Consider the following 356,541-nt stretch of genomic DNA (forward strand, 5'->3'; position numbering starts at 1 on the left):
TAACAACAGTTTTTTTAGGTTCGTTGTTAAATCCGATAATTTCAACTTCTTCATTTAATTTAACTTGTCCACGTTCAACTTTACCAGTTGCAACAGTTCCACGACCAGTAATTGTGAAAACGTCTTCAACTGCCATTAAAAATGGTTTGTCCATTTCACGTACAGGTGAGTCGATTCAAGTATCAACTGCATCCATTAATTCATGAATTTTAGCTTCTCATTCAGGTTTTCCTTCAAGAGCTAATTTTGCTGAACCACGAACGATAGGTGTGTTGTCTCCATCAAAGTCATATGATGAAAGTAAATCACGAATTTCAACCTCAACAAGGTCAATCATTTCTTCTTCACCTTCAAGCATATCAACTTTGTTTAAAAATACAACCATTTTTGGCACTCCAACTTGTTTAGAGAGCAAAATGTGTTCACGAGTTTGAGGCATAGGACCATCTGTTGCAGCAACAACTAAAATTGCTCCATCCATTTGGGCTGCCCCGGTAATCATATTTTTAATGTAGTCAGCGTGACCTGGACAGTCAACGTGAGCATAGTGTCTTTTATCAGTGCTGTACTCAATGTGAGCAGTGTTGATAGTAATTCCTCTAGCTTTTTCCTCAGGAGCAGCATCGATTGAAGCATAATCTTTAGCTTCAGCTAATCCTTTTTTAGAAAGCACAGTTGAAATAGCCGCGGTTAATGTTGTTTTACCGTGGTCAACGTGTCCAATGGTACCAATATTAATATGTTCTTTACTACGATCAAAATCTTGTTTTGCCATAATCAATCCTTTCTTGTAAATAATAATATTTAATGATTGTCTTTAAGTACTTAAAACCACCAAAGAATAGCCTTTCAACTATTTCCTATCCACATTAAGTCTTAAATGCTAAATTTTAGCAAAAAATCACTAAAAATAAAATAATTAATAATGATTTTTTTGCATAAAAATTAATTTTTTTAATTTTTAATTAAAAAATTATTTAAAAATGTTTTTGTAAATTTGTTCATAACTAGTAACTGGAATAAATTTAATAGTTTTATGAACTTCTTTTGGAATGTCTGGAAGATGTTTTTCATTAGATTTGGGAATAAAAACAGTTTTAATACCATTTTTAAAAGCACCTAATGATTTTTCTTTTAGACCACCAATTTGTAAAACTTTTCCATGCAAGGTAATCTCACCTGTCATTGCAATATCATAAGGTACTGCTTTTTTAAGTAAAGCAGAAATAATTGCAGTTGTAAAGGTTACACCAGCTGAAGGACCATCTTTTGGCACTGCTCCTTCTGGTACGTGAATGTGAAATTGATTTGCACTAAAGTCAAAATCAATTCCAAATTTTTTAGAATTTGCTTGTACATATGACAAAGCAATTCGAGCTGATTCTTGCATTACATCTTTAAGTTGACCAGTTAATTTAATATCACCTTGTCCAGGACTTGTAATTACCTCTATTTGTAAAGCAGAACCTCCATAAGCTGAATAACTAAGACCATTTACAATACCAACTTGTGGTTTTTTCTCAAGTTCATCTGGATCGAATTTGGTAATTCCTAATAGTTTTTCAATATTGTCCTGCTTAATTTCATATTTTGATTCTGTAATTTCACCATTTAATAAAAGTACAATAATTTTGCGAGCAATTTTATCAAAAACACGTTTTAATTCCCGAACTCCAGGTTCATAAGTATAACGTTTTACAATATAGTCAATAGTTTTGCTATTGATTTGAAAATATTTAGAATCCAAACTATTTTCAGCTAAAACTTGAGGGATTAAGTAATTTTTGGCAATATCAATTTTTTCTAAATATGTATAAGAAGATAACTCAATAATCTCAACCCTATCTAACAATGGTTCAGGAATGGTGTCTCAAGAATTAGCAGTTGCCACAAACATAACTTTTGATAAATCATATTCAATTTCTAAATAGTTATCTTGAAAAAAACGATTTTGTTCAGGATCTAAAATTTCAAGCATAGCTGCAGCTGGATCACCACGGTGACTTGCAGGTGACAACTTATCGATTTCATCTAGTAAAATCAGTGGGTTTGAAACACCAATTTTTTTCAAGGCACGCACAATTTTTCCAGGCATTGCTCCCACATATGTGCGACGATGACCACGCAATTCCGCTTCATCTGCAACACCTCCAAGTGAAATTTTGACAAATTCCTTACCTAAAGCATCGGCAATTGAACGAGCAATAGAAGTTTTTCCAGTTCCTGGAGGACCAACTAAAGTTAAAATAGGCATTGAAGACATTTTTTTAAGTTTGCTACGTTTTTGATTGACAAACAAAGCATTGTCAACATTGGTATCACCAATAGTTTCAACTTTAAAAGCGCTAGAAGTTTGATTTGATTGACGATGAATTAAAGTTGCTAAATATTCAACAATTCTTTTTTTAATTTCAACAAGTCCAAAGTGGTCATTATCTAATTGTTTTTTGACAATTTCTAAATCAAGACGGTCTGTTGAAACTTTTCGTCATGGCAATTGCATTGCCAAATCAATATAATTTTTAGAAATTCCAGCTTCTGGTGAAGTTGACATCATACCTTTTAGCTTTTGAATTTCACGTCTTATAATATCTTGCATTTCAGCTGGATATTGTTTTTGACCCAATTCTGAATTTAGTTTTTCTTCAACTAATTCATCATAGCGTTGGTCTTCACCCAAACGCTTACGAATAGCCTTGATTTTTTCTCTTAAAATAAATTCAGTTTGTTGACGATCTAAATTTGATTTTAAAATTGCATTAATTTCTTCTTCAAGATCATTATTTTGGTCTAAAGCACGAATAGCTTTGACAATATATTTAATTTTAGAAACATAATTATTGAAAGAAAAAATATCATATTTTTGCAAGAAACTAAAAGAGTCCGAACTAGCTAATAAATTGATAATTTCTTTAATTAATTCAGGAGTTGCGACTGAATAAGAAATATTTCGAAAACTTTCAAATATATTTGTTAATAAAACAGAATTTGAAAAATTACCTTTATTTTTAATTGTATTAACAACTGATTCTAAAACATTAATTGTAATTTCTTTTTGACTAGCAATTTCTCGAGCAGTTTTTACACTTCCTAAAAGCATTAAATTAACTGATTTATCTTCTAAATCAATAATTTTTACTTTATTTAAAACAACAAAACTAATATCTATGGAGCTTCATTCACCACTTGAATCTGTTTTTACATCAAATCCACTAATTTCAATTAGTGAACCGTATTCATAAATGTCTTCAAGTGAATTTATATTATCATTTTTTTCATCTTTGTGATAAACAAAAACAGCTTGAGCTTTAAGCAATCCTGTTTCACCTGATAGTTGCTCTAAATTTTTAAAATGCTGAATTGTTGATCTTTTGTTAAAAGTAGCATGAAAAGTTTCATGTGTACCATTAAAATATATATTTTTTCTAGTTGGTATAAATTTATATCTAAGATAACTTTCTTTTTCTTTTGTCATAATAATAAACTCCTTGAATTGTTGTTATTTTAAAAACTAAATTAAAAATTATAACATTTTAAACAAAATAAAAAATTCTAAACTAACAATTTTTTATTGAGTTATAAACTAATTAAACAAATTTGCAAATTAAAAACCACGACGTTTTTTAAAGGTTTTTATTACAAAATAAAGTGGCATTGCCAAAATTGAAGTGATTAAAAAATTGACCAAATTGAATGGGAAGTATAAAGTAAAAATAAAACCTCAGTAACTTAGATTGCTAACTTTTATTGAATGTGAAATATTAGTTCAAACTGGTTCTAAATTTGCATAAGTTATCGCACTAGTCAGACCATAAAGATTGAAAAAAACTGGGGTTATAAAATACCCATTTAAAAGAGTCATAATTAATGATGTTGCTAAAATAGATATTAGTAAAGATAATATTAACATAATATGTCTTTTTTTAGTGTTTCTTTTTTTGACTAGAATATCATTAGATGAACTTATCTCATCACTATTTGTTATCACAATTTCTTTTTTTGTCAAATTTAATAAATAATCTGAAGCTAAAAAAGATAAAATAAAAATTAGAGACGCTAATAAAAAGACAAAATGGGCAAAATAACCTATATTTATGGGTAAGTTAGGAACAATAAAAGGACCAAGTACAAACCTAATTGTCAAAGCTACAAATCCTAACCAAACACCTGCTAACATAAAAATAGGTAAAATAAATAAAGTTGATAAATCAACTTTTAGCCCTATAGCTGGAAAAATTGGTCAAGGAATCAATGTATGTGATATATATAAAAATAAAAGTGAGATTGATAATAAAATTCCAGTAACACTAATTTTAAAGGTAATGTTGCGGTGATAATAAATTCCACTCATTTTATTCCTTTGATTTTATTTTAAATTTAATTATATTAGTAAAGTCGGTCTCCTGCATCACCAAGGCCTGGGATAATATAACCTTTTTCATTGAGTTTTTCATCAAGGGCAATGGTAAAAATATCGACATCGCTATGGTGTTGTTCAAGATATTTTACACCTTCAGGCGCTGCAATAACACTTGCTACAACAATATTTTTGTGACCCAATTCCTTTAATCTATCTATTGCAACTTTTAGGGAATGACCGGTGGCAAGCATTGGATCAAGCACAACAGTGAATTCATCATTGCTAACTGGTAACTTGTCTAAATAAGTAGTGATGCTTAAATCACTTTGGCGTTCAAGTCCTAAATGTGATATTCGGACATCTGGTTCAACTTCCGTAAAAGCAGAAACCAAGCCAAGACCAGCTCGTAAAATTGGCACTAATAAAATTGGTTTTGTAAAGTTTTGGCCTTTAAATTCATAGCCAATTTTGCTTGTAGCAATTATATCACAACTTTGATATTTTTCAAAAACTTTAATTGCTAAAAACAAACCAATTTCATACATTAGTTGACGAAATTCAACTTGTGAACCCATTTGACGTAATTTGGTTAATTTAATTTGAGCTAAAGGGTGATTGATAATCGATAACATTAATAATCTCCTTGTGGTTTTCCTAGTCCAAAAATTGCCAGTGATGAAGAGGTGCCAAAACGAGTTGCACCTTTTTCAAAAAATAATTTTAAATCATCTAAGGTTTTGATGCCACCAGCTGCTTTTATTGCAATTTTATCACCAATTGCATCTTTTATGATTCCAATATCATCCAAAGTTGCTCCACGATAAGAAAAACCTGTTGATGTTTTAACAAAATTAGCGCCGCTTGTCGCAACTATTTGTGCTGCTTTGCTAATTTGTTGTTGAGTTAGCAAAGCAGTTTCAATAATTACTTTTAAAATCTTGTTACCAATGGCTTTTTTGACTTGTTTAATTTCATTAAGCACATATTCAAAATTGTCTTCTTTGAATTTGCCAACATTAATAACCATATCAATTTCGTCAGCTCCATGACGAATTGCAAGTTCAGCTTCATGAACTTTAATTTGAGTGATGTTGGCACCCAAAGGAAAACCTACAACAGCAACAATGCCAACGGGTGCATCACCAATTAGCTCTTTAGCATATTTAACCCAACCTGAGTTAACGCAAATATGTCCAAAACCATATTCTTTAGCTTGAGATACTAAATTAGCAATATCTTTTGAAGTAGCTTCAGGTTTGAGTAAAGTATGATCAATTATTTTTTTAAAATCCATTAACTATAACTCCCTCAAAACATTTTAGCTTTGTGTGGTTTGTCAACAATTGCATATGCTTCATCAATTAGAGATTGAAGTTGCTCAATGGCAATTTTTTTAGATGAGTATAGCACAAAAAGCACCTGATCTTCCACAACATAGTCACCATTTTCACAAATTAATTGAACACCTGCATCTTGATCAATTGCATCTTCTTTGAAAGTACGTCCACTTCCTAAGTGGTGTGCAATCTTGCCAAAAGCAAGTGCTGATTCTCATTTTACATAACCACTTTGTTGTGCTCGAACTTCATATTTGTGAGCTGGAGTTCAAAATTTAAATGAAGTAATTTCTTTAGGATTTCCGCCTTGTGCAGTAATCATTTGATTAAACTTTTCTAAGGCAGTCCCTGAATCAATGGTCTGTTGAATCAATCTTTTTGCTTCACTTTCTTTGTGAGAACCTCAATTAATTAACAAGCGCTCAACCATTGAAAATGCAAATTTAGAAAGAGAATCTTTTTGATTTCCAGCTAAAATCGCCTGGGCTTCAATAACTTCATTTTTATTTCCAATCATTTTGCCAAGCGGTAATGACATATTGGTAATTTCCACAAAAGTTTTCTTGCCAAAATGATTCCCAATATCAACAAGTTTTTGAGCTAATAATTTAGCATCTGAAAGCTTTTTCATAAAAGCACCATCACCAAATTTAACATCAATCAAGATTAAATCAGCTCCAGTGGCAATTTTTTTAGACATAATGGAGGATGCGATTAATCCAATTGAATTTACAGTTCCTGTAACATCACGAAGTGCATATAATTTTTTATCAGCTGGTACTAAATGTTTACTTTGTGAAATAATTGCAAGTCCAATTTTATCCACTTGAGCCAAAAATTTGTCAACAGTAATTGATGTATTGAAGTTTGTAATTGATTCAAGTTTGTCAATTGTTCCACCTGTAAACCCAAGGCCACGACCGGCCATTTTAGGAAATTTGTAGCCAAGAGCGGCTAAAATAGGTCCAATGATAAGTGATAATTTGTCACCAACTCCACCTGTTGAGTGTTTATCAATTTTAAATCCTGAAATTGAAGTTAAATCAAGCTTAATTCCAGATTCAACCATAGCCTGAGTTAAGGCAAAAATTTCTTGGTCAGACATTCCATTGATACAAATTGCTACCAATAGGGCTGAAGCTTGATAATCTTTAATACTTCCATTTTGAAAACCTTTAACAAAAAACTCTATTTCTTGGCTAGTTAATTTTTGGTTTTGAGATTTTTTTTCAATAATTTCAACAATATTCATTATGAAAGTTCTAGTCCTAACTTAATCATTTTAATAAAGCTTTGCTCACGGTCCTGAGAAGATAGAGATTCACCTGTTACTAAGCTATCTGAAATAGTCAAAATAGTTGCTGCTTGTTTGTTTAAAAAGTTAGCAACTGTAAATAGTGCATAACTTTCCATTTCAACAGCTGATGCTTTGGTAATTTCGATGGTTTGTTCAAGTGGTCGAATTGCATAAAAGACATCTGTGGAGTGAACAGTTTCAAGTGTTAATTTCACTCCCTCTTTTATGGCCTTTCCTAAAATGTCAACAATAAGATCACCATTAGCTTGAGCTTTATGTGTCTTTTTACCAGCTAAAAGTTCACTAAATGAACAATTTTCAGAGTATACATCTCTTGCGAGAATTACATCATGAACATTAAGTTGTTTTGTATAACTTCCTGCAGAACCAAGACGAACTATTTTCTCAACGCCATAAAATTTAAATAATTCATAAGCATAAATTCCAATAGAACCACTTCCCATTCCAGAGGATGCTACACTAACTTTTTTACCTTTGTAGAAACCTGTATAAATTAAATTATTTCTAACAGATGAGACTAAAGTAGCATTTGTTAAAAAGTTTTCGGCAATAAATTTAGCACGCAAAGGGTCACCTGGCATCAAAACCAAGCTAGCTATAGAACCTTCAGCAGCATTAACGTGTGGAGTCATGTCATTACCTTCTTTCATTTTAAATAATTTAATATTTTACTAGTTTTTATTGATATTACAAATGAATTTTTACTAATTTAGTTACTAATTGCTAATTTTTAAGAAAATATATAGACTTTTTCCATTTTATGTCTATTTATTATAGTTAAACTTAAGTGATTTTGAATTCAAATTGTGTTTATTAATTAGAATTATCATTATATTTTTAAAAATTTTATTTTGTTTGTCACTTAATTTGGGTCATTATAATTTTTATGATTTAACAAAATAAAAGCATTATTGTAAAATGTAATTGACTATTTTTAAAAACTAAGTTATTTAAGCAAATTTAATAGTTTTGCAAACTAACTAATGCAAAAAGATTTTAAAAAGGTATAAATACAAAGAAAATGAGGTTTGAATGGAAAAATCTAACACTAATTTAAGCAAACAAGAAATAGAAAAGCAAGAAGATTTAATTACTCAATTCAAATCTAAATTAACTACTTTGACAAATTTGAAAAAAACTGATGAATTCAAGCAAATAAGTAATGAATTAGATGAGATCAAACACTGATTACCTTTAGTGCTTGAACAAATTTTTAACTTAGATTTTTGATTTAAACAAGTTTCATCATTGAATAACAACACAACTATAGATAGTATAAAATCCACATTTTTTCATCAAGACCTTGATTTTCAATTTCAAAATAGTATTGAAAAATGAGAAGCATTTATTGATAATCTTATTGATGTTATAAATAAAATAGAATCTATTAATTCAAGTGCCAAATCAATTAAAGATTTAACATCTGTTTTTGAACAAAAATTAACAGATTTGGGTCATCCAACCAAAAATGTTAAAAATTGTCCTTACAAACACAACTAATTATTTATAAATTATTTTAATTTTAAACAACAACAAAAGCAAATAGTAGTAGTATATTTTTTTCTAATCACTAAAAAATATTGTCATCTTACTCAAAAGTAAATATAATTTCCTATTATTATGAAATCAAAAGGCAAATCACTACTGATTACATTGCTACCACTTGCTATTCTTTTTTCTTGTGGTCCCACAATCTATTATCCAGATGATCCTAGTAAAAATATTGTCATCAAAGAACCTAGCACTAATAAGGTAGATTTTCAAAAACCAAAAGAAAACACAGAAGAAAAGCAAATTAGCAAAAATGAAACTACTAAAGTTGATAATAATGAGCAAAAGCAAAAAATAACTAGTAAAATTTCGACTCCAGTAGACACAAAAATTGAAGAAAAAAAAGAAAAAAGCCAAACAAATAAAACTAATTTAGTCAATAAAAATCAAGCAAAAGAAGAAGTTTTGCCAAATAATTTAACAAAACAGATTCAATCACCAACAAATAATAATTCTAATCAAATAGAATATGACAATACTCCTATAAATATTAATGCAATTAATATAAAAGATAGAAATTTTGAATCTAAATTTGATAGTCTTTCAGATATAAAAAATTATAAAGCACCAAAACTAAGCTGGTCTAACAATTATTTTCAATATAACATTAATTATAGCAATGGTGCTATTAAAGAGGAAAATGATAAAGCTTTTTTAGGACAAAAAAATGAAAATCTTTTTATTTATTTTTTAGATAAATTGAATCTAAATTCAGTTAGTGGACGTGAAGTAGACAAAGATAATTTTACATACTATAATCGTTCAAAAGTTTTAAATACTTACTTGCTTAAATATTTTGGTTTTCGTTCTATTGATCCTGGTGATCGTAAATATGAACCAATTTTTCAAAGAAACATTCGCTTTTCAGCAGGAACAGCAGTTCTTTTAAATGCCAAAAATGGTAAAGCTGCTTTTTTAACTAATAACCATGTTGTTAATACGAAAAATCAAAAATTTTGAAATTTAATGAACGATTCACGAGCTTCAAAAATGGGTGGTAGACTAGCTACATTGAATCAGTTTATGCGTTATTATAAAGATGGTCAGTTTCATTCTTTGAGCAATTCTCCACTAATTGAAATTTGGTCACAAAAATTTGCTCTTGAACATTCACAAAATATAGTTTGACGAAATGGATCAAATCCTAATCTGAAAACACCACCACCTAAGTCTCAAATCAATAATTGAGCAAAAAAATATTATGATAAATATTTTTCACAAGCTCAAGGTTTTGATAGCAAAGGGAAAGATTTAGCCATTTTTTATTTCAATTATAAAGATTTTATTCAAGATGTTAAGGATCTAGCAAAATATTGACAAGAGCATAAAAATGAAATGTTTTTAGACGGTTCTGGAATCAATAGTCTTTGGCATACTAAATTTCAGCAAGTTATTGATGAGCTACCTGATTATGAATCATTTTGAACTAAAATGGAGTCATTGGGAGATTTGAAAATCTCTGACCACACCTGACAAGATCAAGATGTGGACTATTCAACAAAAATTGGCACTTTTTATCCAGGGAATGCTTCAGCAAAAAATATGTTTAAAGGTGTTTATTTTGCTTCAGATCCTAGCAATCCATTGGAAGTTGCACCTTATTGGTTTTCCACCAATGGTCCAGGAGCTTCTGGATCTGGTGTTTATAATGCCGATGGTTCACTAGCATTTTTAAATAGAATTATTTTAGGAAATGATTCACTAAAACATCTAACTTATGATAATTTTAACTTAAGTGCTTTCCTTTCATCTGGAGTGGCCTTAAAAACTAAAAATATTGATTTAACAAATGAAATTAAAAAATTTTATGTTAAATAAAACAGGTATTTAGTTTTTCAATATTAATTAAAATTTAAAATATAAAAAAACACCAATTTTATTGGTGTTTTAATTATTATTTTAGCAAATTTGAATTAAACTCATTCAATAATTGCCATTTTAGAGCTATCACCTTGACGTGCAGGTATTTTAACAATTCTAGTATAACCACCATTACGATCTTTGAAACGAGGAGCTAGAGTTTCAAAGATATATGGCATAATGTGTTGTTCTTTTTTACCTTCTTTAACAATCTCTGGACGCACAAAAGCAAGAACATAACGACGGGCTGCTAGAGTATCTTTTTTAGCTTTAGTAATTAATTTTTCTGCATGTTTACGCAATTCTTTAGCACGTTGCAAAGTAGTTGTAAGGTGCCCGTGCAAAATAAGTGAAGAAACTTGAGAACGTAATACATGTTTTCTTCAAGTTGCATCACGACGATAAATTTGGTGTGGATTTGCCATAATTATTCTCCTAATTTAAGTTCAATATTGTGTTCACGAAGTTTTTCAATAATTTCTTGAACTGATTTTTTTCCTAAGTTTTTGATATTTTCAAGCTCTTCACGAGTCAATTCTTGAATATCAGACACTTTGTAATAGTGAGCACGGTGAAGTGCGTTTAGTGAACGAACTGATAAATCAAGAGATGAAAGATCGAGAGAATTCTTTTTAGGTGCTGTTTCTTTAAATTTAATTTCTTCAAAGAAATCTTCAGCTTTAATATCAAGATTTTCGGTGTTACTTACAATTTGCAAGTGTGCAATCAAGATTTTAGCCGCTTCTGCAATAGCATCTTTGGCAAAAACAGTTCCATCTGTTTTAAGTGAAAGAACTAATTTTTCCTCAACAATTGGATTAGATGAGTTAATTTCACTAGCTTCATAGTTGACACTAATAACTGGTGAAAAATCACTATCAACTGCTAAAATGCTTCCAGTTTGTAAAGAACTATGTAATTGACCTTCTAATTCTGCAACTTTTTTCTTGTTGGTTTCAAAATCAACAAATCCTTTACCAGCACAAATAAATAGTTCAAATTGCAAAGCGCCTTGTTTAGAAACATCTGCAATATGTTGGTCAATATTTACAATCTCAAGTCCACCAGTGCTAGTAATATCCTTAGCACGCAATTGACCCACTTTTGATCCTGTAAAACTTACAACTTGAATAGGATTTGCTTCAAATAATGATTCATTGAAACGAAAACGAATTTTTTTAAGGTTGTTTAAGATGGTTACCACATCTTCAACAACATTGTCTAGCACACTAAATTCGTGATCAATACCTGCAATTTTGATGGCAAAAACCGAAGCTGATGTAATTGATGATAAAGCAGTGCGACGAAGTGCATTTCCTAAAGTATGACCAAGTCCACGTTCTAAAGGTTTTAGTTCAAATATGGTATTGAAATCACTAATTTGTTTGTTAGTGTTTTCATTATAATAAACTTTAGCGTATTTTTTCACTTTTATCTCCTAACGTTTTTCAAGACGTTTGAAGTATTTACGAGGTGGGCGAGTTCCGTTGTGAGGAATTGGAGTAACGTCTTTAACTTGTAAAATGTTGATTCCTGCAGTTTGAATTTGTTTACGAGCTGCTTCTTTACCTTGCCCACTTCCACGAAGTTCAACAAATACTTCTTTAATTCCATGCTCTTTAGCTTTTTCGCAAGCTGCATTGGTAGCTAAAGTAGCTGCATAAGCGGTTTTTTTCTTAGTACCTTTAAATCCGATTGAACCAGATGAAGCTCATGAAATAACATTTCCAAGTTTGTCAGTAATGCTGACAATGGTGTTTTGGTGACTGGAGTGAATATGAGCAATACCAGTGGTTATGTTTTTACTTTTTACTTTTTTAACTTTTTCTTTTTTAGCCATGATTCCTCCTTAATTATTTTTTATTAGCCTTTTTACCCATTATGGTTTTACGTGGTCCTTTACGGGTACGAGCATTTTTTTGAGTTACTTGCCCACGCACAGGAAGTCCACGACGGTGACGAATTCCACGATAACATTTAATTTCAATTAAACGTTTGATATCAGTTTGTACTTCACGACGTAAATCACCTTCAGTTTTGTATTCTTTGGCAACATCACGAATAATTTGTAAGATATCTTCTGGTATATCTTTAACTTTAGTTTCTTGAGTTAATAGTGGGTATTTATCACCTAATTTTTCAGTTTGTAAACTAGCAACTTTACCAATAATTTCAGCTGAAAGGGAACGACCAATTCCGAAAATGCTAGTAAGGGCGATAACAACACGCTTGTTGTTAGGGATTTCAATATTTAATATTCTAGCCATAGTTATCCTTGTCTTTGTTTATGTTTTGCTAAGATGCAAATCACACGGTTTGCACCTTTTCTTTTAATAACTTTACAGTCTTTACAAATGCGTTTAATACTTGCTCTAACTTTCATATTTTTTCCTTATTTAATACGATAAACAATTCTACCTTTGCTAAGGTCATAAGGTGACATTTCCACCTTAACTTGATCACCAACAATAATTTTAATGCGATGCAACTTCATTTTACCAGCAACATGGCAATTAATTTTTACACCATTTTCTAGTTTAACTTCGTATTCTTGAGCATTAAAAACTTGGATAACTTCACCTGCAAAGACAATTTTATTTTCTTTTGTTGACATTTATTTTTTGATTTCTCCTGTTAGGACGATGCCTCTACCATTTTTAATTAAAACCATTTGTTCAAAATGGGCAGTGTTTTTGCCATTAGCGGCGACAACACTTCATTGATCTGGCAAAATTTTAACTTTCTTTGAACCTTGTAAAATCATTGGTTCAATGCACAAAACCATATTATCTTGTAATTTTGGTCCACGTTTACCGGTACTAAAATTAAAGATATTAGGATCTTCATGCAAAGCGGTTCCTATACCATGTCCACAAAAATTATCAGTGGTATAAAGACCCGCATCGCTAATTACTTTACCAATTGCAATGCTAATATCATTAAGATATGCACCTGGTTGAATTGCAGCAAGACCTGCAACAAAAGCTTTTTCAGCAACATCAATAATTTTATAATCATCTTCAGTTGCAAAACCAACAGCTTTAGTAAAGGCACTATCAGAGTAATAACCCTGATAAACTACTCCAAGATCAATTGAAACAACATCACCATCTTTAATTACATAATCATCTGGAATGCCATGAATTAATGTTGCATTCACAGATGCACAAATTGTGGCTGGAAAACCATGATAATTTAAAAATGCTGGTTTTGCACCACGAGCTTCAATCTCACCAAAAGCGATGGTATCTAATTCTTTAAGTGAGACTCCTGGTCTTACAAGGTCATAAATAATTTGTTTTACCTCTGCCAGAATTGCACCACTTTTTATTAGCAAAGAAACTTCGAAATCTTTTTTAATTAATGGCATTTTGCTAAAATTTGCTTTGCTAAAATTTTAGGATCTTCATTGCCATCAACTCTAAAAAGCAATCCTTTTTGTTCATAATAATCGATTAGTAAACTAGTTTCTTTGGCAAACACATCAAGTCTATGTGCAATAACATCAGGTTGGTCATCCTTGCGTTGAATAACTTCACTATTATCATTATAACAAAATTTTCCATCTTTTGGTGGTAAATTTTTTAAATGATAAATTTGTTTACATTCTGGACAAAAACGACGAAGCGAAAGGCGATTAAAAATAACTTCATTGCTAATTTCTAAATACACAACTCCATCAATTTTAATTTCACTATTTAGTAAAAACTCTGCTTGATTAAGTGTTCGTGGATAACCATCTAAAATAAAACCCTTATTACCTAAGGTTGCCAATTTGTCAGCAACCAAAGCATTTACGATCTCATCACTTACATAACCACCACTAGAGATAGTAGCATTAATTTTTTGAGCAAAGTCAGCATCTGAAGCAATTTTTTGACGAAAAATATCACCTGTGGAAATATGTTCAATGTCAGCTAAGTCAACTAACGCTTTAGCTAAAGTGCCTTTACCACTTCCTGGTGCTCCTAAAAAAATGAATTTTTTTTGGTCAAAATTATTTACCATAATAAATCACGATCGTGAATAATTCCTTTTTCCATATTTTTATTGATTTTTTTTCTTTTTACAATGATTTTTTCAGCATCGTGACGTGCTTTAATTTGTGATAAGGTTTCAAGTGCTGTGGTAGCTAAAATGATTACTGAAGTTCCACTAAAAGTAATTGCTTGTGGCATACCAAAAATGATTTCAAGTGGTTGGAGCACTCCAATACTTGTTAAATAAATTGCACTGAAAACTGATAAACGTAACACCACACCAATTAAATAATCTTCAGTTTGCTCACCTGGACGGATCCCAGGAATAAAGGTTGAATTTTTAGCAAAATCTTCTGAAATTTTATCAACTCTTGATTGTTGTAATGACATTACCACGCTAAAAATGATATTAAAAAAGATAAAAATAGTCAACCCTAGTGGATCTTGAATTCGTAAATTATGTCGAATTCAATTACTAGTTGCGGAAGTGTTTGGGTCTAAAAAACCTGTAAATAACGACGGCAATGAAACAACGATTAATGAAAAAATAATTGGCATAATCCCTGCTGGATTAAGTTTAATTGGCAAGGTTGAAATTTCTTTGATGTTTTTGGTCATTCCAGACCCTGTTTGTTGAATTGGGATTTTACGCTCTGCTAAATAAATATAGGTAACAAGCACCATTAAAAGCACAAAACCAAAAACATAGGCTAAAAATCCTAAAATTTCACTAATTTTAGCCACAGAATCATGAGAAACGATGTAATCAAAAGCATAATGGAAACGTCGAGGTAAACCAATTGCAATTCCTGAAAAAATAATTAGTGAAGTTCCATTACCAACACCTTTATCTGTGATTTGCTCACTTAAAAATAAAGTAAACATTGAACCTGCAACTAAAATAAGTGGTAAACCAATATATAAATAACCAAAAGAATTATCTTCAATAGTTACAAAACGAAGTTGAGTATTGGTGATAACAGTTCGCACTAAAATTAAAGCTTGCACTAATGCAATAACTAATGTTAGTGCTCTAGTAATAATGTTGATTTTTCGACGACCATGAGGTCCTGACTGTGACAAGCGATGAATTGGTGGCACTAATTTAGTTTGTGCAATCATCATAATAAGCGATGCTGTAATAAAGGGACCAATTCCTAAAGCCACAATAGAAAAATTGAGTAATCCACCCCCACCAACTGTGTTAATAATCCCCAAAAATGAGTTATTGTCTAGTTGAAAATTAAGAAGTTTTAAACGAGGGATTGTTATTGTACCACAAATTACAAAAATTGTAAGCAAGAAAAATGTATAAAATATTTTACGTAACAAAACCTTGTCTTTGTAGACAAGGGTTATGTGGTGTTTTGCTTTGATATAGCCATTAGAGGCTTTATCAAAAAGTCGAGTGAATAATTTAAACACTAGCGAACCTCGACTTTTCCTCCTAGGGATTCAATAATTTTAGCAGCTTGCTCACTAATTGCATTAACAGTAATAGTTAAATTCTTTTTAGTCAATTTACCAGTTGCTAAAAGTTTAGCTGGTAAATTTTTACGACGTAAAATTTTGTTGATGTATAGTGATTCTAAACTAACTACATCACTGTCATTATATTTAGCTTCAAGATCTGCAAGTGAAAAGGTTTCATATTTTATAGTATTAACATTGTTGAACCCAACTTTAGGTACACGACGGTATCATGGGTTCTGTCCACCTTCAAAACCTAATCTAACTTTTGAACGTTTTTTTTGACCAGATTGACCACGACCTGCTTGTTTTCCTTTACCAGCGGCATGTCCACGACCTTTACGATGTTTTTCTGGACGAGATCCTGGAGTATATTGCAAATTTTCTAATTTAATTGCCATAATAATTCCTTTTTTTTGTTTTTGTTTAGTTAATTAAATAGTTAAGATTTGACTATTGTATCACAAAATAGTTTTTGTAATTACAATTGCTTAAATCTTATTTTACAAAAACACTTTTACCACTTTGCAAACTACGTACATCAATGTCACGCATATCTGCAATTTGTTGTGCAGTACGTAATTTAGCAAGTGCTTTTAAGGTTGCACGTACAACATTAATTTTGGTACGTGAACCATAAGTTTTGCTATAAATATCAGTATATCCAGCCAACTCAACAACAGCACGAACTGTTCCTGAAGCTACAATCCCTTTTCCACGTGGCGCTGGTTTTAAAAGGATTTTTGAAGCATTAAATTTGTCATTAATTTCATGAGGAATGGTTGACTTATTAATAATTGGCACAGAAATCAAACGATTTTGAGCATCTTTAACTGCTTTTTTAACAGCATCTTGAACTTCATTAGCTTTTCCGTGACCAAAACCAACTTTTCCTTTTTTGTTACCAACAACTGCATAAGCTGAAAAAGAAAATCTTCTTCCACCTTTAACAACAGTTGTTACCCGAGCAATGCTAACTACACGATCTTCAAATTCAGTTTTAATTTGGCGATCTTTGTTTTGTGGTGCGCGACGACGCACTGGTTTACGAACTTGTTTTTCTTCAGCTTTATTAGCTTCTGCTTTTGGAGCAACAACTTGTTCAGTTGGTTGCATTTTTTGCAATTCTTTTTCCATTAGAATTTAACTCCTTGTTTTCTTAACTCTTCAGCAAAAGCTTTAACACGTCCGTGGTAAAGGTATCCACTACGATCAAAAATAAAATCTTGATCAATGAGTTTTAATTCAGTAATTTTAGAACTTAACTTAGGTGCCAAGTCACGAGCTGCTGCAATATTTCCACCATAAACTTTACTATCTTCAGATAATGTTGATACTGATGTAATTACTTGATTAGTTTCAGGATTAACTACAAAAGCATAAAAGTTCTGTAGTGATTTGTAAACTCCAATACGGTATTTTTTTTGAGCTGAAAGTGATTGAGTGATATTTTTGCGAACTCTTTTTTGTTTGATTTTGCGAGCTTGATTTCGAGAGATTGCCATAATTATTTACTTGCTTTTTTCCCTTCTTTAAGTTTAAGAACTTCATCAGCATAGCTCACACCTTTTCCAGAGTAAGCATTTGGTTTACGAACAGCACGAAGCTGAGCAGCAAATTCACCAACTTTTTGTTTATCAATTCCACTAACAATAATGGTAGTTGCATTTGGAAGTTCAACTTTGATTTCAGTTGGAACATCAACTAACACTGGGTGTGAATAACCAACAAGTAATTCTAATTGTTGGTCTTTGAGTGCCACACGATATCCAACCCCTTTAATTCTCAATTCTTTTTTAAAACCAACTGAAACCCCAGTAAGCATTCCTTGAAGAAGTGAGTTAGTAGTCCCATGCAATTGTTTAACTTGTTTTAATTCTGAAGAACGAGTGGTATAAATTTTACCATCACGAGCTTCAATGTTAATTTGTGGTGCAAAAGTGCGACTTAATTTACCAAGCTGTCCTGAAATAGTCACTTCATTGTTGTTAAAGATAATTTCAACACCAGCTGGAATAGTTAAAATACGATTTCCGACACGTGACATATTCTATCAAATGAAGGCGATGATTTCACCACCAACATTTTCCTTTCTCGCTTGTTTATCAGTTAATAGTCCTTTTGAAGTTGAAACAATAGCTGTTCCAAACCCTGAAAGAACTGATGGTAATTTGTGAGCTGGAGCATAAACACGTAATGAAGGTTTACTAATACGTTTTAGCCCTGAAATTACACTAGCATTACCTTTGTATTTTAAATCAATAGTGATTTCTTTTTTAATTTCACCAGAAACACTAAAGCCACTAATGTAGCCTTCTTGTTTGAAAATATTTAAAATTGCTACTTTTTTATTTGAATGCCCTAAAGTAACTTGTTCGTGTTTGCGAATAGTTGCATTACGAATACGGGTGAGCATATCTGCAATTGGATCAGTTATAAATGCCATTATCAACTCGCTTTCTTAATACCTGGAATTCGTCCTTCGTGTGCTAGTGTACGGAAACAAATCCGGCAAATTTTGAATTTACGCATCACTGCCCGTGGACGACCACAAAGTTGACAGCGATTATAGGCGCGAACAGCAAATTTTGGATGTTTTTCCGCTCTTACTTTTAATGATTTTTTTGCCATATTAATCCTTTAATTAACTTTTTTTCGCAAAAGGGAAGCCCATTTTTGAAAGTAATGCCTTTGCTTGTTGATTGTTAGGTGCACTAGTCACAATAATAATATCTAGTCCACGTAATTTACGAATTTTATCAAAACTAATTTCTGGAAAAACAATGATTTCTTTAATTCCTAGCGCAAAGTTACCACGTCCATCAAATGATTTTGAACTAATTCCACGAAAATCACGAATACGTGGAATAGCAATGTTGATTAATTTGTATAAAAATTCTCACATTGCATCACGACGTAAAGTAACTTTTCCACCAACTGGCATACCTTTACGTAATTTTCAAGAAGCTAGTGATTTTTTAGCTGTATTTTGATAAGCTTTTTGTCCTGAAATAAGTGATAATTCATTTAATACTTCTTCAATAGCTTTTGAGTTAGTTACTTCATTTCCCGCTGTCATGTTAAGCACAACTTTTTCAATACGAGGAATTTGCATTACAGAAGATAATTGAAATTCTTCTTTTAAACTAGGAGCTACTTTTTCAAGATAAAACTGTTGTAATTGATTCATTAGACCACCTTCTTAGTTTTTTTGGCAAAACGAACTTTTTTACCATTTTCAACTTTGTAACCAATTTTGCTATATTCAGCTGGTTTGTCTTTGCTTGCTTTTTTGGTAAGTAGTGCCACATTTGAAACGTGGATAGGTGCTTCTTTAACTACAATTTCACCTTTAGTATTTTGTTGATTTGGTTTTTTGTGTTTGGTAATTTTATTAACATCTTTGACAATAACTTGGTTTTTGCTAGGAAAAACTTCTAGCACAGCACCAACTTTACCTTTGTCATCACCTGCAATAATTACTACTTCGTCATTTTTTCTAATTTTCATAACTTTAATAACTATGCTCCTATAAAACCTCAGGCGCTAATGAAGCGATTTTGAGATAACCTTTATCACGAATTTCACGAGCAATTGGACCAAAAACACGAGTTCCACGAGGAGAACCATCTTCTTTGATTAACACAACTGCATTATCATCAAATTTAATATGAGATCCATTAGCACGACGTAGTCCATAAACACTACGAACAACTACACCTTTTACTACTTGACCTTCTTTGACAATACCATTTGGCAGTGCTTTTTTGACTGAACAAACAACAATGTCACCAATATTAGAATTTTTTTTAACAGAGCCACCTAAATTACGGATAACCCCAACGATTTTAGCCCCTGAATTATCAGCGACAACTAAACGTGATTGTTCTTGAACCATTAGTGCTCTCCTTGTTTTTTAATAATTTCTACCAAACGAAATGTTTTAGTTTTACTAATTGGCCGAGTTTCAGCAATTTTAACTTTATCACCCATTTGAGCTTTTGCTGCTTCATCATGCACAGCAAATTTTTTAATTTTTTTAAAACGTTTTCCATATAAACGGTGTTTAACATGGGTCTCAACAGCAACTGTAATTGTTTTTTCACATGCTGTTGAAACTACTACACCAACTAAAGTTTTACGAGAATTACGCACTAAAGTTGGATTTGCAACACTAGTTGAAGTCATTAGTCGGCCTCCTTAATAATTTCTTGCTGACGAATTGCAGTTAAAATTCTTGCAATATCTTTTTTAATTTCAGCAATTTTGTGACTTTGATCAAGACGTTGAGTTTTATTTTTAAAACGCAAGGTGAAAAGTTCTGAACGATATTCAACTAGCATTTGTTGTAATTCACTAACACTTTTATTTGCAAGTTCTTTAAATTCCATCTTGTCTCTCCTCAACATTATTGGTTAAAATTCTTCATTTAAGTGGTAATTTATGACCACCTAAACGTAGTGCATCACGAGCAATTTCAGGTTTTACGCCTTTAACTTCAAACATCATAGTGTTTTCTTTAACAACAGCAACTCATCTATCCACTGAACCTTTTCCTGATCCCATACGCACTCCAATTGGTTTTGAAGTTAGTGAAAGGTGAGGGAAAATACGAATAATAACTTGACCTTCACGACCCATACGACGAGTAATGGCAATACGAGCTGCCTCAATTTGTGCTGCACTTACTCAATTAGAAGTTACAGCTTGTAATCCAAATTCACCAAAGGCTACAGTGTTACCACGAAAAGCTGCACGTTTGTCGTGTTTAATACGAAAGGTTTTACGGTGTTTTGTTTTTTTGGGTTGTAACATTTTTAGTTCCTTTCCACTTTAGGTTTTGATTTGGATTCAACTTGATTGTATTGATCACCTAGTGAAACTCAAACTTTAATACCTAAAGCACCATAAGTAGTACGCGCAGTTGCTGTGGCATATTCAACATTTTGACGCAAGGTATGAAGTTTCATTTCACCTTCAGCATAACCTTCAGCACGAGCCATATCAACTCCATTAAGACGACCACTTACTCTAGTTTTAATACCTTTAGCTCCTGCTTTCATGGCGCTACGAATTGCAAATTTTTGTGCAATTCTAAATGATCCACGAGCTTCTAATTTAACGGCAATGTCTTCAGCTAATAATTTAGCATTAAGATCTGGGTTTTTGATTTCCACAGCATCTATGTTAATTTGAGCTTTTTTGTTACGAATTGCTTTTTTCAAATCATCAATAATTTTTTTAAGGTTTGCTCCACCTTGACCTAAAAATGATCCTAGTTTAGCAGTGTGAACAGCAACAGTGATTATTCCCTTACTATCACGACGAATTTGTGTGTTAGCAATTCTATATTCACGAGTTAATTTTTCAAAAAAACGGTGAATTTTAACATCTTCAATTAGTTTATCAGCAAAGTTGGCTTTTTCAGCATATCAAATTGCATTGTGTTGACGAGTGATCCCGTAACGAAAACCATTTGGATTAACTTTTTGTCCCATTATAGATCTCCTTGCTCAACATTAGAACGATCAACTACAAAAACAGAAAGGTGAGAAGTACGCTTGAAAATTGAAGCTGCTACCCCTTTTGATTTTGGTTGATAACGTTTTAAAGTTGTTCCTTCATTAACAATAGCTTGTTCTACATATAAATTTGTTCCTGAAAGGCCAAAGTTATTTACTGCATTTGCAACAGCTGAGTTCACTAATTTAATAAAAAAGTAAGCTGCTTTTTTATTAGTATTGTGCAAAATCGCTAAAGCATCTGTTGTTGAACGATTTTTAATAAGCGCTGCCACTAGGCGAGCTTTTTGAGCAGAAATACGTTGAGTTTTCACGTGAGCTGCTGCTCTAATAATTTTACTTTTATTTTCCATAGTGACTTACCTTATTTTTTCTTACCTTTGTCTTTATCTTTACCATGACCAGTATAGGTACGAGTTGGTGAAAACTCACCTAATTTGTGTCCTACCATATCATCGGTAACATAAACATCGTGGAAAATTTTACCATTGTGAACTTGAAAGGTAAATCCGACAAAATCAGGAAAAATAGTTGAACGACGTGATCATGTTTTAATTGGTTTTTTACTTTTTGATTCAATTGCTTTAGCAACTTTGTTTAGCAAATGCTCATCAGCAAAAGGTCCTTTTTTAAGTGAACGTGCCATTATTTACTATCCTTTCTACGACGAATAATCAATTTAGTAGATGCTTTTTTATTACGACGGGTTTTAACACCAAGCGCTTTTTTACCTCAAGGGGTAAGAGGTGATTTACGACCAATTGGTTGTTTCCCTTCACCACCACCATGTGGGTGATCATTTGGGTTCATAACTGATCCACGAACAGTTGGACGAATTCCTAAATGACGTGAACGACCAGCTTTTCCAATATTAACAAGTGAGTGTTCTTCATTTCCAACCACCCCTATAGTTGCCCGGCAACGAGCTAGAATCCGACGGTATTCTCCTGATTTTAATTTAAGAATAACATATTTACCATCTTCATCACGACCTTGAATTTGCGCACTAGCTCCAGCTGAACGCATTAGCTGTCCACCTGCCCCAGGATGCAATTCAATGTTGTGTACAAAAGTACCTTCTGGAATATTTGCAAGTGGTAATGTGTTTCCAACTAAAATGTCAACATTGTCACCTGAGATAACTTGTTGACCAACTTGCAATCCTTTAGGTGCTAAAATATATCTTTTTTCACCATCTTTGTAACTTACAAGAGCAATGTTAGCTGATCTATTTGGATCATATTCAATAGTTTTAACAATTGCTACAATATTATCTTTATTACGTTTGAAGTCAATTAAACGATATTTACGTTTTTGACGTCCACCTTGATGGCGGGTAGTGATTTTACCTTGGTTATTACGACCTGAATGTTTCTTAAGAATAACAACTAAAGATTTTTCTGGTCTATCAGTAGTTAAATTTTCACGGTAATTCAACGCTGACATATGACGTCTACCGTTAGTAACTGGTTTGTAATGTTTTAACGCCATAACTACTCTTTTCCTTTAACTTCTTTTTGATCAGATTCAGCACTTTTGCTGGTTGTTTTTTTAGCTTTGTTTGCAAGTTTTTCTGCAACTTTAGCTTGAACTTCATCATAACGTGCTTGTTTTTCTGCTTTTTGTTCTTCGCTTAGTTGATCTTTTGGTAAGTCTTGTGGGTCTTGTTCTACAATTGGACTTTCATCATCATTAATTTTGATTGAGTATCCATCTTTTAAAGTAACATATGCTTTTTTGTAACCTGGTACAAAACCTGCAAAACGTCCTAATTTTTTAGCTTTTCTATCAACTACGCTAATATTAACTTTTTCAACTTTAACATCAAAAATATATTCAATAGCTTTTTTAACTTCTGAACGATTGGTTCGTTTGTCTACTGCAAATGTGTAAACACGTGAAGGCATTTGCTCATAAGTTTTTTCAGTCAAAATTGGTGCTTTAATAATTTCTGTAAAATTCATTATTTAACCCTTTCGACCATTTTAACAATATCATTTTCAGCAATAATTAGAGCATCTGCTCAAATTAACTGCTCAACTAACAATGAAGTTGGTTTGGTAACTACAACATTTTGTAAGTTACGTGCTGATAAAAATAAATTCTCATCAGTTGAAGCAATTAAAACATGTTTTAATTTACTTGCTTTATAGGTGTCTAATTTTTGCACTAACTCTTTAGTTGAAATTTGGTTCATTGCAAAGTCAGCCACTAAAACTTGTTTTTGATTTGCAAGTTGTGATAAGGCACTAACAAATGCTAATTTACGAACTTTTTTATTAACTTTAGTATTGTAGTTACGAGCAGTTGTAGGCCCAAAAGCACGCCCACCACCAACAAAAATAGGTGAACGACGCGAACCTGCACGAGCCTTACCAGTTCCTTTTTGTTTTCAAGGTTTTTTACCAGTTCCACTAACTTCAGCACGTGATTTAACTTTGTGAGTTGCATAACGACGTGAACCACGTTCATACAAGATAGTATCAAAAACTGCTTGTGAATGTGCTTCAGTTAAACCAAATAGAATTTTTGGTAACTCAAAGTTATTTTCAAATGTAACTTTTGGAGCACTTAAGTTTTGTTCAATTTTAACTTCTTGATTAGTTTCCATAGTTTTTGTTTCTAATTTCTTAGCCATTTTGCACCTCTGAATAATTTACTAAATTAATAGGTGTTTTAGCAGTGGAATTTTTACTTGCCTGTTTAACAATTACATATGATTTTTTAGGTCCTGGAATTGAACCTTTAACTAGTAAAACATTGTTTGCAAGATCAATTTTAATAACTTCAAGATTTTGGACAGTTACTCTTTCATGACCTAAATGTCCTGGCATTGTCATTCCTTTAACAACTTTGTTTCCAGAAATATCACCAATTGAACCAGTTTGACGAATAGGTTTTGAACCACCTCCACCACCGTGAGAACGAGGACCAATTGCTTGGTTGTATCTTTTGATGGTTCCGGCAAATCCTTTTCCTTTTGAAGTACCAACTACATCAACAAATTCACCTTCACTAAAAATACTTAAATCAATTTTGTCACCTAATTTGTAACCTTCAAAGTCACGAAATTCTCTAACAAATCTTTTAGCAGTAGTTTGTGCTTTGTCAAAATGACCTTTTTCAGGTTTGTTGATCCGAGATGTTTTTTTATCAAAAACACCTAATTGAATAGCTTGATATGAATTTTTTTCTTTTGTTAATTCTGCAGTAACGACATTTGGTTGTGCTTCAATGACAGTGACTGGAATAACTTGGCCGTCTTGACTAAATACTTGAGTCATTCCGACTTTTCTACCTAAAATACCTTTCATTATGCAACCTCTAATTTATCAATTTCAACACCAGCTGGTAGTTGAGTTCTTTTAATTTTGTCAATAACTGCTTGTTCATTACTTGAATCAACATCTAAAACAATCAAGCGTTTGTAAGTTCTACTTTCAAATTGTTCACGAGATTTTTTATTAATGTGAACTGAACGTAAAATTGTAAAGATTTCCCTTTTTGTAGGTAAAGGGATTGGCCCTCTAACGTCAACATTTAACTCACGAGCTAACAAAACAATTTTTTGTGCTGTTTGATCTATTTGACGATGGTCGAAGGCTTTTAATTTTATTTTAATTGCATTTTTGCTCATTATTAATAATTAAAAGTTGTTCCTTGTTCATACTTGAACCGGCTCCCCATAAAAACCGATACACAATAACAACTTACTCTTGTGTATCGCAACCTTATGTCTCATTGCCGTATAAAAGCATTATTATTGTACCACTTTTTTTAAAAAAACAAAATAAAAATATTTTAATTTTAAAATTTAGAATTAAATTTACAAAACTATTTAAGCTTTTTAAAGTTATTTTTTAAATGCTAACAAACTAAATAAGTAAAAAATATTTGTTATTTTAAAATAAAAAACCACTATTTATATTTAGTGGTTTTTATTAAAAGTTTTATTTTTTTATTCCTTACCATCTTCAGGTGTGATAAAACTATTTTTAATATTTTCAACATCAAAGGCATATTGGAATGAACCATCATTACCTGCCCGAATTCTATCAATAAGTCAGAAAGTATCAACTTCCATAAGTGGGATAACTGGCACAAACTCACGAATAATTTCTTCAAAAATAGCAACAAACTTAAAGACATTATCTTGAGTTCATCCAGCTTCTTTTTCTTCAATTGTAAAGTTACCACTGAAAAAGTTATTGATTCGTTTATTATAGTCATCACTTGTTTCAACAAATTCTGGTTCCATAATAAATTTACCATTTAAATCAGTGGCAAATTTAGTTCCTTCTTTATTGAGTGCCACCTTGTGCATTTTTGGTTTACCATTTTCATCAAGTTTGACTTTACGCTGAATTAATTCTTCGAATTTTTTTCTAAAAAAATCACTAATTCTAAGCCTGTTCATTACGGCATCTTGTTGTTCTTTAGTTAAACTTGATCATCAACTATTATATGTTAATGAACCTGATGGATTATATACAAAACCAATTAGTTTGCTATCAAGAGGACTAATTTCATCCGTGTTAAAAAATGCTCTAATGTAACTCTGAGGTTCACCACCACCGATGTTGAAAAAGTCAAAGTTTTTCATAGTAAGATCAAAATCACCAGTAATTAAACGTTGGTAATAAATTCCATCTGGCAATCGAATTGGATCGATTTCAATAAAACCATTAGTTTGACGAGAAAGCACATCTTGAAGTCCAATAGCTGCATTTTCTTCGTTGTTTTCTTTATAAATAAAGGTTAATTTAACATGTTTGATTTCTGGGTGATTTTTTTTGAACCTATTTAAATAAAAGTTAGCAACATCTAAATTATATGAATTGTCAACTCGTGGCACAGACTCAAATCAAACAGCTTTGGAAAGGTGTGATGGATAGCTTTCAGATGAAATTGGAAATTTCTTAAAATTTCCATTAGCATCTTTATCTTCCGAGTAGTAATATTTACCACTAAAGAAAGTTTCTAATGGATAACCTTTATTTGTTGAAATATTATCAGGACTAGTTCAAGTTGTTTGTGGGAAAGATGAATCTAGACCATATAGTCTTAACATATCAACTCGGTTAATGCTATAAAATAAAGCTCTTCTTAAATCAGGATCTTGAAGTGGTGATTTTCCTCGTTTGACATTGTCGAGGTTAATTTGAATTCCAATAGTTCCATAACCTTGCTGTTTGGTCATATATTGACGAGTTTTGGCATCAGACCAAAACTTACGTTGAAAACTCGAAGGAATTCGAGTTTTTGCAATATAACCATCACTAAATAATGAAGATAGAAGTTCTGGTTGATCGGCAAAAAAGACTTTAATTTTACTTGGCACTGTCTTATCAGATGAGTAATAACTTTGGCGTTTACTCAAAATCATATAACCTTGTTGGCCCAAGCTTAAATCTGAAATGTCAAAAGGCCCATTTCAAATAAATTTGCTTAGATCTGTTCCAAAATTACGAATTCCACCAACTGTGTATTCAACAAATTTTCTATTAATTGGCAACAAAATTTTTGGATACAATACTTGCTGGAACATATTTGAAAACTGTTTTATTCCATAGTCTTCAAACTCAATTCGTAAGTCATAACCTGATTTTGGCAAGAAGTCATATTTTGCTCGCAATTGTGGACCAACAAAAACCTGCCTTGGATCTAAAAATGGGTTATGAGTTAATTTTTCTTCAACTGGTTTGCCATCAACAAGTTTGAAAAACGAAGTGCTTTTGTAATTAAAATTAGGATTATAAACAGCATATTTTTGAATTAATTTCACAATTTCAGCATTGGTATATTCCATGAAAATTCTACCTGTGTACATCCCAAAACCTTGAATTAATTTTTTGAACCTGTCAACATATTCTTGATCACCTGGATTTTGTGATTGAAAGACCTTTTTTGATAAATCTTGAACAATTTCGCCATCTTTATTTTTAACAAATTTGCGTTGACCAAATGGATTGGCATATAAATTACCAAACTTTTTAACATAGTCTTGTTGCAATGAAACAAGTGATTGAGCATTTTTGATATTAACTGATAAAACTTCAATTAATTTTGGTGAAGCTACATTAGCATTTAAAACATATAAAACATAATCAATGTAGTCTTGAGCAGTTACTTCATCACCATTTGACCATTTAGAAGCTCCTTTATTAAGTGGAATTGTTACAGTAACTTCACCACCAGAGTTATTTTCTATAGTTGAAAAGTGGCCATCAGTTCCAGGATTTATTGTTCCAACAGTAAGTCCTCAATCTGTTAAATTGTAAGAAGCGTTGTCACTTTTAATGGTATCAATATGGTCAAGAATTTCAGATGCAGTAGTGTAATTTCCACTACTACTATATGTAGTAATTGATGAAGTGGGTAAATTTAATTTTGCTCCATAACTAGAACCAGCAGAAGGACCAGGTTTGAAAAATGATTCAACAAGTGATTTGATAATTGGTTCTGAAGATTTGTTAGTCACATAGTTAAGGTCATTGATTGGAGGAATTGCGATTCCAAAATCAAATTCTTGACGATTTCGTTCAGTAACTGTTTCACAACTCGCCAAAAGAATTACTGGAGTTAAAGAACTAATAAAAAATAAAGACTTTTTAAACAACTTTTTCATATTTTAGCTAAATTGTGTCCGAACGACAAAATATGTTTGCTCTCCTTTTTTAGTTAAAAATGTTGGTGCTGTGTTATAGTTTTTACCATTTTCAGCCACAAATTCATAGTGCCCTAAATCAAGTAAACCAGGAATTTCTTTGTTATTTGCATCACTAAAGTAAACTCTAAATTCTCGCGAACCACTTTCATTTGGTCTTAATAAAGCATTTTTAAAATCACCAATTATACTTCATGAAGTAATTCAACTAGTATAACCTTCATCAGCTAAAGTTCATTTTGTAGATGGATCTGCCTGACGCTTGAGATAAAATAAATTATCATTGTTTTTAGTACTTACTGAAATATTGAATTTTTGTCCAGATTGGTCTTCGAAAGTTAAATACTTAATTTTACTTGCTTCATCTTTTTTAACAAACCCTCATAAAACAACTTGATCACGTTGAGAATCACGTCAAATTCCACTAACTGTTGTTTCTCCAATACCTTCTGATTTTAATAAGTAATATCAATAGGCTGCTGGGCGATTGGTAACTGTTTGACCTTGCAAGTCAGTGATTGAAAGTGTGTCATCATGTACAGGATTACGATTTTCATCATAGAGTTGTCAATCAAGAACTTTTCTTTGGAAACGATCCTTGAAAAATCCATTATTAGTTGAATTGTTTTGACCAATATACCCTGTTCTTCAAATTCCGTCACGAATAAATGGTGAAATAGTACTATCATAATAGTTATGTCAATTTTGCAATTCGCCTTGGAATTTAGTCATTGCTAATTGTAGGGCAATGTTGATAGGACCTGCCATCTCATCAATTTTGCTTCCAAAATTTTTAGCTATTTTTTCTTTTTGTTCTAAAACTTTGTTTTCAGCTAAAACTTTGTCAATATATTTATCTCCAGCAAAATTACCAGTTATAGCGCTAATTTCTTTTTGACCTTCAACTTGGAGATCACTAATTGCTTTATAAACTTGTTCTTTTTGACTTTTTTCGAAAATTTCTTTAAGTGAGTCATATAAGTTGTTAAGTTTTTGAGCGCTTAAACCAGCAACTAAAGATGTTAAATAAAAATTAGTAAATGGAGTTATTGTAGTTTGATTGCGTCCTTGACCAATATCGAAAACTGGCATATATGAACGGAATCAACGTTTAGTTAAACTGCCATCAACAAAATATTCATTTCCTGTGTTATTTTCAGAAATATTAGAAAATGCACTTGGAAGATTATCAAGATTTTGTTGACTTGGCACATAGTGAATTTGCACAAAATCACGAGTTAATGATTCTGGGAAATTATAAACATAGTTTGAGAAATAATCATCAGGTCTAGCCTCTGATCTATTTTGATTTTTAGTACGTAAATTTGTTAGTTCGATATCACTTTGAGTATAAAGGATTGGTTGGTTTGTCCCTGGCGCAAAGTAATTTTTAGATCCAACAATATATTGCAACATATAGAGACTAATATCATTATATTTGATGCTATTTTCATTTAGAAAATCTTTAATTCAGCTAAATACTTGAGATTTATTTGAATTATTTAAATCATCACCAACAAAAGATTCACTTGCAAATGAAACAGAGTTAACATCACTAATTGCTCTATATCTAAATGCAGTTGTTTTGTAGCCGCTTTTTACTTGTTCAAGATCATGGAATGGGCCAAATTTTGTAGTTAAACTACTTGAGTCATCCGATGGATTCCCTTTATAAGTGGTAAATCCTCTAAATCCAACTGATGACAAGAATAATGGATCGATATTTTTATTGTTAATATCAGGATTTTTAAATAGTAAGTTTAAAGTTGATTGCTCAAATGCATTCATCAAAGTGTTAGCAAAACCTTGCACTTTGGTTTGAATTTCAGATTTATCAAGATTAAAGATACTTGCTAATTTATCAATTAGTGTTGTTGAATTTTGAATTGATTCACTTGGTTTGCTTGTTGTTGTTTTATTTTCTTGACTAAGTTTGTCAAAAGCATAACTAAATAAATCAAATTTAGTCATTGTATAGTCTAAATTTCAATTACGAACATAGTCATCATCTACTTTTTCAATTGTCATCATAAACGGATCAATTGAAATAAAGTCTAGAAAACTACTCATTTTGCTAAATGAAGTGGTTCCAGCTTGGTTAACAAAATAGTTGTGATTGTAATCAAACCCAAATAATTCTGAATCTCAAGCATCTAGATAAATTTTAGACTTATCTAATTCTGATGAATTGGATCTTTTGTGGAAAGTAAAATCTCGTGCAATTCCAAAAAGTCCACCTAAAGTATCTAATTTGTCTAGTTTTAATAAAGTTGCAAGTGGTGCTTTATGAACTGGTTTATCATATGAATTTGGATCAGTTTCTGAATTATCTGAAATTGTAGCTGTTCCTTGTGAACGAATAATTCTACCTTGTTCATCCAATTTATTGATGTTAACAAAAATATCATATTTTGGATTTTGATAATAAGTTTTACCATTTACATCAATAATTTTGGCATATGGAATTGAACCAAATTCAATAGAATTACGAAATCTAAATAATTCATTATGATACTCATCACTAGTTTTGCCAGCATCACCAGCTGCTAAAATATCTTTTTTTAATTGTTGTAATAAATTAGGCGCTTTTTGTGTTTGTCCATTCACTTTAAAAGTTAAAAGTGTATCTAATTTATTAGCAACTTCTTGATATAATTTTTGTTTAAATAAATTAATTAGTTTATTTGAAATAGTTACAATTTTTATTATTTCTTTATTAGCTGTAATCTCTTGACCATTTTTAGTAGACCTTGTTTGAGTTGGTGTGTGTTTATCTTGGTCTAATAATACCTTAGATAATTCTAATAAATTAATTTCTTTGTCAAAAGCACTTACATATTTAGATAATTTTTCAAAAATAGCATCACTAATTTTTTGATAAAAAGAATTTTTTATATCACCAATATTTTTCAATTCATCATAAAGATTATTACTTTGAACTGAAGTTGTATTAACAATTTGTTGTTGATTTTGAATTTGTTTCAATTGAGTGTTTAATTGATTAATAACATCATCATGTTTTTTCTTAAAAAATTCAATAATTTTATTTTTATCTTTTAATTTTGTATTTTTTTGAATAATACTTTCTATTTTTTGGCGTTCTTGTTCATTTAATTGTAATTGTTGGAACAATTCTTTTATATTTTCTTCTTTTGTGTTTTTTGGATCTGTTTTTTCATTTTTATTAGATAAGATCTTTTCAATGTCAAGATCTTGCACTAAATGATCTGCTAATTCAAATGTAACATTGTTTTTGTTATTTGTTGAAACACTATTTAAAAATGCATATTTTTCAACAGGATTTGTAAGAAGTGAAGTTAAAATGTTAGATCATTCTTGACTGTTTACTCTAAATTTTTCAACATTACTTGTGTTGGTGTTTGAAGTACCATTTCAACCATTGTCAGAAAATTTAACAACTAATTGCCTTAAAAATGATTCTTGAACTGCAGATATGGCTTGAGTTAATTCTGCTAAACTATTTGATTGTTTAAAAGTCTTAACATCAATAACTGGTTTACCATTTGGATAAAAAACTTTCACATCTAAATTACTAAACGTGACTCCATCTGAATTTACAGTATAAGTTGCTATAATGGGTTTATTGTTTTCATCAAATTGAATTTGATTTCCTTTTCCATCTGTGATAGAGTGGGTATAAAGATCCTTGATATCAGAACCACTAATAAATGGGCTAAGTGAAGTCTTAGTTTGGTTTTGAATGTTAGTTTGTGAAGCATTAGGAACTGAACCTGGCACAATTGAGTTGAGTAATTTTTGACTTTGACGGAAATATTCAGCTTTGTCTTCGGTTGATGGGTTGATTGTTCCAGATTCTGTGTCAAATGAGTTTAGTAAGAAAAGGTCATAAAGTTTTAAGTTACGCAATTGTGCTGCTTTTTTTAGTCCATTAAAACTTTGCAAAAAACGACGGGTTGGATCAGCTAATAAAACACCAATGTCTTGGTTTTGTGTTGATCCATAAATTTCTTTTTCAGTTTCAAAACTATTTTCCCCACCTTTTTTATAACTAAAGTTTGGAAAAACCCCTGTTAGTGAACTATTCAAATCAGGATCACTTCGACGAATTTTAAGACCTGATGAACGAGCATCTAAGTAAAGTTGCAAGGTTCTAAGATTGTAAAAAGATTGCACTTGTGGTTGAGTAATTGTTGACAGTGCATTAAGAATAACATTAGTTGATGGATCAGAGTTGTCTTGAGCATAAGTTAGAGTTTGGTGGTGACCATACTCGTGAGTTCCAACATATTTTAGATAATTAATTCCAGTAGTTTTGAAAAATGGAGATGATGCTTTTAATAAAGAAATATAGGAAATTCTACTAGTTGGTGAAAATCCAATATATTGTCCTTTTTGACTTGAATAAGAAAGCATCCCGGTTTTTGGATCAACTGTTTTAGTTAAATATGTTCCTTGAAGTTGTTCTCCAGTTAATGGTTTGTTGGTTAAAACAGTGTCAATAAGCCCATCATATACATCAGCATATAGTTGGTAGTATGTTTCACTTTTACCATTTACAAGTTGGTCAACTTCTTGAATTATTCTTGGAGTTGAACGATCAAATCAATTAATTGCTTGTTTAAAATAACTAAATTCACGTAGTTGTTTCTTATAATCTGGTTTTTTAGGATCGAGGTCAAAAGTAATTGATTTACTTTGAACTGAAGTTGTTTCATCACCTTTTTGTAAGTTGACTTTTAAAATAGTTGGACTAACTTTTTCCAAATTTTTAACAGTTCAAACACTTCACAAACTAGAGTCAAAATTACTTAAGTACTCATTTTGTGCATAAGTGGTTGGACTAGGATTTCACTCATTGTCAATAGCGAAAAAACTTACTTCATCAGGACTTTGTTGATAAAGTCCGATTTGTTTTTCATCACCTTGATGAATGTTATACAAGTCATAAAAACCATCTTTAACAATTTCATCTACTTTAGATTTAATAGCAGCTGCCATTTCAGCAATTTCTAAAGTCATTGTTGAATCTTTAAAATTATGAATTAAATAAAGACCCATTGTATCATTTGTTGTTTGATCACCACTTTTTTCAAAACTAATTTTTAAAATACCTTGTGGAAAATTATCATTCCCTGTATTAGTTGTGTATTTATCAATACCTCTTTGAATTTCAACATTAGCAATAGTTTTTGGTTGAAGTTCTAAATCATCAAATTGAAATTGATAACCACTAGGTAATTGTAAACTTAGCTTATTAGCAACTAAAAGAGCTGCAGCTTCAAATTTTTCTTTTACTTGATCTAATGTTTGACCTGGATAGTCAAAAACTATGAAATTATATCTACTAAATTTATCAAATTCTTTAGCTATTTTTTTTGCACTTGATGTTTTTGTATCTGTTGGGCTAGACATTCCAACTGTTTGCGCTAACAATTGGAGGAGATTATATTTATAAACTTTTTGACCTTTAAGCAAGCTAATCCCAGCCAATCCAGCAACATTATCTCGTTTATCCCAGTTTGCTAGCACTTGTTTTTGAGGAATAGTTGCCAAATATTCATCAAGGGCAGATTTGGAAATTGGATTACTAAAAATTTTATAAGTTAAATTATCAAGAGCATTTCCTTTTCCTGCTAATTTTGAAAAAATAGGAAATGAACCAAAAAATGAATCAGGATAAAAATCGATTTTTGTTTCTTCTTTACGTAGCCCTGAGTGTTGACCTAAAAGTAAGTTATTTCCTTTACGTGTCACACCTTTTTTAAGAGCAAAGTGTTGGAGACTAATTGCATCTGGTCCTCAAGAAACATTATTAACAAATCACAAGGCATATTCTAAAAACTCTTGTGGTTCTAGTGCATCTCAATACTCATTAACAAAGTTCATCAAACCAACGCGAACATTAAAAATGGGAGTTTGACGATTGTAGTGTTCGCCAAATCATTTTTCAAACTCATCTGTTGAAAAACGTCGTTGCTTAGATTCGATATTATCCTCAAGTACAATAGGTTCTTTAACTGATTTATCAGTTAAAGCCTTAACATCAAAATGAGCAACTTTTTCACCTTTGGTGTTGACAAATTCAGCTTCTGAAATTTGATCTTTTTTGGCAATAAAGTCAGAAACTTTATCTTTAATTTGGATTGGATAAACACCAAGTTCATTGTGAATAGAATAGAGTTTGATTCCAGCAATCAAAATCCCAGTGCTAGCCGCTACAGTAGCACTAGCAATTAAAAAACGACTTAACGGTTTGCTAAGTTTCATTAGTATTCTCCTTTCTGTCATTTAGCAACTTCTTCTTCTGTTGCTAAAATAAAATGATTATTACCTAGATTAATTCAATGTGGTTGGTTCTCAGTTGTATAGTTGTGAACTTGTGGATTATATATATAACCAACTAGTGATTCGCGATTTGATTCAATGGTTGGAATTGCTTCAATCAAACTTTTAGTATATGGGTGCAAAAAATTATTAATAATTTCCTGAGTTGGTCCAATTTCAAGCAAGCGTCCTCTATGAACCACAGCAATTCGATCTGAAATGTATTCAACCATTCTCAAATCGTGAGAAATAAATAAAATTGTAAGATTATATTTTTCTTTTAAATCTTTAAAGATGTTAATAATTTGAGCTTGAATGGAAACATCAAGTGCTGAAATTGGCTCATCAGCAATTAAAATTTTAGGTCTTACAAGTAAGGCTCGACAAATTCCAATTCTTTGTTGTTGTCCACCACTAAATTCAAGTGGAAAACGATCAAGCACTGATTCATCAAGACCAACAGAAGCTAGTAGTTCAACTACTAGTTGACGTTTTAATTTTGATGTAGATTTGTCTTGATTTTCAATAAATTCTTTATGCTTTTGTTCAAGCAAATCTTGAATTTCCAAATCAAGAGCATTTTGCTCTTGTAGGAAATTTGCAAGTTCTGAAAACAAAAACTTTGAACCTTCTTCAATGCTAGTTGCTATTTTTTGAGAAAATGATTGCTTCAAATAACTTGCTTGTTGCTGATCCAAACTAAAATTTTGCTTCAAAATTCGACTTATTTGATAAAAAGTAGATTCTAAAAAGTTTTGAAAAAAGATATTTTTAATAGCACCTTTATTTTTAATCTCTAAATTATCAATGCCTTCTGTCACTACAGTATAAATATTTTTATAAGGGTTTAGCGAAGAAAGTGGATCTTGGAAGATCATTTGTACTGTTTTAACAAGGGAAGTTAAAATTTGGCCACGAATATCTGATTTATTTTGTGGCAAAATTAAATCACCAATTTTAATTTGACCAAAGTGATGGGAAACTAGTCCAGCTAGTGCACTTCCTGTAGTTGATTTTCCAGAACCTGATTCACCAACAAATGAAAGCACTTCTCCATCATAGATATTAAACGACAAGTCATGAATCACTTTATTTTTTTGGCGACCACTTCCGTAAATAATATCAATATTTTTAAAGCTAACTAGTGGATTATCACCACTATTTAACATTTCTTCGGTCCCATTTGTAATGCGACGATATTCATATTTGTTAAAAATTTTTGGAAAAAATTTGCCAAGATATTGAGCAAAATATCTATCAAAAAAACTACCAAAAATACTAGTTTTGCGTTGGTAAAAATATTTAGACATTATTTTCTCCTTTAGCTGCTTTTCATTTTGCTCATTTTTGAGCAATAATAGCAGGTGGATTTACTTTAGGTGCTCTTGGATCACATAGTACTGATTTGACTCTATGGGTTTGACTAATTTGATAAAAAGGAGGTTCTTCATAAAAATCTTGTTCTAAAGCATAGTCATTACGAACAGCAAAAGCATCACCGACAATATTGTTTAAACTAGATGGCACAACTCCACGAATTGATTGTAAACGCTCTCCCTTGTTGACATCAGGCATTGATGAAATTAGTCCTCAAGTATAAGGGTGTTGTGGAAATTGTAAAATTTCTTCACGAGTCCCTTCTTCAATAACTTGACCTGCATACATAATGGTGATGTAATCTGCAAGGGAAGCCACCACACCTAAATCGTGAGTTATGAAAATGATTGTCATTTTCAAGCGAGCTTGCAAGTCTCGAATGATGTCAAGCACCAAAGCTTGCACTGTAGTATCGAGCGCAGTTGTTGGCTCATCCATAACAATAATTTTAGGCTCGAGTGATAAAATTGCCGAAATTACAACCCTTTGAATCATTCCACCTGAGAGTTCGTGTGGATATAATTTCATAACTTTTTCAGGTTCAGTAATTTTAGTCATTTGCAAGTAATGAATAGCCTTTTCATATGCTTCTTTTTTATCCTTAACAATTTTATTTAAAAGCATACCTTCCATAATTTGTGGACCAATTTTTTTAGTAGGATTTAGTGTGGACATTGGATTTTGGAATACAGCTGAAACCACTTTGCCACGATAGTTGGAAAGTTCCCAATCTCTAAAGGTAAAGTGTTGCACTTCATTGCCAAAAAGTTTAATAGATCCACTTTGAATAACAGCATTATCACCTGGTAAACCATATAAAGTTGATGTGATAACAGATTTTCCTGAGCCAGATTCACCAATGATAGCATGAATTTTACCTTCATAAAATTCAATAGATGTATCACGAATAACATTGCTTTGAATATTTGGATTGGCTGGATTCAAAAAACTTAAATGTAAATTTTCAATTTGAGCCACCACTGTGTGCTCTTTTCCATTAATCATTTTTTTTGGAGCATTTTTGGCAAAGTTAGCAAAATCAAAATTTCTTCGATTTTGGCTAATTTGAAAATAAGCCTTAACACGAGCAACAATATCTTCTCATTTAAAAGATTTTTTGGTGCTATAGCGTTTTTTAATGTGAGCTTCACGAGCTAAAAATTCTTCTTTGAGTAAGTGGAATTTTTCTTCAAATTTTCCACTTTCTAAACTATTTTTTAGTTCTTTGTATTCTTTAGCAAAATGTTCAACATTTTTAGCTAAAGCTTTATTTAACATAGTATTATCTTTGTGATTCATTAGCGTTGCCTTCTTAATGCATCTTGCAATGCATTACCAATCATTTGAATTGAGGATGTTAGTAAAATTAGTAAAAATGCTGGAATTAAAACATAACGTGGGAATAAAGTTACAATTGGAATTCCTGAGTTAATTGCATTCCCTAATGTTGGCACATTTGGTAAAGATAAACCAATAAAGGCAAGTGCTGTCTCACCTAAAATAGTTCCTGGAATAACAAAGACAGTGTTGGTAATTAAAAGAGGGATAATAACTGGTACAAAGTTGTATAAAACTTTGTATGATGGGGTTCCAAGCACCCTAGAAGCTGTTACTCATGTAAAGTTTCGAGCCCTTTTGATTTGAGCTCGAACTTGGTTGGCAAGTCCAATTCAACCAGTAAGACTAAATGAAAGCACTAAAACTCAAAAACTCGGTCTTAAAACTAATGTCATTAAAATTAAAACTAAAATTGTTGGCACATTTGAAACAACTTTGATAATAAAAGTAAAAATTTTATCAAAAACATCAAAGTGACCCATTAGCACACCAAAAAATGTACCCATAAGCACATCTAAAAGTGCAACTACAAAACTAAGTAACAATGAGAAACGCAAGCCATGTCATAAAAATGCTCAGACATCACGACCTTGACTATCTGTTCCTAAAATAAAGTTGTGATCAAAATAGTTTCTATTTTTAAGCGTTGGCCTTAGTTCTGTAGGTGAATTAGTTGTAAAAGGAATGATAATTGCAAATAAAATTAAAAATACAATAATCACAACACCAAAAACACCTGAAAAAGAACGAGAAAAACGGTTGATAAATTCTTTAAAACTTCCAATTTTTGGTGCAAAAAAGTTTTTATCCAAATTTTGTGCTTGCGCACTCATCAATTTTCACATTTGATAAGCAACTGGCTGCAAAAACATATTTGGAGCAATATCTTTTTTAATATACTCATTAATTGATGTAACTGACATTATTTTGCTCTCCTACGAATTCTTGGATCTAACAACTCATAACTAATATCACGCAAAGTGTATGAAATAATAGTTAAAAGTGAATAAATGATTACTAAAAATAAAATGATATTATTATCTTTTGATTGAATTGCATCAATCATAATTCCACCAGAACCTGAAATTAAAAAGATTTTTTCAACAAAAATTGAACCAATAAATGAACCTAAAACCACAGCTGGAAAAAATGTTGCAATTGGAAATAGTGAACTTTTTAGTGCGTGTGTTCAAACAAAACGGTTTCTAGTTAAATTTTTCAAATATGCAAATTTAGCATGAATTGAATTTAGTTCATTATTAAGTTCAAAACGAATATAACGAACATAACTAATAACTGAACCAATTGATAGCGCTAAAGCTGGCAAGACAAATGTTGAGAAGTCCTGAATGTTAAAAATATAAGGTATTCCTGAACGTTGTCCAATAATAAGAAGTACTAAAGCAAACACTAAAGATGGAATAGAAGAAAAAACTGCAATTCACACTGTTGCTAAATTGTCCAAAAATTTTCCCGGATTTTTACCAACAGCAATTCCTAAAGGTACTCCAATAGCTATTGTTAAAAAAACTGAAAAAATACCAATTGAAAATGAAGTTAAAAATCTTTGTCAAATAAAGTCATTAATTTCAACTCGTGGTCTCAAACTATATGAAACTCCAAAATCTAAGTTAATAAAGTGTCATAAATAGTTAAAATATCTTTGAGCTAGTGGTAAATCCAAACCATATGTGTGTTTTTCTGCTGCTTTTTGAGCTTCTGTCAAGCCATCTAAAAAGTGTGGTTCACCCGGAATGGATTCAATCAACAAAAACACCAAAGTCAAAACAATTCACGCCACTACTATGAATTCAACAAAAATTTTTAAAATTTTTGTTGAAAATCTAAACAAAAACGAATCAAAATCTATATATTTTAATCATGAATATTTTTGAACTTTAGGTTTTCTAACATAAAAAATCTGGTTTTCATCAATATCTGCTTCATTTTTGTCAATTTTAGCAGCATCTACATAATTTCGCTCAGTTATTTCTGGGCTTTTAAAAATTTTCTTTCACATTTTTTCTCCTTTATTTAAATTTAAGTAAAAAGGCAGAATTTTCATCCTGCCTTTTTACTGAAACTATTTGTAAAAATATTTAGCTACTCAGGGCTAGATGGTCAGATAATTGTTTTTTTAATAGTTCAAAACATTTTATCTAGTGTATTAATTGTGTTAATAATGGAATTTTTAGCAACAACAAAAACATCAAATAAATTTTGATTGTTTTTAACATTAAGATTATCAAAATGATGTACTTGCATAAAATTCCTTTCAAATTTAATGATTTGAATTATACCAAAAATAAGAAAAAACAAAATATTTTTTTACTTTTTTTTTTTTTTTTACAAAAAGTTAAAATCTTGGCAATAGCTTTTAAAATTAATGCATTTATATATATCAAATATTCTTGATTGATAAATTAGTTAAAATAATATTAACTTTTCTATAAATAAAAAGATAAATTTAAATTTTAAATTATAATTAAACAATTATGGAAAACCATGAAAGTTATTTAGTAGAAAAGTTAGAAGTACTAGCAAAATGAAAAAAAACACGCAAATATGCGTTATTTATTGCAATATTTGTTATTGCTATTAGTTTATATTTAGTTATTAATTCAATTTCAACTAACAAAGTTGAGTTTGTTTTAGTAGATGCTTATTATTTTATTAGTTTTTCCAATTATTTTGGAAATCTTAGTTCTATTTTTTATTTTACTTATCAGTCAAATTTACTATTTGGGTTTGTTTTACTTTCATATGTGCTTACAAGAAGTAAAAAGAAATTTCAATTACTTTTTGCAACTACTTCAATGATAACTGTGGTTTTAATTGTATTTTGAACAGTAATTGCTTGGCACATTAATTTTTCTAGTTTTGAAAACCTTTTATCTACAGCAACTGTCCATTTTTTAAATCCAATTTTGGCTATAGTTAGCTTATTTTGATTTAGAAAAGATTATCAAATTAGCACCAAAGGAATGTTGTTAGCATCAATATATTCTTTTGCTTACTTAATATTTTGTGCTTTATTATATGTATTTACAGTTAAACAATGACTAAGCAAAACATATGCTCACAATGGTGATGTTATTTATTTTTATACTGGTGTAACTATCTATCCTTTTTTAAATTTTTTACATCCTTTTTTCTACTCTGGTGGCTCAATGTTTGTTTTATTTTTATTAAATTTAATTATGATAGTATTGTCATTTTTGATGCCTTATGGAATTGGAAGAATGTTTATTAAATTATTTAGTATTCAATCTAGCACTTGAAAAATGAGCCATTTTATTACTAAAAATTGCAAGGTTTTTTGAAAATTTTGTAGGCATTGATTGTTGTTTTTCAAAAAAGCTATTTTGGAAAAAATAGGGAAAAATAATGGCTAAAATTGTTTTAGGTTTATCAGGTGGAGTTGATTCATCTGTTTCAGCTCACTTATTAAAACAGCAAGGTCATCAAGTCATAGCTGTTTTTATGCGTAATTGAGACTCAACTCTTAACAATGATATTAAAGGCAATGATAGTTATCAAAATAATGTATGTCCGCAAGAGTTAGATTGACTTGATGCTCAAAAAGTAGCTGCTCAATTAGAAATTCCCATTTTTCGTGTAGACTTTGTTGAACAATATTGAAACGAAGTATTTGCTGACTTGATTAGCAAGTATAAAAATGGAAAAACTCCAAATCCTGATATTTTGTGTAACAAAAATATTAAATTCAAACATTTTTTAAATTATGCAATCAAAGAACATCAAGCTGATTTTATAGCTATGGGTCACTATGCTCGAGTTGAAAATGGCAAGTTATTTGCAGGGAAAGATACAAATAAAGACCAAAGTTATTTTTTAGCTCAACTTACAAATGAACAACTTGCAAAAGTAATTTTTCCGCTTGGCAACTTAACTAAAGTTGAAATTCGCCAAATTGCAAGTCAAATTGGACTTGCAACTGCTACTAAAAAAGATTCAACTGGAATTTGTTTTGTTGGAGAGCGAAGATTTACAGATTTTTTGCAAAACTACATTCCAACAATGCCAGGCGATATCGTAGATATCACTACAGGAAAAATCATTGGTGAGCATCCTGGTGCAATGTATTTTACAATTGGGCAACGCAAAGGTTTGGGACTCAATGGAATGGACCAACCTTATTTTGTAGTTGGCCACAAATTAGATCAAAAAATTTTATATGTTGCTCCACAAAACCAAAGACAATGACTTTTGTCAAATAAACTACTTGCAAGTAGTTTGAATTTACTTAATAAAAATTTTAATCCAAATAATTTAATGGCTAAATTTAGATATCGTCAAACACCAGTTAATGTTAAAATTGAACTTATTGATGAAAATACTTTTTGAGTTTTTTATGATGACTTTGAAGCTGTCACTCCAGGTCAAGAAGTTGTTATTTACGATGGTGAGCAAGTTGTTGTTTCAGGACAAATTGAAGAAATTTTCCACAATAATAAAAAATTAGACTATTTGTAGTTTTTTTATTTTTTAAATTTACAAATAATCTTTTAATTTTTCCAATAATTATAAAAATAGAGAAATTGCTTTGAAAAAAAAAAAAAAGTAAAATATTGATTATTGGCAATAATTTAAATTAATTGCCAACAATTAAAAAAAGAAAGGAGGTAATTATTATGGATAAATATTTTGGTCCAAATGATCAACGCGCAAATGTTAAAAATCCTAATAATAGTGATTACAAAAATAATAATGATAACCGCGCAAACCAAAAAAACCCTAATAATCCTAGATACAAAGGTTAATTAGTTAGTTTTTGGATAATTTCAATTATTATAAATTATTTAAAATTAATAGAAAGGAAAATAAATATGAAAAATTATCAATTTAGTTTTAATCTTGGGCCAAATGATCAGCGCTCAAATGTTAAGAATTCTAATAATAGTTCTTATAAGGATGATAGAGACAATCATTCAAACCAACTTAACCCTAACCATTCTGAATACCGTGGTTAAAAAAAGAAAATAAAATAAAAATAATAAAATAAAACCCCTTTAGATTTCTCTAAAGGGGTTTTTATAATTTATACAAAATTAATCTATATATATTGGAATCTGCATAATGCTAATTGGATAGTAAATATTGTAAACTGCTTGTGAAATTTGATCAACTATTCTTTGACTCATCACTTCTTTATTAAGTGTTAAGAAAAATGAAAATCTATCACGAAACACTTCTTCTTTTCTAGTAACAAAACCAATATAAAGAAAATTTCCTGTTGATAAAATTTTAAGATCCTTAACATCAACACCATTACTATCCATTTTTCGTTGAACCATATTTTCCATTGCAAGTGGTGTCAACATTTGAAAGGTTTTTAATTCATTATATGCTCGCATATTAAACTCTTTATTAAAATTGGAATTTTCTAATTTTATTTTTTTCATTCCAGCATAATTACTAAAATCAAATAATGAGGACTCAGACATAAAAAAATCAAATGGATCTCTAATTTGACTAGTATCTATTTTAATAACAGTTGTATAGGCATAAGAAGTGCTAACTATTTTATCTTGCACAACCACTTCTTTTATTCATGTTGCACATTCAAAAGATGCATTATGTTTTGAATGTAAAACAAGTTTTTTTGAACCATGACTTTTAAAAAAATCATAGCCTCGTCGTATTAGTAAATTATGTAATGATAATTCTGATTGACTTAAATATGGAAAAGAATCTTCGTCTATGTCTTCTATGTCTTCTATGTCTTCATACATATCTTTATATATATCTTTATACATGAGTTTATATATATCTTTGTCTATATCTTCATTAATATATTGGATATTTGCATTTAATAATGAAAAAGCTAATTTGTATAATTGATGAATATTAAGCGCTCGCTGAATTGAATATTTTATATCTCTTCTTTTTCAAAGCCAAAACATACCAGATACTACAGCTGATATTAATAAAATTATATCAATAATAGATAAAGCTAAAGCAGCTGTTGAAAAAGTTGTTATTACAAATACTGAAATTATTAAAAAAAGTATAAAAAAAGCAGTGAAACTAAGTGCTAATATTTTTCTAAATCTTAGTGTTTTAAAATCATTTTTTTTCCAAATTTCATCCAATATAGCATCAACTACAGGTTTGAGTTTTTCATTAATATTTTCTAAAAATGTTTCTTTTGTTGTATAATCACGAACTTTTTGTATCATATTTTTCCTAAATGTCTTAATTTTATAATTTTTAAATGAAAAAAACCCAAATTTTTTGGGTTTTTTTCATTTATTAGCAAATTCTATTTATCGTTAATAGATGAATAGTATTTAACTACATTAGTAACTATATTGCTATTTTGAGAATCAGTTGATAAACTACTTGAATCTAACTCAACATTTTTTTCAAACTCTGAAAGCACACATCTTTTTTCAAATTTTTTAATCAATCAATAGTTAATTAATGGAAAACTAAAGAAAACTATCAATTGGAAAACAAAGATTAAGAAACTACCTAGATTAGTCAACATTAAACCGTTATCTTCAAAGATACCAGCTGATGAGTTCCCAAATGTTTTTACTACAACTGCTTCTACTTGAGAATAAACAAAAGCTACAATAGCAATTAAAATTAATAAACTAGCTAGAACACCTGAAGTTCAAAATAAAACTTTATTAATTGGTTTGCCTGTTAGTTGGCTATGTAATTTTGTTGGATTTTTATATTTTTTAACCATGTATAAAACCATGATAGCCATATATAATCCATAAAAAATTAAGGATGGAAAGTTGGACATTGCATCAGCAATAACATCACTACCATATCCATACTCAAGTTGCCCTATTGCAGAATTTGCTTTTGGAAGTGGAATTGCAATAGATGGTATAAGAGTTATAAGTCCTCACATTACAAGACCAAAAATTAAATAAAATAGCACAGCTTTATCTTTTCCAAATTTTTGTTTAATTTTTTTAGAACCAAAAATTAAATCTAGATTAACAAGATCTTTCATTTGATTAATAAAAAACGCATTAACTGAGTTATTAACTCCATATGTGGAAATTAATAAAAATGCAAAAACAAAAATTGTAATAGGTTTGGCTGCTGATTTAGGAAAGGCATCCCTAATTAGTCCATCAATTGAACCTTTTGAGTGTAAAGCAGATGAAAGAGCAATTAATGTATAAATTGAAACAATTAAAATCATTGCAACAATAATAATAAGTGGAACTCTTTTTTCAGCTTTGTCTACTTTATTGTGCAATGAACCCACTGATAAAAATGAGTCATATGCAAATAAAACTGCTGGTAAAGCTAAAATTAATTTAGAAAAATCAAATGGATGTGGCTCTTTGCCTTTAATAAATTGGCCAGTTGCATCTTTTACTCCATTGATATAGTCATTTCCAAAAGCACTTTGTCCACCATCATTGTATGTGGTTGCAGCAAAAATACCTGCAAATAAAGCTATAACTAATGGAACAAATTTTAAAATTGTAGATGTTAGAGCTACATATCCTGAAGCTTTAACAGACAATCAGTTTAATATTGTGAAAAACTGTAAAAATCCTATGGCTATTAAAATATGAACTCAAAATGGTAATTTAATTTCATAACCACTAGCTTGATTAATAAAAAAAACCGTAACTTCTGAAGCAATAATAGACAGCAAAAGTGTCAAAATTACTAAGTAATAAAATGAATAATTAAAAACTGTGGCATAACCAGCTTTTTTACCACCTGCACGATATGCTCAATTAGCAAGTCCGTTTAATTTAGATGGTTTTAAAAAGCTAATTTCAGAATAGTTGATGGCAGCCATCAAGGAGATAATTCCTCCAACTATTCATGCAAACAATCAAGCATACCCATTACCATCAGTTGCTCTAGAGATGCTACCATTTTTAAAGAAAATACCAACACCAACAACTGAACCAACAAGCATTGCCATTGCAGCAAAAAAACCTAATTTTCTTGTTTTGGCTATTGTCATAATATAACCTCCTTTTTAATAATAATTAATAAATTTAAAACAATATAACTATTATAAAGAAAAAAAATGAAAAAATATTGTTTTTTAATGATTATTTATTCAATTTTGCAAAAAATAACTATGTTTTATTAGTTTTTTTTAAAGAGTTTATAATTATATTATTATGAAAAAGAAACTTATCCTTGCACTTTTAGTTCCACTTAGTACAGTTTTGGTTGCTTGTTCATCACCAACTTATTTGAGTAAAAATGAACCAAAACTTAACATTGATAATCAAAAAGATTTTGACAAAGGTGACAAAAATGATTCATCTTTAGATAATGATTTAATCAATAAAACAAAGCAAGATGATGAGAAAACAAATAAGTCAGAAACAAGCAATTTAAACAATGATGGTCAAAAATCTGCAATAGATTCAAACAATGAAGATGAAGTAAAAGGGCCTTTTCATTATTTAGAAGAGCCGGATAAAAATTTAAATAATCCATATAATTTGAACCCAGAACCTGAAAATAATCAAGTAAATTCAAACAAATCTGATTTGAAAAATAATTTAGAAAATCTCAACGATGATAGCAATGATAGCATGCTAATTCGACTTTTCAAAAAACTAAAAAAAGGCGATGAAGGCAATGACTCTCAAATTGTGCGATCTAATCTAAATCCAGATTCAAATTTCAATAAATACAAGCAAAATAAGTTAGAAAACACTTTGAATGAAAGTGAAAAATTTAACAAACTAGATCCTGAAAAAGATTTTGACAAAATCAATGAACGTTCACTAAATGATTTTAAACCAGATTTATTATCTAATGCAAAACCAACTACTCAAAATGTGCATTTTAGTTCTTGATATAGAAAATTCACTTTAGATAACTCAAGTGGAGTTATTAAATCTGAAAATGATTCTATGTTTTTAGGGGCTCAAAATAATAATCTCAATATTTATTTATTAGACAAAATTAATAAAAACCTTGGAAATAATGGTGTTTCTGCAATCAAAAATTCTTACTTAAACCCAGATAGTTGAAGAAGCATTTTAGATTTAAAGTATGTTGGCTTTAAATCCGAACCTTATGAAGATAAACAATATGAAAATATTTATCAAAGAAATGTTCGTTTTCCAACAGGTACAGGTATTTTATTAGATAGTAGTGATAGAGAGGCTCTTTTTTTAACTAATTATCATGTTTTAAATCTAGGTGCTCATTTTTGAAATAGTATGAATACCATTACCACAAGTTCTGATGGTAAACTTTACTATATAAATAAATCACTTGGCACTTTTTTAAAATGATATGATAATGGTAAAATTAACACTTTAAATAATATTACTTTAATAAAACTTTGGCAACAAAAATATGCTTATGATAAAAGGAAAAGTAACCCATCAATTAAAAATGTAAGCACAGCAGAAATTACTAAATATTTACAAAATCTTTATGATAAATATTTTGAAGTCGCTGACTTTAATACACATGGGCAAGATGTAGCTGCTTTTTATTTTAAATATAGTAGTTTCATATCAGATGTAAAACAATTATTAAAATTTTATGATGAAACAAAAACTCGTTGAAATTTTCCTTCGCAATACCAAAGAGTTGAGTGAGAAAAAAGTATGACAAAGTTAAATGAACAATTTAAAGCTTTTGAGAGTTTTTGAGAAAAAATATCAAAATTTAAGCCCTTAAAATTTTCAGATCGACAATGAAGACCTGATGATATAGACTATACAGCCAAAATTGGTTTATTTTATCCAGGTGATGCTAATGCCAAAAACTTTTTTAAGGGTGTTCAATTTAAATATGATAACAAAAATGTGCCAAGACCACTTTTTCTAGCAACTAACGGACCTGGGGCTTCAGGCTCAGGAGTTTATAACTTAGATGGCTCACTAGCATTTATTAACTCAGATATTATCTTAGACAATGACAAAGATGTCACCAACCAACTTTATTATGATCAAAATAATATGTCATCTTACTTGTCACGTGGAGTGGCATTTGTAACATCTCAATATAATTTAATACCTTATATTCAAGCCTTGTATCTAAGAGATGCTGATGGAAAACTCAAAAGGCAAACAATAGAAGATTCAAAACCTAAAATATATGACGATGGCAAAATGCATAGTGAATATATAGATTTTGAGTAGAGGTGATTTATCCTACAATAAAATAAAATTGTTAATAAGTATTGGCGATTTTAAAATTATTTTATGTCAAATAAAATAAAATATTTCAAAGTTAATGGTCTTTATTTGACTTTTTTTAACTTTAAATGTTTTTCTATTTTTTTAACATTAACTTGACTTTGTCAAGTTTTTTTTGAAGTGGTTTTGCACCTTAATTTGAAGAAAGCGGACACAAATTGCTTTTTTTTTTTTTTATAAAGTACAATAACCAAAATACATATGTAGTGCATTTCCTATGAATAAATGGTATTTTAAAAATCAAAAAGGAGATTAATGACTAAAAAAAGCAAATTAATTATAGCTGGTTCTACAGTTCTTGCTGGTACAATAATCACTGGTATTGCTGTGCCTTTGTCACAAAAAGCTAATCAACCAACTCCAGAACAAAAACAAGAACAAGAAAAAATTCCTGCATTAACTGAAGAAAACAAGGGACAAGTAGATTCACAAAAAGATAGCACTGAAGACAAACAACAAAATAGTGCAGAAGCTGGAAGCGGTGAAAAAACTGAAGAAAATAGTGCGCAAGAAGAGACAAAACCACAAGTAGATTCACAAAAAGATAGCACTGAAGACAAACAGCAAAATGGTGCAGAAGCTGGAAGCGGTGAAAAAACTGAAGAAAATAGTGCGCAAGAAGAGACAAAACCACAAGTAGATTTACAAAATAATAGCACTGAAGACAAACAGCAAAATGGTGAAAAAGCTGGAAGTGGTGGAAAAACTGAAGAAAATAATAAAGTAACAGAGCCAATGAAATCACAAGTAGATTCACAAAATAATGGTAATGGAAATCAACAAAATAATGGGGAAATTGGTAAAAAAGTTGAAAATTCTAACGCTGTTGAATCCAGTGAACAAAAGGGAACTGAATTGAAATCAAAATTAACTCCTGTTATCCTTTACTTTTTTAACGGAGATTTTTTCTTGAGATTACTAACATCTAAAGCAACATTTGAGAAAATAAAAAATGATAGGCTTGCATTTACATTAGATAAAGGAGGCCTTAAAATTGATGAATTAGCATCTGAATTCCCACAAAGTGGCCATACTTCTTATTATCGAAATTATTATGATGAACCTAATGGTAATGTCTCATTTGAAATTATTTCAAACCGAAGTTATGGTAGTGATCCAAAAGAAAAAGGAAAATACAAGGTTACAAAGGTTTGATTATCAAATGATAGTTCTAAAACAAATTTATTAGATAAAGAAAGTAACACAGAAGATGTTAAATAAAATAACATAACATTTAATTTTTTGTAACAAATCTTAGAAAATATTAAATCCATTTGAACTCAAATGGATTTTTTATTATCCTTAATAAAAAAGTGAATAGGAAAAGATAGTATAAGCCCTATAGTCTTTTTTAGCATTTTTTATATATATTTTTTATCGCCTTTTGAAATGCTTTACACCTTAGTTTGAAAAAAGTGGCACAAATTGCTTTTTTTTTTTTTTTATTAAAGTACAATATCCAAAATGCACATATAGTCATATGAATAAATAGTATTTTAAAAATCAAAAGGAGATTAATGACTAAAAAAAAGCAAATTAATTATAGCTGGTTCTACAGTTCTTGCTGGTTCAGTAATCACTGGTATTGCTGTGCCTTTGTCACAAAAAGCTAACCAACCAACCCCAGAACAAAAACAAGAACAACAAGTAGATTCACAAAAACCAAACGAACCAACTCCAGAACAAAAACAAGAACAACAAGTAGATTCACAAAAACCAAACGAACCAACTCCAGAACAAAAACAAGAACAACAAGTAGATTCACAAAAACCAAACGAACCAACTCCAAAAGAAAAACAAGAACAAGAAAAAACTCCTCCATTAACTGAAGAAAACAAGGGACAAGTAGATCCACAAAAAGATAGTGATACTCAAAAACAACAAGATGGTGCAGAATCTGGAAGTGGTGAAAAAACTGAAGAAAATAATAAAACTGAAGAAAATAATAAAGCAGCAGAGACAATGAAATCACAAGAAGATTCGCAATCTAGTGATACTAAAAAACAGCAAGATGAAGTAGGATCTACAAGTGGTGAAAAAGTTGGAAAGACTGAAACCATTGAAACTGGTGAACAAAAGGGAAAAGAATTAAAATCAAAATTAACTCCTGTGCAACTTCTATTTAAGAATGATAAATATTTTTACTTGAGATTAAGAACATCTAAAGAGGAATATGAGAAAATAAAAAAAGATAGACTTAAATTTACATTAGATAGAGGAGATCGCGAATATGATGAACAAGCATCTGAAGGCCAACAAAGTGGCATTACTTCTTATTATTTGAATTATTTAGATGAGGGTAATGGCAAGGTATCATTTGAAATTACTTCAGAACAAAGATATGGTGGCAGTAACGAAAAAGGAACATACAAAGTTACAAAAGTTTGATTATCAAATGATCCTTCTGAAACAAATTTATTAGAGAAAAATAGCGAAACAGTACAAGTTCAATAAAAAACATATTATTTTTTTATAACAAATCCTAGAAAATACTAAATCCATTTGAGTTCAAATGGATTTTTTATTATCCTTAATAGGAAAAGATAGCATAAGCTCTATAGTCTTTTTTAGCATTTTTTTCTTTATATATATTATTCCTTGATTCATTTATAAAGTATAAAAAGTTTATAGATCGTTGATTAAAACTAATATCAATGTATTCAATTATGATAGTTTAAATCATTGCTTTTAGCTAAAACTTTTTTAATTTCCTTATTTTATACATAGTTTATTTATTTAATAACCTTATAAATCTGTTATTGAATTATTAATTAAATATTTAAATAATAAATAAATATAGTTTTATAATACTTCAAAATCTATATCTATATATAGATATAGATTTTGAGTAGATGTAATTTATCCTACAATAAAATATTTCAAAGTTAGCCATCTTTAATTAACTTTTTTTAACTTTAAATGTTTTCTACTTTTTTTTAACATTAACTTGACTTTGTCAAGTTTTTTTTTTTTTTTTTAAAATGCCTTGCGGCTTATTTTGAAAAAAGTGGCACAAATTGCTTTTTTTTTTTTTATATAAAGTACAATAACCAAATGCACATATAGTGTGTTTCATATAAATAAATAGTATTTTAAAAGTTAAAAAGGAGATTAATGACTAAAAAAAGTATATTAATTATAGCTGGTTCTACAGTTCTTGCTGGTTCAGTAATCACTGGTATTGCTGTGCCTTTGTCACAAAAAGCTAACCAATCAACTCCAGAACAAAAACAAGAACAACAACAAGATGATAGTAAAAAAACTGGAGAAAACAGTGAGCAAGTAGAGACAAATAAACAACAAGATGATTCACAAAAAGATAACCAATCAACTCCAGAACAAAAACAAGAACAAGAAAAAATTCCTGCATTAACTGAAGAAAAACAACAAAATGGTGCAGAAGCTGGAAGTGGTGAAAAAACTGAAGAAAACAGTGCACAAGCAGAATCAACAAAACCACAAGTAGATTCGCAAAAAGATAGTGATACTCAAAAACAACAAGATGAAGTAGAAGCTGGAAGTGGTGAAAAAGCTGAAGAAAACAGTACGCAAGTAGAATCAACAAAACCACAAGTAGATTCACAAAAAGATAGCACCAAAGAAGAACAACAAAATGGTGTAGAATCTGCAAGTGGTGAAGATAATAAAGCAGCGCAGCCAATGGAATCACAAGTAGATTCACAAAATAATGGTACTGAAAAACAACAAAATAATGGGGAAGTTGGTGAAAAAGTTGAAAATTCTAGCGATGTTGAATCTAGTGAACAAAAGGGAACTGAATTGCAATCACAATTGACTCCTGTTAACCTTCTCTTTAGAGATGGATATTTTTTCTTGAGATTACGAACATCTAAAACAACATTTGATAAAATAAAAAAAGATAGACTTGAATTTACATTAGATAAAGGAAATCGCGAATATGATGAACTAGCATCTGAAATTACTCAAAGTAATCATACTGCTTATTATTTAAATTATTTAGATCAAGGTAATGATAATGTTTCATTTGAAATTACTTCAGAACAAAGATATGGTAGTGATCCAAATGAAAAAGGAACATATAAAGTTACAAAAGTTTGATTATCAAAAGATAGTTCTAAAAAAAATTTATTAAAGACAAACAGTAACACAGCAAAAGTTGAATAAAGTAACATAACATTTAATTTTTTATAACAAATCCTAGAAAATATTAAATCCATTTGAACTCAAATGGATTTTTTATTATCCTTAATAAAAAAAGTGAATAGGAAAAGAAAGTATAAGCTCTATAGTCTTTTTTAGCATTTTTTTATGTATATTTTTTATCCCTTGATTCATTTATAAAGTATAAAAGGTTTATAGATTGTTGATCAAAACTAATATCAATGTATTCGATTATGATAGTTTGAATCTATTACTTTCAGCTAAAACTTTCTTAATTTCCTTATTTTAATTATCGAAATACATAGTTTATTTATTTAATAATCTCATAAATGTTATTGAATTATTAATTAAATATTTAAATAATAAACAAATATAGTTTTATAAACTTATGCTTCAAAATATATAGATTTTGAGTAGATGTAATTTTTTTAACATTAACTTGACTTTGTCAAGTTTTTTTGAAATGCTTTTGCACCTTAGTTTGAAAAAAGTGGCACAAATTGCTTTTTTTTTTTTTATAAAGTACAATAACCAAAATGTTGCATATAGTCATATGAATAAATAGTATTTTAAAAATTAAAAAGGAGATTAATGACTAAAAAAAGCAAATTAATTATAGCTGGTTCTACAGTTCTTGCTGGTTCAGTAATCACTGCTATTGCTGTGCCTTTGTCACAAAAAGCTAACCAACCAACTCCAGAACAAGAACAAGAACAAGAACAAGAACAACAAGTAGATTCACAAAAACCAAACGAACCAACTCCAGAACAAGAACAAGAACAAGAAAAAACTCCTCCATTAACTGAAGAAAACAAGGGACAAGTAGATTCACAAAAAGATAACACTGAAGAAAAGCAACAAAATGATGCGGAAGCTGGAAGTGGTGAAAAAACTGAAGAAGATAACAAAGCAGCAGAGTCGACAAAACCGCAAGTAGATTCGCAAAAAGACAATACTGAAGAAAAACAACAAGATGGTGCAGAATCTGGAAGTGGTGGAAAAGTTGAAGAAAATAGTGCGCAAGTAGAGACAAAACCACAAGTAGATCCACAAAAAGATAGCACTAAAGAAGAACAACGAAATGGTGAAAAAGCTGGAAGTGATGAAAAAACTGAAGAAAATAATAGAGTAACAGAGTCAATGGAATCACAAGTAGATTCACAAAATAATGGTAATAAAAATCAACAAAATAATGGGGAAGTTGGTGAAAAAGTTGAAGATTCTAACACTATTAAATCTAGTGAACAAAAGATAAAAGAATTGCAATCAAAATTAACTCCTGTTAAGTTTTACTTTAAAGATAAATATTTTTACTTGAAATTACAAACATCTAAAGAAACATTTGAGAAAATAAAACAAGCTAGGCTCAAATTTGTATTAGAAAAAGGACTTCGCGAATATGTTGAACAAGCATCTGAATTTGGATATGGTAATCAAAATGTTTATTATTTAAATTTAAAAAATGAAAGTGATGGTAATGTTTCATTCGAAATTTCTTCAGACCAAAGATATGGTGATAAAGAAGAAGAAAAAGGAACATACAAAGTTACAAAAGTTTGATTATCAAAAGATCCTTCTGAAACAAATTTATTAGATAAAAATAGTGACACAGTAGAGGTTCCATCAAAGTAACATAACATTTAATTTTTTGTAACAAATCTTAGAAAATACTAAATCCATTTGAACTCAAATGGATTTTTTATTATCCTTAATAAAAAAAGTGAATAGGAAAAAATAGTATAAGCTCTATAGTCTTTTTTAGCATTTTTTTATATATATTTTTTATCCTTTTTTTGAAATGCTTTACACCTTAGTTTAAAAAAGTGGCACAAATTGCTTTTTTTTTTTTTTTTTATTAAAGTACAATATCCAAAATGCTACATACAGTCATATGAATAAATAGTATTTTAAAAATCAAAAAGGAGATTAATGACTAAAAAAAGCAAATTAATTATAGCCGGCTCTACAGTTCTTGCCGGTTCAATAATCATTGCTATTGCTGTGCCTTTGTCACAAAAAGCTAACCAACCAACTCCAGAACAAAAACAAGAACAACAACAAGATGATGATAGTAAAAAAACTGGAGAAAACAGTGGGCAAGTAGAGACAAATAAACAGCAAGATGATTTACAAAAAGCTAACCAACCAACTCCAGAACAAAAACAAGAACAAGAAAAAACTCCTCCATTAACTGAAGAAAACAAGGGACAAGTAGATTCGCAAAAAGATAGCACTAAAGAAAAACAAAAAGATGGTGCAGAATCTGCAAGTGGTGAAGATAATAAAGCAGCACAACCAATGAAATCACAAGTAGATTCAAAAAATAATGGTACTGAAAACCAACAAAATGGTCCAGAAGTTAGTGGGAAAGTTGAAAAGCATGACACCATTGAATCTATTAAACAAAAGGGAACTGAATTGCAATCACAATTGACTCCTGTTAACCTTTACTTTAGAGATAAATATTTTTTCTTGAGATTACAAACATCTAAAACAACATATGATAAAATAAAAAATGATAGACTCAAATTTGTATTAGAAAAAGGACTTCGCGAATATATTGAACAAGCAGCTGAAGTTGAACAAAACCATCAGACTTCTTATTATTTAAATTATTTAGATGAACATAATGGTAATGTTTCATTTGAAATTACTTCAGACCAAAGTTATGGTGGCAATGACGAAAAAGGAACATACAAAGTTACAAAAGTTTGATTATCAAAAGATCCTTCTGAAACAAATTTATTAAAAAAAGATAGTAAAACAGTAAAAGTTCAATAAAAACATATTATTTTTTTTATAACAAATCTTAGAAAATATTAAATTCATTTGAACTCAAATGGATTTTTTATTATCCTTAACAAAAAAAGTGAATAGGAAAAGAAAGTATAAGCTCTATAGTCTTTTTTAGCATTTTTTTATATATTTTTTTATCCCTTGATTTATTTATAAAGTATAAAAAGTTTATAGATCGTTGATTAAAACTAATATCAATATATTCAATTATGATAGTTTAAATCCATTGCTTTTAGCTAAACTTTCTTAATTATTCCTTTATTTTAATTATTAAAATACATAGTTTATTTATTTAATAATCTTATAAATGTGTTATTGAATTATTAATTAAATATTTAAATAATAAACAAATATAGTTTTATAAACTTATGCTTCAAAATATATATAGATTTTGAGTAGATGTAACTGTATCCTATAATAAAATAAAATTGTTAATAATTATTAGCAAGTTTAAAATAATTTTATGTCAAATAAAATATTTCAAAGTTAGCGATCTTTAATTGACTTTTTTTAACTTTAAATGTTTTTCTATTTTTTTAACATTAACTTGACTTTGTCAAGTTTTTTTGAAATGTTTTTGCACCTTAGTTTGAAGAAAGTGACACAAATTGTTTTTTTTTTTTTTTTAAAGTACAATAATCAAAATACACATATATATAGTGTGTTTCATATGAATAAATAGTCTTTTAAAAAAAGGAGATTAATGATTAAAAAAACTAAATTAATTATAATTGGTTCTACAGTTCTTGCTGGTTCAACAATCACCGGTATTGCTGTGCCTTTATCACAAAAAGCTAACCAACCAACTCCAGAACAAAAACAAGAACAAGAAAAAATTCCTGCATTAACTAAAGAAAAACAACAAAATCCTGTAGAATCTGGAAGTGGTGAAAAAACTAAAGAAAACAGTGGGCAAGTAGAAGTGCCAAAAGATAGTGCTGAAGAAAAACAAAAAGATGGTGCAGAGTCTGGAAGTGGTGGAAAAATTGAAGAAAACAATAAAGCAGCAGAGTCAATGGAATCACAAGCTAATTCACAAAAAGATAGTAATACTCAAAAACAACAAGATAAAGTAGAATCTCCAAGTGGTGGAAAAGTTGAAGAGACTAAAAGCATTGAAATTAGTGTCGAAAAACAGCGAGATGAATATAATGCAAAAAAAGTTGCATATTATGAAACATATCGAGAATCTCTTAAACAATTAGGGCAAGATAATGTTGAACTAAAAACCATAGATGATAAGATTTCATCTACTTCAACTATTGAAGATTTAGAAAAAGCTACCAATGATATTACAAAATTAATTAAGAAAAAAGAAACTGAATTAAATTCGAAATTCACTAATGTTGCTGATATAGTGGAAAAAAACTTTCCTTCTAAAAAAACTGAATTAATAGAAATTAAGTCTGAACTAGGTCAAGATCCTAGTGTGGCTAAATTAACTACTGCTAACAAAAAACTTAAAGATTTTTGAGACAAATTAAGAATAGAAGAAGGTAAAAAAGAGGAAAATAAAATAACTGTTGAAAAATTAGAACTAAAGACAGAAAAGAACAAACACGCTGATTTTAACTTTATATTTAAAGGTTCTAATATGAATTCTCGTTTTAATAACAATCAAAGTGCTAGAGTTCTTATCAAAAGCAAGAAAAATGGTGGAATTGTTTACTTTGATTTAAATATTGTTTACTATAAAAAACACAATATATATGCATATGATGATAAAATAGATTTTTCAACTGATCTTAATGGTCCCAATAAAGCTAACTTTAACAAAGATTTTTGAATCGACGAAATTATTATTGAATCAAATAAAGAAATTATTGATGTACCATTAGATGGTAAAGCTCTTGTGTTCAATGCCTCAAAAGCTATTCAAAAAGATCAAACCATTAAATTACAAACAATAGAGGAAATTAATCAACAAATAAATAGCCAATAAAAACAAATATTTTAAAAATCCAGAATTATTCTGGATTTTTAAATTTTATTAAATAATTAACAACTAATAAAATTGTTAGTTTGTGATATAAAGATTTTTATAGATTATTTAAAAAACCATAAAATCTTCACTAAATATTATAGTTTTGATATATACAACTAAATTCACTTTAAATCTATAAGAAAATTTATAGTTAATCTTTAGTATTTAGCATAATGAATATGAATAATTTCACCTGTTAGATCAAGTAATAATAACTAGCATACTAATTACTATTAAATATAATTACAGTATGTAATTTAAATTTTTAATTAATAATCTAGTCATACATTTTTTAAATTATATGAATAAACATATATAAAAACTACTAATAAAAAATCACATAATTAAAAAAAACATATTTACTGATTATCGAAATAATTTTGGAAATTATTAAATTTGAGTATAACACAATTTATTTACTTTCTAAATTTATTTGTGTCTTTAATAACTACGTTATTCTTCTTTATTTTTGGTTGGTAAATTCAAACCAAAATTGTACAAATTACAATTACAATAAAGTAAGCAACAAAGGAATATAAAGCTCAAATTGTTGCAAGGTAGGTAAATAATAATACAAATAAAGAACTGAATATAATTCTAAAACTTAAAGAAATACCATTTTGTTTGTGAAATGTATTATTATCAAATAATTCATAGGTTAAACTATAATACTGACTTAAAAATAAAGAAAATAGAAACTGTTGGACAGAACTAAAGGTTAAAAATAAGATTAGGTTTGTCATTTGATCTTTTATAAACGATAAACCTAAAAGTCAAATTAGTCCAGATAGTGAAATTATAGTTAAAACTCAAGACACCTTAATTTGCTTGATTTTTTTAATCTAAATTGAATTATTGAAGAAATTAAGGCACTAGCTGAAAATATAATGTTGATATAAAAAGCTCAAGTATCAATTGAAAACTCTGGCATTAACTTAAAGTACTGCGGCAAACCACTTGCACGAGGATAAATAAAAATACCAATTATCATCGATGCACTAAGCACATAAATTCATTTTTTATATGCTTTGTTTTCTGTAACAACTATACTAGTTGGTTTTATAGCATTTGTAACAAATACAGATTTTTCTTTGTGTGTTTTTAGTGATAAGTATAGAAAACCAGACAGTAAATAGGTGAAACAATTAAAAATAATTAAATAATAAAAATCTAAATTTTTATAAATAAAAAAAGATAAAATTGGCGAAACCATAAAACCAATTGATGTAGCAAATGATGAGCCAATATTCATTTTTCACATTTGCTGATCATCTTTTGCAATATAGTAGACTATATTTTTAATATAAATAAATCTAAAGGAGTGTACAAATCCTAAAAGAGAGGATATAGCAATTAATAAAATAGAAAAAATATAACTATTGCGTATGCCAAAAAACATACCAATTAACAAGATTAGCAATAAAAAACTAAGAATGTCACAAATAAGCAAAATTAGGCGGCTAGTGAACCTTTTTAAAAGTGTTACAATTTTAGAACTAAAAAAATAAACAATAATTGTTGGTAATTGTATCAACAAGTATAATATAGAAACTAGTCAAAAATCTCCAGTAATGTGATAAACATACAAAGATGAAGCAAACTTAAATGCTTCAGATCCTATTAAAGAAGTTGCTAAAGAACTTGTATATTTATAAAGGTTGTTACGAAAGTGCATCATTTAAAATCGCAATGGCAAAAAGCATATAAAAAATATTTTTGTTGAAGATTTTGGATGAATATGAGTGGACATCATTTGCTGGAATTGCTAGTGTAAGTGAATTTTCGAATTGAAATTCAGTTTGATCGGTTGAACCAGCTCCAAAATAATATTTAAAAGGAATAGCATAATCATTGAATATTTTTGTAATTCTAGCAATCATTTTTGTGTTAATTCCTGCATAAAAATCTGCTACTCGAATTAAAAGGTTTTTATTATCCCAATTTGGATGTTTTGATACTTCCAAATTGTAAATGTATTTATTTTGTTTTATCATTTGTTTAACTTGTGATGTTTTAGATGATTGTAATTGAACTTCTTCTCTAGTTGTTATTAAATAGTTAATATTAGATAATTTTGTTTTATCTAAAAAATTAAGCCCAAGCACATTAATGCGGTTATCATGATTTCTTGTGGTAAAATAGAAATCATCAAATTCAGCTTTTTGACTTGAGACCATTTGAAAAATTTGATTATTGCTATTTTGCTCATCTATTTTTACTCTATTTCTGGCAACCTTTGTTTGAAATTCTTTTGAATATTTTTCATCATTTATTTGATTTGCATTTATTTGTTTAATAAATTTACCTTCAAGATCATATAAATCATATTTAGCTGAAATTCAATTATGTGTACCAAGATTATAAACATTATTGCCTATAACCACGCCACCAGTTTCATCGCAATGACTGACAAATATAGTTTTATTTTCATTATTTTTTTTAAAATAAAATAAATTCAATGAATCGCTATTATGATCAAGTTCAAAAATGCTACTTAGAAACTTTGATTCGGCTCCTGATAATGAAGGGATTTGATAATTATTTAATAAAAAATCAGTAATTGCTTCTTTGTGATTTAGAATTTTTTCACCAATTTTTACAATTTGTTGTATTTTTTCATCAGCTGAAAAGGCATCATAAAATTTAACAATAATGTCAATGACTTCTTGGTCATCTGTTATTTTCATGTAATCTTCTTTGTTACCATAGTCAAAAATTAACATTTGTTTATAGTTATATTTATAGAAAATAAAAAAACTATTTCACAAACAAGACCTTAAAAAACCAATTGATTCATCATCATATAAAGAATCTAAATCAACTATATTTTTTCATTTTGATAATTGCTCAAGTGTGCGACGAATCTTTTTGTCTCTATCATGAGGGAAATAATCACTCATGATATAAGGAAGAGCAAGAAGTTTTTGGATAAATAATCATTTCTTTTTCAGTAATAAAATACCTTCTCATTGTGAGTTGGTTGCAAACTTTTTATCTAAATATTCGAGCAAAATAATTTCGATAGTTATGTTCTCAAAATTAAAAATGAATAAATTACCATCATTTTTTATAATTTCTATCTTGGCATTTAATTCTAAAAAATTTAGAAAAGCAAGCTTTTTTTCAAAGCTATTTTCAAATAAAATTACATCTAAATCTCCAGGAGCGTTATCGTTTGTTTGATGATCAAGTCAAAACAAGACACTGCCTTTAAGAATTATTTGCAAATTTGAATTTGTTTCCTTGTTAAATTTTAATATTAATTCACTAAGTTTTTTAAAAATTTGTATAGTCATTATGGTAAAAGTTCCTTATTAGTCAACCTTAAAATAATTAAATTTTGCATTATTCTGGTTTATAATTTTCAAAAAATTATTTTTATAATTAGTAAATTAATTTTTTTTATTCATAATAAGGCATATTATACTTTTTTTTTTTTTTTGCAAATGACAAGCAAAAAATTTAAAAAATCTATATACAAGTTTATATTGTATATAGATTTTTTAGTAATTTTTAACTTTTTTAAAATTGAAATAGTCAATTAATAAAAAGGGATGATGTGAATGTGGGTATGAAAAATTTGTTGATTAGCAACTGATTCGTTATTCACTAATAATTTAAAGCCTTTAGCACCTAATAATTTAACTTGTTCAAGTGCTAGTTCTCTTGCTTTAATCATTGCATAAGCTAAGGTTTGATCATCAATTTCAAACAAATTACGAGAATAAATTTTAGGAATTACTAAAAAATGACCTTTTTGATGTGGAAATTTATCTAAAATAGCAATAACTTTGTCATCTTCATACAAAATAGTTGCTGGTAATTCACGATTAATAATTTTTAAAAATAAGTCTTTGTTTTCCATATTAACTTAATTTAACAGTGCTATCTTTAACATCAATTGTATAACCTTGACTTTCAAAAAAGTTTTTAGCACTATTATAAATCCCATTTTGATCAGCTAAATAAAATAAATAAGCAAGTTTTTCTTTAGAAGCATCACTAGCTCATGGAGTGTTTGCTAAAGAGAAATAAAACTTATTAGATGTAGTATCTTTTTGGTAAATTGGTGTAATTTTATTAACAAAACGAATATTAATTTGGTCTAAATTATCATTGACACTTGGAAGTCCATTTGTAAGATTCATTAGTTGTGTACCTGTGGTTGGAAACTCAGGACTTTGATTAATTTGCTTTTCATCTCAATTAAAATCAATTGAGTAATATAAATTAGTTGTTCCTAAATTAATTTTAACAACCGCTGTAGCGCTGCGAGTGTTGCTCCCGCTACTTGGATAAACTTTAACAACACTATAATTTTCGTGATTAATACTTACATCACTAGTTGTTATTTGTGTATTAGTTTTTTTCTTGTCAAATGTAGCACTAAAAGTTAATGGATAAACTTTTGTGGAGTTAATTGTATTATATGCTGCAATTTGTGCACTTGACCAAATTTTGTTAGTTTTAGGGTCAACAAAACCTGAACGAACTTCACCTTGAGATTTTAAAAAGTTTAGGCTATAGTCTAAATCTCCAAGTGGAGTCGAGTTTCCTTGATTATACAAAATTCCACTATATCCAAAAAGTTTAGTTGTATCAACTTGCTTGTCATTTGTTCCAATATTTTCATAAGCTTGTTCTTTTTTAGTTAAAAGAGCATTATTTGTAGCATCTCCTTTACGTAAAAAAGTGTTAAATGAAGTAACATCACGAACACGAAGTTGGCTTAAAGTTGTAATGTCAATAGGATCTTTTGATTCAAATTTTCAAACTTGTGCTGGTTGTTTGGTAAGCATTAGTTCTAATAAGAAAAAATCACTATTTTTTGGATTAATACTTTCATAAGTTTCTTTAAGACCTGAACCAGACATTGCATCTTTGTAACTAGAAGATGAAGTTATATCTTGCTCATTTAAATTAAGCAAATATCCTTTCACTAATAGCATTTTATTAACTATTTCACGAATTCCGGTTGAAAAATTATTGTATAAAGTTATAAAACCAGCGGTATTAAATTTTTTGTTTCAACCGGCTTGTGTTCTTAAATTGGCCAAATCTGCGTTTGCTAGTGCATTATTTTCACTTAATTTACTTAGCAATTCCAAACTGAATGTAGGATTTTTAGCAATTTCTGAATCTTGATAAAAATTAAAAGCAGCTAATGATGCTTTGAAAAAAGCTGAATTAGTATCTTGAAAACTTTGTTGTAATGTTAAAGACCCATTTGGATAAAACTTATGACTCAAAATGTTTTCAATATATGCATTTTGAACAAATTTAGTAGTTTCCTGTGATGCTAATTTTTTGTCTTGTTCAGCTTTAACACCTGCATCAACAATGGTGCCACATGATACAAAGGCTGTGGCTAATGGCAATCCAACAAATGGTAAAATAATTTTTTTCAATTTAGACATTATTTTCTCCCTGTTCCAATTCCAAATGTAGTTTCAAGATCTTTTAGAATTTGATCTCTAAGCTCAACGCCTGGTGTTGAACTTAGCTCTCATTGTTCTTTGGCCATATCATATTTGTAATCAGAATTTAGATTATTATTTGTTACTTGTAAAATATAATCTTGAATTTTTTGATTGATTTTTAAAACTTGCTTAATTAAATATGAATTTAAATAATTTTTTGCAGTTTGTTTGACTGATTGTATAAAGTTTGGATTTTTTTTAATGTTAGATGCTGAATTATCTGTCAAAATTTTAACATAATCTGGATCTTGCATTACAAGTGCTTGAATAAAGTCATTATCAGTCATAGTGCTAAAAATACTATTTAAATCTAAAGTACTATCAATGTTGGAATCGATTAAATTATTTGCTTTTAGTTGTAATTGTTTTTTAATAATTGCATAAAAATCATTGTAATTAGTTATTGTTTTAAAAGCAACAGCATTTAAACCATTTGAATTTAATACTAATTTTAAATTATCATTTATTTTATAGCTAGTTTTAACCCGACCATCAGTTTGTGATACTCCAAATGTGTCACGGAATGCTTTTCCAACTTCTTTCAAATCATTATCACTTAGGCCTTCAATAAATTGTTTTAATTCAAAGTTAATTTGTTTTATCTCATCTAATGATTTACCAGCTAATGATGATGGGTTAGGTAAAAGACTTTCATGATCTTTGAAAATAGATTTTTTTAAGTTGTCAAACAATGTTTTAGACAAAATGTCACTAGATTCTTTTGGCTGAAAACTGTTTAGAAATGATAAAAAGTAACTTGCATCATTTTTGTTAAATAACTCTTCACGACTTTCTAAACCAACACGACCTAATGATTTAGCATTTTTTTTGTTGTTTGAATAATCTAAAGTACTTAATAAAATTCTATCATTTAAATTTTGATTAACATCATCAGACAATCCACCTTGAAATTTTTGAATTAATTCTAAATTATTTTCAACATTTGAAGCATTATCTGATTGATTTTCACTCAATGGACGGTAACTTAATAAAAATTCTAAAGTTTTTTTATCAACAGTTCAAGAGGCATTTGCATCTTTAGAATCAGGTTTGGCATTTAAAGTGAGTTGTGAAATATCATAAAAATAAAAATTATTTTTTAGAGGGGCATTTGCATCGCTATAAATTTCATCAATGATTGTTTTTGGATTCATATATTTTTTGATGAATGATTTAGTTAAAAATGCTGCTACTTTTTGATTTTTATCTTGATCTTTTGCCACAGCACCATTATTTGGACTAACAATTGATGGTGCAATAGCATTTTCGCCAAAAACTAAAATATCTTTAAATAGTTTTTGTCCTTTAGCAAAAACTACTTTATTATTTTTATCAACAATATCAGCTCCTACAATGCGATTTTCAATGTCATCACGAGTAAAACTTGTATCAAAATTGAGCTTAAATCTTGCAAAAGCAATATCTGTTGCTTTAGAAATTGTTAAATTATCCACAGCTTGATCAAAAGTTGTTGCATTTCCAAAACGAGGATCAGTATTTAAATGTTTATTAAATTCAGATTCTCAATTGTTAAAACCATATGTTTTTTGGTATCTAGCTCTTTCATCTTCTAAAACTTTTTTTTGGGAATCTCTAATTTCATCATAAGATTGAAGTTCAAATTTTCGAGAATTATTTTGTGTTTTATCAGTGTTAGAACTATCCCAAGCTTTTTGAAAAAGTTTAGAAGCTTCATATTCTTGATCATACAAATATTTGATTAAAGTTTTTTTAGCTTCTTGAAAATCTTCTTTTTCTTTACTTGGATTTGATTCAAAAATCTTCAAAAGTTGCCCAACTGTAATATCATTTGAACCATTTTTACTTTTGAGCACAACAGCTACATCACTCAACTTGCGAAGTTTTGCATCTTGACCTTGTTGAGAAGCAACTGAAATAGGAACACCAATACCAACACCAATTATAGCCACTAAAGAACCAACACCTAGAGTGGAAAAAATAATTTTTTTCTTCTTAGATATTTTTTTTGATTCATCATCATTATTTAGGTTTGGTTGGTTTTTTGAATTTAGTTTTGCAACTTTTTTAAAAAAGTGTAAACTTTTCATAATTTTGCCTTTCCTTGAACTTTTTACAAACTATTAATTATACAATAAGTTGCTAAAAAACACAGTTTAAAGTGGATAAAAATGCATTTTAAAATTTTAAAATTTAAATTTTAGTAAAGCTAATAAAAAAAAGTTTAGTATAATTTTAAAAATTGCAAGGAACCACTCAAAAAATATAATGAAATACAAGATAACCTTTATTGATTTGGATGGAACTCTTTTGGATCTTGGTTATGGTGTTAAATCCGTTGTATCAAATGCAAACATTAGAGCAGTTAGAAAATTATCAAACTCTAGCATTATTGTGATTTCCACTGGTCGCAAAATGAGCAAAAAAATTCAATCTATTGGTAAAAAAATAAAAGCTAAATACTATATTTGTCAAAATGGTGGTACTATTTTCGATAGCAATTTCAAATTGATCAAACATAACACTATTTCAAAAACTATTGTTGAGCAAATCACAGAAATAGCTTTTGAAAATAAAGCAACTATTGCCTTTGATGATAAAACAATTTATGGCAAGGGAAGTTGAAAACACATTTTTTCTTTATTTAGTGAATTCAGACCTAAATCTAGCAAAAAAATCCAAATCTTAGATGTTGAAAAAATTTTAGTTATATGCCATAGCAGAAAAAAAATTCTACATATTAAAAAAATATTAAAAACACATTTTCTAAATAATCTTAATATTTCTTGAATAGGCAAGGGTTTTGCTTTAGAAATAACAGACAAAAATGCATCTAAAGGTCTTGCGGCTCAATTTATTGCCGAAAAAGAACAAGTTAGTTTAAAACAAACAGTTCACATTGGTGATTCTATGAATGATGCAACTTGCAAAGGTATTGTTGGAAATCTTATTGCAATGAAATCAGGTTCAAAAAGATTAAAAAATATCGCTGATACTATAGGTTTTGGTAAACATCGCGGAGTTGCAAAAACAATTGAGCAGTTTATTTTAAAAAAACCTTCTATAGCTATCATTGGAAAATATGCAAGTGGCAAAACAACCTTTTTAAAAGAAGTGGAAAAGTATGGCTATTCAGTTTTATACACTGATGAATTTTTCAAAAATTCTTACCTGGTCGGTCAACTAGGATACAACGTTATAAAGCAAATAGATCCTAATTTAGTAACAAAAGAGGGTGTGAACAAAGACAAATTAAGAGTCTTTATAACACAATCAGAATTAAATCGTAATTTAATAGAATCAAAAGTTTACGAAATTTTAGAAAATTATTTAAGTCAAAATCATTTCGACTTTGTTGAAATTCCTAATATTGATAGTCCAAATGCTAATTTTAGAAAATTTTTTAGCAAAGTAATATTGATTTCCACTAGTGAAGAGCAAAGAGTTATTAACATTGGCAAAAAAAATGTGGAAAACTTAGCTGCCAAACTAAATAACTCATTAAATAAAAAGGAAATTGCAAATTTTGATGTTGAAATAAAGAATGAAGAATGGAAAAAAGATGGATTTTTTCTCACTTTTTTCCAAAACATTTTTAATTAAATATAAAATAAAGTATCACTATGGATAAATATCACGTTGTCAATGAGCAGTCTATAAGCTGAAGTGATTTGCAAACTGTTTTGTATTTTTATTTCCCTATAATTAAAAAAGATGGTTTTGTTCTTTATCACTACCTTTATACCTTAGGTGATATGCCTATGAATTTCGAAATTTTAGAAAGGGTGTTTCAAATTAATTTTGTTGTTTTTGAAAGTTTAAAAAAAATTTTTGAAGCTTTGGGGCTCATTTCTACTTTTTACAACAAAAAAACAAAAGAATTTTTTATTAAATTGCTAAAACCTATTGGTGTTCAAGCATTACAAGAGAATCAATATATTACACAACTTTTAACAAAACATATTTCAAAACCTTTGGTTGATGAACTATTTGATAAATTTAATCAAAAAACATCAATACTAAAAGGGTTAGAGGATGTTTCGCACAATTATGGAAAAGTTTTTGGCTACAATTTAGAAAAATTGGATGAAAAAACAAGTGAAATTAAAAATTTTAATTTGGTTGATATGAGCGTTAGAGATGCTAAAAAAATGTTGGACAATGTGCAGTTTTTTCAATTTTTATCTAGACGAGATCCGATGCCTAGTTTGAAAAATCACTTTCGAAAATATTTAAAATTAGGTTACACCCATGTAAGTATTAACCATTTTATTGAATTTTGTTACAAAATTAATGGTGGTGAAGTCAACCAAAGATACTTTAGTAAAGTAGTTAATGATTTTTACAAAAATGGTGTTACTAGTGAAAATGATGTTAAAGTTGAATTAGAAGAAAAATATCGTTACAAAAAAGTTACCCAACCTATTTTTGAACCAGATTTTAGTTTTAACAGTGATGCTAAGCTACAAAAATTTAATAAAGCAAAACCAAATAATAGTGATGATTACAGCAAAAATGATTCTGAAACAAATTTTTACGATGACCTCCAAAATGGTAAAGGATGATTTTAATGGGTTCTAATAATTTATCTTCAATTTTGAATCTTGATTTAAGTAAATCAACTAATGAAATTAATGAACAAGAAATTTGAGATAATCCAGAAACACAAGAAATTGTAAAAAAACTAAACATTAGTTTTGAAGAATTTAAAGAACATATTTCCTTATTTTTAGTTCAACTACAAAATAAAGATAAAAATTTGAATTTTACTATTGAGCGTAATAACAAAAATAAATTAATTAGAAAAGTTTATTTTATCAACAAACCAGAAGTTGATTTTCGAGGATTTTTAATCTATAAAGAAGAAGGTTTTGCTGAATATGAAGATATTTTTGAGAAAATCAAAAATATTGATAAATCACCTGATTTATCTAAAATTTTCACTTTTTACAAAAATAATTTATCCAAAATTTTAAAACAAAATAAGTGAATTTTTTGATATGGTGGTACTAGCAATTGAAGAAGTACTTTATTAAAATTTTTAGCAATAATGTTTGCTAAAAAAGAAAAAACTGTTGTGTATTTCGATATGAAAGATTTTTATTGATGAATGTATAGCAAGCCAAAAAGTGAATATTATAACATTATTAGAAAAATAAAAACAGCTGATGTTTTTATTTTAGATGGTGTTAGCTTTGAAAGTTTGAATTTATGAACTACAGAGTTAATTAATCAAATATTAAATTCTAGAAGTTTTCACAATGACAAAATCACCTTCATATCTTCCAATCAAGATATAACTCAATTACAAAACACCATAAGCACAAATAAGAACAAGCTAAACTATTTTTTAGAATGTAAAAAATTCATTGATTTAATTAAAAATCAATCTAGAATGGAATCTTTTGGAGATATTGAAAATAAAGATAATTTAAGTAGTGAAAACTATTAAAATTAAGAAAAAACCATTTATAAAGCTAAATAATTATTTATTTTTTAGTTTTCTTACTATAATAATATAGTTATTTTTTGCTATTTTAAGGAATATAATGCTAGAAATTAGAAATTTATCTAAAGTTTTTGCTGACAAAAAACTATTTGAAAATGGAAATTTGAAATTTGTCGAAGGTAATACATATGGAATTATTGGTGCCAATGGTGCAGGTAAATCCACATTTTTGAAAATTCTTTCAGGACAAATTGAACCAACTTCAGGTGAAATTATCATTTCAAATGAACAAAGAATTTCAACTTTATCACAAGATCACTTTGAATTTGATGACTACAATGTTACTGATGTAGTTATTATGGGTAATCAAAAAATTTTTTCGATTCAACAAGAAAAAGATGCAATTTATAACAACCCTGATGCTACTGAAGAAGATTATCATCGAGCAAGTGAATTAGAAGAACAATTTGGGGCTTTAGGTGGTTGAAATGCTGAAAATGATGCCCAAATTTTATTATCAGGTCTTGGTGTACCAAAACAATATTGAAACCAACAAATGAAAAACCTAAAATCTGCTCACAAAGTTAAAGTGCTTTTAGCAAAAGCACTGTTTGGTGAACCGGATATTTTAATTATGGATGAACCAACAAACCACCTTGATATTAAAGCTATTAAATGACTTGAAGAATTATTAATTAACTATAAAAATATAGCTATTATCGTTAGCCACGATAGCGATTTCTTGGATCAAATTTGTACCCACATTGTTGACATTGACTTTAATGAAATTAAATTATTTACAGGAAATTATAGTTTTTGAAAACAATCTTCTGAGCTTCTAAAAGAAATGGTTAAAAATAGCAATGCCAAAAAAGAAGAGCAAATTGCCAAATTACAAGCATTTATTGCCAAATTCTCAGCCAATGCAGCCAAGTCAAGTCAAGCCACTTCGCGTAAAAAATCTTTAGAAAAAATTCAACTTGAAGAAATCAAACCTTCCTCACGTAAATACCCATTTATTCGTTTCAATGTTCATCCTAGACCTGGAAAACAAATTCTAAATGTCGAAAATTTATCTTATAAAAATCCACAAACTGGCGAAGTTTTATTTGATAATATTTCTTTTAATCTATTGCCAGGTGAAAAACTTGCTATTTTTGGTGAAGATGACCTTGTGAAAACTAAATTATTAGATATTTTGGCCGGCAAAGACCAAGCAACTAGTGGAACAATTACTTGAGGAAGCACAATTTCATTTGACTATTTTCCCTCAAATAATGATAGCTTTTTTGAGCAAGATGAAAATCTTTTAACTTGACTTAGCAAGTGACCGCTAAATAATTCTGTTCAAGAAAATCAAGACAATTCAGATCATAGAATGCGTAGTTTTTTAGGTCGAATGCTCTTTAGTGGTGAACAAGTTTTCAAAAATGTAAAGGTTACATCTGGAGGTGAAAAAGTTCGACTCATGTTTGCCAAAATGATGTTAGGTGAGTCTAACTTTTTAATTTTTGACCAACCTCTTAACCACCTAGATTCTGAATCTATTGACTCATTTATTGAAGGGGCAAAGGCATTTGACTCAGGAATGATTTTTACAACATATAATCGAACTTTGATAAAAGAAGTTGCTACAACTATTTTAGAAATTCGTGATGATTCTTCATTTTTCTTCCGCGGAAATTTAGAAGATTATCAGAAAAAAATGGGAATTTAAGACTTTTTTTATGATTTTCGACACTATTGCCGCAATTGCCTCTGGCTATATCAACCAAGCTATTTCGATTATTCGAATTAGTGGCGAAAATGCCATTAAAATTATGGAACAAATTTTTGATGGCAAAGTTGGCAACAATCGGCAAATTACTTATGGTTGAATTCATAATAAAGGAGAAAAAATTGATGAAGTTTTGGTGCTTTGATTTCCTGGCAATCAAAACTTTGTTGGTGAGCCAACTGTTGAAATCAATGCTCACGGCGGTGTGCTTAACACTAACATAATTTTAGAACTCATTCTTTCAACAGGACTGGCTAGACTTGCAAATCCAGGCGAATTTTCTTTGCGTTCTTTTTTAAATGGAAAAATGAATTTAGTAAAAGCCCAAGCAATTAATGATTTAATTCATGCTCAAAGCAAGTCGCAACATAGTCTTGCTTTAAAGCAATTTCAAGGACAAACTAGCAAGTATATCAAAAACTTAATAACCGACTTAGAATTTATTATTGGTACTATCGAAGTCAATATTGACTACCCAGAATATGATGAAACTAGCAAACTAACTTCACAAACCGTTTTAGATGGTATTGTAAAATTAGAAGAAAAATTTATTACTTTAATTAAAAAAGCTGAAAATAGTCGATTAATTTACAATGGAATTAAAATGGCCTTAGTGGGTAATGTAAATAGTGGTAAATCTTCTTTACTTAATGCTTTAATCAACGAAAACAAAGCTATCGTTAGCGATCAAGCGGGAACGACTCGTGATATTGTTGAAGGTTCTTTTGTTTTGGAAAACTTGTTATTTAAAATTAGCGACACTGCTGGAGTACGGCAAACTAATGAAAGTATTGAACAAATTGGAATTCAAAAAAGTTTTGAACAAATCCAAAAAAGTGATTTAATAATTCACGTTATTGATTCACAGGTTGGATTTGGTCCAAGTGATCAAGAAATTATTGATAGTTTAACAAACCAAGTCTATATTCAAGTTTACAACAAAAAAGATTTACTTGTAAACTGTGAAGATGATAAAATCTATATTAGTGCTAAAAACCATGATATAGATGCATTGCTAAAGCAAATTAAAAACTCATTTGAGTTTTTAGAAAATAGTGATGTTGGTTATAACACTTATCAATTTAGCCAAATAAATAAAGCTCAAAGTGCACTTTTGGAGGCTAAAGTTAGTTTAGAAGACTATGGACCAGATGTGGCCATTGTTGACTTGAGAACATGTTGAACAGAGTTGAGTTCTATATTTGGTCGAGCTGATGATGAAAAATTACTAGATTCTATTTTTTCCAATTTTTGTCTAGGTAAATAAAATTATTTGCAAGTATTTTAAAAACATATTTTCTTACTAAAAGTCTATAATTTCATAGACTTTATTATCAAATACAATAAAGGTTTTGTTGATTATGAAACAAATCAAAAGAATGAAATTAATTATTAGTTTATCTGTTTTTGCCTCAATTGCAATACCAATAGCAATTGGTGTTCCTGTTGGTATAAAAGTACAAACAGATAAAATCATCAACAATTCTATTGTTGAAATTAAAAAAGCAATTGATAGTTCTAATTTTGATTTATTATATACTCAATTCATTAAAAATCTTTATCCTAAACAAATAATTCACAGATATGTTCCTAAACTTGATCCTAAAAACTATTCTTTAAATACTCCTGAAAAAGTTGCTAATTTAGACAAAAAATATTTTCAAAACTACAACAAAAAGGTTGAGCGGGAAGAACAAAAACAAAAAAATATTGTTAATAATGCCCTTTATACAACTAAATGATTTTTAAAAGAGTTGCTGTCACAACCTTTTGCATTAAAAACTCGCTTAGCCATTTTGTCTTTTTTAAACAAAGTTAATAATGGACAAAATGCTCTTGCCATTATTGAAAAAACTATTGATAACCCTGACTTTAGTGTTATTGTTCAAGATTTTTTAAATGCATGAATCAATAGCGAAAATGTGGTTGTTTTGAAATCAAAAGAAAACACTAACACTTATTCATTGCTAGATTTAAGTGTTAAATTTTTGAAAGATGTATTTCAAATTAATTTTACAAATCAAGAATTAAAAACTTTTTTAATTGCTATAAAATATCTATTATTTAAAACACCACAAGTTGAAAATAAACAAAACCAAGTTAATAATCAAAATTTTCTTGCAATTTTATTTAAACAATTAAATCAGACTCAAGAAAATTTTGAAACCAGTGAAGTTAGTTCTCCATTTTATACATTATTTTCTAATATTTTTAAAGTTGCTTTAAATAATGATGTTATCAAATTTATTATTTTAAATTCAAGCAATGTATTCAATCTACTTGATGAAAATCAACAAATTAGCTTTAAATCTAGTTTAGCTAAAATTTTTCAATCAAATGCTGTTTCAAAACAATTTTATTTGTCTTTAGAACCACAAATAAAAGAAATTCTTCCCGATGAATTCAAAGCCCACTCTGATGATGTGACCACTGTAGTAATAGAAATCTTGTCTAATGTAAAAACATATGATTTTTTATTTGACCAGTTACTCACTGAAATTGACAATAATAAATATGTTGCTCTTAATACAAAGGGGATTTTAAAAAGATTATTCAAAGAAAATTCACAAATATTCTTTAATTTTATTGCTAATTTATCATCAGAACCTGAATTTGCGTCTGGCACCCTTGCTTCTATAGCTTTTGCAAAATTAAAACCTGAATTAGAAAAATTAGTTAAGACACAATAAAAAATATTTTAAAAAAAATAAAAAAACTACTTTAAAAGTAGTTTTTTTAAATATTTATTTATTGTTTATTTTTTAAATACATCTATTCTTTGATTTTCATCAAATCCATTCGGGAATAAGTAAGTTTTAATTCCTTTGTAATTTGTGTGAGTGCTTTGAGACAATTTTTGCATTGCATCAAAGTAGGATTTTTTTTGTTGTCCTGCTCCATTGGTAGTTCCATCACCATAAATTAAATCATATTTGGGCAGGTTGTAGCTTCCATAATAATTGTTGTAATTATGTCCGTATGATCTAACGTTTAAACTAATATTAGTTGCTGCTCTATCATCTGAAGCAAAAACCAATGAGTAAAGTTTATCTTTATAATACACACCACTACCTGACATCCCAGTTCCACCAGACATATTGCTCAAGTTGGTCCCAAGACCTCAGAAAATATAAGGAGTTTCTTCAAATTTATGAGTTGTAGAATTATATTTTCTTATTTTAATTGTTCCATTAGAAATATATGGAGTGGTAATAAACAAATCATTTACTCCAGGTAAATTTACAAAAGAACGAAATGAACGAGATCAGGAGAGATCACCACCATCTTTAAATTTTTCTAAAACACTTTTATCTTGACTTCTAGTTTTGTAATAAAGATCTGTTGGTTTGTTAACTGTTGGTGAAAGACTATAAGAAATTAATGTATCAAATTCATCTTCTTTTCCTGTATAGTCTCTTTTAAGTTGATCAAGTGTGCCACTCTTTTGTTCAAATTTACTAGATGGGTATCCTAAACTATAAAGTTGATTTTTACCAAAATTATCATATTGAGTTTTGTCTAATAAATTTAAATCTGAAGTTATAGTGTTAGCAATGTTTGTTTTATCATTTTTGTGATCATCTTTATTTTTGTGTTCTTCATACCACTTGCCAGTAATAGTTTTAGCTTGAGCTTCATTGTCAAAAGTGATTTCAACAACTGCAAAATCCATAAATTCTTGTTTATCTTTCCACAAGCTTTGGTTTGTGAAATCACCAATTTTAGTTTTAAATGGATCTGTTCCAATAACAATTGTACGTGCATTAAGATTATCTTGGATTGGTTGATTGTTGTTGCCTAATATGATCGCATTGTTACTATTGTAATTTTGATTATTGTTAGGTGTTCCTGATTTATCTCGAACTTTTATGTCTAATGTGTCATAAAAGAAATCTTTATTTTGTGCAAATGGAATAACAGTTTTTTCATCCACATTTGGTTTGAGTTTGAAAAAAGCTAGTCTATCAGTGTTATACTGGCGATTATAGGTATTAAAAACACTTTCATCACGGCCATAGACTCCATCACCTTTATCATGATCAACTTGCAAAGAATTTGCAACGTGAGCATTTGTGATGAAATACCATGTTAGTGGATAACTTCCATCATTAGTTAACTTATAATCGATGATATTAAATGTACCTTTAAAATTATCATGGCGATGAATTACTTGATCAGGTTCAACATAAGCATCTACTCTTTTTGTATTACCTTTTTGATACTCTTCTCGACTTGCTCGTTCTTCACCTGTGTCTTTGTCTACAATTTTGTCTCAAACATGGCCGTTTGAAATCGCAATAGAAACAGCTGAATTAATTAATTTTTTGTATTTATCATTTGGAATAACACGAGGCAATCCATATTCACCTGGAGAACCAAAGATTCTTCCATCAGATAAGACTTGTAAAGCAGGTGTTGTAGGTACTCTTACACTTGTTGGAATATGAATTTTACCATTGCCATCGGGAGTTGAAAAACCTCTAAACCACGCATTTGCTGGTAGTGGTTGATTTTCGGCTTTTGCTTTTTGGTTTAATTCATCTGGAAACTGCTTAGTGTTATTTGGGTCTCAACTTGTGAGTCCATCTGGATTGCCTTGAGACGAAATCACTGTGCCAACACCACCGCCAAAAGTGGCATTAAAATAATCTAAATCTTCTTTTGGATTATCATATTTGTATTGATCTTCAACAACTCGTTTGCCATCTTCGCTAAATTTAGCTCTATTTTGACCTTTTGGCTTAATAGCATCTAATTGTTTAACATATTCATTAATTCTATCTTGTGAAATTTCAACAGGTTTATGTGCTTGTTGATGGTTATCTTTTTTTTCTTCTTTAGGTTCAAAAAATTGATCAAAAGAATTAAGAATCAAATTAATTGTTTGATTATTAGAATAATTTGATTGTTCAAGGCTGGATTTCAAAGCTGCTAAGGCATTTTTTAAATTAATAGAACTATCAATCGATGAAACAGCATCTGAAAAATTTTTAAATCCTTCTGGGCTTAAATTTTGAAGCAAAGCTGACTTTGCATTGTCAAGTTTTTCTTTGGTTTGCTCCATTTTTTTTGCTTTTAGTTCATTTGCTTTTGAATCTGATTTATTTTTTTGAAAATCAGATTGTTGATTATTTTGCTCACTAGGATTTATATCTTTTTGATTATTAGCAACGCCACATGACACTAAATAAGCAAATGGAAAAGCAACTGTCGATAAGACTAGTAGTGATTTTAATTTGTTTTTCATTAGTTTTCTCATTTTGCACCTCGAAAAGTTTAAAAATTCAATTTATTTATATATTATTAAATATATCCACCATCATTAGATGAACCAGAACCAGTTGATGGAGATAGCGCATCTGCACTAATTTTTGTAATTTTATCAGTACCTGGAGTGTTAATATTTATTTTATTATTGAACAATCCAATATTTTGAGAACCAACATTAACCAATGTGATGTTCATTCCACTTGTATTGCTATTTGCTATATGAATAAATTCAATTAAATTTTGAACACCTTGTGAATTTAATTGTCCAGTAACCTCGACTGTTGGACTTGGAGTGATTTGATCACCTTCTTTAATTTCAATTTTAGGTTGCTCAAATTGACTTTTAGCAACAAACCAATTTCAACCAGCATCATTTAAATCTTGAGCATTAAAGGTCAATTTACCTTGATGAGAACCAATAATTAACTTTGTGAATCTCAAATTTCTGTGTTGATAATCTTCTTGTGCATATTTATCACCAGGTCAATTTTTAATTTTATCATTAAATAATTCATTAACTTTGTTCAAATCTAAACCTGTGAAAGTATTTTGTTTAGTTGCTGAAAAGTCCAAAATAGTTGGATATCCACCTTTTCCACCTAGATTTCCTTGGAAAATTCTTTCGGTTAGCTTGTCATCATAAGCGATTTTGAGTCCTTTAGCAATGGATGTGCGATCATCTTTACTTGTCCATCTAAGTGTATTAAAGACAATTGAACTCCCAGCTTTACCAGCATTTCTATCTAGTTCACCTTGATTAAAGTAATCAAAACTAATATATTTGACATTTTCAATATCATTTGGATTAATAGCTCAATCAGCATTTAGTGAATTCTTTTCTGTATAAATTGCTAGCTCATCTAGCTTTTTGCCACGAAGTCCATCTAATGAGTCGACAGCATAATAATTATTTAAGAAAACATAAGCTGCTTTAATAGAATTTGGCATATGACTTAAAATATTTGACGCATTTTGAGTTGAGTGAATCTCACCAATATTTTTAATACGCACAGCAGTTAATTTTGAATCAGAAGCTGCAACTTTCTTTAAAACTTCTTGGAACTTAGCAAATGAATTTTTATCATTTGCATCAAGTTCAATTAGGTGTTGTTCACCTTTAGTTTTTCCATCTACTGGCTCATATTTATCATTTGGCACATACTTATAAACTTTAATATATTGCCCATCAACACCTTGGCTTTTGTAGTTGCCTGTTGATGAAATATCGGTTTTGGTTCAACCTGGAAAATTTCCACTTGAAATTTCTTCAGGATTTAATGGAACTCAACCTGGTGTGTTGAAAAATCTTTTCCGATTTCGAATCCGATAGGTTCCATTTTTACCTGTGACAGGATTGTCATCTGGATTGCGATATTTCATAACAAGATTATCTTCTGGACTAAAAGTCATACCTCTTGAAATGGCAGTTAATTCATCAGGTGTAAAACTAGTTTTTTCAGGTTGTTTAGCATATAAATCTAACTCACGTTGATATCTTTGAAGATCATTATTGTATGAAACACCAATCAATTCAAAACGTTTGTGATCATGAGCTTCTTCTCAAAGTGAACGATTACCTTTAGCATAAAAATTATAAGGGGTATCAAAATTTTCTCTTCTTGAACGCTCATTTTCTAAATATTGTTGTTTTAGGTTTAAATAATCTTGCAAGGTTCTCTTAATTCTAGCTTTAAGACCTAGCTCATAGTTTAAAAGTGCTTCTTTTTCAACATCACTGTAGTTAGATGGAACAGAAAAACTAGCATTTAATCTATTTTGTAGTTCCTTCAAAAGCTTGTCATCATTTGGTAAAATTTGATCAACTGACAAAGGTGTTACAGCAGGTGCTGGTGCTTGGTTTTTTGAATCCTCTGAACGACTTGGAGTAGGATTTTTAACAGGTTTAGCTTCAACTTTAGGAGTTGAAATTGAAATTTGAGTATCTGGTGCTTTACTACTTTGTTTTGGTTTTGGTGGAATAATATTGCTTTGATCAGTTTTTGGTGCTTCCACTTTTTTAATTGTTTCAACTTTTTCTGGAGGTTTTGGTACAAATTTTACATTCGTCACAGGTGATGTAAAATTTTTGTCATTTACAGGATTTTTCTCAATAGTTGAAGGAGAAGAAGTCGAATAAATAATATTTTGATTAGCAAAATAACTAAAATTTGATAAGTTGGTAGTAAGACCAAAACCAGTTACTCCAACAAAAACTATAGTTGAAAGTCCAATAACAACTTTCGCCCTTTTAGTAAAATATAGTCTATTCATTTTTTATCTCCTATATATATATATATATCAAAATTTGTCTTTAATATTTTATAACTAAATAAAACATTAAAGACAAAAAAATCCAATTTTTTTTAAAATTTGGATTTTTTTAAAAATAAATATTCCTTAAATATTATTGACCATTATTTTTGAACACATCTTTTCTATTGGATTCAGCAAAGCCATTTGGGAATAAGAAAGTCTTAACATCATTATTTTTTTTAGTATACATATGTTGCATTGCATCAAAGTATGATTTTTTTTGCTCTCCTGCTCCATCTTTAGTTCCATCACCATAAATTAAATCATATTTTGGTAAGTTATACCTACCATAATATCCTTTGTAATCTTTTCCGTAAGAACGCAGATTAAGTACTCCAGCAACAGAAGCATTTGGTCCACTCATATAAATGAGACCATACATTTTTTGATTATTGTCCTTGTCTTTTAAATAAACCGCAGAACCTGACATCCCACCATGACCGGACATATTATCTAATGTAGTTCCAAGACCTGAGAACACATATAAGTCATCTGTTTTAAATGTACGAGTTGCATTATCATATTTTTCAAGAATTTGCCCACCGCCATCTAAGTAAGGGGCTGCAATAAAAATATCCATAATTCCTGGAGTTGACATAAAACTTCTAAAAGATCTTGATCAGTTGAGATCTCCGCCACCTTTTTTTAATGGTTCTAATTCTTCTAAATATTTTTTACTTGCTCGAGCTCTAGGGAACAATTTAGAAGGTTTATTGATTAAAGGTGAAATAGATCCATCTAAAAGATTTTCAATTGGGGGTTTATCAAAACTTCGTCCATTATTAACTGGGATTTTGTAATTTAATTGAGGAATCATTTTTTCAAATGCTGAAGTTGGGAACCCAAAAGCATAAAATGGATTTTCCTTAAGTTCAGAATATTGAGTTTTGTCTAATAAATTTACATTAGAAGTTAAAATAAAATTTGAATTTGGAGTTTTATGTTTATTATATCAATTTTCTGTAACTAATTTTGCTTCTGCTTCATCTTTAAATGTGATTTCAATAATTCCAACATCCATCAAGAAATTCACACCTTTTCAAAAATCTTGATGAGTTAATTCACTTAATTTTTGCTTCATTATTTGAGAACCAATCATCACTAGTTTGACATTTTTAGGATCTATTTTAATTTGTTTGTAATATTTTTCTCATTCACCTGTTCCAACTAAAGGTATTTCTTGATTAAGTTTAACTTGTTCTTTGACAAGTTTGGAAATATTAATATCTGTTGTGTTATATGCTTTGTTATATGTGTTATAGTTTGATGTATCTCTTCCAAAAACACCATCACCCTTATCATTTTCAAGTCTTAGTTGAGCTAAAACGTGGGTATTTGTAATAAAATATCAGGTTAAAGGATACGAACCATCATTAGGTAATTTGTAGTCAATAATGTTCATGGTTCCACGTTTTGCTTCTGTGTTTCCACGTTCTTCACCTGGTTTTCGATAATCTTCAGCATAGTGTTCTGTACCATCTGCATTTTTAACTAATTTAGTTCCAATAACACCATCTCCTATAGAAACGGATACAGCATTATCAATGAGTTCCATATAATCATTATTTACAATGTCTCGTGGAAGTCCAAAATGCAAAGGTCCGGATTTATCTTTATCAATCTGACCTTTTTTAGGTCCGGATTTATAAAAACTAATAGGTGGAATAGGAAAACTTCTTTTAGTTGTAGGAATATGAATTAAATTTCTATTGTTTGGATCTGGTGTTACAAATGTTCTATAATAAGCATTTTGTGGGAGTGGTTGATCAACTTCTCTTGCTAATCTTTCAAGATCTTGAGAATATTTTGGAGCATTGGGTCCATCTCATGGACCAAAAACTTTAGATGGTTTTCATTCATAAGTAGCAGATTGAGAACCCCCTAAATTGAAATACGTTAAAACATAATTCAATTCGTTTTTAGGAAAATCATATTTATATTGATCATCAACAAGCCTCTTTCCACTTGCATCAAACTCAGGAACAGTTTGTCCTTTGGGTTTTGCATCTGCTAGTTCTTTTTCGAATTTCTTAATTCTTTCATCACTCACAGGTGGTTCTGGAGTAAATTCTATAGGTTTGTGTTCCTTCTCTTGTGGTTTAAAAATTTCATCTAGTGAATTGATCACCATTTTTGTTTGTTCATCTTCTATCCCATAAGTTTGAATTTGTTTTCTAATTAAATCAATTGTTCTTTGAAGCTCTTTTTCTCTTTTTGCTTTAGTCTCATCATTTAAAGGCAAGCTATTTAGTTTTTTAAAAAGAGATTTTGAAACTTCATCTAGTGAATTCGAATCTTGAATTTGTTCTTTTAAGGTTGAAATATCTACTGATGAAGAATTTGAATTATCAGGATTTGAATTATCACCCGGCTTTGGTGATTTAATATTTAAACCTTGTTTGTCTAACTCTTGCGGATTCACTCCACAAGAAATTAAAATAGGCAAAGTAATAATTGGCGACAAAGCTAAAAAAACTTTCATTTTAAAAGATAATTTTGAATTAATTTTTTTAAATTTCATAAATCTCTCTTTATTTTATAGTTATTAAGGAATTAAGATAATGCAAATTGGGTTTGAAGGAAACCTTTTAATCTAGTGAAACAATGTATAATTTATGTTTCCAAATTGGTAAGTTTGATAATAATTTAATATTTTTAGGTAATGTTAGCCTATGACTTAGTTTAAGAATTTACAATTATATTAGTAATAGTACTTGATGAAGGAACTACAATTTGCTTGCTCATTCCGCTAGGTCAATTATCTACTGTTACATTTTGAATTTTATTTCCTGAACTACTACTATTTGCTATTTCAAGAAATCTCTTCAATTGATTAGCGCCCTCAGTGGTTAAATTTCCAGTTACTCGAATAGTAGAATCATATGTCAACTCATATGTATCTCGGTTTTTCACTGCTATTATAGGTGGATTTTGTGGTCCTCCAGGTTGAATTCATCTTGTAAATCCTGCATTATTCAAATCATCTGCCTTAAAATTAATCACACCATCTTCATTTACTCCAACAATTAATTTTGTAAAACTTAAAGTGTGATGTTCATAATCTTCTTTGGCATATTTATCTGTTGTTCAGTTTTTAACAGACTGGTTAAATAGTTGTTGAATATGTTCCATATCCAATCCATTAAAAGTATTTTGATTAGTTAAAGAAAAGTCTAAAGCTGTTGGGTGACCTCCCTTTCCACCAAAACTTCCTTGGAAAGGCCTTTGTTCCATTTTTGAACCAAAGGCAATTTCAAGCCCTTTTTTAATAGTGTTTGTATCATCACCAGCGTATCATCTTAAAGTATTAAATACAATAGAACCAGCAATTTTACCTTGATACTGTCCAAATTGTGCTTGATTATTGTAGTCAAAAGAAATAAATTTTACATTTTGAAGATCATTAGGAGATACAGATCAATCAGCGTCAAGTGAATTTTTATTTGTGTAGATAGCAAGTTCATCAAGATGTTTATCTCTAAGTCCTTTGAGAGAATCTGTTCCTTCATAATTATCTACAAAAAGATATACTGCTTTAATTGAATCTGGGATAGACTTTAGAATATCTTCTGCATTTTGAGTACTATGATTTTCACCAACATTTTTAAGTCTAACTCCCTTGAGTTCTTGGTCATGTTGATTGACATCGGCTAAAATTGCTTGAAATTTTTGGAATGCTTGATTATCATTTGCATCCAATTCAATAATATCACCTGGTTTACGAGTTTGATCCTCATTTTGTGCATTTGGAGTGTAGCGATAAATTTTGATGGAATTTTCATGACCTTGAAGATAAGATGAATATTGACTAGTTACATCCTTTTTATCTCAACCTGAAAAATTCCCATGCAAAATATCATAGGGGGTTTGTGAGTATCAACTTTGAGTGTTAAATACTCTTTTTCTGTTATTGATTCTTAACCTTCCATTTTTTCCAGTTTCTGGGTTGTCATCTGGGTTATCATATCTTCAAACTCCAAGGTCTGTTTCACTTGGAATCAAACCTCTTGAAAGTGATTTGATTTCATCTTGAGTAAATGAAGTTTTTTTAGGTTGAGATTTTAATCAATTCAAATAACTAGTTTCTTTATCTAAATCATATTTTGCAAGTGAAACTTGACCAGCTAGTTCTGCTTTTCATTCATACTCTGATAACTTATTTCTATTCCACATTGGTGAATAATCATTTCACTTATTGTCACGAACATAAACTTTATTATCATACGCTTGTTGCGCATTTGCAATTCTTTGTTCAACCTTTTTAATTTCAGCTTCAAAACCTTTTTGGTAATTTGCTAATGCACGTTTTTCTAGTTCTGTAGTAACTTCAACTTGAATATCATTGTTTGAAGTTTTTGGTTTTTCAATTGGTGTGACATCATTTTTATTTGAAACAATTGGACTTGGTATTGGAATTTCAACAGGTTTTGATTCTAATTTGGGTTTTTCAGGAGTTAAAATTTGAGCTTTTGGTGGTTGGACAACTTTTTTAGGTTCTTTAGGTTTTTGTGGAACAACATTAATTTGATCCACTTTTGGTGTTTCCACTTTCTTAGAGGGGGGGGTTATTTTTTCAGGAGGTTTTGGTACAAATTTTACATTCGCAACTGGAGATGTAAAATTTTTGTCATTTACGGAATTTTTTTCAATAGTTGAAGGAGCCGAGGTTGAATAAACAATATTTTGGGTAGTGAAATAATTAAAGTTTGTCAAATTATTAGTTAAACCAAAACTAGTTAGCCCTACAAAAGCAATTGCAGAAAAACCAATAATGATTTTTGTTCTTTTAGTAAGATGTAATCTATTCATTTGACACCTCTCCTATATATATCTTTTGTGTTGTTGTATTTTTAAACACATAATTTTAAACTAAATTATACTACTAGAGACAAAAAAGTCCAATTTTTAAAACTGGACTTTTGCTTTTTGGAAAAAATTTCTATTTAAATATATTAATGATTTAGTTCACTTTTGTTTTCAAATACATTTACTCTATAAGATTCACCAAATCCATTTGGGAATAAGAAGGTTCTAATTTGTTGCCCTTTATTAGTATACATATGTTGCATTGCATCAAAATAAGATTTTTTTTGATTTCCTGCTCCATTGGCAGTTCTGTCACCATAAATTAAATCATATTTTGGCAAATTGTATTTGCCATAGTAACCTTTGTAATTTTTACCATAAGACCTTAAATTAATCACACCTGTAGAACTCGATAATGCATCACTACTGTAAATGAGTCCATAAAGTTTGCCATTTAAATAAACTCCAGAACCTGACATCCCACCACCTGCTACCATATTATCAAGAACTGTTCCTAAACCTGAAAATGCATACCAATCATCCTTGTTAAATTTATGAGTTTTATTGTTATATTTTTCAATAGTTAAAGCACCTTCTTCTATATAAGGAGATGCTATAAATCAATCTGTTATTCCAGGAGTTGACATAAAACTTCTAAAAGATCTTGATCAATTGAGATCTCCACCATTTTTTCTTAATTGTTCTAACTGTTGCGATTTATTTTTGATTTCATTTCTTTGAGGAAATAATCTAGATGGTTTGTTAATTCATACCGATACTGAACCACCTAATTGATTCTGAATTTCAGTTTTATCAACATTTCCATAATCAATTTCTTTAATGTATTTTTCAGGAGTGGAAATAGGAAATCCTAAAGTATAAAAAGGATCTTTTGGTAAATTAGCATATTGTTTTTTGTCTAATAAGTTAGCATCTGAAGTAATTATGTAATCATTATTTTTATTTAAATTTTTATGTTTTTCATATCAATTTTGAGTAATTGATTTGGCATCTTCTTCTGAATTAAATGTGATTTCAACAATGGCAAAGTCCATAACCATACCTACACTTTTTCAAAATTCTTGATCTGTATAGTCACTAACTTTTTCACCCATTACATTAGTCCCTATCATAACTAATTTAATTTTTGCAGGATCGATTTTAATATTTTTATAATAATCTTGTCAATCAGGTTCTTGGTTACTTAAAGGGATGACTTTATTTAATTGCACTTTTTCTTTGATGAGTTTTAAAATCGATACTTCCCTAGTGTTATATGCTGTGTTGTGAGTATCATAATTTGTTGTATCCCTTCCATATACACCATCGCCTTCATCATTTTGAAGTCTTAGATGTCTAGCCACATGAGCATTTGTTGTAAAATATCAAGTTAGTGGATAATCTTGACCATCTTTGACTTGGTAATCTAATATATTAAAAGACCCTCTTAGTCTAGCAATATCTGGTAGTGTTTCTCCTGGTTCTCGATAATCCTCTTCAGTGTGCACTCCTTGTTCATCATGCACTTGTTTTGTTCCCACTTGTCCATTTCCTATCAAAACAGATACAACGTTATCTATTAAGTCCTTGTATCTATTATTAACAATAACTCTAGGAAGACCATAATGATTAGGGCCTGATTTATTTTCATCTATTTCACCTTTGTGAATTCCTTTTGTATAAAATGAAATAGGCGCTATATCTGGAATTCTTTGAAAAGTAGGAATGAATAATTTATCTTTATTTTTAGGATCTGGAGTTGTCATTGCTCTGTAATAAGCATTTTCTGGTAAGGGTTGGTCTACTTCTCTTGCTAATTTTTCTAATTCTAATGAGTACTTTGGATGATTTAATCCATTTCAAGGAGTAAATTGTTTTTCTTTTTTCAAGTTATGATTAGTAATCGCTAATTTTTCACTACCATATTTGCTAGTGAAAAAATCATGTAATTTTTGAGGAAAATCATATTTGTATTGGTCTTCGACAATGCGTTTCCCATTTTTAAATTCAGGAATGGTTTGATCATTTTGATCATTTTGATCTGTATTGTCAGCACTTTTTGCATTCTTAATAAATTTATCAATCGAATTGTGACAAATATTATTTTCTTTTGTTAATTTTGAAGATTCAGATTTTGTTTTGGATTCAACCTTTAAAATATTATCTAATGAATGAATTGATAATTTTATTTGATTTTCAGAAATATCATTTTTTTCAATAGATTCTCTAATATGATTAACATTTTGAGTTAACAGTTTTAATTTTTGCTTTTTAGTTTGGTCATCAATATTTAGTTCATTTATTTTTTTAGTTAATTGCTCAAATGAGTTTGTTAGCAAAGTCAAATTTGCACTTTCTGGTTTTGAAGCGGGTGTATCAACAGGAGTTTTGGTAGATTTTTCTTTTGAATCATCAAGATTATTAGAATTTTTATTTGCAAGATTATTTTGAGAATCATCTATTTTTTTAGAATTTAATTTTGGAGAAACAAATTCATTTGTAGATTGACAAGCGGTTAAAGAGGCAAAAGTGGTAATAGATAAAAATAGAAATAATATTGTTTTTGTTTTCTTATTTAAAGAAAAAAATGATTTTAACCGTAATAAAGTGACCATTAATTTTGTTTTCATTTTGTGCTTCAACATTTTCCTTTTAATTAGCATAAAAAATACTTATTTAACTACTCATAAATTAAAATTGGAGTAATCTTTTGTTCGCCCATTCTAGTTGATAATTCTAAGATAACAGCATTAAATTGGCAACGGTTACTAGATGTTACAAATCTAGTGCTGTGATTGTAACGAGACATTCTATAAACATCTAAAAAATTTACTCCAATAGCATCATTGGCTGGACCTGTCATTCCCACATCTGTAATAAATAAAGTTCCATAAGACAAACGACGAGCATCACTTGTTTGCACATGAGTGTGAGTTCCAAGTACAGCATTGACTTTACCATTTAAATAAATTCCTAAAACATTTTTTTCACTTGTAGTTTCAGCATGAAAGTCAACGATGTGAAAATCACTTTTATCATTTGCTATGACTGGATCAATGGCATCAAAAAAGTTTTGTGCTTCTTTTTCTTGTCATGGTTTGTCTAATTTATTAAAAGTGATACCAAGTAGTGATGTTACTCTAAAAATTTTGTTGTTTCTTTCTATAGTCACACTCCCCTTACCTTCATAATGGTCTGGGATATTGAGTGGTCTTACAATGTCACCATTATTAATAATTAGATTTATATCTGGGTTGAATCAAACATGATTTCCTACTGTAAAAACATCAATTCCGATTTTTTTTAGGTAACAATAATCTGCTTGATTAAGACCTTTTCGTCCAGTAATATTTTCGGCTTGAGCAATGACTAAATCAAAATTGTGTTCTTTTTTCAGTTCGTTAAATGTTTTTTCAAACATTTTAATACCTGGTTGACCAAAAATATCACCAATAAATAAGACTTTTGCTGTTTTCATAATTATCCTTGTTTAGTTTTTGAAAAACCTTTCATCAAGTTTATATCATTTGCCAATTGTATCTAATGACTTAGTATTGACCTGATAATATTCAGATAAAATTTCTTTTATCCTTTCATTAATGTAAAACTTGTCAGTTTGTTGATTTTCAATACACTTTGTCCAAAATAAATGTGGTATTTTTTCTCAAATTCCACCAATTTCTTCATGTAGATTCTCTTGATTTTCATCAAAATCACAAGCTCAAAGAAATTGTTTGCACACATAGTTTTCAAAATCTTTTATTTTTGATATTTCTACAATTAGTTTTATAAATTTTACTAGTGTTTCTGGACATACTTTATTAGTTTTTTCTACAAATCTCTCACTGTAAATATGTAAAAAGTAAGCTTTGGATTTTACATTGACTAAAAAATTATTAAAACCATAATTTACAATTGAAAGAATTTCTTTTAGCCTAATAAAAAAATTAAAAAAGTTAGAATCTGTAAATTTTATGGAAAAAGCTATCACACTATATGATTTTTTTGAAAATTTATAATTAAGATGACTAAAAAGTGAATTAACAAACATAGGTTTATTCTCTTCAACTGGAATTAATGAATCTACTAAAGTTTTATTATTTTTTATTTTTGAACTAGTGCTTTTTTTAGGTTTTACTTTTGTAGTCTCCTTTAATTTCTTTAATTCTAATTCTACATCAATTAGCATACCTTTTTTTACATATTCATTATATTCTGAAACTTTACCACAAAATAGTTTCCTTTTGGAAATTTTTTCATTATCATCTTTGTTAAAATAAACTTTGTATTCATTCCCATTAAATAAAAAATTTAATTTCTCACCTTTAGCTTGATTTGCAATTTTAGATGTTGGTTGCAAATTGTCCTTGTGGTTTTGAGAGAAGTTTGAAATTAAATTAGTTTTTTTAAATTCATTACACTTACTTTTTGGAATAATATGGTCTCTGTCCCACTCACCCTTTACATATTCTTCTTTTTTAATTTCCACACCAGCAAAATCAAAATATCGACCATCTTTAGATTTTTTAGGAAAATATATATCTCAAATTTCATAAGCTTTTTTAATTGTTGCGGGTTTTGGCCCTCTCTTTGTTGTTTTTTTGGTTTTAGTTTGTGGTTGATTTGTGTTTGAATTAGAAGTTTTTGAATTGCTTTTTAAAATTACTACTTTAGTTTTTTTATCTTTTGTTTTCTCTTCAGATTTTAAATCTTGTTTATTTTTATTCATTTTTTAAAAATCACCCTCCTTTAATAAAAAAAGATGCAAAAATTATTTAGCATCTTGTGGTCTATTTTAGATATGGTGCCAACAACAGGAATCGAACCTGCGACCCCATCCTTACCATGGATGTGCTCTACCGACTGAGCTATGATGGCTTAATATTTAATTAACGGGTTAATTATAATATATTAATGTGAAAAAATAAGAATTTTTGAGCATTATTTTACTATTTTTACTTATTTTGCATCTTTTTCAAACATATTTTTTAAAAAAAATTTTTAATCTAAGAATGTTTATAAATAAAAATTAATCATAAATTTTTTCTCAAATTTTGTCTTTTCAAATACCTTTTTCTTCATTTTTAGCAGCTTCTTGAACTTTAGAAAATAATTCAAAAAGTTTTTTGTATTGAGGATAATAATATTTACTTTTAGAATTTTTGATATCAAAAAATCGCATTTGAGCTAAGCCATAACTTAATTGTTCAAAACTAGCATTTTTGCCATCTATTTCAACAATAGCAACCTTGCGATCATAAGCATCTGTGGCTGCAATTGTAATTTTAACTAATTTATTTAAAACTAAATCACTTAAAATTTTTTGTGCCTTCAAGCCATACAACTTACTTAAACGAGCATCTAATTTCTTCTTTTTATGTTTGATATGTTGTTTGGGTTTCAACTCTGGAGTATCAATTCCAAAAAGCCTGATCCGATTACCTATATAATCAGTGAAAGTGTCACCATCATAAACACTTTTTACAATAGTATAATAACTTTTACCAACTGATAATTTGGTTTCTTTTTTGACAAGTGGAAAATCTAATTTTTTCTCATTTATACTTATTTTGTAAGGAGAAATTGTGTTTGAATTTGATATTGAGCAACTAACAAAAAAGAAAAGAGAAGATAAAAGGATTAATAATTTTTTAAAAATGAGTCAATTTTCCTTTTTTGGTCTCGTTCTTTAATGGTTTGCCTTTTATCATATTTGGTTTTCCCTTTTCCAATTCCTAAAACAATTTTAATCTTACCATTTTGTCAACCAATAATTTGTGGAATAATGCTAATTCTTTCCTTTTCTTTGAGACTAAATAACTTACGCAATTCTGCTTTGGTAAGTAGTAATTTACGAGATCTAGTCAAATCTCCTGGAACATTCATATATTGTCCTACATGAATATTGCTCACAAATAATTCGCCATCTTTAAAATAGCAAAAACTTGATTTTAAATTCACATTTCCAGCTCGAATTGACTTGACTTCTCAACCCAAAAGTGAGACACCAGCTGTGAGTTGTCAGTCAATTTGATAGTCATAGTTAGCAACTTTATTTTTAGCAATCTGTTTCATTTTTTAATTGTTATAATTATATTACATTTTTTAGAGGTTTTTGCATATGAAAAAAGAAAATAATAGGAAAATTGATACAAAAATTATTAATTTTTTAATGGCAATTGACAAAACAAATGGTCCTTCTAAGCAACAAGTTATTAATTCCAAGTCCGACTTTGGAATTAATCAATTGCCAACTATTAAGCCAAAATCACTTGCAAAAAGAATTTTGGAATTACTTTTAGAACCACTTACAATAGTGCTTTTATTTGTTATTATAATTTCTTTAATTTTAACTATTGTTTTTCATCATGAAAACAAATTGTCAGAACAAATTGTTGCTTATTTAGAACCTATATTAATCGCATTTATCATTGCAATTAATATTTTTTTTAGTTTAATACAAGAAAATAAAACTAAACAAGCTTTAGATGCTATTAAAAATCTAAACTCACCCGTAGCAACTGTGATAAGAGATGGAAAAAAGATGGAAATTGATAGCACTTTGGTACAAATTGGAGATTTACTTGTTTTAAGTGCTGGTGACATTGTTGCGGCAGATGCCTTTGTAATTTCACAAATTAACTTCCAAGTCCAAGAAGCAATGCTCACAGGTGAATCAAATGCAATTTTTAAAGAAAATTTCAATGATTTTGACCAAATTGATAGTCAAATTTATGCAGGTTCGTCTGTGATTTCAGGACAAGCTATTGCTTTAGTTTATGCAATTGGGGAAAACACTAAAATGGGGGAAATTGCAAAACTAGTCTTAAACACAAAAGAATCTCAAACTCCTATGCAAAAGAAGATGATTTTGTTTTCAAAAATCATTTCTATAGTTGCTATTTTAATTAGTATTATCTTCTTTTTTATTTACATTTACGCAGTTGCTCAAGGTGATTACCAACAATCTAAAAACGCTATTGTAGTCTCACTAGTTCTAGCTATTGGTTTTGTTCCAGAATCGCTTGTCCCTTTAATTAGTATTAATTTAATTATTGGTATTAAAAAAATGGCCAAACAAAAAGCCATTATCAAAGATTTATCAACTATTGAGGCTCTTGGAAATATTTCTGTTGTTTGCAGTGACAAAACTGGAACATTAACTGAAAACAAAATGTCTATAGTTGATATTCACATAATAAATGACAATGAAGTTGAAAGGTTTTGAAAAGAAACTGTTTTAAATTGTAGCGCCTATTCGTTTTTTGAAAATGGCATTGAAGAATTTCGTGGCGATCCTGAAGAAGTGCTTATTTTGCAACAAGCAAAAAAATATGGCATCGAACAAAAAAACTTATTATCAACAACCCAAATAATTGGCAAAATTCCTTTTAGTTCAAAAATAAAATTTAGTGGGGTTGCTATTGATGAAAATGGACAAAAATTATTGTATCTCAAAGGTGCTCCAGAAGTTTTGCTGCCACTTGCAAAATCGAAAAATAACCAAATAGAAGAAAAATTAGCATTTTTTCACACTAAAGGTTATCGTGTTTTTGCAACAGCTATTGCAAAAATTCAAGACAACACAAATCTTGAGCAACAAGTCAAAAATCTTGAAATAACTGGATTAATAGCTCTTTTTGACCCACCAAGAGTTGAAATTAAAGATGTTGTTACCAAATTGAGTAAATCTGGAATTTCAACTATTATGATTACCGGTGATAGTTTGCCAACTGCAAATTCTGTTGCTAGTCAGACTGCTATATTAAATGATTTACAACAATTGGCAGTTAATCGCCAAATGTGAATGAATGATCATAAATGAAAAAAACAACTAGAAAATTATAGAGTTTATGCTCGAATGCAACCTGAGGATAAATTAGAAATTATTGAAGCATTACAAGAAAAAAAATATCAAGTTGCAATGCTTGGTGATGGTATCAATGATGCACCAGCACTTAAAAAAGCAAATGTCGGCATTGCTATGGGTCAAACTGGAACTCAGGTTAGCAAACAGGTTGCAAATGTTGTTTTAGAAGATGACAATTTTGCAACTTTATATAATGCAATCAAAAATGGACGAATTACTATTTTGAACATTAAACAACTAATTAGCTTTTTATTTATAGCTAATTTAGTTATGTTGCTAACTATGTTTATAGGAACCTTGTTGTTTAAAACCAATATTTTTGGTTCACTACAAATTCTTTGAATCAATGTTGTTTCAGAGACATTTGGTGGCATAGCAATTAGTTTGACAAGTTTAGAATCACAAGTGATGAACAAAAAATTTTTAAAACAAAATAATTATTTACTTACAAAAGAACTAATAATTAAAATAATTATTTGAGTAATTTGCATTACTACTTTAACACTTTTAACTTACTATTTTAGCTCAAAAGACCACTTGCAAGCATCTGGAATTAGTTTTTTTGTTGCATCAACAAGTTTAGCAAGTTGTTCTTACTTACTTGCAAGTAATAAATCAATTTTCACATTTAAATTTGCACAACAAAAATACTTGCACATTGGATTTTTAATTAGTTTTTTAACTGTTGTTTTTGTAACTTTTATTCCTTATTTAAACACTATTTTCCATATGGATGTTTACCAAGGTGATAGTTTAAAATTATTATTTTTATTAATTGCTTTAGCACCATTTACAATTGACCAATTAGTTAAATTAATTTATAGAAAAATACACTAATTATCTATATTTTTCTATCAAAAAAATAAAAAATAGTGTTTTTTAACACTATTTTTTATTAAATTACTTCATTAATAGTTAATGTTGCTTTGCCTTTAAATTGAATTTTTTGCTTCAAATTACCTGTAACTAAAATAGCATCATAAGTTTTAAAAGGCTTGCCATCAATTGTGCCTGACCCATCAATTATAACAATTTCATATCAAAAAACATTGCTTTTCGGCATCAAATCTCAAACGTTTTCAAAAGAGATTTTAGATAAGTTGAAATATTGATTTTGAACTAATTGTTCTTGATTTTGCACAACTTTTGGCTGTAAGTTAAATTTAATCGTATCTCTGGACTCTTGAGTGTGTACTTCTCGCAAGTTACCTTTGCTGTCCTTGCGCTCATAGTCATAAATTCTAAAAGTTATATCACTACTTTGTTGCAATTCATAGACAAGAGCACTTGATGGAATTGCATGAATTAAACCTGCTGGAATATAGCAAAAGTCTTCTTTTTGTAACCAAATTTTGTTTAATTGGCCAACAATTTTGTTAGTTAAATCAAAATTAGTTACATATTTTTCTTGCAATCCAATTAAAAATGGGTGTACAGGATTATTTAAAACTAATCAACATTCATCTTTGCCTTTTGAATTATATTTTTTAGCATAATTATCATCTGGGTGAACTTGAATGCTTAGATGTTCTTTAGCATCAATGATTTTGTGTAAGTTTGGAAAAATTTCAGACTCATAATTGCCAAAAAACTCTTTATTTTCTTGATAAAATTGACTTAAAATTACTCCATCCACTAATGATTCTTTGCCTGCAACTGCACTAATTAATCAAGCTTCCCCTGCATTAAAATTCAAACTAAAATAATTTGCTAAATTAGTTCCTGCTCAAATTTTTGGCTCAAAATATGGGCGACAAAAATAAAACTTAGACTTCATTATTTTAATTTTTTGTTAAACAAATGATTTGCTAATAGTGTTTCAAAAACAAAAAGCAAAATACTAATGATTATCAAAAACACTCCATAAATGTATTCAGAAGTATTTAGTGACTTTAATTGATTTTCTTGTTGAGCGCTTAAATCTATGATTTTATGAAGTTCAACAAAAATATTGTAGTTATCTCTACCCAAAATTAAAAACACAAGAGCTAAAATAAAAGTGATGATGGCAATTGCTAAAATTGACCAAAAAGCAATAATTTGTTTGTTCTTAGGCATTTTTTCCACCTTTAAAAGTAATTGATTTTTTAATTGCTAATCCAATTTTATCTAAAATTGCAAAATTACGGTTACGTGTAAATCCATAAATGAGCATTGTAGTTAGTGAACCTGCAATTATAGCAATAAAGAAGAACAAAATACCAAGAGCAACACCATGAACATGTGAACCAACAGCTCCTAAAATTGCTACAATTGGTCCACCATGTGCTGCTGCATTTGTTACTGACAACAATCCTGCAATCCCACCAGCGACTGCTGAACCAACTACATTGGCTAAAATAACTCTTTTTGGATCTGCAACTGCAAAAGGAATTGCACCTTCAGAAATACCTATAAATCCCATGATGAGCGCAGAAACTCCAAGAGATTTTTCTTCTTTGTTAAATTTTTTATAAAACACTAAAGTTGTAAGCCCCATTCCAAGTGGCGCAACTGGAATGGCTGCTCCAACCATTCCCATAGGTTCGAAAACACCAGAAGTTACAAGCGCTGATGAAGTTAAAAAGGCAACTTTGTTAATTGGTCCTCCCATATCAAATCCTGCCATTCCGCCTAGTAAAATTCCCAAAACAAAGGCAACTCCTAAACTAACTGATTTAATTTCACCTTTAGCACTAAAGATAGATTTGAGACCATCAATAAATTTGTCCATCACTCAACCAACTGGTGCACCAATGACAAAAATAACAATTAAGCTATAAAATAAAGTCACTCCAATTGGAATTACAAACATTGGCACAATTGCACTTAGTGATTTTTGGATTTTTAGTGCAGTTATATATTTAACTGTATGACCAACTAAAAATCCAAATAAGATAGCACCAATAAAGCCCATCGGTGTCACAACTGTGATGCCACCGATGCTATAAAATAGTCCGGCATTATTTGCAATTGTGGCCGTTACAAAACCTGGCATTAATGCAGCTCGTCCTGCAATGGAATAAGCAATGTAGGCCCCTAGTGCTCCAATCATAATTTGGAAGGAAATTACACCAATTTGGAGCATCCAATCTAGGAAATCTCCTTTTGGAGCTGCAGAATTATTTCCATAAATTGCTTTTCCAATTCCAAGTGATAAAGCAATCATAATTCCGCCAAAAATTACATATGGAATCATATATGAAATTCCTGTAATTATGTGGCGAATAAAGCCTGTTTTTTGCCCTTGCACATTAGTAGGTATTTGATTTGTACTACCTTCTTTGATGAGCACTGATGCATTTTTAGCTTTTTCTACAACAGAGTCACTTTTGTGAATAGCTTCTTTTGTTGATGTTTTTAAAACTTTTTTGCCAACAAAAATTGAATCATCAATTTCAACATCAGCAGCTATAATCACAAATTGTGCTTGAGTAATTTGACTTTGGCTAATTACATTTTTAGCTCCAACTGAACCGCGGGTTTCAATGTGTGGCTTATAACCTGCTCTTATAAGTGCCTGTTCTAGTCTTTCTGCTGCCAAATAAGTATGGGCAATACCAACTGGACAAGAAGTAATTCCAATTGCAAGTGGTTTTTCTTGTTGCTCTTCAATATTTTCAGATTCTTTTTGACTAGTTATTGCTTCAAAAATAGCATTTTTATCATTAGATTTCAAAATTGAACTTATTTTTGAATCTAAAACTAAGGTTGCTATTTTTGAAAGAGTTTCAACTTGAGTTGTATCTTTTTCTACTTTTGGAAGCAAAATTACAAAAAGATATTTAGCAAGTGTGCCATCAAAATTTTGTCAATCAATACCTGTTTGCAAACTAATAAAAAATAAAGTTGGCTTGCTAACAACATTGCTTTGACAATGTGGAATTGCAAATTCTTGTTCAATTCCAGTTGTAATTTGTTCTTCACGAGATCACAAATCTACCACTAATTGCTTACCATCATTTACAATGCCTTTTTCAACAGCAACTTGAGCTACAAAATCAAAAACTTGTTGTTTAGAATCAAGTTTTTGATTTAAAAATATATTTTCAATTGTAAATATTTTCATAACAATAATTTTCCTTTCTATATTTTCCTTTATTTTCCAACTTAAATTGCTTTTTTGCTTTAAAAATAAAAAAATTTTTGTTTATTTTAAATTAAACAAAAATTTTTTTAATTTAGATATTATTTTTTAAAAGAATACTATAAATTTCAAGTTATTTTTTAATCTTAACTTTGTTTCATTGAGCTAATAAATCAAGATTTTGTTGGTATTTTTCTCGAAATTCTAAAGGTAAATTTTGCGCGATGGTAAAAAAGATTAAATCAGCTATAAAAAATTGATTAACTTTGGAAGAAATGGAGACAAATCTGTTTTGTTGTTCGCGAGTTTGATAATATAAAACTAAATGATTTGGAGACACTAATGTTTTATTTGCTGTGACAATAATTAAATTTTTGCCTTTGTCTTCAAATTCATTTAATAAAAACACAATTTCTTTTGTTGTGCAACTTTTTGAAAATAAAATAATGCAGGCATCACTTTTTTGACCTGAAATTAACAAAAAATTGTGAAAATCCGAAAAACAAAAGGCATTAAAACCAAGTTTTTGCAAGTTAATTCCAAGCTCACGAGCTGCCAACTGAGAAGAGCCTGCTCCATATAAATAAATTTTTTTACTGTTAAAAACTATCTTTGCTGCACTATAGACTTGATCAATATCAATTAAATTAACTGTTTGCGAAAGTGATTCTTGATAATATAAATTAAGTGAGTTAAGAACTTGTTGTTTGTTATCACAAAATTTTGAATCACTTTCGCAATTATTATTAATTTTTTGTGAACTTAAATAATTATGATAAACATAAAACTGAAAACTTTTTAGTGAAGGAAAACCAAGTTTTTTAGACAAAACTGAAATAACAGCCATTGAAGTCTTACAAATAGATGCTAATTGTTTAATTGAAGAATTGTAAAAAACAATAGGATTTTCGATTATTAAATTAACAATACTTTTTTCATTTTTTGTAAGTTGTTCAAGTTGCTTAGGACTAAAAAAAGCAGTTTTCATTTTTATTAAAATTTAAATTACTAATTTTTTGTATAACTTTTTAGAAGGGCCTCAAAAACAGCACTTGGTTGTACTTCTTTTGTAGGAGTTGTTGCTGTTACTGCTGGTTGAGAAGGTGCTTGAGTTTGTTGTTGTGGGGCAACAGATGGTTTAGTAGAATCAGTAGATTCAGATTGTTTTGCATTATAAAAAGTTAAGGCATGCAATGTTGTTTTGGAAGCATTTGGAGTTGATTGTGTTGTTGGAGAAGTGTTAGAACTTGGAGATGATGGAGAAGTGGTTTGAGAAGGTACTGGTGATGCAGATGTTATTGGAGCAAATGTTGTTGTTGTAGGTGTTGATGATTTTTCTGGTCCTAAAACAATGTTTGAATCTTGTTTTCCTAAATTTCCTAAAAGTGTTGTTGCTTGACTACCACTACTACTTTTATCAAGTTCAAAAGTATTTTGTTTTTTTGTATTTTCGCCATCAAAACTTGCTGCATTGACTTGAATTTTACCATCATTTCTATCTATAGTTAAAACAAATGTGGTTGCCTTTGAAGTTGAATTTTCATTTCCTTCAATTGGAAATGCTGCTAAAATTTCAACTTTTTTATCAGTTCCACCAGTGGAACTAGTAGTGGTTAAATCACTAATATTATCCTTATTACCAAATCCAATAACTCAAGCAGAACCACTTTGAACTTGAGTAATCTTTTTGCTTTTTAGATTTTCAAATCCTTGAATTTTAGAAATATCAGATACTTTTTCTACAAATAATGCAAAACTATTATTAGTTCCATTTGATTGAACATTAGTTCCTTGCAATGCTTGTGTATTTTTTGGCTTCTCTTGCAAAATAATTCTTGGTTTATTTTCTTCTAATGAATTATCTTCTGAGAATACAATTCCAAAAGAAGATGGTTGTTGATTTTGAGTTTGAACAACTTGTTGTTGTGCTTGCAATGTTTGAGCGGCGTTTCCTCCACCACTTGCACTAGTACTTGTGCCTGGAAGTGCATTTGATTGTGGTGCAGGTTTTGGAGTATTATTTTTTAAAGTTAATTCTTCAGAATCTAAAATAATACCACTAAGTCCATTAACTTGATTAACTTCTAGTTTTGAATTATCCTTAGCTTCAAATACGAAATTATTATTTAAAAGTGATGGTAATACTTTTTTACTTTCTTTATTTTTTTCATCAACAGTTTTTAAAGCTGCTCCATCAAAATATAAATCTGAACCTAAATTTTTAATTGTGGTTAGTGCTGGCAGGGATGGTGCAAAACCAGCAATGATGATGTTTTGAGTTGCAACTCTTTCATTATTATCATTATAAATAGAAATTCCAATAATAAGTTGTTGAGATGCATTATCAAAACTTAAATTGTAATTAACTTTGTCATTTTTAAGTCCAGGTTGATTGATAATATTGTTAAGACTTGAAAAGATTTTTGCAAGTGCTTTAGAAGCTTTGGTCTCAAGTGCAAGTCCAGTGCTTGGATCAATTACTGTTTGTTTAACAGTTTTTTTTCAATTTGGAAAATCAATTACATTATCAAAAGTTTGTTCAACTGAATGTACTATAGCTTGTTGAACTGTTACACTATCATAATTTGATGAATTTGTTAAACTAACAACCCCATATCCCTTAGGTGCGCTTAAATTCTTTAAAAATGCATAATAAGCAACATTGATGTTTTCAAGTTTTGCAATAATATCAAGTGCATTTACATAACCATATTCAGGACGAACTACAAAATAGTTGTTGTTTTCAACAACTGCATTAAGAAAATCTTGAGCATAGTTGTTAAAAATACGAAAATTAAAAAGGAAGTAATGGCTTTGTCCAGCATTTTCATCATCTTGGTCAAGATTATCTGTTAAATCAGAAAGTGCTTGTACAGGTGTTGCTGTTACTTTAGAAGATTGTAGTTCAGAGTTTTCGGCTTTAGTTTGAGCATTTGAACTTGAGGCATTAAAATCGACAGTAGCACGAACTTGGATTTCTCCAAGAGCATCTAATTGAAAATTAGTTTGTTCAATTTGAGCTCTAAAAGTTGGATGCAAATGTTTAAAATAACGTTTTAAAACACTAAAATCAAAAAAATCTGTAACATCTTGACCTTCTTTGAAAAAGGTTGAAAGATTTTTTTGACTCAAAGCAATTTCTCTTTGTTTGTCTGCAATTAACTTAACAGGATTGCGATCTGGATTTGTAACATCCGATGTTAATTTAGTAAATTCTTGCAATGCTAATTTGTAAGAATTTAAATTAGTTATTTGTAATTTGAACTGACTAACTTTATTATTTCCATCTAAAATTTCTACAGAAACTATAAGAGATCCGCTGTTGTCATCAATTTTGTCAAAAGCAATTTGATTTTCAGAGTTCTTAGCAAAATCAAGTCTCAATTCTGAAGGAACTACAATATTGCTTCCATTTGCATCAATAAGTTTTAAACTTCCAAAATTAGAAACTGTTTGACCAAAATCTTGATTGTGACTAGTGTAAAAACTTTGAATTTTACTTGCTAGTGTTGATGGTAAAATATTATCAGTTAAGTCAAAATTTTTATAAACTAATTTTGATTGAGTTTCATCAACACTAAAAACTGGTACACGAGTTGTTTGCGCTTCACCAAATCCTGAAACATTTACAACACTTGAATAAATTTGGTTGGTTGCATTATCAACTGCAGTAAATAAAACATTTTCAAGTTGTTGTGCTGTGGCAATGGTGTTATTTGCTGCCAAGTCACTAGTAATAAAATAAGCATTAACTTTAATATTTGGGTATTTTTGTTTAAAATCACTTAAATCAAAAATACTAATCAAATTAATAGGATTTTTTTTATCCAAAACTAAATTAAAAATTTGACTTGGTGAATATTGCTTGTATTTTGCTTCAAGCGGCAAACTTTCCATTTGTTTTACAAAATTTTCGTTTGTAAGAGGTGTTGAAGCACCTGCTAATTGCTCTGTTTTACCAAATTCTACAAAACTTTTATAATTTTTATTTTCAAAATAATTGTAGGTAGCCCATCCGCCAGCTATTGCAGCTGCAGGCACTAAAAGTCCTGTTCCTAAAATTAATATTGCTTTAACATGTGATACTTTTTTAACTAAAATATGTTTCATATTATTGGCCATCCTTAGCTTCTGAAACTGTAAATACTATAATACTTGAACCAATTGGTTTGGGCTCTTTAGGTTGGGTTTGAGTTGCAGTTTGTGCTTGCCCATTTTGTTGAGAATGAGTAGCTTGTGGTTGTGTAGCAAGTGTGGGGTTAGCAGTGGAACCGCCTGCTTGATTGTTAGACGAACCGGCTGCATTACTTCCTCCAGCATTACCACTTGGACTTCCAGCTGTTGTTGGAGGGGTTTGTGCCCTTGATTGTGCTGGAGTATCTGGATCATTTGCAACATCTTTTACAATTTTTTCTTCATCTTCTTTAGGAATTTCTGTTAAAAAGAATTTAAGTGTTGTCTCACCAACAAAATTTGTTGAAACACCATTTGGTTCATATAATAATGCTAAACCTCTCAATAGTGGTTGAATTTCCATAAATTTTTGGTATCCAAAAAATTGTTGAAATGCTTTAGCAGTTTCTAAAACATTCATTTTTTGTCCATTAAATTTATTCTTAAATTCATCTAAAGTTTTATTTTTCAAAACCAATTGATGTAATTGAGCTGGCAAGTTACTTGTAACTTGTTTTGCCAAACTAATGTTTTCTACTTCTTTGTTTGAAGCACTGGAGACCATTAAATCTAATTTTTGTTCACTAGTTTTAAAAACTATTTTACTTGGATTTCCAACTTCATAAAACTCATAATGATAACTTAGTTCCAAAGGTTTATCATCTTTTGGAAGTTGAGAAGATGAATCTTGAGTTGTATGAGTATTAGATGTAGTTTGACTTACATCTGCAACTTGTGTTGCAATAGCTTGTTTTGAATTTTCTTTTGTATTGTCAAACTTGATGTTGTATCTTAATGATCTTGCAAAATTATCATAATCCTTAATATTATCATCAGCATTATAAGTTGAAATAAATAATTTAGCAAAAGATGAAGCAGTTAATTGGGATTGTTCTTTTTCAACTGCTTTTATTAATTTATCAAGCAAATCAATAGCAAATGTCTTTTGAACTAGTTTTAAAGATTTGATAACTTGTGAGTTAGTTGTTTCAGATTCAGTTTCTGCTGTTTCAGTAGTAGATGATGATACTTGTGTAGCTTGTGTGCCAGCATTTTGTGCTTGTAAATTACTATTACCTACTTGGCTTGATGAACTAGTTTGCCCATTTTGCACACCATTTTCACTACTTGTAGCATTCGCGTTACCCTTGGTAGTTTCTTGTTTTTGTTCATTATCTTTGTTTAAAACATTAAATAAATGAGTTAGATAGGCAAGATTTTGTTGCTCACTTAATTGTAAAATTTTATTTGCAAACTGACCAAATGATAAATTACTATCAAAAAATACTTGAGCGTATTCGTTATCCTTGATGTGAACTGGCAATAAAGTTTGGCTATTAAAATCATTAATTTTTGCTAATTGGTATTTAGAAATTCAAGCATTTAAAAATGGTTGTTCCACAAAAGTATAATCAAATTGACTTGGATCTTTTAACAAATCCAGCAATTTATTGTAACTTTGATCTTGAACTAGTTTTTCAATTTTTTCATATGAAATAAGTTGGTGTGATTTTAGTGGTTTTTTCTCAGTTGTATCACTTGTTGTTTTTGTTGTTGTGTTATCAACAACATTTGAAATTTGAGCAATATAAGGAACAACTGGCACTCCACCTTTAATTTGATAAGAACCTGGTTGACCAGGAACTTGCTCATATTGACGAAGTAAAATAGTTACATTTTTACTTAAATTTAAAGATGCTGATTTATATAAAATTTTTCAAGGCACACTAATATAAGTGGAAGTGGCATCTCCACCTACAACAATATTTGCAACATCTATTTCATAACTAAAACGTTTGTGAACTTCATCAGATGCTTGATCTAATTCATTAAAATTAATTGGTAAATCTGTTTGTAAAAAAGAATTTAAAATAGATTTAGCTTCATCTGATGTATTTAATAATTGACCTTGCTTGAATTTAAGTTCACGATAAACTTTAATAAGACTTTTTTTGGAAATATCTTCTTTTGCTCTTGATTGTGCTGGTTTGTTTGTTTGTGAATCATCTTCTATAGTTTCATCAGCAGTGGTTTTTAGTCCTAATGATTGAATTTGTGAATTGGAAAAGTAATAATTTTTAGCAACTGGAGATTCAATGTTGACCTGTCCAAGAAAATCACTAGTGCTAATAAAAGGTGATAATTTGGTTTGATTATTTGCAATTTCAAAACGAACTGTAGTGGTTAAATCTGAGTTAAAATTTTTTGGAAATAACTTTTTGGCCTCATCATTAAAACCTAATTTAAGATAACCTTCAAAAGTATCGGTGGCAGTTGTTGAAGGAATAAGTCATTTTATTTCATCATTATTTTTAAAGGCTGGTTCTAATGAAATTGAATAAGGTTTAATAATTTTGTGATCAAAATTAACAAAAAAATTAGAATTATTTAATAAATTGTTAATTAGCTGCTCAATATTAAAATAGTTATTAATTTTTGCAATAGCTTCTTTAGATGTTTTGGCTTGATTTACATCAGCAACAAAATCACTAGCTAATGTTATTTTGGCCAATTTGTGACCATCTGAAGAACTATTATATGGTTTAAGAGCATCATTAAACAAAATTTTGGTCGCACTGCTAAAGTTGCTTAAAAAGAAGGTTGATTCTACATTTATTAGAACACTTGTATTTATTTTTTTAGAATAAAAAGTTTTACCATTAATTTGAGTGGTAATATAAAATTCAATATCAAAGGCTTGACTTTTATCATTTGGTGTAACTTTAGAAAAAGTTACATAATAAGAACTTGGCAAATTAAAATTAATAAATTGTCCATCTACAAATTTTTGTAAAACAAAAAAATCGCTTGCTTTTTTTGTGTCATTGCTTTGATTTCATTCGCTTTTTAATTGACTAAAATTACTAAAAGGACTTATTTTGTTTGAACGAAAAGATACTGCATCAACTTGTTTGGCAATTTTTTCTAATTCTGATGTAATTTTAGAATAATCAGTTACACGAGTTTGGGCAAGTGCATAAGAAATACCAACAGAACCACCAATTGCAAGTACAGAAGCAGTCACTCAAGCTAAACCTATTAAAAACTTGAGATTTTTTTGTTTGTGGACACCTTTATTAATTGCGCTTTTTTCTGCCATATTAAAATCCTTTTGTTAATTAAAATTGTTAAAAAAATTAAGTAAACTATTTCATAGTAATTTTACTATAAAAATCTAGCTTTTTTTAATTTTAAATATTAAAAAATAGCATTTTTAACAAAAACGTTATTTTTGAATGATATTTTATTTAACACATTTGATAATAGAAATAATTTTGATAAGTTCTAACATTAATTTTGTATTATGAAAATAATAAATAAAGTTATTTAGAATAACTTAAATGTATATACAACTTAACTATAAACACTGAAAGAATAACACAATTTTGTTTAGAAGGTCTGATTTAATATGTTATCAACTAAAATTTAATCAGATGGAATAGGTTTGCCTATTCGAATTAAAATTAAGCTAGAACCTATCAAAATTATCACTATTACTTTTAAATTCACCTCCTAAAAAAATTATAGCACTTTATTTTGTTTTAAACAAAAATCTAACTACTAAATCGAGATTTAAAAAAACTTAAATGTTGATGTTTTTTAATACTAAATTTTTAATATGAAATTAAAAAAGAACCAAATTGGTTCTTTTTTTTTTTTTTGTTTTTTATTAATTAGATTCTGGGTTATTAATTTTGAAAGGTGTTTTCAAAATTGCAGGATTAATTTGAAGTGAGTTGGTTCCATTTCCATTATCTGGATCAAATTGGTTGCTATTTGAAATTAATTGGTTATGAACTGAAGTTAAAAAGAAATAATAATCACTTCTTCATGGGAAGTTTGCAACAAAAATTTGCTCACCAGTATTTGTATCTGTTCTCGAAAATGTTGCTTCATATGTTTGATCTTTATTTTGATTATTTTTAATGTATTCAGGAGCTTGTGGTTTAGTTTTTGCTTTAAAAATTAGTTTGTAGTTAAATACATTAGAACTATTTACCACGCCTGGAGCAAATTTAACTGCAAAATATTGCTTAATATTTTTGAGTTGTGAATCAATTGCACTTTCTTCAGGATTTGGTGGTAATAATTTTAAATCAATAACATCAGCATTGGTTTTAAAGTTTAAAACTGCATTTGATTCAAAACGAATTGGATTACCTTGACTATCATAAAAACCAATTATTTGATAATTGGTATTGCGTTCAAGGTTGGTTAAATGAATATGAAGTAAACCATCATTTTTTTGGTTATCAAAAAATGTTTGCTTAAATTTATCACTACTTAATTCATTACTTTTGGCAATTCTAACTTCAACTGATTTATTTTTCAAGGCATTGTCAGTTATTGTTGCATCAAAGGAATATTGACTTGATGTATCTGTTACAGGCACAATTTTAAAATTTGTGATTTGAGGGGCTTGGGAAGTTGTAAAACTGTGGTTGCTGAAAAAAAGTTCTTTTTTTTCAGTTGGAAGTTGTTGAAAAATTCTTGCAGCATACTCAGTATTAGGTTTTAAATTATCAATTGTTATAATAACTTGGCGTTCTTTGTGACCAATTAGTTGGTCAGTGATAGGCATTGGTTTATATTCGCCATCTTTTGTTCTTAATTGAACTTCAAATTTACCAAAATCTTCTTTACCTCCCACTTCAACCTTTGAAACATTGCTAAGAATTAATTGTGCAGATGTTGATGTCACATTTTGAAGGCTAACTTTACTAATTGTTTCTTGTTGACCACAAGCAACAAGATAAATTGGTGTAGCACTCACTGACAAAGTAGCAAAAATAGTTTTAATTTTTTTTATATTCATAGTTATAATTCCTTGCAAAATTTCTTTAAATTTTACCACAAATTAGCATTTATAATATATAGTTGCTTTTATTCTTACAATTTTTGGTTTATTTTCAAATTCAAAAAAGAAAAATTGAGTATTTTTTAGATACTCAATTTTTTTTAATTTAAAACTAATAGTGTTTTAAAACAATTAGTTGGACTCAACGATCCCTTTAATTGTGTCTAAAATTCCATCACTAGTTTTGGTTGTTGGTTTTTCAAAATTAGTTCTTTCAATAAGTGAGTCACCAATTGTTTTGCTAATTTTACCAGCTTTTGGATCACTACTGTCATAGAGGAATTTGGTTTGCCCATCATTTGTATGTTTTAGTGCTTCTAGCATTGATTTCATTGATAAAATAACTGAATTTAAATTAGCTAATTTAGCATAAAGATTTCATTGTATGTCTTTAGCTGCATCACCTTGTTTTTCAAATGTTTTTCCAGTGGTTTTTTCTGCCTCTTGGATTTGAGCCAAAATTCCATCACGTTCTTTGGTTAACTCATCTAATTTAGTTTGAGTTATGTAATCTTTGGTTGGGACAAAGTAAGCTCCAACTTCAGCAATGTAGTCAAGGTTACTCATAGTTTTACCTGTTATATCATTGGTTCCTGTGTAGAGTCACTCTAAGAATTTAACTGCGCCTTTGTTGATTTTTTCATCATCTGTTTTAATAGGAATAATTGATGAACCACCTGATCAATAAGCTGAATAAGGAGCATCTGGTGTTGCTTTTAAAGCTTGTCCAATTGTATAAACATCTTGATAGGTTGCAAAGTTTGCAATTTGATCTGGGAAAAGTGAACGAGATGTAGCTGTGTCAATTGATTGTTTAATACCTACACCTGGAACATATCCAAAAGCAGTATGATATAGTAAAATGTCGTGACTTCCTCACTCACCAAATCCACCTGGTTTTTTGTAGTTTTTGTACTGAATTGCTTGAATAATTTTGTCTTTTCCATTTACTTGAGTTTTGATTGTGTTAATTTTACTTGTAAATTTATCATAAACTGATTTAAATTTATCTTGTAAACTAGCATCTGTATCAATTGGGAATTCAAAAGATGGAGTACCTGTTTTATCTGTGATGTCTCATAAACCTTTACCAGTGTTTGAAATAACATCTTTAACAAGTGATTGGTGTGCATAGTCAATGTCAAAAATTGAAATATTTGCAGTTTCATCATTTAAAATGCTTGTTTTGGATGAATCAATTTGAATTCCAGCAACAAAATTGTTAGCAAATTCCAAAGCACTTTCAATTGTTGTGAAGGTGCTTTGGTTAATGTGCATATTTTTGAAAACAGTATTACTTTTTGGTTGGATTGCTTTAAATAAGCTATTTGCTGGAACTGAATTCCCTTTATTTTTTGATTCCATAGCTTTTTTATAGAGTTCCATATTTTCATCAACAGTTCCACCACCTTGTTTGATTAAATCAAAAATAATGGCCATGTTGTCTAAGTTAAAACTTGTAGCATCAACATCATTTACATTGAAAGGAATATTGAATAATTTATTGTTGCTTAGGTTTAATTTATTATAATTATTAACCACTTCTTGATTAAATAAACTTGGATTTAATTTAGATGATAATGATGATAAGTCTAATAATCTATTGTTTCGATTAGCAACTATTGCAGATGTAACATCACCTAAAACAAGAGCTGGAAAATCTTTGCTTTTTGTAGAAAAAGCTGTTTCTAAGTTATCAGCAGTATCTTGTTGAGTTTTAGTTTTTGTTTCATCTTGTAATTGTAATCTAACTGGAACAAAATCTGGGTCATTTTTAAATTTTTCATTGTAATATGGGATTAACCCATTTTTGTGTTGCCCGAGACTATCTAGAGCAAAAATTAGTGGTCAATATTTACCTTGTGAAGTAGCAAACTTAACCTCTTTGGTTTGAACTACAGGGGTGGTTTCTGCTGGATTTGATGATTTGCCACTTTCATCTGAGTGAGAACCATTCTTATCCTCTTTAGTTTGATCTACAGGGGTGGTTTTTGCTGGATTTGATGATTTGGCACTTTCTTCTGATTGAGAACTATTAACATTAGCACAAGATGCTAAAATAGCTATTGGGGCCAAAACAGGCAACCCAAATAAAATTTTTTTAAATTTCATTAAAAAATCGCTTTCTATAAAAATATTTTATATTATTAAATAAATTAAAAAAGTTTCATTTTTTTTCATTATATTTTTAAAAAAAATGTAAAAAACTTAAATTTTACTATAATTAAAGTATTTAATTATTAAAATGAGAATATTTTTATGCAAAACGAAAAGTTAATAGAAGTAAAAAATTTAAATTTTTCTTATGATAAAAAATATCAATTAAAAATTTCAAATTTAACTTTGCCACCTAAAAAAATTATTACATTGCTTGGACCATCTGGATCAGGTAAAACAACTTTTTTAAATTTAATAGCTGGGTTTTTAAACTCAAATAACCAAATTGTCAATTACAAGAGTTTTGAAAACATTGGTTATATAATGCAAAAAAACAATTTGTATGAGCAAGTTAGTGTTATTAAAAATTTGTGAATTAGCACAAAAAATTCTACAAAATGAACAAATTCCACTTATAAAAAAATTATTTCTGAGTCTAATAAATTAACTGACAATAATAAACAAAAATTATTAAATAATTTAGATCAGCAATCTTTTTTTTAAACAAATCAAAAAAATTTTATTTTAAAATTTACAAATATAAATTTTGATTTACATTGCTATTGCGACCTAAATTATTTTTGAATTTTTTAAAACAAAGAAAGCAAATTTTTGAATTACAAGTTGACAATTTGCTCAAAATTTTGCAAATTGAAAATATCAAATTCAAAAAAGCTAGTCAAATCAGTGGGGGACAACAACAACGTGTTGCTTTTGCCAAAGCAATTATTAAAGGAAATGATCTAGTTTTAATGGATGAACCTTTTGCTTCTTTAGATGCGAAAATCAAAGAATCAACTATAAAATGATTGGAAAATATCAAAAATCAATTTGACTTGTCAATTATTTTTGTTACTCATGACCAAGTTGATGCTCTTAAAATTAGTGATCTTGTTGTCTTATTAAAAGATGGAGAAGTTGCCCAGTTTGGCACACCACAAGAACTTTTTGAAAATCCAAAAAACCTTTTTGTTGCAAAATTCATAGGTAATCCTGAAATTATTTTTCTTGGAAAACATAATGAAATTGAATCTTATATTAGAGGTAAATATATTAAAGTTTCAAAAGGGACAACAAATGAAGTGATTAGTTCAAAAAATATAGGAGATGGCTTTTTAACTAAGATTTTTTACAAAAAACATCAAGTTCAAATTGAACTAATTACAACTGAAAACTTTGAAAATCAGTTTGTTGAACTTGAATATGATGAAAGCAAAGTTTTATTTTTTGACAAACAAGGACAGAGAGTTTATGAACTTTAGTGAAAAATTAGTCAAACTAAAAGTTAAAAAGCAAAATTTAGTTAGTATTTTCCTAATGAGTCCAATATTGATGTTTATTTTTGTTTTTTCAATTTATCCTATTGTTGATGCATTTGTTCAATCTTTTAAAATCCAAGATCCACTTGGACCACAAACAACAGTTGGCATTGATAATTATAAAAAGCTTTTAGTGGATGCGAATTTTAATAATGCAATTCAAAATAGCACAATTTTATTTTTTGTTAGTTCACCAATTGCCTTATTTGGCGGATTTTTAATCGCTTTGCTTTTAGACAAATTGTCTACAAAAATCAGTCAAAAATTTTTTGTAACTGCTTTGTACTCACAATTTTTCATTTCAGCTTTTGCTATTGGCCTCTCATTTACCTTTTTATTTGGAGAAAAAAATATGCTTTCCAAAATTTTAGGCATTGATTTTTCTTTTGGAACAGGCAAAAAAGCAATTGACTTAATTTGACTTTATATAATTTATCAACTTTGACGAGCAATTCCATTTAATACTGTCTTGTTTTTCTTTGCTATTTCTAATATTAACAACAGATATCGCAAAAATTTTGTTATTGACAAATTAAGTTTATGAGATAAAGTTGTTAATCTTTATCTCAAGGAAATTGGTGTGCAATTTATTGTTATTGCATACACCAATTTCATTTTTGCAACAATGCTTTATCCTCCCGTCATCACAGGTGCAACTAATTTAAATTTGCACAAAGGACACACCATTGCTTCATATATTATAGATTCATCAAAAGATAATTTATACAAAAGAAATGCTGCTTCCTTTATTTCATTGCTATTTTTAATAGCTATTTTTAGTTCATTTATTATTTTTAATCCAAAAATATGAATTAAAATTTATCAGTTTTTTAAAAAAATCACAAAGGTGAAACGTGTTTAAAAATAAGTGAAATTATTCTGGGATTTTAGGACAAATATTTTTGTGAGCCTTGCTTTCTTGTGTTTTAGTTTTGTTTTTATTCCCTTTATATTATTTAATAGTTAGTGCTTCATTGCCAATTGCAAAACAAGACAACCCTGATGCTAGTTTAAAAATTAGTGGTTATTTTTTTCAAAATTTCAAGCAATCAATAGATAAAAATTTCTGAAATGGGCTTGGCAATTCTTTAGGAACTATTATTTTAGTCAACTTTTTCCGTTTAACTTTGTATACTCTTGGAATTTTTGGAATTTGATGAGCTAGCAAAAAAGCTAAAATTATTTTTTTAAGCATTTTTGCAATTGTCTCAATGATTCCTGAAGTTACAACCTATATTGGGCTGGCAAAATTATTAAATGCAAATAACATTGTTGATAAATCTCCTATATTTTCATTAGTAATAAATCAAATTTTTTCTTTTTTTAGTTTTTATTTTTTATACAAAAGTATTGAAACTGTTTCACAAGATAAATTGCAACTTGCCAAAATTGATAATTTATCAACTTTTTCTCAATTTAAATTAATTTTCTTTCCACAACTTAAAATGGGTTACTATTTAATTATTATTTTTTCATCTATACAGGCTTGAAATGACTATTTATGGCCACATTTCATTTTTGCTTTTAGAGACCAAGCAACTATTTCAATTTGATTTAGTTATACAGGACAAAATCCTCAAGGGACTTTTCAAAATATTCAAGCTGCAGGTTCACTATTTGCTGTTTTAGTCCCTTTGACTATTTATTTAATATTTTCACCATTTATCAATAAGGTTAATAGTAAAAGTTTTAGTTAGTTTGTTTTATTGAGTAAAAAATAAAAAATTGAGTAATTTTAATACTCAATTTTTTTATTTTGAAAAGTATTAATTTATTTTAATCCGAATCAACAATACCCTTTATAGAACTTAAAATTTGTTCACTAGTTTTGATTGTTGGTTTTTCAAAATCAGTTCTTTCAATAAGAGAATCGCCAATTGTAGTTGCAATTTTACTAGCTTTTAAATCACTACTGTCAAAAAGTAATTTTATTTTTTTATCACTTGTTTGCTTTAGTGCGTCCAACATTGATTGCATAGACAAAATAGTTGCATTTAAATTACCTAATGTAGTATAAAGTTGTCAGTTGATATTTTTGGCATCATCACCTTGAAGTTTGAAAGTTGGACCAGTAGTTTTTTCCTCTTCCTTAATTTGAGTTAAAAGAGCATCTCGTTCTTTGATTAATTCATTTAATTTAATTTCACTAACATACTCTTTTGTCGGCACAAAGTAAGCCCCAACTTTTGCAATATAGTCAAGGTTGCTCATTTTTTTCCCAGTGATTGTGTTATCACCAGTGAAAAGTCACTCTAAAAATTTAATAGTTCCTTTATTAATTATTTTATCATCACTTTTGATAGGAATAAGCGATGAACCTCCTGACCAATATGCTAAATAGGTAGAATTTGGAATTGATTTAAGTGCTTGTCCAATTGCATAAACATCTTGATATGTTGCAAATTTAGTAACTTGTTTAGGGAATAAAAATCGGGATTTTTCTCCATCCATAGATATTCCAGGCATATATCCAAAAGCAGTGCGATATAGCAAAATATCATGACTCCCTCACTCACCAAATCCACCTTTTTTCTTATAATTTTTAAATTGAATGGCTTGAATAATTTTCTCTTTTCCATTCACTTGGATTTTAACTTGCTTAATTTCTTTTGTAAATTTATCATAAGCTAATTTAAACTCATTTTGTAGTTGAGAATCTAAATTAATAGGAAATTCAAAAGAAGTTTTTCCATTTTTTGTTTTAATATCTCACAAGGCTTTGCCAGTGTTTGAAATTATATCTTTAATAAATGATTGATCTGCATAATCAATGTCAAAAATTGAAATATTATCAGTTTCATTATCTAAGTTTTCAATTTTTGACGAATCAATTTCAATTCCATCAACAAATTTGTTAGCAAATCCTAAAGCGCTTTCAATAGTTGTAAAAGTCTCTTTATTTATTGTTAAACCTGCAAAAATGTGATTTGTTTTTGCTTTAATAGCTCTAAATAAACTATTTTTGGGCACGGAATTTCCTTTATCCTTGGAATCTATAGCTTTTTGATAAATATCCATAGATTCATCAACACTCCCACCGCCTTGCTTAATTAAATCAAAAATAATTGCTATGTTATCAAGATTAAAACCTATAGCATCAACATCTTTAATATCAAATGGAATATTAAATAATTTGTTGTTGCCAAGATTTAATTTGTTGTAATTTTCAACAATTGATTTTTTAAATAAGTTGGGGTTTAATTTAGTTGTTGACAAATCTAACAATCTATTATGTTGATTTGCTGCAATTGCGGATGTTACATCACCTAAAATTATTGATGGAAAGCTTTTGCTATTTGTTGAAAATGCTTTTGTTAGATTATTGGCAGTTTCAAGTTGAGTTTCTGCTTTAGTCTCTTCATTAAGTTGCAATCTGACTGGAACAAAATCTTCATCATTTTTAAAAGTTTGATTATAATAAGGAATCAATCCTGTTTTATGCTCACCTTTGGCATCAAGTGCATAAATAAGTGGTCAAAATTTGCCTTGTGAAGTAGCAAATTTTACTTCTTTATTTAATATTGTAGGTGTTTCGTTTTTTTGCTCAATTTTAGGATCTTGAGCACTAACAGTGCCACAAGCAACTAAAATTGTTGTAGTTGCCAAAATTGGCAAAATAGATAAAATTTTTTTTAATTTCATTTATTAAATTGCTTTCTGTAATTTAATTTATTTTATTTATTAATTTTTTAAGCATTTTTATAAAAATGCAAGTTAAATTTTATTAGAATCAACAAATATATATTTGAAAAATAAAAAAATTTCACAAAATTATTAATATTTCTAAAAAAAATAATTAATTTTGTAATGTATCTCATTTATATTCTAAAGTTAATGATAAAATTTCAAATTAATGTCTAAAATTATTGTTAATAACTGCAAAATAATTTATGAAATTAAAAAATCTATTTTTGTAGCTTATAGTTTTAAAATTTTTCATAAAGGTGAAGTAAAAAATTTGGTTCAGCAAGTCAAAAATCAACACAATGATGCTAGTCACATTTGTTATGGATGAAGATTAGATAGCAATAATTTTGGTTTTTATGATGCTGGCGAGCCTAAAGGAAGCGCTGGTCAACCTATTTTTAAAATCTTGGAACACCAAAATATTGTTCAAATTTGTGTTGTAGTGGTTCGTTATTTCGGAGGTGTCAAACTCGGGGTTGGACCACTAAGCAAATCATATTTGCAAAGCACTAAACAAGTGCTTGAAGAAAGTAAATTAATTGATTTTACTCAAAAATTTTATTACAAATTTAGTTTTAGTTTTTCAGAACAAAAGCAGTTTTGAACATGACTAAAACAAATAAAACTAATTGAAACAACAAGAAAAACAAAAGATGATTTTATTGAAATATATTTTGAAAGTGAAACCAATATCGATCCACCTCATTTTGGCAAGTTAGAAAAATTAAAATAAAAAAACACCAAATACTTGGTGTTTTTTAGTTAGTTTAAAATACTTTAGATTTTTGACATATCAACATCTGCGCGTTGAGTAGCAGTAGCTTGAAATAATGGGTAAGTTGATAAACCTAAAGTGCTAGAAATAACTGTGGTAGGTCAAGTAAAAATACCTGAGTTGAAGTTAGTTACTTTAGAGTTGTAAACACGACGAGCTGCAGCAATTTCACGTTCTAAGTAAATAGATTGTTCCATTCCTTCTTTATATAACTCACTAGCCTTTAATTCTGGATAATTTTCAAAAGTTAAAGCCATTCTTGAAAAAACATTGTTTGTTAATTCATTCAATTCACTACTATTTGCAATTTGACCACCTGAGTTTCTCATTGAACGAAGGCGGGCAATATCTGAAAATAATGATTTTTCATGTTCTTTGTAAGAACTAATTAGGTTTGAAACTTTGATAAGTGTATCTGCTCTTTTAGCTAATTGTGTTTCAATAGTACTTGCTGCTTGATTTATTTCGGTTTGTTCTCTAATCAAACTATTTCTTCTAACAAAGAAATAAATTGGAGCTGCAAAAAGTAAAATTGTTCCAAAAACTCAAAAAATAATTTTTGCAGCAGTGCTTGCAGCTGGTTTTCTTGTAGTGTTGTCTACATTTGGTGAAAAACCTTCTGGAGAACTAACTTTTGTTGGGTCAAATAAATTTGCCATTTTTTCCTTTGTAATTTTGAATTGTTTTTAATTTTATAAAATAATAAATTATAAAATGTTTTTGATTTTTTACAATATATTTCTATAAATATTTACACAAAATTAAGTGAGAACTAATAATTTTAAAAATAAAGCTAATTTTGCTATTTTGTTTTTCTAAAAGGACTATAATTATACTTGTAAAAATATTTTACAAAATCTTAATACTTAATCATATTAACTAAATGTTTAAAACAAAAAATTTATTACATTTTTTAAACAAAATTTGATTTTTTTGCTACAATATGTAATGGTTCTGATTTCAAAGGACAAAATGGGGGGTTTGCAGAGCGGCCAAATGCGGGTGGCTGTAACCCACTTTCTTCGGATTCGGGGGTTCGAATCCCTCACCCCCCACCATTTTGCCCCATAGCCAAGCGGTAAGGCAACGGTTTTTGGTACCGTCATGCGTTAGTTCGAATCTAACTGGGGCAGCCATTTGTTTGTTAAAGGACTCCATTTACCTAGCGTATGCTAGGTTTTTTATTAAAATTAAGAAAATAGGTTTCAAAAGAACGTTTTTATCTAAAATATTTTAAAATATGAAAAAATTAGAAAAAATTACACCATGGCAAGAAGATTTTGCCAAATGATACATTGATGTTATAACTCAAGCAGATCTTATGAGCTATGCACCTATAAAAGGTACTATATACTATAGACATCATGGATTTTCAATTTGAGATAAAATTCGCCAAATTGTTACTTATAATCTTTCTTTTAAAAATGTTAAAAATGTTTATTTACCTTCATTAATTCCACAGTCTTTTATTTTAAGAGAAAAAGAACATGTTGAAGGTTTTGCTCCTGAACTACTTACAATAACTCATGCAGGTGAGAAAGAATTGGCTGAAAAAATTTACATTAGACCAACTAGTGAGGTTCTTTTTGCTGATTTTTTTAAAAAGGAAATTGACCTTAATAATAAACTACCTTTAATTTATGCTCAATGAACATCTGTGGTGCGTTGAGAAAAGACCACAAATCCTTTTTTAAGAAATACTGAGTTTTTATGACAAGAAGGTCACACTGCTTTTGCAAATGCTTATGAAGCAAAGCAAAATGCAATTGAAATGATTGATTTTTATCATCATTTCTTAAAAGAGTACCTTGCAATTCCAACTATTTTAGGTGAAAAAACTCCTCGTGAACGTTTTGCAGGAGCTGAACAAACATACACAGTTGAAGCTATGATGTTGAATGGAAGAGCATTGCAATCTGGGACTTCACATTATCTAGGCCAAAATTTTTCTAAAAGTTTTGACATTACCTTTAAAAACATTGAAAATCAACTAGAAAATGTTTATCAGAGTTCTTGAGGTATTTCAACAAGATTATTAGGAGCCATTGTTATGTCTCATAGTGATGATCGTGGCCTTGTCTTACCACCTAAAATTGCACCAAACCAAATAGATATATTAGTTTTTTATGGAAATAAAAATCCTGAATTAAAAGAAGTGGCAAAAAATTTAGCACAAATTTTAAAAAATAATAAAATCACTGTCAATATAAATGATGACGATAACCAACAAGTTGGTTTTAAAATTGCAGATTCTGAAGTTCATGGAACTCCAATTAGAATTGAAATAGGTCCACGTGATTATGCAAACAATCTCATTACTATTGTTAGACGTGATACATTAGAAAAACAACAATTTAAACTAGAAGAATCAAAATGAGAAGAAGAATTTGTAAATCATATCAATGATTTACTAACAAAAATTCAAGACAATTTATTGTCACAGGCCCAATTAAGATTAAAAAATAATTTTGTTTACACAAATAATTTTGAAGAATTTACACAACACACCAAAATTAATAAGTTTGTTGTTGTTCCATTTGAAGAAGATTCAACTGTAGAACAACAAATACAAGAAGTAACCGGCGCTACTGCTCGTTGTATTATTAATGTTGATTCATTTAATTATTTAAATATACCTGATCAAGATAATTCATTATTTAGCAAAAAACCTACTAAAAGATTTGTACTTTTTGCAAAAGCATACTAAAATTTATTTAATAAAAAATTTACACAAAGGAGAACTAATGGCAAGTTTTAACTTATCCAAAGCTGAAGAAATCAAAAATAAAATTACAGAATCAAAAGCAGCTATTGTAGTCTTTTCACAAAAAGGGTGCGGAGCATGTGTGATGTTTGAACCTACTATTGAAGAAGCAGAAAAAAAATTTCCTGCTCTTACAATTATTAAATATAATATTCGTGAGGACCTTGAATTTGCTAATGAATCTCGTATTCAAGCGACACCTACAACCTTTTTCTATCGTGATGGAAAATTCCTAGCACAAGAAGTTGGTTATTTTAGAATTGAACGTTTAGAGCAAATTTTAAAAACTCATAAACTAATTGATTAATAATATAAAAATAAATAAAAAATAAAAAACTCACCTTAAAGGTGAGTTTTTTATAATTGTTTTTTTAAACTTTTAAGTTATGATAAACATCTTGAATATCATCATCTTCTAAAAAAGTATCAATTTGGTTTAAAAGTTTTTCAGTTAATTCTTCTGACAGTTCAACTTCTTCGCTAGCAAAATAACTAATTTCTACTGTTTTAAATTCAGGATTAAATTTTTGCTCAATAGCATTTTTCAAATCTGGAAAAGTTCTAGGCTCACAATAAATTTCAAATGTTTCATCATTTGCAAGAAAATCATTAGCTCCATTTTCAAGTGCAAACATCATAACTTCATCCTCATTTAAATTGGTTTTATCAATTTCAATTAAACCTTTTTGTTCAAAAATATAAGGAATTGCGTTTTGTTTTCCAATTTGTCCATTAGCTCTTCTAAATAAAGCTTGTAAAGATGAAATTGCACGATTAACATTGTCTGTTAAAATTGTAACAATCAATGTAACACCATGAGCTAAATTTCCAGAATAAATTAATTCCTTAAAATTTGCCCCATCACTTGCGCCACCTGTTGCTTTTGCAATAGCTTTTTCAATATTTGCTTTAGGCATTGATTTGGCTTTAGCTTTTGCAACAATCATTCTAAGCGCTGAGTTTGAATTTAAATCTGGCCCACCTTTAGCTGCTGCTACCATAATTTCCTTGGAAAATTTATTAAATATCTTTGCTCTAATTGCATCTTGAGCACCTTTACGATGCTTGATATTTGCTCATTTTGAATGTCCTGCCATTTTAAACCTCTAATTTTAATTTTGGTTTTGGTAATTTATTTCTCTTATGTTCACTAATTTTGTGAAGATATTCAATTCTTTCTTTTTTGGCTTTGCTCAATTTAGATGAGTTTGCTAAAAATAAATCAAATTCCTTATAAGTAAATCCCATTTCATTTTCATCACTTTGATTTTCTCAAAGTCCAGCTGAAGGTGCTTTTTGTAAAATTTCTTCATTGACACCTAAAAACTCAGCTAACTGATACACTTGAGATTTAGTTAAATTCACAATTGGCAACAAGTCTACACCACCGTCACCATACTTAGTGAAATAACCAATGTACATCTCAACAAAATTGTCTGTTCCTAAAACTAAATAATCATGTTCTTGAGCTAAAGCATATAATGTTGTCATTCTTAATCTAGGTTGGATATTTGCAATAGCTAAATGATCACTAACATTGAGTGCTTTTGAAAGTTTTTCAAAAGTTTCTTTTAAACTTACAGTAGTAACTTTAATATCAAACTTTTTAACTAGCTTATTGATATGCTCAACATCAGTGGTCATATCTCTAATTGGCATAATAACACCTAAACTATTGTTAGGAAAAGCTTTCTTAGCTAAAACACCAACAAGAGCTGAGTCAATTCCACCTGATAAACCAACAATAACTCCTTTTTTGTTAGCTTTTTTAACTTGATTTTTAATTCACTTTACTAAATAGTCTGCATATTTTTGAAAATTATTCATAGTATAATTTGGAAACCTAAAAATTTTAAATAAAATAGCCAATTCTAAGTTTGGCTATTTTCTTATGGTACTTTTGTATATGGCGCGCCCGGAAGGAGTCGAACCCTCAACCTCTTGGGCCGTAACCAAACACTCTGTCCAATTGAGCTACGGGCGCATTTTTTGGAGGCACCAACCGGACTCGAACCGGTAATCAGGGTGTTGCAGACCCATGCCTTGCCATTTGGCTATGGTGCCAAACCAAAAAGATATTATAACATATTTTTTATAAAATTAGTTTTTTTGAAAATATTAAATTATTTTTTTACAGTAAAAATTTTATTCATAACTTGTAAATGAAAATAAAATAGTAATATTTATGGTAAAATTCTAATTTAATTATGCAAAAAATTACAGTTTTAATACCTTGTTACAACTCAGGAAAATTTCTATTAAGACTGCTTACATCTTTAGACAAACAAACCAATAAAGATTTTCACATTATTTTTTTAGATGATTTTTCTAAAGATGCAACTTTATCAATGTTGAAAAATTGAACTGCAAAAAATGAAAGCAATTTTTTATCAATTAAAATAATAGAAAATAAGCAAAACAAAGGTATAGCATACAATCGCAATCTCTTAATTGACTCTTGCGAAACTTCACACTTTATTTTCTTCGATTCAGATGATAAATTATCTCCAAAATGTATTGAGATTTTTTCTCAATATTTAGATAAAGGTCAAGATATGGTTTTTTCTAAATTTAATTTATTTTTTAGAAATATTCCTTTGATAAATATTTTTTTTAAATATAGAAAAATAAAGAAAAATTTAACTCCCGAACAAATCATCAAATCTGGTTTTAATTTTGTTTGAAATATTTTGATTAATAAAGAATTTTATAAAAAAATTGGAGCAAAATTTTTAGAAAATTACAATTGCGAAGACATGCTTCTTCCTTTGTTAGTGCTCAAAGCAGGAAAAATTTCTTTTACAAATCAAATTACACATTCATATTTTTTAAATTCCGGTTCTATAAGCAATACAAAATCTGTTTTTAATTTAGAATCGCTAAATGCTAATGCTCATTATTTTTATGAATTAGTTATTAAACACAATTTACTTTCAAAGGTTTTAATTCATAATTTAGATATATTTTTATTAAAATCTCTATTTTTTATGGTTAGGCCTATTAAAAATAATGAAAAATCCAGAGAAATTTATTTGCAAAGTTGAAAAGAAATAGAAAAAATAAACAAATTACTTGAAGAGTGAAAAGTTTATGAACGTTTTATGAATTTAAAAACAAATGATTTTCATTTTGTATCTTCATACAAATTAAGTGCAAAGGTTTTTAAATTTTACACAAAAAATTTATCAAAATTCGTTTAATTAGTGCGATTAATAGTTAATGCTTTTTAAGTTACGAAGGGTTTGAATTTAAGATATGAAAATTCGAAAATGCATTATACCAGCAGCAGGTTGAGGAGCTCGATTTTTGCCTCTTACCAAGATTGTTCACAAGGAATTAGTACCTGTATTAAATAAACCAGCAATCGATTATTTGATTCAAGAAGCTTTTGATGCTGGTATTGAAGAAATCTATTTAATTGTTTCACCACGAAAAAATGAAATTATGGATTATTTTCGCAAATATGATTTACTAGAAGAACAACTTGAAAATAATAAAAAATATGAACTTTTAGATTTGGTTAAACTAACCAATCGTGAAAGTAAAATAAAAGTTATTTATCAAAATGAACAACTTGGTTTGGGCCATGCTATTAGCATTGCCAAGTCTAAAATTGGCAATGAGCCATTTGCAGTTATTTTAGGTGATGATTTGATTGATGGCACTTCACCAGCTATTGGACAACTTATTAACATTTACAACCAAACCCAATCTAATGTAATTGGTGTAGCAAATATAGATATCGAGCAATCAAACAAATATGGGATTGTTGCTGCCAAAAATGTAAATGATTTAAACCAATCTATTTTTGAGATTGACTATGCTATTGAAAAACCTGATCCAAAAGAAGCACCTTCAAATAAAGCAATTATAGGTCGTTATGTTTTCAATCCATCTATCTTTAATTTATTAAAGCATCAAAAAGCGGGTGTTGGTGGTGAAATTCATTTAGTTGATGTTTTTCCGAAATTAATGGAAACGGAAAAAATTTATGCCGCCCAATTAAAAGGTAATCGATATGATTTAGGCTCTGTTTTAGGCTTTTTGAAGGCTAATATTGATTTTGGTCTAAAAGATGCTCAATATAAAAATGAGTTAATAAAATTTATAAAAGAAAAAAACTATGATGAAAATTAATCATAGTTTTTTCTTTTTTTTATGTTTTTAAATTCAAAAAATTATTTAGCAATATCAAATTGTGGTGGCAATTGAGATTCAAATGTGTAAGTTTGACCATTTAAGTGCTCAAATGTTATTCGAAAAGCATGCAATCTTTGACCAAAATCATCAACTTTTTTACCATAAACTCCATCTCCATAAATTGGAAAACCAATATGTGATAAGTGGACTCTAATTTGATGAGTGCGACCTGTTTCTAAACTGCACTCAATTAAGCTAAAATTTTGTTTTTCATAAACAAAATTTTTAATTAATTTAACATTTGTGATTGCATTTTTAGAGTTAAAGTTTGATACTACTTTTTTAAGAGGATTTTTCTTATCACGAGCTAAAGGCATATCAATACGCATTTTTTTGTGCAAAATAGTTCCGACAGTAATTGCTTGATATTCGCGAATAATCTTGTGTTCTTGCAACTGTTTTGCTAAAAAAGTGTGCATTTCATTAGTTTTAGCAATCAAAATTAAACCACTTGTGTCTTTATCGAGTCGGTGCACAATGCCTGGTCTTAGACTGCCATTAACATCAGATAGTTTATTTTGAAAATGAAAAACTAATGCATTAGCTAATGTTTCATTTCAATTTCCAACTCCAGGATGTGTCACCAGTCCTGATGGTTTATCCACCACTAAAAGATCATTGTCTTCGTAAACTATGTTAAGTGGAAAATTATATGGAGAAAGTTCACTTGGAGTTTCTTGCAGTTCAAAACTAAATTCAATAGTTTGGTTTGATTTTATCAATGTTTTTGTTTTATTAACCAGCAAACCATCAACAAAAACTTTATCACTTTCAATTAACTGCTTTGAAAGTGATCTTGAAATTTGCGCAATGCTAGAAATTAAAACATCAAGGCGTTGTTCTGAACCTTGATGTTTAAATGTAAATGTTTTATTGTTTACTTGCATTAATTTGCCAAAGTTGCTTGTGATAGTATAAAACTAATTCATCTAACAATGGGGTTAATAAAACCAATTGTGGATTTTGTACTTCATATAAACTCTTAATAAAATCAAGAATTTTTGAAATTTGCTCACTCAAACTACTTCATACTTCTTTTTCTGAGTAAAATTTTGAAGTTTCTAAAGTAATTAATGAGTTTTTGCGAATTTCATCAAAATCAGTGTTGGCAAACTTACCAAACATTAAGTTTTTTTCAGCAACTTCATCAACAAAATCAATTGTTTGACTTGCTAATTTATCTGTATATTTATGAACTACTAGAAAATTTGAACCTTGAACATTTCAATGAAAATTTTTAATATTATTGTACAAAACAAAAAGAGAAGCTTGAAGTTTCTCTATTTTATTAGTTAAAGTTTGCATAATCTAAATTATTTTTTGTTTTTAATAGCTTTAGCAGCCATTTTATTGAACCGTTCAATACGACCAGTAGTTCTTGCAAGTGAGTGATCACCTGTAAATTGTGGGTGACAACCTGAACAAATATCAATTGTAAATTTGTCAATAGTTGTTTTAAATTCATACTGATTATTGCAAGTTGTACAACTTACTTTTAGTGTATGAGAATTTGGATGAATATTTTTTTGCATAAAATTCCTTTAATTTTAGTTAAATTAGTTTAAATTATACACTTTTTTTAAAATTGTTTTGCCAAACTAATTAATTCAGCCTTATTTTCATCAACAAGCTCTGCAGAAGACTTTTGATTATTTGGACTTACTTTGGTCCCTGCCAAAACAAATGGTTTGTTTTCAATTGTTGCTCCTAACCATTTAAAAGTTTGCAAAATAAAATTAGTGTGGTCTCCAAAAGGATACCAACCAAGAGGTGCTCCTTGTGAAGTGATTATTTGAATATTTTTAATGTTTGTAAGTAGACCTGTAATTTTTGCTAATTGTTTATCTAACTTAAAAGTTTTGTCAGCAACGATTATTGCATCAAAAAAGTTTTTTGTAGTTGCTGAATAATGAAAGTTTGTCATTGAAGTTGAAAAAACAATTTTGTCAGCTTTTTTAAGTTTTTCAATTCAAAATTCAGATTCAGATTCTTCTCAAAATTTATTATTTACAATATTTCCTTTGTTAAGAGAAACGTTTGCTAATTTATATTTATTTAAATCAAAAACCTCAATGTTATCATTTGGATTTAATTCAGCATATGATTTTACAAAAAAATCAGTAATTGCTGATGAATATGAGCCTTGCAATTCATTAACTGATGACTTGATTACTAAAATGTTCATAATTTATCCTTTATTTTTTAAAAATTATTTGCCAATTTCTCAATTTGTGAATCAAATTTTTTCAACAATTCTTCTTTAGAATGAAACTCATAACCACGATAAACAACAAGATTTTCATTGATGTTTTGCGCACCTATAAATTTAAAAGTTCCAGCAATAGAATCTTCAATATTAAATGGTAATAGTTGTTCCTCAGAACTGTGATATGTTGTAATAATTTGAACATTTTTGATGTTATCAACTAGTCCAACAGAACCACCTTGCTTACTATATTTATAAGAAAAAGTTTTATCTGCTAAACACACTGCATCAAAAAAGTTTTTTATCTCAGCTGTGTATCCTCAATTTATTATAGGAGTTGAAATAATTATTTTGTCAACACTTTTTAATAAATTAATCAGCCTATCTGATTCAGTATCAACTCAAAATGTTGCTTTATTATTAGTGTTTAATGAAATATTACTTATTTTTTCACTAGTTAAATCTAAATTTATTACTTCTAAACTTGAATCTTTGGCCAACAAAAATTCAATAAATCTCTCAGCTAAAATAGTTGGTTTGGAATGATTATTTAGCTCAGATTTGATATATAAAATTTTCATTTTTTTCTTATCTCCTTGTTTTTTTATATAATTATAACTTAAATTCATTTTTGGAAAGGGTAATTATGTTTAAAATTTTAAAACATATATTTAGCTCGTTTTTGAAAAAAAGAACTATTTTTCTAGGTCTAACGACTCTAATTTTTTTCACAGTTGGAGTCTTTACACTACTATCTACAACAACAAGTGCATATAACAAAAAATTAAATGATTATAAAAGAGTATCTGGTCTTCAAGATGCTACGATTAATACTGACTTTAATTTTTTTGGAAACGCAGCTAACAACGGTTATACAAAACTTCCTAATCAAATTTATGAAATTAAAAACCAAAACAATAATAAAAAACAATTAGTTATTAGTACTAATTTTGTTTCTTTATCAACTATTGATAAGTCAAAAGCAGCTGAATATGCAAATAAATATATTTTGACTTCAGACTTATTAAATCAATACTATTTAAATAATTTAAATAGCAACTCTTTAGATACACTATCTATTAATGTTAAAGAAAAAGCAGTTGCTCCTATTTATCAAAAAACTGGAGACCAATATCAAAAAACTAGTAAAACATATTCAATTGGTCACTCAGAAAATATTACTTTAGATAAAAGCGATTACAAACTTAGTGATGTTATTTTGTATCACAAAGAATCTGATAAATATGTTATTGATTTTGTAAAAGATTTCGTTATTAATGTTTTAACAAAACAAGCAACATTTAATTCTGAATTGGCTTCCAAATGAATACAATCAAAAATTGGTGTTAAAGTTGATTCTGATGAAGTTCTCAAATTGCTAGGATTAACTCAAACACAAAATAATGAAACTAAAAAAATAGAAATTACTAATTCTGGCACATCTGGACAGACAACATCTGACAACTCACTAAAAATTGCTACAATCACATTAAATGACAGCCAACAAACAATAAGTTTTAGTAAGACAACTTTCAACTTAACTAAAGAGCAAACATTAAGCTCTAGTGATTTTTTTACTTTTAAACCTAATCAATCACTAAATCTTGATTCATCTTGAATTAAAAATATAGATTCAAAAATTGAATATATAAATCATAGATACGAACTGAACCAAATCAATGATCCAAACAACTTTAGTGGTTTTATTAAACAATACTTAACTCTTTTAAAAGAAAATAATCCCAAAGAGTTTGATAAAATTGCAAATATTAATTATTGAGAAAAAAGAACTACAACTACTACAAATAATGTAAGTCAGTTTAATTCTTCCAAAGTTTCAATTGAAGATTTAAATACTCCAATTTATTTATTAGATAAAAATTCAATATCTGCAGAACCAACAACAATTGCAAAAATACAAAAATTAAGTTCTGATGATATTTTAAACTTAACAAAAGAACAACTCGATGAACTTTCAAATGCTAATATTAAAGATGCAACTTTTTTAAAAATTAGTGAAGATGTGCATCGTTATGCAAATGCATATTTCTATCAACAATTACAACAATACACTCAAACTATTAATGGAAAAGAGCAACCTGCTATTAAAGCAATAGGAACTCGTGAATTTTTAACTTTAGATTTATCACAAAAAGATAAAAAAGAAGGACAAAAAAATCAAATTATTCAATTCATAAATGCAGGAATTAGTCCTCAATATTTTGATCAAATTAAAAGTTTAAAGGATAATTCACAAGGAGAAAGTCAAACAATTGACTTGCCTCAACAAGTTGGAAGACTTTATGATGAAACTTTAAAATATGGCAATAAAGCAAATAGCCCACTTTTCCCAGTTGTAAGTAAAGATAATGACACAAGCATCACAAAAATCCCACCTATTTATGCGGCACAAATTATAAATAACATATTTTCTGGAAATGCAGTTGATCCAAATTACTTAAATGTAGATGTCTCATTTATAACATACCGTGATTCAAACACAGATCCAACAGTCCAAATTGTAAAAACTCAACAAAAAGCTGTACTTTTACAACAAAATGGAACTAATAACATCACACTGGACAAGGCTATTGTTTTAGTAAGTCCAACTCAGTTTGGAGTAATTGAAAAGCAAGGTAATGAATGAATACTAACTAAAATTTTAGGTGATGTGTTTAATCCAGATTCATCTCAATCTAAAGCCTCTGGAAATAGTGGGGTTGTAGAACTTGCTAAATACTTACAAGAAAATAACTATGAAATTAGTGGAAGAATAGGCAAAGATGGTTGGCTAAGATCCAACAATGACTTCTCAAATACCAAAACTGTTCCATTTATTTTTTATGCTCCTGCTACTGACGTTTTAAATGAAATTCAACAGAAAAAAACTATTAATTTACTATTCAAACAACTTGCAAATTCTATTAATAATTCATCAATTGTAGCTCAAGGTTTTTTCTTAAAACCTGATGTAGATGCAATCGCTAAAGCTTTTGCAAATTCAGCTCGTGATTTAAATGTTGTTTCTTTCTTTACAGGGTCAAACACTAATTACAATGTTTTATACAAATGAGTCTTTAAGTCACTACAACACTTAATTAATGACAACCGACCAACTATTATTAGAGATGTTTTGATTAATTTTGTTGATAAAATGATTGAAAAAACACAACAACAAAGTAGTGTTCCAACTCAACAAAGTCTTTATTTAGTTAAACAATTGCAATCACTTAGCTCATTTTTAAAAATTTTTAATGTAAATGTTTTTGATTTATTGTTCAAATCAGCAACACCTGAACAATTATCTAAAGCGATTAAAAATCCAATTGCATTTTTACAAGGAATTAAACAAATTATTTATAGCATTGACTTTTCAATGTTTGTTTCCAAAGTTAATCAATGACTAGAAACAGACAAGATTAGTGAAAATAAAGTAAAAATTTTAACAAGTGCTGATATTTTACAATCATTGCTAAGTTCAATTGATAGTCAAAACTTTAAATCAGGTTTAATTAATATAGTTGATAATATAAATTTTGAAGCTATTATTTCAGCTAAAGTTGCAAGTGAAGGCAAAGGGTTTGTTGGATTTTTAGTTCAACCAATTCTTAATAAAATTGCAGAGCAAAAGAAACGTGACTTTCTAACATTTTTAGAAAAATTAAACAACAAACAATACCAACACTTCAGCAATATTAATGAAGGTTTGAAAAATTTAATAATTAATTTTGACTTAGATGCATTTGCCAAAAACTTTAAAATGGCAACTGTAACTATAGTGGAAAATTCAACCAAAGTTGTAACTGAAAATGGTCAAAAAAGTCAGCAACCTATTGAGTTTGAAAAAAATCAAATTTCAACTAATGGTATTTTAGTTGCTCTTCTTACAACTTTGTTCAAAGATGAACAATCTAAACAAAACACTATACAACAAGTGATTAAAATTTTAAATATCTCTGACAAAGTTGAACAAGCTGGAAGTGAAGACTTTGGAATAAGCATTTTCAAACCAGCAAAAGATGACAATAAAATTGATATTTTTGATTTACAAAATTTAAGTTCATTTCTTTCTAGTGGGACTAGTCTGGATCAAATAATTGAGTCATTAACTGCAAAAGTCACTATAAATAAAACTCTTTTAGCAAAAGATTTAACTCCTGAAGAAAATAAATTTGTTATTGATTTTTTAAATTTCAACTTACCAGGAAATAACAAGGATTTAGCAGCTAAATTAACAGCTTTTAATAAAATTTATAATTTATTTAAAATTAAAAATTTCAAAAAAAATGGAACAGGCAAAAATGCTTTATTACAAAACTTAGTTAGATCACCAGGCGCACCAGCTTTTAGTGGTTTAGCTTCCATTGGAGATTACTACTTCCAATTAACAAATTCAACTTCAGCAAAAAATAGTTCTACTACAAACACAACTGGTAGATCCATTTATGTAATTGCTTCTAGTGAATTAATAAAAAAACTCAAGTCAAATTATATTCAAAATCCAAATAATATTGTTGCTGATGCAATAAAAACTTTTGACTTTTGAATTCGTTTTTCAATTGAAAATAATTTAAGCACTCAAGATTTACGTTCAGCTTTTGAACTCCTTTACAATGAAGCAACTAGTTCTACAAGTGAGTTATCTAAACAACTAAACTCTACTGACTTGTTTGGTCAAACAAATTTAAAAGAAACTGATAGTATTATCCAAGGTTTCCCAAAACCTTCACGTTCAATTTTATTACCTTATCAAACAGCTAATCAATTATTTGGAGACACAGGGATATTAACTAACTTTTTAAATAACAATGCTATTTTCCAAAAACAATTTAAAACCCCTACTGGAACTTCCACTTTAGCTAAATGACTGACTCAAAATCAAGTTGCTCTAGTTGAAAATTTAGGATTGCTAGCCTTTTATAAACAACATTATCCTTTTGATATCAACTTTGCAATTGCTGCACAACAAGTTGTTGAGCAATATTTACTAAACACAAATGCTCCACTAACAGAACTAGACAAAACTATTTTGGCTAATCTTGTTGCAAAGTTTGCAACAACAAATCCACTGGTTCAAGGTTTAAATCTTAGTTTAAAAGGCTTATCTACAATTTTTGCTGCTCAATTGCCTCAAGTTGCACTTTGATTTAGTGTTAATCCTGAAGCAAAGAGTACATCTGAAACAAATGCTGGAAATTTAGCATTTATCTTACTTCATAGATTGCCAAAAGCTGAAAATTTAAAATCTACTACACAACCTAATGGTTTTATTGATTTATTTGCTAGTCTAAAAAATAATTTAGCTCAACAAAAAATCTCTAAGCCCCAACAACCAAGTTTTAATATTGATTACTACTACTTAAATTGAATTGGAAAACAACTCAGTGACGAATCACAAGGTGAATTTTTTGGAATTAGTCTTGGAAATTTCTATTACCAAATTCTCAACAATACCTTAGTTACTAAATCATTTTATAACCTTGTTAATGTCAATGATAATCGAGCTTATGTTATTAAAATTAATGAAGCTTTCTTGAAGGCAAATCACAAGGAAGTCTACACTGGTAAAATAGGCCAAACAAGTGAAGAAATTGAACAACAAATTGCTTCACTTGATCCTAAATATATACTTGAAGCAGCTGGTTTAAAATACATTATTGTTGGAACTGATTTTACAGCTGATTACTTATATCCGGTCTTTGATGAGAAAAATCTTCAAGTTGATCCAACCAATCAAGTGCTTGGTTATGTCAACAAATGAGGTTTTGACAAAGCCCGTTACTCATTTAGAACTACACCAATTAAATCTTATTTACTAATTCAGTTACAGCCTGGCGCTTCATTTAGTCAATTCAAACAAGATGTAGACAAAATGATAACTCAAAACTTTGGAGAAAGCAAACTAGAAAGGGTTTATGGTGCTACTCAGGTTGACTTTTTAAATCCAGAGCGTTCACTTAGAATCTCAGTTGCTACTCAAATTATTAATGGATTCAAAACAGTCAATGTTTACTTAACACTTTTCTTATCTATCTTAGTTATTTTTGCTGTAGCATTTATTACAAAACGCTTCATAAGTCAAAATAATAAAATTTTGGGATTGCTAAGAGCTCAAGGTTATACACTTTTTGAAATCGCAACTTCATTTATTGCAATTTCATTCTTTATTTCATTTATTGGTGGAATTTTAGGATTTATTGCTGGATTTTTCTTAAAAATCCCTGTTATTAATTTAATTTCTGGATTTTGAGAATTTGATGTTAGTTTATTTAGTTTTGAACCTATAACCTTTGTTATATCAATTTTAGCTCCTTTTCTAATTCTAACCTTGTTAGTTTATGCTACTATTTTCTGAATATTGCGACAAAAACCTTCAATGTTGCTCTCTGGAATGAGCGAAGTTAATACTTCTAGTTTTGCTCAAAAAATTGGCAAAACCTTTATGAAAACAGGTGTAACTACTAAATTCTCTATTTCATTAGTAGTTAACTCAATTTGAAAATTAGTTTCATTAATTGTTTCAATTGTGTTAGTACAATTTATTTTAATTTTTAGTTTATCTTCACAAAATATTTTTAATAATGCTATTAATAAAACCTATGAAAATCGGCACTATAACTACAAAGTAAATTTATTTACTCCGACTCGTGAAGGTGGTCCAATTGTTCCATACGACCCTAAAAATGTGGCAAATTCACTTTATGTACCAAGTGGAGATGTTGGTGAGATTAATCAAAGTGCAAGTACTTATTTCGAGCCTGGACAAGCAACTGTAATGGGTTCAAAAAATCAAAATGGTAAACTCAAACCTAACCAACCAATTTTAGTAAGCTACTCATCACTCAATCTTAAATCCGGTAGTGCAAATGGAACAACAATTTTTGACATTGTTCTTGGACAACTACCTGAATCTCTTAAAAATAATATTTTTAGTATCTCCAACAAAGTTATAGAACAAATGGAACAAAGTCAAAATCTTAAAGTTGAAAAACGTAATGGAGTTGATTTTGTCTACAAAGGAACTCCTCCTGATTACCAACCTTATTTCAAATTTATCAAAGATCAAGATAGTAATCAAGGACGCTTTTGATACTTCCAGTACAATAAAAAAATTAATAATTATCAAGCAAGTGAAGTTTCAATTTTTGGTGGAAACCGAAATGCTTATCGTAAATTTTTGGTGGAATCCTATCTAAATCCATCAGTTAACAAAGATTTTTTAATTTCATTTGGTGGAATTGATTTTGATAAATCAAAAGATGAAGTCTATACTTATTTAGACACTAATTATAGTAGCTCTTATTCACAAGAATCTGGTCTTAAAATTTATGGTTATGATGTAAATAGTAAATTGGTTTCTATAACTGATGAAAATGGTAAAAATTTACTAAAAGTTATTGACAATAATTTTAGTCAAAATTCAAATGAACCATATCCAATAGCAGTCAACCAAGTTTTTGCTAAAAAACATGGTGTAGGAATTGGAAGTATAATTGATCTCCCAATTCTCAATTCTGTAAATCGCTTTACAGACTTTATTAATCATAAAAAATCCGAAAAAGTTAAATTCAAAATTGTGGGAATCTCAAACACTTTCATTAATTCTGAATTAATTACAACAAATACTGTTGCTAACAAAATTTTAGGTCTAGATGAATTTAGCGCTGCTCTAGCACCTTACAATGTCAAACCATTTAATGGTATTTTAATTAAGGGTGGAAATATTGATCAACTAACATCTTCATTTGGACTTTATGCTCCATCTGGTTATTGAGCAGGACAACCTGATATTGATGCAAATAAAATAACAGAAGATGATGCAGCTGGATTTTTTGCAAAAATATTTGCCTTTGAACCAAAAAACAGCAACAACACTGGATTGATGCAACAAAAAAACTATAATAAAAAACAAATTGTGGAAGTAATAAATTGAAACAAACTCAATGAACCACAAGAGTGAAAAATCAATGAATCTACTGACCTTTCATATCAAAATGTAACTAGTCCGAATTTTGTTAACCAAAATATTGGAATTATTAGACAAGCCCTTCAAAATTTCAATCAAATTTATGGTAAGTCATTGTATCAAATTGAAACTCAAGGGGTTGAAGCTAGAAATATTGAAGTTAACTTTATTTCAAATTTTGGTAGTCTATTTAGTTCAGGAATCAATCTAATTGTGATTATTTTCCTTGTTGTTGCTGTAATTATCTTACTAATAATCTCCTCTTCAATTATTAATGAAAATGAAAAAAATATTGCAATTCTAAGTATTATTGGATACTCAAATTGAACAAAAATTAAATTATTTTTTGGAATTTACCTTCCAATTGTCCTAATCGGTTCTCTACTTTCTATTCCAATTGTTTTAGGAGCTATGTCAATTTTTAACAACCTGATCTTAGCAAGCAACTCTATTTACCTAGCACTTTCTTTAACAGCGCCAATATTTATAGCAGCCCTTATAATTGTTGCAATTATATTTACTGTAACACTAGCAGCTTCTTGATATATTCTAAATCGTAAAAAAGCTGTTATGACACTAAAAGAACAAGACTAAAAAGTTAGGAGTCAATATGAATTTTAAATTTTGAAATATTTTTAATAAAAATCGAAAAGCTTTAAAAAAGCAAAATGTGCTTGAAACCATTAAAAATCAAGACCAACCACTAACAGCCAAACAACTCAAAGCTATCAAAAAAGCAAATGATTGACCTTTAATTAAACAAGGTGAAATTGACACTCAAAATTCCCCAAATTGTATTATTGATTTTAAAAATGTTTCTAAATACTACATTTTTGGAAGTGTTGTCACTAAAGTTTTTACTGACATTAACTTCCAAATTCAAGAAGGTGACTTTGCCATTCTTAGTGGAAAATCTGGTTCTGGTAAGTCAACAATTTTGAATTTAATGTCTGGTTTGGATAGAGCATCCGAAGGTGAAATAATTGTGGATGGCAACAATCTTTCATACTTAAAAAATTGAGAACTAACCAAATTTAGACGTGAAAATATTTCTTTTATTTTTCAGTCATACAACCTATTAAACAACATTAATAGTTATGATAATGTTGAAGTTGGTGCATATTTACAAAAAGATAAATCTAAAGTCTTAAATATTAACGAACTATTTAAAGACTTTGAACTTGAAGATGTGAAATTTAAATTTCCATCACAAATGTCAGGTGGACAGCAACAACGGATCTCCATTTTAAGAGCTCTTATTAAAAATGCAAAAATTATTTTTGCTGACGAACCCACCGGTGCTCTTGATGAGACAAATACAAATATTGTTTTAAAAATTTTAAAAGATATTAATAAAAAATACAAAACTACAATCATTATGGTTAGCCACGATGATGATATGAAGCCACTTGCTAATCTATTGATAAAAGTGGAAAATGGAACAGTCAAAACTATTCGACAAGAAGCCTTAACTTTTGAAGAATTTATGGCTAAAAAACAAAAAGAGATGCCAGTTGGGCAAAACTTAGAAACAGAATCTCAAGAATTAAAAGCTACTGAACTCCCTTTTGTTGAAGAACAAACACTTTAATTTGTGTTATAAAGTCTATTTGTCTCAATTTTATTCAATCAAATTTTTTTAATAAAATCTACTTTTTTGATAGACTTACCAAGTATTAATAATTTACTAATTTTTGTGTTAGTATAAGAAATTGCTGTATAAAAATGGCAATAATCATGCTTGTATAAATCACTTTTGCTATTTTTATTTAACCCAACAATTGCATATCTTTTATCATCATATCACATCAAACCACGAAAAAAGTTTAGATGTTGTGATAAATTCACATTTGAAAGCACTAGTGTTTTAAGTTTTACACCCTCTAAAAAAAGCAAATATTTTTCTCAAACAAATATTTTAGCTTCAATTTGATTAATAATCGAATTTGTAACTTTAGAATTACTTTTTTCCTTCATTTTTTTTATAAATTTACCACTTTGAATTCAAATATTAATTTTATTTGCAGACCAATCCTTAAAATAAGCTAGTTTTTTTAGCCCTAGTGCGTGAGGAAAATCTAAAAGATTAATTTGGATAGATAAATTTGGTTCACTGTCGCTATAAAAAACTTTAATATTACGAATTTCATTTGTAATTTTTTGATATCTAAAAAAATAGTTTTCTATTTTATATCTTCAATCTAAGTTTTCTAAATCTGTTTTCATAGTATATAAATTAATGAAAATTTATAAAATTTAATTAAAAACAAAAAAAATAAATAGACTTTTCGAATATTTTGTCTTATTTTTTACTCAAAAAAAATTTAATTAAGCTTTTTTTGAGTAAAATTTATAGAATCATAAAATACAATGCTAGGATATTTATGAAATTAATAAAAATTGAAATAGAAGGATTTAAATCCTTTGCAGACCCTGTTAGTATATCATTTGATGGTTCTGTTGTAGGAATTGTTGGTCCTAATGGATCTGGAAAATCAAATATCAACGATGCTATTCGTTGAGTTTTAGGTGAAAAATCAGCCAAACAATTGCGTGGTTCTAATATGGACGATGTTATTTTTGCTGGTTCTAAAACAGTAAAAGCACTTGATAAAGCTATGGTTCGTTTAACTTTTCAAGATTTAACTAGAGTTGAGGAATCTTCACAAATTTTTACAATTGCCCGTGTTTTAAAACGTGGTGAAGGAACTAATGAATACCTCTTTAATGGGCAACCTGTTCGTTACAAAGACATTAGAAATTTAGCTGTTGAATCTGGAATTTCTAAGTCTTCACTTGCCATAATTTCACAAGGTACTATTAGTGAAATTGCTGAAGCAACTCCTGAACAAAGAAAAGCTGTAATTGAAGAAGTTGCAGGAACTGCAAAATATAAACTAGACAAACAAGAGGCACTAACCAAATTAGACCAAACCCAGAATGCACTTGAAAAAATAGAGATTAAAATTAAAGAATTAGAACGGCAAACTAAAAATCTTGAAAAACAAGCAGAAAATGCCAAAATTTACCTTGAAAAATCTAAGGCACTTGAATCTGTTGAAGTTGCTTTAATTGTGGCTGACCTTAATGATTTTTTAAATAAATTCGATGTTTTAAAAAGTGAAATCCAAGAACTTGCAAGTAATGAAAAATTTAGCAATGATGAATTAGACAAACAACAACAAATCATTGTTAAAAATATTGAAATTAAAAATGAGTTAGAAAAACAGTTAAGTGAACTCCAACAAAAAATCAACTCATACAAAGACCAAATTAATCAAATCAACATTGAACAAGCTAAAGCTGAGAGTATGCGTGAAATGATTCTTTCAGGCCAAATTCAAGTTGATTATAAACAAAAACTAGAAGCTTTGCGTAGTGAATATGCGCAAACTCAAACCACCATTCAAAACACAGAAAAACAAATTGATAATTTACAAAATCAAAGATATTCTATTGAAAAACAACAAAATGAATTATCAAGTTCTAAACAAGAAGTTGATTCTAATTTACGTAAAATTATTAATTTAAAATCTCAAGCTGAAGCACAAATAAATCAAATTAAAGAAAAACTAGAAAGACAATCTTTTTTACCTAAAGGCACAAAAACTATTGTTGACAATAAGCATTTGTTTAGTGGTTATTGTGGAATTGTTTCAGAATTAATTCAAATTAAACCAGAATATGTTAGTGCGATTGAAAGTGCGATTGGGCCAGCCCTAAAACAAATAGTTACCAATAGTTCAGAAGATGCTGTTCAAGCTGTTAACTTTTTAAAGAAAAACGCAAGTGGAACAGCAACATTTATTCCTCTATCATCAATAAAAGGTAGAACAGTTAATGAAAGTCATATGTTGGCTATCCGTGGCCAAAAAGGTTTTATAGATGTGGCAATTAACTTAGTTTCTTTTGAAAATAAATATGAAATTTTAGCCGAATTTTTACTTGGTTCTATTTTAGTTGTTGACACAATTGAAACAGCTAATAAAATTGCTAAAATTATAGACTTTAAATATGTTGTTGTTACTCTAGATGGTGATCTTGTTCGTCCTAGTGGGACAATCACAGGTGGTCAAAAAGTTAAAACAGATTCTGTATTTAACTTGCAACAAGAACTTGATCAATTGGAAAGCAAATATGATTTTTGTACCAAGAAAGAAAGTGATTTATACAACATTTTATATCAAAAAGAAACTGAAATTAAGAATTTAAATAATCAAATAAATAATTTAAATATCGAAATTGCAAGACTAAAAGATAACTTGTCTAATTTAAATAATAAGTTGTTTAAAATTCAAGCTGACAATGCGCAATATAGTAAAGATCAAGAAGATTTTAACAACTCAGATTCAATAATTGAAAACAATTTCCTAACCAAACTAGAATTAGAAAACAAATTAAATGCTTTAGAATTAACACGCAAATCACAAGCCGATAGGCTCTCTAGTTTGGCTGAAGAAATTAATGAAATGGAAATTGAAAACAAAAAATTATCAGATAAACAAAGACAATTCAACAATAGTTTAAATGATAAAAAAACTCAATTAAACAAATTAGATATGTTAATAAACGACTTGCAAAACAAGTTGTCTCAAAAGTATGGCTTAACTTTTGAAAATGCTTCGCAAAACTATAGTCTCGAAATTGAAATTGGTGATGCTCGTCGTTTTGTGGACACTTTGAATGCTGAAATTAAAGCCTTAGGTAATGTTAACTTAAATGCTATTGAAGATTTCACAACCACAAAAGAGAGATTTGACAAGCTTTTAGCAAACCAGGAAGAGTTGGAAACTGCCAAATCTAAAATTCTTGAAGCTATTAGTGATTTAGACAAAATTATCATTAATAAAACCATGGAAGTCTTGGAAATGGTAAACTCAGAATTTAACCTTGTTTTCCAAAATATGTTTGGTGGTGGAAGCGCTAAAATTTACTTCACAGATAAAAATGATATTTTAAATTCTGGAGTTGAAATTAGTGCTCAACCGCCTGGTAAAACTATTAAAAATCTAAAATTATTTTCAGGTGGAGAAAAAGCAATTATTGCAATTTCATTGCTATTTTCAATCATTAAAGCTCGCCCAATTCCACTTTGCATTCTAGATGAAGTTGAAGCTGCTCTTGATGAATCAAACGTTATTCGTTATGTGGAATTTTTGAAGCAGTTAAAGGCAAATACTCAGTTTTTAATTATTACTCACCGTCATGGAACAATGTCTAGGGTTGATCAGTTACTTGGTGTAACAATGCAAAAACGTGGAGTAACATCTATTTTCTCTATTGAACTTTCAAAAGCTAAAGAATTGCTTAAAAATGAAATGCAATAAATTAGTTTAACACTTTAGCACAAATGAAAAATTTTGTGCTTTTTTATTTAAAAATTTAATTTAAACAATTATTGTGTTATGAATTATTACAAATTACTTATTTTTTTAAAACATTTAAAAGTAAAATTTTATTCAAAACATTGTTAAATTCAAAATTTAATACATTTTAGTGTTAATTTATAACTTTTTTTTATAATTAACAAGTAAGATAAATTAACACATTTGCTTGTAACGGCTAAAGGAAATTCTATGTTAGATAATTCAAATAAAAAAGATATTATTTTAAAAAATATTAATAATTGAAAAACTAAACTTTTAGATCTTAGTACTAAAAATAAAACTATTAATTTTAGTATGAAGGAAACTAAGGCTGTCCCTTCTCAATTAGAAATTCTTATTCCTAATTTCAATAATTTTATTAGTACAATTTTAGATTCAAACAAGCAAGATTTTGATATAGTTAACTATAAAAACAAACAAATTAATTCAAAAGACGTTAAAAATTTTTATTCATTCAGAGTAGAATTAATTAATGAAATTGAAAAACGTAACCAGATAATGCAAGGAAAAATTTATGGAGAATTTGGTGGCGAGTATGTTAATTTGGTTCTTGATAAAATTTACAAAAACTATAAAAAATTTCAAGAAGAATATTCAATAGATATTTTATTTTTAACATTTGGACTTCTTGAGTGATATGATTCACCTTATACTGATGAAAAAAAGTTTGCTCCACTTTTATTTATACCAGTAGACCTTAAAAAAGTGGGCAATAATTGAACCTTAGTTATTAAAAAAGAAAATATACTTGCACAAAATGATGCACTTGTAATGAAATTCAAAAAAGAATTTAGCATCAATATAAACATTGATTCTGATGTTCTTGAAGGCAAGGGGAATGTTCAATCAATTCTTGAACAGTTTAATAATTTAATTTTAGACAATATTGAAGATAAGCGCTGAAAAATACATAATAGAATTTTCTTATCTAACTTTGACTTTAGTAATATTCACACCTATAAAGATTTAAGCGAAAACACTAATAATGTTATTCACAGCCCTTTTTGCCAACATATTATGGGTGAAAGTAATTCTTTAGATACTGATATTAGAACAATTAATGAAAAAAACATCAATGAAAAAATTAGTATTGAAGATGATTTTAAAATTCTAGATGCTGATTCCTCTCAAGAAATTGCCATCAAACAAGCTGTTGCTGGTAAAAGTTTTATATTGCAAGGACCACCAGGAACAGGAAAATCACAAACAATTACAAACATTATTACTGAACTAATTTCTCATGGTAAAAAGGTTTTATTTTTAGCTGCAAAAAGAACAGCTTTAGATGTTGTTTACAACAACCTAAAAAAAGTAAATTTAGATAAATTTGCTATCCCTATTTATGATTTAGCTGTTAATAAAAAAGAAATTATCAATGAAATCATACAAATTTCAAACGAAACTAGTCATAATTTATTAAGTGAAACCAATTTAAAAAATTTTATAACTAACCACAATCAAGTTCAAGAGATTCTTGAAAAATATGGTTCTACTTTAACTAAACCATTTGGTCCTGAATCACTAAATTTATATAACTACATAGGTAAATTTGCCGAATTAGAGTCAGTTCCTGACTTAAATTTTGAAATTGAAGACAATCCTTTAAAAATGAGCAATTCAAAATTTGAAGATATACTAAATACAATTGATAGGTTTTTTCAATCATATCAAGCTATTAATTTTGATTGAAAAAAACACCAATGATTAGGTCTAAATGTTGTTGATATTAATGAAAAAGAAGAAATTTTTAACAATTTAGAGAACATTTTAGAAATAGCTTCTCAAACAAAACAACAAATTATTGATTTAGGTTTACAAAGAAACAGAGTGGTTATTGAAACCAATTTTATTACTTCTATTTTTGCTATTTATCAACTAGTAAATTTTTACAATAGTTTAAAATTTGAGCAAGATTTTGACTCAAACATTGATGTAAATGAAATTTTAACTCAAGTGAAAGAGTTAAATAATATAACTAAAACAAGACAACAATTAGTTTCAGAACTTCTACAAACATGAACTAATGTTGAGTTTCTAGAACAAAAAAATGCTAGAGATGTTTATGAGACAGTTATAAATAAATCAAATAGTTCTTTCAAGTTTTTGTCTGGAGCTTGAAAAGAAGTTAGTCGTCTTTTTAAAAGTAATTTAAAAGAAAATTTAGACCTTAAAAACATTAATTTAATACAACAATCTGAGAAATTTGTTAATTTAGAAGATCACAACAAAAGTATTGATAAATTAGTTAAACAACTTCCTTTTGAAGTGGATTTAAAAGATTTGGAAAGAGTAGAGCAAGGTTTTGAGCAAATTACAAATGCAATGGAAGAATTAGAAATTCACCACTCAATATTCAAATTATTAAGTATGTCTTATCATAATTCTAGAATTTTGAACTTTCTAGAAAAATTTGTTCCAAGAATTCAATTGTTAATGAGCAAATTTGACAAATCTTTGTTAAATTTTGAAAACATTAGTTTTGAATCATTTAGCAATAAAGTAAAAGGATTTATTCAATTTACATCTCAATTTGATGATTATGTAAGATTTAATTTTTATAAAAATTCATTGCAAAATCTTAATTGCAATAACTTTTTAGAAGCAATTTTAAAATCTAATTTTACTAGTGATTTTAGAAAAATTTATTTAAAACAATTTTATAAAAAACTTGTTGAACACACCATAAAAACTGAAATACCTTATTATGATTCAATTTTCTTGAATAATAACTTAAATTTATTTAGAACTCGTGATCAAGAAATTATTAAAAATAACATTGATAAAATTGCTTTTAATTTAGATAAAAATATCAAAGAATTTCTGGCATCAGCAAATTCAAACCCACAATATATGCAACTCAAAAAAGAAGCTGCAAAGCAAACTTCTAAAATTTCCTTTAGACAGCTTTTTGCCAACTCTTTGGATTTTATTTTAAATATAAAACCTTGCTTAATGCTTTCTCCACTTGTTGTTAGTTGATTATTTAAAAATTTAGATTTTAAATTTGATGTAATTATTTTTGATGAGGCATCACAAATTAGACCTGAAATTGCTATTACTTCACTTTATCGTGGTAAACAAGTTATCATTGCTGGTGACAAAGAACAAATGCCACCATCTAATTTTTTTGTTTCAAATTACGAAGATGATGAAAATGGTTTTGATGAAGATAATTTAAGTGCTGAAGATGATTTTTCAAATGGTTTTGACTCTGTTCTAAATTTAGGAGAAGCTATCTTAGATTCTATCGAACTTAAGTGGCACTATCGATCAGAATTTGAAGAATTAATTTATACTTCTAAAGAAAATATCTATAAAAGTCTCAAAACTTTCGCAAATGCAAGACAACCACAATCAAATGAAGGGTTGAGATTTGTTTATGCTCAACCCGATCTAGCAACCAAAATCAGTGATGAACAAAATATTATTAATAAGTCTTTTGAAATTCTTAAAAAACTTATAAATAAATATCACAATAAAGCTTCAATTGGTTTTGTTGTACTTAACTCAGAAGTGCAACAAAAAGTTGAACGTGAAATTGAAAAATTTAAATTAAATAATCCTAAATATAAATTTTTCTTTGAATCTCAAACTGATAGTCCATTTTTTGTTAAAAACATTGAAACCGTTCAAGGTGATGAACGTGACTTTATTATTTTCTTAATTGAAGGGAAAAGAAATAGTGACTCTAGAATTGGTTTATCATTTGGAGCAATCAATAGAAATTTTGGATACAAAAGATTAAATGTTGCTATCACTCGTGCTAAAAAAGGTATGTTTTTAGTTTCTAACTTTAGAAGTGATGAAGTTGATTGATTTAAAAGTGACAATCGTGGAATTAAATTGCTTGAGCAATTTTTTAAAAATGCAGAATTTGGAATTAAACCAGCTGAAAACACTACAACTGATAAAACAAATTCAATTTTTGCAAACCAAGTTTACTTAAAACTTAAAGAAAAAGGTTTCAATGTTCATAAACAAGTTGGTTCATCATCACAATATATTGATATAGCTGTTGTTGATAGCAAAAATTCTAATCATTATGTCTTGGGAATTGAATGTGATGGAACTGCCTACAAACAATCTAAAACTAGTCGTGACCGTGATAGACTTCGCCACCAAGTGTTCCAACGTAGAGGTTGAAATATTCATAGAATTTGATCTGTAGATTGATTTAAAAATAGTGAAGAACAGCTTCAAATAATTGTTGATAAACTTATTAATTTAGGAACTTACCCAGACAAATCCAATAATAATTCAGGCACAAAATCAAGTAATGATGATAACTATGCTTTGCGAGATTTTTCTTCAGCTAACTTATTTGAAGAATTTCCAGACATTGAAGAAACTGTAAGTCAATTTGCAAACAAAGATGATGCAAATTCATTTTATCAAGCAGATTCTGAACAAAAAAGTTTAATAATTAAACAAGTTTTAGACAAAAGTGGGCCAATTTTGTATAGCAAACTTGCAACAATTATTAAAAATTGAATTTTCGAGCCTAGAATAAATCCTTCACTCAAAGATAAAATTAACAATTGAATTTTGCCTGTTGCAAAAATTCAAGACAATTTTGTTATCCCACTAAATGCTGATTTTAATTTCCGCCAAAGCAAAACACTAGCAACTCAAAGAAATATTTTGGAAATTCATGATAATGAACTCAAAAATTGCATTTTAACAATTTTTGAGCACAACAATATTGCTATTAGTCTCAGTGAAATGACAAGAGAAATTTGTAACCGTACACAAAATAATTTTAGAGCAACTTTTAGTCAAAAAATTAAAGAAATTTTTGAACAATTAAAAGATGATGATAAAGTTATAGAAGTTAGTTTTGAAATATATAGAAAGCTCAACTAGCTAGTAAATTATAGTTTTTTTAATTAATTATGGACTGAATTCGTTTTAAACATTATTTAAAATTGTCAACAGGCCAACCTTATTTTATTTGAAACAAAATCACTCAATCAAACAAAGAGGAATTTGATGAAGATTTTGATGAAGAGGATTTTGGTGAAGATAGTAATTTATGAAATTTTGAAAGTTTCTCTGAATCTCAACCAGAAAAATATGTTGACATTCACACCAATGTTTTTAAGTATTTTACAAATTATTTTTTTGAGTTTGTTAAGCAAACATATCAACAAAATATTTGTGTCGTTAATTCCCCCAAAACAGAAAATGCTATCGAACAAACAAATCAATTCTTACTAGATAATTCTTGCGAAATTATTTTATGGCCTACTTTTAGTTTTAAAAATGCAGTTGCTAAACCTGACATTTTTATTAAAAAAAGCAAAGAAATTGGGCATTTAAAAATAAGTTCTTCAACTACAATTAAAGAATTTTTGCGTTCAAATTGAGACTTTTGAATTAGCACTTATAGTTTAAGAAACATTTTAAACACTAAGTTTCCCATTGAAAATATATCTATTTTTCTTTTAGACACTGTTGAAAAACCTAAAGCTAAACAAGTTGAATTTGTTAAACTTAAACATATTAGTTACAATAAAACTACAAAAAAACCTAGTCAAACAGAATTAAAAAGTGGTCAATATTCTCAATTTTTTCTTAAAAAAATAGCCAAACAAATGGGGCTAACCGCCTCGCAGTTTAATGATGACAACTATATGATGGCTAACACTATTTTTACTCATGTTTATAAAGGAAGTATAAAAAAAGGCAAGTCAAATAAAACTAAAGATGATATTTATATTCCTATGATTGATATTTTAGATGCTTTAGAAATGATTGAAGAAGCTAAAAATATTACAACTTTCGAACAACCATTACCAATAGATAATGGTGAATTTACAAAAAATAGTGATTTTAAAGAAATTGTAGCTCTCAAATTACCTGAAATAGATGGTTTTAGTGGAACCTTAATCAAAAGCAACACTATTATCGAAATAAAAGACAAACCTGAAATACTTCAAAATTGAATTAACACTTCTTTTTGATTTAATTTTTTTAAACAAAGCAACCAAATTATCATAAATGATGAAACTGCAATTTATGATTTTATGGCAAAATTTGCCAATAGCAAAAAAATTGTTTGGTTTGATTTTGAAGCATTTAGTCTTCCTTATCCTGCAATTGATTTTAGTCCACCTTATCAACAATTGATTTTTCAAGCTTCTGTAATTGTTACGGAAAATGGTAAAGAAATCAAACAAAATTTTGATGATCAAAATTTTGTAATTGACCCAAAAACCTATAAATGAGAAGATTGTTTTAAAATTATTGACAAAATTTATGCAAGCGATGCAGACTTATATGTTGTTTTTAACAAAGGATATGAGCATTCAAAATTGAATGAAATGCTAAAATTAATAGAAGATAATTTGAGTGTAGACTTTGATCGTCATATTGTTCTTGAAAAAATTCAACCTTATAGGCAAAAAGTCTATGAAATCATAGAAAAAACAGTAGATTTAAAAGATCCTTTTGCTCAGGGGTGAATAGTAATTTCTGATTTGAAAGGCTTTTTTTCAATTAAAAAAATTGAACATTTTATAACTAAATATAATTATCAATTAAATCATTTGATTACGCCTTATAAAATGCTGAAGGTGCAAAATGGACTAATGGCAATGCAAAAAGGTATTCAAAGATATTTGAATTTAATTGCTGACAAGGAATGAGTAAGTGTGAAGAAAAATCTTCAAGATTACTGTCAAAATGATGTTGTTGCTATGATTATGGTTTATGATTTTATACTATTTTTAATTGAAAATATTGATGTTGCCAACAACATTAAAGTGCAAGATTTTTCTCGAGTAAAACTTTAATTAATTGATTGTTTTAAAACAACTTTTACAAAAGCATCAAATAGCGGGTGTGGTGAAAGTGGTTTTGATTCAAATTCAGGATGATACTGAACACCAATGTAAAAATCTTTAGTTTTATCTTCACATGATTCTACTAAACCTGTATGTTTTTCAAAACCACTAAAATAAAAATTATCATCTGAAATAGTATTGATATATTTTTTAACAACTTCAAAACGATGTCTATGACGTTCAGAAGCAAATTTATTTTTATAAATTTGCGCAATTTTACTATTTTCTACAAATTGAATATCATAACTTCCTAAACGAAGAGTTCCACCCAATTGTAACTCATGACCATTTTCCTTGTTGTAATCTAAAACACTAGTTTGGTTGGGTTGCTCTTTTAGAAATTCTGCTGAGTTAGCATTTGAAATACCTTTGTATCTTGCATATGCAACAGTCATCGCTTGCATTCCCAAACAAATTCCAAAAGTTGGAATGTTATTTGCATGCAAAAACATTGCTGCAGCAACTTTGATTTCAAAACCGCGGTAACCAAAACCTGGCAAAATTAATGCTCCTGAATATTCTTTCAACTTATTCAAATCAAATGGATGTTCACCTGAAGTGTCTATAAAATCCAAGTTGATTTCACAATTATTGTATGCTCCAGCAAAATTTAAAGCTTCCAAAATTGATTTGTAAGCATCTTTAAATTCAATATACTTTCCAAGTGCTGCAATTTTGACAGAATGCTCTTTTTTAGCTAGCATTTTTTCATTAAAAGCATTTCATAGCCTTAAATCTGGTGCAACATTTTCTAAATTAAAATGTTCTAAAATAATTTCAAGAACTTTCGATTGTTTTAGCATTTCTGGCAAGGAATAAATATTTGGTAAATTAGGGATTGCAATTACATTTTTAGTTGACATTCAACTGGATTTAGCTACTTTTTGACAAACTTGTTCATCAACCTCTAAACTATCAAGACGAACAAAAACTAAATTTGGTTTAATTCCCAAAGTATTTAAATTTGCAATAGAAAACTGAGTGGGTTTTGTTTTAAAATCTTGTGAAGTTGACAAAAATGGCACGTATGTTGTATGAATAAAAAATGTGTTTTTATAATCAGATTCTGCCCCCATTTGTGATGCTGCAAAATAAAATGGATTTGATTCCATATCACCCACAGTACCGCCAATTTCAACTAATACAAAATCAGTTTTGTGTTTTTTTGCAACACCTTTAATGTAATTCATAATTTCATCTGTTACATTTGGAATTCATTGAACTGTTTTGCCTTTGTATTCACCACGACGTTCTTTTTCAATAACTGAAAGTAAAATTTTCCCTGTTGTATGATTGGAATCTTTAGAAAAATTTTGATTAGTAAAACGTTCATAATGACCTAAATCTAAATCAGTCTCACCACCATCTGAAGTAACGTAAACCTCGCCATGTTCATATGGAGATAAAACTCCTGGGTCAACATTTAAATATGGATCTAATTTTAAAATAAAGACTGAAAAGTTAGCAGCCTTTAATAAATTAGCCACAGATGCAACTGCAACACCTTTACCAACTCCTGATAAAACGCCACCTGTAATAAAAATGAATTTTGACATAATATTCCTTGTCTAAAAATTAAATTATATAAAAAGTTGCAACTATTTTGCAACTTCAATAATAAAAAATGACTTTTTACCTTTTTTAATCAATAAGCGATTTTCGTCATCCAAAAGATTAGAATTTAAATCATCTGCTTGTTGAATTTTGACACCATTAATTTCTAAAGCGCCATCATTCATAAATTCTCTAAGTTCTCTTCGAGAATTAAAAATTTTATTTTCTAACAAAATTTCTGCATTAAATTTTTGAACTTTAAAAAATGGTAAAACTTTAGCAAGTTCGTTTTTTTCATTCTGATTTATCATTTCATAACTAACTTTACCAAATAAAATACTACTAATTTTGTTTGCAAGTTCCAAGCCTTGTTTTCCATGAATATCAAAAACAATTTCTTCAGCTAATCTTTTTTGTAACAAGCGGGCTTTTTTATTCAAATTATGATCATTTATTAATGCTTGAATTTCATTCAAGCTAGAAAAAGATAGCATCATCATAATTTTTTCTGCTTGCTCATCACTTTGGTTGTATAAAAATTGATAAAGTTTGTAGGGACTAAACATTTGACCATCAAGCCACATAGGTTCTCCACCAAATGTTTTCCCAAACTTGCGACCCTGTTCATCTGTTAGCAAATTAGTTGTAAAAACAAACGAATTTGTTTCACCAATAGTCTTTTTAATTATATCAAGCCCAGTAACCATATTACCTCATTGATCTGAACCACCACCTTGACCAATAACATTATGATTTTCATGTAAAAATTTAAAATCTCAACCTTGAATTAGTTGATAACTAAATTCTGTAAAAGACAATCCACTCTGAATTCGAGTTGCAATGGAATCTTTAGCAAGCAAATATGCAATATTGATGTTTTTACCAATATCACGCAAAAAATCAATAATAGTCATTTGTTCATAAATTTGAAGATTATCAAAAACTTCTAAACCAAAACCTTGAAGTTGTTTGATTATTTTCACTTTATTGTCAAGAAGTGTTGGCAAGTCTAAAAGAACTCTCTCTTTTGATGCAAAAGAAGGATCACCTATCATTCCTGTTGCCCCACCTACAACCGCAATTGTTTCAATCCCTAATTTTTGCAAGCGCTTTAAAACACTTATAGCTATGTAATTTCCAAGGTGAAGGGACTGAGCTGTTGGATCAAAACCAATATAAATTTTTTGACCTTTTTGAATATTAGCAAATTTTTGCTCATCACTAATATCTTTTATAATGTTTCTTTGTTTTAGTTCATAAATAAAGTTTGAAATATTACTTTTTTGCAGATTTTTTGGAAAACTTGATAAATCAATGTGGCAATATCCTTGTGGATTTTTTTCCAAATATTTTTGATGATATTCTTCTGCAATAGTTAAATCTTTAACTAAGTCAAATTCTAAAAAATTTGTACGGTTTTCAGATGCCACAAATTTTTTATTAAATTCTAAAAAAACATTTAAATCTTCTTGATTTTGTGCATAAACTCCACAACGATATTGGATCCCTTTATCATTGCCTTGTTGATTCAAACTGTATGGATCAACTATTTTTAAAAATAAATTTCAAATTGTTTCATCACTAATTTGATTTGGATCATAATTAATTTCAACAGCTTCAACATGACCTGAGCTTTGGCAAACTTGTTTATAAGTAACACCTTCAAAACCACCATTTAAATAAACCACTTGAGTTGAGCTAACACCTTTGGCTTGGTCTAAAAAAGCTTGCGCACCTCAAAAACATCCTGCCGCTAAATAAATTCTTTTCATTTTTTTCCTTTTTGTTTATTTTTTGTTTAGTAACATTGCTATTTCTTTATCATAAATTGGAGCACCATCAACTCATGGTGTTTCTAAAATAATGGGAATATTATCAAACAAAGGTTCGTGTACTATTTTTTGCAAAGTTTCTAAACCAATTTTACCTTGGTCAATATTGGCATGTCTATCACGATGTGAACCTAACTCATTTTGTGAATCATTCAAATGAATTACTTTTAAATAGTTTATCATTCTTGTAGATTTTAAAAGTTCTATAAATTCATTGTAATTATGTAAGTTATAACCTGCATCTCAAACATGGCAAGTATCTAAGCAAATTGCCACCCTTGGTGAATTTATAGACTCAACAATGTAAACAACTTCTTCAAATGTTGTACCAATCTCAGTCCCTTTTCCCGCCATAGTTTCAATGCAAATAACAACATCTTTTGTTTGTGATATAACAAATTTAAGAGACTCGATGAGTTGCTCAATTGAAGCTTGACGACTAAAGGTTGTATAAGAACCTGGATGAAGAACAAGATATTTAGCTCCAATATAGTTCATTCGATTAATTTCTTCAATTAAAAACTTGTTGGCAAATTCAGCCTTTACTAAACTTGCATTATTAATAATGTATGGCGCATGAACTACAATATCTTCTGGAGTAATAATATTAGAATACATTTTTTGATAATCTTCTAAGCGATAATTACTCACACTAATTCTTTTTGATGTTTGTGGAGCACCTAAAAAAATCATCATTGTGTTAGCTTTATTTGCTACAGAATCCGCGCTAGCACCAACTAAATATAAGGGTTTTTTAAATGAAACATGAGAACCTAATTTAATCATAATTGCCTCTAATGTTAGCAAAAATTTCATTTGCTAAATAAATAATTGTTTGAATTTTTGGAAAATGTTGATTTAATATTTGTTTAATATCAAAGACAAAATGTTGTTCAACTAAATGACTAAGTTGTAAAACATTAATTTTTTGTGCTTCAATAGTTAATCAATCTGATCATTTTAAGTCGGAGGTTAAAACTAAATCAGCTTTGTTTTTTTTAGCAGTTAAAACTGCTTCAATCCCACCACTTCCTGGCAAAATTGCTAGTTTTTTTACAACAAAATTTTTAGTAACATTTGATTGTAGTTGTAAAAGTTTCAAATTTTGTTGCACAGCACTCACTACAAGGTTGAAGTTGGTTTTTACATCAACAATTAAATTATAATTATCAATTGCTTTTTTTTCATATACTTGCAAACCTAAATTTTTTAAAATAGCATTTGCTGTACTGTGATTTGTGGAGTCATAACTTGTATGCAAAGTATAGACAGCAATTCCCTCTTTGCGTAATTTAGAATAAATTACTTTTTTGTATGGTGCTTTTTTGTATTCATCAACTTTGGTCTCATAAAAGAAAAATGGATGATGAATAATAATCAAACCTACTTTACTTGTAATTGCTTGTTCTAGCACTTTTTGAGTTAAATCAAGTGCTACTAAAATTTTGTCAAGTGTTTTTTGAGCACTTGGAACTTCTAAACCTTCAGTATCTCAAGGAGCGGCAAATTCAGATGTAAATTTAAATTTTAGAAAATCAACAACATTTTTTATAGTAGGCTCAAAATTAATAGTCATTTTAAATTAAAAAAAGTCCTTGTGCATTCAACGACGATATAAAGGTTTTAGTTTTTTGAGAATTTTGGTTTCAATTTGACGAATTCTCTCTTTTGTTACTTTTCGCAACTCTGCCATTTCATCAAAAGAATGTGGTTTATATTGATTACCATTTTCATCTTCACTAATTCCAAAACGACGAAAAATAAAATCTTGCTCGTCCCGGTCTAAATTTTCTTTAATAATATTTACAAGCATTTTACCACGTTCCTCGCGTTCAGCATATTCAACTGGAGAAATTACACTTTCATCTTTAATGAAATCTGAAAAAGAGCTATCTTCTTCTTTACCAATGGTTTTATCAAGAGAAATAGGTTCAATATTAATACGACGAATATGTTGAACTTTTTCAGCTGTAAAATCACCACCTAGTCTTGCAGCAATTTCTTCAGCTGTAGGATTTAGACCTGTTTCTTGTTGTAATTCTCTATCTATTTTGTTGATTTTATTGATAGTTTCAACCATATGAACAGGAATTCGAACTAATCTTGCTTGATCAGCCACTGCTCTAGTGATTGCTTGACGAATTCATCAAGTTGCATATGTACTAAATTTAAATCCTTTGCTAGGATCAAATTTTGATACAGCTTTCATAATTCCTAAGTTTCCTTCAGAAATTAAGTCAATAAAACCTAGACCTCTATTTTTATAACGTTTTGCATTGTTGATAACAAGTCTCAAATTACGTTGTACCAATGTATCTCTAGCTTTTTTACCAATTCGACCTGGCATTTGCATTTTTTTGGTCAACTCTTGCTCTTCTTCAGGGGTTAGCAATTTTCCGTATTTCCCAATTCAACGCATATATCATTTTATAATGTCATTAGTGTCAGAAAGTTTATTTCGATAAGTATCATCACTATAAATTTTTGTTCGTCTATGACTCACGCTATCTTCGTCTAAATAGTCTAATTTGCTTGGTTCTTGAATTAAAAGACTTTCATCCATATTGTCATCATCAACATCTTCTTCATTAAAACTCTCAAAATCTTCATCTTCATTAAAATTTTGGAAGTCTTCATCTTCTTGAAATTTATCTTTTTTGGGTTTGGATTTACTATATTTGGATAACTCGTTTAATTCAACATCAGCAACATCTAACTCATCTGCTTGTTTATCTAAAATTTTACTTTTAATCAAAATAGAATACATATTGTCAATTTCATCTTCAGGAATTTGAAGATTTTTTTTGTCTAAAAATAAATAAACTTCATCATTTGTTAAAAAAATTTTTTGATTTTTCTTAATTTCTTTAGATTTTAATAATTTCTTTTTTTTCTTTTCAAGAACTTTAGAAAGTTCATTAATTAAAAAATCATAAGTTTTTGATTCTGAATTTATTGTTGATTTTTTTGTTGTCTTTATTTTTTTTGTTTTTGATTTTGTAGTTTTTGAAGCACTTGTTTTTGCTTTTTTACTTGAATCAGTTGAAGATTTTTCTTTTGCAACTTTTACTTTTTTTTCTTTGGCAACTTTAGTTTTAGTGTCTTCTTTTTTAGATTTTTTAGTTTCTACTTTTGACACTTTTGCTTTTATTTCAGTGTTTTTTGAATCCTTTTTTTTAGATTCTTTGGCAACTTTAGACAAACTATTTTTTGTTTTTGATTCTTTTTTGCTTAACTCAGAAGTTTTAACTTCTTTACTTGCTTTAGTTGTTTTTGATTTAACTTTTTTTGTTTCTTTTTCTTGCTTTAATATTAAATTTTTTTCTGTTTTTTTTGATGACATAAAACTCCTTAAATTTTAGTAATCTTTTTTATAAATTTGATTAATTAATTCATCTTGTTCATTCGGATCATTAGATTCCATAATTCTATTTATCTTATTAGTGATATCAAACTGAGCCCTATGTTGCTTAGCAAGTTCGATTCAATCTAAAAAATCATTGTATGAATTCCGATTTTCTAATTTGTAATTTTTTCGATATTCCTCTTCAATTAATTCTAATATTTTATTTTCTAGTGACTCCATTATTTCCTGTTTTTGACTATGATCTAACTCTTTTTTCACTATTTGCTCAAAAATTATTTTGTTTTCTAACTTTAAAAAATTATATTTTCTTTCTTTGATTTCTAGAATAAACTCAGGTTTTTCAATTAAAAACAATAAAATTTGAAGTTCCAATATAACTAAAAAATTCAAACGTTCTAGTGATTTATTTGGATTTTTTTTATGATTCGATGGTGGAATATCATTTATTTCATTTAAATCATCTGATGGTGGAATATTATAATAATTAGAAGGTTGATGTTGATAATTTTGAGTTTTTTTATTTATATTTTTATATTGAAATCTAGATTGTTTTAAGTTAAAACTAGATTCTGGAATATTGAGTTCATAACTAATTTTTTGAACGATTATTTTTTGAATTTTGTGTGGAGCAAATTTTAAAAAAACTTCCATTTTATTAACAAATTCAGAAAGTTCAGAAGCTGAATTTAATTTAATTTTATTTTTAAAATGCTCATAAACAAAGTCAAAAACACCAATTTTTGTACTTAATAATTTAGTCAAACTACCTTTGCCATTTTCTTGAAAATATTCATCAGGATCATAGCCTTTTGGGCAACTAACAATTTCTGGAAATATTTTATGTTCAATTAAAAGTTGAATAGATTTTAAAGTTGCTAAAACACCAGCATCATCCCCATCTAAAACTAAAATAATTTTAAAACCTTGAATTAATTCTAAATGATTTTTAGTTAGGGATGTTCCCATTAAGGCGACAACATTGAAAATATTATCACGATAAAATGCAATAGTATCCATGAATCCTTCGGTAATAATTAATTCATTTGTGTTAGGAATTTTGGATCTTGCCTTAAAAAAGTTGTATAAAATAGTAGATTTTGCAAATAAACTACTAGCTGCTGAATTTAAATATTTGGGTTCTTTGCCATCTAAACTCCGCCCAGAAAAGCCTACAATATCACCACGATCATTTCTTATTGCGAAGGTGATTCGATTACTAAAAAAATCAAATCCTGCCTTGTTCATTAAGGAATTATTAACAAGTACAAATTGATCATATTGGCGCAATAATAGTTTAGATAAACCATCTGGTTCAGCATAACCAATGTCAAAATCTTTTAAAATCTGTTGGCTTAAATTGCGTTTTTTTAAAAAATCTAAAACTATAGGGTTTTTAGGTTGAAATAAATTGGTAGCAAAAATCCTAGCTGCTGATTCAAAAACTTTAATTGCTTTTTGATCTTGTTCACTATAATTAAACTCATTTATAGATAAAAGAGACTGATCAACATTTAAATTATATTTTTTAACTAAATAAGTAACCGCTTGATTAAAACTTCATTTATTAATTTTAGTAAGAAATGCAATAACATCACCGCCTACCTTACAAGAAAAACATTGAAAAATTTTTTTATTAGGGGTGACTGAAAGTGATGGATTTGCATCTTCGTGAAAAGGGCAAAGAGCTCAAAAATTATTTCCTTTTTTGACTAAATTAATGTGGGCTGAGATTTCATCAACAATACTCACATCATTTTTTATTAATAAACGTAATTTATTATAATCCATTCAATCCTTTATTTCCTTGTAAATATGTAACTATTTCATCAATTGCAATTCTCTTTTGCTCCATTGTGTCTCGGTGACGAATAGTTACAGTGTTATCTTCTAAACTTTGGTAATCATAGGTGATGCAAAAAAATGTTCCCATTGCATCTTGGATTCTATACCTTTTTCCGATGTTACCACTTTGATCAAAAGTTGCACTAATCTTATTTTTTAGTAAGTTTTGATAAATCTCAAAACTTACATCATTAAATTTTTTAACTAAAGGTAAAATTGCAACTTTATAAGGACTTAAATCATACTGCAAACTCAAAAAATAGCGGTCATTCTTTTGGTCATAAGTAAAAGCATTCTCCAACACCGCGAGCATCAATCTATCAGCCCCGATAGATGGTTCAACAACAAAAGGATAAAATTTTTGATTTGTGACTGGGTCTAAATATGTTAGTGATTCACCACTATGCTCGCTATGAGTTTTTAAATCAAAGTCACTTCTGTTGCTAATTCCAATAAGTTCACCTCACCCAAATGCAAATTTAAATTCATAATCTGCAGTTGCTTGTGAATAGTGAGCAAGTTCTGTTGTATCATGATGTCTAAGTCTAACTTTTGAATCTTCCAAGCCTATGTTTTTTAAAAATAAGCTAATTTTTTCAATATATTTTTGATAAACTTGAGATGCTTGCTCTGGGTAACAAAAGACTTCCATTTCCATTTGTTCAAACTCGCGGGTTCGAAAAATGAAATTACCAGGTGTAATTTCGTTTCGAAATGATTTACCAATTTGAGCTACACCAAAAGGTAATTTAGGTCTTTGTGAACGTAAAATATTGCTAAAATTAATAAAAATTCCTTGAGCAGTTTCAGGTCTTAAGTAAATTGAAGCCTTTTGATCAGCAACAACTCCTTGAAAAGTTTCAAACATCAAATTAAATTGTCGCACTTTTGATCATTGTACTTTTGAATTATCATAGCTGGTAATTTCAGCTAATTTTTCTTCAATTTTTTCTTTATCTCAACTTTCAATATTTGTTATTCCAAAAACTTCCTCAAGTAGGTGGTCTACACGATAACGTTTTTTATTAACTATATTTTCAACCAAAAGATCATTGAAATTTTGTTGATGTCCAGATGCTTTTCACACTTGAGGATTTAATAAAATTTTAGTATCAACTAAAAACATATTTGGTTCTGTGGTCACAAAAAAATCAAGTCAAAAGTCCTTAATATTTTTTAGCAACAACGAACCTAAAGGTCCATAATCTCAAGTATTGGCTAATCCGCCATAAATTTGAGAACCTTGAAAAACAAAACCAAATTGTTTGAGATGGTTAATAAAAAATGAATAATCTTTTTCTGTTATCATAATATTAAAAGTTAATTAATTTTTGAAAAAATTTTCAAAAAGAGAACTTTTGCCCCCAAAATCTTTAATTTGTTTTGACATTTGCTCAAATTCATTAACTAAACGATTGTATTCAGAGCTACTTCTTCCTGACCCTTTTAAAATTCTTTCTTTTCTAGATTGCATTTTGAGCAACTTAGGTCTTTTTCTTTCTTCCATAGTCATTGAAGAAATTAAAACTTCATACAAATGAATTTTACTTTCAGCATCACTAATTTGTTGGTCATTAATTTTTCCTGCAACGCCTGGAATCATATTAATGATTTTAGAAAATTTACCAATTTTCTTAATTTGATATAGACTTTTTAGTAAATCATCTAAATCAAATTGGCCACTAAAAAGTCGATTCCCAAGTTTTTTTGCTTGAGCATGATCAATACTTTCTTCGGCTTGTTCTAACAAACTGGCAACGTCACCCATTCCTAAAATTCTATCTGCAATTCGTTGAGGATGGAAAACTTCTAAAGCACCAATTTTTTCACCACTACCTATAAAGTAAATAGGAATTGAAAGTAAATGAGTAATAGAAAGAGCAGCCCCTGCACGAGCATCTGAATCTAATTTAGTGATAATAGAACCGCTTAAATTAATTTCATCATTAAAAGTTTTAGCAACATTAATGATGTCTTGCCCTGATAGTGCATCTGCAACAAAAATTGTTTCATCTGGACGAATAATTTTTTTCAAATCAACTAATTCTTGCATCGATTGTTCATCAATACTTAATCGTCCAGCTGTGTCAAAAATGATTAAATCATGATTGTGATCAGTAGCTAATTTGAGTGCTTGTTGTGCTATTTCTTGAGGTGTTCCATCTGTGCTAAAAACTGCAATTGATGTTTGTTTCCCTAACTGTTTTAACTGCTCGATGGCTGCTGGGCGATACACATCACAAGCTACCAAGAGTGGGTTTTCAGCCTTTTTTTTGTTGCGTGCAAATAATCCTAATTTTGAAACTGTAGTTGTTTTACCAGAACCTTGTAAACCAACTAGAATAATTTTAGAAATTGGTTTTTTAAAACTAAATTCTTTGGTTTGTTGACCCAATACTGTTACTAAATTTTGGTGTAAAATTTTCAAAAAATGTTGTTTCGGATTTAGTTTTGATGTAAGACCTTCAGCTAAAACTTGTTTTTTAACTTCAGAAACAAATTCTTTTACAACACTCAAATTAACATCAGCCTCAAGCAAGTTTAATCTAATTTCTCTAATAATTCCATTTAAATCATCCTTAGTTATTAAAGTGGATTTTTGCATTTTAGCTAATGATTTTTGCAATCTGTTACTTAAAAAATTTAACATAAAAAATCAAAAAATTTTCCAAATGGAAAATTTTTCTCCTTATTGTTTAATGAAAAACAAATTGATTATTTAGAATTTTCAATTTGATTTTTAACTTCTTCGCTGAAATTTGAAACAACTTTTTCAATTCCTTCACCTACTTCAAAGCGAATAATTTTAATTAGTTTAGCATTATTATTTTGCAAATATTTAGCAACACTAATTTCACTCTCAACTACAAAAGGTTGGTATTCTAAAACAAATTTAGAAAGTTCTTTTGCCAACATCCCAGTTATAATGCTTTGCTGAATATTTTCAGGTTTTCCAACTAATGCTGGTGATTGAGAGAGATCAGATTTAATTTTGTTTAGTTTATCAACTGGAATTTCACTTTCAAAAGTAAATTCTGGATTCATTGCAACAGAATGCATACATACATTTCTAGCAACTTCTTTAGAACCACCTTCAATGACTGCAATTGCAGATGTTTGACCATTGAAGTGAACATATGAACCAGCATTTTGTCCATTTGAAATTAAAACAAATTCAACACGACGTAAACTAATTTTTTCACCTAATGTTGCAGATGCATCTGTAACTAAATCAGATATTGTTTTTCCACTTCCACTTTTTATTTCAAAAGCTTGATCTAGATTATTGAAGTTATTTTCTAATAATAATGTTGCAATTTCATCTTTTAAAGAAATGAAATTTTTATTTTTAGCCACAAAATCTGTTTCAGAATTTAACTCAAAAATAACAATTTTTTTGTCATTTTTAATGGCATAAACCAAACCTTCAGCAGCTATACGACCTGCTTTTTTAATAGCTTTTGCCTTACCATTTTCTTGTAATCATGCTATTGCTTTTTGAATATCATAGGCAGATGCTTCTAGTGCTTTTTTACAATCTACAAAAGGTGCATCTGTAATATTACGTAATTCTTTTATTTTATTTAAATCTGGTGCTGACATTTTAACTCCTTCTAATAAAATTTAAAATTAATTGCTTGTAGTGTCAACTTCAACAACTTTATTTTCTTGCTGATCTCCATTTGAATTAAAACGACGAACATATTTAGTTTGTTTTTGTTCACGTTCTGGATCTTCTGGAAGAATAACTTGAGATTCTGGCTGGAAAGCAAACAATTGTTTTCCACCTTTTGCTGCTGAAATAGCATCGGCTAAAATTGTAAATATTAATGTTAAAGTTTTAATTGAACCATCGTTTGCAGGAATTGGGAAGTCTACAAGACTTGGATCAGTGTTTGTATTAACAACTCCAATAATTTTAACTTCTTTTTTCTTAGCTTCTTGAACTGCAATAATATCCTTATTTGGATCAGCAACTAACATAATTAATGTTTCAAATTTGGTTTCTTTTAATTTGCGAATACCATTTAAGTTTTTTTGAAGTTTTTGAAGTTGTTTTTGTTTCAAAAGACCTTCTTTTTTGGTATAACCTTCAAAATTATTTTCAGCTAATTTTTCTAGTTGTTCCATTGTTTTGAGTCTTGATAAAATAGTTCTACTATTTGTTAGTGTTCCACCTAATCAACGATCTGAAACATAAATAGAGTTAGTACGAATAGCTTGTTCTAAAATAACTTTTTTCGCTTGTTTTTTAGTTCCTACAAACATAAATGTTGCACCTTTTTGTGCAAATTTGTAAATTAATTTGTAAGCAATTTCAAGCATTTTTTGGGTTTTCAATACATCAATGTGGTGTCTTCCACCTTTTTTTTCTTTAATGTATTGTTCCATTTTAGGATTTCAAAGTGAAGCTCTTCTTCCAAAGTATGCTCCAGCTTCCATTAATTTTTGTTTTGAAACAACTTCAACTTCTGAAGATGTTGTAGGTTTTTCAACTTGTTGATTTTCTGTTTGATTTACAGCAATATTTTTATTTTGAATGTCATTCATTTTGTTCCTTTAGTTTGTTTAGCTTCTTAAAATTTCCAACAGCTAGAACTTTTTTTTTTTTATTAAAAAAAGCACACCCAACTGAATCCATTTTAATGTAAAAATAATTAATTTTTAAGATTTAAAACTATAATAAATAATAATATTATAATAGAAAGTTACCAAAAATACATAAATTTATTTAAAATTTATAGCATATCAAAAATATGATCAGCAAAATCTATGATACCTGGATAAGTCAAAATTACTTCTATTCCATTTTGTTCTAAAAAATTCAAAGAAATTGATTTTTGATTTAAATCTAATTTAGCTATATCTAACAAAAAAAATCTTTCAAATTCCTTGAAAAAAATTATTAAAAAAGCACAACCATGATGATGGCGAATTTTTTTTAAATAATTTAGTTGATGTTCTTGAATTTGTTTTAAATTTAAAGTGTTTTCTTTTGTGCTCTTGGCTTCAAAAGCAACAAAAATACCCTTGTAAATTCCATAATAATCAACAGTTGATTTTTTTAAAACAAATGCATCTTTTACTGTTAAATCCTTTCCTATTTTTTTAAAACTAATATCTAACATTTTTTTATGCATAATAGCAACATTATTTTGATTATAAAAATCTAATGTATTATTTATTATGGTTTCTAAAATCATTCCTCGATGTTTATGGTTCATATATATAAATTAATAAGAAAAAATAGTGAAAACACAAAAAAAATAAATTTTTTTGACTATAAATTGGCTTTTTTTGTTATTTTTATAAAAAAAATTAAAAAATGACTAATAACTATAATAAAATTAGTAATTTATGATTGGAATAGACATAACAAAATTATCAAGATTTAAAAATAAAACTGATGCTTTTTTAAAAAAAGTCTTGCACCCAAATGAATTAGTTTTGTATAACCAACTAAATAATGATGAAAAAATAAAATTTTTAGCTACAAGATGGGTGATAAAAGAAGCAATTTTTAAAGCAAATAATCAAAAATCTAGTTTTTCTAAATTGAACATTGTCAAAAACAAATTAAAATATTGATTGATTGATAATAATGAAATAATAGATCATAGATTCCAAATTTCAACTTCTAATGATGGTGATTTTGTTGTTGCAGTTGTATATTTGATAGATAGGCGATAAAATATGATTATTAAATTAAAATTATTTTTATTTTCACCTGTATGATTGTGAAGAATTAAAAAAATCTTTTCATTATCTCGAAAATATCGCAAGGGAAAATTAGAGTTAAATGCACAATATAGATTTGATTTAATTTTAAAATATGCCAAAAAAATATTAAAAATTTTTATGGTGGATCTAAAAATTAGTGGCAAAGAAAATTTAGTAAAAAATTCTAGTTTAATTGTTGCCAACCATAAATCAATTGCTGACCCATTTGTATTGATGGTTGCTACTGCAACTGAAGAGCAGGGTCAAGATGCGGTTAATCCTATATTGACTTTTTTAGCCAAAGCTGAACTCAAAGAAAAACTAATTGTAAAAAGAGTTTTAGAATTGATTGATACCTTTTTTATTGAGCGTGACAAACCCAAATCAGCTTTTAAAACCTTAGTAGAATTTGGTAAATTTGTAAAAAATAATCGCACAAGTGGAGTTATTTTTCCAGAAGGAACTAGAGTTAATACTGAACAAATAGGTGAGTTCAAAGTTGGTGCATTTAAAGTTGCTAAGGAAAATTCACTTGCAATTGTTCCAACAACTATTAAAAACTCCAAAGATGTTTTTAATTTTTCTAGAAATAAAAGAACAACAATAGAAATCATATTCCATAAACCTATTAAACCAATTTATGTTAGTTCACAAACTATTGACTCACTTGCAAAACAAAGTTATTTGGTAATTTCAGAATCCTATAACGATCAAAAAGGAAAATAAAATGTTTTTAGATAAAGATATTGAATTTCATTTTCAAAATTTTAGTGGTCCACTAGACCTTTTATTGCAACTTGTTAAAAGCAAGAATGTTGATATTATGGATGTTGACCTTGTTGATTTAGCTAATCAATATGTTTCTATTATAGAAAAAGTTAAAAATAAAAATATTCAAATTGCAAGTGAATATTTAGTTATGGCAGCCACTTTAATTCATATTAAAGCTAAAATGCTATTGCAAGTTGACAAAGAAGAACCTGATCCTGAATTAGAAGAAGATAAACAACAACTTCTAGCAATGTTATCGGAATTTCAACAAATTAAAAATATTGCTTTGATGTTAAAAGAACAATTAGAGCATCGAAATAATTATTATGAAAAAACAGTTGATAGCTACGAGGAATATAAAAGGCCTTTGGTAAAAAACAAACTTGATGGTCGATCTTCATTGGTTAAATTAATAGAGATAATAAAACTAATGTTTGATCGAACTAGAGCCCAACAAAAAATTACAATTAAAACTGATGAAGTTTTTGTTAGTCCTGATGAACAAAACAAATATGTTTTAAGTTTACTGGAAAAATATAGTGAATTAAAATTTGATACTGTTTTTGCTTTACCCTCTTTGAAACACTTTTCAATAACACTAATTGCTGTTTTGGAAATGGCAAAAAAACAAATTTTGTACTTAGAACAGCAAAAACAGTTTGGAGACATTAAAATTTACAAAGGAAATCAAGATGAAATATAATAGAATAATTGAAGCAATTATGTATGTACAAGGAGAAAAGGGAGTCTCATCTGAGCAATTGCAAAATGCACTAAAGTTAGACAAAATCAATGAAGCTAGAAAAATTCTTAAAGATTTTATGACTCATTTTAACAAAGAACATCATGGAATTATTATTGTTGAATTTGATGATGTTTTTAAATTTGTAACAAGCAAAGATATGAAACCTTTTTTAATAGATTTTGTCTCAAATGAACGTAAATATAAACTAACAAATTCAGCAATTGAAGTTGCTGCAATTGTTGCCTACAAACAACCAGTAACTCGTTCTATGATTAATCAAATTCGTGGAGGAGTTATTTCTGACTACATAGTAGGATCACTACTTGCCAAAGGAATTATTGAAGAAGTTGGAGTAGCATCGACACCTGGAAATCCAACTTTATATGGTGTAACTTCTAAATTTTTTGATTATTTTAAATTAAGATCTATAAAAGACTTACCAAAATTCAAAGAATTTGAATTTCATAAAAGTGAAGAAGATGGTGAAAATCAAGATAATCAAGAACAAACTTTTGACTTATTTGGTTCACAACGTGAAATGGATGAGTAATGTCATCTGCATTAGAATTAAACTCTAATATATCTAGCAATGCTAATAAAAAAACTTTTTTAGCATTTAATTTTGATTATCTCCCAGGTTTTTACAAATCAAAAATTATTGCTAAAATCGGAGAAGGTAATCAGTTTATCAATGAAAATTTTATTTTTTCAAAAGCAGTTGCTTTAGCAAATTTGCTACAAAAAAAGCAATTAAACAAGGTTTTGATTTATCACAATGATAATGATTTTTCCTTGGCTTTTGCCGGAATTTTTTCTAGAATTTTTAAAGAATTTAAAATTCAAACAGTTTATTTTGGTGATTTTGAAAATAATAAAATTACAATTGCAAAAGAATTTTTTGTAAATAATGATTTTGATTTTTTTATTGGAATTCAAAGTATTTTCAATGAAAAAACTGCAAAAACTATTGAAATGTTTTTTAACCATAAGCAATTGGCTTTATTAACATTAGAAGATGAAAAATTTTTAAATAATTTTACAATTAACGAAGTTAATTATGATAATGAATCAAAGGAAATACCAAAAATTGATAATTATTTTATGGATTTGAATTATCAAACTAATAAATTTCCTTTAAATGATCTTAAAAATAAATATGAGTTTTTTGATAATAACAATAATAGATTAGAAGTGTTTTTAAAAGCTAATTTGAATAAATCTGAAAATATTCTACCTATAAAAACAAATATTTTAAGCAAATTTAGTTTAAATAAATTTAAATCAAACATTGCTATTTGGAGAAAAATATTTAGCAGTTTAAAAAACAAGCCTGACTTTGTTTTTTGATTAAAAGAAGATGAAGTTCAAGTTGCATATTTACAAAAATTTTTTTACAAAGTAATTTCAGAAGAAGATTTTCAACTTTTAGTTCTCGATTATATTTTGAAAAATCATTTAGCAAATGCATTTTTTTTAATTAGTAAAGACACACCTGATTTCATACTTGAAAAAATTAAAACTTCTTTTAACAACATTCAAATTTTTAACCCGGAAAATGGTGAATTAGAAAAACTATTTTTTAAAATAAAAGAAAATCAAAATGAAGTTTTTGTTTTAAATAACAACAAAATTTTTTGATCTCCCAAAGATCAATATTTATTTTTAGGTCAGGATTCTAGTTTCATTGCTTTGTGATACTTGCAAATTTTAGAATTTTATAAAGAAAATAATTTAAACATTATAGAAGTCATAGATTTTATAAAACAAAATCATAATTTTGTGTTTAAAAATAAAATGCAATTTTTTGCAGATAACAAAACATTTTCTAATTTTGTAGATCAACTAATTTTTGAACAATCAAATAAAATTAATATAATAAACTATGAAATTTCTGAACAAAATTTTAACAACAACATAATTTCTATTAAAATAGGTTTGCCAAAAAATGATTATTTAAAAATAACTTATTCAAAAATACATGAAAGCGTTGAAGTTTCTAGTTTTTTTCACTCTAGCAACTATAGCTATAAAGAAAGTGTGTTTTTAGAATATGAAATTCAAAACAAAATGAAAATTGCAAAAAAAGATAATTTGCAAATTGTTCAATCTAGCAATAAATATAAAAATATTTTAAAATTTGGTTTTTTTATTAGTGCAATTATATCTATAATATTCCTTTTACTTTACAAATTCTATAATGCCAGTTTTAGCAATGGTTCTCCAACGGAAATTTTTAATAAATTTTATGAATATTTTTTAAGTGACAATCTTGCGAAATCAGTTGTAATAATAAATTTTGCATTATTTTGAGTCTCGAATTTGATTATAGGTATGCAACTAAAAAGAATTTTAAGAACCCAAAATATAAAAGTTAAATTTAAACATATGTTTGTAGGTAGTATTATTGCATATTTTATGCAATTTTCAACTCCCTTTTCCTTTGGGGGAGAAATTTCTTACTACTGGTATTTTAATAAAAAAGGATATCCTCTCAAAAATGTTAGTGCAACATTAACATATAATGCATTAATACACCAATTATCTCAATTAATTATATCTTTGATTTTTATTCCTATTGGTTTTTATTATTTTAGTGAATTATTTGTTTTTAATTCAATTGAAAAAATTTTATTTTTTGTTTGATTAATTATAAATATTTTTTTAAATGTTGTTGTTTTAGCAATTATATTTATTATTTCTGTCTGAAAAAAACTGCAATATTGACTTATTAAAATATTTGTTAAAATATTAAATTTAAGATATTTACATCAAATCGAGGATTTGAAAAAAAATGAATTTAAATATCAATTTTTTATTGATAATTTTAAAATACATTTTTTAGAAATTTTTGCAAATAAAAAATTGTTATTTGAAGTGTTATTTTTCTATAAATTCCTACCTTTTGTTATTAATTTTTCATTTTTAACATTGCTAATTACAATGAAAAATGGTGGTTACAATATTGGAATGATAAGTGCAATTGATTATCTTAAATTTATTTCTGGAAACACAATTTTGGCAATGTCTAATAATTTAAGTCCATCACCAGGTGGTGTAGGTTTTGTTGATCTTACAACAAAAATTGTGTTTCAAAACTTTTTTAAAGCCAACGATTTATTAAATCTTAATATTTTTAATTTTGCAAATCGACTTTTTAATTGATTTATTCCTTATTTTGTTTCTTCAATAGCAATTATTACAGTTTGAATTGGTGAAAAAAGAAATGATAAATATCAAGAAATTAAAAAAGCTATTGAAATTAATCCACAATTAAAAACTCAATTTAGTAGGTCTCATTCAAGATTTTATTGAATTACATTACCATTATTGTTTGCTATAGGTGCAAGTTTATTATTACTAGTTTTCTTCCACTAATTTCATTTGTGCGGCTTTAGCGATCATTGCACCATTATCTGTGCAATATTGCATTTTTGGAACAACTGTATTTAATTGTTCATAAGATTTTATGAGTTGTCTAATTTCTAAATTAGCAGCAACTCCACCCATTAATGTTAATGTTTGAATTTCTGGATAAATTTCTAAAGCTAAATTAATTTTGTTTTTTAAATATTTAATTATTGTTTTTTGAAATGAAATAGCAATATTTTTTTGCATTTTACTATCAAGTTTATCTTTGTTTTTATGAATATAATTTATCACCTGAGTTTTCAAACCACTGAAGGAAAAATTTAACAAAAATTCTGGATTTTGTCCAGGAATAGTAAAGTTTATCAACTCGCTTGAATTGAGTGTAAATTCTTGATTTAATTTATCAATTTTAGGACCACCTGGAAAACCTAATCCTAATTTTCGAGCAATTTTGTCATAAATTTCGCCTAAAGCATCATCTTGTGTTGTGCCAACAATTTCTAAATTAAAAGGAGTTTTAGCTAAAATAAATTGACTATGACCGCCCGATAAAAGCAAACCTAAAACTGGAAATTTTAAATTTTGCTCAATAGCTGCTGATCAAAAATGACCATGAAGATGATTGATTGGGATTAGTGGTTTATTGTAAAACATTGCAAGTGCACTTGCAAACAAAAAACCCACTTGCAGTGAACCTAAAAGTCCTGGTTCTTTAGTGTAAGCAATTGCATCTACAATAGTAAAATCTATACCTTTAGATTTTAAATCTTCTAAAATAAAGGCAAAATTTTTAATATGTTCTCTAGAAGCTACTTCTGGGATTGTCCCACCAAATTGAGCGTGAATATCAATTTGACTATAAGATGTCATAACAACAATTGAATCATTGTCTAGCAAAGCAACAGATGCATCATCGTGCGAAGACTCAATTCCTAAAATTTTCATTTTAATTCCTTTATTTATAGTTTTGTGGTATAATATTGGATTGTGTGGGTCAGTACTCAAGAGGCTGAAGAGGGCGCACTGCTAACGCGCTAGGGGCTTAACCGCCCGCGCAGGTTCAAATCCTGTCTGGCCCGCCATTTTTTTATGCTCTTTTTTTATTAAAAATTGTATAAAAAAATGTAATAAAAAGGGAAAAAGTGTTTTACTTTTTCCCTTTTTTATATAAAAATTATTTATGCTTGTAATTCGTTGTGTTTATTAACAAATAAGTCAAGCTTTGATGATTTTCTTGCAGATTTATTACGATGGAAAACACCTTTTGAGGCAGCTTTGGCAATTTCTTTGTGAGCACGTGCAACTAATAAAGCTTGTGAATCATCTTTATTAATAACAGCAATTTTAGCTTTTTTAATTGCAGTTTTTACTCGTGATTTAATTGCATTATTTCTAGCTCTTGCATTTTCACTTTTTGTAATAGACTTAATTTTTGATTTTATATTTGCCATTAATTATTTCCTTGTGAAATTTTTAAAAAGTAATATAAATTGTAACATATTTTTAAAAATATTCGTAATTATTGAGCTTATTTTGCATATCTTTATAGTTTGGACAAAACTTTTTTACAATATTTCAAAAAAATGCATTATGAGCTCAATAATGATGGTGTGCTAACTCATGAATAATAACATAATCTATTATATTTTCAGAAAAAGGCACCAAATGACTAGAGTAATGTATTTTTTCTCTTTTGTAATTTGTGCCTCAAGCTGTTGATTTAGAACGTATTTCAATTTTATAAGTTGGCACTTCCATCTTGTTGGCTCAAAAAAGTGTTCTTTTTTCCATATATTTTTTAAAAGAAGTGATTACTGCTTTTTGAATTGAACTATATTTATTTTCATTATTTTTAAAAAACAAAACGAGTGAACCACTTACAATAAATCAAGAATTATTTGATTTAATAATTGAGTATAAATATTTTTTTCCTAAAAATCAAAAATAGTTTTCATCAATACTCAATCATTTTTGTTTTTTAAGAATATTAAAATTATTTTTAGCAAATGAAGAATTTTTGACAAAATCAATAATAGTTTCATCACTAAAAATTAAAGAACAAAAAACAAATAACTGTTCATTTTTTATTTTTAAAGTAATTTTTGGATTTGTGTAATTTTTATATACAACTGTAATTGGAATTAATTTATCATTAATATTTAAATTAATTATTTTACTATTGGTCAACATATTTGCTAATTTTAACTTCAATTACATTGCTATCTTTACTTAAAATGTCAAACTCTAATTGGTGTTTATCTTGTTTGATGATTATTTTTCTACCTTTAACTATTTTTTTGTTTCCAGCTTTTGTGATCAAAAACTCTTGTAAATCCTTAGAATTTGTGGGTAAATTAATATTTAAGGATTTGTTTATTGTTAAAATGCTAGTTGTTCCAAAAGCAATAATCTCATTTTCTGAAATTTCATAAATTTCTAAATTATCGCGATAATCATGTTCATCGTAAATTGGTCCAAAAATAGATTCTAAAATGTCTTCAAAAGTTAAAATACCAATAACTTTATTGCTTTTTTCATCAGCTGTAACAAAACCCATATGGGTTTTTTCTTTTTTAAGAATATCATAATTTTGTTTAATCAAACCATTAGCTGATAAAAAAGGCACTTTTATAATGTGGTCTTCAATTTGAAATTCTGATAAGTGCAAAATATCTTTTGCAAGCAAAATGCCAACAAATTGGTCTTTTTGTCAAACTGGTATTCTAGAAAACATATTTTTTATAAATACATCTACAATGTGATCAAAACTATCTTCATAATCAACGTAAACAACATCTTTAATTTTTGTATAATACTTATCTGTTCTCATTGAATCAAACTCTAGAGCTCGAATAGCTAAATCTGATTCATCTTTTTCTAAAACACCTTCGCGTTCGCCTTGAGAAATTATTTTTTTTAACTCATTTTCTGTATTAGTTATATGATTTTTTTTAATAAAATGAGTTATAAAAGCAGCCATAGGATAAAACAAATAATAAGCACCTGCAATTAAAAATCAAAATAATTTTAAAAATAAAATAGGGTTTTTTCGTCCAAAAATTTTTGGATAAATTTCTCCAAATATAATAATTGGTGGTGTTGTTGCAGCTAATGAAACAATAATTTGCAATGATTCATTAAGAGCTAAACCTGCAAAAAGTGTAGAAATAATAACTGAAATTAAAATATTAATAATGTTATTGGCCACCAAAATTACTGTGAGTGTGTGTTCATATTTGTCATAAAATTTAAATATTGTTTTTTTAACTCTTTTAGACAATGTGCTACTTTCAATTTTAGCTTTAGAGAAACTAGAGAGCACTGATTCAGATGCTGAAAACACACCTGAAAAAAAGAAAAGCAACAATAAAATAAAGCCTAATGAAATATAAAAACCCATAAATTAATCCTCAAAATCATTAGAATCAATAGAGTTTCGTTCTTGCTCTGCAAATAAACCTTTTTCAGGATAGAAAGCAAACTCAATAACTCCTGTTGGTCCATTTCTGTTTTTGGCAATTTTAAGCTGAGTTATTGATTGATTATCATTATAATTACCTTCTTTTTTCCCATAGTAATCATCACGGTATAAAAAACCAACCACATCAGCATCTTGTTCAATCGCACCAGATTCACGTAAATCTGATAAAACTGGCATTTTATCTTCCCGTTTTTCCACACTTCTTGATAATTGTGAAAGGGCTATAATTGGTGTATTAACTTCACGTGCAAGTTGTTTTAATTTTCTTGAAATTATAGACACTTCTACTTGGCGACTATCACCTCTAATTTTTTGACTAGAGTTAATTAATTGCAAATAATCAAAAATAATTAATTTATATTTTTTACTCTTATTTTTGTAATTTTTGACAACCTGTCAATAAATTTCATCAATATTTATAGAACCAGAATCATTAATTACTAAATCATAGCGACTAATTTGATCAACTGTTGCTTTAATTCGGTTGAAATTTTCATTAGTCAAATATTTAGGAGTTTTAAATAATGTTGCATTGATAGATGTTTCAAGTGACAAAATACGAGTAACTAAGTCTTTGTCTGACATTTCAAGTGAAAAAAATAAAACAGAATCTCCGCTTGCACAAATATTACGTGCCAAATTCAAAGCAAAAGCCGTTTTACCAACTGATGGCCTTGCTGCTAATATGAATAACTCACCTGGCTGGAATCCTGAAATCATATAATCAAGATTTGAATAACCACTTGATAAACCTAAGGGTGAATCTTTATTACGATTGTCTATCAAATATTGAAAAATATCTTTTGAAATTTCATTAATATTTGTGAATTTATCTATGTTATCGGGCTTCAATCAAATATCATTAATTCTAGATTGTAAAGATCCAATAATTTCTGAAATATCTAAATTTGGATTATTCAAATCTTTTATAGACTGATTTAATACATCTTTAGTTTGACGCATTGAAGTTTTTTCAGTTAATTTTTTAATATAGTAGTCAATACTATGTGGAGTTTTTGGAACATAATTTATAAGGTCAGCAAAAAAATGAGCTCCACCTAACTTGTCATATTCATTATCTTCTTTAAGTTTGTTGGTCACCAAATTAATATCATAATTCATAGACTTATCTCAAAAATAGTCTATAGTTTTAAAGACAGTTTGAAGTTTGCTATCAGTAAAATCAATGTCTCTAAGTAGTTTTGCAAAACGTTGATCATCACCATTTTTTAAAAGAAAAACGATGATACTTCTTTCAAGTTCTGGGGCACTAAACCGTTCATCTTTGTTGTTATTACTATTCATCTTTTGTAATATTTACCTTTAATTTTGCACTAATATTGTGTGCTATTTTCACAGTTACAATTGATGTCCCAAAACTATGCAAACTAATATGTTCAACAGCATGTTTTTCAACAATAATTCCTTGTTCTTCAAGGGCTTTGTGAATTTTTTTACTAGAAATTGCTCCATGAACACCATCGGTTGTACCTTTAAGTTTAAATCAAAGTACTGTTTTTTCAATTTGTTCTTTAATTTCTAAATTTTTTCTATCTCTAATATCATTTTCAATTTTCAAATTAGCCAACTTTTGTTTTAAGAAAATTTCATTTTCTTTTGTAAAAGGAATTGCTATTCCATTTTTAAACAAAAAATTACTTGCATATCCGCCTGGAAAATCTTTCACTGTGTATGCTTTTCCATCTTTTGAATCTTTAACTAAAATTACTTTCATTTTACTCCTTATTTACTCTTAAAATTGCTAGTTTAATGTTTTCAACAAACTCATCAAAAGTCTCTGTTGTTGAAAATGCAGCAGCTGATGTTGGATTCCCTCCACCACCAACTTGCTCACTTATAAATTGTACATTAATATTTTCCAAACTACGTGCAGACATTTTATAATTTTCTTTTTCTGGCACTTTTGCAACAACAAAAGCGGCTTCTCTACCTTTGATTGCTAAAATTTGCTCACAAGCAATTGAAATCAAATCTAAACTAACTTCTTTGTCAATAGCTGCTAAAAAATAACCCGCTTTAATAGGTTTGACAGTAGACAAGATTTCTTTGATAATACTTGATTCTTCTTCGCTGATTTTTAAAAACTCAGCTGTTTGTAAAGGTTTGGCTCCTCAACGAACTAAAGCAGAAATAGAATTAAATGTTGCAGATGTGGTTTGTTTTTTAAATTGTGCTGAGTCAACATAGACACCATTTAATAAAATTTGTGCAACTTCTCGTTCAATTTGAATTTGGGAATTTATATTCAATAAAATTAAATTTGTGATAATTTCACAAGTAGAAGATGCATTTGTATTAATATAAACATTAGCTGAATCAATTTGATTTTTATTATTTAATGTGATTCCGTGATGATCAAAAATGAATAAATTTTGAGTTTTTGACATATCAAGCAAAAATGAATTTTCAATTCGCGAAAAATCTGAAGTATCAACCAAAATTGACAAAGTGGAATCGCGTTTGCTTTTATCGTTTAATATCAAACTGGACTGCTCTTCAGAAATGAAAATTTTCTTTCAAAATGGTTCATTTATTTTCAAAAAACGTTTTGTAGTACTATCAAAAGTTTTATTTTGAATAAAAAAATTAATATTTTTTTTAAAAACTTTTTTGGCATATTGTTTCAAAAAATAACCTAGCCCATAAGCTGCTCCAAATGAATCTAAATCAGAATTGATATGCCCAAATAGAAGAATGTTTTCAGTATCTCTTAACTTATTTACTAATAATCTTCCTACATTTTTTAGTGATACTAATGAGGTATCACCAGTTCCATTTCCATATGAACCATATGAAAAAGGTTTTTTACCAAATTCGTAGATAGAAATTTGATTTCCACCTCGAATTTTAGAAAAAGATAGAGCCTCGTTCGCTAGTCTTTGAATTTCGTCTAGGTTTGAACTACCAAAACCAAAACCTATAGACAGTCAAAGGTTTTGATTATTTTTTAGCTTTAATTTTTCATTTCTAAAAACTGAAAAATGATTTTTTTGTCATTGCTCAAAAGTTTCATAATACATTGTAATCAAAAATTTGCCAGAGTCAAATTCCCGATACAAAAAATGATACTCTTTCGAAATTTCATCTAGAAATTGAGTAGTTAAAATTTTTAATTTTGAACTATTTTGATCATCTAATTGAAAATTCAATGAATTTAAATTATCGATTTCAATTTCACCAATTACTAGTGCCTTTTTTTCATTATTATTAACAACAGACTCTAAAAGGGTGATGTCTCTAATTGAAAATCAATTTTCACCTAAATTAAAATTGACTAAAAAGTGATTATTTTCTTTTTGAATTTTAAATTCACTAGGAAATGATTTAATTTCTTTGTATTGTGGAAATAAAGAAAAAATATCACGTCCTACAATATTTTCCCCAAAAACATTGTTTGCATATTCAGAAGATGATAAGACTTCATATGTTGAAGACAAAATCACAACACCCAAATTGTTGGAATTATTTATAGAATCATATTTTTCATAATAGAACACATTGTTACTTGTTATGTATTTGTAAATTTTGTAAACACTATAAGAAAAGCTAGCAATAAAAAAAACAAAAAACATTACACTTAGTGCAATAAATGGAGGCTGTTGCAAATCTGGTTGAAAAATTTTCACAAATAAAACAACTAAAATTAAAATAAAAAAAACAATAGGTGGCAAAAAATTAATTAAGATTTTTTTCATATTAACTATTATTCTGTTTTAACTTTACCTACAAAATTTATCATTTTTTTGGGAATATAAATTGGTTTAAATGACTCTAATTTATTTAAAAATGCTTTAATTTTTTGGTTATTTTGACATTCACTTATAATTTCTTCACTAGAAGTGTTGATACTAAATGGTAAAACTAGTCTTGTTTTCCCATTAATCGCAACAGGTAAATTGAATTCATGAGAATCTAAAAAAGATGTATCAAAACTAGGTCATTTTTGTTGTGATAGATCTTTTTGCCCTAATTTCTCCAATAGTTCTTCAGCTAAATGCGGAGCAAAAATTCCAAAAATAATTACAAAGTCAATTAAATATTTTTGACTTGGTAATTCTTTGGTTTTGTTTAAGAAATTAATATATGTCATCATTTTAGATATTGCAACATTAAACTTAAGTTCACTCACTAGTGTTGTAGTTTCGGCAATGAAACTATGATATTGTTTTTCAAATTCTTGAATATTTTTAATATTTACATTAAATTTGTATGTATTTAAAATGGTTCTATACACTCTTTTAACTCAAGAATACATTCCCTTAATACCATTTCAATCTCAAATTTTGACTTCAGTTAATGGACCAATAAACATTAAATATAGTCTTAATGAATCTGCTCCAAATTCTTCAACAACATCATCTGGATTGATAATATTACCTTTAGATTTGGACATTTTTTGTCCATCTGTACCTAAAAGCATTCCTTGATTTACCACTTTGAAAAATGGTTCACTAGTTGAAACTAATTGTGAATCAAAAAGAACTTTATGTCAAAAACGTGAATAAATTAGGTGACCAACAGCATGTTCTTGACCCCCAATGTATAAATCAACGGGTAATCATTTTTGAAATCTTTCCATTGCTTGTGGATCGGTAAAATCTAAATAAGTACCATCATCATTTTTTAAAATATAGGCTAAAAAATATCATGAGCTTCCAGCTCATTGTGGCATAGTATTAGTTTCGCGACGATATTTTTTACCTTCGTGTTCAAAAAATACTCACTCTTTGGCATTTGCTAGTGGCGACTCACCTGTTCCTGATGGTTGGATTTGGTCTAATTTAGGCAATTCAACCAATTTTTCTTCCAAATAAATTTTGTTGTTTTCATCAAAATAAACTGGAAAAGGTTCTCCTCAATATCTTTGACGAGAAAATACTCAATCTTTAATTTTGTAAGCCGTTGTTGTTTTTGCAAGTTTTTGTTTACTTAAAAAATTAAAAAGATTCAACCTTGCCTTTTTAATATCTTGATCATTAAATTGAGCTGAGTTAATTAACACACCATCTCTAATAACTTCAATTATAGGTAAATTAAATAACTCTCCAAATTTAGCATCACGGTCATCGTGGGCTGGCACACCCATAACAGCGCCACTTCCATAGTTCCCTAAAACATAATTAGTAATATAAGTTGGAATTGGTTGTCCACTTAAGGGATGAATTAAAAATAAGTTTGTAAAAATTCCTTTAATTTGTGTAGACATTTTGTTACTAATGTTACTATTTTGTTGAATAAATTTAGCAATTTCTGGATTTGTTTCCATTAATTTTTTGCTAATTGGATGATTCATAGATAAACCTATGAAACTAACTCCAAAAATAGTTTCAAGTCTTGTTGTAAATACTTCAACAAAATCTACTCCATTTTTTAAGAAAAATTTAACTACTCATCCTGTTGATTTTCCAATTCATTTTGTTTGTAATTGTTTTAATGAATCTGGAAACTCAAGACCTTCAAGACCTTCTAATAATTTATCAGCATATTCTGTAATTTTAAGAACTCATTGCTTCATTTGTTTTGCAACAACAGGAAAACCACCACGCTCACTTATTAAATTTCCCTTGTCATCTAAAACTAATTCTTCATTAGCTAATACAGTTCCTAATTTTTCACATCAATTAACTTCTGTGTCTCGCAATTCTGCTAAGCCTTTTTTATAAAGTAAACGAAAAATTCATTGGGTTTTTTCATAAAATAAAGGATCTGTTGTATCAATTTCCTTATCCCAATCATAAGAAAATCCAAGTGATTGAATTTGATTTTTAAAATTTGATATATTTTTCTTACTAAAATCTGCAGGATGGTTACCAGTGTTAAGAGCATACTGCTCAGCTGGTAATCCAAAGGCATCTCATCCCATTGGGTGCAAGACATCAAAACCTTGTAATCTTTTATATCTTGCTACAATATCAGTTGCTGTGTAACCTAATGGATGCCCAAGATGCAGTCCAGCAGCTGAAGGATATGGAAACATATCCAAAACATAAAATTTCTTATCGCTTCTACTTTCAGTTTTAAAAACTTTTTGCTCTTGCCAAAAGTTTTGTCATTTCTTTTCAATTAATTTATGATTAAACATAATTTTAATAATTATATTAAAAAAAACAATCAGTAATAGTTTTTTTAATGGACTTTCAGTTAAAAAACAATTAATTTTAAATATAAAAAATTACTAAAAGTCTATAAAATAAAGCATTTTAGTTATTTTTTTTAAAAATTACTTATGAGATTTTATTAAGTTTTTTAAGGTCTACAATTGCTGTTATTTTTCCATTTCAAATATCTACTTCAGATAAAATAACAGGAATTTTAGCTCCAACTTTAAATTTGTAATGACCATTTGAAAGTTCAAAACCTTCAGGAGCTAAAGTATAAGGATTTTCTTCAGCATCTGGTAGTTGGCGAGCAAAAATTAAAGCATCAAATTTTTGATCTATTTCAACAAAAATTCCATAATTTACTGCAGATGTAATTTGAGCTTCAAAACTTTGGCCAATTTGATGTTGCATATATTCAGCTTTTTTAATAGATACAACTTTTCTTTCAAGAGCAACAGCTCGCCTTTCAAAGTTTGTGGTTTGACTAGCCTGGTTGTTCATAATTTCTTCAAAACGTTCAAAATCTGCATGTTTTTCAAACAAAACATATCTAATAATTCTATGAACTAGCAAGTCTGGATATCTCCGAATTGGACTTGTAAAGTGGGTATAAAATTTTGAAGCAAGTCCAAAGTGACCATCATTATAAGTTGAATAAATAGCCTTTTGCAAGCAACGCAAAATGCTATATTTGATAAAATTGCTATCATCTATAGTTTTAATTTTTTCAACAGCTTTTGCAAACTCTATAGAATCAACATTATCCTTAATTTGATGTTTTGCGCCAATTTGTTGAGCAATACTATTAAAAACATCTATACCTGCTTGGTCGGGTTTATGGTGAATTCTATACAACAAAGGCACTTTTTTTTCAAAAAGAACTTGTGCAACATTTTCGTTTGCTCGCACCATAAAACTTTCAATCAAAGTCTCACCAATTCCTCTATGTTTGATTTGAATGGAATCTGTATAACCTTGTTCATTTAAAATAATTTTTTGTTCAGGAACTTCCAAATCCACATAACCTTGTTGTAATTTAAATTTATGCAAAATTGTGTGTAATTCCAAGGCAACATCAAGCATTTTTGCAACTGCATTTTTTTGTTTTTCACTATCTGAGCTAGAATTATCTCAAGTAACTATTTTATCTTCAAAATATTTATTAACTTGTTTATAAGTTAATCTAAATTTTGAATTAATGACAGAAGGATAAATTTTTATATCTAAATTATTACCTTTAGAATCAATTAATGCCTCCATAGTCAATGTATAGCGATCAACATTGGGATTTAACGAACAAATTCCATTTGAAAGTTCTTCTGGAAGCATAGGAATTACAGTATGTGGTAAATAAATTGAAGTTCCACGTTCTTGAGCATCAATATCTATTGCACTATTTTCTTTAACATAATGGCTAACATCTGCAATATGAACTTTCAAAACATAATTATCACCTTGATGAAAAACAGAAATTGCATCATCAAAATCTTTAGTGTCATCACCATCGATTGTAAAAACAATTTCATTACGCAAATCAACTCTGTCCGATTCAATTTCACCTATATTTTGTGGAATATTCTTGGCTTCTTGACAAGCAAGTTCGCTAAATTTTGTTGGCACATTTGATTCAAAAATAGGAATTTTTACATATACAAATTCCTCATTTGCATCACCTATTTCTTTTAAAAAACTAATTTTTAAAGTATTTCTAAAAAAATCAATGATTTGAACTTGAACAAATTTATCAACTTTTAAATTTTCACTAGATTGCCAAACAAAGTGGACTGGTTGTTGAAAATTAAAAGGTTCAAAAATAAAACTATTATTCTTAGAAACAACTTTACCGATTAATGTTTTAGTATTTCGTTGCAAAATTTTTGTAATTACACCATATTTTTGGCCTTCACGAATAGAATCTTCATAAACATTAACACGAACTTCATCTCCATCAAGTGAATTTGCACTAAAGCGAGCTGCAACAAAAACACTAGTGCTTTGCGGAGTTTTGTCTTTGTCTTCAACAAACCCATAATTAGCATTTCGGCAACGAAACAAACCTATTTTAGTTTCAATTAGTCGAGGTCAGTGGTAACGACCATCTTGTAGTTTAAAAATTGCAAAATCTTTAATTAACTTAACAATCTGTTGTGTAACATCATGGTGTAGGTGTTTTGAAATATTAAAAAAACGCACTATTTCAACATAACTTCGTGGTGTTTTTAAAAAAACACTTAATTTTTCAGGAGAAATTATCATACTTTTAAAGTAGCCTTATCACAAGAGCTAGAATTATAAAGATAAAACCCAAAATAAACATAGCTCATTTAGTAAATTTTTTAAAACCTCGTTCTTTGGAAACTTGAAACAAATCAAGATCACTAGAACCTATAAGTGCTCCAGAAAAAGAGTTGGAATGTGGAGACATTAAAAATGATATTAATATCATTAATATCGCTATTATAACAAGCAAAATAACAATAACAGTTGTAATCATAATTAAAATTAAATTATAAATTTTACCATAAATTAAGCAAACATTGAATGCAATTGGACAACTAGCAGAATAAATCTTTGCTATTTCCTATTTTTGAGCTTTTCTATTTCCTTAGGCAATAATTTTCGATACTGACCTTGTTTTAAATTGCCAATGTCTAAACAAGCAAAACCTACCCTATCAAGAGTGATAACCTTTTTGTGAACTAACTCAAAAAGTTTTTTAACATGATGATTTGTTCCTCTTCACAAAGTCACAACATATTTCCGGCTGCTAAGTTGTTTAACAATTTGTTTTGATTCTTTTTCATCAATAAAAACATTGCTAGAATTTAAAAATTCTAACTCCATTTTAGACAATGTAAAATCTACCTTTGCAACATAAACTCGCTCAATTTCATTTTTAGGATGTAATAAATAACTAGTTAAATCGCCATCATTTGTAATCAATAAAACCCCTGTTGTATTAAAATCTAAACGTCCAACAGGATACAAACGTTGATTTTGATTAAAAAAATCAATAACAGTTTTTCGACCAAAATTATCTTTGCAAGTGGATAAACATTCTCGAGGTTTGTTTAATAAATAATATAGTTTTTTCTCTTCTTTTTTTAAAGAAATTCCATCAATTTCAATTGTTGAATTTTCATCTACAAGTTGCCCAATATGAGCAATTTTGCCATCAACAAATACTCTTTCCTCTTGAATTAATTTTTCAGCAGCTCTCCGTGAACAAAATCCACTCTGTGCAATTAATTTATGAATTTTATTTTTTGTTTTCATCTAATATTTCTAACTCCAATGCCTCAATCGGTAATTGAACACAAGCTAACCTGTTCAAATGATTCTTGACATTCACAAAAGCGTTTAGGTCACTTAAATCCAAATCAACTTGTTGATTTTCTAACATATTTTTAAATTTGTTAATAATGGTTCTAGCTTCAAAAATATTTTTATTCAATAAAATATTTTCTAAAATTTGAGAACTGGCCAAAATTAAGGTGCAACCTGAGGCACAAAAATTAATTTTTATAATTTTTTGTTCAAAAACATGCAAATCTAGTTGTAATTTATCATCACAAAATCTATTGCGATGTAAATAATTAGATTTGCAAAATACTTTTTTCTCACTATGTTTTTTTGCAGATTCGCTTATAATAGTTCGTCGAGTATTAAAATCGCTATACAAAATTAAAAAAATCCTTTCTTTTTAAAAATTCAACAATCTTGTCAATATCTTGGTAATTATTATAAATTGCTAAAGAAATTCTAACAAAACTTTGTTCATTTAACACATTTGAAATTAAAGGTACACAAAAATTACCACTTCGAACATAAATATTTTCATGACCAAGTGCTGAAGAAATATCTTGAGCTGAAAATCCTTTTATATTAAATAAAATAATGTGATCTGATTTTTGTGAATAAATTTCAATATTCTCAATTTCTGACAATTTTAAAAAAGCATAGTTGCTTAAATTCTTTAATTTGTCTTGAATTTTAGCATAATCAAATTGATTAAAAAAATCTAGCGCAGCATCAAAACCTCACAAACCTGCTAAATTTGGTGTACCTGGTTCATAAACCTGCAAACCTTTAGCAAAATCCAATTCAAAATTAACAACTGATGTTGCACCCCCACCAAAAGTTGTTGGTTTTAACATACTTAAAAGTTGTTTTTGAATAGCCAACACACCAAGTCCTGTGGGTCCAAAAAACTTATTTGTGCTAAATGCAATTATATGAGCAAATTTTAAACTTACTTTTTCAACACTAATAGCCTGAGTTGCATCATTAACAACTATTGCATTAAATTGTTTTGCTTTTTCCCAAATTGTTTTAAGATCTAAATTAATTTGTAGTGAATTATTAATTTGCGAAAAAGCAATAATTTTTGTTTTATTATTAATTTCACTTACAAAATTTGTAGTATAGACTACTTTTGCTCCTTTTGTTCTGGCTCAATGCAATCAAGGAGTTAAATTAGATGAATGATTTAAATATGAAACTAAAATCTCATCTCCAGGTTTGATGAAATTTTGAAACATTTGCGCAAATAAATTTATTGAATCAGTAGTACCCGATGTGAAAATAACTTCATCAAATGAGGCTTCAATTAATTTGGCACATTTATGTCTAATATTTGCTATTTTAGTTTGATTTATAAAGCCTAAATCTGAATTAATTGAGTGATTATTTATTGCAAAATTTGTATAAAAATCTACAATTGCTGAAATAACAGATTGAGGTTTTTGCATCATCGCCGCTGAGTCTAAATAAGTTTTTGTGCTCAGAAGTGGAAATTGAGATCTTAAATTATTCATTTTTTTGAAAGTAAATAATATATTCTGTGTTTTTAGATTTTTTACCTGTTATAGGTGATTCTATTTTACCAATAAAATTAAAATTTTCTTTTGCAAAGTTTAAAAAACGATTTATCAAAAAATCATGATATTGCAAATCCACATAACCGCCTTTTTCAACATATTTCGAACTTGCTTCAAATTGTGGTTTAAATAAAACCACAAAATCAGATTTAGGTTTTAACAAAGATGCTGCAATTGGCACAACATAATTTAAACTAATGAAAGACACATCACAAACAATTGAATCAATTTGTTCTTTAAAAAAAGTTGGATTTACATTTTTGATGTTAGTTTTTTCCATCACTTTAACATTCTTTTGAATTCTCAAACTATAATCAAGTTGATTGGTTCCAGAATCTAAAGCATAAACAGTTTTTGCTCCATTTAGCAAACAAACTTGTGTAAAACCACCAGTGGAAGAACCTACATCTAAAACAACCTTGTCTTGAAAATTGAGATCAAATTCTTTAATTGCAGCTAGTAATTTATAGGCTCCTCGTGATACAAACTCTTTTTGTTGTTCTATTAAAATCTTATCAGTTTCTTTAATTTTGACAAGTGGTAAAAATACAACTTCATTATTCACACGAACTTTGCCAGAACGAATAATTAATTCAGCATTATCAAAACCTTGAGAAATTAATTTATCTTTTAAAGTCATCTTACTTTCACTTTTTTAACATTGCTAAGATTTTAATGTTAAACGCACTTTCTATGTCAATTAAAAAAAACGTAATTTTGTTAAAAGCTTTTCTTCGTTTTTGTTCATAAAAAGATAGGAAATTATTCCTTTTTATTTTTTTAATAACCCAACTACAAAATAAAAAAATTGAAATATTTTCTCAAAAATCATAACCTAAACTAGATGTTATAAAATTAGAAAAAATCTTTTTTCAATATTTTAAACTTTCAATATTTTTAACTAATTCTACCTCTAATTCAGCCATCTTTGAATATTCTATTTTTAAATTAAAAATTTTCGAAATTTCAAACAAAACATAAACAAATTTTTTCCCAAAAATTTGCTTATAAGTTCGAAAAAGTAAATTTTGATTTTTCAAATTTAAAATCAACTGGTTTTTATACACTTTTTTAATCATTTGATGTCTCAAGTAAATCATTGTAATTGATTTGTTGCTGAAAAAATCCTTGTTTTTTAAATTCTAAGTAAATTTTTTGTAAAATTGCATTTACAAATTTATGATCATTGTCTGTCTCTAAAGTAAATAACTTAGTAATTTCAATCATTTCATTTATTACAATTTGATGAGCTAAAAAAAATATTTCAGCACAACCAAATAATAGAATTGATCTCAAAAGAGGTAAAATACGTTCTCAATTTCACATTAAATTAAGTTGTTGTTCAATATTTTTTTTAAAAAAATTATAGTTTTTAGCTATAAAACCCAACATTTGGAGCATTTTTTCATCTAATTCAGGATATTGTAAAAATAATTGATTAGTGTCTATTCTTTCATCCATTACTTCAAATGAGTAAATCAATCCAATCACATCTGTTCGCTGAATGCGCGGAATTATAGGTCTTTTGTTTTTTTCTTTAGTCATAATAGATCCAATTAAATTAGTTCATCAAAAATATCTTCACCAATTTCAGATAATTCTACTCCAAAATTTCTAGCAATTATATTTCCAACAGTAGCCAAAGAATCAATTTTATCTTTTAAAATCTTTTTGGAATCTACAAATGATTTGGAAAAAATTGTAAGTGGCAATGCTTCTCTTGTATGATTTGTACCAGGATACATAGGATCATTGCCATGATCAGATGTAATAATTAACAAATCATCATTCTTTAAAGAATTGACTAATTTAGCTAGTTTAATGTCAAAATCATTCAAATTTTCTGCATAACCATCTGGATTACGACGATGACCATAACTTGAGTCAAATTCAACCAAGTTAACAAAAATTAATTCATTTGTTGTATCTTGCATAGCCCTATTGATTGCAATATCCATATTTTCATTGTCACTTGCAGGTCCGAAAACTTCATCAATACCTTGACCAACAAAAATATCATTAATTTTTCCAACAGCAACAATATGAACTCCTGCTTCTTGAAGTTTATTTAGCATTGTTTTAGGTGGTTTGTTAGCATAATCGTGGCGATTAAAAGTTCTTGTAAAATCACCATTGTAACCAATGTATGATCTTGCAATAACACGTGAAACATTTCACTCTGGCCTTGATGAACAAATCTGTCTAGCTGCTTTGGCATAACGATAAAGATTTTCAAGTCCCATTTTTTCTTCATGACCACAAATTTGCAAGGTAGAATCTGGCGAAGTGTAAACTATTATCTTGTTTTCATTAATTTCTTGATCTCCTAGCTCTTTCAAAATTACAGTGCCACTAATTGATTTGTTACCTATAATTTTACGACCATCAAAAGCTTCTTCAAGCTTTGCAATGAGTTCTGGTGGAAATCCATTGCCAAAATTTGGACTAGGTTTTTCTGTAAAGATACCCATCATTTCTCAATGCCCTGCTAATGTGTCTTTTGCATTAGATTTTGCAATAATTTTTGAAACATATGCTAAAGGTTCTTTATTTTTCTTTGTTTGCGGTTCTACTTGAGCAACATTTGAGATTCCCATTTTTCTTCAAAAAGGAATATTTAATAAGCCTGTTTTTGAAGCACTCAAAAGAGTGTTTGCACCCACATCATTAAATTCTTTTTGGCGGCCATCATCTCCAATACCCAATGAATCAGTTACTATTAAGAAAATTCGATTAAATTTTGAATTTTTCATACTTTTTGTTTGTTTTTCCTTTTTTAGTATTATTTTTGCCAATTCACTTAAATTTTACTAAATTTTAACAAATGAAAACATATAAGCAAAAAGATTTAAAAGATTGTGGATTAGCAGTTTTACAATCTGTCCATCACTTTTTTTATAAAAAATCCTTATCAATAAATCTTTTAAAAAATAAAGCATTTTATTCTCATGATGGGATTAATATTGCAAATTTAGAAAAATTAGGAAAAGATTTTGGGCTATTACTAGATTCATATGGCGGATCTTTTGATAGTTTAAAGACGGTGAACTTATCACAACCAATAATTATTTTAATTAATGCAGGTAAATTTAATCACTATGTTTTAATAACTAAAATAACTAAAAAATTTTTTTATTTAATGGATCCTTTAAAAGGGAAAACCAAAATCTCTCACACTGAAATGCAAAAATTATTTCAAAATGTAGTTATATTTTGCCAAAAAGACACAACATATAAGAAAAAATTTGAAAAAAAGAGTTGATTTAATTTATGATTTTTTCTTGAAACAAAAAGCAATTGATATTTGCTTTTTTTAGTATTTTTGATAGCGATTACAAATTTTATTTCTGCCTTATTTTTAAGAACAGTCATTGATAAAGTATTTCCAGAAAAAGATGTTTCACTTTTAATTAAAGTTTCATTGTTTTTTGCTTGAATTGTAATTTGGCGCATTATTCAGGAAACTTTTAAAAAATTTTATTTACATAAAATTCAATTGGCAATTGAAAAAGATATTTTTGATAGATTCTTTTTTGCATTAAAAAATGGTAAAAATTTTCATCTTTTGAAATTAGATAATCATGATTACATTAGACGAATAAATCTTATCCCTAGTTTTGCATCTTTTACTGCAAATTTTTATTATCATATTTTTAATGAAGTTACTTCATTTGCAATTTCATTTTTAATTCTTCTTTGAATTGATTGAAAAATGTTTGTTTTAATAGTTGGAATTAGTATTTTTTATGTAATTGTGACTATTTTTGCCCGCAAAAATTTAAATAAAAAACAGCAAGTTTTAATTGAAAAGCAATTAGATAGTATAACATCCACCCATGATTTAATTTTTTCAATTGTTGATCTAAAAAAAGAAGATACTTTCAAAAATCTAAAAAGACAATTTGATGATAAATATTTCAAATACAAAGAAAGCGAATATTCAATTTGAAAAAAACAAGCATTTTTGTCTGCTTTTAATAATTTTTTATTTAGCCTGGCACCAATTGCAATTGTTTTTGTTTCATCATTTTGAATTTTTGACAAACATCTAAAAATTGGAGACTTATTGTTGTTTTTGAGTTTTTTTAACTTTTTCATCAATCCTTTAACTTCTTTTGTTGATATAGTAACAAGTTTGCCAATTTTTTTAAAAGAGGTTGAGTTGCTAAATTATGTACTAAATATTGACAAAGAAAAAAGTGGAAATTATCATGAAAAAATTAATGATATTAAATTGCAAAATGTAAATGTTGCTTATAATGGTAAACCCAATTTACTTTACATAAAAAAATTTTTAATTACTTCTAATGTAAAAATTGTGGGCAAAAATGGTGTTGGTAAATCTACATTTTTAAAACTTTTAAACCAGGAACTAGAATATGGCGGTCAATTTATGATTAACAATTTGGATTTAAATTACTATGATTTAAATCAATTGAGAAATCGGATTTGTTATATAAAAAATGAACAATATTTTCCAAGCATAGATGTATTTTCATTCATCACCAACAATCAATCAGAAAAACAAAAAGAACTTTGACTCAATATTCAACGATTTGATTTGCAAGACTACTTTGTAAAATGACAAATTAATCCTGAAAATTCGTTTATTAATAATGGTTCAAATTTTTCTAGTGGGCAAAAACAAATTATTAATTTATTAAAACTATTGACCCAAGAATTTGACTTAATTTTGCTAGACGAAGCATTTGAAAATATAGATAGTGAAAATTTTGAAGTACTTAAAAAAATTATTTTAACTTACCAAAGTAAAGCAATAATAATTGAAGTATCTCACTCTAAAAAATTTATTTCAGACCAAGGAGAAACAATTGACATCGAAACTTTATCAAAAAAGCAATCTTAGTTTACTAATTAGTTTTTTGCTAGTACTCCTTCTTGCTGGATCGATTTATTTGTTTTTACAAATTAAAACAAATAAATCTATTAATATTCCAATTATCGTTGACAAAAAAGGAAAATTTACAACCTTAATTGATTCTAATGTGTATTACCAAATAAAAAAGGGTAATTATGCTAATTTTCTTTTTGATTCACAAACAATTCGACTTGAAATAGTTAAAATCACCAATCTTCAACAAAACGTTTTTGAAATAGAATTTAGTAAATCCCCATTCCTAAAACCACTAACTCAAGTTGCTGGTAAATTAATTTTAGGTGAGGAACAAAATTTTTTTAGCATTTTTTTAAATTAAATTATACAATTTTAGTTTAATGATAATTTCTAATTTAAACTATTTAAACAATACTAAAAATAAACTAAGATATTTAAAAGAATTTAAGCAAATTTTAGATTTAATTGCGCTTGGAGAAGGATTGAACTACAATTTCACTATTGATCTAACATTGATAGAAGCGGAAGAAATGCGTACAAATTGCTTAGAATTTAAAAATAAAGATTATATTGCAGATGTTTTGTCGTTCCCCTCAAAAATTCAACTTTTTGATTATGAAGAGGAAACATTTTTTATTGGTGAAATTTTGATGTGTCCATCACAAATTTATGAGCAAGCCAAAAATTTTGGGCACACTAACAAGCGGGAATTTTGCTATATGTTTGCCCATAGTGTTTTTCATCTTTTAGGTTACGATCACATAAAACCAAATGAAGAAATTAGAATGCACAACAAAATTGAAGAAATTATGCAAAAATTGCAAATAAGCAGGTAATTATGAAATATTTAGAAATGCTAACAAATTTACAAAAAAATGCCTATGCTCCTTACTCAAATTTTCCAGTTTCATCAATAATTATTGACAAGGAAAATAATATTTGAAAGGGCATCAATGTCGAAAATGCCGCTTATCCATCTGGGATTTGTGCTGAAAGGGTTGCAATTTTCTCTGCTGTAGCATCTGGCAAAAAACCTGGAGATTTTAAGGAAGTACACATTTTATCAAATAGTGATTTTTTTATTGTTCCCTGTGGTGGTTGTTTACAAGTTCTTTGTGAATTTTTAGATTCTAACACACCTATTTTTATGTATAAAAAAACAGGGGAAATGGATAAAAAAATCTTAAAAAATCTTTTGCCCTTTGGTTTTAGCAAGGATTTTTTTTAAATTATGAGTAGAAAAACTAGAACATGTTTCGTTTCAATTATTGGTTTACCAAATAGTGGAAAATCTTCTCTTGTGAACTCGATAGTTAATTATCCTATTTCAATTGTTAGTTCAAAAGCTCAAACTACACGTGATCAAATTAATGGAATTTATACAAATGATGACTTGCAAATTGTTTTTGTTGACACACCAGGATTTCATAAAAAAATCAATAAATTTAGTGATGTTTTGAACAAAAATGTTATGGATGCTCTTGAAGGAATTGACTTAATTTTATTTTTGCATCCAGTAAACAAATTTATCAACGAAACTACTAAAGATTTGTTTAAATCTATTGCAAATTTTAAAAATAAAATTGCAATTTTAACAAAATTAGACTTAGAAGTTGATGACCAAAAACTTAATATGCAAGCTCAAAATCTTAAAAAATTAGGCTTTGATCTTGTTATGGGTTATTCAACAGAATACAAAATGACTAAAAATGATTTAATAAGTAAAATTGAAGAATTTGCTTATGAAAGCAACTTTTTTTATGATGAAGATTTAACAACCAATCAATCAACAAGATTTTTTGTAAAAGAAATAATTCGAAAACATTTATTATTAAATCTTAAAGAAGAAATTCCACATCAATGTGCGGTTGTGATTGAAAATTTTAGTGAAGCAAATGAAAAATTTATTGAAATAGAAGCAACAATTTATGTTGCTCGCAAGTCGCATTTACCAATTGTTGTTGGTAATGGTGGAAAAATGCTTGAAAAAATCGGAACCGGAGCAAGAAAAGAAATAGAATCGTTGTTGGACAGTAAAATAGTGTTAAAAAACAAAGTAAAAATAAATAATAATTGATTTGCAAATGAGTCTAAAATTAAAAAATTAGGTTACTAAAATCTATTTTGTTTTTTTCTTAATAAATTAAAAAAATATGATAAAATCAATAATTGATATTGGGGGGTGTACTGGCTTTGACAGGTGTTTAAGGAATAATGGGCAGTGGTGTTGTAGACCTAAATACTATAAATTCTAAATGCAAACAAAAAAGAATCAGCTAATGAATTCAACGTTGACGTTAACTTATTAGCTAACTCAAACTCAAACCTAGCTTACGCTTTTTAATTAAATATATTTCGAGCTAGTCAAACAACCTAAACTTGTGTGGATTGTTTGTTATAAACAAGTTGATTGGTAAAATTTGCTATTTATTTATCAATTAAATAAAAATAGCACAATTAGCTTTAATTTTGTAGTTTTTAAAAAGCTAATTGTTATTTAAAAACTAATAAACTGTAGACTGTTATTTGCTGATGCATGTGGACCGGGGTTCGACTCCCCGCATCTCCACCATATAAAAAATACTAGGTAACTCCTAGTGTTTTTTTATTTTTGTCTTAAAAATTTGGCAAATAAAAAATTAGAGTGCTAAATTTCACTATTTTAGTCTTTGTTTTAGTAAAATAATTACAACTTTATTATAAAAACAAATAAAAAGGAGGCGATATGATTCCCAATAATCCACTACATTTTGAAAAAAAACCAACAGTAAGTGAATTATGAAAAAATGAAAAAAAGCAATATCGCTTATGAATATTTTTATACTTAGCGGTTTTAGTTCTTAGTTTAATACTAATAACTAGTGAAGTTGTACTTTTAAATTCAAAAAATGAAGCTAACCCATATTTATGAACAGGAATTATATCTATTAGTTTATTTGTAATTTCTATCATAAACTTTGCAATCTCTATTTTTCAATCCTATAAAAATAAATCTTTTATTTCAATAGGTCAATATGCCTTTTTGCCAACTATGTTTGCAAATTTATTTTCTATTGGAATTGGTTTTTACACTTTAAGCAACATTATTATACAAGGTAACACTGGATTAAAAATTAGTCAGGATTTATATTATTCAGTAACTATAATTACAGTTCTTTTACTTCTTGATTTACTATTGTTATTTCCTTTTTTACTAAGACAGGTTTCAAAAATTCGTAATGAGTTTCGTATTTCATACAATTCTGAACAAATTGAAAAACAAATGGAAGAAATCAAAAATAATCCTGAAAAATACAATGCATTTATGAATATGTTTGGACAATTTGGTTCTTTTGGTCAACAAACTAATTCAGCTCAAACAAACAAAAATTCTTATTCAACAAATGATTCAAAAGATGAAAGTAATTTTTCAACAAACAACAATTTTACAACTAAAAAAGAAGAACAAATTTATAATAAAGTCAATAATTTGTCCATAACTGAGCTTCACAAATTGGCCCAAAAATTAGAAATTTCAAGTTATAGTGAAATGGATAACAAAGAATTAGTAAACATTATTGTAAAAATTTTAAGTTCACAATAATTTTTGAACTTTTAATAAAAATATATTATAATTGTTTATTATTTTTATTATTTTTTTATTAATTCCTTGGTTTAATTTATTTAAAATAAACCCAAATGTCCATAAGGAGAAAGATGTCAAAATACGAAGTTATGTTTGTTTTAGATCCTAAAGCAGATATTAGTGTAGCAGAAAAAATTAGCACTGCTGTTTTTACTAAAGCAAAAATTGAAAAATTTGAAAAACTTGAAAGAACTAATTTAGCATACGAAATCAATAAGTCTAAAACTGCAAATTTTGTTCTTATGCTAGTTAATTCTGAACCAAATTTAATTAGTGAATTTTCACGTAGATTAAATATTGAAAAATCTGTGTGACGTTACTTAATTATTAATTTAGATAGTGAAAAAGGTCTAAATAAAATTTCAAAAGCACGCACACCAAGATCAGATAAATTTAAGTCATATCCAAAAACTGATAAAAATGAACAAGGTGAAAAACGTACCTATCGTCGTTTTGTAGTTAAAGCTGATGGTAAAACATCTGAAGCAAAAAGTTCAACTAGCTCAAAAATTACAAGAACAACCAAAGAGAAACAAGAATCTAAAAGTGTTGATGCAGAATAAGTATTTATGAATTTAAATAAAATAATTTTAGTTGGTCGTTTAACCTCTAATATACAAGTAACTTATACTAAAACTAACATTGCCTATAGTCGTTTCACTCTTGCAATTTCAAGAAAATATAATTCACAAAATGGCGAACCCATTACAGATTATATTCCAATTGTAGCTTGAAGACAAAGTGCTATTAACTTAGAAAAACTTGTTTGTAAGGGTAGCCCACTACTAGTTGAAGGTAGTTTGCAATCTAATAGATATCAAAACAATGAAGGTAATTTAGTAACTAGTTTTGATGTTCAACTAGATAATTTTGAAATATTAGAAACTAAAGAGCAATTCCAAAAACGCCAACAACAAATTAATGGAGAAAATTACAATTCTAGCAAACCTAGTTTTGCAAATCCCCAAAATATTCAAGAATCATCACATTCTACAACATCTATCGAACCTGAAGAAGAATCTGATTCAACAGATGATAATTTGCTTTCAGGTTGAAATTTAGATGATATTTAAACATAATAAAAGAGAAAAAAATGAACAGAAAATTAAAGAAAAAATTTAAAAAAAGACCTTGCCATTTTTGTGAATTAGGTTTGAATTACATTGATTACAAAAATATTGAATTAATTTCCAAATTTATTAATGGTTTTGGAAAAATCCAACCTACTAGAATTTCTGGTTCTTGTGCAAAACACCAAAGAAAATTAGCTCTTGCAATTAAAAGAGCAAGAATGATTGCTTTGATTCCTTTTGTTGCAGAAAGAATTCGTGGTGGAGAACGTCCTAAAGTTAGCGCTTAATTTAATGTTATGGCTTTAAAAGCTGGAATTATTGGTTTACCAAATGTTGGTAAATCATCTCTCTTTAGTGCTTTAACAAACTTAAATGTTGAAGTAGCTAATTATCCTTTTGCCACTATTGAACCAAATACTGCTGTTGTTGAAATTGCAGACAAAAGATTGCTAGAAATTGCAAAAATAGTAAATCCTGAAAAAATTGTTTATTCAACATTTAGTTTTGTTGACATTGCAGGTCTCATCAAAGGAGCTGCAAGTGGAGAGGGTTTAGGAAATAAATTTTTAGCAAATGTTCGCGATGTTGATTGTTTAGTTCATGTTGTTAGGTGTTTTGAAGACTCTAAAATTATTCATGTTAATCAACAAGTCAATCCACTTGATGATGTTGAAGTAATTAACTATGAACTAATTTTGTCAGATTTATCTGTTGTTGAAAATGTTTTAAAAAGAGTTGAAAAAAAAGCTCAAAATACCAATGACAAAAAATTAAAACTTGAAGCTGAACTAGCAAAAAAATTGCAAAACCACTTCCAAAAGGGTTTTGCTGCTAGATCTTTAGATTATAGCAATGAAGAAAAACAAATCTTGTCTTCATGACAATTACTTACTATCAAACCCGTTTTATATGTTGGAAATGTTGATCAAAATAGTTTGACCAATCTAAAGGCAAACCCACATTGACAACAATTACAAAAAATTGCTGAGCAAGAAGGAAACCAAGCAATTCCAATTAGCGTTGCTTTTGAACAACAAATTAGTGCTTTTGATGAAAGTGAAAAACAAATTTTCTTGGCTGAACTAGGTTTGCAAGATTCAAGTTTAGATCGACTTGTATATAGTACCTTTAAATTATTGAATCTAGGAACATTTTTTACAGCAGGTGTAAAAGAAGTTCGCTCATGAGTTTTTAAAATGGGCTCTTTTGCCCCACAGTGTAGTGCTGTGATTCATAGCGATTTTGAAAAAAAATTTATTCGTGTTGAAGTAATTGATTATCAAGATTTCATTAATTATGGTGGTGAAAAAGGTGCTAAAGACAATGGCAAACTCAAAGTTGAGGGAAAAACATATGTTATTAAAGATGGTGATATTTGCCACTTTAGAATAAATAATTAATTCTAAAAAAACCAATAGAAAATCTATTGGTTTTTTATTAAATTTTAATTCTTTTTTTAATAAATCATTGATGCAATTAATAATAATTTATTAAATTGCAAAAATTAATTCATAAAAGAAAAATTGTTTAGTATAATTTTTAAAAAAGGGGGGTTTAGTATAATGGCAGTACCACGGACTCCAAACCCGTTAGTGAAGGTTCGAATCCTTTAACCCCCGCCAGTTTCTTTTTTTCCAAAATATGGAAGTTTTCAAAAATTAATTGTAATAAGTTTTTTCATCTATATAGGGTATAGTTAATTCGATTTGTTAAAGGAAATATATAATACAAAAAGGGTTTTATTAAAAGTCCTTTTTGTATTTTTTTATATAATTTTTAGAATGAAACTAATTAATTCAATTTTTTATAATAGATACTATAGCTATTTTAATTTTTCAAATTTTGATGATTTTCAAATTATTACTTTTTTAAATGCTATAGGAAATTATTGAAATCCAAGCAAAGACAAATCCTTAAAAATCTTACTTGGATGCAACACTCAATTCCTCCAATCTAAAGTTGGATTAATTGCAAGTATTTTAAATTTATCAAAAATAGACGTTTTTCAAAACCAATTCACTCATGGTAGAAATTTTCAATTGGATTTATTTGCTTTAGAAGCGCTTGATAACACACAAAATTTTGATTATTTTTTTTACATACAGCAGTCAGATAATAAATTTAGACTATACATTTGAGATAACCATTTTGAAGGTTTGCTAAAATCGGATTGAGAGAACATTATTAAGCTAATAAATCCAGGTTCTACTCCAACACAACTCCAAAAAATTGAAGTAAATTTATTTAAATCATCAGCAATTAAAAATTTAAAAAAATATTTTTTGCTCAATAGTGAAGAAAATAGTAGAATTTTGAAAATAGGTTTTCTACAAGATCGAAAAAAATTATTTTCATGAAAAGGTATTGATTTAGAATTAAATTTTGATTTTAAAACCATTTTAAATTATGATTTTTTTGTCAAATTAACCAAAGTTTTTTGACTAAAAAAATTAAATACTTTAATTGATGCTAATTTTAATATTTTTTCAAAAACTAACAAAAATTTTGAAAAAATTAGTTGAACAGAAAGTTTGTTTTTAATAATTTATTACTACCTTTTTGTTATAAAAACAGAAAAAAGAATTTTAATAATTTCTGAAATTAATTTTGAATTTTTAGCTGATATGAATGAAAAAATTATTTATAACAACACAAATCCAAATTTTATTGATTTAAATAAATTTATATGCTTGTTTGTTAGTATTGATGGTAATATTTCATTTCTTCCACAAACTAATTTATACAGAAGTAATATAATTTATACACTTTTGATGCTAGAAATACTTAATTATTTTTCAAGTCAAAAAAAAGATTTATTAGATTTAAATAGAGTAATTTCTAAATGAAAACCAATTCCATTTGTTGAAGTAATTAAATTTAAAAATTCAAAAAGTATTGCTCAAATTAGAAATAAAATCCTAAGAATTCATGGAATCACAACTGAGCAAGATGAATTTAAAATACTAGAAAATGAAGATAAAGTTATTGAATTTAAATTTAAAACTGAAAATAATAAAATTTTTCTAGTGTATAATAATGTAAATGATGTGTTTTATATTTCTATTTTTATTTTAAATGGAGATATAAAATTAAACAAACTAGTTAAAAAAATAAAAAGGAAAATAAAATAATGACAACAAAATTTAAAGATAAAGAATATAGATTAACTTCAGAACTAATTTCAGTTGGTGAACAATTGAAATTTGAAGCAACAAATTTAGATTTTGAACCAATTACTTTTGATAATTTCGGAAAAACAACTGTAATTTCTATTTTTCCATCCATTAACACAAAAGTTTGTGACTTGCAAACCACAGAAGTTATAGAATTATCAAAAAATTACAAAAATATTCGTTTCATTTCTATCTCATTGGATTTACCATCTGCATTGGGAGAGTGAGCTGAAGATCATAAAGATGAAAATATGGAATTTGTTTCTGACTATCGTTTGCGAGATTTTGGGAAGAAAAGTGGATTTTTAATTAATGAAATTTTCTTACTAAATCGAGGATTTATTATTTTAGATGCAAATGGTAAGGTTTTAGAAGTTGATGCAAACAATGATGTTCACCAACAAATTAATTTTGAAAAACTAAAAACATTAGTTGAAGAGTATTCAAAAAAATAAATTAAATTTAAAAAAACATCCACTTAGGATGTTTTTTTGTTTATTTTTGACATTCAACGCTCATAAAGTAATTTTCACTGCTCTTGATTTTCACAAGCTAAATACTCTAAAATTTCTCCATCTAACTTACGATCAAATTCAGGCGAAATTCCAGACTGTGTATGTTTGTGATATCATTGCTTAATTTTAATAATATCATCTTCTACTTGGTTAGTATCCACATTGTATGAATAAGATTGAATTTTTCTTTGTCTAATAGGATAATTTGAAGGATTAATATAATCTTCTTCTTTTAAAAATGTTGCAACAATAGCAAATTTGTTAGCTTTTTTCAAATATGAATATAGTTGTGCTTGTTTTAAATATTTGAGAGGCAAATTTTCACCTTTAGGACCTCATTTATCCATATTTTTTTCGCCTGTTGTTTTTATTTCAATAATGGTGTTTGTTTCTGCAATATAACCATCTGGAATTCCACCAATAATTGGATCTTCTTTAAAATAATCATAATTATACTGAGCTGCAGGAAAAACTTCAATTTCAAAACCTGTTTTTATTTTAATTGCTTCAATTACTAAAGGTTCTATAGCTTGACCAGCATCTACATATTTAGTGTCCAAAATCGGCATATCTAATTTTGAAATTTTAATAAAGGCACGAAAAGGAGTTGAATAGTCATCCAAACCTAATACTTCGCCTATTGTTGAACCACCAATTTTCTTAAACCCTGTGCGAAAAGCAAATTCTTTATTAAGTAATTTTTGATGAAAATCAGGGTGAAGTTTAACTACCTTATTTTCTCAATCAATGCAGTAATCAACATTATTGTAAAATTTTCTTGTTTTGTACATAATTAAATCCAAGGCGCAAAAATAACCATCGCTGCTGCCAAACCTCCTATTAAAATATAAAAAATATTAACTTTTTTTAAATATAAAGTTGTGGAAACACAAACTCAAATAGGAACAAACAAAATTAATAATCAATAGCGAACTCCTGAAAAAAAACTAGTTTTTTCTACATTTTTACTAATTGCAATATAACCATTACTTGTATTAAATATGTGTTGAACCATAATAAGATTAATAAAAAGATAAACTATTAATGCTATTATAATACCTAAAATTGCTGGACGAAACAAATTGATTAATTGCATTCAAAATGTATTTGTTTTTCCTTGATGTTTTGCTTTATTTTTATTTCAAATTACAACCAATAAAATTGCTGGAAGAGTAAAGACTAGGTAAAATAAAATTGCAATAAGCCAACCTCATCAATGAAATTTTGAAATAATTAAACCTGTTGCAGCTGCAAATTTCAAAGATAAAACTCCTGGAGTAGAGTTGCCAACAATAAAAATAGTTTGAATATCTTGTTGACTAATTTCAACTCCAAAATTTGGCAATAAATTTCAAAATCAAGTAAAAAAAGGTATAAAAACTTGCCCACCACCAAAAACTAGCAAGCCTAGTAAAAAAATAATAATAACTGATATTGCAATTGCAACCGCTAACATTTATTACCTCTACGTTTTTTTATTCAATAATAAATGCTATAGATAATAATTAAAACTAATAAAGCTACAAGTGATAAATTATAGGGCGATGGAATAAAAAAACAATAGCAAAAGGTACCAATTAAAATAGCATAGAAAAGTGGGGTTGATAAGCTTTTGTGGTTACTTTTAAAATATTTAATGCTAAAACCAATCAAAACTCCAACAATTGTACTAATAATTCCAATGTTAGCAACTAATAAATATCTTTGTGGAACTAGCTGCACTAGGTAAAGTAAGACCAAAGCTAAAATTACATGTGGAATAAAAGCTAACAAACAAGCAAATATTCCCAACCACCTTCCTAATTGCTTGATAGATATATAAGCCAACATTTGAAGTGATGATGGACCTGGCAACAAATTAGCCATTACAACAACATCATCGAATTCATGTTTTTCTAATCATTTCTTTTTCTCAACTGCTTGTTGATAGGCAATTGGCATCATTGCATTTCCACCCCCAAATGATATTAGTGACAATTTCACAACAAACCATAAAACAATGAAAAAATGCTTGATTTTACTACTTTTTGTGTTTATTGAATTCATTTTAATTAATAATTTTACATTTAAACTTAAAAAAATTTTCTTTTTTTGTTATAATATTATTTAGCGTAGAGGTGTAGTTCAATGGTAGAACAACGGGCTTCAACCCCGTATGTTGTGGGTTCGACTCCTATCACCTCTGCCATTTTTTATTATCTTTTTTCAGTTTTGTTTACAAAATGATTTGCAAATATTGCAACAGCAGTTGCTATATTTAAAGATTCAAAATTAATTTTGATAAATAACTTTAAATCTAAATATTCTTGAATAGATTGACTAATACCATTACCTTCATTTCCAAAAACTAAAGCATATTTTTGTTCATTTTCAACTTCAAAATTATGCAAAAAACTAGCATTTTGGTCTACAATAGCACCAACAATTTTTTGTTCATATTTTTTTTCAATAAAAAATTCTTCTAAGTCATTAACTCGAAAAATATTGATAAAAAAAAGAGCACCTTTTGCAGCTGAAACTACTTTTGGATTATACAAATCTACTCCGGAATAAACTAGATCAAAACCAAAAGAATTGCACAGTCGAATAATTGTCCCTAAATTTCCTGGATCCTGAACATTATCTAACAAAACAAGTTGTTTACTTTTGAAAAAATAATCAATATTTTTTGCAAAAGACATTGATGCAATTCCAATAACTTTCGCTTTAGCGTTTAATGGTGAAATTTTGTTTAAAATTTGTTCAGAAACTATATTTATATCACTTTTGATTGCATTTATTTTAGTAACTTGATCCTCTAAGGTAAAAACTTTTAAAAGCAAACCAGCTTGACTAGCAAGTTCAACTTCTTTTCAACCTTGAACTAAAAACATTTTATGTAAATAACGATATTTCTTTTGTTGCAATTTTATTGCAAATTTAACATCTAAATTAGTCAATGAATTAATCTTTTTCAATGAAATCATAGCCTTTTTGAACTTCTAAGGTGGATAAACCTGCATAATTTAGTTGTCGTAAAACTTCATATAGGACAATTACAACTGTGTTAGCCAAATTTAGTGAACGGCATTCAGAATACATTGGAATGCGTAAACATTTACTTAGATTTGGTCTTAAAATTCATTTGGGAATTCCTGTGGACTCTGTTCCAAAAAGAAAAAAAATGTCTTCATTTATCTTGTAATTCTCCACAAAATCTACATCGCTATGTACTTTTTGACCATAGCGAGTGATATAAAAAATGTTTTTATTACCATATTTGTTCACAAAATGTTCATAACTTGAATGCACTTCAAATTCAATATCTGAAAGCAATTTTCCAGCTGCCGCTCTTTTCAAATATCTGGGTTCCAAATCAAAAGCAATAGGTTTGATAATGTGTAATTTAGCTCTTGTAGCAAAACAAGATCTAATAATATTCCCAGTATTTGGACTAATTTCTGGTTGATATAAAACAATATGAATCATTATGTTTTAATTAATCTCCATCTTAACAACATAACTACCTATTAGTTGGTTTTTTTGGAAATACAAATCGTATTGTAATTCCACCATTTTTTCTTTTTCGTAGAAAAAATGTTTCAAATGTGTTTGAATGTACATCTCTTGCTTGTCTCTAATATATAGGTTATCAACCTGTTTATCAAGCTGAAAAAACAAGGTAGAAGACCCAGAAAAAACAGTTACAGTTTCAGTTCCTGAAACTTCAATACGAATATTTTCATTGTTTTCAGGGTTTGCACACTCATAAACATCGGTAGGTATTTGATCAATAATTTCTTGACTAAATGTAAGTGGAGCTGTAAAACTAACAATATTTTGATTTTGATTATCAGATAAAATTTTTGAATAAAAATTTACAATCATTTTGCCAACCTTTGACTAATTACTTTTGAACCTAGCAACCAAATAGCAGTTGATAAATCTGGACCTTGCTGTGACCAAGTAGTTACAAGTCTAATTGGTAACAATAAATTTTTGCCTTTAAGTCCAAATTTTTCTCCAGCAACTTTGATTGTTTCCAAAATTTGATTTTTATCTCATTTTTGAAAATCTAAATTTTTTGCAACATAATCAATTAATAATTCATTACCAAATGTTACTAAAAGTTGTTCTATTTCATAGGGAATTTTCTGAATTGGATTAATAAAAAAATCTAAATTTTTATAAAAATCTTGAAAAGTGATAGCACTTTTTTGAAAAGTTTCAATGAAAATAGCACTTCAATTTTTATCTACATTGATTTTTAATTTCTCTTGTAATTCTTCAATACTCATTTGGCTAATATAATGTTTTGAAAATCATTTTAGCTTTTCAAAATCAAATTGTGAAGGAGCCTTAGAAAGTCTGGAACTATCAAAAATCTGAATTAATTTTTTATGTGAGAAAAACTCTTCTTCAGTTCCACTAGTTCAACCCAAAAGTGATAAAAAATTAAAAATAGCATCAGGATGAAACCCTTCATTTTTATAGTCTTCTATGAATTGAAATAGTGAACTATCACGTTTAGATAATTTTTTTCCAGACTGGTCAGTAATAATTGTTAAATGACCAAATTCAGGTTTTGGTCACTCTAACATTTCATAAAGTGCAAGTTGTTTTGGTGTATTTGAGATATGCTCTTCTCCACGAAAAATATGAGTGATTTTCATATCAAAATCATCAACAACAACTGCAAAATTATAGGTTGGAAAACCATCAGACTTAACTAAAACTCAATCACTAATACTATCTGAATTAAACTCAATTTTTCCTCTTACCAAGTCATTTCAACTATAAATATAATCTTTAGGCATTGCTAAACGAATTACATATTTTTTATTTAAATGTCTTTGTTTTTCTTCATTTTCATCAATTTTTAGTCAATTTCTATCATAACGAAAACTAAAAATACCTTTATCAAGTTGTTCTTTTTTTTGTTGTGCTAATTCCTCTTCATTATCATATGCATAATAAGCAAAACCTTTGTTAATTAAAGTTTTAACAATCTCTTGATAACGAGTAAGTTTTTCAGATTGACGATATGGGCCATAGGAACCTTTGCCAGGCATTTCATCTGGATTTATTCCTAACCAAGCTAAATTTTCTACTTGAGATTTCTCTCCATTTTCAACATTTCTAGCTTGGTCTGTATCTTCAATTCTTAAAATAAATTGGCCATTATTATTTTTTGCAAATAAATAATTAAAAAGTGCAGTTCGTGCACCACCGATGTGTAAAAATCCTGTTGGACTTGGTGCATAACGTGTTCTAATTTGCATATTTTTTCCTTTTTTAACAGTTAAATTCTAACATAAATAAATATCTTAATTTAATAGTTACTTTGAATTTGCTTTATAAAGTGCAAAGCGAATTTTGCCATTTATGTCTTTTAAAATCTCAAATTCAGGATGCTTGTTTTGAAAAAAATCCAAATGAGTATAATCAATTTCAAATAACATTGAGCCATTTTCATTTAAAAATTCATTACTTTTAGCAATAATTTTTTCCAAAAGTGAGTAAGAATTTGGTTTACTAAACAAAGCAATTTCTGGTTCAAAATTAATCACTGAATCATCTAGTTTTTGAAATTCTAAATAAGGTGGGTTTGCAATAATTAAATCATATTTTTCTGGTTTAAGGTTTTCAAATAAATTGGATTGAACAATCTCTAAATTTACCTTGTTTAATTTAGCATTAAATTTAGTTTGAATTATCGCACTAATATCAATATCAACAGATGTAACTTGAGCTTGTGTGTTTTTGGCAATAGCAATTCCAATAAAACCACTTCCACAACACATATCAAGCACTTTTGACTTTTTATCTATAAAATCATAGGCTAAAAGCAACAATTCTTCTGTCTCATAACGAGGAATAAAAACCTTTTGATCAAGTCAAATTTGCACATTTTGCATTTCTATATAGCCAATAATTTTTTGAATTGGATAACCAAGTTCTAACTTAATATTTTCAACTTCACTAATTTCAAGTGGTAAATTATAGCGTTGCTTTTCTTTTAGTAGTGCTTGTCTTCGAGTTAAAATGTCTATATTTTTATACATTTTTTTGCTCATAGCTGGCTGCAATTCGCTCAGCTCTATCTTCAGCTAATAAAGCATCAATTATGGGATCTAGTCCACCTTGCATCACACCACGCAATGATGTTGAAAAAGCAATTCGATGATCTGTAACCCTGTCTTGTGGGTAGTTGTAAGTACGAATTTTTTCAGCCCTTGCACCACTACCAGCTAATTTACGAAATGCTGACTCTGCCGCCATTTTCTTTTCAACCTCTAGGTTGTAAATTCTAGTCTTTAGAATTCGCATCGCAACATCTCGATTGGCAATTTGACTTCGCTCATCCTGAGAAGTAACTACAATTCCTGTAGGAATGTGAGTAATTCTAACTGCACTATCTGTGGTATTAACAGATTGACCCCCAGCACCTGATGAACGATAAGTATCCACTTTAATGTCATTTGAATTAATTTGAATATCAATTTTTTCATCAGCTTCTGGCATAACAGTGACAGTAGCTGTTGAAGTATGAATCCGGCCCATTGTTTCAGTTTCTGGAACTCTTTGGACTCTATGAGCTCCACTTTCAAATTTTAATTTTGAGTAGACACTTGCACCACTAACAACAAAAACTAGTTGAGTAAAACCACCACTATTAGCTGGTGAAGAATCTAAAACCTTAATTCCTCAACGCTTTGACTCCGCTCATTTTAAATACATTTTGTACAAGTCACCAACAAAAATATTGGCCTCATCACCACCTGCAGCTCCACGAATTTCCATAATAACATTTTTGTCATCATTTTCATCTTTTGGAAGCATCAAGACAACAAGTTCCTTTTCCAAAGCTTCTAAATTTTTGCTTGATTCGGCAATTTCTTCTTTGGCAAGTGCAACTATTTCTGCATCTTTTTCACTCAAAAGTTTTTTAGCTTCTTGCAATTTTTGTTCATTTTCTTGATAAGAAGCAAAAGCTTCAATAATGTCAGAAATTGCAGCGATTTCTTTATTGATTTCAGTGTATCTTTTGATATCTGAAAGAATTTCTGGTTCTAAAAGTAGTTTTGATAATTCATCACTTTTGGCTTTGATGCTCAAAAGTGAATTGTACATTTGTTTTTCCATAAGTTTGCTTTCTATATTAATTTGTTCAATTTAGTTACAATTGGTGAAAAACTAATTCAAGGATTTTTAGTATTAATTTGAGCTAATTTTTTAGGATCTTCAAGTTGGAAAACTTTTTTTTCATACTTGTCAAGTTCAGTTGTAATATTTTTGGTTTGTTCTAGTCATTTGGCTAAAATAGATCGATCATCATCAACTTTTAAACCAATTGGTGCAAATTCACCAATTCCGCTTACTAGTTTGGAACTAGATGCGCTTGTTTCAGGAAAAACTCCACCTCAAAAAATTCCCAAAACTTGATTATATTCATTAACAACAAGTGAACCACTCATTCCATGACCACCTTTTAACCCTGGCAAACTAATTGAACGAGCAGACTGATATTGTTTAGTTCCATAATTATCGAAATTACGGTCACGTTTATAGCTCAAATTACCTATAAATGCATTTCTAGTATCTGTAATTCAGCGGTGCCCGCCTAAAAACCCGCCTAAAGATGCCCGAATTGGAAGGGCTTCAAATCTTGGTTGACTAAATTGTCTTGGTTCAATTTTTTCACTAACATTAAAATCTTCAAACTTAATTTTGTTTGTAATTAAAAATTGTAATGGGTGTTTATTGTAATAATGCACAGCATCTGGTATATTTTGAATTTTTTGTTCATATTCTTTTGGTTCCAAGTCGTCAAAAATATCACCAAAAAAATCTAAAAAACCTCTTTCAATTCTTGAGCGAGATTGCAATTTAATCACTTGATCTTCTGGAAAAGTTACTTGAATAATTGCAATGTCTCGAAATTGAGATTTTTCAGGAGAGTCAAGACCAATTGGGTCAATTTTTAAATTTTTTCAAAATTCTTTAGATGTGTCGTTGACATATTTGAGACCATCTTCTGGAAAAAATTGACTAGTATCAAGTGGGTTTGGCACAACTCTATCAAACCGTCTAAACAAATTATCATCATCAAAACTAAAGGTTGAAAAATCTTTGGTATCACCATTTAGTAAATAACTAAAGGAAAAAATTTGATCTGGTCTGTTGAGTAAATCTGCAATAACATGCATATTAGTTGCTAAAAAATAAGTATTTGTTCCTTTTAATTTTCCCGGATGGCTAGGGTCTGGAACCATTTTTCTATCAAAAATTCAGGCTGTCCCTGATGTAGAACGAATTGAAAGTTCATTACTACCTTTTTGTTTTTCTACACTTTTAATTTGAATTGCAAGCGAACGTGAGCGCAAATCTTTTTCAATTTGTTCTGTTGTATAAACAGTGTTACCAAAATCTGCAACTATGTTTTTAGGTTGGGCAACATTATTAAATTTAACACTAATTTTATAATAATCACCCAGCCAGTTAGCAAAATAAAAACTAATTCCTTCTTTACTTACTTTAAAATCAGCTAGTGATGACAAACTATAATCACTTTTATCAGCACCACTAATTTGTCCAATATTATTAAACAAGTTTTCACTATTTTGAATTGAATTAAGGATTGCTTTTCCAAATAGTGGTCAAATTAGATTATCAGTGCTTGAATTAAGTGAAAGAGATAGGTTGTCAAGTTTGTTTTTTAGGTTTGCTTCATCTGGCAATTTGTATCATTTGTCTATAAAACTATAGTCAATTTGATTTGTAAATGATGGACTAGCAAAAATTTTATCATATGAATTAAAACCTGAAACTTTGATAATTTGTCCTGGAGTTAGTCCATTGGCTTGACCAATTTGCACTCCTTGTGAATTGGTTTTTAAACTATTTTGGCTAGTTTTTGGCGAAACCCAAACATAAAAACTACCATCTTGGTCATTTACCAATGAATCAACAATCCTTAAATTCATAGTATTTTTATTAAAACCTGTTAAATCAATAAATTTTGATAAATCATCATTGTCTCTAACAAAATTAGACCTTGTAAAAAAGGTTGGTAAAAAATTTGAAAAAGCAGATTTTAATGAAAAATTAGGCTTTGCAATTAGTGGGTTAAAGCTAGTTGATTGATTTGCCACACTAGGCTGCAATTTAACTGGAATTATTTTAGAAAAAGAGTTTGTATAATTATCATGGTAAATTGTCAATAAAGCATCAAAAGTGTGTTTTTCACTATTGTAAGAATTTTGTAGCAATGTTGCTTTTAAATAATAAAAGTGCTTTGCCTTTAGTCGAATATCATTTTTAGCAACATCTTCTTTATAAGGTTCTGGATTTTGAATTGATTTTAAAATATTAGTTGTTCCTTTTGAAGCAAACTTGCTTGCATCTAATTTTTCAAAGTTAGATGGAATATTGAAATATTCTCAAAAGTTTCCTGGATTTAATTGATTTAAATCTGTGAGATGTTTCTCATTTTTGAGTTGTAAGTCTGTAATTTGACTAAAAGCGGTTTGAATTCTTTGTTTAAACAAGTAGTGTCCACTAAAAGTCGATTTGAAACCAGAAACTACAAAAACTCTTTGTTGAATAGGTGGTTGGTCCTTATTTGAAGTATTCTTTTTGTAAGCTTTTACCTTAACTTTAATAGTTCCAAAATAATCATCGGCTGAATTTGGTACTAATTCCATTTTAAAATCAAAAGAGTTATTAAGACTTTCAGAGTTGATTCCTGGCACATATGATCAAACCATAGCTGAATACAAAATATTTTCTGGATCTTGATTTTGACTAATATTAAAACTAGATCTTATAGAATCAATTTGTTTTTCAGCATTACTTATAGATTGAACAAAACTAGTTGGACTAATGTCACTAGTTCCAAATTGCAAAGAAATAACCGCAGGATTTAGATGAGCACTAATAATTGAATTTAATGGCTGATCTGGATTTATTGGTGTGTTAAGTGGATTACTTACAGTTGGTTGATTAGTAATGGGTATGATTGTTTTGATTGCTTGAAAAGGGGTGCAAGCCATTATTGACAATGGTGCAAATGCTAATGGTAACAATTTGATAAATTTTTTCATAATTTCTCAACCTTTTTTTCAAATAAATTTCTAATTATATTATAATATTATAATTAAATAAAACAAAATGGCTCATTGGTGGAATGGTAGACACGGCAGACTCAAAACCTGCTGCTTAACGGCGTATCGGTTCAAGTCCGATATGAGCCACCATTTTTGGTTAAAATTTTCTTTTTAAGTATATAGAAAACTCTTATTTTATCTATATAATTTATCTAACACAATTATTAACATTATTTTTGTTATTTTAATTATTTACATATTCTAAATTTTATTAAATTTTACTTATATATTTGTATTTCTTTCATAATAAGTTAATTTTTTAAATATTCAAAAAACAGATTAATAAATTTAAACACATATATTAAAACCTTTCTTTTTTTTAGTTGTATATATATTCTATTTTTGTATTTTACTAGTTTTTTTATTTGTTGTAAATTTTTTTAATTATAAAATGGACTTTAAAAAATCACCTTTAAATAGGTGATTTTTTAAATTGTTATATCTTATAAATTAAACTGTAATAAGTGATATAACGTTATATTCTTTTAATGTTTCACGACCTTCAAGTGCTGCAAGTTCCATTAAAAAAATAATTTTGTCAACTATAGCTCCTTGTTGTTCAACTAATTTAGTAATGGCTTTAACAGTACCTCCAGTTGCAAGCACATCATCTATAATCACAACTTTTTGCCCTGGCTTAAGCATACCAACTTGAAGTTCTAAGATTGCAGAACCATATTCCAAAGTATATGAAAACTGGTGTACATCTCCTGGTAACTTACCTGCCTTTCTAACCATAACAAATGGTTTTGACAAAAAACTAGCTGTTGGTGTTCCAAATAGGAAACCACGAGCATCTGGACCAACAATAACATCGGCATCACTAGACAACTCAGCCATTTTTCTAATAGTATAATTTAATGCTTCTCCATTTGCTAAAAGTGGGGAAATATCTTTAAAATTAATTCCTGGTTTTGGAAAATCAGGAACATTACGGATAAAGTTTTTAAGTTCTAATTTCATTACTTTGTTATATTATACAATTAGAAATTAAAAATTTAAATATTATTTCAAAAATTTTAATTTTGTAATACTTTTTTCAAAAAAGTATTTTTTTATTTAATTTTTAATGCAAAAAACAAAATTACTCATTAGTGTTGGTTTTTAAACCTTCAATTTTGTCTTTCTTGTTTTTTTTAATTTATGTTTACCAATCAAAATTGGAATTACTGGCATAGCTACAAAGACAATGAGAACAACCACTTTGGTAACTCTGGTTTGCAATAAGAAATGATAATTATTTACATTTTTATCAACTCAAATTAATAAGAATAAGTCAATAATCGGAACTGCAAAAGCAAAAAATAAAATTAAAAAAGTTGCAATAATAGAAATTCAAGCTCACAAATGAAAATACTTGACTTTAGTAGTTTGAACTTTTTGACTTTTTCGATTTTTAATACCACCATAGATTGCAATTGTTATTAAAAAGAAAGTAATTAAGGCAGACCAATTTCCAGAAATATCTGCAAAAGCATATAAATTATTTAAGTTTTGACCATAATTGCCATCTGAGTTAGTAAAACCAAAAACACCTATCAAAAATAAAATAATAATGGCAAATGTTGAAACAATGCCAATCACTAATGTTGAAACTAAAGGACGACTTAAATTTGTTTTGTCCTTATATTGTACAAGTCACTTAATTTCCCCATTTTGAATTAATTCTTCAAGAGCTCGTGGACCCCACATTGTAAAACTATTAATAATACCCAAAATACTAATAGCTACAAATAAATTGGTTGTTCCAATAATTGTTTTAATTAAAGTATTGGACCAATGAAGTTTTTTTTGAGCTATATCCAGAAATTCAGTAATAGAACCATTACCAACTATAGAGGTTGCAATTGCTATTAAAAGATAAATGATTGTAGTAATTCCTATTCCTAATAAAATTGCATAAGGAGTTTTATGAGGTTGCTTCATTTCACTTTGAAGTCCTGCTGCTGTAAAAAACCCTTCATAAGTGAAAAAGATAGCAGCCATTGCTAAAAACATCCCAACTCCTGGAAGTGTTTTTTCAAGCGATGCCCCTTTATTAATAATAGATTTATAATCATCAAAAACTGGAGATTCTTTCAAAGTATTACCAACATTTGATGCAAAAAAAACAAAACCTAAAATCACAACAATAATAATTGGTAAGAATTTAAAGGCCAAAATAACCTGATTATGAATATTTGCCACTCTAGTATTTAAACCAACAACTAAAAAATAGTAAAAAATTGCAAGGGTTGCTATTAAAACAATAACTCAATCATAATTGGAAGCGAGTGTTGAATTATTTGAAAGAGTGAAAGCTGCCAAACTATCTTGAAACATCTGAACAAAGTAAACAGGCATCACAAAATAAGTAAAAGGCAAATATAAATAAATAATAAAATTTTTAGATAATTGATAAACAAAATTAGAATTAAAAATTTTATTTCAACTAATAAGTGATAAGTTAGACTTTTTAGAAGCTGAAGCTATTTCGATAAGAGCAAATGCCATTGCAACTATAACAAAACATGCAAAAAGTCAACTAAAAATTGCAAAAATCAAATTATTGCCAGCTCCATCTAAAACTGTTTTTGATTTAAAAAAAATTCCAGCACCTATGCTAGCACCCAATACAATTGAAAGTGCACCAAAAAAAGAAATTTTTTTCCCGTTTGTAGAATTATTTGTTTTAGATGATTTTATTTCCACAGTGGCCTTTCCATTTTGATTGTATAATCTTATAAATTATAACAATTTTAGCTAGCTATTGTTTGAGTTATTAAAGGATAGAAGTACTTTTTAATTAGATTAATTTTTTTAGAACCTAAAAGTTCAAAAATTGTTTGAATTTTATACTGTTTTGCAATTGATAAAACAAATTCATTATAATAACTTAAAATTTTATCATAAAAATATTGGTTATTTATTCCAATATTAGAATCATTAAAAAACACAAAATTAGAATTCAAACTCAAATGTAAATTAGGATCTAAAAATTTAGCAATCAATCTCACTAATTTTTCTGTTTCTTGCCTACTAGGAAGAAAAATTCTAGAATTTTGAATTAATAAGGATTCAGCTTTGGAAGGTTGATATCCTCTATTTATTTGTTTTTTTAAAATTTTTATTTGATCATCAATTTTGCTTTTTTCTGATTGTAACTTTTGCTTTGTTTGTTCAAATTCTATAATTGACAATAAAATTTTTTGAATTAAATCTTGTGATTTTATGACAAAATCAAAATTATAGTTAAGAAAATTGAAAGAAAATAATGATTTAAGATTTGGTTCTCATTGAATTTTTCTTTCTTTAAAATATTCTTCAATAAAATAACTATTACTTCGATGACTAAAAAATAAATCAGAATTATAATTTGATTCAAAAATCACAATTTGATCATTAAAAAATTTTTTTAATTCATTGTCTAGTTTTAATTTTGTATTAATTTCTGGTTTTTTTATTTCTAAATTTTTGCTATTTGTAAAATTAATTTGAAAATTATTTTTAAAAATATTTAAATCTTGATTATTAAATTGATTAATAAATTCCTTTTGTTTATTAGAATTAAAAATATTAAAAAATACTGTGAACATTTTTTCAAGTCCAACAAAATTATTTTCAAAATATCCAAATTTACTAGTTTTAATTTCGTTTCAATCTTGTAAATTTGCGAAATTATTCATAGGTTTTTTAGGATTTGGTTTTTGACCAGAAAGAATAGATGTAAAGTTATATGAAGATACTTTATTTGATGTGATATTTGTGTTTGTATTTGTAGTAGTTTTGGTAATTCAAGAGTCAAACTTTATGCAACTCACTAAAAAAGGAATAACCAAAAATAGACTTACAACCATTGCAAATCAAAAAGTATATTTTTTAAAATAATTCAATGTTATTGTTTTCATTTTGGCCCCTATAACTTTATTTATTTTTAAAGTTTAAGATTTTTAAGAATGTTTTGCCAAAATAAAACAAAAAATACACTTTTTGTTCTTTATTTCTCATTTTTAATATTCTTAAAAAAACATAAAAAAATCAGGCATAAACCTGATTTTTAGTTATTTATTTTTTCAACATTGTTTTGTATTGATTTTTAATATTGAGCAAAATGTTTTTGTAAGTATTTTTTATTGTAAAATCTTGAAATAATCATTACAATGTAACCGAAAATTATTGTTACTATGTAAGCAATTAATGGTAAAAATTCTTCAAAATTAGTTTTTTGTCCAATTAGGAATGGAAATTGAGAAAATATCAATGTAAAAATAATTGCAATTGCACCAATAATATAAATAACTCTTTCTCATAAAGGAATCTTGTCAATCTTTTTAATGTGCCATACATAAATTGTCACAATAGTCAATAAATATTGCACCAAATAAGCAATATTTCCAGCATCAAGCATTTTTTCAAAAACATTTCCAACACCAAAAGCTTGTGGAATAATTGTAAAAATTATTGATGAACCAATAGCCATTAACATTGCTAAAACAATAGCATTTTTGTATTCACCATGTTTATTTGTTTTAACAAGAGGTCTTGGTAAAAACCCATCATCTGCTAAAGGCATAATCATTCTAGCATATGGTGCTGGACTAGAAGTTGTACCAGTGATACGATTGAATAAAAGACCCACAGTAAAGACACTAAATCCTGCAAATCCTCATACATATTTATAAACTGCTTCAAGTCCAAATGAAGAAATTAAATCTTTTGGTAATCCTATAAAAATAATGTAAAACAAGAAGTAACTAGCAAGAATAATGAAAAAAATTAATAGCATTATCTTCTTAAATCTACTAGTTTTAGTATTTCCTGATAAAAGGGCTAATGATTCAAAACCACCATACGCATAAATAAATGACAAGATTGTTGAAGCAATGGATGTAACTGAAACAGCTCCATAACTTCTAAAAGTTGTTCCATAATCTCCAGATTTGCTAATCAAATAAATAATTAGACCCATACCTAGTCCAAGTGTAATTCACTTGAGAATAGCAGCCCCAAAAATGAATCATTTCGATAATTTAAAACCAAAAAAACCTGTTGAAATTAAACCAATATAAAGCAAAAGTGATAGTAAAATATAGACTCATTTTCTATCTGGGTCAATGCTAATTAGTAGTTGTGACAAAAATAATGGTGTAGTTGATGAAAATAAAATAATTTGACTGATTTGATTCCAGCCTTGGAAAAATACCATTTTTGGACCAAAAACTCTTTTGGCATAGGCGTATGAACCACCTACTTTATATTGAAACCTTTGTCCTGCACGGGCAAAAGAATAAATTACAGCTAAAGTGATTAAGGATGTAATTGCAAAAACAAGAATTCCTCAAACACCTAACTTGATTACTTTAGAAATGGTAGCTATAAAACCAAAGCCCACAACATAATTGAGGCCGAAAAAAATAAATTGCTTTTCTGATAGTTGGTTCTTGCCGCTACTTTGTTTACTCATTTATTAGTTACCTTCCTTTTTGTTAAGTTTTAGTCCATAATCAACTAGCTGAGAATCTTGAACTGCAGTTGGTGATTCAAATAGCAAGTCTTGACCTTTTGAATTAAGAGGAAATGGAATGACTTCTCGGATTGATGATGATTTTGTTAAAATCATCAATAATCTATCAAGACCAATTGCAAAACCTCCATGTGGCGGTGCGCCATATGAAAACGCTTTTAATAAAAAGCCAAATTGAGATTCGATTTGCTGATCATTTAAACCAATTACTTCAAAAATTTGTTTTTGAAGTTGTTGATCAACAATTCGAATCGAACCACTACCTAACTCATAACCATTGAGCACTAAATCATATGCTTGAGCACGCACTTTGTTTGGATCACTAGTTAAAAACTGACGAGTTTCGCTAGTTGGATGTGTAAATGGATGATGAGCAGCTGAAAAACCTCCTTCTGAGTTGGTCTCAAAAAGTGGTCAATCAACAATTCACACAAACCGATATTTAGAATCATCTGCTAAATTAAATAATTGACCTATTTTTACACGAAGAGCCCCTAAAGCCTTGCAAGTATTTTCATATTTGTCAGAAACCAAAAACAATGTTCCTGTTTCAAAGTTTTGTTTTGCAACAAAACTTTCAATTCTATCAATAAGTTCTGGTGAAGTTTTAAATGAATAATAATCAATTTCTTTATTATTGATATGTAAATACAATAAACGATTACCTTGGTTTTGTAAGATAGTTTCAGATAATGTTTTATAATCATTTTTATTAATTAGATGATTTTCTAAAAACACTACTTTAGTTGTATCACCCGAAAATAAAAATTCATCCTTGTTGGTAAGTTCACTAGCATCAATTAATAGATTTTTAAAACGCAAGTCAGGTTTATCAGTTCCATATTGATCGATAGCATTGTCAAAACTCATAGATTCAAAAGTTCCATCAAAACTAATGCCAAAACGATTGAAAACACTAACCATAATTTTTTCAATTTCACTTTGAATCATTGCAATAGTTGGAAAAGAAAACTCTAAATCTAATTGAACAAATTCATATTGACGGTCATTACGCAAGTCTTCATCACGAAATACTCGCGCAATTTGAAAATAGCGGTTAAAACCAGAAACCATTAATAATTGCTTGTAAAGTTGGGGAGATTGTGGTAAAGCAAAAAAATGACCTTGTTTACGAGTAGGTACTAAAAAACTACGAGCACCTTCAGGTGTTGATTTGGACAAAATAGGAGTTTCAACTTCGATAAAATTGTTTTCATAGAGATATTGTCGAAGTTGGTGCAAAAATTTATAACGAAAAACTATTTTGTTATGAACAACTTTACGTCGCAAGTCTAAATAACGGTATTCTAATCTTAAATCTTCATTGGCATTAGTTTCATCATGTATTTCAAATGGCAGCTCTGCTGCAAGTGAGATAACTTCAACTTTGGAAGCTAAAATTTCTAGATCACCATTTTTAATTTTTTCATTGACACTAGAACGCAATTTCACTATTCCAATGACACTAATCACTGATTCTTTAGTGATTTTAATAGACATAAGTTCGCCTTCTAAAACCACTTGACAAATACCTTCATAGTCTCTTAAGTCAATGAAAATTTTATCTTTAAACTTGCGGATATTTTGCACTCATCCTTGTAAAAAAACTTGTTTTTCGAGCAACTCTCGCGAAAGTGTTTTGCTATTTATCATAAATTAAAACTCCTGGTTTGAAATTATACATTATTTTCTTTTAATAATTTTGTTATTGCTGAACTAGAAAATTCAACAATTTGCTTTTTGCCTGTTGACAATGTTTTAATTGTAACAGTGTTGGCTGGCTGGTCTTTTTCATAAAATACTATTAGTTTAGCATTTGTTTTTTGGGCTTTTTTAAACCCCTTGGTAAATGATGTTGGTTTTTTGTTAAATTCGGCTGTGAAATTATCTTGTCTAATTTGGTTTGCTAAAAATGCAAAAGTTTTAATTTCATCAAAATTAAAACCTAAAAAATAAAAATCAATTGTGCGTTCATTTTGAGTATTTAAGCTCAAAATTTCCAATAGACGATCAACACCTATAGCAAAACCAACACCTTTAGCAGCTGGCATTTGAAAATCTGAAACTAAATTATAGTAACATCCACCACCTAAAATAGTGGTTCTTTGACCTAAAGCTGGTGAATCTGATACAAATTCAAAAACTAAATCATCATAGTAATCAAGACCACGAACTAAATTTGTATCCACTTCAAAATCGATTTTGTTATCTTTGAGCACTACTAAAATTGTTTCAAAATCTTGTTTTTCTGCTTCTGAATAAAAAGTATCAATTTTTGGAGCATTAATAACAAAATCTTTTTGAGATTCAATTTTGTCATCTAAAATTCGTAAAGGATTTTTTTCAAGTCTTTGTTGAGATATTTTTTCAAGTTTATCTTTATATTGTTGAAAATATTGCTTTAGTGCTTCGATGTACTTTTGCCGAGTTTGTTCAGTAGCTAAATAATTAAGTTTAATTTTGTAATCAATATTTAATTGATTTAATAAAGTTATACCTAACTGCAAAATTTCTAATTTTTGGTATGCAGCGGTTTGACTATCATCACTTAAATCTATAAATTCACAACCAGCTTGTCAAAATTGGCGAGATCTTCCTTTTTGTGGTTTTTCATAACGGAACATTTGTCCAAAATAAAAAAATTTTTTATTATCCAAAAAAAGTTTATTTTCAGCAATAGCTCGCATAACAGGAGCTGTACCTTCAGCTCTAAGTGCCATTGTCCGCTCTGAACGATCACTAAATTTATAAAGTTCTTTACTAACAAGGTCGGATTGTTTTCCTGATGTATAAAAAACTGTTAAGTATTCAAAAATTGGCGTGTCAATAAAATTAAAATTAAAATTACTAGCAAGCTTAAAAAATAAGTCTCTAGTTTTTAAAAAGAGTTCACCTTTTTGATTAAACAAATCATAGGTACCTTTTGGTCTTAAATTAGTTATTGTTTTCATTTTTTATTAATAATTATTTTTCAAAGTCGTTTATATTTGCAAAAGATTGTTCATAAACTTTTTGAACATTTCAAAATTTATTATCAATTCTTTTTTGTTTATGACGGTTACGAATAACCTCAAATTTAACAATTAATCATGGGGCAACAAAAGTTGAACTAGCTAAAATCACTATAAATCCTACAATCATAGCTAAAGAAAAACTCAAGTGAATTGATTGATAAGCTATTCCTAAAATAACAAAAATAGCTATTGCAATACCGAAAATTAAAAGTGATTTTTTAGCATTTTCTCTCACTGCTAATTGACTATGTTCTTTAATATCTTCTTTAGAATAAACTTGATGTTTTGGAATTCTACTTAAAATTTGTTTAATATTAGCAAAATAAGTAACCAAGTCATAACTAGAGTAAGCCGCAAGTGCTAAGAATGCAATCATAAATGGAGTGGAAATTTGAATTCTTACAATAACAGCTATTGCAAAAATCATTAGTAAATTAAAGGCAATTGTAATAATCAATGTTAAAGCAAAACTTCAGTTATAACGTAAAAATACAAAAATACCAATAAGTAGGAGACTAAGAGCAAGTGATGCAAAAACACTTTGAACAATATTGTTCGCTTGAACTGTAGTTATCGCAAATGAACTGACTTTAATATTGCTAAATTGAGATTGAATTTGTTTAATAATTTCTGAGGCTTGAGTATTTAAATTTTTAAAACTTTGAACTTCAATATTAAATGAGTTACCATCTGCAACAGTTGGCATAACTAAAATATTAGCATTTGATTGGTTGATGCCTTCATTATTATTCAAAAAGGCAAGAATTTCATCAACTTTTGATGAGTTAATTAAATCAAAAGTAGAATTTTTGCTTTCAATTAAAAAAGCAGTACCGCTTTGATAACCAATAGAAAAGTTTGCACCAAAAAAGTTGTGATTTGCTCCAGCAAAACTAATATAAAAAATTATAGCTAAAATTAAAATGGCAACAGGACTTCATTTTCCATATTTTAAAAACTTACTTACATCTAAACGATGAAAAATAGATTGATAACCACGACTAAATTTTTGTGAGGATTTGCTATGAATTCCTAATAAAAATGGTTTGTGTTGTAATCAATTATCTTTTAACAAAAATAAATTAACTCACCTAGTAAGTGTTGTTGAAATCACAAATGTGAATAAAGTGGCAAAAATTAAAATAATTGAAAATTCTTTAATTTCTTTAATGCCAAAAAAGAATGAAACAACTGCAAAAATAAAGACAACTATATGAGTGTCAATAATTGTAGATAGTGAAATTTTATTAGCATGACTATTTGATTTTAAAACACTTTGTCCCAAATACATTTTGCTTTTAAAAGATTCTAAACCAACAATTGTAGCTCCAACATTTAATAAAACAGCCACAAACATAGCCACTATTGCAAAAGGTGAAAATTCTGCACCTACTCCTACAATAAATAGTTGTAACACAAAAACAAAAAGTCCCATTGAAAATGTTGCAACAACACCTAAAAGTCGATAATAAATTATGAAAAATGTAGCAATACCTAACAATGAAATTGCTATAGCAATTCAAGCAATAATATATGCTAAATTAGATTTTTTTTCATTAATAAATGATGAACTAACTAAATCCAATTTAAAATCAGCATTAGAATAGTTGATGTTAAGAGCTAATTGAGTTGCTTGTTGTGAACTAAATTGACCACTAATGTCTAAATATTCTGAATTTTGAGAACCAAAAATAGGTATTTCGGAAATTAAATATTTTTTAGCATTAAATTGAAATTGTTTCAAAGCTGGTTGAAGTGTTTTATTATTGCCCAAATTTTTAGGGTTAGTTTCTTGATCAACATGAACAAATTTATAGATATTTTCACCAGATGCTTTTCATTCTTCTGGGAATTTAGTTTTAGCTAAATTAATAAGACCTTTTAAATTTGCTCAAATTAAAATTTTATTTTGGCCATATGGCTTTTTAGAAATATATTCAGTAGCTTTAGTTCACTCAAGTTGAGCATTATTATTTAAAAATTTTACTCGAACTTGATTAAGTTGAGGCCTTGATGGATTTGGAATAGCAACTGCAGATCCAGGTTTTAATTTTAATGCTCAATCTTGAGGATCAGCTTGACTAAAATCTAAACTTTGATCAGCATTAAACTTACCATCTAAAAATAATGGGTTGTTATTAGAATCAGTTACAGTAATTGTGGGTTTGTTAATAATTTCATCTGTTAATTGTTTTAAACTAGTTGGACTATAAACACCCTTGCGAACAATGCTAATTTGATCCTTGCCTTCAATGGTAACTCTAGTACCATCTAGACTGGTTCCACCTGTAAGTCTATTTAAAATTTGTTTGTCTGCAGCAATAACTTTTTGAGCACTTGGAAGGCTGCCATCATTATTTTTGACAGCAACTAAAACTTCAGCACCACCACTATATGAAACTGAACGATTTATTTTGGGACTAATATAATTAGTAGCAACAACTGATGCCCCAGCAATTAATCCTAGAGCACAAATTATCGCAATAAAAAAACGTTTCCAACTATTTAGTTGAAAAAGTTTTTTTATTGAAAATCTTTTTGCTTTCATTTGCCCCTCCATATTTTTTTTGCTAAAAAATTATTTTAAAAAGTATAATTATACCAAATTTTACTTTTTAAAAACCTAAAAAAGGAAATAAAATGCAAAATTCAATTGACAATTATTCCAAATTAGAAAAGCCTATTTTCAAAAATATTTTAAGGGTTGTAGGTGTGCTAGTTGTAGTGATTAGTCTAGCTTTTTTGATAACAGATGCTGTTACAAAATTACCTAGTGAGACCCAACATCCATTTTCTGGCAAGTACATCAATTTTAAATATTTTTTAAAAGGTTTTAGTGCTATTACTTATTTTACTGATCAGTCCAATTTAATTTTAGGTGTTGCAATTGCCCTTTTGGGCTTTTATGGCAATAAAAGATGGTCAAGAAATTTTTTCTTTTCAGCCCTTGTGTGAATCTCAATTACTTTTGTAATTTATTGAGTTTTAATTTCTTGAAACACAAATGCTTGATTTAAACCTTATAATGCAATTCAATCTCTTGTTTTGCATGCTATCAATCCATTTATTGCTTTTGCAATAATAATTTATTTTAAAAATGAATTTAGTGTTTCACAAAGTTTATTTTTTAAATTATCTCTTTATGTTTTTGGCTACTTTTTAGCCCTTTGAATCCTTTACATGGCAACACTAAATAGTTATTCTAGCCAAGATGGTAAAAGAACTATTTTTGATGGTGCCGTTGTTTACAACTTTATTAATTTCTTGTTCCCATTTTTCTATCGGGGACAAAATACAGCAATTGTTGTAATTTTAGATATTTTAATTTTTGCCATCGCCTTTGCCATCCCAGTTTCTATAAGCTTGTTTTGAGCCAAAGTGCTCAAACTCAAATTTGAAAAAAATCAATGGTTTAAGTGATTGCAAATTAAATAAAATTTTTAATTTGTAAAATATGATAGAAAACCCAACTTATAAAAAGTTGGGTTTTATTATAATATAGTTGAATCTAATATAATTTAGTAACTAAATAATATTTGTTAGGAAATTATTATGTATAAAAAAGTTAAACTTTATGACAAGCAAATCACCAAAATTATTAATGATGAGTCCAAACGTCAACAAGAGCAAATAGAATTAATTGCAAGTGAAAATTATGCTTCACAAGATATTTTAGATGCTACAGGTTCATCTTTGGCCAACAAGTATGGTGAAGGTTATCCAGGCAAACGCTATTATGGCGGATGCCAAAACATTGACAAAATTGAGCAAATTGCCATTGAAAGAGCTAAAAAACTATTTGGTGTTGAATATGCTAATGTTCAACCTTATTCTGGTTCGAGTGCAAATGCAGCTGTATTTGCAGCTTTACTCAAACCTGGAGACAAGATTTTAGGTCTTGATTTGGCAAGTGGTGGCCATTTAACTCATGGTTATAAAGTTAATTTTAGTGGAATGTTTTACACAGGTTTTAACTATGGATTAGGCGAAGATGAATTGCTAGATTATAACCAAATTGAAAAAATAGCCCTCGAGGTTAAACCAAGTTTAATTATTTGTGGTTACTCAGCTTATTCAGGCCACATTGACTACAAACGTTTTCGTCAAATAGCAGACAAAGTTGGAGCCTATCTGCTCGCAGATATAGCCCACACTGCTGGACTAATTGCTGCAAAAGTACTCAACTCACCTGTTGAGTTTGCTCATGTAATGACTGCAACAACTCAAAAAACATTGCGTTGTACTCGCGGAGGACTTATTTTAGCAAATGATCCTGAAATTATAGCTAAAATTAACAAAGTTGTTTTCCCTGGAATGCAAGGTGGTCCTTTATTTCATGCAATAGCTGGTAAAGCTGTTGGTTTTGGCGAAGCTTTACAACCTTGATTTGTCGATTATGCAAAACAAGTTGTAGCAAATGCAAAGGCATTTGCCAACTTTTTTATTAAAAAAGGTGCAAGAGTCATCTCTGGTGGAACAACTAACCACTTATTTATTGTTGATGTTTTTTCTTCTTATGGTTTAACTGGTAAAGAAGCTCAAATTTTACTTGAGTCTATCAATATTATCACTAATAAAAACACAATTCCAAAAGATACCAAAAGTCCAATGATAACTTCAGGAATCAGATTTGGCACTCCAGCGATGACTTCACGTGGTTTTCAAACTAATGAGTTTGAACAAATTGGTGAAATTATTCACCAAGTTTTAACTTTAAAAAAACTTAATAGAACTCAAAGGGTTAGTTTTAAGAAACAAGTTGCTCAGTTAGCAAAAGGCTTTCCAATTAAAAAATCTTATTGAAAATAAATTTATATATTTATTAAATATAAATCTTTATTTTTATTTATATATTTTAAGAAATAAAAAATTGCCTTTAAAAGGCAATTTTATTTTATTTTTAATAATTAAGATTTTAATTATTATTTGCTTTAAATTTATAGAAGTATTGATCTATAAATGCTTTAGCAATAGCACTTCTAGTTGTTGGACGGGATAGAGTAGTAAAGCCTTGAGCATCTTTTTGGGTTTGATCATCATTGAATACAGCAAATCCTTTAAGGTTAAATGAACCTTGATTTGCTAGTGCACTACGACCACCAATTGTGTGGAAGTCAATTCCACGTTTTAAGTATGCAAGACCTTTGTCAGCACCAACTGCTGAAACAGCAGAACCTGAACCACCAGCTCCACCAGTATTTCCAAATGTTAATGTTGATTTAATGTATTTATTCAATGGATCATTATTTTTAGAAGATCTTAGAATAAATTCAATGGTTTTGGAATTTTGAGCAGCTGTTCCTGTTGATCCTGAACCACCAGTTTGTGTTCCTTGACTTATATTGATTTCTAAAAGTAATGTTTCACCTTTAGTGATCAAGAAATCTTCCATATCTTTGTAACCATTGAATACATCTTGTGAAAAGGTAGTTTTTCCTAAATCAACCTGAGTACCTTGTTTTCCAATAACAATAGCTTTATCTCCAGAACTTGTTCCACCAGTTAGTGCTTTTTTTGTTGGATCAGTAAATAATCCAATAATTGTGGCAGCAGGAGTTGTTGTTGCAGTAGCTGCTACTCCTCCAGTCCCAGTACTTGAAGTTGCTGCTGCATTTGCTGCAGCTCCAGCAGTAGCTGGTTCTGCTCCATATTCAAGGCCAATAATGTAACTATCTTTAACAGATTCTAACTCTGTTTTAACTGAATCATCAAGTTTAGGTGCTTTTTGAATGAAAACATTAATAGTTTGTGGCGCTTTATCTTTTTCATCTGAAGAGACTGCGGATTTTAATAGATAAAGTTTATCAATACCTTTTGGCAATTGATCTACACTAAATGCCATAAATAATGAACCATTAGTTAATTTGGTTGCATCATCACTTAATTTAAGACCTTTAGATTTGTTATCAAAACTTACACTTGCTTTGCCTAAAGTAACACCATCAACACTATCATGTTTTGGAACTCCTGAATCAGCTTTTCATTCACGGGTTTTATCACGCAAGTCGCTTAAAGTTAAAGTAGCTGGTTTCCCTTCAACAGCTTCTGAAGTTCCTACTGAAGCTCCAGTTGCATCAAAAAATACAGTTGGTGATAATTGTTTAATTGCTGATCATGCTGTACTGGTTGGTTTAATACCTTGAATTGTAATTACATAATTAGCAGATGCTTGTGCATTTTGAACATTAAAACTAATGTGATAGTTTCCATCAAAACTGCTTGTAATTGACATATTTGGTAATCCGGATTGTGCAAATTTATCAATTAAACTTTTTACAAGATCACCTGGAGTTTTAATTTTACCTTGTTTTTGTGAATCTTGAAGTGAACCAGCATTATTTAAGTAAGTGAAGAATCCAGCACCAGCATTGTTAATTCCGGTATTTCCTGCTGAAACAACTGGTTTTGCAGCTGGAGCTTTAGCTGCTGGGTTTGATGCATTTGAAGCAGCTGGAGTTTGAGTTGATCCAGTTGTAGATGGAGTTGCACTTTTTGCTTTAACAGTTGCTTCAAAAGCTTTAGCTAATGGAACAAATGCTGAATCTAAATCATTTGCAAATGTGTAAGCATATTTGCTTTCAACTAAATTAATAGTTGTTGATAAACCTTTAAATAATGAAGCTAATTGACCACGTAATGCTTCAACATCTCCATTAATTTCGATGTTAGCACTTTGTAATACAGAGTTTGCTTTATCAGGATTTACTTTAACTCCACTTGGTAATTTAATTGGTTTTGCAAATGTAGTTGCATAATCAAAATTAAATAAGATTTTACCATTTGCAACATCACTTTGTGATGGTTGAGTTAAAGTTCCATTTGCATTTTTAGCAAAGTCCACACTAAAGTTACTATATTTTTGTGGTGCATTATTATTGGTATTTAATAAACCACTAAGATCTGCAGTTTGTTCATATCAAAAATCAAATTTTTGAAGATCTGCAAGTGTTTTTCCTTCAAATAATTTAACTACAGCATCTGATACACGACCTTCTGCTTTGGTTGGAATAACAACTTTAGATGTACCTTCAGCTGATTTGGCTTTTTCTGTACCTGTTGATGTTTCTGTTGCTGCTGAAGATTCTGAAGATGAAGCTGCTTGTCCACTTTGAGTTTGAGGGGTTGTAGAAGATTGGCTAGTTTGTGATTCTGAAGTTGTTGGTTGTTGAGTTTGTGATTTTGGAGCAGCTTGATCACTTGAACCACTTTGAGTTTGATTCTCTGCTGGAGTTGCTTCTTGTTTAGTGGCAGGAACAGTTGGAGTTGTAGTTTGTGCTGGGGCTGCAGGAGCAACTGGTGTTGCTGGTGTTACATAATCAGTTAGAGCTTTTGGAATTGCATCTGCATAAATAATAGATGCTAAACTCAATCCAGTATCATTTAAAAGCTGAGCAAGTTCTGGTTTGATACGATAAGACTTACTAAAGTTTGTTTGAATTTCATTAGCAAAATTAGACTCAACTTGAGATAAATTAGTTACACTTAACTCAACAGGAATAACTGTTTTATCTGGTCTAATAATTTGCATCTCTAATGACAATGTTTTATTAACATCATCTAAATTAGTAAATGATAATTTATCGTTTACTAATTTAGGTTCTAAAATGTAACCTTGTGGTAATAGAGTTGCATTACCTTGACGGTTAATTAAATTTAATGATGCTGTTTTAGGTAGCGTTGCTGCAAAAGCACGCGCTGCTGCATTAGAATAATCCTTTTTAGTTTCTACTTTAGCAACAGGCGCTGCTTCTTTGGCAGCTGGTTGAGCTGCTTCAGTTCCTGAAGCCTGAGGAGCAGGTGCTGTTTGAGATTCACTTGATTGTGAAGCTTGAGCTGCTAAATTAGCTTCTGGAGTTGGTGTTTCAATTGGTGTTTGTGTTGTTGGTGAACCTGTTGCAGGTGCTGCTGGAGCAACTGGTGCTTTAAATTCTTGGTAAGCTTGATCAAAAGCTTGTTGTAATGCTAAAGCAGTTAAAGTTGCAGGTTTGTCACCAAAAGCAATGTTTGAGTGAACTTCAAGTCCTGATCTATGTTGGTCAATAAAGAAATCACCTGTGTCTTGACCATCGCTAGTTCCAAATCCTGAAATGTTACCTGTAGATTCGTAATAAATATGATTAGTTGTATCAATACCAGTTAAAATAACATTTTTAATGGTGTTGTTTTCAACTGTAGTAAGTGAACCAGAATTTTCAGTAGGAGTTACTGTTCTAAGTTCAAATTTCATATTTGGATCTAATTCTGTAAATGGAGTAAAATCAACAGCATTAACTAGTTCAAATACATATGACTTATCATTGTGTAAGTCAAGTGCAGTTTGTGCACTTAATTTATTTTTGTATAAACTATTTAAACTAAGTTGTTGTGCTAATTCTTGAAATTTAGCTTTTGGTAGTGCAAAAGTAGATGATAACTCCTTAGCTTTTGTTATATCACGATTTAAAAGAGAATATTTCTTTTGAAAATCTCTTGTTTCACTTTTTTGCGCAACAAGAGGAGAAGCAACTATAGCAATAAAGGCAGCAGTAGAAACACCAACAATAAGACCGACTTTTCAATTTAATAATTTTTTTAACATATTATATTTCCTTAAATTTGTCTATAAATAAATTATTTTTGTTCGTAGACTCTAATAATGAGTGGTTTGTCAGAAAGTTTTTTTCCTGATTGTACATAAAGTCTAATTGTTTTGTAGTTTTCTTTAAATTTGTTTTTATTATCTTTATTAGAAGATGTTGTGTTAAATGTTTGTACTAACTTTGCTTCATCTTCATTCTTAACTTTTATTTCTATTTGTTTATTCTCTAAATTAGCTTCTTTAGCTACATCTGAACTTATAGTATATTTGTGGTCATCTGTAACTGATGCATGTGGATTTATACTTTTAATTAATTCTGCATCTAATTCGTCTTCTGAACTTGTTTCTGTCGATGAAGAAAGACTTGAATAATCTGGCACAAACCCATTTAATACTCAAAATCTAACATCTTTACCAAAAAGATTTTTGTAATAATTTTCAATTCATGGAGCATTTAATTCAGTTAGTAAATCTTCGACAGACATTCTAGGAATTTTTCTATTAGCATATCTTAAAACAAGTTTTGCACCTAAATTTTCATAATCTTCTGTTGGTAAATAGAATGTTTTGTAGTAATCTGGAATAGAATCTATTTTCTTTTCTAATATAGAACTACCATTTGATGCTGTCTTAACATCATTGTGCAATGAAATTTCATTTAATGATTGGAAAGAAGTTTTGAATAACTCATGCTTAATAGCACTTGGATTTTTAGGATCAACAAAACCTACTGAATATCTATATTTAATTTCTAATTTACTAATATCATCTTTATTTTGATCAAAATCAACAAGTTTTTTTATATCATCAGGCTTTGCTACTTGAAACTCTAGTTTATAACCTAAATTACCATTAATTTTACTTAAAGGTAATGAGCCTTGATTTGTTAATTCATAAAGCTTTGTATAAAATGCAATTAAAACATCAGCAACTGATTGGAATTTAACTGTACTAGAATCGGCAAAATATGGTGATGATTTTTTAACAAGTTTTAAAACATCACTATCACTAGTTAGCTGGTTTTCTTGAATTTGTTGTGAAATTGTAGGATCTACATAAGCTGCAGATAAACTTGAAATATCTAATAAATCATCATCCCCACTTTGGTTTTCAAAAGTTTGTGATGGTAATCCATTTTTATCCAAAGATAGGTTTTGTGAACTAGTAGTAGAATCTCCATCAACCTCAAATTGATAGTTATTTCCAAATGATAGTGTATCAAATCCTAAATCACCTTGTTTAATTAAACTAATTTTACTTAATTGTTCAAAAATAGGTTTGTTAATGTCTAATTGACTATCTGCTGGAATATTTCCAGTTGATTTTAAAATGTCAAATAGATATTGTGCAACTTTAGTAAATCCTTGTTTTTCTAATGCAAAATAGAATCTAACAACATCAGAGTCATTTCTAAAGATTTTTGAATCAATATTTAAAACATTGTTTTTAATATTTTCTTTACTTGTTGCTTCTTTAAAAGTGTATGGAATTGCATCAATACTTGGAACATCAAAGTCTTTTGTAATAGCATCTAATTTTCTAGCTGAATTTAGAACTAATCCATAGTAATTAGGATTAGATAATAATTGATATATTTTTTCATCATTGTTAGTAATATATGCATTTCTTAATTCAGATAATAGTAATTTATCTTTTACTTGTCCATCTACAGAATTATAATCAACATTATTCTCAAATAAAAAGTCTTTAAAAGATTCTGGAGCTTTAAATTCTATATATTTAAATGTATCATCTACTTTTGTTGTAGTGCTTTGAGTTTTAGTAGTTGTAGTATCAGTACTTTCTACTTCAAAAGGTTTAAAATTATCTAATTCAAATAATGAAGTAGAACCTTGTAATGGAGTTTGACCTTTTTCTTTAACTTCAGGATTTGTTGGTTTACCAGTAACTATATAAGTTAATCTTCCTTTAATAACTGGCTTTTGTTCTTTGTCATCATATGCTAATGTTAATGAATCTGCATCTACTTCTACATTGTAATTAAAGAGTAAATCTTTTTCTTGCTCACTAAGAGATTTAAGACCTTCATTTTGACCTTGATATGATGGTTTTAAACCATTTTTTAACATTGAGTTAATGTATGAAGTTACAAATTTATTACGTTCTTCTTTAGTTGCAAAGAAGGTGCCATTAATGTGACTTAAAAAGTCAAAAACATTAATTTGACTTGAATCAACTTTAGATTCATCGGTAGTATCACTTGTTGTAGAAGTGCTTGGATTTGCTGCTCCATTTGTTGTAGTAACATCAGCAGTGGTTGTTACAGATGAAGCGCTTCCTGATTGTTGTTGACCAGGTGTTTGTGAAGATGTTGTTTGTCCATTAGTTGTAGCTGTACTTTGAACATTTGATAATTGTTGAGTAACTGCTTGATCTATAGTAGGTTTTGTTGTGTAATAATCATCTTTAGTTGGAGTTTTTACTGTTCAATCACTTGTAAAGTTAGGTTTTAAGAATAAATCTTTAAATTTATCATTTGATAAATCAAAGTTAATAATATCAATGTGAGCAGCATTTAATTCTGGCAAGTGTTGGTGACTTGCTTTATATTCATCTGAAAATTCTGTTTTTAAGTATAAACGGAATAAACTTTTTCCAGCATCATTTACTTTAGTAACATATTCACCCTCACCTGGTTTTTGTGATAAGTTAGGGTTTTTAACTAAACTAAATTTATAATCACCATTTTTTAAGATTTGACCAAATACATCTTGAAAGTTAAAGTATTTACTCAATAAATGAATTGCTTGATCTGATGAATTGGCAGTGTTAATATCATTGATGAAACTTGACTCACTAACTAGCGCAAGTGGTCTAATCACAGTGTTAGCATCTTTTTCAACACTTGCTTTAAATTGTTGAATTGTATAAGGATTGAGTGGACTAATAGCTATTCCAGATCCATCAGTTGCATCAAATGCTTGTGATGTAGTGATAGCTTTTTTAAATTCAGCTAATTTTGAGTGAGCTTCTGTTGCTAATAAAAATTGTGGTACAACACCAAAGTTAAGATTTGATTTATGAATTTCAGATTTAACAATTTGACCAAACTCATTTGGTTGTGTTGCTTCAACGTGGTAGAAAATAGTGAAGTTTTTATCTGTATCATTAGCTTGTAAATCATCAGCAACAATTTTAAAGTTACCAAATGACTTATCATCAATTTTTTCAAGTTGATCACCTTTTTGCTCAAAAAAATCAAAGTTGGAAACTACAAATTTGCTGTTTGGTTTGTTGTTTGAATCAAAATAAAATGATTTTAAGCGACTATATGAAACATTGTTATTGATTTTACCATCACCATCTCCAGTTTGAAATGACACATTGACAATCTTATTTAATGCATCTTGTACATTTTTGATAGAATCACCTTTGTATGTCAATTTAGAAACTATTGCTAATGGAGTTGCAACAATAGCAACAGATGCTACAGCTCCAAGACCAATAATTAAGAACTTTTTATTTACCATAAAAAATAAAATACTCCAAATAAAAATAAAAACTTTAATAAGTATATATCACAAAAATTGAAAAATAATGCTTTTAATCAGCATATTTTTTGTGAATAATTATAAATATACCACAATTTATGCTAAATAACCAAAATATCTCTATGTTTTCAAAGGTTATTAGAAAATTTAAAACTTTAAAAATATTACTTAAAAAATCACTGTTTTAAAACTCTAATTTATAGCTTTTGACTTCCAGTGGATGACAAAATGCAAATTTATTTGTTTAAAAAGCCATTCTTACCCTTTCAAACCCATTTTTTATAAATATTTTGATTAAAATTTAAAATTTGCAACTAAAAATTATATGAAAAATTATTAATTTTTTTATAGTAAAATTAACAACATTAATATTTATATTTAAAAGAGGATTAATATGAAATTATTAGATGAATACAAAAAACTAATTGATGAAATTTCATCAAAAGAATTTAATCAGGATCAAAAAGATTTGGCCAAAGAAATTTTGGAAAAATTTGATGATAAAAAACTTGAATACATTTATCAATTTGTAGCTCAAAGAGTAAAAAATGGTTATCGATTTGATATAGCACCTGAAGTTGATTCAAAAACTATTACAATTTTGGAAAAAAATGAGAATTTGAGTTTCCAATTTGATGAAAATATTTCAAATTCTAATAATTTAATTATTGGTGAAAACTATGATGCTCTCAAAAATCTTCTACTCATAGAGAGAGAGAGAGAGAGAGAGAGAGAGAGAGAGATCGGATTTAGAATCTAAATACGACATTATTTATATTGATCCTCCTTACAACACTGAAGCAACACATAATGATGGTAACTCTGTTGCCAATGACAAAGAAAATATTGAGTCCAAAAAATTTATTTATCGTGATAAATTTTCACGCAATGGTTGACTCAATTTAATGAATGAACGACTCAAACTTGCAAAAAAACTTTTAAAAGATGATGGAATGATCTTTGTTTCCATTGATGATTCACAACAAGCTTATTTAAAAATTTTGATGGATGAGATTTTTGGTGAAGAGAATTTTGTTGCAAATATAGTTTGACAAAAGAAAAACCTTGGAAGTGGACAAGATAGTAAACATTTAAAAGTTATTACTGAATATATCTTACTCTATGCAAATAATATTAATAAATTAGATTTAAGTGAAATTAGCAAAGATGTGGAAAAGTCTTTGGATTATAAATATGAAGATGAATATGTTAGCACCAGGGGAAAATATAAAACAAATCAATTAGATAGAGCTTCACTAACATGATCCAAAGGAATGGACTATAAATTTGAATATCAAGGTAAAACTTATTATCCCGGTGGTAGTGAACAAAATTGAAAAATGCGACACCAAGGTAAACATGCCGAAAAAGATTGACGATGAAGATGGAGTTACGACAAATTAATAAAAGGAATTGAAGATGGTTTTGTTATTTTTGAAAATAATAAAATTTTTACCAAACAATACCAATTTGTTGATAATTCAAACCAAAAAATAGAAAGAAAAGAAAAATTTACTAACTTAATTATAGATGCTGATAAACAAGGTCCACAAGGAACTAATGTGTTAAAAGATATTTTTTCTGGATTCAAAGTTTTTGACCACCCAAAACCTACAAATTTATTAACACATCTTTTATCTATGCGCCCAAACCAAAATGCAAGAGTACTCGACTTTTTCGCAGGTTCTGGAACAACTGGACACGCAGTTTTAGAACTCAATAGACAAGATGGTGGGAATCGAAGCTTTACACTTGTTACTAACAACCAAAACAATATTGGAACAAAAATAACCTATGAAAGACTCTTTAGAATCAACAAAGGTGAAGGTACAAAAGGTGAAACTTTTGACTGGGCAAACAAAAATGAGTCATATAAATCAAATTTAAATGTATATAACATTAATTATTTTGATGTTTCATTAACGCAAGATCAAACAACATTAAATGAGTTAATTGATAAACTCAAAAAACTTTTTAAAGATTTTGATATTAATCTTGAAAACACAAAACAAAATAACTACAAATTATTACTAGATTCATTGCTGGCACTCAAGCCACAAAAAGCAGATGAACAAAATTAAATTTAATTTCTAATAAGGAGAATTATGGAATTATCCAAAATTCAAAATAAAGCAATCGGAAATTTACTAGAAAAAGCGGAACAAATATTATCAAAACAAAGTGATGATAATATCAATAAAAGTGTTTATTTTAAAGCACCAACTGGTTCTGGTAAAACCTTTATGATGCTTAATTTTATAGACAAATTAATTAATTTAAATGAAAGTAAAGGTTTTAACTTAAACCTTGTTTTTGTTATTGTAACACTCTCTAGTGCAGAGTTGCCAAAACAAATGGAACAAAGTTTTAAAAAATATAGAGATTTTATAGATAATAAAAACATTGAAATCAATAGAATTGAAAGTCCTTCAAATAGTAATGTTTTTTCTGAAAAAAACTATGAATTTCAGGCAGAACCCAATTCTGTTTGAATTATGGGTGGTGCAACTTTTCGGACCAACACTATTTTAGATGCTCAAGGTTCTCTTGAAATCTTTTTAAATGAATTAAAAAGAAATAACTACACATTGATTTATATTAGAGATGAAGCACACATTGGAGCAGAACAAAAAGTTAATAGTAAATCTAAATTAAGCAACTTTGAGCAAGGATTGCAAAATTCAGCTAATTTTATTTTAAAAATGACTGCTACTCCACCAACTGATTCAATATATCAATTGGTTGAAATTAAGGAAAAAGATTTAATTAATGACAATATTAAATTAATCAAGCCTACAAGACAATTCAATAAAGGACTCCAACAAGGACAACAATATGATAGTGATGAAATTTTAAATATTGCTTGTGAAGAATTTAAAAAAATTAAATCAAAATACAACGATAGTGAAAATGAACCGGGTCTTGTGGGCATTAATCCAGCAATGTTGATTCAAGTTGACAACAAATCTTCTAACAATGAAGAAGAATTTAATAAAAATATAGATAAAATTATTAGTATTTTAGAAAAACATAATCTTACTTGAGTTAAATATTTTGATAGTAATAATAAAAATACAAATTTAAGACAAAAAGAAAATTGAAACTTACAAGATATTTCTAAAGAAAACTCACCTTGTGATGTAATTATTTTTAAAATCGGACCTGCCACAGGATGAAATATTCCAAGAGCTTGTATGTTAGTTCAACTAAGAAATGTGTCTTCTAGCAACTTAAGTATTCAAACAATAGGGCGAATCAAAAGAAATCCAAATCCTAATTTTGATTTTGATAAAGAATCTGTTGCAAATGAATATTTCATTTATAGTAATACTGATGATAGAAAATTAAAAAATATTCGAATTGCAACTCTTCAAGATAAATACATGGATCAATATTTTTTAATCGGTGAAATTGATAAAGATACTGTTCAAAAATTAAATGAAGATTTTATTGAGCATTATGAAGATAAATTATTTTCACTTTTAAGTGATGCATTTAACCAATCCGACAATAAATCTGAATGAGATAAAGACAAAATTCAAAAATACTTTAATAGTAAACTGTACAAAATAATAATAGAAGAATATTTTGAAAAAGGTTATATTGCTTCCGAGCAAGAAAGTCATGGAGATAGTACTTGAATTGCAAATAGTTCAAAAATTTACAATATTTTTGAACTAGAAAAATGAAATATCGCAAACATTAATAGACACAAAAAATTTTTTACAGTTAATGTACAAAAATATTTAGATGATTTACTAGATTTTTGTAACAAAAACATTGATTTTAATCAGTTTCAAGGTTCTGAAAATCCTCAAAAATTAGATATTAGTAAGCAACAATCTCAATTTTTTTGATACATTATTTATGAAAATTTTGCAAAAGAATTTAAAAGTATGTATAGCAAAACCAAAAATGAAGTTGATAAGACAAATATTGAATATAAAGTTAAAAAAGTTCAACAACTTCCAAAGCAATTTGTTTTATTTGAAGATGAAGATACAAAAAATGTTATTAAAGAAACCAATGACATTTTTGCATATAAAATCAATAATGAAAACATCAAAGATTTTCCACTTGATTCTGAGCCAGAAAAAATCTTTGTAAATGAAATTTTAAATTACACAAAAAAAGACAAAATTAAGAAAAATGGCAAGGAAAATGAAGAAGAAAAAAGCAACGATGAAAGTCAAGATAACATAAAATTATGATCAAAAAATCCTGTCTATAATGGAATTGGATTTAATTATATTAATAATGATCAAAAAATTTCCTATTCATATCCTGACTTCATGATTAAAAAAAATAATCACCTTATCTACTTTGAAGTTAAAAAATATAATAATGATATTGATGACAATAAAACTGAACAAATACACAAAGCATACGAAGAATATATTAAAATATTCAACAAAGATAAACAAAATCCAGACACAGCTCTTGATGTTAAATTCTCTTTAATTTTAGTTTTAGTTAAAGATGCAAATACTATTTATTATGCAGGTTTTAGTTCACTTGAACAACTAAATGAAAAATTATCTGAAACAAATAATAAAAACACCAAAATTCATGACAAAATTAAATCCACTTACTCATTAACACTAAAAGATATTTTGGAACAAGAATAAAATAAAAGATTGGCTTCTACAAATGAATTATTGACTAAATTCAATTTAAATTGTGGAAAAATAGAACAAAAAGTTTCAAAAAAGTTTTATTTCACTATATAAATTCAAAAAACTAATAAAATACTAGTAAAATATAGAAGAATTAATAAATATTAGAGAGGTTATTATGTCAAAAATTATTAAATTACATGCTCGTGAAGTTTTAGATTCACGTGGTAACCCAACCATTCAAGTTGAAGTTCATACTGAAAAAGGTGCTTTTGGTTCAGCTATTGTTCCATCAGGTGCATCAACTGGATCACGTGAAGCTTTAGAATTACGTGATCAAGATAGCCAATATGAAGAGAACTGATTTGGTGGCAAAGGTGTTCAAACTGCTGTTGATAATGTTAATAAAATTATTGCTCCTGGAATTGTTGGAAGTTGTGTCTTCAATCAAAGAGGACTTGACAAAGCAATGATTGATTTAGATGGTACTCCAAATAAATCAAAATTAGGTGCAAATGCTATTTTAGGTGTTTCTCTAGCTATTCTAAGAGCTGCAGCTGATGAACTCAATATTCCTCTATATCGTTACATTGGTGGAACAAATCCTAATCAATTGCCAGTTCCTATGTTAAATGTTATCAATGGTGGAGAACATGCTTCAAATACCCTTGATTTTCAAGAATTTATGGTTATGCCTTTAGGTGCGAAAACTTTCAAAGAGGCGCTACAAACTGCAAACAAAATTTTTCACACATTGGCTAAACTATTAAAGCAAGCTGGTCATGGAACTCAAGTTGGAGATGAAGGTGGATTTGCACCAAACTTAAACTCACATGAAGAAGCTCTTGATTTTTTAGTAGAAGCAATTAAAAAAGCTGGATTTAACCCTGCAACTTCTGGAGCAAATGCTGTAGCAATTGCCCTAGATTGTGCTGCAAGTGAGCTATACAAAGATGGTGTTTATACTTTTAAAAAACTCAAACAAGCACATGCAAATAATCCAAAAGCAGATATTAAATATGACTTCACTAGTGAAGAACTATTAGACTACTATGGAACACTATTTGCAAAATACCCAATTATTTCTGTTGAAGATGGGTTTGCAGAAGGTGATTGGGCAGGATTTATTAAATTTACAGAACGTTTTGGAAAAACACATCAAATTGTTGGTGATGATTTAACAGTAACTAATGCCAAAATTTTACAAGAAGCTATAGACAAAAAAGCTATCAACTCAATTCTAATTAAATTAAATCAAATCGGAACTGTTAGTGAAACTATTGATACTATTCAACTTGCTCAAAAAGCAGGATTTACTGCAGTTGTTTCACACCGTTCAGGTGAGTCTGAAGATAGCACAATTGCTGACCTAGCAGTTGCTCTTAATGCTGGACAAATCAAAACCGGTTCACTTTCTAGAACAGACAGAATTGCAAAATATAATCGTTTATTATTAATTGAAGAAAGAATTTCATCACATTCTTCATACCCAGGTCACAAAGCTTTTTACAACATTAAAAACAAATAATTATGAATGCTCGTTTTTTAATTAAAAATAAAGATTTAATTAAAAATAAATTAAAAACTCGTAATTTTGATGTTTCTCAAATTGATGATGTTTACAACTTAGCAGTTGAAAAAAATCAATTAGAAGCATCAATTGTTGACCTACAAGCTCAAAGAAATCAAGCAACTGCTGAAATTTCTTTAGCTATTAGAAATGGCGAAAATGTTGAAGAAAAAAAAGCTCAAGTTGTTCAAATAAACAAAAAACTTGAAGAAATTAAATCTAAGTTTACAGTCTTAGAAGAACAACTAAATCACCAATTACTTGCAATTCCTAACATCCCACAAGATGATGTTCCAATTGGCAAAGATGAAAATGATAATATTGTTATAAAAACTTGGGGTACACCAAAGTCTATTTTTGAAGGTAAAGCCCACTATGATTTTGGGATTGAAAAAGATTATCTAGATTTTCATCGTGCTGTCAAAATTTCAGGTCAACGTTTTGTAATTTATAAAACACTAGTAGCCAAATTAGTTAGAGCTTTAATGAATTTGATGTTAGATACTCATACAAGCCGTGGTTACCAAGAAATTTTAACTAACACTTTAGTACATAGTCAATCACTTTATGGCACAGGTCAATTGCCTAAATTTGAAGAAGATCTCTATAAAATTAAAGGTAGAGATTTATGGCTAGTACCAACAGCTGAAGTTCCAATCACCAACTATTATCAAGATGAAATTATTGATCTTGCAAAACCACAGTCTTTTGTAGGTTATAGCAAATCATATCGTTCAGAAGCTGGAAGTGCTGGAAAAGATACTAGAGGTATCATTAGAATGCATGAATTTCACAAAGTGGAACTTGTGAAATTCACAAATCAAAAAGATGGTATTCAAGAGTTTGAAAAAACTGTTGAAGATGCTAGTTATATTTTAGAATTATTAGAAATTCCTTATCGCCAAATTGTTTTATGCACTGGTGATATGGGTTTTTCATCACAAAAAACCATTGATTTGGAAGCTTGAATGCCTTCTGAAAATAAATATCGCGAAGTATCATCTGTAAGTTTTTGTGGTGATTTTCAAGCCCAAAGAGCTAAAATTCGTTATCGAGATGAAAATCAAAAAATTCAATTTGCTCGCACAATCAATGGTTCAGGACTTGCAATTGATAGAATTATTGCAATTTTACTAGAACAATACCAACAAAATGGTGAATTTATAATTCCTAAAGCATTAAAGCCATATTTTAATTAATCAAATTTAATAAAGGAGTGCAAATGTTAGAATTTGGAACTGCCGGTATCAGGGGTGTACTAGGACATTTGCCCAACCAACTCAATGAAAACCATGTTAAGCGTGTAGTTTTTGGTTATGCTAAATATTTATTAAAACAATTCCCTGATGTTCGACAACAGGGAATTGTTATTGCTAGAGACAATCGCCAAAAATCTTTGCAATTTGCAAATATTTCTGCTCGAATTTTGGCTAATTTTGGTATAAAAGTCTTTATTTTTAAAGACATTTGCCCAACTCCAATTGTTTCTTTTGCTATCAAGCAATTAAAAGCTTATGGCGGTATTATGATTACAGCATCACATAATCCTGCTGAATATAATGGTATTAAAATATACAATAAATTAGGTTTTCAAATCCTTCCTGACCAAATTGCCAAAATTACTAATTTTTTTGAAAATTATCAAAAATTTACTACTAAAAACATTAGTAGCAAAGCCTTGGCTTTTTCTAGAAAAATTGTTAAAGTTGATTATTTAATTGACAATTACATAAATCAACTTTTAGAGTTAATTCCATTTAAATCAAGCCAAAGTCAAAACTATATTTACTCACCTTTGCATGGCACAGGTGGACAAGTTGTAAAAAAAATTGCTCAAAAAATTAAGCTAAATTTAATGTTTGTTGAAAAACAAATGGCAAAATCTACTAAATTTCATTTTGCTTCATCACCAAATCCTGAAGACAAAAAAGCTTTTGAACTGATGCGAAAACAAATGGAAGAGGAAAACTTGCAATATGGTTTTGTTAGTGACCCTGACTCTGACAGATTGGGTATTGTTGAAAAAATAGGGAATCAATTTTATTATTTTAATGGCAATGAAATGGCTACTTTAATTGTTGATTTTTTAATTAAGCAAAATTATCTAAACAATAACTCTCAATTAATAACATCTTTTGTGTCCTCGTCACTACCGACATTAATTGCAAAAAGCATAGGCTGTCAAACTGAAATTATTCCAACAGGTTTTAAATGAGTTGCTAATAAAATTTTAAGCAAACCAAGCAGTACTAGTTTTGCTTTTGAAGAAAGTTATGGTTCAATGATTTTTCCACAACTTTCACTTGATAAAGATGCTCTACAAATAATTGTTTTTTTCTGAAAAATGTTTTCAGAAAAACCAATATCACTAGTTGAACAATTGGAAAAAATTTATGAAAAATATGGATTTCCAACATCTGTTGTCCACTCACTAACATTCAATGATGAGCAATTTAGTCATCTAAATGAATATTTAGAACAATTTAGTAAACTAAAATTTGACTACCCTATTGCTCAAATCATTGATTATCGTTTAGGATTTGAAGACATTCATCCTGAAAATATGATTAAAATAATATTTGAAAACAACTCATGAGTAGCCATGAGACCTTCTGGAACTGAACCAAAACTAAAAATTTATGTTTTTAGTATCGATGTCGACAAAAATCAGTCCAAAATAATTAATCAATCAATTTTAACTAAGGTAAAATCTATTTTTAAAAATGAATAAAATTACTATTTTAATACCTTGCTATAACAAGCGAGATTTTTTGCCTCGTTTATTTAAAAACTTAAGCAAGCAAAATGATTCTAACTTTAATGTTTTATTTTTAGATGATGGCTCTTCTGATCAATCAGCTAGCATGATTGCAAAATTTATTCAAGACAAAGCAAATTATAAGGCAATATTTTTAGAAAAAAATCAAGGCCTATCTAATGCAAGAAACACTTTAATTAGTCAATGCTCTAGTGAATATTTTTACTTTATGGATCCTGATGATTTAATTTCAAAAAATGCTATAAAACTCTTTAATGCGGTTGTAAAACAACAAGATTTTGAAATTATTTATGCTCGATATTCTTTAATTTTTTATAGAATACCTATCATTAATTTTTTATCAAAATTAAAATGAAATAACAGTAGTTGAAAATCACCAATCAATTTTGCGGCTGATAATTCACCTTTTATTTGAAACAAAGTGTTTCAAAAACAATGGTTTTTAGACAAAGGATTTAGATTTATTGAAGGCCACATTTTTGAAGACATACCCATTAGTTTTGTCACAATGATGATGGCTGCCAAAACTCATTACATTTCAAATAAAACATATAAATATGATTTAAATTTAAAAGGTTTATCTAAAAAACCAAGTCTTAGTAGGTTGGAAGGTATTTATGCAAATTTAAATTATTTGCACACTTTAATTAAAACAAATAATTTAACTCAAACCTGAAATCAGGTTGTTGAAAAATTTTTTTTCAAAAATATTTTAGTACACTTGTTTTTTGGTTTGAATGCAAAATTTATTATTAAAAATTTTGAAAAATGTGAACCAATTTTAAAGAATTTATACAAATTTTTTCAAAAAAATAACTTTGAAAGCAAAATGGCTAAGTATAGCAATAGAACAACATTGATGTTTAACTCAGCTATTAAAAATTACTTCAAAATTAAACAACTAATTTTTACAGGAGAATATTATGAATAAATTATTAGTTATTTTACTTGATGATTTTCAAGATATTGAGCTAACAACCTTTTTGTCACTTGTAAAAAAAGCTCAAATATTTAATCAAATTAGTTTTTACAATCCTAAAAATAAAGCAGTTTCTGGACAATTTGGTATTGTAAAAATTGAAGCTCAAAATCATTGACAATCAAGTGATTTTGACGCTGTTTTTGTTCCAGGAGGCAAAGCTGTTCAATCACTTAGAACAGATCAAAAAACTTTAAATTTAATAAATGATTTTTTTGAAAACAATAAATATGTTTTTGCAATTTGTGATGCCCCAAATGCTCTTTATGAACAAAATATTGCTAAAAATCTGAAATTTAGTTCTTATCCAATTGAAAATTCACAAAATTATCAAAACAGAGTGGAAGATAAAGTTTGCAAAACTGGGAATTATTTTAGTGCCAGAAATGCAGATAGCGCTACAGAATTAGCTATTTTAGTAATTGAGCACCTTGACTCCAAGGAAAAAGCTCAACTTATTTTAAACCAGCATCAGGCATAATTTTTGCAACTAATTCATTAATTTTTTCATTAATTTTTTCAGATTGTTCAAAAAATAATGCATGTCCACATTCTTCTAGAATACTTAAAGAAATATGATACTTATTTTGTACTTGCTCTAATGTTTCTAGAGGAACAAATAGGTCTTGGCGACCTGAAATAATTTCATAATTTTTATTATTTGCATATAATGGTTCTAAATTTTCTTTTAGTCATTTAGAATTTAAAATTTGTTTGTTGACCATAAAAGAAAATAATTTATATTTTATTTGGGTTAATTTTAAAAACATAGATCCTATTTTTTTAAGTTGATCTTTGTAATTGTTTTTATTGCCAAAAACTAAATTTTTAGAACTTTCTATAGCATCTTTGAGAGTTTTTGGAAGCAACCAATGTTTTAAAGTGTTAGCTCTAGTTTTTAAAACATCATCAACGGTAAAAGGATTTAATGGGCCACCCAAAAGTGCATATTTTACTAATTTTTGATCAAGTAAATATAGCGCACTAGCGGCACCAAGTGAATGAGCAACCACTAAACTACCTTTAAGATTAAAAAGTTCAACAAATTTTGCACTAATTTGTTGATAATAAGTAATATCAACATTTTTATTAGCACTTGATTTTCCACAACCTGGAAAATCAAAAGCAACTATGTCATAATCACGATTTTCAAGCTTTTCTAATTGAAAAACAAAAGAGTGTGCTGAATTAAACCCATGCAAAAATAGAACTTTTGGTTTGCCTGTATCTTCAAAAATGTAAAAAATTTCTTCTTCATTTATGATTGTGGTGCCGCGTTTAAACATTATTACTTACAACTCCAAAAATTACATCTAATAATTCAGATTGAGGAATACTACCAAAGTATTCTTCAAAATTTTCAATACTATTGAATATTTTTTCAATTTCTGGACGTTCAAAAGGTTTACCAACTAACAAAGAACTAATTTCCTGAGCATCACCTTGAGACAAAAAGTCTCCTTCAAACTTAATGGATTTTATAGTGTTTTGCTCAATGTTGGCTTTAACTTGAACAATCCCACCGCTTGTTTTAACCTTGTTTTCATATTTAAACATAGGATTGTGGCCAAAAACTCATTCTTTAGACTTGCGAAAGTTTGATAATTTGTCAAAAATTTCTTTTTTTTCTGGTGATTCTAAAATAGTTTCTACCAAAATAGCTTTATTTTCATACTTGTTTTCAAAAAAATCAATTAATCTTTTGATAAATTCATCATGAGAAAGTTCAAAATTTAATTCATCTAAAATATTAGTTACTCTTTGGCGAATTGATTTAATCCCTTTTGATTCAATTTTGAGTTTAGATGGAATTAAAACCTCGGATAATTTAGCTAAATTAGCATCAAACAAAATGGTTCCATGATGAACCATTTTACTTTTATAAACAGCTTGCGCATTTCCTGAAACTTTTGCCCCATTAACTAAAACATCATTACGACCCTTGAATTCAGCTTCTAAACCAAGAGATTGAAAAAACTCAATAATTGGTGTCAAAAATTTCTCATAACTATGACCAGATTTTTTAGTAATAAAAGAAAAATTGATGTTTCCAAGATCATGATAAACAGCTCCTCCACCAGATAAACGGCGATAAACTTCAATATTTTCTTTTTCTACTACATCAACTTTGACTTCTTCATAAATATTTTGATTTCTACCAATAATAATAGCATTGTCATGCTGATAGAAATATAAAATATCTTCATTGACATTTTCATCTTTTAATAGCATTTCTTCCAATACTAAAGTTGTGTATGGACTAGTATTTTTGCAATAATAAATTTTCATATTTATCCTTTATTTTCCAACAAGTAAATCAAAATTTGAAATAGATTTAAATTGATTTTCAAAGCTTTGTTGATTTTTGCCAAGTTTTAAACTATCAATATTGTAAATATAAATTTGTTCATAATCTCAACGACGAGCATATCTATTTTTATCTAAAAAATAAATTAAATCTTCCATAAATCAACCAAAAAATTTGTCATTAAAATCTAATTTTCTTAGCATTCCATTTAGTTTGATTTTTAAAATTCGATAACCATAACTTTCAACCTGAAAATCAAAAGATAGATTAAGTTCTTTGCTAGTTATTTTTTGTAACTTATCATTTGGTAAAAAATTCGTAAAATTCATAATGCTATAATTTTATTACTATTTATCAAATAAGCAAAAATAAAAACTAAAATTTCAAATCTAAAACTTTAATATTCTATTATAATTTTTAAACTATGAAAATTGCTATTGTTGTCGATTCTTCAACTGGATTAACACCGAAACAAGTTGAAGGAAAAGGTTGATTTTTCTTACCTTTAAGTATTGATTTAAATGGAACACAAAGACTTGATGGAACAGACATTACACCATTTGAGTTAAAAACTGCTTTAGAAGACCCAAACAATAATTTAAAGACAGGTACAACTCCTTATGGTTTGATGCAAGAACAATTACAAAATTTATCAGAAAAATATGATAAAGTTGTAGTGTTTCCAATTAGCAGTGGGCTGTCTTCGCAAGCAAATTACTTAAAAGAATTAAAAATTGACAATTTATACGTTGTAGATTCAACTAAAATTACTTGATTAATTATTATGGATCTTTTAAGATTTGAAAGGAACTTAAAAGATGGTATGGATTTTGAGCAATCTTTTGCTCAAATGAATTTTGAATATGAAGGCAGAATTCTTGTTGTTCCATATTCAACAGAATCTATTGTAAAATCTGGGCGACTCTCTCCAGCTGCTGCAGCAGTTGCCAGACTTTTTAAAATTTACCCTGTTATTAAACTAGAAAAAGGAAAATTGGAAAAAGAAGGTACTGGTCGTAATTTTGAAAAAACTCTTGTCAAACATTTCGGTGAATTAGCAGAATCTTTCAAAGATGATGAATATTTACCTGTTGTACTTCACTCATATAATTCAAATATTGATTCAATAGTTAGTGAGTTACAAAAACACACAAACAAGAAAATTTTTGTTGACATTTTACCAAATGTTGTCAATATTCACCTAGGACTTCAAGGAGTGGCTATAGGGTTTGTGAAATGTGACAAACAAGTGGAAGTTGAGTTGCTAAAAATTTATGAAAACAAATAATTACTTAGCTTGATATCGTAAATACCGTCCACAAATTTTTTCTGATGTTGTTGGACAACAATATATTGTTCAAAGTCTTAAAAATATTGTTAAAGGTCAACAATATTTTCATGCTTTTTTATTTGCAGGACCACGTGGAACCGGTAAAACATCGCTAGCAAAAATTTTTGCAAACACATTAAATTGCCAACATAAACGTGATGTATTTATGCCTTGTGATTTTTGCATCAATAATGTCAATAATTCATTAGACATTATTGAAATGGATGCTGCTTCTAACAATGGTGTAAAGGAAATTAGAGAACTAATTGATAATATTAGCACTTTGCCACAAAATTCACCTTTTAAAATTTACATCCTTGATGAAGCACATATGCTAACAACTAGTGCTTTTAATGCTTTTTTGAAAACATTGGAGGAACCTCCTCGTCATGTGATTTTTATTTTAGCAACTACAGAGGTTCATAAAATTCCAATTACTATTTTATCAAGATTACAACGCTACAATTTTTCAAAAGCCCAAACACATGAAATTGTTGATAGACTTGCTTTTATTTTGAAAAATGAAGGTGTGAAATACGAAATTAAAGCGCTTGAAAATATTGCCAAACTTAGTGAAGGAAGTTTGCGAGATGCTATTTCACTTTTAGAGCAATCTGCTATATATAGTTATGGAAATATACAGCAATCTACAGTTGAAAACCTTTTTGGTGTTACATCAAATAACAAATTAATTAGTTTTGTTAATAATCTAGCTTCTGAAAATTTAAATTCAGCTTTAAAAGATTTAAACGAAATTTTTAATCAAAACAAACAACCTCGTTTGTTTTTACATAAATTAATTGAACTTATTAAAAGTTGATTAATTTATAAATCCAATGGTTCATCTGAAATGATAACTGATTTTAGTCAAGATGAAATTAGAGAACTTCAAATTGACAAAAATTTTGCTCACAAATGTTTGCTAGTAATTTATGAAACTATTCGTGAACTTGTTTACAAAGATAATCCATTAACTTTTTTAGAAATTATGGTAATTAAAATAATTTCTAAAAAAGCAATAGAAAAAACAACTTCTGAGATACCTGCTTCAGAACCAAGTTCCTATAAAAATATAAACAAAATAATTGTTCAACCTAGCTATAAAGTTGAAGATAAAACTGAAGAAAAAATCAAAATAAACTATCAAGTTCAAAATGAAACTAGTATGTTTAGTGGTGCAAGTTGAAAAAATGATATTGAGCTAGTAGTAAACAACAAATCGGTTGAAAATACTGTGCCTGATGAGTTAAGAATAAATGAAAATTTAGATTTGGACCAGCAATTTCAAATTGATGAAAACAAACAAAATAGCAATGATTTTCAACCTATTTCAAATAGTTTTGAACAGTTTGTTGGTAAAAAAAATGAAATTGAGTTGCCTACACAAAATGCTAATCCCATTGAATCGGAGATCGAACAAGACTTACAAGAAGAGGATGATTTAAGCCAAAAAATTGAGCAACCTACTTCAAAACAAACTAATAATGATCTAGAATTCGTTCAAAAATATAAAAAAATGGAAGATGATTTATCTACAGATGAAGCAATGAATTTGATTATGCTTGGAAAAATTTTTACTAAAAATTCTCCTCAAGATTGATCTCAAATACAAGAAAAATACAAAATAGCTTTAAACACCTATGAGTTGGATGAAGATTTTAGTGATATTATTATTGTTTTAAAAAATAGTCGTTTATTATTATCTGATAAAACATTTCTTTTATTTGCGCCAACTAAACCAGAATTTTACTATGCCTTAGCAAATATAAAAAACAATGTTAATTTAAAAAAATTTATTGTTAAAGTTTTTGGCTATGCAATGCATTTTTTTGTAATAAAAAATGAAATTATGAATGAATCTATAGAGCAATTGAAAAAAATTAAAGAACAAGGAATAAAATATATCACTAAACCTTTAAAACCTATTGAGGAAAATCAAATCACTAAAGACGAAATCAAAAAAATGATTTTTAGTAAGTAACAGGTTATATTAAAATTTATTTATTTTGTTTTATAATTAAATTTTCATAGGAGATATTATGAATATTCAAAATTTAATGCGCCAAGCGCAAAAAATGCAAAAAGAAATCGAATCTAAAAAAAATAATCTTCAAAAACAAGAATTTAACTTTGAACACCAAGGTGTTTCACTCACAATGCTTGGAAATTATCAAATTAAAAAATTGACAATTGACAAAAATTTAGTCGATCCAGAAGATGTTGAACTACTTGAAGATTTTATCACCCTAGTTATTAACAATGCTGTTGAAAAAATCTCAGAAGAACACGAAAACATAATGCCAAAACAAGAAAGTTTATAAAATGTTTGGCAATGATTTTGAAAATCTAGCATTGCTAATAAAACAAATACCTGGAATTAGCAAAAAACAAGCCGAACGTATTATTCACTATTTAATTGAAATTCCTGCTAACGAAATTGAAGATTTTGTTACTAAACTTTTAAGTTTGAAACAAAATATGATTTTTTGCAAGCATTGCAATTTTTTATCAGAAAATTCTACTTGCCACATTTGTATAGATTTAGATAGATCTCACAAAGTTTTAGTTGTTGAAACTTCAGAGATTGTAACAAAATTTGAAGCTACCGACAAATATAATGGTCGTTATTTTGTCTTAGGTGATTACAATATAAAAAAATTAGAACTTCTTGAGCCTAAAATCGAACAGCTCAAAGCAATGATAAGTCCTAAAACTGAAATTATTTTGGGAATTTCATCTACTTTGAATGGGTTGATTGTCTCAAGTCATATTAGTCAACACCCAGCTTTTGCCAACAACAAAATTAGCCAACTAGCAACTGGAATTCCTTTTGGAGCCAGTATTGAATATATGGATGGCATAACTTTAGAACAAGCAATTAATAATAGGAAGGAAAATTCAAAATAATGTTTATAACCTTTGAAGGAATTGATGCTAGTGGCAAAAGTACAGTTATTGATTTATTTGCCAAATATTTAAAGACAAAATATCCTGACCGTGAAATTATTATAACTCGCGAACCGGGCGGGCACCAAGTACCTGAAGCTGAAACTATTCGTTCTTTATTACTTGATACTAAAACAAACATTTCTCCTTATGTAGAAATGCTTTTGTTTGTAACTTCAAGGAGATTGCATCTTGAAAAACTAATTTGACCAGCACTTAAAGCTAATAAAATTATTTTATGTGATAGATATATCGACTCTTCCATTGCTTACCAAGGTTTTGGGCATAACTTGGATGTTCAAATGGTTACTGATTTAAACAACAAAATTTGTGAAAATACTCAACCTAATATGACTTTTTTTCTTGATATTTCTTTGGAAAAAGCCCAAGAAAGAATGGCAAAAGCAAACTATCAAAAAGATCGCTTCGAAGAACGCCAACAAACTTTTTATAGCAATGTCATAAATGGTTATCATTATTTAGCAAAAACTAAAGAAAATTTCTTTAGTATCGAAGCTTCCAAGGATCCTCAAAGTGTTGTAAACGATATTATAAAAATTTTTGAAAAACATAAATAATAAGAGTTACTAAAATGAATAAAAATTGAATGCATTTTGTTAAAAATATCCGATCAAATGAACAAATTTTTCATTTATTACTATTAATTAGTTATCAAGAAAACTTAACATCTGAAGCTATTGATTATTTACTTCTGAATTTACCAGAAAAATACACTATTGATACATTTGATCTTGCTAGTGAAAAAGTGACACGAAATGATTTTGTTGAGTGAGTTAATAAATTATATTTCACAAATCTTGGTAAATCTAAATTTCACTTTGTTATTATCAAAAACATCGATTTAGCTCATCCATCATTAACCAATTCTTTTTTAAAAATTATTGAAGAGCCACCAAAAGGAATTAAGTTTATTTTTAGCGCCAAAAGTGAATGGAAAACCTTATCTACAATTCGTTCTAGAAGTCAAATTTTTTACTTTAATACGTTTGAAGACAAGGATGATCTCAAACAAAGTCTGGATATTTTAAGACCTAGTGATTATAATCTGTTTTTTAGTTGAATATTTTCAAATAGTAGTCAAGCTCAAAAATTTTTAGAAAATTTTAATGATCAAATTTTAGAACAAATTGAAACTTCACTAACTCAAATAGGTAAAAAAAATGCTTCTTTAATTTTGAATTTAGACAAAATAATTACAAAGGATAATGCTAATATTGCGCTTTATTTTTTAGTTTATTTTTTCCTGTCTCTTGCAACTGGCGTGTTTAATAGACTTCCATTAAGTACCAAAAAAGTTTTATACAAAATTAAAAAAAGCAACAATTATCAACAAATGAGTCTTGAAATTATAAAAACCATTGACAAATTACAACTATCACTTGGCACAAATGAAAATTTTCAAATTCAAAAACAAAATTTTTTAGTTCGCTTAAGCAAAATTATTGACAAATTTTATGAATAAAAAAATTACTTTAGTAGCCACTCCAATTGGAAACTTACAAGATATGTCTTTACGAGCCATTGAGACTCTCAAAAATTCTGACATTATTTTGTGTGAAGATACAAGAAACTCATCAATTTTATTAAATTTTTATCAAATTGACAATGCTAATTTAGTTTCATATCACAAATTTAATGAAACTAAAATGCTTGAAAAAATAGAACAATGACTCAATTTAGACAAAAATATTTCAATTATTAGTGATGCTGGAATGCCTTTAATTTCAGATCCTGGACATATTTTAGTTAATTGATGCCACAACAATAATATCGAAGTGGATGCTATTGGTGGTGGTAGTGCGATCATCAATGCTTTTGTACTATCAGGATTTCCAATTCCCTTTGTTTTTAAAGGTTTTTTTGATTCTCGAGTATCAAAAATTCAAAATCAAATTGCTAATTTAGAGTATGATAATAGCTATATTTTTTTTGTTAGTCCTCATAAATTATTAGAAGTTTTAAAGCAAATTGATTTTGTTTACAAAGATGAGTTAAAAGTTTTTTTAGTTAAAGAATTAACCAAAAAATTCCAAAAATATTTTTTGGGTTCAGCTAAACAAATTCTTGACCAAATTGGTTCTAGCTTTAAGGGCGAATATACAATAATTTTGTGTAAACCAAGCAAAATAAAAAGCAAAATAAAAATCAATAAATATCAAAATTACTCCAAAACAAACAAAACAATGTAAAATAGTATAAAATTTTTATAGATTATTTGGGAGTAAAAACGTGGAAAAAGATTATAGAATTCAAAAAATATTATTCAAAAAAGAAGAGATTGAATCTCGAATTGCAGAAATTGCAAAATGAATTGAAACAACCTATGAAAACAGTGATGAAATTGTAATTATTGGTGTTTTAAAAGGTGCAGCAGTATTCTTGATGGAGTTAATTAAACACATTAACAAAATAGATGTAAATATTGACTTCATAATTGCAAAATCTTACTTTGGTGGTTCTCAATCTTCTGGAAGTTTAAAAATTATTACAGATATTGACACAGATATCAAAGGAAAAGATGTTATTTTACTTGATGACATCTTAGATTCTGGAATTACACTAGCTAAAATAAGAGATCACTTATTGCTTAAAAAACCTAAAAGTTTAAAACTAATTCCTTTATTTAACAAAAAAGTTGAACGCAAGCATGATATTCAAATTGACTATTATGGAATTGAAGTGCCTAACCAATTTTTAGTTGGATATGGATTAGATTTTGACGACAAATTTAGAAACTGACCTTTTGTAGCTGTGTTTGACCCTAATGCTAAAAAAGGAAACAGTAATGATAAAAGTTAACAATGTTAGTTTTAGTTATCTAAATGATATGAATAAGTTGGCACTTGATAGTGTTAATGTTCATATTAAGCAAGGAAAATATTATGCAATTTTGGGCCACAATGGCTCTGGAAAATCTACATTTTCCAAGATATTGTCTGGAATTTTCAAACCTCAAAAAGGTTCTATTTTTATTGAAGATATTGAATTAACAAAAGAAAATTTACCAATTATTCGTAAAAAAATTGGTATTGTTTTTCAAAATCCTGACAATCAATTTGTTGGTGCAACAGTTGAAGATGATATTGCATTTAGTTTGGAAAACAACAATGTGGATCCTAAATTAATGCGCGATATTATTATTGATTTAGCAAAAAAAGTCAATATGGATAAATACTTATCTCGTGAACCACAGTTTTTATCTGGTGGACAAAAACAACGAGTAGCTATTGCATCTATTTTGGCTTTAAATCCTAAAATTATTATTTTTGATGAAATTACTTCAATGCTTGACCCAAAAGGAAAAGCTGATGTAGTTAAAATTCTTGATGAATTGCGTAAAGATAAAACAAAAACCTTAATTTCTATAACTCACAATATGGATGAAGCTATTTTAGCTGATGAATTAATTGTATTTGCTAAAGGTAAAATAATTGCCCAAGGTGATCCTAAAACTATTTTAAATAACCAAGAGATTATTGAAATTGCAAAAATTGATTCACCTTTTATTTACAAGTTATCTAGTGCTCTTGATGATATAGATCCTACATATAATGAGGAGGAATTGCTCAATAAATTATGACAATTAAAACAAAAAATTTAGTCAAAATTTTTGATAAAAAACTTCCAATTGAACTAAAAGCACTAAATGACGTTAATGTTACAATTAATCAGGGTGAATTTATAGCAATTATCGGACAAACTGGTTCTGGAAAAACAACTTTCATTCAGCATATGAATGCTTTAATATTGCCAGACGAAGGTGAAATTGAGTATTTTTATCGTGACAAACAAGAAATAATTACTAAAAAATTCAGCAAATTAGAAACAAACTCTTCTAATAGTGTTCAAGAAACAGCTTTTGTTGAACAACATATAGTTGTTAAAAAACCATCATTTTTCAATAGAAAAATCAAAAAAATTAAAGAGGTTAGACGTCGAATTGGTGTAGTTTTTCAATTTGCAGAATATCAACTTTTTGAACAAACTATTGAAAAAGACATTATTTTCGGAGCCCTTTCTATGGGGATCAAAAAAGATGAAGCTATTAAAAAAGCTAAGGAAATGATTAAATTAGTTGGTCTTGATGAATCATATTTAAAACGTTCACCTTTCGATTTGTCAGGAGGGCAAAAACGAAGGGTTGCAATTGCTGGAATTTTGGCAATGAATCCTGATATTATTTTCTTTGATGAACCAACAGCTGGTTTAGATCCTGAAGGCACAGTAAAAATGCTTGAAATTCTAGACGCTCTTCACAAACAAGGCAAAACCATTGTTTTAGCAACTCATGACTTGGATAATGTTTTACAATGAACTAAACGTTCATTATTTTTTAAGGAAGGTAAAGTTATTTATGATGGTGATACCTATGAAATTTTGAGCAATAATGATTTTTTGCTTGAAAATAAAATGTTGCCAACTAATTTATTAAGTTTTGTTGAAAAACTAAAAAAAATTGGTTATGATGTTGGTAAAGTGAAATCACTGAATGAATTAATTACCAAGCTTAATATTTTATTGAAGGAGAATTATGCAAATTAGTGTTGCCAAGTATGTGCCTCGTGACACGATCATCCACAATATGGATGCTCGGCTAAAAATTTTGTTCAATATTTTATTTGCTGTTTTATTTTTTGTCACCACACACTTGCTAACTGTCTTTATTTTATTAGGGTTTTCATTAGTTTTTTTCTACATAACTACAAAAAGATGGGCTCATATTTTTTTGTTGATGAAGTTGCCTATTATAATTTTTATTGTAATGGTTATTTTGTATGGTTTCATCATTGACAAAAGTAATATAGATGCCATTTTAGGAGTATCCCAAGGAGCAAATGTTGCCAAACCTGTCAAATTAGTTGGGTTGAATGAAGAAGAAACAAAAAATTTTTTATCATGATACTTAGTTAAACCAACTCATTTATTTAATAATATCAATTTTTCTATTGGTACTTTAGGAATTATGAGAGCTGGAGTTCTAGCAATTAGAATTTATGGAATGATTATTTCAACAACCATTTTAACTTATTCTACAAAACCTTTTTTACTAACTAGAGCAATAGAAGATTTAATTTGACCTTTAAAAATATTGTTTATCCCTACTCATATCATTGCAATGATTATTTCAATAGCAATTCGTTTTATTCCAACTTTATTACTTGAAGCTAGCAGAATTATGAAAGCTCAATCATCACGTGGAGTTGATTTTAAAAATGGAAAATTCACCGACAAAGTAAAATCTATGACTACTTTAGTAATTCCACTTTTTGTTCTTGCTTTTTCACGTGCTGAAGATTTATCAAATGCTATGGAAGTTCGAGGATATGATCCTTATTCAAAAAGAACAAAATATCGTAAATTATCTTTTAACCAATTAGATTATTTATTTGCCTTTATTTTTATTGCTTTAATTGTTTTAACAGCTTTAATGGAAACTAATAATATCCCTATTGATCAATTGCCGAAATTTTGACTTTACACAAACCAAAAAATTTAATTTATGGACAAAAATGAACAAATAAAAAAACAAATTTTGGACCTTCAAAAGCAAATTATTAAATGAAATAAAGAATATTTTGAAGACCAAAATCCATCTGTTGATGACCTAGTTTATGACAAAGAATTAAAAAAATTAATAGATCTTGAAAATAAATATTACTTTTTATTTTCTTTAGATGAACTCAACAACTCACCTACCAAACTTGTTGCAACAAGCTTAAATAGTCAATTTAAAAAAGTAAAGCATAGTAAACCTATGCTCTCGCTTGATAAAGCTTATGATTTTTCAGAACTTGAAAAATGAATCAATAAAGCTCAAAACATTTTGGAAAAAGAAGCTCATTGCTATGTTGAACCAAAAATCGATGGACTATCCATTGCCCTTTTGTATAAAAATGGCAAACTTATTCAAGCGCTCACTCGTGGTGATGGAGTGTCAGGTGAAGATATTACTGAAAATGCAACTAAAATTTTAGACAAATTTATTCCCAAACAAATAGACTACTCAAAAGAACTTGAAGTTCGTGGTGAGGTTTTTTTAAGCAAAACTGGTTTTGAAATCTTAAAAGAACAAAATCCAAATATAACATTTGCTAATGCAAGAAATGCAGCAAGTGGGATTTTACGTAGATTGAGTAAAACTATGTCAGGTAAAGTAAAAAATCAAGAAGATTTTTTACTTTTACAATGCTTCATTTACACTGTTGTTAATCCCGAAAAACACAATTTAAAAACAGTCTCCGAATCTTTTTCATTTTTAAAAAAGCTTGGTTTTTATACAAATAATATAAGTAAAAAAGCTAAAAATATCACACAAGCTTTTGGATTTATTAAAGAATTAAGCAAACAAAGACATGAACTAGACTACAACATTGATGGAGTTGTTTTAAAAATTGATGATTTTAGCATTTACGAGCAACTAGGACAGACTTCTAAATTTCCACATAGTGCAATTGCCTATAAATTTGAAGACCAAATTGTTGAAACAGAACTATTAGATATTTTTGTCACTGTTGGACGAACTGGAAAAATAACTTACAATGCTAAATTAGTTCCTATTCAATTAAATGGTACAACAGTCAGCGCTGCAATTTTACCAAATTATCCTTTTATTGAAAAACTTAAAATATGTATAAATTCAAAGGTAAAAGTGAAAAAAGCAGGAGAAATTATCCCGCAAATTATTGGTAGTGTTGACGAACATTTAGTCACTAATTTTGCTAAAGTTACCACTTGCCCAAAATGTAAGAATTTATTACAAGAAAGCTCAACGGGTATTGATCAATTTTGTGTGAATGAAAATTGCCCAGCTATTGTTTTGAAAAAATTAGTTCATTTTTGTTCAAAACAAGCAATGAATATTGCTACACTTGCAGAAAATAGACTTAATTCACTTTTTGAAACTGGATTAGTCAAAAATAGTTGTGATATTTTCTTTTTAGAACAAAAAATGCAAGAAATGCATAGCATTTTTGCCAAACACAAAATTAAATTACAAGCCAAATCTGTGACTAAATTTTTAAACGAAATTACAAATGCAAAAAAAACTGATTTTTATAGACTGATTTTTGCACTTGGAATTAAAAATGTAGGTTTAACAGCTTCAAAAAGCTTAACTCAATATGCTAATTCACTAACTGAGTTGAGAAATCTTGATTTTAGCAAACTTATCGATCACTATGATTTTGGGCCAGTTATTATTGAATCATTGCAAAACTTTTTTATAAATCCAAAAAATCAAGATTTTTTGAATTGCCTTGAAACAATTAATTTTGAATTTAGTACTCCTACAAAAAAAAGCGAGCCAGCTTGAGCTAGTTTTTCAATTACAGGTAAACTTTCAAAAACTCGAGATGAGTTTATACAAATTATTGAACAAGCAGGAGCAGAATTTCATTCTAATCCAACTAAAAAAACAACTTATCTATTAGCTGGTTTAGATGCTGGTTCGAAAGTTGAAAAAGCTATAAAAAACAACACAATTGTATTAGATGAAGAATCTTTTTGGGAATTAATTTCACAAAAAAAATTGGCTAAATAATTTAATAAAAACACACAAATTTAAAATCAATTGAACTAAAATAAAAGACTATAAAATATAGTCTTTTTTAATAATCTTTAATTTTTTCAAGTAAATTTAAATCTAAATTTTCTGATACTAAAAAATCATAAATTAATTTGGTAAGCTCATATTCGTAAAAATTATTATGTCCACTTGTCAACAAAATTGGCTTATTGTCATTATTTTTAAAAAAATAATTAATTTTTTGCAAAGATTTTAAAGATGAAATTACAGTTTTCAAATTAAAGTAATCTAAATAAGTTTCTCAATTAATGGTGCCAAAAAACTCATTTGTATTCGAAATGCCTTTATTTTGTTCATATTTTTTAATTTTTGCAAATAATTTTAAACTTTTTTTGTTTTTACTTTTAAGATTTTGTTTTTCAAAAATATTGTTAAAAGGAATGAAATAACCACTATGTTTATTTAAAAATTCTTGAGTAGACATTGTAATTTTATTTACTTTAATTTCACCTGTATAAAGTCAATTTAAAAACTTTATTGTAGCTTTGTTTACTTGTGGATCTTTTGACAATCCGACTATTATTGACGAACCACCTAATAAATAGGTGGGCTTTTGAAAAAAAGAGCAACTTTCAAAAACAGTTTGATTTAATGTTTCTATGTTTTTATAACTAGTAAAATTACTAATTTTATCTTTATCTTGGCCTTCACTAGCAAAATATTTTCTAGTAAAATATGAATCAACTGCATAACGCAAGCCCACACCTGTAACTAAACCAAAAATAGACCTATATTGCAATAATTCATAATTTCCTCATTGGTTTTGATAAGTTTTTAAAAATTTTATTGCACAAATATTTTTGCTATATTCGTTATTTTTAATAGTAAAACAAAAATTTTGCTTAACTTCTTTAAGTAAAATAATTAATTTTTCTCGATTTTCATAGTTATATCAATTATTTTTAATTTTAGTTTTTGATAAAAATAATTTAATTAAATTTTTTTCAGAATAATCTCACACAAAAATATTCAAATCAACAACAGAATCATTTAATAAGTGTATTTTTTCTTCAATAGGCAAAAGACCTTTAATAAATTCATTACAAATTCACATTAGCTCTTCAGTAACTTCTAAAAAATTATCTTTAATCAAAATATGTTCAAAAACTTTAGAATTTGCTGGTTTCACAAAATTTAAAATGTTATTTTTTATAGCATTTTTATTTGGATTAAAACTATTTTGGCTTTTATTATAAATTTTGTTTTTAGGACTAATTTGAGCTCCGCCATCTTTTAAAATTTTAAAAAATAAATACAAAATATCTAAATTTACTCGTGGAGCATTTATGTCCGCCACATTAAAAGGCAAATTAAAAAAACCTGAGCTTATCTCAGGATTTAATAATTTCACAATTGGATTCAAAAACAAACTTGCTTTTAAATTTGAATTATTAAAATTAAAAGCAAGTTTGTTTTTTATAAGAATATTTGCACTTCACTCATCAGCCAAAATAATGTCTGGAAGTGGTTGGTTTAAATTAATTTGGTTTTGCAAATGAAATGCAATTTCAGCTTGACTATTCAAACCATTTGAATCAGATAATTCTAATTTTACAGGTAAAAAATCAGAATCATATTTAAAAGTTTGATTGTAATAAGGTATTAAACTAGGAATTTTTGGATTTGATTTTTGTAACGCATTGATCAAGGGTCAGGTAGATTTTTGTGCAGTTAAAAAAACTATTTCTTTTTTCATACCATAACCAAGCGCTTGAGTAAATTTCTAAATAACTAATGACTTAAATTACTTTATTTTCCTTGTAATAAATTACGTTTTTTCATTCTATTTCTAATAAATCAAATTAGAATAATTGTGCAAATTGCTCAAATCATATGTCTTTTAAGACGAGCATGTTCGATATTAATATGTTGGTGATAAACATTTCCAAAAATAGCTTCTATATTACTGAGTCGGCGACGTAGTGATAAATCATAAAATAATGATAAAGCAAAAAAAACTGAGACTACCACGATAGCTGCAATGTATTCATTTGAACCTTTGTTGAGTCAATCTGGTTTAAGATTTTTGATTCCAGCAAAGGAACTGATTAAGATAATAGAAATAATTAAAGAAATACCGGTCATTCACATTGCATTTACTTCTTTTAAATTAACTTTTTTAACAAGTCAAGGAATCATTGGTGGCATTTGTAAAACTTGATTAGATGTTTCAAGTTGACTACGGAAAAGCATAATATTTTTTTTAATCGCAGAGTATTCTTGAAATGCCTTTGCCATGAAGAAGATAAACACAAGGCAAGCAAAAGCAGGCAAAGCCATAAGAGCATCATAATTTGACTTGTAAATTCAACCTTTAAATGTTGGTATTTTTTGAAGTTGTTCAAACCTTCATAATATTGTAAAAATAGCTATAACTAAAATAAGCAAAATAAAAATTGTAGCTTTAAAAGGTAAGAAAAATGTTTCACGCCCAAAAATTTTACGAACTTCTTTATTAACAAATTCTTTTCTAGCTTCATTGGCTAGGTCTTGTGGGTTTTGTTCCAATTGAATGTAATCAAAATGCTCTTTTTCAAAAGATTGTCCAAAATTTTGTTGTGGATATGGTGGTTGTTGCATGTTTGGGTATGGATAACCTCCTTGTTGTGGGTATGGAGGTTGTGGAAAATTTGGATTAGGTGCCATTTGGCTTAAATTTTGTTGTTTGTTTTTGTTTTTTCTAGAAAATAAACCCATATAAAACTCCTTATAATTTTTTATTTGTTATCATCAAAGTTGGTTTTTAAAATTGCCAAAAAAGCTTCTTGTGGCACTTCTACCACACCAAATGATTTCATTCGCTTTTTACCAGCTTTTTGTTTTTCCAAAAGTTTTTTCGTCTTGTAACATCACCACCATAAAGTTTTGCTGTAACATCTTTTCGATAAGCTTTGATAGTCTCACGAGCAATAACCTTAGAACCAATAACAGCTTGAACCGGAACTTCAAATGAATGTCGTGGAATAATTTCCTTGAGTCGTTCAGTTAAGTCTCGAGCTTTTGGATAAGCAAAATCTTTGTGGACAATCATCGATAGTGCATCAATTTTTTGTCCATTTAGTAAAATGTCTAATTTTACTAATTTTGAAACTTGATAATCTACTATTTCATATTCGAAAGAACCATAGCCTTTAGAAAGTGATTTTAGTTTGTCAAAAAAATCAAAAATGACTTCACAAAGTGGCATTAGATAAACAACTTTTCTTCTTTTATTGTCAATGTATTCTAAATTTTGGTAAATTCCACGTTTGTCTTGACAAAGTCCCATAATAGTTCCTAAATATTCATCTGGAACCAAAATAGTTGCTTGAATAAATGGTTCGGAAATTGATTCAATTGTAGAAGGATCTGGGAAAGAAGATGGATTAGAAATCTTCACAGATTCACCATTGGTTTTTTGAACAATGAATTCAACAGAGGGAGCTGTTGCAATTACAGAAAGATTAAACTCACGTTCAAGTCTTTCTTGCAAAATTTCCATATGCAATAAACCTAAAAAACCAATTCTAAACCCAAACCCTAATGCTTTAGATGAATCTGGTTGGTAAATGATCGATGAATCAGATAAAGCTATTTTTTCTAATGAATCTTTTAATAAATTGTAATCTTGTGAGTCTGTTGGATAAAAACCGGCATACATAACTGGAACCATTTTTTTGTAACCAGGTAATGGATTAATTGCTGGATTATCCACTAAAGTTATTGTATCACCAACTGCCACATCCTTGGCATTTCGAATAGATGCGGCAATTCAACCCACTTCACCGGTTTGTAAAGAATCTTTTTTAACCTCATCAGGTCTTCGAATTCCAAGTTCAATAACATGAAACCGGTTGTTATTAGACATAAATTTAAAGTGGTCACCTACTTTAATTTGCCCAGAAACAATTCTAACAAAAATAATTACACCACGATAAATATCAAAGTATGAATCAAACACTAAAGCTTGCAAAGGTTCATTAGAATTATCTTTTGGTGATGGAATATTATTAACAATAGCATCTAAAACTTTGTCAATATTTATTCCATTTTTAGCAGAAATTAACACTGCATTGTCAGTTGGCAAACCAATAACATTTTCAATTTCAGCTTTTACTGCTTCTACATCAGCTGATGGTAAATCAATTTTGTTAATAATAGGTATGATTTCCAAATTATTTTCAAGCGCTAAATAAACATTTGCAAGTGTTTGAGCCTGAATTCCTTGAGTAGCATCAACTAAAAGAAGCACACCTTCTGTAGCTGCAAGAGACCTTGAAACCTCATAAGTAAAATCTACATGGCCTGGAGTATCAATTAAGTGAAAAATGTAATCTTGATATTCAATTTGAACTGCATTTAATTTAATGGTAATCCCACGTTCTTTTTCAAGGTCCATTGAATCAAGGTGTTGTTCTTTTAAATCTCGCTTCGAAATTGTGTTGGTAAACTCTAAAATTCGATCAGCTAATGTTGATTTCCCATGGTCGATATGAGCAATAATTGCAAAATTGCGAATTTTTTTAATGTCCATTTTAGAAACTATCTAAGCAAGGTAAAAATATTGGTTTGAGTTCCACCAAAATAAAATATTAACACTGCTATAATTAACAATAAAGCCAAAGCAATTGATGCAATTAAAGCAGTAACAGCAAATTTGAAACCACGCTTGTTTTGACGAATTTTATACTTAGCCATATTTGCATAAATTACATCAGCTTCGCTAGTGTAGATTGGTTTTTCAACAACTTTTTGTTTTTTCTTCATATTCACCTTTCTAGAAAAGGCTAAGTTCAATTAAGCCACTTTATCTTTTAAAGCTTTAGAAGGTTTAAATTTAAAAACTGTTTTAGCTGGAACAACAATTTTGTTTTGAGTTAAAGGATTAATTGATTCACTTGCATCTTTGTGAATTCCTTGAAATGTTCCAAAAGAATTAATAACTAATTTTTCTTCTTTTTTTACTACTTCAGTAGTTATAGCAAAAAATTCTGTTAAAACTAGATCAATATCTTTAGATTTTAATGAAGTTCTTTCACTAATAGCTTCAATAAGTTCTTTTTTATTCATAATAATTCCTTTTTTGTTTAATTTATTAATTTTACTTTATTTTAATGTGTTTTTATTTTTTTTAAGCAATATTTTTCAAAATAAATAAAATGGATATTTAATTTTTTTCTTTGTTTTTATAGATAATATTTAAAGGACAACCTTCAAAACCAAAATATTTTCGAAGTTGGTTTTCAATATATCTTTGATATGAAAAGTGGATAAGTTTTTTATTGTTGACACTAAAAATAAAAGTTGGAACTTTTCCATTTACTTGTTGGCCAAAATAAATATTTAATCTTTGCCCAGCAACCGATCTAGGTGGTTGCATAGTTAAAATTTCAAGTAAAAAGCGATTAACAGAACTAGTAGGAATTTTTTTATTCAAATTTTGGACAACTTCAACTATTTTTTGTTCTAATTTATGCACTTTTTCACCAGTTTTCCCAGAAATGAAAACAATTGGTGCTCATTCAATAAATTTATAATTTTTTTGAATTTTTTTAACAAATTCAACTTGAGTTTGAGTTTCTTTTTCAATTAAATCTCATTTATTAATTACTAAAATTATAGGTTTTTGCTTTTCAAAAGCAAATCCGCAAACTCTTGAATCAAAGTGTGATAAATCTTGAGTGGCATCAATTAAAACTAAAGTAATATCAGCTTCATCGAGAGCTTTAAAAGCACGCAAAAGTGCATAAAAATCAATAGAATCTGCAATTCTACTTTTTTTAATAATTCCAGCAGTATCTATAATTTCAAAATTAATATCACCAATTTTTCACTCAGCTTTAATTGCATCTCGGGTAGTCCCTGCAATTTCTGAAACAATAGCTCGGTTTGATTTAGTAAGTTTGTTTAAAAGTGTTGATTTTCCTGCATTTGGACGACCAATAATGGAGAGTTTAATAGCATCACTATCAATTTTTTTGCTAAAATCCAAATTGTTTAAAACTTCATCAAGCAAATTTCCAATTCCACTCCCATGAATTGCAGAAATTGGAAAAATTGTGTCAAAACCCAAACCATAAATACTAGTATCAAAGTTTTGATTACTTTCTAATTTGTTTGCTGCTAAAATCACTTTTTTGTTTGATTTTCGCAATAAATCAACAACAAAAAAATCATCAGCATCAATTTCTGCTCGACCATCGAGTAAAAAGATTATAACATCAGCTTCTTCAATTGCAACTTTAGCTTGAATTTGAATCAAATCTTGAAAACTACGATTCTCTAATTCTATTCCACCTGTATCAATTAAATTAAAAAACTTGCCAGCTCAAGTTGCTTTTCCATAAATCCGATCACGAGTTACACCTGGAGTAGCATCTGTGATGGATATTTTTTGACCAATTATTTTGTTAAAAAGTGTTGATTTACCAACATTTGGTTTACCAATAAGTGCAACAGTGTTAGCCATTTTAACTTAGTTTTGCATTAATTAGTTTTGAAATTTGTTCAACAACTTGGTCAAAATTTAAATGGGTGGAGTCAATAAAAATTGAATCTTCTGTTTTTTGCAAGGGGTCTAATTTGCGATGAGTGTCATTGTAATCTCTTTTTTCAAGTTCTTTCCAAACTGTTTCAAAGTTAGTTTCTAAACTTAATTCTTCATTTTGTTTAACTCGACGCATGGCTCTTGTTTTAGAATCTGCTCATAAAAAAATTTTTAATTCAGCATTTGGCATAATGTTGTAAGTAGTATCACGCCCTTCCATAATTACACCCTTGTTCATTGTTTGGAAATTTTTTAAAATTTCATTAATATCATTGCGAATTTTACTATATTTTGCAATAATTGATGATTTTTGTGAAATAGAATCATCTCTTAAAAAAGGTGTAACATTTACACCTTCTATTAAAATTTCACCACTAATTTTAAGATCCAATTTGTTATTTGATCATTTGGAGCACACTAAACCTTCATTATAAAGATTAATTTTCTGACTATTTAAATAATAAGCAATTGCTCGATACAAAGAACCAGTATTAATAAATAAATAATTAAATTTATTTGCTATTGTTTTAGCAATTGTGGACTTGCCGGCTCCTGAAGGTCCATCAATTGCAATATTAATTTTTTTAGTCATCTAGCTCCTTGTATAATTTACTATTTTTAATATATTATACTAGAAATCTTTAAGCCATTTACTTTTTACTTTATCATTTACTTCACTAAATATTTCTTGTAATTTAGCTTTTTGTTTATTGTTAAATTCTGGTACATAAAATGCAAGATGAACTTTTAAATCACCAACAATTCTTGGATTTCTAGGATCTGGTGCACCTGCACCTGTGATAGTTAAAATATCACCTGATCTACTTGAATCACGAAGTTTTAAATTTTTCATCCCGGTTGGACTAGGCACTTCTACAACATTTTCAGAAATCACATCGATAACTGAAACTGGTAAGTTGATATGTATATCATTGTTTGCCCGAGTATAATATTTGTGTTCTTTAACACGAATTAAAATGTAAAGATCACCATTTTCTCCACCATTTGAACCTGGTTCACCAAAACCTGATAAACGAATTTTTGTACCATCTTTAATTCCAGCAGGAATCTCTATATTCATTTCTTTAATAGTTTTTACAAAGGTTTGCCCTGAACAAGTTCTACATTTATGAGCAATCACCTTACCTCGACCACTACAACGACGACATACACTTTTGTTTTGAACACGCCCAAACCCTGGAATAGATACATTTTCTACTACAGAACCTGAACCGGCACATTGACCACAAACTTGAATGTCATTTGGAGAATCAGCACCAGTTCCATCACAATGACCACATTTTTCATATTTGTTAAATTTTTGACTAAAACTTGTCCCTAAAATTGAATCAACAAAATCAATTTTAATAGAAGCGCTTAGATCATCTCCTTGAGTTGGATAGTTTTGTCTTGAACGTGAAGAACCAAATCCAAAACCTGAAAAAATGTCAGAGAAAATGTCAGAAAATCCACCAAATCCTTGACTATAACCTTGACCAAATCCTTGTTCAAAAGCTTGATGTCCATATTGGTCATATTGACTTCTTTTTTCTGAATCAGAAAGAATTTCATATGCTTCTTGAACTTCTTTAAATTGTTGTTCAACAACTTTCTTTTCGCTTTCTGACTTGTCATTATTTTTATCTGGGTGATATTTGTTGACTAAAACACGATATGCTTTTTTAATTTCACTAATATCTGCTGTTTTAGAAACACCTAAAACTTGATAATAATCTCTTTTACTCATAATAGTTGTTTAATTTTAGCACAAATATTATATAAGTGCTAAAAATTTATATTTTAATTGAAAAAAATATAAATTAAAAAAGAAGATAATGCAATAAAAATGAATTAATTTTGATTTTTCTTGTTTTTTATATAATAATACAAAATGAAGCAAATAAAATCATTATTAGATTCTAGTAAAGAAACTTTAAATATTTATGTTTGTGGGCCAACTGTTTATGACCATGTGCACATAGGCAATTTGAGACCTATGATCATTTTTGATGTTCTAACATCAGTGTGAAAATTTTTAGGTAAGAATATAAATTTTTTGTTGAATATCACAGATATTGATGACAAAATTATTCAAAAAGCTATAAAAACAAAGCAAAATGAAGAAGATGTTGCTAACTTTTATTTTCAAAATTACTTAGAAGTTTTGAAAATATACAATATTTCATATCCTACAAAAATTTGAAAAGTTACCGAGAAATTAAATGAGATTATTGACTATATTTCTCTTTTAAAAAAACAAGGCTTTACCTATGAAAATAGAGATGGAGACTTGATGTTTTCTATAGATAAACTTCCAAATTACGGAACAGTTTCAGGACAAAATCTTTCAAAATTACTATCTAAAGAGGCACAAGACAAAGATTTTGTTCTTTGAAAAAAAACAAAAATAGGAGTCGCATATGATTCTCCTTTTGGCAAAGGGAGACCGGGATGACACACTGAATGTTGTGCTATGATTTGAAGCTACTTTGGAGACTCTATTGATATTCATGGCGGTGGTGTAGACCTTATTTTTCCACATCATGAAAATGAAAATGCACAACATTATGCTTTATTTTCTAAAGAAATTACAAAACATTGATTAAGGGTTGGTAGTTTAACAAAAAATGGACAAAAAATGTCTAAATCTCTTGGTAATTTTATTTTAGCAAAAGATTTTGCTCAAAAGCATGACCCTGATGTTTTAAGAAATTTCTTTTTGTCATCTAGTTTTCAATCTCCTGTTGATATTAAAGATGATGTCTTAGAGAATAATAAAAAAGTTATAAAAAACTATAAAATCAGTTTTTATAATTTTTTGACACAAAATCTAAAACCTAATGATGAAGTTGTAAAAGAAATTTTGAAAAATTTTGCTTATTTAAATTTTTCAATTGGAAATTCTTTAATTTCGAAAGCATTACGACAAAAAGATCATGGTTCTTTAGCTGTTGTTTTTAAAAAACTTGGCTTTAAATTCGCCACTCGCTCATTAAGTGAACAAGATAAACTTGATTATCAAATGTGAAAGGAGTTTTATGAAAAAGGTGACTATGAAAATAGTGATAAATTACGTGAAAAACTATGAAAAAAATTTATTTTTTCATAAAAAAATCCACTGTTTTAAGTAAATGGAGTTAAATATGTTTAAATATGTTTGTGGCAAAAATTCTATACTAGATGCAATAGAAAATCACTTAGTTTTTAAAGTGATTTATATTAGCAGAAAAAGTGATATTAGATTTTTTGCCAATCAAAAAATAGAACTAGTAACTACAGAGTTTTTAAATTCGCTAACTAAAGCTAATCATCAAGGTTTTGTCGGGATTTTAGAAAATGCTAAATTTTTTCCTTTAGATGTCATTGCTAAGGATAATCCTAAAACTGTTTTAATTTTAGATCATCTTCAAGATCAACAAAATTTAGGAGCAATTTTGCGTACTGCGAATGCTGCAGGTTTAAAACATATAATTTTGCCCAAAGATAGAGCTGCTAGTATTTCTGAAGTTACCTTAAAAATTTCATCAGGAGGTTTTGTTGGACTTAAATTTATTGTAGTCTCATCTTTATCGGCAACAATTACAACTTTGAAAAAACAAGGTTTTTGGATTTACGCATCCGCCTTAGATGAAAAAAGTAATTCAATTTATGATTGAAATCCTAATTTACCAGCAGCTATTATTGTAGGAAACGAATCTAAAGGCATTAGTAAAACTTTGTTAAATCAAGCTGATGAATTAATTTACATCCCGATGCAAGGAACTGTTCAATCACTAAATGTTTCAGTTGCAACTGGAATTATTTTGTTTAATTTTAATAATCGTATAAAGGAAAAATAACAAAAATGATAAAAAATGATAAACATAGGAATAATAAAGAACTTATTTACACATTTCTTTCATATGAAAATTTAATTATGGCCTGCGCTAAAGAAGTGATTAGAAAATTTCCATATGTGCCTTTAACTTGAGAAGATTTATTTAATCATGCTATTAATTATATTGCGGATTTAGTTGAAAAATTTGACCCTAGCTATGGCATTCCTATATCAAATTTTTTAGTTTTTAATATTAGACTACAAATGATGGGTTATTGCACAAGTTTTACAAACAAAAATAATCAAATTTTAAATTTAGCAGCTCCTTTAGATGAAGAATTTGTTGCTGAATCTCTTTCTGTCAATGATTTTGATGATGAATATGAATTAAAAGATATTATGTATAGATTGACTAAAGATTTAGATTCACTTGAATCAGAAATCTTTACTTTATCCTTTATCCAAAACAAGCCAACTAAGGAAATTGCAAAAATAACAGGAGTCACTTCGCAAAAAATTAATCAAATAATTAAAAAATTTAAAGAAAAAATTAATGAATACATTCTTTAAATAATAATTTTTGCTAAAATTTTGTAAAATGAAAAAGAAAATTTTATTGAGTTGTAGTGTTTGTAATTCAAGAAATTACTCTACAAACAAATCAATAAGCGAGCGATTGGTGTTACAAAAATTTTGTTCCAAATGTAATGCTAAAAGATTACACAAGGAGGAAAAATAATGGAAACTATAGACAAAGAAGTTAGTCAACAAGAAAATATTCAAGTTTTAGAAACTCAAAAACCTAAAAAAACTAAACGTTATTTTTTTCGTTTATTTTTTAAAGAAATGAAAAGAGTGAAGTGACCTGATGGTTCATATACATTTAAAAGTTTTTCTAAAGTATTAATTTTTTCTATTGTGTTAATGCTAATATTTTTTGGTATTTCAATTGCTGCTGCACTATTATGAAACCACACAGGAGTTGGAGTAAACTAGGATTTTATGAGTAAACCACATTGATATATGATTTCTACCATTTCTGGTAAAGAAGATACAGCGATTTCATTGCTAAAACATAGAATTAAAAATGAAAATTTACAAGAATATTTTGAAGAAATTATCAAATTTGATGTACCTCAATTGGTACCAAAATCACCTAATTCAGATGAAACTAAAATTAAAGAAGTAAACTTATTTAAAGGTTACTTCTTTATCAAAATGCAAATGGTGGATCAGGCTTGATACGTTGTTAGAAACACACAATACATCACAGGTTTGATTGGTTCACATGGCAAAGGTGCAAAACCTACACCAATTTCAGATAGACAATATGAAAAAATGAAAGAAAATTGAATCAAAAAATTAAAACAATTCAAAGAAACTAATGGAATTTCTTTAGAATTTGAAGTTGATGATTATGTTAAAGTTATTAGTGGTCCATTTAAAGATGATATTGGACAAGTTATCAAAATAGAGAACAACAAAACTGTTGCCCGTGTTCGCTTGGACAACATTTTTGGACGTAGTGCTGAAGTTGATTTTCCAGTTGCGGCTTTAGAAAAAATAAATGTAAATTAATTTACTTTTTAAATTTAATTATAAATTTATTGTAAAGTCAAAAAATTAAAAAACCTAAACCTATTGTTGAAAAAATTATTACAGGTATTAATCAATAATAGGTTTTTTTATTTTGAAAAATATTTTTTGGTTCATCTTCATTATTTTTTACAACATTAAAATCTTTGTTAATAATTTTTATTTCATTATTTCCTGAAAGTTGAAAGGTTAAAGGATCAATTTTTAAATTTTGAAATTCTAAGTTTGGATTATTTTTAAAATTATTTATAACCTCATCAAAATTTGAAAGTTGAACAAAATTTTCTAAATCTAAATTATTTTTTAAAAGTTCAGAATTAATTTTGTTTTTTAGTTCTATCTCAAAGTTTGGATTATTTTTGGTATTAATTTTTATATTATCTAGTTTAATACTTGATAAATTTGATATTTTTGGAACGTCCAAACTACCAACAATATTTACTAATTCTATATTTTGACTTCCATAAATTTGAGTATTCAAATTTTCTAAAACTCTAAGTTTTAATAGATAAATTTGATGTGGCGGTTTGTCAAATTTTTCAATATTTTTTATAGCTTTTAGCAATATATTGTCAAAATCTACAATTTCTCAGTCTTTGCCATATTTTCAATTTGAATTATTCCAATTTTGTTGAATTATTGTCAAAACAAATTCCTTAGCTTGTTGAAAATCACTAATTCCAGTTAAGTTTATTTGCTTTAAATCAAGAGTTTCAAAAATGTTTATAAAATTAAAAGCACTGCTTTTAAAACTATTATTTTTTCAAAATAATTCTTTTTTTGAAACATAAAAATCATTTTCATATTCTGGCTTTACAATTAATTTAACACTTTCTAATTCATTTTCTTTTTCAAATGCAAAGTTTAATTTATCTGAATTGGGTAATTTTTTTAACAATTCGTATACCTGTTCAGTTGTTAGATTTTTTGAAAGTTGCTTTTCTAGTTCATCTATTTCAATTTTTCTTTTTTCTTTATTTTCATAGGTTTTTGGCTTAAAATTCAAAATAGTAATAGAATCTTGATCTACTAAATTTTCAAATTTATTTTCTAAATTTTTTGAGCTAATATCTATTTTTAAATTATAAGTTCCATCACTATTTTTACTAGATTGGGCTAAAGTTAATTCTAAATCTTTTAAATGAGTATTATCATTTAAAAGTAAAGATAATAATTTTTTAGCATTTTCTTTTGAGATGGTTGGTTCACTATTATTATTAAGTGAAACAAAATTTGAAAGCATCTCAGAAATATTTACATCTTGTTCGATATTAGCCTGTGCGGTTTTATAAAAAGTTTTAAAAAGTTCTTCATTAATAAAACTTTTTCAATAAAGTAAAATTTTTTCATAACTTAATTGTTCAATTGTTTTTAAATTAAATTTGCGATTAATCAAATATTGTTTTAATCTAGTACCAGCTTCAGATTCCCAAAAAGGAACTATAGCTTTGTTTTCAAAAACACTACTAAATAATTTTTTATTGTCTTCCTGGCCAATTGCTACTATTTTATATGAAGTTGTTCCTTTAGGAAATTGTGATGAAAACAACCAAATTCCAGAAGTTGAAAAATAGTTGTTTTCATTGCTACTAATTTTAATTGGATGAATTAATCTATCATTAAAAGATTTTAATTCAAAATTTTTTTTGTTGTTTTCATTGATAGAATAATAAAAATTACTTGTATCTTGATTTCTAATTTCATTATTTATTTGTAAAATTGCACCTTTTCCACTAACACTAGCTTCTGCTATAAAGCCAAAATTAGCTTCTTGATTATTTTGAGATTGTTTAATTTCATCTGGAAGTTGATTAAAAAAAGTACTCATTGGTAAATTATCTAAATTAGAACCAATAGAAACTCAAACTATTTCCTTTTTTGTTCCTGTTTTAGGATCTAAAAGTGGATCAAAATCTGGATTATCCACTCTATTACCTAAAGAATCTAATAAAAATTCACCATTTTCATCTGTTAAATATGGTGTTATTAGTTTTTTTTGTTCAATATTTTTATCAGGATTTCAAGCAAATCATTTAATATCCAAAACAGAATTAGCTGATTTTATAACCAGATCAATTTGATAAACTGCTAATAATTGTTCATTTTCTTGCTCATTTGAATTTTTATCAAATTGCTTTATTTCAATTTTGTACTCATTTATAGCTTTAAGACTTTCTTTTTGTGATAATCTCAAATCTTCTAAATTAAAATGGAAATTTTGATCTAGAACATCAACGGGCTGGTTGTTGATGTACAAAATTTCATTTTCTTGCTTACTTGCAAAAAAAGACACATCTACACTATTGTGAAATTCTCACTTACCACCATAAGTAAAACCATAAGAATCCTTACGGGTTGCAGGTTCAGGTTCCTCTATTTGTTCGGGTTCATCATCAACTAATTCATACCGATTGTCTTCTTTGTAAATTTTACTTGGAGTTAAAATTAATCTTTTTTCTAATTCTTGTGAAAGTTCATAAACTGATGGGAGAAAAAGAATTTTTACTTTAGGATTTAGTAAATATGTGTATCTATTTTTATTTTGTGGATGGTTAAATTTGATAACAAAAGCTAAATCCTTATTATTTAGAATTATATACTCTATTCGTGAATTATAGACATCATCATTTAGTTCTCTACTAAAATTAGTTAGTTTTTCATTGATAACTTCAACACTTTTTTGAATTTGTTCATCTAAACTAATTACCCGATTAGGTTCAACATCAATTCTTTTATTAATATTTAGAATGTTTTTTGAAACTACTTCATTATTAAAACGGGTTTTTGTAGTTTCTAAAAAATTTTTCAAATTTAAATCAGGTTGAAAACCGGTGTGATGATATAAATATTTTAGTCTTAGAGTTCCTCAAAAATTTGAAAAATAATTACCACTAGTAGAAACACTAATCTTATAACTAATGTCTTGAATTCTAAAATAAGAATTGTTAGGAGCGCGAAGAATTTGTCCCAATTTTTCCATTGCTTGTTCATTTAATTTTTTACCCATATCAAAAATTTGATTGTCATTAACCCTGATTCTTAAATCAACTGTATTTAAAAAATCTAAATAATGAGTACCGGGTATTTCGAAAGTATTATTTTTTACATATTTTTCTCAATAAATGTTTGATATCACCGAAAAATATCAATTCTGACAATTTCTATTGTTATAACATTGGTTGTTATATAGTTGTTGAAATCTTGCTTTTAAATTTGGATATTGATTAATTCAATCTTGAATCTTCGATAATTGAGTAAAATTAGAATCAAAATTTCTAGTTTGAACATCTCCTGCACCTGAATCTCACAAATACGAAAATGAGGTAGTATTTTTTTCAAATGTTTGTGGAAAAACATATTGAAAAGTCACTGTTGATTCTTTATCAAAAGTTTGTTCAAATGTATCTGGATCAAAACTTTCAATTTGATTTGGAGCTTGCGAAACAAAGACAAAAGGCATAAAAATCAAGCTTATAACACCTATTTTTTTAATCATTGCTATTTTCCTTTTTTTCAAATTTATTTCCTTGGTCAAAAAACAATTGTTTTTCTGAATTGTTAAAATAACTAGAACATAGATAACGTTCATTGCTATTTATTGAAAAAATAAAATCACCTATTTGGGCAATTGCTAAAAATTTTTTTTCTTCTATAGTTAGCCCGCCAGAAGATGTAAAAAGTTTGTCAACTTTTTCAATATCATTATTTTTTAAATTAAAAAAGAATGAGTATTGACAATTTTCTATAATTGCTTCACTTTTTCTGGCTTGCTCACCACTAATTGCAAAATCTCCAGGATTTTGCGTTGTTATCATAATTGCTCCGTTGTATTTCCTAATAGTTTTTGTTATTTTAAAAAGAAAATCTAAAGCAATTGTGTTATTTTCATCTATAAATTTATGAGCTTCATCAACTACTAGAAGAATTTTTTTATTTTTATGGTAGTTGCTTGCAATTCGTCCTTCAATATAAGACAAAATTAGAAAAAAACCTGCTTGATATACACGTTTTTCTAAGTGCATTAAAGTGGCAACATTAAAAATAGTTAAATTTTTACTCAAATCTAAATCACTAGATTTACCATTAAATAATTTACTCAACTTACCTGGTTTTTTAAATTCATAAATCAAAGTGGCGAGTGCTATTGATTTGTCTCTTGCTGTCAAATAGTCAAAATTACATTTTTCAAACAAAGTAATTAAGTCATCAATGGTTGGAAATTTATCACTTTCAAGTGTCGTAATATCTTCTTTTATTTGATAAAATCCTAATTGGTTATATAGTTTGTTTACAACTTCTACTATAGACATAATTATGTTATGTTTTAAATTAGGTAACAAAATTGCGAAAAATTTTTCTAAAGTTTGTAAGTGAAAAACTATAGTTTCATAATTGTTAAAATCTAACAAATCCATAGGTTTAGCTTGTGGACTAAACACTTTTTGAATTTGCAAAGGATTAAAAATTGTTGACGAATCACTTCCAAAGCTAATTGTGTTACCTTGAACAAAATCAGCAATTTTTCAATATTCATTTTGGGGATCTAGCACAATCACTGAATTATCAACTCCCAAATTGTATGTAATTAATTTTTTAGTAAGTGTCGATTTACCTGCCCCTGAAGTTCCCAAAATAAATGTATTTGAATTTTTTCTATCTTGATTTTGCTTAAAAATGTCGAAAAATAAAGGACTATAATCATTTTTTGAGGTTGCAATAACATTAAAATTATTGTCATTAAAACTTCTACTAATAAAGGGTACTCCAAAAACAATATTACTAGCTGGCATTTCGATTTCTTCATGCAATGAATTAGAAAAACGAAAATAAAGTTGAGTAAAAGCTTGAAGTTGTCTATACTTGAGAGTATTTACAGTTGCACCTATGTTTTTTAAACTATTTTTATTCACTGTTTCTGCTTCTTTTAATTTTTCAAGCGAACTTGCATAATTTAAAAATAAAAAAGTAGAATAAAAAATCTCTTCTCTAGAACTACCTGCAACATCTACAATTTGCTCAAGTGCCATTTGTTCATTATAAGTTTTGGATTTGAGAACAATATTTCTATTTTCATTTAGGTTTGATTCTAAATTTTTTGCTCCTCTATTAAAACTAACTTCTTTTTGATGAGAGGTTAGTCTTGATAAATGTCATATTACATTGCTATCTGAACCAAAAAGTTGTGCTGCCCAACCTAGAGGTAATCTAAAAGGATATTCATTTATGCTTTGAATTGAAAAAAAATTTTCATTTATTTTAAAGTGATTTTTAAACCACTGAATTTTCGATTGACATAAATATTTTGAAATATTATCACCTTGACTTATACTTTCATACTCAGATTCATCTAATTTGTCAAAATAATTGAAACATTTTTTGTTAATATTTAACAAATCTTCAACTGTTAGTTGCTTTACACTAAAACCAGAAATTCCAATATTTGAACTTAGCAAGTTAAATTGTTGAATTAAGGTTTGAATATTTTTTTCATAAATAATAATAAAATATTTATGTTGTAAATAACTATCAAAATCTAAAATATCTTGTTCATAATTCTTACAAAAATCTTCATTTAATTTTTTGGAACAAGTATCAAAATTTTTTTCTAAAAATATTTTATTTTTAGTTAAATCATTTTGCTGAGCAATTTTAACAATAGTTACTTTATTGCTTACAGCATTTAAAGCTATTGTCATTTGCTCTAGAATTTGTTCAATTTTTTGCGAACCAATGCTAAAAATATCTTGTCCTTTAAGTTCTATACCAGCTATATAACCTCCCGAAATTTTGACAAACTTTTTTTCCACCTTAATATAAGGAACTAAATTTTGAGTATTTGCATTAGTTTTTGTAGATTTGGAATACGTTTTTGGTCTAGAATGGAAGAGAATAAAATATCACAAAATTTTATAACCTTTTAAATTTCAATGTTTGTAATGTTTTATAAGGGGTGTTCCAGTTATTGTAAAAATAGTAAATGTTAAAAGCATTTTTCATAAAACGGATACTTTTTCACCAATAGAAAAACCAATACTTGCTGCAAGAAAAAATAAACCTAGTAGAATTGGCAAATCTAAGAGTGTTATTCGCTTAAAAATATAAATTTGTACATTTTTAATTCGTTTATTTTGCAGTTTCATATTGATTTTTATTCTCCTTTAATTTCATAAAATTACTAAATTAGTACTTTTATTTATTTTTTATACATTTTCAATTTTTGGTTCTTCAGTTGTAATGAGCTCTTTGCTACTTTTTGTTCGTTTTGGCTTTATTTCTATAGGTTTTTCACTTTTTTCATCTTCTATTTTTGTTGCTTTTTTAGTTTTTTTAGGTTTCACAGTTTTGCTTTCATTTGATTCGGTAGGTTTTTCATTGGATGTTGTAGATTTTTTAGTTGTTCTTGGTTTTTTTATTGTTGATTTTTCTAGTTTTTCTTCAGATTTTTTGGTTTTTTTAGGTTTTTCTTCTGTTAAGTCTAATTTTTCTTCTTCAGATTTTGAAGATTTTTTGGTTGTTCTTGGTTTTGTAGGTTTTGATTCTTTTTGAACACCTATAGTTTCTTCATTAAATGAAGTATCTTTTTTAGAATCTATTTTGTTTTTATCTTCTGTTGATTCAAATTTTTCTTCATCAAATTTTGAATCTTTTTTAATTGTTTTAGGATTTGAATTATCTAGTTTGTTTTTAGAATCTATAAAATCTTGATTTTCTGATTTTATTTCTGTTTGAGTAATTGAATTTTCAATTATTGGTTTGGATGGTTGCTCCAAAGATTCCGAATTAGATTCTTGCAAGTTGTTTGTCATTAACTGTTCTTGTGAAATTGGTTTAGTTGGTTGTGAAGCATCTAAATTATTTTTAGACTCAGGAATTACAACTGGCAAGCTAATGTCTTTAGATTTATAGCTAGTTTGAGTATTTTTTATTGGTTTGGAACTAACATTTGAAAACATATTTGATCATTTGGAACCTATTTTTGTTCACCATGATTTTTTTTCTTTTTGAGGAGTTTCTTTTTTAGATTGTTGGCGAATAACCGATGGATACATTGCTTTATCCTTTTTTCGCATTTTGCCAACAACTAAAGAACCTAGTGCTGCTGCTCCAAAGCTAAATAAACCATTTTTTAAACTATCAAACCAATTTTGATTTTTACTTTCGTTTTCTGAAGCATCTAATGGTCTTCCAAACCTATTTATAGGAGATTTTATATTTTGAATTGAACTTAAATTGCTCGTTCCTTTAGAATTTGGTTTTAATCTTTGACTATTAATTTTAGAAAGTCCATAAGAAACCGCTCCCAAAGCTGCTCCTCCAACTTTTAGTGTAGAACTTGCAAGTCTTTGCTGATTGGAAATCATTCCACCTTGCTTGAAATGAGCGGCAACTTGTTGGGTAAAGGTTGAAATAGCCAGTCCTCCACCTGCAATAAATGCAAGTTTAATAAAAAATTTATAAATAAAAGAATTATTACCAGCTCCTAAAAGATTTAAAGACTCAACCGTGACAAAAGTTGCCGAAACTCACATTAAAAATATATTGAAACTCATTTGATAAATGATGATAACAGCTATTTGACCCGTAAAACTACGCACCCATTTTTTTAGACTTCTTCCATCATCTAAAATACTATTAGTAGCTCACGCTGGCATTGTTATAAAATTCATAAACAATTGTGCCGAAGAAATAAACCATGAAATAAAACTAATTCCTAAAGTATAAGAGATTAAAATTGCCCCAACAGAAAGGGTAATTATCATCAAAATACCTTCTCCATTGTTAAATTTATTAAATTCATCAATAGATAAAACGTGATAGTCTTGAGCAATTTGGCTAATTTGACTCTCACCAATTTTGTTAGTGGATGATTTCACTAGCAAGTATACCAAACCTTGTCCACCTTGAATATATTGATTTAAAAGCAACATAAAAGCTTGTAAAACAGCAAATAAAACAAAGATTAAAATAGGAAATAAAAAACTAAAAGATAAACTAACAACAAGACCTTTTGTCATCTGACTTATTTCTATACTTGAGTTTTGGTGTCGTAAAGTTAAAAACTTTACAAATCTAATCACCATGAAAATAAAGCCAATTGCAACTGAAGCAATTAAAAAAACTCAAAACCCTGTCGGAAGTTTCTCAAAACTAAATTGGTCATGGCCAAAAATGGCCCTGACAATAATTTGGATGCCTAACTGTTGAAAAACAAAGTTAAAAAATCCAATTATTGATAGCGGAATATAAACAAAAATATATCAACCTAAAGTGAAAAATGGATAAGAAATTGCTTGATAAAGTGAATCAAATATTCATCCAAACATTCATTAACCTGTTTGCCCAACTGTAGCACTTGCAGCAATACTAATAATTAATGTAGATAATCCTAAAACAACTAAAATAATTACAAATCCTATCGATGACCAAATAAGTGCTTTTTTTCATTTTTCACGTCTTTCAACATCATGTGAAATTGAAAGCATAGTTGCAAAAAAGATAACTGAAATCACGAGAATCCCAGCAACAATTGGCATTCCAATTGTTGTTAAATATTTAATTCAACTTTGCAATTGATCTGATAGTTGATTCAAGCCTTGTCCACCAGTTGGAACGCTAACTTGTTTACTTTGAAATAATGATGCTATTATATTAGGCATTTTGTTCCTTCTTTGATGTTTGTAAATCTCGAATTTCTGTAATTCAATTGGCACCTTGATCTATCAACTCCTTATTTCCAAGTGTTGAATCTTCATTTTCAGGATTCAAAAAACAATAAATTTCTTTACCCATATTTAAAAAGTTAGTTATTAAGTTTTGTAAACCGCTTTTTTTCTTAATAGAGTAAACAACCAAAATTGGTGAAAGTCCAGCTACTAAACGATTACGATCAATTAATCTTTTCTTTGAAAGATTTACATTTGGTGGGTACTCTGAAATAATTAAACAATTAGATTTGTCAACAAATTCTTCTGCCATTCAAGGATTTACAACCCCATTTGCAGAAATAACAATCACAGGGGACTCGTTGAGATTGTAATATTCAATAACCTTTTGTTCAACACCTTTATATCCATTAACAACTAAAGTGTGTCTTTTTATTACTGCATCTAGTGATTTACTAAAAAAACCTTGTACTTCACTATTATATTCTTCTCCTGTTAGTGTAATTTTTGGAGATAAGCTAGTCAAAATATCTAAATTACCTTTGTAAAAAATTACAAAAGGTGGTTGATTTAAATATTCAAATTGAGTTGGATATTTACTACTTAAGATAGTAATATATTCAACATTAGATTCTTCTAATACTTTTAATGTCTGATCAATATCTTCTTGTTCTACCTCCTCATGTTCTTCTAATGCTTTTTTAATTTTGCTAAAATCACCTTTGTATTTAACAGCAAAATAAACTAAAATAGATTTCATATTTACGCTCCTTGCATTATAATTTGTTAAAAAAAGGAGAAAATGAGCTAAAAGTGAAAAAAAAGTAAACTTTTCAACTATTTTTATTACTTTTATTTAAAAAATGCGACAAGGCAAGAAATATTTACGTTCTATATTAGTTAAAAAAAATAAATCCATTGTTTTTTATCAAAAAATGTGGTTTTGAATTATTTTCATAATTCTTAAACCAGTTTTTCTTTCAATTAAAATTAAGCAACCCTTCCAAAAAAAACCACAAAACATAACTAATACTGACTTAAAAGAAGTTGTTAAGGGAGCTCTTGTTAAAACTACTCACAAAAATTTTGGTGTCATCACTATTTCCTATGCTTTTTATATTTTGACTTCCTTTATTCCCATATTATCTTTAATAATTGTGATTTTATTTTTTGCAAGTAAATTAGTTCAGGATGTAGAAATCAATGGACAAAAAATTCATTTTTATAACTTTATTATTGATGAAATTCTCAACAAATTCATACCAGGTATCAAGCAATCTATTAATTTTTTAAATTCTTTAAGTGTAAATAACCAAGTTTGAAAATCTGTTGCTTTTCTTTTACTTCTTTTGTCTTCTTTTTTAATTGGTTTAAATGGATATGGTAAATTTATTAAATATTATTCATTAAGTTATGATCACAATGAGCCAATTGCTTTGTGAATTTTAAAAGTTAAAAGTTTTTTTACTATCATAGGGATTGTTATATCTTCTAGCATTGTTATTTATTTAGCTAGTTTACCAATTTTTTATATAAAATATTTTTCTTTGCAAATTCATCAAGAATGACTTTACAATGTTCTATTTTATGTAATTTGTTTCTTTTTTTTATTGGCTTACTTTTTTATTGGCACAACTTTTTTGTTTAAATTCCTACCAGGTTTTAGATTAAAAAGAAAATGAAACACACCTGGTGTTTGAATTATGACCATTGCAAGTACACAATTTACATTTTTATTTAGTTTGTTAGTTTTAAATGGTTATATCAATTATGATAAATTTGGTTCTGTTTCAACATTTTTATATCTATCAACTTTTTCTCTTTATATTTCTCAATTCTATCATTTTGCAATTGCTGCAAATTATGCTTATACTCAAAAATTTTATAGAAAAACATTTAAAGGTAAGTGATACTCAAAAATTAGTAAAAGTTATGAAAATACTCTATATTAATTTTCAAATAAAAAAATCAATACTAGAAAAAGTAATTAGATTTTTTATTTAATTGTTTTTTCTATAAAAACATAGGTAAAACAACTATTGAATTAATCCAAAAAGGCCAATCACAACACCAGCTAAACTTGGAGCCACAACAGGTAATCATCCATAACTTGAAAAAGAAGCACCTATAAATTCTTTTGTTCTTTTTTTCATAAGCAATTTTTCCATTGCAAAATAAATAATTCTAGGTCCTAAATCACGAGCAGGATTGATTGCATAACCAGTTGATGATCCTAGTGACATCCCGATTGACATTACTAAAAATGTCACTGGTAAAGGCCCTAAATTGGCAAGTGTTATATTTTGATTTTTCGAAAGTGCAAGGATTACTGAAAGCAAAACAGCTGTTCCAACAAATTCATATGAAAAGTTGAAAATTGTTGTTTTCCCTTTATTTTCATAGGCAGGTGAAGTACAATGAGCTGAACGAACAGTTACTAAATCAGTTTCATCAATGTGTTTTCAATTAATAAAGTTAAGAATAATTTGGCCTGCCATCGCTCCTAAAATTTGCATTGGAATGTAAGCTAAAATTTTGGCATCTTTATTTGAAATTGCAGCATAAATAGATACTGCTGGATTTAGATGTCCAGAACCACCTAAAGCTTGACTAATAATCACACCAACTAAAACACCAAAGCCTCAACCCATTGCAACAACAACTCATTTTCCAGGTTGATTTGCAAACATTTTTGTGCCAGAAACACTATAAACAACACCATTACCAAGTAAAATTAAAAATAGTGTTCCTAAAAATTCTGATAATAATTGTGAATCAAAAAGTTCCATAATTTTCCTTTTATTCTATATCTTTAGTTCAATTTAAGGTTTTTTTAACAGCTGTATTTCAACCTTTTAATAAACGATCGATAGTTGGTTCATCAAATTCAGGTTCAAAAATTCTATCTGGTTTTACCATTTGTTTAATTTGATCAATAGATGACCAAAATCCAACAGCTAAACCTGCAAGATAAGAAACACCTAGTGCTGTAGTTTCAATGTTAGCTGGTCTTTCAACTTTTAAATTTGAAATTGAAGATTGAAATTGCATCAAATAATTTGAATTAGAAGCACCACCATCAACTTTAAGCAAAATAATAGGTTTTTGAAGATCTTTTTCCATTGCTTTAATTAGATCATTTGATTGATAAGCTATTGAATCTAGTGTTGCTTTAATGATATGTTCACGCTTTGTTCCTCGTTCTAAACCAAAAATAGCTCCTCTAGAATATGAATCTCAATATGGTGCTCCTAACCCCGTAAAAGAAGGCACTACATAAACTCTTTGATCATCTTGAACAAGTGAAGTGAAAAAATCAGATTCAGCTGAATTATATAAAATTCGAAGTGAATCCCGAAGTCACTGAATTGCAGCTCCAGCTATAAAAACTGAGCCTTCAAGCGCATAAATGGTTGGTTGATTTTCAAGTTTTCAAGCTATTGTAGTCAATAATTTATTGCTACTTTTTATAGCAGTGGTACCTGTATTGACTAAAGTAAAACAACCTGTTCCATAAGTATTTTTAACCATACCTACTTCTGTACAAAGTTGTCCAAAAAGCGCAGATTGTTGGTCTCCGGCAATTCCTGTAATTGGCACTAAATCTTTGTCCTTATTAGACCAATGATGCGACTCTACGAATCCAAAGTGAGTTGATGAATCTTTAACTTCAGGCAATATTTCTCTAGGAATTTCAAGCAAATCAAGAATTTCTTGATCTCACTCTAATGTATGAATATTAAACAAAAGTGTTCTAGAAGCATTTGAAACATCTGTTGCATGAACCTTACCATCTGTGAGTTTTCACATTAATCAAGTATCGATGGTACCAGCGAGCAATTTACCGTCTTTAAGTTTAGTTTTAGCTTCTTCAATATTTTGCAAGATTCAACGAATTTTAGTTCCACTAAAATAAGGATTAATTATTAATCCTGTTTTTTCACTAAATTTATCAGCCAGTCCTTTAGCAACAAGTTCATCACAATAATCACTTGTTCTTCGATCTTGCCAAACAATTGCATTATAAACTGGTAATCCGGTTTCTTTATCTCACAAAACTATAGTTTCACGTTGATTTGTGATTCCAAGTGCAGCAATTTCTTTTGAACTAATTTTTGCTTTATTTGTTGCACTTTGCATTGTTGAGACTTGTGTGTTTCAAATTTCAAGAGGATCATGCTCTACTCAACCTGATTTTGGAAAATATTGAGTAAATTCAGTTTGTGATATAGCTCTAATTTGACCTTGGTGGTCAACAACTAATGTTCGACATGAAGTTGTGCCTGAATCTAAAGTTACAATAAATTTATTGTTCATATCCAAATCCTTTATTAAATGTTTTGATTTAAAAACTTAATTTAAGGGTAATAGTGTATAATTTTACACTAATATGAAGAAAAAAAAATGAGTTGTTACATCAGTGTTAACTATACCTATTATTGCAATGATTTCTTGTGAAACTCCCAATGAAATTCAAAAAGATTTAGATCCTGAATTACCACAATTGCCTCAATTAGTTCTTAGACCTGAAGAACCTAGCAAACCTGAGAAACCAAAATCAACAACTCCAAAAGAATCTTTACCCACAACACCTCCTGCAACTCTAAAACCTGAAGAACCGAAAAAAATAGATCCTATTAAAACACAACCTTCTAATGATAAACCTATTTTAGATGAATCTAAAAAACCTAAAGATCCAAATGATTCTTTAAACAAACAAGACTCAAACCCTAAATCAACAATACCTTCTGATAAGCCAGAAGAACCAAAAATTGAAAGAAATTTTCCAAATCAACCAAACAATAAAGCAAATTCTGGAGAAACAAGCCTTCCACAAAAAAAAGATTCAGGACAAGAAAATCAAGAATCTAGAGAAAAATTAAAAAAAGTTTTAGAATCTATTCCGACTGGTTTGGTTATTGCAAAGGATAAAGTTAATCAATTTGTAAATCCAAATTCTATTTTATATAAATTTCAACATGACTATTCTTCAACATTTAGTTATCAAACATTTGTAGAACCTTTATCTATAGATGACAATGAATATAAAATTAATTTTGATTTTTCAAAATCTACAAGCACAAGTTCTGAAATTCAAAATGTTGAACTAAAATTAACAGATTTAAAAACTAACTATTCAGAGAAAAAAAATGTAAATTTATTACTAACCAAAAATAGTGGTGAATCTAATTTCATTATAAAAAAGAAAGAATTGCCAACATCTTTTAAGCAAGTATTCCCCTCTTTTTTAGCATTTGCTTTGTTAAATAGCAATAAAACGATTGATGATTCCATTTTTTCAAACCCTGAAGAAGTAATTGAAGGTTTAGGGTTTGGTGTCGGTTTGATTGACTCATTATTGGAAATAGAAAATAAAAACAACCATCATTACACAATACAACCTATTAAAGCAATTGCAAATGATGATCAAGGTACTTTGACATTGACTGTTGAAGCAAAAAACAGAGATGAACACTACCAAGGAACTTTAGAAGATTCAAAAGAACACACATTTGTATTTGAAAATTTAGCTAAAAATAGTGATGATTTAGTTGAATTTACTATCGATAATATAAGACTTACAAGTGAAGCCAAAAGTGACCAAACAATTAAATCTCAAATAAATAGAAACTCTAATCAACCAACATTTGCATTACAAAGTAAATTAAAAAAATTAGTAAAAAAATATTTGCAAGTTCACATCAAATCTAATCAAAATATTACAAATTATAAAAAGGCTTTGTTTGATGTTCAAAAACATCTCAAAGATTCCAATCACATATTATTTCCACAAATTATCTTTTCTAACTCATTTAATAATGGGCAAAATAATGATGGAATCAAATTTAAATGAGATGGTAATAAAAAAATTACTTATACTTGAAATTTAGATTATCAGTATTTAGATTATAATCAACCTATAACTGAAAATAGTGGAATATTTCCAGAATCACAACATCACACCAAAATACTCACTGGCACAATTGATTTTAACTAAAATTATTTTTTATGAAACTCAAACTATTATTTGCCATTCCTTCTTCTTTATTATTCATTAGTTGTGCTCAAAATGATCCCAAAATTGAAAATAAAAAACCTTTTCAACTTGATTTGAATAAAATAAAATCTTTAACCTTACAAGATTATGCAAACTCCATTCCCAATAATTTAAATTTGCCTTATTATTTAAATAACAAACCATTAAAAGATGTTTTAAAAACTTTTAAAGAAATTTTAATTTTTAATCAACCACTAAATTTCATTGAATTTCCTTATAATCTATCCTCTAATTTTGTTTTAAACTTTGATTTTAAAAAAGCAGTTATAGAAAATAATAAAATTCAAAATGTAATTTTGAATATTTTTGATAATAAAAATAGAAAGTCAAAAATATCCAAAATAGTGAGTTTAAAATATAACACTACTAATGACTTTGGCATAAAACCCAAAAAACTAAATAACAACTTTCTATCTTTATATCCTACTTTTATTGCATTTAATTTAAAAGATTTAAATGTTAAAGATTTTTTTGAAGTTCCAAACTACAAGGAAAATAAAGACATTAGCTTTCAAATTACCAATTCATTTGCAGATGATTATAGCGGAACACTTAAACTAGAAATTCAAATTTTAAATAAAAATAAAATTTTAGATTCTAAACAATTTTTATTTTCTGGTTTTCAAAAAATTAGTGAACAAATCCCTTTTGAAGTCGAAATTAACACTAAAAAATTATTAACAGAAATTCCTTTAACCAATTTAACAAATATTAATAAATACTATAAAGATAAAATTTTTAATTTTATAAAAAATAACTTAATTTTTAAATCTAAAAATACTAATTGAGCTACAAAAATAAAGGATTCAGAAATTTTAGTGTCAAATTTATTATCTAAAAATCAAAATTATTTTTTGTTAAATAATTTAGTGTTTTTAGATTTAAAAAATTTAAATAATGAATTATTTTTTGATGCAAAAATAATTGGTAATCAATTGGAAATTACTTACAATATTTTTTATGCTTTTGCCAATCCATATGCAAGTTTTAAAAATATATTAAATTCATCTTTTGTTGGAATATACAACAATTTTGAAATTAAAAAAACAATTCCACTTAAAAATAATTAAAAAGCAATATAAATTTGCTAAAATAATATATTAAGTAAACAGGGGTGCCTTTAACTAGGCTGAGAAATACTCTTAAAAGTTGAACTAGTTAGTACTAGCGTAACGAGTTTATTTTTTATATATTCCTTTGTTTACATACATCAACACTCTAAGGATTGTATGAAAACAAAATTTTATTTAAATATTAAAAAACGAATACATAAGTTTTTAATTTGTGGTGGATTTTTGTCTTTTTTAACTTTAGTTAGTTGTTCAACTAATAGCACATCTGACTCATTTGCTTGGGATACAAAAGTAAATATCGGAGCAGATTCTTCTTGAACACGTTCTAAAGACCCTTCAGACAAGAGAATTTCTACTTTTTTATCTAATCTTTCGAATGAATTTAATAAACTAAAAAATCAAAATCCACAAACTAAAAATTTAGCAGATGTAACTTTTGAATTTCAAGATATTAGTGATAGTAGAACTGCAATCACACAATTATTGGCTGCAGATAATTCTAAGCGATCTATTGATTTTGCTTTTGCAGATGCAACATCAACAATTGAAATTGATAAACAAAATCGATTACAAAATGCTTTACAAACTACAACTTGAGCCTTTGCAAATGATTTGGAACCAAAAAGTTACTCAGATGGTTCTAGCAATGATTATTTAGTAAAACAAGCACAAGAGTTATCTAATTTATTTAATCAAACACCTTTTAATCAATGACAAAATACAAAAAACGGACCACAAAAATGAGATGGTGTTGCTTATAGATTTTTGTATGACAAAAATAAAACGCAAGTTCCTTTTTATAGAGGTATGATTATGATTGCAGGTGATTCAAAAACTTTAAAAGCAATTAAAAAATATTGGAATAATCGCGATTTTGAACAATGAGTAAAATTCGGAATTATTCATGGAAAAGAATCTTCTGGCGGAAGATGAAAATTAGAAGCTAACTTAATTCAGCAACATTTTGCTAATTATTTCAAGAACAAACAAAAAACTCTCAGTGAAGAAAAAATAAAAAAACCACAATACTTTTTACAAGAATCGCCCCAATCTATATCAATAGGACAAGATCAAAAATTTAAAATTGCTTTTGATGATGAAGCAAGTTTTGCTTGAACACCAAATGAAGGAGATGACTCTCGTTTTACACCTAAAAATCCTAATGAAAAAATTGAAATTTTAACATTGACAAACCCACTACCATATGATATAGGTAGTTTTCGTGGTGATTTTAATAAACTTCAAAGAGATTTAATATCTCAAGCTTTAATTAATTTGTCTTTGAATAATAAAGACACTTTTGGTGAAAGTATTGGATATAATGGTTATCAAAAAATTTCTGATTCATCTATATTTCGTAATATGTTTAAAAATTCACTGGAGGAAAATTAATGAATTTTATAGAGTTTAATAATTTGACCATTGGGTATTCTGGGTCTGAAAAAATTGTGTTAAATAATATAAATTTTTCTGTTTCCAATTCTAAACCAATTTTTGTTGTTGGTGGAAGTGGTCAAGGAAAAACATCCTTTTTTTTGTCTATTTTACAAAATATGGATGTTAAAAATGGACATATTATTTTCAATAAGCAAAACATTACTAACCTGGATAGTAAAAAAAAGAAAATATTTACAAAAAAAATAGGTTTTTTATCACAATTTGGAAATTCTATTGAATTTCAAAATGTTTATACCAATGTTGTTAAACATTTACCAAAGTTTAAAAATTGATTTTATAGTTTATTTAACATTGCTACTCAAAACCAAAAACAACAAATTTATAGCATTTTAAAACAATTAGGATTAGAACAACAAATTTTTGCCATTTACAAAAATTTGTCTGGTGGACAACAACAAAGAGTTGAAATCGCAAAATTAATGCTTACAAAACCGTCAATTATTTTAGCAGATGAACCAACAAAAGGTTTAGATCAGTTAACTTCACAAAAAATTTTTAATTTAATTTTAACACTGGCAAAACAAAGTGAATCTATAGTTTTTATTGCATCCCATAATGCTGATATTATAAAAAAATATGATGGTTATTTTTTGGTAATTCACAATAAAAAAGCTATTTTATTCAATTCTTTTGATGAAATAAGTCCAGAACTAAAAGAAACATTTTTAATTTAAGATGAATAGTAATTTTTTCAAACTGAATAAAACAAAAAAAATAATTTTATTTTTTATCATTTCTGCAATGATAATTGTATCTTTTTATACAATTTTTTCACCTATTAATGCAAAAGGTTGATTTTTAGTTTCTACAAATATTTCTGATTTTTTTATTTTCAGTAACCACCATCCTAGTTATCCAAATTTTTCACTTTGAAGTTTTAGTTTTAACTTATTGTGGCTTACAATAAAATATACAATTTTGGGAACATTAATAGGTTCTTTTTTTGCTTTTTGAACCTCACTATTTTCATCTGATTTTATAACAAATAAATATAGTAAAAAAATTATTAATTTTTTAATAATATTTTTTAAATCTTTTCCAATTCCGTTTATTTTACTAGCTATTAGTGATATTTTTAGCAAACAACTGGCAGCTGTTTTAATAATTTTTTGATTTACTTGGCTTTGACTTCATAGATATTTTTTATCTTTTTTAAATAGCATTGATTGATACAATTACCACCTTCAAAATCAAATTAGTAAAAACAAATTTGTTAATTTTAAAAATTTAATTTTACCTATAATTAGTAATAAATTTTTAGGTTTATTTTTTTATTCTTTGGAATCCAATATTCGATGAACTACTATAATTTCAGCAGCTGGAGTTATAGGAATAGGAAAATTAATAATCGATGCTCAAGATCCAACAATTGGATGATCTGTGATTGGAATTCCTTTAATAGTTTTAATTTTTTCAATAATTATTTTGGAATTAATTGTAATTGTTTTAAATAAACTAGCTGTTAATAAAAAAAATGTAGATTTAAAGCAAAAAAATAATTTTGTTTTATTTTGAAAATTAAATTATGATAAATTTGCTAAATTATTTATATTAATAATAATATTAATGATTGCAATTTGATCAATTATTGATATTCCAATTTGAAGTGTAAATACTTCAAAAATCAAGTTTTTTTTAAAAAATATTTTTAACATTAATTGGTCTTTGTTTAGCCAAAATCCTGATCAAAATCCTATCTTTATGGTTTGATCACTAATTGCACAAATGATAGTTGCATTAATTATTTTGTTTGTTTTTACTATCTTGAATGTTTTGTTATCAAATGAAAAATTAAATAAACCTTATCAATGGATTCCTGGCAAAATTATTTTAATAATTTTCCGAATAATTCCATCAACAATATTCTTTTTTATGTTACTTCCTTTATCTTATATACCTCCTTTGTTATTGACAGCAATTCTTATTGGTTTGAAAGATTCTTTAGAATTAACTAAAAAAATTAATGAAACATTAAATTCAATTGATTGAAAAAAATATCAATTACTAAAATTACAGGGTTGATCTAAATTTAAAATAATTAAAGACTTTGTTTTCCCATCAATTTGACCTGAATATAAAAATTATCTATTCGTTTATTCTACAAATATTCTTCACAGTTTAATTTTATTTGGTTATTTTAGCGGTTCACAATTAGGACAAAAAATTAGTGTGTCATCATCTAATTTTTTAACTAATTCTGTCAATAATTTTTTTACTTATGCTTGAGTTGGTTGGTTTGTAATTTTTACACTAGAAATTTTGGTGCTAACTAGCCAAGATAAATGATGAAAATTTTTAAAAATCAAATTTAAAAATAGTTTTATAATTTAATTATGGCAATCGCAATTATCGCAGAATATAACCCATTTCATAATGGTCATATTTATCAATTAAATTATGTAAAACAACATTTCCCAAATGATGAAATTATCATCATTTTAACTGGAAACTATACACAAAGAGGAGAAATAGCAGTTGCTAATTTTGAAACTCGCAAAGAATTTGCATTAAAATATGGAGCCTCTAAAGTTATTGAACTTCCTTTTCAATTTGCAACACAAGCTGCTCATATTTTTGCAGAAGGTGCAATTAAATTGATTTATGAAAATAAAATAAATAAACTGATTTTTGGTTCAGAATCTGATAATATTGATAACTTATATTTTTTAGCAAATTTAATAAAGGACAATGAAGATAATTATAATAAGTTACTTAAAGGTTTTTTGAAACAAGGTTTTTCATTTCCAAACGCTGCCGCTAGTGCTTTAGAATCTTTATCAGGACAAAAAATAACCTTGCCTAACGATATTTTAGGTTTTGAATATGTGAAGCAAATTGTTTTTCACAATTATCCCATTCAAGCTTTTTGTTTAAAAAGAACTGTTGATTTTCATAGTGAAAATACAACTGAGAATTTTGCTTCTGCCTCATTGTTGCGCAAAATGATAACTGACGGGCAAGATATTAGTGAATTTTCTCCTATGAAATTTAATAAAAAACCTTTTGAATTACAGGACTTATATCCTGTTTTTCAAAAGGTTGTAAATGAAACACCGGCCGAAAAATTAAAACAAATCAAGATGATTTCAGAAGGTATGGAAAACCTTTTCAAAAAGCATATTGATGCTAAGTCTTTGGCTGAATTTATTAATCGAACTAATTCAAAAAGATATACAACTAGTCGAATTAAACGTGCAGTTTTATATGTAACATTAGAAGTTTATGATTTTGAGAGTGAAGATTTTAAAATCCGTCAACAGAAATACCTTGAAAGAAAACAATAATTCCATAAATTGTTAAACCAACAAAGGCTAAACCAACAAGCACAACTAATGCCATAAGGAAATATTGAACAAAAAGTCCTAATTTTGTATTATTTTTTTTGCTAAAAAATCTAGTCAAACTCATATTATCCCTTAACTGTTGAACCTTGTCTTGAAATAGCATTTAAAATACGACGACGGAAACCAAAGTAAATAATAAACATAGGTAGAATTGCTAAAATAGCACCAGCCATTCTAACATTTTTGAAAAATCCTAATTGCTCATCACCTGCATCATCAGTTCCAACATCTAATAACCAAACATTAAGAACTTGAATATCTTTATTACCAGTTAGAATAAGTAGTGGTCATAAAGTTGAGTTTCAAGCTGCAAACGCTGTTAAAATCCCAACAGTTCAAATTGTTGGAGTAACCATTGGAATAGCCACTTTAAAAAACATACGTACTTGTGAACACCCATCCATCATTGCAGCTTCTTTGATTCGATCAGGAATTGCTTCAAAAGCATTTCTGAACATAAATCCTGAAAAAACTGAAGCAACAAATGGCGCAGTTAGTGCTAAAAATGATTGTGGTCCTGTTGTTCATTGCAAGAGCACCATTACTCTATATTGTCCAAGTAGTAACGCTGTTTCAGGTAAAACTAAAATTGATAGAAAAATTACTCATGAAAGTTTTTTAAATCTTCATTTTTTAAGTGAAAATGCATAACCAAAAGTCATTGAAAAGAAGACTTTTGAAATCACAGACACCAATGTGATTAATGCTGTTCATCCAAGAGCATTTAAATATCCTTGTTTTAGGGCTCTAGAAAAATTATTGAAATTAAAATGATCTGGCCAGTAAACTGGAACTCTAGTGTCTGTAATTTGCTGGTCAGAAGCAAAAGCATAGACTATCATAAAATAAAAAGGAAAAATAATAAATAATCCAAAAATAAATAGGACAATAAATTTAATAATTAAACTAGATAGTGTCCCTCATCAACTCACATCTCGAACTTGTGAGGTCATTGATTCAACAATTCGCTTAGCACGTTGATTACTAATGAATTGTTGAAGTTTTAATTTTACGGTAAACATTTCTTTCTCCAATTTTGTTTGCAATTTGAATAACTAAATTCAATCCTTGTTTAACAGTTACAGATAAAGCAACTCCGAAAATAAATAAAAATAGAGTTGCAGCACCTGCTAGGCCAAACTGACTGGATTGCACAAATGAATAAATATATAACAATAAAGTATTACCACCATTTGCAAAAGCATCTCCTGGATTTCTAAAAATACCAATAGGAAAGACTTTGATTCCAGCAATAATTCCAATAGTAATTAAAAAATTAATTGTTCTTGAAACAGAAGGTAAAGTTATTTTAAAAAATTGTTTCAATGGTGAAGCACCATCAATTGAAGCGGCTTTGTAAAGTGTAGGATTAACTGAGACCATCGCAGTAGTTAAAATTAAAATTTCAAAAGCTAAATTACGTCAAACTCCAGAAGTCAAAATAACAAATAAAGCTTTAAAACTATTGCGATCAGCACTTTCTAATCAACGAGTTTCTGAACCAGTAATTGAATTAATAAATCCTGAACGTGATGAGTCAAAAATAAAAGCAAAAGCAATTGAAACTGCAATTCCTGATGTCACATATGGCAAGAAAAACACTGTCTGTCAAAAACCACGTGCATATTTACGATGCAATGATGCAAGTGTTGAAGCAACAATCAAACTTATCATTAAAGTAATTGGTAAAGCTACAACTGAGTAAATTACAGAGTTTCTAATTGCAACAACAAAATTTGAGTCATTTCAAATATCAGTAAAATTAGCAAAACCAAAACTAACATCTGATGCTTTATTTGGGTTGTTTGCAACAGTAACTGATTTACTTAAAGAATAAATAAAAGGTAGAAAAGTAAAGAGAAAAATAACCAAAATGGAAGGCAACAAAAGTAAAAATGGCTTTCAAAATGGGCTAGATTTATCTAAAACTCCGAGTTCAGCTCATTGTTTACGAACACGGTGCTTGTAAATTATATTATTTAAAAAATTTAGGAAAACCATTCTACACGCTCTCTAGTGTCAATGTCAAAAAAGTGAACTTTTTCAGGGCGGAAATAGAAATTAACTTTTTCGCCAATTTCATAAAATTGTTTTTCTTTTAAAAATGTAGTAATTTGGCCAAGTTCTTCAACTTCAACTTTAGCTAAAATATCTTTCCCAAGATGCTCTAAAGTTGTAATTGTGCCCACAAAGTTACCACTTCCCATTTCGCGAATATGTTCTGCTCTAATTCCAACACGAATTTTATTTTTGTCATAATTTTTAAAGTTTTCAATAATTACTTTACCTTTAACACTAATTTGATTAGTTTCTAAATTGTAATCAGCATCGAAAATATTCATTTCAGGCATTCCTAAAAAACTAGCAACAAACTCATTTTTTGGAGTGTTGTAAAGTTCCATTGGAGTTCCAATTTGTTGTACATAACCTGTTGACATACAAATGATTCGGTCTGAAATTGACATTGCCTCTTCTTGATCATGGGTAACAAAAACTGTAGTAATTCCAATTTCAGTTTGAATTTTTCGAATTCATTGACGAGTTTGAATTCTTAATTTAGCATCTAGGTTTGACAATGGTTCATCCATTAATAAAATATCTGGATGACGAACAATTCCACGAGCAATAGCAACACGTTGTTGTTGCCCACCAGAAAGCTTGGTTGGTTTTTTAGCTAAATTTTTAGTAATTTCAACTTTTTCAGCTGTTCTTAAAACTTCGCGATTAATTGCTTCACGAACTGTAATATTATCTGCTTTGAAAGTTTCATACTCTTTTAACTCTTCATCACTTAATTTGCTCAAATCAAGGGAATATTTATTAACAAGATCTTTTTCAAAGTTAATAAAAATTGAAAAGGTTTTTTTCTTGAATTCACTAATTTGTTTTTTTAGTTTTGTCAATTCAGCTTTAGTGCGAACAATTTTTGTCGCACCCACTTCATAATCTTGACTTAGTTCAACAGGAACGTTGCTATTAATAGCTTTTTTCTCGGCTTTTAATTGTGCTTTGAGCAATTTATATTCTTCTCGAGTTTTAATATTAATTTTTTTAACATCTTCTTCATATTTAGTACGAGCATCAAGAAAATTATTTAAGTTTGTTTGATAATTTTTATTATCTAAAGTTTGTTTTTCTATTAGTTCTTTGTTTTTCTTTGATAAAGAAAAAACAATTTTATTAAACAATCTTCTTGCAAATGAAGGAACTAATTTTTGAATTTTTAAAAGATTAAAAGTTAAATTTTTAATTTCAGCATGTTTGTGAGCTTTAACCAAAACTAAATCAGTTTTTAATTGATTTAGTTTTGCATATATAGCACTTTTGCTTGCATTATATTGCATTTCAAGTTGTTTATAAACATCTAAATAATTGTATAAATGAGATTTATATTCCTTGATAGCTTCTTCAGGTGCTCCATTTTTGGCAAACACAACTGAGTTTGCATTAACACGTGCTAAAAGGGATTTTTCAAACACTTTTTGCTTTCATTTTGGATCATTTGTTAATGGAAATGCTATATTATCATACACATTTAGGTGTGGATAAAGTGCATAGTTTTGAAACACAAGTCCAAGTTTTCTTTGTTGTGGAGTGTATTTTGTAACTTCTTGTCCATTGAATAAAATACGTCCTGAAGTTGGTGTTAAAAGTCCAGCAATAGCATTTAAAATGGTGGTTTTACCAGATCCTGAAGGTCCTAACAAAGTAACTAACTCACCTTTGTAAACAGTGATATTTGCAGTGTCAACTGCTAGTGTTTCACCAAAGTCAATTGTAAGATCTTTGATTTCAATGGCTGGGATTTTAGATTTTAATTGGAAACGTTGATCAGCAGCAATTTTTAAATTTTTAATTTCATTTAAAAATTGCTGATCTTGTTGGGTTTTATCTTGATTTTTTAGATTCATTTTATTGTTCTTCTTTTTCATGTTGATTTAAAGCAAATTCATAGTAATCAATAACATTTTCATCTTTGTTATTGTCGAGTTTTAGAAATTGAGAAATTGATGAGCCACCTCTAGTTTGATAAATACTTTCAACAACAGTTGAAATTGATTTGAAATCTAAACCTTTTAGTTCTGCAAACATTCCATATTTTTTGTTAATAGCGTTTTCCAAACTAGCTGATTGTTTAATTGATGTATAAAAATCTACACTTGTATTAATGTTTACATTGGCTAAATCACTAATAATTGGAAGGGCTAAACCTGCTTTAATGATTTCGATGTTGTAATTTTTGTAAAAACCATCATGGCCAAAATAAATATTGCCTACTTTTCTATTATAAGAGCCTTTTGGTGATTCTCCTGAAAAGACAAAGTAGACTGTTGATCCTATAGGGATTAAAAGTTTTGCAAATTCCTTGGCCTGTTCTGCATATTTATATTCTAGGCCAGTTGTTGGTTTTCGTTTACCAGTGTCTTTGTCAACAAAAGTGGTTTCAGCTGTGTCAATAGTTTCAAAACGAACACTAATTGGTTCTGGAAATTGTGGTTCTTTTTCTTTGATGGTTTTATATTTTTGAGTTTTTGCATCAAATTCAAGTTTACCAGTTGTTTGAACTTTAGCAGTATCACCATCAGTTCAACTAACTAGTTTAGCTTCAAACACACTAAAATATTTTAAATTTGGTAATTTATCATTTTTGTACATTTGTTTATCTGCATTGGTTCAAACATAATTTGTGTCAAAAAACTTTTGAACTTCTTTATAATAATTGCTATTTTTATTTTGAATATCTGCAAAAGGATTATCTTGAAAACTTTCAACTTGATAATACTTTTGCGCACTAGCATAATTTAATCCACAAGATGCTAGTGCCACTATTGGTGTTATAGTTGCAGAAACTAAGAGTAATTTTTTTCAAACAAACATGATTATTTCTATTTAAAAATTATTTAAATTTTGGACCCAAGTTTTTTCCTAATTCTTCCAAGAATTGATCAAAATCAACCTTTTCTCCACTTTGTGCTTTACTTAAAACAGCAGACATTGTAGTTCCAAGTCCATCTCTAAATTTAGCAGATGAAGCATCAGCTGTATCATAAATTAATTGATATTTATTATTTGCATTATCAGTTGATAAGAATTTATTAAATTCTGTTCATGTAATACGTTTTCCTGCATTGGAATCGTTTGCAAAAGCTTTATTTTCAAAGGTAGATTTATAAGGAGCAATATATGAAGTTTGTTGCACTCAGTACTCAATTGGAGTTAATTGTTGACCTTGTCCAAATTCCACTTTAGTGTTTAATAATCAATTTAAAAACACACGAACTGCTTCATCTTCTTTTTTATTTGCATGGATTGCAATTAAGTCAGCACCTTGTGAAACAATTGAATTTTTTTGACTATTTGAATCAAATTTTTCTGGACCAGCAAGTGTTTCCATTTCATCTTCATTAAGTTTACTGCTGGTGTTTTGTTGTTCACTACTAATATATGTTTTTAAAAGGAATGGAAGATATTTGAAACTATCTGGAGCATTTAATTTTTCAATAGTTTTAGGATCTATGTCCTTTGGAGCACTAGCTGCTGTAAACAAAAGATAGCTTTTGTCTCCAATTGTTTTAATCATTTCTTCAAGTTGTGTTTTAGTTTCTTCGGCAATTTTTTTACCTTTGCCTGAAGGTCCAGAAATTGTATAACTAGTATATTTTGTACCATTTTTACTTGTTTTTTCTTCTAGTTTTTTAAAAGTAGTGTTTTTATCAATAATTGCTGCATATTTGGCATCTAAACTTGTGGTAGTTTTCTGATTACCAGCGGAATCTGTGTATTTTACTAAAAATTGTGTTTTTCCTTTAGGGAAGAAATTATATTTATAACCTGCTGATGATCCAATAAAGAAAGCTTCTTGGTGGTTTTTTAGATACAATGAGTTGTATTCACCAGCACCTCCTATATAAAGAGATTTGTTGTTAATTCCCTTATCTAAAAGATCATAAGCCGCTTTAAAGGCTTGATAACGTGGAGATGATTTATCATTTCAATAAGACTTGTAATCAACCCTGTCACCTTTTAAAACAGAAATAGCTTTTGATTTGTCTCCATTATTATATCCTGCTACCATTGAAAAAAAACTAGTTGCTGCATTGTCAATTCCAAAAACAGCTTTTGCTCTTGTTAAATCACTTCCTTGAGTAACTGAGTTAGGAAATGATTTAACAACTCTATCAGCAAAATCAACCATTTGTTCATAGTTGTCAAAAATTTGACTATTAAATTGGTATCCAGCTAGTCCACCTTGTGATTCTGGAACAGATGTATACTCTTTTCAAATTTTTGCAACTTCAGCTAAATCAGCTGAGTATTTACTATTTGATGACTTAATTTGTGAAATTTCTGTAAATAATTTATCACCTGAAGCAATGGTTGCAGGAGTAGTATCGTTCATAGCTTTATCAACAATATAAGCTAAAACCATTTTGTCAATAGATAAAATCTGTGAAGATTTTGCAAAAGGTAGTGAATAAATACCTTTAGAGTCAAGCAAAGGAATTTCACTGTTGTAGTTTAAAAAGGCATCAATTCCATCTTCTTTTAATGTGTTATAAAGTTGCTTTTCAGCTTCTGAACCTGATGCTGTTCCACTTTTGAAGTCATGAACAATTGGTAAAGCCATTTCATTACTATTAACAATTGCAAGTAAGGATGGGTAGTTGGTAACAATATTTGGAATTTTGCTTTTATCTTGAGATTTTAAAAAGGTTTGAATATTTTGAGTTGCACCATTATATCCACCTGCAAAAGGTAACAATTCCATTGGTAAAAAACCTGGTAAATTTTTAGCTGTTTGATTTCACTGTTTAACAATTTCAGTTAAAGCTTTGGTTTCATTTCCGCTTGATGAAAAACTATGACCAAAAATAAGTTTGTTGTCATCATTTGTGTCAAAAGCAAATTTGTCACCTATTGTTTTAGTGGAATTATTTGAACCAACTCCACAAGAAACTAAAAGTGATCCAAGTCCGATTGCCGAACCTAATGGTAGTAAAATTTTTGATTTTTTAAGTTTAGATAGATTCATAAAGTCCTTTTAAGTAAATTTAATTATTTTATAATACGATTTGAAGATTTTTTCAATTCTGATAAAAATGTATCAAAATTAATTTTAGAAGTGTCATTATTATTAGATTTTAATTGATTTCCAATTGATCCAAAAGCAGTTTGAACAGCTTTTCTAAATGCTTGAGAAGTTGCATCTCCAGGTTCACTGTAAACTGAATATTCATTATTGTCATTAACTACTGTTTTAAATGTGTTAAATAATAATTCAAACATTGGATTGTGTGGTAATTTATCATTACTTTTATAGTCAGATGTTAAATTACTTTTGGTTGGATTCAAATAATTTGAACGGAAAGCAAAATAGTCATTTGCTGTTCCTGTAAATGTTTGGGTTGCCTTTGATTTGTCTTTATATTCAAAGGTATTTTGTTCAGAAATAAATCATTTTAAGAAATTTTCTGTTGCTTTGTCTTCTTGTGCATTAGCATGCATCGCCATAATTGAAGGCCCTTGTGAAGTAATACTTTTTTTAGTTTCTGTTTCAAAAGTTTTTGTAGGTTCTGGCAACAACATTAGTTCATCTGCATTCATTTTTTCATCAGATTCTTTTTCTTCATATTTTTTGTTATAACTAGTTGTTGACATTAGTGCGAAAGGTAATAAGTGTTTTTTTTGAATGGTTGAAACCTCAAAAAGACTATCATTTTTTGGTGCATTACCTTCATAAATAACAGCATCATCTTTTTGTAAATTTTCAAATAAATCAAAAGCTTGTTTACCATTTTCGTAAGCTGGTGTACCTTTTTTAGTTACCCGATAGTCAAAACTTTTTACATTTGGGCCAAAATCAACGATGTAATTTTTGAAATCACTATTTCCTACTTGGAAACTTGAAATAAATCAGTGACTAGCACTATCATTTACTCCAACTAACCAACGACCTTTGCTTGAAATACCATCATCATTGTTAGAAGATGGGAAAGATTTTTTAATTCTTGATGCTAAATCAAATAAATCTTTGTAGTTTTCAAGTTTAGATTTACTAAATTGATAACCTTCTAGCCCACCATTATTTAAAGGAATTTTTGTATAACTTCCTCAAGTTTTTGCAATGAACTCTTGGTCTGTTTTTTTAAGACCATCAAAAAAAGCTTTATCTTCAGGTTTAATAGTTGCTGAACCGTCTTTTGTTGCTTGATCTACAAAATAAGCAAGTAATGGAATATCAATTCCTAAAGTTTTTCCAGATTTAACAGCTGGAATTAAATAAATACCTTTAGGATCCACTCCGCTAATTAAGTTTCCAGCTTTTAAAAAGTCTGAAACATAAGTATTTTCAATTGTCTTTTTTAAATCAGGATTACTACCTAGATTTAAAAGCATATCATACTTATTTAATGTTGCCGCAAGTCCTGAATAGTTAAATAGCAAGTTAAGACCTTTTTGTGCATTTCTAGCTGAAATGTCTTTTGTAATTTGTGAAGCCATTCCGTCATAGTAACCTGTATAGCCTTCAATTTCTATTGGTAAAAAGTCTTTGTTTTCTTGATCTTTTACTGTTGGAAGGTTATTTCACTTTTTAGCTATATCTAGCATTGCATCATAACGAGCATCATTTTTTCATGGAATACCAAATTTTAGTTTTCCATCTTCTGGTTGATTAAAACCAAAATTTGTAGAACTTTCAGTTTTATCAGTTTTATCTGCTTTACCAATTTTATCTGCGATTGGCCCACAAGAAGCAAGAGCAACAACAGAAGCTAATGGCATTGCTAATAAAGCTGCTTTTAAAGATTTATTTTTAAATTTAAACATTTTTATGAATCCTCTTTTGAATTTGATTAATTTTTTTTAGCTAAGCACAAATGATTTTTAATTTTGTACAAAATTTGTACATATAAAAAATTAATTGTCATAAAGCAAAGCTAAAAAATAACTAAAAACAAAAGTCGATACAGAGAACTTTCTTTTTATTCAATTAAAATGAAAAATTATTAGGGCTTGACGGGCCAAAAAGCAAGGCAATGAAAAATTAATGCTAGTTTGTTTAGTTTTACTAATATCAAAAGTTTTCATTTGATTTATAACCAAACCTTGCAAAAATTTAGTTTTATTGCAATAAAAAACATAAGAAAATTTTTCCTTCTAGAGTAATGAACAAACATTTTTCTTATGTTAAACGTATGCATATTTTTAAAAAACTTAAATTAATGCCATTATTATAGCAAAAATAATTCAAAATAAATATTTTTTTATTTAAAACTAATTTAAATAATTTTGACAAAATAAAAGTTGAGAAAATTAACATATTACTAATCGAAAATTCTCTTTTTTGCAATTTTATAGTATTCTTTATTTTTTTCAATTCCAATAAATTTTCTTCCAAGTAACTTGCAAGCAAGGCCAGTAGAACCACTACCCATAAAAGGATCTAAAATTAAATCATTTTCATTTGTATGCACTTCAATAATAAATTTCATTAGTTTTAATGATTTTTGAGTGCTATGAACAGTTTTTTCTTTGCCAGATACAACTGAAGTTTCCACACTAGCTCTTAAATAAGCCACATTTACAGGTTTGTTAAAAATTCATTTGGAATTTTTTTTGACTGCCCAAATGGCAAATTCAGTATCTTGGACATAACGCCTTTGAACATTTCGAGGCATTGGATTAGTTTTTATTCATTTAATAACATCTTTAACTATAAAGTCATTTTTTTCAAGTTCTTGAATTAAAAAACTCATATATTTGTATGAACAAAAAATGATAAAACTACCATTTTTATTAATTAATTTTGCAAAAGGTTTAATTCAAGATAACAAATCAAAATTATGATCCCAGTCTCCAAAATCAATTCCTTTGCGTTTTGCATTGGTAAGTGTTACAAAACTGTTTTTTTGCGAAATATTATAAGGTGGATCTGTGATTATATGATCAACTTTTACACCTTGATTTATTAACTCTTGCACAATATTTAAAGCATCACTATTGTATAAAATAGCATTCTGTTTTTCTTCAACATTAGATTGAGATAATTGTGAAACTATGGCTTTTCCTATTGCTTTAGCAACTAAAGGTGGAACAGCATTACCAATTTGCCTACAAACACTAGTTTTTGGACCTAAAAATTCAAAAGTGTCAAAAAAAGATTGTATTCTTGCAGCTTCTCTAGGTGTAATTGCTCGATGAAGATATGGATGTGAATTAGTTCCATTGGATGGTGTATCAAATCTAGTATCAATGGTTGGACTAGGTTGGTTTCATTTGAGACGACCCCAAGTAGTTTTAAATTTTTGTTTGCCAATCAAAAATTCTGGCAAACATTCTTTTCCTTTTTCAGGTTTTATAAGTTCTAATTTTTGAAGTGCTGTTTTATTATGTTTAGTGGCTTGATGATTTAATAAAAATAATGCATTTTGTCTCATTATTTTTTGATATTCACTCTTAACATTTAGTAAATAGTTGCTTTTATAATTTCCTTGGCCGGATTCTAAATATGATAAATCAGAAATTGCATCAAAAACTGTAGTTTTACTAGTTATTTTGTTAGGAAAATTAATGTGTTTATTTTTGTGGGCAATTATAAAAGCTCTTTCTCGTAATTGCGGAACACCAAAATTATGAGCATTTAAAATTTGATAATTTAAAACATAACCTAGTTCATTAATTTTTGTCTTAATAGACTCAATAAAAAATCCATCCGAAGCTGTCAATAATGTTTTTACATTTTCAATAATAAAAAGTTCAGGTTGAATTTGCTCAACAATGTTCAAGTATTCTAAAAACAAAAAATTTCTTTCATCTTTTAAACCTAATTTTTTACCTTTATTTGAAAAACCTTGACAAGGCGGACCCCCAATAATCATATTTACACCTAATTTTTTAGATTCTAAAACTAATTCTTTTTTAATTTTAGAATCTGTAATGTTTCCCAAAATTACTTTAGAATGGGGGAAGTTATGTTTAAAAGTTTCTAATGCATTTTTGTCTCAATCAGTGGCAAGAACAGTTTTAAATTCACTATTTTGTTCTAAACCTAGAGAAAATCCACCAGCACCACAAAATAAGTCTAGTATTTTAAATTTCATATCAGAATTTGAGGAATAAATTTTTACTTCCTCAAATTATAATACATTTTTAATTTGTTATAATTAATTAAATTATGACTTGAAAAAATAAAAAATTTTCTGATATTATTAGTGATACAAATTTTACAAATATAAAACTTTTATTTTTTATGTTTTTTAACTTATCTAATATTTCAAAAGATAAATCTTTTTTTGAATTTTCAATTAATTACAAAAAAATAGAAAAAATAAAAGAATATTATGAACAAGAAGATGTTGCATTAATAAATAATGAAAATTTTGAAAATTATTTAGATTTAAAATTTTCTTTTAAAAATTTTACACATAAATTATTAATTGAAAATGATAAACAACTAACTAAGAAAGAATTTTTTGAAGAAATTTATAAAAAAATATTAGTAATAAAATTTAATGATAAAAATTTTGATATTGATTTATTTGAGAAATCTTTTGTTTTGGGTTTGTTTGCATTTAGAGGATCTCCAGATGTCAAACCGAATTATTTTTCTGTGGATGTACTTGTAAAAAATATTGACAAAAATTATATGACAAAATTTACTAATTTGCTATTAGCATCAAATTGAATTAAAGATTTGAATTTGAATTTGAACTTCAGAAACCTGCAAAACCAGTATACAAGTGGTGAAAAGAAAAGATATCCACAAGTTAGAGTTCAATTAGATTTATTTTGACAAAAATATAAGTCAGATCTTATGAAATTAAATATAGCTAAAGCTCATTATATGAACAAAGAATTAAAGAACAAACATTTGAACAAAAATGCAAATAATAAAAAGGATTATATCCATAGATTATTACTTTATACAAATTGTTTTACAGACGAAAATGGAATTGTAGAAATTGATAAAAAAAAAGTTAATGAATATAGGAAAATATTAAATTTTAAAGTTAATGAATATGATAAACAATTAGGTTTTAATATAGCATCAAATTCAACTAATAACAAAGAAGAAAAAATACAAAGAAATCAACAATTAGTTGAATTTGCTAAAATTAAATTGCCTGATTTTTGTTTTGGTTGCAAAGATAAATTTGATTTGTCAGTCAGAACATTTTATAGAAAAAATTCAAATGTGCCTTATTTAGAAATTCATCACACTATTCCTTTTTCTCAAGATCATAAAAATGATACAATTGAAAATTTAGTTAAATTATGTCCAGTTTGTCACAAAGCAATGACGAAAAATAGAGCTGATGAAAATTTACAAAAAGAAATTATTGAATCTATTTTAAAATCTAGTGATGAAACCACAAAATTTATTCAAGAAACTTTTGAAAATCAAATTAATGAAACAAAAGGAAATATAGTAGATTTTGTTTTGTCTAAATTAGTTTAATAATTTTTTTTATAATTTAAACAAGTTTTAATTTACAATTTTTTTTCCTATAAAAAAATAAAAAATAAAAACCTAATTTTGTCAATTTAGGTAAAATAAGTTGAAAGGAAACAATATGGAAAACCATAAAATAAAACAAAAAAATGCATATTACAATGAATCTATTTCACCATTGGCTTATGCTCTCAATGGTTTAAAGGGAAAAATGAGAGCAACAAACTGGAATGTTATAAATGATCCAAAAGATCTTGAAGTGTGAACTAGAGTTATTCAAAATTTTTGAGTGCCTGAAAAAATTCCAGTTTCAAACGATTTAGAGACTTGAAGAACACTTAGTCCTACTTGAAAAAGATTAATTACTAGAACTTTTACTGGTTTAACTTTACTTGACACAATTCAAGCCACAGTTGGTGATACAGCTCAAATTGCTCACTCACTCACTGACCATGAGCAAATTATTTATACCAATTTTGCTTTTATGGTGGGTGTACATGCTCGTTCATATGGAACAATTTTTTCAACTTTAAACACTAGTGAAGAAATTGAAGAGGCTCACGAATGAGTAATTAATAATGAAAAATTACAAGCAAGAGCTAGAGCATTAATTCCTTTCTATATTGATAAAGATCCTTTAAAATCCAAGGTAGCCGCTGCTTTAATGCCAGGGTTTTTGCTCTATGGTGGATTTTATCTTCCTTTCTACTTGTCAGCAAGATCTAAATTACCAAACACCTCTGACATCATTAGATTAATTTTAAGAGACAAAGTTATTCATAACTATTACTCAGGATACAAATACCAACGTAAAGTTGAAAAATTGAGTCCTGAAAAACAAGAAGAAATGAAGAAGTTTGTCTTTGACTTGCTATACAAATTAATTGATTTAGAAAAAGAATACTTATACGAACTTTATAGTGAAGTTGATTTAGCTGAACCTGCAATTCGTTTTAGTGTCTACAATGCTGGAAAATTCTTGCAAAATTTAGGTTATGAATCACCTTTTACTGAAGAAGAAACTCGAATTGAACCTGAGATTTTTACCCAACTTTCTGCACGTGCTGATGAAAATCATGACTTTTTTTCTGGTAATGGTTCATCATATGTTATGGGTACTGCTGAAGAAACTGAAGATGAGGATTGAGACTTTTAAATATGCATGAAAATATTAAAATTGTAAAACCTGAAGATATTAAAAGACCTTGTGGTGAAATTTTTATAGTTTATTTTTCTTCTATTTCCAACAATACACATCGTTTTATTTTAAAAACAGGTTTTGAAAATAAACGAATTCCAATAGATTTAGAAGAATCAATCACTATTGATCGTGAATATGTTTTAATTTGTCCAACCTATAGTGGTGGTGGTGAATTTTCAGCTGGAGCTGTGCCAAAACAAGTTATTAAATTTTTAAACAACAAACATAACCGCGATTTTTGTAGGGGAGTTATAGCATCTGGAAACACAAACTTTGGTGACACTTTTGCTTTAGCTGGTACTGTTTTATCTAGCAAATTATCTGTGCCATTGCTATACCAATTTGAACTTTTAGGCACCAAAGATGATGTTGCAAATGTGCAAAAAATTTTAACTCAATTTTGAAGGAGCGACTGTGAGTAACAGCAAACTAAAACCAAATATTACTGGTTCTTTATCAGAAGAATATATTAGCCTGAATGCTAAATCAAAACTTTATAATTGATATCCAGATGCTTATAAATATGATTTAGAAGCTGCTCAAAATTACATTCAAAATCAAATTCAACCTCATTTTAAAAATTTTAATAGTTATAGTGAGCGTATTGATTGACTTATTGAAAACCAATATTATGATCCACAAATTTATAATCAATACAGTAAAGAGCAATTAGAAAAGTTACAAAAACAAGCCTATGGTTATAAGCACTTTTTTCCATCTTTTATGGGTGCTTACAAATTTTATACTAGTTATGGGCTTAAATCCAATGATGGTTCACAATTTCTAGAACACTTTGAAGATCGGGCATTAGCAAATGCATTGTTTTTGGCCAAGGGTAACTTTGAAGATGCAAGTAAAATTTTAGAGCAAATTATGCTAGGTCGTTTTCAACCAGCTACTCCAACATTTTTAAATGCTGGTAAAGTCAGTCGTGGTGAGTATGTTTCATGTTATCTTTTAAGAATTGAAGATAACATGGAATCAATTGCTCGTGCAATTTCAACTTCCTTACAACTTTCTAAACGTGGTGGTGGAGTTAGTTTACTCCTTTCTAACCTTCGTGAGCAAGGTGCTCCAATTAAAAAAATTGAAGGCCAAGCAACTGGAGTTATTCCAGTTATGAAAATTCTTGAAGATTCATTTTCATATGCCAACCAACTTGGACAACGCCAAGGTGCTGGAGCTGTTTATTTAAGTGTCCACCACCCTGATATTCTGAGTTTTTTAGACACCAAACGTGAGAATGCTGATGAAAAAATTAGAATTAAATCTTTGTCACTTGGAGTTATAATTCCTGATATTACTTTTGAACTTGCTAAAGATAACAAAGATATGGCACTATTTAGTGTTTATGATGTTGAACGTGAGTACAAAAAAGCTTTTTCTGATATTTCAATCACAGATGAATACTATAATTTGTTAAACAATCCAAATATTAAAAAAACATTCATTAATGCGCGTAAACTCTTTTCAACTATAGCTGAGTTACACTTTGAAAGTGGTTATCCATTTATTTTATTTGAAGATACTGTTAATAAAAGAAATGCTCATCCTGACAAAATTGTAATGTCAAATTTATGTAGTGAAATCGCACAACCTTCAACTCCAAGCACCTATTTTGACGACCTCAATTTTAACAAAATTGGTCAGGATATTTGTTGTAATTTAGGTTCACTCAACATTGACAAAGCTATGCAAGCAGGACAAAATTTTGGAGATTTAGTTTACTATTCAATTGTAGCTTTAGATAGTGTTAGTCGTTCTTCTGATTTGAGTGTCGCACCTTCAATTCAAAATGGCAACAAACAAAATCATGCTATTGGACTTGGAGCCATGAATCTTCATGGATTTTTTGCTCAAAATCAAATTTTCTATGACTCGCCTGAAGCATTAGATTTTACTAACTTATTTTTCTACACATTGGCTTATCACTCTTTTAACTCATCAATGAAGTTAGCACAAAAATTAGGAAAATTTGCAAACTTTGAGAACACAAAGTTTGCTGATGGTAGTTATTTTGACAAATATATCAAAGTTTCAATTGATGAGTATAAACCAAAAACTCAAAAAATTGCTGATGTTTTTGCAAAACATAATGTTGCAATCCCAACTCAACAACAATGAATTGAGTTAGTTGAACAAATTAAAATTCATGGACTTGCAAACTCACACTTATTAGCTGTTGCACCTACTGGATCAATCTCTTATTTAAGTTCTTGTACTCCTTCACTTCAACCTGTGGTTTCACCAGTTGAAGTTCGTAAAGAAGGAAAAATTGGTCGTGTTTATGTGCCAGCTTATAACATTAACTTTGAAACTATGGACTTTTATAAAGATGGTGCATATGAGCTTGGACCAATTCCAATTATTAATATAGTGGCCGAAGCTCAAAAGCACGTTGATCAACTTATTTCAATGACTTTCTTTTTAACAGACAAAGCAACAACTCGTGATTTAAATAAAGCTTATATTCACGCCTTTAAAAAAGGATGTGGTTCTATTTACTATGTAAGGATTCGCCAAGATGTCCTTGAAGATAGTGAAAATCTAAATGATTGTCAAGCTTGTGTGATTTAAATACTACTTTGTTTTAAAAATAAAAAAACATCTTAAAAAAAGATGTTTTTTTATTTTCTAAGATATAACATTTCAAATATTAAAACTATAAAAAAAGCGGTTATTGTGTTTAATTAGTAAGTTATTTTTATAAACCTAATATGTCTTCTAATGATTTATTTTTAGTCTCTTTTTTCAATTTATCTTTATCTTTATTTTCATTCTCTTCTCCCAATTTATCTACTTGAATCATTAAAGGTGTTTTGAATTTTGAACCTCACAAGATGCATTGACCAGGATTGAGTATTGGTATTTTATTATAAAGTATATCATTTGAATTCGCTATGTATTTATTAATTCCTTCTAAATCATTTCCATTGACAAATCTATGAATAAAAAAATTACCTAATTGTGAAGTTATTCCAGAATCTAATCCTCAAGGTTCTTGTGTAGAAATTGTGAGAAAAAAATTGAATTTTCTACCTTCTCTAATAAATTTTTCAAACAAACTTAATCTATTTATATTTTCATCTTTAGTTTCTTCTGATAATTTGCTAGATATTAGATTATGTGCTTCATCTATTATAAAATGAATGCTGCTATCAACACCACTAGAATATAGTGCTTTTTGTGAATTAAATAATTCATTAGCAACTACTATTGGTCATATTTTTTGTAATCCTACATCTTCATCTTTAAGTGACAATATTATAATTTGAGCATTATCTATTTTTATTTGATCAGGAATGTAACTCATTTTTTCGGGCATTAAATCAAATAACCTATATTTTATCTTAGAAAGTGTGCCCTCTTTCATCATATCTTTATCTTCATCAACAAGGAAATCTAAAATTGCTAAACAAACTTTTAGTTTTTCCAATACGGAAGTCTCATTATTGTTAATATATAACCACTCCTCAAGCCCCGTAATAGGTTTAAATTTATTGGGGTTATCCTTCTCCTTATTGATGTTTATGCTATAGAATTCATATCAAATATTCTTAATATCTCATTTATATAAACGTCAATGACTTAATTTTGTTTTTTCATGCATTTTAACTTTTTGAAAGAGTCTACGTGTCTCTTTAAATAAAAATTGTCTTTGACAATCTATATTTACCTTATCTATATACTGGTTAACTGTTAGTCCTGATTTTAAACTAGTCAAATCTTTTGTTACTTCTGAATATTTCTCATTTTTAATAAGTTTACTTTTTTTAGTACGATTATCATAGATATGTTTAAATTGTTCTATTTTCAATAATGAATCAATATACAATGACACTTTTAAATCATTATTATTATTATTATTATATATTGCTATAATCTTATTTAATTGCATAGGATCTGATTCAAGATTATGTTTATTTATATCTTGAAGCATTCAGTAATAAATATTGAGGTCAAATTTTCTTTTTATATTCATTATTTTTTTTATTATTTTTTTTTCTTCTTGGGAAAAATCTGAAAAACCACTTATCAAAGTTTCATAATTTCAGAATGATGATGCACTAATTTTAAAATCTTCACTTGGAGATATTGTTTTTATATTTATTTTTTCATATTGATAATTTGAAAAATACTCCTTATACTCATTATGAAAATCAACAAAAACAAAAGCACTATTAATATTTTTTAATTTAGATTTTTTATTAATTTTATCAAATAAAGTCTTGTACAACTTAGCTACTGTATTAGATTTCCCACTACCAGTGTTTCCAAAAACCCCTATATGAGTATCTAAAAAACCCTTAATGGGAATTTCTACTCTCAATTCATCATATAATAACATTTTACCAATATCTAAAACATTTTGATTTTTTTTATCTAAAACATTTTGATTTTTTTTATCTAAAACATTTTGATTTTTTTTTTTTTTTGTGGTAAATAAAAAACAATTTTTAATTCATCTTCATTTAGCAATACTACATCATCAAACATTAATGGAAAAGTTTTAATGCCAGTTTCATATTCTCTATTATTTCTTATAACTCCTATAATTTCTGCAACTAATTTTCTTTGAACTTTATTTTTTAATAAAGTTGAATCATCATAGTCCTCTTCTATATTGTCTATTGATTCACTTGTAATTTGAACAACAATTTTGCTAGAACCTCTTATAACACCTACAAAAGTACCTACAGATATACCTTTGTAAATTGTGCCACCATAATGAATTGTTTCTAGGTGAGTGAAATCCTTGACCAAAATAGTTACAGAAGAACTTTTTACTTCAATAATATTTCCAATTGAAAAATAATCATTCATATATTTACCTTTCACTACTTTTTTTTATGTCTATAAACCTAAATAAATTATTAACTAAAAAATCAAAATTACCTTTTTCTATATTATCATACTTGCCCCGATAATTACAATTTTTACTACTACATAATAAATATTTAAAATTATCTATATGACTAAAATGTTCTTCCATATTTTCATAATCACTTTGCCCATATGCTATTGCAAGTACTAATAGTTCTTTGTTATACAAAGCTCTTTTAACAATATTTCTTATGTGTTCATCTTGAAATGAAAAACCAAAAACTATCAATATTGTTTGCGGTTTTTCTAATTCATAATTAAAAAATCTTAAAAATTCAAAGTAATTTTGTTGAAATAAAGTACTTGAAAATTTACCCTTGTCTGGATTTACTATACTAATATTTTTATAATTTTCATCAAATTTTTTTAATTTTTGTTTTACTTCTTCATTCTTATCTATTTCTTTCTTTATTTCACCATTTATTTTTAGTTGTTCTTGTTTTACTAGAAATTCAAATACTTTTGCTTTAATATATTTTAAAAATTTTACTATGTATTTTTCACAATTGTTACTTTCAGTTTTATCTCTGTGTGTTTTAATTTGTTTTAAACATTTATCTAAAGATGTATTATTTTCAATATAATTTGTAATAACATCTTTAACCTGTTCTTCTCCACTAAGATCATCAATCAAGTCATTTATATTCTTAATAATATTTTCATTACTATCTGAAAAGTTGATTTGAGTATTTAGCAAAATATTTGTTTTAGGTTTTTCAGACAAGTTAGAAATTTCTTCAATCTTGTTTGAAAGATTGTCTTTTTTAATATCAACCAGTGGCTTGTTTTTATCTAAATTAAAAACACTTTTAATTTCTTTGTTTTCATCAACCACCCAAGAAATAGATCCATGTAATTTTAATAAATTAATAGTGGGTACTGAGTATTCATATTTATCAGTAATACCTGATTGTCATGTGTTAAAATTAAAATAATTAACATCCACTACTTTATTAAAAATTCCCTTTGACCCATCATTAAAGATACTTAATGGGAAATTAGAAGACACCTTATCATATGCATGTTCAAAAAATAAATCATAATTTGTAGTAAAAATATTTATTTTTCTTGGTCTATCATTGCTTTCGTTTTGAAGGAAAATGTATAGCTTTTCTATGAAGTCTTTATAATTTTGAAAAACTTTTGCAAAATCAGATTCTTCATCTTGAGTTGCCTTATTGATTTCTGTTTCTATTTCAAACATAGGTTTGATTACTTTTTCATAAAAAAAGAGATATAAAACTTGTTTTGTAAGTTCATCCCAACCTGATAAGGTAATCAAGTCTTCAAAACTAAAATAGTCATTTATTTTTAATGTATTGTAAACTCCTGCACTCGCTCCTGCTCCTATTAGAAAGTTAATATTTTTACCGCGAATATATGACTCAAAATTAAAAAAAGCTTCTTTAAACAAACATTTGCATTGATCACTCATGAAATTTCCTTAGTTATAATTATTTGTTGGTTATGTGGAAATATTAAATAACATTTAATATTTTTTATTATTATAAATTATTTAATTATATTTATACTTTAATTAAAAAATTTAAAAAGTTTATCTTTTTATTTTTGGTTTCTTTGCAATACTAGATTAATTAATATTAAATATTTGCTGTCAAATTAATGTATAAACTCTTTATTCAAATTGTTATATTATCTTTTATTTGTTGCTATATTTTAAGTGTTAATAATTATAATGATGATAATTCAGGAAATAGAATTTATATTTTAAAATATTTTAGAAATTAAAAAAATATCTTGATTTTCTCAAGAGATTTTTTTAATAAGTTTTGTTTAACTTGTTTTTGCTTTTTTTCTACAATTAAGTCACTGAAATCATTCATTAAATGCAAATTTTTTCGTTTTTTTATCAGGAAATATTAAAATTCTAAATGGATTTAAATCATAGTATTGAATTCTTTGAAAATGTTTTTCTTTTTCAGAGTTACTTTTTCAAAGTTTTAATCTATCTTTTTTTATAGCGATAATGCTTTAGTAAAATTCCAAACACTTGAAGTTCTTTTTTACTAAAAGTTAAAAGTCAATCATTAACAAATAATTCATTTCCTTTTTCTTTTGTAATAATTTCTATGATATAAACTTGCACTTCTGAGTTCAAAAGGAAGAAAATATTTTTTAATTTTAAATAATGATTTGGTTCTGCTAATCATAAAGTTTTTGAGATTATGCATTTTACTAACTTACTTTTTATTTCTTTATTTTTAAAAATTTAATTTAAAAACGAAGCTAAAATAAAAATATAATGATCATTATTATTTGTGCTATATTTAATCAAAGTATCTTTATAAATTTGGTACTAAACAACTTCTAATGTTGCCCTCTATGCATTTTTCATCAAAAGTTTCTTCATTATTAAGTACATGGAGTAAATCAATTTGTAAATAATTTTCTCCAATTTGTCTTCTTTTTTTAAAAAAATTTATTAAATTTTCTTGTTCTTCTTTAGAAATGAGTATATTTTTTAAATCACTATTAATAATTTCTTCATAAAGTAAATTATTTTTTTGTTTACTAATTATTTTTTTATTTGTGGGTATTAATTTGTTCTGCATCTTCTAAATTATTTATGTAATTCTTAAATTTTAGTACAAACCCTATTAAAAACTCAAATTCTCATTTATTTTTATTTAAACACTACTTTATAGGATGTTTAGCTCACTTACTTATACGCACAATCTTCTCGCCTTCTTTAAAATGGTCTTGAACTGTATGCAATAATTTAGATACATAGTATCTCTTACTTACAAGCAAACATTTTCGTTCATCATTATCTTTATTAAATGTAAAAGTAATATTTATTTTTTCTCTAATTTCAATATCACTTAATTCATTATAAATAATATCCACACATAACAAAAGCATTCATTGCGCAATAGGGGGTAAAATTCAAAAAATATTTTGAATAATTTTTTCATTTTTTTTATCTTGAATGTAAGTTAATAACTTAATAAATCATAAAGTCAAAGATTTTGTGTCTATAGAAAGATTATTACTAATAAAACCTAGTTCAAAGTCAATATCCATTAATTTTAAAAAAATAACTGAAAGGTCAATTTCCTTACTTACTTTATTTTCTCAATTTATTTTTTGTTCAAAATGTGCTTCAATTATTTCTTTATATAATACTTGATATTCAAGTCTTTTTATTGAAAATTCATGTTTCAAATATTGAAATTGAGTAGAAAAATAATCTACACTAAAATCTACGCTTGAATCTATGCTTGAAAAGTTAAAAATAATATCAGGACTTATTATATCCCTATTTGTTGTTGTTTTATTCACTTTTAACATAAACTCTACAATTTTTACATAATCAAAGTTTTCATTATTTTTATTTTCAATATTTTTTTCACTGAAGTCCGATTCAAAATTCTTTGATTTCTTTGTAGTTAAATTTTTTTTATTATTTTCCATTTGTAATTTTGAAAAAGGAAAAGGATATTTTTTACATTCTTCCGCATAACTAGTGAGTTTGGTAAAAAAAGATCCTGAAAATTCATATAAATTGTTAGGTAAATTTTTAAATGTAAAATTTAATATTCCTAAATAGTATGATTTATGAGTTGTTTTGTATGAAAAACATAATATAAAATTTAGAAAATAATATATATCTACGTTTCATTTTTTATTGTTATTGTCATTGAAAGTTTGTAACTCGTTTCATTTTTCAAATCCATTTTCTAATTTATCCTTATTAATTTTTTCTAAAATATTGTACTTTGAATTAATAAAACTAATTTCTTTTCATATTAAATCAAAATAACTAGTTTTTCATTTATCTTTCATTATTGTCATTTTGTATTCTTCTTAAATCTTTTAACTTTAAATTTCAAATAGATATATATTCATTATAAAATACATTTTTAAATATAATAAATGATAGCAATCTAAATATTAGAATTTCCATATTTTTACTTTCAACATTTGAATAGAAAAGTTTAAAATAAATTGTAAATTCATTTAAAATATTTAATATAGACCTAATATCGTATACTGTTTCCGAAATAGCAAGAAAATATTTATGTCAATCAACATTTTTCTTATATTTATTATTAACTTCTTCTTTTGATAATTTTAATAATTTTGAAATCACATTTTCAAAATTTTGAAATCAAAATTCGCTTGCCTTACCTTTAGAAGTTATAGGAACAATGGGTATTGCTAAGTCAAAAAATTTAACTTTTTCATCTAAGTTAAATAATTCGGGAGTTACTAAATATACAAATATTATTTTATTAGGATAATCATAATTGGATTTTCTAGTGCATATTTGAAAATATTTTATTCATTTCTCAAATTGTTTTAAAATTTTTTTTATTCTTGGACACCCATCTTCTAATTCATCTATTCATGGTTTGTTATTTTTTAAAAAATTATTTATATTTTTATTTAGTTCTTTTAATTTCTGCAAAATAAAAGTATTGCCAAAACGGTCAATATCTTCAAAAACATATATGAATTTACCTTCCTTTTTCCACAATGTTTTAAAAATATCTAAAATTTCACTAATTCGTATATCTGTTTCTTGAAAAATACCTTGCTTATAAAATTCCATTTCAATTTTTTGAGAAAAAAATGAAAATGTAAATTTAATTTTATTTAAATATCTTCGAATTAAAACAAAAATGATTCCTATTAAAAATATTGAAATAATACCAAAAATAATAATTGTAGTTAAACTTCAACCTTGAGTTCAACTATGTTCCAATTGTGCTTCGTTGGTTTTTACAAGTGCTTGTGTAATTTTATTAGCATTCTTAATATAATCAGTTAAACTAATAGAAAAAAAAGTTGAAAATATAATTGTGACTAAAACAAGAATAGCAAACAAAAAAATTTGCCATCATTTTAAATTAAACAAAGACAAATTATAGTTAGAAGATTTTATTTTTTTAGATTTAACTTGTGTGGCTATCTGAATTAAAATTTGTTTTTGAACATATTTTGTTTCATTAAAATCTTTATCATCTTTGTTAATGTTGTTTTTATGGTATTGACCAACTTCTATTTCTATAAAACTGTTTTTATATTTTTGTTTATCAAAATTGTATAAAAAACTTTTAAATATAGAGCTTTTACCAACACCATACTCACCTAAAATAGCTAAATTTTTAACTTCATTAGACTCAATAGCAAAATTGAAATAGTCACTATAATTCTGAATACGATTCACATTACAACAATCACAAATGCAAATTTTTGTTTCTTCTAATTCATTATTTTTCTTTTTTTTACAATCTGTACACTCATCACTTGTTTTTTTAGAATAATCTAATTTTTTTTCTGTAAGAAAAAACAATTTAGATTCTTCATCATTTATTTGATTTTTTTCACCTTGATCAATGTTTTTATCTTCCTCGGTATTTTGATTTTGATCACTATTCTTTTTTCTATTTTTAATCCAACTTAACATAATTGTTTGAAATTTTATCACATCCCATAAAATAAGTTTGTATATAAATAAAATGTGACTAATAATCATATTATTTTATTTTTATATAAAAAAAGTACAAAATTATTTTGTACTTTTTTTATATAAATTTTAAAACTTTTAACTACTAATCTTCGTCGTCTGATTTGATTGCTCTTTGTTTTACAATGGTTTCTTGAATATGTGTAGGAACTTCTTTATAATTAGAAAATTGCATTTGATAGGTTCCACGACCTGATGTCATAGAACGTAATTGAGTTGAATATCCAAACATTTCTGCTAGTGGAACATCAGCTCTAATAGTATTTGCTCCATCGCTACGTGTTTCTTGTTCTCTAACAATTCCACGACGACGAGTTAAGTCACCCATAACATCTCCGGAGTATTCAGCTGGAACAAAAACTGCAACATCCATAATTGGTTCTAATAAAACTGCACCAACTGCAGCTTTTGACTTAGATAAAGCTTTAGAAGCTGCAATTTTGAAGGCCATCTCTGATGAATCGACTTCATGGAATGATCCATCAAATAAAGTTGCTTTAATGTCAATCATTGGGTAACCAGCTAAAATACCAGCTGCCATTTTTTCTTCAAGTCCTTTTTGAATAGACTTGATATATTCTTTAGGAATTTTACCACCAACAATTTTGTCAACAAATTCAAATTCACCATCTGGATTTGGTTCAAATTTAATTCAAACATGCCCATATTGACCACGTCCACCAGATTGTTTAATGTGTTTTCCTTCAACTTCAGCTGTTTTGGTAATTGTTTCACGATAACTAACTTGTGGTTTACCAACATTGGCTTTAACATTAAATTCACGACGAAGACGATCAACAATAATGTCAAGGTGTAATTCACCCATACCAGCAATAATTGTTTGACCAGTTTCATTATCTGTTCAAGTTTTGAAAGTAGGATCTTCATTGGCTAGTTTTTGTAATCCAGTTGCTAGTTTTTCAACTTCGGCCTTACTTTCTGGTTCCAGTGCTTGTGAAATAACTGGTTCTGGGAAAGTCATTTTTTCTAAAATAAATGCTTTAGATTTTTCAGAAATTAATGAATCACCAGTTGTGGTATCTTTAAGACCAACAAAAGCACCAATATCTCCAGTACGTACTTCATCAATTTCTTCACGTGAGTTGGCATGCATTGCTAAAATACGTCCAACTCTTTCCTTTTTACCTTTAGTTGAGTTAAGGATATAAACACCTTTGTTTAAAACTCCTGAGTAAACACGGAAGAATGTTAATGAACCAACAAATGGGTCGTTCATAATTTTGAAGGCAAGTGCTGAAAATTCTTCATCATCACTTGGTGCAATGCTGATTTCTTCATCATCACGGAAAGCTTTAACAGGAGGTACATCTAGTGGTGAAGGTAAATAATCAACAACGGCATCAATCATTTTTTTCACACCTTTGTTTTTAAATGATGAACCACAAACTACAGGGAAAAATTTACCTGTAATAGTTGCTTTACGAATAATTGCTTTTAAACGTTCAATAGTAACTTCTTTTTCTTCAAGCAAGTCATTCATTAATTCTTCATCAAAATCAGCAACTGCTTCAACAAGTTGATGACGCATTTGTTTTGCTTTGTCTAAAAGATCTGCTGGAATTTCAATTTCATATTCTTTTTCTTCTTTTTCACCATCGTATTTGTAAGCTTTCATTTCCACAAGGTCGATAATACCTTGGAAATCAGCTTCAGCACCAATATTAAGTTGAATAGCTCAAGCATTTCCATTTAATTTTGTACGAACTGATTCAATTGAAGCTTCAAAATTTGCCCCTGCTTTATCCATTTTGTTGACATAAACAACACGAGGTACGTGATAAGTAGTTGCTTGACGTCAAACTGTTTCAGTTTGAGGCTCAACTCCTGATTGAGCATCTAAAACTGCAACAGCACCATCTAAAACACGAAGGGAACGCTCAACCTCAACAGTAAAGTCAACATGGCCTGGAGTATCAATGATGTTGATTCTTTTATTTTTTCAAAAAGCTGTTGTAGCTGCTGAAGTAATAGTAATTCCACGTTCTTTTTCTTGTTCCATTCAATCCATTTGGCTAACACCATCGTGAGTTTCACCAATTTTGTGAATTTTACCAGTGTGGAATAAAATACGTTCAGTTGTAGTGGTTTTACCGGCATCGATGTGAGCCATAATCCCAATATTACGGTAATCTTTTAAATCAAATTGTCTTGCCATAATAACCTACTATCACTTAAAGTGAGCAAAAGCACGGTTGGCTTCTGCCATTTTGTGTGTATCCTCACGTTTTTTAAATGCTCCACCAGTTTTATTAAGAGCATCAATAATTTCATTTGCTAAACGCACATCCATTGTTTTTTCATTACGTTTACGAGCAAATTGAATTAATCAACGAAGTGATAAAGTTTGTTGACGACGTGCTTTAACTTCCATAGGAACTTGGTAGTTGGTTCCACCAACACGACGTGAACGAACTTCAGTTAAAGGAGTAATGTTTTTAACAGCTTCTTCAAAAACTTCTAAAGCATTTCTCCCTGTTTTTTGTTCAACTATTTTAAAAGATGAATACAAAATGTTTTGTGCTGTATTTTTCTTACCATCAAGCATAACAGCATTTATAGCTTTTGTAATTAATTTAGATTTAAAAACAGGATCAGCTAAAACCTGACGAATAGGAGCTTGTTTTTTTCGTGACATAGTTTATCCTTTATTTTGCTTGTTTAGGTTTTTTGGACCCATATTTTGAACGCCCTTGCGCTCTTTTGTTTACTCCCTGGGTATCTTGAGTTCCACGAACAATGTGGTAACGGATACCAGGTAAGTCTTTAACTTTACCACCACGAATTAAAACTACAGAGTGTTCTTGTAAGTTGTGACCTTCACCTGGAATGTAGGCATTAACTTCCATTCCATTTGATAATTTAACTCTGGCATATTTACGAAGCGCTGAGTTAGGTTTTTTAGGGGTCATAGTTCCAACCCTTGTACACACTCCTCTTTTAAATGGAGCAGTAAGCTTAAATTCTTTTTTGTCTAAGGTGTTATAAACCAAGTTAAGAGCAGGAACTTTAGATTTTGCTACTTTCTTAACTCTGGCACCTTTTGCTAATTGAGATATTGTTGGCATTTTGTCCTTAAGTGTAAAAATTAAAATATCTTAATATTATATAACAACAACATCGGTAAGTTCGAAAAAAGTTTATTTTTTTCTTTTATCTTTAAAATGTTGTTGGTTTTAATATGTATTTGTTAAAAAATTACATTTTATTTTTGAATTTAACAAATACTGATAATAAGTTTATTTTAAATTGAGTTATTTATTTGTTATCTGAACCAAAGAAAATGGATACATAACCTGATAAAACTTGTGCACCTCTTTTTTTAATATATTTTTTTATGCTTTCAAAATTATTTGAATATTTTTCATTGTCAATTTGAATGGTGTTATTTTTTAAAGATAGTAATTTGTTTGGATTAGGAAGAATCTCCAAAATTTTGCCTTTTAAATTATATTGTGGATCTTCTATACTAATTTTCAGTTTTCTACTCATTCCACCACCATAAACTGTTGTTTCGCTAAAATTTGAATATTCTTTATTAAAACTATTACCTTGTTTACTATTTTCTTTTCCTGAAATTAGCCCACCATTTCCAATATTGTAAACCAATTGTTCAAGTTCTTTTAATTCATTTGAAGAATACTGTTTTTTTATTTCTTTATTCAATTTCACTGGAATACAATGCTCGTATGTTGAGTTTAACTTATCTAACCTACTTGCATTTTTACTAAAATATTGTGGCGACTCAACATCATTCATACCATAGATTAATCTTATTCAAATTAGTCATAAATCATTATTTCTTGATTTGGATGATTTTATATTTTCTTCCTCTGGGTTAAAATCTGAATTAAATTGAGTTGATAATGTAGAATAAATCTCTTTTGACCATTCTTGATCAGTTTTATTTAAATCTAAGGAAATGGTTTGTTTTAATTTTTTAAATACACCCTCTTCAGTAATGTTGCCTTCTGAAAGATTTTCACAAATTTTATTAATAGATTCTGTCAAGGATTGACCTTTAGTATACAATGTTCATAAAATTGAAAATTTTTCAATTGGAAATAATTGTTCACTAAAATTTGAAACTTTCCAATCTAAATCTCTATCATCCTTATTATCTAAAAAATTTATTTTAGATCTTTTTTTGAATAATGAGATTAAAGGAATAAACACAGTTCTTTTAGTTTTTTTTGAAATATGCATTATTTGAGAACCGACAAAATCATAACTTGCTATTTTGCTAGAATAAGTTGTTATTTGTTGGATAAATTCACTAGCTTCTGGATTTTTGCTTAATAAATCACTTAGCTTATTGTAGAAGAAATTAAATTTTTCTTTATTATCTTTGTCCTCATTGTCTAAATGACTTATTTTAAATTTGCTAATATTTCCTTCTCAACAATATTGGAAATCAATGAGATCCTTGAAAAGTTCTAATAAAGGATTTTTGTTTTCGTCTTCATAATTATCAAAAATTTTACAAAGTTTTTGAAAACATTTAGAACTTAAACTATTATATTCTTCATCAACTTCTTTTAGAATTTTAAATTGTTCATTTTTAATTAAAACTGTATCAACAAAAACATTAATATTTTTTACTTCTTCTTCGCTATCTGTTTTGTAGTCTTTTCTAAAAAATAAATTAATTGTTTCTTCATAAATGCGAACATAATTGTCTGCATTTTTATTTTTATTTTTGTAATGTTCATAGATTTTATTTCTAAATAAATCTAAAATTCCTAATGGTTTGCTGTATTGATTTAAGTTTTGAAAAATTCTAGTTATTTTTGTTGAGTTATCACTAACATTCCCTACATAAGCAACAACAAAATGAACTTTTTCCAAAAAGTAATCAATAAACTTAGAAAATTTATCATTTTTGTTTGTAAATTTTTTTTCAATAATTTCACAAATTTCATAATAATTTTTATAAAAATTACTTTTCTTTTTCCCAAGACTGAAATTTCCTGAAAAAATAAAATTTAAATTTTGATAATGTGGATCAGTGTTTAACCATGTATATATTGTTTTTTTTATATTATTATTTTTTGTAAAAATTTTATCTGCAATTTTTTGAAGTGTTTGTTTATCATCAATATATTTTGCCCATCTTGCAAATGCTATGGCAAGCAAGGTGTTAGACACTGTTCTTTGTTGTCCATCTAATATAAGTATGTTTTCTCCAGAGTTACTTATTATAATTGTGTTTAAAAATGTAAATTCATTTGGCCCAATATTAAAATCATTATAAATACTTTCAAACAAGTGGACAATTATATTTTCATCTCAAGAGTACGTTCTTTGAAATATTGGCAATTCTAGTCGAGAACTAAGTTCAAATAATTCTGGAATTGTAATAGCAAATGATTTAAACTTATCAGCCTTACTAGCTTCTTTTGTTTTATGATCAAGTGATGTGTGATTTATTTGTTTAATTAATGTGTTATCACAATTGCATTTAGGATTATCTTCTTTTGCAATAGTGCTAAAAATGCTAGAAATATCTAAAGCTGTTCAATCTTTAATATTTTCTAAATTTTTTTCTTCAAGTATTATGTTATTTTTTTGAAATTCTCTAGTAGTTTTTTCAAAAAAATGACTATAAAATTCTTTTAAATCCAATTTATTTTCAAAAATTATTTCACCTAAACCATAAAAATATTTACTAGATGAAAAAATGTTATTACTAGTTAATTTTGAATGTTCAGCAATTTTATCATATGCTAAGAGAACATTTCATCAAAATTTAGTTGATTGATTTTTATAATTATCATTTTGATTGAATGAATGATTATATTTGTAGTTTTCTAATGGATCTAAAATATATTTATTTAAAAAATAATTTAATTTTCTTTTTAAAAAGAAAATAAATATTTTTTCTGCATCATTATTTTTATTATTTACCACAAATTCTCTGAATGTATTGTGAATTTGAAATTTAGATTCATCTATTTTTTCAATGATTTCAAAAGCTAAAAGAGTATCTAGACATTGCCTTGCTGTTGAAAAAGAATAATATTCCTTATTTGCTTCATAGAATATAATATTTTCATCTTTCTCAAATAAAATTTTATATTCATTGAATCACATTTTCTTTTTTAAATATATGTTCCAATTTGAATTTCAATCTATTAAATGAAATCATTTAAATAAAGAATTTTCTAAATATGTAAAAGTATTGGTTCCTATTTCTCAAGGTATCATATTTAATTTTTCAAGTATTTCTTTTCATTCTTTAATTGTTTTATTCATTTTTTTCCTTATTGTTAATTAATTTAAAAATTTTTTCGATAACTTGCACAACTATTGAATTTCCAGCTTGCCTATATAGCACCTCTTTTGTCAAAATATTTTTTTCAATAAATGGCAATAATTTATCAAAATCAGTGCTTTCAAAACCCATTAACATAAATGCTTCTCTTGGAGTTAAAAATCTATGCTTTAGTTTATTTTCTTTATCATTATCATGTTCTACAACTCCACAACATGGAATTCTATCTTGCTTAGTAGTTACAGTATTAATGATAAAATCTTTGCTGTTATTAATAATTTTGCTTTCATTGACCAATCTAATTCGCGAGGGTGTGTTGTTTATAAGTGCATTTGTATTTTCTTCGTTATTCAATCTAAAATTAAAAATTTCATTAAATTTTTCTTTTCTTTTTACAAAATCCAACTTTTCTAGATTGCACAATTCACTAATATGCTCAGAAAAATCTAAGTCATCATTAAGAAAATATCTATCTGGCTTATAAATAGAAATAGCAAAGACCCGTTCACGTTTTTGAATCGAACCACAATTTAATGCATTAATTGTTGTGGTATATGTTTGGTAACCCATATTTTCCAAGTTTTTTAATCATAATTTGTATTGATCAATAAATTTATTTGACAATAAATTTTTAACATTTTCCATTAATAAATATTTTGGCTTATGTTTTAAACTTTCTAGAATTTTATAGATATTTCAAACTAATGAACTGGTAGATTCTTCATTCATTATTCCTTTTGCTCGACCCATATTAGCAATTGAAAGCCCTTGACAAGGAAAGGAATATGTTATTAAGTCTGGTTTTAATTTATTAATTTTTTGAACATCAACACTTGTGATATCACCAAGATTTTTTGACAGCAGTATTGCTGCAGCTAAAATTTGTTTAAAGAAATAATCTTTTCTTAAAATAAAAGATTTTGTTTTTCCATTTAGTGATAAATTGAAATTATTTAAAAATTTATCTATTTGTTCTTCAGAATCTAATTTATTACTTTTTAAAGTTCCTTTATATTTTTTTCATAAATTATTATGAATTGCAGCATATGAAATAATTGCTCTAACATCTCAATCAATAGTTCCAATAATTTTAAAAGACAAAATACCTTCTTTTTGAAGGTTTGTTATTGCCTTAGCTTGTGCCCCAATACCAGAAAAAGCTTCTAAGACTTTAATCTTAGCCATAAGAAGCTCCGGTTTTATTTATTTTTAATTTTATATATATATATATATATATATATATATCTTATAGATTTATTTATTATAGAACTAGACATAAAATTTCTATAAATTTTACCATTTTTTTATCTAAATTTCAAAATAATTCCATTGTACTAAACTAAAAATATTGATTTATATATTTTGCTGACTTTTAATTAATACTTCTATTTTATAATTTAATTATTAGCACACTTACAACTTTGCAGCTTTTTAACTTGTTCTCTATATTATAAATATTCATTAACTATTTATTAATTTTGTTTTCTTAAAATAAAAAAGAACCAATTTTTGAATTGGTTCTTTTGAGGCCCATCTCAAATGGGAGTTCCAGATCTTTAATTATAGCAGAAAAATTTAAAATACAAGAAAAATAATTTATTTTTTTATTTAAGACTATTAATGGCAAAATTAATCTTTTTTAATATCAACATTAATTACATTATTTATCTAATGATTCTATGCCTTAAGTACTGCTTGTGGAATTAATTCTTGTGCAAATGATTGAATAACTGATTCGATTTGGTCTAATTTAGTTTTTAATTCTTCAAATTTTTCTTTTTTAATTAAATCTTTTAAAGATTGAATTTCTTTTTCAAGAGATTCTTTTTGTTTCACATCAACTTTGTCACCTTGATCTTGAAGTGATTTTTATAATTGGTTAATTAAGTTTTGTTCCAAATTTTAGTATTTCACTAGTGAATTTTTCCAAATCTTTTTCAAATACTTGTGTTTGTGTTCGAAATACTTGTGTTTGTGTTCCAGATGCTTGTGTTTGTATTAATTTTTTATGAATTGTTGTAATTTTATTATAAAACGAATACAACATTATTTTTTTACCATTATGTTCTATTATTGATTCTATGTTATTACATTTTTCAACATTTGTTTTTAATATTACTTCAAAATTATTAATTATGTCTCACATTTTTAATTGCATTTCTTTATCATAAGAGTAAGTTTTGATTATAAAATCTATTGAAAAAAACTTATTACCAACTCTATATTTATGCTCATCGTCTTGTTTAAACAAGTTTCTGTATTTTTCGTGTAAAGTGCTTGTTTCATTAAATAAGGTTTTTTTTGTTTCATCATTAAATATTTTTACTTGTTGATTAAGTTCTTGCTGTTCAATATCTAAAAAGGTATGTTTCAAAGGGGTGAACACTCTTGTATAATTATTTGTTTGTAAAAGTTTTTCAAGATTTTCTTCTATCTTGCATTGTGTTTCATTTTTACATTCACAACTTGCACCTTTTTCCTTTATTCTTTTAACTTGGTCTCTATATGATAAAAATGTATTAGCCATTTGCTTATTTGCTACCTTTCTTAAAAATGAGTAATAATTATAAAATATTTTAGATGCCGCATCATTTATTAAATACGTCTTTAATAAAAAGAACCAATTTTTCAATTGGTTCTTTTGTGACCCATAACAATGGGCATTGCCTTATCTAAGTATTATATCAAAAATTATAATAATTTTTGAAAAAATAATTTATTTATTATTTAATACTATTAATTGACTTTGTTAGTGTGTTCAGCAAAATTAATCTTTTTTAATATCAGCATCAATTACATCATCTTTGTCTGATGATTTTGCGCCTTCAGTGTTTGCTTGTTGAGCTGCTTGTTGTGCAAATGATTGAATAACTGATTCGACTTGGTCTAATTTAGTTTTTAATTCTTCAAATTTTTCTTCTTTAATTAAATCTTTTAAAGATTGAATTTCTTTTTCAAGAGATTCTTTTTGTTTTGCATCAACTTTGTCACCTTGATCTTGGAGTGATTTTTCCATTTGGTTAATTAAGTTTTCAGCACGGATAGTAGTTTCAATTTGCTCTTTTTTCTTAGCGTCAGCTTCACGATTTTCTTCAGCTTCTTTAACCATTTTTTCAATTTCTTCTTCAGAAAGTGTTGTTGTATTTTTAATAGTAATGGTTTGTTCTTTTCCAGTTTTTTGGTCTTTGGCAGTTACAGTAGTAATTCCATTAACATCGATTGAGAAACTAACTTCAATCTGAGGCACACCTTTTGGTGCTGCTTCAATTCCTGATAAATTGAACCTTCCTAACATTTTGTTGTCAGCAGCCATTTGACGCTCACCTTGAACAACTGAAATTGTTACTTCTGTTTGATTATCAGCTGCTGTTGAAAACACTTGTGATTTAGTTACAGGAATAGTTGTGTTTCTTGCAATCAAAGGAGTTGCTACTCCACCTAAAGTTTCAATACCTAAAGTCAATGGTGTAACATCAAGTAGTAAAACATCATTAATTTCACCAGCTAAAACACCACCTTGAATTGCGGCTCCAATAGCAACAACTTCATCTGGGTTAATTGAACGATTTGGTTTTTTACCTAAAGCGTGTTCAATCATAGTTTGCACAGCTGGAATACGAGTTGAACCACCAACTAATAAAATTTCATCTAAATCTTTAGCTTCTAATTTAGCTTCTTTTAGAGCATCCATAATTGGTTTGCGAGTTCTATCAACTAAGTCTGCAGTCATTTTGTCAAAATCTGATCTTTTTAGTTCAAGTTCAACATTAATTGGACCATTTGGACCCATTCCTAAAAATGGTAATGAAATTGTTGCAACCATTTGGTTTGATAAACTAATTTTAGTTTTTTCAGCCTCTTCTTTAAGACGGGTCAATGCCATTTTGTCTTTAGTTGCATCAAAATCATATTCTTTTTTGATCTGCTCAGTTAATCATTTAACAATCGCATTATCTCAATCGTCTCCACCTAAGTTATTATCACCACTGGTTGAAAGAACTTCGAAAGTACCTGCTGAAAGTTCTAAAACTGAAACGTCAAATGTTCCACCACCTAAGTCGTAAACTAAAACTTTCATATCTTTGTCAAGTTTGTCAAGACCAAAAGCTAAAGCAGCTGCGGTTGGTTCATTAATAATTCTTTCAACTTCTAAACCTGCAATTTTACCAGCATTCTTAGTAGCTTCACGTTGAGCATTGTCGAAATAAGCTGGTACTGTAATAACTGCTTTTTTAACTTTGTGTCCAACTTTTTTCTCAGCATATTCTTTTAAATAAGTTAGAATTTTCGCTGAAATTTCTTCAGGTTTGTAATCTTTACCATTAGCCTTAACAGTTTTTCCTGAACCCATTAATCTTTTAATAGATGCAATTGCATCTGGGTTGGTTTCAAGTTGTCTTTTAGCTGCATCACCAACAATTTCTTCGCCATTTTTAAATGCTACAACTGATGGTGTTGTTCTTTTTCCGTTTGGATTTTCTAAAACAACTGGTTTTTTATTTTCAATAATAGAAACAACTGAGTTAGTTGTCCCAAGGTCGATACCTAAAATTATTTCTTTTGCCATAATTTATACTTTCCTTTTTTAAATTTAAGTTCATTTTTAAAATCAATAATTAGCACTAAAAACTAATTATGCTAATAGTATATCACAAATTTGGCACAAACAAATAAAAAGTGCTAATTTTTTTATTATCGATTTTTTGCTTAACTATATTTAAATAATAAAAAAAGCCATATAAGGCTTTTAAATAATTTAAATTTTAAGAATTAGTAAACTTGTATAACTGAATTTCATCTACAATTGATTTTAGTTCTTTTTTTAATACTCGCAATTTAATTAAACCAAAAATTATTCCAATTACACCAACAATTCCTAGCAAGCATAGCAAAGAAGTAATTGAAAGCCATGTTGGTTCTAAAAAGTCATCTTGGAATTGGTGAGCACTACTTATTAAAATATAAAAAGCAAGCATAACTGCAAAAACTGTAAATGCTATAATTGCAATAACTACAAAAATAAAGGTGTTTTTTTGAACTTTGTCTTTTTGACTTTTATTAAATTTTTTATATTCTTCTAAATTCATTTTTACCTTCTTTTACTTTCTTTATTATATAATAGAAACATAAAAATTGTTGCAAATTAAAATGAAAAATTTTAAAGAAATTGTTGCCAACTCCAATTTTCCCAAGCAATCTGGAGTATATCAATTCTTTGATAACAACAACCAGTTGTTGTATGTTGGCAAGGCTAAAAACTTAAATGACAGAATTTGACAATATGCAAATGGGTCTATAAATTCATACAAAACAAATAGTTTAATTAGTCAAACAACTAAAATTGAATACATTATTGTGGCCAATGAAGCAGAATCTTTGGTTTTAGAAAAAAATTTAATTAGCAAATTACAACCTAGATACAACATTGATTTAAGAGATGACAGAAGCTATCCTTATTTAAAAATAAGTAAGCAAAATTCTGGCTTAGCAATCGAAATTACATATAAGTTAAATAAAAACCATAATTCTTTTTATTTTGGGCCTTTTTTGAAAAGAAGTGGAGCTTTCGAAATCAAAAAACTTCTTGAAAGTGAAGTTATGTATGACAAGGGCCAAAAAGCTAACTTTGCAGACAAGCAAGAAATTGAAAAAAAATTTAATATTTGTAAAGAAATATTACAAAAAAGTCAATGGATTGAACACTATCGTGAAAAAATGGAAAAAGCTAGTGAGCAACAACAATTTGAGCTTGCTCAGCAATATTTTGAAAGTATTAAAGTTTTAGAACAAACACTCAAACAATATCAAAATATTGACTTGCCTAAAAAAATAGATTTAGATTTTCTTTATTGCAATCAGGAAAATATTAATACTTTTGTCATTACTTTTTTCTTCTATAGAAATGGAACTTTTTTATCTCATCGAAGTTTTATTATCGAAATTGTGCTGAATTTTGAAGAAAGTTTAATTAATTTTTTAAATTTTTATTATAAAAAAAATTTTATTCCAGATAAAGTTATTTTAGACCCACAAATGTCAAGTTTAAAATGGTCTTTTATTGATTCAAAAATTAATATTGAATTTACAAAAAACAAATCATTTTTACAAATTTTAGAAAATGTAAAACAAAATCACTATGATTTTATAGCTAATAATATTGAATTAAATAATCAAAAAATACAACAAATTCAAAGCATTCTTTTTGAAATTAAACAAACTTTTGGAGTAAGCAAAACTGATGTAATTATGTCAATTGACAATTCACACTTTGCTAACAACCTTGTCACCACAGGAATTATTTGCTTCATAAATGGAGAACACAATAAAAAATATAATCGTTTTTTTAACTACAGTGGCCAAAAGCAAGGTGATATTGATTATATGATTGATGGGCTAAGTAAGTACTTAAGAAACAAAAATTTTATTAAACCTAATTTATTGTTTGTGGACGGCGGTTTACCCCAACTAAAACAAGTTAAAATAATTTTAGAAAAACATAAAATTGAGGCAAAAGTTTTTGGTTTGGTGAAAAACCAAAGTCATAAAACAAGTCACATTATAAATGAAAATAACCAGCAAATTATTGTTTCACAAAATGTCTTTAATTTTCTATCTTTAATTCAAGAAACAGTGGATGAATTTGCTAAATTACACTATAATAAAAAGAAAATAAAACAAGTTTTAAATAATTAATTTATTAATCTAATTTATTTGAAATTACAAAATTACAAATTTGAATATATTGCTCTAAATTTAATTGTTGTGGTCTAACATTTGGGTTAAGTCCAAAATTTTCAAAAATTAAATTTACATTTTCTTTATTTAAAAAAGTTATTAAATTATTAAAAAATGTTTTTCTTTTCATTGAAAAGCATTTTTTAACAAAATTAAAAAAAATATTAGCTTGTTCTTGATTAATATTTTTTTTGACTTTGAAGATTACAAAAGCTGAAAAAACTTTTGGTTCAGGAAAAAAAGAGTTTGGATGAATTCTAAACATTTTTTCAACTTCAGCTACATATTGACAAGCTAAAGATAATTTTGAAAAATCACTAGTGTTGGATTTTGCAACAATTCTATCAGCAACTTCATCCTGAACCATAAGTGCTATTGTTTCAAAATTATTTATTTTGCCAAAAACTTTGAACAAAATATCACTTGTAATGTTATAAGGAATGTTAGCAATAATGGTTTTTTTGCTAGAAAAATTAAGGTCAACTTCTAAAAAATCTTGATTTATTATTTTAACATTAGCTTTATTTTTAAAGACATTTTCTAATTTTGGTATTAGTGATTTGTCTATTTCATAAGCTATAAGTTCTTTGGCTTGTTTTGCAAGCTCTATTGTAATAGCGCCATGACCTGGCCCAATTTCAATAATTTCTTTACCACTAAATTCTACTGAATTAATGATTGCGTCTATAACTTCTTGATTTTGTAAAAAATTTTGCCCAAATCTTTTTTTAGCTTGAATTTTATTGTTTGATTTTTTCATTTTGACCTAAAACATTTTTATTTAAGAAATACATATTTTAATTAATATAATAGTTAATTTGTCATAATTAATGCATAAATTTATTGGTTTTTTTATATTTTAAGTTTGTTTTAAATTTATAAAATTAAAAAATTTAGAAATTTCCTTTTTGAAAATAACCTATTTATAGTATAATTAAAAGCTTGTATTATTCCGTTACATCTCACATTAAATAATTATTTAAAAAAGGATTTATATTATGAGACAAACAACCATTGTCAAACACAAAGAAGTGTCAAAAAAATGATATTTAATTGATGCTGAAAACCAAGTTCTTGGTAAAGTTGCAACTTTAGCTGCATCTCATTTACGTGGAAAAACTAGTCCTTTATTCACTCCTAATGTGGATATGGGTGACAATATCATTATTATTAATGCTGAAAAAGTTATTTTGACAGCTAAAAAAGAAGAACAAAAAATGTACTATGATCACTCACTTTATCCAGGTGGGTTAAAAGTTAGAAGTGCTAAAGTTTTAAGAGCAAAAAAACCTACTGCTTTATTAGAAAGAGCTATTTATGGAATGTTGCCACACACAAAATTGGGTGACAAACAACGTAAAAATCTTTTTGTTTATGCTGGAAGTGAACACAAACAAGTTGCACAACAACCTATCAAATTGGAGGTTAAATAATAGTGAAAAAAGTTATTGCATATTACGGAACTGGTAGAAGAAAATCATCAGTTGCTAGAGTTATTTTAACTCCAGGAACAGGTGAGTTTAAAATTAATAAAAGAACTGCAAAAGAATATTTAAAATCAGATATTTTAATTCAAGATGCTTTACAACCTTTTGGAATCACAAACACTGCTGAGCAATTTAACATTCGTGTTAATGCAAAAGGTGGAGGAGTTGCTGGTCAAGCTGGAGCTATTAGACTTGGGATTGCTAGAGCTTTACTAGAAGCATCTGCTGATTATCGTAAAGAATTAAAAGTTAATGGAATGCTAACTCGTGATGCACGTGTGAAAGAACGTAAAAAATTCGGATTACGTAAAGCTAGACGTGCAAGACAATTCTCAAAACGTTAAAATTTCTTCTTTTTTTTCATTTTTATACTATAATTTTAATGCTATTTAAAATTATAGTTTTATTGGGAGCGTAGCTCAGTTGGTCAGAGCACACGGCTGATAATCGTGTGGTCGATGGTTCGAATCCATTCGTTCCCACCATTTCAAGAAATTGACCTAAAAATGCCTTTGGCATTTTTTTATTTTCTAAAAATTTTGCCTGTAGAAACGTCAATAATTTTGGATGCTTTACCAGATGGTGTGCATAAATTTCAAAAATTATTAACTTGCCAAAACTTATTTTTAGCTTCAACAAAAGTTAGCGATGGTTGGCCACTTATATTTGCGCTAGTCACATAAGCTGGGCCATATTTTTCTAGTTTTTTAATTAATTTTTGGCAATTAGGAATTCTAAATCCAAGTGTGGTTTGATCTCCTTTAGCTTCTAAAATTAAGGTGTTTGCTCCCGGTCAAAATTGATTAGAAATTCTTTTTAACTTTAAATAACTAGATGTTTTAATATATGGTTTGATTTGTTTTAAGTGAGCCGCTAAAATTAAAAATTGTTTTTCAATTGGTCTTTGTTTAATTACCATCAAATTGGTAGTTTCTTTTTTCTTAATAAAAACACCCAAACCAACAACAGTATCTGTTGTAGTTATAAACAAATTTGAATATTTTTTTATTTCAAAAATATCACTTTGTAATTTAAGTATATTTGAGTTATTTTTTAAATTAGTAATCATTGACTTTCAAAAAATAAACAAGTTTTTAAAATCAATTGTAAAATCAATTGATGTTTGTGTGTGAAAACTAACAAAACTTAAAGTAAAAGTTTCATTTTTGTTTTTTTGTTTCACAAACAAAGCAATACAAATTTGATGTTTGTTGACTAAATAAATAAAATTATTAAAACTTATTTTTGTTTTAGCTAACAAAAATAAGTTACTTAAATGTATTCGCTTACTTATTCAAGGGATTAAGTCTGGATTTGATGTTGCAACAAAAACAACTTGAGATTTACAACAATCTAAAAGCTGTGATTTTAAGTTGTTTAATTTTGTATCCAAAACCAAATTTATCCTTTTCATCTACATTTGCTGTTCTAGTTCAGCAATTAAATCACGAATTTGGATTGCTCTCTCAAAATCATGGTTTTTTGCAGCATCTTTCATCTCAACTTGCAAACTTTCAATGTGTCTTTGCAGTTCTTTTTTAGATTTTCTTTTCTCTCGCATAAGTTCCGCCAAACTTGAATAAGTTTTAGGATTTAAACTTTGTGGAATAGGTTTAATGATTGTTTTAGGAATAATATCATTTTTTTTATTATAAGCTATTTGTAATTCACGTTTTTTCTTGTTATCTTCAATAACAGCAGCCATACTTTGGCTAATTTTATCAGCAAAAAACACAACTTTTCCTCTATCATTTCTAGCGGCTCTACCAGCTATTTGAATTAAAGATGATTTAGACCTAAAAAATGATTCGTGATCAGCATCTAAAACCAAAATTAATGAAACTTCAGGCAAATCAACCCCTTCACGCAAAAGATTAATTCCAATAACAGCATCATAAATGCCTTTTCTTAATTTAATTAGGATTTCATCACGCTCAAAAGTTGTAAAATCTGAGTGAATATAATAAACTTTTTGTTGTTTTTCTTCTTGTAAATATTTACTAATTTCTTCACTCAACCGTTTTGTTGTAGTTAGGATTAATGTTCTTTCATTTTTGGCTTTTTGTTCCAATAAATATTGATAAATTTTTTCCATCTGATTTTCAGTGCTAACTATTTCAATTACAGGATCTAAAAGGCCTGTGGGTCTAATAATTTGTGTAACAACTTCACCATTAGACTGTTCAATTTCATAATTAGAAGGAGTGGCTGAAACAAAAATTTTTGAGTGGTTATACTGTTCAAATTCTAGGAATTTCAAAGGTCGATTATCAAGGGCTGAAGGTAACCTAAAACCGTAATCAACAAGATTTTGTTTTCGGGAACGATCGCCTTCATACATTGCATTTAATTGTGGAATCATCATATGAGATTCATCTATAATTATTAGTGAATCTTCTGGTAAATAATCTAGTAAAGTAAAGGGTTTTTCACCTTCCTTACGCCCATCGATGTGGCGGGCATAATTTTCAATTCCAGAACAATATCCAAATTCCAAAAGTGAGTCAATATCATTAGTTACTCGTTCCTTTAACCTTTGTTTTTCTACTAGTTTTTGTTCTTTGTCAAAAAAATCTAATCGACTTTCTAACTCAATTTGAATAGTTTCAACAGCTTTTTTGATTGTGTCTTTTTTGACTGTATAGGCGCTTGCTGGATAAATTGTATAACCTTTATAAATTCGCTCAATCTTTTTGCTAGTTGGATGAATTGTTGCAATGGTTTCAATAATATTGCCATCAAATTCAACACGAATATTGAAACTATCATCTCAAGCCGGTGCTATTTCAACTAAATCACCTTTAATATTAAAAGTTCCTGGTTTCAAATCTGTATTGTTGCGTTCATATCCAACTTTTACAAGTTCAATAGCAAAATTTTGAGGTTTGAATTCCATTCCAATCTCAATGTTAAAAAAACTAGAAATATATTCTTCTGGATTCAGTGCACCATAGATGGCTGCAACTGAAGAGACTACAACTGTATCTCTTCTCATTGAAAGCGCATTTAGTGCCGACATCCTCATGGCTTCTAAATCCATATTGGTTTTACTGGTTTTGTCAACATAAACATCTTTTGATGGTAAATAAGCTTCTGGACGATAAAAATCAAAGTTTGAAACAAAATATTCAACTCTGTTGTTTGGGAAAAATTCCTTAAATTCACTAAAAAGTTGTGAAGCAAGTGTTTTATTGTGCAACAAAACAAGTGTTGGTCTATTAATTTCTTTTATAACATTGGCCATTGTAAAAGTTTTTCCAGAACCTGTTACCCCAAGTAAAACTTGATTTTTTCTATTTTCCTTTAGACCCGCAACAAGTTCTTGAATTGCTTTAGGTTGGTCTCCGCTTGGTTTATACTTTGAAACTAAGTCAAACATATTTTTTTCCTTTTAATTTAAACTAATATATTTTAGTTTAATTTGTAACAATGTTGTAAAATTTTTAGTTATGAACAAAATTAAAAAATTATTTTTATTTAGTGCTCCTATAATTCCTATTTTTGCTGTTGTTGCTTGTGGCAACACTCAATCTTTTTCTAATCAGTATTTACATGAAAAAGATGTTTTGGACAAGTATGTGATTTTAAATCCTGATGACAAAACTTTTACACTGGATTTGAGCAAAACAGATTTGACTAAAATTGATAGTAATGCTTTCACTCAATTTAAAGATAGAGTTTTTTCTCAAATTAAAAATTTAGATGCAGCGTCAAATAAAACAAATTCAGATGAAAAGAAAAAACAAATTGAACAAAAAGTTTACTATCTTTCCAAAATTATTTTTCCAGCATCACTAAAGGAAATTGGTCCACGTGCTTTTGAAGCTGATACTTCATTTTTACAAGGTAAGGAAGGCCAAAAAATTACTGAACTTGATTTTTCTAAGTCAACTAACTTAGAAAAAATAGATGAATTTGCTTTTGCAAATAATGCTATAACTAATTTAAAATTACCAAGTTCTCTAACTTTTATTGGTCAAGGAGCATTTCAAAGAAACAAAATTAGTTCTCTAGAATTATCTGAAAATTCAAAATTAAGCATAATAGAAACTGGTGCATTTTTTGAAAACTCATTGGAAAACATAGACTTTTCAAACACTAGCACAATTAGACAAATAAGTGCGGGAGCATTTGAAAACAATCAAATTCAAACAATAACTTTTAGCCAAAACAACACAGCTGTCACAATTAGCCCCTCTGCTTTTAAAGGAAATTCAATCAAATCTGATAATGAAATTAAAAATTTACCAACTAATAGCAAAGTAACAAATATTTTTAATTAATTTGTTTTAACAAAATAAGTGAACTAGTATGTTAAAAATCATTGAATTTCAATCATCAAATATCAACCCTTTTTATCGCGAAGGTGTTAGAGCTCTCAATTTGCCTTTAGAAATAACTATTCCATTAGCTGTTTTATTTTTTATCTTATCTATAGCAACTTTGTCATTACATGGCTATACTAGAAAAAAAATAAAGGCTTTTAAGGAGTTGCAACTTAAAGAATATATAAAAGATAATCCAAAAGATAAACATATTACATATGAAAAAGCAAAATTATACTTACCTTCTTGAGAAAGAATGAAGTATAATTCTCATTTTTTTATGGCTATAATATTTTTTGTAGCTGGTTTAGTTTTTGCACTTGGAAACACACTTACCACTTTGTAAACTACAATAAAACAACTACTTTATAAAGTAGTTGTTTTATTTTTGTCTTTTTTTATTTTTTCAAAATATCTTTTAGATTAGTTTTATAAACTTCTACTCCAGGTTGGTCAAAAGGATTTAAATCTAATAAGTATGCCGACATTGCACAAGCCTTTTCAAAAAACATCACAAGTGCACCAAAAGTTTTTTCACTAGTGTCTGCAATCTCGATTACAATGTTTGGATTTTGACCAATATAGGTATGTGCTTTAGTTGTAGCTTCAAAAGCTGCCTTATTAACTTCATGAACTGTTTTTTTAGCTAAATAATTCAACCCATCTAAATCACCCACTTCTTCATCAATAACAATGTCATATTTAGGTTCGCGAACAAAAAGAACAGTTTGAAAAAATATTTTAGAACCTTCTTGAATGTATTGCCCAAGTGAGTGCAAGTCTGTTGTAAAAATAGCTGATGCTGGTCAAAGTCCAGTTTTCTCTTTCCCTTCGGATTCACCAAAAAGTTGTTTCCACCATTCATTAAAGTAAGCTAAATTTGGTTCATAGCCCACAAGAATTTCAACTTTATATTTTCCTTTTTTGTCATTAAAAAGTAAAGAACGAGCTGCTGCATATTTATAAGCCAGATTCTGTTCTAAATTATCTTGGCTAAAAAGAATATTAGCTTCTTTTGCTCCTTGAATTACGTCATCTACATTAAGTCCAGCACATAACATTGGGAAAAATCCAACGGATGAAAGTACACTAAAGCGACCACCTATGTTGTCTAAAACAACAAATGATTCATAATTTTGCTTTTTAGCAATGTTTAAAAGTGTGCCTTTATTGGCATCTGTGGTAACAAAAATGAATTCATTTGCATGTTTACCAACTTGTTTTTCAAGAAGATTTTTAAAAAAACGAAAAGCTATAGAAGGTTCGATTGTTGTTCCTGATTTAGAAATAACATTGATTGCAAACTTTTTGTTTTCAACATAATGTAATTTTTGGTATAAATCAGTTGATGATAAACTAGTTCCAACAAAAATAACTTCCATTTTTCTATCAATTGGATGCAAACCTTGAACAAAATCAATTGCTGCTTTTGCCCCTAAAAACGAACCACCAATTCCAATAACTACTAAAACCTCAACTTTTTTAGAATGAAGTTTTTGGGAAATTGCCTTCATTTTTTCCAACTCTTTTGCATTTACAGCATTTTCAGGAAAATCTTTTCAACCCAAAAATTCAAAACCTTTTGTAGCTAGATTATTCATACCATAATGAATTTCTGAAATTTTTGCCTCTAATGAGGCAAAATTTAGGTCTCTACTAGTTTTTATATCTAATTTTAAATTCATTTATTTGTTCCTTTGCTCTTTTTTTTAAATTCACAAAACCCTTTGCAGTTGGGCATAGCAAGCAATTAGGTTGCTTTGGCTTTGTAAGAAATCTTTTTCACAAATTATCTCTTAAAGATGCTTTTTTATTTCTGTGACTTACAGTCAAAACATCGACTTCAATACTTTCGCCAATAGCATAATAATGTGAAATTGGTTTTTTATTCAAAAGTGTTTTATTTACAAAAACCACTCCTTGATAGTCATTTGGTAAATCACACCAAAAATAACTATTATTTAGTGATTTAATTTTACACAAAACTCGTTGTCCTACTTGCATAATAAAATTATATTATAATTCAAAGATATTAATTTGGTCTTTTTTAGAAAGTGTTCCAAACACACCCATTTCAGTTAATTTTTGAGTAATAGTTTGATTGGTTTCTGTTCTTTTTACAAAATCCTCTATAGATTTAAAGGGTTTTTCCTTTCTTGCTTTAACAATGTTAATCGCATTGACATCACCAATACCATCTAGTGAGGAAAAGGGAGGGATGAGTGCATTATTCTCATAATCAATTTGCCATTCTGTAGCTTCTGAACGATACAAATCTATTTTTTGAATTTCAAAACCACGAGCTTTTAATTCCATAACAATTTCAAGCATATAGCACAAATCTTCTTCTTTTTTTGTTGCTTTCTTAATTTTCATTCTTTCTTTTAAATCCTTAACAATGGGTTCTAACTGCCTTGGATTTAAAATCATTTTATCAATATCTTTTGTATTGGAACGAATAGAAAAATAAACAGCATAAAAAGCAAGTGGATAATAAAGTTTAAAAAATGCAAGTTTTCAAGCTTTGGCCACATAAGCAGCAGCATGAGCTTTTGGAAAAAGATAACTAATTTTTTGCAAGGAATCAATGTATCAATTAGGTACATCTTTTTCAATCAAAAGTTTTTCTTGATTTGCATTAATCCCTTTGCCTTTTCTAACTTGTTCCATAATTTCAAAGGCATCATAAGAAGCCAAACCCTTGTTAATTAGGTAAAGCATTATATCATCACGACAAGAAATAACATCTTTAATTGTTAAATTTTCTTTGGTGATCAAACTTTCTGCATTCCCTTGTCAAACATTTGTTCCATGAGCAAGACCACAAATTGCAATAATATCAGCAATACTTGATACTGGAGCAGTCAAAAGCATTCCTCGAACAAAGTGAGTACCAAATTCAGGAATACCCATTGCTCCTGTTGTTTCACCTGCAATTTGTGATGGTTGAATTTTAAGACTTTTAGTTGATTTAAAAAGTTCTAAAATTTTTGGATCATTCTTAGGGATTTGCTCAGCTTTTAAATTTGTTAATTTTTCAAGCATTAATAAAATCACAGGATCATCGTGACCTAAAATATCAAATTTTAAGATGTTATTTTGCATTGGTTTGTAATCAAAATGTGTTGTTTTTCAATCTGATTTTTCATCATTTGCGGGATAGTTAACTGGTGTAAAGTCTTCAATTTCATAGTCATTTGGAATTACAACAATACCTCCGGCATGCCGACCACTAGTTCGTTTTACTCCACTAGCTTTTGTTGATAAAAAGTCCATAAATGTGTTTGTAAAATAACTAAGTTCTATATTAGAATCAAAACGTTTATTTATTTGAGATTTTATTTCACCCAAATTTCTGGCATACCCAAAAACTGTTTTTTCAGCACTAGTTAGCACTGTTCCAGCACGAAATGTGTTTTTTTCACCAAAGATTTTACGAATAAAATTGTGCATTTTTAATTGAATATCACCCGCAAAGTTTAAATCAATATCAGGAACTTTTTCTGCATTAAATCCTAAAAATGTCTCAAATGGAATATTTTGACCATCTCGGTCTAAGGGTTGGTCACAATTGGGACAATTTTTGCTAGGTAAGTCAAAACCGCATAAAATTTCAGGTGCTTCTGAAAATTCTACATATTGACATTTCAAACAAACATAGTGGGGTTTTAAAGGGTTTACATCAGTAATACCAACTAAATATGCCACAATTGAAGAGCCAACAGAACCTCTGGAATCAACAATTGAACCTTCTTTTTTTGCTTCTTCAACTAATTGTTTAGAAATTCAATAAACAACATCAAATCCTTGTTGTATAATTGGGTCCAATTCTTTTTTAATTCTATCTGAAATTAATTGTGGAAGTGGATTTCCGTATTTTTTGTGTGCAACTTCATAAGCAAAATCTCTCAATTTTTGACTCGAATTTTCAATTTTAGGCGGATATAAATTTTCTTTAATTATTTCAATATTGTTATCAATTTGATTTGCAATCAAATTTGAATTTTTTACAACAATTTCAAAAACCAATTCGGAATTATTTAAAAAAGAAAATTGATCAATAAGTTCTTGTGTATTAAAAAAGTATTTATCAGGAAAAATATGAGAGTTTTTATCTTTATCTCTATAATCAAAAAGTGGATGAGCCGATCCACCAACACCTTTGGCATAAATGTATAATTCATGAAAAATTTTTTCACGAGGTTCGCAATAACGAACATCACCTACTGCCACAACTGGTTTATTATATTTTTTTCCCAAACTCACTAAATAAGAAAGTGCATCATAAATATGCTCTTCCTTCACAATTTCACGTTTAATTAAATGAATGAAAGCTATAGGTGGGGGTAATTCTATAAAATCATAAATATCTATAATTTCTTCAACTTCTTCTTTTAAACCATATAGCAAAAACTCAAAAATTTGAGAATTAGGACCACCTGTTCCTATTATCAAATCACTATCTTTTTCAAGCTTATCATAAAAAAGCAAAGGCTTATTAGCAATTAAATTATCTGTGTTAGCAATAGAAATCATTTTATAAAGTTTCTTGAGTCCTACTTGATTTTTAGCAATGACTGTAAGTTCCTTAGAAAAAACTCGATCAGGTTTAAGTTCAAAAATAGTACTTTTTTGGTTTTGCAAACTAGACAAAGTTGAAACTTTTTGTTCCACAAATTGTTGTAAAAAAGATTGCCAGACTTGAGCTAACACTTTGGCATCATAATCAGCACGGTGAGCAACTGTCTCATCATAAATTACACCAATAGTTTTGCTAACATTCTTAAGACTATGGCTTTTTAAACTCGGAAGTAGAAAACGGGCCACTTCTAAAGTATCAATAATAGGTGTTAAAATTTTTGTTTTACCTTCATTTATAAAGAGTTTTTGTAAAAATTTAAAATCAAATTTTGCGTTGTGAGCAACCATAACTGAATCTTTAATAATATTTGAAATTTTTCTAAAAGCTTCTGATTTAGAAATACCTTGCTCATCTATCATTTGTTGAGTAATATTTGTAATGGTTGTAATTTTAGATGGAATTTTGACTCCAGGATTTACAAAAAATTGATGTTCTTCTACAATTTCATTATTTTCTACAACAACAGCACCAAATTCAATAATTTCAGAATATTCTGGACTTAATCCAGTTGTCTCTAAGTCTAAAACAACATATCTAGACTTGAGCAAGTTAAAATCTTCATTCAAATTCAAAACTTTTTTAATTTGTGATGAAATTGTTGAAAATGTTGAACCATAAATTGCTTTAATATTAGATTTTTTTATTTCTTTATAAAAATCTGGAAAAGCTTGCACAGAATCTAAATCAGCAATCCCAATAGCAGTGTGTCCAAATTGTTTGGCTATCTTCACATAATCTGCAGGGCTTGAAATTCCATCCATAGTGGATTTGGATGTTCTAGCAGTTAATTCAACACGTTTTTCTACTGCTTCATCCACTAAATTTAAAGAAAAATCTTTAGGTTTTTCTATAACTTTTATTTTTCTAGGTTTAAGTTCGATTATTTCTTTATAAATATTTTTAGGATCTACTATTTCAGCTCAAACTTGCACATAATCATTTTCATCAATCTCTAAGGGTTTGGCCAAATTAAAATAATCTACTTTGACTGCTTCCTTATAAAATCCATCTACAATAAACAAGTTATAACGAAATCTATTATTTTTAGTTTTACCACTATTAATTTTATAAACTTGACCAACAAAAGTAACAAAAGGTTCCGGATATGTTCTGATATCTTCTAATTTTATGCTTTTAAAATCTTCCAATTTTGTAGTATTGGTTGTTTTTTTAGAAGATTTAGGGGTTTCAGCAAAAGGTTTAACAATATGAGTGGACTGTGGAGGTGGGGTAAAAACTTCAGGTCTATCTTCAAAAATAACATTTATTTTTAAATTTTTTAACCCAAATTTCTCACCTTTGTTTAAAAAAACTGGTTCATATTTTAAAAATTCTTCATATTGTTCTTTATTAAAAATAAATATCGAAAATTCTGCACAACGATTTTCTATTATTTCACATCTTTGAAAAAAATTACGTTCATTTGTAATTAATTTCATTAAAAAATTGGAATATTCCAAAAATTCTTCAGCACTAAAACAATTTTGTTTAAAATCTAATTTCAAACTTATCTTAAAAGAGTGCTCTTTTTGATAATTTTTATTAATTTGCATCACTAAATAAAATAGTGATTCTACATCTTTTATCTTTGGGATTGTCTCTTTTTCTATAGTCAAATCAAAAACATCATCATTAGAAGTGTTGTGAATTAAAACTGCATCTTCTCAACTAGATGGGATTTGCCATTTGATAAAATCGCAAAATTTTTTAAGTGCAATATTCATAACTCTCTTTTCAATAAACTTGTTAATTTTATAATGTTTTGCAATTTTTAAAAACTAATAATTAATATAATTGCAAAAAATAAAAAAACAAAAGATGTTGAATCAAACCTATCAAAAACTCCACCATGACTTTTGATTATTTTTGAAAAATCTTTTATCTTTAAAAGTCTTTTTATAAATGAAAAAAATAAATCTCCAATAATTGCAACTATTGGTAAAATAATAATTAATAATGTTTGAAAAACAACAAGTTTGGAAACTGGTGGAATTATTGAATGTCCAAAAAATACAATTAAAGAAATAAATAAAGCACTAAAAATAAAAGCTGATATAAAACCTTCCAAACTTTTATTAGGGGAGATTTTTAATGAAAAATGAAAAATTTTTTGACCAAAAAGGGTTCCTGCAAAATATCCAAAAACATCTGAAAAAACTGCTATAAAACCTAAAAATAAAAGCAAATAAATGTTAAAAATGTTTATTATTCATATTAATTTAAAAAAAATAGTTGCTAAATAAATTACAATAAATGTAATTATGCTATTCAAAATTACTTGTTTTTTATTATTATTTTTAAGTTCTAATAAAAAAATAATAACTACTACAACTAATACAATTAAAATATTGTAATCTTGAAATTGTTCACTTATTAATTTGACTAATATGGATGATTCCTTATTGTCATTTAAGTTATTATTAAATAATAAAGTTTCAATAACATGAACTGGCAAAAAATAAGCATAAAGTGGAATCAAACTTAAAACTATTGTGGAAAGTTTATTAAGTTGAAAATGCTGAATAATTTCATAAACACTATAAGCAAGAGCAAGGCCAAACACAATCAAACCTATGATCTTCCCTGTTACATTTGCATAATAAGTTATAAATAAGATAGGAAAAACAAGAAGAAGCATTATAAAACCAAAAATACTTCTTCTTACTAAATCATTTATTTTTTCGCTTTTGAATTTCAACATTTTAATTTTAAAAGTTTAATAGTGATGCTGATTTTTCACTTAAAATTTTTTCAATTTTTTCAATAATTTTGTCAACTTGCTTTTGAATTTTATCTAAATAATCTTTTTTTTCATCTTCACTTAATTCTTCATTTTTTATAATTTTATTCACATCTTGACGAATTAAGCGAACTTTCACTTTAGCTTCTTCTTCATATTTTTTCAATGATTTAACTAATTCTTTTCTTTTGTCTGTTGTTAATTCTGGAAAAATTAAGCGAACTTGATTAGCTTCTTTTTGAACTTGAACTTCAAGTTTGTGTGCAACAATTGCACTAGCAATTTCTTTAACTAAATTTGTTTCATATGGACGAATTAAAAGTTGGAGAGCTGAAGGAACTGTAATGGTTGCAACTTCATTTATTGGTGTTAAAGTTCCATAATAGTCAACTTTAATTGCAGCTAGAATTTGAGGGTTAGCCCTTCCAATATTAATTTTTGAAAAACTTTTTTCTAAGTGTGAAAAAACTTCTTGAGCTTTAGTATCTACTAAATTTGTAAAAAAACTTATTTCCTTTTTATTTTCCATGTTTAATATACCTTTGTGTGTTTTATGTTACCTTGAATTACTTTAACAATTGAATCTTCTTCTTTTATATCAAAGATTACTAATTTTAAATTATTGTCTCTAGCCATTGAAAACGCTGTAGAATCCATAACTTTTAAGTTTTTTTCAATAATTTCATCATAAGTTATTTCATCATAACGAATTGCGTTTGGATTGGTGTTAGGATCTGAGTCAAAAACTCCATTTACATTATTTTTCCCAACTAGAATTAATTTAGCTCCCATTTCAGATGCAAACAATGTGGTTGCACTGTCTGTAGTAAAGTAAGGACGACCTGTACCTCCTACAAAAATAATTATATTGTTATTTTCCAAATATTTTTTAGCTTTTTCATTAATGTAATATTCACAAACTCGAGGGTCTGTGCTAATGGAGGACAAAACTCTGGTTTTAAGTCCTAAATCATTAAAAACTGATTCTAAGGCCAAACCATTCATGATAGTTGCCAACATTCCTATATAATCAGCTTTATTACGCTTAATCCCATTTTTTTCTGCAGAGGCTCCACGTCAAAAGTTTCCACCTCCTATCACAATAAGAATTTTGTGACCTAATTTTTGTACTTGCGCTAACTGTGAACCTATATTTCTAACTAGTTCATAATCAATTGCAAGTGATTTTTGTTTATTTGCAAGGCTTTCGCCTGATAATTTAATTAATATTGTTTCTGGCATAAATTTACTAACTTGTCTTAATTGAAGTTTATTGCTAAACTTTATATAAATTTTAATTAATAATACTAAAAAAATAAACTATTTATAGACAAAAAAGCAATTTTTTTTATTTTTTAGTATTTTTGAACAATAAAATTTAATTATAAGTATGATTGCAAAGATATTTAAGAAATTTTCACTCACAAGTGGTATGATCCTACCAGTATTATCACCACTTGTTCTATTTAGTCAACAACTAAATGAAAAACCAATTCAAAACATTAGTTTTGATTTTGATGATTTGGCCAAAAATCTTAATTTTCACAAATTTGCTAATACTGCAAATAGAGATATCAAAATTGGTGTAATGCTTTATAATTCAACTAAAAATCAAAACCAATTATTATTAGAAAATTTACAAAAAATTTTTAATTATTTTGTTAGTTCACCTAAAATTATAACAACCAATTTTAGTTCCGAACAAAGCTGAGTGGAAGGTTTAGAAATGTTACACAACCAAAATGTGGAACTAATTTTACATCTATACCCTTTGAATTTAGACTTTTTACTAAAGAAAATTAAAATTAAAAATACAACATTTGATTTTAGTGAAATTCTTAATTTTTATAGCAACACTGATGGAGTAGTGCACTTTTTTGATGCTGATAATCCAGTTGGAAAATCTGTATTTACTCAACTTTCTATTTTAGCAAAAACAGATAACAAACAAAGGCGAAAACATTCTCCACTAACAATAACAAAGACAATAGATAGTCAAGGGTCTGGCTTAATTGCTCCTCATTTTGTGATTCCAAAATTAAAATACAAAATTGAAAACCAATTTAGAAGTGCAAAAATAGAGTATTATCCAGCCATTGTTAGTGGTGCTTTATTTAGCCAATTATTAGCAAATTATAGCTCTTTACAAAATTCTAAAACTAATAATCAAAATATTTGAGCAGCACTTTCTTTAAATAGTTTAAACTCTGATAATCAAAATTTTTCTTTTAATGGAATGCATGCTGCAGAAGGATTTGGTTATATAAATTATGATAAATCTTTGCGTTTTTTAAGTGGGTTAGAACCTAATTCAGAGCGTATATCTCAAGATTATAATGAATCTAAAACTTTTTCTATGTTTAATATGAGCAAAGGTGACAAATTATCTGCTTTGTTGTTTTTTGCTCCTAAAAATTACAAAAAATTTTTTGATAATACTTCTGAAATAATAAAAGAAAAACCAACAACTGGATGACAAAACATTTGAAACCACTTGCAATTTTGAAAACCTTGGTTTCAAAACAAATCAAAAGTAATTAATCAAACAAAGGAAGAACAAGTACTAAATAATGATTTTAATATTTATTTAGAAGTTTTGAAGGGTTCTTGACAAGTGCTTATGGTTGCAGATTCGCAACTAACAAATTTTGATAAAATAAATTTTCAAGCATTTGAAGATGGAGTTTATAGATTGCGTGTTGAATCTAAAAATTTTAATTCAAACTTAAATTATAAATATAGTGTTTTTTGAACAATTGACAAATTTAATGTTGATGCATAGTTAAAAGAATTAATGCACTAACAATCCCCAATGCAAATAAAATCAAGGTGATATGTCAAGATTTAGATGATTGGTTTCGCAAATGTATAAATTCAGGAACTAATTCTACAACAACAACAAAAGATAAAATAGCTCCACCACTTGCATTAAATAATGGCAAAATTCAACCTTGTTGTTGGAAAAATTTATTTGCAAATGCACCAATAACAATAATTGGAACAAGAATTAGTGTAGTTAAAATGTTATAAATAATGGATTTAAAAATAGTTTGCCCATACTGAACTTGACGATAGTGAACAATCAAAATTTCAATCAACATATGAGCAACAAAAGTACCTATTAAAAATCAATTCACCTTGTCACCAGCAGTAACTTTGGCAACTAAGGAACCTAAAACAAAACCATCAATACTTCGATGAGAAAGCAATAAAATTATAGCTAATCAAGCTTTTTTTGGGTTATCAACATCTGAAAAGTTTATGATGTGATCACTATGATCATGACCTTGATGGTTGTTGTGAACTTCACCACCAAAAAAGCGCACAAAAACATATCGAAATACAAAAACAACAGCAAGCCCAACAATTGAACCACCACCAATAATTAAACCGAGTGGAACTAAATGATTCATATTAGTTTGTTTTATAGCAAATGCTTCTGCACCTTCAAAAGATTCGCGCAAAAGCCCAACAGTGGCAACCATAAGAAGTAACCCTGAGCTAAGTGCATATAGATAAATATTACTTGATGGTTTGATTTTTGGCTTAATTCAAGCTACTAAAAAAACTAATAAAATTGGTACAGCTAAAATAATAGCTAAAAATGTTCACAAATTAACAAATACATCAAAATAAAAATTTTTACTATGATAAATAAATGAGGAGATAAGAACACCTCTTTCTACTTATAAAAAAATATAAATTCAAAATTATATAATAAAAATTTTTTATTTTTTAATAATAAGTGAATTTTGATTCATATCAGGATGTTTGTCAAGTCCTAAATAATCTAAAATTGTTGGTGCTATCTGTGCTAAACTACCATTTTCTAATTTCAAATTTTTATCTGTGGTAATTAACATCACAGGAAATGAAGTGTGTTTTGTAGATGGTTTGTTGTTTTCATCCTCTGTAAGTTCTGCATTCCCATGATCTGCTGTAATAAATAGAGTATAGCCATTGTCTTCAACTCATTTAACAATTCTTCCAATTTGAGCATCTAAAACTTCACAAGCTTTAATAGTTGATTGTAAATTACCAGTATGACCGACCATATCAGGATTTGCAAAGTTCATAATTACCAAATCATATTGGCCGCCTTGTTCAATCAAGGTGTTTGTAATTTCTACAGCTGACATTTGTGGTGCGTCAGCATATGATTCAACTTTAAGTGAATCCACTAAGATTCTCTTTGCTTTATCAAGTTCTAATTCAACTCCACCATCCATAAAAAATGTAACATGAGCATATTTTTGAGTTTCAGCTAATCTGAGTTGAGATAAACCTGCTTCTGAAATAACTCTTCCCAAAGGATAATTAACTTTCATCTCTTCAAAGGCAATATCACAATCAATTCCTTCGTACTTCATCATTGATACAAAAACATTGGTTTTTATAGCTTTTTTAGGTTGAAAATCATATAAATTGGTCCCTAAAATTAAATGTGACAACTGTCTTGCTCGGTCAGGTCTAAAATTGAAAAAAATCACTGAATTATTGTCAGTCAAAAAATCAGAATTTAGTATTTCAGAATTAATTGCTGGCATAAAAAATTCATCTGTAATTTGATTAGAATATTGTTCATTTATATAATCTTTTACATTCACAAAAGTTTTAGCACTTTCTCCACAAATAGCTTTATAACCAAGTTCAACACGATCAAACATTTTATCCCGATCCATTGAATAAAAGCGACCCGCAATACTTGCAATTTTATAACCTGGTTTTTGTGATAATTTTGCTTCTAATTTTTCTATAGAAGACAAAATTGAACTTGGAGCAACATCACGACCATCACCTAAAACATGAACATTCAATTTTTCCACTCCATATTGAGATGCAAAGTCAATTAAAGCAAAAAGATGTTCCTCATGTGAGTGCACACCACCTGGCGATAAAAGACCTATAATTTGCAAGGGTGTGTTGGTTTTTATAGAATTTTCAAAAGCTTTAATAAATTTTTCATTTTTAAAAAATGATTTTGTTTCAAGGGCATTATTGATAATGGAAATTCCAGTATAAACAACAAAACCTGCTCCAATTGTTAAGTGCCCTACTTCACTATTACCCATTTGACCTGCTGGCAAACCAACAAATTCACCTGATGCTTGAATAAGTGAATTTGGATAATTTGCAAACAAATTATCAAAATTAGGTGTTTTGGCTAAAGCAAAACCATTTCCTTGTTTGTCTGCTCTAATTCCAAGGCCATCTATAATTGTTAAAACAACAGTTTTTCTTTGTTTTGTGTTCATTTTTCTACCTATTTTGCATTTTTCACTGAACGCATTACAGCCCGAACTTGTGCTTCAGATGGTTTTCTTCCCATTTGCATATACATTGCTCTAATCATGTTTTCATTGATTGGAGGGTTTTCCTTAATTTGTTTTTCAAACATCTTTTTAGAAACCACTAAAGCAATGATTCCTCCAACAATAAACATAATAATTGCAACAGCAATAGTGATTCCGATTCAACCACCTAAAGATACACCCCCAGCTGTTGCTGCTATATTATCAACTGTTTGACTTTCGCTTTGTAATAATTTAATCATTTTTACTCCTTATTTTTCAAATTTAATTTATCCAAAACTTTTTGAGTGATACTAAAGTGATATTTTACATTGTTATACAAAAAATCTTCACCATGTTTTTGAATTTCCAAAATACAATAGCTTACTATTTTATCAATTTGATTTGAACCAGCAGGTAATTTAGTTTTTCATTTTTTTTCGCGTCGAAGCATTTTAGAAGTCAAATGATCTTTTGCAATAATTGAAGCTGCTCCTGCTTGTTTTAGTCACTCATCTGCTTTTTTGGCTAAAATAATTGGATATTTTTTAAGATTTCAAGGTTTGGTTTTAAATTGATTGTAAATTTTTTGCAGGTAGGCAAAAAATTTCTCCGATGAAACAAAACCATCTATAAAAACTTGACTAATTTTTAAATTTGAAAAATGATTTTTAGCAAGTTTTTTTAAAATTTTCAAATATAGTATAGCTTTAATTTCATGAGAATTATAACCTTGATTAATTAAATCATTATATTTATCCATATCCAAACTAATAACTTCAAATATAATTTTTTCCTTTAATTGATTAGCAATTCTACTCAATTTAATTTCATTCAAGATTTTAGAATCAACTATTTGCTCAATGAGTTCTTGTTCTATTTCTTCAATTTTAAACAAAGTACAACAAACTGTTAAATTAGTAAAATATTCACCAACACCAACTTCATCACATCCAACAATATACTTGGATTTATCAATTTTATGTTCAAATTCATAGGTTTTCAAACTATTTTTCACTATGTTCCTTAATTTTTTGATAAATTTTTTGAAGAATTAAATTTTGATTAATTTTCCAATTAATATAATCAATAACTTCAATAGGATAGTTTTTTGCCTTGATAAAATTGACAGTGTCTTTAAAAATAGCATAATTCATTTCTGTTGTTTGTTCAAAGTCCGCCAAACAAAAACCAATAATAATTTGATTATTAGTATCCATAACAACAACATCAATTGTTAAGTTACCTATTTTATAATCCTTTTGAATTGTTAAATTCATAGGTAATTCAGACAATTTTTTAAACAAATTATTCTGAAAGTCTATAAAACGATTGTTTTTAATTTTATACTTTCATTTATCATCATCTTTATCCGCATAACTTAATTGTTGTTGTGGTGACAAATCTAAAAATTGTATTCATTGCTTGAACATTTCTAGGTCTTTGGAATTTGAATTATTTATAATTTCATCTCCTAAAATAGATTTGCAAATAATCATTTTTTCTTTAGCCCTTGAAGTAGCAACATTTAAAGCATGTTTTCCACCTTTTCTTGCTATGTAAGTTGAGGTTAAAGATGTTGTGGAATCATAAACAACAGACATAATTAACAGATCTGCTTCCTCTCCTTGTATATTTTCAAGATTATTAACAATAAGTGAACCTTGAGACATAAATTTTTCCAAATCTGGATATGAGTCAAAAATTATTTTTTCAATAACATTTTGCTGAGCAGCATTAAAAGATAATAAAATAATTTTTTTGTATTTGTCTATATTTTCTTGCGCCAACCTTACAACTAGTTCTGCTTCTTTTGTGTTTACTTGATTGTTTCACTCGCCCCCAACATTAATCACTTCAATACTTTTATCAATAGCTTGTTTAAAGTGATCTGCTACTTTTAAATCCGATTCATAAAAGTGCTTAGAATTAAATGTCATCAAAGCAGCGTTTTTAGAACGATAGTTTTTATCAAGCAAAACATTGAAGACACCTATAGAATTAACATACTCTAAAAGTGAGTCAATATTGCCAAAAGCATCATCTTCATATTGTTCAGAAGACTTACTAGTGAATCAACGAACTGGTTGCATTTGTTTTTGATCACCTGCAAATATTTTTATTTTTGCTAAATGCATTAATGGAAAAGCTTCTTCTAAAAACATTTGTGATGCTTCATCAATAATTAAATAATTAAATTCCTCTTTTTCAAACATAGTTAATTCAGTATCTGGTGTTGTTATTAAAATAGGAAATAAAACATTAATAATTTGAAAATGTTTTAGTAAAAATTGTTGAGGTAAAATTTTATTATTTTGTTTTACACTCATTCTAAAATCTTTGTATAGTTGTCTTAAGTTTGGATCTGAGTTAATTTTGCTAACAATTTTCACAATTTTGCTGCAATGATATATAAATAATTTTTCATCATCATTTACTTGATTAATTTTGGGGAAACTTAAAGTTAAAAAATCATTAACATCAGATAAATCTGAAACTTCTAAATTTTCAATTTTTTCAAAAATATCACTCAAATTTCCATTGTAATTCTGTAATTTACTTAAAATTAAATAAATATCTTTTTCAAGTGTTTTTTTAAAATTTTCTGATATTTTTTCATATCACTTTAATTTTCGTTTAAATATTTGTTCTAAAATTTTTATCCGAAGTTTTTTAGCTTTTTTTGGCGATTCACTTGGGTTAATACTAATTTTTTTGTTTAATTGAAAAATAATTTCTGCAATATTTAAACTAAATATTGAATTAGATTGCTTAATTGTCTTGTAAGCTTCGAGTTTTGAGTCTATTAAATTACTGTTTGAAAAAATTTTATTAACAATTCTTATATATTCTTTATCATATTGTGAAAATAAAGTGATAGATTCAATATCTTGCTTATCACTAAACTCTTCAATTCATTGTATGTATTCTTGTATAGGTGCATAAAAGTTTTTGTAATTTTCACTTTTATCATTAACCACAAACAAGCAAAATAAAGACATTTTTTTCAATCGATTTCTCAAAACAGTTAAGGCGGCTTGTTTTTGAGAACTCACTATGGCTCTTTGTTTGTTTATAATGATGTTTGTGATAATGTTTGCAATAACTTGAGATTTTCCAGTACCTGGTGGACCTCAAATGATAGTGTTTTGTAATAATGAAGAGATATGTGCGTAATCTTGAATAAAATTGGTGGGTTGAATTTTAAAAAAACCATCAAAATTATCTGAAAATATAATGTTTTCAACTTTGTTTTTACAAATATTTTTGTTTATTTCCACTTCAAGTAAATTCTGAATTTCATTGTTATCAATCATTTGTTCTAAAATTTTGTGTTGATAGTTTCCACTAACATTAAAAAGACCTAAAACAAGCCCTGGTTGAAATTGGATATTACTATCAAAAACTAAATCTGTTGGTATTTTGTGTGTTAATGAAGATGGTATTTTAAAATGTTCACTTACTATTTTTTTAAAATTATCAATTAAACGAGCAATTGATAATTCATTAAAATTAAAATCTAAAGAAAAATCTAAACCCATTTTCTTTAAAAAAGCAATAATTTTATGATTCAATTTAATTGAACCTTCTGTGATAAGTGTTGGACCTGTTGGTCCAATTATCACATTTGCCTCCTTGACAAAAAGAGGAGCAAAAATCTTTTTATCTTGTACAATTAGTGATAAGTATGCAAAACCTATATGAATTGGTCAAATATTTTTATTTTTGTTAATATCATCGGCTTTTTTGATAAAACTTTTTCAACTTGCAAGACTTGTTTGTTTTTTTTTGGTTAATAACTCAATTTGTCCTTGTTTAGTAGTTTCAAAATCTGTTGAAAATTTATTTAGTAAGCCAGATGTTCAATCTAACCTCTCTTCTTTAACAAAATCTTCTACTTCTTCATAATTGGAAGCATTTGATAAAAATTTTATAACTTCATCGATATTATAATTTTGTAAAGGAACAATAGTAGTCAATTCATTTACAACCTTATCTAAATTTGAAGCACTTAATAACAAAGATAAATCAAAGTAAAATTTATCATCTACTTTAGTATAAATTGCAGAATCAGATTTTCGAATATCAATGAGATTTGTTAATAATCGTTCAAACTGTTTTTTCTTCTTTATTGTGTCGTTATCAGTGTTTTCATTATTAATTATGTTCATTGTAATCTCTTTTTTTGTTTTTTAAATTTTATTTTAAATTGTTTAGGGAGTTAGCAATAAATTTAGATGTTGAACCCACAATTAAACTAATATTATTGGTTCCAACCACAACTCCAGAAACACCAGGTAAATTTTTTAGTTCATCAATATTTACATTTTCTAATGTGTTTAAAAATATAGTAACTCTGGAAAAAGTAAATTCAGCTTTTTGTATATTTGTAGCGCCTAACAGCAAACTCACTAACTTGTTAATTTCAAATTTAATGTCTTCTGAATAATTAATAGAATTGTTTGGTTTATTGTGCTTTTTTGATAATATTTTTCCAAATTTGCCAAAAGTTAAAAATTGAATAAATTTATAGATAAAATAAGAAAATTTTTTCATAATCTAAATAATTATAAATTATAACTATTATTTGGTACTTATGCTAAAATTATTTAGTTATGGAAGATAGATTAGTTAGTGGAATTACAGCAACTGGAAGATTGACTCTTGGAAATTTTTTAGGTGCTATTAAACCTTTTTTAAAAATTCAAAATCAACACGAATCATTTATTTTTGTTGCAGATTTACATGCCTTAACAATTGATATAAATCCTAAAGAACTAAGTGAAAATAGGAAAAGTATTTTTGCAATGTATTTAGCTTGTGGCGTAAATCCTGAAAAAACAAACATTTTTTTTCAATCTCAAATTCATGCCCATACTGAACTTTACTGATTACTACAATCAAGAACCACAATAGGTGAATTATCAAGAATGACGCAATTTAAAGATAAAAGTAAAGTTCAGCAAGAAAATAAAACAGAAAAAGTTCCAACTGGTTTATTAACATATCCTGTTTTAATGGCTGCAGATATTTTGCTTTATAATCCAAAATATGTACCTGTGGGCGCAGATCAATTGCAACACCTAGAACTAGCAAGAAATATTGCTACTCGTTTTAACAACATATATGGAACAAATTTCAATTTACCACAAGCAATCACTGCAAAAGAAACGGCTAAAATTATGTCTTTGACAGAGCCTACAAAAAAAATGTCAAAGTCTACAACTAATTTAAATTCTGCTATTTTCTTGCTTGACGACCCTGAAATTGCTTATCAAAAAATACAAAAAGCAATAACGGATTCAGAAAATAAAATTTATTTTGCTGAAGATAAACCAGGCGTTTCTAATTTACTAAATATTTTTATAGGACTTTCTGATTCAACTAAGGAAGAAGCATTAGAGTTTTTTAAAGACAAAAATTACAAATTTTTAAAAGAAAAAGTTGGTGAATTGGTTAAAGAATTTTTAATTAATTTGCAACAAAAATACTATAAAAATATAGAGAATATAGAAAAAATAGCACAAGAAAGTGCTATTAAAGTTAATAAAATTGCAAATGAAAATTTAAATAAAATTAAAACCTTAATGGGACTCTAAAATGAAATTAAATAAAGAATTAAATATATATGCATCACACTTTTTATCTTATGTAATTTTAAAAAATTATCCAGAATCTAAATTAGGAATGTGTGATGTAACCGATGAAGGATTTTATTGTGATTTTGAATTTTCACAACCTTTGTCAAATACAGATTTACCTAAAATCTTAAAACTATTATTTAAATTAGCTAAAAGTGATTTAGTAATTAAACAAACTAGCAATGAATCACTAAACTTTTCAAATCAAAAGTATAGACAAGAATTATTAAATGATGCAAAAGAAAATACAGAAAAAATTAATTTTTTTGGTATTTTCGATCGTAATGAACAAGTATTATTTCAAGACTTTTCAACTTTTGAAATCACTAATTTTGAAACCAAAAACATTAAACACCTAGAATTATTAAATGTTGGTGGGGTTTATTGAAAATCTGATAGTAAAAACCAACAACTTACAAGAATTTATGGAACTTGTTGGGATTCCAAGGAAGATCTAGAACAATTTTTAACTATTTTAAAAGATAGAAAAGAACGAGACCATAGAAAAATTGGAAAAGACTTAGGAATTTTTACATTTAGTAAATATTTTGGTTTAGGTTTTCCTGTTTGACTGGAAAATGGAATGAAAATCCATAACAAAATCAAGAAAAAAATTTTATTTTTAGATAGAAAATATGGATTTAAAGAAGTTTCAACTCCTCACTTTGGTCAGGATTATTTATACAAAATTTCAGGACACCTAGAACATTATAAGGATGATATGTTCAATCCGATTCAAATGGAAAATGATAGTTTGTATCCAAGACCAATGACTTGTCCTCACCACATTATTTTATTTGATCAATTAAATGTTAGTTATAGACAATTACCATTACGAATTTCAGAACAATCTAGATTATATAGATATGAAAAATCAGGAGCTTTAACAGGTTTAGAACGTGTTCGTTCTATGGAATTAACAGAGGGTCATATTTTCATTTCTAAAAGTCAAATTTATTCTGAATTTAGTCATCTTTTTAAAATGATTTTTGAAGGTTTAAAGTTATTTGATATTGAAATAGATTACATTTCTTTTTCAAAAAGAGATCCAAAAAACAAGGAAAAATTTTTTGACAACGAAGAAATGTGAACTAATGCTGAATCTAGTTTGAAACAAATTTTAGATGATAACAAAATTAAATATGTAGAAAAAATTGGTGAAGCTGCCTTTTATGGGCCTAAAATTGACTTTCAAATTAAGACAGTTATGCAAAAAGAGATCACAGTTTCAACTCTTCAATTAGACTTTTTGTTACCCTCCAAATTTAACATTAGTTTTACTAATGAATTAAACCAAAAAGAAACACCTATTTTAATTCACAGAGGTTTAATTGGAACATATGAACGCTTTATTTCTGTTCTTTTAGAACAAACTAAAGGTGTTTTACCTTTTTGATTATCACCTAATCAAATATGTGTAATTCCTGTCACAAATGAACACACAAAATATGCTAAAACTGTTTATCAAAATCTTTTTGATTTAGGTTTTGAAGTTGAATTTGATGATAGAAATGAAAGAATTTCTAAAAAAATTAGAGATGCTCAAATCCAAAAAGTAAAATACCAAATTATTATTGGAGATGAAGAAATAGCTAAAAACGGAATCACCTATCGTCGATATGGGCAAGAACAATCTTTCTTTACAAATTTAGAAGATTTTATTAAACAAGTAGACAAAGAACGTGTATAAAAAAATAACAAAAATTCCTGATTTTGTTTTTGCTATTTTAACTTTTTTTATACCTATTGCATTATTGTTTATTTTTTTCTCGCCAGATTTTTACAAAAGAGAAATAATAAAATTTGGTTACCTATTTTTAATTGCTATTTTGTGCTTTATTCTTTCTTTATCTATATCTATTTTATGAATAAAGTTAAAAATTGTGAGTTTTAATTTTGTTTTTTATTACCCTGTTATTGATTTTAGTTTTGTATTGATTTTACTCACATATAATTTATCAGGAAATCCTGGCTTATTAGCATTAAGAATTATTTTAGTACTTGCAAGTATATTTTTAATTATTCCTTCTTTGATTTTTAAAGAAAAAATAAAAGCCTTAATGATTCAAAAATCATTAAGGCCCAAAAAATAAGAAATATTTTATTATAACGAAATAAGTTTTTCTTCTGTCATTAAATCTTTGATTGCTTTAAGAGCTTGTTCTTCATCTTCGCCATTGGCTTCTACACGAAAAATCACACCTTCTTTAATACCTAGTGCCATAATATTCATAATAGATTTGGCATTTCCAGATTTTTCTCCATTAAAAATTTTAATTTCAGATTTAAATTCAGTGCATATTTTTGCAACTTTAGATGCAGGGCGCGCATGAAAACCTAGTGCATCAATTACTTTAGCTTCGAATGATACCATTATAATAATCCTTTTAATTTGCTTTAAAATAAAACTTAAAAAATAAAAAAATAGCATATAGCCATTTTTTTTAGGTCAAATTTATGATATGGAGCAAGTGAAGGGAATCGAACCCTCACAATCAGCTTGGAAGGCTGAAGTTCTGCCATTAAACTACACTTGCATATAAATTGTTTATAATTTTATAAACAATTTCAAGTTAAATTAATAACATTTATAATTTTGAAAAATCTAATTTAAATTATTCTTAAATAAATATATCAAACAATAGTAATTATAACTCTTTTTTTCAAAATTGAGAAGATTTTTTAAACTTTTTTTGTTTTTGATTTTTTAGCATGACAATCTCGGCAACGAGCTTCGTATTCTTCTAGATCTCCAATTAGTGTTTGATCAGTAGAATTTTCATGTGTGCGAGCTGATGTTGTTGCTGCTCGTTTGCAAATAGCACAAACTGCTTGTAGTTTTGTAATATTTTCTGCTAAAGCCATTAGTTTTGGTAGCGGACCAAATGGTTTGCGCAAATAATCTTGATCAAGCCCACTAACCATAACTCTAATTCCCTTATTAGCAAGAGAATCTAGAAAATCAATAATAGTTTCTGGAAAAAATTGGATTTCATCTATTGCTATTGCTTGATATTCTTCAGCTTCAAATAATTCTTGAATTTCTTCAACAGTTTCAACACTAAAAGTTGGAATTTTTAATCCTGAACGAGAAATAATTTCACAACTTGAAAATCTTTGATCAATTTTAGGTTTGATTACTAAAGTATTAATACTAGCATATGAAAGTGTTCTAATTCTTTTAATTAATTCATCAGATTTACCTGAAAACATAGGCCCTGTAATCACTTCAATAATGCCTTCAAAAAATTTTTTGTACACAATTTTCTCCTATTTTTAGTTTATTCACCTTTGTAGATAATTAATTCCTCAGCTATAACATCAATGTCACAATCTGGGTTTTTTAATTCTATCTTTTTTTTCTCAAAAAAATCAATTTTAGCACTATTTTTTGTATAAACATTTTCAAATACAAAAAAACTAGATAAACTAGTAACAAAAGTAACAATTGCATTTATAAAGGAAATTGCTACAAATAGGTTAATGGCTATTGGGTTGGGATTTTTAGTTATAGCATAAGCTGAAAGAATACCATTAAATGCTGACATAACTATCAATAAAATACTACAAGTTAAAAAAATTAGTTTAGATATTCTTGCTTTTCTTTGTAATTGAGCAACTTTTAATTCTATTTTGCGTAATAATTCATTTTTATTCATAATTTTTTTGTGATTTTTCAGATTGGTAAACATTTGATAAGCCTTTGGGTGGGGAAATTTTCAAAAAAATTGCATTAAAAAGTTCCATTTCAAGATTTTTGCAATTTTTGTATTTTCCAAGCCTATTTTCATACATAATTAGCTCTAATTTTAAAAAATCATTAATTTCTTGATTTCGTAATCATCTATTTTTGATTAAAAACAAAGCAAACAATGCATTAACTAAGCTAATAGATAAATTTATTCATAAAATAAAAATTGGTCATTGATCCACTTTGTTGCCCTTGTCATCAATGTATAAAAACAAATCAGCAAAGGCCTTTAGTGTTTCAAGTTTAGGAGATGCTAATTTGAAAATTCCCATTAAAGTTGAGAAAAATGCAAAAAAAATACTAAATAATGAAAATAACCAAAATAAAAATTGAAAAATTTTTGCTTTAGTTAATGTTTTTTTGTATAAAAACCTAGCAAATGATAGAGCATTAGTCTCTAATTTGGAACTTGTTATAATCATTTTTTTCCTTCAAAAATAGCTTTTTTAATAATTTTAAATTTTAAAACAGATTTTTTAGCAAAATAAAAATCACTAATTTTGTCATAATCTTGTTGAAAATCTGTATAAGAATAATCAGGATCTTGAGCAACCCGAAAATAAATATAACTAAGTTCTCGTTGAGCTTTTTTATAGTCTTTATATTTCATTACTAATCTATAAACTGATAGAAAAATATTGATAAAAAAGGTTAAAATAATAAACAAAGCCAAAACAATAGTGAAACCTAAATCACCAATAATTGTTTTGGTTTCTGATGTAATGCTGTTGTATCTATGAACTTCCACCACAACAACAGCAATTGCTAAACAAAGGACAATAATGTTGGCAAAAAATAAAGTTCACCTAACAATTAATGCTGCATAATAAGCAATAATTTGATTGCGTCGAAATTGGCTTTGTTTTTGATTTATAAAATCAATAAGTTTATCGCGATTTGTATCCATAATATTATTTTTTTAATTTGTTAAAATTAAAAATTTTAAATGATTGTTTATTAAAATGGTTTTTATCAAGTACATTTTTTCAATTTTGTTTTTTAAAAATATATTTAAATTTTCCGTTTGTGGTGCGTTCAATACTAAAAGAAAATTTTTCAAGCAACATTTTTAGAAAGAACACTAATCAGAAAAGGGTTAAAAAAATTATTGTTAAACTAAATAACACATAAGGTCATTTACCAAAAGTTTTTAACTCTCCAAGACCTACTTTTCCAAGATAAAGTCAATTTGGATTTCAAGCAATAAAAGTTTTTGTGTCTACATGATGATTATTTAGTTCTGTAAAAATTATTCAACTTAAAAAGAAGATAAATAAAGCATAGGTAAAAAGGATTAAAATTGATTTTACTAATATTTTGGTTGTAAGTTTGTGCTTAGATGGTTGGATAATTTGTAAAAATATTGGAAGCACTAAACAAATTAAGTGAGTGATTAAAAATTCTCAAAAAAAGTGTGAGTCATAACTTCAATGTAAACCTGGAAAAAATGAAGAAAATTTCTCCTTGTTTAAGTCTAAAGTAGGAAAATTTGTATTTATTGTTTGCAAGTATGTTTCTGTTGAAATACTAATTTGAGGTGAAGCGAGAGCTAAAGAAGAGCCTATAAAAGCTGGTACAACCCAATATTTAACATAATTAGTTTTATTGAATATCAATGCTGTTGCTGTGGCCAAGACTAAAATTCGACATAAGTGCAAAGGCAAATATTCCCATTTATTAAAATAGTCGTTGGCTTCTAATAAGGCAACTCTAGACACATAAGAAAATAGTCAAATAAATAAACCAACAGATAAAAAAATTATTTTAATTTTTTTAAAACTTGGAGAATCAATATTTAAAGTTTGATTAGCATATCATGTTCTAAGTGATTTGCGAAATAGGTGCATACCAATCAAGGCAACAATCGCAAAAACAACTGGAATATAAAAAAATAATTTAGCATATTCTAATGTATTTTGGTTACCTTGTCACTGAAAATATTGTGGCAGCATAATAAATCTCCTTTTTAATTTGTAAATTATTTGTATTTAAAATTAAATAAAAAAAAATTAACTCGTAAAAGTTAATTTATCATTATTTATTCAAATAGTTCTTTCAAAACTGAATAGTATACATAAAGATCAATGTTGGGCATTGAAGTTTTAAAACAACCTTAAGTTATTTATAACTTTTTTAAATTTTGAATTTATTAGTATTGGTAAGCTAAATGTATTACTACACTTACACCGCCAACCTATCAACCTCATCGTCTATAAGGAATTTCATAAGGAATACTCATCTTTGAGGCAGCTTCCCGCTTAGATGCTTTCAGCGGTTATCTGTTCCGTACTTAGCTACCCAGCTATGCCTTTGGCAAGACAACTGGAACACCAGCGGTACGTCCACTCCGGTCCTCTCGTACTAAGAGCAGCTCTCATCAATATTCCAACGCCCACATCAGATAGGGACCGAACTGTCTCACGACGTTCTGAACCCAGCTCACGTACCGCTTTAATTGGCGAACAGCCAAACCCTTGGAACCGACTCCAGCTCCAGGATGCGATGAGCCGACATCGAGGTGCCAAACCTTCCCGTCGATGTGATCTCTTGGGGAAGATTAGCCTGTTATCCCCGGGGTAGCTTTTATCCGTTGAGCGACGGCCATTCCACAATGTACCGCCGGATCACTAAGTCCTGCTTTCGCACCTGCTCGACTTGTAGGTCTCGCAGTTAACCACACTTTTACCTTTACGCTCTGCATATGGTTTCTGACCATATTGAGTGTAGCTTTGAACACCTCCGTTACTCTTTAGGAGGCGACCGCCCCAGTCAAACTACCCACCACGCACTGTCTCTCTTCCAGATAATGGAAGCAGGTTAGAAAATCAATTTAATAAGGGTGGTATTTCAAGGTTGACTCCACACAAACTAGCGTCCATGCTTCAAAGTCTCCCACCTATCCTACACATATTAAACCAATTTTCAATACGAAGTTATAGTAAAGCTCCACGGGGTCTTTTCGTCTTGATGCGGGTAACCAGCGTTTTCACTGGTACCATAATTTCACCGAGTCCAATGTTGAGACAGTAGGGAGATCATTGCGCCTTTCGTGCAGGTCAATAATTAGTTGACAAGGAATTTCGCTACCTTAGGACCGTTATAGTTACGGCCGCCGTTCACCCGGGCTTCACTTCAATGCTTCGCAGAGCTAACATCTTTGCTTAACCTTCGGGCACTGGGCAGGCTTCACCCTCTATACATCGTTTTGCAACTTAGCAGAGAGCTGTGTTTTTGATAAACAGTTGCCCCCCCTATTTTACTGTGACCCATAAATGGGTACCCCTTCTTGCGAACTTACGGGGTCATTTTGCAGAGTTCCTTAACATTGGTTTTCTCGCTCGCCTTAGAATACTCATCTTGGGGACGTGTGTCCGTTCTCGGTACAGGTTGATAAAAAATTAACACTAGAAGCTTTTCTTGGAAACATAGAATCACCTAATTCGTTACTTAGTTGCCTGTTCACTATGCATCACAGCTCAAAATTAATGTTAAACGGATTTGCCTATTTAACTTTCTAACTGCTTACCCTCCTAATCCAATAAGAAGTAAGGTTATCTTTTTTCGTCACTCCATCATTTTTTTACCAAGTATAGGAATATTAACCTATTGTCCATCGAATACGCATTTCTGCCTCTCCTTAGGCCCTGACTAACCCTGGGTGGACGAACCTTGCCCAGGAAACCTTCCCCAATAGGCGTCGAAGATTCTCACTTCGAATCGTTACTCATTCCGGCATTCTCACTTCTAATTTCTCCACTAGTGTTCACACTCTAGCTTCAATGAAATTAGAACGCTCTCCTAACGTATGTTTATAAAACATACCCGTAGCTTCGGTATTGTGTTTGAGTCCCGTTACATTATTGGCGCAAGATCTCTTGACTAGTGAGCAATTACGCACTCTTTAAATGGTGGCTGCTTCTAAGCCAACATCCTAGTTGTTTATGAAATCTCACAACCTTTCTCACTTAACACAATTTTGGGACCTTAGCTGACGATCTGGGTTGTTTCCCTCGCGAGCGTGGACGTTATCACCCACGTTCCGACTGCATAGTTTGTTTTTAATGGTATTCGGAGTTTGATTATAGTCAGTACAGCTAGGTGCCGCCATTCCACATTCAGTGCTCTACCCCCATTAAATAGTACTACACGCTAGCCCTAAAGCTATTTCGAAGAGAACCAGCTATCTCCAGGTTCGATTGGAATTTCACCGCTATCCACAAGTCATCCGGGCACTTTTTAACGTACTACGGTTCGAACCTCCACTTTGTTTTACCAAAGTTTCACTCTGCTCATGGATAGATCACCTGGTTTCGGGTATATGCCAATATACTAATTCGCCCTATTAAGACTTGGTTTCCCTACGGCTCCGCTTTTTTCTGCTTAACCTTGCATATTAACATAACTCGCCGGACCATACTGCAAGATGTACGCCATCACACATTAACGTGCTTTGACTACTTGTAAGTAAATGGTTTCAGAATCTATTTCACTCCCCTCTCGGGGTTCTTTTCACCTTTCCCTCACGGTACTTGTTCACTATCGGTGTCTGATTAGTATTTAGCCTTACCGGGTGGTCCCGGCTAATTCAGACAGGGTTTCACGTGCCCCGCCCTACTCAGGATACACTTATGAGATTTTACAATTTCGCATACAGGAATGTCACCTTCTATGTTGAAGCTTTCCAACTTCTTCTGCTATTATAAAATTTTTTTACTCAATTAAAATGTCCTATAACCCCGTTAAACGGTTTGGGCTCTTCCCCATTCGCTCGCCACTACTAAGGGAATCATTATTTATTTTCTTTTCCTGTTGTTACTAAGATGTTTCAATTCACAACGTTTATCGTCTATTTAACTATGAATTCATTAAAAAGCAATTAAGGTTTACTTAATTAGGTTTCCCCATTCGGAAATCTCCGTATCATAGCTTATTTCCAGCTCCACGAAGCTTATCGCAGGTAATCACGTCCTTCATCGACTTTCAGACCCAAGGCATCCACCAAATACTCTTACTTATTTAAAAAAGTTAATTTGTAACTTTTGTATAGCCTATCGTTTTATACTAAAGATAAATATCTTAAGGTATTTTAAATTGTTGGAATATGTAAAAATTACATATTTGTAAATTTATTATACTATTCAGTTTTCAAAGAACTATTTCATTAGATCTCTCAAAACTAGATACATAACCATTTTCAAAATTTAGTATTAGTAATTAAATTGTGTTTGTGTATTATATAAATATAACCGTAGAAAGGAGGTGTTCCATCCCCACGTTCTCGTAGGGATACCTTGTTACGACTTCACCCCAGTCATCAGTCCTACCTTAGGCAGCAGTCTCCGAAGTTAACTAACCGACTTTGGGTATTACCAACTCCCATGGTGTGACGGGCGGTGTGTACAAAACCCGAGAACGTATTCACCGCAGTATAGCTGACCTGCGATTACTAGCGATTCCGACTTCATGAAGTCGAGTTGCAGACTTCAATCCGAACTGGGACTACTTTTTTGAGATTTGCTGGACGTCACCGTTTTGCTTCTCTTTGTAGTAGCCATTGTAGCACGTGTGTTGCCCCACTCGTAAGAGGCATGATGATTTGACGTCATCCCCACCTTCCTCCAGCTTACGCTGGCAGTGTCTCTAGAGTCCTCAACTTAATGTTAGTAACTAAAGAAAGGGGTTGCGCTCGTTGCAGGACTTAACCTAACATCTCACGACACGAGCTGACGACAACCATGCACCATCTGTCATCTTGTTAACCTCTACTATATCTCTATAGCTTTGCAAGGATGTCAAGAGTGGGTAAGGTTCTCCGCGTATCTTCAAATTAAACCACATGCTCCACCGCTTGTGCGGGTTCCCGTCAATTCCTTTAAGTTTCACTCTTGCGAGCATACTACTCAGGCGGATCATTTATCGCGTTAGCTGTGCTAGTGATTATTACCACCAACTAATGATCATCGTTTACAGCGTGGACTACCAGGGTATCTAATCCTGTTTGCTCCCCACGCTTTCGTCCCTTAGTGTCAATTTATGACCAGTTAGCTGCCTTCGCCTATTGGTGTTCTTCCTAATATCTACGCATTCCACCGCTCCACTAGGAATTCCGCTAACCTCTTCATAATTCTATTTTGCCAGTATCTAAAGCGGGCTGAAGTTGAGCTTCAGTATTTAACCTTAAACTTAACAAAACACCTACGGACGCTTTACGCCCAATAATTCCGGATAACGCTTGCGACCTATGTATTACCGCGGCTGCTGGCACATAGTTTGCCGTCGCTTTCTAATAAGGTACCGTCAAGATTAAATCATTTCCTATTTAATTTTTTCTTTCCTTATAACAGCACTTTACATCCCTAAAGACTTCATCGTGCACGCTGTGTCGCTCCATCAAGCTTTCGCTCATTGTGGAAAATTCCTTACTGCTGCCTCCCGTAGGAGTCTGGGCCGTATCTCAGTCCCAGTGTGGCGGTACAACCTCTTGGCCCCGCTAAACATCATCGTCTTGGTGAGCCATTACCTCACCAACTAACTAATGTTCCGCACCCTCATTTCTAGGCGAAGCCGTGAAGCTCCTTTTTATTTATCTTCATGCGAAAATAAACTATATCAGGTATTAGCTCTTGTTTCCAAAAGTTATCCCGAACCTAAAGGTAGATTAGGTACGTGTTACTCACCCATTCGCTACTAAATATTTTAGCAAGCTAAAATATTCCGTTCAACATGCATGTATTAGGCACACAGCGAGCGTTCATCCTGAGCTAGGATCAAACTCTCAAATTGTATGTTTAATTTAAAAATGGTTTGAATTATGTATCTAGTTTTGAAAGATCTAATGGCTTTAAACAAGCAAAAATTAATTATACAACATTTTTTTAAAAAAGCAAAGAATTTTTTTTTTTTTTTCTCAACTTTTTGAAATTTAAGTTTACAACTTTTGCTTTAATTAAAAGCAAGAGTTAATCATAACACAAAAAAAGAAAAAAATGTAAAAAAAATGTAAAAATTTTATTTTTTAAAGAAAAAGACCAAAAAAATGCTTATTTTTATATAAAATTAGACTGTTTTTAACTATATAAACAAAAATAAAAGGTAAAATTACACTTCATAATATGAATCAGTCAGTTAGAACCGGTTTAATTGTTAGTGTTTTTATCGGCCTTTTTATAATGGTGATATCTATTTTAGTAACTCAAATAAAAAAAAATAAAATAGTTAAAGAATACCAACAAAAAAATTCAGAACTCAAAAAAGTAACTCCTTTAAAATTGAATATTGATTTTATTAACAAAATTTTTGATACTAATATTATAGTTGAGGAATTAGAACTTATTTTGGGATATGCAAATGATTTAGAATTTAAAAACCTAGTTTTTGCAGAAACTGATGGACTTGTAGCAATTGCAAGTTCTAAGTTTTTAAAGGATAAAAATATTTTTGCTATTAATAACTATATTAATGAAGAAAATTTCAAAAATAAAAAACAAATTCTTGAATCAAATAATTTTGAAAATCTTGATTTAAACTCCATAGACTTTAATATTGATTTTATTTTTGCAAATAATCTTGATTTTAGTGATTTTGAATCACTTTATAACAAAAAACCTAAAATAATGATTTTTAAACATATCAAAAAACAGCAAAAAACAATAATTAATTTTTTAAAAAACAAGGAAATTAACTATGAATTAGATATTTATTTTTCCTTAATTATCATTAAAATGGAAAAAAATATTAAAATATAGTGTTTACATTAATATTTCAAGGAATATTTATATATGAATAAAAATAATAATTTTTCTGATCAAATTCTTCTTACACAACAAAAATTAAATGAATTTAAGAAAGAATTAGATCACCTTGTCAAAGTTGAAAGAAATAAAGCCATCGAAGACATCAAAGAGGCGCGTGAGCAAGGTGACCTTTCTGAAAATGCAGAATATGACGCGGCTCGTGAACGCCAAGGAATTATAGAATCTAGAATTCGTGAACTAGAAGCTATTATTTCTAAAGCTAAAATAATTGTCACTGATAGAAGTAGTTCAAAAATTTCTATTGGTTCTTTAGTGACAATTGAAAACCAAGAAACTAAAGAAAGACAAACTTTTCAAATTGTTAGTTCAATGGATGCCGATCCCTTTCAAAATAAAATTTCCAATTTTTCTCCAATGGCCGAAGTTCTTTTAGGTCAGTCTGAAGGTGATGAAGTTGAAGTGGATGTATCTGAAAAATATTCAGTTAAAATAATCAAAGTTGTGAATGGTTAATAATGTTTGAATCACTTAAATTCAATGGTATTAAACAATATTTTCCTGACTCGAAATCTAAGTGAATAAGTCTAACCAAAATTACAATTCCAGTTGTTTTAAGTTCTTTATTTTTATCTTTAAATAATTTTGTTGATAATTTTATGGTTTCCCGAATCAGTGGTGGAATAACTGCTGTTGGTTTAGCTAATGTTTGAACTGGAATTATTTTTTCATTTTTAATATCAATAAATGCAATTGGTTCAATTATTTTTAGCCAGTATTGAGGTAAAAAAGATTTCGTTCATGCTAGAATGACAAATAATGTTAGACTAATTTTAAACTTTAGTCTAGCTTTATTAATGGCCATATTTGCTTGAAGTATGCCGGATAAAATGATCTATTTAGTTCAAAGTTCAAGTAATGGGGTTGGTGAAATAGGAAAAACAATTGAACTAGCTCAAAAATATTTATTTGCAATTGCTTTTTCTTGAATTTTATTCGCTTTTACAGTAACAACTTCAGCTTCATTGAGAGAAAGTGGTTCTATAAAAGCTTCTATGGCTTTTGTTTTTTTAACCTTAATCTTAAATGTAAGCTTGAACTTAATTTTAATTCCATATTTAGGAGTTGTTGGATCAGCAATTGCCACAGTATCTGCAAGAATGGTTACTTCAATTGGTTTATATACATACCAATTTTTTTATAAAAAAGAATTACGAATTGTAATTTGAAAAATTTTTGACATTAAAAAAATTATTTGAAGACAATATTTAAAACGTGCTTGAGGATTGTTTTTCTCTGTAGTTGCTGGTGTGTCAATTTCAATTAGAGTAATTTTTTGAGCACAAGGAATGCCAGCAGGAAGTTTGGGAGTTGATTCTACAGATCATCTATACAAATATTGGGGAATAGGTTTTTTAACAGTGTCGGGAATAACTTCTACAATTGCAAATATACTTTTTGTTGCTTATGGTTCAATTCAATCTAATATTTCTATTTCAGTTGGACGTAAATTAGGACAAAATAGAATTGATGAAGCAATTAAAGAGGCCAAAATGTTAAAAGGTTATATGTTTACTTTTTCATTAATTTTGTCACTCTTTACCCTAATAGTAATTTTTGTTCTTTCAAATACAGAATTACTTGTTGGTGGAATTAAAGAACAAGTTCAAAAAGGTTTACAAGATTACTTTAAAGATAAACATTTAACTATTAATGACAATTTTATTCAAGAACAACAAAAACTTGCAGTAGACTACTTTTTAAGACAAATATTTTGAGTTTCACTAATAATTGTTGTTTTAAATCCATTTTGAATTCAATTAAACACTTCTATTAACATTGTTGCAGCAGGTGGGCGTTCAAATCTTACTGGAATATGAAATTTTGCACTTGCAATTGGTCAAACACTTTGACAAGCATTTAATGTGTTTGTGTTACTACCTTTAATTCCTGATGTAGGATTTAAATTAATTGCCACATCATTGATATTTTATTCTTCAGACATAGTTAAATGAATTATGTTCGAGATATTATACTTGAAAACAAAATGGGCCATAAACATTACAACAAATGATGGCGATATTCAAATAGCCTAGCTTTTTTTATTTATAATATATTAATTAAAAGGAGAAATATGAAAATAAAAAAATGGAATAATTTGCAGATTTCTTTTATTGCTATTTTTATTTCTATAGCTGTAATAATGTTAATTATTGCAGTCAGATTAGCTCCTTTTACAATTTTACCAACCTTTAGACAGTCAATCATTGGACTACCTATTAAAATAACTGGATTTATTTTTGGGCCTGTTATTGGGTTTTTAACTGGATTGCTTTCCGATTTAATAGCTTTTTTATTTATTCCAGGTGTATATTCTTACTGGTACACAATTTATATGGCGATAACAGGATTGATTCCTGGATTATTTTTTTGATTGTTTATAAAACAAGGAAAAAAATGATTTGAAAAAGAAAATTTGCTAAAAAAACTTGAAATTAAAATTAATTACCTTAAATCTAATGCTTTGTTACTTGAGGATTTTCAAAAAAGGGAAAAAGAAAATAAAAAAATTAAACTTTATGAAGCAAAGTTTCAAAAAATTTCTAATTGAAAAAATGAGAAATCTTTAATTAATTTTTATTGAATTGCAAGTACGATTATTTTATTAATAATAATGGTCTCTATAGTTTTGGGAGTTTCATTTTCAACAGTAGATTTTTCTAAATTCAAATTAGTTAAAAATAAGTTGGGGTTTATTATTTTAATTTTATTCGGAACATCCACAATGACAACCTTTTTATTTGTTGCTAGATTTTCTAATTTTTTTCTTAAAAAAGATAGATATTTAACAATGGTTCCAATTGTTGCTTTCTCAGCAGTTCATGAGCCAATTGCAAGTCTTATTTCAGCCCAAGGAGATGTTCAATCTGGAGCATTAGTGGATTTTTCAACTGCTTTATTAACCCGCTTAATAACATCACCTGTTAAAATTTGAACAAATTTATCTATAATTTACTTTACTTCTAGAGTGATTATTCCTCTTGTTCACAAAAAAATTTCTTATAATATTTAAGTGATGAGTTTACATAATAATATTTCAAAAAAAATAATTTTTCATAATATAAAAAATAATTTTTGAAATTATTTTAATTTTTCATTAAACCTAAACCAAAATTTAATTTTTTTTTTCATCTGAAAAAAACCTTTTTGAAAATTTTAAAGTTTTATTCGAAAAGACTAAAAAATATCAAGGATTCATTACTTATAATGACCAAATTTTTAGTCCAAAAATTAAGGTTTATTCTGATTTTTTAACAAAAGATAACTTTGAGAAAATTCAAAATAATTTGGTAATTGATATTTTGCTACCAATGTGAGAAATTCAAAAAATTAATTTAAATAACAAAAAACATATTAAAGAATTGTCTGAATATATATCACTTGAAATTTATAATTTTTCAAAAAATTTAACATCCTATTTAGATTCTTTAGATAACAAAGTATTATCAGATGAAGAATTTGCAAAAAAGATTTTACAACTTAAAAATAAATACAAATTTTTACATAAAAGAATTTTAAATTTTTATAATAAAAAACAAAAAATTTGAAATAATGATATAAGTGGTTTGAATATTCTATCTATAAAAATAAGAGAATTAAAAAATTTTTTCTGAAAAAAAATTGTAAATAAAAATAATTTTTCGCTAGTTTACAAAGCGATAATGAAAAATATTGTAGATATTATCAACACTAACAAAATATTGCTAAAACAAGAATCTAATTTTGAAAAAAAGAATATTTTATTTTTAATTAAACTATATTCCTTATTTTTAAACAATATTTGAAAGCATGATGAATTTTTTTCATATTTTAATTCTAGTCAGCTTCTTTATTTATATAAACAATTTCAAAAATGAGCAGAAAAATTGTTGACTAGATTGGATTTAAATAATTATGACAAAATTGATATTATTTTTAAACAAACTTTTTATAGCTTTTTTATTAATTTTGTTCAAAAAAACAAACAATCAACAAGCAATGGGAGAAGCATAGCCCAAAAACTGAGAAACAGTCATCTTAATAATGGTTTAAATAAAGAAATTGATAACAAATTATCTGATTATGATTTATATTATGAAAGTGTTAAATTAAATAATTTGAGATTGGAAAAAGCTAATTTGCTTTGACATAAAGATGTTATTAAAACAGATTTTAAATATTCCAATTGATCTTCACTTTTATTTTTTGAAAGTAAAAAAATAATTTGACAAATAAATCAAGTAGCAAAAACTATTAAAAATAATAGCAAAAGTACTGATTTTTTTGTTTTTTTAAATTATATAATAAAAGATTTGAACTTATTTTTTAATTGATTTAATAAAAATAAATTAAGTGATTTTTTAAATAAAACATTATTTTATGAATTTTGTTTCAAAAATAAAATGAATTTAAATTTTCTTTTCAGAAAAGTCAAAGATTTAACTATCAATGAGCTATTCGCTATAGAATTAGCAAAAATTAAAGCATCTAATTTTAATTTACTTTTACTAAATTCAGAAACATTTTTCTTTGATGAAAAACTAAAAAATAATTTTATAGAAGAGCTGTCCATATTTTTAAAAAATAACAATTCACAGCTATTTTTGTTTGAAAAAAAACCAGTTCAATTTAAGAAAAATTTTTCAGTTATTTTTATAGAAAAAGGTACACTTATAGAATTTAAAAATAATTTAGAAGATCAACCTAAATTTAACACTTTTTTTGCCAATTATTTCTTTAATAATGGTAATTTTTACACGAATGAATTAGGAAATATTAAAAAACATTTATTCTTAATTATGGGATTAAGTCAAATTAGAAAAAATGGAAATGATGTTTTTAATACTTTTGAGAAAAAACGGTTGCAATGAGTTTCTTTTGATGAGTTATCTAAAAATATTGATTTAAATATTATAGAAAAATCAACTAAAGACTTTGAAGTAATAAAATTATAAAAAAAGGAGAAATTATGAACAAAAAGTACGACCACAAATTAGTAGAATTAAATAGAGTTAATCAGTGAAATGATAGTGGCGTTTTTATTGCTCCAGAAAATCCAAAAAAACCTTTTGCAATAATAACTCCACCACCTAATGTTACAGGGCAATTGCACTTAGGACATGCTTGAAACACTTATTTGCAAGATACAGTTATTAGATTCAAAAAATTACAAGGTTATGATGTATTATTGTTGCCAGCTGTTGATCATGCTGGAATTGCAACTCAGGCTAAAGTTGAAGAAAAATTAAACCAAAATGGTTTAAAAAAAGAAGATTTAGGTCGCCAAAAATTTATTCAAAAATGTTATGAATGAAAAGATGAACAATATAAAAAAATTATTGCTCAATGAAATAAATTGGGTATTGCATATGATTATACAAAAGAGAGATTTACTCTTGATGAGGATGCTAAAGAAGCTGTAAGTGAATTTTTTATTCAGCTATATAATCAGGGCCTTTTGTATAAAGGTGATAGGGCTATAAATTGAGATGTTAAATTTCAAACAGCAATTTCTAACATTGAAGTTTTTAATCAACCAGTTGAGCAAAAAATGTACTATTTACGTTATTTTTTAGAAAATAGTACAACAGATTTTTTAGAAGTTGCAACAACTAGAATTGAAACCTTACCAGGTGATGTTGCAGTTGCAGTTAATCCAAATGACAAAAGGTATAAAAAATTAATTGGTAAAAAAGTTATAAATCCTTTTTCCAAAAAATTATTACCAATTATTGCTGATGAATATGTTGATATTAGCTTTGGTTCAGGAGCAATGAAGGTCTCTTCTCACAGTTTGGCTGATTTTGATATTATGCAAAAACATAATTTAAAAGCTCCTGAATGCATTGATGATTTTGGTAAATTAACAAACATTGTTACAGGTTTTGAAGGTCAAGATCGTTTTGAAGCTAGAAGTAAAATTGCAGATTTATTGAATCAACAAGGTTTCTTAATCAAAACAGAAGACATAACTTCTAATGTTGGTATTTCACAACGTAGTGGTGAAATTGTTGAAATCCTTAAAAAACCACAGTGATTTGTTGAAATGAAATCATTAGCTCAAAAAATGCTAAACCACCTTAATTCAAAAGATAAAGTTCAATTTTTCCCAAAGATTTTTGAATCAAAAATTAAAAAATGAATGGAAAATGTTCATGATTGAACAATTTCTCGTCAAATTTGGTGAGGTCACCAAATTCCAGTTTGGTACAAAGGTAATCAAATGAAGGTTCAAATAGAATCTCCTGGAAAAGACTGAAAACAAGAAGAAGATGTTTTGGACACATGGTTTTCATCAGGAATAAGTCCTTTTGTTTTTTTAGGATGACCACAAAGTAACAAATTAAACAAATATTATCCTACTAGTTTAATGGTAACTGGTTGAGATATTTTATTTTTTTGAGTAGCTAGAATGTATTTTTCTTCACTCAATATTTTAGATCAAAAACCTTTTTCAAAAGTTTTGATTCATGGATTAATTCGTGATGCAAATGGACAAAAAATGTCTAAATCTTTAGGTAATGGAATTGATCCTATGGATGTTATTGATGAATATGGTTCAGATGTTTTAAGACAATCTTTAATTTTCAATTCTACACCTGGACAAGATATTAGATTTAATAAAGAAAAATTAAAATTAGGATGGGCTTTAAATAATAAGTTGTGAAATATTACAGCATATATCAATTCTTTGCCAAGTCATAAAACTGAGCCAACTAACATTGATTTATGAATGGAAAACAAGTTGTATTTACTTAAGCAAAAAATTAACAAGCATATTAAAAATTACAATTTCACCTTAATAGGAAAAGAAATTCAAAACTTTGTTTATAATGAATTTTCTTCTAGATATGTTGAGTTTATAAAAATTAATGCAAATGGATTTTATCCTACAAAAATACTTAAAAAAATATTATTAATTTTGCATCCATTTTTACCTTTTCTTACAGATTACTTATTTGAAAATATCTTTAAGCAACAACTATTAAAATCAAGATTTCCAAAACTTTTCAAGTACAGATACACAAAAGAAGTGGATGATATCATTGAAATTATAGATAGTATTAGAAAATATCGAGAATCATATAGTATATCTAATAAAAATGTGATCCAATATTGTGTTTTAAACTCCTCATTAAGTGATTATCAAATTTCAGTAATTAACAAATTAACTTTTGGAATTTGAAAAGAAAACAAAACAACAATAGTCAAAACTGATAATTTTGAAATTGCTATAGATTTAACCGATAAACAAAAAGAAAGTGAATTACTAAAAATTCAAAAAGAAATTGAATTTTTACAAAGCGAAATTAAAAGAGCTGAAACTATTTTGAGTAACCCAGGGTTTTTAAATAAAGCCCCTAAAGACAAAATTGAATTAGAACAACAAAAATTATCATCTTTTAAAGAAAAACTTAAATTTTATTTAGATAAAAAATAAAATTAAAATAAAAGTTTTATATAAAAAACCACTTATTTAAAGTGGTTTTGTTTTTTAAAAAAATTATAATATTTTCTTTTTCCTCAACCAAGGTTGCATTTTTTCCCGATAAACTTTTGATTTTTGAAGATAATGTACACCCAGTGATTGGGAAATTTCTCAAAGAGCCCCAATAATTCAATAAATTTGCAAGGATGCTTGGAATAAAAGTCCTATAAAAATAAACACAATTGACATTATTCTTTGAGTTTTTAACTGTTTTTTCATAGCTTCTGATTCAGAAGTATTCATAATACGTTGTGTCTTAGTTTTATTCAATCATTTAGGAATTCATTGTTGTAAAACTTGAGTTACAACGACAACTATCATTATTGGTAAGTAAATCCATTCACCAGAAAATAGTTTTTGATAAGATGTTGCAGAAAGTTCCAAACCAAGGAAATATGTTACTTTTAAACTAGGTATACCTTGTAAAACACGTCAAACCGCAATAAAAATAGGCATTGTAACAAGTGCTTGTGAAAAAGGTGCAAAAGGTGAAAAGTTGTTTTTTTTGTATAATTCCGCAACTTCTTGCCTTTGTCGCTGTTGCATAACTTTATTATTTTTGTACGGTTCGTATTTTGCATCAATTTTAGCTTTTTTAGCTTGTAATTCAATTTGTTTGCTTTGACCAAAAATTGTTTTAAATCTAAACATAAAAGAGATAATTTTGGTCAAAACAACAACCATAACAATAGCTAAAATTGTAATTCAACCATTTCATTCGATTAATGATTGCGATTCTGAAACCCCTAAAATTATTTTTGAAAGTGGATAAACAAAAATAGAATAAAAAGGTCCATAAGCCCAAGAATCACCTCATGTGACAATCGGACTACTTGCTACATTATTTTCAAAAGCAAACTTTTTATAACTTCCATCTGCTTTATCTAAATTAAATTCATATGTATTCTTCTCTAAATTGATTTTGTTGTAATTTAAATTTTTGAGTAAATTAGCAAAATATAAAGAATATTTCTCAATTATGTTTTTATTTTTATCCGAAACACCTTCACCTTTTTTAGTTTGATATTCTTCAATTGCTGTTTGCAATTCATCTTTAGAGAATCCTAGTGTATTTGTATCAATTTTGTTGTAAATAGATTGAATTATATCCCTACTGAAACTAGCATTTTTTTTGTAAGATGGGACTAAATCATTGTTAATTGTAAAAAAGAAAGGACTATCTTTATCTTCTGTGTTAGATGTTTGTTTAAAAAGTTCTTTAGCAATATCAATATCACCATTTTTTAAATAAAATTTAGGAGATGGGACTTTAATATCTGTTCATTGATTTTTTTGTTTATAAACCTTGTCTCCAGAAGTTATAAACAAAAATTCATTATCAAGGTCACCTTTTAAATACTCAAAGCTATTGTTATTGTTTTTGTATAAAATTAAAGAACTATGTTGTCCAAAATATTTTTGAGAATTTCCATTTTTTTCGCTTTGTTCTTTTAAAAGTGAAAGAATATTTTGATCATTATTACTTTTAACTTTATCAGCAGATATTAAAAAGTTGTTGCTTTTGTTAATAGGAACAACTTCATAAGATTTCCCTTTTGTTTCAGTACTTAAAATTGTATAGTTAGGTGTAACTTCGGAATCATTTTGATAAAATTCAACACCTTCACCAACATTGAAAGATGTTTTTACAACAAAAGATTGAATACATCCTGTCAATGTAATTCCGAATATTAAAAAATAAATAATTAACTTAATTATTCTTCTTATATTTTTTCAATTTATTTTTTTACCTAGATTTGAATTTTTAGGATTGTTGTCAAAAAATTCAAAAGCTTTAGGTCTATTTTTTTTATTTAGCATTTCTGTTAAGTTCTTCTAAAAGTTTAGTGATTTTCTCTTTTTTTTGCATAAAACTAAGGTTTAAAAAGGTTTTTCTTGTAATTAAAACGCATTTAACTTTTGGTAACAAAAAATCATCTATTATTAATTCATGAATAATACTTTTTATTTGTCGTTTGAAGTAATTTCTTAGCACAGAGTTTGCGAATTTTTTTGGTATTGAAATACCTATTTCAAAAAAACCTTGTGGTTGATAGTAAAAAATCAAATTCTTAGAAACTATTTGTTTTTTACTATCAATAATTTTTTGAAATTCTCAATTTTTTCTTATTACTTTAAATTTATGCAAAATAATTCCAAATATTATTTATCTGAAACAGTTAATCTCTTTCTCCCTTTTAATCTACGCAAAGAAAGAACTTTTCTACCATCAGCAGTTTTCATTCTACTTCTAAACCCATGGGTTTTAATGTGTTTTAGTTTATTGGGTTGATATGTTCTTTTCATTTTCGCTCCTTTGTATTTTGATAATAAATTAAGTTTGTTTAAATTAGAAATTTTAACATATTTTTTGTTAAAATAAGATAATAAAACTATTATAATATTTTAGTTTAAGTACATTCTCAAA

The 356,541-nt window shown here is 28.0% G+C and carries 291 protein-coding genes, 11 tRNA genes, 2 rRNA genes, 1 other RNA gene, 2 pseudogenes and 1 riboswitch (1 of these 308 running past the window's edge); of the genes and pseudogenes, 113 read left to right on the forward strand and 194 right to left on the reverse strand.

Going from position 1 to position 356,541, the window contains the following annotated elements:
* The 7 genes from tuf to MYB_RS01615 form a co-directional block, all read right to left on the reverse strand.
* Window positions 1-775: the 5' portion of an elongation factor Tu gene (gene tuf / locus MYB_RS01585; RefSeq protein WP_022934762.1), read on the reverse strand. Its footprint begins 410 nt before the window's first position; only the first 775 of its 1,185 coding nucleotides appear in the window; the start codon lies at window positions 773-775; the stop codon falls past the left edge of the window.
* Window positions 776-973: 198 nt separating this feature from the next.
* Entirely contained in the window at window positions 974-3,475 is a 2,502-nt protein-coding gene (gene lon, locus MYB_RS01590; RefSeq protein ID WP_022934761.1) for an endopeptidase La, read from the reverse strand.
* Window positions 3,476-3,604: 129 nt separating this feature from the next.
* Window positions 3,605-4,351 (reverse strand): MPN527 family putative ECF transporter permease subunit, encoded by a 747-nt coding sequence (locus tag MYB_RS01595; protein ID WP_022934760.1) that lies wholly within the window; start codon window positions 4,349-4,351, stop codon window positions 3,605-3,607.
* A gap of 35 nt (window positions 4,352-4,386) precedes the next feature.
* Window positions 4,387-4,992: a uracil phosphoribosyltransferase gene (gene upp, locus MYB_RS01600; RefSeq protein WP_022934759.1), complete on the reverse strand. Its 606-nt coding sequence runs from the start codon at window positions 4,990-4,992 to the stop codon at window positions 4,387-4,389.
* Window positions 4,992-5,654, reverse strand: coding sequence for a deoxyribose-phosphate aldolase (deoC, locus tag MYB_RS01605; protein WP_022934758.1), 663 nt, complete (start codon window positions 5,652-5,654; stop codon window positions 4,992-4,994). Before deoC ends, upp begins: the two co-directional genes overlap by 1 nt.
* Window positions 5,654-6,949, reverse strand: coding sequence for a thymidine phosphorylase (locus tag MYB_RS01610; protein ID WP_022934757.1), 1,296 nt, complete (start codon window positions 6,947-6,949; stop codon window positions 5,654-5,656). Before MYB_RS01610 ends, deoC begins: the two co-directional genes overlap by 1 nt.
* Window positions 6,949-7,647, reverse strand: a complete 699-nt coding sequence (locus MYB_RS01615; protein ID WP_022934756.1) for a purine-nucleoside phosphorylase — start codon at window positions 7,645-7,647, stop codon at window positions 6,949-6,951. The genes MYB_RS01610 and MYB_RS01615 overlap by 1 nt, the downstream gene beginning before the upstream one ends.
* A gap of 400 nt (window positions 7,648-8,047) precedes the next feature.
* On the opposite strand from MYB_RS01615, the gene MYB_RS01620 reads away from it, so the two are divergent.
* Both MYB_RS01620 and MYB_RS01625 read left to right on the forward strand, forming a co-directional pair.
* Window positions 8,048-8,515 carry a hypothetical protein gene (locus tag MYB_RS01620; RefSeq protein WP_022934755.1) on the forward strand — a complete coding sequence of 156 codons (468 nt, stop codon included), beginning with the start codon at window positions 8,048-8,050 and terminating at the stop codon, window positions 8,513-8,515.
* 120 nt (window positions 8,516-8,635) lie between these two features.
* Entirely contained in the window at window positions 8,636-10,384 is a 1,749-nt protein-coding gene (locus tag MYB_RS01625; protein WP_022934754.1) for an Mhp366/Mhp367 family surface (lipo)protein, read from the forward strand.
* A 95-nt stretch (window positions 10,385-10,479) separates the two neighbouring features.
* Here the strand turns inward: MYB_RS01625 and rplQ are convergent, their stop codons facing one another.
* The 36 genes from rplQ to MYB_RS03235 form a co-directional block, all read right to left on the reverse strand.
* Window positions 10,480-10,851: a 50S ribosomal protein L17 gene (gene rplQ, locus MYB_RS01630; protein WP_022934753.1), complete on the reverse strand. Its 372-nt coding sequence runs from the start codon at window positions 10,849-10,851 to the stop codon at window positions 10,480-10,482.
* 2 nt (window positions 10,852-10,853) lie between these two features.
* A complete protein-coding gene (locus MYB_RS01635; protein WP_022934752.1) occupies window positions 10,854-11,855 on the reverse strand; it encodes a DNA-directed RNA polymerase subunit alpha in 1,002 nt (333 codons plus the stop codon).
* 9 nt (window positions 11,856-11,864) lie between these two features.
* Window positions 11,865-12,266 carry a 30S ribosomal protein S11 gene (gene rpsK / locus MYB_RS01640; RefSeq protein ID WP_022934751.1) on the reverse strand — a complete coding sequence of 134 codons (402 nt, stop codon included), beginning with the start codon at window positions 12,264-12,266 and terminating at the stop codon, window positions 11,865-11,867.
* Between the two features lie 13 nt (window positions 12,267-12,279).
* The gene (gene rpsM, locus MYB_RS01645) at window positions 12,280-12,693 is read right to left on the reverse strand and encodes a 30S ribosomal protein S13 (protein ID WP_022934750.1); all 414 of its coding nucleotides are present in this window, start codon (window positions 12,691-12,693) and stop codon (window positions 12,280-12,282) included.
* A 2-nt stretch (window positions 12,694-12,695) separates the two neighbouring features.
* Window positions 12,696-12,809 (reverse strand): 50S ribosomal protein L36, encoded by a 114-nt coding sequence (gene rpmJ, locus MYB_RS01650; protein ID WP_022934749.1) that lies wholly within the window; start codon window positions 12,807-12,809, stop codon window positions 12,696-12,698.
* Window positions 12,810-12,818: 9 nt separating this feature from the next.
* A complete protein-coding gene (gene infA, locus MYB_RS01655; protein WP_022934748.1) occupies window positions 12,819-13,040 on the reverse strand; it encodes a translation initiation factor IF-1 in 222 nt (73 codons plus the stop codon).
* A complete protein-coding gene (map, locus tag MYB_RS01660; RefSeq protein WP_022934747.1) occupies window positions 13,041-13,796 on the reverse strand; it encodes a type I methionyl aminopeptidase in 756 nt (251 codons plus the stop codon).
* The gene (locus tag MYB_RS01665) at window positions 13,787-14,434 is read right to left on the reverse strand and encodes an adenylate kinase family protein (RefSeq protein WP_022934746.1); all 648 of its coding nucleotides are present in this window, start codon (window positions 14,432-14,434) and stop codon (window positions 13,787-13,789) included. Before MYB_RS01665 ends, map begins: the two co-directional genes overlap by 10 nt.
* A complete protein-coding gene (gene secY / locus MYB_RS01670) occupies window positions 14,428-15,831 on the reverse strand; it encodes a preprotein translocase subunit SecY (RefSeq protein WP_022934745.1) in 1,404 nt (467 codons plus the stop codon). Before secY ends, MYB_RS01665 begins: the two co-directional genes overlap by 7 nt.
* Window positions 15,831-16,277: a 50S ribosomal protein L15 gene (gene rplO, locus MYB_RS01675; RefSeq protein ID WP_022934744.1), complete on the reverse strand. Its 447-nt coding sequence runs from the start codon at window positions 16,275-16,277 to the stop codon at window positions 15,831-15,833. The genes secY and rplO overlap by 1 nt, the downstream gene beginning before the upstream one ends.
* 97 nt (window positions 16,278-16,374) lie before the next feature.
* Entirely contained in the window at window positions 16,375-17,013 is a 639-nt protein-coding gene (gene rpsE, locus MYB_RS01680) for a 30S ribosomal protein S5 (RefSeq protein ID WP_022934743.1), read from the reverse strand.
* Entirely contained in the window at window positions 17,013-17,381 is a 369-nt protein-coding gene (rplR, locus tag MYB_RS01685) for a 50S ribosomal protein L18 (RefSeq protein ID WP_022934742.1), read from the reverse strand. The genes rpsE and rplR overlap by 1 nt, the downstream gene beginning before the upstream one ends.
* 2 nt (window positions 17,382-17,383) lie before the next feature.
* Window positions 17,384-17,923 (reverse strand): 50S ribosomal protein L6, encoded by a 540-nt coding sequence (gene rplF / locus MYB_RS01690; protein ID WP_022934741.1) that lies wholly within the window; start codon window positions 17,921-17,923, stop codon window positions 17,384-17,386.
* Window positions 17,924-17,926: 3 nt separating this feature from the next.
* Window positions 17,927-18,322, reverse strand: coding sequence for a 30S ribosomal protein S8 (rpsH, locus tag MYB_RS01695; protein WP_022934740.1), 396 nt, complete (start codon window positions 18,320-18,322; stop codon window positions 17,927-17,929).
* Window positions 18,322-18,507, reverse strand: coding sequence for a type Z 30S ribosomal protein S14 (locus tag MYB_RS01700; RefSeq protein WP_022934739.1), 186 nt, complete (start codon window positions 18,505-18,507; stop codon window positions 18,322-18,324). The genes rpsH and MYB_RS01700 overlap by 1 nt, the downstream gene beginning before the upstream one ends.
* A gap of 13 nt (window positions 18,508-18,520) precedes the next feature.
* The gene (gene rplE, locus MYB_RS01705; protein ID WP_022934738.1) at window positions 18,521-19,066 is read right to left on the reverse strand and encodes a 50S ribosomal protein L5; all 546 of its coding nucleotides are present in this window, start codon (window positions 19,064-19,066) and stop codon (window positions 18,521-18,523) included.
* Entirely contained in the window at window positions 19,066-19,386 is a 321-nt protein-coding gene (gene rplX, locus MYB_RS01710) for a 50S ribosomal protein L24 (protein WP_022934737.1), read from the reverse strand. The genes rplE and rplX overlap by 1 nt, the downstream gene beginning before the upstream one ends.
* A 19-nt stretch (window positions 19,387-19,405) precedes the next feature.
* Window positions 19,406-19,774, reverse strand: coding sequence for a 50S ribosomal protein L14 (rplN, locus tag MYB_RS01715; protein WP_022934736.1), 369 nt, complete (start codon window positions 19,772-19,774; stop codon window positions 19,406-19,408).
* Window positions 19,774-20,064 (reverse strand): 30S ribosomal protein S17, encoded by a 291-nt coding sequence (gene rpsQ, locus MYB_RS01720; protein WP_022934735.1) that lies wholly within the window; start codon window positions 20,062-20,064, stop codon window positions 19,774-19,776. The genes rplN and rpsQ overlap by 1 nt, the downstream gene beginning before the upstream one ends.
* Window positions 20,064-20,267: a 50S ribosomal protein L29 gene (gene rpmC / locus MYB_RS01725; RefSeq protein ID WP_022934734.1), complete on the reverse strand. Its 204-nt coding sequence runs from the start codon at window positions 20,265-20,267 to the stop codon at window positions 20,064-20,066. The genes rpsQ and rpmC overlap by 1 nt, the downstream gene beginning before the upstream one ends.
* A complete protein-coding gene (rplP, locus tag MYB_RS01730) occupies window positions 20,257-20,691 on the reverse strand; it encodes a 50S ribosomal protein L16 (protein ID WP_022934733.1) in 435 nt (144 codons plus the stop codon). Before rplP ends, rpmC begins: the two co-directional genes overlap by 11 nt.
* A 2-nt stretch (window positions 20,692-20,693) precedes the next feature.
* Window positions 20,694-21,374, reverse strand: a complete 681-nt coding sequence (gene rpsC / locus MYB_RS01735) for a 30S ribosomal protein S3 (protein ID WP_022934732.1) — start codon at window positions 21,372-21,374, stop codon at window positions 20,694-20,696.
* Complete coding sequence (gene rplV / locus MYB_RS01740; RefSeq protein WP_022934731.1) at window positions 21,374-21,751, reverse strand: 50S ribosomal protein L22; 378 nt, start codon at window positions 21,749-21,751, stop codon at window positions 21,374-21,376. Before rplV ends, rpsC begins: the two co-directional genes overlap by 1 nt.
* Before the next feature lie 11 nt (window positions 21,752-21,762).
* A complete protein-coding gene (gene rpsS / locus MYB_RS01745) occupies window positions 21,763-22,044 on the reverse strand; it encodes a 30S ribosomal protein S19 (RefSeq protein ID WP_022934730.1) in 282 nt (93 codons plus the stop codon).
* Window positions 22,044-22,889 carry a 50S ribosomal protein L2 gene (gene rplB / locus MYB_RS01750; protein WP_022934729.1) on the reverse strand — a complete coding sequence of 282 codons (846 nt, stop codon included), beginning with the start codon at window positions 22,887-22,889 and terminating at the stop codon, window positions 22,044-22,046. Before rplB ends, rpsS begins: the two co-directional genes overlap by 1 nt.
* 2 nt (window positions 22,890-22,891) lie before the next feature.
* Window positions 22,892-23,362, reverse strand: a complete 471-nt coding sequence (rplW, locus tag MYB_RS01755) for a 50S ribosomal protein L23 (protein WP_022934728.1) — start codon at window positions 23,360-23,362, stop codon at window positions 22,892-22,894.
* Window positions 23,362-24,036: a 50S ribosomal protein L4 gene (gene rplD / locus MYB_RS01760; RefSeq protein ID WP_022934727.1), complete on the reverse strand. Its 675-nt coding sequence runs from the start codon at window positions 24,034-24,036 to the stop codon at window positions 23,362-23,364. Before rplD ends, rplW begins: the two co-directional genes overlap by 1 nt.
* Window positions 24,029-24,712, reverse strand: coding sequence for a 50S ribosomal protein L3 (gene rplC, locus MYB_RS01765; protein WP_022934726.1), 684 nt, complete (start codon window positions 24,710-24,712; stop codon window positions 24,029-24,031). The genes rplD and rplC overlap by 8 nt, the downstream gene beginning before the upstream one ends.
* Complete coding sequence (gene rpsJ, locus MYB_RS01770; protein WP_025279624.1) at window positions 24,712-25,035, reverse strand: 30S ribosomal protein S10; 324 nt, start codon at window positions 25,033-25,035, stop codon at window positions 24,712-24,714. The genes rplC and rpsJ overlap by 1 nt, the downstream gene beginning before the upstream one ends.
* Before the next feature lie 321 nt (window positions 25,036-25,356).
* Entirely contained in the window at window positions 25,357-28,026 is a 2,670-nt protein-coding gene (locus tag MYB_RS01775; protein WP_022934725.1) for an ABC transporter substrate-binding protein, read from the reverse strand.
* A 3-nt stretch (window positions 28,027-28,029) separates the two neighbouring features.
* Entirely contained in the window at window positions 28,030-34,314 is a 6,285-nt protein-coding gene (locus MYB_RS01780; protein WP_025279625.1) for a PDxFFG protein, read from the reverse strand.
* Entirely contained in the window at window positions 34,314-35,681 is a 1,368-nt protein-coding gene (locus MYB_RS01785; protein ID WP_051122411.1) for an ABC transporter ATP-binding protein, read from the reverse strand. The genes MYB_RS01780 and MYB_RS01785 overlap by 1 nt, the downstream gene beginning before the upstream one ends.
* Window positions 35,674-36,888, reverse strand: coding sequence for an ABC transporter ATP-binding protein (locus MYB_RS01790; RefSeq protein ID WP_027121641.1), 1,215 nt, complete (start codon window positions 36,886-36,888; stop codon window positions 35,674-35,676). The genes MYB_RS01785 and MYB_RS01790 overlap by 8 nt, the downstream gene beginning before the upstream one ends.
* A gap of 158 nt (window positions 36,889-37,046) precedes the next feature.
* The gene (locus tag MYB_RS01795) at window positions 37,047-38,009 is read right to left on the reverse strand and encodes an ABC transporter permease (protein ID WP_022934722.1); all 963 of its coding nucleotides are present in this window, start codon (window positions 38,007-38,009) and stop codon (window positions 37,047-37,049) included.
* Window positions 38,009-39,106, reverse strand: a complete 1,098-nt coding sequence (locus MYB_RS01800) for an ABC transporter permease (protein ID WP_084626657.1) — start codon at window positions 39,104-39,106, stop codon at window positions 38,009-38,011. The genes MYB_RS01795 and MYB_RS01800 overlap by 1 nt, the downstream gene beginning before the upstream one ends.
* 83 nt (window positions 39,107-39,189) lie before the next feature.
* Entirely contained in the window at window positions 39,190-39,351 is a 162-nt protein-coding gene (locus tag MYB_RS03235; RefSeq protein WP_022934720.1) for a hypothetical protein, read from the reverse strand.
* 230 nt (window positions 39,352-39,581) lie between these two features.
* On the opposite strand from MYB_RS03235, the gene MYB_RS01805 reads away from it, so the two are divergent.
* From MYB_RS01805 to MYB_RS03245, 4 genes are all read left to right on the forward strand, one after another.
* On the forward strand, window positions 39,582-40,481 hold the full coding sequence (locus tag MYB_RS01805) for an MAGa3780 family membrane protein (RefSeq protein WP_022935652.1): 900 nt from the start codon (window positions 39,582-39,584) through the stop codon (window positions 40,479-40,481).
* The gene (mnmA, locus tag MYB_RS01810) at window positions 40,474-41,583 is read left to right on the forward strand and encodes a tRNA 2-thiouridine(34) synthase MnmA (RefSeq protein WP_022935653.1); all 1,110 of its coding nucleotides are present in this window, start codon (window positions 40,474-40,476) and stop codon (window positions 41,581-41,583) included. Before MYB_RS01805 ends, mnmA begins: the two co-directional genes overlap by 8 nt.
* A gap of 158 nt (window positions 41,584-41,741) precedes the next feature.
* A complete protein-coding gene (locus MYB_RS03295; protein ID WP_022935654.1) occupies window positions 41,742-41,870 on the forward strand; it encodes a hypothetical protein in 129 nt (42 codons plus the stop codon).
* A 66-nt stretch (window positions 41,871-41,936) separates the two neighbouring features.
* Window positions 41,937-42,080 carry a hypothetical protein gene (locus tag MYB_RS03245; protein ID WP_169728041.1) on the forward strand — a complete coding sequence of 48 codons (144 nt, stop codon included), beginning with the start codon at window positions 41,937-41,939 and terminating at the stop codon, window positions 42,078-42,080.
* Between the two features lie 78 nt (window positions 42,081-42,158).
* Here MYB_RS03245 and MYB_RS01815 read toward each other — a convergent pair whose 3' ends face one another.
* Together MYB_RS01815 and MYB_RS01820 are read right to left on the reverse strand one after the other, a co-directional pair.
* The gene (locus tag MYB_RS01815; protein WP_022935655.1) at window positions 42,159-43,289 is read right to left on the reverse strand and encodes a DUF3137 domain-containing protein; all 1,131 of its coding nucleotides are present in this window, start codon (window positions 43,287-43,289) and stop codon (window positions 42,159-42,161) included.
* A gap of 83 nt (window positions 43,290-43,372) precedes the next feature.
* The gene (locus tag MYB_RS01820; RefSeq protein WP_022935656.1) at window positions 43,373-45,064 is read right to left on the reverse strand and encodes an APC family permease; all 1,692 of its coding nucleotides are present in this window, start codon (window positions 45,062-45,064) and stop codon (window positions 43,373-43,375) included.
* A gap of 163 nt (window positions 45,065-45,227) precedes the next feature.
* On the opposite strand from MYB_RS01820, the gene MYB_RS03110 reads away from it, so the two are divergent.
* The 7 genes from MYB_RS03110 (at window position 45,228) to MYB_RS01855 (ending at window position 56,157) form a co-directional block, all read left to right on the forward strand.
* Window positions 45,228-47,219 (forward strand): Mhp366/Mhp367 family surface (lipo)protein, encoded by a 1,992-nt coding sequence (locus MYB_RS03110; protein WP_022935657.1) that lies wholly within the window; start codon window positions 45,228-45,230, stop codon window positions 47,217-47,219.
* Between the two features lie 312 nt (window positions 47,220-47,531).
* The gene (locus MYB_RS01830; RefSeq protein WP_025279627.1) at window positions 47,532-48,497 is read left to right on the forward strand and encodes a hypothetical protein; all 966 of its coding nucleotides are present in this window, start codon (window positions 47,532-47,534) and stop codon (window positions 48,495-48,497) included.
* Between the two features lie 369 nt (window positions 48,498-48,866).
* Window positions 48,867-49,730 carry a hypothetical protein gene (locus tag MYB_RS01835; RefSeq protein ID WP_038556495.1) on the forward strand — a complete coding sequence of 288 codons (864 nt, stop codon included), beginning with the start codon at window positions 48,867-48,869 and terminating at the stop codon, window positions 49,728-49,730.
* Window positions 49,731-50,390: 660 nt separating this feature from the next.
* A complete protein-coding gene (locus MYB_RS01840; RefSeq protein WP_022935701.1) occupies window positions 50,391-51,422 on the forward strand; it encodes a hypothetical protein in 1,032 nt (343 codons plus the stop codon).
* A 588-nt stretch (window positions 51,423-52,010) separates the two neighbouring features.
* Complete coding sequence (locus MYB_RS01845; protein WP_022935700.1) at window positions 52,011-53,051, forward strand: hypothetical protein; 1,041 nt, start codon at window positions 52,011-52,013, stop codon at window positions 53,049-53,051.
* Window positions 53,052-53,348: 297 nt separating this feature from the next.
* Complete coding sequence (locus tag MYB_RS01850) at window positions 53,349-54,200, forward strand: hypothetical protein (RefSeq protein ID WP_025279629.1); 852 nt, start codon at window positions 53,349-53,351, stop codon at window positions 54,198-54,200.
* A 718-nt stretch (window positions 54,201-54,918) separates the two neighbouring features.
* Complete coding sequence (locus MYB_RS01855; RefSeq protein ID WP_022935465.1) at window positions 54,919-56,157, forward strand: hypothetical protein; 1,239 nt, start codon at window positions 54,919-54,921, stop codon at window positions 56,155-56,157.
* Between the two features lie 844 nt (window positions 56,158-57,001).
* On the opposite strand, the gene MYB_RS01860 is transcribed toward MYB_RS01855, so the two are convergent.
* The 5 genes from MYB_RS01860 to MYB_RS01880 form a co-directional block, all read right to left on the reverse strand.
* Window positions 57,002-57,877: an MFS transporter gene (locus MYB_RS01860; protein WP_051122435.1), complete on the reverse strand. Its 876-nt coding sequence runs from the start codon at window positions 57,875-57,877 to the stop codon at window positions 57,002-57,004.
* Entirely contained in the window at window positions 57,861-59,495 is a 1,635-nt protein-coding gene (locus MYB_RS01865; protein WP_022935464.1) for a zinc-binding metallopeptidase family protein, read from the reverse strand. Before MYB_RS01865 ends, MYB_RS01860 begins: the two co-directional genes overlap by 17 nt.
* A gap of 245 nt (window positions 59,496-59,740) precedes the next feature.
* Window positions 59,741-60,064 carry a histidine triad protein HinT gene (hinT, locus tag MYB_RS01870; protein ID WP_022935463.1) on the reverse strand — a complete coding sequence of 108 codons (324 nt, stop codon included), beginning with the start codon at window positions 60,062-60,064 and terminating at the stop codon, window positions 59,741-59,743.
* A 1-nt stretch (window position 60,065) separates the two neighbouring features.
* The gene (locus tag MYB_RS01875; protein WP_022935462.1) at window positions 60,066-61,616 is read right to left on the reverse strand and encodes a HinT-interacting membrane complex lipoprotein P60; all 1,551 of its coding nucleotides are present in this window, start codon (window positions 61,614-61,616) and stop codon (window positions 60,066-60,068) included.
* Window positions 61,616-63,748, reverse strand: a complete 2,133-nt coding sequence (locus tag MYB_RS01880) for a HinT-interacting membrane complex protein P80 (protein WP_022935461.1) — start codon at window positions 63,746-63,748, stop codon at window positions 61,616-61,618. Before MYB_RS01880 ends, MYB_RS01875 begins: the two co-directional genes overlap by 1 nt.
* Window positions 63,749-63,926: 178 nt before the next feature.
* Here MYB_RS01880 and MYB_RS01885 point away from each other — a divergent pair, with 178 nt between their 5' ends.
* The 6 genes from MYB_RS01885 to MYB_RS01910 all read left to right on the forward strand — a co-directional run bounded on the left by MYB_RS01885 (window position 63,927) and on the right by MYB_RS01910 (window position 71,574).
* Window positions 63,927-65,261, forward strand: coding sequence for an HAD-IIB family hydrolase (locus tag MYB_RS01885; protein ID WP_022935460.1), 1,335 nt, complete (start codon window positions 63,927-63,929; stop codon window positions 65,259-65,261).
* Window positions 65,262-65,281: 20 nt separating this feature from the next.
* Window positions 65,282-66,229, forward strand: a complete 948-nt coding sequence (locus MYB_RS01890) for a replication initiation and membrane attachment family protein (RefSeq protein WP_022935459.1) — start codon at window positions 65,282-65,284, stop codon at window positions 66,227-66,229.
* Entirely contained in the window at window positions 66,220-67,110 is an 891-nt protein-coding gene (locus MYB_RS01895) for a P-loop NTPase family protein (protein WP_022935458.1), read from the forward strand. The genes MYB_RS01890 and MYB_RS01895 overlap by 10 nt, the downstream gene beginning before the upstream one ends.
* A gap of 97 nt (window positions 67,111-67,207) precedes the next feature.
* The gene (locus MYB_RS01900; protein WP_022935457.1) at window positions 67,208-68,824 is read left to right on the forward strand and encodes an ABC-F family ATP-binding cassette domain-containing protein; all 1,617 of its coding nucleotides are present in this window, start codon (window positions 67,208-67,210) and stop codon (window positions 68,822-68,824) included.
* 10 nt (window positions 68,825-68,834) lie between these two features.
* Window positions 68,835-70,151 (forward strand): tRNA uridine-5-carboxymethylaminomethyl(34) synthesis GTPase MnmE, encoded by a 1,317-nt coding sequence (gene mnmE, locus MYB_RS01905; protein ID WP_022935456.1) that lies wholly within the window; start codon window positions 68,835-68,837, stop codon window positions 70,149-70,151.
* 94 nt (window positions 70,152-70,245) lie between these two features.
* Entirely contained in the window at window positions 70,246-71,574 is a 1,329-nt protein-coding gene (locus tag MYB_RS01910; protein ID WP_022935455.1) for a hypothetical protein, read from the forward strand.
* Between the two features lie 65 nt (window positions 71,575-71,639).
* On the opposite strand, the gene mip (MYB_RS01915) is transcribed toward MYB_RS01910, so the two are convergent.
* From mip (MYB_RS01915) to smpB, 10 genes are all read right to left on the reverse strand, one after another.
* Window positions 71,640-74,132: an Ig-specific serine endopeptidase MIP gene (gene mip, locus MYB_RS01915; RefSeq protein WP_022935454.1), complete on the reverse strand. Its 2,493-nt coding sequence runs from the start codon at window positions 74,130-74,132 to the stop codon at window positions 71,640-71,642.
* A 56-nt stretch (window positions 74,133-74,188) separates the two neighbouring features.
* On the reverse strand, window positions 74,189-76,426 hold the full coding sequence (locus MYB_RS01920; protein WP_022935453.1) for a putative immunoglobulin-blocking virulence protein: 2,238 nt from the start codon (window positions 76,424-76,426) through the stop codon (window positions 74,189-74,191).
* A gap of 133 nt (window positions 76,427-76,559) precedes the next feature.
* Entirely contained in the window at window positions 76,560-78,989 is a 2,430-nt protein-coding gene (gene mip, locus MYB_RS01925; RefSeq protein WP_022935452.1) for an Ig-specific serine endopeptidase MIP, read from the reverse strand.
* 161 nt (window positions 78,990-79,150) lie between these two features.
* Window positions 79,151-81,277, reverse strand: coding sequence for a putative immunoglobulin-blocking virulence protein (locus MYB_RS01930; protein ID WP_022935451.1), 2,127 nt, complete (start codon window positions 81,275-81,277; stop codon window positions 79,151-79,153).
* A gap of 143 nt (window positions 81,278-81,420) precedes the next feature.
* Complete coding sequence (mip, locus tag MYB_RS01935) at window positions 81,421-83,904, reverse strand: Ig-specific serine endopeptidase MIP (RefSeq protein WP_022935450.1); 2,484 nt, start codon at window positions 83,902-83,904, stop codon at window positions 81,421-81,423.
* Window positions 83,905-83,954: 50 nt separating this feature from the next.
* Window positions 83,955-84,752 (reverse strand): TIGR00282 family metallophosphoesterase, encoded by a 798-nt coding sequence (locus MYB_RS01940; protein ID WP_022935449.1) that lies wholly within the window; start codon window positions 84,750-84,752, stop codon window positions 83,955-83,957.
* Between the two features lie 12 nt (window positions 84,753-84,764).
* Entirely contained in the window at window positions 84,765-86,003 is a 1,239-nt protein-coding gene (locus MYB_RS01945) for a hypothetical protein (RefSeq protein WP_022935448.1), read from the reverse strand.
* Between the two features lie 73 nt (window positions 86,004-86,076).
* Window positions 86,077-86,152, reverse strand: a tRNA-Thr gene (locus MYB_RS01950).
* 151 nt (window positions 86,153-86,303) lie between these two features.
* Entirely contained in the window at window positions 86,304-86,933 is a 630-nt protein-coding gene (locus MYB_RS03300; protein ID WP_084626641.1) for a thermonuclease family protein, read from the reverse strand.
* Complete coding sequence (gene smpB / locus MYB_RS01960; protein WP_022935446.1) at window positions 86,915-87,349, reverse strand: SsrA-binding protein SmpB; 435 nt, start codon at window positions 87,347-87,349, stop codon at window positions 86,915-86,917. Before smpB ends, MYB_RS03300 begins: the two co-directional genes overlap by 19 nt.
* Before the next feature lie 46 nt (window positions 87,350-87,395).
* Here smpB and MYB_RS01965 point away from each other — a divergent pair, with 46 nt between their 5' ends.
* Window positions 87,396-89,981 carry a cation-translocating P-type ATPase gene (locus tag MYB_RS01965; protein WP_022935445.1) on the forward strand — a complete coding sequence of 862 codons (2,586 nt, stop codon included), beginning with the start codon at window positions 87,396-87,398 and terminating at the stop codon, window positions 89,979-89,981.
* Window positions 89,982-90,039: 58 nt separating this feature from the next.
* Here the strand turns inward: MYB_RS01965 and MYB_RS01970 are convergent, their stop codons facing one another.
* The 8 genes from MYB_RS01970 to MYB_RS02005 form a co-directional block, all read right to left on the reverse strand.
* Window positions 90,040-90,921: a type I phosphomannose isomerase catalytic subunit gene (locus tag MYB_RS01970; RefSeq protein WP_022935444.1), complete on the reverse strand. Its 882-nt coding sequence runs from the start codon at window positions 90,919-90,921 to the stop codon at window positions 90,040-90,042.
* Window positions 90,921-91,202 (reverse strand): hypothetical protein, encoded by a 282-nt coding sequence (locus MYB_RS01975; RefSeq protein WP_022935443.1) that lies wholly within the window; start codon window positions 91,200-91,202, stop codon window positions 90,921-90,923. The genes MYB_RS01970 and MYB_RS01975 overlap by 1 nt, the downstream gene beginning before the upstream one ends.
* On the reverse strand, window positions 91,195-93,192 hold the full coding sequence (locus MYB_RS01980) for a fructose-specific PTS transporter subunit EIIC (protein WP_022935442.1): 1,998 nt from the start codon (window positions 93,190-93,192) through the stop codon (window positions 91,195-91,197). The genes MYB_RS01975 and MYB_RS01980 overlap by 8 nt, the downstream gene beginning before the upstream one ends.
* Window positions 93,193-93,343: 151 nt before the next feature.
* The gene (locus tag MYB_RS01985) at window positions 93,344-94,198 is read right to left on the reverse strand and encodes a MurR/RpiR family transcriptional regulator (RefSeq protein ID WP_022935441.1); all 855 of its coding nucleotides are present in this window, start codon (window positions 94,196-94,198) and stop codon (window positions 93,344-93,346) included.
* A gap of 20 nt (window positions 94,199-94,218) precedes the next feature.
* Entirely contained in the window at window positions 94,219-97,320 is a 3,102-nt protein-coding gene (locus MYB_RS01990) for a P110/LppT family adhesin N-terminal domain (RefSeq protein ID WP_022935440.1), read from the reverse strand.
* A gap of 1 nt (window position 97,321) precedes the next feature.
* Window positions 97,322-100,483 (reverse strand): P97 family adhesin, encoded by a 3,162-nt coding sequence (locus MYB_RS01995; protein WP_022935439.1) that lies wholly within the window; start codon window positions 100,481-100,483, stop codon window positions 97,322-97,324.
* Window positions 100,484-101,053: 570 nt separating this feature from the next.
* Entirely contained in the window at window positions 101,054-102,199 is a 1,146-nt protein-coding gene (locus MYB_RS02000; RefSeq protein ID WP_022934628.1) for a hypothetical protein, read from the reverse strand.
* Between the two features lie 174 nt (window positions 102,200-102,373).
* Window positions 102,374-104,353 (reverse strand): P68 family surface lipoprotein, encoded by a 1,980-nt coding sequence (locus tag MYB_RS02005; protein WP_022934629.1) that lies wholly within the window; start codon window positions 104,351-104,353, stop codon window positions 102,374-102,376.
* 147 nt (window positions 104,354-104,500) lie between these two features.
* Here MYB_RS02005 and MYB_RS03275 point away from each other — a divergent pair, with 147 nt between their 5' ends.
* The 4 genes from MYB_RS03275 (at window position 104,501) to MYB_RS02020 (ending at window position 107,414) form a co-directional block, all read left to right on the forward strand.
* On the forward strand, window positions 104,501-104,902 hold the full coding sequence (locus tag MYB_RS03275; protein WP_236612623.1) for an ATP-binding cassette domain-containing protein: 402 nt from the start codon (window positions 104,501-104,503) through the stop codon (window positions 104,900-104,902).
* A 77-nt stretch (window positions 104,903-104,979) separates the two neighbouring features.
* Window positions 104,980-105,660: an ATP-binding cassette domain-containing protein gene (locus MYB_RS03280; protein WP_236612624.1), complete on the forward strand. Its 681-nt coding sequence runs from the start codon at window positions 104,980-104,982 to the stop codon at window positions 105,658-105,660.
* Window positions 105,650-106,579, forward strand: coding sequence for a carbohydrate ABC transporter permease (locus MYB_RS02015; protein WP_025279632.1), 930 nt, complete (start codon window positions 105,650-105,652; stop codon window positions 106,577-106,579). The genes MYB_RS03280 and MYB_RS02015 overlap by 11 nt, the downstream gene beginning before the upstream one ends.
* On the forward strand, window positions 106,572-107,414 hold the full coding sequence (locus tag MYB_RS02020) for an ABC transporter permease subunit (protein ID WP_022934630.1): 843 nt from the start codon (window positions 106,572-106,574) through the stop codon (window positions 107,412-107,414). The genes MYB_RS02015 and MYB_RS02020 overlap by 8 nt, the downstream gene beginning before the upstream one ends.
* Window positions 107,415-107,493: 79 nt before the next feature.
* On the opposite strand, the gene MYB_RS02025 is transcribed toward MYB_RS02020, so the two are convergent.
* Window positions 107,494-109,359, reverse strand: coding sequence for a P68 family surface lipoprotein (locus tag MYB_RS02025; RefSeq protein ID WP_022934631.1), 1,866 nt, complete (start codon window positions 109,357-109,359; stop codon window positions 107,494-107,496).
* Between the two features lie 211 nt (window positions 109,360-109,570).
* On the opposite strand from MYB_RS02025, the gene MYB_RS02030 reads away from it, so the two are divergent.
* Window positions 109,571-110,137, forward strand: coding sequence for an IMPACT family protein (locus MYB_RS02030; protein ID WP_022934632.1), 567 nt, complete (start codon window positions 109,571-109,573; stop codon window positions 110,135-110,137).
* 44 nt (window positions 110,138-110,181) lie between these two features.
* Here MYB_RS02030 and MYB_RS02035 read toward each other — a convergent pair whose 3' ends face one another.
* Window positions 110,182-110,838, reverse strand: a complete 657-nt coding sequence (locus MYB_RS02035) for a LemA family protein (protein WP_022934633.1) — start codon at window positions 110,836-110,838, stop codon at window positions 110,182-110,184.
* A gap of 315 nt (window positions 110,839-111,153) precedes the next feature.
* Here MYB_RS02035 and MYB_RS02040 point away from each other — a divergent pair.
* The 4 genes from MYB_RS02040 to MYB_RS02055 all read left to right on the forward strand — a co-directional run bounded on the left by MYB_RS02040 (window position 111,154) and on the right by MYB_RS02055 (window position 113,250).
* Window positions 111,154-111,237, forward strand: a tRNA-Tyr gene (locus tag MYB_RS02040).
* Window positions 111,238-111,240: 3 nt separating this feature from the next.
* A tRNA-Gln gene (locus MYB_RS02045) sits at window positions 111,241-111,315 on the forward strand.
* Between the two features lie 104 nt (window positions 111,316-111,419).
* Complete coding sequence (gene proS / locus MYB_RS02050; RefSeq protein WP_022934634.1) at window positions 111,420-112,886, forward strand: proline--tRNA ligase; 1,467 nt, start codon at window positions 111,420-111,422, stop codon at window positions 112,884-112,886.
* A 37-nt stretch (window positions 112,887-112,923) separates the two neighbouring features.
* Window positions 112,924-113,250 (forward strand): thioredoxin family protein, encoded by a 327-nt coding sequence (locus MYB_RS02055; RefSeq protein WP_022934635.1) that lies wholly within the window; start codon window positions 112,924-112,926, stop codon window positions 113,248-113,250.
* A gap of 64 nt (window positions 113,251-113,314) precedes the next feature.
* On the opposite strand, the gene MYB_RS02060 is transcribed toward MYB_RS02055, so the two are convergent.
* From MYB_RS02060 to MYB_RS02075, 4 genes are all read right to left on the reverse strand, one after another.
* Window positions 113,315-114,040: a YebC/PmpR family DNA-binding transcriptional regulator gene (locus tag MYB_RS02060; protein ID WP_022934636.1), complete on the reverse strand. Its 726-nt coding sequence runs from the start codon at window positions 114,038-114,040 to the stop codon at window positions 113,315-113,317.
* Between the two features lies 1 nt (window position 114,041).
* Window positions 114,042-114,770: an NAD(+) synthase gene (gene nadE, locus MYB_RS02065; RefSeq protein ID WP_022934637.1), complete on the reverse strand. Its 729-nt coding sequence runs from the start codon at window positions 114,768-114,770 to the stop codon at window positions 114,042-114,044.
* A gap of 80 nt (window positions 114,771-114,850) precedes the next feature.
* Window positions 114,851-114,927 (reverse strand) — tRNA-Arg (locus MYB_RS02070).
* Between the two features lie 6 nt (window positions 114,928-114,933).
* Window positions 114,934-115,007, reverse strand: a tRNA-Cys gene (locus MYB_RS02075).
* Between the two features lie 143 nt (window positions 115,008-115,150).
* Between MYB_RS02075 and MYB_RS02080 the strand changes: the two genes are divergently transcribed.
* Together MYB_RS02080 and MYB_RS02085 are read left to right on the forward strand one after the other, a co-directional pair.
* Window positions 115,151-116,143: a glycosyltransferase family 2 protein gene (locus tag MYB_RS02080; RefSeq protein WP_022934638.1), complete on the forward strand. Its 993-nt coding sequence runs from the start codon at window positions 115,151-115,153 to the stop codon at window positions 116,141-116,143.
* Between the two features lie 55 nt (window positions 116,144-116,198).
* Window positions 116,199-117,080, forward strand: coding sequence for a UTP--glucose-1-phosphate uridylyltransferase (locus tag MYB_RS02085; protein ID WP_022934639.1), 882 nt, complete (start codon window positions 116,199-116,201; stop codon window positions 117,078-117,080).
* Window positions 117,081-117,121: 41 nt separating this feature from the next.
* Here the strand turns inward: MYB_RS02085 and MYB_RS02090 are convergent, their stop codons facing one another.
* From MYB_RS02090 to MYB_RS02110, 5 genes are read right to left on the reverse strand one after another with little or no spacing between them, the layout of a single operon-like run.
* Window positions 117,122-118,030, reverse strand: coding sequence for an RluA family pseudouridine synthase (locus MYB_RS02090; RefSeq protein WP_022934640.1), 909 nt, complete (start codon window positions 118,028-118,030; stop codon window positions 117,122-117,124).
* Entirely contained in the window at window positions 118,014-118,448 is a 435-nt protein-coding gene (locus MYB_RS02095; protein ID WP_022934641.1) for a Dps family protein, read from the reverse strand. The genes MYB_RS02090 and MYB_RS02095 overlap by 17 nt, the downstream gene beginning before the upstream one ends.
* A gap of 8 nt (window positions 118,449-118,456) precedes the next feature.
* On the reverse strand, window positions 118,457-118,675 hold the full coding sequence (gene rpmE, locus MYB_RS02100; protein WP_022934642.1) for a 50S ribosomal protein L31: 219 nt from the start codon (window positions 118,673-118,675) through the stop codon (window positions 118,457-118,459).
* A gap of 47 nt (window positions 118,676-118,722) precedes the next feature.
* Window positions 118,723-119,328, reverse strand: coding sequence for an FMN-dependent NADH-azoreductase (locus MYB_RS02105; RefSeq protein WP_022934643.1), 606 nt, complete (start codon window positions 119,326-119,328; stop codon window positions 118,723-118,725).
* A gap of 17 nt (window positions 119,329-119,345) precedes the next feature.
* Window positions 119,346-119,930, reverse strand: a complete 585-nt coding sequence (locus MYB_RS02110; protein ID WP_022934644.1) for an FMN-dependent NADH-azoreductase — start codon at window positions 119,928-119,930, stop codon at window positions 119,346-119,348.
* Between the two features lie 65 nt (window positions 119,931-119,995).
* Between MYB_RS02110 and MYB_RS02115 the strand changes: the two genes are divergently transcribed.
* Both MYB_RS02115 and MYB_RS02120 read left to right on the forward strand, forming a co-directional pair.
* A complete protein-coding gene (locus tag MYB_RS02115) occupies window positions 119,996-127,909 on the forward strand; it encodes an ABC transporter permease (protein WP_022934645.1) in 7,914 nt (2,637 codons plus the stop codon).
* 16 nt (window positions 127,910-127,925) lie between these two features.
* On the forward strand, window positions 127,926-128,906 hold the full coding sequence (locus tag MYB_RS02120) for an ABC transporter ATP-binding protein (protein ID WP_022934646.1): 981 nt from the start codon (window positions 127,926-127,928) through the stop codon (window positions 128,904-128,906).
* Here the strand turns inward: MYB_RS02120 and MYB_RS02125 are convergent.
* Window positions 128,903-129,541, reverse strand: a complete 639-nt coding sequence (locus MYB_RS02125) for a hypothetical protein (protein ID WP_022934647.1) — start codon at window positions 129,539-129,541, stop codon at window positions 128,903-128,905. The genes MYB_RS02120 and MYB_RS02125 overlap by 4 nt on opposite strands.
* A gap of 158 nt (window positions 129,542-129,699) precedes the next feature.
* On the opposite strand from MYB_RS02125, the gene MYB_RS02130 reads away from it, so the two are divergent.
* The 3 genes from MYB_RS02130 (at window position 129,700) to MYB_RS02140 (ending at window position 139,496) form a co-directional block, all read left to right on the forward strand.
* Window positions 129,700-132,642 (forward strand): AAA family ATPase, encoded by a 2,943-nt coding sequence (locus tag MYB_RS02130; protein WP_022934648.1) that lies wholly within the window; start codon window positions 129,700-129,702, stop codon window positions 132,640-132,642.
* A gap of 249 nt (window positions 132,643-132,891) precedes the next feature.
* On the forward strand, window positions 132,892-137,565 hold the full coding sequence (locus MYB_RS02135) for a DUF4011 domain-containing protein (protein ID WP_022934649.1): 4,674 nt from the start codon (window positions 132,892-132,894) through the stop codon (window positions 137,563-137,565).
* 29 nt (window positions 137,566-137,594) lie between these two features.
* Entirely contained in the window at window positions 137,595-139,496 is a 1,902-nt protein-coding gene (locus tag MYB_RS02140; protein WP_022934650.1) for a DUF2779 domain-containing protein, read from the forward strand.
* Here the strand turns inward: MYB_RS02140 and MYB_RS02145 are convergent.
* The 12 genes and pseudogenes from MYB_RS02145 to recU all read right to left on the reverse strand — a co-directional run bounded on the left by MYB_RS02145 (window position 139,493) and on the right by recU (window position 153,367).
* A complete protein-coding gene (locus MYB_RS02145) occupies window positions 139,493-141,103 on the reverse strand; it encodes a CTP synthase (RefSeq protein WP_022934651.1) in 1,611 nt (536 codons plus the stop codon). The two genes, MYB_RS02140 and MYB_RS02145, sit on opposite strands and share 4 nt — an antisense overlap.
* Window positions 141,104-141,145: 42 nt before the next feature.
* The gene (tyrS, locus tag MYB_RS02150; RefSeq protein WP_025279634.1) at window positions 141,146-142,390 is read right to left on the reverse strand and encodes a tyrosine--tRNA ligase; all 1,245 of its coding nucleotides are present in this window, start codon (window positions 142,388-142,390) and stop codon (window positions 141,146-141,148) included.
* Window positions 142,391-142,429: 39 nt separating this feature from the next.
* Window positions 142,430-142,873: pseudogene (gene msrA / locus MYB_RS03305) on the reverse strand (peptide-methionine (S)-S-oxide reductase MsrA); the annotation flags it as partial.
* Between the two features lie 15 nt (window positions 142,874-142,888).
* Window positions 142,889-143,719, reverse strand: coding sequence for a deoxyribonuclease IV (locus tag MYB_RS02155; protein WP_022934653.1), 831 nt, complete (start codon window positions 143,717-143,719; stop codon window positions 142,889-142,891).
* Window positions 143,712-144,509 (reverse strand): Nif3-like dinuclear metal center hexameric protein, encoded by a 798-nt coding sequence (locus MYB_RS02160; RefSeq protein ID WP_022934654.1) that lies wholly within the window; start codon window positions 144,507-144,509, stop codon window positions 143,712-143,714. Before MYB_RS02160 ends, MYB_RS02155 begins: the two co-directional genes overlap by 8 nt.
* Before the next feature lie 6 nt (window positions 144,510-144,515).
* Window positions 144,516-145,859, reverse strand: coding sequence for an RNA polymerase sigma factor (locus MYB_RS02165; protein WP_027121633.1), 1,344 nt, complete (start codon window positions 145,857-145,859; stop codon window positions 144,516-144,518).
* Window positions 145,860-146,291: 432 nt separating this feature from the next.
* Window positions 146,292-148,088, reverse strand: coding sequence for a DNA primase (gene dnaG / locus MYB_RS02170; RefSeq protein ID WP_022934656.1), 1,797 nt, complete (start codon window positions 148,086-148,088; stop codon window positions 146,292-146,294).
* Window positions 148,078-149,451 (reverse strand): glycine--tRNA ligase, encoded by a 1,374-nt coding sequence (locus MYB_RS02175; RefSeq protein ID WP_022934657.1) that lies wholly within the window; start codon window positions 149,449-149,451, stop codon window positions 148,078-148,080. Before MYB_RS02175 ends, dnaG begins: the two co-directional genes overlap by 11 nt.
* A 15-nt stretch (window positions 149,452-149,466) precedes the next feature.
* Window positions 149,467-150,792: a signal recognition particle protein gene (gene ffh / locus MYB_RS02180; protein ID WP_022934658.1), complete on the reverse strand. Its 1,326-nt coding sequence runs from the start codon at window positions 150,790-150,792 to the stop codon at window positions 149,467-149,469.
* A 65-nt stretch (window positions 150,793-150,857) separates the two neighbouring features.
* On the reverse strand, window positions 150,858-151,745 hold the full coding sequence (tsf, locus tag MYB_RS02185; RefSeq protein ID WP_022934659.1) for a translation elongation factor Ts: 888 nt from the start codon (window positions 151,743-151,745) through the stop codon (window positions 150,858-150,860).
* A 27-nt stretch (window positions 151,746-151,772) separates the two neighbouring features.
* Complete coding sequence (rpsB, locus tag MYB_RS02190; protein ID WP_022934660.1) at window positions 151,773-152,693, reverse strand: 30S ribosomal protein S2; 921 nt, start codon at window positions 152,691-152,693, stop codon at window positions 151,773-151,775.
* A 188-nt stretch (window positions 152,694-152,881) separates the two neighbouring features.
* Window positions 152,882-153,367 (reverse strand): Holliday junction resolvase RecU, encoded by a 486-nt coding sequence (gene recU, locus MYB_RS02195; RefSeq protein WP_025279637.1) that lies wholly within the window; start codon window positions 153,365-153,367, stop codon window positions 152,882-152,884.
* Window positions 153,368-153,500: 133 nt separating this feature from the next.
* Here recU and MYB_RS02200 point away from each other — a divergent pair, with 133 nt between their 5' ends.
* Genes MYB_RS02200 through MYB_RS02220 form a run of 5 tightly spaced genes read left to right on the forward strand, consistent with a single transcriptional unit; the run spans window position 153,501 to window position 158,754 of the window.
* Window positions 153,501-153,833, forward strand: a complete 333-nt coding sequence (locus tag MYB_RS02200) for a holo-ACP synthase (RefSeq protein WP_022934664.1) — start codon at window positions 153,501-153,503, stop codon at window positions 153,831-153,833.
* 3 nt (window positions 153,834-153,836) lie between these two features.
* Entirely contained in the window at window positions 153,837-154,589 is a 753-nt protein-coding gene (locus tag MYB_RS02205) for a lysophospholipid acyltransferase family protein (protein ID WP_022934665.1), read from the forward strand.
* A gap of 1 nt (window position 154,590) precedes the next feature.
* Window positions 154,591-155,337 carry a segregation/condensation protein A gene (locus tag MYB_RS02210; protein ID WP_022934666.1) on the forward strand — a complete coding sequence of 249 codons (747 nt, stop codon included), beginning with the start codon at window positions 154,591-154,593 and terminating at the stop codon, window positions 155,335-155,337.
* Window positions 155,327-155,929, forward strand: coding sequence for an SMC-Scp complex subunit ScpB (scpB, locus tag MYB_RS02215; RefSeq protein WP_022934667.1), 603 nt, complete (start codon window positions 155,327-155,329; stop codon window positions 155,927-155,929). The genes MYB_RS02210 and scpB overlap by 11 nt, the downstream gene beginning before the upstream one ends.
* The gene (locus MYB_RS02220; RefSeq protein ID WP_022934668.1) at window positions 155,929-158,754 is read left to right on the forward strand and encodes a lysylphosphatidylglycerol synthase transmembrane domain-containing protein; all 2,826 of its coding nucleotides are present in this window, start codon (window positions 155,929-155,931) and stop codon (window positions 158,752-158,754) included. The genes scpB and MYB_RS02220 overlap by 1 nt, the downstream gene beginning before the upstream one ends.
* Here MYB_RS02220 and tsaD read toward each other — a convergent pair.
* Window positions 158,737-159,693 carry a tRNA (adenosine(37)-N6)-threonylcarbamoyltransferase complex transferase subunit TsaD gene (gene tsaD, locus MYB_RS02225; protein WP_022934669.1) on the reverse strand — a complete coding sequence of 319 codons (957 nt, stop codon included), beginning with the start codon at window positions 159,691-159,693 and terminating at the stop codon, window positions 158,737-158,739. The two genes, MYB_RS02220 and tsaD, sit on opposite strands and share 18 nt — an antisense overlap.
* A 46-nt stretch (window positions 159,694-159,739) precedes the next feature.
* Here tsaD and MYB_RS02230 point away from each other — a divergent pair.
* Window positions 159,740-159,830, forward strand: a tRNA-Ser gene (locus MYB_RS02230).
* 96 nt (window positions 159,831-159,926) lie between these two features.
* On the opposite strand, the gene rpsT is transcribed toward MYB_RS02230, so the two are convergent.
* The 15 genes from rpsT to MYB_RS02310 all read right to left on the reverse strand — a co-directional run bounded on the left by rpsT (window position 159,927) and on the right by MYB_RS02310 (window position 175,984).
* Entirely contained in the window at window positions 159,927-160,199 is a 273-nt protein-coding gene (gene rpsT, locus MYB_RS02235) for a 30S ribosomal protein S20 (RefSeq protein WP_022934670.1), read from the reverse strand.
* Between the two features lie 52 nt (window positions 160,200-160,251).
* The gene (locus MYB_RS02240; RefSeq protein ID WP_144084178.1) at window positions 160,252-160,938 is read right to left on the reverse strand and encodes a YgjP-like metallopeptidase domain-containing protein; all 687 of its coding nucleotides are present in this window, start codon (window positions 160,936-160,938) and stop codon (window positions 160,252-160,254) included.
* The gene (locus MYB_RS02245; RefSeq protein ID WP_022934672.1) at window positions 160,925-162,148 is read right to left on the reverse strand and encodes a CNNM domain-containing protein; all 1,224 of its coding nucleotides are present in this window, start codon (window positions 162,146-162,148) and stop codon (window positions 160,925-160,927) included. Before MYB_RS02245 ends, MYB_RS02240 begins: the two co-directional genes overlap by 14 nt.
* Window positions 162,149-162,151: 3 nt before the next feature.
* Window positions 162,152-163,534, reverse strand: coding sequence for a replicative DNA helicase (gene dnaB, locus MYB_RS02250; RefSeq protein ID WP_022934673.1), 1,383 nt, complete (start codon window positions 163,532-163,534; stop codon window positions 162,152-162,154).
* On the reverse strand, window positions 163,527-163,964 hold the full coding sequence (gene rplI, locus MYB_RS02255) for a 50S ribosomal protein L9 (protein WP_022934674.1): 438 nt from the start codon (window positions 163,962-163,964) through the stop codon (window positions 163,527-163,529). The genes dnaB and rplI overlap by 8 nt, the downstream gene beginning before the upstream one ends.
* Before the next feature lies 1 nt (window position 163,965).
* Window positions 163,966-165,945 (reverse strand): DHH family phosphoesterase, encoded by a 1,980-nt coding sequence (locus MYB_RS02260; protein ID WP_022934675.1) that lies wholly within the window; start codon window positions 165,943-165,945, stop codon window positions 163,966-163,968.
* Window positions 165,946-165,953: 8 nt separating this feature from the next.
* Entirely contained in the window at window positions 165,954-168,332 is a 2,379-nt protein-coding gene (leuS, locus tag MYB_RS02265; RefSeq protein ID WP_022934676.1) for a leucine--tRNA ligase, read from the reverse strand.
* A gap of 142 nt (window positions 168,333-168,474) precedes the next feature.
* Window positions 168,475-170,607 carry a ribonuclease R gene (gene rnr / locus MYB_RS02270; protein ID WP_022934677.1) on the reverse strand — a complete coding sequence of 711 codons (2,133 nt, stop codon included), beginning with the start codon at window positions 170,605-170,607 and terminating at the stop codon, window positions 168,475-168,477.
* A gap of 4 nt (window positions 170,608-170,611) precedes the next feature.
* Window positions 170,612-170,845, reverse strand: coding sequence for a preprotein translocase subunit SecG (secG, locus tag MYB_RS02275; protein WP_022934678.1), 234 nt, complete (start codon window positions 170,843-170,845; stop codon window positions 170,612-170,614).
* An 80-nt stretch (window positions 170,846-170,925) separates the two neighbouring features.
* Window positions 170,926-171,627, reverse strand: a complete 702-nt coding sequence (locus MYB_RS02280) for a pseudouridine synthase (protein ID WP_022934679.1) — start codon at window positions 171,625-171,627, stop codon at window positions 170,926-170,928.
* Window positions 171,611-172,033, reverse strand: a complete 423-nt coding sequence (locus MYB_RS02285; RefSeq protein ID WP_022934680.1) for an iron-sulfur cluster assembly scaffold protein — start codon at window positions 172,031-172,033, stop codon at window positions 171,611-171,613. Before MYB_RS02285 ends, MYB_RS02280 begins: the two co-directional genes overlap by 17 nt.
* Window positions 172,026-173,168 carry an aminotransferase class V-fold PLP-dependent enzyme gene (locus tag MYB_RS02290; RefSeq protein ID WP_022934681.1) on the reverse strand — a complete coding sequence of 381 codons (1,143 nt, stop codon included), beginning with the start codon at window positions 173,166-173,168 and terminating at the stop codon, window positions 172,026-172,028. The genes MYB_RS02285 and MYB_RS02290 overlap by 8 nt, the downstream gene beginning before the upstream one ends.
* Window positions 173,161-173,871, reverse strand: a complete 711-nt coding sequence (locus tag MYB_RS02295) for a TlyA family RNA methyltransferase (RefSeq protein WP_022934682.1) — start codon at window positions 173,869-173,871, stop codon at window positions 173,161-173,163. Before MYB_RS02295 ends, MYB_RS02290 begins: the two co-directional genes overlap by 8 nt.
* Before the next feature lie 431 nt (window positions 173,872-174,302).
* Window positions 174,303-174,776, reverse strand: coding sequence for a transcription antitermination factor NusB (locus MYB_RS02305; RefSeq protein ID WP_022934684.1), 474 nt, complete (start codon window positions 174,774-174,776; stop codon window positions 174,303-174,305).
* An 11-nt stretch (window positions 174,777-174,787) separates the two neighbouring features.
* A complete protein-coding gene (locus MYB_RS02310; protein WP_022934685.1) occupies window positions 174,788-175,984 on the reverse strand; it encodes a phosphopentomutase in 1,197 nt (398 codons plus the stop codon).
* A gap of 71 nt (window positions 175,985-176,055) precedes the next feature.
* On the opposite strand from MYB_RS02310, the gene MYB_RS02315 reads away from it, so the two are divergent.
* The 14 genes from MYB_RS02315 (at window position 176,056) to MYB_RS02375 (ending at window position 186,412) form a co-directional block, all read left to right on the forward strand.
* Window positions 176,056-178,098 carry an Mbov_0121 family peptidase domain-containing ABC transporter gene (locus MYB_RS02315; RefSeq protein WP_022934686.1) on the forward strand — a complete coding sequence of 681 codons (2,043 nt, stop codon included), beginning with the start codon at window positions 176,056-176,058 and terminating at the stop codon, window positions 178,096-178,098.
* The gene (locus tag MYB_RS02320) at window positions 178,064-178,447 is read left to right on the forward strand and encodes an MAG1140 family protein (RefSeq protein ID WP_022934687.1); all 384 of its coding nucleotides are present in this window, start codon (window positions 178,064-178,066) and stop codon (window positions 178,445-178,447) included. The genes MYB_RS02315 and MYB_RS02320 overlap by 35 nt, the downstream gene beginning before the upstream one ends.
* 19 nt (window positions 178,448-178,466) lie before the next feature.
* Window positions 178,467-178,922 carry an rRNA maturation RNase YbeY gene (gene ybeY, locus MYB_RS02325; RefSeq protein WP_022934688.1) on the forward strand — a complete coding sequence of 152 codons (456 nt, stop codon included), beginning with the start codon at window positions 178,467-178,469 and terminating at the stop codon, window positions 178,920-178,922.
* A 2-nt stretch (window positions 178,923-178,924) separates the two neighbouring features.
* Window positions 178,925-179,314, forward strand: a complete 390-nt coding sequence (gene cdd, locus MYB_RS02330) for a cytidine deaminase (RefSeq protein ID WP_022934689.1) — start codon at window positions 178,925-178,927, stop codon at window positions 179,312-179,314.
* A 3-nt stretch (window positions 179,315-179,317) separates the two neighbouring features.
* Window positions 179,318-180,202, forward strand: a complete 885-nt coding sequence (gene era / locus MYB_RS02335) for a GTPase Era (protein WP_022934690.1) — start codon at window positions 179,318-179,320, stop codon at window positions 180,200-180,202.
* A gap of 62 nt (window positions 180,203-180,264) precedes the next feature.
* Window positions 180,265-180,658: a transfer-messenger RNA gene (gene ssrA / locus MYB_RS03160) on the forward strand.
* Between the two features lie 153 nt (window positions 180,659-180,811).
* On the forward strand, window positions 180,812-181,669 hold the full coding sequence (locus MYB_RS02340; protein WP_022934691.1) for a hypothetical protein: 858 nt from the start codon (window positions 180,812-180,814) through the stop codon (window positions 181,667-181,669).
* Between the two features lie 113 nt (window positions 181,670-181,782).
* Complete coding sequence (gene rpsF, locus MYB_RS02345; RefSeq protein ID WP_022934692.1) at window positions 181,783-182,274, forward strand: 30S ribosomal protein S6; 492 nt, start codon at window positions 181,783-181,785, stop codon at window positions 182,272-182,274.
* Between the two features lie 6 nt (window positions 182,275-182,280).
* Entirely contained in the window at window positions 182,281-182,784 is a 504-nt protein-coding gene (locus MYB_RS02350) for a single-stranded DNA-binding protein (RefSeq protein WP_022934693.1), read from the forward strand.
* A gap of 20 nt (window positions 182,785-182,804) precedes the next feature.
* On the forward strand, window positions 182,805-183,071 hold the full coding sequence (gene rpsR / locus MYB_RS02355) for a 30S ribosomal protein S18 (RefSeq protein ID WP_022934694.1): 267 nt from the start codon (window positions 182,805-182,807) through the stop codon (window positions 183,069-183,071).
* Window positions 183,072-183,080: 9 nt separating this feature from the next.
* Window positions 183,081-184,184, forward strand: coding sequence for a redox-regulated ATPase YchF (gene ychF / locus MYB_RS02360; RefSeq protein ID WP_022934695.1), 1,104 nt, complete (start codon window positions 183,081-183,083; stop codon window positions 184,182-184,184).
* Between the two features lie 148 nt (window positions 184,185-184,332).
* Window positions 184,333-184,406: transfer RNA gene (locus MYB_RS02365), tRNA-Trp, on the forward strand.
* 159 nt (window positions 184,407-184,565) lie between these two features.
* Entirely contained in the window at window positions 184,566-185,915 is a 1,350-nt protein-coding gene (locus MYB_RS02370; RefSeq protein ID WP_022934696.1) for a hypothetical protein, read from the forward strand.
* Entirely contained in the window at window positions 185,915-186,412 is a 498-nt protein-coding gene (locus MYB_RS02375) for a peroxiredoxin (protein WP_022934697.1), read from the forward strand. Before MYB_RS02370 ends, MYB_RS02375 begins: the two co-directional genes overlap by 1 nt.
* Window positions 186,413-186,435: 23 nt before the next feature.
* Here the strand turns inward: MYB_RS02375 and MYB_RS02380 are convergent, their stop codons facing one another.
* The 3 genes from MYB_RS02380 to MYB_RS02390 are packed head-to-tail and all read right to left on the reverse strand — an operon-like array spanning window position 186,436 to window position 188,518.
* Window positions 186,436-187,263 (reverse strand): MAGa7180 family putative nuclease, encoded by an 828-nt coding sequence (locus MYB_RS02380; RefSeq protein ID WP_025279642.1) that lies wholly within the window; start codon window positions 187,261-187,263, stop codon window positions 186,436-186,438.
* A 2-nt stretch (window positions 187,264-187,265) separates the two neighbouring features.
* The gene (locus MYB_RS02385; RefSeq protein ID WP_022934699.1) at window positions 187,266-187,928 is read right to left on the reverse strand and encodes a chromate transporter; all 663 of its coding nucleotides are present in this window, start codon (window positions 187,926-187,928) and stop codon (window positions 187,266-187,268) included.
* The gene (locus tag MYB_RS02390) at window positions 187,922-188,518 is read right to left on the reverse strand and encodes a chromate transporter (protein ID WP_022934700.1); all 597 of its coding nucleotides are present in this window, start codon (window positions 188,516-188,518) and stop codon (window positions 187,922-187,924) included. The genes MYB_RS02385 and MYB_RS02390 overlap by 7 nt, the downstream gene beginning before the upstream one ends.
* Before the next feature lie 67 nt (window positions 188,519-188,585).
* On the opposite strand from MYB_RS02390, the gene MYB_RS02395 reads away from it, so the two are divergent.
* A tRNA-Trp gene (locus tag MYB_RS02395) sits at window positions 188,586-188,660 on the forward strand.
* Window positions 188,661-188,667: 7 nt separating this feature from the next.
* Here MYB_RS02395 and MYB_RS02400 read toward each other — a convergent pair.
* Genes MYB_RS02400 through MYB_RS02430 form a run of 7 tightly spaced genes read right to left on the reverse strand, consistent with a single transcriptional unit; the run spans window position 188,668 to window position 196,557 of the window.
* Window positions 188,668-189,429 (reverse strand): TrmH family RNA methyltransferase, encoded by a 762-nt coding sequence (locus tag MYB_RS02400; RefSeq protein ID WP_025279643.1) that lies wholly within the window; start codon window positions 189,427-189,429, stop codon window positions 188,668-188,670.
* Window positions 189,416-189,940 carry a tRNA (cytidine(34)-2'-O)-methyltransferase gene (locus tag MYB_RS02405; protein ID WP_022934702.1) on the reverse strand — a complete coding sequence of 175 codons (525 nt, stop codon included), beginning with the start codon at window positions 189,938-189,940 and terminating at the stop codon, window positions 189,416-189,418. The genes MYB_RS02400 and MYB_RS02405 overlap by 14 nt, the downstream gene beginning before the upstream one ends.
* Before the next feature lie 6 nt (window positions 189,941-189,946).
* Window positions 189,947-190,339: a hypothetical protein gene (locus tag MYB_RS02410; RefSeq protein WP_022934703.1), complete on the reverse strand. Its 393-nt coding sequence runs from the start codon at window positions 190,337-190,339 to the stop codon at window positions 189,947-189,949.
* On the reverse strand, window positions 190,330-191,733 hold the full coding sequence (gene gltX / locus MYB_RS02415; RefSeq protein ID WP_022934704.1) for a glutamate--tRNA ligase: 1,404 nt from the start codon (window positions 191,731-191,733) through the stop codon (window positions 190,330-190,332). The genes MYB_RS02410 and gltX overlap by 10 nt, the downstream gene beginning before the upstream one ends.
* A gap of 57 nt (window positions 191,734-191,790) precedes the next feature.
* Window positions 191,791-192,516, reverse strand: coding sequence for a peptide chain release factor N(5)-glutamine methyltransferase (locus tag MYB_RS02420; protein ID WP_033378975.1), 726 nt, complete (start codon window positions 192,514-192,516; stop codon window positions 191,791-191,793).
* Complete coding sequence (prfA, locus tag MYB_RS02425; protein ID WP_022934705.1) at window positions 192,509-193,597, reverse strand: peptide chain release factor 1; 1,089 nt, start codon at window positions 193,595-193,597, stop codon at window positions 192,509-192,511. Before prfA ends, MYB_RS02420 begins: the two co-directional genes overlap by 8 nt.
* Window positions 193,598-193,608: 11 nt before the next feature.
* Window positions 193,609-196,557, reverse strand: a complete 2,949-nt coding sequence (locus MYB_RS02430) for a DUF31 family putative serine protease (protein WP_051412786.1) — start codon at window positions 196,555-196,557, stop codon at window positions 193,609-193,611.
* 69 nt (window positions 196,558-196,626) lie between these two features.
* Between MYB_RS02430 and MYB_RS02435 the strand changes: the two genes are divergently transcribed.
* Window positions 196,627-196,710: transfer RNA gene (locus MYB_RS02435), tRNA-Leu, on the forward strand.
* A gap of 360 nt (window positions 196,711-197,070) precedes the next feature.
* Here MYB_RS02435 and MYB_RS02440 read toward each other — a convergent pair.
* From MYB_RS02440 to secDF, 7 genes are all read right to left on the reverse strand, one after another.
* Window positions 197,071-197,583 carry an adenine phosphoribosyltransferase gene (locus tag MYB_RS02440; RefSeq protein ID WP_022934707.1) on the reverse strand — a complete coding sequence of 171 codons (513 nt, stop codon included), beginning with the start codon at window positions 197,581-197,583 and terminating at the stop codon, window positions 197,071-197,073.
* 141 nt (window positions 197,584-197,724) lie between these two features.
* Window positions 197,725-199,311 carry an APC family permease gene (locus tag MYB_RS02445; RefSeq protein WP_022934708.1) on the reverse strand — a complete coding sequence of 529 codons (1,587 nt, stop codon included), beginning with the start codon at window positions 199,309-199,311 and terminating at the stop codon, window positions 197,725-197,727.
* 47 nt (window positions 199,312-199,358) lie between these two features.
* Entirely contained in the window at window positions 199,359-200,507 is a 1,149-nt protein-coding gene (locus MYB_RS02450; RefSeq protein WP_022934709.1) for a hypothetical protein, read from the reverse strand.
* Window positions 200,508-200,695: 188 nt separating this feature from the next.
* Complete coding sequence (locus MYB_RS02455) at window positions 200,696-202,063, reverse strand: APC family permease (protein ID WP_022934710.1); 1,368 nt, start codon at window positions 202,061-202,063, stop codon at window positions 200,696-200,698.
* Window positions 202,064-202,066: 3 nt separating this feature from the next.
* Window positions 202,067-203,776: an aspartate--tRNA ligase gene (aspS, locus tag MYB_RS02460; RefSeq protein WP_022934711.1), complete on the reverse strand. Its 1,710-nt coding sequence runs from the start codon at window positions 203,774-203,776 to the stop codon at window positions 202,067-202,069.
* Between the two features lie 23 nt (window positions 203,777-203,799).
* On the reverse strand, window positions 203,800-205,074 hold the full coding sequence (gene hisS / locus MYB_RS02465; RefSeq protein WP_022934712.1) for a histidine--tRNA ligase: 1,275 nt from the start codon (window positions 205,072-205,074) through the stop codon (window positions 203,800-203,802).
* 13 nt (window positions 205,075-205,087) lie between these two features.
* Window positions 205,088-207,685, reverse strand: a complete 2,598-nt coding sequence (gene secDF, locus MYB_RS02470) for a protein translocase subunit SecDF (RefSeq protein WP_022934713.1) — start codon at window positions 207,683-207,685, stop codon at window positions 205,088-205,090.
* Window positions 207,686-207,777: 92 nt separating this feature from the next.
* Here secDF and MYB_RS02475 point away from each other — a divergent pair, with 92 nt between their 5' ends.
* Together MYB_RS02475 and glyA are read left to right on the forward strand one after the other, a co-directional pair.
* The gene (locus MYB_RS02475) at window positions 207,778-208,572 is read left to right on the forward strand and encodes an MAGa3780 family membrane protein (RefSeq protein ID WP_022934714.1); all 795 of its coding nucleotides are present in this window, start codon (window positions 207,778-207,780) and stop codon (window positions 208,570-208,572) included.
* A gap of 117 nt (window positions 208,573-208,689) precedes the next feature.
* Window positions 208,690-209,946, forward strand: coding sequence for a serine hydroxymethyltransferase (glyA, locus tag MYB_RS02480; protein WP_022934715.1), 1,257 nt, complete (start codon window positions 208,690-208,692; stop codon window positions 209,944-209,946).
* A 106-nt stretch (window positions 209,947-210,052) separates the two neighbouring features.
* Here the strand turns inward: glyA and MYB_RS02485 are convergent, their stop codons facing one another.
* Window positions 210,053-213,715: a P110/LppT family adhesin N-terminal domain gene (locus tag MYB_RS02485; RefSeq protein WP_022934716.1), complete on the reverse strand. Its 3,663-nt coding sequence runs from the start codon at window positions 213,713-213,715 to the stop codon at window positions 210,053-210,055.
* Between the two features lie 32 nt (window positions 213,716-213,747).
* Window positions 213,748-217,206 carry a P97 family adhesin gene (locus tag MYB_RS02490; RefSeq protein WP_022934717.1) on the reverse strand — a complete coding sequence of 1,153 codons (3,459 nt, stop codon included), beginning with the start codon at window positions 217,204-217,206 and terminating at the stop codon, window positions 213,748-213,750.
* A 415-nt stretch (window positions 217,207-217,621) separates the two neighbouring features.
* Between MYB_RS02490 and MYB_RS03285 the strand changes: the two genes are divergently transcribed.
* The 8 genes from MYB_RS03285 (at window position 217,622) to MYB_RS02530 (ending at window position 227,652) form a co-directional block, all read left to right on the forward strand.
* Window positions 217,622-217,987: a hypothetical protein gene (locus MYB_RS03285; protein WP_022934718.1), complete on the forward strand. Its 366-nt coding sequence runs from the start codon at window positions 217,622-217,624 to the stop codon at window positions 217,985-217,987.
* A gap of 16 nt (window positions 217,988-218,003) precedes the next feature.
* Window positions 218,004-219,308, forward strand: a complete 1,305-nt coding sequence (locus MYB_RS03220; RefSeq protein WP_236612633.1) for a site-specific DNA-methyltransferase — start codon at window positions 218,004-218,006, stop codon at window positions 219,306-219,308.
* Between the two features lie 24 nt (window positions 219,309-219,332).
* Window positions 219,333-221,855: a DEAD/DEAH box helicase family protein gene (locus MYB_RS02505; RefSeq protein WP_022935146.1), complete on the forward strand. Its 2,523-nt coding sequence runs from the start codon at window positions 219,333-219,335 to the stop codon at window positions 221,853-221,855.
* A 166-nt stretch (window positions 221,856-222,021) separates the two neighbouring features.
* On the forward strand, window positions 222,022-223,371 hold the full coding sequence (gene eno / locus MYB_RS02510; RefSeq protein WP_022935145.1) for a phosphopyruvate hydratase: 1,350 nt from the start codon (window positions 222,022-222,024) through the stop codon (window positions 223,369-223,371).
* Window positions 223,371-224,612 carry a serine--tRNA ligase gene (gene serS, locus MYB_RS02515; RefSeq protein ID WP_025279646.1) on the forward strand — a complete coding sequence of 414 codons (1,242 nt, stop codon included), beginning with the start codon at window positions 223,371-223,373 and terminating at the stop codon, window positions 224,610-224,612. The genes eno and serS overlap by 1 nt, the downstream gene beginning before the upstream one ends.
* 23 nt (window positions 224,613-224,635) lie before the next feature.
* Window positions 224,636-226,144, forward strand: a complete 1,509-nt coding sequence (locus MYB_RS02520) for a phospho-sugar mutase (RefSeq protein ID WP_022935143.1) — start codon at window positions 224,636-224,638, stop codon at window positions 226,142-226,144.
* Window positions 226,137-227,123, forward strand: coding sequence for a glycosyltransferase family 2 protein (locus MYB_RS02525; protein WP_022935142.1), 987 nt, complete (start codon window positions 226,137-226,139; stop codon window positions 227,121-227,123). The genes MYB_RS02520 and MYB_RS02525 overlap by 8 nt, the downstream gene beginning before the upstream one ends.
* Entirely contained in the window at window positions 227,116-227,652 is a 537-nt protein-coding gene (locus tag MYB_RS02530; protein WP_022935141.1) for a DJ-1/PfpI family protein, read from the forward strand. The genes MYB_RS02525 and MYB_RS02530 overlap by 8 nt, the downstream gene beginning before the upstream one ends.
* On the opposite strand, the gene MYB_RS02535 is transcribed toward MYB_RS02530, so the two are convergent.
* The 3 genes from MYB_RS02535 to MYB_RS02545 are packed head-to-tail and all read right to left on the reverse strand — an operon-like array spanning window position 227,627 to window position 229,808.
* Window positions 227,627-228,457 carry an alpha/beta fold hydrolase gene (locus MYB_RS02535; protein WP_022935140.1) on the reverse strand — a complete coding sequence of 277 codons (831 nt, stop codon included), beginning with the start codon at window positions 228,455-228,457 and terminating at the stop codon, window positions 227,627-227,629. The genes MYB_RS02530 and MYB_RS02535 overlap by 26 nt on opposite strands.
* Window positions 228,450-229,460, reverse strand: coding sequence for a lipoate--protein ligase (locus tag MYB_RS02540; RefSeq protein WP_022935139.1), 1,011 nt, complete (start codon window positions 229,458-229,460; stop codon window positions 228,450-228,452). Before MYB_RS02540 ends, MYB_RS02535 begins: the two co-directional genes overlap by 8 nt.
* 9 nt (window positions 229,461-229,469) lie before the next feature.
* Window positions 229,470-229,808 (reverse strand): hypothetical protein, encoded by a 339-nt coding sequence (locus tag MYB_RS02545; RefSeq protein WP_022935138.1) that lies wholly within the window; start codon window positions 229,806-229,808, stop codon window positions 229,470-229,472.
* Between the two features lie 95 nt (window positions 229,809-229,903).
* Between MYB_RS02545 and MYB_RS02550 the strand changes: the two genes are divergently transcribed.
* From MYB_RS02550 to ligA, 12 genes are read left to right on the forward strand one after another with little or no spacing between them, the layout of a single operon-like run.
* Window positions 229,904-230,767, forward strand: a complete 864-nt coding sequence (locus tag MYB_RS02550) for a DegV family protein (protein WP_022935137.1) — start codon at window positions 229,904-229,906, stop codon at window positions 230,765-230,767.
* Entirely contained in the window at window positions 230,754-232,790 is a 2,037-nt protein-coding gene (gene dnaX / locus MYB_RS03120; RefSeq protein ID WP_022935136.1) for a DNA polymerase III subunit gamma/tau, read from the forward strand. The genes MYB_RS02550 and dnaX overlap by 14 nt, the downstream gene beginning before the upstream one ends.
* Window positions 232,791-232,848: 58 nt before the next feature.
* Window positions 232,849-233,130 (forward strand): YbaB/EbfC family nucleoid-associated protein, encoded by a 282-nt coding sequence (locus MYB_RS02560; RefSeq protein ID WP_022935135.1) that lies wholly within the window; start codon window positions 232,849-232,851, stop codon window positions 233,128-233,130.
* 1 nt (window position 233,131) lies between these two features.
* Complete coding sequence (locus MYB_RS02565; protein WP_022935134.1) at window positions 233,132-233,716, forward strand: toprim domain-containing protein; 585 nt, start codon at window positions 233,132-233,134, stop codon at window positions 233,714-233,716.
* Window positions 233,716-234,333, forward strand: a complete 618-nt coding sequence (tmk, locus tag MYB_RS02570) for a dTMP kinase (RefSeq protein WP_022935133.1) — start codon at window positions 233,716-233,718, stop codon at window positions 234,331-234,333. Before MYB_RS02565 ends, tmk begins: the two co-directional genes overlap by 1 nt.
* A 29-nt stretch (window positions 234,334-234,362) precedes the next feature.
* Window positions 234,363-235,238, forward strand: a complete 876-nt coding sequence (locus tag MYB_RS02575) for a hypothetical protein (RefSeq protein ID WP_158419209.1) — start codon at window positions 234,363-234,365, stop codon at window positions 235,236-235,238.
* Window positions 235,231-235,965, forward strand: a complete 735-nt coding sequence (gene rsmI / locus MYB_RS02580; protein WP_022935131.1) for a 16S rRNA (cytidine(1402)-2'-O)-methyltransferase — start codon at window positions 235,231-235,233, stop codon at window positions 235,963-235,965. The genes MYB_RS02575 and rsmI overlap by 8 nt, the downstream gene beginning before the upstream one ends.
* A gap of 40 nt (window positions 235,966-236,005) precedes the next feature.
* Complete coding sequence (gene hpt, locus MYB_RS02585) at window positions 236,006-236,575, forward strand: hypoxanthine phosphoribosyltransferase (RefSeq protein ID WP_022935130.1); 570 nt, start codon at window positions 236,006-236,008, stop codon at window positions 236,573-236,575.
* Entirely contained in the window at window positions 236,562-237,377 is an 816-nt protein-coding gene (locus MYB_RS02590; protein WP_022935129.1) for an energy-coupling factor transporter ATPase, read from the forward strand. The genes hpt and MYB_RS02590 overlap by 14 nt, the downstream gene beginning before the upstream one ends.
* Complete coding sequence (locus tag MYB_RS02595) at window positions 237,353-238,318, forward strand: ATP-binding cassette domain-containing protein (protein ID WP_022935128.1); 966 nt, start codon at window positions 237,353-237,355, stop codon at window positions 238,316-238,318. The genes MYB_RS02590 and MYB_RS02595 overlap by 25 nt, the downstream gene beginning before the upstream one ends.
* The gene (locus MYB_RS02600; RefSeq protein WP_022935127.1) at window positions 238,308-239,273 is read left to right on the forward strand and encodes an energy-coupling factor transporter transmembrane component T family protein; all 966 of its coding nucleotides are present in this window, start codon (window positions 238,308-238,310) and stop codon (window positions 239,271-239,273) included. Before MYB_RS02595 ends, MYB_RS02600 begins: the two co-directional genes overlap by 11 nt.
* A 3-nt stretch (window positions 239,274-239,276) precedes the next feature.
* Window positions 239,277-241,316, forward strand: a complete 2,040-nt coding sequence (gene ligA / locus MYB_RS02605) for an NAD-dependent DNA ligase LigA (protein WP_022935126.1) — start codon at window positions 239,277-239,279, stop codon at window positions 241,314-241,316.
* A 67-nt stretch (window positions 241,317-241,383) separates the two neighbouring features.
* Here the strand turns inward: ligA and MYB_RS02610 are convergent, their stop codons facing one another.
* The 8 genes and pseudogenes from MYB_RS02610 to MYB_RS02645 all read right to left on the reverse strand — a co-directional run bounded on the left by MYB_RS02610 (window position 241,384) and on the right by MYB_RS02645 (window position 249,634).
* Window positions 241,384-243,057 carry a hypothetical protein gene (locus MYB_RS02610; protein WP_022935125.1) on the reverse strand — a complete coding sequence of 558 codons (1,674 nt, stop codon included), beginning with the start codon at window positions 243,055-243,057 and terminating at the stop codon, window positions 241,384-241,386.
* A gap of 53 nt (window positions 243,058-243,110) precedes the next feature.
* Entirely contained in the window at window positions 243,111-244,058 is a 948-nt protein-coding gene (locus MYB_RS02615) for an MSC_0882 family membrane protein (protein ID WP_022935124.1), read from the reverse strand.
* Between the two features lie 20 nt (window positions 244,059-244,078).
* Window positions 244,079-245,811 (reverse strand): annotated as a pseudogene (gene lepA / locus MYB_RS02620) (translation elongation factor 4).
* Window positions 245,812-245,882: 71 nt separating this feature from the next.
* Window positions 245,883-246,107, reverse strand: a complete 225-nt coding sequence (locus tag MYB_RS02625) for a hypothetical protein (RefSeq protein ID WP_022935123.1) — start codon at window positions 246,105-246,107, stop codon at window positions 245,883-245,885.
* A gap of 30 nt (window positions 246,108-246,137) precedes the next feature.
* Window positions 246,138-246,410 carry an HU family DNA-binding protein gene (locus MYB_RS02630; RefSeq protein ID WP_022935122.1) on the reverse strand — a complete coding sequence of 91 codons (273 nt, stop codon included), beginning with the start codon at window positions 246,408-246,410 and terminating at the stop codon, window positions 246,138-246,140.
* A 97-nt stretch (window positions 246,411-246,507) separates the two neighbouring features.
* On the reverse strand, window positions 246,508-247,809 hold the full coding sequence (gene der / locus MYB_RS02635) for a ribosome biogenesis GTPase Der (protein WP_022935121.1): 1,302 nt from the start codon (window positions 247,807-247,809) through the stop codon (window positions 246,508-246,510).
* Window position 247,810: 1 nt separating this feature from the next.
* Entirely contained in the window at window positions 247,811-248,479 is a 669-nt protein-coding gene (gene cmk, locus MYB_RS02640; RefSeq protein WP_022935120.1) for a (d)CMP kinase, read from the reverse strand.
* A gap of 39 nt (window positions 248,480-248,518) precedes the next feature.
* On the reverse strand, window positions 248,519-249,634 hold the full coding sequence (locus MYB_RS02645) for a J domain-containing protein (RefSeq protein WP_022935119.1): 1,116 nt from the start codon (window positions 249,632-249,634) through the stop codon (window positions 248,519-248,521).
* Between the two features lie 144 nt (window positions 249,635-249,778).
* Between MYB_RS02645 and cysS the strand changes: the two genes are divergently transcribed.
* Genes cysS through nusG form a run of 6 tightly spaced genes read left to right on the forward strand, consistent with a single transcriptional unit; the run spans window position 249,779 to window position 253,282 of the window.
* Window positions 249,779-250,996, forward strand: coding sequence for a cysteine--tRNA ligase (gene cysS, locus MYB_RS02650; protein WP_022935118.1), 1,218 nt, complete (start codon window positions 249,779-249,781; stop codon window positions 250,994-250,996).
* Between the two features lie 34 nt (window positions 250,997-251,030).
* On the forward strand, window positions 251,031-251,726 hold the full coding sequence (rlmB, locus tag MYB_RS02655; RefSeq protein ID WP_022935117.1) for a 23S rRNA (guanosine(2251)-2'-O)-methyltransferase RlmB: 696 nt from the start codon (window positions 251,031-251,033) through the stop codon (window positions 251,724-251,726).
* A 5-nt stretch (window positions 251,727-251,731) separates the two neighbouring features.
* Window positions 251,732-252,274, forward strand: coding sequence for a sigma-70 family RNA polymerase sigma factor (locus tag MYB_RS02660; RefSeq protein WP_022935116.1), 543 nt, complete (start codon window positions 251,732-251,734; stop codon window positions 252,272-252,274).
* Window positions 252,275-252,302: 28 nt separating this feature from the next.
* Window positions 252,303-252,443, forward strand: a complete 141-nt coding sequence (gene rpmG, locus MYB_RS03170) for a 50S ribosomal protein L33 (RefSeq protein WP_084626659.1) — start codon at window positions 252,303-252,305, stop codon at window positions 252,441-252,443.
* Window positions 252,443-252,700, forward strand: coding sequence for a preprotein translocase subunit SecE (gene secE / locus MYB_RS02665; RefSeq protein WP_022935115.1), 258 nt, complete (start codon window positions 252,443-252,445; stop codon window positions 252,698-252,700). The genes rpmG and secE overlap by 1 nt, the downstream gene beginning before the upstream one ends.
* Window positions 252,701-252,706: 6 nt before the next feature.
* Window positions 252,707-253,282: a transcription termination/antitermination protein NusG gene (nusG, locus tag MYB_RS02670; RefSeq protein WP_025279648.1), complete on the forward strand. Its 576-nt coding sequence runs from the start codon at window positions 252,707-252,709 to the stop codon at window positions 253,280-253,282.
* 1 nt (window position 253,283) lies between these two features.
* Here the strand turns inward: nusG and MYB_RS02675 are convergent, their stop codons facing one another.
* From MYB_RS02675 to MYB_RS02695, 5 genes are read right to left on the reverse strand one after another with little or no spacing between them, the layout of a single operon-like run.
* Entirely contained in the window at window positions 253,284-256,796 is a 3,513-nt protein-coding gene (locus MYB_RS02675) for an Mbov_0399 family ICE element protein (RefSeq protein ID WP_025279649.1), read from the reverse strand.
* Window positions 256,789-259,440 (reverse strand): Mbov_0397 family ICE element conjugal transfer ATPase, encoded by a 2,652-nt coding sequence (locus MYB_RS02680; RefSeq protein ID WP_022935112.1) that lies wholly within the window; start codon window positions 259,438-259,440, stop codon window positions 256,789-256,791. The genes MYB_RS02675 and MYB_RS02680 overlap by 8 nt, the downstream gene beginning before the upstream one ends.
* Window positions 259,441-259,500: 60 nt before the next feature.
* A complete protein-coding gene (locus tag MYB_RS03225; RefSeq protein ID WP_022935111.1) occupies window positions 259,501-261,624 on the reverse strand; it encodes an Mbov_0396 family ICE element transmembrane protein in 2,124 nt (707 codons plus the stop codon).
* Window positions 261,625-261,627: 3 nt separating this feature from the next.
* On the reverse strand, window positions 261,628-261,957 hold the full coding sequence (locus tag MYB_RS02690; protein ID WP_022935110.1) for an Mbov_0395 family pilin-like conjugal transfer protein: 330 nt from the start codon (window positions 261,955-261,957) through the stop codon (window positions 261,628-261,630).
* Window positions 261,950-262,723 (reverse strand): DNA-processing protein DprA, encoded by a 774-nt coding sequence (locus MYB_RS02695; protein WP_022935109.1) that lies wholly within the window; start codon window positions 262,721-262,723, stop codon window positions 261,950-261,952. Before MYB_RS02695 ends, MYB_RS02690 begins: the two co-directional genes overlap by 8 nt.
* 103 nt (window positions 262,724-262,826) lie before the next feature.
* Here MYB_RS02695 and MYB_RS02700 point away from each other — a divergent pair, with 103 nt between their 5' ends.
* Window positions 262,827-263,915, forward strand: coding sequence for a YhjD/YihY/BrkB family envelope integrity protein (locus MYB_RS02700; protein WP_022935108.1), 1,089 nt, complete (start codon window positions 262,827-262,829; stop codon window positions 263,913-263,915).
* A gap of 84 nt (window positions 263,916-263,999) precedes the next feature.
* Here MYB_RS02700 and MYB_RS02705 read toward each other — a convergent pair whose 3' ends face one another.
* Both MYB_RS02705 and glpK read right to left on the reverse strand, forming a co-directional pair.
* The gene (locus tag MYB_RS02705) at window positions 264,000-264,752 is read right to left on the reverse strand and encodes an MIP/aquaporin family protein (protein ID WP_022935107.1); all 753 of its coding nucleotides are present in this window, start codon (window positions 264,750-264,752) and stop codon (window positions 264,000-264,002) included.
* A 10-nt stretch (window positions 264,753-264,762) separates the two neighbouring features.
* Window positions 264,763-266,280 carry a glycerol kinase GlpK gene (gene glpK, locus MYB_RS02710; protein ID WP_022935106.1) on the reverse strand — a complete coding sequence of 506 codons (1,518 nt, stop codon included), beginning with the start codon at window positions 266,278-266,280 and terminating at the stop codon, window positions 264,763-264,765.
* 73 nt (window positions 266,281-266,353) lie between these two features.
* Between glpK and MYB_RS02715 the strand changes: the two genes are divergently transcribed.
* The 6 genes from MYB_RS02715 (at window position 266,354) to MYB_RS02740 (ending at window position 273,836) form a co-directional block, all read left to right on the forward strand.
* Complete coding sequence (locus MYB_RS02715; protein ID WP_022935105.1) at window positions 266,354-267,961, forward strand: LppA-related lipoprotein; 1,608 nt, start codon at window positions 266,354-266,356, stop codon at window positions 267,959-267,961.
* Between the two features lie 11 nt (window positions 267,962-267,972).
* Window positions 267,973-269,091 (forward strand): hypothetical protein, encoded by a 1,119-nt coding sequence (locus tag MYB_RS02720; RefSeq protein ID WP_022935104.1) that lies wholly within the window; start codon window positions 267,973-267,975, stop codon window positions 269,089-269,091.
* Window positions 269,092-269,121: 30 nt separating this feature from the next.
* A riboswitch (TPP riboswitch) is annotated at window positions 269,122-269,214 on the forward strand.
* 36 nt (window positions 269,215-269,250) lie between these two features.
* On the forward strand, window positions 269,251-270,486 hold the full coding sequence (cypl, locus tag MYB_RS02725; protein ID WP_022935103.1) for an ABC transporter thiamine pyrophosphate-binding lipoprotein p37/Cypl: 1,236 nt from the start codon (window positions 269,251-269,253) through the stop codon (window positions 270,484-270,486).
* Window positions 270,486-271,226 carry an ATP-binding cassette domain-containing protein gene (locus MYB_RS02730; protein ID WP_022935102.1) on the forward strand — a complete coding sequence of 247 codons (741 nt, stop codon included), beginning with the start codon at window positions 270,486-270,488 and terminating at the stop codon, window positions 271,224-271,226. Before cypl ends, MYB_RS02730 begins: the two co-directional genes overlap by 1 nt.
* Window position 271,227: 1 nt before the next feature.
* Window positions 271,228-272,883, forward strand: a complete 1,656-nt coding sequence (locus MYB_RS02735; protein WP_022935101.1) for an ABC transporter permease — start codon at window positions 271,228-271,230, stop codon at window positions 272,881-272,883.
* Window positions 272,884-272,885: 2 nt separating this feature from the next.
* Entirely contained in the window at window positions 272,886-273,836 is a 951-nt protein-coding gene (locus tag MYB_RS02740; protein ID WP_022935100.1) for a nucleotidyltransferase, read from the forward strand.
* Window positions 273,837-273,961: 125 nt separating this feature from the next.
* Here MYB_RS02740 and MYB_RS02745 read toward each other — a convergent pair whose 3' ends face one another.
* From MYB_RS02745 to dcm (MYB_RS03180), 7 genes are all read right to left on the reverse strand, one after another.
* Complete coding sequence (locus tag MYB_RS02745; protein WP_022935098.1) at window positions 273,962-274,918, reverse strand: carbohydrate ABC transporter permease; 957 nt, start codon at window positions 274,916-274,918, stop codon at window positions 273,962-273,964.
* On the reverse strand, window positions 274,881-275,897 hold the full coding sequence (locus MYB_RS02750; RefSeq protein WP_022935097.1) for a carbohydrate ABC transporter permease: 1,017 nt from the start codon (window positions 275,895-275,897) through the stop codon (window positions 274,881-274,883). The genes MYB_RS02745 and MYB_RS02750 overlap by 38 nt, the downstream gene beginning before the upstream one ends.
* Window positions 275,885-277,828, reverse strand: coding sequence for an ATP-binding cassette domain-containing protein (locus MYB_RS02755; RefSeq protein ID WP_022935096.1), 1,944 nt, complete (start codon window positions 277,826-277,828; stop codon window positions 275,885-275,887). The genes MYB_RS02750 and MYB_RS02755 overlap by 13 nt, the downstream gene beginning before the upstream one ends.
* Window positions 277,809-278,774, reverse strand: coding sequence for a thermonuclease family protein (locus MYB_RS02760; RefSeq protein WP_022935095.1), 966 nt, complete (start codon window positions 278,772-278,774; stop codon window positions 277,809-277,811). Before MYB_RS02760 ends, MYB_RS02755 begins: the two co-directional genes overlap by 20 nt.
* Window positions 278,775-278,793: 19 nt before the next feature.
* Window positions 278,794-280,929: a P68 family surface lipoprotein gene (locus MYB_RS02765; RefSeq protein WP_022935094.1), complete on the reverse strand. Its 2,136-nt coding sequence runs from the start codon at window positions 280,927-280,929 to the stop codon at window positions 278,794-278,796.
* A 23-nt stretch (window positions 280,930-280,952) separates the two neighbouring features.
* Window positions 280,953-282,725: a P68 family surface lipoprotein gene (locus MYB_RS02770; RefSeq protein ID WP_022935093.1), complete on the reverse strand. Its 1,773-nt coding sequence runs from the start codon at window positions 282,723-282,725 to the stop codon at window positions 280,953-280,955.
* Window positions 282,726-283,222: 497 nt separating this feature from the next.
* Entirely contained in the window at window positions 283,223-284,998 is a 1,776-nt protein-coding gene (gene dcm / locus MYB_RS03180) for a DNA cytosine methyltransferase (RefSeq protein ID WP_022935092.1), read from the reverse strand.
* Between the two features lie 74 nt (window positions 284,999-285,072).
* Here dcm (MYB_RS03180) and MYB_RS02785 point away from each other — a divergent pair, with 74 nt between their 5' ends.
* The 4 genes from MYB_RS02785 (at window position 285,073) to nrdE (ending at window position 290,128) form a co-directional block, all read left to right on the forward strand.
* The gene (locus MYB_RS02785; protein ID WP_022935091.1) at window positions 285,073-286,356 is read left to right on the forward strand and encodes an HNH endonuclease signature motif containing protein; all 1,284 of its coding nucleotides are present in this window, start codon (window positions 285,073-285,075) and stop codon (window positions 286,354-286,356) included.
* 115 nt (window positions 286,357-286,471) lie between these two features.
* Window positions 286,472-287,506: a class 1b ribonucleoside-diphosphate reductase subunit beta gene (nrdF, locus tag MYB_RS02790; protein WP_022935090.1), complete on the forward strand. Its 1,035-nt coding sequence runs from the start codon at window positions 286,472-286,474 to the stop codon at window positions 287,504-287,506.
* Window positions 287,507-287,508: 2 nt separating this feature from the next.
* Window positions 287,509-287,973 (forward strand): class Ib ribonucleoside-diphosphate reductase assembly flavoprotein NrdI, encoded by a 465-nt coding sequence (gene nrdI, locus MYB_RS02795; protein WP_022935089.1) that lies wholly within the window; start codon window positions 287,509-287,511, stop codon window positions 287,971-287,973.
* Window positions 287,966-290,128: a class 1b ribonucleoside-diphosphate reductase subunit alpha gene (gene nrdE / locus MYB_RS02800; RefSeq protein ID WP_022935088.1), complete on the forward strand. Its 2,163-nt coding sequence runs from the start codon at window positions 287,966-287,968 to the stop codon at window positions 290,126-290,128. The genes nrdI and nrdE overlap by 8 nt, the downstream gene beginning before the upstream one ends.
* A gap of 127 nt (window positions 290,129-290,255) precedes the next feature.
* Here the strand turns inward: nrdE and MYB_RS02805 are convergent, their stop codons facing one another.
* The 15 genes from MYB_RS02805 to MYB_RS02870 all read right to left on the reverse strand — a co-directional run bounded on the left by MYB_RS02805 (window position 290,256) and on the right by MYB_RS02870 (window position 309,308).
* Complete coding sequence (locus MYB_RS02805) at window positions 290,256-291,899, reverse strand: ATP-binding protein (protein WP_022935087.1); 1,644 nt, start codon at window positions 291,897-291,899, stop codon at window positions 290,256-290,258.
* Between the two features lie 59 nt (window positions 291,900-291,958).
* Window positions 291,959-292,375, reverse strand: a complete 417-nt coding sequence (locus MYB_RS02810) for a hypothetical protein (RefSeq protein WP_025279653.1) — start codon at window positions 292,373-292,375, stop codon at window positions 291,959-291,961.
* Window positions 292,376-292,379: 4 nt separating this feature from the next.
* Window positions 292,380-293,870: an SIR2 family protein gene (locus tag MYB_RS03125; protein WP_022935395.1), complete on the reverse strand. Its 1,491-nt coding sequence runs from the start codon at window positions 293,868-293,870 to the stop codon at window positions 292,380-292,382.
* An 868-nt stretch (window positions 293,871-294,738) separates the two neighbouring features.
* Window positions 294,739-295,008: a hypothetical protein gene (locus tag MYB_RS02820; RefSeq protein WP_022935397.1), complete on the reverse strand. Its 270-nt coding sequence runs from the start codon at window positions 295,006-295,008 to the stop codon at window positions 294,739-294,741.
* Window positions 295,009-295,090: 82 nt separating this feature from the next.
* Window positions 295,091-296,251 carry a hypothetical protein gene (locus MYB_RS02825; protein ID WP_022935398.1) on the reverse strand — a complete coding sequence of 387 codons (1,161 nt, stop codon included), beginning with the start codon at window positions 296,249-296,251 and terminating at the stop codon, window positions 295,091-295,093.
* Window positions 296,232-297,890, reverse strand: coding sequence for a YobI family P-loop NTPase (locus tag MYB_RS02830; protein ID WP_144084179.1), 1,659 nt, complete (start codon window positions 297,888-297,890; stop codon window positions 296,232-296,234). Before MYB_RS02830 ends, MYB_RS02825 begins: the two co-directional genes overlap by 20 nt.
* 124 nt (window positions 297,891-298,014) lie before the next feature.
* Window positions 298,015-300,105, reverse strand: a complete 2,091-nt coding sequence (fusA, locus tag MYB_RS02835; protein ID WP_022935400.1) for an elongation factor G — start codon at window positions 300,103-300,105, stop codon at window positions 298,015-298,017.
* 9 nt (window positions 300,106-300,114) lie between these two features.
* The gene (gene rpsG, locus MYB_RS02840) at window positions 300,115-300,585 is read right to left on the reverse strand and encodes a 30S ribosomal protein S7 (RefSeq protein ID WP_022935401.1); all 471 of its coding nucleotides are present in this window, start codon (window positions 300,583-300,585) and stop codon (window positions 300,115-300,117) included.
* Window positions 300,586-300,595: 10 nt separating this feature from the next.
* Window positions 300,596-301,015 (reverse strand): 30S ribosomal protein S12, encoded by a 420-nt coding sequence (gene rpsL / locus MYB_RS02845; protein ID WP_022935402.1) that lies wholly within the window; start codon window positions 301,013-301,015, stop codon window positions 300,596-300,598.
* A gap of 190 nt (window positions 301,016-301,205) precedes the next feature.
* A complete protein-coding gene (locus tag MYB_RS02850; protein ID WP_022935403.1) occupies window positions 301,206-304,202 on the reverse strand; it encodes a DUF262 domain-containing protein in 2,997 nt (998 codons plus the stop codon).
* Window positions 304,195-305,406 (reverse strand): DNA (cytosine-5-)-methyltransferase, encoded by a 1,212-nt coding sequence (gene dcm, locus MYB_RS02855; protein ID WP_022935404.1) that lies wholly within the window; start codon window positions 305,404-305,406, stop codon window positions 304,195-304,197. Before dcm (MYB_RS02855) ends, MYB_RS02850 begins: the two co-directional genes overlap by 8 nt.
* Before the next feature lie 492 nt (window positions 305,407-305,898).
* Entirely contained in the window at window positions 305,899-306,057 is a 159-nt protein-coding gene (locus MYB_RS03230) for a hypothetical protein (RefSeq protein WP_022935405.1), read from the reverse strand.
* Between the two features lie 43 nt (window positions 306,058-306,100).
* The gene (locus tag MYB_RS02860; protein ID WP_022935406.1) at window positions 306,101-306,748 is read right to left on the reverse strand and encodes a hypothetical protein; all 648 of its coding nucleotides are present in this window, start codon (window positions 306,746-306,748) and stop codon (window positions 306,101-306,103) included.
* A gap of 240 nt (window positions 306,749-306,988) precedes the next feature.
* Window positions 306,989-308,788, reverse strand: coding sequence for a molecular chaperone DnaK (dnaK, locus tag MYB_RS02865; RefSeq protein WP_022935407.1), 1,800 nt, complete (start codon window positions 308,786-308,788; stop codon window positions 306,989-306,991).
* Window positions 308,789-308,984: 196 nt separating this feature from the next.
* Window positions 308,985-309,308: a hypothetical protein gene (locus MYB_RS02870; protein WP_022935408.1), complete on the reverse strand. Its 324-nt coding sequence runs from the start codon at window positions 309,306-309,308 to the stop codon at window positions 308,985-308,987.
* A 61-nt stretch (window positions 309,309-309,369) separates the two neighbouring features.
* Here MYB_RS02870 and MYB_RS02875 point away from each other — a divergent pair, with 61 nt between their 5' ends.
* Window positions 309,370-310,914 carry a GIY-YIG nuclease family protein gene (locus MYB_RS02875; protein WP_022935409.1) on the forward strand — a complete coding sequence of 515 codons (1,545 nt, stop codon included), beginning with the start codon at window positions 309,370-309,372 and terminating at the stop codon, window positions 310,912-310,914.
* Window positions 310,915-310,918: 4 nt separating this feature from the next.
* Here the strand turns inward: MYB_RS02875 and rsmA are convergent, their stop codons facing one another.
* On the reverse strand, window positions 310,919-311,716 hold the full coding sequence (gene rsmA / locus MYB_RS02880) for a 16S rRNA (adenine(1518)-N(6)/adenine(1519)-N(6))-dimethyltransferase RsmA (protein WP_022935410.1): 798 nt from the start codon (window positions 311,714-311,716) through the stop codon (window positions 310,919-310,921).
* A gap of 238 nt (window positions 311,717-311,954) precedes the next feature.
* Between rsmA and rplM the strand changes: the two genes are divergently transcribed.
* The 3 genes from rplM to MYB_RS02895 all read left to right on the forward strand — a co-directional run bounded on the left by rplM (window position 311,955) and on the right by MYB_RS02895 (window position 312,928).
* A complete protein-coding gene (gene rplM, locus MYB_RS02885; RefSeq protein ID WP_022935411.1) occupies window positions 311,955-312,389 on the forward strand; it encodes a 50S ribosomal protein L13 in 435 nt (144 codons plus the stop codon).
* A 2-nt stretch (window positions 312,390-312,391) separates the two neighbouring features.
* Window positions 312,392-312,787 (forward strand): 30S ribosomal protein S9, encoded by a 396-nt coding sequence (gene rpsI / locus MYB_RS02890; protein ID WP_022935412.1) that lies wholly within the window; start codon window positions 312,392-312,394, stop codon window positions 312,785-312,787.
* 64 nt (window positions 312,788-312,851) lie between these two features.
* A tRNA-Ile gene (locus MYB_RS02895) sits at window positions 312,852-312,928 on the forward strand.
* Window positions 312,929-312,966: 38 nt separating this feature from the next.
* On the opposite strand, the gene MYB_RS03185 is transcribed toward MYB_RS02895, so the two are convergent.
* The gene (locus tag MYB_RS03185) at window positions 312,967-313,836 is read right to left on the reverse strand and encodes an L-threonylcarbamoyladenylate synthase (protein ID WP_158419211.1); all 870 of its coding nucleotides are present in this window, start codon (window positions 313,834-313,836) and stop codon (window positions 312,967-312,969) included.
* Window positions 313,837-313,857: 21 nt separating this feature from the next.
* Window positions 313,858-315,822 carry an excinuclease ABC subunit UvrB gene (gene uvrB, locus MYB_RS02905; protein WP_022935414.1) on the reverse strand — a complete coding sequence of 655 codons (1,965 nt, stop codon included), beginning with the start codon at window positions 315,820-315,822 and terminating at the stop codon, window positions 313,858-313,860.
* Between the two features lie 70 nt (window positions 315,823-315,892).
* On the opposite strand from uvrB, the gene MYB_RS02910 reads away from it, so the two are divergent.
* Together MYB_RS02910 and MYB_RS02915 are read left to right on the forward strand one after the other, a co-directional pair.
* Entirely contained in the window at window positions 315,893-316,726 is an 834-nt protein-coding gene (locus MYB_RS02910) for a leucine-rich repeat domain-containing protein (RefSeq protein WP_022935415.1), read from the forward strand.
* 28 nt (window positions 316,727-316,754) lie between these two features.
* Window positions 316,755-317,114, forward strand: a complete 360-nt coding sequence (locus MYB_RS02915) for a hypothetical protein (RefSeq protein WP_022935416.1) — start codon at window positions 316,755-316,757, stop codon at window positions 317,112-317,114.
* A 52-nt stretch (window positions 317,115-317,166) separates the two neighbouring features.
* On the opposite strand, the gene MYB_RS02920 is transcribed toward MYB_RS02915, so the two are convergent.
* From MYB_RS02920 to pyrH, 6 genes are read right to left on the reverse strand one after another with little or no spacing between them, the layout of a single operon-like run.
* Window positions 317,167-318,453, reverse strand: coding sequence for a glucose-6-phosphate isomerase (locus tag MYB_RS02920; RefSeq protein ID WP_022935417.1), 1,287 nt, complete (start codon window positions 318,451-318,453; stop codon window positions 317,167-317,169).
* Complete coding sequence (locus MYB_RS02925) at window positions 318,425-318,751, reverse strand: hypothetical protein (protein WP_025279656.1); 327 nt, start codon at window positions 318,749-318,751, stop codon at window positions 318,425-318,427. Before MYB_RS02925 ends, MYB_RS02920 begins: the two co-directional genes overlap by 29 nt.
* 33 nt (window positions 318,752-318,784) lie before the next feature.
* Window positions 318,785-323,134: a PolC-type DNA polymerase III gene (locus MYB_RS02930; protein WP_022935419.1), complete on the reverse strand. Its 4,350-nt coding sequence runs from the start codon at window positions 323,132-323,134 to the stop codon at window positions 318,785-318,787.
* Window positions 323,135-323,181: 47 nt separating this feature from the next.
* The gene (locus MYB_RS02935; protein WP_022935420.1) at window positions 323,182-324,111 is read right to left on the reverse strand and encodes a phosphatidate cytidylyltransferase; all 930 of its coding nucleotides are present in this window, start codon (window positions 324,109-324,111) and stop codon (window positions 323,182-323,184) included.
* 7 nt (window positions 324,112-324,118) lie between these two features.
* Window positions 324,119-324,679, reverse strand: a complete 561-nt coding sequence (frr, locus tag MYB_RS02940; protein ID WP_022935421.1) for a ribosome recycling factor — start codon at window positions 324,677-324,679, stop codon at window positions 324,119-324,121.
* Window positions 324,680-324,681: 2 nt separating this feature from the next.
* Window positions 324,682-325,392 carry a UMP kinase gene (gene pyrH / locus MYB_RS02945; protein ID WP_022935422.1) on the reverse strand — a complete coding sequence of 237 codons (711 nt, stop codon included), beginning with the start codon at window positions 325,390-325,392 and terminating at the stop codon, window positions 324,682-324,684.
* 148 nt (window positions 325,393-325,540) lie between these two features.
* Between pyrH and MYB_RS02950 the strand changes: the two genes are divergently transcribed.
* Window positions 325,541-326,932 carry a hypothetical protein gene (locus MYB_RS02950; RefSeq protein WP_033379069.1) on the forward strand — a complete coding sequence of 464 codons (1,392 nt, stop codon included), beginning with the start codon at window positions 325,541-325,543 and terminating at the stop codon, window positions 326,930-326,932.
* Here the strand turns inward: MYB_RS02950 and MYB_RS02955 are convergent.
* The 6 genes from MYB_RS02955 to MYB_RS02980 all read right to left on the reverse strand — a co-directional run bounded on the left by MYB_RS02955 (window position 326,916) and on the right by MYB_RS02980 (window position 333,998).
* Window positions 326,916-327,635, reverse strand: a complete 720-nt coding sequence (locus MYB_RS02955; protein WP_027121727.1) for a ZIP family transporter — start codon at window positions 327,633-327,635, stop codon at window positions 326,916-326,918. The two genes, MYB_RS02950 and MYB_RS02955, sit on opposite strands and share 17 nt — an antisense overlap.
* 243 nt (window positions 327,636-327,878) lie before the next feature.
* A complete protein-coding gene (gene gpmI / locus MYB_RS02960; RefSeq protein WP_022935425.1) occupies window positions 327,879-329,405 on the reverse strand; it encodes a 2,3-bisphosphoglycerate-independent phosphoglycerate mutase in 1,527 nt (508 codons plus the stop codon).
* Window positions 329,406-329,413: 8 nt separating this feature from the next.
* Window positions 329,414-329,704 carry a YneF family protein gene (locus MYB_RS03190; RefSeq protein ID WP_022935426.1) on the reverse strand — a complete coding sequence of 97 codons (291 nt, stop codon included), beginning with the start codon at window positions 329,702-329,704 and terminating at the stop codon, window positions 329,414-329,416.
* A 2-nt stretch (window positions 329,705-329,706) separates the two neighbouring features.
* Window positions 329,707-330,459: a ribonuclease HIII gene (locus tag MYB_RS02970; protein WP_022935427.1), complete on the reverse strand. Its 753-nt coding sequence runs from the start codon at window positions 330,457-330,459 to the stop codon at window positions 329,707-329,709.
* Complete coding sequence (locus MYB_RS02975; protein ID WP_022935428.1) at window positions 330,449-333,613, reverse strand: DEAD/DEAH box helicase; 3,165 nt, start codon at window positions 333,611-333,613, stop codon at window positions 330,449-330,451. Before MYB_RS02975 ends, MYB_RS02970 begins: the two co-directional genes overlap by 11 nt.
* 28 nt (window positions 333,614-333,641) lie before the next feature.
* Window positions 333,642-333,998: a PTS sugar transporter subunit IIB gene (locus tag MYB_RS02980; protein ID WP_022935429.1), complete on the reverse strand. Its 357-nt coding sequence runs from the start codon at window positions 333,996-333,998 to the stop codon at window positions 333,642-333,644.
* Window positions 333,999-334,057: 59 nt separating this feature from the next.
* Between MYB_RS02980 and trpS the strand changes: the two genes are divergently transcribed.
* The 3 genes from trpS to MYB_RS02995 are packed head-to-tail and all read left to right on the forward strand — an operon-like array spanning window position 334,058 to window position 337,176.
* The gene (gene trpS, locus MYB_RS02985) at window positions 334,058-335,041 is read left to right on the forward strand and encodes a tryptophan--tRNA ligase (protein ID WP_022935430.1); all 984 of its coding nucleotides are present in this window, start codon (window positions 334,058-334,060) and stop codon (window positions 335,039-335,041) included.
* 1 nt (window position 335,042) lies between these two features.
* Window positions 335,043-336,773 carry a threonine--tRNA ligase gene (gene thrS / locus MYB_RS02990; protein ID WP_022935431.1) on the forward strand — a complete coding sequence of 577 codons (1,731 nt, stop codon included), beginning with the start codon at window positions 335,043-335,045 and terminating at the stop codon, window positions 336,771-336,773.
* Window positions 336,766-337,176 (forward strand): MAG3450 family membrane protein, encoded by a 411-nt coding sequence (locus MYB_RS02995; RefSeq protein WP_022935432.1) that lies wholly within the window; start codon window positions 336,766-336,768, stop codon window positions 337,174-337,176. The genes thrS and MYB_RS02995 overlap by 8 nt, the downstream gene beginning before the upstream one ends.
* 11 nt (window positions 337,177-337,187) lie before the next feature.
* Here the strand turns inward: MYB_RS02995 and MYB_RS03000 are convergent, their stop codons facing one another.
* The 9 genes from MYB_RS03000 to MYB_RS03040 all read right to left on the reverse strand — a co-directional run bounded on the left by MYB_RS03000 (window position 337,188) and on the right by MYB_RS03040 (window position 345,617).
* A complete protein-coding gene (locus tag MYB_RS03000; RefSeq protein ID WP_022935433.1) occupies window positions 337,188-337,457 on the reverse strand; it encodes an HPr family phosphocarrier protein in 270 nt (89 codons plus the stop codon).
* Between the two features lie 89 nt (window positions 337,458-337,546).
* Window positions 337,547-337,620: transfer RNA gene (locus tag MYB_RS03005), tRNA-Gly, on the reverse strand.
* Window positions 337,621-337,765: 145 nt separating this feature from the next.
* Entirely contained in the window at window positions 337,766-338,344 is a 579-nt protein-coding gene (locus MYB_RS03010; RefSeq protein ID WP_022935434.1) for a thymidine kinase, read from the reverse strand.
* Between the two features lie 20 nt (window positions 338,345-338,364).
* A complete protein-coding gene (locus MYB_RS03015; RefSeq protein ID WP_025279659.1) occupies window positions 338,365-338,742 on the reverse strand; it encodes a DUF4231 domain-containing protein in 378 nt (125 codons plus the stop codon).
* Complete coding sequence (locus tag MYB_RS03020) at window positions 338,735-339,256, reverse strand: DUF4231 domain-containing protein (RefSeq protein WP_022935436.1); 522 nt, start codon at window positions 339,254-339,256, stop codon at window positions 338,735-338,737. Before MYB_RS03020 ends, MYB_RS03015 begins: the two co-directional genes overlap by 8 nt.
* Window positions 339,247-339,741, reverse strand: coding sequence for a hypothetical protein (locus MYB_RS03025; RefSeq protein WP_022935437.1), 495 nt, complete (start codon window positions 339,739-339,741; stop codon window positions 339,247-339,249). The genes MYB_RS03020 and MYB_RS03025 overlap by 10 nt, the downstream gene beginning before the upstream one ends.
* Window positions 339,742-339,745: 4 nt before the next feature.
* Window positions 339,746-340,786 carry a YwaF family protein gene (locus MYB_RS03030; RefSeq protein WP_022935438.1) on the reverse strand — a complete coding sequence of 347 codons (1,041 nt, stop codon included), beginning with the start codon at window positions 340,784-340,786 and terminating at the stop codon, window positions 339,746-339,748.
* A 177-nt stretch (window positions 340,787-340,963) separates the two neighbouring features.
* Window positions 340,964-343,856 (reverse strand): 23S ribosomal RNA (locus MYB_RS03035).
* A 230-nt stretch (window positions 343,857-344,086) separates the two neighbouring features.
* Window positions 344,087-345,617: ribosomal RNA gene (locus MYB_RS03040) — 16S ribosomal RNA — on the reverse strand.
* Together the 16S and 23S rRNA genes form the textbook arrangement of a ribosomal RNA operon.
* A 329-nt stretch (window positions 345,618-345,946) precedes the next feature.
* Here MYB_RS03040 and MYB_RS03045 point away from each other — a divergent pair.
* The 6 genes from MYB_RS03045 (at window position 345,947) to MYB_RS03070 (ending at window position 354,065) form a co-directional block, all read left to right on the forward strand.
* Window positions 345,947-346,579: a hypothetical protein gene (locus MYB_RS03045; protein ID WP_022934805.1), complete on the forward strand. Its 633-nt coding sequence runs from the start codon at window positions 345,947-345,949 to the stop codon at window positions 346,577-346,579.
* Window positions 346,580-346,612: 33 nt separating this feature from the next.
* Entirely contained in the window at window positions 346,613-347,101 is a 489-nt protein-coding gene (gene greA, locus MYB_RS03050; RefSeq protein ID WP_022934806.1) for a transcription elongation factor GreA, read from the forward strand.
* A gap of 2 nt (window positions 347,102-347,103) precedes the next feature.
* Window positions 347,104-348,681, forward strand: a complete 1,578-nt coding sequence (locus MYB_RS03055) for an MATE family efflux transporter (RefSeq protein ID WP_022934807.1) — start codon at window positions 347,104-347,106, stop codon at window positions 348,679-348,681.
* Window positions 348,682-348,725: 44 nt separating this feature from the next.
* Window positions 348,726-349,658, forward strand: coding sequence for an ECF transporter S component (locus MYB_RS03060; protein ID WP_025279662.1), 933 nt, complete (start codon window positions 348,726-348,728; stop codon window positions 349,656-349,658).
* Window positions 349,659-349,956: 298 nt separating this feature from the next.
* Complete coding sequence (locus tag MYB_RS03065) at window positions 349,957-351,579, forward strand: transcriptional regulator (protein WP_144084181.1); 1,623 nt, start codon at window positions 349,957-349,959, stop codon at window positions 351,577-351,579.
* A gap of 14 nt (window positions 351,580-351,593) precedes the next feature.
* Window positions 351,594-354,065: a valine--tRNA ligase gene (locus MYB_RS03070; protein WP_022934810.1), complete on the forward strand. Its 2,472-nt coding sequence runs from the start codon at window positions 351,594-351,596 to the stop codon at window positions 354,063-354,065.
* A 63-nt stretch (window positions 354,066-354,128) separates the two neighbouring features.
* Here MYB_RS03070 and yidC read toward each other — a convergent pair whose 3' ends face one another.
* The 3 genes from yidC to rpmH are packed head-to-tail and all read right to left on the reverse strand — an operon-like array spanning window position 354,129 to window position 356,420.
* Entirely contained in the window at window positions 354,129-355,934 is a 1,806-nt protein-coding gene (gene yidC, locus MYB_RS03075) for a membrane protein insertase YidC (protein ID WP_022934811.1), read from the reverse strand.
* Window positions 355,924-356,262: a ribonuclease P protein component gene (rnpA, locus tag MYB_RS03080; protein ID WP_022934812.1), complete on the reverse strand. Its 339-nt coding sequence runs from the start codon at window positions 356,260-356,262 to the stop codon at window positions 355,924-355,926. Before rnpA ends, yidC begins: the two co-directional genes overlap by 11 nt.
* A gap of 14 nt (window positions 356,263-356,276) precedes the next feature.
* Window positions 356,277-356,420 carry a 50S ribosomal protein L34 gene (rpmH, locus tag MYB_RS03085; RefSeq protein WP_022934813.1) on the reverse strand — a complete coding sequence of 48 codons (144 nt, stop codon included), beginning with the start codon at window positions 356,418-356,420 and terminating at the stop codon, window positions 356,277-356,279.
* Window positions 356,421-356,541: the final 121 nt, after the last annotated feature.

The sequence above is a fragment of the Mesomycoplasma bovoculi M165/69 genome (genome assembly GCF_000524555.1).
Classification (GTDB): domain Bacteria; phylum Bacillota_I; class Bacilli_A; order Mycoplasmatales; family Metamycoplasmataceae; genus Mesomycoplasma; species Mesomycoplasma bovoculi.